Here is a 340,417-nt window from a genome sequence, read left to right on the forward strand (position 1 = left end):
ATGCCGAGCGCGGACCAGTCGCGCTGCGCGTCTTCGATCAGCTTGTCGGATTTGCTGATCCAGACCGCTCGGCGGCGGCCCTTCAGCCAGTTATCGAGCAGGATGCCCGCGACCTGCCGTCCCTTGCCCGCGCCGGTGCCGTCGCCCAAAAACCAGCCGCGGCGAAAGCGGACGGCATTCTCTGCGTCGTCGCGCGCGGCCGCCACCACGTCAAAGGTCGCATCGACCGTCCAGCATCCCGCAAGAAACTCGGAATGCGCCTGGCCGGCATAGACGACGCTCTCAAGCTGGGCGTCGGACAGGATGCCATCTGCCACGAGTTTGGCCGGCAGATGTGGCCGGTAAGACGGCTTCGGCGGCGCGACCGAGGCCATCGCGGCGGACTGCACGAGTTTGGTCGGATGCGCATGCGCGTGCGGAATACGGATCGTCTGCAGCGCGTATTCCTCATAAAGCGCGTCGGTCAGTCGAACGCCTTCCGGAGGCGTCCACTCGACGGTCTCATAGGTAAGTTCGACGCCCTCTGGCGCACAACCTTTCGAAGTGGACGACGCCCGTGGCGCAAAGGCGCTGACCGGCCGCAGCGTCGCGGGGCGCCTGATGGCGTCGACCATGATGGGGGTGACAACAGGCAGCCTGGGGGGCACATACTGGGTCACCCAGTCAAGCAAGGTGGCGACATCGCCGGCCATGCCAAGTGAAGCGGGAAGGACGTTCGGGTCTGCGGCGGGCTGCTTGTCGATCACAAGCAGTCGTGTGTCGGTCTGCGTTCCGTGTTTCGCATAGACCGCGCCATCGATGGCGGCAGAAAACACCACCCGCCCGCGCTGCTGGAGGCGAACGAAGGCGTCTCGCCACGCCGGATTGTCCGGCGCAAAGCTCGCGCCGGCAATGGCGACCAGACGTCCGCCGTCGCAAAGACGCGCCAAGGACGACGCGATGTGCCGGAAAGCCGCGTCCGCCATGCGTCGATCGACGTTCGCCAGTGCCGAGAACGGCGGGTTCATCAAGACGACGCTCGGTACGACATGCGCATCGAGGTGATCATCGATCTGGGCGGCGTCGAACCGCGTGAGCTTAATTTTGGGAAACAGTTCGTCGAGCACCCCCGCGCGGGTCTCGGCCAGCTCGTTCAATACCAAGGCACCGCCGGCGAGCTCGGCAAAGATGGCGAGCAAGCCGGTCCCCGCAGAGGGCTCCAAAACCCGGTCGGACGGCGTGATGCCGGCCGCGGTGCATGCGGCAAGCCCAAGCGGGATCGGCGTCGAGAATTGTTGAAGGGCTTGGCTGTCCTCGGAGCGCCGTGTGTGGGTCGGCAGGCAGCGCGCGATCTTCGCGAGCATCGGCAGCATCGCGCTCGTTGAGCCAGCCTTGGTCCGGATGGCCGGGCCGAACTTGCGAAGGAACAGGACCGTCGCCGCCTCGCAGACATCATAGGCGGTCTTCCAGTTCCAGACGCCAGTGGCGTCGGAAGCGCCGAAGGCAGCTTCCATGGCGCTACGCAGGACAGCGGCATCGATGCGACGGCCGCGCTCAAGATCAACCGCGAGCTGTCGGGCTGCCCTAACGGCGGCAGGGGTGAGAGTTGCAGCGGCGCGCATCGAGAGCGGCGCGGCGGCAGCGCCGCCGGCGAGAGATTCGGTCATGACAGGGTTCTTTCGGAGAGCAGGAATGGGTCGAACCATCAGGCGCTCTCCTTAAGACCCGACGGCTCAAACCCTTGCCGGCCCGGCTCTCCCTCTCAGTCCTCCCGCATAAAAATGGGGACCGGCGCGGCACACCGGTCCCCAAGCAACTGTGGGACGGCGGGAGCCATCCCGTTCTACATGTCACTCAGCCGCGTCGAGCTGTTGCGGACCATCGTCGCCCGCGTTGTCCCGATCCTCGTCATCGGCGAGGAATTCGGGCAGCGGGCCCGCTTCACTCTCCTGCTCCCCTGACGCCGCATCTGGATCGACCAGACGCAGCGGCTCCGGCAACCAGCCTGAACCGTCGAGAAGACGCTCAGCCTCCTTGGCCATGTCGGCCTTCTTCAGGTGGTCGATCAGTTGCGCGGAGGATTCACCCTTGGCTTCCCGCACCGCCTCCAAGATGCGAGGCTTGGTGACCCGGCCGAGATAGTTGTCGACGGTGGGCTTCCACCCCGCTTGAACCATGTCGAGACCGACCGCGCGTGCCAGCACGTCAGCATGGTCGAGCCGGGTGCGGACGCCGTGGGCGGAGACGCGACCCTGATTGTACCGGTTGGCCGGCTCGTAGAGAGCGTTGACCGCAAATGACGCACAGTGAGCGAACAGGGATGCCGGTGCGTCGCCATCGAGGGCTGAAAGAGCATCCCAGAGATCGCTCTCACCCTTCGGCAAACGTGCCTTCCAGGATTCATGCCGCGCCTCAACAGCCTTCGCGGACGCGCTTTCCCTCAAGCCAGGAGCTTGAGCCGGAAAGGTCGGCGTGCGAAGTCCGATCTCAAGGCAGCTTCCGGACGAAGCGAACCGGTAAAAGGCCGTCAGCACGAAGTTGTGCAGCACCGCCTGGAACGCGATCGCAGGATCTTCTGCCAGCGCATCCCGCAACGCCAGCGTGCGATGCGCCGTCAGCTCGGTAATCAGCCGATCCGGCAGAGGTTTCGTCGCGTCCTCATCGTCTTCTTCGGGATCAGCCGCGCTACCTGCGACCGCGATGACCGTGCGCTGGACGGAAGTACCAGCCGCCTTCCCCTCGATCGACTGTGTGTCGGCGCCCTGCCCGACATCAGGATCGGCTGCCGACAAATCGTCCTCCGGCCGGACGTATCCCCGGTCCACCGAGAGGCGCCCTTCGGAATCAATGCTGACGAAGACACCAGCGCGGGCAATCTCGGCCGGATCGTAAATCATCGACCGGTCTTCGAACGCAACCAGCGCCGCCTCGATTTCGCCGAGACGCTGATCGACCTCGTCGGGCAGCTCGTCGGCATCCTGGTAATCGGCTTCAAGCTTGGCCTGCTCGGCGTTCAGAGCGTCGATGGTGGCCTGCTCCTCGGGGGATAAATCGACGGGCTTGCCCTCGAACTCGCGCAGGCCCCCGTTGTGACCGAAGGGGAACTCGACGGCGAGCGATATCCACTTCCAGCCTTCGGCTGCAATCATCTCGGCTTCGGCTTTGAGCTTTTCTGTCACGAGACGGTCGAGCAAAGCAACGTCCTGGAGCCAGCCGCCATCATCGTGCTCGAACAGATCGCGCAAAATGCCGCCGCCAGCCTGCTCGTAAGCATCCAGCCCAATGAACTGAACGCGGCGATCGGAGGCGCGCACGGTATTTTCCGTCAGCATCCGCCGGATCTGATAGGGTTCGTCATAGCCGGATCGGCTGACGTTCTCCCAGACCTGCTCCTGCCGCGTGTGATCCGCCGCGACCGAGAAGGCCATAAGCTGCTCGAGAGTCATGCCGTCATCGGCATAGACGTCGTGGAGCTTTGGCGACACGGACGCCAGCCGGAGTCGTTGCTTCACGACAGCCGGCGTCACGAAGTGCCGGGCAGCGATATCCTCGTCGGACATGCCACCGCGACTCAAGGTCCGGAATGCCCGGAACTGATCGAGCGGGTGCAGCCCTACGCGCTCGTCATTCTCTGCAAGTGAGTCGTCTTCAGCGATGCCCCCCTCGCGCACGACACAGGGCACGGCCTGCGTTTTCGCCATGCGCTTCTGCTTTACGAGAAGTTCCAGCGCGCGATAGCGCCGGCCACCGGCCGGCACCTCGAACATGCCGGTCTCATTGCCTTCGGCGTCCACAACCGCGCGCACATTGAGACTTTGCAGGAGCGTACGCTGCGCGATACTTTCGGCGAGTTGCTCGATGGAAACGCCCGCCTTCACATGCCGGACGTTGGACTGGCTAAGGACCAGTCTGTTGAACGGAATGTCACGTGAGGGGGACAAGGTGATCTTTTGGACAGCCTTCGTCATTATCGATTCTCCACGACGGGCAGCCGAGAGCCTCTCTCTCGGCCTCCAACCCGTCGTGGAAACACCCCTGCCCTCTCACTCTCGTGCCCGCGGCCACCAAGCAGAACCTCCTCAGGCCGCCTGCTGGTCCTCCGGCATATCGACAGCGGGTTCTGGGAGAAAGCCAAGGAGATAATCTGCGACCTTGCTGGCTTGCGAAGCAGCTCGCACAATCGCGCGATTATCCTCTCGCAGCACCTCCAGCCAGGAGCCGATATAGTCGGCGTGCCGCACCGTGGGCACGATACCGAGCGAGGCGCAACCGAACGCAGAGGCGATTTCCGCAACCAGCTCCTCAAAGGCATACTTCCTGGTACCGTAGGCGCCTGACAGGTCACGGTTGAGACGTGATGGATGGCCGCTGGCATGCGCCAATTCATGCAGGGCCGTTCGATGCCAATTGATCGGTTCGAAATAGGCTTGCGGTGGGGGCACCTGCACATAATCATCCGTCGGCAGGTAGAAGGCGCGGTTGCCGCCGATGCGGAAGTCGATGCCGGTCGCCTTGATCAGGTATTCGACCTGCGGCTCGATCAGGCCTGGCGGCGGAGGCGGCGCTGTTGTTGCGATCTCTGGAGGCAAGCCCTCGCATTGATCGCTGTTGAAGACCGTGAAGCGCTTGAGGAACGGAACAGCTTGTGCCTCCTCGCCGGTCTCGTGTGCGCGGCGCTTTTCGTCCGCCGGCACAAAGCGGTCGGCATACACGACAGTCGTGCCGCGCTCGCCCTTGCGGACGTGGCCACCAAGCGACAGCGCCTGGCGAAATGTAAGCCAGCTCTGCCCTGTAAATCCATATTCGGTGGCAGCACCCCAGAGAATCAAAATGTTTATGCCGCTGTATTGGCGGCCGGTCGCAGCGCTTTTCGGTATCGCCAAATGCGCCTTTGCCGCCGCGGTGCCCCAAGGCTGCACCCACGGCACTCGGCCGGCCTCCAGCTCGGCGATGATCTTGTTAGTAACTTCGTCATAAAGGCTTGTCCGGTCCTCACCGGTGCGCGCCCGAGGATCATGTTGTCTGGACATCGCGGATCTCCGCGACGGGGACCGCGAGCCTCTCTCGCAGCCTGTAACCCGTCACGGCAAAACCCGGCCGACACTCTGACTCTCGCCTCTACCTGAGAGAATGCGACATCTGCGACGCAGCCCCCATCGGATCTTCATGGGAATTGCGTTGAGCTACCTGGGGCCGCAGGCCCGACCAGGCGTGCGCCGGGGCGCATCGCCTCAACGGAAAATGGCACCCGGAGAGCGTGAGCATAGCGACCCGAAGGGGCACGCGGGTCCGAGTGCAGCGACGAGACCGGTTCAATAGCGGCACCCGGGAACGGGGCAGTGATAGCGATCGCCGCAGGCGAGCCCCTTTTCCGAGTGCCCCCGGCGAGGAGCTCCGCATCCCGTTGCGCGAGGGATCGAAGCCGGATGGCCGAGACGCAAAGCGGCTCGGTTCACGAGAGCCCGTTGCGGCGGAAGCCGCACGCGCGCAAGCGGAAGAAACCACGAAATCGGAGGGTCTAGATTTCCTCGCGCATTCGTCTGCGCATCATAGATTCTAATCCGAAGCGTAGGGAAACGCTTCTTTAGTTCTTCCCCACCTGCCTTGGCGCGTTTCTGGTTGCATTCGGCTTTGGATCGGCCAATCGCGATAAGACCCGACCTGGTGCAGCGCGCACATCCAAATTCCGACGCTGGAAACCGATCCGATGGCTTCAATGCAAGTCCACCCTCCAATCTGTCGGATAGGCCATTGATCATACATCCAAAGCAGTTGACTGCCTGCTAGCGGTGCCCCGCCGACCGGGCACCGAGACACCTAACTGTTGCCGCCTTTCGGGATCTCGCCAATCAAAATCGGTTCTCCTCAAGAACTGCACGCCAAGGGCCGCCTTTTCACGCGCTAATCTGGCCTTATCCCCGCCCGGCCGCACTGCGCAGTAGAGGAGAAAAATCTTTCACCGTAAAAGTCCGCTTTATGAGCCACCCCGACTCTCGCTCCACCGACCACGAGCAAAGAGCAATCTAGATCTTCCAGATCGGACATCGTTCTTCTGTGAATTCAGCTCTTGTTGCACCGAGCGGGCACCAGCAGTGAGATCAGACCGCCCAATGTCACGGCGTACCGCGCTGCCTGCCCGCTACCCACCCGCTGGAACCTGGCCCGCGATGATGAGAGCGGACATGGCCGCCGCCTACCTGGACTTTGAGGACACAGGCGAACTCACGCGCGCACTCGGTCGAGGAGATGCACCGCCGCCGGCCGGCTTTCGCGGAACAGGGCGGCTGCGGCAGCCAGTTTGGTCGAAGGCGACTATGGACCACTTCGCAGCCCCCATCGGAAAAAGAGATCTAAAGGAAGCGGAGGACCTCTTATGTCTGGTATGATATCGTTTGATACGGCACTGAAACTTCCCAGATACTGTCGCCAAAAAATATTGGCGAACAACAGCACGGCTTATTATTTTGCACCGCCAACCTGGGCTCGCCGACAGGGCTGTGATTCAACTCCCGAAGCTTTAGGATGCGACTACGCAAGTGCCGTCGAGCGGGTGGAGAAGGTCCTATTGCCCGCATTCGACAGTTGGCGCTCACGGGGCTTAAGTGACATGACGCCGGCCTCTCCCGAACCCGGCACGTTCGATTGGCTAGTCGGCATCTTCCAAGCTCACCAGAAGTGGGACGAAATCGAAAGCACCACTCAGCGGCAGTACAAGAAAAGTCTCGCACTGTTCGCCAATCTCGAGCTGAAAGATGGAAGTCGAGTTGGGTCGAAGCAATTGTTCGATTTCACCAAGGCCTTCGTCGACGCAGTTTATGGAAAGCTGCTAGTAGTAACAAAAGTAGGTGGCAACGGAGAGGTAATCGTTCGCGAGCGTCGTCGCTATGCAAATGTGGCGATGGCAACCTGCCGCCGCGCCTGGTTCGTTGGTCAGCGTGCTCAAGAAAAGATGGTACCAGCGAGCAATCCATTTTCCCGGATGGGTTTAAAATCACATGCGCCCGGACGGCCGGTACGGCCCACACCGACCGCAACTTGGGATGAACTCGTCGCGTTCAGAGCTGCCGCGACAAGGCTTGATTATCGCTCGATCGCAACTGCCGCTTTGTTGTCGTGGGAGTGGTTGCAGCGAGAGCAGCACGTGTTCGGCGCCTTCGACATTTCGCATTATCGCCCCTGCGAGCGGCCAAATAGCGTCAGAATCGTACATCCAAAGAATGGAGAGGAAGCCTGGTGGCCGCTGTCAGACGAAACGGGCGCCCCTCTCTTTCCTGAACTTATGGAGGAGCTCGATGAGATTAAGAAGACCGCGCTCTCCGGCCTGGTATTCCGGCGTGACCATGCGCATCGTCGGTCGGCAACCCCGCTTCCATGGATTACCCCACGCAAGGACCTGCGCTATCTACGCAGTGTGGTAAAGACGATAATCGCAGAGGCGGGCCTTCGCCAGGAACTTTCCTTTACTTCCTTCCGGCATGGAGGATTCACTGAGGGTGCCGACAGCGATCTCACGGATGCAGAGTTGCGCGCCGCTGGCCGTCATAGATCAAGTCGCCAACTGCCAACCTACGCCAAGCGCACCGGCAAGCAGTTGATCATAGCCACTAAAAAGCGTCGCGAGGAGCGGACAAGATCACTCCTTGTTCGACTAAATGCCAATTTTCCCTCGGAATAAAGGCGCGTCGGCCGGCCGCAACACCCGAAGCAGGCACCGAAATGATCGCCTATTTTCCCGTCCAGACCGGCCTGCGCTTCTCGCTGAACGCCCTCAGCCCCTCCCTGGCGTCCTCGGTCATCGCGAGCAGCGCGATCTGGCTTTCGGTGTAGGCGATGCTCTCGTCGAACGACATCGAGGCGATGGCGCGCATCGCGTACTTGCCGCGGCGAATCGCGGTCGGGGATTTGTCGACGATGCGCCCGATCAGCCAGTCGACCTTGGCGTCCAGCTCGGCTGTGGGCACGACATAATTGAGCAGGCCCGCATCTTGCGCCGCCTTCGCGTCGAACGGCTCGCCGGTCAGCGCCCATTCGTTGACGAGGCGAGGTGGGGCGATGGACTGCAACAGGCTCAACACCTGCATCGGGAACACGCCGACCTTCACCTCAGGCAGGCCGAAGATGACGTGGTCGGCCGCAATCGCCATGTCGGTCATGCAAAGCAGGCCCATGCCGCCGGCCATGCAGACGCCGCCGACGCGCGCAATCGCGGGCTTGGTCGCGTTCTGCGACAAGCGCAACAGATCGGCATAGTCGACATTCGGCCTGGAATGATCCATCGCGAAAGCCGCGCCGGAGTTCTGCAAGTCCGCGCCGGCGCAGAACGCCTTGTCGCCGGCACCCGTCAGCACGATGACGCGAACGTCCTTGTCGTCATGCGCGTCGCGATAGCCGCGTGCGATGCCGGCGATGACGTCGCCATTCAGCGCATTGCGTTTCTCGGGCCGGTTGATGGTGATCCAGAGCGCCTGCCCGCGCTTCTCGATGATTACGGCTGTGGTATCGGTCATGGCACGCTCGCTTCCTTGCTTTCCGTTTTGCAGCCATTTGCGGCAGCTCGGGCGGAAGGTGCAAGAGCAATCTGCGGCGCGGCGCCGGTTTAGCGCCTCGACACAAACTTGTAAGGCGATCGAAGCGCGCGCTCAGGCCGCGACCGCTTTCCTGATCCAGACCTTGTTGTCGTGGAAAGCGGCTCCGCCGATCGGCGCGATCGTGTCCGCGCCCGTCAACATGTTGATGCCGCGATCACCGATATGGTTCTTGTTGGGATGAACGGACTCCGCGATCAGCACGCCGCGCCGCACGCCCTCGAACAGTGTGGCAATCAGCGTGGTTTCGCCGCGGGTGTTGCCGAGCGTCACCGCGTCGCCATCGGCGATGTCGAGCGCGGCCGCATCCAGGGGATGGATCATCACGCTCGCCTTGCCCTCGCGCGCCTGAGAGGACGGCGTCTCGTTGAAGGTGGTGTTGAGGAAGCTGCGCGACGGGCTCGTGGCGAGCCGGAACGGATGGGCCTGGTCGGTGTGCTCGATCACCGCCCAATGGTCGGGCAGCGACGGCATCTTGTCGAAGTCACCCATCGTCTGGCCGAACGGCGGATGCGCCCAATCGGCCTTGAAATGGAATTTTCTGTCGGCATGGGCAAAGCCGTCGAGATAATGCGAGGTGCGGAAGTCCGGCTGCAGGTCGCGCCAGAGGTCAGCTTCGAGGCCGGCAATGTCGCCGTGGTCGCTCAGCTTCAGCGTCGCGTCGATCAATTCGCGCGGCGTCAGCTCGAACCCCGGATGCCTGGCGTCAAGCCGCGGCGCCAGCGCCTGCAGCACCTCGTGGTTGGAGCGGCATTCGCCGGGCGGGTCGATCAGCTTCGGGCCGACCGAGATGTGCTGGTGGCCGCCGCCGTAATAGAGATCGTCATGCTCCATGAACATCGTCGCCGGCAGCACGATGTCGGCCATCTCGGCCGTCTCGGTCATGAACTGCTCGTGGACTGCGACGAACAAATCCTCGCGCGCAAAACCCTGGCGCACCAGCGCCTGCTCCGGCGCCACCGTCATCGGGTTGGTGTTCTGGATCAGCATCGCCTTGACCGGCCCCTTGCCATGCAGGGCCCTGGAATCGCCGGTGAGGATGCGGCCGATCTGCGACTGGTCGAGCGAGCGGATGGTCTGGTCGATGGCGTCGTGGCCTTCGATGATGGATTCGTTGAAGTGCCACAGCGCGTAATTGTTGAAGAAGGCGCCGCCGCCTTCATATTGCCAGGCGCCGGTCACGGCGGGAATGCAGTTCGCGGCATGCATCTGCGCCGCGCCGTTGCGCGAGCGGGTGAAGCCGTAGCCGAGGCGGAAGAAGGTCCGCCTGGTTTCGCCGACCAATTTGGCAAAGGCCTCGATCTCCGACACCGGGACGCCCGAGATCGCGGACGCCCATTCCGGCGTGCGCGTCTTCAGATGCGCCTCGAGCTCGTCAGGGCAATCGGTGTACTTGTCCATATAGGCGCGGTCGGCATAGCCGTCGCGGAACAGGACGTGCATCACGCCGCAGGCGAACGCGCCGTCGGTGCCGGGCCGCAGGATGATCTTGATGTCAGCCTGCTTCATGGTCTCGTTGTCGTAGATGTCGACGGCCGCGATCTTGGCGCCGCGCTCCTTCCGCGCGCGCGCCGCGTGCGTCATCACGTTGACCTGCGTGCTGACGGGATTGGTGCCCCAGATCACCACGAGGTCGGAGAGCGCCATCTCGCGCGGATCGACGCCGGCGATCTTGCCGGTGCCGATCGCGAACCCGATGCGCCCGACATTGGCGCAGATGGTCTGATAGAAGCGCGAATATTTCTTCACATGCGTGAGGCGGTTGAGGCCGTCGCGCATCACCAGCCCCATGGTGCCGGCGTAATAATAGGGCCAGATCGATTCCGCGCCGAATTCGCGCTCGGCTTGATTGAAGCGATGCCCGATCTCGCCCAGCGCCTCGTCCCAGGTGATCCGCGCGAACTGGCCGGAGCCCTTCGGCCCGGTGCGGCGCATCGGATACGTCACCCGCTCGGGGTGATGGATGCGCTCGGCATAACGGGCGACCTTGGCGCAGACCACGCCGGCCGTATAGGTCTGCTTTTTCGAACCGCGGACGCGACCGATGCTGCGTCCCTCGACCACCTCGATATCGAGGGCACAGGCCGAAGGACAATCATGCGGACAGGTCGAATGGCGGATTTCGATCTTGGCGTGCTGATTCATGTCCAATTTGGTAACACCAAAATACCTGTCAGCCGAGGGTATTTATCCGGCAATGCCCATGCGATTTGCTCAGACCGCGTGCGCCGCCGGTTCCTGCCGCGGCCGCGAAGAGCGGCGCCGCCACACCGAAAACCGCCCGATATTCCAGGCACCATCGGCCTTGTGAGGCGTCGACAGCCCGCATTCCCTGCCGTTACAGTGCCGACCAACAAGAACGACATCAGGGAGGTGGGTATGACGGCCCGACAATTTATGCTGGTGCTCGCCGCCAGCCTGCTCAGCGCATTCTCCGCAGCCCCGTCCCTGGCGCAAGAATATCCCAACCACGCGGTCCGGATCATCGTGCCCTTCGGCGCCGGCGGGCCGGCCGACGTCGCAGCCCGGCTGATCGGCAATGCGCTCCAGGAGAGCTTTGGCCAGCCCTTCGTGATCGAGAACCGCACCGGCGCGGGCGGCGTCATCGGCACGGTCGAAGCGGCGAAGTCGCCGCCCGACGGCTATACGCTGTTGATGATGTCCAACACCCAGACCGCGAACGAATCCCTGCTGACGCCGGACAAACGCAAATACGAGCTGATGCGTGACCTCGCGCCGATCGCGCCGGTGAACTCTTCCGATCTCGTCATCGTGGTGAACCCGCAGGTCGCAACGAAGACACTGCAGGAGTTCGTCGCGCTCGCCAGGTCACAGCCGGGCAAATTCAACTACGCCTCCTCCGGCCAGGGCACGCCCTATCACATGGCCGGCGAGCTGTTCAAAGCGATGGCCGGCATCGACCTCGTCCACGTTCCCTACCGCAACAGTGGCGAGGCACGCAGCGGCGTGATCGGCGGGCAGGTGCAGATGATGATCGACGCGGTGCCGGCGATGGCGCCGAACATCGGCGAGAACCAGGTCCGCGCGCTCGCGACCACCGGCAAGCAGCGCTCAGCGGTGTTGCCGAATGTGCCGACAGCGATCGAGGCGGGCGTCGCAGGCTATGAGGCCACGATCTGGCTCGGCCTGATGGCGCCGGCGGGCACTCCAAAACCTGTTATCGACAAGCTCAATGCCGCCGTGAACACGATGGTGAAACGGCCCGACATCGTCAAGCTCTGGACCGAGCAGGGTGCCGTGCCCATGTCGATGACGCCGGAAACGTTCGACAAATTCCTGCGCGGCGACATCGAGAAATGGGCCGATGTCGTCAAGAAGTTCGACAAGTCCTGAGATCGCAGACCGAAAATGCCCGTCATTCAATTCCAGCTCAACGGCGCGGCGATGGCCGTGGACGCCGATCCGGATCAGACGCTGCTCGACGTGCTGCGCGGCCGGCTCGGCGTCACCAGTCCGCATTTCGGCTGCGGGGCCGGCGAGTGCGGCGCCTGCCATGTCATGGTCGGCGACCGCGCGATGGCCTCCTGCGAGATGCCGATGTGGTCGGTCGCGGACAAGGACGTCGTCACAGTCGAGGGCCTCGGCACGGCGGAGCAACCTCATCCGCTGCAACGCGCCTTTATCGCCGAGCAGGCGATGCAATGCGGCTATTGCGTATCGGGAATCCTGATCAGCGCGGCGGCGCTGCTGAAGCGCAATCCGTCGCCGACGGAGGCGGAGGTGAAAGCGGCGCTCGATCGCAATCTGTGCCGCTGCGGATCACATAATCGCATGGTGCGCGCCGTGCTGCGGGCGGTATCGGAGATGGCGACATCATGAGTGCGCCATCCCCTGCCCCGAAACTGCCGGTCAGCCTCGTGACCAATCCAAGACTATCATCCTGGGTGCAGTTCACCGGCGAAGGCCGTGTCGAGATCTCGCCCGGCAAGGTCGAGATCGGCCAGGGCATCGTCACGGCGCTGGCGCAGATCGCCGCCGACGAGCTCGACATTGATATCTCCCGAGTCGAAATGATCCGCGCCTCCACGGCGGCGAGCCCGAACGAGGGCGTCACCTCGGGCAGCCTCTCGGTCCAGCAATCCGGCCGTGCGCTGCGCCAGGTCTGTGCCGAGGTGCGCCAGCGCTTCCTCGCCGCGGCATCGGAGCGTCTCGGTGTCGATGCGTCGCTGCTCGAGATCGATGACGGCACGATCTCGGGCCCCGGCAATGTCAGCACCAGCTATTGGGAGCTCGCCGGTGACGTCTCGCTCGACCGCGACGCCAATGCGGGCGCGACAGCAAAGAGCGCCGCCAAACGCGCCGTCGCCGGACATTCGGTCCAGCGCGTCGATATTCCCGACAAGGTGTTCGCACGGCCGCGCTTTATTCATGACTGTCCGCTGCCGGGCCTGCTGCACGGACGCGTGCTGCGGCCGGACGCCTCGGGCGCCAAGCTGATCGCGCTCGACGAGACGGCTGCGCGAGCCGTTCCCGGCCTCGTCGCGATCGTCCGCGACGGCGGCTTTGCCGGCGTGGTTGCCGACAGCGAGGCAGTGGCGGAAGCTGCTTTGAAAGCCTTGCGCAAGGGCGCGACATGGTCGGCCGGCGAGCCGCTGCCCGACGAAGATGATCTGGCCGCCTTCCTGAGGAGCCAGCCGGTCGAAACGACGGTCATCGACACCAGGACCACGGCAGCGCCGCCCAAGCGTGCGCGCACCCTTCGCCGGCGATACATCCGTCCCTACATCGCGCATGCCTCGATCGCTCCATCGTGTGCGATGGCACAATGGAACGGCGATCGGGTTCGCGTGTGGACGCACAGCCAGGGCGTCTACCTGCTGCGCGCCGATCTCGCGATCGTGCTCAAGCTGGCGGCAAAAAACATCGTGGTCGAGCACATGGAGGGCGCCGGCTGCTACGGGCACAATGCCGCCGACGACGTCGCACTCGATGCCGTGCTGCTGGCGAAAGCGACCAACGGCCGTCCGGTCCGGGTGCAGTGGTCACGCCACGACGAGATGTCCCAAGCGCCGTTCGGCGCGGCAATGGCGATCGAGATCGAGGCCGATCTCGATGCGGACAACGAGATCGTCGGTTGGCGCCATGCGATCTGGAGCAACGGCCATGCGGCGCGACCGGGCCGCGCGGCGTTGCCTGCGCTGCTTGCCGCGACCGAGATTGCGAACCCCTACCCGCGCATGATCTCGACGAACCCGGCCGCGGCCAGCGGCGGCGGCGGCGACCGCAACTCCGTTCCGCTCTACGACCTTCCGGCCTGGACGATCACGAGCCACCGGCTGCTGACCATGCCGGTGCGGACCTCGGCGCTGCGGACCCTCGGCGCACAAGGCAATGTATTCGCCATCGAGTCCCTGCTCGACGAGATCGCCGCCCTGCGCAACGAGGACCCGATCGCGTTCCGCTTGCGTCATTTGCGCGACGAACGGGCGAAGGACGTCATTCGCGCCGCGGCACGGCGCGCGCAGTGGAAACCGCAAAAACAGTCTGGCATCGGCCACGGCGTCGGCTTCGCCCGCTACAAGAACACGGGAGCCTATTGCGCCGCGATTGCGGAGATCGAAGGCACTGATGACATCCGCGTGAAGCGGCTGACGCTCGCGGTCGATGTCGGCGAGGCCATCACTCCGGACGGCGTCATCAACCAGATCGAGGGCGGCGCAATCCAGGCGACGAGCTGGGTGCTGAAGGAACGCGTCCGCTTCGACCGGACGCGCATCATTTCGACCTCCTGGACCGACTATCCGATCCTCACCTTCAGCGAGGTGCCGATGGTGGATGTCGAGATCGTCCAGCGGCCGGAGATCGACCCGGTCGGCGCCGGCGAAGCCGCCCACGGCCCGGTGACGGCGGCGATCGCGAATGCCGTTTACGATTGCCTCGGCGTGCGCGTGCGCGACCTGCCGATCACCCGCGACAAGATCATTGCAGCCATGGAGTTCGCATCGTGACGACAGTGAACATCTTGAGCGGAGGCGCGGCGCAGGGCCTGGTGCGCGGCCTCAGCGAGCCCTTCAAGGCACAGACCGGCTTCGGCATCGATGGCGAGTTCGGCGCGGTCGGCATCATGGCCGACAAGCTGCGCGCGGGGACGTTGGCCGATCTCGTCATCCTGACGCAGGCGCTGCTGGCAAAGCTTGCCGAGGAGAAGTTCGTCACTCCCTCATCGATCGCGGATGTCGGGCGGGTCGAGACCGCGCTGGCGGTCCGTAGCGGCGATCCCAAGGTGACGGTGAAGACCGAAGCCGATTTGCGCGAGGTGCTGCGCAGCGCCGACGCGATCTTCGTCCCGGATACCAAAGCCTCGACGGCGGGACAGCACGTCGCAAAAGTGCTGGATCAGCTCGGCATTGCCTACGAGGTTGCTTCGCGCCTCAAGATCTTTCCGAACGGCGCGACCGCGATGCGGGAGCTTGCGTCGTCCACTGCGACCCATCCGATCGGCTGCACGCAGGCGACCGAGATCATCGCGACCGACGGCATCGCGCTGTCAGGGGCGCTGCCGCCGGGCTGCGAGCTCGTGACGATGTACACCGCCGGCGTGACCACGCGGGCCGCACATCCGCAAGAGGCGGCCGCGCTGATCGCGTTGCTGACCGGCGCAGACCGCAAGGAGCTGCGCCGGCGCGCGGGCTTCACCGGCTAGATAACCGCCCTATGTGTGCAACTGGGTGAGGCCGGTCGGCGGACCGTCGACGGCGGTCCAGCCGCCATCGACGAACAACGTGCTGCCGCTGACATAGCTCGCGGCGTCCGAGGCGAGATAGGCGACGGCTGTCGCGACCTCGTCGGCGCTGCTCCAGCGGTTGAACACGGTGTGGCCCGCGTAGAGATTGTAGATGTCGGGACGCTGCTTGAACGGGCCGGTCAGCGCGGTCTCGGCGATGCTCGGCGCAATCGCGTTGACGCGCACGCCGGAGCGGCCGACCTCGGAAGCGAAGCCCTTCACCAACAGGCCGATGGCCGCCTTGGTCGAGCCATAGACTCCCAGCCCCGGCTCGATGGTCACCGCGCGCACCGAGGAGCAGGCGATGATGCTGCCGCCCTTCTGCTCGACCATGATGCGGCCGAAGGCCTGGAAGAACCAGACCGTGCCCTTGACGTTGAGGTTGAGGACGCGGTCGAGATCCTCCTCGGTGTAGTCGAGGATGGTCTTGCGGATGTTGAGCCCTGGCGTCGTCACCGCGATGTCGAGCCGCGGAAATTTCTGCATCACGGTCTTGGCCAGCGCATTGACGTCCGCAGCGCTGGCGGCGTCACACGCAGCCGCCTCGGCCCAGCCGCCCTTCTCACGAATGCCGGCGGCGGTCGCTTCGGCGGCATCAAGCGCGCGATCGGCGCAGACGATACGGGCACCGAGCCCAGCCAGTGCCTCGGCCGACGACTTGCCGATTCCAGAGGCGGCGCCGAGCACGACTGCGGTCTTGCCGCTGAGATCGAAGAGCTTGCGATAGTCAGTCACGGACAGATTCTCCTGCGTTGCTGCTATCCCTTGTAGCCCATCAGCAGGCGGGGCAGCCACAGCGAGAAGGCGGGGACGTAGGTCACGAACATCAGAGCTGCGATCAGGGCGGCGTAGAACGGCAGGATGGTGCGCATCACTGCGCCCACCGAGATGCCGCCGATGGCGCAGCCCACGAACTGCGTCGTCCCGACCGGCGGGGTGTTCAGCCCCAGGGCGCAATTGATCAGCATCAGCATGCCGAACTGCACCGGATCCATGCCCGCCTTCATCGCGATCGGCAGGAAGATGGGAGTGCAGATCAGGATGGTCGCGGCCATGTCCATGAACGTGCCCAGCACGAACAGGATGACGTTGATGAGCAGGAAGATGACCCAGGGTTGGGTCGAGACCTTGCTCATCATATCGCCGGCGAAGTCGGCCACCTCGTAAAGCCCCATCAGATACTGGAACATGGTGGAGACGCCGATCAGCAGCAGCACCACGCCCGTCGTCTTCACCGCCTTGGCCGCGGCGCGCAGGAAGTTCGGCAGGGTCATGGTACGGTAGATGAAGAACGTCAGCAGGATCGTGTAGGTGACCGCGACGGCCGCGGATTCGGTTGCCGTGAACACGCCGGACAGAATGCCCGCCAGGATGATGCCGACGATCAGAAGGCCGGGCAGAGCGGCCGCGAACGAGCGAACAACCGCGGGCCAGCCCGGGAACTTGCCGGCCGGATAGCCTCGCTTCACCGCGACCGCGTAAGCGGCGACCAGCATGCACACCATCAGCACGAGCGCCGGCAGGAGGCCGGCGGCGATCAGCGCGCCGATCGAGACCTTGCCGCCGGCGGCGAGCGCATAGATGATCATGTTATGGCTGGTCGGCATCAGTGCCCCGACCAGCGAAGCATGGGTGGTGACGTTGACGGCGTAATCGGTGTCGAAACCTTCCTTTTTCATCATGGGGATCATCACGGCCCCCATCGCCGACACGTCGGCCACGGGGGAGCCGGATACGCCGCCGAACAGCGTGCAGGCGACCACGTTCGACATGCCGAGCCCGCCGCGGATGTGCCCGACGAGATTCTTGGCGAGCTGCACGATCTTGTCGGCGACGCCGCCATGCAACATCAGCTCACCGCTGAAGACGAAGAACGGGATGGCGAGGAAGGAGAAGATGTTCATCCCCGACATCATCTGCTGGAAGATGACGGCGACCGGCAGGCCTTCGTAAAGGATGGTGCAAATCGCCGAGAGGCCGATCGCGAAGGCGACCGGTACGCCCAGGACCAGGAAGCCGAAGAAAGTCGCGCCGAGAATGATCAGTTCCATGAGGGGACGACCTCTTCGCCGCGCAGGAGAGCGATGATGTGCTCGATTGAAAAGGAGACGATCAGGACGCCGGAGGCGATCAGCGGCACGTAGCGGATGACCTCAGGCAGGCCGAGATTGGGGATCTTCACGGTTCCGACCGACGCCCCGAGGATCCAGCCGTTGTAGGCCATCGCAACGCCGAACACGGCCACCAGGATGTGGATGATAAGCTCGATTTTCTCACGCAAATGATCCGGCAGCATCACCAGCAAGCTGTCCATTCCGATGTGTCCGGCATCGCGCACGCCGACAGCGGCGCCGATCAACGTGACATACAGGATCAGAACCAGGGCAAGATTCTCCGTCCAGGTCGGGCTGGAATTGAGCACGTAACGTCCGAACACCTGGTAGAACACGATGGTGACGATGACGAGCAGTCCGGTCACCGACAGATACATCCCCGCCCGAGCGACGACGGCATTGATCCGCGACAGCAAGCCGGTAGACGGGCGTCCGGCTACCGCCTCCTGCTCGTGGCTTGCGACGTGAGGGTCTGTCATCCAAGTCTCCTTGCAGGTCTCCTTGCGCGCCTCCGTGCGGGGCGTCCGGTGTCGCCAGTCGGCGACGCCGGACCGACGCTAGGTCTTACTTCGTGTCCTGGATACGCTTGACGAGGCTCTGCAGCTTCTCGTCACCGGCGAACTTCTGGTACACCGGCTTCATCGCGTCGACGAATTCCGCCTTGTTGGCGATCGTCACGACCTGAACGCCGGCCGCTTCGACGGTCTTGCGGGACGCCTGCTCACGCTCGTCCCAGAGCTTGCGCATGACGGGCACCGATTCCTTGGCCGCCTTGCGGACCATCGCCTGATCCTCCTTGCTCAGCGTGTCCCAGACCGTCTTGGACATCACGAGAACTTCGGGCGCCAGGGAGTGCTCGGTGACGTTGTAGAACTTGGCGGCCTCGAAGTGGCGCGAGGACTCGTAAGAGGGCCAGTTGTTCTCCGCAGCGTCCACCAGACCGGTCTTGAGAGCGGTATAGACCTCGCCATACGGCATCGGCGTCGGATTGGCCCCGAGGCTCTGGATCATGCCGACCCACAGGTCGGATTGCTGGACGCGAATCTTCAGACCCTTGAGGTCCGCGAGCGACTTGATCGGTGCCTTGACGGTGTAAATCGACCGGGCGCCGCTGTCATAATAGGCGAGGCCGACCAGGCCTGCGGGCGCCATGGCCGCCAGGATCTCGTCGCCGATCGGCCCGTCAAGGACCGTGCGCATGTGCTGCGTGTCCCGGAAGATGAAGGGCAGGCACAACGCGATGGTTTCCGGCACGAAGTTGTTCAAGGGCGATGCGTTGATCCGCATCATGTCGAGCGCGCCGATCTTGAGCTGCTCGATGGTGTCCTTCTCGGAGCCCAGGGCGCCGTTGGGAAACACCTTCACGCCGAGCTTGCCGCCGCTCGCCGCTGCGAGCTGCTTGCCCATGAACTTGACGGCCTCGACGGTCGGATAATCGGCGGGGTGGATGTCGGCGGAACGGAAATCGCGTGCGGTCGCCAAGGGGGCTGAGACCGCCAGCAGAGCGGCTGCGATGATGCCGGTGAGTGTCTTCATCTGGGCTTCCTCCTGAGGTGATTATATTGTTGGGCAGAGCTGCGGGCCGCCTTGGGTCGCTCCACTTCAGGTGTGAAGTCAAGCGCCATTGTCGTCCGTAGGGCGGGCGGCATTCTGAGTCCAAGCCAAATCCGGCATCGATCAATGCTAGAGTTGCATCGATGGCTTCGGGGGGCAATTGGCTAATGGGCCACTTTTTCCGAATCTACTTGGCTGACTACCCGCGTGATGCGTTCATGCGCGTCGCTTGACGCCGCCGGTGCGGCCCCCTCAAGATGCTCCGAAGCAAAACGGACGATCCCGAGGAATGCCCATGCCGCGGAAGCTGATCGACATCTCCGTGCCGCTCAGAAACGACGTGACGGCCGATCCGCCGGGCAATCACCCGACGATCCAGTACATCGATCACCAGCAGGGCCTGCCGCGGATGCTGCAGTTCTTCGACGGTCTCAAGGCGCAGGATCTGCCGGACGGCCAGGGCTGGGCCGTCGAGCAAGTCTCGCTGTCGACCCATAACGGCACGCATCTCGATGCGCCCTGGCACTTCCATCCGACCATGAATCGCGGCGAGCGGTCATGGACGATCGACGAGGTGCCGCTGGAATGGTGCCTTCAGCCCGGCGTGAAGCTCGACTTCCGGCATCTCCCCGACGGCTACGTGGCGAGCGCCGACGACGTCGAGAAGGAGTTGAGGCGGATCGGGCATACGCTGTCGCCGCTGGAGATCGTCGTCGTCAACACCAGCGCCGGCGCGAAGTTCGGCCAGGCCGACTATGTCAGCTCCGGCTGCGGCATGGGCTACGAGGCCACCATGTATCTGCTCGAACGCGGCGTGCGGCTGACCGGCACCGACGGCTGGAGCTGGGACGCGCCCTTTGTCCACACCGCGAAGAAATATGCCGAAACGAAAGATGCCGGCCTGATCTGGGAAGGCCACAAGGCGGGACGGCACATCGGCTATTGCCATCTCGAGAAGCTGCACAATCTCGACCAGCTGCCTTCGACCGGGTTCACGGTCTCATGCTTTCCGGTGAAGATCGAGCGTGCCTCCGCGGGCTGGACCCGCGCCGTCGCGATCATTGGCAGCTAGCCGTCGAGCCCGCTCTCGGCGAGTTCGCGCAAGGCATCAATGTCGAGCACGACGATGGCGCCGTGCTCGAGGCGAACCCAATTGCGGCCCGCCCAGGCGCGCAATTGCTTGTTGATGCTCTCGCGCGTCATCCCCACCATCTCGCTGATCTCCTGCTGCGTGATGGCGAGCGTGCCGCTGCCGGAGTCGAACTTGCGCTCCTCGGTGAGGCCGAGCAGCGCGCTCGCAAGCCGGCCCGGCAGATTTTGCAGGATCACCTGCTCGACCTGCTGGCTGGTCCAGCGCAGGCGCGCGCAAAGCAGCTCGATGAATTTCATCGCCAGCGCCGGCTGGCTCTTCACGAACGGCAGGAAGTCCCGGCGATCGATGATGTAGAGCTCGCAATTGGTGTTGGCGGTCGCATCGGCCGACCGGGGCGCGCCATCGAGCACCGCGATCTCGCCGAAGATCTCTCCGGGACCGATCAGATTGAGAATGGCATTCCGCCCGTCGGGCGATGAGGAGGAAATCTTCACCGTCCCGGTGATCACCGCGAACAAATTGTTGCCGGGATCGCCCTTGGCGGCGATCGTCGCGCCGCGCTTCACCGTGCTGTGCTTGGCATAGCGGCAGAGCTGATCGAGCGCCTCCGGCTCCAGATCCGCGAAGATCGGGTGCTTGCGCAGGACCGATAGTTTGTTGCCCGCCGACTGTCGCGGGTCGCCGGTCTTGTCCTGAGGCACGCCGCGGGGCTCCTAAGACTGCAAGGCACTGAAGTTCCTGCGTAGTCAACGTTATCAGGCTTTTCAACCAGAAAGCACGCGCGCATCTGGAGGCAAATGCCGCGAAAATGCGGCGGCCGGGCCCGGAGTCCGCATCCGAAGGATGCGCCTATGCCTTTGGATAGATGCAGAGTTGCAGGTAACGCAAGTCGTATTGCGTTGAGGCGCTGCCGAACGCCCAGATCCACGGCGCATCCCTCGAAGTCCTTCAGCTCGAAGCGCGCGCACTCCAGGCCCAGATGTCGGGCGCCGTGCATCATCCGCTCGGCACGATCGCGCCGGTGCTGGTGCCGCTGATTGCGGTCATCGTCAAGAATTTGCGGAGGACGGCCAAGGACCCCGCCGCCGCAAATTCGGCTGAAGCGCGCTCCTAGCGGGCGCGCTCAGAGTTTCAGCCTGACGCCGCAAATATCCGGCTCGGCGGGATCCGGCTTCACCTCGAAGCCGAGCTGCCGGCACATCTCGAGCATCACGGTGTTCTCCCGGAGCACGTCGCCCGATATGGCTTTCAGCCCTTCCGACTTCGCGTAGTCGATGATCAACTGCATCAGGGCCCATCCCAGCCCCCTGCCCTTGAGATCGGACCGCAGCAGGATCGCGTATTCGCCGCTCTCGTAGATCGAGTCCGAATGGAGCCGGACCACGCCGACCATCTCGCCGGTGGCCTCGTCGAATGCGATGAAGGCCATCGCGCGCGCATAGTCGAGCTGGGTCAGACGCGCGATGAACTCGTGACTAAACTCCTTCATCGGCGCGAAGAAACGCAAACGAAGGTCGTGCGCCGTGACATGACGCAGGAATGCGTGGATGGTCGGCTCGTCCTCCGGACGCAGGGGCCGCGCGAAGATCCGCCAGCCGTCCTTGAGCTCGAGGCGGCACTCCCATTGCGACGGATAAGCTCGAACGGCGAAGTTGGCAGGGCTGGAGCCGGCAAACTTCCGTTGCGGCGGTCCAACCGCGACACGGGCATCGACCGCGGTTACGCCGGTCTCGTCCGCGAGCAGCGGATTGATGTCGAGTTCGCGGATCTCGGGAATGTCGGCGGCCATCTGCGCCAGTTTGACCAGAACCATGGCGACGGCGTCCGGCTTCACCGCCGGTACGTCCCGATAGGCCTTCAGCAGCCGTGACACGCGCGTGCGGTCGATCAGGTCGCGGGCCAGTTGCAGATCGAGCGGCGGCAGCGCAAGCGCCTTGTCGTTGATGATCTCGACCGCGGTCCCACCGCGACCGAACACGACGACGGTTCCGAAAGTCGGATCGTCGGCAAGGCCGAGGATCAACTCGCGCGCCTTCGCCTTGACGACCATCGCCTGCACGATGACGCCCTCAATTCGAGCTTTGGGACGCAGCTTCCTTGCCCGGGCGAGAATGTCGGTGGCAGCGGCGCGCACCGTCTCGGGCGTCGTCAGATTGAGCACGACGCCGCCGACGTCGGATTTGTGCACGATGTCGCGCGACATGATCTTCAGCACGACGGTGCCGCCTTTTGCGAGGATTTCTTTCGCGCAGGCTACCGCCTGCTCGACATCGGTGGCGGCATAGGTCGGAACCATTGCGATGTCATAAGCCTCCAGCAGAAGCTTGATCTCGACGGGCTCGAGCCATTCGCGACCGTCGGCGATCGCAGTCGTAACAATCTGCCTGGCAGCCTGGGCGTCAGGCACGAACGTATCGGGCATCGCCGGAGGGACCTGGCTCAGCTCCTCCACGACTTCGCGGTGCCTCACGAGGTACATGAAGCCGCGCACCGCGTCGTCTTCGGTCGGATAGTTCGGAATGCCGGCGCCGGACAGTGTTTCGATGATGTTCTGGTCGGCTCCGATCCAGGAGGCGAGCACGGGCTTGGCCCAACTGCGTTGCTTCTGGCGATATGCCTTAACGCGCTCGGTCACCATCGCCGCGATATCGGCAGCCGAGGCGATCGCTGTCTGTACATTGAGGACAAGGACGGCGTCATTGTCGGGATCGGCGAGCAGCACCTCCAGCGCCGCAGCGTAGCGCGAGGCGTCAGCGTCGCCCACGATGTCGACGGGATTTGCGCCGGACCAGGTCGACGGCAGCACGTCGTCGAGTTTCTTGCGCGCGTCCGCCGAGATGGTTGCTGGAATTCCGCCAAGCTCGACCAGCCGATCGACGGCGAGGACGCCAATGCCGCCGCCATTGGTCAGGATGGCGAGGCGCTTTCCGGTCGGCGATTCGACGCGGCCGAGCGTCTCGGCGCAATCGAACAGCTCGCGCAGATCCGAGACCCGCAGGACGCCCGCGCGGCGGAACGCCGCGTCATAGACGGCGTCGGCGCCCGCGAGCGCGCCGGTATGCGTGGCAGCGGCCTTCGCGCCCTGAGCCATGCGGCCGGACTTCACCACGACGACCGGCTTCACCCGCGCCGCGGTGCGCGCCGCCGACATGAACTTGCGCGCGTCCTTGATGGCCTCGATATAGAGCAGGATCGCGCGGGTCTTGTGATCCATCGCGAAATAGTCGAGCAGGTCGGCAATATCGACGTCGATCTGATCGCCGATCGAGACGATGCCGGAAAAGCCGACGCCGCGCTGCGCGGCCCAATCGACCATGCCGGCCGCGATCGCGCCCGATTGCGAGATCAACGCAAGGTTTCCCGCGCCCGGCATGTGCGCGGCAAAACTCGCATTGAGGCTCACCCCAGGCATCATGATGCCCAAGCAGTTCGGCCCGATCAGCCGCATGCCGTATTTGCGGGCCGCAGCGATTGCGGCCTCGTGCAGGGACCCCGGTCCGTGACCGAGCCCGGCCGAGACGATCAGTGCGCCCGCCGAGCCGCGACGACCGGCTTGATCGATGATGCCTGGAACCGTTCGCGCCGGCGCGGTGATGACCACGAGCTCGGGCACGAACGGCAGCCTGTCGAGGCTGCCCACCGCCGCGACGCCGCCGATCTCGGCATGACGCGGATTGACGAGGCCGAACTGCCCCGTGAATTCAGCCCTGCGGATGTTCTCCAGAACGGCGCGTCCGACGGAGACCGGACGGGCGCTCGCGCCGACGAGCGCAACCGAACGCGGCGACAGCAGATACTTCAGGCGATAGATTGACATGACAGCAAATGCGCCCGGTCGGTGGCGGTTCCGATGGTTGACGGTCGGGCCGATAAACTGGCTATCCGACTAGTGCGAGATCATAACCCAGCACGGTGGCTCGCCAATGACGGTCTTTGTCACACCGCCCCAAACGATCTCGTTCAGGCGCGAATGATGGTAGGCGCCCATCACGATCGCGTCGATGGCATGGGAATTCGCCCAGCTTCCGAGCACCTTGCCGATCGAACTGCCGTTGCCCTTCGCGGTTTCGAACGAGGCGTAGACCCCGTGTTCCCTCAAGTGGTCAATCAGAGCCGTCCCGGATTGCACGATCGCGTCGGATTTGTCGTCCGCCACGGTCACCACGCGAACCGAGGCGGCCGCCTGAAGGAGCGGGAGCGCGTCGCCGACCGCTCGCGCCGCACGCGCGGAGTGATCCCAGGCGATCATGACGCTCTCGAATTCCGGCCGCAGCTCGTCCACGTGCTGCTCCGGGCAGAGCAGCAGCGGTCGTCCGGATTCGAACAGGAACGTCTCGATGATGTGCTCGGTTCGACTGTCGTGCGGCTTGACGGGGACCAGCGTAAGATCGCTGAAGCGCGCATGCTCGGCCAGGATCGACGCGATCTGGTCTGCCGGTACCCTGGCCGACCGGCTTTGAGCGCGAATGTTGACGCGGGAGGTTGCATGGGTGAACGCATTCAGGAGATGCTGCATGTCGCTCGCCTCAAGCAACCCTTTTGCCTCGGCCGCATCGGAATCATCGGGGAGCACCACCTTCGGCCGCACGAAAACATCCTCCTCGAGTGCAAGCGCGGTGATCCGGGCACCGAGGTCGGCAGCAACGGCCACGCATTTCTCGATCGCAGCAAGAGCCGGCCCGCGCGGCTGGCCGACGAGCGGTAGAAAGACGTCCTTGATGGGCATCGGGATTCTCCTTGGCCGCCAGAATAGGCCGGCTTTGGTCGGGACGCTTGATCCTCGTCAAGCCCGGGGAACTCCGACCGGCCGGACGGAGACCAGCGTTGACAGAAGTCAAGGACTGGCCGCGATCTGCGTCTAAGGGTTACCCTGGTCGCCGGGCGGGCCGCCTTCCGACGCATCTGGATGTAGCAGCTGGAATGACAGACGATTCTGCGACCCAGGACCGGATCTTTGCGGCGCTCACCAATTCCGCTGGGCATCCGGACGTGAGGCGGATCGATACGCACGCAGCTTCGGTCTTTCTCGAAGGCAGGCGCGCGCTGAAAATCAAGCGCGCCGTGCAGTTTCCGTTTCTCGATTATTCGACGCTCGAGAAACGCAAGGCGGCCTGCGAGGAGGAGCTCAGGATCAACCGGCCGCTGGCGCCGCAGATCTATCATCGCGTCGTGGCGATCACGCAAGAGGCCGATGGATCGGTGAAGGTCGACGGAAGCGGCCGGCCGATCGAGTATGCGGTCGACATGTCGCGCTTCGACGAGAGCCGGACGCTGGATCACCTGGCCAAGGCCGGTCCGCTGGATGCCAACCTTGCCTCGGCAGCCGCTGACGCCATCGTGGCTTCGCATGCGGCGGCGCCCCGCGCCGACGGCCAGGCATGGGTTTCATCCATCCCCGGCCTGATCGACGGCAACAGCAATGGCCTGCGGACCGGCAACCATTTCGAAGCTGAAGAGATTGCACAGCTCGGCACAGCCTCGCTCGCGACGTTCCTGCGCCTCCGACCGCTGCTCGTAGAGCGCGGCCGTCAGGGCTTCGTGCGCCGCTGCCACGGCGACCTCCATCTTGCGAACATTGTGTCGATCGACGAACAGCCGGTGCTGTTCGATGCCATTGAGTTCGACGCCCAGATGGCAACCATCGACGTGCTCTATGATCTCGCATTCACGCTGATGGACTTGCTGCGCCATGATCAACCACGCGCGGCCAACATCGTGCTGAACCGATATCTCGCCGCGACGCCGGCCGAAAATCTCGACGCGCTCTCCGCATTGCCGCTGTTCATGTCCATTCGGGCGGCGATCCGCGCCCAGGTGGCCCTGGCACGGCTGAAGCCGCCGCATTCTGATGATCCGGGCTTTCTCGACGACGCACGGCGCTATTTTGGCCTCGCCCGGGCGCTGATCCATCCTCCCGCACCCCGGCTGATTGCGGTCGGCGGACTGTCAGGCACCGGAAAGACGGCTTTGGCGCACGCGCTGGCGCCGGTGGTTACGCCGCAGCCGGGGGCCGTCGTGCTGCGCAGCGATGTCGTCCGCAAGGAAATGTTCGGGGTCGAGGACTTGGACCGGCTGCCGGCATCCGCATACACGCCGGAGGTTACAGCCCGCGTTTACGACATGTTGGCTCAGCACGCCCGGCGGGTGCTGGCGCAAGGCCATTCGGCGATCATCGACGGCGTATTTGCCCGTGAGGACGAACGCGACGCGGTCGCCGCACTGGCGCGCGAGCGCAACGTTCCGCTGAGCGGCCTGTTTCTGGTTGCGGACCTCGCGACCCGGCAGGCGCGGATCGGCAGCCGCCGGGGCGACGCATCCGACGCCACGCAAGAGGTTGCCGCGCTGCAAGAGCACTATAATATCGGCCATGTCGGTTGGGCGACCATCGATGCATCCAGGACGCAAGAGCAGACGCTCCAGAACTGCCGGGACGCGATCACTGCGGGCAAATAAGGCAATCTGATTGACGCGGGCAAGGATGGCGCGACCCAGCACGAGTTCGACGGCGACCGCGCGCGCCAAGCCTGCGGCGAGGCGCAATGCCCTGCCCGGCCGCCTCAGCCCCGGCATGGTCTGCGACACGGCCTTCCGGATCATCGCCCGCCGTCACCTCGACGCCGTTCTGGCCCAGCATGACGGCACCTGCCGAGGCGATCCGGAGGCGCTGCACCAGATCCGCATCGCACTGACGCATCTGCGCACCGCCATCCGCTTCTTCTCGCCGATGGTCGACGACGCCCTGCGGCCGGATGTCTGGGCCGAACTGAAATGGCTGAACAGCCAACTCGGCATGGTGCGGGACCTCGACGTGGCGATCGAGCGAGTCCTCGCCGAGAGCGGTGGCGAGTTGACCGTGATTGCCGAGCTCCAACATTGGGACGAGAAGCGCGCCGAGAGCCACCGCCTGCTGGCCCGCGCGCTGCAATCCGCGCGGTATCGCCGTCTCGTCGAACAGACGTCGGCCTGGATCGAGAGCGGTCCCTGGTCGACCCGGCGCAGCAAGGAGGCCATCAGATTGCGCCGCTGCTCGCTCGCCGACCACGCGACGGCGCAACTGACGGAATGGGAAAAGACGCTGCTCAAGAAAGCGCGCAAGCTCCGCAAGCTCGACGTCGAGAAGCGTCACAAGCTGCGGCTTCTCAACAAGCGGCTGACCTATTCGATCGAATCGCTCGAGGACCTGTTCGCCGACGACTCGTTGACGAAGCAGAAGTCCATCCTCAAGCAATTGCGCAAGGCGCAAAAGTCCCTCGGACAATTGAACGACGATGCCCGTGGGCAAACTCTGGCAGCGTCGTTGAACGAGGCCGTCCCCGAGGCAGGCATTCGCTTCCTCAACCGCAAGCGGGAACAGAAGCTGTTGCGAACCGCTTCGAAAGCCTACCGGAAACTGGACGAGGCCAAGCCGTTCCGCTCCGCCGACCTTGCGCTGAATGCGGAGCCTGAGGATTAGGTGACCTCGCCAAGGCAAGCTGAAATCGAACGCAATTCAGCGCGGAATCACGGCGGTAGCTTCGATCTCGACGCGCGCCGCCTTCTCGACGAGGCGGACCACCTGCAACAGCGCCATCGCCGGATAGTGCGCGCCGAAGATGGTGCGGTAGACCTTGCCGAGCTCTTTCAGGTTCGTCAGGTACTCGTCCATGTCGACGACGTACCAGGTCAGGCGCACCAAATGCTCGGGCCGCGCCCCGGCCTCCGCGAGGATCTCGGCGATGTTGCTCAGGATCTGGCGCACCTGCGCGACAAAACCCTCCGCGAGACGCTCCTCGGCATCCCAGCCGATCACCCCGCCCGTGACGACGATGCGTCCCTCGGCGGCCATGCCGTTGGCATAGCCTTTCGGCACCGGCCAACCGGACGGCTGGAGCACCTGCGCCTTGGAGCGGGTTTCGTCCTCGGCTGCTGTCGGCAGCACCGCGAGCTTCGGGCCTTTCGGCGTCGTCACGGACAATTCTCTATCCTTCTCTCATTTCGCCGCGACGCCAGAGGACGTCACCGCGGCCTGCGCCAATTGCCGCAGGGCAAAGCGCTTTAGTTTGCCGGTCTCGGTCTTCGGCAGTTGCGTCACGAACTCGATTGCGCGCGGATATTTGTAGGGCGCGATCTCGCGTTTGACATGCTCCTGCAACGCTGCCACGAGCTCGGCGTCCGGCGTTACGCCCGGCGCGGCAATGACATAGGCCTTCACGATCATGCCGCGCGCCTCGTCCGGCGCACCGACGACCCCGCACTCGACGACCGAGGGATGGGTGAGCAGCGCCGCCTCGACGTCCGTGCCTGCGATGTTGTAGCCGGCCGACACGATCATGTCGTCCGAGCGCGACTGGTACCAGAAATAGCCCTCGCTATCCATCAGATAGGTGTCGCCCGTGATGTTCCAGCCGTTCTGGACGTATTTGCGCTGCCGCTCGTCGGCGAGATAGCGGCATCCGGTCGGCCCGCGTACCGCGAGCTGTCCTATCGTGCCCGGCGGCACGTCATTGCCGGAATCGTCGACGATCTTCGCTTCATACCCCGGCACGGGCTTGCCCGTCGCGCCCGGGCGAATCTCGTCCTCGGTCGCGCTGATGAAGATGTGCAGCAGCTCGGTCGAGCCGATGCCGTCCATCAGCTTGATGCCGGTCGCCTTGAGCCAGGCATCGAATGTCGGCTTGGGCAGCGTCTCGCCGGCGGACACGCACTTGCGGAGCGAGGAAATGTCGCGGCCCGGAAGCTTGCCAATCATCGCCCGGTACGCGGTCGGCGCGGTGAAGCAGACCGTGGACTTGTACCGCTCGATCGCATTCAGAATGTCGTCGGGCGTTGTCTTCTCCAGAACGACGAAGGAGGCGCCGATGTGCATCGGAAACAGCACGCCGCCGAAGCCAAACGTGAAGGCGAGCGGTGCCGAGCCGACGAAACGATCCTTCTGCTCCGCGCGCAAGATGTTGCGCGCATAACCATCGCAGACCGCCAGCATGTCACGATGGAAATGCATGGTGCCCTTGGGATCGCCGGTCGTGCCCGACGTGAAGGCGATCAGGCAGACGTCGTCGGAGGCGGTATCGACAGCTCTGAACTCCGGGCTTGCATCCGCCGTCAGCGCTTCGAGCGAGTCGCCGGCGCCGTTGCCCCAATAAACCACGTGCTTGAGACCGGGGGCTGCGGCTTTCGCCTTCTCCATTTCCTCGGAGAGCTTGCCATCGCAGAGCGCGAGCGTGATCTCCGCTTTCTGGATCGGATAGGACAGCTCCTTGGCGCGCAACAGCGGCATCGTCGCCACGACGATACCGCCGGCCTTGATTACCGCCAGATAAGTCGCGACCATCATCGGATTGTTGGCCGAGCGTAGCAGCACGCGCCCGCCAGTGACGAGACCAAGCTTGCCGACCAGCACGTTGGCGATGCGGTTCACGAGCGTTTGCAGCTCGCGATAGGAGTAGCTGGCAGCGGGGCTGATGACGCAAGGGGCGTCGCCATGTCCCTGCTCGACCCAGCGGTCGAGGAAATAGCTGACGCAGTTCAATCGCGGCGGATACTGCAGTTCCGGCCGCGTGAAGATGAATTCGGGCCAAAGCTCGCGCGGCGGAAGATGCTGCCGCGCAAACGTATCGACATGGGCCGTTGCGGTGTTGCCGTCATCCGAGCCCGTCACTTGAATCTTGGCGGCGTTGGCCATCGCACGCTCCTTTCAGCATGGAAAGCACCCGGCAGCACTAACTTGAAAACATTTTATGCTTAAAACAATTTGGCGCAATAGCGGATTTTGGGCATCCCGTGCTTTTTCCGGCGGCAAAGTGGGATCGGCGGACGCGTCGGCCCGCGGGCCTAGGCCCTGCGGCGACCGGCCGATTTCTGCGCCGACGCCTTGGTCTTGGCGAGGAGCCGCATCAATTCGCGCACATCCTTCGGCGTCAGATCGGCGAAGAGATCGGCAATCCAGGTCTCGTGGTCCGCGGCCATTCTGCGAAACTCGGCACGCCCGAGTTTCGTGAGCCGGATCACCTGAACGCGGCGGTCCGTCTCCGAAGTGCGGCGGTCGAGATGACCGGATTCCACGAGGCGTTCGACGAGGCCGGTCACGTTGCCGTTCGACACCATCATGCGCTTGGAGACGTCGGACAGCGTCATGCCGTCAGGCGCCTTGTCGAGCTGCGCCATCAGGTCGAAGCGGGGCAATGTGACGTCGAAGCGCTGCCGCAACCGGCCACGGACCTCGCCCTCGATCAGGGTCGTGCAGGTCAAGAGGCGCAGCCACAGCCGAAGCTCTTCGGCGTGATCCTCCGGAGTTTCGACGGCCTTGGTCTCGGAATCGAGCATGTTGATGCAGTCACTCACGGCCGGCATTGGCGCCCGGCACGGATTCCCAACGTTTTGAGCTTCAAATAAATCGAGGCCGGCTGCAAGCCTAAAGCCGCAACAATCGACCGCACGCGGATTTCTTTAGGCTTCAAACAATTGGCGCGCCGCTTGCATGCGCCGCTGCCCGCAGGATGACGACGCCTTGAGCTCGCTTGCCGCGGCAGCAATCATCGGCATAAGCTTGGATCGGAGTAGCGGCTTGCAACGCAAGACCTGTTATCACGGGGACAGATCATGAAGACGCAAATGACCTTGGCCGCAGCCGCCGTGCTGCTTGGCACCGCGGTGAGCCCTGCCCTCGCCCAGGAGAAGATCAAGCTGGGTGTGATCGTGACCCTCTCGGGGCCCGCCGCCGCGCTCGGCCAACAGGTTCGCGACGGCTTTGCTCTCGGGGTGAAGGATCTCGGCGGCAAGATGGGCGGCCGCGATGTCGAGGTCGTCGTGGTCGACGACGAATTGAAGCCGGACGCAGCGGTAACCAAGGTCAAGGGCCTTCTGGAGCGCGACAAGGTCGACTTCGTGGTCGGCCCGATCTTCTCCAACATCCTCCAGGCGATCCACCGGCCGGTCACGGAATCGAAAACCTTCCTGATCAGCCCCAATGCCGGCCCGTCTACTTTTGCCGGCAAGGACTGCAATCCGTTCTTCTACGTGACCTCGTACCAGAACGATCAGGTGCACGAAATCCTCGGCAAGGTCGCGCAGGATCGCGGCTACAAGCGCATGTACCTGATGGTACCGAACTATCAGGCCGGCAAGGACTCGGTGGCCGGCTTCAAGCTCGACTACAAGGGTGAGATCGTCGAAGAATCCTACATGCCGCTGAACACGCTGGACTTCCAGCCGGAGCTTTCCAAGATTTCATCGCAGAAGCCCGATGCTCTCTTCACGTTCATGCCCGGCGGTCTCGGGGTCAATCTCGTCAAGCAATACCGGCAGGCTGGCCTCGCCGACAGCATTCCGGTGCTCTCGGCCTTCACGGTGGATGAATCGACCCTGCCGGCGCAGCAGGACGCGGCCGTCGGCATGTTCGGCGGCGCGAACTGGGCACCCAATCTCGACAATCCCCAGAACAAGAAGTTCGTCGCCGCCTACGAAACCGCCTATAACGGCGTGCCCGGCACTTACGCCTTCCAGGCGTATGATGCCGCGATGCTGATCGACAGCGCCGTCAAAACCGTGAAGGGCGACCTCTCCAACAAGGACGCGGTCGCGGCCGCTCTGAAGAAGGCCGACTTCACCTCGCTTCGCGGCGCCTTCAAGTTCAACACCAACGGCTATCCGATCCAGGACTTCTACCTGACCAAGGTCGCCAAGCGTGCGGACGGCAAATTCCAGACCGAGATCGTCCAGAAAGTCTTTGAGAATTACGGAGACCGCTATGCCAAGGATTGCAAGGCGGCGAACTAAGGCTGCGCGTTGCGTTAAGGGAGGACAGCAATGAAGAGCGAAATCACCGGCATCACGCGGGCCAATGAGGGGATCCAGGGCATTTCCTGGAACATCCTCGGCCAGACCTACGTGCCGAAGAGCAATACCGAGCACAGTTTTTCCTGGCATGCGACCCTGCCGCCTGGAACATTCGTGCCGCCGCACATTCATCCCGACCAGGATGAGTATCTCTACATGCTGGAGGGCAAGCTCGATTTCATGCTCGGCAATTCCGAGTCGCAGGCAACTGCGGGCGACCTGATCCGGCTCGGCATGGGCGTGCCGCACGGCATCTTCAACAAATCGGAGCAGACCGCAAAAGTGCTGTTCTGGGTCTCGCCGACCCGCAAGCTGTTCGACCTGTTCTGGGGCCTTCACAACATGAAGGAACAGAAGCCGGAGGACGTGGTGGCGATGGCGGCCGAGTTCAACATCCACTTCCTGCCGCCGCCTCCCGGCGGCTAGCAGCGCATCTTAAGCGCGCACCGCCGCCAGTCCCGGCACTGCGGCGAAGCCGGCCTTGGTGGCATAGCCGCGCACGATGGCCTCGCGCTGGGAATAGCTCAGCACGTTGTCGACATTGTCGAAACCGTCGGGTGCGAGCTGCTCGACCGCGTCGATGACGCCCTCGGGGCCGCCGCGCCGGTTGGAACGGACGATGTCCGCGGTCATTGGCAGGCGCTTTTTCTCGTATTCAAGCAACGCCTGGCGCGGATGCTCGGCCCGCACCAGCGCGTCGGCGAGGCAGCGCGCGTCGAGGATGGCCTGCGAGGCGCCATTGGAGCCAACCGGATACATCGGATGTGCGGCATCGCCGAGCAGCGTGACGCGCCCGGACGACCAATAGGGCAAGGGATCGCGGTCGCAGGTCGGATACTCGTAGAATTCGGGCGTTGCCGAGATCAGGCTCTTCACGTCGATGTAAGGCACCGAAAAGCGCGCCACATGCGGCATCAGCTCCTCGCGCCGGCCCGGCCGCGACCAGTCTTCCTTCCGCGGCGGCGGGGCATTGCCCTCGCCAACCTTCACCAGCACCGCCCAGTTGGTGAGACGGCTCGCCGGGCTCGATCCCTCCGCGATCGGATAGATCACCACCTTGGCGTTGAGGCCACCGGCGACGATCATCGACTTGCCGGTCAGGAACAGCGGCCAGTCCCGCGCACCGCGCCACAGCATCAGGCCATTCCAGCACGGCGGTCCCTCGCTCGGGAATAGAGTGTCGCGGACCCGCGAATGGATGCCGTCGGCACCAATCAGAATGTCGCCGCGCGCCGTGTGGATGTGCGCGCCGGAGCGGTCGAAGAAGTAAGCGGTGACGCCGCCCTCGTCCTGTGTGAAGGCGCCGAGGCGGCAGCCGGTGTGGATTGCCTCCGGCCCAAGCCGCTCCTCGACGGCCCGATGGATGACGCCCTGAAGGCGGCCGCGGTGGATCGAGAATTGCGGCACATCGTGGCCGGCGTCGATGCCGCGGGCTTCGCGCCAGACCTCCTGGCCGTGACGGTTGAGGTAATAGAGCTGGTCGGTGCGGATCGCGACATCGTCGAGCTGCTGGAGCAGACCGAGGCCCGCGAGCTCGCGCATGGCATGCGGCAGCGTGTTGATGCCGACGCCCAGTTCGCGGATGGTGTCGGACTGCTCGAAAATCTCGCAAGCCAGGCCACGCGAGCGCAGCATCAATGCGGTGGTGAGACCACCGATACCGCCACCGACGATAATCGCCTTCATCGCCCTCACTCCACTCGATACACACCAGGCAATGCGGCTAAATTCGCACGGGCGGTCACTCGGCCGCAAGCGGCTTTGTCGCCTCCGCCTTGAGCTCGGCCCGGGTCTTCGGCTTAGCCTTAATTCTCAGCTCCTCGAGATCCTGCCGATCGCGCACGCTGTTGCGGAAAATCTGATCTTTCCCGGGAATATATTGCGGCGGGCAGAACGCGTCGCCCGCTCCGTACCAGGCCGCCGCCCTCATGGTGAAGAAGGGATCGACCAGGTGCGGCCGACCGAGCGCGACGAGGTCCGCCCGGCCAGCGGCCAAGATGGTGTTGGCCTGGTCCGCCGTCGTGATGTTGCCGACGCACATGGTGGCCACCCGCGCCTCGTTGCGGACCTGGTCAGAGAACGGCGTCTGGAACATGCGGCCATAGATCGGCTGCGCATCGCGCACGGTCTGACCGGTCGAGACATCGACGAGATCGACGCCGGCTTCGGCAAAAGCACGCGCGATCTCCACCGCGTCGTCGCCGCCGATACCACCCTCGGCCCAGTCGGTCGCGGAAATGCGCACCGACATCGGCTTGTGCGACGGCCACACGGCCCGCAGCGCCTCGAAGATTTCCAGTGGAAAACGCAGGCGATTTTCGAGCGAGCCGCCAAAATCGTCAGTCCGTGTATTCGTCAGCGGCGAGATGAAGCTCGCAAGCAGATAGCCATGGGCGCAGTGCAGTTCGAGCATGTCGAAGCCGCAGCGTTCGCCGCGCTCGGCCGCCGCGACGAAGGCGTCCCTCACCGCATCCATGCCGGCACGATCGAGCTCGCCCGGAACCTGGCTGTCGGGGAAATAGGGCAGCGGCGATGCGGAAAAGACCTCCCAGCCGCCTTCGTCCAGCGGCCGATCGATGCCATCCCACATCAGCTTGGTCGCGCCCTTGCGCCCGGCGTGCCCCAATTGCAGGCAGATTTTTGCGGCAGAATTGGCATGGACGAAATCCACGATGCGCCGCCAGGACGCCTCCTGCTCGTCATTCCACAGTCCTGCGCAGCCGGGCGTGATGCGGGCGTCGCGGGCAACGCAGGTCATCTCCGTGAAGATCAGGCCTGCACCGCCGATCGCGCGCGATCCGTAATGCACCAGGTGGAAATCGGTCGGCACGCCCTCCTTCGCCGAATACATGCACATCGGTGACACCACGGCGCGATTGGCGAGCTCCATCTCGCGCAGCCGGAATGGCTGGAACAACGGCACCATCGGCTTCTTGGTGTCGACTTCAAAACCGCTGTCACGAACACGCCTGGCAAACGATCTCTCGACCTCCGCCACGAAGTCAGGAGCGCGGAGTTTCAGATTGTCATAGGTGATCGCCTTCGAGCGCGTCATCACGCCGAAGGCGAACTGCACGGGATCAAAATCCCAGAAGCGGTCGACATGCTCGAACCAGACCAGCGAGACGTCAGCGGCGTGCTGCGTCTTCTCGACCTCCTCACGCCGCCCGTGCTCATAGAGATCGAGCGCCGCCTTGATACTGGGCGCCTTCTCCATCGCCTCGGCCAGCGCGATCGCGTCTTCCATTGCGAGCTTGGTGCCCGAGCCGATCGAAAAATGCGCGCTCGCCTTGGCGTCGCCGAGCAGCACCATGTTGTCCTTGACCCAGCGCTTGCTGCGGATCATCGGGAAATTGCGCCACGTCGAGCGGTTGGTGCGCAGTTGATGCCCTTCGAGGAACCAACCGAAGATCTCGGCCATCCGCGCGGCGGACTGAGTCTCGTTCAGACCCGTCAGTCCCGCGCGCTCGAACGTCTCCGGATCCGTCTCAAAAATCCAGGTCGAGTGCCCGGCTTCATATTGATAGGCATGGGCGATGAACGGCCCCCACTCCGTCTCCTGGAAGATGAAGGTGAAGGCATCCAGCGGCCTGGTCGAGCCCATCCAGGCGAACTTGTTGGTACGGAGGTCGATTTCCGGCTCGAAATGATCGACGTATTTCTCACGGAAACGACTGTTGACGCCGTCCGCGAGCAGAATGAGATCAGCATCGGCGAAGCGGGACTCGTCGTCGACGTCCGCTTCGAAATGCAAGACGACGCCAAGCTCGCGCGCCCGCTCCTGCAGGATCAGGAGCAGTTTTTGCCGCGAGCAGCCACAAAAGCCGTTGCCGCCGACCCGATGGACCGTTCCGCGGAAGTGCACGGCGATGTCATCCCAGTAGGCAAATTCCTGGGTGATACGGCGATAGCTCGGAAGATCGTGCTTCTCGAAATTATCCAGCGTGGCATCTGAGAACACCACGCCGAAGCCGAAAGTGTCGTCGGCGCGGTTGCGCTCGTACACCGTGATCTCAGCGCTCGGCCGCTGCTTCCTAAAGAGGATTGCAGCGTAGAGACCCGCAGGTCCGCCACCGATGATCGCGACTTTCATGGGAGCCTCGCCAATTCAACCCGCCGAAACTATTTTAAGCCTAAAATAATTTCGCGCAAGTCCCCATTGCAGCAGGCTGCCGGCAAAGTCCGACTTAGTCGCCCCTGAAGACCGGCTTGACCTTGTTGGTGAAGGCCTCGAAGGCCCGTTCGAAATCGGCCGTCGTCATGCACAGGGCTTGTGCAACAGCTTCCGCCTCGATCGCTTCATCCACCGACATCGCCCATTCCATGGCCAGCATCCGCTTGGTCATGGTGTTGGCGAAGGTCGGCCCCTCCGCGATCTGCTTGGCAAGCACTTGTGCCTGGGGCAGCACCTGCTCCGGCGTGACGAGACGGCTGAAGAAGCCCCAGCGCTCGCCCTCTTCCGCGGTCATGAACCGGCCGGTGTAGAGCAATTCGGAGGCGCGGGACTGTCCGATGATCCGCGGCAGGATTGCGCACGCACCCATGTCACAACCGGCAAGGCCCACCTTGTTGAAGAGGAATGCGACCTTGGCCCCGCTCGCCGCAAGCCGCATGTCCGACGCCATGGCGATGATCGCGCCCGCGCCGGCGCAGATGCCCTCGACGGCGGCAACGATCGGTTGCGGGCATGCCCGCATCGCCTTGACGAGGTCGCCGGTCATCCGCGTAAACGCCGTCAGCCCCTTGGTGTCCATCTTCACGAGCGGACCGATGATCTCGAACACATCGCCGCCGGACGAAAAATTGGCACCGGCACCCGTGACGACGATGGACTTGACCGCATCGTCGAACGCGCAGGCCCGGAAGAAGTCGGTGAGCTCGCGATAGCTCTCGAAGGTCAGCGGATTCTTCCGTTCGGGACGATTGAGCGTGACTGTCGCAACACCGTCGACCACGGCCAGCAGGAAGTGCTGCGGCGAATAGTCCGCGAGCGGTAAGGTCACGGGATTGGCTGGCCTGCTCATGCGATCTCCTTAGCTTCCTTGTTCCGCGCCTGCGCCATGCGCGCTAAATCTCACCACCGGCAACAGCGATCGCCTGTCCGGTGATTGCACCGGCGCCCTCGCCGCACAGCCAGAGCACGGCATCCGCGACCTCCCGAGGAGAGATCAGCCGTCCCTGCGGATTATGTTTCGCGAGCTCGGCAATCGCCTGCTCGCGGCTACGCCCCGTCTTTTTCATGATGTTCTCGATGCTGCCGGCGACCAGATCGGTGTCGGTGAAGCCGGGACACACCGCGTTTACGGTCACGCTGCTGCCAGCCATCTCGATAGCAAGGGAACGCACGAGACCGACCACAGCGTGCTTGGCCGCAGTGTACGCGCTGACATAGGCATAGCCCTTGAGCCCCGCCGTCGACGCGATCGCGACGATACGGCCATAGGGACGATCCCTCATCCCCGGCAGCACACCGCTGATAGCATGGACCACGCCCATGAAATTGACGTCCATCATGCGCGCGAACAGGGCGCTGTCGGATTTGGAGAACGGCGCGGACTCGGCACTTCCCGCGTTGGCGATCAGAATGTCGATCGGCTGCCGCGCACTCGCTTCAGCGATGGCGACTTTCAATGAGGTTTCATCCGAGACGTCGGCGACGGCCACAAAATGCGCGGCCCCTGCGCTGACGACCTCTTCAAGCGTCGCAGCGTTCCGGCCAAGGACGGTCACCGTCGCACCGGCCTCGACGAGCGCGGCTGCGATGGCGCGACCGATGCCGCGACCGCCACCGGTCACAAGCGCGTGCGGCGAATGCGGTAATCCGGACATGCACTGGCTCCCTTGCAATCTGCTGATCGCTCTCTCGATATATTTTAACCTTCAAACTTTTGCAAACAAAGGTCGACTTGGCACCGCAAGCGGATGCACGCCGAAAGACCGGCCCGAAAATTGCTTTAAGTATAAAATTATCTCTTCCCATCCCTCACAGGCCTGTTAGCATCGAAGGGCCAAGCAAAAGGATGTCGCGTGTCGCAGCCTGCGCCAATGATAACAAAGGACGGCCGCTTCGCCTATGAAGCCGCGGGCGATCCGGGCGCGACCCCTCTGATTTTCCTGCATGGCATCGGCGGTGCGGCACGGGCCTGGCGGCAGCAGCTTGCCACATTCGGCGACCGCTTCCACGCGATTGCATGGGACATGCCCGGCTATGGCGGATCGGCGCCGCTCGCCAGCGTCAGCATCGCTGCCCTGGCGGATGCGCTTCAGCGATTCATCGAGCAGCTTGGTGCGAGCAGGCCAATTCTGGTCGGCCATTCCATCGGCGGCATGATCGTCCAGAAATGGCTGGTGCAATCCCCAAAACTGGCGCGCGCGGTCGTGCTGGCGCAGACCAGCCCGGCCTTCGGCAAGGCCGACGGCGATTGGCAGAAATCGTTTATCGCCGCACGGCTCGGGCCGCTCGATCGAGGGGAGACGATGAAGTCGCTGGCGCCCTCTCTGGTGAAGGAACTCGTGGGCGACGATCCTAATCCCAGGGGGATGGAGCTCGCACGCGAGTGCATGGGTAGCGTACCCGAGGCAAGTTATCGCGCCATGATGCTGGCCTTGATCGGGTTCGATCAGCGGGCCACGCTCAAGGACATTTCCATCCCGACGCTGCTGCTGTCCGGCTCCAAGGACAACAACGCGCCTGCGCCTATGATGGCGAAGACGGCGACCTACATTCCCTCGGCTGAATATGTCGAGCTCGACGCTGTCGGCCATCTCGCCAACCTCGAACGCCCAGATGCCTTTGACGAGGCCCTCGGCCGGTTCCTGGACTCCGTCGCGACCAAAACACGGGTGACTGTGCAATGACCATGCAAGTCAGCCAGACCATTGGCACGACCGACAAGGTCGTGCTCGATCCGCCCATCTTCGATCCCGTCGCGTTCCGCTTGAGCGACGAACAGGCCCGCATCATCACGCGGGCGCGCGAGATCGGCCAGAGCGTGTTCGCCGGTCGCGCCGCGACCTACGATCGCGAGGCGATCTTCCCGACCGAGAATTATCGCGACCTGCATCGCGTCGGCCTGCTCGGCATTGCCGTTCCCAAGAAGCACGGCGGGCTCGGCGCGAACTACCAGACCTACGCCTTGGCGGCAGCCGAAATCGGCCGCTATTGCGGCGCAACGGCGCTCACCTGGAACATGCATGTCTGCTCGACCCTGTGGTCGGGCCCGCTCGCCGACGATCTCGACATGGACGCAGAGACTCGCGCGGAACACGAGCGGAGGCGCGCCGTCCACTACAAGCGCATCGTCGAGGACGGCGCCATCTATTCTCAGCCCTTCTCGGAGGGCGGTGCGGCAGCGGCAGGCGGCGTCGCTTTCGGCACGGAAGCAAAACCGGTCGAGGGTGGCTGGATCGTCAACGGCAAGAAGATCTTTGCATCGCTCGCCGGCCACGCCGACTATTACGGCGTGCTCTGCACCGAGATCGAGGAAGGCGCGAAGGCCTCGCGCCGCAATACGCTTTACCTCGCCATCCCCTCAAAATCGGAAGGCGTTTCGGTCGTCGACGACTGGGATCCGCTCGGCATGCGCGGCACGGTCTCGCGCACGCTGCTGTTCAAGGACGTGTTTGTGCCGCGAGATTCAGCGCTGATGCCGCGGGGCATCTATTTCCAGGCCGCGATGCGCTGGCCGCACATGTTCCTGACGCTGTCGCCAACCTATATGGGCCTCGCTCAAGCAGCCTATGACTTCACCGTGCGATATCTGCGCGGCGAAGTACCGGGCATGCCGCCGGTCAAGCGCAGGATGTACCCGACCAAGCAGATCGCTGTCGCGCAGATGCAGATCAAGCTCGAGCAGACCAAGGCGATCTGGTTTCAGGCTGTCACCGAGGCGCGCGCCAATCCGAGCAAGGAGCAGGTATTGCGCGCCTATGCCGCGCAATATTCGGTGATGGAGGGCGCCAATGAGCTCGCGGCGCTCGCGATCCGCACCTGCGGCGGCCAGGCCATGCTTCGATCGCTGCCGCTGGAGCGAATCTACCGCGACAGCCGCTGCGGTTCGCTGATGCTGCCCTGGACAGCCGAGCTCTGCCTCGATCGCATCGGCCGCGAGGCGCTGTACGAGGCCGGCGAAACGGACGACTGACGGTGGACCTCTGTAGTCTGATCGATCGCAACGCGGCGTTCGCGCCAGACAAGACAGCCCTTGCCTTCGAAGGGGAACGGCTGAGCTATGCCGCATTTGCTGGGCGCATCGAACGGATCGCAACTGCATTGAAGCGGGAGCTTGGCGTCGGTCGGGGTGACCGTGTCGCGATCCTGAGCCTGAACCGTCCGGACTATCTGGTTCTGCTCTATGCCTGCGCGCGGCTCGGCGCGCTGCTGGTGCCCCTGAACTGGCGACTGGCTATCGCCGAGCAGCTTTTCATTCTCACCGATGCCGGCGCCAAGGTCCTGGTGCTCGAGCAGGCATTTGAGGGGGTTCTTGCCGAGCTTGAGGGGATTGCCGCCGTCGGGCTTGATTTCGAGCCGGCTCGCGGCACGACGTTCGAAAATCTGTTGGCTCGCGGCGAGGGCACCGGCCGCAACCCGCATACCGACCTCTCCTGTCCGCTGCTCATCGTCTACACGTCAGGGACGACCGGACGACCAAATGGCGCGGTGCTGCGCCAGGAGGCTCTGTTCTGGAACAGCGTCATGAGCCAGCACATGCACAACATGACGTCCGACGACCACATCCTGACGGTACTGCCGTTCTTCCATGTCGGCGGCCTCAACATCCAGACCACGCCGGCACTCCACCTTGGCGCGACCGTCACGATTCATGCCCGTTTCACGCCGGACATGGCGCTGGCTGCCATCGCGGGCGAGCGGCCGACGCTGACAGTGATGGTGCCGGCGATCATCCAGGCCGTGAGCGATCATCCCGCTTGGACCACGACCGACCTTTCGTCACTCAAAGCCGTCTCGACCGGCTCGACCATCGTGCCGCCGCATCTGATCGACCGCTTCGTCGCGCGCGGCGTCCCGGTGCTTCAGGTCTACGGCTCGACGGAGACTTGCCCCATCGCAGTCTACACCCGGCTTGGTGGCGATCTCTCGCGCGCGGGATCGACCGGACTTGCCGGCCTGTGCTGCGAAGCGAAGGTGATTGATCAGGACGGCTACGAGATGCCGGCGGGCGCGCCGGGCGAGATCGCGGTGCGCGGCCCCAACGTGTTCTTCGAATATTGGGGCAATGCGGACGCCACGCGCGACGCGCTGCACGACGGCTGGTATCGCACCGGCGATATCGGCCTGTGCGACGCGGACGGCTATTTCTGGGTGCGCGACCGCAAGAAGAACGTGATCATTTCCGGCGGCGAGAACATCTATCCGGCGGAGGTCGAACGCGTCTTGCTCGAACATCCCGATGTCAGCGAATGCGCCGTGATCGGCCGGCCCGATCCGCGCTGGGACGAGGTGCCGATCGCCTACGTGATCCAGCGATCCGGGTGCCGGCTCGATGCAGACGAGTTGAAAGTGCATCTTCAGGCACAACTCGCGCGCTACAAGGTTCCGCGCGACATCGTTTTCGTCACCGACCTGCCGCGTACCGCGTTAGGTAAAGTCCAGCATTTCCTGTTGAAGCAGCTTGATGCGCAATCACGCGCGCAAGGAGAAGCATCTTGAAGATTGCGGTTCTGGGTGGGGGGAACGGCTCTTTCGCGGCCGCGGGCGATTTTGCGCTGTCGGGGCATGAGGTCCGGCTCTGGCGCCGCGACGCGGATCAGGTCGCAGCACATCGCGCCGCCGGCTCGCGCATCCTGGTGAAGGATCATAACGGCGGACACGACGTCAAGCTCGCGCTGGTCACGGCCGGCATCGCCGAAGCTGTCAACGGCGCACAGCTGATCCTGTGCCCCGCCCCCGCCTTCGCGCAGACTGACATTGCGCGGCTACTTGCTCCACATCTGCGGGACGGACAGGTCGTGTTTCTGCCGCCGGCTACGTTCGGCTCGATGATCTTCGCCCAGGCTGCACGGGATGCCGGCAACCACGCCAAGGCGAGCTTTGCCGAGACCGGGACATTGCCCTGGCTGACCCGCAAGCACGGGCCATTCGAGGTCGCAATCACCATCCGCGCCAAGCGACTTCCGGTCGGCGTTTTCCCGCTCGATCAAGCGCCGCATGCACTTGAGGTGATTGGACGGGCTTTCCCCGGCGCGGTCGAGCCGTGCGGAGATGCTCTCTCCGGCGCGCTGATGAACGCAGGCCCGATCATCCATCCGCCGCTGATCGTGATGAATGCAGGCCCGATCGAGCATTTCGAAAAGTGGGACATTCACAAGGAAGGAACGCAAGCCGCGATTCGCCGGGTCACCGACGCGCTCGACGCCGAACGGATCGCTGTGCGTGAGGCGCTCGGATATGGCGCACCGCATTTTCCGCTCGCTCATCATTATGCCAAGGAAGGCGAGATGTGGATGTATGGCCGCGGCTCGCATGACCGGCTGACCGATTCCGGTGACTGGCGCGAACGCATTGTGCTGACGGAGCACCGCTACATGCGCGAGGATCTGCGGCTTGGACTGTCGCTGCTGGTCTCGGTCGCGGAACTGGCCGGCGTTGCCACACCACTTGCAAAGGCTTTTCTGGCGATCGGCGGCGCCATTTGCGGCGAGGATTTTGCGCAAGGCGGCCGAACGCTCGATACCTTGGGGCTCGGCAATCTAGGCAAGCCCGAATTGCAAACGCTCCTTAGCAAGGGGTTCTGACCGATGACGACCCGCGCCAACATTGCCTGTCTCGGGGCCGGCCGCATGGGGCGCGGCATCGCCGTCGCGTTCGCCTACGCGGGGCATACCGTCACGATGATCGACATCAAGGCCCGTTCAGCGGAAGATTTCGCCAGGCTGGAGGCAGATGCGCTCGGCGAAGTCGGGAAAACCTTTGCCAGCCTGTCGAAGCTGGGGCTGCTGACCGAGGCGGATGTCGATCCGCTGATCGCACGGGTCTCGGTGGTGTCGGCCAGCCAGAGCGGTGAGGCACTATCCGATGCGGCAATCGTCTTTGAGGGGGTCCCCGAAGTCGTCGAGCTCAAACGGGATGTGCTGGGGGCGGCCTCAAAACAAGTCGGCCCCGACACGATCATCGCATCGACGACATCGACCATTCTCGTCGACGATCTCTCAGGCGCGATCGTGAACCCTCGTCGCTTCCTCAATGTGCACTGGCTCAATCCGGCCTATCTGATCCCGCTGGTCGAGGTTTCGCCCGGCAAAGCAACCGACGCTGCGGTCGTTGACGAGGTCAAGACGCTGCTCGAAGGCATCGGCAAGGTGCCGGTGGTCTGCGCGGCAACACCCGGCTTCATCGTTCCGCGCATCCAGGCGCTGGCGATGAACGAGGCCGCACGCATGGTCGAGGAAGGCGTCGCCAGCGCCGAGGAGATCGACAAGGCGATCCGCTACGGCTTCGGCTTCCGCTACGCCGTGCTTGGGCTGCTCGAATTCATCGACTGGGGTGGCGGCGACATCCTCTACTATGCCAGCCGCTATCTCGAAGGCGCACTCGGCAGCGACCGCTATCGTGCGCCGGAAGTGATTTCAAGGAACATGCACGAGGGTCGGATTGGCCTGCGAACGGGCGCAGGCTTTCTCGATTATTCCGGCCTCGACGTCGACGCCTATCGGGCAAAGCGGCTTCAGGCAATGGTCGACCTGCTCCGGCACTTCGACCTGGCGCGGCCGCCGGTGCTCGATCGCGGCTAGCCGAAGACGTCCTGAAGCACCCCTTCACGCACCACCGCGACGCCATCGAGCTCGATGGTCGTCCCCATCATCGGCAGATCGAAATGGCCCGCCGTGTAGCGGCCGGCGAATTCGTTGGCCCCGGTCGAGAACAGGAAGTTGCCGGAGACGGCGCGAATTTCCGTCCCGTTGGTGTCGCGCTGATCATACATCGACAGCGCCTCGTAGCGCGCGCCCGGATTCATGCCGAAGCCGACATGCGATACCGCATAGGCTTCCCGATCGCCCCAGGCGGCAAGATAGGCACGCATCATCGCGGCATCCGTGCCCTCGCCTTCCAGCTCGACGACATAATCGTCCTTCAGTGTCATCTTCACCGGCGATGTGAGGTAACGCTTGAAGGTCAGGTTGATATCCCCGGGCGCCATCACCAGCGTGCCGTTGATCGTTCCGCTCTTGGGGAAGCTGACAACGATGCCGCCGGGCCAATGCGCCAGCGTACCGGGCTTGTCCGTCCACCCCCACACGCCGACCGTGGACGCGCCGACCATGTCGACGTCGAGCGCCGTGCCGGCCTTCGAGGTGACCCGCATCCGCTTGGTCCCGCGCAGCATCTTCGCCGCCGCGCGAACGCGCTTCTCGAGCGCCGGATCCGGCACCATCCGCTCCAGCGCCTCGGGATGCTCGTTGGAGATCACCAGGATACGCGCGCCGGCCTTCAGGATCTCCGGCGTTTCCACGGCATGCATCAGGCCCTCGATGGTGCAATCCACCACAAAGCCGGCCTGTTGAAGCGCGGTGATGACCGGGCCAAGCCGCTGGATCGCCTCGCTTGCCCCGGTTGAGCGAACCGGAACGATATTCCGGTTACGCGGGGTCGGCATCACCACGTGAAACGGTCGCGCGCCCATCCGCAGCAGCGCGAGCTCCGCCAGATGAACATTCAACGCACGTGACTGGGTTTCCGAGAGGATCGCCGCGGTATCGCCGGCCTTGACGGCGCATCGCTCAAAAATCTCGCAAAATGCGTCGATCCATTTTGCCTCGATGCGATCAGCCAGCATGGTCCACTCCCGGTCTTGTTTCTTCTTTGTCAGTTCATGCTTCGGGGAAACCCCGCAGCAGGTACGAGCGCACTGCCCCCAGCAGGCCATTCAGGATCAAGCCCAGCAGCGAAATCGTGATCAGCGGCACGAACATATCGACCGCCTGAAAGGTCCGCGCCGCCGTGACGAGGACATGTCCGAGCCCGTCCGTCGACGTGATCATCTCGGCCAGAAACACCACGATGCAGGAAATGACAAGGCCGATCCGGCAACCGGTTAGGATCGACGGCATCGCCGCCGGCAACACTACCTTAAACAGGATTTCGAAGCGCGGCGTTCCCGCCGCCATGGCCGACCAGATCAGCTTCTGCTCGACAGTTGAGGCGCCGTAATAAGTGGACAGCAGGATGGGAAAGAGCGCGTCCGCCGCCACCAACGTGATCTTCGATCCATGGCCGAAACCAAGCAGCAGCAATAGCGCCGGATACAGCGCAACCTTGGGCAGTGGCGCCAGCACGCGCACGATCGGCCGAACCACGGCGTTGATTGCCGGATTCGCCGCGGCAGCGATGCCGATGCTGACACCGAGCACGACCGCAGTCGCGAAGCCGGCAAACAGCCGGATCAGGGTCGCCGCGATTTCCTGCTGGAACGTCCACGTCACGAGCTGCTGGAGCAGCCGGCTGAAGACGAATCCCGGCGGCGGCAGCAGGACCGCAGGCGCAAACCCGAATGATACGAGGCCCTGCCACACCGCGATCAGCAACACGATCGGCGCGAGCCCAAGCATGACGTTTGCTGAAAGAAGGCGCGATGTCATGAGAAGCTCAGCGGCATGTCGAACTGCGGCTCAGACCAACGGACAAGCCTTGCGCGGACGCGCTCGAAGATTGCATCGAGGCAGATTCCCATCGCCCCCACGATGATGATCATCGCAAAGACGGTGTCGTATTGGCCCATGTCGAGCGCGTTGAACAGGATATTGCCTGCGCCGGACTGGCGGGCGATCATCTCGCTGGTGATCATCGTGATCAGCGCCAGCACGAGTCCCGTGCGGCAACCGGTCAGAATTTCCGGAAGCGCCGCCGGCAGCACGATCCGCGACAGCCGTTGCACGGGCGAAAGCCCCATCGCGGCGCCCGACCACAACATCTTCTCTTCCACCGCCTTGGCGCCCTCGAAGCTGTGATAGATCACCGGCAGGCTGACGCCGAGGAAGATGACCAGTGTCTTCGTGATGTCGCCGACGCCCAACCACAGCATGATGATCGGCATCAAGGCTGCCTTCGGCACCGGATAGATCACCATCAGGAGCGGATTGAAGAAAGCCGCGACGGCCCGGCTGCGGCCCATCAACAGGCCCAGCGGAATCGAAACCAATACTGCTATGCCGAACCCGATCGCCATGCGGCGGAGCGAGGCCAGGATGTTGATCAGCGATTCCCTGTCGCCAAGGATGTCCGGAATCGCCCGGATCGCCTCGATCGCCGTTGGAAAGCTGTCATTCTTCAACGCGAGCGACGCAACCTGCCACACTGCCAGCAGCCCGATGCAGGCGAACACCGGGGCAGCGCGTCTGACCAGAGCCGCTGGCCACGTCATGATGGCGCCCCTGTCTCGTCGACTTCATCGAACATGCGCTCGATATCGACGACGTACTTCTGGTAGCGTGGATCGAGCAGCAGCTCGTTACGGCGCCGCGGCCGCGGCAGATCGATGTCGATCACCTGCCGGATGCGGCCGGGCGATGTCGACATCATCACGACCTTGTCCGACAGGAAAACGGCCTCGTCAACCGAGTGGGTAACGAACAGCACCGTCTTGCGATCGCGTTCCCAGATATTCAGCAGATCGTTCTGCAGGCGCGTCCGGGTGTGAGCATCGAGCGCACCGAACGGCTCGTCCATCAACAGAACCTCAGGATGGTAAGCCAGCGTCCGAGCCAATGCCACGCGCTGCTTCATGCCGCCCGACAGTTCCTTGGGATAGAAGTTCTCATAGCCCTTGAGCCCGACCATCTCGATCAGGGCCCGGCTCTGCGCTTCCGCCTCAGTAGCCCGCACGCCTTGCTGACGCGGGCCATACATCACGTTGCCCAGCACGGTTTTCCACGGAAACAACGCGAATTCCTGGAATACGGGACCGCGGTCCGGCCCTGGTCCCGTGATCGTCTGCCCCTTTATCTTCGCTGAGCCGCTTGTCGGGCTGACGAAGCCGCCGACGACGTAAAGCAGCGTGGACTTGCCACAGCCGGACGGACCAAGGATGGAGACGAAGGCTCCCTCGTCGATCGCCAGCGAGATGTCCGATAGCGCCACATGATCCTTGCGCGTCGAGGTCTGAAATACCTGCGAGACGCGCTCGATCTCGATGATTGCAGAAGCCGGTTTTTGCGGCGTCACCGGTCTCACCCATTCGCTCGATCTCGAAGGCACTACCTTCATCCCGTCTCACTTCATTCGCGCGCGAACCCTGCGCAACAGACTCGCTGAATGTCCTCCATCAGCGGCACGAGCTTAGCAAGAAACCTGCCAGACTACCGGCTGTTTCCGAGCAGGCGCGCCGCATCATTCGAACCAGGGCCATTCTGCGGGCCCCTCATGCGTGACGGCCCCGCCCGGTGCCTGGCCAACCAATCGCGCATATTTCGCGAGGGCGCCGGCACGGTGACGAGGCGGACGCGGCTTCCAATCGTGTCGGCGAGCAGTGAGTTCCTGCTCGTCGACCAGCATATCCATCCGCCGATTTGCGGCATCAATCCGGATCCTGTCGCCGTCGCGAACCAGCGCCAGCGGACCGCCGACGAAGGCTTCGGGGGACACATAGCCGATGCACATTCCGCGGGTGGCGCCAGAGAACCGTCCATCCGTGATCAGGGCCACTTTTTCGCCCATGCCCTGTCCATAGATCAGCGCGGTGACGCCGAGCATCTCGCGCATGCCTGGGCCGCCAACCGGCCCTTCATTGCGGATCACAAGCACCTCGCCCGCCTTGTAGCTGCGGTCACGAACCGCTGCGACACAAGCTTCTTCGTCTTCGAAGACGCGCGCGACACCTTCGAACAACTGGCTCTTCAAGCCCGCGACCTTGATCACCGCACCATCAGGGCAGAGGTTTCCCTTCAGCACGGCCACGCCGCCATCGGGCATGATTGGCGCACGAGCCGCGTAAACGACCTCTCCGTCAGGCGCGTTGGCGGCGCCGTATTCTTCGGCAAGTGTACGGCCCGTGACGGACAGGCAATTGCCATCAATATGCCCGCTCTGGATCAGCTCCCGGATCACCACGGCGGCGCCGCCGATATCGTAGACATCCTTCGCCGTATATTTCCCTCCAGGCCGCAGGTTTCCGATCAGCGGCGTCCTGGCAAAAACCTCGCCGACATCATCGATCGTGAATGCGATCCCGGCCTCGTTCGCCATCGCCGGCAGATGCAGCGCAGCATTGGTCGAACCACCCGTGGCAGCCACGATCGCCGCACCGTTTTCCAGGGATTTCCGCGTCACGATGTCGCGCGGCAACGGCCCGCCGCGCTCCAGCATCTCCATGATGAGGCGTCCGGCGCCTCGCGAAATCTGGGCGCGCTCGGCATAGACGCCCGGCACCATCGACACGTTGGGAATGGTAAGGCCCATCGCTTCAGACACCATCCCCATGGTGTTCGCGGTGAACTGGCCGGCGCACGCGCCGATGGTCGGCAGGCAGGCCCGTTCGATCCGCTCGAGCGTGGCGGCGTCGATCTCTCCGGTCATGAAGCTGCCGACAGCCTCGTAGGAGTCGAGCACGGTCAGGGTCCGCCCGTCCACGCGGCCCGGCAGCGAGCTGCCGCCATAGATGAAAATGGACGGCACGTTGCACCGGACCATGCCCATCATCACGCCGGGAAGCGTCTTGTCGCATCCGCCGTATCCGATCAGCGCATCGTAGGCGAGACCATGGACGACGGCTTCGATCGAGTCGGCAATCAGCTCCCGCGAAAACAGGGAGAACTTCATCCCCTCGTGATTCATGCTGATACCGTCGGAAACCGACACGGTCGAAAACTCGCGCGGCGTGCCGCCGGCCTCCTCGATTCCCGTCTTGGCCGCCGCCACCTGGAAGTCGTGGGTCATGTTACAGGGCGTCTGTTCACCCTTCATGCTAACGACGCCTACCATCGGCTTGGCAATCGCAGCGTCGTCGAGCCCCATGGCGCGCATGAACGCGCGGTGCGGGGCCCGGTCGAGGCCGTCCGTCGTGATCCGAGATCGCAACTTCTTCATACGTGCATCTTCTTCATGCAACGTCCCGGATCATCCTGGACGCCGCGACCTCCTCGCTCGGATCATTCGCCCGATCGCCTATTGTAGCGGAGCGACAATCGCCGGATGCTTGAATTGCGCGACATCCAATTTCGGTAGCATCCCTGTCTCCGCGTAGATATCCAGCATCTTCTGGATCGCGGGGAAATTCGGTGCCGCACCCGGATCGCGACCGAAGTCGTTGTCCTTGAGCAGATAGGTCTCGAGAACCGGAATAGGTGCCTTTAGAACCTCGTTGACAACCTTCAACGTCTCTTCGCGGTTGGCCAGCACTTTCTTCATGCCAGAGGTAATGTCACGCACATAAGCCTTCACCAGCTCCGGATTCTTGTCGACGAAATCGGCACGGCAGGCTTCCAGGATGTGCACGATGTTCGGCATGGCCTGCGACAGCGAGAACAGTTTGCGAGTGCCGCCCTTTGCCTCCGCACGCGCGGCAAACGGCTGGTTCATGTTGACCGCATCGACGCGGCCCTGCCGCAACGCATCTTCGGAGACCGCAAAGCCGACCTCGACCAGCTTGATGTCCTTCGCCGGGTCGATGCCATTCTGCTTCAGGAGCAGATTGAACGGGCCTTGCGTGCCGCCGCCGATCACGGAGATCCCGATCGTCTTGCCCTTGAGATCGGCGATCGTCTTGATCGGGGATTCGTCCATGACAGCCCAGTAGACCGAGAAACCGCCGGGCTTCTCGAAGACATGCTGCGCCACGATGTAGGCCTTGAGGTTGCCGCCAACCACGCCGTTGGCGAGCGACAGCGGCGCCTGCGTCGCGCAATCCAGCGCGCCGGCCGCCAATGCCTGTGTCATCGGAGCGGTGCCCTGAAATTGGGTCCATTCGATGTTGTAGGTCTTGCCGATATTGGGAAACTCAGCCGGGCGGCGCATCATCCAGTATTTGGATTCCTCAGCTGGAATCGTCCAGCCGACGCGGATCGTCTGCTGCGCCCATGACGAGCCTGCGTTCGCGCTCACGGCCGCTGCCGCTCCCAAAGCCAGGATCCACTTCGAAACGGTTCGCATTGTGCCCACTCCGCTGCTCCGGCGCCGACTGGCGCCATCCAACCCGACCGCCCCAAATGTTTCATGGTTCAAACAATCAAGCAAGCCATGCGGGCCGGGCGGTTTCGTCGTGGGACGCCATGTATGGTAAGGCAGCGCCGCGCGGCATCGCGGAGCGACAGATGGAGGCAACCTATGGCTGAAGCGAGCAAGACAAACCCGCAAGGCGTCGAGCGGCTCGGCTATCTCGGCCTTGGACTGATGGGGACACCGATGACCCGGCGTCTGCTCAAGAACGGCCATCAGGTCACTGTCTGGAACCGTTCGGAAGGAAAGATGGCTGCGCTCGTCGAGGCCGGCGCCGCGCGCGCAGCCACCCCACGCGACCTGATGGAGAGCTCGGACATCGTTTTCATGTGCGTAACGGATGCGGCCGCCGTGGAAGACGTGATCTTCGGGACCGCGAGCATCTCAACTGCGCCCGGCGTGGGCAAGCTCGTGGTCGACTTCTCATCGATCCATCCCGACGCGGCGCGTGACCTTGCAGCACGGCTGAAAGCTTCGAACGGCGCGGGCTGGATCGATGCACCGGTGTCCGGTGGCACCAAGGGCGCCGAGGAAGGCACGCTTGCCATCATGGCCGGCGGAGAAGCTGCCGACATCGACAGGGTCCGGCCCTATGTGCTGGCCATGGCACGCAGGTTCACCCACATGGGTCCGACCGGCGCCGGCCAGACCACAAAGCTATGCAACCAGGTGATTGTCGGATGCGCGATGGCTGTTCTTGCGGAAGCAACGCGCCTTGCAGTGAACGCCGGAATCGACGCCAACCGATTGCCCGAAGCACTCGCCGGCGGCTTCGCGGACTCCATTCCGCTTCAGCTGTTCGTGCCGCGGATGGTCCAGGGCATTCACTCACCGCCGCTTGGTCACATCGCTACGATGCTCAAGGACCTCGATACGGTCGCCGATGTCGCGCAGTCGACGTCGACGCCGGTGCCCATGGCCTCGCTTGCGGGACAACTTTTCAGGCTCGCCAAGGCCGCGCGAGGCGCGGATGCGGATGCGCTCGAAATCTACAAGCTTTCGGCGAGGAGCGCTGAACCGCCGAGCGCGAGCTGAAGCACGTTAGGGTGCCTGCTCGCGCTCGTCGTCGGCGAGAAATCGGCCAAACGCGCCCCGCGCGAAGAGCAGCGGCTCCGTCGCATTGTAAGTATAGGCCTCGACCGCACCGAGAAAGATCACGTGGTCGCCGCCGTAATAGCGATTGACCGAACGGCATTGAAAATTGGCGACGCTCTCGGCGAGCACCGGCGCGTTGCCGAGGCCCGGCGTCCAGTCCACACCGGTGAACTTGTCGTCCGACGACTTGGCGAATTTGCTCGCAAGCGCCTGTTGCGAAGCGCCAAGCACGTTGACGGTGAAATGACTGGCATTCTGGAAGATGGTCAAACTGGAGGAATAGACGACCAGGCTCCAAAGAACCAGCGGAGGATTCAGCGAAACCGAGGCGAACGAATTGCACGTCAGGCCATAGGGCTTGCCGTCAGGAGCCGCGGCTGTGATGATCGTCACGCCCGTGGCGTAGGTGCCGAGCGCGCTGCGAAAATCACGGGGATCGATCGACGAGCTGTCGCTCGCGAATTCGTTGGCTGGATCGGGAACGGCCGGCTGCTTCGGCAGATCATTCATCGGCCGGCCTCACAGCGTGAGATTCTCGGACGGCAGGCCCAGCGCCACGCGTCCATAATTGGTCCCGGCCGCATCGAAATTGAACGCGAGATGCGAGTTGATCGCGTGCGCATCGCGAAACTGCCGCTGCAACACACCCGTCGTGAACAGGCCCCGTGCTCCGCTCGCGGCAAACAGCATCGAAACCGCATCCGTGCAGAAGTTTACTGAAAAAGCCCCGTCGCGCCGATATCTGGTCTTAGTTGCCATATCGGGGATATGACCCCGCCGTGCATCCTCCGTGGCATTCAGACAGGCCGAGCGCATGATCAAGCGTGCAGCGTCGATCTTCGCCGAGGCCTCCGCGATCTTGATCTGGGTGCTTTGAAAGTCGCTCAGCCTGGCGCGGTTGTAGGTGGAAATGCGATGACGGACGACCTCCGCATAATCGTCGAGACACGCCTGCGCGTTTCCCAGTGCGACGCCGGAGAGGACGTAAGGAAACAGCGAGAACACGGGGAGCGCATACAGCGGGTTAGGATTGAGCTTGCTTCCTGGAGTCGGACCGCCGTCAAGATCGCCGACCGCGACCGTCATGTAGCCGGGCACAAAAGCGTCCCTGACCTCCACGTCGCAAGACCCTGTCCCGCGCAGTCCCGCGACATTCCAGGTGTCGAGGACCTTGTAGTCGTCTTTCGGCAGCAGAAATATCCGATACTCGATGCCGTCTGCCTCATCGTCGGAGTAGACCACGCTTGCAAGCATGTTCCATGCGCAGGAGGCAACGCCCGAGGAGAACGGCCAGCTGCCATGGAGGCGGTATCCGCCCTCGACTCTCGTGGCGCGTCCGGCGGGAAAAATGAACGAGGACGCGATCAGCGCGTCCGGATCACGGCCCCAGACCAGATCCTGCGCCGTCGGCTCGAACATGCCGAGCATCCAGTGGTGGCTCGCCAGATTGGCCAGATTCCAGGCTACCGAGGCGTCTGCTTGTCCGAGCAGGTCCGCGCAGTCGATCAAGGCGACATAATCGAGTTCTGCGCCGCCAATGCGCCTGGGCTGGAGCATCCGGAACAGGCCGGCCTCGTGCAGGTCCAGCTCGGTCTCCGGCGGCAGGTGCCGCAGCTCTTCCGTTCGCGCCGCGCGGTCTCGCAGCCGTGGTACGAGCGCCCGGGCCTTCGCGACCATTGCCGCATGGGCACGTTCATCGGATTGCGCCCCCGCAGGCTGGCCCACGCTCGGCTCTTGACCAGGCGCCATTCGTATCCCTCACTTTCACACATTTATGCGGCTAGACCCTTGCCAAATCAAGCCGAGGCAGCGCTGTCTGGGTATGGTCGCCCTGACCCCGGCCACCCGGGAAGGATGCGATGTCGCGAAGGCGGTATCGCGAAGCCGTGATCCGCAGGCCGCGCGAGACCGGCCTGCGAGACCTAGCCTGCGAGACCTGACCTGTAGGATCAACCCCTCAGGCTCAAATCGACGTCGAGGGCTTGCCTGAGCCAAAGACACCCTTTTGGGTGAACTGCGATATCCGACGCTCATCATAACCGAGCGTATCACGCAAAACCTGCTCCGTGTGCTCGCCCAGCAGCGGAGCAGCCACAGGATCAATCGGGCCGGTCAAGCTCATGGTAATCGGCGGCTCGATGTTCGGGACCCACTCTGCGGTACGATGCGGAATCCGGCTCAAGCGATGGCGCTCGCGCGCCTCCGGTGCATTGAACCCCTCCTCGACCGTCCGGAGATAGCCGACCGGGATATTGGCCAGCTTCATCTTCGCCATCCAGTTCTCGAGGGTATCGCTTGCAAAGACCTCCGCGATGGCTGCGCGCAAAAGCTCCTTGTTCTCGGAGCGGGCTTTGCGTGTTGCAAACTGCGGATCGGTAATGAGATCAGGCCGGTTCAGTACCTCGACGACCAGCCTGCGATAGAGCCGGTCGTTGGCACATGCGATGTAGAGCGGCCCATCGGAGGCCTCGTAGACGCCGACGGTGGGAGACCCGCTCGGCGAATTACCGAACCGCCCAGGGTTCTCGCCGTTGATCAGATAAGCCATGCCGTAGAAGCCCGTCATCCCCATCGCGACGTCGAACAAGGCGACTTCGACATGCTGGCCGCGACCGAGCCGATCCCGCGCCAACAGCGCCAGCAGGATGGCGTTGCAGGCAGACATCCCCGTCGCCATGTCCACAATGGGCGGCCCGGTGCGAACCGCCGGGCTGTCGGCAAATCCGTTGAGCGACATGAAGCCGCTTTCCGCCTGCGTGATCGGATCAAAACCGGGACGCGAGGCAAACGGTCCGGTGCGCCCGTAGGCGGAGATCGAGCAATAGACCAGCCGCGGATTGAGTGGCGCAACAGCCTCATAGTCGAGGCCAAATTTCTTCATGACCCCGCTGGAAAAGTTCTCGACCACCACGTCGGCCTTGCGAATCAAATCCAGCGCAATCTCACGAGCCTCCGGCAGGGTAAGGTTGAGCGCGATGCCGCGCTTGTTGCGATTCAGGCTGAGATAAGCAGCACTCTCTCCACCGATTTCGGCGTGTTCATACGCACGCGTGTCGTCGCCACCATCTGGATTCTCGATCTTGATGACGTGCGCGCCGAAATCAGCAAGCGTCTGCGTACAGGCCGGACCGGCAACCACACGCGTAAAATCCACGACCAGCAGACCATCGAGTGCGGTTGGCCGTCCCGTCGTCCGCGACGAACGTTCCGGCAGTTGGGGCTTGGTGGGCATCGATAGCGCTCCCTTGCATCGGCTTGTGGTCGCCGAATTTCCTGCGAGAGCTTAAAGCCCGCCTCCGCCGACTTCGCAAGTGCCTCACCCGCATCGCTTGAATACGCAAAAAAGCCCGGCAGCCGAAGCTGCCGGGCCTTTGGACATTCTGGACATGCGGTCGGCGCCACGTCTCGCGCGTTGCGACAGCCACGTTCCGCATCGCGGGACACCTGCTGGAATCGTCAGCGAAGCGACCTTCGCCAATAAAGGGTATGTGACCAAGCCCAGGGCACCTCGGGTTCGTACAGTCGATAACCCGCCTGGATGAAATTGTTGGCAGACACCGGATTGTTCGTCGTATCGGAGACGATGCTGTCCCATCCGATGCGGCGCCCCGCTGTTTCGTGCATGCGTGGACGGCACGACGCCGGCAAAGGCGATCGCGTCGCCCCCGTGATAGGCCAGCCACCACGCTCCAAGGTCAAATTGCGGCATAGCCGCCGCATCGAAGAACGTCAGCTGGTGCAGGTCGGACAACGTGTCGACAACGTCATCATCAGACGCATCGACGATACGAATTCTGTACATGGGATGGCTCATTGGAGCGAAACGATCCTTTAGGGGGCATGCGGCGGGGTTGCCGCCACGCGAAGCTCATTTACCCAGCACGACCTTGACACCTAGCCAAACCGCACCCATCAGGCCGGTAGCGATCACCGTAATCACGGCCTTGAAGGTGTAGCTCTGTGCCTGCTCCACACTCGTTCGCCATCGGCGCAGGTGCTGAAAATCAGCCCTCAGCTCCTTTCGATCGTCATACTCGATTCCAAAAGAGGCCAGCACCGATGCCACGGTCTGCAATACGATCGCATCGATATTCGCCCGCTGAAGCCTGTGTTGCTCGGCCAGCGTCTCGGCAACGATCGCCCTGATTTCGTCATCTGGTATCTTCACCGCTTGATGATCCTCGCAACATTCTCGAAGCCGCGCTTGGCGAAGTAGAAGGAGACAACCAGATTGGCTGTGATCGCCGCAAATCCCGCGAGGGCGTCCGTGGAACCAAAGCCGAGGACCTTGTCCCAGACCAGGAGTTTTGCGAAGTAAAGCGCGACGCAATAGCCCATCAATTTGTCCGGCTCCCACCAGTGCCCGATCTCCGCTCCCGGAGACCGCAGCGGCGCGAGCAAATGGCCCAGCGCCGCGGGCCGGCACGTTCGCGCGTGCCGGCCAGCAATGGTACGGACGACGGCGCGCCGATCGGCGCTCCAAGTTTGACGAGTGCGTGGCCGCAATGCGCCGCCGCCGTCCGATCTCAATCGAGTCGAAAAAACCCGCGGCGGATGCTTTCCGCGCGGGTGAACCAAACTCGTCTCAATCATATCATTCTGCTGATGTTTTGCCCGACGTGTCAAACGAACGAACTCGCTCAAGCTGCGTTAGGCGATCAGGAGGACCGGCAGATGACACTTAAGACTACGTCACAAAAGACGACGCGAAATCTTCCGGGGCCAAAGCCGCGCATCGACAAGGAACGCGACATGCAAGAGGCCATCGTTGAAGACGCCGGCGAGACGGAGAACAAAGGCCGCGATCTCGTACACGGCGATGGCGGCACCATCGACCTTCCCACCAAGCCCGGCGATTTGTCGAAGGACGATTAGGCCGCTCCGCAGGCGACGCGCATCTCGATAATGCCATCCTGTCGGTGTTTTGCCCGACGTGTCAAACGATCGATCTCGAGCGGCATACGCACGACTCCATAACTCGTCTTCACTCCGACCAATGCAGCGGCCTATCCAGCGCGAGAACCATTCCTGAGCATCATTGTCGCATTAGCCGGAGCATCCACTCCGAAGATCGGTGGCGGAATGATGTAGCTTGGCTCATCCGCGAACGGGCCGATCGGCCTGCTCGCCTGTCACGGCTGGCCGTCGGCAGTTGGCATACTCCAGCTACCAAACCGATCGTTGAATTCCGGAGAAGGCAATGCATGAACTCTGCCCACTCATGGAAGACAGGCATGGACACCGCTTCTGTCCAAAAGTGAACATTGGCTTCACCTGCAGTCAAATGAGTAAGCCACTCAAACCGCTCAAAATGGTTGCCGGGACGCCCGAAAGATTCTTCGAACCAAAATAGCAAATGATACTGACGGTCCGAAACCGGCGGCCTAGGCTTGAGACATCACCGCGCCTCACTCGGCATCAATCGGTAACGACAACGCCGGGGTTGCGCTCCCGCCCCAAACGAACGAGGGAGATGTGCATGCAGACACGTCGACGTTTCAAGCAGACCAGGACACTCACCGAACGGCTCGCTGACGAAGCCACACGGCTTCGCGAGGAAGCGCGCTCGCTCGCGCCGGGGCGCCGCCGCGAGATGCTGCTGCGCAAGGCGCGGCAGGACGAGACCGCCATTCACATCGAGGCCTGGCTGCATTCGCCGGGCCTGAGGGCGCCGACATGAGCCAGCAATATCGCGCCTACCTCGTCGGCGAAGACGGCGTCTTCCGCTCCGCCGAAGCCTTCGAGGCCTTGTCCGACGCGTCGGCGCTCAACTTCGCGCAGCAGTTCACGCGGCACGGCAAGGTCGAGGTCTGGCAGCTCGGTCGAAAAATCGCCGTGCTCGAGCCCGAGCAGCCGGCGAAATTGCTGACGCGTCAGTGATCGCGTGAACGCGATCGCGTCTTGAGATCCTCGACCTCGAACGAGAATGTCACCTGCATCACAAGTCCGTCGGCGGCGCGAACGTCGATCGCCATGGTCTGCTTGCCGCCCGTGGAAGGCGAACCGAGAACGGCGTCACGCGGCGAGCCTCTCCACGCCGATAGGCCGCACGCCGTGCCTGCCTCCCCTGTCGAAGGAGACTGTGTGCGCGGCGTCACGGATGCACGCGCCGTCGCCGCCTATCACTCATCCCACGACGACGTTCGCAACAAGACAAACAACCAGACAGGTGGGCCATAACGAAGACAGTGATGATCACGAAGATGGCGGCAGCGATCGTGTTGGCAAGCGTCGCGGCTGGCCTTGCAGGCAGTCCCGCGCAGGCCGGCTGGGGCGAGAACGGACAGTATGGCAACGCGCCGCAGGCCAAGCCCGGCTGGGGCGGCTATGGCAACGGCCAGCGCCCGGTCGTTGTGGTTCCCGGCCCCCGGCCGATGCCTCCGCAGGTCGTGGTCCGGCCGGTCCCCGTTCCGGTTGTCGTGAACAGGCCGGTGTACGTTCCGACGCCGCAAGTGGTGGAGAAGACGGTCATCGTCCAGCGGCCGGCCGCGGTTGCGACGCCGCGGCTGCACCCGGTCCGGTGGTCAACAACAACTGCAACTGCCTCGTGAAGGAATATCCGCAGGCCGGCGTCGTGGTGTTCAGGGACATCTGCACCAAGGAAAGTGCGACCTACACCAACCTGCCGCAGCAGACCTCGCAGGCCGTGCTGCCGCCGACCCAGTAATTGCGCGGGGGCCGAGCGCGAGATTCGATGAAGACGCGAACGCGGCAGCATCAGTTGCCGCGTTCGTGCCCGGTCTCTTCACGGGCGAAAACGACAGGGGCGAAACGACACTCGGCACCCTCACTCCTCCGCAAGCTTCCGCTCGATATAGGCATCCACCGTCTCGGCGAACGAGCGCTGCACGCCGACCGCGGCATCATGCTGGTCGAGCGCATCGCTCCGGAGCACGCGCAGGCCGCGCCCGCGCATGCAGACCGGCGCCGTATTCAGAAATTGATCGATGGCGCCTTGGGCGAGCGGGATGGCCTTCGGGTCGCCCCTTGCGATCAGAAGGCGCAAGAGGCTCTGGCATTCGGCCAAACCTGGCATGGGATCAGCGCCTCACGCCTGCTGCGATTTCAACTTTGGCCGCTTGACCGGCTGGGCGTGCGTGCCGAACAGCGCCAGCAGAAACGCGACTTCTTCCTTCGAACCGATCTGGATCATGATGATCTCCTTTTCGCTTCGTTGGTCGGGCGCAGCGGGCGGAGAGTTCGAGGCTATCTGGTTTCGGCACTGTTTCAGGCGTGTTTCGTCGGGACGCCGGAGCCGTGCTCCGGCCCCCTTGTGCCTACACATGGCGGGTGCGCGGCTCTCGATCAGTTCACGCCCAAATGCGGAAAACAGGCCACCTATTAGGAACACGTTGGAGGGCCAAGGGGTTATTCGGGTGTCGGTCCGGATGCACGACCGACAATCCCTACGGCCTCAGCTCGGCCCCCGTGCTGGGGCCTTTTTTGTCCACTCGCAGGTTCAAAATAGGCCAGAGATTTCAGGCGCGACGGAAGCAGCGTTGGCAGCCTGGAGGGGCCGACTGAGGCAGCCTTACTTTTGGTCTCGCCTGGGCTTCTCCCAGAATAACTTGTTGCAGTCGGAGCACCGAAAGATGGCAATCGCCCCGTCCGGTGAACCAACCGCGTCGATGAACACCATGGGCTTGTTGCACCCAGCACAAATCGGCCGCTGCTTGGTTTCTCGGTTCGCCATTCCGCGCAACGCGGGAACAGCGGACGAGGTTTCTATGGTTTTGGAGGCTCAGGGTGCCAGATTTTCGGAACCTGTTGCTGAAGCAGTGCCATTGACACCGCGATCTGCTCCCGAGAACGGCGGAGCATTTGTCGTGTCGTTTGGCTTGCATCAAGCTGGTGCATTTTCTGCCCGTCGAGAGGCGCCTCAAATTCCTTCCTGGTGAGCATGACAAGCTCCCGTCTTCCTGCTCCATTTGCAAAGTACGCTAAGAAGCGATCCAGGACAGTCCAAAAGTGAACACGCGGCGCGAACCTCGCCTGCAAAACCATCCGGTACGCTCTTGCCCTCTTGCAACCGGAACCCGCGCACCTTTCACCTCACATTCATGACCCCGCGCCTAAACCCCGGCCAACAAAACGCTGCGGTCGACTGGCTTGATGCCTACCGCGACGGCGATATCGAAACCATTCTGGGAATGTATGCTGACGACAAACCTCGTGCGCGACGGGATCGTGAGCGCGATCCTCACCTTCGATGCCTCGGGGAAGATCGCGGCGTTGACGTGCGGGCCTTCAGCGCGTCATCCTGCAAGCAGGCCGACCGCCGGCAGACGGGCCTTGCTCACACCCAGACTTCCTCGCGGCAACCGTCGCACCGGTAGATCAGGATCGAGCGATCGCGTTTCACGTCGAGAATCGAGGTCACGAAGCGCGTGAACGTCTCGCATTTGGGGCACGACGGCCCCGGCTGATGATGATGGACTCTCAATGGCGCCGCTTGCTGGTCCTTGCTCATCCCACCCTCGTTGGCGAACTGAGTTCCTAAGTCGCAAAGTGGACGTTTGTTCCATTGTCGCGGGCAGCGCTTCCAATCCATGTCCCACGGGACAGGTCGACTTTAGTTCAAATGCAGCAAGGCAGATTCGGCAGGATGCAATTTGTTGGCGCCATGCTGGGACATGTCCCTTGCGAAAGACGCAATCGGGAAAGGTTCGGAGAGACCATCGATGTATTGCGTCGCCGCTGCGTTGCTGGTGCTGTCGGGACTGTTCTATTCCGCGAGCCATCACGAGATCGGCTCGTTCGGCGTCACCATGTGTACCTATGGCAGTGCGTTCTGCGACAATCCGCTGATCGTCTTTTCCGGCGCCGCGCTGGCCGGCGCCTGGGGCATGTTCGTCAGCATCAAATAGTCCCGGGACCGCACTCGCTCAGGGGACAAACACCTCCCTGGTGTCCATGCGCACGTTGCGGACTGCGCGACAGGCGTCCATGGTCTCCCGGTTGCGCTCGGGCATGAAGCTCAGTAGCAGCGAACGTCGCCGCGCACCGGAGCGGTTGCGGGTTGCCCCATGCGGCAGATCGGCGTCGAACACCAGGATGTCCCCGGCCTCGCCCGCAATCGTCAGGGACAGACTCTCGTCCGGCAATGCTTGATCAAGATCGGCTTGATCAAGATCGGCTTGATCAAAATGGCCTTGGTTGAGATGGCGCGGAACGAGTCGCGTCGCGCCATTGTCCGGCCCGTAATCGTCGAGGAAGACCAGGGCGGCGACGGCTTTCATGCCTGCGCCATCGCGATGCAGCGGCTGGTGGCCGCCGCCTTGGAGCGGCTCGCGGCCCTCGACCTGGGCGAGAAAGAAAGGTCCGCCCAGCATCTGCGCCTCCGCCGCCAGCAGCAACGGCAGCCGGCAGGTCTGCCGCACCGTCGGATCCAGATCGACGAGGGCGTGGCACCAGCCGGCGCCTCGGGGCGCAATCCATTGGTCGCCGGCCCCCACGCCGGAATCGAAGGCGGCGCGCAGCGCATCGCGCCAGACTTCGGGCACCGCGCCCCGCAGCAGCAGATAGCCGTCGCGGTCGAGCGCTGCAGCCTGCTGCGCGTCCAACGGATCGACCTTTGCAAGCGTCAGAAGCTCGCTCATGGTGCTCCCTACAACCTCAACGCGAGGTTCGCAAGAGCCGCCATTACCGCAACGGGTGCGAGGCCGGTCCGGACGATCTTGAAAGGAGCAGGATGCGCGCAAAAGCCGGCATCGAGTGTTCTTGCGATGATGCACTTATACGGGTGTTTTGCCCGACGAGTCAAAAGCGATTAGCAAAATCAGAAATGGCATCGGAGCCCGCTAACCGGTGGGGAACCTTTGTTCCCTCATTGGCATTTGCTCAAAGACGCGCCCCCGATCGAGGTCCTTCTTCCATGAGCGACAGTGCCCTCACCCCCATGAAATCCGTGCCGACGCTGTTGCAAAGGCTGGGGCCGGGTCTCGTCACCGGGGCGGCCGACGACGATCCGTCCGGCATCGCCACCTATTCGCAGGCCGGCGCGCAATTCGGCTACGGACTGCTCTGGACGGTATTTCTGACCACGCCGTTCATGATCGCCATTCAACTCGTCAGCGCCCAGATCGGCCGCGTCACCGGCAAGGGGCTGGCCGCCAACGTCATGCAGATCGCGCCGCGCTGGGCGGTGCTGGGTCTCGTCGCGATGCTCGTTGCCGCCAACACCTTCAACATCGCGGCTGACATCGCCGCGATGGCGGAGGCGCTCTCGCTCGTGATCGGCGGCCTCAACCACGAGCACGCGCTGATTTTTGCCGCGGGCTCGACCCTGCTCCAGGTGTTCCTGCCTTATCGGCGCTATTCGCCGGTGCTGAAATTCCTCACACTGGCGCTGTTCGCCTATGTCGCAACCGCCTTCACCGTGAAGATCCCCTGGAGCACGGCGCTGCTCGCGGCGGTGTGGCCAGAGACGAATGTCAGCGCCGACTATTTCATGATGGTCGTCGCCGTCCTCGGCACCACGATCAGCCCGTATCTGTTCTTCTGGCAGGCCTCGCAGGAGGTCGAGGAGATGAACCAGGGCAAGCGTGACAAGCCGCTGCGCGAGGAAACGCAGCGCAAGGGCGATCGGGAGTTGGTGCGCATCCGGGCCGACACCATCGCCGGCATGCTGCTCTCCAACGGCATCGCCTTCTTCATCATCCTCACCACCGCCTCGGTGCTGAACGCCAACGGCGCCACCAACATCGGTTCGGCGACGCAAGCCGCAGAAGCGCTGCGTCCCCTCGCCGGCGACTTCACCTTCGCCCTGTTCGCGCTCGGCATTATCGGCACGGGCCTGCTCGCAATCCCGGTGCTGGCGGGGTCCGCCGCCTACGGAGTGGCGGAGATCTTCGGCTGGCGTGCGACGCTCGAGGCCAAGCCTGACGAGGCCGTCGGCTTCTACACCATCATCGCGGCCGCGACCGCGATCGGCTTCGGTCTCGGGTTCACCGGGATCGATTCCATTCACATGCTGGTGTGGAGCGCCGTGCTCAACGGCATCGTCGCCGTCCCGATCATGGCGATGATGATGCTGATCGTCTCGAGCAAGACGATCATGGGCCCCTTCAAGGCCCGGTCATGGCTCGTCGTGCTGGGCTGGCTCGGCACCGCCCTGATGGCGCTGGCCGTGCTCGCTCTGCTCGGCTCGTCCGCGATCGGCTAAAGCATGATCCGGAAAAGTGCGAAGCGGTTTTCCGAAAAGATCATGCTCAAACAACAACCTAAGGCGCGATGATGATTCATCCTCATCTCATCGCGCTTTAGGGCGTGTCCTCATCAAGCGGCTGGGCCCCCTGATGTCCGGTTTACCGCCAAGATCGGCCGAAGAGCGGATGGCCTCCGAGGTCGCAGATGGGCCAATAGCAGAAATGAACTTTGCTCAGAGGGCTAAATCCCAGCCCGTGCCCGACGTTCGCGCGTTTCGGTGCGGCGTTTACTCGCGACTTCTTGGCTGGCTTTAATTGCAGACTTCGACAAGGCCTCCAACAGCTCCATTGGCCGGCACCATCACTCCACTTCTGACATTCTCAAGACGACATCCAGATCGTACCGGGCGGCAAAGGGAACTGTTGCAGTAGATTTGCCCCGAAGGCTTTGCCTCCCGCTTCGGTGGCGTGGCCTCCATTTGTTTGCGCTCGGTGTCACGCCTGCTGTTATCGTCACGGGTCGCGACAGGCTTCTTGTCCTGCACCTTCTCGCATTCATTGTCGTCGTTGACGCGATAGCTGGCGCGGCAAGCGATCTTCACGCAAGCGTCGCCATCGGCCTTGAAGCCGTGGTCACACACCAACGGGCAAACGCGTCCCGGCTTGGCCTTGATCACATCCAGCGCATCGAAGCTCGCGAGCTTGGTGTCGAGCTTCGTGCCGGCGTACTTGTTGAACAGCGTCAGCGAGCGTTGTGACGAAGCGTTCCAGTCGCCATCTGCCGAGGCTGTCAGACAAGCAAAGCCGCAAACATGTGTAGCACCGCAATAAAGCGACCAAAAAACACGACAGCACTCCCATATCTGAAAAACAGGTATCGACCGATCAGTAATCGGTCTTCATCCAGGCGGATGTATCGCCCGTATTTGCGTAGCAGCGGCATTCCGAAGCGGCGCCCGACCGTGTATCCGATCCCGTCTCCGATGATCGCACCTGCGGCGGCCGCGGCTACCACGACAGTGATATCGATCTGATTGGTGGTGGCGGCCAGAAGGGCAGCAGCAACAAGGATGGTCTCGCCGGGAAGGGGCACGCCGGCGCTTTCCGGTGCGACAACGACGGAAATGATCCAGGGGCCGTGGACCTGGATCAAACGAATCAGAAAGCTCGAGAAAGTTGCAAGGTCCATCTTTTAAAACTGCCTTCTGCACATTTTCGTCCACCTCAATGACCCCCGACGGCCACGAATTCCGTATCGTTCAGCCTTTGGGCCAATAACCGCTCGAGGCGGCCTGCCATTCCAAGAGGCGCTAGGAGGGCGTATCATGCTCCGATGATCCGCTGAACCTGGGAGGCATTCATGCAGTTCAGGACAACCGGACTGTTGTTGCTCGGCGCGATGGCGCTTGCCGCCTCCGGGACCGCGCAAACCCCCGGCGCTCCTCCGGCAATTGCACGAACAGTGATCGCCGCAACCAAACTGCGGTCCGTCACGGACGTGCCGGTCCACTTCAAAGCGGTGAGCGTCACCCTTCAGCCGGGCGAGAGGAGCAGCGTCTCGGCGGCCAACGGCATCCTCTACCAGATATCAGGATCGGCCGAGGTCGCGATCGATGGCGAGACAAAAATGCTCAATGCCGGAGAGGGGCTGTTCATCGCCGGTGGGAAGGCCGCGGTGCTAACGGCTGGTAGCGGAGGGTCATCGACTTTCCTCCACTTCTTCCTCGCTCCCACTGCGGACTTGGATCGGCCCGCCGAGAAGGCACCTGCCATCGTGAGAGAATTGTATCGCACAGCGAGTCCAATCCCCGACCTGAAGCCGGGTAGTTATGATCTCAATCTCACGCGAGTCACATTTCCGGCGCAGATGCCTTCCAACCCGCCCCACCATCGGTCAGGCGCAGCTCTATACTTCATTCTCTCCGGCACTGGGGCCAACACGATTGACGGTAAAATAGAAGCAAGGGGGCCGGGTTCCTTGATCTATGAACCGTACGACCTCGTGCACCAATGGGGAAACCCAGGCAACGAGCCCTTGATTTTCCTGGCCTTCAACATCAATCCGGAAGGTGTGGCAGCCGTGCTTCCGGGCGCGCCAGCAAAGAACCAATAGATAACGGCGCACGACCTGCCGTAGAAGTGACTGTGAAAGACTTCATCAATAGCGAATGTTTGCTCGATCGAGCGGATGACGGGGGCGCGCGCTACATCCGCCCACATGCAGGGCCCTGATGTCCGAGGTGGGTCATTCGCGTAGGTCTACCCGTGACTTTGAGACTTCGGGTCAACCCGCAGCTCCGGACATGTCGCGGCACTGCGCAAGCGGAAGCGATGGGCCAAATCCGGAAGTGCAGGTCGGTTTCCTGGCAACTGGTTTCTCGTGCCTCGAAATCTCCGTTATGGGCATATTGTTTTGCGAATATAGCCTTTCATCCGCCTCCTGGCAGGATGGTTTCACGCGACTGCCCCTGGTCGCGCACCAGCCAATAGACCGCGCCCAGCGCAAGGATGGCTGCGGCCAGCGCCAGCAGATGGAAAGCATCCGTGCTCGACAGATCGAGAATGATCAATTTTCGCACCACCGCCAGCAACGCAATCAGGATGACAGAGCGTACCTGCACGACACTGTCCCGCCGCTCGGCCACCACCAACAGGGAGCGCTTGAACTCGAGCGCAATGATGACGGTAAAGATCATGCCGAACACCGTTTGGAACACCTCATAATCGGTCGGATCGAAATTGGTTGCCAAGATGCTGAGCAGGAGTTTCAGCGTCAGATTCCACAGCGCGAGGACAATGATGATGGCGATCAACGCGGTCAGCATCAGGACACATACTTGCTCGAATTTCTGGTAGAGCGTCAGCGGCCCGAGCGACAGGCGCAGATCAGAAAATTCTTTCTTTAAAGGCATCGACGGCTCCATCGGCCGCGCATGCAGAACCAGACGCCATATGCCCGCGATTGCGCTCTATTCGGCAGCGGCTTGTGGCGATCGAGGCTCCGGATGATTGGCCAGTTGAGTTAGCTCTGCTTCCTCCAGCGTTTCCTTTTCAAGGAGACGTTGGGCCGTGCGATCGAGAACGGCGCGCCGTTCCTTGAGGAGATCGAGGGCGCGCTGGAATGCCTTCTCCACAATGGCCCGTACCTCTTCATCAACGGTCGCTGCCGTTTTCTCGGCATAATCCCGTTCATGCGGAGGCGATGGAAGATCGGGGCCGGTCACGAATGTCTGCGGATCACGATCATAGGCGACGTTGCCGAGTTTGTCGGACATTCCGTAGCGTGTAACCATGCTGCGAGCGATGTCGGTGACACGCCGCAGGTCGTCTGCAGCACCTGTCGAAAGATGACCGAATACAATCAGCTCGGCGGCGCGACCACCGAGCGACACGGCCATCTTGTTCTCCAGTTCCTCGCGTGTCATCAAGAAGCGGTCCTCTGTCGGACGCTGAATCGTATAGCCGAGCGCGCCGATGCCGCGCGGGATGATCGACACCTTGTGAACCGGGTCGACACCTGGCAGCGCAAGCGCCACGAGGGCATGGCCCATCTCGTGATAGGCGACGATCTCCCGCTCCCTGGGGTTGAGCAGCCTGTTTCTCTTTTCCAGACCCGCGACGATCCGTTCGACAGCGTTGCCGAAGTCCACCATCGATGTGGCATCTGCGCCTCGCCTCGTCGCCAGCAGCGCCGCTTCGTTGACGAGATTAGCGAGGTCGGCGCCGGTAAAGCCCGGCGTCAGTGCAGCCACCTTGTCGGCGTCGACGTCGGCCGCAATTTTCACCTTCCTCATGTGAACCCGCAGGATCTGCACGCGGCCCTTCTTGTCAGGCCGGTCGACCAGCACCTGGCGGTCGAAGCGGCCGGCGCGCAGCAACGCGGGGTCGAGAATTTCCGGCCGGTTGGTGGCCGCCAGAATGACGAGCCCCGAACGCGAGTCGAAGCCGTCGAGCTCCACCAGGAGCTGATTGAGTGTTTGCTCCTTTTCGTCATGGCCTCCGGCATAGGGACCGATGCCGCGCGCCCGGCCGAGCGCGTCGAGTTCGTCGATAAAGATGATGGCGGGCGCCTTCTGGCGGGCTTGCTGGAACAGGTCGCGCACGCGCGCAGCACCTACGCCGACGAACATTTCGACGAATTCCGAGCCCGAGATCGAAAAGAACGGCACCTTTGCTTCACCGGCGACAGCCTTGGCCAACAGCGTCTTGCCGGTGCCGGGCGGACCCACCAGCAACACGCCTTTCGGCATGCGGCCACCGAGCCGGCCGTAGTCTGCCGGGCTTTTCAGGAAGTCCACGACTTCGCGCAGTTCGTCCTTGGCTTCGTCGACGCCGGCGACGTCGTCGAATGTGACGCCGGTGTCGGCTTCAACGTAGATCTTGGCCTTACTCTTGCCGATCGACATCAGCCCGCCACCCAAGCCTTGTGATTCCACGAACCGCCTGCCGAGATACCACCAGAGCCCCACGAACAAGAGGGTGGGCATGACCCACGACAACAGGTCGCGCAAGAACGTGCTCTCGATTTGGCCGGTGTAGCGGACCCCATACTTGTCGAGCTCGCCTGCGAATTCCGGATCGACCCTGGTCGTAACGAACTGCTTTTGTCCGCCGGGCAACGGCTCTTTCAGGGATCCCTGAATGAAGCGGTCCGATACGCCGACCGTGGCTATCTTGCCTTCGTGCAACAAACGTTGAAAGTCGCTGTAGGGGATCGGTGCGATCTGGTTGGCAACCGAGACCGCGTACTGAATCATAAAGACCAGAAAGATGGCAGCAATCGCGTATCCGACATTGAAGCGGGTTTGTTTCGTCATGGTCAGGCCTCCGGGTCCCATGCCGACAATTGCCTCATGCTGCGCGGCCTTCACAATCTGGCCCCGTCACTCGCGTCCAGTGCGCTGACGTGCTGGCCTGCGTCTCGTCCAGATCGAACAGTGCCTCGATCACCTCGCCCAAACGTGAGAGCTCGGATTGCGGTTCGCCCTTGAAGAGAGCCAGTTCGATCAGGTACGCATTCAGCGCCCACCGACGGAGAACGTCCCGCTTCTGCGCCGGCGAAAGATCGTGGTCATCAAGCACGTCCTGGGGACTCGCGTAGTACGCGGCAGGACCGCGTACTGGTCTCGACTTGTTTTGAATGCCTCTCAGCCCGAGCGTCCGTTCGACCCATTCCAGTCGCCAAGGCCACACGTCCGATGACCGTATGTCTGGCGAAGCGGAATTCGTGTTGGCGGCCTTCGCGTTTGAACCCGGCCGTGTGTCGGGATCGTCCGCACCTTGCAGAAGGTAACGCAAACCCTGGCGCCGAGCGTACGCAACGGCGGCGGCTGCCGACGGGAATGTCAACTCGACCTGCGCTAACGCGTCATCGCTACCTGTCCATCCCATGAGCGGCTCGATATAGGGACAAGAACGAGGCTCGAAGCGCAGCTTCCAATCGCGCGTGCGCGCTTTTCCCGAAGTCATGGCCGAGCGCGCCGGCTTGTAAATCACGGCCAGCGCATCATCGGGAAATACGGACCGGGTCAGCGCAGGCGTACCATCCCGTTCCGTCCAGCATTGATGTGTGCTTTTTGTCTCCTGCAGCATCGTCGCCTCCCGATCGAAGGCGGCGCGGGAGCGGCGTAACTCCCGCGCTTGGCCTTGCCCTGGCTTTACTTGCTGTTAATCGCGATACGCTTCACCTTCTCTTGGGCCTTGGCCGACTTCGGCAAGGTCACGGTCAGCACACCGCTCTTGAACGAGGCATCGACTTTGTCTGCCTCGACATCGTCGACCGGGATGCGCCGCTCGAACCGGCCATAGTAGCGCTCGCTGAAGAGCCGGTCCTTGTCCTCGGTCTCAGCCCTTTTCTCGCCCTTGATGGCGAGAACGCCATTCGCGAGTTCGACGCCGACGTCTTTCTCCTCAAGGCCGGGCAACTCCGCCGTGACCTTGACCTCCTTGTCGGTCTCGCTGACCTCGATATCCGGCCATCCGAGCGCGCGATCGAACAAGCGATCGGAGCCGAACGGCGCCACGTCGAAACCGCGGAAGACGTCGTCGAACACGCGGTTCATTTCACGGTGCAGCGTCAGCAAGGGATTTGCCCTTTCGCCGCGGTGTACCGCAACGTGGCGGCCACGATTCCATGGGATGAGATCCCTGATAGTCATGGTCATTTCTCCTTTCTGGTTAGGTTTGGCAAAGGGCCTCCGGGGTGCGGCACGGCCGCGCGCGGGAAGCCCCGAAGTCAACCGATCGGATTGCGGCCGGGCCGCTCCGATCAGGCCGCCTGGCTGTGCTCGATTTGCTGGTGGTCGTTGCCAACGCCGGCGTTGATCGTAATCCGGCGCGGCTTCATAGCCTCCGGCAACTTGCGCATCAGATCGATCTGCAGGAGCCCGTTTTCAAACGACGCGCCTGTCACCTCGACGTAGTCGGCGAGGTCAAATTTGCGCCGGAACGGACGTCCCGAGATGCCCTGGAACAGGTACTCGTGATCACCGTTCTCCGCCTTGTGGCCTTCCACGGTCAGCATGTTCTGCTCTGCCGTAACGGTGATCTCCTCCGGCTTGAAGCCGGCCAGCGCGAGCGAGATGCGATAGTGATCCTCACCGACGCGCGCGATGTTGTAGGGCGGATAGTTGTCCTCGCCCTGTAATCGGAACGAATCGTCGATGAGGTCGAACAGGCGATCAAAACCGATGGTGGACCGCCGGACGGGGGTGAGATCGAAGTCTCTCATAGCCATATCCTCCATTTGAGCAACATGGATACAAGGGGCGCCCAAAGAGCGGTGCCCCGTTGGACTTTGCCGATCCCCGGATGGGCGATCGGCGAGCACGATTTAGGTGGCCTGCTTCTGCCGTCAAGAGGGGAATGATGATCGCGACGGCTCAGTACCAATAGCCGCTTCCCGCCGGCCCCTCCTCCGGATTACCGCCGCGGTCCGGGCCACGGCGCCTGAGTTGCGGTTTCTCCATCCCGCCGATGTCGTCGGCCTTGCCATCAAGTTCGTGCAAGGCGTCGATCACTTCATCAAACTTGACGACGTGACCGGAACAGAGGATCTGCCTGCAGTGCAGGCATCGATTCGACGGCAGAGGCGTCAGATGCCCATGACGACAGGATGGCCCGCTTTTCGGCGGTGGTCAGGGTAGCGTCCCGGACGACGTCACGGGGGTTCTGGAAATAGCGGGTCGGCTGAAGGAGTCGTTCGAGTTCGACCCCGAGTGGCTCGGCGGTCGAAGCTGAAACGATCTTTTTCTGGTCGTTCGACATAGCAATGGCCTCGCGTTTTCTCCTTTCCGAAGAGCGACAGGACCCGGGAGCTGTCTCGAACCGACTTTCGCTCTCCGTCGATGACAACGATTTAGTTCGGCGTCGCCCGCACGCAAGCCGTACTTGGAATTACGTTGCCTGGGTCGCTCTTCAGCAATCAATGTCCGTTCAGGGTCAATCGCGTCGATCTGCCCTGAGTTCGTGACTTCCGGGCTACCCCCGGCTGCGGACATGTCGCTGCACTGCCCCAACTGACGCCATGGGCCAATACCGGAAGTTGTTGGTCATTTCGATGGCCTTATCACGAGAGCTCGTCGAGCAGCGCCTTCGCTTCCTTTAGGTCACGGGTGTCGAAGCCCTCGGTGAACCAGCCGTAGACCGGCGCGAGCAGAGCGCGGGCCTCAGAGTGCTTGCCCTGGTCACGCCGGAGTCGGGCCAAACTGGTCGCGGCCCGCAACTCGAATGACTTGGCACTCTGGCTCTGTGCAACCTGGAGCGCGGTTTGCAAATCAGCCTCGACCTCGTCTGGTGCATCCCCACGAGTGCGCCGCAGCTCGCCAGAGATGCATGCGAGCTCTGCCTCCCACATATGTTCGTCACTGCGCGCAGCGAGGTCCTTTGCTTCAGTCAGGACTGTGAGACCCTCGTCGCCACGACCCAATTGCAGGTACGTCGTCGCCAGCATGCACAAGTACCGAACCTGGTACCAAGTAGCTCCAAGCCGGTCCCGCCCGTTCAAACTCTGGCGCATGAGCGTCAAGCCACGCTCCACGTTGCCTTCCTGTGCCATGGCCCAGCCTCGCAGGATGAGCCCGCTCAATCGCCAGTAGTTCAGGCTGTGCTGATCGGCGAGTTCGATGATGGCGTCCGCGCGCGCATGCGCAGCCGCCACGTCACCCATCAGCTCCGCAGGCGCCGCCCCGGCATAGACCTCCACGTGGGCGGTAAGGTTCGTCTGGTTCAGCTCCCGAACGTATTCAAACGCCGCGCGGCTCGTCCTCTGGGCTTGCTCGGGGTAGCCAAGGATCCAAAGCACGATCGCCAGATAGGGTAACGCGGAGGCTTTTGGGTCATGGACATAGTGCACAGGCGAGGACCGATGGGCGTCGGGATCATAGCGACGTAATATCGTCTCGAGTTCGGAGCGAGCCGTAACGAAGTCACCTGCGTGCATGGCAGTGAGAGCCGCCAGACGATGCGCACCGAGTTCGAGCGCCATGTCCCTGGTACGTTCGGCAGCGAGGCAGGCCTCAGCTACCAGAGCCTGCATGGCGTTATAGTCGCCCCTCACGAAATGGAAAATGAACTTGCCGCTGAGCGCGGCGAACAAGGCGTCCGTATCATCGAGTTCATAGCAGAGCGCATGAGCCCTGTTGAACGCAGTACCGAGCTGCGGAGCCGTGTATCCATGAATGGCAATCAGCGGACCTCCAATTGCCGTCTGGAGCGCGAGTTCCTGGCGGTCCCGCTCCGGCCCGTCTGGACAGGACTTGAGCGCCTCCAGCCCGCTTGTGAGATGGGTGATCGCTTCGAGATTGGCGGAACGACTCGCGGCATTCCGGCCGGCCTGCAGCCAATAGCCAACAGCCCGGCCCGCCAGCCCAGCCTCCATGAGATGCAACGCAATCGTCTCCGGCTCTACCTCCACACGGGCAGGATAAAGCTCTTCGAGAGCAGCGGCGATGCGAGCATGGATCTGCTGCCGCTTGCTCCTCAAGAGGCTCTCGTGCGCGATGTCCTGTACCAGCGCATGTTTGAAGCTGTAGCCAATATCCGGCGGTATTCCATGCCGGAATATAAGCTCCGCCTCCAGTAGTTCATTGAGAACAAGCTGGAGGGCATCCTCATCGAGCGGAGCTACTGCTTTCAGAAGGTCGTGTCCGAACTCTCGCCCAATGCAGGCTGCGATCTGGGCGACTTCCTTCACCGGTGCCAACCGGTCCAGACGAGCCATCAGCGAGTCCTTGAGCGTTGTCGGAATCGCCAGCGGCGGTAACGGACCTATCAGTTCATAACAGTTGCCCCGCTCCCTAAGCAGCCCGGATTCGAGGACTGTCTTAGTCAGTTCCTCGACGAACAACGGCACGCCATCCGTCTTGGCCAAAATCTGCTCAAGCACTTCCTGTGGGAGCAATTTGCCCCCGGTTATCCGGTCCACCACGGCCGCGCCTTGCCTGCGTCCCAGCCGACTCAAAAAGAGTGCTGTCACGTGTCCATGTCCCGTCCAGCGCGGAACGAATTCTGGTCGGAAGGTGATAATCATGAGGACCGGGAGCCGCTGCACCTCGTCAACAGCCCGGTCGAGGAGTTCGAGCATGGTGGGGTCGGCCCAGTGGACATCCTCGTAAATGGCAAGCAGAGGCTGTCTTGCCGCCAGGCCTCGTACCTGCTCCAAAAGAGCCTGAAACGTTCGCTCCTTCTTCTGGTGTGGACCGAGCTTCAGTGGCGGGTATCGCTCGCCTGTCGGGATTGCCAATAGGTCCGCTAGAACGGGTGCGCTCTCATGCGCGTCGTCTGTCGCAAGAGCGAGCATCGCCTCGAGCTTATCGAGCTGCTCTTCAGGAAGGTCCTCCCGCCGAATTCCCGCTGCGCGTTCAAGGAGCCCAATGACAGGGTACAGCGCGCTGTTAGTATGGAATGGCGAACAGAAATGGCTCAGGGGTGTGTGCGGCACGTCCGCGAGCTGGTCGCGCAGGGCCCGAAGGAGGCGGGATTTGCCGATGCCTGGTTCGCCGCCAAGCAGGACGATCTGTCCCTCTCGCTCTTTCGCCCGCTCCCAGCGATCCATGAGAAGTGCGAGTTCCTGGTCGCGCCCGACCAGCGCGGTCGTCGACACACCGTGCTGTGCGTCGAATCGACTCTCCGCCGCGCTCTCACCGATCACCAGCCAGGCTTGCACTGGGCCAGGGAAACCTTTTAGGGGCACTGTGCCGAGGTCATGGTACATGAAGGCTTCGCCAATTAGATGGCGCGTTGACTCGGCGATCACAACGCCGCCTGGTTCGGCGAGTCCTTGCAATCGCGCGGCCAGGTTCGGGGTCTCACCGATGACCGCACGCTCGCGGGCCTCGCCTTCTCCAATCAGTTCGCCGACGACCACCAGGCCGGTTGCGATGCCGACGCGAGCGGCAAGCGCTGCACCAGCGGGCTCGGCAAGGGCCGCGACCGCCTTAGTCACCCGCATGCCGGCGCGAATGGCACGCTCCGCCTCGTCTTCATGGGCCCGCGGCCAGCCGAAGTACGCGAGCACGCCGTCGCCCAGGAACTTGGCTATATGGCCCTCGAACCGGGTGATCTCGCCTGCGACGGTGTTCTGGTAGGCCTGCATGAGGTCTCGCACCTCCTCAGGGTCGCGCCCCGAGGCGAGCGCGGTCGAGCCGACCAGATCGACAAACATGACGGTGAGTTGCCGACGGTCAGCATCCGACGGGAGTGCCACCTTCCGCTCTATAGCCGACTTCCGCCCTATAGCCGACGCGCGAGCCTCAACAGGGACGGGAGCATGCGATGAACCGTGTGCGTAAATCGCTTTCAGCACCGTCTTACGCGGGCCGAGTGGCAAGCCAAGTTCTCGGAGGTCGGCGTCGGTCAGCTCTGACAGGATCTCGGGCGTGACTTCGGCATCCTGGAAGGCCTGTGTGTAGCGCTCCAGCCCAAGGCCACGAAGCCATTCCGCGATATCCACGCGATGTCTCCTCGCGAGGCGAGGCACATTCGGCCAGCTCAGTTGAAGGTATGTAACCTCAGCTTCAGCGAACCATCCGCCTGCCGCTCGAACACGTGGGTGGCGATGCCAGAGAAGTTCGCAGGCTTGCCATCCTTGTCTTTGCCTTTGGCGGTCCAGTTTGCCGTGCCATAGATGACCTTGTCATCGCCACCCGCGTCGATCAGCTCAAGTTTGTGGTCCGTTACGCCGTTTGCGTAGAACCCGGCGAAAAACTTCTCGATCGCCGCTGGACCCGACGCCACCTCGTGGGTTGGCGGGAGCACCTTCGCGTTTGGCAGATATAAGGCGACAACGGCCTTCGCGTCGCCCTTGTTGTACGTCGCATCAAATATTGCGTAAGCCGCCGACACATCGCTCTTGGGGTCCCCGGCAAGGCACCGCACCGGAGCGACTGTGAGCAAACAAAGAGCGAATGCCGCTGCATAAATCACACGCATGAAATCCTCCCTTTTTAATTTTGCTATTGTAAGCGCGTGAAATTTACTACCACGGTGGTGCATCGTAAAGTGCGGACTCAACTGGGTACCGGATCGACGCCCTGCAAGGTCGCGGGGGAGATCTTACGACTTGGAGTTTCGTTCGGATCGGTATGCACCGGGGCGATTATCCGCAAGCATCACGTCGGGCGGCGAGTGGGAAATGTTACTCAATCCACCTCGGCATTTACCAGGTTCGATGTCGCAGTTGGGTCAAAATGCGCCGTCTGATTGGTCGAATTGGCCCCAACTACATCTCCAATCGTCTAAAAGCCGACGTCATTTCAGAAGGTTGCCGGCTTGAGAATGGCCACCTCATCAACTGAGGAGGTCTCCATGACCGAAGTCTTGAACGCCGTCGAGCACATCTCAAAGCACGTCCCGTGGAATAAGGGAAAGGTCGTCGGCGCGAAGCCGCCACTCCGCCCCAAGCACGTCTGGTCCATCCGGACAAAGCTCCAGGTCGAAGGCCGGCTTCGGGACCTGGCTCTGTTCAACGTGGCCATCGACAGTAAACTTCGTGGCTGCGATGTCGTGGCGCTGAAGGTCGACGACATCGCGCCAAGCGGCTATGCAGCCGACAGAGCAAGCGTCCGCCAGAAGAAAACTGGACGCCCGGTCAAGGTTCGAACTTACAGAGTCCACCCGCCAAGCCATCGATGACTACCTGAGGGCAACCGGCAAGAAGCCTGGGGACCATCTGTTCACCGGTCGTCGAGGCGCTGGGTGCAACCTGACAACTCGGCAATACGCGCGGCTGTTATCCAGTTGGCTTGCCGGTATAGGGTTGGATCCTCATCTGTTCGGAACGCATTCGCTCCGTCGAACAAAGGCGACCCTTATCTATCGGCGCACTAGCAACTTGCGCGCCGTGCAGCTCTTATTGGGCCACACGAAAATCGAGAGCACCGTCCGGTACCTGGGAATTGAAGTCGACGATGCGCTCGCGATAGCAGAGCAAGTCGACGTCTGAAGTAACTGGGCAGAGCGGACATGCTCTGCACCTCTCTTGAAGCCGGCTTGGGGCCATGAGCCGACATCGCTCCAAGCAGCGATACTTGTCAGGCTCCTTAGCGGCCGTAGGGGAAGCAGCGGTGGCGATCGAGTGTGAGACCGAAATGCGCTCCTAGCGCAGCGATGGCCGCATCCTGCTCAGGATAAGGATCGGCATTGGATGTGGCAACGATGATGATCCGGAACCCGCCGCGATCCTTGCCACCCGGTGGCAGCATCGCTGTAGCCAGTGGATTACCCTCCCTGTCACGCAACGTGATGAAAAGCGGCATCTCTCGCTGTACATGGGCCTCGAGGCCGATGTCGCGCTCGATCGCGTTGGGCTGCTCCGGACGCCAGGATTGGACTGCCTTCTCTCGCTCGCGGCCGAAATATTTCTCGACTGTGTGGCGCATCAGGCGCGACTCTTGCGCCGCTTCACCTTCCGTCTCGATACGGAACCAGGTCTTACCCTTCGGCGCGTCGCAAACATACTGCATTTCGCCCATCCTGCGATCGCCGCAATTCTAGGGCGGCGGGCCCGCAAAGCCAATACGAGATTCGCTCCCGTGTATAACGCTGCGCGATCGTATAATCGGAAGTTCGGCTGCAACACCGCGCGACTATTGCCTGAGAGGCTATGGTAGACCTCCGATCTGATGAAGCTTCGCAAAGCGGTCCGGTACGCCCAGCACTGCAACGTCCGCTGTAGGTCTTGGCTGTGTGAAAACGCGAAGACGCTCAATGACGATAGAAGAAATTATTCGCCCAAGATCATTTTAGACCTCAAACTCGCAATCGCATTCGACTTAAAAAAAATTGAACTGAAGAATGTCATTCGATCTTTTGCGTTTTTACACAGCCAAGGTCAATCGCGTCACTTTGGCCGCGTGCCGTTCTCTTCCGGTCTACCCCTGTGAACGGACATCGTCAGACCGCCCCGGCATGTCTCAATGGGCCAATATCGGAAGTAACGGACACGAAGTTGCGGCGCAGGCAGAGGCAGCGTTCAATCCGACAGACGAGGAATGCGACGTATGGATGCGAGCGCGATGGGCGCGATGGGATTGAGGCAAAGGCGTTACAGCCTTGCTTGCCGAACGGGCGCGATGCCCCATGACTTAAGGCAGCGCCGCCAATGCATTTCTGAGTTACACCGGCCGTTTTAGCCACCAGACCGTATCAAATACGGATCCAAGGACCCAACTAATCGGTCCGCCACTTCTATGGCGGCCGGCGTGGACTGCTTTTCGCGATGAAGCGCGCCGACGGAATTCACGACCAGCCCACTACAAGCAAGAACAGCTATCGCAATCGCAGCGAGATATTTGGTCCTCATGACGATGGTCCCCTTTATCGCCCCATGAACTAACCGGGCACTCTCGGAAATGGTTCCCGAACGCTGCGGCCCAATGTTTTCGGCCGCATCGGAAGTTGCTTCCATACCGCCAGCGACTCGCCGCTGGAGCAGGTTCCTCCTTCGGAATGGAACGTCGCGGTCGCGATCAGAAATCAAGGAACGAAAGCGTCCGCCAGGCTTTAGAAAAACTGAGGCCGTCGCTCGCCGGTAGTAACACGGCGCATGTCGCAGATAGCCAAAGGTCGTGACGAACGACCCGCTGTTCTCAATACAAGCGCTCGCGCGGATAGCCAAAAGCGACGGTCTCCGGTTCTAATCAAAATCGCCAGCAGTGCCCCGATCGGTTGTGGGGGGAGTGCACGGCGTGCTGGCGGAACCGAAGGCTCCGTCATGCGCAACCGAATTGACATTGACCACATACACAGTCGGGCCATCGTTCGAGAGATCGGCGAGAGACTACGTGCGTCGCTGAAACCAGAGCCGGAAGTACCGGCGAGCCTGAGAGCGCAAATCGATCGGCTCCGCGAATTCGAAGCGGCCGAGCACTGGAACAAGTCGCGCGGTTGAGCCGCAGTCGGCTCGGCCGAACATGGATGAACGATGCCGCCGGTGAAGCTTCGTGCATCGACGATCTTGAATGAGTACGGTAAGGCGCAATCCGAATTGATCGGCAAAACCGTCGTCCTTACCGACGGAAAGGCAGGCACGGTCGAGAACGTTTGGCTGGATGAATTACACGGGCTTCGGATTTCAATCAAAAGTCATGACGGAAAATGGCCGGTCTCAACCATCAAGTTCGAGGAGAACTAGACCTTCGCACCCGCTGCGCGCCACCCCAATAGCGCGCTATTTCAGAACATTCCGATCAGGATGAAAAACCCGATCTCAATCAGGAACGTCGTGCTCATAACCGCGACCGTAAGGAACACGTCGCTCGCCGAAAGAGGGTTCATGAATGCCTCGCATCTTGCGAAGCCCCGGGAGTAAATCATTCGGGCTAGACAATGTTTCAGTTCCAAACGCAGACGGCGCGAGATGGCAGACGGCGCGAGATGCGAGCGGGGCAGACATCCGAGGCGGCCTAAGGCAAGGCCCGCTTCGGGTCACAAGCCGCCGATCAGGCCCAAGGTGGATGCTTCTGCTCTGCCTTGGGAAGCCGACGTTTATGAGTACACGTTCTAGACCGGCGAGTGCGGCGATGATTCCGCGGAAAGATCCTGGCCATTCGTTACCAGATTCTGCGGTTTTCCAGCCGAAGGGGGCGGAATTGCTCCAGTCCGCACGGCTGCGGACTTCACGCCGGCCGGTGGTTGGCCTTACAGTTGCGGGCAGGGCTCGGGCTTGCGACCGGGCCACAAGAAAAACAGAGCCCGGCCGGGCGACAGGGAGCGACATGACCACATCATCAAAAGCAACAAGTCTCGAAATTCTCGCCTGCGATGCCGGTTGGAGAAACTATCACTTCGTCAAGCTGACGACCGAAGACGGTATCGTCGGCTGGAGCGAGTTCGACGAAGGCTTTGGCTCGCCCGGCGTCAGCGCAGCGATCCAGCGCCTCTCCGCCCGCGTCATCGGGCAGAACGTTTTCCAGCACGAGCGCATCTACGCCGAGCTGTTCGCCGCCACACGCCCCGCTGCAGGCGGCGTGGTGGCGCAAGCGCTCGGCGCGATCGAGAATGCGCTGCTCGATGCCAAGGCGAAGTGTCTCGGCGTGCCTTGCTACGAACTGCTCGGCGGCAAGATCCGCGACCGCGTCCGGGTCTACTGGTCGCATTGCGCCACATGGCGGATCAATCACCCCGCCTGGTACAAACCATCGATCGAAAATCTCGACGGCGTCAAGGCAATGGGACGCGAGGTGCGCGAGAAGAAGTTCACCGCGCTCAAGACCAACATCTTTTCCTACAACGACGGCACGCCGACCGGCTGGCGGCCGGGCTTCGGCTCTCCCTTCGCGCCCGAGATCAACGTCGACCGCAAAATCCTGCACGACCTGCGCATGCATCTGGAAGCGATCCGCGACGGTGCGGGCCCCGACGTCGACATCCTGCTTGACTGCAACTTCAACGCCAAGACCGAGGGCTATCTGAAGATCCTGCGCACCATTGCGGACCTCGACATGTTCTGGATCGAGATCGACAGTTTCAATCCGGAGGCTCTCGGTTACATCCGAAGGCAAAGCCCGCATCCGATCTCGTCCTGCGAAACGCTATTGGGCCTGCGGGAATTCCTGCCCTATTTCCGCGAGCAGGCGATGGACGTCGCAATCATCGACACGCCCTGGAACGGCGTCTGGCAGTCGATGAAGATCGCAGCCGCCGCGGAAGCGTTCGAGGTCAACGTCGCCCCGCACAATTTCTACGGCCATCTCTGTTCGATGATGAACGCGCATTTCTGCGCCGCGGTGCCGAACCTGCGCATCATGGAGATCGACATCGACCGCTTGGCGTGGGACCGCGAGCTGTTTACGCATGAGCCGGAGATTGCAAACGGGCATCTAGTCGTTCCGGACCGGCCCGGCTGGGGCACCGAGCCGAACGAGGAAGCCCTTCGCGCGCATCCGCCAAAGACCAGCGGCGGGCTCCTCAACTACGGTCGCAAGAACTGAGGCTGACCAAGTACTGAGCTAATGTACTGAGCTAATTACGGCGTCACCGGATTGACGGTCGGGGACGTCTTCGGCCCCGGCCGCTCCGGCTCGATTGGCGACTTCTGCTCGGTCGGAAGCACTGCGGCGCCTGCGGCGCGCGCCGCCTCGCCCGTGGTTGCATACATCGCGATGTGAGCCGGCTGCGTCTTGGCGCGATTCCATGGCCCATGATCGACGATGAGCATCGCGGCAATCGTCACGCCGGCCACAATCAACGCAATCACGCCGGGATGGCGAAGCGCTGAGGACATGGAGTTTGCGAAGCGATCAGTTGCCATCGAAGGACCCATACGTTTTTCCTCTGGCAGGTTAATGCAATCGCGTCCTGCGAGTTCCGCCCTTTGCCCAGACAAGTTCCGAGCCAATGCGTGGAACCTGATCGCCACAAGGTCTTCAGTTTTTCACATCGGGCCGCGCATCGCCGACGAACTTGTCGCGGTTCGGCATTTTGACAGCCGCAAGCGATTTGGCATCGAGCGTCACATCGGTTCCAACCAGTCCGTTCAGGTTCAGGATATAGGCGGATACCGCATAGATGTCCTCGTCGCTCAGCGATTGCGGTGCGTTCTGCGGCATCGCGCGGCGGATGTAATCGAACAGCGTCGGCGCATAGGGCCAGTAGCTGCCGACGGTGCGGATCGGCTTTGGGGTTCCGATCGTGCCCTGCCCACCGACGAGCCGGTCACCCAAGCCGCCCTCGCCTTTGTCGCCATGGCATGAAGCACATTGCTGGGCGAACACCTCGCGCCCCTGGCTGACCGAGCCACTTCCCTTCGGCAGATTGCTGCCGTCGCGTCCGATGTCGATATTCCAGCCCGCGATCTCCGCAGCCGTCGCGGGGCGTCCTAGGCCATACGGGCTTTGCGCCTGCGCTCCGCTCGCGAACGCACACAGCACAATTACGACAGCAATGCCGCAAGTCTCACGCCAGCGCATTGGTCACCTCACCATCAGCCGCGATGCGCCAGGGCCAGATTGCGTTGTTGTGGTAGAAATAGTTCTCGCCGCGCACCGCGAGCAGCTCGGAGAGCGTCGGCTGCACATAGCCGGTCTCATCGATGGCACGGCTCTGGATCACGGCAGGCTTGCCGTCCCACTGCCAAGGCAGGCGAAAGCGCGTCAAGGCACGCGTCAGCACCGGCTCCTGCAATTGCGCGCCTTGCCAACTCTTTCCCTCGTCGACGGACACTTCGACGCGCGCGATCTTGCCATGCCCGCTCCAGGCGATGCCGGTGATCTCGTGGAAGCCTGGCGCGTTCAGGCGCTGGCCGCCCGAGGGCCGCGTGATGATCGACTTCGCCTCCATGTAGAACGAAAATTCGCGCGCCGTGCCGTCCGGCAGGAGGTCGGTGTATTTCGAGGTCTCCTCGCGCGAATAAACCGGCTCCGCCGCCACATGCAGGCGGCGCAGCCACTTCACGCTCATATTGCCCTCGAAGCCCGGCAGGAACAGCCGCAGTGGATAGCCCTGCTGCGGACGCAGCCGCTCCCCGTTCTGGCTGTAGACCAGCATGGCGTCCTCGAGGCATTTCTCGATCGGGATGCTGCGGGTCAGCGCGGCCGCGTCGGCGCCCTCGGCGACGACCCATTTGGCCTCCGGCTTCAACCCGGCCTCCTGGAGCACCAGCTTGAGGCTGACGCCGGTCCATTCCGCACAACTCACCAGACCCACCAGGTCAGATGCTGTCTTGCCGTAAGGCTTGCTGTAGCCGGGATTGCCGGAGCATTCGAGAAAGTGGACGCGCGACTGCGACGGGAAACGCCTGAGATCGTCCAATGTGAAGATCAGGGGGCGCTCGACCAGCCCGTGCAGCATCAACCGGTGCTGGCCGGATCGATGGTCGGAACGCCGCCATGATGCCGCTCGTAGAACAGTCCGTTCGGCGTGATGATGCCATCGAGCTCCTGCAATGGCGTCCGGCTGGAGGCCGATATGTACTGCTTGAGGGTCTTCGAGATGTTCTTGACGACGCCCTTCTCGAACGGTGACGGCGCGCCATAGGGCTGGCTTCCCATCGGCTCGCCCGGCGCCTTCATCCATTCGGGAATGTTGGGAGGAAGGTTGCCGGTCTCAGCGGCAGCCGATGCGCCGGCACCCAGGACAGTGCCACCCGCAGCCGCAGCGCTGCCGCGCAGAAAGTGGCGGCGCGTCGTCCCCGCGGATTTGTCGTCGGCGTCGAACGTGCTGCTCATTTGCGGATCCTCGGCTGAAGCGCGACCCGCATGAAACATTCCGCGACGTGCATTTGCAATTCGCACCTGTTTCAAAAATAGGCGATTTCGACCTGGACTGATCTAAATCTGGCGACCCCGACGGCAGTTCCCTTCTTCGCAACGCACAAACGGCTCGTGCATCACTCGCCCGGCGCGATCGCGTTGCTCGGGGTCGGCCGGTCGGCGATCTGCTGGCCGAACAGGCTGCCGATCAATTCAACCGCGGTGCGCGCGGTGCGGCCACGCTCGTCGAGAAACGGATTGAGCTCGACGATGTCGACTGATCCGACCACACCGGAATCGTGCAAAAGCTCCATGATCAGATGCGCCTCACGATAGGTCGCCCCGCCCGGCACCGTCGTGCCCACACCCGGTGCGACGCAGGGATCGAGAAAATCGACGTCGAAGCTGACATGCAGCACGCCGTTGCTGGCCCTGACGCGCTCGATGACGCGGCGGATCAGCACGGCGACGCCGAACTCGTCGATCTGGCGCATGTCGATAACCCTGATCCGACGCGCGCGCATCAACTCCTTTTCGAGCTTGTCGATCGAACGCGCGCCGAACAGGTCGAGCCTGTCGGGATGGATCGAGGCGCGCGGATCATCGCCGAGCAATCCGTCGAGGCCGGGTTCGCCGCACAGGAATGCCGCCGACATGCCGTGCATGTTGGCGGTGATCGTCGTCTCCGGCGTGTTGTAGTCGGCATGGGCATCGAGCCAGAGCACGAACAGCTCGCGTCCGCGCTCCTGCCAGTGACGGGCCATGGCATTCACCGATCCCATCGACAGCGTGTGATCGCCGCCGAGGAAAATCGGCAGCGCACCGGTTTTTGCGATCGCGTAGCCTCTGCGGCTCAGCACGCGCGTCCAGCGCTGGATTTCGCGGTAATGATTGGCTCTGTCGGGAGGCCTGTCTGCGAGGTCCCGGACCTCGGCCACCGAGAGATCGCCGTAATCGGCTACCTCAAAGTCCAGGCTTTCGAGCAGCGTCGCAAGGCCGGCGGTGCGGAGCGCCGCAGGACCCATCAGGGTGCCGCGCTGCGAAGCTCCCATGTCGATGGGAGCGCCGAGCAAGGCGATGCGCCGGGCTCGATCCGTCGGGGTCCGATCGGTCTCGGTCACAGCTATCTCCTGAGATCAGCAAGGTTGAACCAGCCTAACAGAGATTCGCATCCGTCGTTTCACGGGGAAGGTCTGCCTAGGGGCGCATCATCTCGGAACAAAATCCCGCGGGCCGAATTGCTCATCCAAGGCCGGTACCCGCCGTAAATACCACGGCGCCTGTCGCGGATAGCCAAAGGTCATCTGACCCGCTGTTCAGAACGAGCGCTCGCGCGGATAGCCAAAGGTACCGGTCTCCGTCACATGATCAGCCTGGAGGTCGCGCGCTTGAGCACGGAGATCCCGCAGTCCCCTTCCCATCCCAGCATGGCCGAGCGCGCCATCGATGCCGCGACGGACGTATCCCGCACGGTCGGTGAAGTCGCAGGTGGTCTACATGCAGCTGTCGACCGCTTGACATCCGCAATCGAGGAAGCACGAAGGCCCGGCCGGCCCCTCGCGACCGTCGCAGCAATCACGCGAGAAGCACCGCTTGCCAGCCTGTTCGTTGCTTTCCTGTTCGGCGTCGCGGTGGCTCGTCGGCGCTAGAAATCGAGCGGGGCCCTTTCAGGCGGCGCTGACGGCGGCGCACTCCACCGCGAGGAATTGCCGCTCGAATGCTTCCGCCGGCATCGGGCGGCCGAAGAAATAGCCCTGACCTTCCTCGCATCCCATGCTCACCAGGAAATCGGCCGTAGCGCGATTCTCGATGCCTTCAGCCACGATCGAGAGTCCGAGCTGCTTGCTGAGGCCGATGGTCGACCCCACAATCGCGGCATCGTCGGAATCCACGAGCAGATCAAGCACGAACGACCGGTCGATCTTGAGCCCGTCGAGCGGAAACTTCTTCAAATAGCTCAGGCTCGCATAACCAGTGCCGAAATCGTCGAACAGGACACGGACGCCGAGCTGCTGGATCCGCTTGAACATGTCGAGCACGCGGCCCTCGTCGTGAAGCAGGATGTCTTCGGTCACCTCGAGCTCGAGCAGCGACGGCGTGAGCCCCGTCGCTTCGAGCAGTCCCGCGACCGAATGCGCGAGATCACCGGAGTGGAGCTGCGAGGGCGACAGGTTGATCGCGACGCGCACACTGTCGCCGGACAACTCCCAGGCGCGCGCCTGCCGGCAGGCGGTCTCCATCACCCAATTTGCGATCCGCTCGGACAGGGCCGAGCTATTGACCACCGGCATGAACTCCCCGGGCGAAACGTAGCCGCGCACCGGATGCCGCCAACGGATCAGCGCTTCCGCCCCGACCAGGCTGGCGTCGATCAGGCGAACCTGGGGTTGGTAGAACAGCTCGAACTCGTCGCGATCCGCGGCAAGCGCCAATTCGCTCTCCAACATCAGCCGGTTCTCCAACTCCTGCCTGATCGCGCTCTCGAAGATCACATGGCTGCCGCGCCGCGTCAGCTTTGCCTTGCTCAGCGCGAGATGGCCATTGCTCAGGAGATCGTCCGCGTTGTGCCCGCCTTCCGGATAGACGGCGACGCCGATGCTGATCCTGACGCGATGCTGCCGCGTGCCGGTTGCAAGCGGCGCCTCGAACGCGCGCGCAATTCGTTCGGCGAACTCTGCGATCGGCTCGGCGCCATCCGAGCCGTCACGCGCAATGGCGAATTCGTCTCCGCTCAGCCGGGCAACGATGGCGCCATCCGCAGTCTGGCCTTTCAGGCGAATAGCGACCGCCTGCAGGACAAGATCTCCGGCGGAATGACCCAGCATGTCGTTGATGCTCTGGAAGCCGTCGAGCCCGATCACGAGCAGCGCGACCTCGCGAGTGCGCTGCCCCGCGTCCGCAATCATGTCGGCCAGTCCGGCATGCAGCGTGTTGCGGTTGGCAAGACCGGTCAGCGCGTCGTATTCGGCGAGATATCTGACGCGTTCGGCCTCGCGCTTGCGGACCGAGATGTCGCGCAGGATCGCTCCGTACTGGAAGCCGTCCGTTCCCTGCCAGCCCGAGAAGCTCGCTTCGACCGCGAAAGTTTCACCGTTCTTGCGCCGCCCTTCGAACTCGACGACGACCGCCCCGCCGGGCACGAGGAGCGCTTGGCGTGCGGCGTCGCGCATGGACGGCTTCTCGTCACCGCCCACCGGCAAGGCGCACAACGTTTCGAACGGACGGCCGATGATTTCGGCCGGCATATAGCCGAAGATCGTACTGGCGCCGGGATTCCACACCGTGATCAGCTGATCTTCGTCGGTGCAGACGAGGCCATCGCCGAGCGACATCGCGATGCGATGGAAGCGGCTTTCAGCGATGCGCCCCAGGAGACTACGGAAATCGATTTCGTCGAGTGCGATCGCCGTCAGATAAGCGACAATCGCGATGTGGAACAGCGATGTGTCGATGATGAAGGGCCATCTTGCCTGCACGAGGACAGCGACCAGCTCGAAGGCCGCCCCGGCTGAGATCAGGATTGCGACGCGAATTCCCGGTGCGAAGCGGCGCCACGAATACATCATCAGCAGGCAGATCACGCCGAGGCCCAGGATCATGCCGATATCGGAGGTCCAGCGCAGCATCCGGTTCTGGAGGATCGATTCTGCCGCCAGCGCCTGGAGGACGGGTCCCGAGACGACGCGCCCGTTGGGAACGCTGAACCGGTCGCCGAGTTCGAGCGCCGTCGCACCAACGATGATCTTCTTGCCTCTCAGCTTGTCGAGAGTCTCGGTATTGCCGCGCAGCAGGTCGACATAGGAGACACTCGGAACGGAGGTCGCCCGAATACTGAAATCGATCAGGAAAGGAGGCCGCCGATTGGCGTCCTGCCCGGCCAGCACGACGGCCATCGACGGTATCAAGGCATCGCCGAGCGTCTCGCCGAACGGATAGCGGCGAACGAGCCCGTCCGATTCGACCGCGACATTGACGACAGCCGGCCACGACTGGTTGCTGAACGGTTTCAGGGGACGATTGATATGGGCCGCGCCACCATTCGACGTAGGCTGCTTGAAGGACGGCAGGATCGTCGAGCCGCCGACCTCACGTAGGGCCTTGGCGAAGGCCTCGTCGGAGGCTGGGTCTGATGGCGTGCTGAAATCGACGTCGAAGGCGACGTCCTGCGCCCCCGCCGCCTCGAGCCTGTGCAACAGTTCCGCGTGCAGCCGGCGCGGCCAGGGCCACACCCCGATCCGGTCGATCGAGGGCGCGTCAATGGCGACCACGACGACATGACCGCTCGCGGCACGAGATTGCCACGCGAACCGCAGGTCGGTAAGCGCGTTGCGAAGCGCACCGTGCCACCCCGTGGACAGCACCACAGCGAGTGCGGTCACGACAAGAATATGCGGCCGATAGCGTTTCACCCGATCCTCCTGCACACCCGCTTCGGCGGGTGCGCCCCTCATCCCCTAGGAAATCGCCTCAGTGTCTGTTGTGGCCATAGGCGTTGCCGTGACCATTGCCATTCCCGTCGCCGTTACCGTTGTTACTCTTGCCGTTACCGGTGGCGCCGTTGTTGCCGTTGCCGTTGTCGTCCTTGTTTCCATTCCCGTTGCTTCCATTCGCCGGGCTTCCACCGGACACACTGTCCGTCGGCCCAGTGGTGGTCGCAACGGTCGTCGTTGCGCTTGACGACGACGACGTGGCACTGGCTGCGGATGAACTGCTGCTCACGGTGACTGCCGTTGCGTTGGAGCTGTTGGCGGCTGCGGTTGTCGTGCTCGCCTTCGTATCGCGCCAGACAGTCTCGGTAGCGGAGCTGGCGTTCGCGTTACGCACCTGTCCGGGAGCGACGACGCCGTGGGCAAGGCCATTCGTGACCTTATGGAAGTTCAGCTTGACCTCGCCGAGCGAGCTCGAGATGCGCACGATGCCGGCCTTGGCAGCACCAGACTGGGGCGCGTGACCTCCGGCCGCCTGATGCGATTGCTTCGGCGCGCCGGCCGCCTTGGTGCCCTTGTCGATCGGCCCAAGCGCATGGATCGCATGGCCGTTCGCCGCGTTGCGCGGGGCGGACAGGCCCGATTTCGGCACGGGAACGCGCTCGATCGTCGAGGCGCGCGGCTTGCCGTGCTCGATCGGATTGAACGTCCCGGCACCGCTCAGGCTGAGGCCGGGCTTGCCGTGCTCGAAGGCGGTAGCCGCTTGTCCCGGCATGACCTGAGCGATCTGTCCCGTCTTGAAGTCGGAGACTTCGACCTGGCCGCGAAGCACGCCGACCTTGGTGCTGCCCGCATTCACGGTGACGCTGAACTGCGTTCCCTTGACCACGGCGGCGAGATAGGGCGTCTCGACCTCGAAATGCTTCACGTTGCGCTTCTCGACCTCGAGCAGGATCGAACCTGCCTGCTGGATGATGGTGGTCGAGAGACCCGCCTTCTTCTCCGTCGGCAAGCCGACCACCGAGTTGGGAGAGATCAGTATCGTTTCCTCGCCGCGGACGAGCAGCACGCGCCCGTTACGTCCGGTGCGAATGGTGTCGCCGGGCTTGAGCGCCTCCTGCTGATTCAACGACACCTGCTGTGCGCCGTTGGTGGCGACCCAGACCTCGCCGGTGGCCTTGCCGACCGACCAGACGCCATCGTCCGCGGCGGATGCGCCGGAGGCCGTTCCCAGGATCAGCGCAGCCACGAAGGCGCACCGCATTCCAATTTTGCCCAGCATGACGATCCTCAGTCCGAGTTACAGCCAGCCCTGGAGGTATCCGAGATCACTCAACATAGAATTAGCGGGAAGCGGCGAGTGGAGCGGTCGCATTAACGATTCATTGACCATAAAAAACTATGACAAATCATGCGGCTAACGAATTCTTACCGGCTCGCGGGCACTTCTCCGTCAAACTACGGAGACAGGCTCGTTGCGCGGGTTGAGAAGCGGCATCTGCTTACTAAGCTGGCGCTGTTGGCGACGATTCTTGCGGGAATTCCTCAGGCTTTCGCCCAACAGGCGAACCAGCCGGGTTTCGATCCGCGCCAACCTGAGAAATACTTTGAAAACCAAACCGAGCGGGAATCGCTGAGCCGTCCTCCGGTCAGGTTACCAACCGTCGGCCAGCCCAACACCGGCGGTGATACCAAGCCTCAGTTCGTGCTGCGCGGCATCAATGTCAGCGGCGCTCGGGCCGTTTCCCCCGATCGCATCGCCGCCGTCTACCAGCCCTATGTCGGTAAGAAGGTTTCGCAGGCGGATCTCGCCGCGATCGCCGGCGCCATCAGCGATCTCTACCGCGCCGATGGATTTCACCTGAGCCGGGCGATCGTGCCGCCGCAGGACATTGCCGGCGGCCTGGTCCGGATCCAGGTGATCGAAGGCGCCATCGTGCAGGCCGAACTGAAAGGCGATGGCGCCGAGCAGTTCGGCGTGAGACCGATGCTCGGGCCGGTTCTGGCCGAGCAACCGTCGCGCCTGGCAACGCTGGAACGCCAACTCTTCCTCATCAACGGCAGGCCGGGCGTCCGGATCATCGATACCGCGCTGGAGGAGATCAGCGGTGCAACCGGCCGCTTCCGCCTCACCGTCTATTTGAAGACCTGGCGGGTCTTCTCGTCGTTCGGCCTGGACAATCTCGGCTCGTCGTCAGTCGGCCCGTGGCAGACCTACGCGACCGGCGCGTTCAACTCCTACCTCACGCCCGGCGACACGCTGGCGGTCAACCTGTCGATCATCGCCAACGACCCCCGCGAGCTCGGCTTCGCGCGGCTGTCCTACGATGCACCGGTCGGCGTCGACGGCGTGCGCCTCGGCGCGTCCGTCCTGTACAGCGCGGTCCGGCCGGGCGATGCCCGACGCCTCGACGGCGACATCACCACGACCGAGGCGTTCGAGCTGCGCGCCGGCATCGTCCCGTTGCAGTCGCAATCCTCCTCGCTGACCCTGACTGCGGCAGCGACCTTCAGCAACGTGTCCGAGCATGACCTTTACGGCCCCTGGTACAACGACCACATCAGGACCGCGAGCATGACCGCCGATTACCGGCTCCAGGATCATTTCGGCGGTACCAATTTCGCAACGCTGACCTACCGCCAGGGCCTCGACATCTTCGGTGCCTCGCATTTCGACGACGATTTGTTGTCGCGCGATGGCGCGTCATCGAACTTCTCGGTGCTGAACCTCTGGTTCACGCGCTACCAGACACTCAATGACGCCTGGTCGGTCAAGCTCTCCGCTGCGAGCCAGACGGCATCGCGACCGCTGTTCACCTCGCAGCAATTCTATCTCGGCGGCGCGGCCTTCGGCCGCGGCTATGGCGCAGCCGAGATCAGCGGCGACAACGGTCTTGCCGGCTCGCTCGAACTGCGATTCAACCAGAAGCTCAATTACCGCTACTGGAGCGGCTATCAGCTCTATGCCTTCGGCGACGCCGGCGCAGTCTGGAACGACGGTTACCGCCTGAGCGACGGCCTGTCGCTGAGTTCGGCCGGAGCTGGCGTGCGGTTTTTCCTGCCGGACGATTTCCAGGCCGATCTCGGCGTGGCCATCCCCCTGAGCTACCGGGCGCCCGACAACGAGCGCCGCAGCCCGCGCTTCCTGTTTACACTGTCAACCGCGCTGCGGCTCTGCTCCGAACGCGGCAAGGGCGGCTGCCTTTAGGCATTGTCCTTCGGGCGACGGCCCGGCATGCGGCCCTTTTGGGGCGCTGCTCACAGACTTGCCTAAATTTAATCCCGTAACGTGCTCACGATCGCTCGATCCGGGAGTTCCCAATGGCCATGTTCAGTCAACAATGATTTGAGACGGAACCATGAAAAGGGTGTTTGCAATTCTGGCGTTTCTCTGCGTCCTCGGGGTGGGCCAGTATTTCGTCGTCAGCCGGTTCGCGATCCGCCACGAGGTTTTGACCCTGTTCGACGCCACGCGCCAGCGCCCGATCGCGGTCGAAATCGCGGTGCGGCGCGATTACGAGACCAAGGCCAATCTCGGCCTCTGGAAGCTCCCGCTCGCCATCATCAGCAACGGCAACACCGTCAAGGCCACCGAGTATTCCTTCCTCGCCAACGCGCTCGCCGCACGCGGTTATCTCGTCGCCAGCATCCAGCAGGATCTACCGAGCGATCCGCCGCTGATGACCCAGGTCGGCCAGCAATATGTCGGTCGGCGTCAGGTCTATATCCGCTGCGAGGCCAACATCCTCTTCACCTTGGGCGAGTTGAAGAGCCGGCAGAAGAACGCCGACTACGACCACATCACGCTCGTCGGACATTCGAACGGTGGCGACGTTTCGATGTATGTAGCCCGTCAGCACCCGGAGCTGGTGTCGAAAGTGATCACGCTCGACAATCTGCGGGTGCCTTTCGTGCTTAGCGACAACATGAAGATCCTGTCGTTTCGCTCGAAGGATCCGCATTTCGTAACCGATCCCGGTGTGCTGCCAACGCCGGAAGAGGCCAAAGCGCGCGGCATCGACATTATCCACACTGGCGCACAGCATAGCGAGATGAGCGATCGCGGTCCCGATGCGGTCAAGGAGAAGATCCAGGAGACACTCGACCGCTTCCTGCGCGATAGCGCCAGCAGCGCGCTCGCGCCAGCCGATACACGAAGCCCGATGATCATGAACCCCGGCGACTATTAGCGGGCCCCTTTGCGGCAGATCAAGGTTGCCCCGAGCCGGCCACGATAAAAAGGGTCTCGCCATCTCGGAGAGGCACGTGTCGCACTCCCTCGAAAGCCTTGATACGAAAAGACTGGATACGACAAGCTTTGGCCTGCCCGCGGCAAAGACGCCGAGATTCGCGCGGCATCTCTATCGTTCGGCCCGCAGGCTGCTGCGGTCGATCATCGCCCGCATCGACCTCTCGCAATTTCCGGGTTCATGTTGCGGATGAGCACTGCGTCGCGAGCGAACGCAGAAGGTTGCCCTATGCACCAGCATTTGAGACGAATTTGCCTGCTGCTTGCATTGGCCTCGGGCTTTGGGACGTCGTCCGCTCTCGCCGCCGATGCCGATCACGGCGCCGACCTTGCGAGGCGCTGGTGCGCCAGCTGCGATGTCGTGGCGAATGGCCAGGCCCAGGCGAGCGCCGACGTCCCCTCCTTCGCGTCCGTTGCGCGCAGCCCTGACTTCAATTCAGAGAAGCTCGCCCTTTTCCTGCTCGATCCGCACCCGAAGATGCGGAATTTTCCCTTGAGCCGGACCGAAGCCGGCGACCTCGCGGCCTACATCGCATCGCTGCGTTAGCAGCCGGTCAAGACATCTGCGACAAATGCAAATCCCTGCCGGTGAACCGACGGGGATCAGCATAAACGATGATGGACGGCGAATGGGTCCATTCGGCGGCCCATCGTGGACCTGCGTCAGCATCGAAGTGCGGATCCCACGCCGCGCAAGTCCAGGCTGTGGACACGCCGTGAACACACCGGGAATCAGGACTTGTCCTTCCCGGGTTGCATGAGACTGCCGGTCATCTGGCGCATGTGGTCGCCGGCGCTGGTGAACTGGCTGCGCAGGAAATCCGATTGGATTCGCATCGCCTCCTGAAGGTCGGTGGCATGAACGAGCTTGCGAGCATGCTCGAACGCCGACTTCATGTTCTGCTCGGTGAAAGCGAGCGCCTGCTTCGACACCTCCGCCCCCGCGCCCGGAACGGTCGTCATCGATTTGGTGGCGGCTTCGAAAAACATGCCGAATGCCTTTTCCGCTTGATCAATCGTCTTCTCGGCCAGGTCGCGCAGTTCGGCCGGAACTTCGAGCTTCGGTTCGATCATGGTCGCACTCCTCCCTTTTTCTAAACTGAATACCACACTTGCCGGATCGCCTTCCAGCGTCCAGCCCGGGCAAACGTCGCGCGGCGGCCGGCTCTGGCAGGAAAACGAAGGGCAAGGCGTAAGGTCGACGCGCAGCCCGGCTCAGGAAAGGGGGTGTTCGGGTAGGGTTTCTTCGGTGGCGAGGTCTTCGACCAGCTTGATGACCTCGAAACGCTGCCGGGGCGCGAGCTTCAGAAACGCGCGGAGCAGGCGCAGGCTCTCGACAGTGCCGCTTGCAGGCGCGCCGAGCTTGAGGTGCAGCTCAGCCGCGAAATTGAGGTTTTTCATCTCGCACCTATGACAAGCATCGGCCTTCGTGATCCGACATCGAGGTCCTACTCGAGAACCGAACGCCATAACAGGATGCCATGGCGACGGCGAGCTTTCGGCCCGGGGGGCCCCGCCGGGTTAGCACGCTGAGCGACATGTCCGAACGGATGGGCTCAACCGAACAGGTTGCAATTATGCCAAGGAACAACCCCTCCGGCAAGCCCAACAGTTGGCGTAGCGATGCTTTGTCTGCATCGCGCCACGGCAATTCCGGATAACAGGAATATGGCCCGCCGTCACCCACCTGCGTCAAGAAGCGTCATCAACCAGGCACGAGGCCTCGATCACTGTCGATCGGCGCTGCGTTTGGCCTTGTATCGGGATGTGAATGGACATTGGCGGGCCCGGACTAGGGCTTTTTCAGCGTATACACGTAATTGTTGAGTCCGACCTCGGCGGTTGTATCGTCCACGAAGTGAACATCGATCTCGCAGCGGTCTCCAGCGTCCGGATCGGGGCAGCGGTGAAGCCGAGCGAGGCGGCAAGGGCCTGGGGATCGACCTTCCTATCGGCACGCTGCATCTCGTCGAATGCGCCCTGGAAGATCATGTCGGGGCCATAATCCGTGACCTTGGCCGCATTTGTTTCCGGCCATGAACCGTTGTTGAGCAGCGAACGACAAAGCGGTTGCGAACAGTCACGCAGATCACGGGCGCCATGGCCGATGGGCTGATCGATTCGGGCGCGCGCCAGCACCAAAGGACGACGGCATGCTTTCTCGCTGCGATCTCATCAAGGGCGCCGCAGTCGCGCTTCTCACCCTCTCGATACACGGCGCATGGGCGCAGGAGACCAGGATGAACCTGTTCAAGATTGTCACCATCAAGGACGAAATCGTCGTCGGATTGTCGGCAGAGGAGCTTCAGGCGCTCGGCGGCAACGACGCGAGCGCGGTTGCACACGCTCTTGCGCAGAAGGGCGATCTCACCGTCTGGCAATATAATGTGCATCGCGGTCCGAACGGGGAATTGCAGCAGGCGCCGACCGCCAGGATCGGGCTTTTGGCCAACGCCTCGCTCCGCGTCGAGCCCTATACCACGACCTACCAGGTCCTACCGCATCCCTAAGCAACAGACTGGCACGCCGGCGGCCGCGACCGCGGGCGTGCCGTTGTCATCTGCGCTGCCCTGCACGCTGTGCCCCCGTTTCCGTCGCAAAGCCATAGATCAGCGCCAGCCGGTCCAGGCATTCCCGAAAGCGCCGCGCAAAATAGTCGTTCCAGCGCTGCGTACGGACGGCGCGACGCTGGCCGATCTCGTCCATGGTCAGGCCCAGCACCAACACGTCGTGCACCAACGCGGCGCCGTCGGTGCCGAGTTCGCGCTCGACCCGGTTCAGCCGCAGCACCGCCTGGCGCTGGCTCTCGGTGACGGGCTCGCGCGTGCGCGCGCCATCGACGTATTCGCGGGTCGGATCCATCGCCTGAGGGCCTCGCTCGGCCCTCTCCCAATCGTTCTGGAAGGCGCGCCCGCCGCGATATTGTGCCTCGTCGATCTGATGGTGCGCGTGCAGCCGGCCGAGCGGATCGCTGCGGATCGACCGCACGGCCATGATCTTCTCTCCGGGGTCGAGCGCCAGCGGATTGTCGACCTCGACGTCCGCCACCTCCGCGTTGAACGGTACCTCGCGCGAGCGCCGGTCGTAGATCTTGGTCAATTTGTAGGACCTGTTGCGTCGGACACGTGCCACTCGGATACTCCTTGCGAAATTTGACGATCGAACGGGTGACCGCGAGGTCAGGCTGCAGAGACCAGCTTCAGCACGACGGGATGGGCGTCGCGGCCGGACCCGGCTCCAGAGCGGCGCGTCAGGCGCGCATGCGGCGTGCAATAGCTCGATCCCGGCTGGCGCGGATGGCCGCAGAAGGTAATCTCCTCCCCGTCCTTGTCGCCGCCATAGGGATAGCGACAGTCGTCGCGATCGAGTTCGGCCAACGGGATCAGGCGCGGCTGGACGCCGACGCAGCGCAACTTGACTGGCGCGGCCGGCTTCAGCGCGGATTTCGGCGGCAGGTTCAGTAACGTGGGACGGTGCGGGAGGATAAGACAGGCTCCAGACGGCAACGCCGGCACGATCGATGGACTCGTCATCCGCACCTGCACGATCAGCCCGAGCCGCTTGGCGCGGCCGACCACCGCGTTGCGCGTGTAAGCCATTCCAAACCTTGCGTTAATCTGTCTTCCGATCTCCGCATAAGACATTCCCTTGAGAAAATAGTCGCGAAGCGCGTCGGAGTGCTCCGACGGCCAATGGCCCGGTTCCATGCTGCTGTCCTGTGATGCGCCTCCCCCGATCGCACGATCGCGAGGCGGAGCGTACATTCCGGTATTCCGAAGTAAGTGTCAAGCAATAATTCTGATATTCATAATTGCATCAATTCCGAATTTCGGATTACAAGAGGCGGAACGATGGACAATCGAGGGAATCAACATGTTGGACGCTGCAATGATCGAGCGGGGCCTGGAAAAGACGGGCAAGAGCAAGGGCGGCCTGGCGGCAGCCATGGGCGTACGGCCCGGCGCGGTCTCGGAGATCCTCGGCGGCGAACGCCTGGTGAAGGCCTCGGAAATCATTCCGATCATGGAATATCTCGAGCTCAATCTCGCGCCGATCATGGGCCGCGTCGGCGCCGGTGCCGTGATCGAGCCGGATTATGAGCAGGTTCCCCCGGAAGGTCTTGGCGACATCGCGCTGCCCTTTCCGATCATGGAGGAGACCATCGCATTCGAGATCGTGGGCGATTCGATGCTGCCCAAATACGAGAGCGGCGATGTGATCGTGGTCTACAAGGACCAGCGCCATCCACTGTCGAGCTTCTACGGCGAAGAGGCCGTGGTCCGGCTCAAGACCGGCGAGCGCTATCTGAAGACCATCGAGCGGGGCAAATCCCCCTCCGTCGTCAATCTCAGCAGCTTCAATGCCAAGCAGATCGTCGGCGTGAAACTGGAGTGGGTCGGCGAGATCTGCCTGTCCATGCCCAAGGGCCAACTGGAGCGGCTGCGCGCCAAGTCGGCGCGCCCCCGCAAGAAGAGCAGGTAGACACCTGCTTCTGATTTTTCGAAATTGGACTTGACTTGATTCCGTTTTTCGGAAATACTCAGCCGTGCCCGACCCTAGGGCACGGCGGGACCGTTTCATGCAGTATTTCGTCGTGATGATCGACTATGGGCGGCGCGGCCGCGAGGCGATCGTCGACCCTGAAATCACCAGGCGCGAGGTCATTTCCCGCGTCGCGTCAGGTGAATATCAGAACATCTCGTTCATCCACGAGATCGTGGAGAGTTCGGTCGAGGACGTGACCGAGGCGATCCTCGCTGAGGCTGCCCTGCCCCGGATCCCGCCGGAAGATGTCGACCTCCAGGCAATTCGCCTCGATCACACCCGCGATCTTCGCAAGCACGAGCGGACGTGACCCAGGCCCAAGCGGCCTGCGCCACAGCCCGGTCGGAGATTACACCGTGAGGACAGTCGATCCCGTGGTCTTGCGCGCGGCGAGATCGGCGTGCGCCTTGGCGGCGTCCTTCAGTGAATAGGTCTGGTGCACCTCGATCTTGACCGCGCCGGACTTGACGACGTCGAACAGCTCGCCTGCCATCGCGACCAGGCTTTCACGCTTGGCGGCGTAGGTGAATAGCGTCGGCCGGGTGACGTAGAGCGAGCCCTTCTGCGCGAGCAAACCGAGGTTGAGCGGCTCGACAGCGCCGGAGGACGCACCGAACAGCGCGGCGACGCCGAGCGGCGCGAGGCAGTCGAGCGACTTCAGGAACGTATCCTTGCCGACGGAGTCATAGACCACCGGCACCTTCTTGCCGCCAGTGATCTCGTCCACGCGCTTCACGAAATCCTCGCGCGTGTAGATGATGACATGATCGCACCCATGCGCCTTGGCGAGCTTGGCCTTCTCATCGTTGCTGACGGTGCCGATCACGGTCGCGCCCAGATGCTTGGCCCACTGGCTCAGGATCAGGCCAACGCCGCCGGCAGCCGCATGGAGCAGGATGGTGTCGCCAGCCTTCACGCGATAGGTCTGCCGGATCAGATATTGCGTGGTGAGCCCCTTCAGCATCATCGCGGCCGCGGTTTTGTCGTCGACACCGTCCGGCAGCTTCAGCAGTCGATCGGCCGGGATCAGCCGCGCCTCGGAATAGGCCCCGAGCGGCGAGGCGCCATAGGCGACGCGATCGCCCGGCTTGAGATCGGTGACACCGGGCCCAACCTCCTCGACGACGCCAGCAGCCTCGCTACCAAGCCCGCTCGGCAGTTGCGCCGGATAAAGTCCGGACCGGTTGTAAATGTCGACGAAGTTAAGACCGACGGCGGTGTGGCGGATTCGCGCCTCGCCCGGTCCGGGCTTGCCGACACTGACCTCCTCCCAGACCAGGACTTCCGGACCACCAGTCTGGTGAAAGCGAATGGCATGCGTCATGGGCGTTGCTCCCTTATCGTTGAGGTAGAAGTCCGAATATCGGATCGGCCTTTTGAAATAGGCATTTGGTCCGCCCGTCACAGTACAGAGACGTAGCAAGAATGTCACAGCGAACGACAAACCTCCGCCGTTCCGTCTCTGTTCGAAAGAGTTGATGTCGGCCTTGCGCCGACCGGCAGTAGCCTTTGCGGGGGTTTGGTGGTCGCCTGCGAAGGAGAGCCGAGATGCCAGCTTATGTACAGCATCATCAGGATATCGAAATCGCGCCTGTGATTTGCCCCGCTTGCATGGGGTTCCTTCCGATGTATGTGCGCGAGGTGGAACCGCATTGGAGTCTGGCCAAGATCGACTTCGTCTACGAATGCGCCGATTGCGGCGCCGAGGTCAGACAGACCATCCGCAAGCCGGAGCTGCTGCGGCACTGATCGCCCGGCCGGTGGGCCGCTCAACTATTTGCGTTGAGCGGAAAAAACGCCCATTCGCGCGGATCTGGCCTCTCCCAAACGAGGCTTGTTCTTTGCCGGGAACGCAGGCAGAACAAGCCTCAATCAAGACCTTTGGGAGCGCCTTTTCGTGGCTGAACAGAAGCCCTCGACAGCGATCGAGGCGGTAGAGAGCGGCCTTGCCGCGCAAGGCTATATCGCGAGCCGGCAGATCGCGACGGCCGTCTATTTGTCGCAACAGATCGAGAAGCCGATTCTGGTCGAGGGCCCCGCGGGCGTCGGCAAGACCGAGCTCGCCAAGGCGATCGCCGCCTGGCGCGGCATGAAGATGATCCGCCTGCAATGCTATGAAGGCCTCGACGAGGCCAAGGCGCTCTATGAGTGGAAATACGCCAAGCAGCTGCTTTACACACAGATCCTGAAGGACAAGCTCGGCGAAGTCCTCGGCGGCGCACAGACGCTGCACGCCGCGCTCGACCAGCTCCACGATTTCGGCGATGTGTTCTTCTCCAAGGAATTTGTCGAGCCGCGGCCGCTGCTGCAAGCGCTGGAGCAGCCAGGCGGCTGCGTGCTCCTGATCGACGAGATCGACAAATCGGACGCGGAATTCGAATCGCTACTGCTTGAGATCCTCTCCGACTTCCAGGTCACGATCCCCGAGCTCGGTACCGTCTCCGCGATTACGCCGCCGACGGTCATCCTTACCTCCAACAGCGAGCGCGATCTTGGCGACGCTTTGAAGCGGCGCTGTCTGCATCTGCACATCGGCTTCCCCGAGCAGCGGCTCGAGGAACGCATCGTCGAGAGCCGCGTCCCCAACATCTCGCAGACGCTGCGGCGGCAGATGGTCGGCTTCATCCACGAAATCCGCTCGCTCGACCTGAAGAAGCTGCCCTCGGTCAGCGAGACCATCGACTGGGCGCGCGTGCTGGTGCTCTTGCAGGCCTCTGAGCTCGACACCGAGATCGTCAAGGACACGCTCAACGTGCTCCTGAAATACGAGGCCGACATCGAGGCGGCTCGGCCCCAGATTACGACCTTCATTGCCAAGGCAGCACGATCCAACGTCTTCGGTTGACGCCGATGCGCGAGAATATCCATCGTTTCTTTCGGGCGGCGCGCGGCGCCGGCGTCCATGTCTCGCCTGCCGAAAGCATCGATGCGATGCGCGCGGTCGCGCAGGTCGGCGTTTCCGACCGGACCATCCTGCGCGATGCGCTCCTTCTGACGCTCGCCAAGTCGCAGGACGAGAAGCTCGCGCTCGGTGACTGTTTTGATCTGTTCTTCAGCCAGCCGGAGCCGCGGCAGGATCAGCCCGAGGCCGACACCGAGGACGCCTCGCATGGCGCGGATCAATCTCCGTCGTCCGGCGCGGCCAGCGATGCGAGCGCCGGTTCGCCTCCCGCAGAATTGGGCCCCCTCGCGCAGATGCTGCTGTCGCAGGATCGCAACGCGATCGCCGCCGCGATCGCCAGCGCTTCCGGTGCCGCCTCCCTGTCCGACATCCGCTACTCCACCCAGCGCGGCATCTTCTCCAACCGCATCCTCGACGCCATGGGGCTCCAGCGGCTACGCGACGATCTCGACGAGCTGACCGCATCCAACCCGGCACTGGCCGAGCGGCTTCGCGCCGCGCTCGATGCCTTGCGCGAAGCCGTGCGCGACACCGTCGCGCAGGGGCTTGCGCTCTACGCCCGCGAGGAGGCCGAAAACCTCCGCAACGAGATCCTGCGCAACGCGCCGCTTGCCCGCATTGAGCGGCGCCATGTCGCGGAGATGCGCGCTCTTATCCGCCAGATCGCGCGGCGCCTGCGCGAGCGCTATTCGAAGCCACGCAAGCGCCAACGCCGCGGTCATCTCGACGTTCGCCGCACGCTGCGCCGCAACGCCGCCTGGGGCGGCATCCCCTTCCTCACGGCGTGGAAGCGCAAGCATCGCGACCGGCCGAAGATCGTGGCGCTCTGCGACGTCTCGGGCTCGGTCGCGCAGGTGTCGGATTTCTTCCTGCTCCTTATTCACTCGCTGCACGAGGTGGTCGACGACGTCCATTCCTTCGCCTTCTCCTCGCATCTGATCGAAGTCAGCGACATCCTGGAATCGAAATCGCCGGAAGAGGCGATGGCCGAGATCATGTCCAAGGTCGGCTTCGGCTCCTCCGACTACGGCTCGTCGCTGGTCGATTTCGAGAAGGAGTTTATGAGCACGTTGACACCGCAGACCACGGTGATCGTGCTCGGCGATGCCCGCAGCAACAATCTCGACCCGCGCGCCGACATCCTGCGCCGCATCTCCGAGCGCTCGAAGCGGCTGGTGTGGCTCAATCCGGAAGGCCGGCTCGCCTGGGGCTTCGGCGATTCCGAGATGCCGCGCTACGCGACCTTCTGCAGCGTGGTGCGCCAATGCGCCACCGCGCAGCAGCTCGAGCGCGCGGTGTCCGATATCGTGGCGACTTACCAGTAGGAAGTGATCGCAATCGCGTCAGGCGGCGTTCAGCTCGGCCTGGAGATTGCATTCGCGAAAGTGATACGCGATTTCGTCGAGCGCGCGCTGTTCCCATTCCTGGGCCTGCGCAAGCCAGAACACCCGGCGCTCCGAATCAAGCGCGGCGCGCTCGCGACAGAGGAATTCCTGACTGCGAATTTCGACCAGCGTGTTCATGCACTCACACTCCTGTTGTGTGAAGCCATTCCCCACGAAGGAGGGTAACAGAGTCCGAAACCCTTCGCCTCAAGATTTCTGTGCATATTGCGACGCAGAATGGGACAGTAGCGCTTCCCGTGCAGAGCGCCGCGCAACATCAAGCCCACATCATCAATATGTGATCGAGGTCCGGGACGATATTCGTGGTCGGGCGATCTTAACCCTTGTGACGCAATAAAGTGCTTCAATTTGTGAAGAAAAGTTCTAGGCACCTCACCGAATTCCCGACTCATTGTCGTCGCACGGTCTTCATGCAGCGCCGCTAACAGGGGCGCACGAACGGTACTATCGCTTGAGGCAACATGAGCAACGACATCGACTTCGATCTTTCGCCGGACCAATGGGAGGTTCTGAAAGCGCTCCGCAATCCCGCGTCGCGTGGTCGCCTCACGAAGACCTACGTCGTCGAAGACCTCGTCAAGCTCGGCCTTGTCGCGATCAGGGACAGCGTTCCCGAGATGACGTTGACAGGACGCAAGGTGCTGGTGCGAGGCTCATGCCACCTGCTGGATCTGGCAGCCTAGATCGTTCGCGACATCCGGACTTCTCAAAAGATCTGTGAGATCACGACCGCATAGGCGATGAACACCACCCCGAGACCCCAGACCATCGCAGGAATCCGCGCTCGCCGGCCCACCGCAACCTCCAGCGCGATATAGCTCAGCGTCCCCAGCGCCATTCCGTTGATGAGATTGTTGGTCAGCACGGTGACCAGCAGCGTAAGCACGATGGGCACGGCGTTGACGAGATCGGTCATGTCAATGCGGGCGAGGCCCTGCATCATCAGCACGCCGACGAGCACCAGCGCGGGAGCAGTTGCTTGCGGTGGAATGATGACGAAGACGGGCCAGAAGAACAAGGCAAGGCAGAAGAACGCAGCGACCGTCAGCGATGTCAGGCCGGTGCGTCCTCCGGCCTGCACGCCGGTGATTGACTCGATATAGGCCGTCACCACCGACGTGCCGAGCAGCGGGCCGACGATGGACGCCGTCGCATCGGCGGCGAAGGCGGCGGTGGCATTCGGGATCGAGCCGTCCGGGCGGCGCAGATTGGCGGCGCCGGTCACGCCGATCAGCGTTCCCAGAGTCGAGAAGAATTCGGCGCACAGGAAGTAGAGCAGCAGCGGCAACGCCACGACGAAGTGACTGACGAGGTAGCCGACGTCGAGTGCCATGAAGGTGCTGGTGGGCCAGCGCGGCCATGAAACGATCGCCGACGGCACCGCGGTCACCATCTTGCCGTTTGCGCCGGGAACGAAGAAGCCGATCAGGGTCAGCACGGCGATCGACAGGATGAGCCCCCCGGGAACACGTCGCGCGACCAGCACCGGCGTGAGCAGCAGACCTGCGAGCGTCAACAGCACCGGCGGACTGCGCAGCGATCCCATGGCGATATAGGTCGAGGGGTTCTGCACCACGAAGCCCGCACCGCGCAACGCAATGAACACGATCAGAGTGCCGACCGCAGCCTGGATGCCGATCTTCAACGCTTCGGGAACGTCCCGTGCGACACGCTCGCGCAGCTTCGACAGGCTGAGGATCAGGAACAGCACGCCCGTAAAGGCGACCATGGCGAGCGCGCCTTGCCAGGGCATGCCCATCTGCTTGACGATCACATAGGTGAAGATGACGTTGGAGCCCATCGCGGGCGCGACGGCGAGCGGCAGATTGGCCCAAAGCCCCATCATCACCGAACCGAAGATCGCCGCGAGCGCCGTCGCGCTGACGAGATCGGCGCGATCCATTCCGGCATTGGACATGATCGCCGGGTTCACTGCGATGATATAGGCCATCGCTGCGAACGTGGTCGCACCGGCCATCACCTCGCGTCCAATGGTGGTGCCGCGCTCGGAGAGGCCGAAGAGGCGGTCGATCGGACCTTGCGGGCCCGACGGCCCGACGGATTTCGGTGCGGTGTCTGCGGAAGCCGTTTCCGGCAGCGTCATCTCGTTCATCGCCGTCTCCCCCATCCCGTGCTCACCAGACCACCGGATGCGCTTCGCCGGTCTGGACGTTGATGAATCCGAGCGGCGCCTGCTCGCAGGGCGCAACCAGCACCCAGCTCCAGGGTGCGCAGGTCAGCGTCGCGAACATCAGGCGCTCCGGAAATCCGGGATACCAGCGCGGCCGGAAGGTCGGCCCATACATCCAGTCCACCTTGCGGCCCTCCGCATAGAGCGCCTGCATCTCGGCATCGAGCGCCTGCGCCGAGCGACAGCTCATCAACCCGCCAACCTCGAACTGCACGGTGCCGACGAGCTCGCCTTCGCGCACCAGCGCCCATCCGCCCTGACGCTCGACCAATGCGTTCACGGCCTTGGCCATCGCGGCGTCGGACGAGCCGACCACCCAGATGTTGTGCTTGTCGTGCGCGACCGAGCAGGCAAGCGCAGTGTCCGGCGTGCGCGGTCCGCAGCCCCGCCAGAACATTTTTGCAACCCGGCCGTCGCCGGAGAAGCGATCGACGATGGCAAACTTGGTGACGGCCTCGCCCTCATCGCGCTGCACGGCGCCGTCACGGACCGGCAATTCGAGGGTGTAGAACTCCGGATGCCAATGGAACGGGCGGATCACGGCAGCTTTCATCGTGGTGCGGCCAGGTTGGGCCGGCAGCTCGAAATCCTCCGGCTGGATCGCGCGCTTGATATTCACCGTCCTGGTTGCCCAATCGGGCCAGGAGATTTCTGGGACCTTCCCCAGGTAGCGCTCGCCTTCGGACACCTGCGCGCCGTCGGCCCAGACCTCGGCGATGGTCAACTTGGCGACATCCGAGAGCAGCACGACATCGCCAAAACGCCCCGGGGCGAGACTGCCGACGAACGGCGTGATGCGCATGTGCCGCGCGGGATTGATGGTAAGACATTGGATCGCGACTTCCGGCGCGAGACCGGCTTCGATCGCGACCCGCGCGTTGTGATCGCTGGCGCCGAGCTCGAGCGTATGGCTGGCGCTGCGGTCGTCGGTGGTGAAGGCGATCTGCGACCAGTCCTGCAGACCCTTGGCGAGCAACCAGGCGACGATCTCGGGCATGGCGTAGACGCGCAGCTCAATGAAAAGACCGCGGGTGAGCTTGTCCCAGGTCTCCTCCGGCGTCTGCACTTCATGGTCGGAGGCGAGCCCCGCCGCGGCGAAGGCGTTGATGGATGGCAAATCCCGCAGACCGGAGGCATGGCCTTCGATGACGCCGCGGGCCGCGAAGGTGGCCTCGATCATGCCCCAGAGCCGCTTGTAGGACGGATTGTCGGGATTCCAGACCGCCGGCCAGTCCATGACTTCGTCGAGACCGGTGACCATCAGGCTCTCGCTCATGAAGTGCGCCTGCTCGTCGCGACCATACCAACCGCCGCCCCATTCATAGGCCGTGGGTGGCACCGCCGATCCGGGTTGCGGAAAGATTTTCAGCGGCGATCCGCGACGGCGTGCCTCGAACCAGAATTCAAGATTGCGTGAGCCGTTGACATTGGAGAATTCGTGGCTCGCCTCGCACGTCCAGGTATTGCCATGCGGCAGCACCAGCGCGGCCTCCCATTCCGGCGTCAGATGCGAGCTTTCGATATGCTTGTGCACTTCACCGAAGCCGGGAACGGCCGCAAGATCCGGGCGATGCACGTGTTCGCGGACCTCGCCGGGATAGCTTCCGGCCGGCCCGACCCATGCGATCCGTCGGCCCTTGAACACGATCTCCTGATCTTCGCTCCAGGTGCGACTGTGCACGTCGAGCAGCCGGCCGACCCGCAAGCTCCGGTCGGCCGGGCGGCGACCGAGCGCCGTCAGCACCAGGTCCTGACGGATGCGAACTTCATCGGGCGCATTGATCAAGAGATCGTCGGGTATCGCGTCCATGGCCTTACCTCACACTACGCCGGTCTCGCGGGCCGTGGTTCGCTTTCGCGGCGATTTGCCGGTCTTGCCGCTGCCCGCAGCAGCATCGCGCCGACGGACATCCTTCAAAAGGGTCGTGAGCGCCCACTCGATCGCGTCGGCGATCTCGGCGCTGGACATGCCGAAGTCCTCGCGCATCGCATTCCAGGCCAGCACATTGTTGAGATAAGATGCGAGCGCCTCCGCCTGGCGGACCTCCTTCGCGGGGAGATGCTGCACCAGCGGCGCCATCGCCTTGTGATGCTGGTCGATCAGGTGCCGCCGGAAGCCGGCGCGCACCCGGCGGCCCGCCCGCGTCATCGCAATGGCGCGCGCCAGATGCGGATGGCGATCGAACCGCTTGCACAGCTTGCGGAAGATCTCCGGCAGCTCGTCGGGTGACGTGAAGGGAATATAGCTGAAGACGTTGTCTTCGATCCATTCGCCGGCCGCCGCAAACAGCTCCGCGCGGGTCTTGAAGTGCCGATAGATGGTTCGCTCAGCCACCTTCGCGCGCTTGGCCACCGCGGCCATGGAGATGTCGTCAGCCGCATCATCCTCCAGCGTCTCGACAAAAGCGGCAACGATGCGCTGCCGCGTCATCTCGGCATATTCGTCGCGAAGGCTGGTGATATGTCGCTTTGCTGCACTCATGTCATAGGTCTGACACCAGACGATTTGGGGGGCAAGCCGAGACTTGAGGCACGCAGCGCTGCAACAATAGGCGTCAGCATGCTTCGGGGACGACCGACGGTCCTCGCAAGCACGGCTTCGCAGCCTGAAAAATGGACTTTTGCGTGCCGCCAAAATCGGATTTGCTCTTCCGCGAACTAATAGCGCGCAACGGCGCCGCGGGGGCGGCAAGGGAGCAGATCATGAACGGACTTGGCGGATTGAACAAATCACCTGAGGGCGTGGTCATCGGGCTCGTTCAACTACAACTGCCGAACGTCGTGACAACGGCCGATCTGGCCAAGCAGACCGAACGCATCGTCTGGATGGTCGGCAAGGCGCGTCGCAATCTCTCCACCATGGATCTGGTGGTGTTCCCGAATATTCGCTGCACGGCCTCTCGATGGACACCAATCCCGAGATCATGTGCCGGCTCGACGGGCCCGAGGTTGCGGCCTTCAAGAAGGCCTGCATCGACAACCGGATATGGGGCTGCTTCTCCATCATGGAGTTCAACCCGCACGGCAATCCCTACAATTCCGGCCTGATCATCGACGACCATGGCGAGATCAAGCTCTACTACCGAAAACTGCATCCCTGGATTCCGGTCGAGCCTTGGGAGCCTGGCGACGTCGGCATTCCCGTGATCAAGGGGCCTAAGGGCGCGAAGATCGCGTTGATCATCTGCCATGACGGCATGTTCCCGGAGATGGCGCGGGAATGCGCCTACAAGGGCGCGGAGATCATGATCCGCACCGCCGGCTACACTGCACCGATCCGCAACGCATGGTGCTTCACCAACCAGGCCAACTCGTTCCAGAACCTGATGGTCACGGCGAATGTCTGCATGTGCGGCTCCGACGGCTCGTTCGATTCCATGGGCGAAGGCATGATCGTCAATTTCGACGGCTCGGTGCTGGCGCACGGCACCAATGGCCGCGCCGACGAGATCATCACCGCCGAGGTGCGTCCCGATCTCGTGCGCGAGGCCCGCATCAATTGGGGCGTCGAGAACAACATCTACCAGCTCTGGCACCGCGGCTATGTCGCGGTGAAGGGCGGCGCGATGGACTGCCCCTACACCTTCATGCAAGACATGGTCGCGGGCACCTATCGGTTGCCGTGGGAAGATCAAGTCAAGATCACCGACGGCACCTCCTGCGGCTTCCCGGCGCCGACGCGGATGTTCGGCAAGACGGCGAAGGCGGCGGAGTGACACCCTCGTGGCCCGGACGCAGCGTAGCGCGAAGCGATGCGCTGCAGAGCCGGGGCCCGGTCTTTGGTGCGGCGGCGCACCGCTGAAGAAACGCTGCGCCGCGTCCGGGACAGGCGGGCGGTGGAAGCGTCAGTTTCGCGCGCATACCGCGACAATCTGGCACGGTTGTTGCTCCTTTTGACATTCAAGACGCGTCAAACCGGGGAATTCGCCATGTCGACCATCACTGCGGCGCCCGCCGCCGAGCCGAAGCCGCTTTATACATCGCTATTCGTCCAGGTCCTGGCGGCCTTGATCCTTGGCATCATCCTCGGCGTAGCCGTCCCGGACTTCGCCATCAGCCTCAAGATCCTCAGCGACGCCTTCCTGAAGCTGATCTCGATGATCGTGGCGCCCATCGTGTTCTGCGTCGTCGTGCACGGCATTGCCGGCGCCGGTGACCTCAAGAAGGTCGGCCGGGTCGGTGTCAAGGCGCTGCTCTATTTCGAGGTCATGACGACCGTCGCACTCGTCGTCGGCCTGGTGCTCGCTTACCTCTTCGGCCCCGGCCATGGCATGAACATCGATCCCTCGACGCTCGATGCCAAGGCGCTCAACACCTACGCCGACAACGCCCACAAGCTGCAGGGCGGCGGCATCGGCTCCTTCCTGCTCAACGTGATCCCGAGCACCTCGTTCGACGCGCTGTCGCGCAACGACGTGCTCCAGGTCCTCTTCTTCGCTGTGCTCTTCGGTGTCGGCCTCGCGCTCGTCGGCGGCGAGAAGGGCAAGCTCGTCACCTCCATCATCGATGCCGCCTCGACCGTTCTGTTCCGTGTCATGGGGCTTATCGTCCGCGTTGCTCCACTTGGCGTGCTCGGCGCGGTCGCCTACACCGTCGGCAAATATGGCGTCGGCTCGCTGAAGCAGCTCGTCTCGCTGGTGATGCTGTTCTACGTCTCGGTCGGCATCTTCGTGCTGGGCGTGCTCGGCAGCGTCATGGCACTCGCTGGAATCAACATCCTCAAATTCCTCGCCTATCTGCGCGAGGAGCTGACCATCGTGCTCGCCACCGCATCCTCCGACGCCGTGCTGCCCCAGATCATGAAGAAGCTGGAGCGGATGGGCGTGAAGGATTCCGTGGTCGGCCTTGTCATCCCGACCGGCTATTCCTTCAATCTCGACGCCTTCTCGATCTACCTGACGCTTGCCGTCGTCTTCATCGCGCAGGCAACCAACACGCCGCTGTCGTTCGGCGATCTGCTGCTGGTGCTCGGCGTCTCGCTGATCACCTCGAAGGGCGCGCATGGCGTGCCGGGCTCGGCGATCGTGATCCTGGCGGCGACGCTCAACGCGGTGCCGAGCATTCCGGCAATCGGCCTCGTGCTGGTCTTGTCGGTCGACTGGTTCATCGGCATGGCCCGTGCGGTCGGCAACCTCACCGGCAACTGCGTCGCCACCGTCGTGGTGGCCGCCTGGGAAGGCGACCTCGACCGCGCCAAGGCGGCCAAGGTGCTGGAGGGTGGCGAGCTGGTGGACGTGACGGCGGGGTAGCGCGGGTCAGTCATTCCACTGGAGGAGCGGCGTTCCATACGCCCTCCTCCAGACGGAGAGGAAACGTGGAAACCAGGAGTGGGCCACGGCGCCCTTGTAGGCCCAGGTGCGATATTTCAGGCCCTGCTCCGAGATCAGTTCCTGATAGCCGCCGTGGACTTCGGTCGCAGTGCGAATGTCCCTCAGAATTCCCTGGGCGCAGGAACGGTAGGTATCGTCGCCAGAGAATTCATCGTAGTCCAGCATGCGATCCGCGAACTCGACGTTGAACGTCGGCCAGGAGGACCGTCCCTGGTAGGCGGGAGCCGCGATCTTGTGGATCATCTTGTTCCGCGGATTATCCGCGGACACCAGGAACTGGAACGTGCTGGGGATGCGAAAGCGCGGCTCCGCAATGATCAGATCCGCCGTTGCCGCGAACAGCGCGCGCTCGCTTTCCTCGTTCAGATCCCAGAAGCCGCGATGCACGCTAACGAAATCCAGGGCTACCGAAGACACCGGCGAGCCCGTCGGACCATCCAGGGAATGCCTGATATAGCCGCCCTTGCCGAACAGGCGGAGCAGGTCCCTCTTGTACTGCGCTAGGTCGCGTCCGAGCAGCCGCTTCAGCTCATTCTCGTCGACGGCTCCCAGCTGCACGCCCCACACGAACGTCGTGTAGACACAGGCATTGGTGACAAAACGCCTGCGCTCGGCGCGCGTGTCCGTTGCCGCGGAGCGAGGGGCGCTGGCGTCGCACAGCAAATACGTGGTGCCGTCATGATTGAAAGGTTCGAGCTCGCTTGCAAGCTGCAGGATCGCGCGCTTCAGATCACCGCCATATTCGGCCAGCAGCATGCGGCCGGCATGCGCGCATTGCGACATCGCCAGATAGGGTGACGCTCTCTCCTCGGCAGAGATCATCTGCTGGAGGCCGGCCAGAATGCCGAGCATCGTATCCGAGGGGCGCGAGAAATAGTTCACGCCGAGATACCGGGCGCGCCCTGCCGGGACGATGGTGGTCGTGACGACGTTGGCGCGAACCGCTTCCAGCAACAGGCGGACGCTCTTCTCGAGCAGGCGCGCCCGCCGCACCGCGTCCTGCGAATCCATGATGGTCTCAGGGTCGAGAACGTCGGGATAGAACCAGGCGAAGTCGCGCGGGTAATAGGCGGAAGCGTGCGGCGCTCCCGTGACCAGGAATGCCTCGGTCACCGAAAAGGCGCTGTCCATCGAGTGCCGGTAAAGGTCCTCGATGGCCGTGAACGGATGATGTGACTGCCTCAGGAATCGATCACCGAGAAAATTCACCGCCTGAAGCGCGTTGGCGACGAAGGTCGCGGCCAGGCCCTGATAAAACCGGTTTTCGCGATGGGATGGAAATGAGATGTCGCTGTTCATATCGGTCGTCAAATGGTGTCTCGTGGTTCCGGCGGTAGGCCGTCACTCTTCTAGACCTGTCTGATTCGTGTCTCTATCAGGTGACTTGCGGGCCTCTCGCGGAGAGCATCTACCCTATCAATTTTGGGCGTACGCCCCAACGCCCTCGATGCGCAGGCTGGACTCTACCAAAGGTGGTGCGCTATGCTCCTTCCTATTTTAAGGGAGAGCATTTATGAACATTCTTACTTACCTCAAGGCCGTCGTCGGCGCCGTAGGTGCGAACGTCTTTCCGCCCCTCGCCGACTACGCGGTTTCGTTCCTGCCCGCATCGGCACCGGCGAATGTGCACACTGCGCTGTCGATTCTTCTGGTGGCGTTGTTGACGGGGGGAGCGGTGTACGCAACCCCCAATCAAAAGCCGACTTAAGGTACTGCCCGCGGCCGAAAGTTCTCGATCAGCCGCAGCAACACCCGCGCGCCGGCGTCGGCATCGGCGAGCTCCACATGCTCGTCCGGGTGATGGCTGATGCCGCCGCGGCAGCGGACGAAGATCATGCCGACGTCGGCAATGTCGATCATAGCCATGCCGTCATGCCCCGCCCCGCTCGGCAGCTCGAACACGGAAAAGCCTTCCGCTTTGATCGCCTGCGCGACCTGGTCCTTGAGCCACGGCGCGCAAGGCGCGGTGCGGTTCTCGTGAGTGACGTCGAGCTGAAGCGTCAGCTGCCGTTGCTTTGCGATGGCTTCGATCTGCCTGACGACGTCGGCGACCGCGCGCTTGCGGTGCATGTCGGTCGGCGCGCGCATATCGATGGTGAAGGACACCTCGCCCGGAATGACGTTGGTCGCGCCGGGCCTGGCCTGGATGTAACCGACGGTGCCGACCAGGCCGCCCTTGTCGGTACGGCAGAAATGCTCGATCGCGCCGATGCATTCGGCCGCTCCGGCGAGCGCATCGCGCCGGAGCCCCATCGGCACCGTGCCCGCGTGCCCCGCCATGCCCGTCAGCCGCGCGGCAAGCCGTGTCGCGCCGGCAATCGCGGTGACCACACCGACGGGCAGGTTTTGGGCTTCCAGCACCGGCCCCTGCTCGATGTGCAGCTCGAGATAGGCAAGCAGCTCGCGCCGGGCCCGCGCGGCCGCGCCGATATGATCGGGGTCGAGTCCGAACTGCACGAGTGCATCGCGCATGGACACACCATCGCGGTCGCGTGTGCTCAGGACGCTCTCGTCAAAGGTGCCGGCGACCGCGCGGCTGCCGAGCAAGGTCGAGGCAAAGCGCACCCCCTCCTCATCCGCAAAACCGACGATTTCGATCGCGAACGGCAGGCGCTTGCCACGGCGGTTGAGATCGGCGACGCAGGCGATCGCCGTGATCACGCCCAGCGGCCCGTCCCATTTTCCGGCATCGCGCACGGTGTCGTAGTGCGAGCCAAGCATCAGGCAAGGCGCGCCCGGCCGCTCGCCTTCGTAGCGCCCGCAGACATTGCCGATCGCGTCGAGACGCACACTCATGCCGGCATCGCGCATCCAGCCGAGGATGAGGTCCGCGGCCTTGCGCAGCTCGCTGGTCAGATAGATGCGGGTAAGCTTGTCACCTTGTTCCGAGATCGCGGCGAGCTCGTTGATCCCTCGCACGATCTCTTCGCCGAGCGATCCATTCTGAACGGCGTTACCAGCAGCCATCTCGGCGAGCTTTCCATCTCTTGGGACCGCGGCAGCGGTGGTCCTGGCGGCAATCGATACAAGTTCGGTGCCAGCGAAAATCACGCTGCCGACACCGTTCCAATCGGCGCGTGGTTAGCATGAATGCGGGTCGCCGGCAGACCGCCCTGCCCACGTCATGCACATCTCCAAGCCGGTTAAGACTGCTTAACTCAATTGCATACAATCATAAAATACTGCCTAGAATTTCATCTGCCGATTTCCTGATCAAGGACCCGAACACCTGGAATACTGATTTATTTTCAATATCTTAAATAGAAATGCCCTCTCGGTGATCTCTGGCACGAAGCTTGCGACATCTATCCCGGGCTCCGCCAGACCGGCGCAGCGCGAGATTAGGCGGTTCGTCCGCCAAGGGGAGCAAGCAATGGATTTTGGCAGCATCTCACGACGTCATTTGTTGCAGGGCGGTGCGGCCCTCACCCTCGGCGCGGCGGCCGGCGCCCGCCCCGCCTTCGCGGCCGAGACGACCATCGGCTTCATCTATGTCGGCTCGCGCGACGACTACGGCTACAACCAGGCGCATGCGCAGGGTGCGGCGGCATTGAAGAAGATTCCCGGCCTCAAGGTCGTGGAAGAAGAGAAGGTGCCGGAGACCGACGCGGTCGAGAAGACGATCGAGTCCATGATCAATCTCGACGGCGCCACCCTGCTCTTCCCGACCTCGTTCGGTTATTACAATCCGCATATGATCAAGATGGCCAACAAGTTCCCGAAGCTGCACTTCGAGCACTGCGGCGGCCTGTGGAGCGACAAGGACCCGAAGAACGCCGGCAGCTATTTCGGCTATATCGACGAGGCCCAGTACATCTCGGGCATCGTCGCCGCCTACACCTCCAAGAGCGGCAAGCTCGGCTTCGTCGCCGCGAAACCGATCCCGCAGGTGCTGCGCAACATCAACGCCTTCGCGCTCGGCGCCAGGCTCGCCAACCCCAAGGCCACCACGCAGGTCATCTTCACCGGCGACTGGTCGATGCCGGTCAAGGAAGCCGAAGCCACCAACAGCCTGATCGACCAGGGCGTCGACGTGCTGACCTGCCATGTCGACGGTCCGAAGACCATGGTCGAGAACGCCGCGCGCCGCGGCGCCATGGTGTGCGGCTATCACGTCAACCAGTCGCCGCTCGCGCCGAAGGCGTATCTGACCGGCGCCGAATGGAATTGGGAAGCGCTCTATCCAAAATTCGTCAAGATGATCGCTGCCGGCGAGAATATCCCGAACTTCTATCGCGGCGGCCTCAAGGAAGAGATCGTCAAGACCTCGCCCTATGGCGAAGCGGTCTCCGCCGAAGCGCGCAAGCACGCCGACGACGTCAAGGCCAAGTTCTTGTCCGGTGACGGCTACGCCATCTTCAAGGGAGGGTTGGTCGACAACAAGGGCAAGACTGTAATCGCGGCCGGCACCGATCGCGGCCAAAAGGATCCCGAGCTGGAGAAGATGGACTATCTCGTGGAGGGCGTGATCGGAGCGACTTCGTGACAGCGGAGACGGCGGATCCTACTGAAGCGGTCGGGACAGTTGCCCCGGCCGCCGATCCGGGATTCCTCCAACGTCACGGCGGAGCGATCGAATATGTCCTGATCCCGGGCGCGGCGCTGGCCGGCGCGCTCGTGGTCTTCGGCATCTTCGTCGCGATGTTCGGCAAGAACCCGCTCGACCTCTATTTCTACATGTACTACGGCGCCTTCGGCACCTGGTTCTCCTGGCAGAACACGTTGACGCGTGCAGCGCCGCTGATCCTCACCGCGCTCTGCACCGCGCTGCCCGCGCAGCTCGGCATGGTCATCATTGGCGGCGAAGGCGCACTCCTGATCGGCGCGCTGTCGGCAACCAGCGCCGCGCTGGTGCTCCAGGGCATGCCGCCGCTCATCGTGCAGATCGCCATGGTCGTTGCCGGCGTGATGGGCGGCGGCCTGTGGGTCATGCTCTCGGGCGCGCTACGCCAGTACCGCGGCGTCAACGAGACGATATCGAGCCTGCTGCTCGTCTACATCGCGCTCGCGGTCCTCAACCATCTCGTCGAAGGCGCAATGCGCGACCCCGCCAGCCTCAACAAGCCGTCGACCCGCGAGATCGGTGCCGCCAACATGATCGGCTCCATTCCCGGCACCGACGTGCATTGGGGCCTCGTGTTCGGCCTGATCGCCGCGATCGCCGCCTACATCCTGATCTATCACACCGTGTTCGGCTTCGCCGCGCGCGTTGCCGGCGGCAACATCCGCGCTGCGAAGATCGTCGGCCTCGGCGTCAGCAAGCTGATCCTGACCATCTGCTTCCTCGCCGGCGGCGCTGCGGGCCTTGCCGGCGTGGTCGAGGTCGCCGCCGTGCAGGGACGCGCCAACGCCAATCTCGCCGCGGGCTACGGCTTCACCGGGATTCTCGTCGCCTTCCTGGCGCGGCAAAATCCGCTCGCGATCGTCCCCGTCGCGATCCTGCTTGGTGGCATCAGCGCCAGCGGCGGCCTGTTGCAGCGCCGACTTGGCCTGCCCGACGCGTCCGTGCTGGTGCTCCAGGGCATCATCTTCGTCTTCGTGCTGGCCAGCGATGCGCTCTACGGCCGCATCGGGTTTCTGAAGGGAAAGGCCTGAGATGGCAGACGGCTCGATCGGACTCTGGACCGTCCCGCTCGCCGTGCTCGGCGGCGCCATTCGCGTCTCGACGCCGTTCCTGTTCGTGAGCCTGGGCGAATGCATCACCGAGCGCTCCGGTCGCATCAATCTTGGCCTCGAAGGCACGCTGGTGATGGGCGCCATGAGCGCCTACGGCATCTCCTATCTCACGGGATCACCGTGGTTAGGTGTGCTCGCCGCCGGCATCACCGGCGCGCTCCTGGGAGCGCTCCATGCCGGCATCTGTTCGCTGCCGCGCGTCAACGACATTGCCGTCGGCATCGCCTTGATGCTGTTCGGCACCGGGCTCGCCTTCTATCTCGGCAAGCCGCTGATCGAACCGACCGCGCCGCGGCTGCCCGCGATCGATTTCGGCTGGTGGAGCGATATCCCGCAGCTTCGCGCGGCGCTCCGCATCAATGTAATGTTCCTGATCGGCGTGGCGCTGGCCCCGATCCTGTACTGGGCCTTCCGCACCACGCGCTGGGGTCTGTTGATCCGCACCGCCGGCGAAAGCTCGGATGCCGCACGTGCCATGGGCTACTCGGTGCTGCTGATCCGCCTGCGCGCGACCATGGTCGGGGGTTTCCTCGCCGGCATCGGCGGCTCCTTCCTGTCGCTGTTCTATCCCGGAAGCTGGAACGAGGGTCTGTCCTCCGGCCAAGGCATCACGGCGGTTGCACTCGTGATCTTCGCGCGCTGGGATCCCTTGCTGTGCCTCTGGGCCTCGCTCGCCTTCGGCGGCGCCGCGGCCCTGGGCCCGGCGCTGCAATCGGTCGGCGTCACCTCCGGCTATCACCTCTTCAACGCCGCACCCTACATCCTGACGCTGGCGATCATGATCATCACCTGCTCGCCGAAGCGAACGCTGACCGGAGCCCCGGCCGAATTGGCGATCACCCGCTAGGAAGCGAAATCATGCCCGAGCGCACCATCAAGTCCGAGCCTTATGCCTGGCCGTACAACGGCGATCTGCGCCCCGAGAACACCGCGCTCATCATCATCGACATGCAGACCGATTTCTGCGGCGTCGGCGGCTATGTCGACAAGATGGGCTATGATCTCTCGCTGACGCGGGCGCCGATCGAGCCGATCAAGAGACTGCTCGCGGCAATGAGGAGCCAGGGCTTCCACATCATCCATACCCGCGAAGGCCACCGCCCCGATCTCTCGGATTTGCCCGCCAACAAGCGCTGGCGCTCGCGGCAGATCGGCGCCGGCATCGGCGACCCCGGCCCCTGCGGCCGCATCCTGGTGCGCGGCGAGCCCGGGTGGGACATCATTCCGGAACTGGCGCCGCTGCCCGGCGAACCCATCATCGACAAGCCCGGCAAGGGCTCGTTCTGCGCCACCGATCTGGAGCTGATCCTGCGTGTGCGCGGCATCGAGAACATCGTGCTCACCGGGATCACCACCGACGTCTGCGTTCACACCACCATGCGCGAGGCCAACGACCGCGGCTTCGAATGCGTGCTGTTGCATGACTGCTGCGGTGCGACCGACAAGAGCAACCACGACCACGCGCTGAAGATGATCAAGATGCAGGGTGGCGTGTTCGGCGCGGTCTCGACCTCCGACGCGTTCATCGGAGCGATTTCGTGATCATCGGCGAAACACCACCGCCATCGGGCGCCTTCGGCGTCGATGCCGTTGCCATGACCATGCGCTTTGGCGATTTCCTGGCGCTGGACAATGTCGGGCTCAAAGTGCGGCCGGGTTCGTTCCATGCGCTGCTCGGCGAGAACGGCGCCGGCAAGTCGACCCTCGTCAAATGCATCATGGGTTACTATCACGCCACCGAGGGCGACATCCTCGTCGGGGGGCGCGAGCAGGCGATCGGCAATCCGAAGGACGCCCACGCGCTCGGCCTCGGCATGGTCTACCAGCATTTCACGCTGGTACCCGCGATGACGGTCGCCGAAAATCTGGTGCTGGCGCGCGATGACGTGCCGGCCATGGTGAACTGGCCGAAAGAGATGAAGGAGCTCGAGGCCTTTCTCGCGCGCATGCCGTTCAAGGTCCCGCTCGGCGCAAAGGTTTCCGACATCTCCGCGGGCGAGCGCCAGAAATGCGAGATCCTGAAGCAGCTCTACCTGAAGCGCCGCTTCCTGATCCTGGACGAGCCGACTTCGGTGCTGACGCCGGCGGAAGCCGACGAAGTGCTCGGCATGCTCCGCGACATGGTCGTCAGGGGCGAACTGACCATTTTGATGATCACGCACAAGTTCCGCGAGGTCATGGCCTTCGCCGACGACGTCACGATCCTGCGCCGCGGCAAGCTCGCCGGAGCGGGCCAGGTTTCCGAGCTGACGCCGGACGCGATGGCGCGCACCATGATCGGCGCCGAAGAGCTGACGGTACAACCGCCGCGCACCGGTGAGGCCGGCAAGGCGAGGCTGGAGCTGGCGAAGGTGCGCGCCCTCGACGACGCCGGCGCCATCGCCGTGCATGATGTCTCGCTCACGGTCCGCGCCGGCGAGATCGTCGGCATCGCCGGCGTCTCCGGCAACGGCCAGCGCCAGCTCGTCGAGGTGCTGGCCGGCCAGCGTGAGGCCGAGAGCGGCGAGATCCGCGTCGCCGGCGATCCCTATCACGCCAGCCGCGAGGAGATGCGTCGCCACAAGATGTCGCTCCTGCCGGAGGAGCCGCTGAAGAATGCCTGCGTCGGCGGCATGAGCGTTGCTGACAACATCGCCTTTCGCGAATTCGATCGCGCGCCCTTTGCAAGCCTCGGCTGGTGGCTCAACCGCGGCGCCTTCCGCGTCGACGCCAGGAAGAAGATCGCCCAGTACAGGATCAAGACCCGCACGCCCGACACGCCGATCTCGGCGCTGTCGGGTGGCAACGTCCAGCGCGCCGTGCTGGCCCGCGAGCTCGGCGGCGACGTCGAGGTGCTGATCGCCGCGAATCCCTGCTTCGGGCTCGATTTCGCGGCGGTGGCGCAAATCCATGCCGAGATCATGGCCGCGCGCAACCGCGGCGCCGCGGTGCTGCTGGTCAGCGAGGATCTCGACGAACTGCTTGAACTTTCCGATCGGCTGGTGGTGATGTTCCACGGCGAATTCGTGTATGAAGCACGGACCAGCGAAGCCGACCTCACCGTGGTCGGCCGGCATATGGCGGGGCATTGACCAGGGAAGAGCGATGAGTGGCGAATCCGAGCGCGACGAGCACTTCCTCCGTCTGTCGTTCGTGGTCGCCCGCCGTTCCCTCACCCATGGCAACCATCCCTTCGGCTGCATCGTTGTCGATGCCGAAGGCAAGGTCCTGATCGAGGCCGAGAACGGCTACATGCCGGATCATGACGGCACCGCGCATGCCGAGCGTCTCGCGGCGACGCAGGCCTGCCGCACGCTCAGCCGCGAGGTGCTGGCGACGGCCACGCTCTATTCCTCCGCCGAGCCCTGCGCCATGTGCGCCGGTGCGATCTACTGGGCCGGCATCGGCCGTGTCGTCTATGGCCTCAGCGAGCACCGCCTGCGCGGCATCACCGGCGATCATCCGGAGAACCCCACGCTCGACCTGCCCTGCCGCGAGGTCTTTGCCAGCGGGCAGCGGCCGACGGAGGTTGTGGGGCCGCTACTCGAAGACGAGGCCGAAGCGCTGCACGACGGCGTGTGGACGAAGTAGGCGGCGCCGAGCAGGCCTCGCCCCGCGCTCGCCGAAGGGCCGCCTGACGGCACCGGCCCATCCCACAAACGAAGATGACGCCGCGGAGGTTTGACGCGGCGTCATCTCGTTCACCCGAAGAGTGTCAGGTGGTTAGAACTTCACAGTGATACCGGAGTAGAGCGAGGACTCGGTGCAGGACCCGGTGCTCACCTTCGCGCCACCGGACAAGGTGGTGCAGGCCACGGCGTTGTTGTGATCGAGGCCGAACTTGTTCTGCCAGTAGCGGTAGGCGACCCAGACATCCACGAAGTGCGAGTACTTCTCACCCCAGACCGCCTTCGAGGCATCGAGGGTCAGGCGGATCGGCTCCGAGTTGAACTCGACCTTGGTGGGATAGACGCCGTTGGCGACGCTGGCGGGAAGCGGCTCGGTGTCCGTTCCCTTCTTGCCGTACCAGCCGGCACGGCCGCTGATCGAGAAGTACTGCATGTTCGGCGGCAGGAAGCCGAGGTCCATATAATAGTTGGTCTCGACCGCCCAGGTTGGCTTGAACGACGTGTTGCCGTCGGCAATACACGGGGCGGACCAACCGGCGCCGCACTGCGAGAAGGAGTTGTGGTTGGCGAACTCCCAGTACACCAGCGGCGCTACGTTGAAGTAGCCCTTGTAGGGAAGGTCGAAGGCGAACTGCAGACCGGCGACGACGTCGCGCTTGGCGGCGCCGAAATACCGGTTCTCCGTGTTGGCATCCATGCCAACCTCGAACGAGATGTTATGCAGCGGGCCCTGAGTGAAGGCCTTGGTGTTGAAGATCTCGTTCCAGCCGAAGGTCGAGCGGAAAAGGCCATAGATTTCTGTCGCGCCGGCACAGCTCGCGGGCGTCGCTGCGAAGCCTGCAGCCGGCGACACGATCACGCCTGTGGCGGTACACGGGCCTGCCGGATCGTTGTGGTCCGACTTGAACATCGAGATGGTGAAGAAGTTGGTGCCGTAAGCCCAGGCATCGAAATGGGTGAAGGAGTAGACCTGCTTCGTCGTCTTGGCGTTGATCACGCCGTTGGTGTTGGTGAACGCACCGGGCTGCGAGGCATTGAAAATGTAGGAGAAGGTGACGCGGTCGTCGATCACCAGGAAGAACGGGAGGTCCGCCGCCTTCTTGGCAGCCTTGACCGGCAGATCCGCCGCCTGAGCCAGGCCACCGGTAGCGAGCGTAGCAAGTGACAGCGCCCCAGCTGCAATTGCCTTCATACGAAACGACATCCTGAATACCCCCAAGTTTGGACACGTAAAAATGAACGTCCCTTGGGTGCGACACTTGCGCTGATCTCCCGGAGTGAGAAGCCTCAACTTGTTTCAAGGCATGCCGCTTGTTTGCGCAGGAAGCGGCGTTTCACCCTTGGGATTTGGAAGTTTTTGCGCGCTACGCTCACCGCGACGCGGTCGGGGGAGAGCGGCCATTGCCGGATATTCCCGTTTGATTTCGCTCGCCTTTCCATGTCGAACGGACGAGGCTGACACGATGGGCGGGAGCTATTGTCGCGTTGTTCGCAAATGCATACGCGTGATGGCGCTCCTCTGCTCAACTTCACGTCAAGCCTGCATAGCGGGTTCCGAATTGGCTTGAACCGTCACAAATTTGCAACAGGCGTCACACGCAAGCCGAGACTGCAAAGGCTGTTCGGAAAGCATTTGAGGACGATCGTCGCCGGGCGCGAGCCGCGACTCGCCGACACCACCTGCCTGCCGAAGCGTTGAGCAAGGGATGACGCTTTTTCACACCTTACGCAGCGGTTCAAACTAGCCCACTATTGAGGCACTTCTCCCCATGCAAGTGCATCAGCGAATGTTGGATCCAACGACTAACGGCCTGCATTCCGGCGAGGCCCCGCTCCTCAGGACGATCGGGCTTACCAAGCGCTATGGAGATTTCCTCGCCAACGATGCCATCGACATCAATATCTGGCCAACGGAAATCCACGCGCTGCTCGGTGAGAACGGCGCCGGCAAGTCGACACTGGTCAAGGCGATCTACGGGCTGATCCAGCCCAGTGCCGGCGAGATTTGCTGGCAGGGCCAGCCAATCGTGCTGTCCGGTCCCTCGGAAGCGCGCAGCCGCGGCATCGGCATGGTGTTCCAGCATTTCTCGTTGTTCGACAACCTCACCGTCGCCGAGAACGTCGCGCTCGGCCTCGACGGAAGAGAATCCTTCAAGGACATGTCGGCACGGCTTGAGCAGGTGTCGAAGACTTATGGTCTGCCGCTCGATCCCAAACGCGAGGTCTGGCAATTGTCGGTCGGCGAGCGCCAGCGCATCGAGATCGTCCGCGCGCTGATGCAGGATCCGCAATTCCTGATCCTGGACGAGCCCACCGCGGTGCTGACGCCACAGGAAGCCGACCAGCTCTTCATCGTGCTGGAGCGGCTCAAGGCCGAAGGTCGCGCCATCCTCTATATCAGCCACAAGCTCGACGAGGTGAAGCGCCTGTGCGACACTGCAACGATCCTGCGCGGCGGCAAGAAGGTGGAGACCTGCAATCCCAGGCTTGAGACCGCCGCTTCGCTCGCGCGCATGATGGTCGGCGGTGAGATCAAGCAAGTGAAGGCGGCCGCCGACCGGCAGACCACCGTGCCGCGCCTCGTCGTCAACGACCTCTCGCTCGCCCCCGGCGAGGCGCATGGCGTGCGGCTCGAACACATCTCGTTCGAGCTGAAAGGCGGCGAGATCCTCGGCATCGCCGGAGTCGCCGGCAACGGCCAGGACGAACTGTTCGCCGCGCTGTCCGGCGAACGCCTGTCGAAGGATCCCGGCACGATCGTGATCGAAGGCCTTGCTGCCGGCCATCTCTCGATCACGCAGCGCCGCAAGCTGGGCGCGGCTTTCGTTCCCGAGGAGCGGCTCGGCCACGGCACCGCGCCGCGCATGAAGCTTTCGGAGAATGCGCTGCTCACCGGGCACGCCGCCAGCGGCATGGTCCATCACGGCTTCATCGACACCGCCGCGACGCTGAAGACCGTCGATCGCGCGACCGAGACGTTCGATGTCCGCAAGGCCAAGCGCGATCCGGAAGCCGCGAGCCTCTCCGGCGGCAATTTGCAGAAATTCATCGTGGGACGCGAGATCCTGCGCAACCCCGCAGTTCTGGTGGTGAGCCAGCCGACCTGGGGCGTCGACGCCGGCGCTGCCGCCGTGATCCGCCAGGCACTGCTCGATCTCGCGACCGCAGGCGCCGCCGTGCTCGTCACCAGCCAGGATCTCGACGAGCTCGCGGAAATCGCCGACCGCATCGCCGTGATGTTCCACGGCCATCTGTCCGCCCCGCTCGCCACCAGCGAGGCGACGCGCGAAAAACTCGGGCTGTTGATGGGCGGCAGCTCGCTGGAGCCGAAGGAGGCCGCGCATGCAGTTGGTGCTTGAGAAGCGCGCCGAGCGCTCCAATACGATCGCGCTGATCTCTCCGCTGATCGCGATCGGCCTCACGATCGTGACCATGGTCATCCTGTTCGCGATCCTCGGCAAGAATCCGCTGCTCGCATTGCAAGCCTATTTCATCGCGCCTTTGACCGACAGCTATTCGCTTCAGGAGATCGCGGTGAAGGCAACGCCGCTGGTGATGATCGCGATCGGGCTGTCGCTCTGTTATCTCGCCAACGCCTGGAACATCGGCGCCGAAGGGCAGTTCCTCATCGGCGCGGTCGCCGGAAGCTGGATTGCGGTGAAGACGCAGGGCACCGACGCCGGCGTCTGGGTGCTGCCGCTCATGCTCGTGCTCGCCGCCGCCGCAGGCGCGCTCTACGCGCTGATCCCGGCGATCTGCAAGGTGAAGTTCGGCGCCAGCGAGATCCTGACTAGCCTGATGCTGGTCTATGTCGCCGACCTCTTCCTCGACTATCTCGTGCGCGGCCCCTGGCGCGATCCGCACGGCTTCAACTTCCCGACCACGGCCGAGTTCGATCCGGTGGCAACAGTCCCTTTGCTGATTGAAGGCGGCCGGCTGCATCTCGGCTCGATCATCGCCCTTCTCGTCGTCGCGGCGGTGGCGATCCTGCTCGGGCGAACCATCAAGGGATTCGAGATTCGCGTGGTCGGCGCGGCCCCCCGCGCCGCGCGCTTCGGCGGCTTCAATTCCAACCAGTTGATCATCCTGACCTTCGCTGTCTCCGGCGCGCTGGCGGGCCTTGCCGGGATCATCGAGGTCGCGGGTCCGGTCGGACACCTCCAGCCTGGCATCTCGCCCGGCTACGGTTTTACCGCGATCATCGTTGCCTTCCTCGGCCGATTGAACCCGCTTGGAATACTAATTGCAGGCCTTTTCCTCGCATTGACCTTTATCGGCGGCGAGCAGGCGCAGATCGCAATGAAGATCCCGTTGGACGTCACCAAGGTTTTTCAGGGCATCCTGCTGTTCTACGTGCTCGCCTGCGATTCCCTTATTCTCTACCGCTTCAAGCTGGTCTTCCCGAACCGACAGGTGGCTCGTGGAACTGGTTGAAGCCATCATCCTCGCAGTGCTGGCCGCCTCGACGCCGCTCTTGATCGCTGCGACCGGCGAGCTCGTTACCGAACGATCCGGCGTGCTCAATCTCGGCGTCGAAGGCATGATGATCGTCGGTGCCGCGTGTGGCTTTGCAGGTGCGTGGCTGACTGGCTCGATCTTTATCGGTGCGCTGTTCGGCATCGTCGCCGGCACATTGATGTCACTGATCTTCGCACTGATGGCGCTCGGGCTTGCGGTCAACCAGGTTGCAACGGGTCTTGCGCTGACCATCCTGGGCGTCGGACTCTCCGGCCTGATCGGTGCCGGTTTCGTCGGCGAGCGCATCACGCCGGCGGTACATCTCACCATTCCCGGCCTCACCGACATTCCGCTGGTTGGCCGCGTGCTGTTCGGCGAAGACGCTTTCGTCTATTTCTCGCTGGCGCTGATCGTCGGCATCTGGTGGTTCCTGTACCGCACGCGGCCAGGATTGATCCTGCGCGCCTGCGGCGACAACCACGTCTCCGCGCATGCGCTCGGCTACCCCGTGCTGCGCATCCGCACTTTGGCGGTGATGTTCGGCGGCGCCTGCGCCGGGCTTGCCGGCGCTTATCTGCCGCTCGCCTATACGCCGTTCTTCATTCCCGGCATGACCGCCGGCCGCGGCTGGATCGCGCTGGCGCTGGTGGTGTTCTCGTCTTGGCGACCAGGGCGGCTCGTGGTGGGAGCCTATCTGTTCGGCGCGGTGACGATCCTGCAACTGCATGCGCAAGGCTGGGGCGTCGGCATTCCCTCGCAGTTCATGTCGGCGCTGCCTTACCTTGCGACCGTCATCGTCCTGGTCCTGCTCTCCCGCGCGCGCACGGGCGGATCGACCGCACCGGCCGCGCTCGGCACGGTGTTCGTGCCGGACCGCTAGCGTTTCATTTCCGCGGCGTGCGCGATGGGGCGCGCACGTTGCGGATCGTGGCTTTCCCCTGATGTTTGGAGATTGATGATGAGGAAATCACTTCTTGCGCTGGCTGCCGGGCTCTTGCTTGCCGGAAGCGTCAGTGCAGCCTCCGCCGCCGACAAGCTGAAAGTCGGCTTTATCTATTTGGGTCCGATCGGAGACCTCGGTTGGACCTACCAGCACGATCTCGCGCGCCAGGCGCTGGTGAAGGAATTGGGCGACAAGATCGAGACCACTTATCTGGAAAACGTGCCTGAAGGTCCCGACGCCGAGCGCGCCATCGAGCAGCTCGTCCGCGCCGGCAACAAGCTGATCTTCACCACGTCGTTCGGCTACATGGATCCGACGCTGAAGGTCGCGAAGAAATATCCGAACGTGCATTTCGAGCACTCGACCGGCTACAAGCGCGACAAGAACATGTCGACCTACTCGGCCAAATGGTACCAGGGGCGCTACATCCAGGGCCTGATCGCGGCCAAGATGTCGAAGTCCGGTGTGCTCGGCTATATCGGCTCGTTCCCGATTCCCGAGGTCGTCTCCGGCATCAACGCGACGATCCTCGCGGCGCAGACCATCAACCCGAACATCAAGGTCAAGATCATCTGGGCCAATACCTGGTTCGATCCGGGCAAGGAAGCCGACGCCGCCAAGGCGCTGATCGACCAGGGCGCCGACGTCATCATGCAGCACACGGATTCGCCGGCGGCGATGCAGATCGCCAGCGAACGCGGCAAGCTCGCGTTCGGCCAGGATTCCGAGATGATCAAGTTCGGGCCGAAGACCCAGCTCACCTCGATCCTTGACACCTGGGGCCCCTACTACATCGCCCGCGTCAAGGCGGAACTCGACGGCACCTGGAAATCCGAGGACACATGGGGTGGCCTCGATAGCCACATGTTCGCGATGGCGCCCTACACCAACATGCCTGACGACGTGAAGAAGCTCGCCGAGGATGCCCAGGCCGCGATCACGGCGGGCAAGCTGCATCCGTTCAAGTGCCCGGTCGTTGGGCAGGACGGCAAGCCGGTCGAGTGCAAGGGCGGCGCCAATCTCGACGACGGCCAGATCCTCGGCATGAATTTCTACGTCAAAGGCATCGACGACAAGCTGCCGGGCAAGTAGCACGCTTCTTGCATTGCCTAAATCACCTGCTCCTCCCGGAGGAGGTTCGGAGGGGGTGGCCAGAAGCACCCGGCACTTGTGGTCGCCCCCTCTTTCTACTTTCGCCTGGATATTATCCCACCTGCATCGCCCGCGCCGCCGAACTGTGGCGGCGGATGAGGTCCGCCACATCCAGCCCCGGGATCGTGCCGTCGACCACGGCCCATTTCCCCGCCACCATCACCCTGTCGGCCCGATACGCTCCGCACAACACCAGTGCGGCCAGCGGGTCGCCGTGGCCGGAGAAGCGTAGCTCGTCGAGCCTGAACAGCGCGAGATCGGCCGCCTTGCCGACGGCGATCTCGCCGAGTTCCGGCCGGCCGACGCAGGCCGCCGAGCCCTTGGTGGCCCAGCGCAGCGCATCCTTGTGACTGACCTTCGTTACCCCGTAGCGCGCCCGCTGCAGCAGGAACGCTGCCCGCACCTCCTGCATCAGGTTCGATCCGTCGTTCGAGGCCGAGCCATCGACGCCGATGCCGATGCCGACACCGGCCTCCTCCATCTCGCAGACGGGGCAGCAGCCGGAGGCCAGGAGCTGGTTGCTGCAGGCGCAATGACTGATCGCCGTCTTCGCCTTGCCGAGCCGCTTCATCTCGTCGGCGTTGAAGAAGATGCCATGGGCGAGCCACGTCCGCGCATTGAGCCAGCCGCATTGCTCGAGATAGTCGAGCGGACGGCAGCCATACATCTCCTGACAGAACCTGTTCTCGTCCTCGGTCTCGGCAAGATGGGTATGCAGGCGCACGTCGAGCTTGTCGGCGAGATCGGCAGTGACGCGCATCAAGGACGTCGTCACCGAGAAGGGCGAGCAAGGTGCGAGCGCGATCTGCACCATCGCATCCGCGCCGCGCTGGTGGTACTTGGCGACCACGCGCGCGCTGTCCGCCAGGATGGTGTCCTCATCCTGCACGACGCTATCGGGCGGCAGACCGCCGTCGCGCTGCGACAGGTTCATCGAGCCGCGCGTGAGCAACACGCGCACGCCGAGCCGCCTGGCCACCGCCACCTCGATATCGACGGCGTCCTCGAGCCCTGCCGGGAATACGTAGTGATGATCCGTCGTGGTGGTGCAGCCGGACAGCAGCAGCTCGGACATCGCCACGGTGACACCGAGCTCGAGCGCATCAGGCGTCAGCTTCGCCCACACCGGATAGAGCGCCTGGAGCCAGGGAAACAGCTCGCGGTCCATCGCCGCCGGCAGCGCCCGTGTCAGCGTCTGGTAGAAGTGGTGATGGGTGTTGATGAGGCCCGGCAGCACGACGTGGTCGCCAGCATCGAGCACCGCAACATCCGCGGTCGCAGGCGTGCCGCCGGCTGGCACGAGTTCGATGATCCGGCCGCCTTTCACCACGATCCCGCGCTCGGCGCCGTCGGCGAGGATAGCCAGGGGATCCCTGATCCAGATCGGCTTTGCGTCGCTCATCAACCTGCTCCTCCTGACATCCGCTGACGAAAGGCCTGCGAGGCAGGGGCCAGCCTGATTGCGCTTTTGCTGCGACTTGTTGTTGCGACTTGGCGCCCGTCTTGCAAGACTTTCCCCTGGCTCGATTCACTCGTTGGAAGCGTTGGCGTCGCCATGGACTTGAATACCATCACAGCGGTGGCCCATCCGCAAACGCGCGCCCAGCTGCCGGTTTGGACGGCAGGTGATGCTTGGCTCGCGGGCGGCACCTGGCTGTTCTCGGAGCCGCAGGTCCACTTGAGGCGGCTGATCGATCTCACCGATCTAAAATGGCCGGCGCTGACGATTGCGGACAGTCATCTCACCATCGCGGCCACCTGCACCGTCGCGCAGCTCGATGCTTTCGCCTGCCCGCCCGACTGGCTCGCGGCACCGTTGATCGGCCAGTGCTGCCGCGCGTTCCTTGCTTCGTTCAAGATCTGGAAGACGGCGACTGTCGGCGGCAATCTCTGCATGTCGCTGCCGGCGGGACCGATGATCTCGCTCACCGCCGCGCTCGACGGCGTCTGCACCATCTGGAAGGCCGACGCCGGCGAACAGAAGATGCCCGTCGCCGACTTCGTCACCGGCAACCAGCGCAACCGTCTGACGCCGGGGGACCTGCTCCGGCAGATCGATATCCCGATTGCCGCGTTGAAGCGTCGTACGGCCTTCCGTCAGATCTCGCTGGCGCCGGTGGGCCGCTCGGCGGCGCTTCTGACCGGCAGCCTGGATGCCGATGGCACACTGACGCTCACGGTCACCGCATCGACGGTGCGGCCGATCCAGCTGTCCTTTCCCAGGTTCCCCAACGCGAATGCGCTCCGCGATGCGATCGAGCAACACATCACGGACGAGCTTTACCACACCGACATCCACGGCAAGCCGCTCTGGCGCAAGCACATGACACTCCGGCTTGCCGAAGAGATCCGTGACGAACTCCTGGGTGCGACACCATCATGAGCTTCGAGGTCAACGGCACACCGTTTTCGCAAGCGCCGCGCGCCGGGCAGTGCCTGCGCACGTTCCTGCGCGAGCTCGGTCATTTCGGCGTGAAGAAGGGCTGCGACGCCGGCGATTGCGGCGCCTGCACCGTGCTGCTCGACGGCGAGCCAGTGCATAGCTGCCTGGTTCCGGCTTTCCGCGCTGAAGGCCGTGCCGTCACCACGATCGAAGGTCTCGGCGGAGACAGCGGCGCGCATCCGATGCAGCAGGCCTTCCTCGATGCGCAAGGCTTTCAATGCGGCTTCTGCACCGCCGGTATGATCCTGACCTGTGCCTCGCTGAACCAGGCGCAGCGCACCGATCTCGGCGTGGCGTTGAAGGGCAATATCTGCCGCTGCACCGGCTATCGTTCGATCGAGGATGCGTTGCTCGGCAAGTCCAATGTCGAGGAGAACATCGAGCCCGGCGCCGCATTCGGCCGCAGCCTGCCGGCGCCAGCAGGCCCCGACGTCGTGCGCGGCAAGGCGCGCTACACGTTCGATACGCAAATCGACGGCCTGCTGCATATCAAGCTGCTCCGTTCACCGCACGCTCACGCGAGGATCGTGGCGATCGACAAGTCGGAAGCGCTGAGCGTTCCCGGCGTGCACGCGGTGCTGACGCATGAGGATGCGCCAACGATCCTGATCTCCACCGCGCGGCATGAGAAGGACTGGATGGATCCCGAGGACACCCGCATCCTCGACGACGTCGTCCGCTTCATCGGCCAGAAGGTCGCCGCCGTCGTCGCCGACAGCGAGGCCGCCGCCGAGGAAGGGTGCCGCCGGCTGAAGGTCAGTTACGAGATTTGGCCCGCGCTGATCGATCCGGAGCAGGCGATGGCACCGGGTGCACCTGTCATTCATCCTGATCGCACCACCGCGAACCGGGTCGCCGACGCCCAGCGCAACCTCGCCGCGGAGACGCATGGCGAATTCGGCGACGTCGCGGCTGGGCTCGCGACATCCGCCGTCACCTTCGAGGGCACCTTCCACAGCCACCGTGTGCAGCATGCCGCACTGGAGACCCATGGCGGCCTGGCCTGGCTCGATGCTTCCGGCGTGCTCAATGTTCGCACCTCGACGCAGGTGCCGTTCCTGACCCGGCGCGCGCTGTCTGATATCTTCGAGCTTCCCATGGACAAGGTCCGCGTCTTCTGCGAGCGCGTCGGCGGCGGCTTTGGCGGCAAGCAGGAGATGTTCGTCGAGGACATTCTGGCGCTCGCCGCGCTCAAGACCGGGCGGCCGGTCAAGCTGGAGCTCACCCGCGAGGAGCAGTTCATCGCGACCTCGACGCGGCATCCGATGCGGGTCCACATCAAGGCCGGAGCCGACGCGGACGGCAGGCTCACCGCGCTCCAACTCGACGTGCTCTCCAACACCGGCGCCTACGGCAATCATGCCGGCCCCGTGATGTTCCACTCGCTGTCCGAGTCCATCGCCGTCTACAATTGCCCGAACAAGCGGGTCGACGGCTACGCCGTCTACACCAACACGGTGCCGGCGGGCGCGTTTCGCGGCTACGGCCTGCCCCAGACGCTGATCGCGGTGGAGGCTGCGATCGACGAGCTCGCAAAGCAGCTCGGCATCAGCCCTTACGAGATGCGCCGGCGCAACGTCGTCAAGCCCGGCGACCCCATGCTGTCGCCGCCGCCGTCGGAATTTCACGACGTGCTCTACGGCTCCTACGGGCTTGACCAGTGCCTCGACCTCGTCGCGCGCGCGATGCAGGCTGATGGACCGCAGCCGGACCTGTCGCCGGAGTGGCTGATCGGCGACGGCATCGCCCTGACCATGATCGACACGGTGCCCCCGGCCGGCCATCTCGCGGATGCGATGGTCGCGCTCAACGACGACGCCGGCTTCGACCTCACGGTCGGCACCGCCGAATTCGGCAACGGCACCAGCACCGTGCACCGGCAGATCGCGGCGACGACGCTTGCGACCACCGTCGACCGGATTCGCCTGCGCCAGTCCGACACTGCCCATGGCGGCCATGACACCGGCGCCTATGGCAGCGCCGGCATGTTCGTCGCCGGCAAGGCGACGCATGCGGCAGCCATGCAGCTTGCGACCGAGCTGAAGGCGGCCGCCGCCGGCGCATGGCTCTGCGACGTCGGGAGCTGCACGCTCGAAGGCGAGGCCGTGGTCAGTGGCGTGCGGCGCATGTCCTTTGTGGAATTGGCAAAGCTCGCGCGCGAACGCGGACAGCCGTTCGCAGGCACCGGCAATTCCGGCGGCACGCCGCGTTCGGTCGGCTTCAACGTGCAGGGCTTTCGCGTCGCCGTGAACAAGGGCACCGGCGAGCTCAGGATTCTCAGGAGCGTGCATGCGGCGGACGCCGGTGTCGTCGCCAATCCCATGCAGTGCCGCGGCCAGGTTGAAGGCGGTGTCGCGCAGGCGCTCGGTGCCGCGCTCTATGAGGAGATGGTGATCGACGCGGACGGCCGCGTCACCAACCCGAAATTCCGCGACTACCACCTGCCCTCCTTCGCCGACGTGCCCCGCACCGAGGTCTTCTTCGCCGAGACGTCCGACACGATCGGACCGTTGGGGGCGAAGTCGATGAGCGAGAGTCCGTACAATCCGGTCGCCGCCGCGCTCGGCAACGCGATTGCCGACGCCACCGGCATCCGCTTCACCGCGCCGCCCTTCAAGCCGGACCGGTTGTTTCCCGCGCTGCGCGAGAAGTTCGGTAATTAACTGCCGCGATAGGTCGAATAGCTCCACGGCGTGACCAGAAGCGGCACGTGGTAGTGATTTTCCGGCTCGCTGACCGCAAAGCGCAGCGGGATCTCGTCGAGGAACGGCGGGTCTGACAACGGCACGTTGCGCTCGGCGTAATATTTGGCGACGCGGAATTGGAGCTCATAGCGGCCGATCGGCAACGGACGGCCGCCGATCAGCGGCTGGTCGGTCCGCCCGTCCGCATTGGTGACGGTGCGCGCGATGATGCGGCTCTCGCCGAGAGCGGCGAGTTCGACGAGCTCCACCGGGATGCCCGGAGCGGGCTTGCCGGCGTGATTGTCGAGCACATGGGTCGAGAGCCGGCCATGGACCTTGAGCTTGTCATCGGCTGCGACGAGCTGGTCGAGTCGCAACGCCGAGATACGGCCGATCTCCTCGATCGCACGTCGCGTCTCGGTCTTGGCGATATTGCGCAACCGCGTCTCGAAATCGCACAGCACGGAATCCTTGGTGTGACGGCGCACGCAGACGATATAGGGGATGCCGAACTTGTCGCGATAGGCGTTGTTGACGCGCTCGAACGCTGTGTATTCGGCCTCCGACAGCCGGTCGAGGCCGGCGCTGTTCTGCTCGTCGGTCGATTCCGCCGTCAGGCCCGCGGCGCGCTGGGTCTTGTTGGCGAGATCGGGATGCGCCCGGATCAGCGCGAGCTGCACGTCGGGTTCGGCACTCTGGATCGCCGCCATCAGCGCGGCATGCAGCTGATTGATGCCGGTGAACGGCCGCTGCGCCGCGATCTGCTCGGCGATCCACGGCGAATATTCGACGACGTTGGCAAGCGCGGCGACGAACGTGGCCTTATCAGCAGCATTGAGGTCGGAGAGCGAGATTTGCGACATTCCTCACCCGATCTCGAACGCATCGGCGGCAAGATGCGCATGCTTGTCGTGCCAGTGCTGCGCGATCTGGAGCCGCGTCGGCACCCAGACGCGCTCGTGCTTGCCGATGTAATCCAGGAAGCGGATCAGCCCCGCCGCACGGCCGGGCCGGCCGGCGAGGCGGCAGTGCAGCCCCACCGACATCATCTTCGGCGCGATCTCACCCTCGGCGTAGAGCACGTCGAAGGCGTCCTTCAGGTAGGTGTAGAATTGCTCGCCTTCCGCAAACCCTTGCGGGTTGATGAAGCGCATGTCGTTGGCATCGAGCGTGTAGGGAATGATGAGCTGCTTGCCCTTGGCGCCCTTGACCCAATAGGGCAAATCGTCGGCATAGGAGTCGCAGAGATAGAGGAAGCCGCCCTCCTCCATCAGCAGACGATTGGTGTTGATCGAGGAGCGCCCGGTGTACCAGCCGAGCGGCCGCGATCCGGTTGCCTCAAGGTGGACGCGGATGGATTCGGCGATCTCGGCGCGCTCCTGCGCCTCGGTCATATCCTTGTGCTCGATCCATTTCAGGCTGTGGCTGGCGATATCCCAGCCCGCCTCCTTCATCGCCGCGACGATTTCCGGATTGCGCTTCAGCGCTGTGGCGACACCGAACACGGTGGCCGGCCACTTCCGCTCGCTGAACATCCGCCACAGCCGCCAGAAGCCGGCGCGCGAGCCATATTCGAACATCGATTCGATATTGGCGTGGCGCTGGCCCGGCCAGGGCTGTGCGCCGAGCACGTCGGACAGGAACGCTTCCGAGGCGCGGTCGCCGTGCAGGATGTTGTTCTCGCCGCCCTCCTCGAAATTGACGACGAACTGCACCGCGACCCGCGCGTTGCCCGGCCATTGCGGGTGCGGCGGGTTGCGGCCGTAACCGCGGAGATCGCGCGGGTAGCGGGTGTCCGTCACTCAGACTTCCTCGAAGCGGATCGGCAGCGCGCCCTTCCACAGCACGCTCTTGCCGAGCGTTGCCAGATTCTCCAGGCCAGAGGTCAGCGTGATGAAGTGGTTGCCGGCGAGCTGGCCCATCTTGCTCGCGAAGCTCACGCCACCATAGGCCAGCAGGATCTCGGTCTCGCTGATGCCGCCAGGATAGAGGATGATCTGGCCGGGCGCGGGATAGCTGGTGTGGTTCTCGTAGCCGACGCCGAAATCGAGGTCGCCGAGCGGCATCCACACGCCCTCGCCGCTCCAGCGCACGTGGATGATGTGGCTTTCGAACGGCAGTGCCTTGCGGAACGCGGCGACAGTCTTGGGCGCCGATTGCTCCTCGAAACGGGCATCGAAGGTGAAGTCGCCGGCGCGGATAACGAGTTTGCTCATCTCATCTCTCTGGATCGGGGGCGGTGGCCCCACGGGGAATTTTCAGGCAAAGAGCATTCCATCGGGCTTCGCGCAAGGGCCGCGCCCGTCACCTGCGGTCGTAGGACCAGCCGAAAACGCCACTCCGCCGCGTCTCCGGCTCCGGCTCCGGCTCGGCGGCAGGCTGCGGCGTCTCCCTCAGTTCCGCCTGCGGTGGCGGGGGCGGCGCCGGCAGATTCTCGCATTTCATGGAGTAGACCAGCTTGCCGTCCGCGGTACGCCCGATCGGCGCGCAGGGGTCCGGATGCACCGCCGAGGTTTTCGGGGTCAGCTTGACCTGCGCCACGGCCGGCGAGGCGATCAGGAGGAGGATCAGCAGATATTTCGACATCATTGTCGCCTGAAAACCAAATTTGGCCCATTGAACCGGATTGCGCAGGTCAAGTCCATCGGGGCTACGGCACGATTGCCGAATATTTAGCCGAGGCTAGAAAATTGGCTCGCCCCAACGTGATGGTTGCACTTGCGATCGTGAAGCCGACGTCGCTGATATCAGGCAGGACGCATCGCCATGTCAGCCGCGACGACGAACACATGTCTCACAACCGGGACGTCGTCACGGGAGAAACAACCATGCAAAAGACCTTTGCCATTCTCGGCGCCACCCTGATTGCCGCCGCCACCATCCAGACCGCCGCTGCGAGCGATCGCCGCCACGTCCGCAAGGCGCAACCGGCCCCCATCACCCAGTCGGTACGCGATTCCAACGCGCTCTGGCCGTCGCAACCGACCGCGCCCGACTGGTCGCGCTATTCCAACGGCGCGATGTCGGCGCCGGCGGGACGGTGATGCTTGGGGCGTAGAGCGCAGCTGCGCAGCAATGACGACACGATCAACTCCGTCATCCGTTTGCGCTCGCTGCCTCCACAATCGTCCTTGCGAGTAGCGCTCGTAGGATGGGCAGCGCGAAGCGAAACCCATCACGCACTCGTCCACGCGGAAACATGATGGGTTTCGCAAGTGCTCAACCCATCCTACGGCCTCGCAGACACGCCTTCGCGTCCTCGCGGCGCATGGCGCCCGAGCTTTGCTTGGTCGATCCACCCTCTTGAGCCAAGAGGGCGCGGGGAAGGCCGGGTGCCGGCTGGCACCCGCGGTCCGCTGCGCGAAAGTACACGCAGAAAAACCGCACAGCAGCATACAGGTGTAGCCAAATCACTCGGCCTTCCCTGCGCAGTGGTTGGACGGCTTATGCCGCGCTCTCCCGGGAGCCGAGTTCGTTTTGGCCTCCCTCACCCTCACAGAAGTCGCCGACATCGCGCCGGTTGACGCGAATGCCGCATCCGCAAAGGCTTGACCGTAGCAACGACGGCCAGGACCACACGGTTTTGCCGTACGCACGGCTCGCTGCTCACCATCGGTTTCGACGACGTTGTGCACGTTGCCGCCGACCTGATGGCGAGACGAACCTGGCAGCGCCGCTCGTCGGCACGAAGCCTCAGGGCTCACGGAGAGCAATCCGCCCTGCCCCAGACCTCTCGCACCCGAACGCTGCCGCGTCCACCGCAACCCCGGCTCGCGAACATGACGACCACAAGATCGCCCCTCAAGGATGAGCCGGGATGGCCGACACATACGCCGTTTCCGAATTTCGGTAAAGTGGAATATTTTTACGGCAGACGATTGACATGCTCGCGAAACAGGGCGAACGGCGGATCATCCGCAAGCAGCAGAAAGGAGCGGTGCCGGGCACCGTCTCCTCCGATGAAGCGGGAAACGCGCGCGGATCAGATCAATGAACCGGGTCTGCGCCTGTACGACGACGTCGAAAGATCAGTAGCCCGGATCGTAATAATAAGGACTACCGCCGTAATAGCCCGGACCGCCGTAGTAAGGACGCGGCCGATAATAGCGGTCCTCATAATAGTCGCGACGGCGCTGCTCGGCGATCACCCCGCCGATGATGCCCGCCGCGGCCCCCATGAAGGCAAGGCCCGCTGCGTTCGACCCGCGTCGATAGTAGTGGCGACGTCGCGCTGCGCTGAAATCGGTGGCGTCCGAGGAGGCCGGGCCCGCCGTGATCGCCTTCGCGGATTCGGAGGACGCCGCAGCCGAGGGCGACGCAGAGGTTGCGACCAGTGCCAGGCTGGCGAACGCGGCCAGGACGGCGCTGCGCCCGGCGGCGGAAATCGTGGGTCTACCACTCATCTTGACCTTCCTCTTCTCGCCCAAACCATAGATCAAACATACGTATGAAAGCGGTCCATAACGCGCAAACCACTGAAATGGTTTCGTGATCGCGGCAATCTGCCACGCTTTGAACGATTGTAAACCGAACGAGCGGATCCAGCTTGAACCATCCAACATGAGCGGATAATGAACAGCCGCACCGTTTTTTCGGTCGCCGTAAGCGTTTTACGTGAACCAACGCATCAACCGACGCCGTCGGGATCGATGCCATTTTCAGGTTCAACGTGACTGACGCGTCCTATTCCAAAGAGAAACCAGATGATTGCGGTTCGCAAACTGCCGGCGCGCTATGCGTCGATCGTGATGCCATTTGTGCTGTCCATCCTCATGACGGCCGTGGTGTCGGTCATTTCCACGCTTCGAAGCCTCGGCGCGACGCCGGCGTTCCTCGCGACCTGGCCGGGCGCCTGGGCGCTGTCATGGCTCGTCGCCTTTCCGACGCTGCTGATGGTGCTGCCGCTGGTCCGCCGGATCGTGGCTAGCGTCGTCGCGGCTCCCTCCCGACCAGGCCGATAGAAGGCGGGGGCGGCGGCGCATGACGCACGCCGTCCCGCTTCCGCGTGACCTTACGACAGCGCGCCCAGCACGCCGCGCGTCGCCTTGTCGATCTCCTCGACATAGCGGCGGCGGACGAAGGTCTCGGTGAGGAAGCCGACCACCTTGCGGCTGTCGGTGGAATCGACCACCGCCAGCATCTCGGCTTCCGCTTCGTCGAACACCGCCATCGCCGACTTCACGTTCATTTCCGGGATCAGCACGATCTCGGTCAGGCGGGCGAGCTCGATCACCTGGATTTCGTCGGCGATGGTGTCGAGATCGCCCGAGAACAGGTCGGGCAGCAGCACCAGCCCGACATATTCGTCCGCATTGTTGACGATGACGATCCCGGGCCGCGATCCCAGCGCGAATTCGCGGCGGACCGCGGCGATGGTCGTGGTCGACGGCACCTTGCCGACATCGGAACGCATCAGCCGCTCGACGGTGAGGTTGCGCAACCAGCCGACGTCGTTGGCGCTGCGGATGGTCTCGCCACGCAGATGCAGGCGCCAGGTCGAGAAGGAGTGTCCGAACATGAAGCGGACGCAGATAGAGGTGACGATGCAGCCGGCCAGCACCACGGCGGTGACGTCGACGTTGCGGGTCATCTCGAGCACGAGGAACGACATGGTCAAGGGACCGCCGACGATGGCGACGCCGAGCGTCGCCATGCCCGTCAGCATCGCGACCAGCGGGTCGATCACGAAGTTCGGGCTGATCAGCAACAGCACCGCGGCAAAGAACTTCCCAATCAGGCTGCCGACGAACAGCGAGGCAAAGAACAGCCCGCCGCGGAAGCCTGAAGCGAGCGAGATCAGGCAGGCCGTCACCTTCAAGGCGATGATCAGCGCGATCAGCCCGATCGTCATGTCGTGAAAGAGATCGAGCACCATGGCGCCGTGGCCGGCCGCCAGCACCTGCGGGGTGAGAATCGCAAAGCCGCCGACGATGAGGCCGCCGATCGCCGGACGCAGCCAGATCGGCAGCCAGCCGACCAGGCGTTCGAACATCGATGACGAGCGCATCACGGCGATGCCGACGCCGCTGGTGACGAGCGCGAGCCCGATCAGCGCCAGATATTGCTCGACGCCGACCGAGCTGACTTTCGGTATTTCGAGCGAGTACGGTGCGCCGCCGAGCCATTGCGCGGTCAGGGCGCCGGCGAGCGAGGCCGCCAGGATTGGGGCGGCGCTGCTGACCGAATAGACGCCGACAATCAGCTCGCAGGCATAGAAGGCACCCGTGATCGGTGCACCGAACGCCGCCGCGATCGCAGCGGCAGCGCCGCAGCCGACGATCAGGCGCAGATCGTTGCGGCGCAGATTGAAGAACTTGCCGAACAGCGAGGCGATACCCGAGCCGATCTGGGTATAGCCGGCCTCGAGACCGACGGATGCGCCGCAGCCGTTCGAGATCAGCGTCTGGCTCGACACCACCAGGCTGTCGCGCATCGACAGATTGCCGCCGCGCAGCGCGTTCGCCTCGATCGGATCGACCGCGCTGGAGATCTTCCACCGCCGCCGCCACCACTCCATGATACCGAGCGCCAGCCCGCCCAGCGCGGGCGCGATCAGCGCGGCCCAGGGACTGATGCGCGTATTTGCGGACAGGCGGACGTCGATGGGAATCCCATAGATCACCACGTGCGCAATCTGCGCGATCTCGGCCATCAGCGTCACGATCGCGCCGGCAAGCGTGCCGATCACCAGCGCCAGCGGGATCAGATAGAATTCGTTGCTGCGCAGCAGCGCCCGCAGCCGAACCATGACGCGGTTCGTCCCCTTGCGATCTGTGAGATGTCTGATCCGCAGGAACACTTTCTGTCCGCCCTACCCTTCCGACATGCCGTAACCGGACATGCGCTGGCGGACCCGCTCGATCTCGCCGCTCGAAAGCAGCGGCGGCTCTCCGATCTGGAGGCAGCCGTGATATTGCCGCGCCAGTGTCTCGACCTCGACGGCGAGCCACATCGCCTTGTCCAGCGACTTGCCGACCGCGATCATGCCGTGATGGTCGAGCAGGCAGGCAAGCCGGCCCTCCAGCGCCCGCACCGCATGTTCCGACAGCTCCATCGTTCCGAAGGTGGCATAGGGCGCGCAGCGGATGCTGTCTCCGCCGGCAGCCGCGATCATGTAGTGCACGGGCGGGATCTCCATGCCCATGATCGCGAGAATGGTGCAATAGGTCGGATGAGCGTGGACGACGGCGTTGACGTCGGGCCGGGCCTTCAGGATGTCGAGGTGGAAGCGCCACTCGCTGGACGGCTTCTGACTGGGCGCATGCGAGCCGTCCATGGCCATGAAGACGATCTGGTCCGGCGTCATGGCGTCATAGGGCACGCTGGTCGGCGTGATCAGAAGCCCGTCCACATGTCGGACGCTGATATTGCCCGAGGTGCCCTGGTTGATGCCGAGCGCATTCATGCGGCGGCAGGCGCCGATGATGGCCTGCCTCCTGTCGAGCTCGTCCGCTGTCATCGACATCTCGATTTCCTGACGATGGGCGCTTGTCAGACGGGGAGTACGTCAAAGCAATGTGGCAGCGCAAGAGAAAGCGGACCGGATCGCGCGCGATCCCGCCAGACGCCTCATGGCATCATGAAATAAACATGAAAATCAACGCATTAACCGATTGCCGCAGCCCTACGGCAAGCTCGCCCGGACGGCCGCGATCCCGTTGATCACGAACTGCACCGAATAGGCCGCGAGCAGCATGCCGAGCACGCGCGAAAGGACGGCATTGCCGGTGCGCCCAAGGGTGCGCGCGATCAGGTTGGCGGAGGCAAAGCAGAGCATGCAGATGAGGCAGACGCAGAGCACGACCGCGATGATGATCGCGAGCCTCGCCCCGTAGCCGGCATCGCCCGAAAGGAGCAGCGTGGTCGCGATCGCGCCAGGACCGGCCATCATCGGGATCGCCAGCGGGAACACCGCGACGTCCGAGGCATGCTCCGAGGTTGCCTTGTCGGCCTCGCGGGCCTCGCGATGCGGACGGTCGCCGAAGATCATCTGGTAGGACACGCCGAACAGCAGCAGCCCGCCGGCGATCTGGAAGGCGGGGATGCCGATCCCGAGCTGGCGGAGGAGCCAGTTTCCGATCAGAGCGATCACCACGAGGATCGACGCCGCAATCAGCGGCGCGCGCAGCGCGATCGTGCGTTTGATCTTGTCGGGCATGCCGCCGGTCGCGGCGAGGAAAGCCGGCGCAAGGCCAACGGGATCGACCACGAGCAACAGCGTCACGAAGGCGGACAGGGCGAAATCGATCATGTCTCGGTGGGCTCCCTGGACGCAGGAACGATGGCTGGCGGACTGACTTAGCCCGGCAGAACCGCTTTGAAAATCACCGGAGATGCACAATGAGCGACAGTGGAATTGGAATGTTGCTGGGCCACCTCTCGGCCAACCTGCTCTGGCTCTGGTTCATCGGAGCCTTCCTGCTCGGCGCGGTCCTCGTCTATGGCGTGGCGAAAGCGGGACGCCTGCGGCGCAGCGAGCGCGCACAGCTCGACCGCAACACCGAGGCGCGGCAGCGGAAGGAAGATCCCTACAAGCGCCCGACCTGAGCGGTCGCCACGAGCGCAGGCTGCCGTTTGGAACTTTCGTTCTCGGAAAGGTTTTGATCGCCTGAGGATTGAGGAAGGCAATGCCTTCCCATGTCACCTCAGAGGAGGATGTATGGCCAAACGAGCAAAGAAACGCACAACCAAGAAGACCGCGGCGCGGCGCGCCCGTAAGGCACCGAAGATGTTGAGCGACCTGTTCCTGGAGACGCTGAAGGACATCTATTTCGCCGAGAACAAGATCATCAAGACCTTGCCCAAGATGGCCAAGGCCGCACACTCGAAGGAGCTCACGGCGGCTTTCAACAAGCATCTGCGCGAAACGCAGGGTCAGGTCAAACGGCTGGACCAGGTCTTCAAGATGCTGGGCAAGCCCGCGCGCGGCAAGCCTTGCGAAGCGATCAACGGCATCACCGACGAAGGCGCCGAGATCATGAAGCAGTTCAAGAACGCTCCTGCGCTCGACGCCGGCCTGCTCGCAGCCGCGCAGGCGGTCGAGCACTACGAAATCTCCCGCTACGGCACGTTGCGCACCTGGGCCGAGGAGCTCGGGATGCAGGACGCCGCAAGATTGCTCCAGGCGACGCTGGACGAGGAAGAGGCGACCGATCACGCCCTGACCGAGCTCGCCACTTCCGTGATCAACCTCGAAGCGGAAGCGGAGTACCGCCAAGCGGCCTGAGCCGCACGCACCTGATGACGAAACGCCGCGGCCCCGAGGCCGCGGCGCTTGTCTTTTCGGATCGCACGATCCGCATGGCACCTCCGCGCCGCCGGGCTGGAATTCTCGGGAACCGGTCCCATATGCAGCGTTCCTCACCGCCGAGCCCGCATCATGCAACCCAAAAATCCCCTCGACTGGATGCTATCCGAAGCCCTGGACTCGCTGACCCGCGCCGGACGGCTGCGCCAGCAGTTCGGCCGCCAGGAAGCCTGCTGGGAGCCGCCGATCGACGTGCTCGAAACCGAGCATGAGCTCCTGATCCTGGTCGCGCTTCCCGGCGTCAATCCCGACAATGTCGAGACGGTGATCCATGACGGCGTGCTCGTCATCTCCGGCCAGCGCACCCTTCCGTCGGAGCTTCGCAACGCCCGCATCCACCGGCTCGAGCTGCCGCAGGGCCGCTTCGAGCGGCGCATCGCGCTTCCCGTCGGCCGCTACGCCATCAGCCGCTTCGTGATGGACGGCTGCGTCGCACTGCGCCTCGCCAAATCCTGAGGTCGATCATGGCCACCGAACCAATGAATACCGCACAGACCAATCCCCAAAACAATTCGGACGTGAAGATCCCCGAAGACGCGCTGATCATCATCGCCGTGCGCGACATGGTGCTGTTCCCCGGCGCCATCGCGCCGATCGCGATCGCGCGGCCGAAGTCGGTCGCCGCGGCGCAGCAGGCGCTGCGCGAGCAGCGGCCGATCGGCATCGTCCTGCAACGCAGCCCCGAGACCGGCGACCCCGGTCCGGACGACCTCTATCGGGTCGCGACCATCGCCAATATCGTGCGCTACATCACCGCGCCCGACGGCACCCATCACATCGTCTGCCAGGGCGTGCAGCGCGCGCGCATCCTCGACTTCCTGCCGGGGACGCCGTTCCCGGCCGCGCGGATCCAGCAGATTCCGGAGCCGACCGCGAGCTCGCCGGAGATCGAGGCGCGGGCACTGAACCTGCAGCGCCAGGCGATCGAGGCGATCGAGCTGCTGCCGCAGGCGCCGCCCGAGCTGGTCGCGATGTTCCAGGGCACCACCGCGCCCGGCGCGCTGGCGGACCTGGCGACCTCGTTCATGGACATCAAGCCGCAGGACAAGCAGGAGGTGCTGGAGACCATCGACCTCTCTTTGCGCGTCGAGAAGGTGTCGAAGCATCTGGCCGAACGACTGGAGGTGCTGCGCATCAGCAACGAGATCGGCCAGAAGACCCGCGCCAGCTTCGACGAGCGGCAGCGCGAGGCGATCCTGCGCGAGCAGATGGCGACCATCCAGCGCCAGCTCGGCGAAGGCGACGGCAAGGCGGCCGAGGTCGCCGAGCTGACCGCTGCCATCGCCAAGGCCAACATGCCGCCCGAGGCGGACGCGCATGCGAAGAAGGAGCTGCGCCGCTACGAGCGCATGCCGGAGGCCGCCGGCGAAGCCGGCATGGTCCGCACCTATCTCGACTGGCTGATCGAGCTGCCCTGGGCGCTGCCCGCGGAGAAGCCGATCGACATCAAGGAAGCGCGCCGCATCCTCGACGCTGATCACTTTGGCCTGGAGAAGATCAAGACCCGGATCATCGAATATCTGGCGGTGCGCAAGCTGGCGCCGCAGGGCAAGGCGCCGATCCTGTGCTTCGTCGGGCCGCCCGGCGTCGGCAAGACCTCGCTCGGCCAATCCATCGCACGCGCGATGGATCGCCCCTTCGTGCGCGTCAGCCTCGGCGGCGTGCATGACGAGGCCGAGATCCGCGGCCATCGGCGCACCTATATCGGCGCGCTGCCCGGCAACATCATCCAGGGCATCAAGAAGGCCGGCACGCGGAACTGCGTCATGATGCTGGACGAGATCGACAAGATGGGCCGCGGCGTGCAGGGCGATCCTTCCGCCGCGATGCTGGAGGTGCTCGACCCCGAGCAGAACGGGACGTTCCGGGACAATTACCTGGGCGTGCCCTTCGACCTGTCGCGCGTCGTGTTCATCGCGACCGCCAACATGCTGGACCAGATCCCGGGTCCGCTGCTGGACCGCATGGAGCTGATCAGCCTTGCCGGCTACACCGAGGACGAGAAGCTGGAGATCGCGCGGCGCTATCTGGTGCGGCGGCAGCTCGAGGCCAACGGCCTGACGGCCGAGCAAGCCACGATCGAGCCGGAGGCGCTGCAGCTGGTGGTCAAGGGCTACACCCGCGAAGCCGGTGTGCGTAACCTCGAGCGCGAGATCGGAAAGCTGTTCCGGCATGCCGCGGTGCAGGTCGCCGAGGGCACGGCTGCAAAGGTCGTCGTGGCGCCGAAGGATATCGCCATCGTGCTCGGCCAGCCGCGCTTCGAGGGCGAGATCGCGCAGCGCACCAGCATTCCAGGCGTGGCCACCGGCCTTGCCTGGACGCCGGTCGGCGGCGACATCCTGTTCATCGAGGCCTCGCGCGTATCAGGCCGGGGCGGGATGATCCTGACCGGCCAGCTCGGCGAGGTCATGCGCGAGAGCGTGCAGGCTGCGATGACGCTGGTGAAGAGCAAGGCCACGCAGCTCGGCATCGATCCGTCGCTGTTCGAGCGGAGCGACATCCACGTTCACGTCCCGGCGGGCGCGACCCCCAAGGACGGGCCGAGCGCGGGCGTTGCGATGTTCACGGCGCTGACGTCCCTGCTCACCAATCGCACGGTGCGCAGCGACACCGCCATGACCGGCGAGATCTCGCTGCGCGGCCTGGTGCTGCCGGTCGGCGGCATCAAGGAGAAAGTGGTGGCGGCCGCGGCCGCGGGCCTGAAGCGGGTGATGCTGCCGGCGCGCAACAAGCGGGACTACGACGACATCCCGCAGAGCGCGCGGGACAACCTCGAATTCATCTGGCTGGAGCGCGTCGACGAGGCCATCGCCGCGGCGCTCGAGCCGGCTGGTGCCAAGGTCGAAGCGGCGGAGTGAATGCGATGAAGAAACTGCTGGAACGAGCAAAGCGATCGCGAAGGACGCAGCGGCTGCGCCAGTTGCTCGATCGCGCCATCGACGGGTTTCGCGATGCGCTGGCGGCGCCAGGACCGCGGCTTCAACCGATCCCGGTCCGGGTGAAGCGCCGCAAGGGTTGAGCCCTCCGTCTCAAGTCCTCGCGGCAGCCCCGAACAAAAGGCCCCCTCGCTCGAGGGGGCCTTTGCGTTGTTAGCCCACGGCGTCCTTGGCGGCCTTGACCGGGCGGGCGCGGACGATCTTCCGGGCCGGCTTGGCCTTGAACATCATCTCTTCACCCGTGAACGGGTTGGTGCCCTTGCGCGCCTTGGTCGCGGGCTTCTTGATGACCACGAACTTGGCGAAGCCCGGCACCAGGAACAGGCCGTTCTTCTTGAGCTCCTTGTGGCCGACGTCGGTCAGCGTCTCCATGACGCTCTTGACGTCGCGCTTGGAAAGCTCGGTGGTGGTCGCAATCTTTTCAATCAGCTGCGATTTGGACATTTGAGTTGGCATCGTGTCTCCTCTGATTCGTTGGCGGCTGCATATTAGACCAACCGGCGAAGGCCTATAGCCTTCTGCACAGTTTTGTCGCGGTTTTACGGGCTTTTTTGGCCCTCTGTGGCAAAAAACCCTGCATTTTAGCCACTTCCAGTGCGGAAGGAGCCTCGGGCAGCGCATTTTACCTTGTTTCAAAGGCCCGCACGCAGCCTTGCTAAAGCTGATTCGATGCTTTCGACAAGCGACGACCGGCCTCTTTGTGAAAGCAGGAGCGCGATTCACCCTGGAAAATAAGGCTAGACGCGCTCGATGATGACGGCCGGGGCCATGCCGCCGGCGGCGCACATGGTGACGAGACCGCGCTTCAAGTCGCGCCGTTCGAGCTCGTCGAGCACGGTGCCGATCAGGATCGAGCCGGTGGCGCCGATGGGATGGCCGAGCGCGATCGAGCCGCCATTGACGTTGACCCTGGTGCGGTCGAGCTTGAGGTCGCGGATGTATTTTTCCGCAACCACGGCAAAGGCCTCGTTGATCTCGAACAGGTCGATGTCGTCGATGGTCAGCCCCGCCTTCGCCAGCACCTTGCGCGTCGCCGGCACCGGCGCGTTCAGCATCAGGATCGGCGAGTCCCCCATGTTGGCCATCGCAACCACGCGGGCACGCGGCTTCAGGCCGTGTGCCTTGGCATAAGCGGGCGACGCGAGCAGGATCGCTGCGGCGCCGTCGACAACGCCGGACGAGTTGCCGGCGTGGTGCATGAAGTCGATCTCGATATCCGGGTACTTCTGCAGGATGAGGCCGCGATAGGTCGTGCCCTTGTCGTCGAGCGCATGGTCGGCGACCGCGGGGAATGCGGGCTTCAATGCGCTCAAGCCTTCCATCGTGGTCTGCGGCCGCGGATATTCTTCATGGTCGAGCGCGAGGCTGCCGTCCTCGCGATGCACCGGCACGAGGCTCTTCCTGAAGTGGCCGTTCGCCATCGCAAAGCCTGCGCGCTTCTGGCTTTCGAGCCCGAGCGCGTCGACGTCCCTTCGCGTGATGCCTTCCAGCGTGGCGATCGCGTCGGCGCAGACGCCCTGATGCGACTGCGGATGCCGCGCACGCAGGCGCAGATTGCCGCTGTCCATCATCATCGGACCGCCGCCGCGACGTCCTTCCATCGACATCATCTCGCAGCCGCCGGCGACGACGAGGTCTTCCGCGCCCGCCATGATCGAGGCTGCGGCCATGTTGACGCTGGTGATGCCGGAGCCGCAGAAGCGGTCGAGCGTCACGGCGCTCGCGCGCACGTCGTAGCCGGCATCCAGCGCCGACATGCGGCCGAGATCGCCGCCTTGGGTCGCGACCTGCGCGCTGCAGCCCCAGACGATGTCGTCGACGTCGGCGGTGTCGATGCCGGTGCGCTCGACGAGCGCGCGCAGCACGGTCGCTCCCAACTGCTGCGGATGAATGCCTGACAGCGCCCCCTTGCCGGCCTTGCCGACGCCGCGCGGGGTCCGGCAGGCATCGATGATGAGTGCGTCGGTCATTGGCGTTATCCTCTTTTTTGAAGGGTTAGAGGCGTTTTGAATCAGGAGGCGAAGGGAGTCAATGCGCGCCGAGGCAGCCCCTTACCCCAACCCTCTCGGCGCGGGCCAAGCTCGTCGCGCCCCCGCAAGAGCGGGGCGAGCGAGAGCAATCACACCCCCGCCGCGTTCTTCGCGATCACGTTGCGATAGAAGCTGGCGCTGAGCTTTGGCGTACGGACCTGCGTGTCGAAATTGACGTGGTAGAGCCCAAAACGCTTGTTGAGCCCGAACACCCATTCAAAGTTGTCCATCAGGCTCCAGAGGAAGTAGCCGCGCACCGGCACGCCTTCCGCGGTGGCGCGCTGCAGCTGGGCAAGATAGTTGCGCAAATACATGATGCGGTCGGTGTCGTAGATCTTGCCGTCGGGCGTCACGACGTCGTCGCCGGAGGTGCCGTTCTCGCTGATGTAGATCGCATCCGTCTTCCAGATCTTCGCCGCCAGCTTCGGCACCCAGTAGATCGTCTCGGGGCCGACGCGCAGCCAGTCCGAATTCATGTGCGGAAACGATTTCGGGATCGGCAGCGGCATGAAGCCCGCGCCCTGGTCGGAGGCCACCACGTAATTCTGCGGCGCGTAGATGTTGAGGCCGAGGAAATCGACCGGCGAGGAGATGATCTTCAGCTCCGCATCGGTGTATTTCGGCGCGTCACGCCCGGCGAATTTCAGGAAGGCGTCGGTATACTGGCCTGTCATGATGACGTTGAGATAGCCGGCGTTCATCTCGCGCAGCGCGATCTCGGCGGCGCGGACGTTCTCGGGCGTGTCGATCGCGGGCGCGCAGGCATCGATGTTCTCGGCCGGCCCCACCCGCGTGCCGCGGCGGCCATGGGCGCGCACCGCCTGCACGGCGAGCCCGTGCGCGAGCGCGCTGTTGTGCCTGATCTGGTTGACCTCGGCTTGCGGCAGCGTCACGCCCGGCGCGTCAATGCCGATGCCGTAACCGAAATAGACGAAGCGGCCGCTCTCGTTCAGCGTGAACACGTTCTTGACGCGGTCGGTGAGATGCTCGGCGACATAGGCCGCGTAATCGCCGAAAATCTTGCAGGTCTCCGTCGAGCGCCAGCCGCCAAACCGGTCCTGGAGCGATTGCGGCAGGTCCCAATGATAAAGTGTCAGCCACGGCTCGATGCCGTTCTTGAGGAGCTCGTCAATGAGCCGATTGTAGAAGTCGAGCCCCTTCGGGTTCGGCTTGCCGTCGCCGTCCGTAAACAGCCGCGGCCAGGCCACCGAGAAGCGATAGGCCTTGCAGCCGAGCTCCCTGATGAGCGCGATGTCCTCCTTGTAGCGGTGATAGTGCTCGTTGGCGCGATCGCCGGTGCTGCCGTCCTCGATCTTGCCGGGGATGCGCACAAACTTGTCCCAGATCGAGGCCCCTCGCCCATCCTCGTTGACCGCGCCCTCGACCTGATAGGACGAAGTCGCCGTGCCCCAGACGAAGCCCGCTGGAAAGCCGTCCATAGCTCGCGGCGACGGTGCCGGCTTGACCTCGGCGGCCTCCAGAGGATTGGCCAGCCCGGCTGCGGACAATCCCGCGATTTTCGCGAACTGGCGCCGCGAGACCTTGTCCGACATTGATGCTGCTCCGGGGTGATGCTCTTGCGGCGGCACCATGGCTAATCGCGGGTCGTTTGAGAAGCGGGCGAGCCGAGGGCTGAGAATGCAGAATTGCCGGATGCGACAAAGCTGTCTGAAACAGTCCACGGCGATCGCCGGCCGACCTACGCCAAGGCCGAAACACTCACGTCCACCGTCATTTCGGTCGCCGAGCTGGCGCCCGCATAACTTCCAGATACCGGCGTCACTTGGCGGATATCCCGCGCCACAGCGACAGGGATCAGATTGTGGCCCCCCACACTTTGGTTGGTTGGATCAAACGTGATCCATCCAGCGCCCGGAACATAGATCTCCGCCCAAGCGTGAGTCGAACCGGAGCCCACTGAGCCAACGCGGCTCATGTCTGGGTCGTAGAGGTAACCGGAAGCGATCCTACCCCCAAATCCGAGGAGACGCGCCGCTTCCACAAGCAGCGTCGCCATATCCCTGCACGTTCCGATGCCAAGCTGGAGCGTCTCATCCGGAGACTGAGTACCCTCCGCCTCACGGGCTTCGTAGCGCAGGCGCTGCGTGACACCTTGATTGAGGTCTTTGAGCAGAGACAGGGTATCGGTAGGACTGCCAAGCACGAAAGATCGAGCCCAGTTACGTACCGCGTCCTCGGCATCATGGTACTGAGGCCTGACGAGCGCCCCCAAATCCATCCACTCCTCGTCCGTGTACAGGAACGGGTAGGAGATGGCTGACGCCGAAACAGGGAAAACAGGCCAGGCGGCCGAGGTCAGTTCGACCTCGGACAAACTTTCGACGACCAGGCTGTCTGTACTGCCCGTGAAGTTGGCCGTAGCGACAGAATTGCCGAAAACATCTTGCGCCCATGTTAATTCGCAAAGCGGCGTGAGGTGAATAAGATTGGAAAGAAGCCTGAGATCGCGACCTTCGCGAGGGCGCAGCAACAATCGATGCGGGTTCAGGCTGACCTGGCCTCCAAACCGATACACGGTCTTGTGCCTTATGCTCAGAACCACCAAACAGCTCCCGCCCCGTCCATGTACGAACCCAGATGCCTGGACCTAGCCTGCATTATAGATTCGCGGCTCCTGAGCGCAGGATTGGCTCGAGATTCCCAGCCCCCATCTGGAAGCAAGTGGTCAGTTCCCTTCGAGACGCGGGCCCGCATGCTTACAGAATGCCATAAACCCGCTCAGAATTTACGACCAAAGTTCGCAAATGTGGCGTATGGTCCAACCATCGCCGCTCCGCTCCAGGCAACTGTCGGCGACTGAGAATGCTTGCACTCTCGTCTTTTGAGGGCGGGCTCCTGTGGACCAGCCAGTGGGTGAGCCAGTTCGTAGCTTGACCGGCCTTCGGCGTGAACGGTGCGGCGACAGCCGTGCCTTGTGCACAAAATACTGTGAATTTTCGAGGTAGATATATGTCGTATGCCTACAAGCTAAATGAAGATGTTCGCCACCAGCCCCAAGGCCCACAAGGACGTGCCGCAACTGATCAACCGATGATTTACACCATCGTCCAGCATATGCCCATCGAGGCCGATGGACGTCTCCGATACCGCATCAAGTGCAAGTCGGAGAAAATTGAGCGAGTCGTTACGGAAGATCAGCTTTCGTATTCGCAGTGAGCTGCTTGATGACGGTGGGAGTCCGGCGCGGATGAATTGGCTCGGAGTTGCGTGAGCTCGTCGTCAACGCCGAAGACTGTTGCACGTCCGTCGGTATGACGCTTCGTCGACACGGTGGCGGTGAAGCGATCGCCATCGACCTTGCAGGAGCCGTGATCCGTCATCAGACTGTCGCAGCCGCAGATCTGTCCGTCTGCGACATGGACGATGCCGGCACCCTGATCGAGCGGCGTCTTGTACCACCACGCCGCGTAGTTGCCGTCCTTCAGCATGGGAGCAGTCTCCCCTTGGCATTCCCTCGCCAACAATCCGCGCGATTGGTGCTAACAAAGCGTTAATCGCGCGGCCCGTGCCAATCCGGGCTGTCCCTGCGCAGCTCGGCTTCAAGCTCCTCGATGATGCTGTGAAGCAGACATGCGGCAAGCGGATCGGTCACTTCCCGTTCCAGACGCCGATAACGCGCGATCTGGAATTCCTGCTCTCTCAACTGCTGCTCTGTCATCAAACGGGCCCTCCGACAGATCGACGCGGAGACAGCCGAACAGTTTCGTTAAAGTTTTCGGATCATTCGCTATGGTTTCCGACCGGTAAAGGGCAATGGGGTGTCAAGCTTCGCCCGCGCGCCGGACGCCATTCGATCTCACGGCACCTCGCCGTTCCTGCGACTTCCGCCGATGCTGTGCGGCTTGTTGAGGAAGAACTCCCGGTTGCCCAGAGCCGCCTCCGCGTATTGATCGATCGCGACCTGGATGGCCTCGATGTGCATCCGGCACCACCCCTCATAGCAAGACAGGCGCCGCGCGTGATCGAGAGCCTTCAGAAACTCAGGCGGCTCCTCCATGTCGGAGAAATAGGTCACCCTCTCGCCTTTCATGCCTGTGCCACCTCTCGCGGCGGGCGAAGGCGGCGCGGCTCGAGACGAACGCGCGGAGGTGTCGGCCGCCGCCGCGGAATGAAAAGGCTGGCGACGACGATCGGGTCGGTGTCACCAAGAGCGGTCCGCTCCTGGACGAGACCGCTCATGACGACACGCATCTTCATGACCTCCTGGGCCACGAAGGTGCAGTCCTCGTCCCGGTTGATCTGCTCGTGCATGATGGCCTCAGCCTCACGCATACTGACGCGCAACGCTCTGATAACTCTGCGGATTTCATTGATTCGGTTGTCCATGGCTCGCTCCTTGGCTGGACGGCCAGCATAAGAACAAATCATGAACATTAAGTCAATCGGCCTAAGGTAGAACGGTTCGCTACCGACATCCCACCATGGGCCAGGCGATCGAGAAGCGATAGGCCTTGCAGCCGAGCTCCCTGATGAGAGCGATGTCCTCCTTGTAGCGATGGTAATGCTCATTGGCCCGATCGCCATTGGTGCCGTCCTCGATCTTGCCGGGGATGCGGGTGAAGCCGTCCCAGATCGAGGCCCCTCGCCCGTCCTCGTTGACCGCGCCCTCGACCTGATAGGACGAGGTCGCCGTGCCCCAAACAAAGCCGGCCGGAAAGCCGCCGGCGCTGCGTAGTGTTGATGCTGGCCTTGCGCTTGCTGCTTCAATGGGACTTGCCATTCCAGCTGCGGACAGCTTCGCGAACTGGCGACGCGAGAACTTGTCCAGCACTGGTACTGCTCCACTTCCATCGTTCCGGGCCGCCAATGACGAGTTCCGGTCGATTTGAGAAGCAGCGTACCTCGCTGTCTCGACTACAACCGACGCTCACATCTGTCGTCTCCGGCGTGGAGCGCCGATAAAGCATTATCGGACCAAACCATCGTTTAGTTGAATAGAACCCGGCTCCTGATGTCTCATCCCGACGGCTTGCACCGAAGCGGATCGGACGCCCCCGTGTGGATACCGGGACTTTTCTGTGTCCAAGGCATGAAACTCGCATGACAAGACACCGGGAGATCCGTAACTTTTCGCTTTGAACGCGCACGAGGGGACAGGGGTGATTCGCACTGACGTAAGCCCGATGGCGTTGCGTGGTGACCGGCACGGCCAAGATGTCGTTGCCGGCCTCACGCCGAGCGTTTCGTTCGCTCTGGTGCGCCATGCGCCGCGAGAGATGCTGCGCGTTTTACGGTGCGGCCCTGCCGTCACCGTGGAGATCTACTGGCCGTCGGGAGAGGCAGGCCTCTTCCTGCGGTGCCGTATCGAGCTGAGCTCGAGAGACCAGTGGCGGTTCCGGCACCGGCGGCACGCCCATCAGGCTGCGAACCATCAATCATCTCAATTGGCGATCCTTGCCATGACATTGCTGCTCGCCGTCTGCGGCTGGAGCGTCGGCGGAGCCGAGGGCATGCAGCGGGCGCTGTTGGGAAGCACGCCCCGTCCCGACGAAACGGTCATCTCGCGCGAGAACGTGTATCGCTGGTTCGGTGCCCGCCTGCTGTCCCCTGCCGAGGTGCCGGACCTGTTCGCCATTCTGGCAAGAGTTTGCGGCCGGGCCGGGCTGGTGCGATTGCCGGATCTCTATTGCCTGCCGGCACCGCGCGACATGAATGCCTATGCGCTCGGCGGACCGGAACGCAGTGCCATCGTGTTAACCGAGGGCCTGCTCCGCGGCCTGACGCGCGACGAGATTGCCGGGATATTGGCTCATGAAGTCGCTCATATCCGCAACAATGACGCCTGGACGATGGGCTGGGCGACAGCATTGCGACGCGCGATCGATTGGACCTCGCTCGCTGGTCTCGCGCAGTTGCGAACCAGCCATCATCACGGTGGCATGACATCGAGCCGGCCATTGGCGATGCTGCTGAGCACAGCGCCAATGCTCGGCCAGCTCCTCGGACTTGCTCTGTCGCGCGTTCGCGAACTGGATGCAGATGCAACGGCGCTCGAACTGACCGGCGACTCGCGAGCGCTCATCGCCGCACTCGACAAGCTGGAGCGCCATCACACCGGCTCTGCACCAAGCCGCACGTCCGCATTCGTGCATGATCCGGCGCGCTTGCTTCGCAGCCATCCCGCCACCTCCGAGCGCGTCGGCACATTGCTCAACCTCGCCTATTAGCATTCGCTGAAGTTGGCACCGATGCACATCGGAAGGCTCGCTAACCAGGCAAAGAGTGCTGACGAAATTCCGCGCGGCTTGAAATTTTTGCGAAAGACGATTGCCGCCAAAATATCGCCGCGCTTTCGCGAAACTATTTCGACGTGAGTACGTTTTCCGCGTCTCTGCTCATTGCAGAACGGGAGAGACCAGCGTAATTGCCAAGCGTCTGAGCGGACGTAGGACATAAACAATAAATCGCTGGCCACCGTGCCAGTGAGGAAAATCCGCTCCCATATCTTTCGACGGCTATCATTAGCCGCTCTAAAACATTTCACCGTCGGCTTGTCACCTTGAGGGGACGCAACTCGCGCCTCCCAGGCAGACGATATTGCTTGATTGCTTGCGGCTGAAACTTTCGTGCCAAGCATTTGAACTTGAAGGTCCAACGCCGACGCACCGGCGTGACGAACCGCCATTTCCAGCGAAGGGGTCGCACATGCGACCGGCCTTGGCAGGATTTTGGGCTGAGGGCACCACCATCGGAGATCAAGCGATGACCTATTATGACACCCTGCAACAGAACCTCGCGCATGGTTCGCCATTCGGCCAGTTCGGTCCGCAACAATGGGGATCGGGAGCTTTCGGTGCGCAAGGCGGCCAACAGTATGGAGGCGGCGGTCTCGGATTGGGCCAGGCGGCCTATGGACAGCAATACGGACAGTTCGGCGGTCAGCCGACCTTTGGCGCGTTTGGATATGGCCCCGCCGGAGGCGGACAAATGGGCTGGGGTCAGCAACCCTGGGGCGGACAACAACGCCAGCTTTCGCAGCAGGACGTGAGCGAGGTCGTGCGGCAATTAATACCGGCGCTGCCTCAAATTCTCGCGCAAGCTCAAACTCCGTTCGCAGGAATGGGCTATGCGGCTTACGGCCAGGCGCCGCGGCAGCTAAGTCCGCAAGACGTGAGCGAGGTCGTGCGGCAGATCCTGCCCATCGTGCCGCAGATCGTGGGAATGCTGCAAAGCCAGCCCCAAATGCAGCATTCGGCCATGCATGGCGGTATCGGTCAGGGTCAGTTCGGAGGCCCCGGTCAATTCGGTCTCGGCTATCCCACGCAGACTCAGCCAGCGCAGATGTGGGGTTCGCAGTTCGGCGCGCCGCAGTTCCAGGCGGCATTCGGCGGTCCGACGGGCTTGGGCCAGCAGCGACAGCTGACGCAGCAAGACGTCGCCGACATCACCCGCCAGCTGATCGGCGTCATTCCCCAGGTCATCGGCAACCTTCAGGCCTACGGCCAGCAGCGGATGATCTGACCGCGCGGTAAGGCGCGACCGCCGTCCAAAGCGGCGGTCGCGCCTCGCCCTTGCGCATGCTTCCTCCGAAGGAGACCCCTCATGTCGGATTCCAATCCCTCCGCCGCATCGGCGTCACAGCGCCACTTACCAGACATTCAGCAGCTCGTGGGCCTGCTTGGCAATTTGATGCCGCTGCTCTTGCGCCTGCAGTCGCAAGGGTTCGAGCAGCCGTTCCGAACCGTGCCCGGCAACTTCCCGATGCCGAACCCGGTGCTCGATCATCAGGCTGCGGAAAACATGATCGGAGACATGATCGCAGAATCATTGCGTTCGCTCTCTGCCTATCTCGAGGCCAACGCTGGACAGCATGCGGGCCTGGAAAACTGCGTCTCGATCGTCACCCAGGCAGCCAACAAGTTTACCGAGCGGGATTTTGCGCAGGCCTTCAACCTGATCTATTTCGCCTATCGCGCGATCGAAGCCGCCCGCGCGGCCGATCCCCGCATTCCGTTGCTGAGACAGGCTTCGATCGATCGCACGCAATCTTCTATCCACTGAAATCAAGGAGGCGACGCCATGGCAACAGGTCCAGATGATGCGCGACCGACCTCGAGCGACAATCGACGCAAACCAGTGCGCAGCACTCAATACATGATCGCGCCGGCGAGCGCCGGCATCAGCGCTCAAACGCTGGCCGAACAACTCAACCAGTTCGGCAACATCCTGTGGACCCACGACCAGCGCGGCGTCAGTGGCCCGCCAATTGCGGTCGTGCGCATGCCCGACGAAGCCGCCGCCGCCTTGCGCCGCTCCACCGCCGGCAGCTTGATCATCGAGTCGGACAGCCACCTGCGCGCTGCATCCTTTGCCGGCCCGGCCTCCTCTTTCATCCCGGCGGCCACGACGATGACCGCACTCGGGCCGGACCTCAAGGTGACGATCCGGGTCCTCAGCGAAACAGGTGCGCCTGTGGAAAAAGCAACTGTGCAGCTCGTCGGCGAGCAGTCGTCAGCTCAAGGACGGACGGACCGTGATGGCAACGTCGATCTGACGCTGCGGGACGAAGTGCCGGAAACAATCGCCGTCATTTTCGTCAGCGCGCGCTCTGGCCATTGGGGCTTGTGGCAACAGCGACCGAATATCGAGATCGATGCGGCGAACACCTTCACCCTGAAACCGTTGCCGCTGCCTGGCGGGCTCGATTGGGGCGGCGAAGCGATGCGCTTCGATCAGATTCCCGACCACTGCCGTGGTGCTGACGTCAAGATCGCGCTCATCGACAGCGGCGTGGCGACCAGCCACAAGCAATTGGCTGACATCAAGCACGGTATCGATGCCCGACGTGGCGAAGATCGCTCATGGTCAAAGGACGTCACTGGCCACGGCACGCCTTGCGCAGGTATCATCAATGCGGCTGCGCAGGCAGATCGCGGTATCCGCGGCTACGCCCCGGACAGCGAGCTGCATGTTTGCAAGCTTCCTCTGGATGCCCGTTGCAGCGACTTGATCGCGGCGCTCGATGATTGCCTGCAAAACGGCATCGACGTGGCGTGCGTCGGAGTCGGTTGCGAGCGTGGCTCCGTGCTGGTTGAACAGCACATTGCCATGGCCAAGCAGCAAGGAGTCAGCATCATTGCCGCTGCCGGCAACTCCGGAGAGGGCGTACTGTTTCCAGCCTGTTCCCCGCATGTCATGGCCGTCGGTGCGGTCGGACGGATGGGAAGCTTCGCGGAAGACAGTCCGCAGGCGGCGCAGGCCGCAGCCGCCGCTGCGGCGGCGGGCGGGTTGTTTGTACCGCCGTTTTCCTGCCGCGGGTCCGAACTCGACCTGTGCGCGCCCGGTGTTGCGGTCATTGCCTGCCAGTCGCCGGACGGCTACGCCGTCTGCGACGGCACCTCGCTCGCAGCGGCTCACGTTGCCGCGCTTGCGGCCTTGATCCTCGCCGACCACGCCGACTTCAAGGGCAGCTTCATCGCCAAGGATGCCCACCGGGTCGAACGGCTGTTTCAAATTCTGAAGGAGACGGCGCAGCCCATCGGCCATCCATGGCAGACCGGGGCCGGGTTGCCGGATGCAGCCCGCGCGCTGGGCGTCTGGTCCGATCAGCGGCCCCTTGCCATGCCTCTGAATGCCGGACTGCGCGAGATGCGCAGCGCCATTCGGCAGCTCGATCGGATTCCATTCGGCGCAAGCCAGGCGATGATATTCGAGCCGCCACGCGGCCCGGCCAACGTGACCCGGCTCCCGTTGAATCCGGCCCCTCTGGCGTTCCAGGCTGCCGGCGGGGGAACAGCGACGGTGCATGAACTCAGAGCAGCGATGGCGCTCGCGGGTCTAGCGGACGGACCGTAGAGGATGATTGGGCCCCCGTCCTAGAACGTCACCCTCATCCCCGCATAGAATGCGCGCGGCCTTGCCGGGCTGAGCGAGCGCGGGTCGGTGAACTCGGCACCGCCATTGGTGAAGTTGGGCACGGCTTCGCGGTCGAAGAACTGTCCGTAGGTCGCGTAGCGCTTGTCGAAGATGTTGTCGATCTTGCCGTAGAGCTGGACGTTCCTGGTCACCTGGTAGGAGGTGTGGAGATTGAACACGGTATAGGACGGCAGCTTCGCATATTGATTGGACTCGTCGCCGACCAGATATTGGCTGGAGACGAACAGCGCGTTGCCGCCGACCTTCCAGACGTCGGTGACGGCATAGTCGACGCCGATCTTGACCCGGTGGCGCGGGATGGCCGGGAGCTGGTTGCCGGGCGAGACCTGGATGTTGCCGTCGGCGTCGGCGAACGGGCTGTTGGAGCCGATGGTCAATGCGTCGAGGAAGCGCGCGTCGACGAAGGCGTAGCTCGCCTGGAATTGAAGCGTCGGCGATTTGATGTTGATTTCGGCCTCAAGGCCCTGCCGCCGGGTGCGGCCGACATTGGAAAAATAGCCAAAGCCGGTGCGCCCGGGAACGGGGATGGCGACGATGTCGTCGTAGTTGGTGGCGCGGAAGCCGCCGAGCTTCCAGCCGAGCGTGCCGATGTTCAGCTCCCTGCTGCCGCGCAAGCCCGCTTCCACGGTCTTGGACACGACCTGTTTCAGCGGCGGATCGGAGACGAGAAACGCGGCGATGAGACAGGGACGGGTTGGATCGGAGCAGCCGAGCTCCAGCGGCGTCGGCGCGCGGTTGGCCTCGGAATAGCCGGCATAGGCCGTCAACTCCGGCGTGATCTTGTAGGTGCCGCCGATCACCGGATTGAAACGGGTGAAGGTGTGATCGCCGTTGAGATCGGCCCCGAGCTGATCCTCCAGGGTAATGCGCGCCACGTTGAAACGGCCGCCGCCCGTCACGGCAAACGCATCTGTGACGTTGAACGTGTCCATCGCGTACAGGCCGTTATATTGATTGACGGTCCGCAGCGAGACGGGACCGGCGACGGTGTCCGGCACGCCGGTCGGCCCCAGGAAGAGGCCGCTGCCGCTGACGACGTAGTTTTCTCCAATCGTACCGATCTCGGCGGTGGCGTTGTAGCGCGTGACGCTGGCGTCGTAAGTCGCGCCCATCACGAAGCGGTTGTCGTGGCCGAACAGTTGATCGGTGTTGGTGGCCTGCCCTGATACGCCGAAGGTGGTCGACCGTATCGAGCTCCGGTCGATCTCGCCGAAAATGGTCCCGGACGCGAAAGGATTGGCAAGCGGCAGGCCGTTCACGCCGTTTGCCGGTGTGGCGCCGTCGCCGAAGCAAAGAAGGCCGGCGAGCCCCGGATCGGTGCATTCCTGCGCGTCGGTCGGATTGCCATCGACGAGTTGCTGCTCGTAGCGGCGCACATGCGCGGTGCCTTCGAGCGTCCAGGTCGGCGTCGCATCGACCTTGCCGGTCAGGTTGAGATAGCCGACGCGGTTGGAGGTGATCTGCGGTGTCGTGTAGGTCGCGCCCCAATATTTGTCGAGCAGCTGGGCCGGAACGGTGGCGCTGGCGCCGAAATCGTTTTTGGCGACTCCCATGTTGGCGTGGAATTCGCTGTCGCCGGCCTTGTAGCCGACATCGCCGTAGAAGCGCCGCACGTCCGACTGGGAGAAATTGCGGAAGCCGTTGTCGTGCAGGCCTTCGAGCGCGGCATAGACGCCGTAGTTCTTGTCGACCGTCTTGCCCCATTGCGCCGAGCCCTGGATGCGGCCGAACGAGCCGCCCATGAGATCAAGCTCCGCCCCCTGATAGGTAAAACCGTCCTTCATTTGCAGATTGATCGCGCCGCCCAGCGCGTTGAGGCCGAAGACGGGGTTGTTGGTCACGAGCGTCACCGACCGGATCGCCGCGGTCGGGATCAGGTCCCAGTTGACGGCGTCGGAGAAGGCTTCGTTGATGCGCACGCCATTCTGATACACCGCAAGGCCCTGTGGCGTACCCGTCACGGGCGAGGCGACGAAGCCGCGGAATTCGACATCCGGCTGAAACGGATTGCCTGTGACCTCACTGATGTTGACGCCGGCGATGTTATCGCGGAGCGCGTCGGTGATGTTCAACGAGCCGGTGCGCTTGATCTGGCTTGCGTCGACGGCGTTGATCGCCGACGGAACCTTGTCGACATCAAGACCCCTGCCGGTACCCGGCGCGGTCGGGTAGACGTAGAGGCGCGTCTTGGGGCCGGCTGATGACGGCGCCCCGACGCGCGCGACCGGGCGCGATGACGCGGTGCGCCGCGCCGTTGACGGCGGCGGCGCCGTCACTTCGACCGGCGGCAAGTTCTGGACGTTGGTTTCCTCGTCCTGCGCGGCCCCCGCGGGGATCGCGAAGATCAACCCCGACACCAGCCCGGTCGAAACCGAGGCCATCACCAAACGACGCTTGAACCAAAGAGGCTTGAACCAAAGAGCCTTGAACCAACGAGCCTTGCCCATCCCCAGCCTTCCCATCCGAGACCACCGGCTGTTTTGATCTTCGCCGGTTGGTCGAGAGGAGTGTAATCGGCAGCCGCCCACGCGCCAGCCACAAAAGGTCGGGCAATATCCGCACCCGTTTTCCCGACGAAATCGGGAATTTTTCCCGATGATTGAAATCCGCTGCACACTTTTCCGGATCATGCTCTAGCGGCGCGATCAGACCGCCACCGTCGGAACCAGCGCCTCGACGGTCAGACCGCCATCGCCGGAGACGACGTCGAGCGTGCCGCCGAGCGCCAGGATCCGCTCGCGCATGCCGACCAGGCCGAAGCCGAGCTTCTGGCCCGGCTCCATGCCGCGGCCGTTGTCGCTGACCCGCACCCGGGCGCAGCCGCGGCCGTCGCTCGCCACCTGCGCCACCGGCTCGATGACGACATTGACCGAGGTCGCGCCGGCGTGGCGGAACACGTTGGTGAGCGCCTCCTGCACGATGCGGTAGATGGTGAGGTCGGCGGTCTCCCCCGTGACGCCAAGCGCCGGCGAGATCACGGTCTCGATGGCGACATCGGGATGCGACTCCCGCCACAGCCGCGACAGCGATTCCAGCGCCTGGCGCAGGCCGAGCTCGGCAAGGCCGACAGGCCGGAGACGCTCCAGCACGCGGCGATTGAACTGCTGGAGCGCGTTGATCTGCTCCAGCATGGCGCTGCCGTGTTTTCGCACGGCCTCGGCGCTCGGGGCGCCTCCGTCCGCCTGCTTCGCCAGCGCGCTGGCATGCGCGCGCAACGAGAACAGATACGGCCCGAACTCGTCATGGAGTTCGCGCGCGATCTCCTTGCGCTCGACGTCCTGGAGCGACACCGTTCGCTCGGCGAGGCGCCGCTTGTCCTCGACCGCCTCGCTGAGCGTTGCCGCAAGATGGTTGAGCTTGGTGCAGATCGCGGCGAGCTCCGGCGCGCCGCCCGGCGCGACGCGCGCCTGATAGCGCCCGTCTTCGAGCTCGGCCATCACATCCGCGAGGGACTTGAGCGGCGCCAGTGCCCGGCCGACCACATTCATCATCACCAGGAACAGCGCGAGCGCGATCACCGAGCCGACCTCGAGCTGGGTCACGATGGCGTCCCAGATCTCGGCGATCTCGTCATCGGGATGGGAGGTGATCAGAAGCGAGCCCGGCTGGCCATGGATCGAGACGGGTACGCTCACCGCGGTCTGCTCGGGATGAACCAGGCTGACGAACCAGGCCGGCGGCCCGCGCGTGTCGTCATCGGCGTCGGTCCGGGGCTGCGTCAGCGGACTGCCGCCTTCGTCCCGAAGCGCGATGCTGACATGGCGCAGCCGGCTGAGATCGCGCGCGATCTGATTCAGCCTGGCGTCCGGATCGGGCGCCTCGTTGAGATCCGCAACGATCATCTCGATGAATTCGCGCGCGAGCCGGATCACGCTCTGGTCCTCGGCCTGCACGCGCGGCCCGGCTTCCGCGACCTGGCGGCCGATATTGACGGCGAGCCCCAGCGCCAGCAGCAGCGCCAGCAGCAGGTTGATGCGCCCGCGCAAGGATAGATTTTGCCACATTGGTCTCGCCCGTGCCCCCGCGAAGGATCGCCCGCGCCTGCCCGATGACGTTGACAGAGGCGAAGCGCCCGATATCTAATCGAAAGCGTACAGCAATCCCGGCCGGGCGCGAAACAGGCCGGTGCTGTCGCGAGGAACGCCTATGCGCATTTTGATCGTCGACGATCATCCCATCGTGGCTTCCGGCTGCCGTGCCGTGCTGGCCGACGAGGGCGAGATCGAGATTTTGGAGGCCGCCGACGCCGAAGACGGCGAGTGCGTCTTCATCGTCGAGCGCCCCGACCTCTCGATCATCGACATCAACCTGCCGACCGTGTCCGGCTTCGAGCTCGCGCGCCGCATCCTCGAGCGCGCGCCCGAGGCCCGCATCATCATGTTCAGCATGAACGACGACCCTGCTTTCGCGGCGCGTGCGATCGAGTGCGGCGCCAAGGGCTACGTCTCCAAGACCGGCGACCCCGACGATCTCGTCGAGGCGATCCGCACCGTCGGCAGCGGCGGCACCTATCTGCCAAGCGCGATCGCGCGCAGCATCGCCTTTGCGGGACCCGCGCTGGCGCAAAGCCCGCTGTCGAAGCTGAACGCGCGCGAGATGGAGATCTTGCGGTTGCTCAGCGCCGGAAAGAGCCTTTCCGAGATCGCCTGGCTGGTGCAGTCCTCCTACAAGACTGTCGCCAACACTTCGTCCATCATGCGCCAGAAGCTCGGAGTGAAAACCTCTGTCGAGCTGGTGCGGCTGGCGATCGACAGCGGCGTGGCCTGACGGCCGCCACGAATTCGGTCAGACAAGCGTTGCAATCCTGATGTGGCTTGATGCCACGGAGCATGACGGCATGACGATCCAGACTGTCTCGACCAATACATCCTATGGCGGCGTGCAGGGCGTGTATCGCCATGCCAGCCAGGCGACCGGAACCGACATGGTGTTCTCGGTCTATGTTCCCCCGCACGCGCAGGGCGCCAAGCTGCCCGTGGTCTGGTATCTCTCCGGCCTCACCTGCACGCACGCCAACGTCACCGAGAAGGGCGAATTCCGCAAAGCCTGCGCCGAACTCGGCCTGATATTCGTCGCGCCCGACACCAGCCCGCGCGGGCCCGACGTGCCGGGCGATGCCAACAATTCCTATGATTTCGGCCTGGGCGCCGGCTTCTATGTCGACGCGACGGAAGCACCGTTTTCACGCAATTATCGCATGTGGAGCTACGTCACCGACGAACTGCCAAAACTCGTGGCGGAGACCTTTCCAGTCGATGCCAAGCGGCAATCGGTGATGGGTCATTCGATGGGCGGCCACGGCGCGCTGACGGTCGCGCTGCGCAACCCACACCGTTTTCGCGCGGCCAGCGCCTTCGCCCCGATCGTGGCGCCGTCGCTTGTGCCCTGGGGCATCAAGGCGCTGACCGGCTATCTCGGCCCCAACAAGGATACCTGGCGCAGCCATGACACGGTGGCGCTGATCGAGGACGGCGCGACGTTTTCGGGCTTCCTGGTCGACGTCGGCGAGGCCGATAACTTTTTGAAGGAGCAGCTTCGTCCTGAACTGCTGCAGGCCGCCTGCGCCAAGGCCAACATCCCGCTGACGCTGCGGCGGCACGCCGGATACGATCACAGCTATTATTTCATCTCGACGTTCATGGGCGACCATCTGCACTGGCATGCGGAGAGATTGAAGGGGTGAGTTTTCTTCCTTCTCCCGTTGTGGGAGAAGGTGGCGCGAAGCGCCGGATCAACTCACGGCTTGCCGTAATTCGGCGCCAGCAACCGGTTGCGGATCAGATAGCTCATCGTGCGCGTCCAGGATTCATCCGTGTTGCCGCGCATGTCGGCGCTGGCGGCCGTGATCATGGTGCCGGTCTTCACGTCGCGCAGGTAGATGTTCAGATTGATGATCAGGTTCGAGACCTTCTGCACCATGCCGGTGATCTCCAACTCGGCACCTAACTGCCCGGCAAGCTTGAGGTCGCAGCCGCCGCAGGCCTGCAGATTGGCGTGATGGGCGGCGTCCCTGACCGGCGCGATGTCGAGCACCTGGAACCTGCCTGAATCCGTCAATTCCTTGCGGAGCTGCTCGCTGATGCGCACCAGCCGCGCCTCTTCAAGCTTGGAGCCATAGAACTCGCCGGGCAGGCTGGTGTCGATCAGTTCGAAATCGAACACCGCGAGTTTCGGCGGATCGGCAAACGCGACTGATGCCGTCAACAGCAAAGCGGCGAAACATATCAACGCTCGCATGATCGTGATTCCAGGCCTCGCGCGCGCGAGGACGAAATGCGGGGTTGCAAGCCGGGCCAAATCGGTCATGCTTTAGCAGAGACAATTCTCCACCGGCGGTCAAGCCAGGGAGAACATCTGGAGGAAACATGATCCGATGGTTGGTCGGCCTGATCGGCTTGGGTCTTGCTGCGACGAGCGCGCTCGCGGCCGACCCCGTCATGATCGGCGTCGGCTATCTCGGCGTCGCCGGCACCAGATCGACGCTGTCGCTGGTCGAGCAGCCCGCGGACAATGACGGCGTCGCCGGCGCGCGCCTGGCGATCGAGGACAACAACACCACCGGCAAATTCCTCAACCAGCGATTTGCGCTGGAGGAGCGGCGCATCAAGGAGGGCGAGGATGCCGTGCAGGCCGCCACCGACCTCGCCGCACGCAACGGCTTCATCATCGCCGACCTGCCGGCCGACGCGCTGCTGAAAGTCGCCGACGCCCTGCGCGAGCGCGGCACGCTGCTGTTCAACGCCGGCGCGATCGACGAGCGGCTGCGCGAAGCCGATTGCCGCGCCAACGTCATCCACACCGCGCCGACGCGCGCTATGCTGGCCGATGCGCTCGGCCAATATCTGGTGTGGAAGCAGTGGAAGCGCTGGCTGCTCGTGGTCGGCTCGCATGACGAGGATAGGCTGTTCGCCGATGCGCTCCGGCGCACCGCGACGCGGTTCGGCGCCAAGATCGTGCAGGAGCGCAGCTTCGAGGACAAAGGCGGCGCGCGCCGCACCGACTCGGGCGTGACGCTGATCCAGCGCCAGATGCCGGTGTTCACGCAACAGGCGCCGGCATACGACGTGCTGGTCGCCGCCGACGAGAGCGAGGTGTTCGGCGCGTACCTGCCCTATCGCGCCTGGGATCCGCGGCCTGTCGCGGGCTCGGCCGGCCTCGTGCCGCGGAGCTGGGACGCAGCGCAGGACCAATGGGGCGCAATCCAGATGCAGAACCGCTTCGTCAAGCTGAACGCGCGGCGGATGACCGCGCTCGACATGCAGGCCTGGACCGCCGTGCGCATGATCGGCGAGGCCACCTCCCGCACCAATTCCGGCGACGTCAGGAAGGTCACAGATTTCATCAAGGGTCCGGATTTCTCGGTCGCCGCCTTCAAGGGCACAAAGCTGACCTTACGCGACTGGAACCTGCAGCTGCGCCAGCCGATCCTGCTGGTCGACGGCCGCATGGTGGTGTCGGTGTCGCCGCAGGAAGGATTCCTGCATCAGGTCTCCGAGCTCGACACGCTCGGCTATGACCGCCCGGAGAGCAAATGCAAGCTGAAATGAGTGTTTGCGACATGAGATCGAGCTGCGACCGCAACGGTGCTGTGCCCCCTCCCCCGCCTGCGGGGGAGGGTTGGGGAGAGGGTGTCTCCACAAGCGATACCCCCCTAGAGGAGAGAACCCTCACCTGCATCGCATCTTACGATGCGACGCGACCTCCCGCGCAAGCGGGGGAGGTGAAATCAACCCGCAGCGGAATGTTGCGCATGTGGCGTGTGGGGTTGCTGTCCGGACTGGCGCTGGCGGCGACGCCCGCGCATGCGTTCATCGCCTATGTCTCCAACGAGAAGAGCAACACGGTGTCGGTGATCGACACCGAGAGCTGGACGGTAACCAAGACCATCAAGGTCGGCCAGCGCCCGCGCGGCATCGATTTCACGCGCGACGGCAAGTTCGTGATGGTTGCGGTCGGCGACGACGACACCATCCAGATGATCGACGCGAAGACGCAAAGCGTGGTGGACAGCCTGCCTTCCGGGCCCGACCCTGAATTGTTTGCACAGGATGCCGCCGGCAAGATCCTCTATGTCGCCAACGAGAACGACAACACGGTGACCGTGATCGACCTCGATAAGCGCGCGCGCCTTGGCGACATCCAGGTCGGCGTCGAGCCCGAGGGCATGACCATCAGCCCGGACGGCAAGACGCTGATCAACACGTCCGAGACCACCAACATGGCGCATTTCATCGACACATCGTCGCGCCAGATCGTCGCCAACGTGCTGGTCGATGCGCGGCCACGCTTTGCAGAATTCAAGCACGACGCGTCCGAATTGTGGGTGTCCTCGGAGATCGGCGGCACCGTGTCGATCATCGACCCCGGAAAGCACGAGGTGACCGGCAAGATCAATTTCGAGATTCCGGGGTTGAGGAAAGAGGCCATCCAGCCCGTCGGCATCGGCATGACCCGGGACGACAAGACCGCCTTCATCGCGCTCGGTCCCGCCAACCGCGTCGCCGTGGTCGATACCGCCTCGCGCAAGGTGACGAAATATCTGCTGGTGGGACAGCGGGTCTGGCACATGGCGTTCACGCCGGACGAGAAATATCTGCTCACCACCAACGGCGTGTCGAACGACGTCTCCGTCATCGACGTCGCCGCGCAAAAAGTGATCAAGACCATTCAGGTGGGCGAACTGCCCTGGGGCATCACGATCGCGCCATGACCAGCCCTGCTCCCATCGCCGAACAACGCGGAACGCCAAGGCCTGATCCGGCGGCGGTGCCCGCACTGTCGATCGACGGCGTCAGCCACGCCTATGGCCCGCGGCGCGCGCTGATGGACGTGTCCTTCAACGTTCAGCCCGCGAGCTTCACGGCCCTGCTCGGCCTCAACGGCGCAGGCAAGAGCACGCTGTTCTCGCTGATCACGCGCCTGTTCGGCATCCAGTCCGGCCGCGTCGGCATTTTCGGCCATGACATCAGCAAAAGCCCCGGCGAAGCGCTGCGGTTGCTCGGCGTCGTGTTCCAGCCGCGCACGCTCGATCTCGATCTGTCGCTGACGCAGAACCTGCTCTATCACGCCGCGCTCCACGGCATCAGCCGCCGCGAAGCGCGCGCGCGAGCCGCCGAGCTGCTCGGCCGCATCGGGCTTACCGAGCGCGCCGGCAGCAAGGTGCGCGATCTCTCAGGCGGGCAGATGCGGCGGCTGGAGATCGCGCGGGCGCTGCTACACCGGCCGCGCCTGCTGTTGCTGGACGAGCCGACCGTCGGCCTCGACGTCAAGGCGCGCGCCGACATCATCAGCCATGTCCGCCAATTGGTGACAGAGCAAGGCATCGGCGTGCTCTGGGCCACGCATCTGTTCGACGAGATCATGGCCGGTGACGATCTCGTGGTGCTGCACCAGGGCAAGGTTCTGGCGCAGGGGCCGATGGGTCGCGTCGTCGCGGAAGCCGGCGCGCAGGACGTCAACACCGCCTTCATGCGCCTGACCGGCGCGCAGACCCTGCCGGGCGGCGGCACATGAGCAGCATCATCACACGCGAGGCGCCGCGCGGCTTCTCGTTCCAGGAGTACATGACCTGCCTCACCGGCATCGTCTGGCGCGAGGGGCTCCGCTTCCTGCACCAGCGCGAGCGTTTCGTCTCGGCGCTGGTACGACCGCTGGTGTGGCTGTTCATCTTCGCCGCGGGCTTCCGCCAGGTGCTCGGCATCTCCATCATCCCGCCCTACGAGACCTACATCCTCTATGAGGTCTTTATCGCGCCGGGGCTGATGGCGATGATCCAGCTCTTCAACGGCATGCAGTCCTCGCTGTCGATGGTCTATGACCGCGAGATGGGCAACATGCGCACGCTGCTGGTAAGCCCACTGCCGCGCGGCTACCTGTTGTTCTGCAAGCTGCTCGCGGGCACCGCGGTGTCGCTGCTCCAGGTCTACGCGTTCCTGCTGATCGCCTGGTTCTGGGACATCACCCCTCCCCTGTCAGGCTATCTCACCGTGCTGCCGGCGCTGATCCTGTCCGGACTGATGCTGGGCTCGCTCGGCATGCTGATCTCCTCCGGCATCAAGCAGCTTGAGAGCTTTGCCGGCGTGATGAATTTTGTCATTTTCCCGATGTTCTTCGCCTCCTCGGCGCTCTACCCGCTCTGGCGGGTACAGGAGGGCAGCCCCTATCTCTATTATCTCTGCGAGGCCAATCCGTTCACCCATGCGGTCGAGCTGATACGTTTTGCGCTGTACGGACAGATCAACTGGATCTCGCTGGCGGTGGTCACTTGTTGCACAATCGTCTTCATGATCGGGGCGATCTATGCCTATGATCCCTCGCGCGGGCTGGCGCGACGGGGCCCTGCGGGAGGCGAAGGATGAAGGTTCGGATCGTGACGATGGCCGTTCTGACGCTCGCGCTGTCGGGCACGACCGCGCGCGCCGCCGATCCGCGCTATCCCGACTGGCCGTGCACCCAGGCAAAAGTTCCGGAGATCTCGCTCGCCGCCGTCTGGGCCGGTCCTGCGCTCGACGACGTGCAGAACAAGTGGAAGGACGACGCCAAGGTCAGCGCGCTGGTCTCGAAACTGTCGGCGCGCAAGACGCCGCTGGACGAGGCCGAGAAGTCGGTAAAGGAGTTTCTGGCGGGCTCCGCGGCCGACAAGACCGCGAATGCAAAACTGCTGTTCGCCGGCCTGTTCGATACGCTGAACGCTCAGCGCTCGCTGGTGATGGGAGGGCTCGAACGCGTCAGCCGCAAGCAGCGCGATGCCGCCGACAATATCCGCGAGGAATCGATTCAACTCCAGGCGCTCCAGGGTGCAACGCCGCGCGACGAGGCCAAGATCGAGGCGCTCAGCAACGAGCTGATCTGGAAGACCCGCATTTTCGAGGACCGCCACAAGGTCGTGCGGTTCGTCTGCGAGGTTCCGACCACCATCGACCAGCGCCTGTTCGCGCTCGGACGCGTGATCCAGCAGGAAATGGAATAGCGTCAGTTTTTGCCGTCGACTTCCGGAGAGTTCCCTTGGTTCATCGCAATCGTTAACATTTGCAACGCTATCGGCCGGAACCAAATCGATCTAGGATGTCTTGTCGAAGGGAATCCAAGATGTCGGGAGGCCTCGATGGGAACTACGAAATTTATCCTCGCAGGCGCTGCGGCCATCAGCGTGCTCGCGTCCAGCGCATTTGCTGACGACATGACCGGAATGGTCTCGCGGATCGACCGGCTCAACGGCACGATCTCGATCCAGCAGACACAGAAGGGAACGGTCGGCGGCAGCGCGGGCGGCGCCGGCGCGCTCCAGGAGTACAGGACCAAGGATGCCGCGATGCTCGACGCCGTCCATGCGGGCGACCGAGTGACGTACTCGGCGACCGACAATAACGGCACGGGCACGCTGACCAAGCTGCAGAAGCAGTAGGCCGGGATCTTTGCGGCCATCCTTTGAGACGCCCGCCTTTGGCGGGCTCCTCATGATGAGGTCTGGCTTCGCGGCGAAATGCTAGATCCTCAAGGTGTGGAGACCGCAAGCGGTCGCCTCGAACCACGAGGCCGTCGGTGGCGCGGATCGATTCAATTCGCCTGCTGCTCGGGCCGCGGCTCGGGCTGCGCCTCCTCAGTCGGAAGCCTTGCGCGCTCCCAGCCATCGGTGCCATCGGGATACCAGGCGAGGTTGGAATAGCCGTACGCGAGCGCGCGCTTGGCGGCATTCCAGGACATCCAGCAATCGGCCAGGCAATAGATCACCAGCAGCGCGGCCTTGTCGCCGTGCGATGCGCGCGCGAGGCCGCGTTGGAAATAGTCGTCCATGGCGGGCGGCAGCGTGCCGTAGCCGGTATCCGGCAGCCAGATGCTGCCCGGAATATTTTTGCGCGGCGCCTCGCGCCAGACGGTCCCCGCGGGAAGGTTCTTCGGCTTCGGCGCGCGCGGCAGCACGTCGATGAAGGCGCCGCTCTTCGCGTGCCAAATCGCCTCGGCTTCTGAAGTCGACAGCACACGTGCGCCGCCGAGCGTCGCCGGCACCGGCGCGCGGTAATTGTCGACGCGATAACCCTCGGGCTCGAACGGCTCCTGCTGCTGCGCGACTACCGGCGCCACCAGCGTGGCGGCGACGAGCGCAGCGGCAAGGTGCCGCCTCATGGCGTCTGCCTCATGGCGTCTTCTTGGCCGTCTCCGCGCCGAGCGGCCGATCGCTCTCGTCCAGCAGCGGCACGCCGAAATCGAGCAGGATCTTGTTGATCTCGCCCTGGTTCTCCTGGATCAGCTTGTTGAGCTGCCGCTTCCAGTTCTGGTCGGCGCCACGCACGCCCATGCCGATGCGATAGACCAGTTTTGGCCCGGTGGTTTCCTTCACCAGCGGCGTGACATGAAGCGAGCCTGCCTTCTTCGCGTAAAACCCTGCCATCGGTCCCCACAGCACGCCGGCGTCAATCTTGCCCGCCGTGAGATCATCGACCATCGCCTGCGCCGAATTGTCGTAGCGCGTGTCGATCATCAGCGGATAGGGTTTTGCATCACCCATCAATCCCGCGATGGCCATGTTGGTCGCAGGCGGCGTGCCAGCGACGATGCCGACATGCTTGCCCTTCAGCCTGGTATCCTCGAGCGTGTCGACCTCCTCGAGCCCGCTGCCTGCTTTCGCGACCAGCGCATAGCTCGTGCGGTAATAGGGATTGGTGCCTTGTACGAGGTCGTCGCCTTGGGGAAAGCCCATGATGACGTCGCAGCGATGCGAGCCGAGCGTCATGCGCACGAAGCCGGTGGCTTGCGGAAAAAAGACATAGTCGAGCTTCTTCTGGAGCTTGTCCGCAAACAGCTCGGCAAGCTTGTTCTCGAACCCCTCGCCCTTCTCGTTCGAGAACGGCAGATTGCGCGGGTCGGAACAGACGCGCAGCACCTTGGGATCGACCAGCTCGAAGGAGAGGTCGCCGGCATCGTTGGTCTGCGCGATGGCGACGTCGCCGAGCGCGCAAGACGCAACCAGGATACTCAGTGAAAACAACCAGCGACGATGTCGTCCGGCCTCCGTCATCGCGCTTCCTCCTAGGTTTGTTTGAATGCTAGCCATGCAACGCATGACGCGCCATGTTTTGCCAGAGTTTGCTGGCTTTTCTTTGTTGCAGTGCAATGCGCGCAACCCTTTGAACTGAGGCGGAAACGTGTCTCGCATCGCTCTCGTGATCGCAGCCTTGTCCCTGCTGGGGCTCACGACGCTAGCATGCGCCGCAGCGGCCGAATTGCCTGTGAGCGAAGTCGCGCCGGGAATCTTCGCACACTCCGGGACCATCGCCCTGATGACCCGCGAGAACGAGGGCGACATCGCCAATATCGGCTTCATCGTCGGCGAGGATGCGGTGGCCGTGATCGATACCGGCGGTAGCCTTCGCGAGGGCGAGGCGCTGCTGGCGGCGGTGCGGGCCCGCACCAGCAAGCCGATCCGCTACGTCATCAACACCCACGGCCATCCCGATCATGTCTTCGGCAATGCGGCCTTCACCGTGGGGGACACCATTTTCGTCGGTCACAGCAGGCTGCCGCGGGCGCTGGCTGCGCGCGGGCCATACTATCTCGACAATTTCGGACGTATCATGGGCGACGAATTGATCTCTCCCGTGAAGATCGTGCCGCCCACAATGCTTGTCACGGACACCCTGACGCTCGATCTCGGCTCGCGCCGCCTGACCTTGCGGGCCTGGCCGGCCGGGCACAGCGACAACGACCTGACCGTGTTCGATGAGACGACGAAGACGCTGTTCGCTGGTGACCTCGTCTTCCTGCGCCATATTCCGGTGATGGACGGCAGCATTCGCGGCTGGCTCGGGACCCTCGGGGAACTCGAGAGCATTCCGGCGCAGCGCGTCGTTCCCGGTCACGGGCCCGTGAGCGAATGGCCTGCAGCGCTGACCGATGAACGGCGCTATCTGATGGCGCTGCTGGCGGACGTCCGGGCATCGAACAAGAGGGGCGAGCCGATCCGAACCGCCGCAGACAAGGCGGCCGCCTCGGAGCGGTCGCATTGGGAGCTGTTCGACGACTACAACGCCCGCAACGCAACCGCAGCATTTTCGGAAATTGAATGGGAGTAGCGGACGCGCTACGATCGGCGAAACATTGCTTCGTCCGCGGGACCATGACCATGACGGGATGCATACGCCGCCGGACCTTGATCGCCCTGCTCCTCGGCATTGCATTTGCCGTGCCGGCGCAGGCTGAAGAAGCTTACGATCCCTGGCCGGACCTCGTGCAGGACATCTTCAGCAACCGTCCGATACATGACGGCGGCAATGTCATTGGCATCGAGATGCCGTATCGCGCCGAGGACGCGGCCATCGTGCCGGTAACCCTGCGCAGCAAGCTCTCGCCTGGCGATGCCCGCCGCATCCGATCGATCACGCTGGTGATCGATCGTAACCCGGCGCCGATGGCGGCGAAGTTCGAGCTCGGACCGGATGCCAACGTCACCGAAATCTCGACGCGCGTGCGCGTCAACAATTACACCGACGTCCATGCGGTGGCCGAGCTCAGCGACGGCCAGCTCTACGTCTCGAAAGTCTATGTAAAGGCCTCCGGCGGCTGCTCGGCCCCGGCGGGGAAGAATGCCGAGGAAGCCCAGAACCGGCTCGGGCAGATGCGCTACCGGCAATTCGCGCGCGAGGAGGCCCCGGCGAGCCGCATCCGTGAAGCGCAGATCATGATCGGCCATCCCAACAATTCCGGCCTGCAGATGGACCAGGTCACGCAGCTCTATATTCCCGCCTACTTCGTCAACCAGCTCAGGCTGACGCAGGACGACAGCCCCGTGCTCTCGATGGAAGGCGGCATCTCGATCTCGGAAGATCCCAATCTGCGCTTCACCTATGTGTCCAACGGCGCCAAGCGCTTTCGCGCGGAAGCGAAAGATACGGATGGACACGTGTTCCGCAACGAGTGGGACGTGGAGAAGCCGGGGACGTGACTAGAAACACCTTACCTCGGCTTCCGCCTGCGCACGCCTCAAATCATTCACGGCCGAGTTCGCCTGCTCCGACGTGCGGAACTGGACGCCGAGATTGCCGCGGACCTGGGACATGCTGAGCGCGGTTTCCGCGGTGACGTAGCGCTCATAGGTGACGATCGACGCCACGACGTCGATCGAGCAGGAACATTGCTCGATCGCCTGCCGGCTCTCGCCATTGGCCTTCATGCAGCCATAGACGTATTCAGCACGCGCCGCCGTCGGATAATCATTGGCCTCCTCGGCTCGCGCCGCGCACGCGGCCAGCACCGCCAATGCGGCGACAATCGGTCGTAGCTGTCCGGCCAGATTCATGAGCGTCCTCCCGCTGGTTGCGACGAAAGCTATGCTATGCGTATTGTCCTGAAAAGCACTCTGTCAGAGGAAACGGCTCACAAGGTGATGAGAGCACTTGGTTTGATAAGAGCACTTGGTCGACCATTGGCGCTTGCGGTGACGCTGGCGCTGACCCTAGCCGGACCCGGCCGCGCCGCGGATACCATCCGCCTTGCGGTGCAGAAGACCGGAACGTTCTCCTGGGAGCTGGCCGCGATCCGCGCCGGTGGCCTCGACAAGGAGGCCGACCTGTCGCTCGACGTCACCGAGCTTGCGAGCCCCGAGGCCGGCAAGATCGCGCTGCGCGCCGGCAATGCCGACATCATCCTGTCCGACTGGCTATGGGTGTCGCGCGAGCGCGCGCTCGGCGCCAAGCTTACCTTCCATCCCTATTCCAGCGCGCTCGGCGCGGTGATGGTGCCGGCCTCCTCGCCGATCAAGTCGCTCGCCGATTTGAAGGGCCGCAAGCTCGCCGTGGGCGGTGGTCCCATCGACAAGAGCTGGCTGCTGCTCCAGGCCCGCATGAAGCAGGACGGCATCGACCTGAAGTCGGAGGCGACCATCGTCTATGGTGCCCCGCCCCTGATCGCCGCCAAGACGCTCGACGGCGAGATGGATGCGAGCCTCAACTTCTGGAATTTCTGCGCCCAGCTGGAAGCCAAGGGTTTTAGGCGCCTCGCCGGCATCGAGGACATCTTGCCGAAGTTGGGGGCCAAGGGCGCGGTCTCCGCCGTCGGCTATGTCTTCGACGAGAACTGGGCGGCGAGCCATCGCGAAGCCGTGGCGCGCTTCATCGCGATGACGCGCAAGGCCAAGCAGTTGCTGATCACATCCGATGCGGCCTGGGACAAGATCGCGCCGCTCACCGGCGCGACCGATCCGGCCATGCTCAAGACCTACCGCGAGCGCTATCGCGACGGCATTCCGCGCCGGAGCATCGACGACGAGGAAAAGGACGCGCGCGTGCTTTACCGCGTGCTGGCCGAGATCGGCGGACGCGACCTGGTTGGGCCGGCGGCCGAGCTCGAGCCCGGCACCTTCTATCGCGCAGTTCCCGGAGACTGAGGTGCTGCGTCTTCTGTCGTTTGCCCTGTTCCTCGCGATCTGGTGGATTGCCGCGCTGTTCGTCGGCGCCGCAAAGCTGCCCTCCCCGCCGGCCGTGCTCAACGTCATCATCGCGGAAGCATCGAACGGCGCGCTGTTCCTGCATCTCGGCGCCACGCTCGCCCGCGTCACCCTCGCCTTCGTGCTGGCGATGTCGCTCGGCAGCGCCATCGGTTATCTGATGGGGCGGGTGAAGCTGGCCGACCGCCTCGGCGACCCCTGGCTGATCCTGCTCCTGAACCTGCCCGCGCTGGTCGTGATCGTGCTCGCCTATATCTGGGCCGGACTGACCGAGGCCGCCGCGATCGCCGCGATCGCCATCAACAAGCTGCCGACCGCCATCGTTACCCTGCGCGAGGGCACCCGCGCGCTCGACCGCTCGCTCGACGAGATGGCGAGCGTGTTCGCGATGCCGCGCTGGCGCGCGTTCCGCCACGTCGTGCTGCCGCAGCTGGCGCCGTATATCGCGGCCTCAGCCCGCTCCGGATTGTCGCTGGTGTGGAAGATCGTGCTGGTCGCCGAACTGCTGGGCCGGCCAAACGGCGTCGGCTTCGAGATCGGCATCGCCTTCCAACTGTTCGACACGCCGCGGCTGCTGGCCTACTCCCTGACATTCGCCGCCGTCGTGCTCGTGATCGAGACCGCGCTGGTGCAACCGTTCGAAGCCCGCGCAACACGGTGGCGACCCCGTGCGGCTTGAGGTCGATATCACAGGCAAGACGTTCAGGAGCGCCGCGGGCGGAACGCAGGAGGTGCTCGCGCCGGTCAAATTCGCGCTTCAGTCCGGCGAGGTCGGTGTGCTGATCGGCCCGTCCGGCTGCGGCAAGAGCACGATGCTGCGCATCATCCTCGGGCTCGACCGCGATTTCGGGGGGCATGTCTCGCGGCCGCCGGAGGCGAGGATCGGGATGGTGTTTCAGGAGCCGCGGCTGTTGCCGTGGCGCTCGGTCGAGCAGAACGTGCGGCTAGCTGCGCCCGATGTCAGCGATGCGAAGCTGTCGGAGCTTTTCAGAATCCTCGAGCTGGAGGCGCATCGCAGCCATTTTCCCGGCGAATTGTCGCTGGGGTTGGCCCGGCGCGTCGCGCTCGCCCGCGCCTTTGCGGTGGAGCCCGATCTGCTCGTGCTCGACGAGCCCCTCGCCTCGCTCGACGACGCACTCGCCGGCCGTTTGCGCGACGAGATCGCGACACTGGTGGCGAGCCGTCCGGTGATGACGCTGCTCGTCACCCACAGCCTGGACGACGCCATCCGGCTCGGCGACCGCCTGTTCTTGCTGTCGCCGAGGCCTGCACGCATTCTTGCCGAGGTACCCATCAGTATCCCACGCGCCGCACGCGGCGACGCAGAGATATCCGCGATCAAGGCAGACCTTGTCCGGCGGACCCAAGGCGAAAATGGCGGCGAACGCGCCGGGCGTGATGTCTCATAGGCAGCAGCCCCGGGCCCGTGCTAAATAAGCGGTCGGCGGAGTTGACCATGAAGCGAAGGATCGCCCTGACGACGCTTGGCCTCGCTCTTGTCGCGCTGGCGGCGCGAGCTCAGGACATGATGCGCGACGTCGACCTGTCATCGCCCGCCATGGTCTCCGCCGAAATGAGCCGGCAGGACGTCGAGGCCGTGCTCGCCAAGACCAGCGCTGGTACACCCGTAGACTTCACCGGCAAGCGCCTGTCGGGTCTCGACCTCTCCGGGCTCGATCTTTCCAACGCAATTCTGCGCGCGGCGCGGCTCAACAAGACGAGGCTTGTCGGCGCGAAACTCGATCATGCGATCCTCGATCAAGCGTGGCTGCTGGATGCGGATCTCACGGGCGCGAGCCTAAAGGGCGCCAACCTGTTCGCCTCGCAGATGGCACGTGCGCGTCTCGACGGCGCGGACCTGTCGGGAGCGCGCATTGCTGCCGACCTCACCGGCGCAAGCCTGGTCGGCGCCTCGATTGCGAACGCGCATCTTGGCGCCGATATGCGCAACCAGTCGATGGGGCTGATGCGTGCGGTATTGAGATCCACCAATCTGGAACGGCTGAACGCGCGCAACGCCGATTTGTCACGCGTCGACCTCGAATTCGCGGTCCTCAGGGGCGCCGACCTGACCGGTGCATCACTGAAAAACGCCCAACTCGGCGGAGCCGATCTGACCGGCGCCATCGTCATCGACGCCGATTTCGACGGCGCCGATCTCGTCTCGGCGAAGCTGATCGCACCGAACGGCCTTGACCGCGCCAAAAATTTCGACAAGGCAAAGAACCGCGAGCGCCTGATCACGAAATGACAGCGCTGCTTTGGGGAGGAATAGCTGATGCGTCGGTGTCTGATTTTGATCGCATTGTTGGTGTGCGGCGGCGAGGCCGCCGCACAGGCCAAGGGCAAGGGCATCAGGCTCTGGAATTTGACCTCGGAGACCATCACCGGCTTCCAGCTATCGCCGGCCGGCAAGCCCGAGTTCGGCCCGAACCAGACCTTGAACGACAAGGACAAGGAGGTCGATCACGACGAGCGGCTGCGCATCACCGGCGTCGAGCCCGGCCGCTATGATGCCAAGGTCAGCTTTCCCAATTCGCGCCAGTGCTTCGTCCTCGGTATCGAGATCAAGGCCGACGCGGTGTTTTCGATCGCCGACAAGGATCTGAAGGACTGCACCAAATAGTGCCGGCGTCACGCCTTGTCATTCGGGTGCGGATATTCGCAACGCCATCGCACCGCCTGCCACTTCGGATGGTCGCCGATCCATTGCGCGATATAGGGCGGCGCAGCCATCGCGCATTGCGTCGGCGACCCCGCATAGTTGAACACCAGATGCTGCTCCTCGCAGGTCGCAGGCGAGAGCAGCGCACACACAGTCACCACTAGGTCGATCGGATTCATGCCGGGATCCTCGCAGAGGCGATGGAGATTAGCACAAATGGTTACGCTCCACGGAGCGGGAAGTTTCAATCCGGTGGGAGAAACGGGAGGCTTTTTCCTCTCTCCCTGCACGCGGGGAGAGGCGAAGAGCGCGCCTAGAAATTGACGCCGAATATGACCCTTGCCTGGTGACGCTCGAAATTGACGAGGTCAAGATTGCCGCTCGATCCGGCCGGACGGCCCCAGGCCTGCATGCTCCAGCTCACGGTCAGGCGCGAGCGCTCGGAAAGCTGGAAATAAGCGGTCGGACCGACGAAGAGGGCCTGGCCTGCGAACTCGCCGAGGCCGATGCCTTCGTACTGCCGGAAGTAGCGCACCTCGCCGCCGAGCAGCACATCGGGCCGCACGCGCACCAGGCCGGCGAAAGCCGCGCCGATCGTCGAGCTCTTCTCGGACAGTCCCGCCACCTCGAAGCGCGCCCATTCGGGTTGATAGATCAGGTTGAGCGCCCCGATGGCGAAATTCGGGATCAGTTCGCGATCGAAGGCGAGCGTGAAATCGGTACCGTACATCCGGCCCTTTGCGCCGGAGGTCTCATCAATGCGGTCGCCATGGAGCTCGGCGGCGACAGTCAAGCCAAACGGCGCGCGCTCGCGATCGAGCAGGCGATAGCGCAGGTCGAGCGAAGCGCCCTGAAAATTGAACTGGCGGCGGTCGCCGATATCGGGGACGCCGGTGATGTCGTGCAGCGTGGCGGTGCCCCCGACCTCGATGCGGAAGTTCGGCAGCGGCACGATCTCGATCTCGACCTCCTGCGCGAGGGCGCGATAGGTCCCGCCGCCTTTGCCGAATCGCCCTGTCGTTTGGGTCTGGAATTCGCGCTCGCCGGGATTGCCGACATCGGTGCCGATCATGAAGCCGAAGATGTGCTCGGTATCAAAACCCTCTTCGGCGCTGACGCATGCCGGTGCGAGCGCGACGGTGCAGGCGGCTATGGTCCAGAAGGTATGGGCTCTCGCGCGCATCCCCAACACTACCACGGCTTCGACGGTGGTTGCCATCGAAGCCGCGGCAGGTCGTCAGTCTTACTTGCGCAAAGCGCAGGCGTACATGTTGATTTCCATGCCGACCAGCACTTCCACGATCTTCGGAGCTTTCCAGGCCATTCGGGGACTCCCAAGGGATTGAGCGCGACATCGCGCGGGCCAAAACCTAGGGCTGCGTCAACGACAGCGCAAGTCTGGAATCGAGCCGCTGACACAGCGAACTGTCGCATCGCGCTCGCAAATTTCCCTCTCGTGCAAAACGCCTTCACTCCCAGTCAAGCGCGACTGCCCTCACCGCAACAAGCGAAGCAGCGCGCGGCCGGCGCGCGAGTTCAGCTCCTTCGCATCCAGCGTTCCATCCCTGTCGGGATTCGCTGCGTTGAAGCGCTGCTCCACCACCGAGAGATATTCGTCGAGCGTGAGAGTCCCGTCGTGATCGGGATCGGCGGCGGCGAGTTCTTTCGCCGTTAACCGTCCGCGCAATTCGCGGGCGTCCAGCGTGCCGTCGTGATCGGAATCGAGCTTGGCGAACAATGCGGTGGCAGCCTTCTTCACCTCGGCAAGATCGAGCGTACCGTCATTGTCGGTATCGAACGTCTTGACCGCGTTGCCGGAGGCCGACCATGCCGGGCCGGACAGCAGTGCAATCGTGAGCGCAAGCGCAACAGAGCGACGCGATATCATCAAAACCTCCCTGATCAAGGGCTCCGATTCGAGCCGGATCGAAACGACATAAGTCCACAAGCCAGCTTCGGTTCAAGCCCGAATTGCAGTCCGCGCACCGCACAACTCGCGGAACCGACGGCCCGAGCGCGGCGCGCTCTGCTTCATGCCGCGGAATTTCTTCAGCGCCTGCGCACAAGTGAGAGTCGTTTGTCAGGTTTCCGTCAGGTGACCGGCATCCGGCGCCCACCATATCGGCGTCGTAAATACGACTTTCGTATTGACGCGTTTTGCATTCGGGCGGAGTGTTGCTGTCGCAGCGTCAATAGGCGCGCATATTGGGAGGAACGGATGAAACGCTTTGCGATGGCCGCGAGCCTCGTCATGCTTGCATCGACTTGTGCAAATGCACAAACCAGCGAGCAGCTGGTCAAGGGCGCGACCGATACATCGAACGTTCTCAACTACGGGATGGGCTACAATCTCCAGCGCTTCTCGACGCTGAACCAGATCAACAAGGACAGCGTCAAGAACCTGGTCCCGGTCTGGAACTACTCCTTCAACGACGATCGCAGCGAGGAATCGCAGCCGCTGGTGTACCAGGGCGTGATCTACGTGACCTCGCACAACGCGACCATGGCGGTCGACGCCAAGACCGGCAAGCAGATCTGGAAGAGCAAGATCGAGTATCCCGCCGAGACGCCGCGCATCGTCTGCTGCGGCATCATCAATCGCGGCGCCGCACTCTTCGACGGCAAGGTGATCCGCACCACGCTCGACGCCAACGTGATCGCGCTCGACGCCAAGGACGGCAAGGAGCTGTGGCGGCAGAAGGCGGCCGACATCAAGGAAGGCTATTCGATGACGGTGGCCCCGCTGGTCGCCGACGGTGTCGTGATCACCGGCGTCTCCGGCGCCGAGTTCGGCACCCGCGGCTTCATCGACGGCTGGGATCCGGCGACGGGCAAGCATCTGTGGCGCACCCATTCGATCCCGTCCCCCGACGAGCCCGGCGGCGACACCTGGAAGGGCGACACCTGGAAGCTCGGCGGCGGCTCGACCTGGATCACCGGCTCCTACGATCCCGAGCTGAACACGGTCTATTGGGGTATCGGCAATCCCGGCCCGTTCAATTCGGCGGTGCGTCCCGGCGACAATCTCTACACCTGCTCCGTGCTGGCGATGGATCCCAAGACCGGCAAGATCAAGTGGCATTACCAGTTCTCGCCGAACAATCCGTTCGACTATGACAGCGTGGCCGAGATGGTCCTTGCCGACATGAACGTCGAGGGCAAGCCGACCAAGGTGCTGATGGATGCCAACCGCAACGGCTTCTTCTACGTGCTCGACCGCACCAACGGAAAGCTGCTCGCGGCCAATCCTTACGTGAAGGTGAATTGGGCGACCGGCATCGACATGAAGACCGGACGTCCGATCGAGACCGACGTTTCGAAAGACGCGCGCGACGGCAAGAAGGTGACAGTCTATCCGTCGATCCTCGGCGGCAAGAACTGGGAGCCGATGTCGTTCAATCCGCAGACCGGCCTTGCCTACGCCAATACGCTCGCGTTCGGCGGCAGGTACAAGACCGAACCCGTCACCTTCAAGCAGGGTGAATGGTATCTCGGCATGGACCTCACCGATCTCTGGGAATGGGGCGACGGTCCGCGCGGTCATCTGAAGGCGATCGATCCCATGACCGGCAAGGCGAAGTGGGAAGCACCAAGCGACATCCCGCGCTTCTCCGGCGTGCTGTCGACCGCGGGCGGCGTCGTTTTCTCGGGCGCGCTGACCGGCGAGTTCGAGGCCTTCGATGCCGACACCGGCAAGAAGCTCTGGCAGTTCCAGACCGGCTCGGGCATCGAGGGACAACCGGTGACCTGGCAGCAGGACGGCGTGCAGTATGTCGCGGTGACGAGCGGCTATGGCGGCGTCTACTCGCTGTTCTCCGGCGACGAGCGGCTTGCCAAGGTGCCGCCCGGCGGCTCGCTTTGGGTTTTTGCGGTGAAGCAATAACCACGGCACGATGCTGACAAAGCTATCTCACAAGACGGTGGCGATCCTCGCCACCGTCGCGGTGCTGACGGTCGCGCTTGCGGCGACCGTTCGTGCCGCGGATGATTCAACCGGCAATCCCGCCCAAGTGCAGATCGACCACGGCAAGTCGACCTATGCCGAGAAATGCTCGCACTGCCACGGCCCCAACATGATGAACCCCGGCACCATCACGCCGGACCTGCGCGCCTTCCCCGACGACAGGACGCGCTTCGTCACCACGGTGAAGAACGGCAAGAACAACAAGATGCCGCCCTGGGCCGATATCCTCAGCGACGACGAGATCGGGGATCTCTGGGCCTTCATCTCGAGCCGGAGGAAGCCATGAGGACCTGGCGCGCCGTATGGAGCGTTGCCGCGATCCTCGCGGCGGCGGCCACGGCTGCGCGAGCGGCCGACGATCCGCTCCGGATCTGTCTCGACGAGGACCGGCCGCCGCTCTCGGTGCATCACAAAGGCAAGCCGGACTCCGGCTTCGACGTGCGGCTGGCGCAGGCGATCGCCGACCAGCTCGGACGGCCGCTGACGATCCAGTGGTTCGAGAGCAAGCTGGATGAGGATTCGAGCCCGCAGCTCGAGGCCAATGCGCTGCTGTCCGACCGGCGCTGCTCGCTCGTCGGCGGCTACGCGCTGACGAGGGACTCTCTCGTCAAGCCCGGCATGACAACGGCACGCTTGCCGGATTTTGCCGGCGCCACCCGCGACGACCGACGCCGCCGCGTCGCGCTCGGCGTGCTCGCACCGAGCCAGCCTTACGTCTATTCGCCGATGACGGTCGTGCTCGGGCCGAAGGCGCAGGGTCGCAAGATCGGCGATATCGGCGACCTCGCAGGGCTTCGCCTCGTCATTGAGAGCGGCTCGCTCGGCGATGCGATCCTCATGACCTTCGACAAAGGACGCCTGATCGACAACGTCACCCATCTCGTCCCCGGCCGCGATGACATCCTGGGCGCGCTTGCCCGGGGGGACTATGACGCGACGCTGATCGACCTCGGCCGCTTCGACGCCCATCGCGCCGCGCATCCTGATACGGCGATCACCGCGTCCGGCTATTATTATCCGATCGGCGCCAACCGCGGCTATGTCGGGCTCGCCAGCGATCCCGCGCTGATCGACGCCGTCAACAAGGCGCTGAGCGGGCTTGCTGCCGAGGGCAAGATCGCCGAATTCGGCAGGCAGGCGGGGCTGACCTATCTGCCGCCGCGGGAGCCTGCGATCCTCGGCGACGTCTGGATGAAGATCATTCAGCGGTGACTCCCCTCGTCATTCCGGGGCGACTGCAGGGCGGGCCCGGAACGACGAGACTGTGGTCGGCCGCAAGCGTCGTGGTCGGCGATCCCGCCGCCTCCACTGGCAAGCTGAAGCAGCGGGCGATCGGCGCCTTCGTCGGCGTGCCGCCCGGCTTCCTCGCCGGCATGGTGCTGCCGCAAAGCCGGGTCGGCTATGCGCTCGCGGTTCTCGCCGCCACCCTGACGCTGATCTCGTTCTCCCGCCACATCGTCGGCTTCGGCCTGCGCTGCTTTTTCATTGCACTCGCCGCTTCCGTCGCCGGCGGCGCCAGCGGCATCGCGGAGGAGCGCATCGTCAACGTGCTGATCGGCGGCACTTTTGGCTTGCTGGCGGTGGCCCTGACCGAAATCGTCTGGCTGCGTGTCATGCGAAAGTGCGATCGTCCGGATGACGCCCGAATAGGCACAGCACGGTCTTTCGAATGCGCCAATCTGTCTCGCCTGTCGCCCATGGCGGAGGCGCCCCGATGCAGTACCTTCGGCAAAAATCCGGGAGAGAATCATGTCCGCAAACCTCGATCGCCGCCACGTCATCGCCGCCGGAAGCACTGCACTCGCGATGCCTTTCGTCTCGCGCAGCGCCTCGGCGCAAGGTGCGTGGCCATCGCGGCAGATCCGCATGATTTGCAGCTATCCCGCCGGCGGACAGACCGATTTGCTCGCGCGCGCCTATGGCGAATTCATTTCCAAGCAGGTCGGAAAGACCGTCGTCGTCGAGAACAAGCCGGGCGCCTCCGGCGCGATCGGCACGGCGGAGGTCGCCCGCGCAGAGCCCGACGGCCACACCATGCTGTGCTCGATCTCGACCACCTACATCATGAACCGCCTGGTGATGAAGAATCCGGGCTACGACATGGACAAGGATCTGACGCTCGTCAGCGTCATTCCGGGCGCGGGGCTGCTGCTGGTGGCGAACCCCAAGACCGGCGTCAAGACGCTGGAGGATTTTGTCGCCTTCGCGCGCAAGAGCGGCAAGGTCAACTTCGGCACCTATAGCGCGGGCTCGGCTCCGCACATGACGATCCACGAGCTCAACAAGCAGTACGGCCTCTCGATGGAGCCGGTCCACTACCGCGGCGAAGCCCCGATGTGGACGGGCATGCTGGAGGGCACGCTCGATGCGGCGATGGGCAGCTTCACTGCTGCGCAGTCGGTGCTGCAAAGCGACCGCGGCACCGTGTTCGCGGTACATTCGAAGAAGGTCGATGCGATCCCGAACGTGAAGACGTTGCCCGAACAGGGCGCGACGTCGAAGTTCTTCACCGTCAGCGGCTTCACCGGCTGGGCCGTGCCAAAGGCGACGCCGCAACCGGTCGTCGACCGCCTGGCGGAGCTTTGCGTTGCCGCCAACAGCGATCCGAAGGTGAAGGACGTCCTCGCGACCTTCGTGCTCGAACCCGCGATCGGCTTCAAGGATACCAATGCGTTGTATCAGCGCGAGTTGCCGATTTGGCTCGAGAGCGCGCGGTCTCTTGGCTTGGAGCCGGCCTGAACCTCGAGGGATGCCGCCGGGCGCGCCCCTGCGCCGCCCGGTGTCCGACCAAAGCCTAGTGTCGGAAAACGCATTTTCCCGCTACGATTTTGCGGCGCTGGCGAAAGATTTCACCGCGCGGACGAGAAAGGCCGCTCGCATGACACCGGATGGCGTCGCCGTAGCCGTCATGATCATCCTGCTGTTTCCGATGGGCTATTTCACGCTGGCTTCGCCCGCTTTCCTGCTGGTGAAACTGGACATCCAGCCCGTCGCTCAGTTGCTGCGCGGAATGTTCAATGCCCATTTTCTGGTGATGCGCGTTGCCGGGATCGTCGGAACGGCAGCGTTCCTGCTCGACGGTCGCCTGGTCGCCGCGATCGGCGTCGGCCTGATTGCAGCCCTGGCGATCTGCGGACGCCGCTGGTTCATCCCGCGGATGGACGACCAGCTCAGCGCGAGTGACGCGGGCGATACCGAAGCCCCGCGTCGGCTGCGACGGCTGCATTGGAGCGGAATGCTGGGTAACGCGGTCCTGCTCGTCGCTCTCCTGGCCAGCATTCCCTACATCGCCATATCGGCGTGAGAGAGTCGGCGGCCGGCCGCAGGCTGGCGTCGGCCTAATGCTCGCCCAAAGCCGCAGCACCCTGCTGCGCCTTGTGGATCGAGGACGGCACCACGCCAAAGTATTTCCGGAACACCCGGCTGAAATGCGATGAGCTGGAGAAGCCCCAGGAGAACGCGACGTCGGTGATGGTCTTGCCGGCGTGGGTCTCGAGCTCCTGGCGGCAGTTCTGAAGACGCGCCTGCCAGATGTAGTCGCTCACCGTGGTGCCGCGCTCCGAGAACAGCATGTGCAGATAACGCTTGGAGCAGCCGAGCTCGGCAGAGATCTGGTCGATGCACAGATCCGGATCGCGCAAATGCTCGCGGATGAAGAACTGCGCGCGCACATACGTCGCTTCGGGGCCGACGCGATCGAGCATCGTATCCGCCTCGCGCAGCGGCAGCAGCAGGAGGTCGATCAGCGAATCGGCGACGCCGACCGCACTGTTCGCCGACAGCTTGGCCGCCTCGTCGAAGGTCGCATGGACGAAATCGTGGGCGATCCGCCCCGTCCCGGTGCGTGACGTCAATTTGCAGGCGGGCATTCGCTGCGACGGGAATCCGCGGTCGCGCAGCAGCGCCTTCGGCACGATCACCACGTCGTGGCGCGTGAAAGCGGGGCTGATGATCGAATGCGGGCAGGAGACGTCGTAGGCGAGGATGTCGCCCGGGTTCAGCTCGATGTGGCGGCCTTCCTGCTCGAAATAGGACACGCCGTAAGTCTGGAAGTGGATCTTGATATACGGGTGTTCATTGGCCTTGGCGCGCGCCAGCGTGTGCGCGATGCGATGCTGGCTGACCTCGATCTGGCAGAGCTTCAGGCGCGAGACGCTGGTGTAATCGATGCGGCCTTCGAGCGAAGACGCTTCCAGCGGATCGACGTCGAAATGCCCACACAGGCTCGTCAACCCGTCGATCCAGCTTTGGATCTGCCGCTTCGGCGTCATTCCCGTCGTCGAGAGCGTGTGAATGGTGTCGGACATTAATCCAGCCAGTGGTTTGATCCGGAGATTCGACGCGAATCGCGACCAGCGCTGCCGGAGCCCTCAGCCGTGATTGCGTGACGTTTACCTCGATTTTGAGCGATCTTTTGGAACGACAGCCACCGTTCCATTGCCACTCTTGAAAGTTAATCCTCCGCCTTAGTTGTAGCGCCGTCAAGCGGAACCTGAGCGTCGAAGACGGTCCCAAGCGATGCGGAAGCTGCTGAATTCGCTACTGCAAAATCAGAATCTTCGCGTCCGTGCGCTGTCAAGCAAACCAGCTTCTCTCTTGGGCAAGTTTCCCGATGACGAAGGCGTTACGGATTGCGGCAGGAACAACAAGAACGGGCCGCTCTGCACGTGGACCCGTGGCTCTCATCAGGAGGAGAAAACACCACAGCATCGTTTCTGGTCCCAACGTGACCGCCCTGCACGAGCAGACGCCGGACGAAAAGCCCGGCGATTAAGCAATGCTTCGGAAACAATAAACGAGACCAATGGAGGAATGACTATGCGCAAGGTACTACTGGCGGCCTATCTTGGCTCCGCGGCGGCTCTCGCCGTCGGCAGCGCGTCGGCCAACGACGAAGTGCTCAAGATGTCGCAGAACCCGAAAGATTGGGTGATGCCGACGGGCGACTACGCCAATACCCGCTATTCCAAACTGAACCAGATCAACGCACAAAACGTAGGCAAGCTCCAGGTCGCCTGGACCTTCTCGACCGGCGTGCTGCGCGGTCACGAAGGCGGCCCGCTGATCATCGGCAACACGATGTACGTCCATACGCCGTTCCCGAACAAGGTCTACGCTATTGACCTTTCCAACGAGAACAAGATCATCTGGAAGTACGAGCCGAAGCAGGATCCGAACGTCATCCCGGTGATGTGCTGCGATACGGTCAACCGCGGCCTGGCCTATGGCGACGGCAAAATCTTCCTGCATCAGGCCGACACCACACTCGTCGCGCTCGACGCCAAGAGCGGTCAGGTGGCATGGACCGCGAAGAATGGCGACGCCAGCAAGGGCGAGACCGGCACTTCGGCGCCAATGGTCGTCAAGGACAAGGTGCTGGTCGGTATCTCCGGCGGCGAGTTCGGCGTTCAAGCCCATATGTCGGCCTACGACATCAAGAGCGGCAAGCTGGCATGGCGTGGATACTCGGAAGGGCCGGATGATCAGATTCTGGTCGACGCCGAGAAGACCACCGCGCTCGGCAAGCCGATCGGCAAGGACTCCAGCCTCAAGACCTGGCAAGGCGATCAGTGGAAGATCGGTGGCGGCGCCACCTGGGGCTGGATCTCCTACGATCCCGAGCTGAACCTCGTCTATTACGGCTCAGGCAACCCCTCGACCTGGAATCCGAAGCAGCGTCCCGGCGACAACAAATGGTCGATGACGGTCTGGGCGCGTAACCCGGATACCGGCGTTGCCAAATGGGTCTATCAGATGACGCCCCACGACGAGTGGGACTATGACGGCGTCAACGAGATGATCCTCTCGGATCAGCAGATCAACGGCCAGCCGCGCAAGCTGCTGACGCACTTCGATCGTAACGGCCTCGGCTATACGCTCGATCGTGCCAGCGGCGAGCTTCTGGTCGCCGAAAAGTACGATCCGAAGGTGAACTGGACCTCCGGCGTCGATATGGACAAGAACTCGCCGACCTACGGCCGCCCGAAGGTGCTCGACGCAGCTTCGACCGACAAGGCGGGCGAGGACCACAACGTGAAGGGCATCTGCCCGGCCGCGCTCGGCACCAAGGACGAGCAGCCGGCAGCCTACTCGCCGGACACACAGCTGTTCTACGTTCCGACCAACCACGTCTGCATGGACTACGAACCGTTCAAGGTGAGCTACACCGCGGGCCAGCCCTATGTGGGCGCGACGCTCTCGATGTATCCGCCGCAGGGTGAAACCCACATGGGCAACTTCATCGCCTGGGACGGCAAGACCGGCAAGATCGTCTGGTCGAACAAGGAGCAGTTCTCGGTCTGGTCGGGTGCGCTCGCAACCGCGGGCAACGTGGTGTTCTACGGAACGCTCGAAGGCTACCTGAAGGCAGTCGACGCCAAGACCGGCAAGGAGCTCTACAAGTTCAAGACTCCCTCCGGCATCATCGGCAACGTCACCACCTATGAGAACGGCGGCAAGCAGTATGTCGCAGTGCTCTCCGGCGTGGGCGGCTGGGCCGGCATCGGTCTGGCGGCGGGTCTGACCGATCCGACCGCAGGTCTCGGCGCAGTCGGTGGCTACGCGGCGCTCAGCAACTACACGGCACTCGGCGGTACGCTGACCGTGTTCTCGCTGCCCAACTAGGCCCGTTCAGCATCGCTCCGGCGCGTGGATCAAACTCCACGCGCCGGCTCGTCTCACCGAATGCCTTCCGAGGAAAATCTCTTGCGTAAAATCTGCTCTGCCATTGCTACGATAGTCTTGGTCGCGTCCGGGGGAATTGCCGTCGCGGACGGCTCCGGTGACCCGACCGCCGTCAAGCAGACCGAAACCGGCGAATGGCTCGATAAGGAAGGCAACCCGACCTACAAGGTCACCGAGGGGGCCGTCGACTGGTACACCTATTCCGGATACCGCCGCTATCACTCGGACTGCCATGTGTGTCATGGCCCGGATGGAATGGGCTCGACCTACGCCCCGGCGTTGAAGGATTCGCTGAAGACGATGAGCTACGCCGATTTTCTCGGCGTCGTCGCCTCCGGCCGCAAGAACATCTCGACTGCCGCAGAGAACGTGATGCCGGCCTTCGGCGATAACCCGAACGTCGCCTGCTACATGGACGATCTCTACGTCTACCTGCGCGCCCGCTCCGACGAGGCCTGGGGCCGCACACGACCCGGCAAACACGAGGACAAGAACGACGCCTACACCAAGAACGAAAACTCGTGCATGGGCAACAAGTGAACGTTTGGAGTCCGACCGAGGCCTGGTTCTTGGCGCCCTGCGAGAATTTGAGGAGTTTACGATGAAGACACGTGCCGCCGTCGCTTTCGAAGCCAAGAAGCCGCTCGAGATCGTCGAAGTCGATCTGGAAGGACCGAAGGTCGGTGAAGTCCTGGTCGAGATCAAGGCGACTGGCATCTGCCATACCGACGCCTACACGCTCGACGGCTTCGACAGCGAAGGAATCTTCCCGTCGATCCTGGGCCATGAGGGCGCGGGCATCATCCGCGAGATCGGCCCTGGCGTGACCTCGGTGAAACCGGGCGACCACGTCATCCCGCTCTACACGCCGGAATGCCGGCAGTGCAAAAGCTGCCTCAGCCAGAAGACCAATCTCTGCACTGCGATCCGCGCGACGCAAGGCAAGGGCGTGATGCCCGACGGCACCAGCCGCTTCTCCTACAAGGGCAAGCCGATCTACCACTACATGGGCTGCTCGACCTTCTCGAACTTCACCGTGCTGCCGGAGATCGCGGTCGCCAAGATCCGCGAGGACGCGCCGTTCGACAAGAGCTGCTACATCGGCTGCGGCGTCACCACCGGCGTCGGCGCCGTCGTCAATACCGCCAAGGTCGAGCCGGGATCCAACGTGGTCGTGTTCGGCCTCGGCGGCATCGGCCTCAACGTGATCCAGGGCGCCAAGATGGCTGGCGCGGACAAGATCATCGGCGTCGACATCAACGATTCCAAGGAGGAATGGGGACGCCGGTTCGGCATGACCGATTTCGTCAATCCCAAGAAGATCACCGGCGACATCGTCCCGCATCTCGTGACCCTGACCGACGGCGGCGCCGACTACACTTTCGACTGCACCGGCAACACCACGGTGATGCGCCAGGCGCTGGAAGCCTGCCATCGCGGCTGGGGCACCTCGATCATCATCGGCGTTGCCGAATCCGGCAAGGAGATCGCCACCCGCCCGTTCCAGCTCGTCACCGGGCGCAACTGGCGGGGCACCGCCTTCGGCGGCGCGCGCGGCCGCACCGACGTGCCGAAGATCGTCGACTGGTACATGAACGGAAAGATCCAGATCGACCCGATGATCACCCACACGCTCAAGCTCGAAGACATCAACAAAGGCTTCGAGCTGATGCATGAGGGCAAATCCATCCGTTCAGTCGTCGTGTTCTAGTTCGAAAAGCGTCACCCCCAAGGAGGATCGACCCATGACTGTTGCACTCCATCCCTCGATCGATAACGGCATCAAACAGGGCAGCGGCAGCTTCGCCGGCGGCACGCTCGTATGCAAATGCAAGGACCACCAGGTCAAGGTCGCCGTCAAGGGCGACGTCGCGCACAACCACGCCTGTGGCTGCACCAAGTGCTGGAAGCCGCAGGGCGCGAATTTCTCCGTCGTCGCCGTGGTACCGCGCCAGAACGTCACCGTGCTCGAGAACGGCGACAAGCTCCAAATCGTCGATCCGTCGGCGGTGATCCAGCGCCACGCCTGCAAGGCCTGCGGCACACACATGTACGGCCGCATCGAGAACAAGGACCACCCGTTCTACGGCCTCGACTTCATCCACCCCGAACTGTTCCAGGAACAGGGTTCGCAGGCGCCGCAATTCGCCGCCTTCGTCTCCTCGGTGATCGAATCGGGCGTGAAGCCGGAGCAGATGGGCGGAATACGGGCTCGGTTCAAGGAGCTTGGACTTGAGCCCTATGACTGCCTGTCGCCGGCACTGATGGACGCCATCGCCACCCACGTGGCGAAGGCCAAAGCCGCTTGAGCAAGGCCGCCTGACATTTGCCGCGCCCCGTCCGCTCGTTGGTTTCCACCACCGCCAGCGAGCCGGACGGGGCCGGCCCCGGGACGATCGCGGCGATGCCGCCGCTTCTCCACTTCTGCGTATGCGAGGGCCGTCAGCTCCCTCAGTCTTGGTCTCTGAATGACAACGCAGGGCCGCCGGCTTCCTGCTTGACGTCCGCGGCGCTTGCGTTTCTCCCTCCCTCGACTGAGGCATCCTGCTTCGTCCGCACAGTTCTTTCTGGCGGACGAAGCTTTTTTCATTGTGCCCATTTCGGGAGGCGCGCGGCGTATGCGGCGCCCTGCTTTTGACAAACCTTCGTTGCAATCTTTTCCCGTCGAGAACAGCTGACTAAAGAACAGCTGACCAGAAGAACACTTGGCTGTGAACGCCGGACCGAGGCGATCTCTGCTACGATCGCATCGTGACGATGCCGCGCGAAATTCAATAATCAAGAACAAGACGGGAGGTATCGAGCACACCCGGACATGACATTCGCATTCCTGCTTCCTGCCGGGATCTGCCCGCACGGGATGACGGCTGGAATACGACGACACGACGCGGCGGGCATTGCACCGACCGACGTCGGGAAAATTTGAAATCGGCAAGCTTATGAAGAGCGAGGGACGATCATGATCAAGGTGAAGATCAACGGCCAGGAACAGAGCTGGGACGGCGACCCGGATCTCCCGCTACTTTGGTTCCTGCGCGACGAGGCCGGGTTGACCGGCACCAAGTACGGCTGCGGCCAGGCCCTGTGCGGCGCCTGCACCGTCATCGTCGAGAAGGAAGCCGTACGCTCCTGCATCACGTCGATCAACGACGTCGCCGGCCGCGAGGTCACGACGATCGAGGGACTGCATCCGAACGGCGATCACCCGGTGCAGAAGGCCTGGCGTCAAGTCAACGTTCCCCAATGCGGCTTCTGCCAGACGGGCCAGATCATGCAGGCGGCTGCGCTCTTGATGGACAACCCAAAGCCGTCGCACGACCAGATCCGCGAAGCGATGTCCGGCAACATCTGCCGCTGCGGCTGCTACCAGCGCATTGAGAACGCAGTCCATCTCGCATCGACGGGAGTGTGACATGAATTTCATCGACAACCCGGGGAAGCTTCGCGGCTTCGAAAAGAACATCCGTGTCGAAAAGATCTCGCGCCGCAGCATCCTGAAGGGGCTCGGCATCACCGGCGGCTTCGTGCTCGCCGCCCCCGTGATGTCGCGCCAGGCGTTCGCCTATGAGACCGGCGCCGGCAAGATGCCGCATGGCGTCGTGGTCGATCCGCGCGTGTTCGTCGCGGTCGCGGCCGACGGCACCGTCACCATCCTCGCTCACCGCGCCGAGATGGGCACTGGCGTGCGCACCAGCCTGCCGCTGATCGTGGCCGAGGAGATGGAGGCCGACTGGGCCAGGGTCAAGGTGGAGCAGGCCCACGGCGACGAGGTCAAGTTCGGCAACCAGGACACCGACGGCTCGCGCAGCACGCGGCATTATTTGATCCCGATGCGCCAGATCGGCGCCTCCGCCCGCACCATGCTGGAGCAGGCCGCGGCCAAGCGCTGGGGCGTGCCGGCGACAGAGGTGAAAGCCGTCAATCACGAGGTGGTCCACAGCGCGACGAGCCGCAAGCTTGGCTTCGGCGAGCTCGCAGCCGACGCCGCCAAGGAATCGGTGCCGAGCATCGAAGGCCTCAAGCTGAAGGACCCCAAGGACTTCCGCTATCTCGGCAAGGGCCAAATCAGCATCGTCGATCTCCACGACATCACCACCGGCAAGGCGCGTTACGGTGCCGATGTACGGCTATCGGGCATGAAATATGCCGTGATCGCGCGCCCGCCGGTGACCGGCGGCAAGCTGGTCTCGTTCGATCCGGACGCGGCGTTGAAGGTCCCCGGCGTCGAGAAGGTGATGGAGGTGCGCGGCTGGCCGTGGCCGTCGAAATTCCAGCCGCTCGGCGGCGTCGCCGTGATCGCGCGCAACACCGGCGCGGCGATCAAGGGCCGCGACGCGCTGAAGCTGACCTGGGACGACGGCCCCAACGGCAAATACAACTCCGTCGCCTACCGCAAGGAGCTCGAGGAGGCCTCGCGCAAGCCGGGCCTCGTCGTGCGCCAGGAAGGCGACGCCGATGCTGCCCTGAAGGGCGCCGACAAAGTCATCGTCGGCGAATACTATCTGCCGCACCTCGCCCATGTCAGCATGGAGCCGCCGGTGGCGGTCGCCGACGTCAAGGGTGACAAGGCGGAGATCTGGGCGCCGGTGCAGAGCCCGGGCGGTACGCGCGAGGACGTCGCAAAAACCCTCGGCATTCCCGAGGGCAATGTCACGGTCAACGTCACCCTGCTCGGCGGCGGTTTCGGCCGCAAGTCGAAATGCGACTTCGCGCTCGAGGCCGCGCTGCTGTCGAAGGAGCTCGGCGCGCCCGTCAAAGTGCAATGGACGCGCGAGGACGACGTCCGCCACGACTTCCTGCACACGGTCTCCGTGGAACGGATCGAGGCGGGGCTCGACAAGAGCGGCAAGGTGATCGCCTGGCGCCACCGCAGCGTGGCACCCAGCATTGCCTCGACCTTTGCCGCGGGTGCAAAGAACGAGGCCCCCTTCGAGCTCGGCATGGGCCTCGTCGACATGCCGTTCGAGATCGCCAACATCTCCTGCGAGAACCCGGAAGCCGCAGCGTTCACCCGCATCGGCTGGTTCCGCTCGGTCTCGAACATCCCGCGCGCCTTCGCGGTACAGTCGATGGTGGGCGAGATCGCGCATGCGACCGGCCGCGACCAGAAGGAGACGCTGCTCGCCCTGATCGGCAGCCCGCGCATCGTCAAGCCCGCCGTGAAGGACATGTGGAACTACGGCGAGCCCTTCGACAGTTATCCGATCGACACCGCGCGCCTGCGCAAGGTGGTCGAGCTGGTCGCCGAGAAGGGCGAATGGGGCCGTCAGGTGCCGAAGGGCCACGGCCTCGGCATCGCCGTTCACCGCAGCTTCGTCAGCTACATCGCGACCATCGTCGAGGTCGCCGTCGACGACAAGGGCAAGCTGACGGTGCCACGGGTCGACACCGCGATCGACTGCGGCACCTATGTCAACCCCGAGCGCATCGCCTCGCAGATCGAAGGCGCGGCGATCATGGGGCTGAGCCTCGCCAAGTACGGCGAGATCAGCTTCAAGGACGGCAAGGTGGAGCAGAAGAACTTTGACGACTTCCAGGTCCTCAGGATGGACGAATCCCCGCTGGTGACCAACGTCTACATCGTGCCGCCCGGACCCGACACGCCGCCGAGCGGCGTCGGCGAGCCCGGGGTCCCGCCGTTCGCGCCGGCGCTGATGAACGCCATCTTCGCCGCGACCGGAAAACGCATCCGCAACCTTCCGCTCGGCAAGCAATTGGAAGCGTAAAGGCGGGAACATAAAGGCGGGAACACAAGGCGGCCTCGCGCCGTTTCCATCGATCTGACAGGAGCAGATCGATGACCCATATCTCAAAGGCGCTCGCAGTTTCGCTGTCGAGCGTCTTTCTTTTGACGGCCACTGGCGCGTTCGCCCAGAGCAACACGACGCCGCCGACCACCGCGACGCGCCCCAGCACGCCGGACCAGAACTCCCTGCCCAACGCCAATGCCCCGCCCCCTTCGACCACCCAGACCACCGGGCAGCACAATCAGAATCCGAAGGTTCAGGAGATGAACCAGAAGGAGAAGGACAAGGTCGACCGCCAGGGCAAATAGCGATCTGGCGCGTTGTGTTGCGACCGCATCGTCATGGCCGGGCTAAACAGTTGTCCCGGCCATGACGACTTCGTGGCGCGGGCAGCAATCCCATCACACATGCAAAATGCGGCGGACGCTGCCGTCCGCCGCATTTGCCCCCTGACACTCCGCTTCTTTCGATCCGCCAGCGGAGCTTACTTCTTCAGCGCGAACACCCAGATGACGCCGCCCTGCGGCACGTTGGCTTCGATGCCGATATTATTGGTCACGAGTGCATCCTGAATGCGCTGCGCATCCACGCCCCATCCCGACTGGATCGCAATGTATTGCGTGCCGTCGATCTCATAAGACATCGGCATGCCCATGATGCCGGAGTTGGTCTTCTGCTCCCACAACAGCTCGCCGGACTTGGCGTTGAAGGCGCGGAAGTTGCGGTCATTGGTGCCGCCGACGAAGACGAGATCGCCTGCGGTCGCCGTCACCGATCCGAACAGCTGCGATTTCGGGAAGTTGTGTTGCCACATCTTCTTGCCCGTAACGGGATCCCAGGCCTGGAGCTCGCCGAAATGATCCGCACCCGGCTTCGTCTTCAGACCGATGTCCTCCGGCTTGGTGCCGAGCCAGAGCTCGCCGGGCTTGAGCGGAAGCTTCTCGCCGGTGAACCCGCCGCAGAAATTCTCGTTGGCGGGCACGTAGACGAGGCCGGTCTTCTGGCTGTAGGCCGCCGACGGCCAATCCTTGCCGCCCCACAGCGACGGACAGAATTCCACGCGCTTGCCGACCATCGGCTTGTGCGCGGGATCGACGATCGGCTTGCCGCTCTCGGCATCGATGCCCTTCCAGACGTCGGTGGAGACGAACGGCCAGCCGGCGACATAGTTGATCTTGGTCGGCGTGCGCTCGAGTATCCAGAAGATCGCATCGCGTCCCGGATGGACCAGGCTCTTGATGTTGCGGCCGTCGCGTTGCAGGTCGATCAGCATCGGCGCCTCGACCTCGTCCCAATCCCAGGAATCGTTCTGGTGGTACTGGTGATAGGTCTTGATCTTGCCGTTGTTCGGATCGAGCGCGAGCACCGACGAGGTGTAGAGATTGTCGCCGGGATGCATCTCGCCGGGCCATGGCGCGGCGTTGCCGACGCCCCAATAGATCGTTTTGGTGTCCTTGTCGTAATTGCCGGTCATCCAGGCCGAGCCGCCGCCGTTCTTCCAGTCGTCGCCCTGCCAGGTGTCGTGGCCGGGCTCGCCTTCGCCGGGAATGGTGTAGGTCCGCCACAGCTCCTTGCCGTCCTTGGCATCATAGGCGGCGACATAGCCGCGCACGCCGAACTCGCCGCCGGAACCGCCGACGATGACCTTGCCGTCTACGATCAGCGGCATCAGGGTCATGTACTGGCCCTTCTTGTAGTCCTGCACCTTGGTGTCCCACACCACCTTGCCGGTCTTGGCGTCGAGCGCGACGACATGGTCGTCGGTGGTGGCGAGATAGAGCTTGTCCTCCCAGAGGCCGACGCCGCGGCTGGTCGGATGCAACTGGAACAGATCGTCGGGAAGCTGCCGCTTGTAGCGCCAATATTCGTCGCCGCTCTTGGCGTCCAGCGCGATCACCTGCCCCATCGGGGTCGCCACGAACATCACGCCGTTGTTGACGATCGGCGGCGCCTCGTGGCCCTCGACGACGCCGGTGGCGAAGGTCCAGACCGGCGTGAGGTTCTTCACATTCGAGGTGTTGATCTGGTCGAGCGGGCTGTAGCCCTGCCCGTCATAGGTCCGCCGGTAGAGCATCCAGTTGGCGGGCTCCGGGTTTTCCAACCGCTGCGCGGTGACCGGCGCGTAGTTCTCGATCGGGCCTGACACGGCGGCGGTCGAGGCAAGACACGTGAAGGCGACGAAGCCGGACAGTAACCATTGTTTCCTGGTCATCGACGTTTTCATGGACGTTTTCATGGACGTTCCCCTTTTGCATCCGTTTGAATTCTTGTTTTGAATTCTTGTCGTTCGTCCCGTCGTCCGCCCATCGGCGGATGCGGCCTCTCGTGACGCGGGCACAACCCGCACGTCCATCATCCCGGCTGCACGCCACCTACCTTTCCGATGAAGTTGCCGGCGACGCTGAGCGAACCGTCAGCGAGCGCCAGCGGCAGCGCCGCGAGCCGTCGCGGCGCTGGCCCGAACACGACCTGCGCGCCCGCGCGAGGATCGTATTCGGAGTTGTGGCACATGCACTTGAACACCTCCTGGTCGCCGACATCGCTCTTCGTCCAGGCCGTGACGGGACAGCCGGCATGCGAGCAGATTGCCGAATAGGCGATGATGCCGTCGACGGCGCGTGCCTTGGTCTGCTCGTCGAGTTCGGCGGGGTCGAGCCGGATGATCAGGATCTCGTTGAGGCGCGAGGCGCTGCGCACGACCGATGTCTTCGGGTCTTTCGGCCAGGCGTGCACCGGCGGTCCGCCGGCCGACAGATCGGCCGCGGCAATGAGTTTCCCCTCCTGATCGCCTTCCGAGAAAACCAGCACATCGCCCTTCTGCGGCCGCTCATCCGAGCCGGGCGGATCCTCGCCCGCATGCACTCGCGTGGAACAGACGAGGCACGTCGTGGTGGCCAGCGCGCCAATCAGGAGCGCCCGCCGCGTTTTCTCCGTGCAGGCATCAGCTTCGGATTCCGATGTGTTGTCGGAGGATGAAGAGGATGTGTTGAACGATGCACTCGACATGTCCGCAAGCAGGCGCTGGAACTCTGCCGAAAAAAAGGCAGAGATTTTTCGCCGCAGTGCATCAATATGGCTTTGCTCGCGCTGATTGAACGCGAATACGCGCATTCACGCGCATATTTTCAATTGCAACGTCACACGACGCGACCGGCATGATGATTTTGCAGATCAGACCGATGCTCTCGGTATTGGTGCAACGCGTCACCGCGCATCGCGATGTCAGCGACATTAATACGGCTGCACGCCTCGGTCAGGCATTTTGTATTCTAGGAGCGGAGCACGTGACGCGGTGAAGCGATGCGCCCGGCAACCGTCGCCGATGCCATCTCAAAGCTGTCGGCGATGCGGCGCGCCTTGTCGATGAACAGCGCTGCCGCCGCCGGCGGGCAGACCTCGCGCGCGGTCTGTTCGAACAAATCGAGCCAGCGGTCGAAATGATGGCCAACCAGGCTCAGCGGCATATGCGGCCGCATCGGCGAGCCATGGTAGCGGCCGCTCATCAGCACGACCGACGACCAGAAATCCCTGAGCTTGGCGAGATGCTCGTCCCAATTCCGCACGATCGCGAAGACCGGTCCCAGCAGCGCATCCTCGCGCACGCGGCCGTAGAAGCGGTTCACGAGTTCCCCAATCATCTCTTCGGTGATCCCCGTGCGCGCGATCGCGTCCTGGGTCAGCAAGTTCCGCCGCGCGGTCGCAGCCTCGCGCTCGGCCTTCAGTCGATCCGACATGTCCTTTATTTATCCGTTCCGTTGTTCCCGCAGGCCGCCCGTTCGACATTGTCGGGCCAATTGCGCGCGGCGTCTTTGTCGCAACGCAAATTGCGGGTCAGGCGGCGGGTACTAAACGCCCACCGCCTGCGCCATTGTCAGGCGCTGTAGGTGTAAAAGCCCTGCCCCGTTTTGCGGCCGAGATGGCCGGCATCGACCATTTCCCTGAGCAAGGGGGCCGGACGGTATTTGGGGTCGTTGAAGCCTTTGTAAAAGACCTCCATCACCGACAACATGGTGTCGAGCCCGACGAGATCGGCGAGCGCCAGCGGCCCGATCGGGTGGTTGCAGCCGAGCTTCATGCCGGCATCGATCTCTTCCGCCGTCGCAATCCCCTCCTGGAGCGCGAAGATCGCCTCGTTAATCATCGGGCACAGGATGCGGTTGACGGCGAAGCCGGGGCTGTTCTTCGCCGTGATCGCCACCTTGCCGACGCGCTGGGCGAAATCCAGCGCCTTGGCGTGGGTGTCGTCGGAGGTCTGCAAGCCGCGGATGAGTTCCAGCAGCGCCATCACCGGCACCGGGTTGAAGAAGTGCATGCCGATGAAGCGGTCGGGGCGGTCGGTCGCCGCGGCGAGCTTCGTGATCGAGATCGAGGAGGTGTTGGTGGCGAGCAGGGTGCGCGGCGACAGCGTTGCGCAGAGGTCCTTCAGGATCTTGACCTTGAGCTCCTCGTTCTCGGTCGCGGCCTCGATGACGAGGTCGCAATCGACGAGCTTCGCGCGGTCGGTGGTGCCGGTGATGCGCTTGAGCGTGGCGTCGCGATCGCCCGCCGACATCTTCTCCTTCTTGACCAGGCGCTCGAGGCTGCCGCCGACGGTCGAAATCCCGCGGTTCACCGCCGCATCGGAAATGTCGACCATCACGACCGAGAGTCCGGCCGCGGCGCAAATCTGCGCGATGCCGTTCCCCATGGTCCCTGCCCCGATGATGCCAACGGTCTGGATCATTGCCTCAAATCCTTCATCCTTACGGGCGTGCCATACCCGGCCCCGCCCCATTGTTCCTGCATCAGGGTCTAGCACCGCCCCCGGGCGGGTGCGACCTGATCCTGCCCCTTCCTTAAAGCATCCAAGGCGGGAATAAAGCCGCCTTTCGGTCGCGCGACGGCATGATTTGGCGACCCCTTGGCCTGTTTGGCCCGAGCTATCCGCGGCATCCTGCCCCCAGGAGCGCCGAGGGTACGGAGGGATCGGGCTCGAGGCGGGAGCGCCTCAACCGAGACGAAGCACCTTGCCTGGATTCATGATGTTCTTGGGATCGAGCGCCCGCTTGATCGTGCGCATGATGTCAAGCTCGGTCCGGGAGCGATAGTGCTGGAGCTCGTCGAGCTTCTCGATGCCGATGCCATGTTCCGCCGAGATCGAGCCGCCCATGGAGGTGACGAGGTCGTTGACGGCCGGTGTGATCGCCGCGGAATACTGGGAGAGCATATCGCGGTCCATGCCCTTCGGGCCCATGAAGGAGAAGTGCAAATTGCCGTCTCCGATGTGGCCGAGCGGATAGGGGCGGATCGCCGGCAGGATTGCGAGCACGGCCTCGAGACCGCTGTCGATAAACTCGGGAATCCTGGAGACCGCGACCGACACGTCGTAGCTCAAGCCCGGACCTTCGGTGCGCGATGCCTCGGCCACACTCTCGCGAATCCGCCACATGTTGCGCGACTGCGCTTCGGTTTGCGCGATCACCGCGTCCAGCACCCGCCCCGCCTCGAGTTGGTTAGCCAAGAACTGCTCCATCCTGTCCGACATGCCGGTGCCACCGTCCTGCCGTGGCCGGGCCGACGACCATTCGAGCAGGAGATACCATTCGGTCTCCGCCTTGAGAGGATCCTGGGTGCCGGGAATGTGGCGCAGCACCATGTCGGTGCACGCACGGCTGATGAGCTCACAGGAGCCGACATTGTCATCGGAGGCGGCATGTGCCTCCGACAGAAGGTCGATGGCTGCCTTGGGATCGCGAATCGCGAGCCATGCCGTGCACACGTCTTTCGGCGCCGGCCAGAGCTTCAGCACCGCCTTGGTGATGATACCGAGCGTCCCCTCGGCGCCCATGAACAGGTGCTTGAGGTCATAGCCGGTGTTGTCCTTCTTGAGTGCGCGCAGGCCGTCCCAGACATCGCCGTTAGCCAGCACGACCTCGAGACCCAACACCAGATTTCGTGCATTGCCATAACGCAGCACCTGTACGCCGCCGGCATTGGTGGACAGATTGCCTCCGATCATGCACGAGCCCTGAGCCCCCAGGCTGAGCGGAAAGAGGCGGTCGTGGCGCGCGGCCGTGTCCTGAAGCGTCTGGAGGATGCAACCCGCCTCCACGGTCATGGCGTAGCCAACTGGATCGACATTCAGCACCTGGTTCATGCGACCGAGCGACAGCACGATGCCGCGGTGCATAGGCCAGGGCGTGGCACCGCCCATCAGGCCGGTGTTGCCACCCTGCGGCACGATGGCAATGCCGTTGTCGTAGCAGAGCTTGACGACAGCGGAGACTTCCGCGGTGCTGGCCGGACGCACGACCGCCGCGGCCTGGCCCGCCAGCGTGCCGCGCCAGTCGATCACGAAGGGCTGCTTGTCTTGCTCATCCAGGATCAGGCCTTTGTCGCCGACGATTGTCCGCAAGCGGTCGAGAACGACTGACGTCACGGGCGCAGTCGGAATCGAGGGAGCGATGGGAGGGGCTGCACCCGGCATGTGTTCCTCACTTTGCGGCTGTTCTGCGCGCTGGGCGCACCGGCCTTCGTTCTTGTTTTCTGTTCTCGGCGGCTGCGCGATGACCCTAGCACAGAGGTCGCGCTTGCGGGAACGTCCCCGGCAGTGAGCCTTATGCAGATTTGCCTGGAATGCTGAATGCAAGCGCACTTCCGCGGAGGTCCCGCATACCCTACTGTGCCCCGATCAAATTCGGATTGGAGATCATGAGCCGTTTCTGGAGTCCGGTCGTCCACACGCTTTCGCCCTACGTCCCCGGCGAGCAGCCGAAGCAGGACGGCATCGTCAAGCTCAATACCAACGAGAATCCCTACCCGCCCTCGCCGCGCGTGCTGGCGGCGATCGCATCGGCTGCGGAGCGGCTACGCCTTTATCCCGATCCGGGTGCGACGCGCCTGCGCGAGGCGATCGCGGCCCATTGCGATGTGGGGGCCGAGCAAGTGTTCGTCGGCAACGGCTCCGACGAGGTTCTGGCCCACACCTTCCAGGCTCTTCTGAAGCACGATACGCCGCTTCTGTTCCCCGACGTCACCTACAGCTTCTACCCCGTCTATTGCGGCCTCTATGGCATAGCGCACGACGAGGTGCCGCTCGATGCCGCGATGAGGATCGATATCTCCGACTACAGGCGACCATCGAGCGCCATCCTTCTCTGCAATCCGAACGCTCCGACCGGCATCGCCCTTCAGCGCGACGCAATCGCATCGCTGCTCGCCGAACAGCCGGACCGGCTGGTGGTGGTGGACGAGGCCTATGTCGATTTCGGTGCCGAGAGCGCCGTGCCGCTGGTTGCGCGCCACGACAATCTGCTGGTCATCCAGACCTTCTCGAAGTCGCGCTCGCTCGCTGGCCTGCGGGTTGGCTTTGCCGTCGGCCAACGACCGCTGATCGAAGCGCTGGAACGGGTGAAGGACAGCTTCAACTCCTATCCCGTCGATTGCCTCGCCATCGCCGGCGCCGTCGCCGCGATCGAGGATGACGGCTGGTTCCGCGAGACCCGCGCCCGTATCATCGCAAGCCGCGAAACGCTGGTCCGCGAGCTTGGACAACTCGGCTTCGAGGTGTTGCCGTCGCTCGCAAACTTCGTCTTCGCGCGCCATCGAAGCCGGAGCGGAGCAGATCTCGCGGCAGCACTTCGCCAGCGTGGCGTTCTGGTACGGCATTTCGGAAAGCCGCGCATCGAGGACTTCCTGCGCATCACGGTCGGGACCGAGGCTCAGTGTGGCCAGCTTGTTGAAGTGCTGCGTGGCCTGATCTGATCCCCGACGGTCTCGGCATCGGCCAACGTCAAACGATGAGCCCGAACGCGAACGTCGTGCCATGCCGCCCGCGGCTTTGATTTCCGGTCAAATTCGGGCTACCAAACCGCTCCACGCGTACCCGCAGGGAATTAGACGTGAAATACCTCCGCAGTCCCGAAATCGACGCACCCAAGACATTGTGGCGGGCGCCGAAGCTCAGGCACGGATGAACGACTTCGCGCGATCCATCGGCGCCGCATTCACGCTGATCGGCGAGGCCGATGCAGAGCTGCTGGGCATCGTCGGACTGTCGGTGCGCGTCAGCCTGACCGCCAGCATCGTCGCGCTTCTGATCGGGGCGCCGTTCGGGGCCCTGCTTGCGATCACCCGGTTCCGCGGGCGGCAGATCATCATCGTACTGACCAATGCCTTGCTTGGCCTTCCGCCGGTCGTGGTCGGGCTCGCGCTTTATCTTCTGCTGTCGCGGTCCGGCCCGCTCGGGGCGGCCGGCCTGTTGTTCACGCCGGCGGCCATGGTGATCGCACAGTCGCTGCTCGCAACACCGATCGTGGTCGCACTGGTGCACCGGCCGGCGAGCCTGCTGTGGGCGGAGTATGGCGACCTGGCGCGGATCGACGGGCTGTCGGCGCTGCGCAGCATGGCGCTGCTGCTCGCGCTGGGCCGGACCTCGCTGCTGACGGCCTTTCTCGCAGCCTTCGGGCGCGCGATCGCAGAGGTCGGCGCCATCATCATCGTCGGCGGCAACATCCGCGGCTTCACGCGCACGATGACGACCGCGATCGCGCTGGAGACCAGCAAAGGCGACCTGCCGCTGGCACTCGGGCTCGGGCTGATCCTGCTCGCACTCAGCGTCGCAGTGTCGACCGTCGCCTTCCTGCTAGTGGGACGCGTTGGGGAAAAATAGCTGCTCGCCGCCGACCTTGTAGCCGGCGATCGCATCCTGCCCCTTCGGAGAGATCAGCCAGTCGATGAAGGCCTGCCCGTCCTGCGCCTTCACGTTCGCATGCTTTGCCGGATTGACCAGCATGACGCCGTACTGGTTGAACAGCCGCTTGTCGCCTTCGGTCAGGACGGCAAGCTCGCCGCGATTCCGAAACGAGAGCCAGGTACCGCGGTCCGACAGGAGATAGGCATTCGACGACGACGCCATGTTCAGGGCCGGGCCCATGCCCTGGCCGATCTCGCGATACCAGCCGTCCTTGTCCGCACTGAGGTCGACGCCCGCCTCCTTCCACAGCCGCAGCTCGGCCGCATGCGTGCCGGACTTGTCGGCGCGCGAGATGAACGACGCCTTCGCGGCCGCGATCTTGCGCAGCGCCTCGGCCACGTCCTTGCCGCCGGCGATCTTTGCGGGATCGCTCTTCGGCCCGACAATGACGAAGTCGTTGTACATGACGTCGAAGCGCTTCACCCCCTGCCCTTCGGACATGAACTTGTCTTCGGCAGGCCTGTCATGGACGAACACGACGTCTGCATCGCCGCGCCGCCCGATGTCCAGCGCCTGGCCCGTGCCGACGGCAACGACCTTCACATCGATACCCCCGGCCTTCGAGAACAGCGGCAGCAAATAGCCGAACAGCCCCGACTGTTCCGTCGACGTCGTCGAGGCCACAGTGATGGTGCGCTCCTGCGCGAATGCGATCGTGGACCAGAGCAGAACCGCTCCGAGGACGACTATCTTTCTCATGCCTCGTCTTACACCAGATGCCGGATGTTCCAAGCTCTACTGTTGATAGAGCCGTGCAGGGAACCCCGACATTTGGCGCAACGCCCTTGGCGCGATACTCGCGACGCTGCCGATTGGGAACGTCCGCCACGCGCGCGGATTGTCCGGAGGTAGACCCAGGAGGACAACCAGATGAAGAAGTTCATTTTAGCATCCGCGTGCATCATGGCGCTGGCGACCGGCGGCGCCTTCGCACAGACACAACCCGCTCCGGGCGCATCCGGCCAGGGCTACGTCGGCCCGTCCTCGCGAGGCCCCACGACCAAGGGCATGACGACCGGCGCGTCGTCGAACATGCAGAACGAGGCCGCCGACAGCAAGGGCAAGCAGACTCCGTCGGCCGGCGGTAGCAACACCAATAACATGGGCAGCCAAGCCGGCGGCGGCGCGGGCTCCGGCAAATAGGCCGGCATCGATTGGGAATCTGGAGAGGGAACGACGGTGCAGATTGCCTGTGGCTCGGGCTCTTTCGCCCAATCGTCTTCATGCAGCCAAGCTTGTTGTCATCGATGAATAGCCCGCGGGTGACGGAGGCATGGATGTTCTGCAATTGGTCCCACCTACATTGACATCAGTGTGACGGCCGGGGCAGTTTTTAAATTGCTGGCGAATCAGCGATTGCCTCACGCCGAGTACCTCTTGGACAACTCCCAGTGCTTTCGAGACTGATATCGTTGCTGCGCCGCATTCCCGCGGTGAAATGGGCGTTTACCCGGCTTCGGTCCTTGCAGCAGGGCGGCAGCATTGACGTCGCGCCTGATACCGCAGACGCTTCGCCCGCCATCGTTGCCGAAATTGCAGAAGCCGCTCCGGCTCTCGACACCAGCAACAGCGCGGATGCGTCGCACTGCGACGCCGCGGTCGCGGCTTCAGCCGCCGAAGACGACGCCGCCAGCTCTGTCATCGCGGAGGGCCCGTCGGAAGCGCCGGCCGATGTCAGCGGAAGCGACGATTCATCCCGGGAGACGCCGACGGAAGTCGAGCAGGTCGTCGTGAAGGAAGCTTCGGTCTCGCCCATCGACGTCGAGCGCGAGCCGGTCGACGTCTCCGAATTCATCATCAACAGCGATCCATCTTCCGAACTCGCGGCCGACGCTGAGCCCGTTGTCGCGGAGAAGGCTTCGTCCGTCGATGTCGCTCCGGTTGATGCCCCCGCTCTCGTCGTCAACGACGATCATCCCACTGCCGTCGACGTGGATGCTCGCTCGACTCCGCACGCCACGTGTGTCGCGTCTGCCGATCGCGAAATCTCGGCGGAGCAAGTCCCTGAGGACAGCAGCGATCCGTCGGCTCTCGTGTCTCCTTCTCCCGAGATCCGCAATGCACCGAAAGTTGGCGCGCGAGCTGCAGAACCCACCGACCGCGCCGCACTGATCCGGCAGCGTTGGGCGGAGACCGGGATCAGGATGTGGAATCCACGGCTTCACGGCGCCGGCGATGCCACGCTGAACATCCAGGGAAGCGTCGGGCTGCTGCCGCCCGCGCCCGGCGAGACGATGCCGCGCTACGACAAGCTGGAATTCGGGATGCTCGGCGGACAGATCGTCTGCGAGGGCGTCATCGTCGAGGCGCCCACGCAGGCCGGCCACCGCAGCTTCACCCACCTCGCCGAGCCTGGAAAACCCGAGCGGGTCCGCGAACCCATGCGGGAACGCCAGCCCGCTCTCGCCTGATCCCCCTCTATCTTCGGCGACGATGCGCGCGATGTGTTAGGCTGACGTCCTGAACACAGGAGGTCACATGCCCGCAAAATCATTGCGACTGGTCGTGATCGACGCCCTCTGTGTCTCGCAAGCATCCCTTGCGGCGTCCGGCAAGCGGCCGCGCCACGCGCACGCGACAGCGCCCGCCACCGATCCGGCCGCGCCCTACAAGGCCGACCGGCTCTCCTCCTCACGCGGAGAGACGATCCTCAATACGCCCGGCCAGACCACCGTGCTGACGCGAGAGGTTCTCGACGACAAGAACGCGACGAGCCTCAGGGACGCCATGCGCTCGACCGCCGGCGTGACGATCGGGCGCCAAAGCGCGATGAGATGAGGATGAATCATCATCGCGCTTTAGGTTGTTGTTTGAGCATGATCTTTTCGGAAAACCGCTTCGCACGTTTCCGGATCATGCTTTAGGCCACTTCGCGCGCTCAGGGGATCGGATAGCCCTTCCAGACCCACTCCAGTGCCGACGGCAGCGTCTGCGCGATCGTGGGACGATCGACGTGCTTGGCGTTGCGCACGAACAGGAACTGATAGTGGTAGCCCTTCTCCGCCAGCACCTTGGCCATCAGCGCGTTCGACAGGGTCCAGTCGTGCATGCCGTCGGGAATGGTGGGGTTCGGATAGAACAGGTCCTGGTCGCCGCCGAAGAACCAGAAACGGATCGGCTTGGTCGGCGCAGCGACGATCAGCGGCACGCCGGGCGGCTCGGCCGGCGTGAGCACGCCCGCCTTGGAGATGAGGTCGGGACCGGCCGGCCCCGTCCATGCACTGTGATATTCCCAGGCGCCGCCACGCAGCGACGGGTCATGCGGCCATTGCTGGTTGACCATGGTCGGCGAGAAGGCCAGCACCCGGCGATAGAGATCGGGATAGAACCACGCCATGGTGAAGGCCGCAGCCCCACTCGAGCTCAGCCCCATGGTCGCGCGCCCGTCGGGATTTCTGGTGAGCCTGACCTCGGCGTTCTTTTCCACCAGCGGCAGCACTTCACGCTCGACGAACTGCGCGTAGGCACCTGACACCGCGTCATATTCGCGGCCGCGCTGGCTGCCCTGCGCATCCTGCCCGCCATTGCCGATCTGGATCGCGATCATCGGCGGCACACGACGCTGCGCGATCAGATTATCGAGCGTCGCGGCGAGATCCTTGTAGGCGTTGGAGCCGCCGTCGCCGATCACGATGAACGGCGCCTCGGTGCCGCGCACATATTGCGCCGGCACGTAGACGTCGATGGTACGCGACCAGATCCCTGGGTGGCTGGTGGTGACGATCATGTGCGACTTGTCGTCAGGCGCCGTGACAGTCGTCATGATCGAGGAATTGGTGCAGCCGGCGACATCGTCGCGGATCAGACCCGGATTGTAGATGGTGCTCTCCTTCGACGACAGCGTGAAGGATTTTGTGGTACCGCGCGGCACGCCCTCCTTCGCGACCGTCTCCGGCGCAGGATTGTGGGTGGGACCGATGATGAAATTGCCCTCGGCACCCGGTGGCGGCAGCGTTCCGTCAGACAGCTCGGTGGCGCGCGGGTAATTGGGATTGGAGGGATCACGCGTCGGAGGCGCCGTCTTGAAGTCGAGACCCGTCGTATCAATGAAGAACGGGCCCGCCTTGTCGGTGGTGTTGGCCCCAGGCGGTACAGCCATGTTCTGGGTGACGCAGGCCGGCTGCGAGACGGCGATCGACGTGAAGGAGAAGACGGAAATCAGCGTCCCCGCAAGGACGGAGAATGAATTGGCCATTTTAACTCCCGGTGCCGACGAGTCTTTCTGGCTCGTCTTGAGGCAAAGTATGGCGAGCCGCCTGCGCGCGGTCAAACGCCAGCCGGCCGCGTTGCAGCAATGGCCGCCATGCTCAAACCGGGCAGGCCTCGTTATTCCGCGCATGCCACGAAATTTTCCGGACGCGTGGCCGTTGCTGCCGCACCTCGCACGACGTAGCTTGCCGGCCGGCCGCGCGAAGGCCGCGCGCGGTCAAAACGACAAGAACAATCTGTAAGAAAAATCTGCAAGAAAAATTTGGGAGGCAAACTATGAAAAAGCTCACGGCCGCGCTGTGCGCGCTGGCGTTCCTCACAACCGGCGCGCAGGCGCAGACCGTCAAGGATTTCATTGCGGCAGTCACCAAGAAATGGACCACGCCGTTCGAGCCATTCCAGCTCATCGGCAACATCTACTATGTCGGCACCGACGGCATCGCCGTCTATGTCATCAAGACCTCGCAGGGTCTGATCCTGATGGATACGGCGCTGCCGGAATCGACCGGCATGATCAAGGACAACATCGCAAAGCTCGGTCTCAAGGTCTCTGACATCAAGATCATCCTCAACACGCACGCGCATTTCGACCACACCGGCGGCTTCGCCGAGATCAAGAAGGAGACCGGCGCGCAGCTCATCGCCGGCGAGCGCGACAAGCCGCTGCTCGAAGGCGGCTACTATCCCGGCGACGAGAAGAACGAGGACCTCGCCTTCCCGGCGGTGAAGGTCGATCGCGCCGTGAAGGAAGGCGACAAGGTTACCCTCGGCGATACCACGGCGACGGCGCATGCAACCCCTGGCCACTCGCCGGGCTGCACGAGCTGGGAGATGACCGTCAAGGACGGCAACCAGGATCGCGAGGTGCTGTTCTTCTGCAGCGGCACGGTGGCTCTCAACCGGCTGGTCGGCCAGCCGACCCATGCCGGTATCGTCGACGACTACCGTGCGACCTACGCCAAGGTGAAGGCGATGAAGATCGACGTGCTGCTCGGGCCGCATCCAGAAGTCTATGGGATGCAGGCCAAGCGCGCGGAGATGAAGGACGGCGCGCCGAACCCGTTCGTCAAGCCGGGCGAGCTCGCAACCTACGCCACCAGCCTGTCGGAGGATTTCGACAAGCAGCTCGCCAAGCAGACGGCGGCGCTGGAGAAGAAATAGCGGTCATCGGATGCTGCCCTTCACCTCTCCCCGGCGGGGCCCGACGGGGAGAGGTGAACTCGCGTCCGGCACGCGCCTCGACGTGCGCCAATACGCTGCGCAGATGCGCATGGTTAGCAGGACGTAGCCGCAAACGGCACAACAGCGCCGAAACGCCCGGCTCTGTCGCCACATATCCTTACCGCGGCCTCACCAATGCACGCGGCCGGAAAATGCAGCGGTAGCGTGCAACCTGCGCTGGCTATTCCCGCGAAATCCACCTAACGCGACCTTTACCCCCGCCGTGCAAGATCGCCCATGTTTTGAAGGCGATCCAGGGCTCGTATTGCAATGCCTCTCACCAATTTGAAATCTCATCTCGCCGCCGCGATGCAGCTGTTTCGCGTGCCTGCCGACCCCGACCTCACGCGCGCGCAGTTCGACGCCTTCTCCAAGCAGGTCCCGCTGCTCTACTTCCTCCTCATGAGCAACTCGATCGCGGTTGCCTATACCTATGTGAACGTGGCCCCGGACTGGCTGACGCTGATCGTGCCGTCAGTGCTGACCGCGCTCGCCGCACTTCGCACCTTCTGGTGGCTGCGCCAACGGCATCTCGTGCGCACCGATGCCGACATCCTGCGCAATCTGCGCGCCACCAACTGGATGACATTGCCGATCGGTGCGGGCTTCACCGCCTGGTCCTTCGCGCTCTACCCTTACGGCGATCCATTCGCCAAGAGCCAGGTCGCCTTCTACATGGCGGTGACCGTGATCGGCTGCATCTTCTCGCTGATGCATCTGCGCTCGGCGGCGCTGATCGTGACGCTGGTCGTCGACGTGCCGTATGTGCTGTTCTTCTGGGCCACCGGCGAGCCGACACTGAAGGCGATCGCCGTCAACAATTTGCTCGTGTCGGGCGCGATGGTGACGGTGCTGTTCATCTATTATCGCGACTTCGCCGATCTCGTCACGAGCCGCAAATCGCTGCTGGCGCAGCAGGCGGCCACCCAAGCCCTCTCGGACGAGAACTTCCGCCTCGCCAATCTCGATTCCCTGACCGAGCTGCCGAACCGCCGCCGCTTCTTCGCCGAGCTGTCGAGCGCCTTCGCTGACGCCGAGCGCAGGAGCGTTCGCATCGCGGTCGGGATCATCGACCTCGACGGCTTCAAGCCGATCAACGACAATTACGGCCATTCGGTCGGCGACCGCGTTCTGATCGAGGCGGGTCGGCGCATCCGCGAGGTCTGCGAGGGTTTTGGCCCGCAGCGGGTGGAATTCGCCAGGCTCGGCGGCGACGAATTCGGCCTCGTCGTGTGTGGCGACCCCGACGACGCGGATCTGATGCGGCTCGGCGAACGCATCGGTGACCAGGTCAAGCTGCCCTATCAGCTCGACACCGCCCATACCGGGCTGTCCTGCTCGATCGGCTTCGCGCTATTCCCGCAATCGGCAACGACGGCGGAAGCGCTGTATGAATGCGCCGACTATTCGCTCTATCACGCCAAGCGCCATCTGCGCGGCCGCACCGTAATCTTCTCGAGCGAGCTCGAGGCCGAGATCCGCAGCCGCGGCGTCATCGAGAATTTGCTGCGCACCGCCGATTTCAGCACCGAGATGGACCTGGTGTTCCAGCCGATCGTGGACGCCATGCGTGAGCACACTACCGGCTTCGAGGTGCTGGCGCGCTGGCACAGCGCCCGCCTCGGCCTGGTTTCGCCGGCCGACTTCATTCCGGCCGCCGAGCGCATCGGCCTGATCCGGCCGCTGACGCAGGCGCTGCTGGTGCGCGCACTGGCGACGGCAAGGACCTGGCCCGACCACATCCGGCTGTCGTTCAACCTGTCCGCCCACGACGTCTGCTCGCCCGAGGGCATCCTGCCGCTGATCACCATCGTCGAGAAGAGCGGGCTGCCGCCGCACCGGATCGATTTCGAGATCACCGAGACCGCCGTCACCTTCGATTTCGTGCGCGCACAGCAGTCGATCGCGGCATTGAAGGCGATGGGCTGCGGCATTTCGCTGGACGATTTCGGCACCGGCTATTCGTCGCTGAGCCACGTGCACCGGCTGCCGCTCGACAAGATCAAGGTCGACCGCAGCTTCGTCGCCGACATCAACGACAATCCGGTGAGCCACAAGATCATCAAGTCCCTCACGGGCCTCTGTGACGACATGGAGATCGCCTGCGTCGCCGAGGGCGTCGAGACTCGCGCCCAGCTCGACACCCTGCGCCGGCTCGGATGCGACTTCATCCAGGGCTACTACTTCGCAAAGCCCATGCGGGGCGACACGATCGACCAGTATCTCGCAAAGGAACGCCAGCGCCTCGACGGCGCCGGAGCAAAGATCGTGGCCTGAGGCGCGCCTAGCCGAGACTCGGCAGATCGAGCCCGTTGTCGCGGGCGCATTCGATCGCGGTGTCGTAGCCCGCGTCGGCGTGGCGCATGACGCCGCTGGCTGGATCGTTCCAGAGCACGCGCGCGATCCGCTTCGCCGCTTCCGGCGTACCGTCGGCGACGATCACCATGCCGGCATGCTGGGAATAGCCGATGCCGACGCCGCCGCCATGGTGCAGCGAGACCCAGGTCGCGCCGCTGGCGCAGTTGAGCAGCGCATTGAGCAAGGGCCAGTCGGACACTGCGTCCGACCCGTCCTTCATCGCCTCGGTTTCGCGGTTGGGGCTCGCCACCGAGCCGCTGTCGAGATGATCGCGGCCGATCACGATGGGTGCCTTCAATTCGCCGCGCGCCACCATTTCATTGAAGGCAAGGCCCAGGCGGTCGCGATCGCCGAGGCCGACCCAGCAGATCCGCGCCGGCAGGCCCTGGAACTTGATGCGCTCCCTGGCCATGTCGAGCCAATTATGCAGGTGCTTGTCGTCCGGCATCAGCTCCTTGACCTTGGCGTCGGTCTTGAAGATGTCCTCGGGATCGCCCGACAGCGCGGCCCAGCGGAACGGCCCGACGCCGCGGCAGAACAAGGGGCGGATATAGGCGGGTACGAAGCCGGGAAAATCGAAGGCATTCTTCAGACCCATGTCCTGCGCCATCTGGCGGATGTTGTTGCCGTAGTCGAGCGTCGGGATGCCTTGCGCATGAAAATCCAGCATCGCCTGGACGTGCTCGACCATCGAGGTTTTCGAGGCGCGCTCCACGGATTTGGGATCGGCGGCGCGCTTGGTCTCCCACTCGGCGAGCGTCCAGCCCTTCGGCAAGTAGCCGTTGATCGGATCGTGCGCGCTGGTCTGGTCGGTGACGATGTCGGGCCTGACGCCGCGGCGGACCAGCTCAGGAAAAATCTCCGCGGCATTGCCGAGCAGGCCAACCGAGACCGCCTTCTTCGTCTTCGCCGCCTCCGCCATGATCGCAAGCGCCTCGTCGAGTGTTGCGGCTTGGCGATCGAGATAACCGGTGCGCAGCCGCATCTCGATGCGGCTCGGCTGGCATTCGACCGCGAGCATCGAGGCACCGGCCATGGTCGCAGCCAGCGGCTGCGCGCCGCCCATGCCGCCGAGACCGGCGGTCAGAATCCATTTGCCGGCGAGGCTGCCGCCATAATGGCGACGGCCAACTTCAACGAAGGTTTCGTAGGTGCCCTGCACGATGCCCTGGCTGCCGATATAGATCCAGGAACCCGCCGTCATCTGGCCGTACATCATCAGGCCCTTGCGATCGAGCTCGTTGAAATGATCGAGCGTCGCCCAGTGCGGCACGATGTTGGAGTTGGCGATCAGGACACGCGGGGCGTCGGCATGGGTGCGGAACACGCCGACCGGCTTGCCGGATTGGATCAGCAGCGTTTCGTCGGCTTCGAGCTTGCGCAAGGCCGCCGTGATCCGGTCAAAGCTCTCCCAGTCTCGCGCGGCGCGGCCGATGCCGCCATAGACGACGAGCTCGCTCGGACGTTCTGCAACGTCCGGATCGAGATTGTTCATGAGCATGCGCAAGGGCGCTTCCGTCAACCAGCTCTTGGCGCTGATTTCGCTGCCGCGGGGCGCGCGGATGATGCGGTCATTGTCCAGTCGGCGGTTCATGCGGAACACCTCGTCAAGCAAGTGTCGGAAACGGGTCAGTTGAAAGCACGGCGAGCACTGCCGCCGGCAGCGCATCGGCTTCGACCAGCGCTGCAGCCCTGGCGAGATCGCCGGCCATGTAGCGGTCGGCGCCGAGCGCCGGTACCTGCTCGCGCAGTGCGGCAATGACGGCAACGAGCGGCGCGCTCGTCGCATGCGGCGCGCGCAACGTGATGCCTTGGGCGGCGACCAAGAACTCGATGCCGAGGATCGCGGCGAGATTGTCGGCCATGTCGGACAGGCGGCGTGCAGCATGCGCGGCCATCGAGACATGGTCTTCCTGGTTGGCACTGGTCGGCGTCGAGTCGATCGAGCAGGCGGCCGCGCGCTGCTTGTTCTCGGCATAGAGCGCGGCCGCCGTCACCTCGGCGATCATGAAGCCGGAATTGATGCCGGGATCGGGAGTCAGGAACGGCGGCAGGCCGAAATTGAGCGCGGGATCGACCAGCGTCGCGATGCGCCGCTCGCTGATCGCGCCGATCTCCGACAGCGCCAACGCGATGGTGTCCGCCGCAAAGGCCACCGGCTCGGCGTGGAAATTGCCGCCGGAGACGATCTCGCCGGTCTCGACCAGCACGAGCGGATTGTCGGTGACGGCGTTGGCCTCGACGATCAGCGTCCGCGCCGCCTGCACGATCAGGTCGAGCGCTGCGCCCGCGACCTGCGGCTGGCAGCGCAGGCAATAGGGATCCTGCACGCGCTCGTCGCCTTCGAGATGCGACAGGCGGATGTCGCTGCCGTCGAGCAGCGCCATCAAGGTTGCCGCCGCCGCGATCTGTCCGGAATGACCGCGCAGCGCCTGGATCTCGGGGCGGAACGGCGCCGTCGAGGCCATCGCTGCATCGACCGACAGCGCGCCGGTGACGAGAGCGGCACGGGCCAGGCGAAATGCGCGAAGCACGCCGGAGACGGCGTAGGCAGTCGAGAACTGCGTGCCGTTGATCAGCGCGAGCCCTTCCTTGGGCCCCAATGTCAGCGGCACGACGCCGGCGGCCGCGAGCGCGTCGCGGCCCGATACGGTCTTGCCGTCCACGATTGCCTGCCCTTCGCCGATCATGACCGCAGTCATGTGCGCGAGCGGCGCGAGATCGCCGGAAGCGCCGACCGAACCTTGCTGCGGCACCAGCGGATAGACGCGCCGCGCCAGCATGGCCTGCAGCTGCTCGATCACCTCGCGGCGCACGCCGGAGGCGCCACGCCCGAGCGAAATGATCTTCAGCGCCATCATCAGGCGGACGATCGGCTCGGGCGTCGCCAGGCCGACGCCGCAGCAATGCGAGACGATGAGGTTGCGCTGGAGCAGCGTGGTCTGGTCCGGCGGAATCCGCTTCGACGCCAGCTTCCCGAAGCCGGTGTTGATCCCGTACACGGGAACGTCGGCTTGCGCAGCCCTTGCAACGATCTCCGCGGCCGCGTCGACGCGCGGCCAGAACGAGGGATCGAGTAGCACGGATTGCCCTGCAAGCACGCGCGCGAGATCATCGAGGCTGACCGCTCCCGGCTTGACAACGATCGGCGCGTCTTGCTCCGTCATTGCCCCCTCCAGATCCGACGATGCAGCGGATTGAAGCCGATGCGGTAGACGAGCTCGGCGGGACGCTCGATGTCCCAGATCGCGAGATCGCACCATTTTCCGGCCTCTAACGTGCCGATCTCCTCCCGCACACCGAGCGCTCGCGCGCCTTCGCGGGTGACACCGGCCAGGCATTCGGCCACCGTCATCCGGAACAGCGTCGCACCCATGTTCGTGGCGAGCAGGAGCGAAGTCAGCGGCGAGCTCCCGGGATTGCAGTCGGTCGCCAGCGCCATGGGGACGCCGTGCTTGCGGAATGCCTCGACCGGCGGTTTTTGCGTCTCGCGGATGAAATAGAAGGCGCCGGGCAGCAGCACGGCCACCGTTTTAGCTCTTGCCATCGCGGCGGCACCGGCTTCGTCGGTGTGCTCGAGGTGATCGGCCGACAGCGCCGAGAATTTTGCGGCGAGCGCAGCACCGCCCAGGTTCGAGAGCTGGTCGGCATGCAGCTTGACCGGCAGTCCAAGCCGCCTCGCCGTCTCGAACACACGCGCCGTCTGCTCACCGGAAAATGCGATACCCTCCATGAAGGCATCGACCGCATCGGCCAGGCCGGCCTTTGCGACCGCCGGCAACATCTCCTTGCAGACGAGATCGATGTAGCGATCCTTGTCGCCCTCCGCCTCTGGCGGCAGCGCATGCGCGCCAAGAAACGACGTGCGGATCGCAACCGGCCGCTGACGGCCAAGGTTGCGCGCAGCGGACAGCTGCCGCATCTCGGTCTCGATGTCCAGGCCGTAGCCGGACTTGATCTCGACCGTGGTTGCGCCCTCGCCAATCAGCGCATCGAGCCGCGGCAGCCCGCCCGCGACGAGCTCGGTCTCGCTTGCCTTGCGCGTCGCGGCCACCGTCGAGACGATGCCGCCGCCGGCGCGCGCGATCTCCTCGTAGCTCGCGCCTTTCAGGCGCAGCTCGAATTCATGGGCGCGGTCGCCGCCATAGACCAGATGGGTGTGGCAATCGACGAGGCCGGGCGTGATCCAGCGCTCCTCGCAGTCGATGCGTTCGGCTGCATCGGCATCCGCCGGAAAATCGGTCTGCGAACCTGCATAGACGATACGGCCGCCGCGCGCGGCGATCACGCCGTGCTCCATCTCGCCGAGATCGGGACGGTCGGCCCGCATCGTGGCGAGGCGGGCGTTATGCCAGATCCGGTCGAAGCGCTCTGCCATGCAACTGTCCCTTCGCGGATGTCCCTGCGTCCTGGGATGCTTGACTTATATGTCTAGACATATAATCGTGTCGCGGTTCTGTCCAGCCGGCGTGTAATCATGACCCGACTGCATTTCGCCTCCGCGCTCCTGCCCTCGGGCTGGGCCAATGACGTGCAGGTGGCGATCACCGCCGGCGCGATCGCCGAGGTGACGCCGGGCGTGGCGCCGGCCGCAGGCGACGAGCGCCACCAGATCGCGCTTCCGGGACTTGCGAGCCTGCACAGCCACGCCTTCCAGCGCGGCATGGCGGGACTCGCAGAATTGCGCGGCGATAGCACCGACACCTTCTGGACCTGGCGCGAGACGATGTATCGCTTCGCGCTGGCTATGACGCCGGATGACGTCGCCGCCGTCGCGACACTGCTTTATATCGAGATGCTGGAGCAGGGTTTTACCCGCGTCGGCGAATTCCATTATCTGCATCATGATCGCGACGGCACGCCCTACGCCGACCTCGGCGAAATGGCCGCGCGCATCGCGCAGGCCACCGAGACTTCCGGCATCGGGCTTACGCTGCTGCCGAGCTTTTATGCGCATGGCGGCTTCGGCGGCGCGGCGCCGCATGCCGGCCAGCGCCGTTTCATCTGCTCAGTCGACCAGTTCGCTGCGCTGATGGCCGCTTCGCGCAAGGCGATTGAAAAATTGCCGGGCGCCAATATTGGCATCGCGCCGCACAGCTTGCGCGCTGTGACGCCGGACGAGCTTGCGGCGATCATTCCGCTCGCGAACGGCGGCCCGGTGCACATTCATGCCGCCGAGCAAATGAAGGAAGTCGAGGATTGCCTGGCCTGGTCCGGACGACGTCCGGTGCAATGGCTGCTGGAACACGCGCCCGTCGACCAGCGCTGGTGCCTCATCCACGCAACCCATACGACGAATGAGGAAGTCACTGCCCTCGCCAAGACCGGCGCGGTCGCCGGCCTCTGCCCCATCACCGAGGCGAGCCTTGGCGATGGCATTTTCCCGGCTCGCGAATTCGTCGGTGCCGGCGGCGCCTTTGGCATCGGCACTGATTCCAATGTGCTGGTTGGCGTCGCCGACGAGCTGCGACAGCTCGAATACGGCCAGCGGCTCAAGCACCGCGAGCGCAACGTGCTCTCCGCTGGCGCAGGCCGCTCGACGGGACGCGCCCTGTTCGATCAAGCGCTGGCCGGTGGTGCGCGGGCACTGGCACAGATGTCCGTCGGCCTCACGCCAGGTGCGCGCGCCGACATCGTCACGCTCGACACCACGCATCCCTCGCTGGCGGGGCGCCCGCGCGACGCCGCCATCGACGGTTGGATCTTTGCCGCGGGCAGCGGCGCCATCGATTGCGTGTGGGCCGGCGGCGACATGGTCGTCGAAGGTGGCCGGCACAGACTGCGCCAGACCGCGCGCGAACGTTTCAACGCATCGGTCCGGAGACTCGTTGCATGAGTCTCGCGACGGATACGACCGACCAGCCGACGCTGTACAAGCGAATCCGCGCCGATATCGAGAAGCGCATCCTGACCGGCGAGTGGCCGCCCGGGCATCGCATCCCGTTCGAGCACGAACTGGTCGCGCGTTACGGCTGCTCGCGCATGACCGTGAACAAGGCGCTGTCGGAGCTCGCGCAAGCCGACCTGATCGAGCGGCGGCGACGTGCCGGCTCCTTCGTCCGCCGGCCGCAACACCAGTCTGCCGTGCTCAAGATCGCCGACATCCGCGCCGAGATCACCGCGCTCGGCCGCGGCTACGGCTACGAGCTGATCGGCCGCAAGCTTCGCGCCGCAACCGCTGCCGACCGTGACCGCCTCGGCGTCAAGAAGGCCGGCAAGGTAGTCGCGATCACCTGCCGCCACAGCGCCGACAACGTGCCGTTCGCCGTCGAGGACAGGCTGATCGATCTGGCGTCCGTGCCGGATGCGGCGACCGCGGATTTTTCGCGTGAGCCGCCCGGCTCGTGGCTGCTCCACCATGTTCCATGGACAGAGGCCGAACATACGATCAGCGCTATCGTTGCGGACGATCGCACGGCGGAAGCGCTCGACATCGCCGTCGGCGCACCCTGCCTCGTGATCGACCGCTATACCTGGCGTAGCGCGCGCACGATCACCGCGGTGCGCCTGCTCTATCCCGGTGACTCTCACCGCCTTGTTGCCCGATTCAAGGGAGGCTGAGAGGACGATGTCGGCACAAATCGTGCAACGCTTCGGGCAACGGTTCATGAGGGCCGACCAGGATCAACAGGACGTCAATCCATCGATCGGCAAGAGGACGACAATCATGCGTAGTTCGAAAGTATTTGCGACAATCATTGCGCTTACGGCCTCCACTCCCGTGCTCGCCGACGACGTCAAGGTCGGCGTCGGCATCTCCGGATGGACCGGCTTCGCGCCGCTGACGCTGGCGAAGGAAGCCGGCATCTTCAAGAAGAACGGCCTCGACGTCACCATCAAGAAAATCCCGCAGAAGGACCGCCATCTCGCGATCGCCTCCGGTGACGTCCAGTGCGCGGCAACGACGGTCGAGACGTGGATCTCCTGGAACGCCAACGGCGTCGCGACCAAGCAGATCTTCCAGCTCGACAAGAGCTACGGCGCCGACGGCATGGCCGTGCGCAACGATCTCGCCGCGATCAAGGATCTGAAGGGCAAGACCGTTGCGGCCTCCGCGCCAGGCACCTCGCCCTATTTCGCGTTGGCCTGGATGCTCAAGAAGAACGGCCTGTCGGTGAAGGACGTCACCGTCGTGAACCTCGAGCCGGCCGCTGCCGCGCAAGCCTTCGTCTCCGGCCAGAACGACGCCGCGATGACCTATGAGCCGTATCTGTCGACGGTTCGTGCCGCGCCCGACAAGGGCAAGATCATCGCCACCACGCTCGACTATCCCATGGTCATGGACACGTTCGGCTGCACGCCGAAGTTCTTGAGCGAGAACCCGAAAGCCGCGCAGGCGCTGGCCGACAGCTATTTCGAGGCGCTCGACATGATCGCCAAGGACCAGGCCAAGGCCTACGAGATCATGGGCGCCGACGTGAAGCAGAGCGGCGAGCAGTTCGGCAACTCGGCAAAGTATCTGCGCTGGCAGGACAAGGCTGCGAACCAGAAGTTCTTCGCCGGCGATTTCCTGACCTTCAACAAGGAGGCCGCAGACCTTCTGCTCGAGATCGGTATCATCAAGGCTGCGCCGAAGGTCGAGGACCTCTTCGACGCGAGCTACATCAAGTAAACCTCTTGAGAGCCGCCGGCCCCGTCTCGCGGCGGGGCCGGCAAACTTGTTCACCGCCCGGATAGACAGTTTGATGCGTCCCCTCGATCCTGTGACGTCAAAGCAGCGCGTGGCTTACGGCCTTGCGTTCTTCGTGGTGTTCGTTGCCCTCTGGTCCTGGGCGACCTTCGGCGGCCACGTGTCCAAAGTGTTCCTCGCCAACCCGCTGACCATGGTGCAGGAAGGCGTCGATCTGATCACCAAACAGGGCTTCCTGTTCGACATTGGCATGACGATCTGGCGCGTCGTCGGCGGCTTCGCGCTGGCCGCAATCATCGCGGTGCCGTTCGGCGTGCTGATGGGCGCCTACAAGCCGGTCGAAGCGTTCCTCGAGCCTTTCGTCTCCTTTGCACGCTATCTGCCCGCGTCCGCTTTCATCCCGCTCCTCATCCTGTGGGCCGGTATCGGCGAACTACAGAAGCTGCTGGTCATCTTCATCGGCTCGGTGTTCCAGGTCATCCTGATGGTGGCGGTGACCGTCGGCACGACGCGGCGCGATCTGGTCGAGGCGGCCTATACGCTAGGCGCCAGCGACCGCGGCATTATCCGCCGCGTGCTGTTGCCCTCCTCCGCGCCGGAGATCGCTGAAATCCTGCGGCTGGTGCTGGGCTGGGCCTGGACCTATGTCATCGTCGCCGAACTGATCGGCTCGTCCTCCGGCATCGGCCACATGATCACCGACAGCCAGGCGCTGCTCAACACCGGCCAGATCATCTTCGGCATCATCGTGATCGGACTGATCGGCCTCGTCTCGGACTTCCTGTTCAAGGCGTTCAACGCCTGGCTGTTTCCCTGGAGGCTTGCATGACGACCCTCAAGGTCGAGCAGGTCTCGCGAACCTTTCCCGCGCGCCACGGCAACGCACCGACCAGGGCGCTGGAGCCGACCGATCTTGTGATCGGCAACAACGACTTCGTCACCATCCTCGGCCCTTCCGGCTGCGGCAAGTCCACGCTGCTTCGCATCGTCGCCGGCCTCGATCGCCCGACCGGCGGACGTGTGGTGCTCGATGGACGCGAGGTGACCGGCCCGGGCGCCGACCGCGGCATGGTGTTCCAGTCCTACACGCTGTTTCCCTGGCTGACCGTGCGCGAGAACATCGCCTTCGGCCTGCGCGAGCGCGGCGTACCTCAGGACGAGCGGAACAAGATCGCCGACGCCTTCATCCGCCAGGTCGGTCTGTCCGGCTTCGAGAACCACTGGCCGAAGCAGCTCTCCGGCGGTATGCAGCAGCGCACGGCGATTGCCCGCGCGCTCGCCAATGATCCAAAGATCCTGCTGCTCGACGAGCCCTTCGGCGCGCTCGATAACCAGACCCGCGCCTTGATGCAGGAAATGCTGCTCGGGATCTGGGAGCGCGACCAGAAGACCGTGCTGTTCGTGACCCACGACATCGAGGAAGCGATCTTCCTCGGCAGCCGCGTCATCGTCATGAGTGCACGCCCCGGCCGGATCAAGGCCGAGATCAATGTGGACCTGCCGCATCCGCGCTCCTACAAGATCAAGACCACGTCCGAATTCGTCCAGTTGAAGGAACGCCTGGTCGAGGAGATCCGCACCGAGGCGTTGAAGGTTGCCGAACATGCCTGACAGCCAGCCGCGCGCCGACGGAAAGCGCGTTCTCGCCGACCTCAATGCGCTCCGCGCCATCGGCGCCTACAAGACCGGCGTGCACAAGCCAACCTTCTCCGAGCCGCACAAGCTTTCGCTGGATTGGCTGGTGCAGCAGCTGCCCGACGCAGGCCTCACCGCCGCGATCGACGGCATCGGCAATGTCTTCGGCACCAGCGCAAAGTCGGGACCCAAGCTGCTGGCGGGATCGCACCTGGAGAGCCAGAACTACGCCGGCTGGCTCGACGGCCCGCTCGGTGTCATCTATGCGCTCGAAGCAGCCCGCGTGCTCAATGCCGATCCCTCGTTCAAGGGCGCCGTCGAAGTTGCCGCCTGGTGCGACGAGGAAGGACACTTTGGGCATTTCCTCGGCTCTCGATCTTACGTCGGTCAGGTCACCGAGGCCGACATCGACGCCGCGCGCGACCGCACCAGCGGCCGCACCATGCGGGACGCACTCGCCGACATGGGGCTCGCAGGACGACCGCGCATCGCCGCCGAGCCGGGCCGGCACGTCGGATATCTGGAGGCGCATATCGAGCAGGGCGACACGCTCGAAAGTGGCCACCTTGCGGTCGGTGTCGTCACCTCCATCGTCGGCATCTGGCAATACCAGATCAATTTCGTCGGTGAGCAGAATCACGCCGGCACCACGCGCATGGCGGCACGGAAGGATGCGGGACTGGCGCTGGCCAAATTCTGCGTGGCCATCGACCAGCGCTTCCCTGATACAAGCGGCCCGCGCACGGTCTGGACCACTGGCCGCATCACGCTCGATCCCGGCGCGCCCAGCATCATCCCCGGAGGCGCGGAGATGCTGTTCCAGATCCGCGACGACGATCCTATCGTCATCGCGCGGCTGGAAGCACTGCTGCGGAGCATGGCGGACGAAGCCAACGCGAACGGTCCCTGCACCGTCACCGTGGAGAAGCTGCGCACCGGCGCGCCCGCGATGATGAACGCGGGCATCCAGGACGCGATCGAAGCTGCGAGCAAGGCCCTGGCCGGCGGGCGATCCGTCCGCATGGCCAGCGGCGCCGGTCATGACGCGCAGATGCTCGCGACAATCATGCCCGCGGGCATGCTGTTCGTGCCGTCGATCGGCGGCATCAGCCATCATTGGACCGAGAACACCGCCGACGCCGACATCGTCACCGGCGCGCAGGTGTTCGTCGACGCCTGCCGACGGATCCTGACCGGCTAGAACGACGTGCCGCCACCGAACCTGAACTCCTGAACAATGTCGTACTTGCCCTTCGTGATCGGCACGGCATAGTCGAAGCGCAGCGGCCCACACCGCGCAGGTCGGAGATGCTCCGGTGTTTTGCCCGACGGGCAGCCCACCGGCGCGCCGAGATGCCGGCAACGGACGAGAGGGCCTGCGCGTCCGCTTTGCAGCTATCGAAGATTGCCTGCGACAATTCGGGCACGCTGCGGACATAAAGGCGCGGCAATCGCAGGGCTTGTCGATTCACTCTCGCCCTGCTTCCCCCCGGAGTTCCCATGCCTTCTGCCGACACGCCGGCGACCCGCCTTGCGACCAGGCTTGCCTTCCTCGTCGCGGGGTTCGGCATCGCGTGCTGGGCACCGCTGGTGCCGTTCGCGAAGGCGCGGCTCGCCGTCGATGATGGTGTGCTCGGACTGCTCCTGCTCAGCCTCGGCATCGGCTCGGTCGTCGCGATGCTTCTGACCGGCATCATGAGCGCGCGCCATGGCAGCAAGCCGATCATCATTGCGGGCGGGCTCGGTCTCGCCCTGGTCCTGCCTCTGCTGGCAATCGCGAGCTCGCCGGCGACGTAGATTGCCGTCGTCATATTGCAGTCCGCAGGTCGGGCAGGCCTTGGTGTTGACCTCCCCGGTGGCCGTCCACGACGTCGGCCCCTGGTAGCCCCAGAGCGAGCCGGCATCGGCGTAGACCGCGCCCTTCAGGCCGACCTCCTTAGGCAGGAACCAGAACGGCATCTGCAATTCCATCGATGCGCCCCAGTATTTCGTGCCGCCGAGCGCATCCCCGCTCGCGCCCAAGCTCCAATAAGTGATGTCGCGCGGACCGATGCCGTTGGACGCGAAACCGCGCACGAGGTTCGGACCCATCTGGAAGTGATCCAGCATGCGCAGATCCTGGTTGCCGAGCTTGCTGAGGAGACCGCCCTGGAGATGGATGACGCTGATGATTTCGGAGACGAGCGGCGTGTAGTACTTGGTGTCCAGGGCCGTCTTCAGATAGGTGACGTCGCCGCCGACGCCGGCGAAATCCTGCCGGAAGTCGATCAGCAACCCGTCGGTCGGGTTCTTGGTGTTGTCGAGCGTGTTGTAATTCAGCGTATAGCCGAGCGCCGAGGTCCAGGTCGCTCCGTTCGCCAGCTCTTTTCGGACCGGCAGGCTCGACTCGCCGTCGCCGTAGCAGCCATATCCATAGACGCCCGAATCCGTGGCGTTGGTCGGGTCCACACCGCCCAGAACGTTCTTGATGTAGGCCGGCGTCGGGTTGTACGCCAGCGACGTGTTCGAGGCATTGTTGTTGCAATTGTTGTAGGCGCTGGCGAGCGTGATGCTCTGTTGATAGAGCGAATAGCGGAGCTGGAGCGACAGATCTTCACGCAACGCAAGGCCGATGCGCGGCGAGAAGCCCAGCGTCGTCACGCCGTAGCTGGTATAGCTGTTCGACAATTGCTGGCGCCAGTAGGTGTCGAATCCGAGCGCCATCCGGTAATCGAGCAGATAAGGCTCGACGAAGGACAGCGATATCCCGCGCGAATACTGGCCGTAGCTGACCGACGCCTTGGCGTAGAGCCCTTTGCCGAGCAGGTTGCGCTCGGAGATCGAGACTTCGGCCAGCGCGCCGTCGGACGTGGAGTAGCCGCCCGAGATCGAGAAGTCGCCGGTCGATTTCTCTTCGATGTCGACGATCAGGATCACGCGGTCGCTCGACGAGCCGGGCTCGGTGACGATCTTGACGCTCTTGAAGTAGTCGAGGTTCTTCAGGCGCCGCTCGGCACGGTCGACCAGCGCGCGGTTATAGGCATCGCCCTCGGAGATGTCGAATTCGCGCCGGATCACGTAGTCGCGTGTGCGGGTGTTACCGCGGAGGTTGATGCGCTCGATATAGGTCCGCGGGCCCTCGTCGACATTGAACACGACCGACACCGTGTGCGCCTCGAAGTTGCGGTCACCGCCGGGACGGACCAGGGCGAAGGCATAGCCGCGGCGCGACGCCTCGACCTGCATCTCCTCGGTCGACTTCTCGACCGTTTCGACGTTGTAGAGAGAGCCGACATTGACGCGCGAAAGGCTGCGCAGCGAGGCTGCGTCGAAATTGGCAATACTGGAGCGGAAATCGACCGAGCCGACACGGTACTGCTGACCTTCATCGATCTTGAAGGTGACGAGAAAGCCCTTCTTCTCCGGATCGTATTCGGTGAGCGCGGCCACGACCTGGACGTCGGCAAAGCCGTTCTTTAGATAGAAGCGGCGGATCAGGTCGCGGTCGGCCTCGACCCTGTCCGGATCATAGATGTCGTTGTTGCCGAGGAAGCTGAGCAGATTGCTCTCGTGCGTCTTGATGACGTCGCGCAGGCGATACGACGAGAACGCGCTGTTGCCGATGAACTCAACCGATTTGACGCCGGTCTTGGCGCCCTCCTCGACCGTGAAGACGAGATCGACGCGGTTGTTCGGCTGCTCGATGACCTCAGGCGTGACGCGCACGTCGTAGCGGCCGGAGCGGCGGTAGATCTCGGCGATGCGCAGCGTGTCGGACTGCACCAGCGCCCGCGAGAAAGTCCCGCGCGGCTTGGACTGGATTTCGCTCGAGAGCTGCTCGTCCTTGATCTTCTTGTTGCCCTCGAAGGCAATACGGCCGATCACGGCATTTTCCACCACGGAGACGATGATCTGGCCTCCGGGGCCGCGGTTGATCTTCACGTCCTGAAACAGGCCGGTCCCGATCAACGCCTTGAGGCCGTCGTCGATCGCGGGCTGATCCAGGCGACCGCCCGGACCCGGCTTGAAATAGGAGCGAACCGTCTCGGCCTCAACGCGGCGGTTGCCTTCGATGACGATGGTCTCCGCGACTTGCGCGGCCGCCGGTTGCGGCAACAGGGCAAGCGGAAGTGAGCTTGCAATCGATACGCCGCTCATCACCACAACGATCAGCCAGGTCCGCAACAACGACATTCCACACCTCAAGAACACCTCACCTGCTCTGAAACGAAACGGCTGTGTCCGCCGTGTGGCTTTGAGATTGCTGTACTGTTTCCGGTCGTTGAATTTGATTGGTCGATCAACCGTGTGAGCGGCGCGGCGACAACGACCGCGCGCGCTGTCGGCGGCGACTGGCCGACATGGAAGCTGCCGCACACGCGGCCTGCCGCTACAGAGGTTCAGCAACATCGCGCAACATTCGAATTCTTTACTGGGGCTCAAGCTGGTGCGAGAGGCGACGGCATCAGGAACTCGCATGGGGTATTTGCCGATGAACGCGATTGTCATGACCAGAACGGTGCTGGTCGCCCTCCTCGCCTCGACCCTCTCCGCTCATGCCGCGACGGCGGACAAGCGCGACCGACAACAGGCGACACAAAGCGCGGTCTACGACTACGGTCCGCGCGGACCCAACCGTTCCTACCGGTCCGGTCCGGGCACCCGCATCTATGTGAGCAAACGGTCCTGGCTGGATGGCGGCACCGAGGTGCTGCCGGGCGAGCGCAAATTCACCGACTACGCACTGCCGCCCGGCGCCTCGTTCGCCCGCGGCAACAACAACCGGCCACTCGACCGCCAGCCCTTGAGCCCCGACTCGGATCTGGGCGGATTTGCGCAGAGGATTCCGATTGCGTGGTGAGCGGATTCTCCCGTACGCGCTGCAACGCGCGAGCGTTGCTGCGCAGAGCCGGGACCCAGCAGCGACACGGTACAGTGAGGCGACATGGGCCCCGGCTCTGCAGCGCATCGCTGAACCGGACGATGCTTCGCATCGCCGGGATAGCGCTGCGCCGCGTCCGGGGCACGAGAGGAGAGTGAGGCGCACGCCCGCCTCCCCATCGTCGTTGCGAGCGGAGCGAAGCAAATCCAGAATCCCGCCGCGGACAGACTCTGGATTGCTTCCGCCTTCGCTAAAGCTTCGGCGGACAAGTCGCTCTGCTCGCAATGACGGAGCAAGGGGCATCGTCATCATTCTCCAACAGGCATCTCAAGTGCACTCGTCGGATGGGTAGAGCGAAGCGAAACCCATCACGCTCGCGTCCGCACCGAAGCATGATGGGTTTCGCAAGGGCTCTACCCATCCTACGGCATCCGGACACACCTTCGCATCCTCGCGGCGCATTTCGCCCGAGCTTTGCTTGGTCGCTCCACCCTCGAAGCCAAGAGGGCGCAGGGAAGGCCGGGTGCCGGCTGGCACCCGCGGTCCGCTGCGCGAAAATACACGCAGAAAAACCGCACAGCAGCATACAGGTGTAGCCAAATCACTCGGCCTTCCCTGCGCAGTGGCTTTACGGCTTATGCCGTGCTCTCCCGGGAGCCGAGTTCCTTTTGGCCTCCCTCGCCCTCACAGAAGTCGCGGACATCGCGCCGGTTGACGCGAATGCCGCATCCGCAAAGGCTTGACCGTAGCAACGACGGCCAGGACCACACGGTTTTGCCGTACGCACGGCTCGCTGCTCACCATCGGTTTCGACGACGTTGTGCACGTTGCCGCCGACCTGATGGCGAGACGAACCTGGCAGCGCCGCTCGTCGGCACGAAGCCTCAGGGCTCACGGAGAGCAATCCGCCCTGCCCCAGACTTCTCGCGCCCGAACGCTGCCGCGTCCACCGCAAGCCCGGCTCGCGAACATGACGACCACAAGATCGCCCCTCAAGAATGAGCCGGGATGGGCGACACATACGCCGTTTCCGAATTTCGGTAAAGTGGAATATTTTCGTCAACGCGGCTTGACCGCTGGCGCTGGTCCTCTTCGCGTTTGGCGCCGCGCTCGGCTCCATCGACGTCGCCATGAACATCCACGCGGTGGAGGTGGAGCGCGGCGCGGGACGTCCGCTGATGTCCGGCTTCCACGCGCTGTTCAGCATCGGCGGCTTCGCCGGATCCGCGCTGATGACCGCGCTGCTCTCGCTGCAACTCGATGCGCTCGCTTGCACGCTGATCTGCTCCGTCCTGATGCTGATCGCGATGCTGGTGACCTGGCCGCGCCTGCTTCGTTCCGCGCAGGTGCAGGAAGGACCGCTGTTCGTGCTGCCGCATGGCTCCGTGCTCCTGCTCGCGCTGCTCGGCGCCATCACCTTCCTCGTCGAGGGCGCGATGCTCGATTGGGGTGCGCTGCTCGTCATCGGCGCGGGCCTCGTCTCGGAGGCGCAAGGCGGGATCGGCTACATCGTGTTCTCGATCGCGATGACGGTGGGGCGGCTCGGCGGCGACGCCGTCGTCGCGCGCGTCGGAGACCGCACGACATTGTTCTGGGGCAGCCTCATTGCAATCGCGGGCTTCGTGGTCCTGCTCACGGCTGGCGTCGCAGCAATCGCCATCGGCGGCTTCCTGCTGATCGGCCTCGGCGCATCGAACCTCGTGCCAGTGCTGTTCCGCCGGGCGGCGAGGCAGACGGTGATGCCCACCGGGCTCGCCGTCGCGGCGATCACGACCGCCGGCTACGCCGGCATCCTCGTCGGCCCCGCCGGTGTCGGCTTCGTCGCACGTCTTGGCGGATTGCCGATGGCGTTCTGGCTGCTGGCCGCGCTGATGGGCCTCGTCACGCTGTCGGCGCGCATTGTTACGCGCACCGACGCCTGAGCGGCCTCACAAATTGCTCAGCCCGATCGATTTGATCACGGGCGCCAGGCTTGCCGATGTCGCCTCGACAATGCGCTGGAATTTGTCCGGGCTGGAATCGTTGTCGGGCTCCATGCCCTGGGCGCGATAGCTCGCCAGAAGCACCGTATCGGACATGGCGAGGCGCGTCGCCTGCGCGATCCGGTCGATGATCGCATCGTCGGTGTCCTTGGGCGCGAACAGACCGAACCATCCCTCATATCGGATGTCGGGCATGCCGGATTCGACGGCGGTCGGTACGTCAGGCGCACCGCTCAGCCGCCTTTCGGTGGTGACCGCCAGCAGCCTTACTTTCCCGGCTTGAGCCAGTTGCTGCAATTGAATGGACATGACGGCAATGACGAGCGATATCTGGCCGCTGACGAGGTCGTTGGTCGCCTGCGCGATGCCGCGATAGGGCACATGGACGATGTCCAGCGCGCCGGCCTGCTGCTTGAAGGATTCGCCGACCAGATGATTTCCGGTCGCGATCCCCGGCGTGCCATAGGACAGCTTTCCCGGATTGGCTTTCGCATAGACGATCAGCTCGCGCAGGTTTGCGGCTGGCACCGCAGGATGGATGGCGAAAACCAGCGCGCTGTTGATCAGGCGGTAGATGGCGCGGAAATCACCGACCGAGTAAGCGGGATTTGCCGACGTCAGCGGAATGATGACCTGCGTGCTGCCGTTGCCGAGCAGCAGCGAATAGCCGTCGGGCTCCTCGCGCGCGACCGCCGCGGTCCCGATCGCGCCGCCCGCACCGCCGATATATTCGACGAAGGTCGGCCCGAGCAGCGACGACATCCTGTCCACCCAGGGGCGCCCGATCTGGTCACCCGATCCGCCGGCCCCGTAGGGAATCACCAGTCGAATGGGACGAGACGGATAGTCGGCGGCTTGTCCGCTGCGGGGAAGTGCGGCGAGCGCCGCTGCGCCCGACAACCCATGGACGAATTGTCGCCGCGAGAAGGAAGCCATGCTGGAATTCCGGAAGTCGGCAGTCAACGTTCGGCAGTCAATGTCGTGGCGGGACCAGATCCCGGAGCATGCCATCGCAGCAATCCGCCACAGTCAATGCTCCATCCGGACGAGCCCCGGCGCCATCGCCTTGTCACCTCGGCCTAACTCCTTACTTTTCAAGCATTATTTCGGCGAGCCCGCGGACCCAAGCCGTCCGCGCAGGGCTTGTCAGCCCTGCCCACTGCTTTCGGCCAGTTTACTGTACGCCTCGTTCTGGTAGACCAGAAAGTAATACTTTTTGACTCCCTTCCAGGGGGCGATGGCGCGTGCCAGATCGTAGCGAAGACTCGGCCATTTCCTTTGGGCCATTTCGACTGTTTCCGAAGTCCCGGCGCTTGGAGAAAGAGGGCTCGCCGCTTCATGTCGGCGGCCGCGCGCTCGACATTCTCATTTTCCTTGCCGGACGCCCCGGTGAAGTCGTCGACAAGAGAGAGCTGGTCAAGCGCATCTGGGCCGACGTCAATGTCGACGAGGGCAGCCTGCGCTTCCATGTCGCGGCGCTGCGCAAGGCGCTCGGCGATACCGGCAAGTCGGCCCGTTATGTCATCAACGTGCCCGGCCGCGGCTATTGCTTTGTCGCCTCGTTCGCTCAAGCAGCAACGCCGGCGGTCTCGCCCCCCGCCGAAATCGCCCCTCCCCACTCCCTGCCCGCTCAGCTTACGAAGATGGTCGGCCGGGAAGACGTCATCGAGAAAATCTCGAACGGACTTTCGCTCTATCGCTTCATGACCGTCGTCGGCCCGGGCGGCATCGGCAAGACCGCGGTCGCCGTCACCGTCGGGCATCGCCGTTCCCAGGATTTCGGCGGACGAGTCTTCTTTGTCGATTTCGGTCCGCTGAGGGATGCCAGCCACATCGCGACCACCGTTGCTTCGGCGCTCGGACTGACCATCAGCTCCGAGGATCCGACGCCGGCCCTGCTGACATTTCTGAAGACCGGCCCAGCCCTGCTGATCTTCGACAGTTGCGAACACGTGCTGGATCATTTGGCGCCGCTGGTCGAGCGCATCGTTCGCGAGGCGCCGCAGCTGCGTGTTCTCGCAACCAGCCGCGAGTCGTTCCGGAGCGAAGGCGAGCGGATATTCCGGCTGTTCCCGCTGGATTGTCCGCCAGAGCGTGAAGGGCTTGCTGTCGCCGAGGTCCTTGCCTACCCCGCGGCCCAGCTCTTCGTGGAGCGTATTGCGCAAAGCTCTGGCCCGTTCCAGCTCAGCGCAGAAGAGGCGCCCCTCGTCGCGAACATCTGCCGGCGCCTCGACGGCATCGCGCTGGCGATCGAGCTCGCGGCGGGCCGCGTCAATGCTTACGGCATCGCCGGCACGGCATCCCTGCTCGACAGCCGCTTTTCGCTGCAATGGCGGGGACGGCGCACCGCCGTGCCGCGGCACCAGACGCTCGCCGCGGCCCTCGACTGGAGCTACGACCTTCTGCCTGCCGCGGAGAGCGCTACGCTACGACGCCTGTCGGTCTTCGCCGGGCCTTTCGCGCCGGAGGCGGCTGCCGCGGTCGCGTCCGGTGACGGCCTCAACGCATCGGAGACTCTCGAAGCGATCGACAGCCTGGTGACCAAGTCGCTGATCTCGCCGTCCGGCTCGCGGACGCTGCGCTATCGCCTGCTCGACACCACGCGCACCTATGCGCACGGAAAACTCAACGAGCTCGGCGAAACCGGGCAGTTCGCGCGGCGCCACGCGGCGCATTTTCGCGATTTCTTCGAGCGCGCGGAGGCCGACAATTCGACGCCGCTGCCCGAATGGCTGGGCATCTATGGCGCGGAGCTGGACAATGTGCGTGCGGCGTTGGACTGGGCGTTCGGGCCCGACGGCGAGGCGACACTCGGTATCGCGCTGACGGCGGCCGCGGTCACGCTGTGGGTGCGTCTTTCGCTGTTCGCCGAATGCCGCGAGCGCAGCAGAACGGCGCTCGCCGCGCTCGGAGACAGCGGCGGTGATGACCGCATCCGCATGCAGCTCCTGTCGGCGCTCGGCTGGTCGCTGATGTATGGCGAGGGCCGCGCGCGCGAGGCGCGGCCGATCCTCGAGACGACCCTCGAGCTGGCTGACAGGCTCGACGACAAGGATTTCCGGCTGCGCGCGCTCTGGGGCTTGTGCATCGACCAGTTCAACAACGGGCAGTTCGGCAAGGCCCGTGCGCTCGCCGATCGCTTTGCGAACGCAGCGGCGAACTCGCCCGACAGGACCGATGTCATGCTGGGCGACCGGCTGATGGCCGTCGCGTTGCACTATCTCGGGGATCAGAACGAGGCTCGGCTGCGCATCGACCGGGTCAATGCATCGCTGCATGTGTTGGCGGAGAAGCCGAAGATCTTTCCGCTCGATCTCAGGATATCGACGCAATATTTCCGGGCCCGCATCCTGTGGCTTCAGGGGCTGGCCGATCAGGCTCAGGCCCTCACCGCCAGAAACATCGAGGAAGGCCGCGCCAACGGCCACGCGCTGACCTTCTGCAGCGTGCTCGGACAAGCCGCCTGTCCGATCGCCTTCTGGTCCGGCGATTTCGACGCCGCGGAGCGTCACGGCACCGAGCTGCTCGAACACACCGAGCGCCACGCGATCCGGCTGTGGGGCCTGTGGGCACGGGCCTTCAACGCCGCGGTCATCGCCAGGCGAGGCGATGTCACGACGGGCCTGCCGCTGCTGCGTGAAGAGCTCTATCGCGCCGGCGATGCGCGCTTCCTGCCGCGTTTTCTGCCCCTGCTCGGCGAGCTCGCCGCGTGTTCCGGGGAGGCCGACCAGGTCGACCGCGGCCTCGACGTGATCGAGGACATCCTGACCCGCTGCAACGACCGGCAGGAGCTGTGGTATCTGCCGGAGCTGACCCGCATCAAGGGCGAATTGATGCTCAGGAGCGCGCGGCATTCAGACGACGCCGAGGCGCATTTTCGCGAGGCCATGGACATTGCCGTCCAGCAAGGCGCGCGCTTCTGGGAGCTGCGAAGCGCGGTCAGCCTCGCGCGGTTCATGGTCGGAGCTGGCCAGACTACGGAGGCCTTGGCAATTCTGGAACGCGCATGCGGGCCGTTCACCGAGGGCGCCGGCATCGCCGATATCCGCAGCGCCCACGATTTGATCGAGCAGCTCCGGGCTTGACGAGTCGGCTTGCCGGCGGCGATTCATCCGGCCCGCGGAATGAATCCGGGCACGCCGGTCTCGACGACCGTGTTGAACCTGATGTTTGTCGTGATCTGGTCCCGCATCTCTCGCATGGCGTCTTCGGGCAAGGCCGAAATATCGAAGTTTTCCTGGATGCGCCGAGGATTGGTCGAAGTCGTCAGGAAAGCCGTGCCGCGCTGAACGGCCCACGCCAGCGCAATTTGAGCCGGGGTCTTGTGGACGCGCTCCGCGATGGCGGTGATCACGGGGTCAGCGAGGAGGTTCGGCTTCATGGCGTGTCCCAGCGCCGCAAACGCCTGCAAGACGATTCCGTGCTCTCGACAGAAGTCGAGAAGGTCCCATTCGGGAAGATACGGATGCGATTCGACTTGCACCATGGCGGGCCTGATCCGCGCGACCGCGACGATCTCGCGCAGCTTCTCCAGGGTGATGTCCGACAGGCCGATCGACTTGCAGTGCCCCTCGTCGACGAGGCGCTCCAGCGCCCCCCATGTCTCCGCCAACGTAACCCCTGAATCATAGATGACCCGACCGCGCTCATCTCTCGGGTCCTGCTCGTCGCCGGGTTGAAAGGCAAAGGGCGTATGGATGATATAGCAGTCGATATCGTCGAGCTGCAGTCGCCGGCGACTGGCGTCGAAGGCAGGCTTGACCCGCTCCGGCCGATGATTGGTGTTCCATAGCTTCGTCGTAACGAACAGGTCCTGGCGCTGAAGCGTCCCCGCCCTGAACGTCTCCTGCAGCGCATCGCCGACCGCCTCTTCGTTGCGATGGCGCTCCGCACAATCGAGATGTCGAAACCCGGCCTCCAATGCGGCCCTGGTGGCCCGCCTGGTCACGAGCGGATCCGGAATGAGCGTGCCAAATCCCACAGCGGGAATCGTCCCTGACCCGTGAGTGGGAATCCTCGTATAGCGAAGCGAATCCGACGTCGTCATGCTGATGCTCCCATGTTTGTCCCCGGCTCCCCCAAAAGCAGGGGACGAGGTGATCGAAATTGACGATGCGATGTCATTTCACGGCTCCAGGCGTTAACCGATGGGCCGCGGCTTACGGAGAAAGAACACGAGCGGGATCACGACGAGCATGGCGAACATCAGGATCACGAACTGGTCGATGACCGCGACCGTGGCCGCCTGACGCGTGACCATGCCGTTGAGGGCCGCAAGGCCCGGCTTGCCGATCGAGCCCCCGACGTAAGCGGCGACACGATAGGACGTGAGGTTCTTTGCGAGCGCGATGTGCACGGCCTGCGTGTTGGCGTAGAAGAAGAGCTGGACAACCGCGATGCCAATAGTGCTGCCATAGAGGCGCGACAGGTTGATCAGCGCGCTGCCTTCCGGGCGGAGCTTGGGATCGAGCGTGCCGAACGCGGCCCTGGCGAGCGCGGGCAGCAACATGCCGAGACCTGCTCCCTGGAGCAGGCCGGCCTCGACCACCGGCCGCCAATCCATCGCCGGTGAATAGCCGAGCATCAGCCAGTTGGCATAGACCACCAGCGCCATTCCACCCACGAGGAACGGCCGGCAATCGATCTGCGCCGGAACCAGGCTCGTCAGCACCAGCGCTCCCACGAGCGCGACGCCACGCGGAATGGTCATGTAGCCGGTGGTGTCGACCGGGTAGTTGAGCAATTCCTCCAGCATCGGGGACGTCAAGGCCAGGGTCGGCAGCAGGACGAAGCCGAGCGCGAAGGAGATCACCGTCGAGAGCACGAGATTGCGATCCCGGAACAGCGCCGTGCGGAGGAAATGCTCCTTTGTCGTCATGACGTGGACGCTGAACAGATAGAAACCCAGTACCGAAGCGATCCCTTCGACCCAGATTTCCGTCGAGGCGAACCATTCGAGGCGCTCGCCGCGGTCGAGCAACATCTGCAGCCCGATCATGCCGACGGAGAATGTCGTCAGGCCGAAGAAGTCGAAGGACTGGCTCCGCTCCCCCCGCTTCTCGCCCAGCAGCTGAGCCATCATCAGGAAGATGAAGCCCGTCATCGGCAGGCTGAAATAGAAGATCGACGGCCAGCCGTAATATTCACTGAGCCAGCCGCCAATGGCTGGGCCGCTGCTGATGCCGAGCAGGGAGCAGACGGTCCACGCCAGGCTCGTGCGGGCATGTCGCGCCGGCGGTGTCACCTCGAGCAGGATCGCCAGCGAGAGCGGCGCAAGCGGTCCGCTCGCCGCGCCCTGGAGGATTCGCGCCAGCACGAACTGAATCGACGTCGTCGCCAGCGTGTCGAGGGCGAGACCCAACACGAAGATCGTGATGGCGGCCTGATAGACCAGCTTGCGGTCGTAGCGTCCCGCCAGCCATTGCGTGATCGACATGGTCACGGCGCTCGCTGCGATATACGAGGAAAACACCCAGCCGACCTCGTCATTGGCTATCGAGAGCGTCGCCTGAATGTGGGGCAGCGCCGCGTTCGGTATCGAAATGTTGACGGCCTGCATGTAGGTCGCCATGAGGGCGGCCGCGGCGATGGCGTGACGACCGCCGGGCGTAGCGGTCGATGGGAGGGGCGTGCTCATTTGCCCTCCGTCGCGAGCGCGGGTTGGAGCAGATGCGGCCAGGTGCGGCGATAGCCGGTATCGACCCGTGCCGTGACGCTGATGCCCGAGAACAGCGGCCGGCCTTGATCGAGATCGTCGAATTCGAGGCGCACCGGCAAACGCTGGACGACCTTGACCCAGTTGCCGGTGGCATTCTCCGCAGGCAGGATCGAGAAGTCCGATCCAGTGCCGGGACTCATGCTGACGATATGCGCCCTGAACTTGCGATCCGGATAGGCATCGACGTCGATCGTCGCCTCCTGCCCTGGACGCATGTGGGTTAAGCCGGTCTCGCGGAAATTCGCTTCGATCCAGATATGCCGGTTCGACATCAGCGAGAACGTGGCTGCGCCGGCATTGACGAACCCGCCGATCTGCAGATCGTCCACCTTCGTCACGATACCGTCCTCGGGCGCCGTCACGGTGGCATAGGAGAGATCGAGCCGCGCCCGGTCGAGCTGTGCCCTGGCCGCGCGAACTGTCGGATGGCGATCGACGTCGATATCGGCATCGCCATTGAGGGCGACGATCGTGTTGGCGATCTGCTGTTCGATCGATGCCATGCGGTGGCGAGCGACCTTCATGTCCGTCTCGGCCCGCTCATAGACCGCGCGCGGCGTGAAGTCGGACGCAACCAGCATCTTCTTGCGGTCGAACTCACGCTCGTCGAAGGAAGCAGATTCCTGGGCCGATTGCAGTTCGGCCTGCTGCTGACGGTAGGTCGCCTTGAGCGAGGCGATCTGAAGGCGCGCACTGCCGAGCCGCGCCTCTGCCTGATCGACGGCAATCTGGTAGGGCTCGGGATCGATCCGAAACAGGACCTGGCCCTGCCGAACGCGCTGATTGTCCCGCACGGCGATCTCAACCGCCTGGCCGGAAACCCGGGCGTTGATGGTCACCTTGGCGGCGCGAACGAATGCGTCGTCGGTCGAGACGTATTGTTCCTGGACGAAATACATGAAGACGCCGAAAGCGGCCACGACGATCGGCACCGCCAGCATCAAGGGGCGGCGCAACCGCTTCCCGAGCTCCGGTCCGGGCAACTGCCCGACAGCTTCGCTGCCGCGGATGCCCTTGCGATCGCTCGACCAGCCGGCGTTTGGCGCAAAATTGAAACGCATCGAAGGCCTCACCTATCGAATTAACTAACGTTCGTTACAAATACTGTCCCATGGACCTGCAATCAAGTCTCCGCCTCTTGATTTTTATAACGATCCATACAAATATTTGCAGCGACGCACGGCAGCCGGGGTTTTGACGATATGACGCAAAAAAGCAGCGGAACGAGCCCCGCGCGGCGAGGGCGGCCACCCACCTACGACGCACAGGCAGCCCTCAAGCGGGCAACCGAGACCTTTTGGAAGACCGGCTACTCCGGAACGTCCCTCGATAAGGTGGCGGCAGCCACCGGCATGAGCCCGCCGAGCCTCTATGCGGTCTTCGGCAACAAGCACGCGCTCTATCTTGAGGCGCTCGCGCGTTATTGGGAGATCAGCCTTACCGCGACGCGCGAGGCACTCGCGGGAGACCATCCCCTGGACGAGGCGTTGATGCTCGCCTATGACGCGGCGCTGTCGATCTATTTTTCGGGCAAGGGACACGCGCGCGGCTGCTTTGTGGTCGGGACTGCGGTCACAGAGGTCGCGGAAGATGCGGCGATCCGGAAAAGTGTCGCGACGGGACTTCGCGCGATCGACGCTGATTTCGAGGCACGATTCCGCCTCGCACAGGATAAGGGCGAACTGAAGCGCGACGCCGATCCCGCGACGCTTGCGATCCTCGCTTCGGCCACGATGCATACGATCGCGATCCGCGCCCGTGCCGGCGCTTCCCGCGCCGAACTGAGGGAGGTTGCCCGGAAGGCGGTCAAAGTGATCTGCGGATGACGCGAGCTGTGCCGAGCGGCAACGCATTCTCGAGACTGGAAAACTGCCGCCGGCGCGCGAAGGGGATAGTTCACACATTTGCGCTCCCGCGCTTCCGTGAAAAGCTGGCGAACGTCTTCCAACCAAACGCAAATGCTTTCGCGCATCGTCGGCACCGACGATGACAGCATCGTAGATTGATCGATGATCTCACTGGCTTCGATGGCAACTCCGCGCCCGGCGGCAGTATGCCCTATGCCTCAATCCAGGTTCTGCGAAGCTGCGGCCCAGAGCATTCTCGGTTCTGATTGAATCAGAACCGAAGCTCTGGATTGTTGTCTTAACGCGTTTTCTTCACGCGAACCGGTATCCCACTTCGCTCGAAAACGCTCTAGCCTGCCGCTGCAGCCCCGCGCCGCGGCAGCTTCCAGTCGGGACGGATGAAGTGGCAGGTGTAGCCGTCCGGATAGCGTTCGAGATAATCCTGATGCTCCGGCTCGGCTTCCCAGAACTCGCCGGCCGGCGCGATCTCCGTCACAACCTTGCCAGGCCAAAGACCCGATGCCTCGACGTCGGCGATGGCGTCTTCGGCGACCCGCTTCTGTTCGTCGCTCGTATAGAAGATCGCCGAGCGATAGCTCGTGCCCAAATCATTGCCCTGACGGTTGAGCGTGGTCGGATCATGGATCTGGAAGAAGAACTCCAGCATGGTCCGGAAGCTGGTCTTGGCGGGATCGAAAATGATTTCGATCGCTTCGGCGTGGCCTTCATGGTTGCGATAAGTGGCATTCTTCACCGCACCGCCGGTGTAGCCGACGCGTGTCGAAATGACTCCGGGTTGCCTGCGGATGAGATCCTGCATGCCCCAGAAACAGCCCCCAGCCAGAACTGCGCGTTCCGTCGTCATTCGATGCTCCCTTCGTTCAGTCGAGATACACAGCAATCTACTCTGCAACCGCATGCCGACGCGGGTCATCATAGTCGTCGTGGTATTCGAGGCCAAGAGGCCCGATGGCGGAGACCTGCGTAATGTATTCGCCGGACTTGGCCCAATGAAAATGCCAGGTCTCGCCGGGCAGAACGATGACGCTGCCCGGCGGATAAGCCGTCACTTTGTCGCCATCAAAGCTTTCGCCGAGCCCGATGTAGAACACACCCGACATGACCGTATAGATGCGGTCCTCCGGATGCTTGTGCGGCATCAGCCTGGTGCCGCCTGGCACCCTCACCCGGACCACGTAAGGTCCGGGTTCACTGGGGTGGCCGACCATCACGGCCAGCCGCGCGCCCGGCGGAAATGCGGGGAACGGCTGCCACGCGATATCCTCGGGCAGGATCGCCCGGAACCTGTCTTCGTCCGGCTGATGTTGGCGAGGCGTGACGGCAGTCCTGGTGTGCTGAGCTAGATCAGCTTGGCGTCGAGCGTGATCGCGGCGTTGAGCACCTTCGACACCGGACAGTTCTTCTCGGCCTCGCCGGCGATCTTGGCGAAACCTGCGTCGTCGAGGTTCGGCACCTTGGCACGCAACGTCAGCGCCGACTTGCTGATCTTGAACCCTTTGCCTTCCGGCTCGAGGCTGACCGCGGCTTCCGTCGAGAGCTCGTCCGGCGTGAAGCCGGCGAGCTGCAGGCCGAAGGCCAGCGCCATGGTGAAGCAGCCGGCATGGGCCGCCGCGATCAATTCCTCGGGATTGGTGCCCTTCTCGTTCTCGAAGCGGGTCTTGAACGAATAGGGCGTCCCGGCGAGCACGCCGGATTCGCTCGATAGCTGACCAGTGCCATCGCGGCCGGTGCCCTTCCATACTGCTGTTGCCTTGCGGATCATCTCTCTTCTCCTTTTCTGGTATCAGTACCGGCGCTCCGCACCGGTGGAATGCGGCCTCGGCGTCGCCGCCTATCGCCTCTCCAACCGGTCGAGCGCCGCAGCGGTTCCCTCAATTTCCGATCTGTCCGACATGGAAGCCCAGCCGGTTCTCGACGTCGCCGTCGCGGTGGAAACCGCGCGACATCAGCGCCTTGATCCGGGTCTGGCTCGCGGGGCGGCTGAGCGACGCCAGGAACGCGTCCCATTCCGGCTTGATCTCGACATCCGGCGGCAGGCTCGCGACGTCGACGAGGCGCTTGGTCTCGGCAATGGCGTCCTTGTCGAAGGACGCGATGCGCATGGCCAGCGCTTCGACGAAACCGTCGAGCTCGGCATCCGGCAACGACCGGTTGACATAGCCGTACCGTTCGGCGAGATCGCCGTGGATGTCGTCGGCGCCGAGCAGGACTTCGAGCGCGCGGCCGCGGCCCATCAGGCGCGGCAGCCGCGCCATCGGCCCGCCGCCGGGCACCAGGCCCGCACCAACTTCCCATTGCGACAAGATCGCCTTTTCGCGGCTGGCGAAGCGCATGTCGCTCGCAAGCGCCAGCTCGCTGCCGACGCCGGTCGCGCGGCCCCTGATCGAGGCAATGGAGACGACCGACGCACGGCTGAGACGCACCAGCATGTCAGGCAATGCCTCGAGGCCGGTCGGCCCGGGCGGAATACGAAGCGAATCCTCCAGCGGTGCCAGGAAGTCGTAATGCGTGATGAAGAAGCCTTCGACGGCACTGTCGAATACCACGACCTTCACCTGCGGATCGTTTTCAATCGCCGTGACGATGTCGTTGAGAAGTGGAAGCTGCTTGGGCCCGAAGATGTTCACCGGCGGCATGTCGAAGGTGACGCGCCAGTACGACGGCAGGCGGCGCTCCAGGCGAATGTCTTCGGTCGTGAAAGTGCGTTCGGGACGGTTCATGATTGTGGCTCCTGATGTTGGATGGGCAGTCAGGGACGCGCGGAATCGCGTGTCCCTGCTCGTTTCAGATCGACTGACGTAGCGGTCGGAACGCGGTGCGCATTTCCGCAGAGAACAGCGCGGGCTGCTCCCAGGCCGCGAAGTGGCCGCCCTTGTCGAGGCGGTTGTAGTGCATCAGCTTCGGATAAGCCTTTTCAGTCCAGCTACGCGGCGCGGCGTAGATCTCGTCCGGGAAGACGCTGACGGCGACCGGGATCTTCAGGTGCTTGGGCTCGAAGAACACCAGCTTGTTCTCCCAATAGAGCCGTGCCGACGACACCGCCGTGTTGGTGAGCCAGTAGAGCGTGATGTTGTCGATCACGTCGTCCCGCGACAGCCCTTCCGCCTTGCCTTCAAACACCCGCGCGATCATCGCGGCGCTGCGCGCATCGTGATCGAGCATCCAGGAGGCGAGACCGGCCGGCGAATCCACGAGGCCATAGAGCGTCTGTGGCCGGTTCGACATCTCGATCGCGTAGCCGAGACCGTGCTTGTAGAAATCGTCGAGCTGATCGTAAGCATAGCCCTCGTCGGCCGAGAGATTAGACGGCCGCGACCCGCCGGGCTGAAGCGCCTTGGCGATGTCATCCGGAACGGTGGCGGGCATGTTGGTGTGGATGCCGAGCAGCTCGGGCGGCGCGATCACCGCCATCTGCTCCGTCACGGCATTGCCCCAATCGCCACCTTGCGCGACATAGCGGTTATGGCCGAGACGTTTCATCAGCACGATCCAGGCGCGCGCGACGCGCTGGGGGTCCCAGCCGAGCACCGTCGGCTTGCCGGAGAAGCCGTGGCCGGGCAGCGAGGGAATGACGAGATCGAAGGCGTCCGCCGCCTTCGCGCCATGTGCAGTGGGGTCGGTGAGCGGGCCGACGATCTTCATCTGCTCGATGATCGAACCGGGCCAGCCATGGGTGACGATCATCGGCAGCGCGTTTTCGTGGCGGGAGCGGACGTGAATGAAGTGGATATCGACGCCGTCGATCTCGGTGACGAATTGCGGCAAAGCGTTCAGCCGCGCCTCAATCTTGCGCCAGTCGTAATCGTCCTGCCAGTAGCGCACGAGCTGCTGCACCGTCGTCAGCTGCACGCCCTGCGACTGATCGGCGACGATCTCGCGATCCGGCCAGCGCGTCGCCGCGAGACGGCGGCGGAGATCAAGCAGATCCTCCTCGGGCACGCTGACGCGGAACGGGCGAACCGCCCCACTCACGGCAGCCTTCGCCGGATGCAGCGGCAGCAAGCTCGACACGCTGGCGGCAACCGCGGTCATCGCGGCCTGGCTCAACAGTTGACGGCGATCTGGATTGAGAATGTCGGTACGTGCTTGCGTAGTCATGTTCGATCTCCCTGACTTTGGTCGGTGACGCTGACCGAATTCGAAATCAACGCGTCGGTTCGTCATGCAGAGAGATTGGCGCAGACCCTGGCAATTTGCTCGTTATGGGTTGTTAGACCGCGTTAGCCGTTGCGAGCCGCGCGACAGCGAGGGGAGCGATCAGTGACCCCGCGATGCTCGCAGCGAAAGCAACACGGCGCGCGATGAGCTCGGTCATCGCGCGCCGGGCCGGCTTGGTTCAGTCGAAGACTCCGTGCTGTCCAACTCAGGCTGGCAGCGGCTGGCCCGCCTGCTCGCGGACGATGTAATCGGCGTACCAATCGGCCCAGCTCTCGTCGTGCCCGCCGGTCCGCTTTTCGTGCTCGCCATGGGCCGCCGCCGCACGGCGCAGTGCCGCCGCCAGCGCAGCCTGCGAAGCGAATGTCGTGCCCTCGCCCGCGATGCGTCCCGGCAATCGCGTGGTGACCTCCTGGAACAGCCAGCCATTGCCGTCGGGGTCGCTGAACGCGGCAAATGAGCTGTAGCTGCCGCGCTCCGGGTCAGCACCATTGACCCGAACGCTGCCGAACAGATATGGCTCGTCGGTTCCGGCGTGAACATCGCCGGCACCGTGGAATGAAGCGCTGACCTCGATGCCGCGGTCGAGCAGATCCTGTCGTGCCGCCTCCAGATCGGAGACGATCAGGTACAAGCCTCGCACCGAGCCGGGCACCGCCGCCGTCACGTTCCTGCCGAAGATCACCGAGCAGGCCGAGCCTGGCGGCGTGAACTGGATCACGCGCCAATCATCGCCGGAGTCAAAATCGGCGTCCAGCCGCCAACCGAGACGCGCGTAGAAGGCCTTGGCGCGATCGACATCGGACACCGGGATCACGATCACCTCGAGCCTCAGATCGACGCCACGAGATGTCGAGGGCTTGACCTGAGCGTCGCGGTCGATTTCGAGTGTGGGCATGTCGAACTCCCTGAGTTGAATTTGAGACGAGCTTCAAGCGGCGATCGGCATCACGATGGTCACGCGTGTACCGTCTTCCCCCGCCTCGCCGTGCAGCCGGGCGCAGATGCCGCGTGCGAGACCTTCGAGAATCCGGCTGCCTGTGCCCTGAAGCGGCCCGGTCGCGCCGATTCCGTTGTCGGCCACCGTGCAGAACCAGGCGCCGTCACGATTGACCATGTCGATGCGGATCAGTGCATCATTCCTGTTGGGGAAGGCATGCTTTGCCGCATTCGTCACCAGCTCCGTCAGCATCAGCGCGAGCCGGTGACATTGCGATGCCGGCAGCGTACCGCTTTCAACGGCAGCCTCGCAGCGGATGCCCGCCGGCTCCAGCACGGCCTCGGAAATCGCTCCACACAGGTTTTCGAAGAAGGCCGCTACGGGGATCGCCGTATGGTCGCCATTGTCGGACAGGAGTTGATAGAGCCTGCCGAAGGCGACGATGCGCCGCTCGAGCCGGTCCGCGGCAAGCGACACGTCCCGGGTGCCTGCCCGTGTGAAATCGCGGCGAACCGACGCACCCAGCAGCGTCAGCGTGTTCTTCATCCGATGATGGGATTCCCGCAGCACGAGCTCCCAGTCACGCGACTGCTGGACAAGACTGGCGACAAATTGAGATTGAACGACATGGTCGTTCGGCCGAGCACCGATACCGGACATCATAGCCTCCCCGTTGGATGTAGCGTCTAACTCGGAGACCATACTGGATGCAGTTTATGTGCTTTGCTCGTTAGACGTTGCAAGTTTTTGTTATGATCGGCGCCACGACGACCGGGATCCAAACTGTCATCTCGGGCGGTCAGGCATGCTGCCTCTTCTTGCGTTTAAGCAAAATTGGCGACGGATCGACCGTACGCAATCGGCCGATTGCGGCGAACCGCCACGCGATTTCGCCACTTTCAACCAGTTTACTCGGAGTTCTCTTCTGCTAGATCAAAGTGCAGAGTTCAGCCCTTTCACTGGAATCATTGGCCCGTGCCGGACACTAACGACCAGGATTCGGCCATTGCCTTCGGGCCATTCCGGCTGTTCGCGAAGTCGCGCCTGCTCGAGAAGGACGGCGCCCCGGTTCACCTCGGCGGCCGTGCGCTCGACATCCTCGTTTTTCTCGCCGAGCGCGCGGGCGAGGTCGTGGACAAGCGGGAGTTGATCAGGCGCATCTGGGCCGACGTGAACGTCGACGAAGGCAGCCTGCGCTTCCACATCACGACGCTGCGCAAGGCGTTGGGCGATGCCGGCGAAGGCGCCCGCTACGTCGTCAACGTCCCCGGACGCGGCTATTGTTTCGCGGCACCGCTGCTCCGGGCTGCCCCTTTGGAGAACCGGACCAGCCTGCCCGCGGCTTCGCCCCGCTCGCTGCCCTCGCCGCTCGCGAAGATGATCGGACGTGACGATGCGGTCGAGAGAATTTCCGCCGAGCTTGCCCTGCATCGCTTCGTCACCATCGTCGGCCCCGGCGGGATCGGCAAGACTTCGGTCGCACTGGCCGTCGCGCATGGCGAGCTCCAGACCTTCGACGGCCAGGTGTGTTTTGTCGATTTCGGCGCACTGAGAGAGGCCCGGCTCGTTCCCGGAACGATTGCGGCTGCGCTCGGCCTGACCGTCAATTCCGACGACCCGATGCCCGGACTGCTGACGTTCCTGCGCAGCCGGCGGATGCTGCTGGTCTTCGATAGTTGCGAGCACATCCTCGAAGATCTCGCCCCGCTGGCCGAGCGCATCGTTCGTGAAGCGGGCGAGCTGCATATTCTCGCCACCAGCCGCGAATCCTTCCGCGCCGAAGGTGAGCGTGTCCATCGGCTGTTTCCGCTGGATTGCCCGCCACAGCGCGACGGGCTCGGCATTGCCGACATCCTTGCCTATCCCGCAACTCAGCTCTTCGTGGCGCGCATTGCCGAGAGCTTGAGCGAATTCGAGCTCAGCGAGGAGGACGCGCCGCTCGTTGCCGAGATCTGCCGGCGGCTGGACGGCATTGCGCTCGCGATCGAGCTCGCGGCCGGGCGTGTGAACGCCTATGGCATTGCCGGGACCGCCTCGTTGCTGGACAGCCGCTTCTCGCTGCTGTGGCGCGGGCGGCGCACCGCTGTCCCGCGGCACCAGACCCTGAGCGCGGCGCTCGCCTGGAGCTACGATTTGCTGCCGGCAGCCGAAAGCGCAACGCTGCGCGGATTGTCGGTGTTCGTCGGGCCGTTCACCCTTGAAGCCGCGCTTGCGGTCGCCTCCTGTCAGGGCATCGGCGAGCCGGAAGCCGTCGAGGCGATCTCGAATCTGCTTTCCAAATCGCTGATCGCGACGTCGCCTGCGGAGCGGCGGCTGCGCTATCGCCTGCTCGACACAACACGTGCCTTCGTCGCGGACAAGCTCGTCGAGAACGGGGAAGCCGACCGCGCCGCGCGCGCCCACGCCGACTATTTCCGCGACTTCCTGCGCGACATTGCCCTCAAATCCACGGGCATGCAGACGGCGGGCGGCTTCCTTCCCTATGCCGATCACCTGCCCAATGTCCGGGCCGCGCTGACCTGGAGCTTTTCGGACAGCGGCGACCACGCCATCGGCGTGGAGCTGGCGGCGTCGGCGGCCCAGTTCTTCCTCGAGCTGACATTGCTGACGGAATGCTACCGCTGGACCCAGCAGGCGCTGGCATCGCTCGATACAACCCCGATCGACAGCCGCCATGAAATGATTTTGCAGGCCGCGCTCGGCGTCTCCGCGATGTTCACGCAGGGCAATACCGAAGCGGTCCGGTCGGCATTCACGCGCAGCCTCCAGCGCCCGTGAGCTCGAGGACCTGCACTGGCAGCTCTGGCTGCTGCGTGGATTGCACATTTACCTGACCCGGGTCGGGGATTTTCACGGCGCGCTTGGAACCGGCGAACAGGGTGCGAGCGTTGCGCGGAAGCTGAACGATCCCGCCAGCACACTGAACGTCGAATGGATGCTGGGCGTCGCACATCATTTGATCGGCAACCAGGACAAGGCGGTGCAGTTCTGCGAGAGCGCGATGGTGCATAATCCCGGCTCGCAGCGCCTGAATATCGGCCATCTCGGCTATGACGACCGCATTGTTGCGCTGGTGGCGCTGGCGCGCGGGCTCTGGCTCACCGGCCGGCCCGATCGTGCGATCGAGGCGGCCCAATACACCGTTCGCGAGGCCGAGCTGCTCGAGCAGCCGCTCACTCTCGGTATTTCCCTGATCTGGACGATCTACGTGTTCCTCTGGGTCGGCGACTGGGCCAATGCCGAAATCCTGATCGAGCGGCTGATCGACCATTCCGCGCGGCACTTCCTCGGCCCGTATCACGCGGTCGGCATCGGCCAGAAGGGCGAACTGCTGGTTCGCCGCGGCGATGTCACTGGGGGGATCGAGCACCTTCGCCGCAGCCAGGCCACGCTGTACGCGACGCGGCACCGGATCATGACGACGGTGTTCGCGACGGCGCTCGCGGAGGGGCTTGCCTCCCAGAGCCAGGCCGACGAAGCCTTGCAGACGATCAACGAGGCCATCGCAGAGATCCCCGATCACGGCGAATCCTTTGACATGCCGGAGATGCTCAGGATCAAGGGCGATATCCTTGCGCAGTCGGGTAACGCTGCGGAGGCCGAGAGCTATTTGCGCAAATCGCTCGATCTGTCGCGGCGGCAATGCGCGGTCGGCTGGGAGCTCCGCGGAGCAATCAGCCTTGGCCGCGTCTGGGAGCGGGCCGGCAAGGCCGCCGACGCGCGCGCCCTGCTCACCCCACTCGTGGCGCGGTATCAGGAGGGCCTTCAGACCCGTGATCTCGTCGCCGCCAAGAGGCTCCTTACGGCGCTGAATTGAGAGTATCTTCAATGAGATACCGCCATGCTACGCGCTCGCAACTCCTAACAACTTCTAACACGCCAAGCCGCATCCGCCCCGCCATGGTGGTCGCACTTCATGGTGGATATGGCGGGACATGGCGCTTCTTGACGATGTGATTGATGCCAGCGGCGGAATGGCCCGCTGGAATAGCTTGAGCCGGTTCACGCTTCACCTCTCCGTCGCCGGAACGCTGTTCTCCAGCGCCGGACATGCCAGCGAATTCAAGGACGTGACCGCGGAGGGCTCGACCCGCACGCAGTCGGTCCGCTTCACCGGCATCACCGGCGGCGAACACTCCGGCTCGTTTCAGCCGGACGCGATCACAATCGAAAGCCTCGAGGGTGAGGTCCTGCGGACCTGGCGCAATCCGAGCCTTGCGTTCACCGAGGCCGGTTCGCCCGCGCTCGCGGACGAACTGCACCTCGTCTTCTTCTGCGGCGTCGCGATCTGGAATTATCTGACCAATCCGTTCCTGCTCGCCCATCCCGATGTGGTGGTGGAGGAACTGCCACCGTGGCAGGAGAACACAGAGTCATGGCGGCGGTTGCGGGCGCAGTTCCCGCCGAGCCTGATCGCGCTCGCGCCCGAGCAGATCTTCTATTTTGACGAGAACGCGTTGCAACGGCGGACCGATCACGATCTGTTCGGGATGAAAGTCGCGCATTACTCCTGGGCCCATGACAGGTTCGGCGGCATCGTGGTGCCGACGCTCCGACGCGCGCAGACGCTGCGGCCCGACGGAACCGTGGTCGCCAAGCCCGTGCTGATGGATGTCGAGATCTTTGACGCCGTCTTCGAGTAGCGGCACGCGCGAAAATTTCGCGTCGATCTGATCAGCCCGCCGGCTCGTTCAGCATGCGCCGTGCCGCGCTGAGATCGGCGGTCTCGAACCCTTCCGAGAACCGGGCATAGGTTTTGGCGAGCTGTTCGAGAGGATTTTGCAGACCCTGCCAAACCCGAAGCCGCGCCAGCGACATTTCGGCTCGCAGCCGCCAGGACAATGCGCCCTGCTGTTCGGCGAGCGTAAGCGACGCGACGAAATCGGCCTCGGCCGCTTCGAGATTGGCGCCATGGGCCTCGAGCTCTCCCCGCAGCCGGAGCAGCTCGGGCATGTCGAAGGCGCCGCCTTCCTGCTCGATCCGCACAATGGTCTCGTGAAGAATCTGAATGCCCTCCGCCAATCGTCCCAAGGTGACCAAGCCCCGAGACAGATCCGCGGTGAATGCCGAGGCATAGAGTTCGTAGCGATCGGCGTGCAGGCGTGGAAGCGCGCTCCGCAAGAGGTCGACGCCGCCGGCTACCTCGCCCCGGGCGATCATGCTCTGCGCCCGAAAACCCGTCGCGACGGCTTCGTAGGGCACGAGTCCGTGCATGCTCGCATGCGCAGCCAGGCGATCGGTCATGGCCTCGACGGACGACCAGTCGCCAACCCAGCCGAACACCGAGGCGGACCAGCATAGCGCGATACAATGCATGACCGCGTCGCGCGGCGCTGAAGCGCCGACAAGCGGCCGGACGCATTCGAGCGCACGATCGGGAAAGCCGCGCAGCCATAACACGCGCGCGAGCGGAATTTGCGGCGTGCGTGAATAGGCGAAATGCCCGGGTTGCGCGCCGCGTAGCGCAGCGTCGTCGCGTACGCCCTGGTCAAGATGGGCTTGCACTTCGGCCTGGTCCCCGGCGAGGTGATAGGACACACCGAGCAGCGCTTTGCTGCCGGCGATGCCCGCGGTATCGCCGATCAGACGCGCGATCCGCTCGGCATGAAGCGCAGTCGGCACCAGATGCCGATAGCCACCGGTCCGGCGGTAGAACATGTTGAGCCGCGACAGCAGCCTGAACGTGTTGGCGTGGTCCCCATGCGCTTCCGCGATCTCCAGCCCGCGCCGGAGCGCCGCTTCCGCCTGCTCGCTGTTGCGCTCGGTGAACATGAAGGCGTGACCGAGCGTCGACTGAAGCTCGAACTCCCATCTGCCGCCCCGGTCGGCCTCGTCGAGCATTGCGAGTGCGCGATCGGACCAGATGCGGGCCTCGCTGAGCAGATTGAGCTCGACGAACAGCCTTGTGCAGCTGCCGGCGAGCGGCACGCGCAAGCCGGCGCCGTCGTCGTTGGCATAAGCCCATTGCAGCGCCGCGCGGGCATCGGCGAGCAGGCCCGCGCGCTCCTGCAAACGGGATGCATGATCGGTGCCCTCCTTATCCCTCATGCCCGCTTCGAGCATGTATTGAACATAGAGAGCGTGACGGCGCGCGATCTCTGCCAGTTGTCCGTCGTCGGCCAGTTTCTGCAGGGCATAGGCACGCGTTGCGTCGAGCAGGCGATAGCGCCGCGATGCGCCGTCCGGCTGGGCGGAAACCAGCGACTTCGCCACGAGTTGCTCCAGCGCCTCGACGACGCGATCCTCCGGCATCTCCTCCCCGGCCGCCACAATTATCGCGCCCTTCAACGTGAAATGACCTGCGAAGACGGCGAGGCGCTGAAACACGATCCGCTCGCTCTCGCCGATCAGACCGAAACTCCAGTCGAGCGTGGCGCCGAGCGTCTGCTGCCGCGGCGGCGCCGTTCGCCGCCCGCGCCATTCGAGCTGCAGCCGGTCGTCGAGCAGAGCCGCCATCTCGCGTAGTCCATAGAGACCGACGCGCGCGGCAGCCAGCTCGATCGCGAGCGCGATGCCATCGAGCTTGCCGCAAATCCGGGCCAGGACCTCGGCATCCTCGTCGGTGATGTCGTCGCGATGCCCTGCGGCGACGGCGCGATCGACGAACAGGCGCACAGCGGGATAAGCCAGCACCTCGCCGGTACCGAGGCGGGTGCCCTGCGGCGGACCCGGCAGCGGAGCGAGCTCTAAAATCTGCTCGCCTTCCACCAGCAGCGACTCGCGGCTGGTTGCGAGGATGACGATGCCGGGCGCCTCCCGGTAGATGTTTTCCGCAAGACGTGCGACCTCTTCGATGACGTGCTCGCAGCTGTCGAGAACGAGAAGCAGCCGCCGGCCACGCAGGAAATTGATGATGCTGCCCGAGGGATCATCGTGGTGCACGACGAGGCCGAGCGCGGCGGCAACCGTGCTCGCGACCAGGGCCGCGTCCTTCAGCGGACCGAATTCGAGGAAATGGACGTTGCCGTCGAAGCTATCGCACATCTCATGCGCGAGCGCGGTCGCAACGGTGGTCTTGCCGATGCCGCCCGGCCCTCGCAGCGTGACGAAGCGATCGCGGAGCAAGCGCGCCGCCAACTCGGCCACAGCGTCCTCCCGCCCGACCATCCGGTCCAATCGATGCGGCAGAGACGGCGGCGGTGCGGCCCTTTCCGACGCCCCCGACGCCAGCGCCGACACCCCTGCACGCTCGCCACGCCGCACGGGCGCGACAAAGCAATAGCCCCGGCCTGGGACGTTGGTGATGTAGCGGGCACCATCCTTTCCGTCGCCGAGCACCTTGCGCAGCTCCGCGACATGGACGCGCAGGCTGATCTCCTCGACGGAGAGTCCGGACCACGCATAGCCGAGAATCTCGTCCTTCGGGACCACTTCGCCGGCGCGGCTGACGAGCAGGCGCAAAATATCCATCGCGCGGCTGCCGAGCCTGACCGGCAAGCCATCCTTCTCCAGCAACCGCGACCGAAGCGAAAATGGCCCGAACGCGACGGCATCGAAATCAAGGATCGTTGCGGCGCCGCTGCCGCGGGGGCGATGTCCTCCCGAGAGCTCGGTCACTTCTGACTCATCTTGACGGCCGCTCCATCGAAATGCGGCGCGACTATACCCCGCACCGGTGCGAGGTCCAGCGAGGGCCCTGCACGGAACTCACCCCGCTGCATCGATCGCCACGCGGCGGCCTGTGCTCTCCGGAGTTGGGGCAGGGCTGCGCAAATATCTGATAAATTGTACAAAACAACGCTTCCCGCGACGAGCTGCCGCACCTGATGCGCATCCACAAAAACTAACAGATCCTAATCACCACTAACGGGCTTCCTGGCCAGCTCACGCCTATCCTCTCAACATCGAAAGCGCGGGCTTTTGCGCGTTTGCCGGTTGCAAACAGCGGCAAAGCCGGGAGAGGACGAGTGATGTTGACCAACTTGCAGGCGGCGCATGCCTGGATCGATTTTCCGGCCGGCCCGCGGGATCGCGAGATCCCCCAAGCAACCCAGGCGATCACCCGGGAGAGCCAATGGCGTCAGATCGATCGCGGCCCCGAGGCTGCCGTCGAAGACATCAATATCTCGCGATGGGAAGATCCGCGGAGCACGTCGTCGCACGAAGCGACGACACCCGAGGATCGCTATTTCGTCGGTATCGCCCTGAAGACCACGCGCGCGAAACTGACGCGGGACCGCCAGATCATTTTCGACGGCACCATGCCTGCAGGCACGCTGTATCTCACCGCGCCGTCGAAGCCTCTCGGCGTGCAATTCCAGTCGCCCTGCGCCTTCCTGCACTTTCACATCTCCGCGGATCATTTTCCGGCGCAATTCGCCGCGACCGACGGACTGAATGACCTCGTCTTGCTGCGCGACCCGCTCGCAGCCGAGCTTGCCAAGACGCTGATCGAACACGGCGACGCCGCGGACCACCAGTTTACACGCTGCATCGGCCAGACCCTTGCGATGCATCTCGCGCGGCTGGAACTGCCGCGCGCCAGGGTCAATGCCCTGCCGAAATGGCGGCTGCGGCGCGTCGAGCAATATATCGCCGATCATTTCCACCGCTGCATCAGCCTGTCCGAGCTCGCCAATGTCGCCGGCCTGTCCAGAATGCATTTTGCGGCGCAATTCCGCGTCGCGACCGGTTACCGGCCCCGCGAATATCTGCTCAATCACCGGATCGAGCATGCCAAGACGTTGCTGGCGAGCACCGAGCGGCCATTGGCCGAGATCGCGCTTGCCGTCGGCTTCAGCACGCAGGCGCATTTTTCGACGGTGTTCAAGCGCATCAGCGATCAATCTCCGGCACGCTGGCGCCTCGCCAGCAAGGGCGAACGGCGCGAGATGCAAGCGCTCCCGCCGCGCTGCCGTTCTCCGGAGAGCAACTGGATCAGCGCAGCCGCGTGATTGCACCAGTGCCTGTTGGTGCAAGTGCCTGCACTTGCATCGGCTCGCGCCCTCCTCCTCCCGGGCCCGCGAGCCTCTCGGGGCCGTCCTGCACCCCCACAGGGCGGCCCCATTTTTCTTCGTGGACGCGCGCCAACTATCTTCATTGCGAGCTCATGTCCCGGACGCGCTGCAACGCGCATAGCGCGTCGAAGGCGCGCGTAAACGCGCTTATGGCGTTGCGGCGCAGAGCCGGGATCCAGGGGCGACACGGTACAATGCGGCGACATGGGCCCCGGCTCTGCAGCGCACCGCTGAACCGGACGATGCTTCGCATCGCCGGGATAGCGCTGCGCTGCGTCCGGGGCACGAGAGCGGAATCCCGCTTAACTTTCGCTTTCAAGACGCAGACACGCCTTCGCATCCTCGCGACTGATTTCGCCCGAGCTTTGCTTGGTCATTCCACCCTCAAATCCAAGAGGGCACAGGGAAGGCCGGGTGCCGGCTGGCACCCGCGGTCCGCTGCGCGAAAGGTAGCGCAAAAGAACCGCACAGCAGCATACAGGTGTAGCCAATCACTCGGCCTTCCCTGCGCAGTGGTTGGACGGCTTATGCCGTGCTCTCCCGGGAGCCGAGTTCCTGCTGGCCTCCCTCATCCTCGCAGAAGTCACCGGCACCGCGCCGGTTGACGCAGATGCCGCATCCGCAAGCACTTGACCGTAGCAACGACGGCCAGGACCACACGGTTTTGCCGTACGCACGGCTCGCTGTTCACCACCGGTTTCGACGACGTTGTGCACGTTGCCGTCGACCTGATGACGAGACGAACCTGGCAGCGCCGCTCGTCGGCACGAAGTTTTGGGCTCACGGAGAGCAATCCGCCCTGCCCCAGACCTCTCGCACCCGAACGCTGCCGCGTCCACCGCAAGCCCGGCTCGCGAACATGACGACCACAAGATCGCCCCTCAAGGATGAGCCGGGATGGGCGACACATACGCCGTTTCCGAATTTCGGTAAAGTGGAATATTTTCGCGCAACGAGGTTGACAGAGGGGCGACACAGCAAGCCCCCGTAGCCCGGTTGGCTCCATCCGGGCTATGGCGATGTCCCTACACCGGATCGAACGCCCGGATCGGCGGCAGATTGCCGGTGAACTTCTCGACCTCGACTGTCGTGAGCTGGCCGGTGCAGCCCTGCGCGAAGGACGAGGTGCCGACGTCGCGGGTGAGCACGTTCGGGTTGCCGTGCACGCAGAGCGGCGCGTCGTCTTCGGGGTCCATCGGGTCGTACCAGGCGCCGGTCGGGAGCTGCACGACGCCCGGCGCGATGTCGTCGGTGACGTGGACCGCGGCGAGACAGGCGCCGCGCGCGTTGAACAGGCGGATGATGTCGCCGTCCTTGATCGCGCGCGCGTCTGCGTCCTGTGGGTTCATACGCGCGACCTCGCGGCCGCGATGTTTGCCTTGAAGCGAATGCCCGCCGAAATCGAGCTGGCTGTGCAGACGCGTCACCGGCTGGTTGGCGACCAGGAAGCACGGCGTGTCCGGCTTCGGCATGTCGGACTTCTCGAGCCAGACCGGATGGCCCGGACAATCGGCATCGCCATGGCCCGCGATCTTGGCTGAGAATATCTCGATGCGACCGCTCGGCGTCGGCAAAGCGTGATTGACGGGATCGTCGCGGAAGCTGCGCAGCCGGCCGCCGTCGTCGGGCTGCTGCGGCACCACCAGGCTGCCGCTTTCCCAGAATTTTTCAAAGCTCGGCGCCTCCAAACCGCGCGCTTCGAGCGAAGCGCGGGTCGGCTCATAAAGATGTTCCAGCCACTGACGTGACGTACGCCCCTCGGTGAAGGGCTCGCGCGCGCCGAGACGTTCGGCGAGGTCGGCAAAGATCTCGTAATCGTCACGCGCAAGGCCGAACGGCTCGGCGATCCGGTGCATCGCGACCATCAGGGGATCGTTGCTGGAATAGCCGATGTCTTCGCGCTCGAGCGTCATCGTCGATGGCAACACGATGTCGGCATGCCGGGCCGTGGCAGTCCATGCCAGCTCGTGCACGACCAGCGTATCGACTTTCGCAAACGCCTTGCGCAGACGGTTGATGTCCTGGTGGTGATGGAAGGGATTGCCGCCGGCCCAGTAGACGAGGCGGATGTCCGGATAGGTGCGCGTCTCGCCGTTGTAGCGATAGGTGCTGCCGGGATTGAGCAGCATGTCGGCGATGCGCGCCACCGGAATGAAATCGCGGACAGCGTTGCGGCCCTGCCCCAGTGTCGGCCCCGGCACGTCGTTGACGCGGCGGCCGTAGTAGCCGATCGCACCCAACGAATAGGCATAGCCGCCGCCGGCAAGCCCGATCTGGCCGAGCGCCGCCGCCAGCACCATGCCCATCCACACCGGCTGCTCGCCATGCTCGGCGCGCTGGAGCGAATGGGAGACGGTGATGAGCGCGCGCTTTCCGGCGAGGCGACGCGCCAGCTTGCGGATCGTGTCCGCGTCGACGCCGCAGATCGCGGCGGCCCATTCGGCGTCCTTGGCCTGGCCGTCGCTCTCGCCAATGAGATAGCGCAGGAACACCGGCCAGCCCTCGGTGTAGCGATCGAGAAACGCCTGATCGTGCAGGCCCTCGCGCACAAGCGTATGAACGATGCCGAGCATCAGCGCGGTGTCGGTGCCGGGCACGCAGGTCATCCATTCGGCGCCGGCCTCGACGGGCAGGTCTTCACGCAACGGACTGACCAGGATGAACTCGCAGCCGCGGCGGCGCGCAGCCTCCATCGCGCCGCGCTCGACATGCTTGCTGATCGAGCCGCCGGCGACCATCGAGTTCTTCAGCGCCATGCCGCCGAACGCCAGCACGATGTCGGTATCATCAGCGATCTGCTCCCAGGTGACGTTGCGCTTGGTGATGTCCTCGTAACCGCAGAGGATTTGCGGCAGCAGCACCGAGGATGCGCCGGAGGAATAGGAATTCACCGAACGCACATAGCCGCCCAAGGCGATGTTGAGGAAGCGATGCACCTGGCTCTGCGCGTGATGGAAGCGGCCCGCGCTCGACCAGCCGTAGGAGCCGCCGAACACGGCGCCGGGCCCGCGCGTGTCACGGATGCGGCCGAGCTCGTCACCGAGCAGATCGAGCGCCTTCTCCCAGCTGACGGAGACGAATTCGTCGCGGCCGCGGCGATCGTCCGGGCCCGGCCCACGTTCGAGCCAGCCGCGGCGGATCGCGGGTTGGGTAACGCGCGCCTGGTGGCGCAACGCGCCGGGGAAATTATCGATGATGCCGTTCGGATCGGGATCGCCCGCATACGCCCTGACCTCGAGCCCGGCCTCGCTGTTGCGCGCCGAGAACACGCCCCAATGCGAGGTGTGCGGCTTGAAGCCGTCGGAGAGGTCGAGGCCGGGGTCGGGGAAGCCAATCGTATCGTCCATCGTCTGATCCTTGTTCAGGGCGCGGCACGGTCCCGGCCGCTCCCGTGTCAATTCGGGTGGCAGTATAACGATCCGCTGTTCGATGTCGTCGGGATCAGGGTCGGCGGAAATGCCGGGCGCTCGTGCAAGGACAGCTTGGCGAACGTTCGAGAGAACGACCGGCGGTGATTGTCAGATCAATTTATTCTTTTATTTTCAATGCCTTACCGAGGGCACATTCGATGCAGCGCGATCCATCTTTCGGTAAGACTTCGTGCGAAATCTCTGGCAACGACAGTGACATTGAAATGTGCGATATGCCGCCCATCCCCACAGCAACATCGGTCTGATCATGATCAAGCGCGTCTCGCCCTACGAAGGTCTGCTCCACGAAGTGGTCGAGCATAATGGCGTGCTTTACATCGGTGGAATCGTCCCCGAGGACACGAGCCTCGATATGTCGGGCCAGGCAAACGACGTCCTCGGGCAGCTGGCGCACCTGCTGAAGACCCTCGGATCCGATCTGGCCAACGTCTTGCAGGTGACCATCTACATGACCGACCTTGGGGAGAAGGCGGGGTTCAATGCGGCCTGGAAGGCGCACTTTGCAGAAGCCCATCTGCCGGCGCGCGCCGCAATCGGCGTGGCCGATCTCGGTCGGGGCGTCAAACTCGAGATGACGGTCATCGCCGCTCGACAATAGTCGCGGTGATCTTCCCGGTGAGCAGCGACAGCTCGTCGAAATCGATGCCCGCCAGCACGGCTGGATCGATCGCACTTTTCCGGATCATGCTCTAGCCTAGCGAGTTGATGATTTCCCGATAGGCGGCTTCGGGAAACGCCTTCAACGTGCGCGTCCGGACGTTTCCCAGCATCCCCAGTTGCAGGCTAAAGCGCGCCGCAACAGCGTCGTCCGGAGCTTCGAGGATCACGACCATGTCAAAGTCACCCATGGTCAGGTAGAATGATTTGATCTCGCCGCTCATATCCTTGAGAGCTTGCTTCGCAGCGTCCAGACGGCGTGGCGAGTCCTTCGCCTTCAGGATGCCTTGCTCGGTCCAATTTGCAAGCATGACGTAGGTGGTCATGGCCGTCCTCCTCCTGGTAAGAAGCAATGGTAGCTACGCCGTTGGGGCGAAAAACAAGACCCGGAGCAGATGCGTGTAGTCGGCTTCGAACACCATGATCGTCACGAATACCAACACCAGCACCGGCGGCAGCAGGATCGCGTAGGCCAAAGCCAGCCGCTCCCAGGCCATGTGCATGAAGACCGCAACGATCAGGCCAGCCTTCAACACCATGAACAGCAGGATCAGCGACCATCGGAGATGGCCATGGAGGCCAAAATAGTCGACGAGATAGGAGCAGGTGCTGAGAACAAACAACCATCCCCAGACCACGAGATAGAGCTTGATCGGATGCTGCTGGCCCTTTGCCTGCGTGGCTCCTGATGCAAGTGCGTCATGCACGGGGGCTTGCAGCGAGTGTTGCTGCGCTTCAAGATGTACCGCGACGTTCGTCATGCTGCGACCTCACCAGAGATAAAAAAGCGCAAAGATGAACACCCACACGAGATCGACGAAATGCCAGTACAGGCCGGTGATCTCGACGATCTCGTAATGCCCTTTCCGACTTGTAAAAAAGCCGCGCCGTTCGACATCGAAGTCTCCCCGCAAAACCTTTCGCGCAATGGCGATCAGGAAGATCACGCCGATCGTCACGTGGGTGCCGTGGAAGCCAGTGATCATGAAAAAGCTTGAACCAAACTGCGCCGCACCCCAGGGGTTGCCCCAGGGCCGGACGCCCTCCATGATCAGCTTGGTCCATTCGAAGGCCTGCATTCCGACGAACGTTGCGCCGAATGCCGCCGTGGCCAACATCAAGGCTGCAGTCTTCACGCGATCGCGGCGATAACCGAAATTGACGGCCATCGCCATCGTGCCGCTGCTGCTGATCAAGATGAAGGTCATGATCGCGATCAGGATGAGCGGGATGTTCTTGTCCCCGATCGTGAGGGCGAAGACCTCGCTGGGATTGGGCCACGGCACGGTCGTGGACATTCGCGCCGTCATGTACGCCAGCAGAAAACAGCTGAAGATGAAGGTGTCGCTGAGAAGGAAGATCCACATCATGGCCTTCCCCCAGGAAACGTTCTTGAAGGCGCGCTGATCCGAGGACCAATCGGCGGCGATGCCTCGCCACCCTGCAGGCCGCGCCGGCGGTTCTACCTGGTTTATGAGCACCGTTTCTGCCATCTGGTCCTTGCCTTCCCTAGCTCAGCAACTGGCGACAGATGTCGACGAAATTGTCTGTCCAGCCCGTCAGCAGGCCGAGCAGAACCAGCCAGACCAACAGCAGGAAGTGCCAGTAGATAGTGCAGAGTTCTACGCTCAGGCGAATTTGACTCGCCTCGGCGCCACGCAATACCTTGGCCGTCGTTCTGCCGAGGGCCACCAGGCCGCCCATCAGATGTAGCCCGTGCACCGCGGTGATCAGGTAGAAGAACGAATTGGCTGGATTGGACGCCAGGAAGTACCCGGCGCCACTCAGCTGGCGCCACGCCAGCAGTTGCCCGACAAGGAATATAATGGCGGACGCGCCACCGGCGCACAAGCCGACGCTGAGGCCGTCGATGTCGTCGCGGCGCGCGGCCATATACGCCCATTGCAGTGCCACACTGCTCAAGACCAGGACACCGGTGTTGAACCACAACAGCGCCGGCACCGGCAACGTCCGCCAGTCCACCAGGTTCATGCGCATGGAGTAAGCGCTGATGAAGAGTGCGAACAACGAACCGACGACCGCAAGAAACACGCCCAATCCGATTTTCGCCGGCGGCAGGGACGACGTACTCTGTTCGCGAAGATCGACGATCAGCCCTTCCTCCAGCCAGGGCTTGGCTGTCAGCCGCTGTTGCGAGAGCCACCAACCCGCAATTGCGGCGATTCCGGCCATGAACAGGATAATGGCGCTCACGGGTGGGCCCCCTGCGCCGACAATCCAGCCGGCGGTTCATTTTGCGGCACGAAATCCATGGCGGTGCCGGGGACGCTGTAATCGTAGGCCCAGCGATAGACGATCGGAAGATCCTTGCCCCAGTTGCCATGCCCCGGCGGGGTCTCTGGCGTTTGCCATTCCAGCGACGCGGCTCCCCAGGGATTGCCGCCGGCCTCTCTTCCTTTGAACAGGCTCCAGATCAGATTGAACAGGAACACGAGCTGGGCGAAGCCGACGATCAGGGCCGCCACGCTCATGAACGCATTGAGGTCATGGGCGGATGCCGGAACGAAGGCCGTTTCGCCGATGTCATGATAGCGGCGGGGCATCCCCAACAGACCCAGATAGTGCATGGGGAAGAAAATCGCGTAGGCTCCGAGGAACGAGACCCAGAAATGGAATCGTCCAAGCGCCTCATTGAGCATTCGTCCGGTGACTTTCGGGTACCAATGATAGAGTCCGCCGAACACGGCCATGATCGGCGCAATACCCATCACCATGTGAAAGTGCGCCACAACGAACATCGTGTCCGACAACGGAACGTCTACGACCACGTTGCCGAGAAACAGGCCGGTCAGGCCGCCGTTTACGAAGGTGATGATGAACGCCAGCGCGAACAGCATCGGGATGGTGAGATGAATGTCGCCTCGCCAAAGGGTCAGCACCCAATTGTAAACCTTGATCGCGGTCGGGACGGCGATGATGAGCGTCGTGGTGGCGAAGAAGAACCCGAAATACGGATGCATGCCGCTCACATACATATGGTGCGCCCATACGACGAAGCTGAGGGCGCCGATGGCCACGATCGCCCAGACCATCATGCGATAGCCGAAGATGTTCTTCCGCGCGTGGACGCTGATCAGATCGGAAATGATGCCGAAGGCCGGCAACGCCACGATATAGACTTCCGGATGTCCGAAGAACCAGAACAGGTGCTGGAACAGGATCGGGCTGCCGCCGCCATATTTCGTCAGCGTGCCCATCTCGACCAGCGTGGGCATGAAGAAGCTGGTTCCCAGCAGGCGGTCGAGCAGCAACATCACCGAGGCGACGAGCAGCGCCGGGAAGGCCAGCAGCGCCATGACCGTGGCCGTGAAGATGCCCCACACCGTCAAGGGCAGACGCATCAACGTCATGCCGCGCGTGCGCGCCTGCAGCACCGTCACCACGTAATTCAGCCCGCCCATGGTGAAGCCGATGATGAACAGGATCAGGGAGACCAGCATGAGCACGATGCCCCAATCCTGCCCGGGAGTACCGGAGAGAATCGCTTGCGGCGGGTACAGCGTCCAGCCGGCGCCGGTGGGCCCGCCGGGCACGAAAAAGGTCGAAGCCAGCACCACGACCGCGAGCAGGTAGACCCAGTAGCTCAGCATGTTCACATAGGGGAACACCATGTCCCGGGCGCCGACCATCAGCGGGATAAGGTAGTTGCCGAAGCCGCCGAGGAACAGCGCGGTGAGAAGATAGATCACCATGATCATGCCGTGCATGGTGATAAACTGGAGATACTGGTTCGGATCGATGAACGAAAACGTGCCGGGGAATCCGAGTTGCAGCCGCATCAGCCATGACAGCACCAGCGCAACCATTCCAATGGACATCGCCGTGATCGAGTACTGGATGGCGATGACCTTGGCGTCCTGCGAAAAGACGTACCTCGTCCACCAGCTTCTCGGATGATAAAGCTCGACCTCGCCCACTTCAGCGGGCGGGACGCCTGCGACGGTGTCAAACGGGACATCGACCATCGGAATTCCTCCTTGGTCTCTCTTAGAGCGCGATGAGATTGGGATGAATCGTCATCGTGCTCTAGGTTGTCGTTTGAGCATGATCTATTCGGAAAACCGCTACGCACTTTTCCGGATCATGCTTTAGCGAAGAGTTCGCCCTCTGCTATGCGGCGCTCCTCGCCGATATTTTCATTCGCTTCCTGACCTGTAGGCCGCTTTCGCGACGTTGCGCTGCTGCGACAACTCGGCGAACGTCCGCTGCTTCTCCAGCCACGCGTGATAGTCTTTCTCTTCGTCTACGATGACCTTGCTCCGCATCTGCGCGTGCGCGGCACCGCAGAGTTCCGCGCAGAGAACTTCGAATGTTCCGGTGCGCGTGGGCGTGAACCAGTAATATGTGACCGAGCCCGGTATCATATCCATCTTCGCGCGAAACTCCGGCACATAGAAATCATGCAGGACGTCAATCGAGCGGAGCAATAGCTTCACCGGTTTGCCAAGCGGCAGGTGCAAATCGTCGTTTTGAATCACGACATCGTCTTGTCCGGCGGCATCGTCGGGACTCAATCCCATGGGATTGTCGGAACTGACATTGCGGGCATCGGAAGTCCCGAGCCGGCCATCCTTTCCGGGAAGCCGATAGCTCCATTGCCACTGCTGTCCCATGACCTCGACCTCGGTCGCATCGGCCGGAACTGTGACGAACTGGTGCCAGACGACCAAGCCGGGTGCCAGCATGGCTGCGACGCCGATTGCAGTCCCGACGCTGAGCCACCATTCGAGCTTCTTGTTTTCGGGATTGTAGTCTGCCCGCCTTCCCTCCGTGTGTCGAAAGCGGAAGACGCAATAGGCCATGAATGCGACGACCGCGAAGAAAACCGCCCCGGTGATCCAGAATGTCAGGGTGATGGTGTCGTCGATGTAGCGCCAGTTTGAGGCGAGCGGGGTCCACCACCACGGGCTGAAAATATGAAACAGCACCGAGGCGATCGCTACCAAAAGCAGTATAATCGCTACAGCCATCCTTTATGCATCCTTGCCACCAAAGGCTGCGGATACGAGTTAAAGGGCGGAACTCAGGTCTGTCACGATGGCGAATTCATCTTCGCCATCATCGTGCCTCTTGCCTCGCCCATTCGACCGGTCGCGACGTAAAGGGTTGACACGAACTGCACGTCACGACCGCTCATTTCACGGGAGCTGGGGGACGTTGAGAACTTAAGATGGCCCCCGTTGAGCTTACCGTCAATAGCACAATAGAAGGCCATGTCACGCCCCGGCTTTGCGAGTCTGACGCGCAATCCGATGAGCATCCATGAGCACCTGGCGTTTGGTGATGCAGCGCAATAATCGACGTGTGCAGTCGCACAAATCACCCAACCGCGAGCGCTATGTCTTGCTTCTATCGTATATCGGACTAATTTCACTGGACCGGTCGCGACAGATGTCGTCCGGCAAGGCTCCTTCACGTTGAACCTGATTTGCCGGGCTCGATCGCGATTTCCGCGGACGAGACGGATGCGCGCTTTTTGAGAGCGCTCCGTTCGCCCGCGACCACAGTCAAGGAGCCCGGAGCCATGACCACAGTATTCGCAAGACCAAAGCTAGACGTGTTTGGCGTCTCTACCGCCTTTGTGGTTCGCAAGATCAGCCTTTCCGATTTGGGCAACGCGTTGCGCCTGGGCTGGGAGGACTTCAAGGCCATTCCAACTCACGCCGTCGTCCTGTGCGTGATTTATCCCGTCCTCGGTGTTGTCCTGTTCAGACTTGTGATCGGCTATTCGGTGCTGCCGCTACTGTTTCCGCTCGCCGCCGGCTTTACCCTGATCGGTCCTTTTGCCGCACTCGGCCTCTACGAACTCAGCCGGCGCCGCGAGCGCGGAGAGGAAGCAGCAGCATGGGATGCCATGCACGTGTTGCGCGCACCGTCCTTCGGCGCCATGCTCGAACTCGGCGTCCTCCTGCTGGTTCTGTTCGGGGTCTGGATCGCCGCCGCGGACGCGATCTACATTGCAACCTTCGGCCACGCTCCGGCTGCAACCATCCCCGACTTCGCAACGCGTGTTTTGACGACGCCGGAAGGATGGTCGCTCATCATCGTCGGCTGCGGCGTCGGCTTCCTGTTCGCCGTCGTGGCCCTGTGCGTCAGTGTTGTGTCGTTTCCGCTGATGCTCGACCGGCATGCGACTGCGATCGACGCAATCCGGACGTCGCTGCGGGCCGTGAGGGAGAATCCGGTTCCGATGGCGGTATGGGGTCTGGTTGTTGCGGCACTGCTGGCGATCGGTTCGCTGCCGTTCTTCGTCGGTCTCGCCGTCGTGCTGCCGGTGCTCGGTCATGCCACCTGGCATCTCTATCGGAAGGTGGTCGAGCCTGACCCGAATCCGCCGGAAGAACAGCCCCGTCCACCGATAGGTCACCGCTATGCGGCGGACTTCCCGGCCTCACTCTTCCCATGGAGCCACGAACGCTAGCCAGGGCAGCAACGACCGGTCGCACCATCACCGTGTTCGGCGGAACCGGCTTTCTCGGCAACCGCATCGTTCGCCATCTGTGCAGTCACGAATTTTCCGTCCGGATCGCGTCAAGGCATCCGGACGTGCAACCTCAATCTGTAGCGGCCAACATTCACGACGAGCGATCCGTCGCGAACGCGCTGGTCGGCGCCTACGGCGCCGTGAACGCGGTCAGCCTTTACCGCGAGCGCGGAGGGGAGACGTTTCACTCCGTTCACGTCGAGGCGGCCCAACTTGTAGCAGCCCAGGCCCGCCGGGCTGGAGTCGAACGGCTTGTTCACGTTTCGGGGATCGGGGCCGATGCCGCCTCGCCATCCCTCTACATCAGGAAGCGCGGCGAAGGTGAACGGGCGGTCCGCGCGGAATTCGCCGATGCATTTATCGTCCGCCCCGCTGTGATGTTCGGACCGGACGACGCGTTTCTCAACACCGTCCTCAAGCTCCTTCGTCGGCTTCCGATCTATCCGATGTTCGGCCGCGGCCGGACCAGATTGCAACCGGCCTATGTCGAAGATGTTGCGGAGGCGGTTGCCCGAATCATGGAGCGAGCCGAGACTTACCCGACGGTCTTTGAGTTCGGCGGCCCGACCTCCTACTCGTACGAGCAACTGCTCGGAGCGATCGCGCATCAAGCTGGCCTCGCGTCTCTCCTGATTCCAATGCCGTTTGCCGTTTGGCAGGCGCTGGCATGGGCCTCCGAAATACTCCCTCGTCCACCCCTTACCCGTAATCAGGTGGAGCTGATGCGGATCGACTCCGTGTCATCACCGGAGATACCTGGATTTGCCGAGCTGGGCATTTCGCCACATTCGATCGAGGAAATCCTTCAGAGCATGTCATCGCATCGAGGATCAAACAGGCCCCGCGGCTAATCCGCTTCCAGCGCGCCAAGGCTTCCAGAAGTAGCTGACCAGAGAAGAGATGTCCGGAAACGGCCTTGCGATCGCGGGGATCGTTGCTGCGACGGGGCGAAACACCCTTGAGGTGCCAGGAACAAATTACACCTCCCGGCGCTTGAATCCTGACTCGTTGTGCAGGGCAGCGATGATTTGTGGAGGCGAGAATGGTGCTGATGGGACTTGGCGCTCTGCTCGTTCTTGGCGGAATCTTGTACATGGTACGCGCTACTCTTTGGCGGGGATCGCTTAGTCGGCCGGCTGGCGATACCCTGGAGCCAACACGGCGCGGCGTGGGATTCCTGGGTGTCGGAGCGAACTGGCCGGGCATTCTCCTGATGGCAGTCGGTGCCCTCCTGTTGGTGTCGGGGGCCGGCCTCTAGCCTCAGCCAGCCGGCGGCCATTTCAATTTGCCACTTCTCACTGCTCCGGGGTCCCGGCGACGCAGTTTCGAGCACCTGCGTCGCCCGCCTCGAGGCGCAATTCCGACCACCGAATCAAGCGGCGGGCGTCCCTCATTTCTGCTATGATCAAGCCATGACGATCGGGATCACCGGACCCGAACGGAAGGTACCAAGGCAAAGTGCCGTGGTCGGGCTCATTATTGCGGCCGTCGTCATTGGGGTTTGCCTGTTCCTGCTCTGGCTCGCGAGCGACTTCCTGGTCGACTGGCTGTGGTTTTCCTCGATCGGTTATCTGCAGGTTTTCTGGACAACAATCGGCGCCAAAGCTGCCGTCTTTCTTGCGGTCTGGATCGGAACTGCCGTCGCACTTTGGTTGAACGGATGGTTCGCACTGCGCTTTGCCCGACGGCGGTCGACGCAACTTGTCGCCGGTCCGACGTGGAATTTCGTGGGCAACGCGCCGCCAGATCTCCTTGCGCTTGTACGCGATCGACTGCCGTGGCCCCGGTTGATCGCAGGCGGCGCAGCTTTGCTCGCTCTGCTTGTCGCCGCCGCAGAGATTGGCAACTGGGGCGTCTTGCTGCGGTTTGTTTATCAGGTGCCGTATGGCGCAGACGATCCGCTCTACAACAAGGACATCGGCTTCTATCTATTTTCGCTGCCCGCCTACATCCTCATCAAGAACTGGACGATGCTCGCGCTCGTCCTGAGCGCGCTCTTCGCCGCGGTGATCTACTGGGTGCACGGCGATATCGAATACGACCTTCGTCGCCGATCAATGTCGTCGGCGGTGATTGCCCACGGCTCGGCACTGCTCGGGCTTCTCTTCGCGGTGAAGGCCTGGTCCTATGGTCTCGATCGCTATCTGCTGCTCTACGGCGATAACGGCGTGGTCGTCGGTGCAAGCTACACCGATGTCCACGTGGCGCTGCCGGCCTTGTGGTTGATGATCGGACTTTCGGTCGTCGCGGCGTTCGCCGCGTGGGCAAACGTGCGGGTGCGCACCTATCGGCTTCCTGCAGCCGCGTTCCTGCTTGTCGTGATCGGGTCTTTCGTGCTGTCCGGCGTGATTCCCGTGCTGTTCCTGCAGTTCTTCGTCAAGCCAAGCGAATTAGAGCTGGAAAGGCCCTATATCGAACGCAACATCGCCCTGACCCGGCAGGCATACAATCTCGATCAGATCGCTGCCAAGCCGTTTGCCGCCGAACAGAAGCTGAGCTTCAAGACGCTCGACGCCAACAAGGCGACAATCGACAATATCAGGCTTTGGGACTGGCAGCCCCTGTCGGACACCTACGCGCAGCTGCAGGAGATCCGCACCTATTACAAATTCCATCATCTTGACGTCGATCGCTACTGGCTCGATGGATCCTACCAAAGCGTAATGCTCTCGGCGCGCGAACTGCGGCCCTCCTTGCTGCCGCCGAATGCCCAGACATGGGTCAACCGCCACGTGCTGTTTACTCATGGCAATGGCGCGGTGATGAGCCCGGTCACGCGCAAAAGCACAGAGGGGCTACCGCTGCTCTATCTGCGGGATATTCCTCCGGTTGCGGATGGCGGCCCCAAAATCCACGAGCCGCGCATCTACTACGGCGAACGGAGCGACGATTACATCATCGTCAAGGGGAGCACGCCGGAGTTCGACTATCCGAAGGGAAAAGACAATGTCTACGCTGCTTATGACGGTGCGGGCGGCGTTCCGATAGGAGCGATGATGTGGAGAGGCCTGTTCGCTTACTACTTCAACGACCCGAACCTACTGCTCTCAAGCTACATCACGACCGACAGCCGGATCATGATCCGGCGCAATATCGGGGAAAGGGTACGAACGATCGCCCCGTTCCTCAGGCTCGATCACGATCCTTATCTGGTCATCAGCAATGGGCGGATGTTCTGGATGCAGGACGCCTACACAGTGAGCTCCTACTTCCCCTCCGCGCAGCCGGCCCAAGACCAGGATATCAACTACATTCGCAATTCAGTGAAGGTCATCATCGATGCCTATAACGGAACCGTCGACTTTTATCTGATGGACACCGCCGATCCGATTGCCGCGACTTACCGGCGTATCTTTCCGAACTTGTTCAAGCCATTCTCGTCCATGCCGACGGATCTGCGGAGGCACATTCGCTATCCGGAGGACCTGTTCATGATTCAGGCGCAGCTCTATCAGAGCTATCACATGGAAGCCGCCGACGTTTTCTATAACCGCGAGGATCTCTGGCAGTTTCCGCGCCAGCCGGGCGGCGGCGGCGTTGCAACGATGGCCCCGTATTACATCATCATGCGGCTGCCCGGCGAGCCGCAGGCCGAGTTCTTCCTCATGCTTCCCATGGTGCCTAGCCGCCGCGACAATATGATCGCGTGGCTCGCCGCGCGCTGCGACGCGCCCGACTACGGCAAGCTGATTGTCTACGAGTTTCCCAAGGAGAAGCTCGTCTACGGGCCGTTCCAGATCGAAGCGCGGATCAATCAGAGCACCGAGATATCGCAACAGATCACGCTGTGGAATCAGATGGGCTCAAGGGTGATACGCGGTGCGAACCTGCTTGTGATTCCAATCGAGAACTCGATCCTCTATGTAACGCCGCTCTATTTGCGAGCGGAGCAGGGGCACCTGCCGGAGCTGAAACGCGTGATCGCGGCATACGGTGAACATGTGGTGATGAAGGAGACGCTCGACGAGGCCTTGTCAGCACTGTTCATCGAGCCTGGCGCGGTGCGGTCGATCTCGAGCACGAAGGAGGAAGTGCCTGTCACACCACGCCCGTCGTCAAGTCAGGCACGGGAGGCACTCGACCGCTACAATCAGGCCGTTGAACGATTGAGGTCCGGCGACTGGAAAGGCTTTGGTACGGAGTTCGACGCAATGCGCGAGCTCCTGGAGCAAATGAACCGGTATTCCGCCGACCACTAGTGCCCTAACTCCGCAGTCCAGAATGGGTCCGCGCCAATTGCCACCCGCGACTGCTGTGTCGGCGCGCACGATTGCGGTTCGCCGCACAGAACATTGCGCATCTCACGCACCCTGGGCCACCAATTCGTCGCGAAGACAGGCAACGCGTCGGCCGGGCGCAATTTCCCTCAACACAGGCACACTCTCGGCACAGCCGGCAACGGCATGCGGGCAGCGCGTGCGGAACACGCAACCTGACGGCGGTGAAGCGAGGCTCGGCAACTCCCCCGACAGCACCACCTCGCGAGAACGCTTCTGCAAACGGATCGACGGTGTCGCAGCGATCAGCGCCAGCGTATAATCGATATGGCATTGACATGACGCGCATCAATGACCTGAATAGAAGGTGACGTCCTCGCTCTGGCAGTCCCGCCCCATGCACGAACCGGTCTTGCGTGTCGAAGATCTCCGAGCCGAATTTCGTATTCGTGCGGAGTGGTATCCGGCCGTCGACGGCGTCTCCTTTACGGTCGACCGCAATGAGACGCTGGCGCTGGTCGGCGAGTCCGGTTGTGGAAAGTCCGTCACGGCCCTCTCCATCATGGGTCTTGTACCGCAGCCGCAGGGCCGCGTGTCGGCGGACTGCATCCTCCTGGACGGAATTGATCTGCGAACTCTGGATGAGGCCGGGTTCGAAGCTCTGCGCGGCGACCGCATGACGATGATCTTCCAGGAGCCGATGACCAGCCTGAATCCGGTGATGAATATCGGAGCACAGGTTGCCGAGGCGCTGCGCATCCATCGCGGCCTGTCGCGTGCGGACTCGGAAGCGAAGGCGCTCGCCGTGCTCGAAGAAGTGAAAATTCCGTCAGCCAAGCAGCGCTTCCACGACTATCCGCATCAATTTTCAGGCGGCATGCGTCAACGCGTCATGATCGCGATGGCGCTCGCTTGCGAGCCGGCGCTGCTGCTCGCCGACGAGCCGACGACAGCCCTCGACGTGACCATCCAGGCGCAGGTGCTTGGGCTGCTCGCAGACCTGAAGGCGCGGCACGGCATGGCCATGCTGTTCATCACGCACAATCTCGGCGTCGTTGCCCAGATCGCCGATCGCGTTGCGGTCATGTATGCCGGACAGATTGTCGAACAGGCGCCGGTGCACGAGATTTTCGCAAGACCCGCCCATCCCTATACCCGTGCGCTGTTCTCCGCGATTCCGCGCATGGATCGCGCCGAGCAGACGCTCGCCGCCATTCCAGGTCGTGTGCCACCTCTAAACGATATGCCCAGGGGATGCCGCTTCGCGCCGCGCTGCCCGTTGCGTCGTTCCGGCTGCGAGGCGCCGCAAGTCCTGGCAACCGCCGCTCCTGGACATCTCGCCCGCTGTCATGTTGCAACCGGCGCTGTCGCCAGGGAGCTTGCCCGTGCTTGAAGCCACCGATCGCGTCGTGATGATCTCCGGCGCCTCGCGCGGGATCGGCCGCGCCGCGGTCGAGCGCCTGGTTGCTGGCGGCTACCGCGTCTCGGCCGGCGTGCGTGATCCGCGCGGACTGGCCGGGTCAGACCGGCTGATGCTGCATCGTTACGACGCGGATTCGCTGCCGTCAGCGGAAGCGTGGATTGCGGCGACGATCGAGCAGTTCGGCCGACTCGATGGCCTCATCAACGCGGCCGGAATCAACCCGGAAGCCGATCTCACCGATCCCGACGAAACGGCGTTCGACGCGATGATGCTGATCAACGTCAAGGCGCCCATGCGGCTCATTCGTCTCGCGCTCCCGCATCTCGCGAAAAGCGGCGAAGGACGCGTGATCAACGTTGCTTCGATGTCCGGCAAGCGCGTTCGCAATGCGAATGCCGGTTACGCGATGAGCAAGTTTGCGCTGCTCGCGCTCACCCATGCCGTACGACAATACGGCTGGGACCACGGCATTCGCGCGACCGCGATCTGCCCGAGCTTCGTTGCGACCGACATGACCGCTCATGTCACCAAATGGCCGCGCGAGAAGATGAGCGATCCTTACGACATCGCCGAGTTGATCGTGACGGTCCTGCGACTGCCCAATACGGCGACGATCGCCGAGCTTCTGGTCAATTGCCGGCTGGAGGACATGCTATGAGATTGCGACGGCTGGCAGAGACGGACCGGCCCACCGTGTCATTCTTGCTCGACGGCGCTCCCGCGGACGCACTCGCGGGGGACACTTTGCTCACGGCCATCCTCGTGCGTGACGACCACCTGCGCGCGAGCGAATTCGGCGATGGACTCCGTGCAGGCTTCTGCCTGATGGGGGCATGCCAGGATTGCTGGGTGAACGTCGAGGGTGGCGGCCGTGTGCGCGCCTGCACCACCCCGATCGCCGAGGGCATGCGCGTGACGCGCAGGGTGGCGCAGCCATGAGCATTGTCATCATCGGCGCCGGTCCGGCCGGCACGCGCGCGGCCGAAGTGCTTGTCGGCGCAGGCCTGCGGCCGGTCGTGATCGATGAAGGGTTGGAGAGCGGCGGGCGAATCTATCAACGCCAACCCTCCGGTTTCCACCGCACCGCGCACACCCTCTATGGCTTCGAGGCCGCAAAGGCGCGGGCCATCCACGACGTCTTCGACCAGCTTCGTCCTTCGATCGACTTCCGACCGCGAACCCTTGCTTGGAATTTGCGGCCCGGCGTCATCGACACGATGTGCGAGGGCAAGGCGCGCGCAGTAGCTTTCGCGCAGACAATTCTGTGCACCGGTGCAATGGACCGAGTAATCCCGCTACCGGGCTGGACGCTGCCGGGTGTCTTCACTTTGGGCGGATCGCAGATTTCACTGAAGGCTCAGGGCTGCGCCATCGGCGCGCAAGTCGCCTTTCTTGGGACGGGGCCCCTGCTCTATCTCGTCGCCTATCAATATGCCCGCGCCGGCGCGCAAGTCGTGGCCGTGCTCGATACGACACCATTCACCACCAAGACGAAACGGGCGTTCGGGCTGATGCGTGGCGGGGTAACCTTCGCCAAGGGCCTCTATTACATCGCCTGGCTGCGCGCGCACGGCATTCCCATAGTCGAGGGCGCGACCCCGCTTGCCATCGAGGGCAACGGCCGGGTGGAATCGCTGAGCTGGCGCGACGCAGGCGGCACCAGGCACGAGGCGGCCGTCGATGCCGTCGCGCTCGGCTGGGGACTGAAGCCAGAGGCGCAGCTCGCTGATCTCGCTGGCGTGCCGTTCGACTTCGACCCCGTGCAACACAATTGGGTGCCACGCCAGGATCCCACCGGACGCACATCGATCGAAGGAGTGTTTCTTGCCGGCGACGGCAGCGGCATTCGTGGCGCTGATCTCGCCGAGACGGCCGGCGCACGCGCCGCCTGGGCTGTGCTGGCGGCGCGTGGCTGCTCGACGGTTGACGCGCGTGCAGTCGCGCGCCTCGATGCGACGCTGGCGGCTGGCGCTAGCTTCCGCAACGCACTGGAGCGCGCATTTCCATTTCCGGCAAAACTCGCGGCGAACATGACCGACGATACCATCCTCTGCCGGTGCGAGGTGATCACAGCGGGCGAACTGCGTGCGGCCGCGAATGAGGCATTGGCGACGCTTCCGCCACCAGAGGTCAACCGGGCAAAAGCCCTGACCCGTGTCGGCATGGGACGTTGCCAGGGGCGCGTCTGCGGCGCAGCCGCGGCCGAGGTGCTGGCGGCAAAGCTCTCCTGCCCGGTGGAGCAAGTTGGACGCTTGCGCGGACAGCCGCCCGTCAAGCCGATTCCCATCCTTCCCGCGGAGGCGGCATGAGCGCCACGCCGACCGATGTATTGATCGTGGGCGGCGGCGGCGCTGGCTGCTCCACGGCTCTGCATCTCGCGAACCGCGGCGTGCGATGCATTTTGCTCGAACGCGGCCAGATCGGCGGACAGGCCAGCGGTGTCAACTACGGCGGCGTGCGCCAGCAGGGGCGGCATCCGGCCGAACTGCCGCTCGCCCGCCGTTCCCGCGAAATCTGGGCAAAGCTGCCGGAACTCATCGGCACGGACTGCGAATTCGAGGTGACCGGTCACCTGAAGCTCGCACGCAACGAAGCCGAGGAAGCCGATCTCATCGCATATCTCGACGTTGCCAAGGCGAATGGCCTTCCGCTGATCATGATCGGGGGCAATGCCATTCATCAGCACTATCCATGGCTCGGTCCCGATGTCGTGGCCGGCTCGCTCGCGCCCGACGACGGCGCCGCCAACCCGCGTCTGTTGAGCCCTGCTCTCGCGCGAGCCGCGCGCGATAGGGGCGCTGATATCCGTGAATTCATGCCGGTCAACAATCTGACCCACGACGGCACTCAGTTCATCGTGCGGTCGGGCGAGAATGAATTTCGTGCCCAATATATAGTCAACACAGCCGGCTATTGGGGCGGCGCGATCGCCAAAGCATTCGGCGAACCGGTTCCCGTTTCACCGCTGAGCCCGAACATGCTCGTGACCGAGCCCCTATCCTACTTCATTACGCCCAATCTGGGCGTCGTCGGCGGCGACGTCTACCTGCGTCAGATCCGGCGCGGCAACATCATCTTCGGCGGCGGCCGTGGGGAATCCGATCCGGATGTTCCGCGCTCACGGCCATTGCCCGAGCCAGGCTATGCCGTCATGGCGAAAGCGCTCCAACTCGTGCCGCAGCTCGCGGGTGTACAGGTGATCCGCAGCTGGACTGGCATCGACGGTGAAACACCGGACGATATTCCAGTCATCGGCCCCAGCCGAACGACGCCCGGCCTGTTTCATGCATTCGGGTTTTCAGGTCACGGCTTCCAGCTCGGCCCCGTCATTGGGGCCATCATGAGCGAGCTCATCCTCGACGGACGCACGGATGTCCCGCTCGAGCCGTTCCGTATCGATCGTTTCGCGCAGGACGGATTATTCAACCAGCAGGGACAGACACATGAAGCTTTCCGTCACGCTTAGCGCGGCACTCGTAGCCGCCACTCTCGTTGCGATGCCCGTTTCGGCGGCGCCGAAGACCGATCTGAGAGTCGGCATGGCGGCCCAGGATGTAGGCCAGCTCGATCCTCATCGCGCGGTCAGCACGATCGACCGCACGGTGGTTGCCTGGATGTATAACGGCCTCGTGCGCTTTAAGCCGGGGACGATGGATCCCACGCAGATCGAGCCGGATCTCGCGGAGAAATGGGAATCAAGCACCGACAAGCTCGACTGGACGTTCCATCTTCGTCGCGGCGTCAAGTTTCACGGCGATTTTGGCGAATTGACCGCCGATGACGTTGTCTTCAGCCTCAGACGGGCCAGCGAAGCCAAGACGTCAGCCTTCTCCGCCGACTTCGCCGCCTTCAAGACCATCGAGGCGACGGATCCCGACACGGTCCACATTGTACTGGCGCGGCAGGTGCCGAGTCTGCTCGGATTGGTGACCAACTATTCCGGCGGCTACATCGTCAGTCGCAAGGCGGTCGAGAAGTATGGCGCCGACTTCACCCGCAATCCGGTCGGCACGGGCCCCTTCGCCTTCGTTTCCGACACTCCCAACCAGTCGCTCGAGCTCGCAGCCTTCGACGGCTATTTCCGCGGCAAGCCGAAGCTGCAGCACGTGAGCTATCGCTACATTCCCTCGGACTCCTCGCGAGACCTTGCCTTCCAGAACAACGAAATCGACCTCGTTTACGGCAAACAGGATCAGGCCTGGATCAACCGCATCCGCGCGTTGCCGGATTCGGTCGTCGATATCTTCGAGCCTGGCGAACTCGCCAATCTCAATCTCAACATCACGGCGAAACCACTTGACGACATTCGCGTGCGGCAGGCGATCGCCTACGCCGTCAACCGGCCGGAGCTCGTCAAGTGGCAGGGCGCCGACACCGCGCGGCCGGGCCAAAGCGTGATTCCGGCGGGCTATCTCGGATCTTCGAAGGATGTCGGCCTCGTCAACACCGACATCGCCAAAGCCAAGGCACTGCTCAAGGAGGCAGGCTATCCGGACGGCGTGACGATCAAGGTGATCCACACGCAGTTGCCGCAGATGCTGGGCAGCATGCAGGTCGTGCAGGCGCAGCTGCGGAAGGCAGGCATCAATCTCGACATCGAGGTGGTCGATCATGCCACCTTTCACCAGCAGATCCGCAAGGATCTGAGCCCGATCGTCTATTACGCGGCAGCACGATTTCCGGTGGCAGACATCTACCTGACCCAGTTCTTCCACTCGGCTAGCATCGTTGGAAAGCCGACGGCGGTCACCAATTTCAGCCATTGCGACGTGGCGGACAAGGAAATCGGCGCCGCGAGGACGGAGCCCGACACCGAGAAGCAGGTTGCCCTCTGGGTCGAGGCCCAGAAAAAGATCGTCGCAGCCGTCTGCGCCGTTCCGCTGGCCGAGGCCTTGCAGATCTGGGCGCATCGCACCGACCTCGACTTCGGCTACGATCTGAAGGCTTCGTTATCGCTTGGTCCGCTCTTGACCGAGGCCACGCACTTCAAGTGAGGTCAACGAGACAGAGCCACGGGATCGTCCGGTGATCAACTTCATCATCCGCAGGCTGCTTGCGTCGATACCGACACTGCTCGCGGTATTGACGCTTGTCTTCCTGCTGGTGCGTGTGGTCCCGGGCGATCCCGCCATTGCAATCCTGGGTGATCGGGCGACCCCGGACGCCCTCGCCGCCCTGCGCGCCGAACTTGGCCTCGATCGCTGGATCGTCGCGCAATATTTCGACTTCCTGGGCCACGCCTTGCGCGGCGATCTCGGCACCAGCATGGTCACGCACCGTCCGGTCTGGACCGAAATTACCGAAGCCTTGCCGCACACGATCGTATTGACGTTGGCGGCCATGGTGATCGGCTGCCTGATCGGCATACCCGCCGGCGTCTGGGCTGCGCTACATCGCAACGGCCCGATCGACGTGTTGACCCGTCTCTTTTCATTGCTCGGGCTGTCATTTCCCGTCTTCGTTTCGGGTATCTTCCTCCTGATCGTCTTCGCGCTGCAGCTCCACCTCTTTCCGGTGATCGGCAATCCACGCCCGGGCGACTGGATCGACGGCCTGCATAAACTCGTCCTGCCCGCAATCACTCTCGGCATCGTGATGGCTGCCTACGTGGTGCGCGTGACGCGCAGTTCGATGCTACAGGTTCTGGGGGAGGACTACATCCGCACCGCGCGCGCCAAAGGGGTGCCGCGGCGCTCCATCATCTGGCGCCACGGTTTCTCCAATGCCCTGATTCCAGTGGTCACCGTGGTCGGCCTCTATGTCGGCATCCTCATCGGCAATTCGGTGCTCACTGAAATCGTTTTCAACCGGCCCGGCCTCGGCAAGGTGATCGTCAGCGCGCTGACCCAGCGCGACTACACCATGTTGCAGGGAATGATGGTGATCTATTGTTTCATGATCATCGTCGTAAACCTGATTACGGATCTCAGCTATGGCCTCATCGATCCAAGAGTTAAGCAATGACAGTTAAGCAATGACCGATGTGACCCTTCCCGCACCAATTTCGCAATGGCGTGTGATGGCCAGCCGGATCTTGACCGATCCCACGACACTCGCCGGCGTTATCCTCTGCACGATCGTCGTATCCGGCGCCCTGCTGGCTCCGTGGCTTGCCCCTCACGATCCCCTCGAACAGAACATCATCGATCGCCTGGCTGGCCCCGGTCCGGAGTATCTGCTCGGCGCCGACCAATTCGGCCGCGACGTGCTGTCACGGCTGCTTTGGGGGGCGCGAGTGTCCCTGCTGGTGTCCTTTCTTTCCATCGCCGGCGCCGTCGTCATCGGCGGGGCAATCGGCATGATCAGCGGCTATGTCGGCGGCCGATTTGACCTCGTCACTATGCAGGTGATGGACGTCCTCCTGTCGTTCCCGAGCCTGATTCTCGGCATGATCATGGTGGCCTTGCTTGGTTCGAGTGTCACCAATCTCGTCATTGCGATTGCGCTCACCGCAATAGCCCCCTTCGCGCGCATTGCGCGAGCACCCGTTCTGGTGCTCAAGGAACGCGCCTTCATCGAGGCCGGCCGTGCGCTCGGCTTCTCGCATTTGCGAATTCTGCTCGTGCATGTGCTGCCCAGCATCGTCAATGATCTCCTGGTCATGGGCACTCTCTGGATGGCGACCGCAGTCCGTACGGAAGCCTCGCTCTCCTTCATCGGTCTCGGCGTCAAGCCGCCGACGCCGACCTGGGGCGGCATGATGCGGGACGGTTTCGAGAATATTCTCGATTCGGCATGGCTGTGCATATGGCCGGGCCTGGCCATTCTGGTGCTGGTCTTGGGACTGAACCTCGTCGGTGACGGCCTTTACGACGCGACCGATCCGAAAGCGAACGCGCAATGACTGCGCCCCCAGCCCTGCTCGAGGTCCGCGATCTCACCAAGCATTTCGCGGTCACCAAAGGTTTACTCCGCCCGGTCACAACGATAGTCCGTGCCGTCGACGGCGTCAGCTTCGCGGTCACGCGTGGTGAGGCGTTCGGCGTCGTCGGCGAGTCCGGCTGCGGCAAGTCGACCGCTGCCCGCGCCGTGCTGCATCTGATTCCGCCGGATGCCGGCTGCGTTCGCTTCGCCGGCATCGACGTGACAAGCGCCCGTGGATCCATGTTGCAGCGGCTGCGCCGCCGCATGCAGATCGTCTTCCAGGATCCCTATTCGTCACTCAATCCGCGACGCACGATCGGCCAGACCTTGACAGAGCCACTAGGCGTACACGGTCTCGCCCGCGGTCGCGCCGCACGTGAGCGCGCAATGGCGTTGCTGGAGGAAGTCGGCCTGCCGTCGTCTGCGTACGACCGCCACCCTCACGAGTTTTCCGGTGGCCAGCGTCAGCGTATCGGGATCGCGCGCGCCCTGTCTGTCGAACCCGAACTGATCGTTGCCGACGAGCCGGTCTCCGCACTCGACGTCTCCGTCCAGGCCCAGGTGCTCCTGCTCCTGAAGGACCTGCAGGCACGGCGCGGCCTGACCTTCGTATTCGTCAGCCACGATCTCGGTGTCATCAGGTGGTTCTGCTCGCGCGTCGCGGTGATGTATCTCGGACGCATTGTGGAGAGCGGCCCGGTGGCACGCGTGTTCGGCGCTCCGCGCCATCCCTACACGCGCATGCTGCGTGATGCTTCGCCCCTCCCCGATCCAAGTATACGAGGCCGTCTGCCGCGCATCATCGGCGAAATTCCTTCCGCTGCCAATCCGCCGTCGGGGTGCCACTTTCACCCCCGTTGCCCCCGCGCATCCGATTTGTGCCGCACTGTGTATCCGGAATGGCGGGCTGATGGTGATGGGGGTGTCGCCTGCCACCATCCAGAGGATTGATCGGTCGCAGCAACTGCTGGCGCATGTTGAACGATGCGGTTTCCCCACCGCTTGCGGACGACTGTGGATTCCCAGTTGCCATCTGCCGAGGCCGGGCTGAACCGGACTCAACGCCGCGGACTCCTAAGTCATGGCGCAATGCAGCCCTCGCATCATCGAGGCGTGGTTGGTCGTTGCTCTAGGCTGCCGAGCGGAGCGGCGTCCCGCTTCACTAAACGTCCCGCCGGCTCAAATCGTCGCTCTCATTGAGACAACCGGCCGTTCGTAGCGCCAGTTCAAGTGCGCGTTGCTCGGTTGGCGTTACCGACGGCTGCGGCGGACGCACGGCGTCGCAAGCCAGCCGTCCGAGCAACTTCAGGCAAGCCTTGAGCCGCGCCGGCGCGCGTCCTCCCGGCGCGTCGCGATAGATTGCGGTGACCAATGGATAGAGCTTCTCGTGTATGGCTCGCGCCTCGCCCAAATCTCCAGCCAGGGCCGACCTCCAAAGGCCGACCACAAGCTCGGGCGCGACGGCCGCAAGGCTGACCTGGCTGCCCGCCGTTCCGATCACGTAGCTCGTCAGGAGATGCTCGTCTCCTGAACTGAGCACGGTGAAGTCCGGGCGGCGCTCGCGGACCAAACGCAGGTTGTGCTCATAAGCGGCAACTTCCCAGCTGCCTTCCTTGATCGCCACGAACCGGCGGTCCGCCACCAGTTGCTCCAAGAGCGGTCCCGCATAGGCCATGGCGCCTGAGCCAATGGGCGCAGCGTAAAGCATTAAGGGCACGGTCGTTGCATCGCGGACGCGGCGGTGATGCTCGATCACGCAGGTGTCGGCGTGCGGCAGCGCCCAGCTGTTGGGAGGAAACACCAGCAGCCCGTCAGCGCCCGCCCGCTCCAGGGCGGCCGCCTCCCGCGCTGCCTCCAGGCTCGACTCGTGATTGACCCCGGAGACGACAAGGCAATTCTTCGGAGCATGCTCGCGCGCGATCTCCATCACGCGCCGCTTCTCGGCCAAGGACAGCACGAAGTTCTCGCCGGCATGGCCGTTGACCAGCAGGCCATTGATACCCGGCACGGACGCCACTGAGGCGATGTGCGCCGCCAACGCCGGCTCATCGATCAGGAAATCGGATGTCATCGGCACGATCGTCGCGGCATGAATGCCGCGCAGGCGATCGCCGAATGATGGGGACGATTCAATCTCGCCAGACACCGCCGACCCGCGCGCTAGTGAATGATCTGGTCGAGGAACGTCCGCGCCCGCTCGGACTTCGGATGATGGAAGAACTCCTCCGGCGCGGCCTGCTCGACGATCTTTCCTTCGTTCATGAACACGATCCGGTCTGCGACTTCTCGGGCGAAACCCATCTCATGGGTCACGCACAACATGGTCATGCCCTCTTCCGCGAGCTTCTTCATGGTCTCCAGCACCTCCTTGACCATCTCGGGGTCGAGCGCGGAGGTCGGCTCGTCGAACAGCATGATCTTCGGCCGCATGCATAGCGCACGCGCGATGGCGACGCGCTGCTGCTGGCCGCCCGACAACTGCCCGGGAAACTTGTCGGCCTGTTCGGGGATCCGGACCTTGGTCAGGAAATGCATGGCGAGATCCTTCGCCTCCTCCTTCGTCATGCCATTCACGGTCATCGGCGCCAGGATGCAGTTCTCCAGCGTGGTCATGTGCGGAAACAGGTTGAAGCTCTGGAACACCATGCCGGTATCCCGCCGGATCGCATCGATGTTCTTCCGCTGGCGATCGAGCTCGGTGCCGTTGACGTAGATCAGGCCCTCGTCGTGCTTCTCGATGTGATTGATGCAGCGGATTAGGGTCGACTTGCCCGAGCCGGAGGGACCGCAGACCACGATCTTCTCGCCCTTGGCGACCTTGAGATCGATCTCGTTCAGCGCGGTGAAGTCGCCGTAATGCTTGTAAACGGCCTCCATGCGAACCGCCGGCACGTCGCGCAGCCGCGGCTGCACCATTTCACCCTCGATACCGGTTGCCATCGCTACGTTCTCCGGTGATGCGCTCATGCTCTGGCCTCGATGCTCGCCTGTGCAACCGGCGCCCTCGCCACAGTCCGCCTGGACTTCGCAGCGTTGGATCGACCAAAATGCTTCTCCAGCCGGCGCTGAACCGCGTCCCAGACCGAGGTGAGGATCAGGTAATAGGCAGTTGCGGCCGCATAGACTTCGAGGATCTGAAAGTGCTCCTGCATCAGCATGTCGCTTCGACGCATGAGCTCCTCGACCGAGATGACGGAGGCGAGCGAGGTCGCCTTCAGAAGCGAGTTGATGGAGTTGCCGAGCGGGGGGATCATCAGCCGAAACGCCTGCGGCAGGGTGATGCGCCGGAACGTCACCCAGGGCGACAGGCTCAAGGCCCATGCAGCTTCGCGCTGTCCGGCCGAGACGGCCATGAAACCGCTGCGCACGATTTCGGCGAGATAGGCCGCCTCGTTGAGGATCAGGCCAACGAGCGCGCAGGTGATGACACTGAACTTGATCCCCAACTGCGGCAAGCCGCTGTAGATCACCACCAGCTGGATCAGCAGCGGCGTGCCGCGGAAGAACCAGGTGTAGAACCGCGCCGCGCCTGATAGCACCCGGTTGGACGACATGCGCATCAACGCGATGCCCATGCCGAGGATCAATCCGCCGATGACAGCCGCCACCGTCAAGCCGATGGTGACGAGCACACCCTTCATCAGGAAGTAGTTGAAGAAGTAGTTGACGGCGGCCGTCGGACTGAAATGGCTCATCGGCTCGTCTCCGTAGGTATCAGGCCGGACCTGGGCCGGCGATCGCAATCGGCTGATCCGCCGGCAGGCTGGTCAGGCCGAACTTGTCGAACAGCGCCTGGTAGCTGCCGTCGGCACGCATCGTGTTCAGCGCCTTGACGACCGCATCGACCACAGTCTTGTTGCGAAAACCAAGTGTGGTGCGCGCCGTGCCGAGCCCGCTCAGAACTTCCTTGACGCGGCCGCGGCCGACGAGATCGCGCGCCACGCTGTCGACGAGGAGCGCATTGTCCACTTGTCCGGCGAGCAGTGCGCTCACGACGTTGGTCGCCGTCGGGAATGTACGCATCTCGATGGCGGGGCCACCCTTCGCCACGTTCGCATCGCTGAGCTTCTTGAGCCAATTCATCTGGTAGGTGCTGACTTCGACGGCGGATGTTTTTCCGATCAGATCATTCTCGATAGCAATTTTTATGCCGCTGTCAGGCGCAACAACGACCGAAATGGCCTGAATGGAATAAGGCACCATGTACATCAGCTTCGAACGTTCCTCGGTCCAGAACATGCCGGTATCGATGCCATCGATGCGGCTCGCATTCATGGCCGGGATCATGGCCGGAAAATCCATCCGGACGAGTTCGACCGGAAGACACAACCGCTTGCCGAGTTCGGCGGCGAGTTCCACGTTGAGGCCCTGCAACTGGCCGTCCTTGTCGACGAATTGCTGCGGCGGATTGGTCGGGTTGATGGAGAGCTGCAATTTGCCGGGCGCAATCAGATTGTCGTCGGTGATCGCGGGCGTGCAGGCGGCATGCGCTGCCGCGGACGCGAGAACGAGTGCCGCAGCGGCACCCAAGCGAAGCAGTGTCGAGACCATGTGTTACCTCCAGTAAGACGCCAATGACCGATGCAGTTCCTCGCCCGGCTTTCCCCTCTACGTTTGTTGGATGCGGCCGGCCGGATCTTGCGACACGACAGGCAGCATCGACTTCAGTCCCCCTCAGGCCGGTCCCGACATCGGCTTGAGCTGGATGCGCATGAAGTTCTTCACGAGCGATTCGAACGGGCCGAAGCCCTTCACCTTCAGGAATTCCGGCGTCTCGAACGCCCAGCGTCCCGCAACTTCGTACATGGCGGCGTATTTCGGCCCGTCGCCGGCGGAGACGAAGCGTTTTGCCGACAGCCAGCCGGGACAGGCGAGCAGATCGGGAAAGTGCTTCTGCTCGTACCAGGCGTTGAACGCGGCTTCGTGCTCGGGATCGATGTCGACCCGCACGATGTGGATGAAGGCTTCGTCGGCCATGGGTTCGCCCCTCACGCCAGACGAATATCGCCGGTCGCGCGCGCCGCACCGACCGTCGTTGCAATGGCGTCGCACAGCGCAGGCAGGACCGGCAGCAGCGGTGGTCGCGGATCGGCGTTGCCGATCAGGCCGAGCGCCTTGAGGCCGACCTTCATGCGCGTGTGCATGTCCATGATCGGCGCCGGCCCGTAGATCGTGCCGACGATCGGATAGAGCCGCTCGTTGACCGCGCGCATCGCCTTGAGATCGTCGGCGAGCGCTGCCTGCCACAGCGCGATGAACAGATCCGGCGCGAGGCTGACGAGACCGGACAGAATGCCGTCGCCGCCGACGGCAAGCTGCGGCAGGAACCAGTTGAAGTTGGACGGCAGGACCGCGACCGACGGATCGGCCTGCTTCACCGCCCGCCGGTTCTCGTCATAGGCGAAGATGGTATCGCTACCTTCCTTGATGGCGATGACACGGTCGAGCGCTGCGATTTCCGCCAGCGTTTGCGGCGAGTAGCCGAAGCCGGACGCCAGCGGATACTGGAATATCGACACCGGAATCCCGATGGCCGAACTGACCGCCCGTACGAAAGCCACCGGCGCGCGCGAGGTGACCGATGCACCGCCGCCAAGCGGCGCCGGTGGGAACAATACCGCGCAGTCCGCGCCGGCAGCCTCGGCGAGCTGCGCCTGATGGATCGCTTCCGCAGTGGAATGCGCAATGATGCCGGCCAGCAGCGGCTTGCCCCCGATATGCCTGCGTGTCCGCTCGATCACTGCCTGGCGCTCGTCGTCCGAGAGCGACCCGCCCTCGCCAGCATGTCCGTTGACGAACACGGCCGCGATTCCGTCCCGGCAGGCGCAATAGTCGAGCACACGGGCATAGCCGTCCCAGTCGATCGCGCTGTCGTCCTTGAAGGGCAGCACGGTCGCGGCCGTGACGCCGCGCAGGTCCGGTTTCTTCATCAGCTCGCTCATGACGGTTTGCGCCGGGGAAATTTCAGGCTCGCGCGCGCCTTCAGCACTTCGAGGCCGTTCTCGTTGCGGGCGCTCGCCTCCCAGATGATGGTCCGGGTCTCGTCGTGCTGCTCGGCGATCCAGACGTCGAAGGTGAGCGTGTCGCCATAGAACACCGGACCGGTAAACCAGAAGCGATCCTCCACCGACACGCCGATCGTGCCGACCAGCTCGCTGGTGAGGATGCTGGTGCAGAGGCCCGCGACCATGATCCCTGGTGCCAACCGGCGACCGAAACGCGTGGCGCCTGCATAGACCTCGTCGACGTGGACGGGACCGAAGTCGCCGGTGGCGGCGATGTAGAGCGCACCGTCCGCCTCGGTGATGGTTTTGCTCAGGCTCACCCTGTCGTCCACCTTCAGCTCATCGAAGGATTTCGGCTCATACATGGCTCAGCCCTTCGCGAACGGAACGAGCGTCGCGGTGCCATCAACCACGATCACGCCGGACGATGACAACGTGCAGGTGACGCGGCAGGTCGCTTCTTCGCCAGCAACCGAGACGATCTCGGCCTTCGCCTCGACGGTGTCGCCGACGATCACGGGGGCGGAGAAGTTCAGCGCGATGCTGCCGATCCGCCGCGTGGGCCCGCCGAGCTGGCTGAGGCAGGTGGTGGCGAGGCCGCCGACCGCGAGCTCGAAGGCGACCATGTTGGCTGCGCCCGCCTTCCTGGCGCGGACGGCATCTACATAGAGACCGCCAAGATTGCCGCTGATGCCGGTGAACATCGCCTGTTCGGCCACGGTCATGGTCTTGCGGAACGCAAAGGCGGCGCCGGGCTTGAGAAGGGAGTGAGACATCGAGTGGTCCTAAAGCTGCAAGCCGTTCTTGATCGTGCTGCGCGCGACCAGCATGCGGTGAATTTCTGACGTGCCGTCATAAATGCGGGTGACCCGGGCATCGCGATACATGCGCTCCAGCGGCAGGTCCTTGCTGAAACCCATGCCGCCGAACACCTGGATGGCGCGGTCGACCACGCGTCCCTGCATCTCGGACGCTGCAACCTTGATCATCGAGACCTTGTCGCGCGGATCATGTCCCTGGTCGATCTCCCAGGCGGCATTCATCACCATCATCTTGACGCCGAAAATCTCGGTGGCGGAATCGGCGATGAGCTTCTGCACCATCTGGAAGTCGCCGATCGCCTGGCCGAACTGGCGCCGCTCGGCGGCATGTCTGCGCATCATCTCGAGCGCCCGCTGCGCCATGCCCACGGCGCGCGCACCGATATGCGCGAGGCGGATCTGGAGCACGCTCTGCATGATCAGCTTGAAACCGGCACCGACTTCGCCGAGCACGGCATCCCTGGGGATGCGGCAGTCCTCGAAGGTGAGCTCGGCATGGCCATAGCCGCGATGGCCCATCATCGGCTGGGTCCGCGCAACCCTGAAGCCCGGCGTGCCGCGGTCGACCAGGAACAGCGTGATGCCGCCGCGCGCCCGCTTCTCCTTGTCGGTCAGCGCCATCACGATCACGTAGTCGGCAATGTCGCCGTCGCTGATGAAATGCTTGGTTCCGTTGAGGACCCACTCGTCGCCGTCGAGATGAGCGCTCGTGCTGATCGATGCGGCGTCGGAGCCGGCGCCCGGCTCGGTGATCGCCATCGCGCAGATCTTGTCGCCCTTCACCGTCGGCAGCAGATAATGCCCGACCTGCTCGCCCTTGCAGGCCATCAGCATCGGATAGACCTGACCGAACACGCGGCGGATCAGGGCATCGGAGGTCTTGCCGAATTCTTCCTCGACGAGACAATGCTCGACGCAGGACAGCCCGCCGCCGCCGACGCCGGCCGGCATGTTCATCGCGTAGAGGCCGAGCTCCTGCGCCTTGGCTTTGGTGACCGCCAGTGCGTCGGCTGGCACCGTGGCCGTCCGCTCCACCTCGTCCTCGAACGGCTGCACCTCCGTCTCGACGAAGCGGCGGACGGTGTCGACCAGCAGGCGCGTATCCTCAGGGACCGAAAAATCGATCATCGCGCCACTCCCACCGCCTTGCCAGCGATCATCGCGTCAATGTCGGCGGCGCCGTAGCCGATCTCGCCGAGCACCTCGCGCGTTTGCGCGCCTAGCCGCTGCGGCACCAGCCGCACCTCCGGCGTCTGGCCGTCATAGCGCGCGGGATGCGCGACCATCCGGATCGGCACGCCGCCTGCACTCTCCGCAGTCTTGAACACGCCGAGATGGTTGAGTTGGGGATCGGTTTCGAGATCGCGATAGTCCTGCACCGGTGCGTGCCAGATCCGCGCCGCTTCGAGCGAGGGCAGCCAATCGGCCGTCGACTTCTGTTTCAGCCGGGCTGCAACGATCCGCGTGATCTCCTCACGCTTCGAAAAACTATCGGCCTCCCCGAACTGCTTCAACGCCTCGCAGTCGAGCGCCGCCGCGAGCGCCTTGGGCGCCGCCATGGAGATCGCGAGATGGCCGTCCGCCGTGGCGTGAATGCCGTAGGGGCCGGGGCTGAACCACGCCGCGATGCCGGCCGGGCCGCGCGGCGTCGGCGACGGCGCGCCGTTCAGCCATGCCGTCAACGGCTCGACCTGGAGATCGAGGGCGGCCTGATACAGGTTGACCTCGACGAGTTGCCCCTTGCCGGTCTTCGTCCTTGCGAACAGCGCGGCGAGAATGCTCATGGCATAGAGCGAGGCGGCGTGCTGGTCGACGATGACCGCGCCGACCGCCGTCGGCCCGCCATCGGCGCGCCCGGTTCGCATCGCTAGTCCCGACATCGCCTGAAGCAGCAGGTCCTGGCCGGGACGATCCTTGTACGGCCCATCCGATCCGAAGCCGGTTGCCACCGCATAGATCAGGCCGGGGTTGATCGCCTTGAGCGTATCGTAGCCGAGACCGAGCTTGGCCATGGTGCCCGGCCGGAAGTTCTCCATCACCACATGCACGGTCGCCACCAGCCTCTTCACCGCCGCGATGCCGTCGGGATGCTTGAGATCGACGGCAAGACTCCGCTTGTTGCGTCCTGTCGCCAGATGATTGACGCTGTCGCCCGCGACGAAATGGTTGGCGACCGCCCAGTTGCGCTGAAACGCCCCCTCGATCGGCTCGATCGCGATGACGTCGGCGCCGAGATCGGCGAGCGTCTGCGCGGCAAGCGGCCCTGCGAGATAATGATTGAAGCTGAGGATTTTGACGCCGTCGAGCAGGTTCATCCGTTCACACCCAATTCAAGCAGCCGCGATTGGCGCGCCGCGCCACGCCAGATCGAACGTCTTGACCAGGGCGCGGGCGGCAGCATCCTGCGCGGCAGGCAGCGGCAGCCGCGGCGGACGCGGATGGCCAACCGCAAAACCCATGTGGCCGAGCAGCGCCTTGCTGCCGGCGACATAGGCCTGGCCGCCGACGAATTCGATTACCGGCAGATATTTCAGATAGAGGTCGCGCGCCTGCTTGATCGCCCCCTCATCGGCGACGAGGCTGAAGATGCGCGCCATTGCCGACGGGACCACGTTGGAGGCCACCGCTACCCAGCCCTGCGCGCCCTCGACGAAAGATTCGAAACCGAGGATGCCGCCGAACACCGTCATCCTGTCGCCACAGAGACGGATGATGTCGCGCACGCGCGTCACCTCCAGCGTCGACTCCTTGATATAGAGACAATTGCCGATCTCGGCGAGGCGCGCCACGAGCGGCGGCTTGAGATCGACATTGGCCGTCGCCGGATTGTTGTAGACCATGATCGGCAGCGAGATCGCATCGGCAACCGTCTTGTAATGATGGACAAGCTCGTCGTCGGTCGGCGTCGAATAGAACGGCGGAATGATCATCACGCCGTCCGCGCCCAGCTTTTCGGCACGACGGCTGAGACGAACCACCTCGCGCGTATCCTCCGCGCCGGTGCCGATCAGCACGGGCACGCGCCCCGCGGCCTGGCCGATGACGACTTCCGCAACCAGCGTTTTCTCATCATCGTCGAGAGACAGGAACTCGCCGGTCGAGCCGAGCGGAATCAGCCCATGGATACCCTCGGCGATCTGCCAATCGACGAAGGCGCGCAACGCGGCGACATCGACATCGCCGGCCGGCGTGAACGGGGTAATCATGACGGTGTAGGTGCCGCGAAATATCTTCATCAGAGAGCTGCCGGGTGACCGGTTGAATTCCGGAAGCGGCGATGCTCTGCGGAATATCCGCAACATTCCTGCAATCGATTGCGCAACTGGCTCTGCATTGAGCACCACCATCCATTTTTTGGGCTTGATCCATGTAGAATTGGCCCATAACGTCTCTGCAATCGTTTGCAGTCTACCGGCAGGTTTGATGAGCGTCACGCTCAAAGATGTGGCACACGCGGCCCGCGTTTCAGTCAGCACCGCTTCCCGAGCGCTGACCGGGACGGGCCTGACCAGTGAGCGCACTCAGCAGCGCCTGACGCGCATTGCGCGCGAGCTCGGCTATCGGCCGAACCCGATCGCGCGAGGCTTGAAGACCGGGCAGTCGCGTCTCGTGGCGCTGCTGGTTCATAACCTCACCAACGCCTCGTTCCAGGTGATGGCCGAAGTCGTGCAGACGCGCCTGAAGACATTGGGTTACCAGATGCTTTTGTGCATCGGCGGCGACGATCCGCAGCAGGAGAGCGACACCCTCACCACGCTGGTCGATCATCGCATCGACGGGCTGATCGTCGTGCCCACGGGAAAGAACGGTGCGCAGCTCACGGCATTGGCGAAGGACGTTCCGATCGTCTGCCTCGTACGTCGCGATGATGCAACCGACCTCGAGACCGTGCTTTCCGACGATCCGCAAGGTGCCTATCTCGGCACGCGCCATTTGATCGAGCTCGGGCATCGGCGCATCGGGTTGATCGTCGGCCGCCAGGACACCACGTCGGGCCGCGAACGGCTGTCCGGCTATGTCCGCGCGCTGCGCGAAGCTGGCATCGCCACCGACGACGCATTGATTCATCCCGGCCATTTCGTCCCCGAGACCGGCGCGACGTGCTGCCGCAAACTGCTGGATCTCCCGCGTCCGCCCAGCGCGATCTTCGTCGCCAATCATGAGGCGACGCTTGGCGTGCTTCGCGTGACGGCGGAGCGGAACGTCGCGATCCCCGACGATCTCTCGCTGCTCTGCTATGAGGACATGCCGTGGTTCGAATGGCATCGCCCGGCAATCAGCATCGTCGACAACGGCGCGCGCGATCTCGCCAATCTCGCCGTCGACCGGCTGCTGCATCGCATGGATGCGAAGGGCAACGGCAATGATGGCGTCCGCGAATATCGCGTCGGCGCCCGGTTGGTGAAGCGCGATTCCTGCCGCCGGATCGAAGCGACGAAAGCTGCGCCGATTGCCGCCAGGTCCGTGAAACCCAAATCGTCTTCCTCAAAATCATCTGCGGTCAAAGCCGCGAAGGTCTGACTGATGCCCTATGTCGAAGTGCTCGCACCGCCCGTCCCGCCGCAGCGCAAGGCCGCGCTGGCGAGGTTGGTAACCGACGGCCTGATGTCGGCCTTCGGCGTTGGCGCGGAGACGGTCACGCTCTATTTCCTCCCGGTCTCGCCGGATGACTACGCCCATGCCGGCGCGATGGGACCCCAGGACGTAGGCCAGCGCATCCTGCTCAAGGTTCATGCGTTCCGCCGTAGCGAGGCCGAGCGCCGCGCCGCCGCCATCACCCTGACCCGCGGCGTGTGCAGCGCCTATGACGTTCCCGGCGACGACGTCGCGGTCTATTTCCTCGATCGCGACAAGAGCGAGGTTTCCCACAACGCCAAGCTCGCCAGCGACTAACGGGAGCCACAGGCCATGGATCGCTTCTATACCCAAGACCAGAAAGCCCTGCGCGAGACCGCCCGGCGCTTCGCGCAGACGGAAATTCTGCCGCGTGCGTCCGCGATCGATCGCGAAGATCGCTTCGACCGTGCGCTCTACAAGGGCATGGCCGATCTCGGCCTGTTCGGCATCTGCCTGCGCGAAGGCGCCGGCGGCGCCGGCCTCGATGCGGTCGCGGCATGCATCGCGATGGAGGAGCTGGCGCGCAGCTCCGGCGCCGTCGCCAATGCCTTCGCAATTCCCGTCGAGGCGGTGCTGTTCTTCGACCATCACGGCACCGACGCGCACAAGGCGCTGATCCCGCAAATCCTGAGCGGCGACATCATTCCCGCCACCGCCGTCTCCGAGCCCGACCACGGCTCCGATGTCGCGGGCATCCGCACCAATGCGGCGCGCGAGGGCAATGGCTGGCGGCTCAACGGCACCAAGGCCTGGGTGACGCTCGGCGGCGTCGCCGATCGCATCATGGTGTTCGCGCGCACCGGCGCGGACGCAGGCCATCGCGCCATCTCCTGCCTTCTGGTCGACGGCGCCCTGCCCGGCATCGCGCGCGGCAAGAACGAGGAGCTTCTCGGCATGCACGGCCTTGAAGACTGCCAGATCACCTTCTCCGACGTGCATCTCGCAGCGGACAGCCTGATGGGGCCGGAGAACCAGGCTTTCAAGATGGCGATGAGCAACTTCAATTTCAGCCGGCTGATGATGGCCTCGATGGCGCTCGGCATGGCGCAGGCCGCGTTCGAGGACGCCACCGCCTACGCAAAGGACCGCAAGCAGTTCGGCCAGGCGATCATCGGCTTCCAGGCGGTGCAGTTCATGCTCGCCGACATGTCGACCGACATCGCCGCCGCGCGCCTTCTGATCCATCATGCCGGCCGTCTCCATGATGCCGGCGAGCCGATCGCCAAGGAGGCGGCGCAGGCAAAGCTGTTCACGACCGACATGGCGATGAAGCACGTCTCCAATGCGCTGCAGATCCACGGCGGCAACGGCTATTCGCGCGAGTATCGCATCGAGCGGCTGTTCCGCGACGTGCGCCTCGCCCAGATCTACGAGGGCACCAACCAGATCCAGCGGCTCATCATCGCCCGCCAGGTCGAGAAGGAGGCCGCATGATGGGACGCGTGCAGTCATGCTGAGCATCATCACCGCGGCGCAGGCCGCTGGTCTCATCCGCGACGCCGACACGCTGATCGTCGGCGGCAATGGCGGCACCGGCGCCGCGGAGGCCGTCCTCGATGCGCTGGAGCAGCGCTTCCTCGGTGGCCACGGGCCGCACGGGCTGACGCTGATCAACATCACCGGCGTCGGCGCCGTGACCGAGAAGGGCCTGTGCCATCTCGCCCATGAAGGCCTCGTCGCGCGCGTGATCGGCGGCAATTTCGGCCTCCAGGTGCCGTTCATGCGCCTGGTCCGGGACGAGCTGATCGACGCCTACAATTTTCCGCAGGGCGTGATGAGCCAGCTCTGCCGCGCCATGGCGGCGAAACATCCGGGCGTGCTCACCCATGTCGGCCTCAACACCTACATGGACCCGCGTCAGGACGGCGGCCGCATGAATGCGCGCACCACGCAGCCGCTGGTCGACCTCCTCGAACTGCACGGCCAGTCGTGGCTGCTCTACCGCGTCCCCGCTCCACCTGATGTCGCCATCATCCGCGGCACCTCCGCCGATGAAGACGGCTATGTCAGCATGGAGCACGAAGGCACGACGCGCGAGGATCTCTCGATCGCGCAGGCCGTGCACAATGCCGGCGGCACCGTGATTTGCCAGGTGAAGCGGATCGTGAAGCGCGGCTCGATCCATCCGCAGATGGTCAAGATTCCCGGCTTCCTGATCGATCACGTCGTGCTCGAGCCCGACCAGATGCAGACCTACGGCACGGCCTACGACCCGGCCCGCTGCGGCGAGACGCGCGTGCCGGTCGCGATGATCGCGCCGGATCCGCTCACGAGCGGCGGGTGATCGCCCGCCGCGCCGCCTTCGAGCTGCGCCCGCGCGACGTGGTCAATCTCGGCGTCGGCATCTCGGCGATGATCCCCAACGTCGCGGCCGAGGAAGGCATCTCGGACCTGATCACGCTAACGGTTGAATCCGGCGTGGTCGGCGGCGTGCCGGGCCACGCCCGCGAGTTCGGCACCGCCATCAATCCGCGGGTCATTCTCGACCAGGCCTATCAGTTCGACTTCTACGACGGCGGCGGGCTGTCCTGCGCTTTCCTCTCCTTCGCCGAGGTCGACGAAGCGGGCAACGTCAACGTCACCCGCTTCGGCGACCGCCGCGACGGCTCGGGCGGTTTCATCGACATCACGCAGAACGCGCGACGGCTGATCTTCAGCGGCACCATGACCGGCGGCAAGTTCGACATCGGCGTCGAGAACGGCCGCCTCGCGATCCGGCGCGACGGCGCCTTCCGCAAGTTCGTGCCGCAGGTCGGCCAGATCAGCTTCAGTGCCGCGCTTGCCGCGCAACGCGGCCAGCAAGTGAGCTACGTGACCGAGCGTGCCGTGTTCGAGCTCGAGAACGGCAGCCTGACGCTGACCGAGATCGCGCCGGGGGTTCGTCTGGAAGAAGACATTCTGGCGCATATGGGCTTCCGGCCGCGCATCAGCCCGCAACTGAAGGATATGGACGCACGCATCTTCCGCTCCGGTCCGATGGGCATCGCACAGAGCTTCAAGGCCTTGCCGGCGCGGCCGCGCAAGGTTGCCTGAGGGATACCCCATGGATACCGCTGCCGCATCAATCAATCTCCGCTATGAGGACATCGCGCTCGGCGCGGAGTTCGAGACCGCCGCGCACACCGTAACGGAGGCCGACATCGGCGCCTTCGCCGACGTCACGCGCGACCACCATCCACTTCATGTCGATACGGCCTATGCGCGCGCCCGCGGCTTTCCGGCCGTGATTGGCCATGGGCTGTTCGGCCTCTCGCTGATGGAAGGGCTGAAGTCCGAGCTGAAGCTGTACGAGGAGACCTCGGTCGCCTCGCTCGGATGGGACGAGGTGCGGTTCACGGCACCCATCGTCGCCGGCGACAGCTTGCGCGTACGCTTCCGCTTCGTCGAGAAGCGGCCGACCCGAAACCCCGACCGCGGCATCGTCATCGAGACGCTCGACCTCGTCAACCAGCGCGACGAGGTCGTGACGGCGGCCCGGCACACCTCGCTGATCCTGACCCGGCAGGGCGCTCGCGATCCGACGGCCGCCACGTGACGCGACAATGAAGAAGACATCGGACCGGAGACGGCTGCTCTGCCACCCACGATTTGACAGGAGTTTTTTGATGCGATTTCTCGAGACCTTCTCCGCCCTCGCGCTGCTGATCGGCCTTTCCCAGGTGGCCCACGCCCAGAGCTGTACGCCGAAAGTGCCGGCGTCGAGCCTGATCGAAGCTCCCAAATGGCAGATGTCAATCAACCCGACGCTGCCGCCGCAGCAATTCGTCGATGACAAGGGCGAGTTGCAGGGGCTCAACGTCGAGCTCGCAAGGGAGATCGCCAAGCGCATCTGCGTCGAGCCGGTGTTCTTGCGCATGGACTTCCCGCCGATGATCCCAGCGCTGCGCTCGGGCCGCTTCGACGCCATCAACACCGGCCTGTTCTGGACCGAGGAGCGCTCGAAGATGCTCTACCTCGTGCCTTACGCGCAGCAGGCAATCAGCATCTACACCGATCCCACCTCCAGCCTGAAGCTGGAAAAGTTCGAGGATCTCGCCGGCCGCGTAGTCGGCGTCGAATCGGCAACCTACACCGAGCGCAAGGCACGCGAGTTCAACAACGAGATGGTCGCGAAGGGCCTCAAGCCGATCGAACTCCGCACCTTCACCACCGTCACCGCGACCTCGGCGGCGCTGCGCGCCGGCCAGCTCGAGGCGGCGCTCAACATCAACGAGACCGCCAACTCGCTGGAGCAGAAGGGCATCGCCAAGATCTGGGTCCGCGACATCGCCGGCACCGACATCACCTTCGCCTTCCGCGACAAGCTGCTCGCGCAAGCCTTCGCCGATGCGCTGACGGCGACCCGCGCCGACGGCACCTACGACAAGCTGTTCGACAAGTTCGGCATGACCAAGCTGAAGGCCGTCACTTTTGCTATCCGCGGCGACGGCCCGACCAACTGACCTGACACCAGGGCGTCGGCGCCGGCGTCAATAGCCTGATGGCCGACCTCTCGGTGTGGGACGTCACGACGTGGAATCTGGCGGGTTGGTATCGCAACTGAGGCGTCCGCCCGTTTGGGCTGGCTGACATCCCCGCAAGGGGGTGGCCCATTCCGTGCGCCCCTTGCCTCTGTGCCATCTTCCGTCGACCTGGACGCGGCCGCCGGCCGCCATGCGCCAGAAGCGGCCATGTGGGGATCCAAAGCCAGCGGACATTCGCGAAGTCTTGCATAAAGATGGACACCAATTGAGAATGGATGGCTAATCCAGAGCTTCAGCTTGGCCAGCGGCGAGAGCGTAACGTACGTCTACCGATATGGCGGCATTTCTATCCAATCGTCGAAAGCAACGTCCGTGCCTTCTATCAGCAAAGCAAAGAAATCAATCAGCAAACGCCCGGCACGGACCAATGGCAGCATAACAGACGCAACCTATTTGAAGCTGCACAACCTGATCGAGTCGCGGCAGCTGCAGCCCGGCGAGGTGATTGAAGAGCGCCGACTTGCACTCCGGCTGAAAGTCTCGCGGACACCGCTGCGGGCTGGCATCAGCCGGTTGCTGGGCGAAGGCAGGCTCGAGCAATTGTCCAACGGCACCGTGGTGGTCCGCACAATCGAAATGGCGGAATTGCTCGAATTGGTCCATCTCCGCATGGTGCTGGAGGGCGAAGCGACGTTCATTGCGGCGACCCGCATCGCGCTGGATATCCTTGCACCGATCAGGGCCGCGCTAGAGAAGATCATTGCTGCGTCGACGGTGCCCAGGACGGTTCACTGGACCCTCGACGACGAAATTCATGACCAGATCGCGCGGCATTGCGGCAATCGTTCGCTTGAGAAGCTGATTGGAGAAATTCGGCAGAATATCCGGATGTGTAACGTGGAGCGCCACCCCGGCCGGCTGCTGCCCGCCACCCGCGAACATCTTGCAATTATCGATGCCATCATCGATCGTGATGCCGCCGCAGCCCGTCAGGCGATGATCCTGCATCTCACTAACGTGCGGCAGGGATTGCTCGAGCGATTCGGGATTTTCCTGCCCGAGCCTCACGGCTAGGTCGAGATCAGGCAGAATCCCCGCGGGCTGCGTGTCCGAAAATTCCACAGCTGCCCGCAATTTTGTCGGATTCCGTCCAAATTTAACGCAGCTTCCCGAGCTTCGCGGCTTGACTGAAATCAGCATGGGCGGTTCACTGGTATACCAGTGGAATATCGAGCCGCTTCGCAGCAAGCCGACCAAACAGATGTCCCGCCTGAATGACGCCGAACCACACTGCTTCCCATACCGTCGCGGCCGAACCGCTGTCCCCGGCCGGCTTTGCCGCCTTCGGCGATGTAGCCGAGCGGCCGATCGACGTGCGCCGGCGCTATCTTCCGACATCGGACGATCACACCGAGGAAGCCGCCACCTTTTCCTTCTGGATCAGCAGCGCCGCCAGGCTCGGCAGTCTGCCCCTGCCAATCACGACGCTGGAGCGTCATCCGTTCTCCGCCCAGACCTTCATCCCGCTCGGCAGCAGTCAATACCTGGCGATCGTGTGCGACGCCGGCCCGGATGGCCTGCCTGATGTGGCCACCCTGCGGTGCTTCATCGCTGGAGCGCATCAAAGCATCACCTTCGCCCGCAATGTCTGGCATCATCCGATGACCGTTCTCGGCGCGGCCATGGAATTCGCTGTCGCCATGGGCATGACCGGCCGGCAGGACGACGACGTGTTCGTCGATATCGCGGGCGACGTTCGCGCCGTGATGCCGCAGAGCGCATAGGGTTCGCAGCGATGCCGCATGATGATCACCTCACCCGCGACTTCGTCGGCTACGGCCGCAACCCGCCGCATCCGCAATGGCCGGGCGCAGCAAGAATCGTACTCAACTTCTGCATCAATTACGAAGAAGGCTCCGAGCCGTCGTTCGCCGATGGCGACGGCGTCACCGAAACGGCCCTGACCGAAGGTGGCGGCGGCGGCTTCGAGGGCCGCGACCTCGCCGCCGAGTCGATGTTCGAATATGGCAGCCGCATAGGCTTCTGGCGCGTGCTGCGCCTTCTGTCCGAGCACGGCATGATCGCCACCGTCATGGGCTGCGCGCTGGCGCTGGAACGCAACGACGAGGCCTGCGCCGCCATTCGCGAATATGGCTACGACGTCTGCGCCCATGGCTGGCGCTGGGAGCGACATCCGTTGCTGTCCGAGGCCGACGAGCGCGAGCGCATTCGCAAGACCGTCGAGAGCCTCGAGCGCACCACCGGCGAGCGTCCGCTCGGCTGGTATTGCCGCTATGGGCCGAGCGTGAACACGCGGCGCCTCGTGGTCGAAGAAGGCGGTTTCCTCTACGACTCCGACGCCTATAACGACGAATTGCCGTACTGGACACGCGTACTCGACAAGCCGCATCTCGTGGTGCCTTACGGTCTTGCCAACAACGACGCCAAGTTCAGCCGCGGCGCAATGGCAACGGCGGATGATTTCTTCATCTATCTGCGCGACGCCTTCGACATGCTCTACGCGGAAGGCGCTACCGCGCCGAAGATGATGTCGGTCGGACTGCACACCCGCCTGATCGGCCATCCCGGCCGCGCCGCTGGCCTGCAGCGCTTCCTCGATCACGTCGCCAAGCACGACAACGCCTGGGTCTGCCGGCGCGGCGACATCGCCCGTCACTGGCAGGCCACTCATCCCCCCACGCACTGATCCCATCACATCCGCCCCCGAAAGGACGCCCCATGAGGCTGAAACCCACGCATTGGCTGTTCGCGCTGATGCTGTCGAATGCGGCATTCGCCGGCGGCGCCAGCGCCCAGGAAGCCGATCATCCGTCCGACAAGCCGATGGTGGTCGCGTCCGACTTCGGCGTCGCGCCGTGGATGGTGCGCGGCCCCAACGGCCCCGAGGGTTTCGGTGCGGATCTGATCAACGAGATCGGTAAAGATCTCGGCCGCCCGAAGGTCGAGATCGTCGACATCAATTTCTCCGGCCTGTTCGCGGCGCTGTTCGCTAAGCGCGCCGAATTCCTCGTCAACCCGCTCAACCTCACTGCCGAACGCTCCGAGCGCATGCTCTATACTGAGCCGCTATTCTCCACCGGCAACGGCTTCATCGTCCGCGCCGCCGACGAGATGAAGAGCTTCGAGGATCTCAAGGGCAAGGCCGTTGCCGTCAACCGCGGGACCATCTCGGATACCTGGGCCACCGCCAATGCCGAGAAATACGGCTTCGAAGTGCAGCGCTACGATGTATTCCCCGACACGGTGCAGGCCGTGCTGACTCGCCGCGCCTTCACAGCGCTCAATGAGATCCCGACGACCGTCTATGCCGCCAGCCAGAACAAGGCGATCAAGGTCGGTTTCAAGGACTTCAACGGCCGCAACTTCGCCTATGCGTTCCGCCTGGAAGACACCGAGTATCGCAACAAGGTCGAGGCGGTCATCGAATGCATGAAGTTGGACGGCCGCCTGCGCAAGCTGCACGAGAAATGGTATGGCGCAACGCCCGATGCCGGCTCGGCCATCGATACTGTGTATTTCGGCTATGGCCCCCCCGGCTTCAAAGGCTTCGAGCCCACCTCGCACGTTCCGGCGTGCAAGTAGCACGCTTGCTCTGACAAGATAGCTGCGAACACCGGACCGGCCCGAACTGGTTCGACCGCGGTTGACGGACACTCGATGGACCGGATCGTCGAATACTACTTCAATGCAGAAGTCATCGCGGGCGCCTTCCCCCAGGTGCTCGCGGGCTTTCGCACGACGGTCGCCGTATCGCTTTTGATTATTGTCTGCGGTACGCTGTTCGGCCTGTCGTTGGCACTGCTGCGCTGCGCCAACCTGCGCCCGGTCAATTTCGTCATCACCGCTTATGTCGACGTGCTGCGCACGCTGCCGCAGCTCGTCGTGATCGTCTTCATCTATTTCGGCCTGCCTTATCTCGGCCCGGCGCTGTCCCCCTTCGCGACCACTGTGCTGGCACTCGGCATGGTCTTGTCGGCCTTTTGCACCGAGATCTTCTGGTCCGCAATCATGGCGCTGCCGCGCGGACAATGGGACGCCGCCAGCGCGCTCGGTTTCAGCCGGCTGCGGACGCTGGTCACCATCATCCTGCCGCAGGCCATTCGCCTCGCGATCCCGCTTCTGACCAACCGCGCCATCTCCATCAGCAAGGGCACGGCGCTCGGCACCGCCGTGTCGCTCCCGGAAACGCTCGGACAGGCGCAGAGCGTGATGGCGTTGGTCGCCAATCCCTCGCCGCTGACGCTGGCCGCGGCGTTCTACCTCACCTTCTTCCTGCCGTTGGTGATCGCCAGCCGGTGGATCGAATATCGCTACAGCACGGGACGGTGAGCGGATCGCATGCAGGATTTCCTGGACAATTTCGCCAACTGGGAGTCGCTGTTGCGGGTCTATCCGCTGCTGCTACAGGGGCTGATCTATACAGTCTGGCTCGCGGTGGTGGCGCTGCCGCTCGGCATTCTCGCCGGCCCCGCCATCGCCGTGCTGTACAGCTTCAAGAAGCGCTGGGTGAATATCGCGTTGCTGATCTATATCGACCTGTTCAGGTCGTTTCCCGTCGTGGTGCTGCTGATCCTGATCTTCTACGGCATGCCGTTTCTGGGTCTGACGCTCGGCGGCTTCACCGCGGCGGTGCTGGCCATCGTGCTCAACAATTCCGGCTATTACGGCGAGATCTTCCGGGCCGGCATCCTGTCCGTGCCCCACGGCCAGACCGAGGCTGCCCGGGCGCTCGGTTTCAAGCCGCTGCATGTGGTGTTCTCCATCGTGCTGCCGCAGGCGATCCGCAACGTGCTGGCGCCGCTCGCCAGCAATTCGCTGGAACTCGTCAAGGCGACACCAATTGCCGCCTTGGTCGCGCTGCCTGAACTGCTGCGCTCAGCTCGCGTCGCCCAGGAGCAGACCTACAACCCGACGCCGCTGATGGCGGCCGCCGTGATCTTCTTCGTCATCCTGTATCCGTTCGCGCGCTGGGTGGCGCGGCTGGAGCGGCAAGCACTGAAAGCCCGCTAGCATGACCACACTGATTACCGGCGGCAGCGGCTTCATCGGGCTCGCGCTCGCCGAGCGCCTGATCGCCGACGGCAAGACTGTCATCCTTTTCGACCTCTCGGCACCCGGCCACGATATGCTGGTGCGTCCCGAACTCGCCGGCGCCACGCTGGTCACCGGCGATGTCACAAGCGCCGACGACGTCGACCGCGCGTTGAACACTGTCGGCATCGACCGCGTGATCCACACCGCCGCGATGACGCCGAATGCGCAGCGCGAGCATGACGCTGCGCGCCAGATCGTCGACGTCAATATCGGCGGCACCGTCAATCTGCTCGAACGCGTAACATTGCGGCCCGCCATCAAGCGCGTCACCGTGCTCAGCTCGGTCGCAGTGTACGGCTTCTCCCAACCGGCTGCGTCGGGCCTGTTTGAGGAGGATTTGTCGCCGCCGGCGCCAGCCGCGCTCTACGGCATCACAAAGCTTGCATCGGAACAGGCGGCGCTGCGGATCGCCGACCTTCACAAGCTCGATGTGCGCGTGATTCGGCTCGGGCCGGTCTTTGGCCCATGGGAATTGCAGACCGGTGTCCGCGATGCGCTGAGCCCGCATTATCAGGTGCTCCGCATGGCCTTCGACGGCCGTGAAGCGGTTCTCCCGCGCAGCATGGCCGGCGACTGGATCTATTCTCGTGACGCCGCCCTCGGCGTCGCGAGGGTGAGCGCCTCCGACGCGCTGAAGCACCGCACCTATCACGTCAGCGGCGGTGTGTTGTCCGATCTGCCACGATGGTGCGAGATCATCGCGACGCACTTGCCCGGCTTCCGCTGGCGGATGGCGGAGATCGAAGCGGAGGGCAACGTGAGCTATGGCCTGCCGAAGGACCGTGCGCCGCTGAACATTGCGCGACTGGCCGCGGATGCCGGCTTCAAGCCTCAATTTTATCTGGAAGATGCGGCGCGCGACTATCTCGGCTGGTTGTCGCAGGCAGGAGAACCCGCATGAGCAAACGTCTGGCCGGAAAATCCGTCCTGATCACCGGCGCCTCCTCGGGCATCGGCCGCGCCATCGCCCGCCGATTTGCTGCCGAGGACGCGAGACTCATGCTCGCGGATCTCACCATGGACGTGCGCGAGGGCGGCGCTCCGACACTGGATCTGCTGCGTGCAGACGGTTATGAGGTCGATTTCATCCAGATCGACGTGGCCTCGGAGGACGATACCGTCCGCGCCGTCCAACAGACCGTTGCGCGCTACGGCCGTCTCGACGTGCTCGTCAACGACGCCGCCATCGGCACCGGCAAGCGTCTGACCGACACCAGCCTCGCCGAATGGGACAGGGCGCTGGCGGTCAATCTCACCGGCGTATTCCTGATGTCGCGCGCCGCCGTCAACCAGATGCTGACGCAGGATATCCGCAACGAGGCCCGCGGCCGCCTCGTCAACATCTCCTCGCAGCACGGCATGATCGCCTGCCCGGAAGACATCGCCTATGGCACCTCCAAATCCGGGGTCGTCTACATGACGCGGCAGATCGCGGCGGACTACGCGAAAGATCACATCATCTGCAACGCAGTCGCGCCCGGCAAGATCGTCACCGGCAAACCGGGTCGCGCTGTGGAGCCGCGCTGGATGGACTACTCCACCAGCCGCACGCCGATGCCGCGGCTGGGCCGCCCCGACGACGTCGCCAATGCGGCGCTGTTTCTGGCCTCCGACGAGGCAACTTTCATGACCGGCGAAAATATCCTCGTCGATGGCGGCTGGATGGCGTCATGAGCAACGTTTCGGAGAGCACCATGCTGCAAGCGCCTGCAGAGACTTCCGCGCCGATCATTCAGATGTCCGGCGTCACCAAATGGTATGGCGACGTCCAGGTGCTCAAGGACATCGACTTCACGGTGGCGCGCGGCGAGCGCGTCGTGATCTGCGGGCCTTCGGGGTCCGGCAAGTCGACCATGATCCGTTGCATGAACCGGCTGGAAGAACATCGCGACGGCCGCATCATGGTCAATGGCGTCGAGCTGGATCACTCGACGCGCAATGTCGACGTGGTCCGCCGCGATATCGGCATGGTATTCCAACAATTCAACCTGTTTCCGCATCTGACCGTGCTGCAGAACCTCACCATCGCGCCACGCAAGATCCGCGGCGCAACGAGGCAGGAGGCCGACGAGATCGCGCGCTATTTTCTTGAGCGCGTACGGATCTCCGAACAGGCCGATAAATATCCGAACCAGCTATCCGGCGGCCAGCAGCAGCGCGTCGCCATCGCGCGTGCGCTGTGCATGAAACCGCAGATCATGCTATTCGACGAACCGACCTCGGCGCTTGATCCGGAAATGATCCAGGAGGTGCTCGACGTCATGGTCAGCCTCGCCCGCGAAGGCATGACCATGGTCTGCGTCACCCATGAGATGGGCTTCGCGCGCACGGTCGCCGACCGCGTGGTGTTCATGGACGCCGGCCGGATTATCGAGGAAGGCGCGCCGACCGATTTTTTCTCGGATCCGAAACAGGATCGAACCCGTGCATTCCTCAATCAAATTATGTATCGATGACCGAAACGTCCGCTTTGCGCGGCGGGATCAAATGGTCAGCGCAACACTCTAATTTTTTTAGCAAAGATGACCTGGGGAGAACAGCCCCCTCGCCCCAGCTCCGCAGGAAATTGCCGTCACGGTCGAGCACCACCATCGGATGGGCGCCGCGGTTGAAGACGTAGATGCGGTCGCGGCTGTCGACCGCGACCGAGGCAACGTCGGTGAGCTGCCAGCCGTCCGGCAGCTTCGCCCAGTTATCGACGACGCGGTAGCGATGCTCGCCCGAGCCGAGAATGACTGACACTGGTGGTCCTGTTATTGCTCGCTTGCGGCGTGTGCCGCTCAGGCGAAGGTGCAGCCCTTGGACTCCAGCACCTTGCCGATGCCGGAGAGTTCGAGAATGTCACCGCCGGCCTTGAGCGCCTTCATTACGCCGGCTTCCTTGTCCTCGCGCGCCGCCGACTTGACGCAAACGTCGGCGATGTTCTCCTTGGGCACGATCACGACGCCATCATCATCGGCGCTCACGATATCGCCGGGACGCACGGCGATGCCGCCGATGACGATCGCCTGATTGATGGTGCCGAGGGTCTCCTTGACGGTGCCCTTCATGCAGAGGCCGTAGGAGAAGACGTTGAAGCCGGTAGCGCGCACCGCAAGGCCATCGCGAACGCCGGCATCCGTGACCAGGCCGACGATGCCCTTGGCGACGCAGGCCGTCGCCAGCACCTCGCCGAAGCCGCCCTGCTCGGGATGATCGCCCGCGCTCACCACGAGCACGTCGCCCGGCTTGGCCAGCGAAATCGCCGTGATCAGCATCATGTTGTCGCCCGGATGGCAGCTCACCGTAAGCGCCGGTCCGCAGGCGTGCATCCCGGAATAGATCGGCTTGATGCTGGAGGTCAGCGCGCCCGATCGGCCCTGCGCCTCGTGCAGAGTGGAAGGAGGAAACTGCTTGATGCGTTCGACAAGCTCGACAGCGGGCCGATCGAATGTCCTGACAACGTGAACCATGGTTCCTCCAAGGGTCCGCAAACTGCGCTCCACCGGAGATAGTCGACCACCTCGCATCGGAGAATTTCAGATTTTAGGATTGCCACATCGTGTTTCGTTATGGCTCGCTCTTCTGGCCCTCCAGAAGCGATGTTGGAGCCTCCTCTGCGATGGTAACCGCGCCGGGAGGGCTATCGAACTGCCCCCAGGTCTTGACGATGATCTCGAGCAATATCTTGTAGACAGCGAATGCGGCATCGGACAAGGCAGCGCTATCGGAAATGCATAGCGACATCTGCTGCGAGGCCGACGGCGCATTGATGCGCCGGATGCAGAGTTCATCCAGGTTCGGCAATGCCTTTGCGATGGAGATGGGGAGCACGGCAGCACCCACTCCGGCTGCAATCGCCGAAGACAGGGTCGACTGGGAATGGATCTCGGCGACGATGCGCGGGCGGAGTCCCACCTCGGCGCAGACCCGCTCGACCGTCTGTCGCAGGAAGGATTCCCGATAGGGAAGAAGCAGGTCGAATTGCGCGACCTCCGCCGCCGAAACTTCCTCCCGAGGCATCTGCTCCGGATACATGCTGCGAGGCGCGACAAGATAGAAGTACTCGCGCATCAGCGGCTTGTAATCGAGACCGGTCACCGGGCGATCGCCGTAGAGGACAGCCATATCCATGCTCCCCTTCAGCATCATCTCGCTGAGCATGACCCCGGAACTGTCGTAAATGTGCGGCACGATGCCGGGATAGCGTTCGCGTACCTGCATCAGCAGCGGGGTCGCCAGCAATGCCGCCGAGCTGAGCGGGGCCAGACCGATCGTCACGTTGCCGGTCAGCTCCGGCTTGTTGTCCAGAATGGTACGCCTGGCCTCTTCGATCTGCCGCTGGATCGACTTGGCATAGCGATAGAGGATTCGTCCGGCCTCGGTGGGCTTGACGCCGCGAGCGCTGCGGTCGAGCAGCTTGCACTTGAACTCCGCCTCCAGGCTCGCAATGTGCTGGCTCAGGGCCGGCTGGGCGACATTCAGCACCTTCGCCGCGCTCGTCATGCTGCCGAGATCCACGACCTTGATGAAGGCCTCCAAACGTTTCGTATCCAATACGTCGCCTCCGGATATCCAGACAGGGAGCAATGCAGCAGCAATAGGCTGAAGCTATGGGATCAGAAGGAATTGTTCTTACCACCTGGAACCTGAGGGGCCTATAGGTAGTGCTGAACTCGTCCGCCGCTCGCGTTGCAGCCGACGCCACCAGCGGGTTGGACGGTAGCAGAGGAGCCCTCGCGGATGGGATTTTCGGACTATCGAACGGCCCTCGTGACGGGCGCATCCTCGGGGATCGGGGCTGCGACGGTTCGCCGGCTGCGTGCGGAAGGACTCGAAGTTCACGCCGTGGCCCGCGACGTTGATCGCCTGAGCGCCTTGTCCGCGGAGACCGGATGCCGGGTCTGCGCGGTCGACATCAGCGACCTCGATGCGCTCGCGGCACTGGCGAAGTCGGCCGAGTTCGACGTCCTGGTCAACAATGCCGGTCAGTCCCGGCGCGGCAACATCCTGGACACGACGCCGGAAGATGTCGATGCGCTCATCGACGTCAATCTGCGCGCGGTCCTGCACCTGACGCGGCTCGTCGTGCCGGGCATGGCGCGCCGCGACCGCGGCCATGTCGTCAACATCTCCTCCATCGCCGGCCACTACGCATTTGCCGGCGGAAACACCGTGTATCATGCCACCAAGGCGGGCATTCACTCGCTGTCACAGCAACTGCGCGTCGACCTCTATGGAACCAGGGTTCGCGTCACCGAGATATCGCCGGCCCGGGTCGAGACGGAAGTGTTCGGGCGACTGCTGGGTGATCTGGCCGAAGCCAAGCGCCGCTTCTTCGACGACTACGATGCACTCCAGCCCGAGGATATCGCCAATTCGATCGCATTCGCGGTTGGATCGCCGGCGCGCATGAATATCGCCTTCATGGAAGTGCTGCCGACCCAGCAGGTCGTCGGCGGCCTCAATTTTGCACAGAAGAGCCGGCCGCCGGCCGAGTGACGCATGAACGCCCCGAACTCGACAGGCCGTCAACGCGGAGCGTGACCGTGGACCTCCCAAAGATCGAACAACTCGTGGATCTGGTTGCGCGCTCCTCCATCGCGGAGCTGGACCTCACGCAGGACGGCACCCGCGTTCGCATCCTCAAGCGCGCGTCTGCGGCACCCTCACCGGTCGCGGCCCCCCCTGCGAGCGGGAGCAGCGTTGAGGCTCCCGTCCTTGATCGCCAGGCGAGCCCCGCCCCCGACGCGACCGCCTCGGCCACCGCCGACGTTGTCGTGGCCGCACCGATGCACGGCGTGTTTTACCGGGCTGCGGCGCCGGACGAGGCGCCGCTGGTCGAGGTCGGCGCGAGGATCGAGGCCGGGCAGAAGATCTGCATCATCGAGGCGATGAAGACCTTCATCGACATCGCCGCCGAGGCGCCCGGTGTCGTGCTCGCGATCCTCGCGGAAAACGGTGACGAGATCGAAGCGGGGCAAGCCATGTTCCGGATTGGTCCTGCGGTTTCATCCTGATGTTCGACAAGGTCCTGATCGCCAATCGCGGCGAGATCGCGCTTCGCATCCAGCGCGCCTGTCGAGCGATGGGTCTCAAGACGGTCGTCATTCACTCGGAGGCGGACAGCGACGCGCGCTATGTCGCACTCGCCGACCAAGCGCTCTGCATCGGGCCGGCGCCGGCGAGCAGCACCTATCTCAATATGGCGGCGATCCTGCTCGCGGCCGAGATCAGCGGCGCCCAGGCTATTCACCCGGGCTACGGATTCCTCTCGGAGAGCGCAGAGTTCGCCGACCGGGTCGCGCGTGCCGGTCTCACCTTCATCGGCCCGCCCGCCGACTGTATCCGGACCATGGGCGACAAGGTCGCGGCCAAGCGCGCGATGCGGATGGCCGGCGTGCCTTGCGTACCCGGACCGGACAGCGCCCTGCCTGATGACCCTGTCGAGGTGCGCGCGATCGCGCGGGACATCGGATATCCCGTGATCATCAAAGCCGCCGGAGGCGGCGGCGGGCGCGGCATGCGGATCGTGCGCAACGCGGGCGCGCTGGACGAGGCACTGGCGCTGACGCGCGCGGAAGCCAGCAAGGCCTTTGGGAATCCTGCGGTCTACATCGAGAAATTCCTCGAAAAGCCCCGCCATATCGAGATTCAGGTGCTGTGCGACCAGCATGACAACCATCTCTGGCTCGGCGACCGCGACTGCTCGCTTCAGCGCAGGAACCAGAAGGTCGTCGAGGAAGCTCCCGCACCCGGCATCGATCGCGCACTGATCGAGCAGGTGGGCGCAAGCTGCGTCGAAGCCTGCCGGCGGATCGGCTATCGCGGCGCCGGAACTTTCGAATTCCTTTACGAGGATGGACAGTTCTTCTTCATCGAGATGAACACGCGCGTCCAGGTGGAGCATCCTGTCACCGAGATGACGACGGGGATCGACATCGTGAGGGAGCAGATCCGCATCGCGCAAGGCGAGCCGCTGGGGATCGCGCAAACCGACATCACGCGTGTCGGCCATGCGGTCGAATTCCGTATCAATGCCGAAGACCCAACCACCTTCACGCCCTCGCCCGGCGCGGTGACACGCTGGGATGTGCCGGGCGGCATTGGCATCCGCGTCGATTCGCATATCACAGCCGGCGCCACCGTTCCTCGTCACTACGATTCACTGATCGGCAAACTGATCGCCCATGGCGGCACCCGCGAAGAAGCCCTGGCGCGTGCGCGCGTCGCTCTGTCCGAACTACGCGCCGAAGGGATCCGAACCAATGTGCCGCTGCATCAGGCGATCCTCGCCGACCCGACGTTCTGCCGTGGCGGCTATGACATCCATCATCTCGAGCACTGGATGAATGCGCGGGTGGCCGCGCCATGACGACGCCGGACCGGCCGCGGATCAGCTTGCTCGGAACATCAGCCCTCCTGTTCGAGGCGCCTGGCGCATTCGACCTGCCGCACCAGCGTCGCATCTGGTCGCTGGCTGCCACCGCGTCGAAATGGCCAGGAATTCGCGAGGCCATTCCCGGCATTACCAATTTGATGCTGACCTTCCAGACACCTCCGCGCGAACTGGAGACCTTGATCGCCGCTCTCAACGATGGCTGGGACGCGGCGGAAGGCCTTGCTATCGGCGGCCGCGAGATCTGGCTGCCCGTCACCTATGGCGGCGAGATCGGATCGCAGCTTCAGTCCGTCGCCCACCATTGCGGCCTATCCGTCGACGACCTGGTCTCGATCCATGCCGCCCCGCTCTACACGGTGTTCGCGCTCGGCAGCCATCCCGGCTATTGCTATCTCGGCGGCATGGACCCGCGCATCACCATGCCGCGGCGGCAGACGCCGCTGCAACGCTCCGCGGGCGGCTCGGTGTCGATCGGCGGATCGCAGACCGGTGTCTCCGCTTCGCCCGGGCCGAGCGGCTGGCACGCCATCGGACACACGAATTGGGCGTTCTTCGATCCGTCCTGGCCGACACCGGCCGCGCTCGCACCGGGCGATACCATCCGCTTCGAGATCGAACGGGTGATCCGGTGATCGAGATCCTGTCAGTCACGGGGCCCGCCAGCGTCCAGGATCTCGGCCGCTTCGACCAGTATCGCTTCGGGGTCGGCACTTCGGGTGCGATGGACGACGTCGCCCTGCGCGCCGGCAACATCCTTCTCGGCAACGACGAGAACGCTGCCGGCATCGAAATCCCGATGCTGCCGTTCAAGCTTCGTTTCGACCGGGACATGGCCTTTGCGCTCACGGGCGGCGATGTCGAGGCCGAGATCGCAGGACGCGTGATCCCGCCATGGTGGCGTTCGCACGCCCGTGCCGGAGATGTTCTGACCATCAGGGCGCTACCCCGCGGCGCACGAAGCTATCTCGCCGTCGGCGGCGGCATCGACGTGCCTGCGGTGCTGGGCTCGCGCAGCACGCAGTTTCGCGGCGAGTTCGGCGGCCTTCACGGACGGCCGCTCCAGCCCGGCGATATCCTGCCCTGTGCCGCGTCCACGGCCGCTATCGGCGAGTTCGGGGTCGAGCCGGCCGAAATCACGCTCGCGCGGCCGAACGCTGCCGCGGACGAAACCATCGTCAGGGCCGTGATCGCCGGCGAATATGACCGGTTCGACGCCGCCACGCAGGCGCTGTTCTGGTCCGGCAGCTGGAAGATCACGCCGCAGAGCAACCGTTACGGCTACCGCCTGCAAGGTCCCCCCGTGAAGCCGAAGGCACCGATTGAGAAACGCTCGCACGGCATTGTTCCGGGCGTCATCCAGATTCCGCCGAACGGACAGCCGATCATCCAGATGCGCGACGCGCAGACGTCCGGCGGCTATCCGAAGATCGCGACCGTGATCCGCGCCGATTTGTGGCGCGTCGGGCAGGCGAGGCTCGGCGGCAAGCTGCGGTTCGAGCAAACTGCTTACGCCGATGCACTAGCAGCCGAGGCCGAGATGTCAGCGTATCTCGAGCGGCTCAGAACCAATGTGCGCCTTATCGAGGAGATCAGAACATGCCGATAGAGCTGACCGATATCGCGCGTCTGGCGCAAATCCTCGAACGGTCCGGCGTCGACGCGATCGAAATCGAGGAGCCCGGCCAGTCCTTGAAGCTCGTCGTCGACACGGGCCCGCGAATGGCTGCGTCACCGACGCTTGTCGCCCCCGCTGCTGACCATTCCGTCATCGCCAAAGCCGACGTCGCAGGGCATTTCCTCGCGGCCCATCCCTGGCGGGACAAGCCGTTCGTCGCACCAGGCCAGCACATCCAGGCCGGTGCGATCGTCGGCCTCGCCAAGATCGGCCTGCTGTATGCGCCCATTGTGGCACCGGCCGCCGGGACCGTCGATGCCGTGATCGCGGAGCCTGGCGCAACGGTCGGCTACGGCACACCGATTGTGCGCATCCGCCCGCTCTCCGAGAGCAGCCCGATCAATTGAGCAGGACAGTTGCGGGCGTGACTTCGCCGCCGCCCTGCTCGATCACACGGCGCACCGTGCCGGCAAGGTTGACCGATCCGGGCGTGTCGCTATGGATTAGGATCGAGCGCGCCTCGACCTTGATCGACTTGCCCTCGATCGTCTGCACGGTGCCACTATCAAGGAAGCGATTGACTCGCTCTGCCACGGCTTCCGTCGAGGTGATGACGGAGTTAGGAAGCTTGCGGGACACCAGATGGCCATTCTCGTCATAGGCGCGGTCAGCGAGGAACAGAGTGAGGATGCGCAGGCCGACCTTGCGCGCGGCGCGCACGATCTCGGCGTCCGGCTGCGAGAACACGATGAAATCGCGATTGATGGTCGCAATCGCACGGGCGACGATATCGGCCATATCAGGGTCGGCATTGACCATGTTGCCCATCGCTGCGTGGAAGCTGACATGGGTCACGCGGTGGCCGGCATTGGCTGCGATCGCCTGCAAGGCGCCGATCTGATAGACCATGTGCTTCTCGAGCTCAGCGGCATCCATCTGGATGACGCGGCGGCCAAACCCGAGCAGATCGGGCAGGCCCGGATGGGCACCGACCTCGACCCCCTTTTGCTTCGCCAGGCGCACCATGCGATCCATGATGATGGGATCGCCGGCGTGGAAGCCGCACGCCACGTTCGCGGACGAGATGATGCCCATCAGCGCCTCGTCGTCGCAGATACGATAATTGCCGAAGCCTTCACCCATATCCGAATTGATGCCGATTTTCATGCTCGTACCCTGCTCTTGTTATTGTTGACGTCCACTCAAAGCGCGCGATAGAGATCCGCGGTTGCTCGCAGCTTCGCGAGGTAGTCATTGACAGGAGCCATGGCCGCGACCGCGTCCTGGTAGCTCACCTCGCTGAAGGCAATGAACGATCCCGGCGCCGCCTGGCCGAGACGCCAGAGGTCGGCCTGAATCACGGCGGCCATCTTCGGATAGCCGCCCGCCGTATTGGCGTCGCTCATCTGGATGATCGGCTCGCCGGCCGGCGGCACCTGCACGACGCCAGCCACCACACCATGCGAGCGCATCTCGACCGGTGCGTCCAATGCCAGCTTGCCGCCAGTGAGACGGTAGCCGCCCCGGTCGCTCCGGGCGCTGATCTTCCAGGTCGTGGACCAGAATGCGGCCTGCATCGCTTCCGAAAACAGGTCATATTCGCCGGCCCGCATGACGCGCACCGGCAGCACGCGCTCCTTCGATGGACCACGGCTATTGATCGACAGATCGGGCGGCTCGACGCCAAAATCGAAGCGGCCGTCGCTTTTACACAGCGAACTCCCGATCGGCACGACGTCGCCGGCCTGCAAGGTACGCCCCTCGAGCCCACCGAACCCGGCACGGAGATGCGTGCTGCGCGAGCCCAGCACACGCGGAACATCGATGCCGCCGCCGAACGTGGCGTAGACCCGCGCGCCACGCCGCGGCGCGGTGACCGCGAGAATGTCGCCCGCCTTCGCCCGCGTGCACCACCACGGCCGGACGGTTGATCCCGCCAGCGTGGATTCGTGATCGGCGCCGGTGAGCGCAAATGCGGTGTCGGCCGAAAAGCGCAGGCGGAACGGAAAGGTCTGGATCTCGATGCCGGCCGCACCGTCAACATTGCCGAGCAGCGCATTGCCGGCCGCGAGCGCGACGGGATCCATGGCGCCGGAGGCGCTCACGCCGAAACGGCGCGCGCCGTGGCGCCCAAGATCCTGGATCGTGTTGAAGGCAGAGCTGGTCAGTATCTCGATCACAGCTCGATCCGATCGATCCTGAATCTGACACGGTCGCCCGGAAGCATGAGCGAAGGCTGTTCAGACCGTGGGTCGAACATCGCGACCGAGGCCCATCCGATCGCGTTCCATCCATTCGGACTTGTCAGCACCGCGACGCCGGTCTGCATCCCGCCGATGGTCACCGAGCCTGCGCGCATGTTGATCGACGGCACCGATTTGCGCGGCATGTGGATGCGCGGATCAAGGCCATGGAGGTAGCCGAACCCCGGCGAGCTCGCGACGGCGCAGACGGTGTAGTCGCCTTCGCTGTGGATCCTGATGACGTCGCGCTCGGACAGTCCGGCACGGCTTGCGACCGCCGGCAAATCGAAGCCGAGCTCCCCGCCATAGACCACGGGAATTTCGATCACCTTGCCGTCGGCCTTGCGGCTGCGCACACGATGCCATAGTTCGACGATCGAAGCGCTGAGCATGCCGATATCCGCAGGCGGCTGCTCGAACAGGAGCATCACGTTGGTGACGCCAATGACGGCCTCCTGGACGTTGGGCCAGGTGGAAACCGCATCCGCAAGGGCCCAGATTCGCCCCTGCTGAACCAGGTCAAAGTCACCCGGCGCCTCGACCAGCATCGCGAGCGTGCCGATCAGGCTGATCTTCGGGCTTTTCTCGATCGCGCCGACAAAGGGAGCGCTGGACTGATTAATCGACAAAAGGGCCTCGCTGGTGCAACGCCCGCGGCGCTGCCACCGTCAAGTCTAGCCAGGCAGCCGAAGCCGATCCAAGACGATGTTCGTCTGCGGGTATAAGGGATGTCGATTGCCCGCGAGGCGCCGCACTCGTCCCGAGCTTCAGTGACGGGCAATGACGTGATTGCTGGGCGACTCCCACCGCGCGACAACCTCCTCGCCCACGGCGTATCGAAGCCCCGCTTGCTGCGATTGATTCTGCTCGAATACGATGATCTGCCCACCGCTCGGCGTCTTGAGGTAGTAGTGACTGACAAATCCGCGATAGATCGCCTGGTCGACACGCGCCATCACGCTATTGGCACGTTGCTCCGTCGGACTCTGGCCAACGCGCTCGACGAGGATCGCTTCGGGCCTGATCGAGACCATCACGTCGCTGACGGATTGCGGTATCTGATCGACCTGAAGGCTCAATTCGGGCGATACACGAATGACCGCTCCGTTCCCGTTTCGCTGCTCGATGGGGCCCTCAAACAGATTTGACGCGCCGATGAACTGCGCGACGAATTTCGAGGTCGGGCGCTGGTAGATTTCTGTCGCCGAGCCGACCTGCTCGAGCTTGCCGTCACGCATCACCACGATCTTGTCCGCCATGGTGAGAGCTTCATCCTGGTCGTGGGTCACCATGATGGTGGTCAGGCCGAGCCTGCGCTGAAGCGCGCGCAGCTCGACCTGCATGCTCTCGCGAAGCCCCTTGTCCAGCGCCCCGAGCGGCTCGTCGAGTAGCAGCATGGCCGGCTCGATCACCAGGGCGCGCCCCAGCGCGACGCGCTGTTGCTGGCCGCCGGAGAGCTGCGCCGGATAACGCTTCCCGAAGCTGGAGAGTTGGACGAGACTGAGCGCTTCGCCCACCTTCCTTGCAGCATCGGCCTTGGATATCCCGCGCATCTCGAGGCCGAATGCGATGTTCTCCTCAACGGTCATATGAGGAAACAGCGCGTAGTTCTGGAACAACATCCCGACATTGCGGCGATGCACCGGAACGTCGGTCATCCTCTTGTCGTTGACGAACACGTCGCCGGATGTCGGGCGGATCAGCCCGGCGATCATGCGCAAGCACGTTGTCTTGCCGCATCCGCTCGGACCGAGCAGCGCCACCATGTGGCCCGGTTCGATCGTGAGCGAGACGTCGTTGACCGCAATGGTGCGGTTATATTCCTTACTGAGGCGGTCAAGCCTGACTTCGGAAGACCTCATGGCAACCTGCCTTAGCTCGTGAACACCTGATTATAGCGCTCCAGCCACGGACCGCGGCGCGGAACGATGAACTTCCAGTCCGGCGTGAACAGCCCGAGATCGGTTGCCTTGGTGTCGGGATAGGCCAGGAACTTGGCCGTCTTCGGCTTGAAGTCGATCCCGCCCACCGAGGGCGCGCTGAGCGTCTGCTCGGACAGCATCTTGGCGACCGAGGGCTCCAGAATGCGGTTGATCAGCGCACAAGCAAGCTCCGGTTCAGGCGCATTCTTGACCAGCGTCATGCTGTTGATGCCGGTGAACGCGCCTTCCTTGGGGAACGTCATGTCGAGCGGCATGCCCTTGGCCGTGTGCGGATAGATCGCCTTCGAATATTCGATGCCGCCGATCGTCGCCTGACCCTGGGCCACCTGGAGCACCTGCGCCTCGCTGTCGTAGATCGTCAGGACGTTGGGCTTGAGGGTTGCGAGCTTGTCCCAGCCGCTATCGACAAGGTATTGCGCTTCCTTCAGCGGCTTGCCCGTCGCGAGCGCCGTCGCCACGATGAGCATCAGCACGCTCTGCGTGTTCTTGGGCGTATTCAGCAGGATCTGCTTGCGATACTTGGCGTCGAAGATCTGCTCGTAGCTCTCGAGCGGCTTTGTCACCTGCGGATTGATGAACATGGCCGCACTGGAGATCGAGAAGCCGACGCCATAATCCTCCTCGAACAGATAGCGCGGATAGACCTTCGCAAGATTCGGGATCTTGCTCGTGTCGAGCTTGTCGATCAGCCCTTCCTGCTTGGCCTGGGGGATGCCGACATCGTCCATCATCATCATGCTGAAGCGCGGCGTATCGCGGGTGGCACGGAGGGCGGCGATGTTCGACAGCGTCGCGCCTTCGATCGTGAAGACGCGGCACTTGAACTCGGCCTCGAACTTGGGAATGACCTCTTTCTGGATGAGCTTGCCGAGCGCGGAATTGTAGACGCCGACATGCAGCTGCTTGACGTCCTGCGCCGACGCCCGACTGATGATCGTCGGGAAGGCAATCGCAGATGCACCGGCTTGAATGAGAGTCCTACGTGTCAGCTTCATGAGTCCAATCTCCATCTACCAATGCACATCAAGCGGCCAGCGCGCGGCGAAGGCCGACCAGTTTCTCCAGCAGCAGCACGCCGACCATCGCCATGAGGATGATGATCGTCGACATCGCCGGCACGGAAGGATCAAAGACGTTGACCAGTTGCCGCATCAGGACGAGCGGCACGGGTGAGTATTCCGAGTTCGCCAGCCACATCGTGACCGGGTAGTTGTCAAAGGACACCATGAAGGCGAACAGTCCGCCGGCGGCGACGCCCGAGGCGATCTGCGGCAACGTCACGCGCCAGAAGGTCCTCAGCCGGTTTGCGCCGAGAGTGCGCGCGGCATCCTCCAGATTCTCATCCACGAGCTGGAGGCTGGTGACGACGGTGCGGATGACATAGGGCGACGTCACGACTACGTGCCCGATCAGGAGGTTGAGCCGCGCATCCTGCGAGCCGAGCTTGGTCAGGACCTGAAGCAGCGCCAGGCCCGTGACCAGCGCCGGGAAAATCAGCGGCGACAGCAAGAACCCCTTGATCGCTGCCAGTCCAAAGAACTTGCCACGGACCAGCGCAAAGGCCGCGGGCACGCCGAACAGGAGCGAGCCCGCCGTCGTGCCGAGCGCGAGCAGAATGCTCAGCCTCATCGCCTCCAGGAAGTCTCTGTCCTGGAGAACCTTGGCATACCATTTCAGCGTGAAGCCCTGCGGCGGGAACGTCACGAAATAGGAATCGGAAACCGACACCGCCATGACGAGGAGCAGCGGCGCCAGGATGAACAGCATCATGCCGGCGGTGATGGTGTAGAGGATGAAGGCGCCGAAGCCGGAAAACCGCTCGTCCATCAGTCGGGCCTCCTGAGACGCCGTCCTTCCAGAAGCCACATCGAGACGCCGTTCACTGCGAGGACCAGGCCGACGAGAACGGCGGCAATGGCGGCGCCGAACGGCCAGTCGTAGACGACGAAGATCTGCTGCTCGATCAGATTGCCGAGCATGATCGCCGAAGCGCCGCCCAGGATCGCGGGAATGACGAAGGAGCCGGCGGTAAGCGAGAATACCAGGGTAAATCCCGCCACGAAGCCGGGCATGCTCAACGGCAGCGTCACGCGGAGGAACACCTTCCACCATGGCGCGCCTAACATCCGGGCTGCATCTTCGAGGTTGGGATCGATCTTGCTGAGCGCCGAGGCCAGCGGCAGAACCATCATTGGGAAGAACACGTGCAGCGACCCGATGACGACGGCTACCTCGGTGTAGAGGACCGATATCGGGGCATCGACGATATGCAGCGTCATCAGGATCCAGTTCAGCATTCCCTTCGGACCGTTCTGGAGCACGAGCTGCCAGCCGTACCCACGAACGACCACGCTGACGATGAGGGGCGCGATGACGATCAAGGTGATGATGCGCGTGACCATCGGACGGCTCTTGACCATCACCAGCGCAACCGGATAGGCGAGCACCGTCGCGAGCGCGGAGGTGATGATGCTGATCCGTAGCGTCGTCCAGAGCACGCGTGCGTAGAGCTCGACGTTGATCAGACGGGCGTAGTGCGCAAGAGTGAACGGACGGCCGATGATGCCGCGGCTGTCCTGTGTCTGGATGCTCGAAAGCAGCAGCCCCAGCGCCGGATAGAAGAAGAAGTACGTCAGGAATGCCAGCATCGGGACGGCGAGAAGCCCGACCGGGAGGGCCAGACGCCACGGCGACGCCCGCCGGGTTGCCGGTGGAGCTTGAATACTTAAAACCGCCACCGCATCGTCGCTGGTGGTCATCGCTGGCCGTCCTCGACTGCGCGATACCAAGGCAGTACCCCTCTTTGCACAAAGCTTATGCGTCGATATCCTACAGGACCAAGAACATCTTCGTTTAGGGGCATTAAGAAGGATTATGACAGTTGGTTCGGCATACTGCTCCGATCTTGGTCGACGAATGCCGCTGGTTGCATCTTTCGTTCTCCGCCGAAGGCCAAGCCCCCTGACATATCGGCGCGCCCGGTCAGCGCAGGCTTTCGCAGAAGCTCGCGATGCGCCGGCAGCCTTCCTTGAGTGATTCGGTATCGGTTGCGTAGGAAATGCGAAAGTACGGGCTCATGCCGTAGGCGCCGCCGGGCACCGCCGCGACATGCTGCTCTTCCAGCAGCGCCGAGATGAAGTCGGCATCGGATTCCAGCCGTCGCCCGCCCTTCGTGGACTTGCCGATGCAGCCAGCGATGTTGGGAAACACGTAGAAAGCCCCTTGCGGCTTGTGGCAGGTGATGCCGGGAACTTGATTGAGGAGCTTGACCACCAGATCGCGCCGGTCGCGATAAATGTCAGCGCGCTCCTTCAGGTAGTCCTGCGGTCCGTCCAGGACCGCGACGGCCGCTGCCTGGCTCACTGTGCAGATTCCGCCGGTCGCCTGACCGTGGACATTGTTCATCGCGGCGATCAGGTCCTTGGGGCCGCCGCAATAGCCGACCCGCCAGCCCGTCATGGCGTAGGCCTTGGACGCGCCGTTCACGGTTACGACGCGATTCTTCAACTGCGGCTCGACCTCCGCGATGGTGCAGAACTCGAAACCGTCATAAGTGAGATGTTCATAGATGTCGTCGGTGAGAATCCAGACGTCGGGGTGCTTCAGCATGACGTCGGCGATCGCGCGCATCTCCTCGCGCGTACAGGCAGCGCCAGTCGGATTGTTGGGAAAATTCAGGATCAACCACTTCGTCCGGGGCGTGATCGCCGCATCCAGGTCCGCCGGACGAAGCTTGAACTGGTTGTTCTCCGGGCAAGGGACCGTGATGGGCGTCGCCTCCGCCAGAAGAACGATGTCCGCATAGGTGATCCAGCCCGGTGCCGGAATGACCACCTCGTCGCCCGGATTGCAGGTAGCAAACAGAGCGTTGAAGATGATCTGCTTGCCGCCATTGGCGATCAGGATCTCGTCGAGAGCGTAGTCGAGATTGTTCTCGCGCTTGAACTTGCGCTGGACAGCGGTCCGCAGCGCGACGGTCCCCGGCTGCGCCGGATATTTGGTATCGCCGGCAAGGGCCGCCCGATGTGCGGCCTCGATCGCATGCGGCGGCGTCGGAAAATCGGGCTCGCCGGACGACAGGCCCACGATCTTGACGCCCGCGTCCCGGAGCTCGCGCGCCTTGTCCGTCATCGCCGCCGAGGCCGATACTTTCACTGTCTTGAGGCGGTTTGCGAGTTCAGGCATTGTCGGCTCCACTTCTCATCTCTTTCAAACGTGCGGCCTCGGATCGGCTCGCAAATCGCAGTTCGCCGACGACCTGAAACGTGGGTACGACCTCAATCGTCGCGACGTTCATCCGCGCCGGCGATCCCACCGCGAACGCAATGGCATCCGCGATGTCCTCGGACTGGAGCGTCTCGAACGTCCCGACGAAGCGGGCATCCGGATTGTCGGCGGCATTCTGGTTCTGGAAGATGCTGGTCGCGACACGCCCAGGTGATAGCTCGGTGACGCGAACGCGGGTGCCGTAGAGATCGACGCGCAACTGCTGCGACAGCGAATGAATCCCCGCCTTCGTCGCGTGATAGGCCACGGACGAATTGAATGTCGTGGCGTTCTCGCCGAAGGCATAGTGGCCGGCGATCGACGAGATATTGACCACGTGGCCGCGGTTGCGCCTCGCCATGCCTGGTGCGATCAGCCGCGTCAGGTGCAGGACTGCACGCAGATTGACGTCGACCAGGGTGTCGACATCATCAGGCGCCATCTCCAGGATATTGCCGCGCCGCGACCGACCGGCATTGTTGACGAGAATGTCGAATTCCGTCGAGCTCGCCAGCCGCCTCAAGCCGTCGAGATCGTTCATATCGACGGCGCATGCGTGGCATCCGGTCTCGTCCGACAGGCTGGCCAGCCGGCGAACATCGCGCGCCAATGCGTGAACCTCGATCCCCTCGGCGCGGAGGCGCCGAACCGTCGCAGCCCCAATACCTGAGGACGCGCCCGTCACCAACGCCGTTCGGTAGTCCGAAAATCCCATCCGCAAGGCTCTCTTGCAGTCAGCCAAAGCGGCGGAAAGTTACGTGCGGAGGCCGAAGCGCGCATAGAGCGGATTTGTTCTGCCCTCATAAGGACATCCAATATCCCGGCCGAAGTAGCAGGCTCGCGAGCCATAAGCACGCCCAATGCCGGCAGAGTGAATTTCTCTTACTCGCCGTCACGCGTGTCCCCTTACATTTCGTGATACTCTTGGCTCACCCGTGGGAGACGGACTCGGATGTTGGAAGTCGGCAATCGGATCGTCTTGGTCTCCGGGGCTTCGCGCGGCATTGGACGCGCCGTCGTCGACCGGCTCCTGGCGTCGGGCTTCCGCGTATCGGCGGGGCTTCGCGACCCGAGCCGGCTCGCGGAAAGCGAGAGACTCATGACGCACCGTTATGATGCCGAAGACGCCAAGAGCCCGGCCGCGTGGGTCAACGCGACGGTCGCACGATGGGGCGGCGTCGACGCCATCGTCAACACCGCCGGCATCAATCCGAAGGTCCGTGTCTCCGACGAGGGTGAGAACGAGCTGGATGAAATGTGGCGCGTGAACGTCAAGGGTCCCCTGCGCCTCATCAGAGCCTCCCTCCCTCATTTGGCCGTCTGCGGTCACGGCCGGGTTATCAATCTAGGGTCCCTCTCCGGAAAGCGCGTGGGAAGCAACGTCGGCTATGCCTTGACCAAGTTCGCCGTGGTTGCACTCACCCACGGCATTCGCCGGGAAGGTCGCGCGGCCGGCATTCGGGCGACGGTGATCTGCCCGGGCTACGTTGCGACCGACATGACGCTGAACGACGACGAAATTCCCCGCCACGAGATGAGCCAGCCTGGCGACATCGCCGGCCTTGTGGAAACCGCACTCATGCTGCCGAACAACGCCTCGGTCTCCGAGATGCTCGTGCACTGCCAGTTCGAGCCGATGCTTTAAAGCCTGGGCGAGACAATTGCATTCGTTGCAGGAACGCCGGTCGAACAGCCCGAGCAAACCGGTGGCCGATGGAACGGTCGAAGCGTTCGGCCAGTTCGGATCCGGAACAGGGCCGTTCAATCAATGAGGTCAACAATGCATGGGGCAAGGACATCGACGACAGAGTCTCAACATGGCAGTAGAGCTTGTCGCATCAGCGATGGACGAATTCGATGGCGAAGTGACCGAACTTCTCGGCCGCGATTGGCCTCAAATTGAATGTCAGACCCTCCCTTATCTGGCCCACGGCAATGGCCGCACGATCAATTGCGAACGATTAATTCTGCCAGACTTTCCAACGGTCCGGCGCTGGCAACAGCGTCGCCTACATCAGCCTCCGCAACCTCGAACGCCCTCGGAGGCGAGGATAGACGTACGCGAGGTGAAGCAACTGCTCAGCTTGGTACTGCAGGTTCCGGGGCGTTCACCGCGCAGATCGCTAGCTGGCCGATTGTTTACTAGGACAGGCGGAGAAAGCGACGAGTGACTGCCGCTCTCGCGCTCCAAGCGATTATTCCTAACGTTGTTCGTCAAGCAACGGCGCGCGCGGTCGCATTCGCCGCAGCGCCGTCAAGGAATCCGGTCAACCGCCGCCGGATGATCTGCTCGGCTTCCGCCATGATGCGGTCGACCAGCTCCTTCACTGTCGGGATATCGTTGATCAATCCGACCACCATGCCGCAGCTCCAGGCGCCGGCGTCCATCTCGCCATCGACCATTACTCTGGGGTAGACACCCGCCACCTGCTCATGGATGTCCTCGATCTTGAGGCTCGCCCCCTTTTCGCGCTCGACTTCAAGCAGCTGATCGACGCCCTTGTTCTTCAGCACGCGCTCGGTGTTGCGCAGCGCACGCATCACCAGCACGGTGTCGAGCTCGGTGGCTTCGACCAGCGCCTGCTTCACGTTGGCATGGACGGGGGCTTCCTTGGTCGCGATAAAGCGGGTGCCCATATTCATTCCGGCCGCGCCCATCGACAGTGCCGCAACGAGGCTCCGCGCATCCGCCATGCCGCCCGAGGCCACGAACGGAATCTTCAGTTCATCCGCCGCGCGCGGCAGCAGGATCATGTTCGGGATATCGTCCTCGCCGGGATGGCCACCGCATTCGAAGCCATCGACGCTGACGGCATCGCAACCGATTCTCTCCGCTTTCAGCGAATGCCGCACCGAGGTGCATTTGTGGATCACCTTGATGCCGGCCGCCTTCAGCGCGGGCATGTACGCCTCCGGGCTGCGGCCGGCGGTCTCCACCGCCTTGACGCCGCCTTCCTTGATGGCTGCGATATATTCCGGATAGGGCGGCGCGGTGAAGCTCGGCAGGAAGGTCAAGTTTACACCGAACGGCTTGTCGGTCATGTCACGGCAGCGCGCAATTTCCTTCGCCAGCAATTCCGGCGTCCGCTGGGTGAGGCCGGTGATGATGCCGAGACCGCCAGCGTTCGACACCGCGGCTGCCAGCTCGGCAAAGCCGACATAATGCATGCCGCCCTGGATGATCGGACGCTGGATGCCGAACAGTTCAGTGATTGCTGTCTTCACGTGCGCTTCTCCGCTTTCCGATCAGTTGACGATTTCAAACAGGCCCGCCGCGCCCATGCCACCGCCGATGCACATGGTCACCACGCCATACTTCGCCTTGCGCCGCCGTCCCTCGATCAGGATATGCCCCGCAAGCCGGCTGCCCGTCATGCCATAGGGATGGCCGATCGCGATCGAGCCGCCATTGACGTTCAGCTTGTCCGGGTCGATGCCGAGCTTGTCGCGGCAGTAGATCACCTGGACGGCATAGGCTTCATTCAGCTCCCAGAGATCGATGTCATCGATCTTCAGACCGTGCCGCTTGAGAAGGCGCGGGATTGCAGCGACCGGACCGATGCCCATTTCGTCCGGCTCGACGCCGGCGGCGACGAAGCCACGAAAGATGCCGAGCGGCTTCAGGCCTTTCTTCGCGGCGATCTTGTCGCTCATGATCACGCAGGCCGATGCGCCGTCGGAGAGCTGGCTGGCATTGCCGGCCGTAATGGTCTTGCCTTCGAACACCGGCTTGATTTTCGCCAGTCCTTCCGCCGTCGTTTCGGGGCGCGGACCTTCATCCTTCGACAGCGTCACTTGCTGATAAGTGACCTCCTTGGTGTCCTTGTTGACGACGGCCATCCTGGTGGTGATCGGCACGATCTCGTCATTGAAGCGACCGGCCTGCACCGCGGCGCCGATGCGGCGCTGACATTCAAGGCTGTATTCATCCTGCCGGTCGCGGCCGATCTTGTAGCGCTCAGCAACGATCTCGGCGGTGTCGAGCATCGACATGTACATCTCAGGCTTCATCGCCATCAGCTCGTCGTCAACGGCATGGAACCTGTTCATGTGCTCGTTCTGCACCAGGCTGATCGATTCGATGCCGCCTCCAATCGCGATCTCAACGCCATCCAGCATGATCGAGCGTGCCGCGACCGCGATCGCCTGCAGGCCGGAGGCGCACTGCCGATCGATCGTGGTGCCGGCAACGGTGACCGGCAGGCCGGCACGAATCGCCCCCTTGCGTGCGACGTTCATCACCATGGTGCCCTGCTGCATCGCGCAACCCATCACCACGTCTTCGACCTCGCCCGGATCAATGCCCGAGCGCCTGACCGCTTCGGCCATCACATGGCCAGCCATGGTCGGCCCATCGGTGCTGTTCAGCGCGCCCCGATAGGCCTTGCCGACACCGGTACGGGCGGTGGAAACGATAACTGCCTCTGTCGTCATGCTGGCCTCTTTTGTTACGCAGCCGCGTCGAGCTGCACATAAAGCAGCAGATGGTGAGCGGGATCGCCGAACTGGATGTTGATGGAGGAGATTCGCTTGAAGTAATGACCGACGTTCAATTCGTCGGTCATACCCATGCCGCCGTGGAGTTGCACCGCCTGGTCGGCGATAAACTTGCCGGCATACCCGACCTTCGACTTGGCGCCGGAGGCGAGGCGCGAAATACCGCTCTCGCCGGCGCCGAGGCTGAGATTGAGATGCTGCATCAGGGAAAGCGCCTCCTGATGGGCGATGAACATGTCGACCATCCGGTGCTGCAACACCTGGAAGCTGCCGATGGTGACGCCGAACTGCTTTCGGGCCTTGGAGTATTCCAGCGTCGCGGAGTTCAGTTCGGCCATCGTGCCGACCGCCTCGGCGCAGAGCGCGCCGATGGCCCTGTCACGGCAGGCTTCCAGCAGGGCGACGCCCTCGCCCTCGCTGCCGAGCAACTCGCCGCGAACGTCGCGGAAGGTGATTTCCGCGGCGCGGCGGCCGTCGATGGTCTTGAAGCTGCGCAGATCCAGATTGGCCGCCCGGGCATCGACGACGAACAGGCTGACGCCGGCGCGATCGTCGCGCTGGCCCTTGGTGCGGGCGGAGACGATAAGATAGTCCGCCCAAGGCGCCGCGATGACGGCGGTCTTCTCACCACTGAGCATGTAGTCCTTGCCGTCGCGCCGCGCCGCGGTCGCGACATTGGTAAGATCGAAGCGCGCGCCTTTTTCGGTCCATGCCAGCGCCCAGATCTTCTGTCCGGCGATGATATCGGGAATCAAGGCCTGCTTCTGCTCTTTGGACCCTGCATGCTCGATCAAGCCGCCGGCCAGCACGACCGTTTCGACGTACGGTTCCACGACAAGGTGGCGGCCGAACTCCTGAGCAACGATCATGGTGGAGAGCGGGCCGCCACCGAGCCCGCCGCTCTCCTCGGAGAACGGCGCGGCAAGCAGGCCGAGCTCCGCAAAGGCGCCCCACTGCCTGCGGCTCCAGCCGTCTTCGCTGGCGACAATCTTGCGGCGTGCCTCGAAGCTGTACTGGTCGCGTAGCATACGCTGTACGCTGGAGCGCAACAGTTCCTGCTCTTCCGTGAACTGGATATCCATCCGATCCTCTTGTTGCGCTGTTGCTAGAGACCGAGCACCGCTTTGGCGATGATGTTGCGCTGGATCTCGTTCGATCCGCCGTAGATGCTGAGCTTGCGCGCGTTCAGGTACTTTTCCGACGCGGTGTGGCCGTAATCGGGACCCGGCATGAACTGGTTTGCGCTCAAAGTTTGCTCGCGAAGCGCCAGTCCGTAATTGCCGATGGCGCGATGCGTCAGCTCGGTAATGCCCTGGAAGATCTCGGTGCCGCGGATCTTGAACAGCGAGGCCGCAGGACCCGGATCGATGCCGCGCGCCATCTGGGCAATGACCCGCAACTCGGTGGCTTCGAGCGCAAGCACGTCGAGCTCGATTCGCCCGATTTCCTTGCAAAATTCGAGATGCGCCGGATCATCCGCGGGGATCTCCGCCTTCACGATCTTCTTCAACCGGTCGAGGTAGCGGGTCGACCGGCCGATTCCGGCCATGCTGGTGCGCTCGTTGCCCAGCAGGAATTTGGCATAGGTCCAGCCCTTGTTCTCCTCGCCGATCAGGTTCTCGACGGGGACGCGGACATCCTCAAGGAAGACGTCATTGACCTCGTGCGATCCGTCGATCGTGATGATCGGACGCACCGTGACGCCGGGCGATTTCATGTCGATCAGGAGGAACGAGATGCCGGCCTGAGGCTTGGCCGAGGGATCGGTACGCACCAGGCAGAAGATCCAGTCGGCGTGTTGCGCCAACGTCGTCCAGGTCTTGTGACCGTTGACGATGTAGTGGTCGCCGTCGCGCACGGCCTTGGTCCGGACCGTGGCGAGGTCCGAGCCCGAGCCCGGCTCGGAATAGCCCTGGCACCACCAATCCTCACCCGCAAGAATCCGCGGCAAGAACTTCTGCTTTTGCGCGTCGTTACCGAAGGTGTAGATGACGGGCCCCACCATGGTGACGCTAAACGCCAACGGCGGCAGCGTCCCGGCCCGGCTTGCCTCCTGCTCGAAGATGAAGCGTCTGGTGATCGACCAGCCGGGGCCGCCATATTCCTTGGGCCAGAGCGGCGCGATCCAGCCCTTCTTGTAGAGAATGCGGTGCCAGAGCAGCGATTGCTCTTTGGTCAGGTCGGTCTCCGGATTGGGGACCCGCATTTCCTTCGGATAGTTTTCGGCGATGAAAGCGCGCACCTCATCACGGAAGGCCGCGTCTTCGGGAGACAGTGCGAGTTCCATCGTGCGCGTCCTACCACTTCTCACCGAAGGGGCGGATTTCCAGCTCGAAGGTCCAGGCGCTCTTCGGCTGCTGATAAAGCTGCCAATAGGACGTCGCTACCGAGGCCGGCGGCATCAGCAGATCGGGATCATCGAGTGCGTTGGGGCCCAGCGCCTCCAGGCGCCGCTGCCGAACCCACTCGGTGTCGACGCCGGAATCGATAATGAGGTGGGCGACGTGGATATTCTTCGGGCCGAGCTCACGCGCCATCGCCTGCGCCACAGCGCGCAGTCCGAATTTGGCGCTGGCAAAGGCGGCATAGCCGCTACCGCCGCGCAAGGAAGCTGTCGCGCCGGTGAAAAAAATGTTGCCTTGCCCGCGCGGCAGCATCAGCCGGGCCGCCTCGCGCCCGGCAAGGAAGCCGGAGTAGCAGGCCATCTCCCAGACCTTGCGGAAAACGCGCTCGGTCGTGTCGAGGATCGGGAAGTTGACGTTCGCACCAATGTTGAAGATGCAGACATCCAAAGGCGCGTGCTTGTCGGCGTCGTTCAGGAAGGAGATGATCTCCTCCTCTTTGCGCGCGTCGAGCGAGCGACCGTGGATCTCGCCGCCGGCGGCCTCGATCTCCTTGACCAGCGGCGCCAGCTTGTCGCCGTTGCGCCGGCCGGCGAAGACGGTAAAGCCCTCGGAGGCAAATTTCTTGGCGATCTCGCCGCCGATGAAATCGCCCGCGCCGATCACGGCGACGGTTGCATTTCTTTTCTTCAAGAGTCTTCTCCCGGTTGGGTTAGGCTCGCTGTGTGCGAAGCTGTTCTGTCGGTCCTGGAACGTGGACCGCAATTTACGCGGCCGTCAGTCTCATCGAAACCGAGCGCTTGCGACTGCTTCGCCACGACCAATCGCCTCCCACCTGCAGAACATCGGCGCTTTTCAAAACTGCGCTTCACCGCGAAACATGCGTTCTTTTTTAGAACTCGTCAATCGCTATTTTAGCGGCACTGTCGGATCCCGAAGTGGCAACTTCACTGCCATATTCAAAGACCCGCGAGAACTCGTTTACAACGCGACTTTCAGCCGATACCGATAGCGTATCAAATAAGAACTTATGGGAGAGACGAACATGGGAGAAAGTCGCGGAGTCGCGATGCTGGTCGGCGCGGGTGATGCCATCGGCGCTGCCGTTGCGCGGCGGTTTGCCGGCGGCGGCTACACTGTTTGCATCTGTAGACGCGATGCGGCCAAATCCCAGGCGCTCGTCGATGAGCTCAGGGCGAAAGGCCTCGGCATCCACGCCTTCAGCATCGATGCCCGTCAGGAAGCCGACGTCCAGAAGCTGTTCGCGGACGTCGAGCGCGACATTGGCCCGATCGAGGTCTGCCTTTTCAATGCCGGTTCGAACGTCAACAAGCCCCTGCTGGAGACCACGGAGAAGCTGTTCTTCAAGGCCTGGGAGCTGGCCTGCTACGCCGGCTTCCTGGTCGGGCGCGAAGCCACGCGCGTCATGCTGCCGCGCGGGCGCGGCACCATCTTTTTTACCGGTGCGACCGCAAGCATCCGCGGCAGCAAGGGGTTCGCCGCGTTCTCATCGGCAAAATTCGGTCTCCGCGCGCTGGCCCAGGCCATGGCGCGCGAGCTCGGACCCAAGAACATTCATGTCGTCCATCTCATCATCGACGCCGGCGTCGATAGCGAAGCCATTCATCAGCGCATGAAGGCGGCCAAGGGGATCGAGGCCAGCGAGATACCTCCCGACAGCCTGACCAAGACCTCCTCGATTGCCGAAGCCTATTGGTTCGCCCATCAGCAAAGCCGCGACGGCTGGACCCATGAACTCGATCTTCGCCCTGCTGCAGAGAAATGGTGACATGAGCGACAATCCAGATCTCACTTTGTGGGGCGTCGGGACAAGCCGCACCGTTCGACCACACTGGGCGATGCACGAGCTGGACCTGGTTTACACGACCAAACCGATCGGCCCGCGGACCGGCGAGACCAAGACCGCCGAATACACCAGGCTCAATCCGCGCCAGAAGATTCCACTGCTGCAGGACGGCGACTTCCGCATCGGCGAAAGTGCGGCGATCGTCGCATATTTGTCGCGCATGTACTCCACGCCTGAGCGTGCATTGATTCCGGAATCCACCCGCGACTATGCCGCGTGGCTGGAATGGTGCTTCTTTATCGTCACGGAGCTCGACTCGACCAGCCTGTATGTGATGCGCCGTCACAGCGCCGATGCGCTCGGCCCGATTTACGGCGTTGCACCGGAGGTCGTTGCTCAAGCCGCGGAATATTTTCGGGCGCAGCTGCGCCACGTCGAGGTCGCGCTGGCCGACGGCCGGCATTTCATCATGGGCGAGCACTTCAGCAGCGCCGATATCCTGCTGACGACGTGCCTGGACTGGGCGGTCGCCTACGGCGTCGGCATTTGCGACAATGCCCAGCCCTATCTCGAGCGTATGCGAAGCCGGGAGGCTTACCAGCGTGCGGTTGCGGCGAATGTTCCGGCAGCACCGATTACACCGATGCCTGCCAGGGCTTGAGAGCCGATCGCCGATCTTGCGAAGCGCTTCAGCCTACACGGGCACGCGCAACGTGCGCGCGGCCACCATGTCGTCGATCGCGCGATCATCGTAACCCAGTTCGCGCAGCACCTCGCGCGAGTGCTCGCCGACGCGAGGAGCCGGTCCGCCGATCGCTGCCTGGTTGACCTCGAAACGGGCCGCGGGCTTGGGCTGCCGCACCCGGCCGACCTTCGGCTGATCGAACTCCGCGATGATCCCGCGCGCCACGACCTGCTCATTGTGGATGATCTCGCCGCGCCGCAGGATCGGCGCGCAAGGCACATCCGCAGCGTCCAGACGCTCCAGCCATTCGGCGGTCGTGTGCTGGCCGATATACTCCGCCATCTTGTTGATGCGCGCCGTCGCATTGACCGAACGCGCCGAGGGAGTCGCGAACCTGGGATCGTTGGCAAGCTCGGGATCGCCGGACGCGCAGCAGAAGCCCTGCCATTCGGAATCGGAGATGGTGCCGGCCGTGATGTAGCCGTCGCTGGTCTTGAACACGAGATCCGGCCGGTCATTGGGATCGGCGGCGGCAGCCTCGGCTCCGACCACGGTGTACTGCATCATGCCTTCCGGCCAGAGATAGGAGATCATGGCATCCAGCATCGCGACCTGGATATGATCCCCCTGCCCGGTCTTCTCACGCGCATAAAGCGCGGCCGCCACTGCCTGCGCGGTGAACACGGCGGTGGTCTTGTCGCACACGATGGTGCGGATCATCTGCGGGCGATTGGTGACCGGCTGCGACTGGATATCGGCAAAGCCCGACAGGCCCTGAATGATCGGATCGTAGACGCGCTTCTTCACATAGGGTCCGGTCTCGCCGACGCCGCTGATCGAAACATAGATCAGGCGCGGATGACGCCGGCGCAGCTCTTCGACGCCGAGGCCGAGGCGCTCCATGGTGCCGGGCCGGAAGTTCTGCACCAGGACATCGGCCCGCGCGACCAGTTTGGCCAGCACCTCGCGCCCGGCTGGGCTCTTGACGTCGATCGAGAGCGAACGCTTGCCGCGGTTTGACGAGATGAACAGCGCGGAGAACTCGCCGTCCTTGTCGATGGTGGCCCGGCTGCGACGGGTGATATCGCCGCCGATCGGCTCGATCTTGAGCACGTCGGCGCCCTGATCTGCCAGAAACATGGTCGCAAACGGGCCCGACACCACGCCGGTCAGATCGAGGACACGAACGCCGCCAAGCGGACCAGCCATTTCACTCTCCCTGGATTTTTTCTGCCAACGGGCTGAGGTAAACTCTTCCCGCTGCCCCTCTCGTCACAATCGCCCGGACGGCAAGTCGGTAACTAGCCGGTCTTGGAAACGGACTGCCGGGTCTGTTCGACGATCGATTCCTCGACGTCCCGGAGTTGATCCTTACCGAAAAACATCTCCTTGCCGACGAAGAATGTCGGCGAACCGAAGGCACCGCGGGCGACGGCGTCATTGGTCAAGTCGATCAGCTTTTTCTTGACGTCATCCTGCTGAGCGCGCGCAACCAGCCTGTCGATGTCGATCCCCGAGGAAGCAAATGCGCTCCGGAACACTTCGGGATCGTCCATCTTCTTGGGCTCTTCCCACATATGATGATAGGCGGCGCGGAAATAGGGTTCGAACACGCCCTCGAACTGGGCCGCGACGGCGCCGCGCATCAGCATCAAGGTGTTGACCGGAAAGAATGAGTTCTGGCGAAATTTCGTGATGTTGTGGCGCCGGATAAACCGCTCGGTCTCGAGCGCCTGGTATTCCGGCTTGTTCTTGATCCCGCGAAGCGAGTCGAACGGCGACATGTTGCCTGTGGCCTTGTAGATCCCGCCGAGCAGGACCGGGACGTACTCGAATTTCGCGCCGGTCCGCCGCTCGATCCCGGGAATGGCGACTTCCGCCAGATAGGCATTCGGGCTGCCGAAATCGAACTGGAATTCAACCTTGGGGGTCATGAGCGCTTTCTCCCGTAGAGCGCATTGGATGATCAGAGAGCGGCGATCCAATCGCGTGCCTTGCCTGATTAACCCTACAGTTCTAAAATTGAACTGTCAAACTTGGTCGGCTTTATGCTGGTTTTGCTGTTATATCGGGTATTGTTTGGAATTCAGTACCTATCTAGAATGCAAAGGAAATGCGACGGCCTCAGCGACGATTCGAGGCGGGTCATGCCGGGACGACTGGAGAGTACGGGATGAAGTGGAAGGAACTCGAGGAAGAGCCGTGTTCGATGGCTCGAACCATCGGCGTGATCGGGGACCGCTGGACCCTTCTGATTCTGCGCGAATGCTTTCTGCGCACGCGCCGCTTCGAAGGATTCCAGTCGGCGCTCGGAATTACCCGTCATCTCCTCGCCGAACGGCTGAAGAAGCTGGTTCGGCAGGGCATCCTGCGCCGCATTCCCTACCAGGAGGCGCCCAAGCGTCACGAATATATCCTGACCCAGAAGGGCCTCGATCTTTATCCGATCATGATGGCGCTCGTGCATTGGGGCGACACGCACATGGTCGACGAGCGCGGCCGGCCGTTGCTGCACCAGCACCGCAAATGCGGAAAGGACTTCGACCCGGTCATGGTGTGTTCTGAATGCGTCGAGCCGCTTCTGGCCAAGGAGGTTCATACCCATCCAGGCCCAGGCGCCCAAAGCCCGCTGACGATCGCGGCCCCTGACAAGCCGAAGGCAAAGGCGCGCCGCAGCGCCGCTTGAGCCGGCCACCGACATCACGCACTGAGCGCATCCTCAGACTCGAATCACGGCTGCGTCGGGTTCGTTGCAGTGGAGACGGTCCGCTTGATCAGCGCGGTGTTTGAGCACAGCACGTTGATTGACATAGGCCTTGTCGGTGATTTCTCCCGCGGCCAATGAGGGCGGATCCTTCAGCAGGGTGAATGAGCAGATCTTTTCGCTGCTTCCAACAGCCTCATTGTAGTCCCGCAAACGATGCCTCAGGAATTCGATCACTCGGGGATCGCAGGTCAAATCAGCAGCCGGCGCGTTCGAAATCCGCGCCGCCTCGGTCGGGTTCAGCCAGCATAGCAGCGCGCAGGCTTCACGGTTTTCTCCCGCAACGACAATGTCAAGCAGTACGCCGCGCGTTGCGGCCAGGATGGCGGCACGCATCGCTCCGATCGCAACCCAGGTGCCGTTCGCGAGCTTGAAGTTCTCGGAAATTCTGCCCGTGAAACGCAGACCGAGCTCCGGCTTCTCGGGATCGATAAACGACACGGTGTCGCCGATGCGATAGAACCCCTCCTCGTCGAAGGCCTTCTCGGTGAGATCGGCCCTGCCGAGGTAACCGGGGGTGACGTTGGGCCCCTTCACCCTGGCCTCGTACGTGTCGGAAACAGGGATCAGTTTCAGCTGCACGCCCGGCGCGGGAAGACCAATCTCGCCCGGCCGATCCGTTGCCCAATGCGTCGTGCTGATTGTCGGCGCCGTCTCCGTCGTCCCATAGCCCGACATCACCGGAATCCGCTGGCCCGTGATCGACGATGTCAGCCGATAGAGTCTTTCGAGCGTGCCTTGCGAAATGGCAGCGCCCGCGTAGCTCAATCGATCCAGCCGTTTGAAGATGCTCGCGCCGAGGGCGGCGTCGTTCTCGATGGCGTCACACAACAGGTTATAACCGGCGGGCACGTTGAACATCGCCGTCGGCGAGATCTCCTTGAGGTTCGCCACCGATTTGTGAAAGAGCTGAGGCAGCGGCCGGCCGTCATCGATGTAGAGCGTCCCGCCGTTCTTGAGAATGCCGTGAAGAATGACGTTGCTGCCCATCGTATGGTGCCACGGCAGCCACTCGACCTGGACCGGCGCCTCCGGAGGCGACACGAGCAGGCTCCCCATTTGCAGGGAGCTCGCCATCATGCGGTGCGTGTTCAGCACGCCCTTTGGCAGCCCGGTTGAACCGGACGTGAAGAGAATTTTCGCAACGGCGTCAGTGGGGACCGCGCTCGATGCTTGCGTAAATCCTTTCCACTCCGTTCGATCCGTCAGGACGCGGAAAGGCGTCGTGTCCGGCGCGCCATCGACGCTGATCCAGGCAGAGTCTCCCAACTCGGGAACGGAGCGAGCCGCGGAAAAGTCGCGTCCACTCTGAACGAAAACGAAGTTCGGACGCAGCACCTGTGCGATGTCCTTGAGGCGCGCAAGGCCGCCGGGCATCAGCGTGTAGTTCGGCGATATCGGCGCCAGAATGACGCCTATCGACATCGCCGCAAAGGAGATCACCGCGTTCTCGATGGAGTTGCCCGAAAGCACGGCCAGCCGGTCAGCCAGCTTTGCGCCCATGTCGATCAGGCTCTGGCCGACCGCCTGGACTTGCGACCATGCTTCGCCATAGGTGATCTCGTCCCATCCCCCTTTGGCATTGCGTTGCGCGAGGAATATTCTGTCCGGAGCCGCGCTTGCCCAGCGCGGCAGAAAATCGGTGACGCGCCAGTCGCATGGCCCCAATTCGAGGGGCGACCTCAATACAAGCGTGCCGTCGGTCCGGCGCTCGACAGAGAGCTCCCTTGGCGCAAACGTCAATGGCTTCGTCGACATCGGAAACGATCTCCTGAATTACCGCGGATGGATAGAACGGGCGGGCTGCGCCAGAGTCACTCGGACCTGGCGTCCAGGACTTCTCCGAAGGCTTGCCACGTGGTGCCGGTCCAGCGCTGCAGCCGCATCTGCGTCCAGGTCATGTTCTCGGTCTCGCTGGTGTTGACCTTGATCCCGGGCAGCACAGTCGGAACGACGACGTCCTTCAGGTTCTTCGCCTGCGCCAGAATATTCTTCCGCGACAGATCATCACCGCATTGCTTGAGGATCTGCTCGAGCAGGACGCCTTGCTGATAACCGGTCAGATAGCTGCCGTTGGTGATATCGGCGCCCGACAGATACTTGTCGAAAAATGCCCGGTAGGCCTGCATGCCCGGGTCATCCTTCCATGTCTCATCCAGAATATCCTTGTTGGTCGTCCCGACCATCACGCCGACCGATTTGTCGAGGCCGGCCGGTGCGAGCGTGCCTCCGACCGATCCGGACGGGAAATTGATGATCACGGTCGCCTTCCAGCCGATCACCGAAGCTTGCCGGATGGCCTGTGCCGCGAACTTCGGCGTCCCGGCGATCACCAGGGCCTCGGCACCCGAGCTCTTCAGATTGGTAATCTGCGAATCAATCGTCGGTTCGGTGACCTCGTAGGAAGCACTGACGACCTTGCGGTCGAAATCCTTGCCGAGAAACGCCTTGAAGGCACCGAGGTAATCTTTGCCGAGATCGTCGTTCTGATAGAGGATGGCATACTTGGCGTTCGGCAGCGTTCTCGTCAGGTATTTGGCGTAGATTCTTCCTTCGGTGTCGTAGCTGACAAGACCCGTGGTGATCAGCGGGTAATTGGCGACATCGGTGAATTTGGACGAGCCACTGACGATAGCGACACTCGGTACCCCCTTGGCCTTCAGGTATTTTGCAGTGGCCGAAATGCCGGGCGTGCCGAGCTGGCCGAACATGAACGACACTTCGTCGCTTTCGACGAGCTTGCGGACGTGCTCCACCGCCTTGGGGGGACTGTATCCGTCGTCATAGGCGATGTAGTTGATCTTGCGTCCGTTGACGCCGCCGCGGTCATTCAAGGCCTGAATGTAGGCCATGAGCCCCTTGCCCACGAGACCGATCGATGACGCCGGTCCGCTGAAAGGAAAAACCCCGCCGATCTTGATCTCGGCGGCAGAGACTCCCGGCTCGTCGGCGGCGAATGCGGGGCCGCTCAGGAATAGAGCCAGAGCCGCGACGATCTTCCATCTCACCAGCATCGCTCGTCCTCCCAAACGTGCACCCTTTTCCAGGTGTGCGGCTTTGTTTTGTTGCGCCGGTGGCGGCTCGTCGCGCGCCCTTGCGAAGAGGCATCGCACTGAACGGGTCGAGCCGTAAATCCGGCACGTCGCGGCCGTTGCGTTCGGCCATCTTGTCTTGCAGATTACAGTTCTTTTTTTGAACTCGTCAAGCGATTAGACCGTTGTTGGCCGGTCCCATGCGCGATAGGGTCTGTCTAAACAAGGCCAACGATCCGGTCTTGCAAGTCGCAGTTGGTTCGCTGTACCTTCCGACCATCGACCCTATAGTCACTTCTGTTTTTGAACTTAGTGTAAGGACCGCAATGCGCAAAGCAGGGATACACAATTTTCCGGCAATCGATCGCGTCGTTTACGGCAAAGCCGCCTCTGACGCCGTGAATGATGAAGCGGTGCGAATGGACGCCAAGCGCGTCTTCCTGATCGTTAGCCGAACCCTGAACACCAAGACCGATGAGATCGAGAAGATCCGGCGCACACTCGCCGGCAGGCATGTCGCGACCTTCGACGGGATTGCAGAGCACACCACGCGCAAGCAAGCTGCCGAGGTGGCCCGTCAAGCCAACGACGCAGGAGCCGATCTGATCGTGGCGGTCGGCGGAGGCTCGGCGATCGACCTTGCGAAGATCGTTATCATGGCGATCGAGCATGATATCCGCGACGAAGCGGGTTTCGATCCGTTTCCCATGGGCCCAGGCGTAACCGCCTCGCCGTTCCGGGCGCCCAAGGTCCGACAGATCGCGGTCCCGTCCACACTGAATGGCGGCGAATACAATGCAGCAGCGCTCGTCACGGATGAACGCAGCAGGCTGAAGCAGATCTTCTTCCATCCCCGCATGATGCCGGTGGCGATCATTCTCGACCCTGCCCTCACCGTTCATACGCCTTCCAAGCTCTGGATGGGATCGGGAACGCGCTCAATGGATCACGGCATCGAAGCATTGTGCTCACCTGCCGGCACCCCGCTCGCCGACGAGGTGGTCCTGGCCGGCATCCGCACCCTGCGCGAGGGAATGCTCCGGACCTTGCAGCAACCTGATGACCTGGAGGCGCGTCGACTGTCTCAATACGGCGCGTGGCTCGCCGCTTTCGGCCTCCAGGCGCGGGTCCCGATGGGAGCCAGTCACGGCATCGGCCATGTGCTTGGAGGGACCTTCGGCGTTCCTCACTACTACTGCACACCTGTCATCATGCCGAGCCTTCTTCGCTACAACAAGCCATTCACCGAGGATGCGCAGAATCGGTTGGCGACGGCTCTTGGCGGACCGGGTATGGAAGCAGCAGCAGCCTTTGCAGAGTTCACCAATAGACTTGGACTACCAGGCCGCCTCGCTGATGTCGGCATCGGCGAAGACAAGTTCGATCAGATCAGCAAGATTGCGATCAATCATCGCTTCGTCCAGGCCAATCCGCGGCCTTTTAAAAGCGAAGCCGACATTGTCGATCTGTTGCGAATGGCCGCCTAGCCGAATTCGCACAGGAAAACCCAGCCGTGACAATCAGCTCCGTTTGCAGAACTGTGGTCCGGTCGGGCGCTTGTCACGTTGCGCTGATCCGGCAATGACTCCATTGCAGTTCGAACGCGAGCTTTCGATCGAGCCGAACGACGCGGTTCGTGGACAACTCAAAGAGGTGGTCTCAATGCGTCGCGCTGTCGCTACAGGATTGGGATTGGTATCGCCGCTGGGTTGCGGCAGCGAACTGGTATGGTCGCGCTTGCGCGCGGCCCGTTCAGGACGACGCACTCCGCCGCGGCGCCCAGCCGATCGCCGAAATCGCCGGCTATGGCACGACTGCTGATGCCTACCACATCACGTCGGGACCCGAGGACGGCGACGGTGCGCGTCGCGCGATGGAAGGCGCCTTGAGGCAGGCCGACCTCAAGCCCGGTATAGTGATGACACTATACGCCGATCACCAGTTCATCCATATGGTCCCTTCCGTCGACTTCGAGGAACAGCGGCGTTTCAGGCAAGGCACCCAGGCTGCGGAACTGATCGACTATTTTTCGGCGAGTGCTGCCAGGGGCAGAACAGATTGTCCGTTTTGTCCGCTCCAATATCCTATTCTACGACGAGCACGTAATCGACCTGTCCCATTGGATCTGCGCGCTGTATCGAATGGGTGAAGATATAGAAACAAGGGAAAAGCCGAACAGCAATCTGGCCGTGTCCGCCCAAACAAAAACGTCGCACGAGACCTGCTTTGTTCTCGGCACCTCTCCAGCGAAGGTCTTGGAAAATAAGATTTTCCTTTGGTGGGCGCACCAGGGCTCGAACCTGGGACCCGCTGATTAAGAGTCTCATGTTCTACGAACAGAGACAGGTACTTAGCTGTAAAATTTCTACGAACAGAGACAGGTACTTAGCTGTAAAATGATCATTCAATGAGCCTATATAGATCAATAGGTTACACGTGCAGTGTAAATCGCACGCGCAACCCGCGAGCCCTGCGTCCCGAACGTAAGTAGCAACCGAAAAGTTCAACAAAAACAGTGAACTTCGCTTCTGGTTGACCACCTTTATTGCTGTATGTTCGTATCCCTCCGGCGGCGACCGCCTTGTGTAGTTTGAGAGTCGGCCCGAGGATTTGACCTTAAGTCTAGCTTTAAGGTCACGTCGGGAATGCAGGTCAATGTGTTGGGCGCCGAGCGTCGGCGGCGATGGAGTTACGACGAGAAGGTTCGCCTTGTCGAAGAGACCTTGCAGCCTGGGGAAACGGTCTGCGGGGTTGCACGCCGGCACGGGGTGGCTCATAGCCTGCTGTTCACCTGGCGTCGACAAGCGCGCCAGGGGCGACTGGGCGGAGATGCTGCGCCTGCTCTTGTTCCCGTCGAGATCGCACCTGTAGCGGCTCCGATCTCGAGCGGCGCACCACAACTGGCGTCTTCCCCGCCTGCGCAGCGTGCAAGGGCTGGAATCATTGAGATCGAGCTCGGGGGCGGCTGCCGTGTTCGCGTTGACCGTGACGTGGATGTTGAGGCGCTGCAGCAGGTTCTTGAGCTCTTGCGACGACGATGATCCCGATTCCGAACGGCGTCAGGGTCTGGATTGCCACTGGCCACACCGATATGCGTCGCGGCATGCGAAGCTTGGCTCTCACAGTTCAGGAAAGCCTGAAGCGCGATCCTCATGCTGGCGATCTCTACATCTTCCGGGGCCGCAGCGGCGACCTGGTCAAGATTCTTTGGCATGATGGGTTGGGCATGTCGCTCTATGCCAAGCGCCTGGACCGAGGCAAGTTCATCTGGCCTTCGGCGTCGGACGGCGCAATATCGATCTCTGCGGCGCAGATGGCTTACATGCTGGAGGGGATCGACTGGCGTAATCCGCAACTGAGCTGGCGCCCGCAGAGCGCAGGCTGAGCACAAAATCCCGCAGATTTGTATTTTGGGGAGTCCCAGCGCGTTCAATTTGTGATTCATTGCGTCGCATGGATGCCGATCGCGACGCTGTTCCGGATGACGTTACCGCTCTGAGGGAGGCGTTGGCGATGGAGCGCGCGAGGGGGGTGGAGATCGCGGCTGAACTCGCGGTCGCCCGCGCGAAAGCATCGGAAGACGAAGCGCTGATTGCTCAGCAGAAGCTGCAGATCGCCAAGCTGAAGCATCAGATCTACGGCCAGCGGTCGGAGCGTTCGTCGCGCCTGATCGAGCAGTTGGCCTTGACGTTCGAAGAGTTGGAAAGTGACGCCACTGAAGACGAGCTGGCGGCAGAGCACGCCGTGGCGAAGACGACGACGGTGCGTGGATTTACGCGCAAGCGCGGCGAACGCCAGACGTTCCCTGAGCATTTACCGCGCGAACGAGTGGTGATCGACCCGCCGACGGCTTGCGAGTGCTGTGGTAGCAATCGTCTGCGGAAGCTCGGCGAAGACGTGACCCGGACACTGGAAGTGGTGCCGCGCCAGTGGAAGGTGATCGAGACGGTCCGGGAGAAGTTCTCCTGCCGCGACTGTGAGAAGATCAGCCAGGCGCCGGCACCGTTCCATGCGATCGCCCGGGGATGGGCTGGCCCGAGCCTGTTGGCCATGATCATGTTCGAGAAGTTCGGTCAGCATCAGCCGCTAAACCGCCAGGCCGAACGCTACGCTCTGGAAGGCGTGCCGATCGCACTGTCGACCATGGCGGATGCCGTTGGGGCGGTCTGTGCGTCGCTGGATCCCCTGCTGCGCCTGGTGGAAGCCCATGTGATGGCGGCCGAGCGGCTTCATGCCGATGATACGACCGTCCCGGTGCTGGCCAAGGGCAAGACCGACACGGGGCGGTGCTGGATCTACGTCCGCGACGATCGGCCGTTTGGCGGCGCGGGCCCGCCGGCAGCGATGTTCTACTACTCCCGCGACCGCAAGGGTGAGCATCCCCAGGGGCATTTGGCCCGGTACGCCGGCATCCTGCAGGCCGACGCCTATGACGGGTACAATCAGCTCTATCTGGCCGGGCGCCAGCCCGGACCGATCCGGGAAGCTGCCTGCTGGTCGCATGGAAGGCGCTCGTTCTTTGCCATGGCTGACATCGAAGAGAATGCGCGGCGCAAAGGCGCTGGAAAAAAGGAAATCCCGCTCTCTCCGATCGCGATCGAGGTCGTGCGGCGGATCGACGCGCTGTTCGAGATCGAACGCTCCATCAATGGCAGGAGCCCCGAAGGGCGTCTGGAGGTGCGACAGACGCTGAGCCGGCCTCTGGTCGAGGACCTTCAGGTCTACATGCGCGAACAGCTCGCCAAACTGTCTCGCGGTCACGACCTGGCCAAGGCGTTCAACTACATCCTGAAGCGATGGGCGAGCTTCACGCTGTTCCTGGAAGATGGACGCGTGTGTCTCTCCAACAATGCCGCCGAACGGGGCTTGCGAGGCATCGCTCTTGGACGGAAGTCCTGGCTGTTCTGCGGATCTGATCGCGGAGGGCGGCGCGCCGCAGCCATGTACAGCCTCATCGTCTCGGCGAAAATGAACGGCATCGACCCGCAGGCCTGGCTTACGGATATCCTCGCCCGGATCGCCGCCCATCCGGCTCATCGGCTGGACGAACTTCTGCCTTGGAATTGGACGCCAGAATCAGCGATCTCCGCTCGAGCGGCATGACCACTCACGTCGACAAGGTCCATCACGTCACCACCATCACCCAGGTCGCCAAGGACCTCGGCGAAGACGAAGATTGGCTGTGGGACATCGCCAACGAAATGGAGATCGAGGACAGCGTCATCTGGGTCTATGGCGTCGGAGAAGACGGCGTCCAGACGTTCACCGACTTCGGAATCGAAAACCTCATCGAGCTGATCAGGTTCTACAAAGAGAACCCTGGACTGCTCAAGCGGTAACCCTGCGGCCTACGCCGAATGGATACGACTAGTCGTCCCAGGCGGGGTAAGAGTGACGCCTAATCACTACCGTGCGATCGCCATCGCGATCATACCATCCATGAATGCCAGCCTCGATCATGTGCATAGAAGTGAGCACGCGGACCGTAGTAGTGGTCGGAAGCGGCCGTCTCGCGCGCCCAATTTGGCGACGGCGGGCTTGCATCAGTTCGTTCCCCATCCGGAACGCGGTGAAGGAAAGTCGCGGTCGTCGCAGATTTGCAAACTGCACGCCCGTTCGAGACACTAAGCTCGTCCATTGAGACAACCGAAAAATATTTCGTGCTTACTTCAATATGATCAGGCGGGGGCGAAATGTATGATGTCTATCGCAATGACAAGCGCTTATAGGGCGCGGCGTGGCTCCGTCATGATAGGCCGAGAGACGCTGTTAGAGGCACAGCATATCTGAGAATATCGAGTCAATGGAGTCATTGGTGGCGGCTTTCCGCTCGGTGATCGCGGTTGTTGCTGCTACGTCGGACCTCCATGCGCTGCGGAGCCGACGCCATGAGGCGGTGCCGCACGCCTTCAGGCTCGGGCTGGAGGCATCGTGTCAAAGCCGCGCAAAGATGCATCAGCGGGGCTCGGACTTTGGCGGCGGCGATGCTCATCGGGTTTTTACCGCCGCGCAGAACTGTTCCGTGACCGCCGTCGTTTCCTCGGCGACGTTCCAGCCGTTCGTCTCGGCGTTTTCCTTGGCCAGCTTATGCTCGATCTCAAGCATCTTCTTGGTAAGCGCGTACGGCTTCCAGTCGGCCTTGGACAGCTTGGCGGAGGTGTTCGCTCCACAGACGTTGTAGGCAATCGCTTTCTGCACATTAGTGCTGACGTGGCTCATGTGGTCCTCGACCACGGCAGTGACGCGCGCCTTGGCGTATTGGCTGTTGGCTGCGATGAAGTCTTTGCAGAAGGCGACCCGTTGACCTCCGTCGCGGGCCTTGATGTAGGCCGTCTGCGTTTCGTAATGGAGGCGGTAGGCGAGTTTCTCAGCGTTCGGCTCAGATTTCACCGCTTCAAGCATGGCGCGGTGGTCACCCGAGGTGGCGTCATTGATCGTGATGTCACATACTCTGGCGAGGGAGAAGACCGGAACGTAGGCCCGCAACTTGGCTTCCAAGACATCGTTGGCGTGCGCAACTGGTGCGAACAGGCTGGCGGCGATTGCGAAAGCAACGAGACAGCGTTTCATTGGTGACATGCTCCGGATCACCGGACAGTAAACGGCGGCGGGGTACTTACTGCGCGAATTCCTTGGGCGGCACTCGAGCGGCAGCGTTGATCTGGATCATGCCTTCCGGCCTCCCTCGAAAGGGCCTTTACCGCTGCGGCGTCAACGACTTGATGAAGCGAGCAGTAACGCCCTGTCCTCGGTCATCGAGCGGTCGATCGCCGCCGATACCGTCTTCCAACCTGCCAGAGGCAATTGTCCGGCGAAAACTCGCCAGTCGGATCGGCGCGCACGAGCAGGTGCCGCCATGACGGTTTCGGATGAACATCGCGGTAGAAAGCCCGGAACTTGGCCCACCGTGTAAATCGGCGTGGGGTCCCGACGCGATCGGCGAGCTAAAGCATTGATCCAGCAAGCGGCGAAGGGGTCAATCTTGAACGCCTGTTCACAATGGATCCTGGGCTCGCAACTTCGTCGCGCCCCGGGATGACGATCGTAACTCCCCTCCTGCGACCGTTCAGTTGGCGGCGCGGCGCAGGAAGGCCGGGATATCGAGAATAGCCTCATCGGGCGCATTGCGCGCAGCGGTGCGGCCGTAAGGATCGAGCGGCCGGTCGGCCGCGTGGCGCGCATATTCCGGAGCCGCCCTTGCCGGTTGCCCCACGGGCTGTCGCGCTTCGGAGCGGAGCGGCGGGCTTTCCACTTCCGGAAGGGGTGCACTGCGCTCGATGCGATCGGCGATGCGGCGGCCGTCGTTGCGCAGCCTGCCCGCGAGCTGGGCGATGGCGGTTTCCACCGGTTGCGCCTGAGACGCCGGGTCGAGATTATCGATTCCGGTCGCTACCACCGAGACGCGGACGATACCGTCGAGGCTATCGTCAAACGACGCGCCGACGATGATGTTGGCGTCCGGGTCGGCCTCGTCGCGAATGCGGGTCGCAGCTTCGTCGACTTCGTACAGCATGAGATCCTTGCCGCCGGTGATGGAGATGATGAGGCCACTGGCGCGCTTGATCGAGGGATTCTCGATCAATGGATTGGAAATCGCGGCCACAGCAGCGGCAAGCACGCGCTTCTCGCCGGAGGCCTCACCCCGTCCCATCATGGCCTTGCCCTTCTCCTTCATGACGGAGAGGACGTCGGCAAAATCGAGATTGATCAGGCCTTCCTTGACGATGAGGTCGCTGATGCAGGCCACGCCGGAATAAAGCACCTGGTCGGCAAGGGCAAAGGCACCGGCGAACGTGGTCTTCTCGCTGGCCACCCGGAACAGGTTCTGGTTCGGGATGATCAGCAGGGTGTCGACCGTCTTCAGCAACTCCTCGATGCCAGCTTCGGCAAAGCGCATGCGGCGCTTTCCCTCGAAGTAGAATGGCTTGGTGACCACGCCGATCGTGAGAATGCCGAGCTCGCGCGCGATCCTGGCGACGATGGGGGCAGCCCCGGTGCCGGTGCCGCCGCCCATGCCGGCCGTCACGAACACCATGTGTGCGCCAGTCAATTGATCGCGGATCGTATCGATCGCCTCTTCGGCTGCGGCGCGTCCCAATTCCGGCTGCGAGCCGGCGCCGAGGCCTGCGGTCACCTTTGTGCCGAGCTGGATGAGGCGTCTCGCCTTCGACATGGCCAGCGCCTGCGCGTCGGTATTGGCGACCACGAACTCGACCCCTTGCAGCCCGGCCGTGATCATGTTGTTGACCGCATTGCCGCCGGCGCCGCCGACCCCAAACACGACGATGCGGGCCTTCATTTCGTGGATATCAGTGGTGCCAGTCATTTTTCCCTCGTGATTGCTCCGGCAAGCCGGGGATGGAGATGAGGATCGAGTGCTACCTGCGAGTCGCGCGGTCTGCTTCCACGATCGCAGCGACCAGACGTCCCAATCGACGCGCGGCTTGTCCCGCGATCGCGCCGCCGGCGTGGCGACCGTTCCGCAGAACCGCCACTTCGTCTTCCAGTAGTGCCGCCCACGCATTGGCGGCCGTCGTCTCGGCGGCCGCCTGCGTCAGCTCGACGGCGAGGCGGTCGGCGCGCTCGCGCTCGAACATTGCCCTGTAGGCGGTTGCGACGGCCTCGAGCCGCGCGACCTCCGCCCTTGAATGCCTCGATCTTGACTGCTTCGATCTGTGCCAGGGAGGCATCGATCGGGTCTGCCCGGCGGCCGCGTCGTGGGCGGGTGTGTACCGGAGCTCGGAGACATCAACGCTCACCAGGGCCTTGCCGTCCTCCGACCGCGAGCGCGGCAACCGGCGGCGTCTCGCAAGCGAACGCGCGGCCTCTCGGGAGACATCGAGGCGGTCACCCAGATCGGCGTACGTCAACAACTCAACGCACATCGGCGCTTCTCCTGGAGCGAACCGGGAAGGCATTTCGAGCTAATGATGGCTGGACGATTACCGCAGGCTAGGCCGCGTTGGTTAATGGACGGTTAACGCGCGAGCGGCGCGGTTTACGAGTGCCGTCACCGTGCCGACCCGGGATCGCAAGACACCATCAGCCGCGGCGACGTCCTGTCCGTCTTGCGCTGGCAGCGATAGAGCTTCAGGACGTTGGAGATGTTTTCGGAGCTCTCATTGCCGGTGCCGTCACAGCAGATGACGAGGTATTTGGGCTCGGGTTTCGGTGCGTGCTCCACGGGATGCGCCTCCGGGTGACGCTACCGCGGCGATTATAGCGGAAATGGATGGCAGCGAGGAGACGAAGGCGGCGTCGCCGGCATGGTGCCCGGTGTATTATCTGTTGACATTAACCACTTGTTAACCATGCGGTCGGCTAATGTGGACGGGTGGGGGATCACCATGTCGGCCCATGTGACGCGACCGAAGTTGATGCCTGTTTCGGCCGATCCAGCCTTTCGGTCGCTCGACCGGCTGGCGGTTCGCGCCAAGGCCGTCCTGCAGACCAAAACGGCTGTCCTACGGAGCAAAGCCATGTTCGGAAAGGACGATTTAGTGGACAATCTCAGCCGCGATCTTGATCGCGCGCGCGGAAGACGCGATGCACTCGCATCCGAAGCCACGACCCTGACGGCCCAGATCGCCGAAATTGAAGCCCGCCTTTCGGAGGAGAAGACCAGGCGGGAGCGTGATCGCGTTTTGGGCGAAATCGAAGCGATAAAATCCCGAATCAGGCAAGCCGCCGGCGCGTTTGCACCCGTCGTCGATGGTCTCTCCAAGGCGATCGAGTCGGCTGCTGCAGTTGTGCCCGAGGCTCGCGAGCTTAATAGTTTCCTGGTGTCGGTGGCGACCGAAATCGACAGTGTGCTCGATCCCCTGCTGCGCGAACTGGATCAGCGCGCGGATGCGGTGCGAGTCGGCCACGTAGCGCTGGACCTCCCGAGTTCGTCCAATGAAGCTCCCATCGAGCTGCCGAAAGACGGCAACGAACGCCTGCTTCGCTTTCCAGCATGGCTGTCTCGCGACAAGGAGACGGACAAGGAAACAGCGGAGAGTCCGCGCAGCACGGCAGCGTGAACCTGGCGGGTGGCGTCCTTGCGGCGCATCCTTCGAGACGCCCCGCCCCAAAACTCACCGCTGCGCGACCGAGTCGCATCGTGCGAGGCAGATGCTGGGTCCATTGCCTAGGGTTGGTGCTACCGGCCCCAGCGTCGAGTTTACTAGTATGCTCTTGGCAAGCTCTGATTGGTTAGGACCAGTCGCTCACACTGTCCGTTCCCAGGTTCGAGTCCGTGCGGATCATTGTGCGGCGTTCGTTGTGCCGCTGAGGCGGTTGCCGAGGTCTGTGACGTGCTGGACTCGATCGGGGATGCGTGCCCGGAGTGTCACTCAGAGCTCGGGTAGGCCATCTACTCATAGGTCGAGTGCTGCCAGTCAAGTTGGCGCGGCCGAGCAGCGTCGCAGGGATATCGATGCCGAGCGCCCTGACCTTCGCAAACATCGGAATGCTACCGGTCTTCAACCCGGAGGTCTGCAACGGGTGGTCATTAGCGGACATCGCTGAGCGCTTAGCGTACGTCCGCTTTAATCAACTCGTCAGCCCTCGCGACCAAATGCTGAGGAACAGATAGGCCCATTTCTTTGGCAGCTTTGAGGTTGATCGCAAGATGGAATTCGCTCGGCCCTTCGACGGGCAAATCACTTGGCTTTGCCCCGTTGAGGATCTTCTCGACGAAATATGCGCCCCGGCGCCATATTCCAACAATTGTCGGACCATAGGCAAGCAGTCCGCCGATCTGCACCCATTCTCGATATTCATGGGCGTTCGGAATTTTGTTTTCTATTCCGAAGTCGACAATCCTCTTGCGATCAAAGACGAACATCGGATCGGTGACAGTAGTCATCGCATCAATCATCGTATCCTGCGTTTTGCGCAGGATTGAAGCAAACGCGACCTCAAATTCCGGCGGTGAACGAACTTCAAACGGCTGCGCTTCAATTCCCAATTTTTCAAATGCCGAAGAAATACTGTTGAGATGATTGCTGGCGTAAGAGGGAAGCGGATTGTAAAGAACTGCCAACCGCGAGAGTTTTGGAACAATTTCTTTCAAGAACTCGACACGTTTGACATCGCGATCAGGCGAGAGATTGTCGATACCCGTAAGGTTCCCGCCGGGATGTGAAAGAGACGAGTATAATTTGGTTTCAACGCCGCCGCGGCTCGAGAGCACGACAATGGGAATTGTCGCAGTAATCTTCCGCACCAAAAGTCCGGGGTAATTTCCCACAGCCACGATCACGTCCACATTCTGCCGGACGAGATCGGCAGCCATCTCGGGCAGAAGTTCCGAATGTCCTTTTGCCTCCCGCCATTCGATGGTGAGATTGTTGCCCCCCGAATAGCCGCGATCACTTAATTCGCGAACGAAGCCGTTTACCCAAGGATAGCTGCTCAAATTAGCCGTCAGATATCCAATTCGGTAAATCTTTTTAGATTGCTGCGCTTGAGCCGCCTGCGGCCATACCGCAGCGCCGCCGAGTGCCGTTATGAAGTCGCGCCGCTTCATGTCCGATGCCTCCGCAAAGCCCAGAGACAACCTATCACTCGCCTCAAACTAACACATTGGGACCGGCTGGCTTTGACCTCTGCCACAGAATCTCGAGTAGGCCAGCCAGCCGCGCGAGGTCCGGTCCGGGTCCACAAGCGGTCCTCGACCGGATGCGCACGGCAGGTCGGCTATGGGCCGATTTGTTGCAAAAGTCGGTTGCAAGGGATCGGGTCGTAACTCAAGCCGGATTCTTCAGGAACTGGACTTTTTGGGGAGAGTTATGGGCCGATGAAGCCGGCGAAAACATTTAAACAGCAGGCTCGTGTTGCCGAGAAGGCCGCTCAGGAGACGGCGGACGAATTCGTCTCTCGACAGATGAAGGCTCTGGCTGCGGGTTTTAGAGCCCAGGCGAAAGTCCTGAAGAAGAAAAAGAAGAAGAAGGGCGCATGACGAGAGAATCGCTCGAGCACCAGGCCGACTGCGCCGAAGCCCTCGCCGCCCAGACGGCAGACGACGAACTTCGCGAGACTTTTCTGAAGGCCGCCCGGGAATACCGAGAGCAGCTCAAGACCGAGAACATGATGCCCCGCCGAGGCGCTGTTCGGACAGCCCCAACCCACCCGATGGGCTGGGTCGCGATACCGGGCTCTCCGAATAGACAGGCACCCGGCGTTAAGCCCGTGACCCAGCGACCCATTAGGAACAAGGCCGACAAGTCGGAATTGCCGGTCTGGGTGTCGGCATCCCCCTGCCGCCACTGAAAGCCCCGTGGCGCCGCCGCTGCTGTGAGGCTTTTCTTAAGGAGCCATGCATGAGCGACCGGACCGGCAATGAACCTGCACCCTTGGTGCTTTTCGGTTTGGCAATCATCCCGATCATCGCGGTATTGGCGTGGCTCGCTTCTTAGGGCTTTGAACCTTTTCCGCGATGGCGCGTTTTACATTTGAAGCGCCCCTAAGCTTCCCCCCATCAGAAAGCCCCGCTCCCCCCAGGCGGGGCTTTCGCTTACGCAGCGCTGCATCAACTCACCGCAATTTTCAAGCGGCCTTTGGGTTGACCACTTTTCCCCTTAAAGCAGCCTAGAAGTGGGCAGGGTTTCGAGGAGGCACGATTGCCGAAAACCCTAGTGGAATTCAGAGCGCGGGAGTATTTGCGTACATTGACCGAGACGACACCGCGTCACGGGGCGCGAGTTTCTGAAATAAAAAGTGAAAAGAATAGCGGGGATATTCCTCAAAGCTGACTTGATCTCTCCCTTCGCTGGCTTTCTTAGCGCAACTTATTGATGAGTAAGTAGTGATGACTGATCAGCAGTTAGCCTTGGAAGCGATCAGCGACGCGCAACTCATATTGGAAGAATTCCTTCAGCCCCACCCCAAGGACAATGCGCGTATCCTTGAACACTTGGTGGAAGTTCTCGAACGGCCTGCCTTGATCGTTGCTGTAAGTCGATTGCAGCAACACGGCAATTGAGCGCGCCCATGAGCAAACCGCTTCAAGCGTTTTCTTTGACCGTTGGCATTGTTGCGCTCTCATCGCTCGAAATGACCAGCCTGCATGCCATGCAACAATGCAGCGCCGCAATGCCGCCAAATCCGCAAGGGCAATGGTGGTCCTATCGTTTCATCGATGGACGAAAATGCTGGTACGCGGGCAAACCCTTGCTGTCGAAAGCATTGCTCGAATGGCCTATAGAGCAGCGTCCCGAACTCGGTTCTCGCGGAGAAGCTACAGGTATCGTCATTGCTAACAAGCCCGGCAATCCTTTCGATGCACAAACGTTGGCATTGAAAAAGGGGTCTGACACGTTTGAAGAGCGATGGCGTGCTAGGATCTCCAGCTCCAACCCTGCGCACGACTGAACAATACTAAAGCACATGCCCATCTCTCGCGCGCGCTAAAGCCGCCGTACCGCTAAGCCTTGTGGTGGCAACCACCCCCGTAAATTTCCCAAGTGTTGGCAACTAGGCGCTCTGGTTAAGTGGTCGGCGAGTTTTGAGCGCAGCACCATGAAAGCACCGAAGCCAAAGCAATGGGCCGAGCGAGAGGTCCAGCAACTGTTCAAGCTGGAACGGACGGGTGCTGGCGTATCGAAGATTGCAGCCGAGCTGGGCCGTCACGCAGGATCAGTGAGGCGAATGGCGCGAACGAGAGGGATACTGTTGAAGAAGTAGCCGTCGAGGAAGCTCGCATGCCCGCCCGAATGAGCGCTGCGCGGCTGATCCCGCCGATAAAAACCATCGTTGCCTGGGATAGACTTGCGATCTCATTCCGCGCAGTGCCGCTCGCGAACGTAAGTGCCGCCGCCCAATCAAGCGGCCGTCGCACGCGCAAAACAGATCTAGAGCTCGCGTGGCCATCAGCCCCGGTTCGCGGTTGCCGCGAGATACGATGCTCAGCTAACGCGAGGCGTAGTAACTCTGCCGCTGTTGGGAGGCACTTTCAGGGAAGCCACGGATCGATGACATCTGGGCGGGCGTATATTGCCTGTCCATCTTTCTGCTCGATGCAGCTCGCCCGCCGGATTGACGTATAATCATTTCTTGTTCGATGGTGATGAGCAGCTAGCGCTTCGCTGTGGGAAGCGGAACATTCTTCCCGTTGGTTTGAGCCGCGGTGCCCGGGTCACGCGCATGGAGCGACTGCGCCGGCATATTTCGAAACGGTTGAATGCGGATGGAAGAACGAACGGCTGGCAGTCGCGCCTGCTGCCCAGCTTACTGACGGAATGCCGGGCTGTCGCGTTTCTGTCAGCGATATGGCCGATCGCGAGCCGCGCGTGACCGAACCGAAAATGACGCGCATCGCGGTAACGTTTCCGCACCTTGCTCGCGCCCTGCCCCCAAAGAATAAGGCCTCGGGACGCAACCATCCCGAGGCCAAGCTTCAGTTCGCGACAACTTTCTTGCGCTTTTCCGGTTCAACGTCGTCTCCGATGTAACCATCGTGGACATCCTGAGCCCGAGCATAGTTCGGCTGATATCGAACGCTGGCGTAGTGCGACGCCTTCTCGGCCTCCGCAGCCCGTCTTCCGAGTTCGGCCGTATCTCCGAAACCGAGAACCTGCCGCGCCAGTTCGGTGAGGGGCCCGTCGACCTGGTATTCCGTCCGCTGCATCGTGAGCAGATTGATCGGGTAAAGCGGCGTGCCGTTGAACTTCTCGAACATCTCGTGGCGGTTGCCCCACTCGGTCAGGAAGCGCTCGCTGATCTGACGGAAGATCCTGATCCGGTCCACGGCGCTGATTTCTGCGCCGCGCAGCGCCTCTGCGAGCTTTGGACCGATATAGGGATGGTCCAACTCCTTCTTAGTTGGTTGAATGACCACGCCTCGACCGCAGAAGTCGATCAACATGTTCACCATCTTGTGCTGATTCTCGAGATAGTAGGCCCGCCCAAAATCGATGTAGATGTTGTTCGGCTTGAACAAGCCGCCGGGGGTCGCGAAGCCGGTTTCTTCTGCCGCGATCATGAACGCGCGACATGTCTCCCGGAAACGGATGAGCTCAGCGAGCTGCGCCTGCACGACAGGGCCGGAACTGGTACCGAGCGATTGCGTCAGAAGCAATGCAAGGCCGACCATCAGCTCGGCATGCACGCAGTGCCGGATCTGGGTTTCGAGATGAACCCAATCGAACTGGCGCTGCGGGTACCATTTGGCGTGATCCGGATTTCCGACGTGCTGCACCTGAGACCAAGGAATGAGCACATCGTCGAAGTATACCATCGCGTCGAGCTCGTCCCCGATGGTGGCAAGAGGACGATCGTACGGATCGGCGTCCGGTTCGGCATTGGACTTACGTGCGACGACCGAAATGCCCTTGGTTGCGATGGGAACCAGCGCGTAGATGGTCTGTTCTGGGATCTGCCCCGGTCGCCAGAGATTGCCTATCAAGAGGTGATTTACGAACGGGACCGATGTGCCGATCGCCTTCCAGCCCCGAACTAAAATGCCGTCTTCCCGTTCCTCGAGGATCTTCAGCATCGGCGTTTCAGCCATCGCGTTGTCGCGCCCGCGATCGAATTGCACGTCGAGGAACATCGGCGAGATGGCAAGATCCTGGGTGGTGACCTCATCCCATTGGCGCTGAATATTGCCGGACAGGTCGCGATGCTCGCCCTTGAAGCGGGATCCTTCTGCCCAAGGCTTTTGGTCGTCGACCTGGGTGAACATAACCACGTTCATTCCCGCCGGCGGCCGCGTGAAGATGCCGCCCTTGAAGTGCCGGCACAGGAAATCCGTGTATTTCCGGCGGCGGATCACGTCCTCCTTGTTCCGCGGCAGAAACCAGTGCATTGACTGACGGCTGCCGTCCTTGTCGACGAACGTCGCAATCTCCTGGTTCTTCGGATCGAGATGAAGATCGTAGTATCCCGCGATCGCGGTCGCATATCCCTTTGTCATCGGATGAGCGGTAACGTCTTCGATCAGCTCTCCGCCGACATAGATCTTCCTTCCGTCCCGCAACGACTCCAAATATTGCTTACCCGTTCTCATTGTCATGCTTCCCTTCAGCCATTGTTAAGTTGACGTTGGAACGAGGCCGCGTCCCAGTAATCTTCGCTGCGACTGATCAGGCCATTGCACAGTTCTAAGATGTGCACGCCGCGCAGCGCAATTTTCTGGCCGCGCGGGGCCACAGGGCCCATTTGAGTCTGCAGGGTGGCCGTCAAAAGATAGGTCACAGCCTGGCGCCCATCCGCGCCGAGAATTTCCGTTTGGGGCTCCCAAATCGCGTCGGGAAACCAGCCGAAGAACTTGCCAAGTCCCGCAGCAATCTCGTCGGGGCCGGTCTTCGGGCGGCCCTGCGCGATGTCTTCGTGCGTTCCGTCCGCAGCATAGAGCTGTGCGACTGAAACCGGGTCGTGCTGGTTGTACGCATCGTATAGGTTGCCGGCGATGCCCGCGATCCTCATGCGCCGGCTCCCTGGCAGATCGAAGCATCGTCAAGTGCGACGCCCCGAAGGTAGCGTCCCTCTCCGTAAAGAAGTGGGCGGTGACTTTGGGATGCCAGCACCCCCTCGATGGCGGCTATAACGACAAGGTGGCTGCCGACACGCCGGACGTCGCTCGCCGTGCAGTCGAAGGTTAGTATTGAGTCGCGAAGGACAGGCATGGTTACGCGCTCCGGCAGAGAAGATTGCGGAAGGACGTGACCGTCGAGAAATTTGTCTTCGCCGGCGCGGGAGCAGAGTTTGGACAGGTGAAGCTGGGTCTGACTGAGCAGGTTAACGGCGAAGCGGCTATCGCGCGAAATATCCGAAGCGGTTACCGTCCGGCTGTTAACGCAGATCAGGATCGTCGGAGGATCCATGCAGACCGGGGTAAAGGCGCTAACCGTCAGGCCCCAGGGCCGACCATCGTGCCGTGTCGTTATGACGGTGACGCCGCCGATAACCCGCCGCATTGCGGCCCTGAATGACTCCGCATCCGGACCGCCATTGACATCCCAAACTGTCGGATGGATATCCGAACGAAGTTCGTCATGGGTCGACGGCGCTGCCGCTGACTTGATCATTTCTCATCCCACGGTCTGTTTGTTGTCGCCGGAAGATCGCCGGCCGCTTCCTCGATCAAAACGGTACGTTCGACCTCTCGCCGCGTCTAATCGATATTTGGGATTCCAAGTATCGATCCGGTGGATGCATGAGCCGCGAGAGGCCGCACCGATCCAGCATTGCTGACCGATATCGATTGCGGCCCGATGCGTTCTCTCGCTAGTCTATGGCGAGCGCCGCAGCCGAAGAGGAGCATCGAGGTGAATCTTCGTAACATCGATCTGAATTTGCTCGTCGTGCTGGACGCGCTGCTTAGTGAACGGAACGTCAGCCGCGCCGGGCGACGTATAGGTCTCAGTCAATCCGCGATGAGCGCGGCACTCTCCCGTCTCAGGGAGGTCTTTCATGATCCACTTCTCGTTCGCGTCGGTCGCGAACTCGCTCTCACGCGGAACGCGAACGATCTGATCGTACCCATTCGAGAAACCCTGGGACGGATCGAACAAACCTTGCTCCAGCGACCGGCGTTTGATCCGAAGGTCGACACGAGAACATTCTCTATCAGCGCATCTGACTATGCCGGCCTTGTGCTGCTGACCCACTTTGTCCGGACCATCGCAGTCGAAGCGCCGAACGTTACGGTGCATCTTTTGCCGCGCTCCCGGGACGCCGCACGCCTCGTCCAGGCCGACCAGGTGGATATGATCATCGAACCGAGCGAACTTTTTGGCGAAACCGCATTTCCCTCGAGCCCACTAATGACGGACCGGTGGCTTTGCGCCGTAGACGCGAAAAATCCTCATGTTAGGAAGAAAGCCATGACTCAAAAGCAGTTCTTGGAACTGCCCCATCTGGTCTACGGCATCGGGACCGATCGCCAGCTGAACTTGGCTGACCAGCATCTTGCGGGAATCGGCGTTAAGCGACGTATCGACGTCACGGTCGAGAGCTTCCTACTCGTTCCGTTCCTGCTACAGGGGACGCAACTGGTCAGCCTCATACTTGAGCGAGCGGCAAGGCGTCTCGCCCAAACTACGCATATCAAAACGCTCGAACCGCCATTTGATCTACCCGACATCCATGAGACGATGTACTGGCATCCGCGGCACACAACCGATACCGGACATCGCTGGTTGCGCGAACGGTTGAAGGCAGTCGCGGCAGCTCTCGACAAGGCGGACTGACGTTCCGCCACCGGTGACGAGACTTTTGATGAATGACTGGCCGTCGGTTGGACACTCGGTACGCAGTCATGCTTGGCCGCCTAGCGGGAGGGTGAGCGCCGCGCCCAATTAGTTCCACGAACACATCGACCGCGCGAATAGAATTGCTCTCGTCGACCCAATCATCGAGGCATTCCGGCAACAGCGTCGTCTGCTGGCGATCCGCCCCTTGAACGAAACCCCGCATCACTTCCCCCGCCGATTCAGCAAGGAATCATAGCATCGACGGGGTTTTCACACAGCCTGGACCCTTCGTCAGCCCGGACGCTTCGGTCATCGCGGAGGTTTCGTTGATATCCATGCGGATCTCCTGCTTCGGCGTCAGGCCGACTTTCGCCGCGTCCCTGCTGCCGGCTTCTTCGCGGCGGTCTCCTTGGCGGGCTTCTTGCCGGCGATCGGCATCAGCATTTCCTTCTGGCCAGCCCCCGCCTTTTTCGCCTTCCTTGCCGGCTTCTTGGGAGACTTGGTCTCGGCCGCAGCACCGCCGACACTTCGGCGGAGCGCTTCCATCAGATCGACGACGTTCTCGCCTTTCGGCCGGTCTTTCGGCACGATCGGCTTGCCGGCCCGCTTCTGAGATCGACCAAGGCGGTTTCGTACTGGTCCTCAAACTTATCGGGTTCGAAGTTGCCGGCCTTCTGCTCGACGATATGCCGGGCGAGATCGAGCATATCCTTCGTGACTTTGACGTCCTGGATTTCGTCGAAATATTCGGCCGGATCGCGGACCTCGTAGGGGTAGCGCAGCAGCGTCCCCATCAGGCCCTTGTCGAGTGGTTCCAGCGCGATGATGTGCTCACGGTTGGTCAGCACCACGCGCCCGATCGCGACCTTGTTCATCTCGCGGATTGTTTCACGGATTACCGCGAAGGCATCGTGGCCCACCTTGCCATCAGGTCGCAGATAGTAGGGACGGATAAGGTATCGCGGGTCTATTTCGGTTCGGTCGACGAACTCGTCGATCTCGATGGTCCGGGTCGATTCAAGCGCGACGTTCTCGAGCTCTTCTTTTGTGACCTCGATGAAGGTGTCCGTATCAACCTTGTAGCCTTTGACGATGTCCTCGTTGGCTACCTCGTCACCGGTATCTGCGTCCACCTTGGCGTATTTGATCCGGTGGCCCGTCTTTCGGTTGAGTTGATTGAACGAAACCTTTTCCGACTCCGAAGTCGCCGGGTAGAGCGCTACCGGACAGGTGACGAGCGAAAGACGAAGGAAGCCTTTCCAATTAGCGCGGGGGGCCATGGTACGCAGTACTCCGAAGTAAGGCGGCTGGGACTCAAGACGAACGCGAGACCTTGGTTCCGACAGCGTTGACGAGCCCACAAGAGGATATTTTTTAGGACGGGCCTCGACTCTTTTGTTCTTCTTATGTTCTATTTGAGGTATGACCGATCGACCCGCGAGTTGGCGCATGCCGACCCTAAAGCAGATTGAAAAAATGGCCGCTGTCGTTGGACGAAAGGTGCCGCCGCAGCCGGGATTGGCTCCGGACGATGAGCTGCCGCCGGAATACTGGCAATCGCTACTGGACGACCCGCGCGCCGAACCTCGGCCTGGCCCCTCAGCACGAGCGATGCGGCTGAGCCAAATGTCTCAGCACATTTTAAGGGTCGGGTGCCGTCGCTGCGCCAGGGTTGTCGAGATCCAGAAGGTAGATGCCACTCGCCTCTATGGTTCGGAGGCGCTCTGGCGAGATGTCGGACAGCGGCTGCTGGACAACACCTGCACCCAACGAACCGGGCGTCACGAGGAAGACGGCTGCTGGCCTGCGTTCGAGTAGTCGCTGGCGTTTGGGAAACTGGATGCTGCCATGGCACCGAAGCATCACCCGACGCCCCTGAGCGGCGGCGATTGCAAAGCGCTCGCCAAGGAGCTGGACCGGGCCCGCGCGAAACGATTCTCGCGGGGCAGGCCGCTGAAGCCACGCTGCGCTCATCCAACAGGCCGTCGTGAAGCACGTTGGCATCACCCCCGTGAGGATTGGAAATTTCCCGAAGGCCGGCTATCTGTGCCGGGTCTCTGAGCTGATCAAATATTGCCGCGTCGACTTCGGTCCGCTGACAGAGCGCAACCAGCCGCGGGACCGCGTCGAGATCCTGTCAGATGGCCGCTTTGCGGTGTTTCACGGCATTCAAGCCCTGATCGGAGAGGGCGGCATACCTCGTAGCGCTAGCTGTCTGGAGCGGTACATTGGCTAAACGGGGGCGCACTGAGGGCCTGACGCGCTGGGCCAAATCGCGGGCTGGCCGAGAGCACGCGCGCCGCAATGCCCAGACGAACCACAAGCGCTTTCGGGCGCGGCCACGGTGTCGGGCCAAGCGCCGCAATGGCGAGCTTTGCACGCAGCCTGCGATGAGCGGACGTAAGCGCTGTCGGCATCACGGCGGTCTCACTCCGGCGGGGAAGGCCTGGCACGTCGTTCAGTATCCGGACGCCTCGACACCCGCCGGCGTGGCGCGGTTCAACCGCAAGGTTCGGCAGCAACAAAGGTATGCCAAGCAACGCGCTGAGCGCATGGCGAAGATGACGCCAGAACAGCGCGCCGCCTATGAGGCCTGGCATCGGGCCCGCCGTCCCGGCGTCACGAGGGCCGCCAGGAAGATCGAACGGGAGCGGGCGCGCCAAAGTGCGGACGCGCGTCGTTTGATCGCTGAGCGGTCGCCTGAGGCGGTCCCAACTCCGAACTAGCACGCATCCCGGAAGCTCTGTCTGGCGCTAAGGCCGAATTGGCGCGGTTCGAGACCAGGCCCAAATCGATAGACCAAAGCAAAGGGGTGTTCGGATGGCGGCACAGCAGCCCGATAAGCCAACTCGTTCCGAAGCCGTCCGCCGCCTGGTCGAGATTGGACTAAAGGCGAAGGTAACCTAGCGTCCCCGCGTACCGTAGTTGCACGGAAACACCCCCTACACCCTTGCGCGAGCAATCAGGAAGCGGAATCATGCCCACTTTCAGATGGTTGTTTTCAGTGAGGGATCATCCCATGGGAATTTCGGCGAGAGTTTCTGCGCGCATATCTGCACAACTGAAGAAATATCAGAAAGTGTTAGCCACGGCAGCAAGGGCGATCGATACCTGATGTCTTACCGACCCCGTTTTTGCGGCAGTGGACTTCTCTAAGCCCTGATCTCTGCCGGCAACGTGAGTTGCGCCTGCGCCGGCTTCTGCCACACCGCACTCCATAGCCAAGGACCGAAAGCGCATTTCGTCAGCAGGAGTTCTGTGAATCTGATTGGCTAACCACTCAAATTCGAAAGTCTCGTCTGGAGTGAGCACAGCCAGAATGATTTGGCCGAGCCCGTTAGTACGGTAAGGAAAATTTCGCCACATCGGATGGTGCCACGGTTTGTAAGCACACTAGAAGGCTCCCGATCGCCGGCAACTTAACTCCCTTGTTAAGCTTGACGTCGGCGCTGCACGTTAATTCTGGAACGCGAAGATTTATGAACCTTGAACCGCCCCGGGTTTGCCGGAGGCTCCAACTCCTGAGAGAATGGAGCCATGACGAGCAAGACGACGAACAAGTTTTCACCCGAGGTCCGGACCCGAGCGGTTCGGATGGTTCTGGATCACGCCAG

318 protein-coding genes and 17 pseudogenes (1 of these 335 running past the window's edge) are annotated in these 340,417 nt (G+C 63.3%); 168 read left to right on the forward strand and 167 right to left on the reverse strand.

Annotated elements, in window-relative coordinates; translation table 11 throughout:
• From QCM77_RS00285 to QCM77_RS00295, 3 genes and pseudogenes are all read right to left on the reverse strand, one after another.
• Positions 1–1,646 (reverse strand): annotated as a pseudogene (locus tag QCM77_RS00285) (strawberry notch-like NTP hydrolase domain-containing protein); it reaches 2,676 nt to the left of the window's first position.
• 183 nt (positions 1,647–1,829) lie between these two features.
• Positions 1,830–3,947 (reverse strand): ParB/RepB/Spo0J family partition protein, encoded by a 2,118-nt coding sequence (locus tag QCM77_RS00290; RefSeq protein ID WP_279681359.1) that lies wholly within the window; start codon positions 3,945–3,947, stop codon positions 1,830–1,832.
• 111 nt (positions 3,948–4,058) lie between these two features.
• Complete coding sequence (locus tag QCM77_RS00295) at positions 4,059–5,009, reverse strand: ArdC family protein (protein WP_279681361.1); 951 nt, start codon at positions 5,007–5,009, stop codon at positions 4,059–4,061.
• 1,343 nt (positions 5,010–6,352) lie between these two features.
• Here QCM77_RS00295 and QCM77_RS00300 point away from each other — a divergent pair.
• The gene (locus QCM77_RS00300; protein ID WP_279681363.1) at positions 6,353–7,654 is read left to right on the forward strand and encodes a site-specific integrase; all 1,302 of its coding nucleotides are present in this window, start codon (positions 6,353–6,355) and stop codon (positions 7,652–7,654) included.
• A gap of 49 nt (positions 7,655–7,703) precedes the next feature.
• On the opposite strand, the gene QCM77_RS00305 is transcribed toward QCM77_RS00300, so the two are convergent.
• Together QCM77_RS00305 and QCM77_RS00310 are read right to left on the reverse strand one after the other, a co-directional pair.
• Positions 7,704–8,486, reverse strand: coding sequence for an enoyl-CoA hydratase/isomerase family protein (locus tag QCM77_RS00305; RefSeq protein ID WP_279681365.1), 783 nt, complete (start codon positions 8,484–8,486; stop codon positions 7,704–7,706).
• Between the two features lie 132 nt (positions 8,487–8,618).
• The gene (locus QCM77_RS00310; RefSeq protein ID WP_279681366.1) at positions 8,619–10,709 is read right to left on the reverse strand and encodes a molybdopterin-dependent oxidoreductase; all 2,091 of its coding nucleotides are present in this window, start codon (positions 10,707–10,709) and stop codon (positions 8,619–8,621) included.
• A 234-nt stretch (positions 10,710–10,943) separates the two neighbouring features.
• Between QCM77_RS00310 and QCM77_RS00315 the strand changes: the two genes are divergently transcribed.
• From QCM77_RS00315 to QCM77_RS00330, 4 genes are read left to right on the forward strand one after another with little or no spacing between them, the layout of a single operon-like run.
• Positions 10,944–11,918 carry a Bug family tripartite tricarboxylate transporter substrate binding protein gene (locus tag QCM77_RS00315; protein WP_279681368.1) on the forward strand — a complete coding sequence of 325 codons (975 nt, stop codon included), beginning with the start codon at positions 10,944–10,946 and terminating at the stop codon, positions 11,916–11,918.
• Between the two features lie 15 nt (positions 11,919–11,933).
• On the forward strand, positions 11,934–12,404 hold the full coding sequence (locus QCM77_RS00320) for a (2Fe-2S)-binding protein (protein ID WP_279681370.1): 471 nt from the start codon (positions 11,934–11,936) through the stop codon (positions 12,402–12,404).
• Entirely contained in the window at positions 12,401–14,533 is a 2,133-nt protein-coding gene (locus QCM77_RS00325) for a xanthine dehydrogenase family protein molybdopterin-binding subunit (RefSeq protein WP_279681371.1), read from the forward strand. The genes QCM77_RS00320 and QCM77_RS00325 overlap by 4 nt, the downstream gene beginning before the upstream one ends.
• Positions 14,530–15,228 carry a molybdate ABC transporter substrate-binding protein gene (locus QCM77_RS00330; protein WP_279681372.1) on the forward strand — a complete coding sequence of 233 codons (699 nt, stop codon included), beginning with the start codon at positions 14,530–14,532 and terminating at the stop codon, positions 15,226–15,228. Before QCM77_RS00325 ends, QCM77_RS00330 begins: the two co-directional genes overlap by 4 nt.
• A gap of 9 nt (positions 15,229–15,237) precedes the next feature.
• Here the strand turns inward: QCM77_RS00330 and QCM77_RS00335 are convergent, their stop codons facing one another.
• From QCM77_RS00335 to QCM77_RS00350, 4 genes are all read right to left on the reverse strand, one after another.
• Entirely contained in the window at positions 15,238–16,044 is an 807-nt protein-coding gene (locus QCM77_RS00335; protein WP_279681374.1) for an SDR family NAD(P)-dependent oxidoreductase, read from the reverse strand.
• A gap of 23 nt (positions 16,045–16,067) precedes the next feature.
• Positions 16,068–17,360 carry a TRAP transporter large permease gene (locus QCM77_RS00340; protein ID WP_279681376.1) on the reverse strand — a complete coding sequence of 431 codons (1,293 nt, stop codon included), beginning with the start codon at positions 17,358–17,360 and terminating at the stop codon, positions 16,068–16,070.
• Positions 17,351–17,902, reverse strand: a complete 552-nt coding sequence (locus QCM77_RS00345) for a TRAP transporter small permease (protein ID WP_279681378.1) — start codon at positions 17,900–17,902, stop codon at positions 17,351–17,353. Before QCM77_RS00345 ends, QCM77_RS00340 begins: the two co-directional genes overlap by 10 nt.
• An 85-nt stretch (positions 17,903–17,987) precedes the next feature.
• Positions 17,988–18,959, reverse strand: coding sequence for a TRAP transporter substrate-binding protein (locus QCM77_RS00350; protein WP_279681380.1), 972 nt, complete (start codon positions 18,957–18,959; stop codon positions 17,988–17,990).
• 313 nt (positions 18,960–19,272) lie between these two features.
• Between QCM77_RS00350 and QCM77_RS00355 the strand changes: the two genes are divergently transcribed.
• The gene (locus QCM77_RS00355) at positions 19,273–20,049 is read left to right on the forward strand and encodes a cyclase family protein (protein ID WP_279681381.1); all 777 of its coding nucleotides are present in this window, start codon (positions 19,273–19,275) and stop codon (positions 20,047–20,049) included.
• On the opposite strand, the gene QCM77_RS00360 is transcribed toward QCM77_RS00355, so the two are convergent.
• On the reverse strand, positions 20,046–20,771 hold the full coding sequence (locus QCM77_RS00360) for a Crp/Fnr family transcriptional regulator (protein WP_279669204.1): 726 nt from the start codon (positions 20,769–20,771) through the stop codon (positions 20,046–20,048). The genes QCM77_RS00355 and QCM77_RS00360 overlap by 4 nt on opposite strands.
• Before the next feature lie 278 nt (positions 20,772–21,049).
• Here QCM77_RS00360 and QCM77_RS00365 point away from each other — a divergent pair, with 278 nt between their 5' ends.
• Positions 21,050–21,184, forward strand: coding sequence for a hypothetical protein (locus tag QCM77_RS00365; RefSeq protein WP_279681382.1), 135 nt, complete (start codon positions 21,050–21,052; stop codon positions 21,182–21,184).
• Positions 21,185–21,193: 9 nt separating this feature from the next.
• Here QCM77_RS00365 and QCM77_RS00370 read toward each other — a convergent pair whose 3' ends face one another.
• Both QCM77_RS00370 and QCM77_RS00375 read right to left on the reverse strand, forming a co-directional pair.
• Complete coding sequence (locus QCM77_RS00370; RefSeq protein ID WP_279681383.1) at positions 21,194–23,887, reverse strand: bifunctional acetate--CoA ligase family protein/GNAT family N-acetyltransferase; 2,694 nt, start codon at positions 23,885–23,887, stop codon at positions 21,194–21,196.
• Positions 23,888–23,956: 69 nt separating this feature from the next.
• Positions 23,957–24,796: a universal stress protein gene (locus QCM77_RS00375; protein WP_279681384.1), complete on the reverse strand. Its 840-nt coding sequence runs from the start codon at positions 24,794–24,796 to the stop codon at positions 23,957–23,959.
• A gap of 194 nt (positions 24,797–24,990) precedes the next feature.
• Between QCM77_RS00375 and QCM77_RS00380 the strand changes: the two genes are divergently transcribed.
• Both QCM77_RS00380 and QCM77_RS00385 read left to right on the forward strand, forming a co-directional pair.
• Positions 24,991–26,523 carry a bifunctional aminoglycoside phosphotransferase/ATP-binding protein gene (locus QCM77_RS00380; protein WP_279681385.1) on the forward strand — a complete coding sequence of 511 codons (1,533 nt, stop codon included), beginning with the start codon at positions 24,991–24,993 and terminating at the stop codon, positions 26,521–26,523.
• Between the two features lie 25 nt (positions 26,524–26,548).
• Positions 26,549–27,523: a CHAD domain-containing protein gene (locus QCM77_RS00385; RefSeq protein WP_279681386.1), complete on the forward strand. Its 975-nt coding sequence runs from the start codon at positions 26,549–26,551 to the stop codon at positions 27,521–27,523.
• A 36-nt stretch (positions 27,524–27,559) separates the two neighbouring features.
• On the opposite strand, the gene QCM77_RS00390 is transcribed toward QCM77_RS00385, so the two are convergent.
• From QCM77_RS00390 to QCM77_RS00400, 3 genes are all read right to left on the reverse strand, one after another.
• Complete coding sequence (locus QCM77_RS00390; RefSeq protein WP_462804275.1) at positions 27,560–28,018, reverse strand: RidA family protein; 459 nt, start codon at positions 28,016–28,018, stop codon at positions 27,560–27,562.
• Positions 28,019–28,039: 21 nt separating this feature from the next.
• Entirely contained in the window at positions 28,040–29,731 is a 1,692-nt protein-coding gene (locus tag QCM77_RS00395) for a benzoate-CoA ligase family protein (protein ID WP_279681388.1), read from the reverse strand.
• A 149-nt stretch (positions 29,732–29,880) separates the two neighbouring features.
• A complete protein-coding gene (locus tag QCM77_RS00400) occupies positions 29,881–30,399 on the reverse strand; it encodes a MarR family winged helix-turn-helix transcriptional regulator (RefSeq protein WP_279667693.1) in 519 nt (172 codons plus the stop codon).
• 249 nt (positions 30,400–30,648) lie between these two features.
• Here QCM77_RS00400 and QCM77_RS00405 point away from each other — a divergent pair, with 249 nt between their 5' ends.
• Both QCM77_RS00405 and QCM77_RS00410 read left to right on the forward strand, forming a co-directional pair.
• Positions 30,649–31,824, forward strand: a complete 1,176-nt coding sequence (locus QCM77_RS00405) for an ABC transporter substrate-binding protein (protein ID WP_279681390.1) — start codon at positions 30,649–30,651, stop codon at positions 31,822–31,824.
• 30 nt (positions 31,825–31,854) lie between these two features.
• Positions 31,855–32,310, forward strand: coding sequence for a cupin domain-containing protein (locus QCM77_RS00410; protein ID WP_007601580.1), 456 nt, complete (start codon positions 31,855–31,857; stop codon positions 32,308–32,310).
• 9 nt (positions 32,311–32,319) lie between these two features.
• On the opposite strand, the gene QCM77_RS00415 is transcribed toward QCM77_RS00410, so the two are convergent.
• The 4 genes from QCM77_RS00415 to QCM77_RS00430 form a co-directional block, all read right to left on the reverse strand.
• Positions 32,320–33,570: a flavin-dependent oxidoreductase gene (locus QCM77_RS00415; protein WP_279681392.1), complete on the reverse strand. Its 1,251-nt coding sequence runs from the start codon at positions 33,568–33,570 to the stop codon at positions 32,320–32,322.
• 55 nt (positions 33,571–33,625) lie between these two features.
• On the reverse strand, positions 33,626–35,977 hold the full coding sequence (locus QCM77_RS00420) for a bifunctional salicylyl-CoA 5-hydroxylase/oxidoreductase (protein WP_279681394.1): 2,352 nt from the start codon (positions 35,975–35,977) through the stop codon (positions 33,626–33,628).
• Between the two features lie 94 nt (positions 35,978–36,071).
• Complete coding sequence (locus QCM77_RS00425; protein ID WP_279681396.1) at positions 36,072–36,908, reverse strand: enoyl-CoA hydratase family protein; 837 nt, start codon at positions 36,906–36,908, stop codon at positions 36,072–36,074.
• A gap of 43 nt (positions 36,909–36,951) precedes the next feature.
• Entirely contained in the window at positions 36,952–37,713 is a 762-nt protein-coding gene (locus QCM77_RS00430; protein ID WP_279667688.1) for an SDR family NAD(P)-dependent oxidoreductase, read from the reverse strand.
• Between the two features lie 216 nt (positions 37,714–37,929).
• Between QCM77_RS00430 and QCM77_RS00435 the strand changes: the two genes are divergently transcribed.
• Genes QCM77_RS00435 through QCM77_RS00455 form a run of 5 tightly spaced genes read left to right on the forward strand, consistent with a single transcriptional unit; the run spans position 37,930 to position 43,635 of the window.
• Positions 37,930–38,742 carry an alpha/beta fold hydrolase gene (locus tag QCM77_RS00435; protein WP_279681398.1) on the forward strand — a complete coding sequence of 271 codons (813 nt, stop codon included), beginning with the start codon at positions 37,930–37,932 and terminating at the stop codon, positions 38,740–38,742.
• A complete protein-coding gene (locus tag QCM77_RS00440; protein WP_279681399.1) occupies positions 38,739–40,028 on the forward strand; it encodes an acyl-CoA dehydrogenase family protein in 1,290 nt (429 codons plus the stop codon). The genes QCM77_RS00435 and QCM77_RS00440 overlap by 4 nt, the downstream gene beginning before the upstream one ends.
• A 2-nt stretch (positions 40,029–40,030) precedes the next feature.
• Complete coding sequence (locus QCM77_RS00445; protein ID WP_279681400.1) at positions 40,031–41,554, forward strand: class I adenylate-forming enzyme family protein; 1,524 nt, start codon at positions 40,031–40,033, stop codon at positions 41,552–41,554.
• Entirely contained in the window at positions 41,551–42,639 is a 1,089-nt protein-coding gene (locus QCM77_RS00450) for an NAD/NADP-dependent octopine/nopaline dehydrogenase family protein (protein ID WP_279681401.1), read from the forward strand. Before QCM77_RS00445 ends, QCM77_RS00450 begins: the two co-directional genes overlap by 4 nt.
• A gap of 3 nt (positions 42,640–42,642) precedes the next feature.
• Positions 42,643–43,635 (forward strand): 3-hydroxybutyryl-CoA dehydrogenase, encoded by a 993-nt coding sequence (locus QCM77_RS00455; RefSeq protein WP_279681403.1) that lies wholly within the window; start codon positions 42,643–42,645, stop codon positions 43,633–43,635.
• Here QCM77_RS00455 and QCM77_RS00460 read toward each other — a convergent pair.
• From QCM77_RS00460 to QCM77_RS00485, 6 genes are all read right to left on the reverse strand, one after another.
• Positions 43,632–44,678, reverse strand: coding sequence for a 2,5-dihydroxypyridine 5,6-dioxygenase NicX family protein (locus tag QCM77_RS00460; RefSeq protein ID WP_279681405.1), 1,047 nt, complete (start codon positions 44,676–44,678; stop codon positions 43,632–43,634). The genes QCM77_RS00455 and QCM77_RS00460 overlap by 4 nt on opposite strands.
• A gap of 34 nt (positions 44,679–44,712) precedes the next feature.
• A complete protein-coding gene (locus tag QCM77_RS00465; protein ID WP_279681407.1) occupies positions 44,713–45,480 on the reverse strand; it encodes an ABC transporter permease in 768 nt (255 codons plus the stop codon).
• Positions 45,477–46,262, reverse strand: a complete 786-nt coding sequence (locus QCM77_RS00470) for an ABC transporter permease (RefSeq protein WP_279667680.1) — start codon at positions 46,260–46,262, stop codon at positions 45,477–45,479. The genes QCM77_RS00465 and QCM77_RS00470 overlap by 4 nt, the downstream gene beginning before the upstream one ends.
• Positions 46,259–47,104 (reverse strand): ABC transporter ATP-binding protein, encoded by an 846-nt coding sequence (locus QCM77_RS00475; protein WP_279667679.1) that lies wholly within the window; start codon positions 47,102–47,104, stop codon positions 46,259–46,261. Before QCM77_RS00475 ends, QCM77_RS00470 begins: the two co-directional genes overlap by 4 nt.
• A gap of 123 nt (positions 47,105–47,227) precedes the next feature.
• Positions 47,228–48,922, reverse strand: a complete 1,695-nt coding sequence (gene ilvD, locus QCM77_RS00480; protein ID WP_279667678.1) for a dihydroxy-acid dehydratase — start codon at positions 48,920–48,922, stop codon at positions 47,228–47,230.
• Positions 48,923–49,000: 78 nt separating this feature from the next.
• Positions 49,001–49,984, reverse strand: coding sequence for an ABC transporter substrate-binding protein (locus QCM77_RS00485; protein ID WP_279681408.1), 984 nt, complete (start codon positions 49,982–49,984; stop codon positions 49,001–49,003).
• A 174-nt stretch (positions 49,985–50,158) separates the two neighbouring features.
• On the opposite strand from QCM77_RS00485, the gene QCM77_RS00490 reads away from it, so the two are divergent.
• Entirely contained in the window at positions 50,159–51,085 is a 927-nt protein-coding gene (locus QCM77_RS00490) for an NAD(P)-dependent oxidoreductase (RefSeq protein WP_279681410.1), read from the forward strand.
• A 6-nt stretch (positions 51,086–51,091) separates the two neighbouring features.
• Here the strand turns inward: QCM77_RS00490 and QCM77_RS00495 are convergent, their stop codons facing one another.
• From QCM77_RS00495 to QCM77_RS00520, 6 genes and pseudogenes are all read right to left on the reverse strand, one after another.
• Positions 51,092–51,655 (reverse strand): flavin reductase family protein, encoded by a 564-nt coding sequence (locus QCM77_RS00495; RefSeq protein ID WP_279667675.1) that lies wholly within the window; start codon positions 51,653–51,655, stop codon positions 51,092–51,094.
• 9 nt (positions 51,656–51,664) lie between these two features.
• Complete coding sequence (locus QCM77_RS00500) at positions 51,665–52,894, reverse strand: acyl-CoA dehydrogenase family protein (protein WP_279681411.1); 1,230 nt, start codon at positions 52,892–52,894, stop codon at positions 51,665–51,667.
• A gap of 214 nt (positions 52,895–53,108) precedes the next feature.
• A complete protein-coding gene (locus tag QCM77_RS00505; RefSeq protein WP_279681412.1) occupies positions 53,109–54,377 on the reverse strand; it encodes a CaiB/BaiF CoA transferase family protein in 1,269 nt (422 codons plus the stop codon).
• A gap of 224 nt (positions 54,378–54,601) precedes the next feature.
• Positions 54,602–54,947, reverse strand: a pseudogene (locus QCM77_RS00510) (GNAT family N-acetyltransferase).
• Positions 54,948–55,013: 66 nt separating this feature from the next.
• Positions 55,014–55,313 carry a hypothetical protein gene (locus QCM77_RS00515; RefSeq protein ID WP_279667671.1) on the reverse strand — a complete coding sequence of 100 codons (300 nt, stop codon included), beginning with the start codon at positions 55,311–55,313 and terminating at the stop codon, positions 55,014–55,016.
• Positions 55,310–55,519: pseudogene (locus QCM77_RS00520) on the reverse strand (hypothetical protein); the annotation flags it as partial. The pseudogene QCM77_RS00520 and the gene QCM77_RS00515, both read right to left, overlap by 4 nt.
• A 27-nt stretch (positions 55,520–55,546) precedes the next feature.
• Here QCM77_RS00520 and QCM77_RS00525 point away from each other — a divergent pair.
• The 4 genes from QCM77_RS00525 (at position 55,547) to QCM77_RS00540 (ending at position 57,696) form a co-directional block, all read left to right on the forward strand.
• Positions 55,547–56,020: a hypothetical protein gene (locus QCM77_RS00525; RefSeq protein WP_279681414.1), complete on the forward strand. Its 474-nt coding sequence runs from the start codon at positions 55,547–55,549 to the stop codon at positions 56,018–56,020.
• 604 nt (positions 56,021–56,624) lie between these two features.
• Complete coding sequence (locus tag QCM77_RS00530) at positions 56,625–56,825, forward strand: hypothetical protein (RefSeq protein WP_279681423.1); 201 nt, start codon at positions 56,625–56,627, stop codon at positions 56,823–56,825.
• Positions 56,822–57,025, forward strand: a complete 204-nt coding sequence (locus QCM77_RS00535) for a hypothetical protein (RefSeq protein WP_279667668.1) — start codon at positions 56,822–56,824, stop codon at positions 57,023–57,025. Before QCM77_RS00530 ends, QCM77_RS00535 begins: the two co-directional genes overlap by 4 nt.
• 311 nt (positions 57,026–57,336) lie before the next feature.
• Positions 57,337–57,696: a hypothetical protein gene (locus tag QCM77_RS00540; protein WP_279681425.1), complete on the forward strand. Its 360-nt coding sequence runs from the start codon at positions 57,337–57,339 to the stop codon at positions 57,694–57,696.
• Between the two features lie 236 nt (positions 57,697–57,932).
• Here the strand turns inward: QCM77_RS00540 and QCM77_RS00545 are convergent, their stop codons facing one another.
• Positions 57,933–58,181, reverse strand: coding sequence for a hypothetical protein (locus QCM77_RS00545; protein WP_279667666.1), 249 nt, complete (start codon positions 58,179–58,181; stop codon positions 57,933–57,935).
• A 556-nt stretch (positions 58,182–58,737) separates the two neighbouring features.
• Here QCM77_RS00545 and QCM77_RS00550 point away from each other — a divergent pair.
• Complete coding sequence (locus QCM77_RS00550; RefSeq protein WP_279667665.1) at positions 58,738–59,043, forward strand: hypothetical protein; 306 nt, start codon at positions 58,738–58,740, stop codon at positions 59,041–59,043.
• A 398-nt stretch (positions 59,044–59,441) separates the two neighbouring features.
• On the opposite strand, the gene QCM77_RS00555 is transcribed toward QCM77_RS00550, so the two are convergent.
• A complete protein-coding gene (locus QCM77_RS00555; RefSeq protein WP_279667664.1) occupies positions 59,442–59,615 on the reverse strand; it encodes a hypothetical protein in 174 nt (57 codons plus the stop codon).
• A 211-nt stretch (positions 59,616–59,826) separates the two neighbouring features.
• On the opposite strand from QCM77_RS00555, the gene QCM77_RS00560 reads away from it, so the two are divergent.
• Complete coding sequence (locus QCM77_RS00560; RefSeq protein ID WP_279681427.1) at positions 59,827–60,012, forward strand: hypothetical protein; 186 nt, start codon at positions 59,827–59,829, stop codon at positions 60,010–60,012.
• Positions 60,013–60,030: 18 nt separating this feature from the next.
• On the opposite strand, the gene QCM77_RS00565 is transcribed toward QCM77_RS00560, so the two are convergent.
• On the reverse strand, positions 60,031–60,708 hold the full coding sequence (locus QCM77_RS00565; protein WP_347882344.1) for a phytanoyl-CoA dioxygenase family protein: 678 nt from the start codon (positions 60,706–60,708) through the stop codon (positions 60,031–60,033).
• A 311-nt stretch (positions 60,709–61,019) separates the two neighbouring features.
• On the opposite strand from QCM77_RS00565, the gene QCM77_RS00570 reads away from it, so the two are divergent.
• Positions 61,020–62,309 (forward strand): NRAMP family divalent metal transporter, encoded by a 1,290-nt coding sequence (locus QCM77_RS00570; protein ID WP_279681430.1) that lies wholly within the window; start codon positions 61,020–61,022, stop codon positions 62,307–62,309.
• A 294-nt stretch (positions 62,310–62,603) separates the two neighbouring features.
• Here QCM77_RS00570 and QCM77_RS00575 read toward each other — a convergent pair.
• A pseudogene (locus QCM77_RS00575) lies at positions 62,604–63,089 on the reverse strand (caspase family protein); the annotation flags it as partial.
• Positions 63,083–63,481 (reverse strand): DedA family protein, encoded by a 399-nt coding sequence (locus tag QCM77_RS00580; RefSeq protein ID WP_279667661.1) that lies wholly within the window; start codon positions 63,479–63,481, stop codon positions 63,083–63,085. The pseudogene QCM77_RS00575 and the gene QCM77_RS00580, both read right to left, overlap by 7 nt.
• A 171-nt stretch (positions 63,482–63,652) precedes the next feature.
• Between QCM77_RS00580 and QCM77_RS00585 the strand changes: the two genes are divergently transcribed.
• Entirely contained in the window at positions 63,653–64,405 is a 753-nt protein-coding gene (locus QCM77_RS00585) for a cupin domain-containing protein (protein ID WP_279667660.1), read from the forward strand.
• 316 nt (positions 64,406–64,721) lie between these two features.
• Here QCM77_RS00585 and QCM77_RS00590 read toward each other — a convergent pair whose 3' ends face one another.
• The 9 genes from QCM77_RS00590 to QCM77_RS00630 all read right to left on the reverse strand — a co-directional run bounded on the left by QCM77_RS00590 (position 64,722) and on the right by QCM77_RS00630 (position 73,722).
• On the reverse strand, positions 64,722–65,216 hold the full coding sequence (locus QCM77_RS00590; RefSeq protein WP_279667659.1) for a phosphate-starvation-inducible PsiE family protein: 495 nt from the start codon (positions 65,214–65,216) through the stop codon (positions 64,722–64,724).
• Positions 65,217–65,261: 45 nt separating this feature from the next.
• Positions 65,262–67,109, reverse strand: coding sequence for an ATP-dependent zinc metalloprotease FtsH (gene ftsH, locus QCM77_RS00595; RefSeq protein ID WP_279681431.1), 1,848 nt, complete (start codon positions 67,107–67,109; stop codon positions 65,262–65,264).
• A gap of 34 nt (positions 67,110–67,143) precedes the next feature.
• Positions 67,144–67,884, reverse strand: coding sequence for an NADH dehydrogenase ubiquinone Fe-S protein 4 (locus QCM77_RS00600; RefSeq protein ID WP_279681432.1), 741 nt, complete (start codon positions 67,882–67,884; stop codon positions 67,144–67,146).
• 65 nt (positions 67,885–67,949) lie between these two features.
• Positions 67,950–68,450, reverse strand: a complete 501-nt coding sequence (locus QCM77_RS00605; RefSeq protein ID WP_279681433.1) for an Hsp20/alpha crystallin family protein — start codon at positions 68,448–68,450, stop codon at positions 67,950–67,952.
• A gap of 110 nt (positions 68,451–68,560) precedes the next feature.
• Positions 68,561–69,022, reverse strand: coding sequence for an Hsp20 family protein (locus QCM77_RS00610; RefSeq protein ID WP_279667656.1), 462 nt, complete (start codon positions 69,020–69,022; stop codon positions 68,561–68,563).
• A gap of 151 nt (positions 69,023–69,173) precedes the next feature.
• Positions 69,174–69,299, reverse strand: coding sequence for a hypothetical protein (locus QCM77_RS00615; RefSeq protein ID WP_279667655.1), 126 nt, complete (start codon positions 69,297–69,299; stop codon positions 69,174–69,176).
• Between the two features lie 16 nt (positions 69,300–69,315).
• Complete coding sequence (locus tag QCM77_RS00620) at positions 69,316–69,558, reverse strand: hypothetical protein (protein WP_279667654.1); 243 nt, start codon at positions 69,556–69,558, stop codon at positions 69,316–69,318.
• Positions 69,559–69,859: 301 nt separating this feature from the next.
• A complete protein-coding gene (locus QCM77_RS00625; RefSeq protein WP_279681435.1) occupies positions 69,860–73,243 on the reverse strand; it encodes an adenylate/guanylate cyclase domain-containing protein in 3,384 nt (1,127 codons plus the stop codon).
• Positions 73,244–73,281: 38 nt separating this feature from the next.
• Positions 73,282–73,722: a YybH family protein gene (locus tag QCM77_RS00630; protein ID WP_279663648.1), complete on the reverse strand. Its 441-nt coding sequence runs from the start codon at positions 73,720–73,722 to the stop codon at positions 73,282–73,284.
• Between the two features lie 375 nt (positions 73,723–74,097).
• On the opposite strand from QCM77_RS00630, the pseudogene QCM77_RS00635 reads away from it, so the two are divergent.
• Positions 74,098–74,734 (forward strand): annotated as a pseudogene (locus QCM77_RS00635) (tyrosine-type recombinase/integrase).
• A gap of 97 nt (positions 74,735–74,831) precedes the next feature.
• On the opposite strand, the gene QCM77_RS00640 reads toward QCM77_RS00635, so the two are convergent.
• A complete protein-coding gene (locus tag QCM77_RS00640; RefSeq protein WP_279663646.1) occupies positions 74,832–75,254 on the reverse strand; it encodes a hypothetical protein in 423 nt (140 codons plus the stop codon).
• 1,460 nt (positions 75,255–76,714) lie between these two features.
• On the opposite strand from QCM77_RS00640, the gene QCM77_RS00645 reads away from it, so the two are divergent.
• The gene (locus QCM77_RS00645; protein ID WP_279663644.1) at positions 76,715–76,924 is read left to right on the forward strand and encodes a PRC-barrel domain-containing protein; all 210 of its coding nucleotides are present in this window, start codon (positions 76,715–76,717) and stop codon (positions 76,922–76,924) included.
• Between the two features lie 583 nt (positions 76,925–77,507).
• The gene (locus tag QCM77_RS00650) at positions 77,508–78,722 is read left to right on the forward strand and encodes a mandelate racemase/muconate lactonizing enzyme family protein (protein WP_279681438.1); all 1,215 of its coding nucleotides are present in this window, start codon (positions 77,508–77,510) and stop codon (positions 78,720–78,722) included.
• A 35-nt stretch (positions 78,723–78,757) separates the two neighbouring features.
• Here the strand turns inward: QCM77_RS00650 and QCM77_RS00655 are convergent, their stop codons facing one another.
• The 4 genes and pseudogenes from QCM77_RS00655 to rocF form a co-directional block, all read right to left on the reverse strand.
• Positions 78,758–79,054 carry a hypothetical protein gene (locus tag QCM77_RS00655; RefSeq protein ID WP_279681439.1) on the reverse strand — a complete coding sequence of 99 codons (297 nt, stop codon included), beginning with the start codon at positions 79,052–79,054 and terminating at the stop codon, positions 78,758–78,760.
• A gap of 103 nt (positions 79,055–79,157) precedes the next feature.
• Complete coding sequence (locus tag QCM77_RS00660) at positions 79,158–79,700, reverse strand: c-type cytochrome (protein ID WP_279681441.1); 543 nt, start codon at positions 79,698–79,700, stop codon at positions 79,158–79,160.
• A pseudogene (soxC, locus tag QCM77_RS00665) lies at positions 79,687–80,957 on the reverse strand (sulfite dehydrogenase). The gene QCM77_RS00660 and the pseudogene soxC overlap by 14 nt, the downstream one beginning before the upstream one ends.
• A 161-nt stretch (positions 80,958–81,118) precedes the next feature.
• The gene (gene rocF / locus QCM77_RS00670; protein ID WP_279681442.1) at positions 81,119–82,102 is read right to left on the reverse strand and encodes an arginase; all 984 of its coding nucleotides are present in this window, start codon (positions 82,100–82,102) and stop codon (positions 81,119–81,121) included.
• 243 nt (positions 82,103–82,345) lie between these two features.
• Between rocF and QCM77_RS00675 the strand changes: the two genes are divergently transcribed.
• Entirely contained in the window at positions 82,346–82,630 is a 285-nt protein-coding gene (locus QCM77_RS00675; RefSeq protein WP_462804276.1) for a hypothetical protein, read from the forward strand.
• Between the two features lie 18 nt (positions 82,631–82,648).
• On the opposite strand, the gene QCM77_RS00680 is transcribed toward QCM77_RS00675, so the two are convergent.
• Both QCM77_RS00680 and QCM77_RS00685 read right to left on the reverse strand, forming a co-directional pair.
• Positions 82,649–85,390 (reverse strand): EAL domain-containing protein, encoded by a 2,742-nt coding sequence (locus QCM77_RS00680; RefSeq protein WP_279681445.1) that lies wholly within the window; start codon positions 85,388–85,390, stop codon positions 82,649–82,651.
• A 58-nt stretch (positions 85,391–85,448) separates the two neighbouring features.
• The gene (locus QCM77_RS00685; protein WP_279681446.1) at positions 85,449–86,690 is read right to left on the reverse strand and encodes a FecR family protein; all 1,242 of its coding nucleotides are present in this window, start codon (positions 86,688–86,690) and stop codon (positions 85,449–85,451) included.
• 129 nt (positions 86,691–86,819) lie between these two features.
• On the opposite strand from QCM77_RS00685, the gene QCM77_RS00690 reads away from it, so the two are divergent.
• From QCM77_RS00690 to QCM77_RS00700, 3 genes are all read left to right on the forward strand, one after another.
• On the forward strand, positions 86,820–88,616 hold the full coding sequence (locus QCM77_RS00690) for a ShlB/FhaC/HecB family hemolysin secretion/activation protein (RefSeq protein WP_279681448.1): 1,797 nt from the start codon (positions 86,820–86,822) through the stop codon (positions 88,614–88,616).
• A 151-nt stretch (positions 88,617–88,767) separates the two neighbouring features.
• Complete coding sequence (locus tag QCM77_RS00695; RefSeq protein WP_279681450.1) at positions 88,768–89,598, forward strand: alpha/beta fold hydrolase; 831 nt, start codon at positions 88,768–88,770, stop codon at positions 89,596–89,598.
• A 288-nt stretch (positions 89,599–89,886) separates the two neighbouring features.
• Entirely contained in the window at positions 89,887–90,204 is a 318-nt protein-coding gene (locus tag QCM77_RS00700; protein ID WP_279681452.1) for a c-type cytochrome, read from the forward strand.
• A 185-nt stretch (positions 90,205–90,389) separates the two neighbouring features.
• On the opposite strand, the gene QCM77_RS00705 is transcribed toward QCM77_RS00700, so the two are convergent.
• The 3 genes from QCM77_RS00705 to QCM77_RS00715 form a co-directional block, all read right to left on the reverse strand.
• Entirely contained in the window at positions 90,390–90,731 is a 342-nt protein-coding gene (locus QCM77_RS00705; protein ID WP_279663626.1) for a phasin, read from the reverse strand.
• A gap of 141 nt (positions 90,732–90,872) precedes the next feature.
• Complete coding sequence (locus QCM77_RS00710; RefSeq protein WP_007612798.1) at positions 90,873–91,058, reverse strand: hypothetical protein; 186 nt, start codon at positions 91,056–91,058, stop codon at positions 90,873–90,875.
• A gap of 402 nt (positions 91,059–91,460) precedes the next feature.
• The gene (locus QCM77_RS00715) at positions 91,461–91,799 is read right to left on the reverse strand and encodes a hypothetical protein (protein WP_279681453.1); all 339 of its coding nucleotides are present in this window, start codon (positions 91,797–91,799) and stop codon (positions 91,461–91,463) included.
• An 11-nt stretch (positions 91,800–91,810) separates the two neighbouring features.
• Here QCM77_RS00715 and QCM77_RS00720 point away from each other — a divergent pair, with 11 nt between their 5' ends.
• Entirely contained in the window at positions 91,811–92,167 is a 357-nt protein-coding gene (locus QCM77_RS00720; protein ID WP_279681454.1) for a hypothetical protein, read from the forward strand.
• A gap of 46 nt (positions 92,168–92,213) precedes the next feature.
• On the opposite strand, the gene QCM77_RS00725 is transcribed toward QCM77_RS00720, so the two are convergent.
• On the reverse strand, positions 92,214–92,789 hold the full coding sequence (locus tag QCM77_RS00725; protein ID WP_279681455.1) for a hypothetical protein: 576 nt from the start codon (positions 92,787–92,789) through the stop codon (positions 92,214–92,216).
• A gap of 47 nt (positions 92,790–92,836) precedes the next feature.
• The gene (locus QCM77_RS00730) at positions 92,837–93,364 is read right to left on the reverse strand and encodes a GcrA family cell cycle regulator (protein WP_279663616.1); all 528 of its coding nucleotides are present in this window, start codon (positions 93,362–93,364) and stop codon (positions 92,837–92,839) included.
• A 166-nt stretch (positions 93,365–93,530) separates the two neighbouring features.
• On the opposite strand from QCM77_RS00730, the gene QCM77_RS00735 reads away from it, so the two are divergent.
• Entirely contained in the window at positions 93,531–94,139 is a 609-nt protein-coding gene (locus tag QCM77_RS00735; protein WP_279663615.1) for a S24 family peptidase, read from the forward strand.
• Between the two features lie 97 nt (positions 94,140–94,236).
• Entirely contained in the window at positions 94,237–94,512 is a 276-nt protein-coding gene (locus QCM77_RS00740) for a hypothetical protein (RefSeq protein ID WP_279663614.1), read from the forward strand.
• Between the two features lie 39 nt (positions 94,513–94,551).
• Here QCM77_RS00740 and QCM77_RS00745 read toward each other — a convergent pair whose 3' ends face one another.
• Positions 94,552–95,526 carry a quinone oxidoreductase family protein gene (locus tag QCM77_RS00745; protein ID WP_279681457.1) on the reverse strand — a complete coding sequence of 325 codons (975 nt, stop codon included), beginning with the start codon at positions 95,524–95,526 and terminating at the stop codon, positions 94,552–94,554.
• A gap of 224 nt (positions 95,527–95,750) precedes the next feature.
• Here QCM77_RS00745 and QCM77_RS00750 point away from each other — a divergent pair, with 224 nt between their 5' ends.
• From QCM77_RS00750 to QCM77_RS00760, 3 genes are all read left to right on the forward strand, one after another.
• Positions 95,751–95,951: a hypothetical protein gene (locus QCM77_RS00750; protein WP_007612817.1), complete on the forward strand. Its 201-nt coding sequence runs from the start codon at positions 95,751–95,753 to the stop codon at positions 95,949–95,951.
• Positions 95,952–96,099: 148 nt separating this feature from the next.
• Positions 96,100–97,047, forward strand: coding sequence for an AAA family ATPase (locus tag QCM77_RS00755; protein ID WP_279681459.1), 948 nt, complete (start codon positions 96,100–96,102; stop codon positions 97,045–97,047).
• 5 nt (positions 97,048–97,052) lie between these two features.
• Positions 97,053–98,429 (forward strand): vWA domain-containing protein, encoded by a 1,377-nt coding sequence (locus QCM77_RS00760; protein ID WP_279681461.1) that lies wholly within the window; start codon positions 97,053–97,055, stop codon positions 98,427–98,429.
• Positions 98,430–98,447: 18 nt separating this feature from the next.
• On the opposite strand, the gene QCM77_RS00765 is transcribed toward QCM77_RS00760, so the two are convergent.
• Complete coding sequence (locus tag QCM77_RS00765) at positions 98,448–98,627, reverse strand: hypothetical protein (RefSeq protein ID WP_279663608.1); 180 nt, start codon at positions 98,625–98,627, stop codon at positions 98,448–98,450.
• A gap of 344 nt (positions 98,628–98,971) precedes the next feature.
• Between QCM77_RS00765 and QCM77_RS00770 the strand changes: the two genes are divergently transcribed.
• Positions 98,972–99,193 carry a hypothetical protein gene (locus tag QCM77_RS00770; protein ID WP_279681463.1) on the forward strand — a complete coding sequence of 74 codons (222 nt, stop codon included), beginning with the start codon at positions 98,972–98,974 and terminating at the stop codon, positions 99,191–99,193.
• Positions 99,194–99,216: 23 nt separating this feature from the next.
• On the opposite strand, the gene QCM77_RS00775 is transcribed toward QCM77_RS00770, so the two are convergent.
• Genes QCM77_RS00775 through QCM77_RS00785 form a run of 3 tightly spaced genes read right to left on the reverse strand, consistent with a single transcriptional unit; the run spans position 99,217 to position 103,183 of the window.
• On the reverse strand, positions 99,217–100,623 hold the full coding sequence (locus QCM77_RS00775) for an NCS2 family permease (RefSeq protein ID WP_279681464.1): 1,407 nt from the start codon (positions 100,621–100,623) through the stop codon (positions 99,217–99,219).
• A 22-nt stretch (positions 100,624–100,645) separates the two neighbouring features.
• Positions 100,646–102,511: an adenine deaminase gene (locus QCM77_RS00780; RefSeq protein WP_279681466.1), complete on the reverse strand. Its 1,866-nt coding sequence runs from the start codon at positions 102,509–102,511 to the stop codon at positions 100,646–100,648.
• 9 nt (positions 102,512–102,520) lie between these two features.
• The gene (locus tag QCM77_RS00785; RefSeq protein ID WP_279681467.1) at positions 102,521–103,183 is read right to left on the reverse strand and encodes a TetR/AcrR family transcriptional regulator; all 663 of its coding nucleotides are present in this window, start codon (positions 103,181–103,183) and stop codon (positions 102,521–102,523) included.
• A 221-nt stretch (positions 103,184–103,404) separates the two neighbouring features.
• On the opposite strand from QCM77_RS00785, the pseudogene QCM77_RS00790 reads away from it, so the two are divergent.
• Together QCM77_RS00790 and QCM77_RS00795 are read left to right on the forward strand one after the other, a co-directional pair.
• Positions 103,405–104,417, forward strand: a pseudogene (locus QCM77_RS00790) (formamidase).
• 213 nt (positions 104,418–104,630) lie between these two features.
• Complete coding sequence (locus tag QCM77_RS00795; protein ID WP_279663602.1) at positions 104,631–105,950, forward strand: dicarboxylate/amino acid:cation symporter; 1,320 nt, start codon at positions 104,631–104,633, stop codon at positions 105,948–105,950.
• Positions 105,951–105,956: 6 nt separating this feature from the next.
• Here the strand turns inward: QCM77_RS00795 and QCM77_RS00800 are convergent, their stop codons facing one another.
• Positions 105,957–107,330 (reverse strand): hypothetical protein, encoded by a 1,374-nt coding sequence (locus tag QCM77_RS00800; protein ID WP_279681687.1) that lies wholly within the window; start codon positions 107,328–107,330, stop codon positions 105,957–105,959.
• Between the two features lie 214 nt (positions 107,331–107,544).
• Between QCM77_RS00800 and QCM77_RS00805 the strand changes: the two genes are divergently transcribed.
• Positions 107,545–107,739, forward strand: a complete 195-nt coding sequence (locus QCM77_RS00805; RefSeq protein ID WP_279663601.1) for a hypothetical protein — start codon at positions 107,545–107,547, stop codon at positions 107,737–107,739.
• Here QCM77_RS00805 and QCM77_RS00810 read toward each other — a convergent pair.
• Positions 107,736–108,998, reverse strand: coding sequence for an allantoate amidohydrolase (locus QCM77_RS00810; protein ID WP_279663600.1), 1,263 nt, complete (start codon positions 108,996–108,998; stop codon positions 107,736–107,738). The two genes, QCM77_RS00805 and QCM77_RS00810, sit on opposite strands and share 4 nt — an antisense overlap.
• A 406-nt stretch (positions 108,999–109,404) precedes the next feature.
• Between QCM77_RS00810 and QCM77_RS00815 the strand changes: the two genes are divergently transcribed.
• From QCM77_RS00815 to QCM77_RS00840, 6 genes are read left to right on the forward strand one after another with little or no spacing between them, the layout of a single operon-like run.
• The gene (locus tag QCM77_RS00815; protein ID WP_279663599.1) at positions 109,405–110,517 is read left to right on the forward strand and encodes a BMP family ABC transporter substrate-binding protein; all 1,113 of its coding nucleotides are present in this window, start codon (positions 109,405–109,407) and stop codon (positions 110,515–110,517) included.
• Positions 110,514–111,626: an ABC transporter permease gene (locus QCM77_RS00820; protein ID WP_279663598.1), complete on the forward strand. Its 1,113-nt coding sequence runs from the start codon at positions 110,514–110,516 to the stop codon at positions 111,624–111,626. Before QCM77_RS00815 ends, QCM77_RS00820 begins: the two co-directional genes overlap by 4 nt.
• A 1-nt stretch (position 111,627) precedes the next feature.
• Positions 111,628–112,554 (forward strand): ABC transporter permease, encoded by a 927-nt coding sequence (locus tag QCM77_RS00825; protein ID WP_279681468.1) that lies wholly within the window; start codon positions 111,628–111,630, stop codon positions 112,552–112,554.
• An 11-nt stretch (positions 112,555–112,565) separates the two neighbouring features.
• Positions 112,566–113,249 carry a biuret amidohydrolase gene (biuH, locus tag QCM77_RS00830; protein WP_279681469.1) on the forward strand — a complete coding sequence of 228 codons (684 nt, stop codon included), beginning with the start codon at positions 112,566–112,568 and terminating at the stop codon, positions 113,247–113,249.
• Positions 113,246–114,778 carry an ABC transporter ATP-binding protein gene (locus tag QCM77_RS00835; protein ID WP_279681470.1) on the forward strand — a complete coding sequence of 511 codons (1,533 nt, stop codon included), beginning with the start codon at positions 113,246–113,248 and terminating at the stop codon, positions 114,776–114,778. The genes biuH and QCM77_RS00835 overlap by 4 nt, the downstream gene beginning before the upstream one ends.
• Positions 114,779–114,791: 13 nt before the next feature.
• Positions 114,792–115,277 carry a nucleoside deaminase gene (locus QCM77_RS00840; RefSeq protein WP_279681471.1) on the forward strand — a complete coding sequence of 162 codons (486 nt, stop codon included), beginning with the start codon at positions 114,792–114,794 and terminating at the stop codon, positions 115,275–115,277.
• 132 nt (positions 115,278–115,409) lie between these two features.
• On the opposite strand, the gene QCM77_RS00845 is transcribed toward QCM77_RS00840, so the two are convergent.
• On the reverse strand, positions 115,410–116,519 hold the full coding sequence (locus QCM77_RS00845) for a hypothetical protein (RefSeq protein ID WP_279663594.1): 1,110 nt from the start codon (positions 116,517–116,519) through the stop codon (positions 115,410–115,412).
• 583 nt (positions 116,520–117,102) lie between these two features.
• On the opposite strand from QCM77_RS00845, the gene QCM77_RS00850 reads away from it, so the two are divergent.
• The 4 genes from QCM77_RS00850 to QCM77_RS00865 all read left to right on the forward strand — a co-directional run bounded on the left by QCM77_RS00850 (position 117,103) and on the right by QCM77_RS00865 (position 121,808).
• A complete protein-coding gene (locus tag QCM77_RS00850) occupies positions 117,103–118,674 on the forward strand; it encodes an ABC transporter ATP-binding protein (protein WP_279681473.1) in 1,572 nt (523 codons plus the stop codon).
• The gene (locus QCM77_RS00855) at positions 118,658–119,749 is read left to right on the forward strand and encodes an ABC transporter permease (RefSeq protein ID WP_279663591.1); all 1,092 of its coding nucleotides are present in this window, start codon (positions 118,658–118,660) and stop codon (positions 119,747–119,749) included. Before QCM77_RS00850 ends, QCM77_RS00855 begins: the two co-directional genes overlap by 17 nt.
• Complete coding sequence (locus tag QCM77_RS00860) at positions 119,736–120,653, forward strand: ABC transporter permease (RefSeq protein ID WP_279663590.1); 918 nt, start codon at positions 119,736–119,738, stop codon at positions 120,651–120,653. Before QCM77_RS00855 ends, QCM77_RS00860 begins: the two co-directional genes overlap by 14 nt.
• Before the next feature lie 78 nt (positions 120,654–120,731).
• Complete coding sequence (locus QCM77_RS00865; protein ID WP_279663589.1) at positions 120,732–121,808, forward strand: BMP family ABC transporter substrate-binding protein; 1,077 nt, start codon at positions 120,732–120,734, stop codon at positions 121,806–121,808.
• A gap of 112 nt (positions 121,809–121,920) precedes the next feature.
• Here the strand turns inward: QCM77_RS00865 and QCM77_RS00870 are convergent, their stop codons facing one another.
• Positions 121,921–123,270 carry an 8-oxoguanine deaminase gene (locus QCM77_RS00870; protein ID WP_279681475.1) on the reverse strand — a complete coding sequence of 450 codons (1,350 nt, stop codon included), beginning with the start codon at positions 123,268–123,270 and terminating at the stop codon, positions 121,921–121,923.
• Between the two features lie 153 nt (positions 123,271–123,423).
• Between QCM77_RS00870 and QCM77_RS00875 the strand changes: the two genes are divergently transcribed.
• Together QCM77_RS00875 and QCM77_RS00880 are read left to right on the forward strand one after the other, a co-directional pair.
• Complete coding sequence (locus tag QCM77_RS00875; protein WP_279681476.1) at positions 123,424–124,251, forward strand: FAD binding domain-containing protein; 828 nt, start codon at positions 123,424–123,426, stop codon at positions 124,249–124,251.
• On the forward strand, positions 124,248–126,974 hold the full coding sequence (locus QCM77_RS00880) for a molybdopterin-dependent oxidoreductase (RefSeq protein ID WP_279681477.1): 2,727 nt from the start codon (positions 124,248–124,250) through the stop codon (positions 126,972–126,974). Before QCM77_RS00875 ends, QCM77_RS00880 begins: the two co-directional genes overlap by 4 nt.
• Here the strand turns inward: QCM77_RS00880 and uraD are convergent.
• From uraD to QCM77_RS00900, 4 genes are all read right to left on the reverse strand, one after another.
• On the reverse strand, positions 126,971–127,858 hold the full coding sequence (gene uraD / locus QCM77_RS00885; RefSeq protein ID WP_279681479.1) for a 2-oxo-4-hydroxy-4-carboxy-5-ureidoimidazoline decarboxylase: 888 nt from the start codon (positions 127,856–127,858) through the stop codon (positions 126,971–126,973). The two genes, QCM77_RS00880 and uraD, sit on opposite strands and share 4 nt — an antisense overlap.
• Positions 127,859–127,861: 3 nt before the next feature.
• Positions 127,862–128,797 carry an allantoinase PuuE gene (gene puuE, locus QCM77_RS00890; protein ID WP_279681481.1) on the reverse strand — a complete coding sequence of 312 codons (936 nt, stop codon included), beginning with the start codon at positions 128,795–128,797 and terminating at the stop codon, positions 127,862–127,864.
• The gene (locus tag QCM77_RS00895) at positions 128,798–129,211 is read right to left on the reverse strand and encodes a DUF3830 family protein (RefSeq protein ID WP_279681483.1); all 414 of its coding nucleotides are present in this window, start codon (positions 129,209–129,211) and stop codon (positions 128,798–128,800) included.
• Between the two features lie 88 nt (positions 129,212–129,299).
• The gene (locus QCM77_RS00900; protein WP_279681485.1) at positions 129,300–129,584 is read right to left on the reverse strand and encodes a hypothetical protein; all 285 of its coding nucleotides are present in this window, start codon (positions 129,582–129,584) and stop codon (positions 129,300–129,302) included.
• Positions 129,585–129,823: 239 nt separating this feature from the next.
• Here QCM77_RS00900 and QCM77_RS00905 point away from each other — a divergent pair, with 239 nt between their 5' ends.
• Positions 129,824–130,039 carry a hypothetical protein gene (locus tag QCM77_RS00905; RefSeq protein ID WP_279681487.1) on the forward strand — a complete coding sequence of 72 codons (216 nt, stop codon included), beginning with the start codon at positions 129,824–129,826 and terminating at the stop codon, positions 130,037–130,039.
• A 984-nt stretch (positions 130,040–131,023) separates the two neighbouring features.
• On the opposite strand, the gene QCM77_RS00910 is transcribed toward QCM77_RS00905, so the two are convergent.
• The gene (locus QCM77_RS00910; protein WP_279681489.1) at positions 131,024–131,398 is read right to left on the reverse strand and encodes a hypothetical protein; all 375 of its coding nucleotides are present in this window, start codon (positions 131,396–131,398) and stop codon (positions 131,024–131,026) included.
• A gap of 300 nt (positions 131,399–131,698) precedes the next feature.
• Between QCM77_RS00910 and QCM77_RS00915 the strand changes: the two genes are divergently transcribed.
• Positions 131,699–131,956 (forward strand): DUF2798 domain-containing protein, encoded by a 258-nt coding sequence (locus QCM77_RS00915; protein WP_279681490.1) that lies wholly within the window; start codon positions 131,699–131,701, stop codon positions 131,954–131,956.
• A gap of 50 nt (positions 131,957–132,006) precedes the next feature.
• Here the strand turns inward: QCM77_RS00915 and QCM77_RS00920 are convergent, their stop codons facing one another.
• From QCM77_RS00920 to QCM77_RS00930, 3 genes are all read right to left on the reverse strand, one after another.
• A complete protein-coding gene (locus QCM77_RS00920) occupies positions 132,007–133,794 on the reverse strand; it encodes a chloride channel protein (RefSeq protein WP_279681491.1) in 1,788 nt (595 codons plus the stop codon).
• A gap of 12 nt (positions 133,795–133,806) precedes the next feature.
• Positions 133,807–134,460, reverse strand: a complete 654-nt coding sequence (locus QCM77_RS00925) for an L-fuculose-phosphate aldolase (RefSeq protein WP_279681492.1) — start codon at positions 134,458–134,460, stop codon at positions 133,807–133,809.
• A gap of 159 nt (positions 134,461–134,619) precedes the next feature.
• Complete coding sequence (locus QCM77_RS00930; RefSeq protein ID WP_279681494.1) at positions 134,620–135,246, reverse strand: MarC family protein; 627 nt, start codon at positions 135,244–135,246, stop codon at positions 134,620–134,622.
• Positions 135,247–135,335: 89 nt separating this feature from the next.
• Between QCM77_RS00930 and QCM77_RS00935 the strand changes: the two genes are divergently transcribed.
• From QCM77_RS00935 to QCM77_RS00955, 5 genes are all read left to right on the forward strand, one after another.
• A complete protein-coding gene (locus QCM77_RS00935) occupies positions 135,336–135,542 on the forward strand; it encodes a hypothetical protein (protein WP_279663569.1) in 207 nt (68 codons plus the stop codon).
• A gap of 112 nt (positions 135,543–135,654) precedes the next feature.
• Complete coding sequence (locus tag QCM77_RS00940; protein ID WP_279663568.1) at positions 135,655–136,221, forward strand: YciE/YciF ferroxidase family protein; 567 nt, start codon at positions 135,655–135,657, stop codon at positions 136,219–136,221.
• A 153-nt stretch (positions 136,222–136,374) separates the two neighbouring features.
• Positions 136,375–136,758, forward strand: coding sequence for an Hsp20/alpha crystallin family protein (locus tag QCM77_RS00945; protein WP_279681496.1), 384 nt, complete (start codon positions 136,375–136,377; stop codon positions 136,756–136,758).
• Positions 136,759–136,766: 8 nt separating this feature from the next.
• Entirely contained in the window at positions 136,767–139,160 is a 2,394-nt protein-coding gene (gene lon, locus QCM77_RS00950; protein WP_279681497.1) for an endopeptidase La, read from the forward strand.
• Positions 139,161–139,165: 5 nt separating this feature from the next.
• Positions 139,166–139,321 carry a hypothetical protein gene (locus QCM77_RS00955; RefSeq protein WP_279681498.1) on the forward strand — a complete coding sequence of 52 codons (156 nt, stop codon included), beginning with the start codon at positions 139,166–139,168 and terminating at the stop codon, positions 139,319–139,321.
• Between the two features lie 70 nt (positions 139,322–139,391).
• Here QCM77_RS00955 and QCM77_RS00960 read toward each other — a convergent pair whose 3' ends face one another.
• The 9 genes and pseudogenes from QCM77_RS00960 to QCM77_RS01000 all read right to left on the reverse strand — a co-directional run.
• Complete coding sequence (locus QCM77_RS00960) at positions 139,392–139,694, reverse strand: HU family DNA-binding protein (RefSeq protein WP_247989853.1); 303 nt, start codon at positions 139,692–139,694, stop codon at positions 139,392–139,394.
• Between the two features lie 281 nt (positions 139,695–139,975).
• Entirely contained in the window at positions 139,976–141,208 is a 1,233-nt protein-coding gene (locus QCM77_RS00965) for an acetyl-CoA C-acetyltransferase (protein ID WP_279681499.1), read from the reverse strand.
• Between the two features lie 149 nt (positions 141,209–141,357).
• Complete coding sequence (locus tag QCM77_RS00970; RefSeq protein WP_279663561.1) at positions 141,358–142,821, reverse strand: GH1 family beta-glucosidase; 1,464 nt, start codon at positions 142,819–142,821, stop codon at positions 141,358–141,360.
• A 146-nt stretch (positions 142,822–142,967) separates the two neighbouring features.
• Positions 142,968–143,834 carry a transglutaminase family protein gene (locus QCM77_RS00975; RefSeq protein ID WP_279663560.1) on the reverse strand — a complete coding sequence of 289 codons (867 nt, stop codon included), beginning with the start codon at positions 143,832–143,834 and terminating at the stop codon, positions 142,968–142,970.
• Between the two features lie 589 nt (positions 143,835–144,423).
• Positions 144,424–144,717 (reverse strand): hypothetical protein, encoded by a 294-nt coding sequence (locus tag QCM77_RS00980; RefSeq protein WP_279681500.1) that lies wholly within the window; start codon positions 144,715–144,717, stop codon positions 144,424–144,426.
• Positions 144,718–144,779: 62 nt separating this feature from the next.
• Positions 144,780–144,947, reverse strand: a complete 168-nt coding sequence (locus tag QCM77_RS00985; protein ID WP_279681502.1) for a hypothetical protein — start codon at positions 144,945–144,947, stop codon at positions 144,780–144,782.
• Between the two features lie 138 nt (positions 144,948–145,085).
• Positions 145,086–145,319, reverse strand: a complete 234-nt coding sequence (locus QCM77_RS00990; RefSeq protein ID WP_279681504.1) for a hypothetical protein — start codon at positions 145,317–145,319, stop codon at positions 145,086–145,088.
• On the reverse strand, positions 145,316–145,540 hold the full coding sequence (locus QCM77_RS00995) for a hypothetical protein (RefSeq protein WP_279681505.1): 225 nt from the start codon (positions 145,538–145,540) through the stop codon (positions 145,316–145,318). The genes QCM77_RS00990 and QCM77_RS00995 overlap by 4 nt, the downstream gene beginning before the upstream one ends.
• Positions 145,541–145,706: 166 nt before the next feature.
• A pseudogene (locus QCM77_RS01000) lies at positions 145,707–146,060 on the reverse strand (family 1 glycosylhydrolase); the annotation flags it as partial.
• Positions 146,061–146,364: 304 nt separating this feature from the next.
• Here QCM77_RS01000 and QCM77_RS01005 point away from each other — a divergent pair.
• The 4 genes from QCM77_RS01005 to QCM77_RS01020 all read left to right on the forward strand — a co-directional run bounded on the left by QCM77_RS01005 (position 146,365) and on the right by QCM77_RS01020 (position 151,084).
• Positions 146,365–147,456, forward strand: coding sequence for a zinc metalloprotease HtpX (locus QCM77_RS01005; protein WP_279663553.1), 1,092 nt, complete (start codon positions 146,365–146,367; stop codon positions 147,454–147,456).
• 370 nt (positions 147,457–147,826) lie between these two features.
• Complete coding sequence (locus tag QCM77_RS01010) at positions 147,827–148,750, forward strand: hypothetical protein (protein ID WP_279681506.1); 924 nt, start codon at positions 147,827–147,829, stop codon at positions 148,748–148,750.
• Positions 148,751–148,831: 81 nt separating this feature from the next.
• Positions 148,832–149,290, forward strand: coding sequence for a hypothetical protein (locus QCM77_RS01015; RefSeq protein ID WP_279681508.1), 459 nt, complete (start codon positions 148,832–148,834; stop codon positions 149,288–149,290).
• 18 nt (positions 149,291–149,308) lie between these two features.
• Positions 149,309–151,084, forward strand: coding sequence for a S8 family serine peptidase (locus tag QCM77_RS01020; protein WP_279681510.1), 1,776 nt, complete (start codon positions 149,309–149,311; stop codon positions 151,082–151,084).
• A gap of 20 nt (positions 151,085–151,104) precedes the next feature.
• Here QCM77_RS01020 and QCM77_RS01025 read toward each other — a convergent pair whose 3' ends face one another.
• Both QCM77_RS01025 and QCM77_RS01030 read right to left on the reverse strand, forming a co-directional pair.
• Positions 151,105–153,612 (reverse strand): TonB-dependent receptor, encoded by a 2,508-nt coding sequence (locus tag QCM77_RS01025; protein WP_279681512.1) that lies wholly within the window; start codon positions 153,610–153,612, stop codon positions 151,105–151,107.
• Between the two features lie 198 nt (positions 153,613–153,810).
• A complete protein-coding gene (locus QCM77_RS01030; RefSeq protein WP_279681514.1) occupies positions 153,811–155,169 on the reverse strand; it encodes a histidine kinase in 1,359 nt (452 codons plus the stop codon).
• 142 nt (positions 155,170–155,311) lie between these two features.
• Here QCM77_RS01030 and QCM77_RS01035 point away from each other — a divergent pair, with 142 nt between their 5' ends.
• Together QCM77_RS01035 and fghA are read left to right on the forward strand one after the other, a co-directional pair.
• Positions 155,312–155,932, forward strand: coding sequence for a response regulator (locus QCM77_RS01035; protein WP_007612921.1), 621 nt, complete (start codon positions 155,312–155,314; stop codon positions 155,930–155,932).
• A gap of 70 nt (positions 155,933–156,002) precedes the next feature.
• Positions 156,003–156,848 carry an S-formylglutathione hydrolase gene (gene fghA / locus QCM77_RS01040; protein WP_279681518.1) on the forward strand — a complete coding sequence of 282 codons (846 nt, stop codon included), beginning with the start codon at positions 156,003–156,005 and terminating at the stop codon, positions 156,846–156,848.
• A gap of 53 nt (positions 156,849–156,901) precedes the next feature.
• Here the strand turns inward: fghA and QCM77_RS01045 are convergent, their stop codons facing one another.
• Complete coding sequence (locus tag QCM77_RS01045) at positions 156,902–157,471, reverse strand: DUF3280 domain-containing protein (RefSeq protein WP_279681520.1); 570 nt, start codon at positions 157,469–157,471, stop codon at positions 156,902–156,904.
• A gap of 59 nt (positions 157,472–157,530) precedes the next feature.
• Here QCM77_RS01045 and pedA1 point away from each other — a divergent pair, with 59 nt between their 5' ends.
• The 6 genes from pedA1 to QCM77_RS01075 all read left to right on the forward strand — a co-directional run bounded on the left by pedA1 (position 157,531) and on the right by QCM77_RS01075 (position 162,569).
• Positions 157,531–158,712 carry a lanthanide ABC transporter ABC transporter substrate-binding protein PedA1 gene (gene pedA1 / locus QCM77_RS01050; RefSeq protein ID WP_279681521.1) on the forward strand — a complete coding sequence of 394 codons (1,182 nt, stop codon included), beginning with the start codon at positions 157,531–157,533 and terminating at the stop codon, positions 158,710–158,712.
• A 194-nt stretch (positions 158,713–158,906) separates the two neighbouring features.
• Positions 158,907–159,875, forward strand: a complete 969-nt coding sequence (locus QCM77_RS01055) for a YVTN family beta-propeller repeat protein (RefSeq protein ID WP_279681688.1) — start codon at positions 158,907–158,909, stop codon at positions 159,873–159,875.
• Positions 159,872–160,678, forward strand: coding sequence for a lanthanide ABC transporter ATP-binding protein PedB/LutE (gene pedB / locus QCM77_RS01060; protein WP_279663542.1), 807 nt, complete (start codon positions 159,872–159,874; stop codon positions 160,676–160,678). Before QCM77_RS01055 ends, pedB begins: the two co-directional genes overlap by 4 nt.
• Positions 160,675–161,523 carry a lanthanide ABC transporter permease protein PedC gene (pedC, locus tag QCM77_RS01065; protein ID WP_279681523.1) on the forward strand — a complete coding sequence of 283 codons (849 nt, stop codon included), beginning with the start codon at positions 160,675–160,677 and terminating at the stop codon, positions 161,521–161,523. Before pedB ends, pedC begins: the two co-directional genes overlap by 4 nt.
• The gene (locus QCM77_RS01070; protein ID WP_279681525.1) at positions 161,520–162,134 is read left to right on the forward strand and encodes a BAR domain-containing protein; all 615 of its coding nucleotides are present in this window, start codon (positions 161,520–161,522) and stop codon (positions 162,132–162,134) included. The genes pedC and QCM77_RS01070 overlap by 4 nt, the downstream gene beginning before the upstream one ends.
• Positions 162,135–162,269: 135 nt before the next feature.
• Positions 162,270–162,569 carry a copper-binding protein gene (locus QCM77_RS01075; protein WP_279663539.1) on the forward strand — a complete coding sequence of 100 codons (300 nt, stop codon included), beginning with the start codon at positions 162,270–162,272 and terminating at the stop codon, positions 162,567–162,569.
• Between the two features lie 152 nt (positions 162,570–162,721).
• Here the strand turns inward: QCM77_RS01075 and QCM77_RS01080 are convergent, their stop codons facing one another.
• Both QCM77_RS01080 and QCM77_RS01085 read right to left on the reverse strand, forming a co-directional pair.
• Positions 162,722–163,288, reverse strand: coding sequence for a PQQ-dependent catabolism-associated CXXCW motif protein (locus QCM77_RS01080; protein WP_279681526.1), 567 nt, complete (start codon positions 163,286–163,288; stop codon positions 162,722–162,724).
• 10 nt (positions 163,289–163,298) lie between these two features.
• Positions 163,299–164,180 (reverse strand): substrate-binding domain-containing protein, encoded by an 882-nt coding sequence (locus QCM77_RS01085; RefSeq protein ID WP_279663537.1) that lies wholly within the window; start codon positions 164,178–164,180, stop codon positions 163,299–163,301.
• A gap of 127 nt (positions 164,181–164,307) precedes the next feature.
• Here QCM77_RS01085 and QCM77_RS01090 point away from each other — a divergent pair, with 127 nt between their 5' ends.
• Entirely contained in the window at positions 164,308–165,234 is a 927-nt protein-coding gene (locus QCM77_RS01090; RefSeq protein WP_279681527.1) for a quinoprotein relay system zinc metallohydrolase 2, read from the forward strand.
• A 50-nt stretch (positions 165,235–165,284) separates the two neighbouring features.
• Positions 165,285–166,103, forward strand: a complete 819-nt coding sequence (locus QCM77_RS01095) for a quinoprotein dehydrogenase-associated SoxYZ-like carrier (RefSeq protein ID WP_279681529.1) — start codon at positions 165,285–165,287, stop codon at positions 166,101–166,103.
• Here the strand turns inward: QCM77_RS01095 and QCM77_RS01100 are convergent, their stop codons facing one another.
• Positions 166,104–166,457 carry a hypothetical protein gene (locus QCM77_RS01100; RefSeq protein WP_279681531.1) on the reverse strand — a complete coding sequence of 118 codons (354 nt, stop codon included), beginning with the start codon at positions 166,455–166,457 and terminating at the stop codon, positions 166,104–166,106.
• Positions 166,458–166,544: 87 nt separating this feature from the next.
• Here QCM77_RS01100 and QCM77_RS01105 point away from each other — a divergent pair, with 87 nt between their 5' ends.
• From QCM77_RS01105 to QCM77_RS01125, 5 genes are read left to right on the forward strand one after another with little or no spacing between them, the layout of a single operon-like run.
• On the forward strand, positions 166,545–167,543 hold the full coding sequence (locus tag QCM77_RS01105) for an ABC transporter substrate-binding protein (RefSeq protein ID WP_279663533.1): 999 nt from the start codon (positions 166,545–166,547) through the stop codon (positions 167,541–167,543).
• Between the two features lies 1 nt (position 167,544).
• A complete protein-coding gene (locus QCM77_RS01110; RefSeq protein ID WP_279663532.1) occupies positions 167,545–168,282 on the forward strand; it encodes an ABC transporter permease in 738 nt (245 codons plus the stop codon).
• Positions 168,272–169,012, forward strand: coding sequence for an ABC transporter ATP-binding protein (locus QCM77_RS01115; RefSeq protein ID WP_279663530.1), 741 nt, complete (start codon positions 168,272–168,274; stop codon positions 169,010–169,012). The genes QCM77_RS01110 and QCM77_RS01115 overlap by 11 nt, the downstream gene beginning before the upstream one ends.
• A 47-nt stretch (positions 169,013–169,059) precedes the next feature.
• On the forward strand, positions 169,060–169,854 hold the full coding sequence (locus QCM77_RS01120; protein ID WP_279663527.1) for a pentapeptide repeat-containing protein: 795 nt from the start codon (positions 169,060–169,062) through the stop codon (positions 169,852–169,854).
• A 27-nt stretch (positions 169,855–169,881) separates the two neighbouring features.
• Positions 169,882–170,229: a hypothetical protein gene (locus QCM77_RS01125; protein WP_279663525.1), complete on the forward strand. Its 348-nt coding sequence runs from the start codon at positions 169,882–169,884 to the stop codon at positions 170,227–170,229.
• A gap of 8 nt (positions 170,230–170,237) precedes the next feature.
• Here QCM77_RS01125 and QCM77_RS01130 read toward each other — a convergent pair whose 3' ends face one another.
• The 4 genes from QCM77_RS01130 to lanM form a co-directional block, all read right to left on the reverse strand.
• Entirely contained in the window at positions 170,238–170,447 is a 210-nt protein-coding gene (locus QCM77_RS01130) for a hypothetical protein (RefSeq protein WP_018460297.1), read from the reverse strand.
• 134 nt (positions 170,448–170,581) lie between these two features.
• Positions 170,582–171,487, reverse strand: a complete 906-nt coding sequence (locus QCM77_RS01135) for a DUF6662 family protein (RefSeq protein ID WP_279681532.1) — start codon at positions 171,485–171,487, stop codon at positions 170,582–170,584.
• Between the two features lie 24 nt (positions 171,488–171,511).
• Positions 171,512–171,592 (reverse strand): pyrroloquinoline quinone precursor peptide PqqA, encoded by an 81-nt coding sequence (pqqA, locus tag QCM77_RS01140; RefSeq protein ID WP_279681689.1) that lies wholly within the window; start codon positions 171,590–171,592, stop codon positions 171,512–171,514.
• A gap of 171 nt (positions 171,593–171,763) precedes the next feature.
• Complete coding sequence (gene lanM, locus QCM77_RS01145; protein ID WP_279681533.1) at positions 171,764–172,156, reverse strand: lanmodulin LanM; 393 nt, start codon at positions 172,154–172,156, stop codon at positions 171,764–171,766.
• Between the two features lie 330 nt (positions 172,157–172,486).
• Between lanM and QCM77_RS01150 the strand changes: the two genes are divergently transcribed.
• The 6 genes and pseudogenes from QCM77_RS01150 to QCM77_RS01175 all read left to right on the forward strand — a co-directional run bounded on the left by QCM77_RS01150 (position 172,487) and on the right by QCM77_RS01175 (position 177,536).
• Positions 172,487–174,151, forward strand: coding sequence for a methanol/ethanol family PQQ-dependent dehydrogenase (locus QCM77_RS01150; RefSeq protein WP_279663515.1), 1,665 nt, complete (start codon positions 172,487–172,489; stop codon positions 174,149–174,151).
• A 10-nt stretch (positions 174,152–174,161) separates the two neighbouring features.
• Entirely contained in the window at positions 174,162–174,518 is a 357-nt protein-coding gene (locus QCM77_RS01155; protein ID WP_279663514.1) for a c-type cytochrome, read from the forward strand.
• Positions 174,515–175,444: a substrate-binding periplasmic protein gene (locus QCM77_RS01160; protein ID WP_279681534.1), complete on the forward strand. Its 930-nt coding sequence runs from the start codon at positions 174,515–174,517 to the stop codon at positions 175,442–175,444. Before QCM77_RS01155 ends, QCM77_RS01160 begins: the two co-directional genes overlap by 4 nt.
• A 71-nt stretch (positions 175,445–175,515) precedes the next feature.
• Positions 175,516–175,749 (forward strand): annotated as a pseudogene (locus tag QCM77_RS01165) (FUSC family protein); the annotation flags it as partial.
• A gap of 232 nt (positions 175,750–175,981) precedes the next feature.
• Complete coding sequence (locus QCM77_RS01170) at positions 175,982–176,971, forward strand: Bug family tripartite tricarboxylate transporter substrate binding protein (protein WP_279681536.1); 990 nt, start codon at positions 175,982–175,984, stop codon at positions 176,969–176,971.
• Positions 176,972–177,110: 139 nt separating this feature from the next.
• Positions 177,111–177,536 (forward strand): hypothetical protein, encoded by a 426-nt coding sequence (locus QCM77_RS01175; protein WP_279681690.1) that lies wholly within the window; start codon positions 177,111–177,113, stop codon positions 177,534–177,536.
• 34 nt (positions 177,537–177,570) lie between these two features.
• Here QCM77_RS01175 and QCM77_RS01180 read toward each other — a convergent pair whose 3' ends face one another.
• Complete coding sequence (locus tag QCM77_RS01180; RefSeq protein WP_279663510.1) at positions 177,571–178,539, reverse strand: helix-turn-helix domain-containing protein; 969 nt, start codon at positions 178,537–178,539, stop codon at positions 177,571–177,573.
• Positions 178,540–179,050: 511 nt separating this feature from the next.
• Here QCM77_RS01180 and xoxF5 point away from each other — a divergent pair.
• From xoxF5 to QCM77_RS01215, 7 genes are all read left to right on the forward strand, one after another.
• Entirely contained in the window at positions 179,051–180,856 is a 1,806-nt protein-coding gene (xoxF5, locus tag QCM77_RS01185) for a lanthanide-dependent methanol dehydrogenase XoxF5 (protein ID WP_279681537.1), read from the forward strand.
• A gap of 111 nt (positions 180,857–180,967) precedes the next feature.
• A complete protein-coding gene (locus QCM77_RS01190; RefSeq protein ID WP_279663650.1) occupies positions 180,968–181,456 on the forward strand; it encodes a c-type cytochrome, methanol metabolism-related in 489 nt (162 codons plus the stop codon).
• A gap of 61 nt (positions 181,457–181,517) precedes the next feature.
• Complete coding sequence (locus tag QCM77_RS01195; RefSeq protein WP_106946409.1) at positions 181,518–182,627, forward strand: S-(hydroxymethyl)glutathione dehydrogenase/class III alcohol dehydrogenase; 1,110 nt, start codon at positions 181,518–181,520, stop codon at positions 182,625–182,627.
• A 34-nt stretch (positions 182,628–182,661) separates the two neighbouring features.
• On the forward strand, positions 182,662–183,225 hold the full coding sequence (gene gfa / locus QCM77_RS01200; protein ID WP_279663507.1) for an S-(hydroxymethyl)glutathione synthase: 564 nt from the start codon (positions 182,662–182,664) through the stop codon (positions 183,223–183,225).
• Between the two features lie 650 nt (positions 183,226–183,875).
• Entirely contained in the window at positions 183,876–184,328 is a 453-nt protein-coding gene (locus QCM77_RS01205) for a (2Fe-2S)-binding protein (RefSeq protein ID WP_279681538.1), read from the forward strand.
• A gap of 1 nt (position 184,329) precedes the next feature.
• On the forward strand, positions 184,330–186,642 hold the full coding sequence (locus tag QCM77_RS01210) for a xanthine dehydrogenase family protein molybdopterin-binding subunit (RefSeq protein WP_279681539.1): 2,313 nt from the start codon (positions 184,330–184,332) through the stop codon (positions 186,640–186,642).
• Between the two features lie 71 nt (positions 186,643–186,713).
• Positions 186,714–186,971 (forward strand): hypothetical protein, encoded by a 258-nt coding sequence (locus QCM77_RS01215; RefSeq protein WP_279663502.1) that lies wholly within the window; start codon positions 186,714–186,716, stop codon positions 186,969–186,971.
• A 176-nt stretch (positions 186,972–187,147) separates the two neighbouring features.
• On the opposite strand, the gene QCM77_RS01220 is transcribed toward QCM77_RS01215, so the two are convergent.
• The 5 genes from QCM77_RS01220 to QCM77_RS01240 all read right to left on the reverse strand — a co-directional run bounded on the left by QCM77_RS01220 (position 187,148) and on the right by QCM77_RS01240 (position 193,129).
• Complete coding sequence (locus QCM77_RS01220) at positions 187,148–188,875, reverse strand: methanol/ethanol family PQQ-dependent dehydrogenase (RefSeq protein WP_279681692.1); 1,728 nt, start codon at positions 188,873–188,875, stop codon at positions 187,148–187,150.
• Positions 188,876–189,015: 140 nt separating this feature from the next.
• Positions 189,016–189,669 carry a QcrA and Rieske domain-containing protein gene (locus QCM77_RS01225; RefSeq protein WP_279663500.1) on the reverse strand — a complete coding sequence of 218 codons (654 nt, stop codon included), beginning with the start codon at positions 189,667–189,669 and terminating at the stop codon, positions 189,016–189,018.
• Between the two features lie 263 nt (positions 189,670–189,932).
• Entirely contained in the window at positions 189,933–190,397 is a 465-nt protein-coding gene (locus QCM77_RS01230) for a group III truncated hemoglobin (RefSeq protein WP_279663499.1), read from the reverse strand.
• Positions 190,398–190,534: 137 nt separating this feature from the next.
• Positions 190,535–191,437, reverse strand: a complete 903-nt coding sequence (locus QCM77_RS01235; RefSeq protein ID WP_511325873.1) for a 3-hydroxybutyryl-CoA dehydrogenase — start codon at positions 191,435–191,437, stop codon at positions 190,535–190,537.
• 213 nt (positions 191,438–191,650) lie between these two features.
• The gene (locus tag QCM77_RS01240) at positions 191,651–193,129 is read right to left on the reverse strand and encodes an FAD-binding oxidoreductase (protein ID WP_279681541.1); all 1,479 of its coding nucleotides are present in this window, start codon (positions 193,127–193,129) and stop codon (positions 191,651–191,653) included.
• 224 nt (positions 193,130–193,353) lie between these two features.
• Between QCM77_RS01240 and hisC the strand changes: the two genes are divergently transcribed.
• Together hisC and QCM77_RS01250 are read left to right on the forward strand one after the other, a co-directional pair.
• On the forward strand, positions 193,354–194,406 hold the full coding sequence (gene hisC / locus QCM77_RS01245; protein ID WP_279681543.1) for a histidinol-phosphate transaminase: 1,053 nt from the start codon (positions 193,354–193,356) through the stop codon (positions 194,404–194,406).
• Between the two features lie 208 nt (positions 194,407–194,614).
• Complete coding sequence (locus QCM77_RS01250) at positions 194,615–195,313, forward strand: ABC transporter permease (RefSeq protein WP_279663494.1); 699 nt, start codon at positions 194,615–194,617, stop codon at positions 195,311–195,313.
• Here QCM77_RS01250 and QCM77_RS01255 read toward each other — a convergent pair.
• A complete protein-coding gene (locus QCM77_RS01255) occupies positions 195,287–196,096 on the reverse strand; it encodes an ABC transporter substrate-binding protein (RefSeq protein WP_279681545.1) in 810 nt (269 codons plus the stop codon). The two genes, QCM77_RS01250 and QCM77_RS01255, sit on opposite strands and share 27 nt — an antisense overlap.
• A gap of 171 nt (positions 196,097–196,267) precedes the next feature.
• Between QCM77_RS01255 and QCM77_RS01260 the strand changes: the two genes are divergently transcribed.
• From QCM77_RS01260 to QCM77_RS01270, 3 genes are all read left to right on the forward strand, one after another.
• Positions 196,268–196,540, forward strand: coding sequence for a hypothetical protein (locus QCM77_RS01260; protein ID WP_279681547.1), 273 nt, complete (start codon positions 196,268–196,270; stop codon positions 196,538–196,540).
• A 248-nt stretch (positions 196,541–196,788) separates the two neighbouring features.
• Complete coding sequence (locus QCM77_RS01265) at positions 196,789–197,808, forward strand: hypothetical protein (protein ID WP_279681549.1); 1,020 nt, start codon at positions 196,789–196,791, stop codon at positions 197,806–197,808.
• 67 nt (positions 197,809–197,875) lie between these two features.
• Complete coding sequence (locus QCM77_RS01270; protein WP_279663489.1) at positions 197,876–198,175, forward strand: TonB-dependent receptor plug domain-containing protein; 300 nt, start codon at positions 197,876–197,878, stop codon at positions 198,173–198,175.
• 100 nt (positions 198,176–198,275) lie between these two features.
• Here QCM77_RS01270 and QCM77_RS01275 read toward each other — a convergent pair whose 3' ends face one another.
• Positions 198,276–199,592 carry an alpha/beta hydrolase gene (locus tag QCM77_RS01275; RefSeq protein WP_279663488.1) on the reverse strand — a complete coding sequence of 439 codons (1,317 nt, stop codon included), beginning with the start codon at positions 199,590–199,592 and terminating at the stop codon, positions 198,276–198,278.
• On the opposite strand from QCM77_RS01275, the gene QCM77_RS01280 reads away from it, so the two are divergent.
• The 3 genes from QCM77_RS01280 to QCM77_RS01290 all read left to right on the forward strand — a co-directional run bounded on the left by QCM77_RS01280 (position 199,585) and on the right by QCM77_RS01290 (position 203,104).
• Positions 199,585–199,848 carry a hypothetical protein gene (locus QCM77_RS01280; protein WP_279681551.1) on the forward strand — a complete coding sequence of 88 codons (264 nt, stop codon included), beginning with the start codon at positions 199,585–199,587 and terminating at the stop codon, positions 199,846–199,848. The genes QCM77_RS01275 and QCM77_RS01280 overlap by 8 nt on opposite strands.
• Before the next feature lie 34 nt (positions 199,849–199,882).
• Positions 199,883–200,767 carry a BJP family subclass B3 metallo-beta-lactamase gene (gene blaBJP, locus QCM77_RS01285; protein ID WP_279681553.1) on the forward strand — a complete coding sequence of 295 codons (885 nt, stop codon included), beginning with the start codon at positions 199,883–199,885 and terminating at the stop codon, positions 200,765–200,767.
• Between the two features lie 330 nt (positions 200,768–201,097).
• The gene (locus tag QCM77_RS01290; RefSeq protein WP_279663484.1) at positions 201,098–203,104 is read left to right on the forward strand and encodes a putative bifunctional diguanylate cyclase/phosphodiesterase; all 2,007 of its coding nucleotides are present in this window, start codon (positions 201,098–201,100) and stop codon (positions 203,102–203,104) included.
• A gap of 7 nt (positions 203,105–203,111) precedes the next feature.
• Here the strand turns inward: QCM77_RS01290 and hutU are convergent, their stop codons facing one another.
• Genes hutU through hutI form a run of 3 tightly spaced genes read right to left on the reverse strand, consistent with a single transcriptional unit; the run spans position 203,112 to position 207,563 of the window.
• Positions 203,112–204,779 carry a urocanate hydratase gene (hutU, locus tag QCM77_RS01295; RefSeq protein ID WP_279681555.1) on the reverse strand — a complete coding sequence of 556 codons (1,668 nt, stop codon included), beginning with the start codon at positions 204,777–204,779 and terminating at the stop codon, positions 203,112–203,114.
• A 13-nt stretch (positions 204,780–204,792) separates the two neighbouring features.
• Entirely contained in the window at positions 204,793–206,352 is a 1,560-nt protein-coding gene (gene hutH / locus QCM77_RS01300) for a histidine ammonia-lyase (RefSeq protein ID WP_279681557.1), read from the reverse strand.
• Positions 206,349–207,563, reverse strand: a complete 1,215-nt coding sequence (gene hutI, locus QCM77_RS01305; protein ID WP_279681559.1) for an imidazolonepropionase — start codon at positions 207,561–207,563, stop codon at positions 206,349–206,351. Before hutI ends, hutH begins: the two co-directional genes overlap by 4 nt.
• Positions 207,564–207,662: 99 nt before the next feature.
• On the opposite strand from hutI, the gene QCM77_RS01310 reads away from it, so the two are divergent.
• The 6 genes from QCM77_RS01310 (at position 207,663) to QCM77_RS01335 (ending at position 213,651) form a co-directional block, all read left to right on the forward strand.
• Complete coding sequence (locus QCM77_RS01310) at positions 207,663–209,021, forward strand: formimidoylglutamate deiminase (protein ID WP_279681561.1); 1,359 nt, start codon at positions 207,663–207,665, stop codon at positions 209,019–209,021.
• A complete protein-coding gene (gene hutC / locus QCM77_RS01315; RefSeq protein WP_279663472.1) occupies positions 209,018–209,746 on the forward strand; it encodes a histidine utilization transcriptional repressor HutC in 729 nt (242 codons plus the stop codon). The genes QCM77_RS01310 and hutC overlap by 4 nt, the downstream gene beginning before the upstream one ends.
• A gap of 106 nt (positions 209,747–209,852) precedes the next feature.
• Positions 209,853–210,797: an ABC transporter substrate-binding protein gene (locus QCM77_RS01320; RefSeq protein ID WP_279681563.1), complete on the forward strand. Its 945-nt coding sequence runs from the start codon at positions 209,853–209,855 to the stop codon at positions 210,795–210,797.
• Positions 210,798–210,870: 73 nt separating this feature from the next.
• On the forward strand, positions 210,871–211,644 hold the full coding sequence (locus QCM77_RS01325) for an ABC transporter permease (protein ID WP_279681694.1): 774 nt from the start codon (positions 210,871–210,873) through the stop codon (positions 211,642–211,644).
• Positions 211,641–212,426 (forward strand): ABC transporter ATP-binding protein, encoded by a 786-nt coding sequence (locus QCM77_RS01330; RefSeq protein ID WP_279663467.1) that lies wholly within the window; start codon positions 211,641–211,643, stop codon positions 212,424–212,426. Before QCM77_RS01325 ends, QCM77_RS01330 begins: the two co-directional genes overlap by 4 nt.
• Positions 212,419–213,651, forward strand: coding sequence for a Zn-dependent hydrolase (locus tag QCM77_RS01335; protein ID WP_279663465.1), 1,233 nt, complete (start codon positions 212,419–212,421; stop codon positions 213,649–213,651). The genes QCM77_RS01330 and QCM77_RS01335 overlap by 8 nt, the downstream gene beginning before the upstream one ends.
• Here QCM77_RS01335 and QCM77_RS01340 read toward each other — a convergent pair.
• The gene (locus tag QCM77_RS01340) at positions 213,648–213,791 is read right to left on the reverse strand and encodes a BamA/TamA family outer membrane protein (RefSeq protein WP_462804277.1); all 144 of its coding nucleotides are present in this window, start codon (positions 213,789–213,791) and stop codon (positions 213,648–213,650) included. The genes QCM77_RS01335 and QCM77_RS01340 overlap by 4 nt on opposite strands.
• A 159-nt stretch (positions 213,792–213,950) precedes the next feature.
• On the opposite strand from QCM77_RS01340, the pseudogene QCM77_RS01345 reads away from it, so the two are divergent.
• Positions 213,951–214,244, forward strand: a pseudogene (locus QCM77_RS01345) (MFS transporter); the annotation flags it as partial.
• Positions 214,245–214,301: 57 nt separating this feature from the next.
• Here QCM77_RS01345 and bamA read toward each other — a convergent pair.
• Positions 214,302–216,938, reverse strand: a pseudogene (gene bamA, locus QCM77_RS01350) (outer membrane protein assembly factor BamA); the annotation flags it as partial.
• Here bamA and QCM77_RS01355 point away from each other — a divergent pair.
• Both QCM77_RS01355 and QCM77_RS01360 read left to right on the forward strand, forming a co-directional pair.
• Positions 216,922–217,290, forward strand: coding sequence for a hypothetical protein (locus tag QCM77_RS01355; RefSeq protein ID WP_279663462.1), 369 nt, complete (start codon positions 216,922–216,924; stop codon positions 217,288–217,290). The pseudogene bamA and the gene QCM77_RS01355 overlap by 17 nt on opposite strands.
• Positions 217,291–218,387: 1,097 nt before the next feature.
• Positions 218,388–219,233, forward strand: a pseudogene (locus QCM77_RS01360) (MFS transporter); the annotation flags it as partial.
• Between the two features lie 6 nt (positions 219,234–219,239).
• Here the strand turns inward: QCM77_RS01360 and QCM77_RS01365 are convergent.
• Entirely contained in the window at positions 219,240–220,229 is a 990-nt protein-coding gene (locus QCM77_RS01365) for a Bug family tripartite tricarboxylate transporter substrate binding protein (RefSeq protein ID WP_279669114.1), read from the reverse strand.
• A gap of 308 nt (positions 220,230–220,537) precedes the next feature.
• Between QCM77_RS01365 and QCM77_RS01370 the strand changes: the two genes are divergently transcribed.
• Positions 220,538–223,378 carry an ATP-binding protein gene (locus tag QCM77_RS01370; protein ID WP_279681565.1) on the forward strand — a complete coding sequence of 947 codons (2,841 nt, stop codon included), beginning with the start codon at positions 220,538–220,540 and terminating at the stop codon, positions 223,376–223,378.
• Between the two features lie 23 nt (positions 223,379–223,401).
• Here QCM77_RS01370 and QCM77_RS01375 read toward each other — a convergent pair whose 3' ends face one another.
• The 3 genes from QCM77_RS01375 to QCM77_RS01385 form a co-directional block, all read right to left on the reverse strand.
• On the reverse strand, positions 223,402–224,340 hold the full coding sequence (locus QCM77_RS01375; RefSeq protein WP_279681567.1) for an aldo/keto reductase: 939 nt from the start codon (positions 224,338–224,340) through the stop codon (positions 223,402–223,404).
• Positions 224,341–224,433: 93 nt separating this feature from the next.
• Complete coding sequence (locus tag QCM77_RS01380) at positions 224,434–225,930, reverse strand: MDR family MFS transporter (RefSeq protein ID WP_279681569.1); 1,497 nt, start codon at positions 225,928–225,930, stop codon at positions 224,434–224,436.
• Entirely contained in the window at positions 225,927–227,072 is a 1,146-nt protein-coding gene (locus QCM77_RS01385) for an HlyD family secretion protein (RefSeq protein ID WP_279669110.1), read from the reverse strand. Before QCM77_RS01385 ends, QCM77_RS01380 begins: the two co-directional genes overlap by 4 nt.
• Before the next feature lie 141 nt (positions 227,073–227,213).
• Between QCM77_RS01385 and QCM77_RS01390 the strand changes: the two genes are divergently transcribed.
• Positions 227,214–227,837 carry a TetR/AcrR family transcriptional regulator gene (locus QCM77_RS01390; protein WP_279669109.1) on the forward strand — a complete coding sequence of 208 codons (624 nt, stop codon included), beginning with the start codon at positions 227,214–227,216 and terminating at the stop codon, positions 227,835–227,837.
• Positions 227,838–228,207: 370 nt separating this feature from the next.
• Here QCM77_RS01390 and msrA read toward each other — a convergent pair whose 3' ends face one another.
• From msrA to QCM77_RS01425, 7 genes are all read right to left on the reverse strand, one after another.
• Complete coding sequence (gene msrA / locus QCM77_RS01395; protein WP_279681570.1) at positions 228,208–228,723, reverse strand: peptide-methionine (S)-S-oxide reductase MsrA; 516 nt, start codon at positions 228,721–228,723, stop codon at positions 228,208–228,210.
• 37 nt (positions 228,724–228,760) lie between these two features.
• Positions 228,761–229,276, reverse strand: a complete 516-nt coding sequence (locus QCM77_RS01400) for a cupin domain-containing protein (protein WP_462804281.1) — start codon at positions 229,274–229,276, stop codon at positions 228,761–228,763.
• A complete protein-coding gene (locus tag QCM77_RS01405; RefSeq protein WP_279669106.1) occupies positions 229,219–229,641 on the reverse strand; it encodes an OsmC family protein in 423 nt (140 codons plus the stop codon). The genes QCM77_RS01400 and QCM77_RS01405 overlap by 58 nt, the downstream gene beginning before the upstream one ends.
• Before the next feature lie 109 nt (positions 229,642–229,750).
• Positions 229,751–230,599 (reverse strand): enoyl-CoA hydratase/isomerase family protein, encoded by an 849-nt coding sequence (locus tag QCM77_RS01410; RefSeq protein WP_279681574.1) that lies wholly within the window; start codon positions 230,597–230,599, stop codon positions 229,751–229,753.
• 64 nt (positions 230,600–230,663) lie between these two features.
• Complete coding sequence (locus QCM77_RS01415) at positions 230,664–231,977, reverse strand: epoxide hydrolase family protein (RefSeq protein WP_279681576.1); 1,314 nt, start codon at positions 231,975–231,977, stop codon at positions 230,664–230,666.
• A 265-nt stretch (positions 231,978–232,242) separates the two neighbouring features.
• A complete protein-coding gene (locus QCM77_RS01420) occupies positions 232,243–232,932 on the reverse strand; it encodes a VOC family protein (RefSeq protein ID WP_279681579.1) in 690 nt (229 codons plus the stop codon).
• A gap of 33 nt (positions 232,933–232,965) precedes the next feature.
• Positions 232,966–233,634, reverse strand: coding sequence for a sensor histidine kinase (locus QCM77_RS01425; protein WP_279681580.1), 669 nt, complete (start codon positions 233,632–233,634; stop codon positions 232,966–232,968).
• A gap of 315 nt (positions 233,635–233,949) precedes the next feature.
• Here QCM77_RS01425 and QCM77_RS01430 point away from each other — a divergent pair.
• Positions 233,950–236,791, forward strand: a pseudogene (locus QCM77_RS01430) (ATP-binding protein).
• A 118-nt stretch (positions 236,792–236,909) separates the two neighbouring features.
• Positions 236,910–237,617 carry a hypothetical protein gene (locus QCM77_RS01435; RefSeq protein ID WP_279681582.1) on the forward strand — a complete coding sequence of 236 codons (708 nt, stop codon included), beginning with the start codon at positions 236,910–236,912 and terminating at the stop codon, positions 237,615–237,617.
• A gap of 31 nt (positions 237,618–237,648) precedes the next feature.
• Here QCM77_RS01435 and QCM77_RS01440 read toward each other — a convergent pair whose 3' ends face one another.
• Positions 237,649–240,531 (reverse strand): ATP-binding protein, encoded by a 2,883-nt coding sequence (locus tag QCM77_RS01440; RefSeq protein ID WP_279681584.1) that lies wholly within the window; start codon positions 240,529–240,531, stop codon positions 237,649–237,651.
• Between the two features lie 353 nt (positions 240,532–240,884).
• On the opposite strand from QCM77_RS01440, the gene QCM77_RS01445 reads away from it, so the two are divergent.
• Complete coding sequence (locus QCM77_RS01445; protein ID WP_279681695.1) at positions 240,885–241,868, forward strand: helix-turn-helix domain-containing protein; 984 nt, start codon at positions 240,885–240,887, stop codon at positions 241,866–241,868.
• 1,088 nt (positions 241,869–242,956) lie between these two features.
• Here QCM77_RS01445 and QCM77_RS01450 read toward each other — a convergent pair.
• On the reverse strand, positions 242,957–245,278 hold the full coding sequence (locus tag QCM77_RS01450; RefSeq protein ID WP_279665833.1) for a molybdopterin guanine dinucleotide-containing S/N-oxide reductase: 2,322 nt from the start codon (positions 245,276–245,278) through the stop codon (positions 242,957–242,959).
• A gap of 331 nt (positions 245,279–245,609) precedes the next feature.
• Between QCM77_RS01450 and QCM77_RS01455 the strand changes: the two genes are divergently transcribed.
• Positions 245,610–245,960, forward strand: a complete 351-nt coding sequence (locus tag QCM77_RS01455) for a RidA family protein (protein WP_279681586.1) — start codon at positions 245,610–245,612, stop codon at positions 245,958–245,960.
• A 91-nt stretch (positions 245,961–246,051) separates the two neighbouring features.
• On the opposite strand, the gene QCM77_RS01460 is transcribed toward QCM77_RS01455, so the two are convergent.
• From QCM77_RS01460 to coxB, 6 genes are all read right to left on the reverse strand, one after another.
• A complete protein-coding gene (locus tag QCM77_RS01460; RefSeq protein ID WP_279665829.1) occupies positions 246,052–246,345 on the reverse strand; it encodes a GYD domain-containing protein in 294 nt (97 codons plus the stop codon).
• A 33-nt stretch (positions 246,346–246,378) separates the two neighbouring features.
• The gene (locus QCM77_RS01465; protein ID WP_279681587.1) at positions 246,379–246,780 is read right to left on the reverse strand and encodes a cytochrome C oxidase subunit IV family protein; all 402 of its coding nucleotides are present in this window, start codon (positions 246,778–246,780) and stop codon (positions 246,379–246,381) included.
• A 9-nt stretch (positions 246,781–246,789) separates the two neighbouring features.
• Positions 246,790–247,512 carry a heme-copper oxidase subunit III family protein gene (locus QCM77_RS01470; protein WP_279665827.1) on the reverse strand — a complete coding sequence of 241 codons (723 nt, stop codon included), beginning with the start codon at positions 247,510–247,512 and terminating at the stop codon, positions 246,790–246,792.
• A gap of 16 nt (positions 247,513–247,528) precedes the next feature.
• On the reverse strand, positions 247,529–248,233 hold the full coding sequence (locus QCM77_RS01475) for a cytochrome c oxidase subunit 3 (protein WP_279665826.1): 705 nt from the start codon (positions 248,231–248,233) through the stop codon (positions 247,529–247,531).
• Complete coding sequence (gene ctaD, locus QCM77_RS01480) at positions 248,230–250,005, reverse strand: cytochrome c oxidase subunit I (RefSeq protein ID WP_279665824.1); 1,776 nt, start codon at positions 250,003–250,005, stop codon at positions 248,230–248,232. Before ctaD ends, QCM77_RS01475 begins: the two co-directional genes overlap by 4 nt.
• A gap of 171 nt (positions 250,006–250,176) precedes the next feature.
• Positions 250,177–251,010 (reverse strand): cytochrome c oxidase subunit II, encoded by an 834-nt coding sequence (gene coxB / locus QCM77_RS01485; RefSeq protein ID WP_279665823.1) that lies wholly within the window; start codon positions 251,008–251,010, stop codon positions 250,177–250,179.
• A 554-nt stretch (positions 251,011–251,564) separates the two neighbouring features.
• Between coxB and QCM77_RS01490 the strand changes: the two genes are divergently transcribed.
• From QCM77_RS01490 to QCM77_RS01500, 3 genes are all read left to right on the forward strand, one after another.
• Positions 251,565–252,461 carry a DUF2189 domain-containing protein gene (locus QCM77_RS01490; protein ID WP_279665822.1) on the forward strand — a complete coding sequence of 299 codons (897 nt, stop codon included), beginning with the start codon at positions 251,565–251,567 and terminating at the stop codon, positions 252,459–252,461.
• A gap of 32 nt (positions 252,462–252,493) precedes the next feature.
• Positions 252,494–253,375, forward strand: a complete 882-nt coding sequence (locus QCM77_RS01495; protein ID WP_279681588.1) for a complex I NDUFA9 subunit family protein — start codon at positions 252,494–252,496, stop codon at positions 253,373–253,375.
• Between the two features lie 561 nt (positions 253,376–253,936).
• The gene (locus QCM77_RS01500; protein ID WP_279681590.1) at positions 253,937–256,723 is read left to right on the forward strand and encodes a UPF0182 family membrane protein; all 2,787 of its coding nucleotides are present in this window, start codon (positions 253,937–253,939) and stop codon (positions 256,721–256,723) included.
• 102 nt (positions 256,724–256,825) lie between these two features.
• Here the strand turns inward: QCM77_RS01500 and QCM77_RS01505 are convergent, their stop codons facing one another.
• The gene (locus QCM77_RS01505) at positions 256,826–257,068 is read right to left on the reverse strand and encodes an oligopeptide/dipeptide ABC transporter ATP-binding protein (protein WP_347882345.1); all 243 of its coding nucleotides are present in this window, start codon (positions 257,066–257,068) and stop codon (positions 256,826–256,828) included.
• A 70-nt stretch (positions 257,069–257,138) separates the two neighbouring features.
• Here QCM77_RS01505 and QCM77_RS01510 point away from each other — a divergent pair, with 70 nt between their 5' ends.
• The 9 genes from QCM77_RS01510 to QCM77_RS01550 are packed head-to-tail and all read left to right on the forward strand — an operon-like array spanning position 257,139 to position 265,979.
• Positions 257,139–258,134 carry an ABC transporter ATP-binding protein gene (locus QCM77_RS01510; protein WP_279665816.1) on the forward strand — a complete coding sequence of 332 codons (996 nt, stop codon included), beginning with the start codon at positions 257,139–257,141 and terminating at the stop codon, positions 258,132–258,134.
• Positions 258,127–258,822: an SDR family NAD(P)-dependent oxidoreductase gene (locus QCM77_RS01515; protein ID WP_279665815.1), complete on the forward strand. Its 696-nt coding sequence runs from the start codon at positions 258,127–258,129 to the stop codon at positions 258,820–258,822. The genes QCM77_RS01510 and QCM77_RS01515 overlap by 8 nt, the downstream gene beginning before the upstream one ends.
• On the forward strand, positions 258,819–259,103 hold the full coding sequence (locus QCM77_RS01520) for a (2Fe-2S)-binding protein (protein ID WP_279665814.1): 285 nt from the start codon (positions 258,819–258,821) through the stop codon (positions 259,101–259,103). The genes QCM77_RS01515 and QCM77_RS01520 overlap by 4 nt, the downstream gene beginning before the upstream one ends.
• Positions 259,100–260,473 (forward strand): FAD/NAD(P)-dependent oxidoreductase, encoded by a 1,374-nt coding sequence (locus tag QCM77_RS01525; RefSeq protein WP_279665812.1) that lies wholly within the window; start codon positions 259,100–259,102, stop codon positions 260,471–260,473. Before QCM77_RS01520 ends, QCM77_RS01525 begins: the two co-directional genes overlap by 4 nt.
• The gene (locus QCM77_RS01530) at positions 260,470–261,630 is read left to right on the forward strand and encodes an NAD(P)/FAD-dependent oxidoreductase (protein ID WP_279665811.1); all 1,161 of its coding nucleotides are present in this window, start codon (positions 260,470–260,472) and stop codon (positions 261,628–261,630) included. Before QCM77_RS01525 ends, QCM77_RS01530 begins: the two co-directional genes overlap by 4 nt.
• The gene (locus tag QCM77_RS01535; protein ID WP_279665809.1) at positions 261,608–263,158 is read left to right on the forward strand and encodes an ABC transporter substrate-binding protein; all 1,551 of its coding nucleotides are present in this window, start codon (positions 261,608–261,610) and stop codon (positions 263,156–263,158) included. The genes QCM77_RS01530 and QCM77_RS01535 overlap by 23 nt, the downstream gene beginning before the upstream one ends.
• A gap of 31 nt (positions 263,159–263,189) precedes the next feature.
• Positions 263,190–264,128, forward strand: coding sequence for an ABC transporter permease (locus QCM77_RS01540; protein ID WP_279665807.1), 939 nt, complete (start codon positions 263,190–263,192; stop codon positions 264,126–264,128).
• Between the two features lie 10 nt (positions 264,129–264,138).
• The gene (locus tag QCM77_RS01545; protein WP_279665805.1) at positions 264,139–265,008 is read left to right on the forward strand and encodes an ABC transporter permease; all 870 of its coding nucleotides are present in this window, start codon (positions 264,139–264,141) and stop codon (positions 265,006–265,008) included.
• Positions 265,005–265,979 carry an ABC transporter ATP-binding protein gene (locus QCM77_RS01550; RefSeq protein ID WP_279665802.1) on the forward strand — a complete coding sequence of 325 codons (975 nt, stop codon included), beginning with the start codon at positions 265,005–265,007 and terminating at the stop codon, positions 265,977–265,979. Before QCM77_RS01545 ends, QCM77_RS01550 begins: the two co-directional genes overlap by 4 nt.
• Positions 265,980–266,190: 211 nt before the next feature.
• Here QCM77_RS01550 and QCM77_RS01555 read toward each other — a convergent pair whose 3' ends face one another.
• The 11 genes from QCM77_RS01555 to dapA all read right to left on the reverse strand — a co-directional run bounded on the left by QCM77_RS01555 (position 266,191) and on the right by dapA (position 275,093).
• Positions 266,191–267,174: a dihydrodipicolinate synthase family protein gene (locus QCM77_RS01555; protein WP_279681591.1), complete on the reverse strand. Its 984-nt coding sequence runs from the start codon at positions 267,172–267,174 to the stop codon at positions 266,191–266,193.
• 14 nt (positions 267,175–267,188) lie between these two features.
• Positions 267,189–267,995 carry an amino acid ABC transporter ATP-binding protein gene (locus QCM77_RS01560; protein ID WP_462804278.1) on the reverse strand — a complete coding sequence of 269 codons (807 nt, stop codon included), beginning with the start codon at positions 267,993–267,995 and terminating at the stop codon, positions 267,189–267,191.
• On the reverse strand, positions 267,992–268,723 hold the full coding sequence (locus QCM77_RS01565; protein ID WP_279681593.1) for an amino acid ABC transporter permease: 732 nt from the start codon (positions 268,721–268,723) through the stop codon (positions 267,992–267,994). The genes QCM77_RS01560 and QCM77_RS01565 overlap by 4 nt, the downstream gene beginning before the upstream one ends.
• 19 nt (positions 268,724–268,742) lie before the next feature.
• Positions 268,743–269,579, reverse strand: coding sequence for an ABC transporter substrate-binding protein (locus QCM77_RS01570; RefSeq protein WP_279681595.1), 837 nt, complete (start codon positions 269,577–269,579; stop codon positions 268,743–268,745).
• A 123-nt stretch (positions 269,580–269,702) separates the two neighbouring features.
• Positions 269,703–270,005 (reverse strand): DUF4286 family protein, encoded by a 303-nt coding sequence (locus QCM77_RS01575; RefSeq protein WP_279681597.1) that lies wholly within the window; start codon positions 270,003–270,005, stop codon positions 269,703–269,705.
• A gap of 11 nt (positions 270,006–270,016) precedes the next feature.
• Positions 270,017–270,958: a dihydrodipicolinate synthase family protein gene (locus QCM77_RS01580; protein ID WP_279681599.1), complete on the reverse strand. Its 942-nt coding sequence runs from the start codon at positions 270,956–270,958 to the stop codon at positions 270,017–270,019.
• A gap of 8 nt (positions 270,959–270,966) precedes the next feature.
• Positions 270,967–271,398 (reverse strand): MaoC/PaaZ C-terminal domain-containing protein, encoded by a 432-nt coding sequence (locus tag QCM77_RS01585; protein WP_279665793.1) that lies wholly within the window; start codon positions 271,396–271,398, stop codon positions 270,967–270,969.
• Between the two features lie 3 nt (positions 271,399–271,401).
• Entirely contained in the window at positions 271,402–271,809 is a 408-nt protein-coding gene (locus tag QCM77_RS01590) for a MaoC/PaaZ C-terminal domain-containing protein (protein ID WP_279681601.1), read from the reverse strand.
• A 9-nt stretch (positions 271,810–271,818) separates the two neighbouring features.
• The gene (locus QCM77_RS01595) at positions 271,819–272,982 is read right to left on the reverse strand and encodes an acyl-CoA dehydrogenase family protein (protein ID WP_279681602.1); all 1,164 of its coding nucleotides are present in this window, start codon (positions 272,980–272,982) and stop codon (positions 271,819–271,821) included.
• A complete protein-coding gene (locus tag QCM77_RS01600; RefSeq protein ID WP_279681604.1) occupies positions 272,979–274,169 on the reverse strand; it encodes a CaiB/BaiF CoA transferase family protein in 1,191 nt (396 codons plus the stop codon). The genes QCM77_RS01595 and QCM77_RS01600 overlap by 4 nt, the downstream gene beginning before the upstream one ends.
• Positions 274,170–274,184: 15 nt before the next feature.
• Positions 274,185–275,093, reverse strand: coding sequence for a 4-hydroxy-tetrahydrodipicolinate synthase (gene dapA, locus QCM77_RS01605; protein WP_279681699.1), 909 nt, complete (start codon positions 275,091–275,093; stop codon positions 274,185–274,187).
• Positions 275,094–275,277: 184 nt separating this feature from the next.
• On the opposite strand from dapA, the gene QCM77_RS01610 reads away from it, so the two are divergent.
• From QCM77_RS01610 to QCM77_RS01685, 16 genes are all read left to right on the forward strand, one after another.
• Positions 275,278–276,375 carry a LacI family DNA-binding transcriptional regulator gene (locus tag QCM77_RS01610; RefSeq protein ID WP_279681605.1) on the forward strand — a complete coding sequence of 366 codons (1,098 nt, stop codon included), beginning with the start codon at positions 275,278–275,280 and terminating at the stop codon, positions 276,373–276,375.
• Positions 276,376–276,378: 3 nt separating this feature from the next.
• Positions 276,379–276,747: a tautomerase family protein gene (locus tag QCM77_RS01615; protein ID WP_279665784.1), complete on the forward strand. Its 369-nt coding sequence runs from the start codon at positions 276,379–276,381 to the stop codon at positions 276,745–276,747.
• Between the two features lie 15 nt (positions 276,748–276,762).
• Complete coding sequence (locus tag QCM77_RS01620; RefSeq protein WP_279681606.1) at positions 276,763–277,905, forward strand: acyl-CoA dehydrogenase family protein; 1,143 nt, start codon at positions 276,763–276,765, stop codon at positions 277,903–277,905.
• Between the two features lie 16 nt (positions 277,906–277,921).
• Positions 277,922–278,755, forward strand: coding sequence for a CoA-transferase (locus tag QCM77_RS01625; protein ID WP_279681607.1), 834 nt, complete (start codon positions 277,922–277,924; stop codon positions 278,753–278,755).
• On the forward strand, positions 278,752–279,504 hold the full coding sequence (locus QCM77_RS01630; protein WP_279681609.1) for a hypothetical protein: 753 nt from the start codon (positions 278,752–278,754) through the stop codon (positions 279,502–279,504). Before QCM77_RS01625 ends, QCM77_RS01630 begins: the two co-directional genes overlap by 4 nt.
• A 10-nt stretch (positions 279,505–279,514) precedes the next feature.
• On the forward strand, positions 279,515–280,006 hold the full coding sequence (locus QCM77_RS01635) for a MaoC family dehydratase (RefSeq protein ID WP_279665780.1): 492 nt from the start codon (positions 279,515–279,517) through the stop codon (positions 280,004–280,006).
• A gap of 70 nt (positions 280,007–280,076) precedes the next feature.
• Positions 280,077–280,913, forward strand: coding sequence for an ABC transporter substrate-binding protein (locus tag QCM77_RS01640; protein ID WP_279681611.1), 837 nt, complete (start codon positions 280,077–280,079; stop codon positions 280,911–280,913).
• 318 nt (positions 280,914–281,231) lie between these two features.
• Positions 281,232–282,008, forward strand: coding sequence for a GntR family transcriptional regulator (locus QCM77_RS01645; RefSeq protein ID WP_279681612.1), 777 nt, complete (start codon positions 281,232–281,234; stop codon positions 282,006–282,008).
• A 200-nt stretch (positions 282,009–282,208) separates the two neighbouring features.
• Positions 282,209–282,718 carry an ureidoglycolate lyase gene (locus tag QCM77_RS01650; protein ID WP_279665774.1) on the forward strand — a complete coding sequence of 170 codons (510 nt, stop codon included), beginning with the start codon at positions 282,209–282,211 and terminating at the stop codon, positions 282,716–282,718.
• A gap of 11 nt (positions 282,719–282,729) precedes the next feature.
• Positions 282,730–283,641: an allantoinase PuuE gene (locus QCM77_RS01655; protein ID WP_279681613.1), complete on the forward strand. Its 912-nt coding sequence runs from the start codon at positions 282,730–282,732 to the stop codon at positions 283,639–283,641.
• A gap of 32 nt (positions 283,642–283,673) precedes the next feature.
• Entirely contained in the window at positions 283,674–284,537 is an 864-nt protein-coding gene (locus QCM77_RS01660; protein ID WP_279665772.1) for a substrate-binding periplasmic protein, read from the forward strand.
• Between the two features lie 75 nt (positions 284,538–284,612).
• Positions 284,613–285,284, forward strand: a complete 672-nt coding sequence (locus QCM77_RS01665; RefSeq protein ID WP_279681615.1) for an amino acid ABC transporter permease — start codon at positions 284,613–284,615, stop codon at positions 285,282–285,284.
• A 9-nt stretch (positions 285,285–285,293) separates the two neighbouring features.
• Positions 285,294–285,965, forward strand: coding sequence for an amino acid ABC transporter permease (locus QCM77_RS01670; RefSeq protein WP_279681617.1), 672 nt, complete (start codon positions 285,294–285,296; stop codon positions 285,963–285,965).
• Position 285,966: 1 nt separating this feature from the next.
• Positions 285,967–286,950 carry an NAD-dependent epimerase/dehydratase family protein gene (locus tag QCM77_RS01675; RefSeq protein WP_279681618.1) on the forward strand — a complete coding sequence of 328 codons (984 nt, stop codon included), beginning with the start codon at positions 285,967–285,969 and terminating at the stop codon, positions 286,948–286,950.
• Positions 286,947–287,723, forward strand: a complete 777-nt coding sequence (locus QCM77_RS01680) for an SDR family NAD(P)-dependent oxidoreductase (protein WP_279681620.1) — start codon at positions 286,947–286,949, stop codon at positions 287,721–287,723. Before QCM77_RS01675 ends, QCM77_RS01680 begins: the two co-directional genes overlap by 4 nt.
• Positions 287,720–288,505: an amino acid ABC transporter ATP-binding protein gene (locus QCM77_RS01685; RefSeq protein ID WP_279681622.1), complete on the forward strand. Its 786-nt coding sequence runs from the start codon at positions 287,720–287,722 to the stop codon at positions 288,503–288,505. Before QCM77_RS01680 ends, QCM77_RS01685 begins: the two co-directional genes overlap by 4 nt.
• Positions 288,506–288,590: 85 nt before the next feature.
• Here QCM77_RS01685 and QCM77_RS01690 read toward each other — a convergent pair.
• The 3 genes and pseudogenes from QCM77_RS01690 to QCM77_RS01700 all read right to left on the reverse strand — a co-directional run.
• Positions 288,591–288,791, reverse strand: a pseudogene (locus tag QCM77_RS01690) (hypothetical protein); the annotation flags it as partial.
• 38 nt (positions 288,792–288,829) lie between these two features.
• Entirely contained in the window at positions 288,830–289,501 is a 672-nt protein-coding gene (locus tag QCM77_RS01695) for a 4-carboxy-4-hydroxy-2-oxoadipate aldolase/oxaloacetate decarboxylase (protein ID WP_279665764.1), read from the reverse strand.
• Positions 289,502–289,598: 97 nt separating this feature from the next.
• The gene (locus tag QCM77_RS01700; RefSeq protein WP_279681624.1) at positions 289,599–290,585 is read right to left on the reverse strand and encodes a LysR substrate-binding domain-containing protein; all 987 of its coding nucleotides are present in this window, start codon (positions 290,583–290,585) and stop codon (positions 289,599–289,601) included.
• Positions 290,586–290,771: 186 nt separating this feature from the next.
• On the opposite strand from QCM77_RS01700, the gene QCM77_RS01705 reads away from it, so the two are divergent.
• Genes QCM77_RS01705 through QCM77_RS01730 form a run of 6 tightly spaced genes read left to right on the forward strand, consistent with a single transcriptional unit; the run spans position 290,772 to position 295,452 of the window.
• Positions 290,772–291,530, forward strand: coding sequence for an SDR family oxidoreductase (locus QCM77_RS01705; protein WP_279665760.1), 759 nt, complete (start codon positions 290,772–290,774; stop codon positions 291,528–291,530).
• A gap of 47 nt (positions 291,531–291,577) precedes the next feature.
• The gene (gene accB / locus QCM77_RS01710) at positions 291,578–292,048 is read left to right on the forward strand and encodes an acetyl-CoA carboxylase biotin carboxyl carrier protein (RefSeq protein ID WP_279665759.1); all 471 of its coding nucleotides are present in this window, start codon (positions 291,578–291,580) and stop codon (positions 292,046–292,048) included.
• Entirely contained in the window at positions 292,048–293,403 is a 1,356-nt protein-coding gene (accC, locus tag QCM77_RS01715) for an acetyl-CoA carboxylase biotin carboxylase subunit (RefSeq protein WP_279681626.1), read from the forward strand. The genes accB and accC overlap by 1 nt, the downstream gene beginning before the upstream one ends.
• Complete coding sequence (gene pxpB, locus QCM77_RS01720) at positions 293,400–294,062, forward strand: 5-oxoprolinase subunit PxpB (RefSeq protein ID WP_279681628.1); 663 nt, start codon at positions 293,400–293,402, stop codon at positions 294,060–294,062. Before accC ends, pxpB (QCM77_RS01720) begins: the two co-directional genes overlap by 4 nt.
• Complete coding sequence (locus QCM77_RS01725; RefSeq protein ID WP_279681629.1) at positions 294,059–295,036, forward strand: 5-oxoprolinase subunit C family protein; 978 nt, start codon at positions 294,059–294,061, stop codon at positions 295,034–295,036. Before pxpB (QCM77_RS01720) ends, QCM77_RS01725 begins: the two co-directional genes overlap by 4 nt.
• The gene (locus QCM77_RS01730) at positions 295,027–295,452 is read left to right on the forward strand and encodes an acetyl-CoA carboxylase biotin carboxyl carrier protein (RefSeq protein ID WP_279681631.1); all 426 of its coding nucleotides are present in this window, start codon (positions 295,027–295,029) and stop codon (positions 295,450–295,452) included. The genes QCM77_RS01725 and QCM77_RS01730 overlap by 10 nt, the downstream gene beginning before the upstream one ends.
• On the opposite strand, the gene QCM77_RS01735 is transcribed toward QCM77_RS01730, so the two are convergent.
• The 9 genes from QCM77_RS01735 to QCM77_RS01775 form a co-directional block, all read right to left on the reverse strand.
• The gene (locus QCM77_RS01735) at positions 295,445–296,212 is read right to left on the reverse strand and encodes a 5-oxoprolinase subunit PxpA (RefSeq protein ID WP_279681633.1); all 768 of its coding nucleotides are present in this window, start codon (positions 296,210–296,212) and stop codon (positions 295,445–295,447) included. The genes QCM77_RS01730 and QCM77_RS01735 overlap by 8 nt on opposite strands.
• 35 nt (positions 296,213–296,247) lie before the next feature.
• Positions 296,248–297,225 carry a 5-oxoprolinase subunit C family protein gene (locus QCM77_RS01740; RefSeq protein WP_279681634.1) on the reverse strand — a complete coding sequence of 326 codons (978 nt, stop codon included), beginning with the start codon at positions 297,223–297,225 and terminating at the stop codon, positions 296,248–296,250.
• Positions 297,222–297,917: a 5-oxoprolinase subunit PxpB gene (pxpB, locus tag QCM77_RS01745; RefSeq protein WP_279665750.1), complete on the reverse strand. Its 696-nt coding sequence runs from the start codon at positions 297,915–297,917 to the stop codon at positions 297,222–297,224. Before pxpB (QCM77_RS01745) ends, QCM77_RS01740 begins: the two co-directional genes overlap by 4 nt.
• A gap of 138 nt (positions 297,918–298,055) precedes the next feature.
• Entirely contained in the window at positions 298,056–299,150 is a 1,095-nt protein-coding gene (locus tag QCM77_RS01750) for an ABC transporter ATP-binding protein (RefSeq protein ID WP_279665749.1), read from the reverse strand.
• Positions 299,151–299,161: 11 nt separating this feature from the next.
• A complete protein-coding gene (locus QCM77_RS01755; RefSeq protein ID WP_279681636.1) occupies positions 299,162–300,226 on the reverse strand; it encodes an extracellular solute-binding protein in 1,065 nt (354 codons plus the stop codon).
• A gap of 28 nt (positions 300,227–300,254) precedes the next feature.
• A complete protein-coding gene (locus QCM77_RS01760) occupies positions 300,255–301,058 on the reverse strand; it encodes an ABC transporter permease (protein WP_279665747.1) in 804 nt (267 codons plus the stop codon).
• On the reverse strand, positions 301,058–301,990 hold the full coding sequence (locus tag QCM77_RS01765; protein ID WP_279665746.1) for an ABC transporter permease: 933 nt from the start codon (positions 301,988–301,990) through the stop codon (positions 301,058–301,060). Before QCM77_RS01765 ends, QCM77_RS01760 begins: the two co-directional genes overlap by 1 nt.
• Positions 301,991–302,213: 223 nt before the next feature.
• On the reverse strand, positions 302,214–303,416 hold the full coding sequence (locus QCM77_RS01770; protein ID WP_279665744.1) for a pyridoxal phosphate-dependent aminotransferase: 1,203 nt from the start codon (positions 303,414–303,416) through the stop codon (positions 302,214–302,216).
• Positions 303,409–304,212 (reverse strand): SDR family oxidoreductase, encoded by an 804-nt coding sequence (locus tag QCM77_RS01775; RefSeq protein ID WP_279681637.1) that lies wholly within the window; start codon positions 304,210–304,212, stop codon positions 303,409–303,411. Before QCM77_RS01775 ends, QCM77_RS01770 begins: the two co-directional genes overlap by 8 nt.
• Positions 304,213–304,449: 237 nt before the next feature.
• Here QCM77_RS01775 and QCM77_RS01780 point away from each other — a divergent pair, with 237 nt between their 5' ends.
• Positions 304,450–305,142 carry an SDR family NAD(P)-dependent oxidoreductase gene (locus QCM77_RS01780; RefSeq protein ID WP_279681638.1) on the forward strand — a complete coding sequence of 231 codons (693 nt, stop codon included), beginning with the start codon at positions 304,450–304,452 and terminating at the stop codon, positions 305,140–305,142.
• A 569-nt stretch (positions 305,143–305,711) separates the two neighbouring features.
• Here the strand turns inward: QCM77_RS01780 and QCM77_RS01785 are convergent.
• From QCM77_RS01785 to QCM77_RS01805, 5 genes are read right to left on the reverse strand one after another with little or no spacing between them, the layout of a single operon-like run.
• The gene (locus tag QCM77_RS01785; RefSeq protein WP_279681639.1) at positions 305,712–306,722 is read right to left on the reverse strand and encodes an NAD(P)H-dependent flavin oxidoreductase; all 1,011 of its coding nucleotides are present in this window, start codon (positions 306,720–306,722) and stop codon (positions 305,712–305,714) included.
• A gap of 21 nt (positions 306,723–306,743) precedes the next feature.
• Positions 306,744–307,931 (reverse strand): acetyl-CoA C-acyltransferase, encoded by a 1,188-nt coding sequence (locus QCM77_RS01790; protein WP_279681640.1) that lies wholly within the window; start codon positions 307,929–307,931, stop codon positions 306,744–306,746.
• 14 nt (positions 307,932–307,945) lie between these two features.
• Positions 307,946–309,076 (reverse strand): acyl-CoA dehydrogenase family protein, encoded by a 1,131-nt coding sequence (locus QCM77_RS01795; protein ID WP_279681641.1) that lies wholly within the window; start codon positions 309,074–309,076, stop codon positions 307,946–307,948.
• 23 nt (positions 309,077–309,099) lie between these two features.
• Positions 309,100–310,281 (reverse strand): acyl-CoA dehydrogenase family protein, encoded by a 1,182-nt coding sequence (locus QCM77_RS01800; RefSeq protein WP_279681642.1) that lies wholly within the window; start codon positions 310,279–310,281, stop codon positions 309,100–309,102.
• Between the two features lie 10 nt (positions 310,282–310,291).
• Positions 310,292–311,029, reverse strand: coding sequence for an SDR family oxidoreductase (locus tag QCM77_RS01805; RefSeq protein ID WP_279665734.1), 738 nt, complete (start codon positions 311,027–311,029; stop codon positions 310,292–310,294).
• A 352-nt stretch (positions 311,030–311,381) separates the two neighbouring features.
• Between QCM77_RS01805 and QCM77_RS01810 the strand changes: the two genes are divergently transcribed.
• Together QCM77_RS01810 and QCM77_RS01815 are read left to right on the forward strand one after the other, a co-directional pair.
• Positions 311,382–312,125 carry an SDR family NAD(P)-dependent oxidoreductase gene (locus QCM77_RS01810; protein ID WP_279681643.1) on the forward strand — a complete coding sequence of 248 codons (744 nt, stop codon included), beginning with the start codon at positions 311,382–311,384 and terminating at the stop codon, positions 312,123–312,125.
• Positions 312,088–312,804 carry a glutathione S-transferase family protein gene (locus tag QCM77_RS01815; protein ID WP_462804279.1) on the forward strand — a complete coding sequence of 239 codons (717 nt, stop codon included), beginning with the start codon at positions 312,088–312,090 and terminating at the stop codon, positions 312,802–312,804. The genes QCM77_RS01810 and QCM77_RS01815 overlap by 38 nt, the downstream gene beginning before the upstream one ends.
• 33 nt (positions 312,805–312,837) lie before the next feature.
• On the opposite strand, the gene QCM77_RS01820 is transcribed toward QCM77_RS01815, so the two are convergent.
• Together QCM77_RS01820 and QCM77_RS01825 are read right to left on the reverse strand one after the other, a co-directional pair.
• The gene (locus QCM77_RS01820; protein WP_279665732.1) at positions 312,838–314,037 is read right to left on the reverse strand and encodes a CaiB/BaiF CoA transferase family protein; all 1,200 of its coding nucleotides are present in this window, start codon (positions 314,035–314,037) and stop codon (positions 312,838–312,840) included.
• Between the two features lie 92 nt (positions 314,038–314,129).
• Positions 314,130–314,762, reverse strand: coding sequence for a 2-hydroxychromene-2-carboxylate isomerase (locus tag QCM77_RS01825; RefSeq protein WP_279681644.1), 633 nt, complete (start codon positions 314,760–314,762; stop codon positions 314,130–314,132).
• Positions 314,763–315,001: 239 nt separating this feature from the next.
• On the opposite strand from QCM77_RS01825, the gene QCM77_RS01830 reads away from it, so the two are divergent.
• Positions 315,002–315,514 carry a winged helix-turn-helix transcriptional regulator gene (locus QCM77_RS01830; protein ID WP_279681645.1) on the forward strand — a complete coding sequence of 171 codons (513 nt, stop codon included), beginning with the start codon at positions 315,002–315,004 and terminating at the stop codon, positions 315,512–315,514.
• Between the two features lie 33 nt (positions 315,515–315,547).
• Here QCM77_RS01830 and QCM77_RS01835 read toward each other — a convergent pair whose 3' ends face one another.
• Positions 315,548–317,350 (reverse strand): AMP-binding protein, encoded by a 1,803-nt coding sequence (locus tag QCM77_RS01835; protein ID WP_279681646.1) that lies wholly within the window; start codon positions 317,348–317,350, stop codon positions 315,548–315,550.
• A 56-nt stretch (positions 317,351–317,406) separates the two neighbouring features.
• Positions 317,407–318,606 carry an ABC transporter substrate-binding protein gene (locus QCM77_RS01840; protein WP_279681647.1) on the reverse strand — a complete coding sequence of 400 codons (1,200 nt, stop codon included), beginning with the start codon at positions 318,604–318,606 and terminating at the stop codon, positions 317,407–317,409.
• Positions 318,607–318,950: 344 nt separating this feature from the next.
• Between QCM77_RS01840 and QCM77_RS01845 the strand changes: the two genes are divergently transcribed.
• From QCM77_RS01845 to QCM77_RS01870, 6 genes and pseudogenes are all read left to right on the forward strand, one after another.
• On the forward strand, positions 318,951–320,111 hold the full coding sequence (locus QCM77_RS01845) for an iron-containing alcohol dehydrogenase (protein WP_279665726.1): 1,161 nt from the start codon (positions 318,951–318,953) through the stop codon (positions 320,109–320,111).
• Between the two features lie 269 nt (positions 320,112–320,380).
• Positions 320,381–320,773, forward strand: a pseudogene (locus tag QCM77_RS01850) (hypothetical protein); the annotation flags it as partial.
• A 496-nt stretch (positions 320,774–321,269) separates the two neighbouring features.
• On the forward strand, positions 321,270–321,665 hold the full coding sequence (gene tnpA, locus QCM77_RS01855) for an IS66-like element accessory protein TnpA (RefSeq protein ID WP_462676064.1): 396 nt from the start codon (positions 321,270–321,272) through the stop codon (positions 321,663–321,665).
• A complete protein-coding gene (gene tnpB, locus QCM77_RS01860; protein WP_279668862.1) occupies positions 321,662–322,009 on the forward strand; it encodes an IS66 family insertion sequence element accessory protein TnpB in 348 nt (115 codons plus the stop codon). Before tnpA ends, tnpB begins: the two co-directional genes overlap by 4 nt.
• 68 nt (positions 322,010–322,077) lie before the next feature.
• On the forward strand, positions 322,078–323,727 hold the full coding sequence (gene tnpC, locus QCM77_RS01865) for an IS66 family transposase (protein ID WP_279681648.1): 1,650 nt from the start codon (positions 322,078–322,080) through the stop codon (positions 323,725–323,727).
• Positions 323,724–323,963: a hypothetical protein gene (locus QCM77_RS01870; RefSeq protein WP_279681649.1), complete on the forward strand. Its 240-nt coding sequence runs from the start codon at positions 323,724–323,726 to the stop codon at positions 323,961–323,963. Before tnpC ends, QCM77_RS01870 begins: the two co-directional genes overlap by 4 nt.
• Before the next feature lie 649 nt (positions 323,964–324,612).
• Here the strand turns inward: QCM77_RS01870 and QCM77_RS01875 are convergent.
• The 4 genes and pseudogenes from QCM77_RS01875 to QCM77_RS01890 form a co-directional block, all read right to left on the reverse strand.
• A complete protein-coding gene (locus tag QCM77_RS01875; protein ID WP_279681650.1) occupies positions 324,613–325,194 on the reverse strand; it encodes a hypothetical protein in 582 nt (193 codons plus the stop codon).
• A gap of 496 nt (positions 325,195–325,690) precedes the next feature.
• Positions 325,691–326,950 carry a cell division protein FtsZ gene (gene ftsZ, locus QCM77_RS01880; protein ID WP_279681651.1) on the reverse strand — a complete coding sequence of 420 codons (1,260 nt, stop codon included), beginning with the start codon at positions 326,948–326,950 and terminating at the stop codon, positions 325,691–325,693.
• A gap of 52 nt (positions 326,951–327,002) precedes the next feature.
• Positions 327,003–327,509 (reverse strand): hypothetical protein, encoded by a 507-nt coding sequence (locus QCM77_RS01885; RefSeq protein WP_279681653.1) that lies wholly within the window; start codon positions 327,507–327,509, stop codon positions 327,003–327,005.
• A gap of 137 nt (positions 327,510–327,646) precedes the next feature.
• Positions 327,647–327,808: pseudogene (locus tag QCM77_RS01890) on the reverse strand (phospholipase effector Tle1 domain-containing protein); the annotation flags it as partial.
• A gap of 163 nt (positions 327,809–327,971) precedes the next feature.
• Between QCM77_RS01890 and QCM77_RS01895 the strand changes: the two are divergent.
• Positions 327,972–328,646 carry a hypothetical protein gene (locus tag QCM77_RS01895; RefSeq protein ID WP_279681655.1) on the forward strand — a complete coding sequence of 225 codons (675 nt, stop codon included), beginning with the start codon at positions 327,972–327,974 and terminating at the stop codon, positions 328,644–328,646.
• 491 nt (positions 328,647–329,137) lie between these two features.
• Here the strand turns inward: QCM77_RS01895 and QCM77_RS01900 are convergent, their stop codons facing one another.
• On the reverse strand, positions 329,138–330,136 hold the full coding sequence (locus QCM77_RS01900; RefSeq protein WP_279681657.1) for an ABC transporter substrate-binding protein: 999 nt from the start codon (positions 330,134–330,136) through the stop codon (positions 329,138–329,140).
• A gap of 270 nt (positions 330,137–330,406) precedes the next feature.
• Here QCM77_RS01900 and QCM77_RS01905 point away from each other — a divergent pair, with 270 nt between their 5' ends.
• The 3 genes from QCM77_RS01905 (at position 330,407) to QCM77_RS01915 (ending at position 331,980) form a co-directional block, all read left to right on the forward strand.
• On the forward strand, positions 330,407–330,568 hold the full coding sequence (locus QCM77_RS01905) for a hypothetical protein (protein ID WP_279681659.1): 162 nt from the start codon (positions 330,407–330,409) through the stop codon (positions 330,566–330,568).
• Positions 330,569–331,417: 849 nt separating this feature from the next.
• Positions 331,418–331,591, forward strand: coding sequence for a hypothetical protein (locus tag QCM77_RS01910; RefSeq protein ID WP_279681661.1), 174 nt, complete (start codon positions 331,418–331,420; stop codon positions 331,589–331,591).
• A gap of 8 nt (positions 331,592–331,599) precedes the next feature.
• Entirely contained in the window at positions 331,600–331,980 is a 381-nt protein-coding gene (locus tag QCM77_RS01915) for a hypothetical protein (protein ID WP_279681663.1), read from the forward strand.
• Positions 331,981–333,004: 1,024 nt separating this feature from the next.
• On the opposite strand, the gene QCM77_RS01920 is transcribed toward QCM77_RS01915, so the two are convergent.
• Genes QCM77_RS01920 through QCM77_RS01930 form a run of 3 tightly spaced genes read right to left on the reverse strand, consistent with a single transcriptional unit; the run spans position 333,005 to position 335,636 of the window.
• Positions 333,005–334,621, reverse strand: a complete 1,617-nt coding sequence (locus tag QCM77_RS01920) for a 4-hydroxyphenylacetate 3-hydroxylase N-terminal domain-containing protein (protein ID WP_511337183.1) — start codon at positions 334,619–334,621, stop codon at positions 333,005–333,007.
• A gap of 8 nt (positions 334,622–334,629) precedes the next feature.
• Entirely contained in the window at positions 334,630–335,034 is a 405-nt protein-coding gene (locus QCM77_RS01925) for a nuclear transport factor 2 family protein (RefSeq protein ID WP_279681667.1), read from the reverse strand.
• Positions 335,031–335,636 carry a flavin reductase family protein gene (locus tag QCM77_RS01930; RefSeq protein ID WP_279681669.1) on the reverse strand — a complete coding sequence of 202 codons (606 nt, stop codon included), beginning with the start codon at positions 335,634–335,636 and terminating at the stop codon, positions 335,031–335,033. The genes QCM77_RS01925 and QCM77_RS01930 overlap by 4 nt, the downstream gene beginning before the upstream one ends.
• A gap of 240 nt (positions 335,637–335,876) precedes the next feature.
• On the opposite strand from QCM77_RS01930, the gene QCM77_RS01935 reads away from it, so the two are divergent.
• On the forward strand, positions 335,877–336,800 hold the full coding sequence (locus QCM77_RS01935) for a LysR substrate-binding domain-containing protein (RefSeq protein WP_279681671.1): 924 nt from the start codon (positions 335,877–335,879) through the stop codon (positions 336,798–336,800).
• A 360-nt stretch (positions 336,801–337,160) separates the two neighbouring features.
• Here the strand turns inward: QCM77_RS01935 and ku are convergent.
• Positions 337,161–338,083: pseudogene (gene ku, locus QCM77_RS01940) on the reverse strand (non-homologous end joining protein Ku).
• 142 nt (positions 338,084–338,225) lie between these two features.
• Between ku and QCM77_RS01945 the strand changes: the two are divergent.
• From QCM77_RS01945 to QCM77_RS01955, 3 genes are all read left to right on the forward strand, one after another.
• Positions 338,226–338,621 (forward strand): hypothetical protein, encoded by a 396-nt coding sequence (locus tag QCM77_RS01945; RefSeq protein ID WP_279681672.1) that lies wholly within the window; start codon positions 338,226–338,228, stop codon positions 338,619–338,621.
• 169 nt (positions 338,622–338,790) lie between these two features.
• On the forward strand, positions 338,791–339,039 hold the full coding sequence (locus QCM77_RS01950; protein WP_279681702.1) for a hypothetical protein: 249 nt from the start codon (positions 338,791–338,793) through the stop codon (positions 339,037–339,039).
• Positions 339,032–339,529: an HGGxSTG domain-containing protein gene (locus QCM77_RS01955; RefSeq protein WP_462804280.1), complete on the forward strand. Its 498-nt coding sequence runs from the start codon at positions 339,032–339,034 to the stop codon at positions 339,527–339,529. The genes QCM77_RS01950 and QCM77_RS01955 overlap by 8 nt, the downstream gene beginning before the upstream one ends.
• Positions 339,530–340,417 lie beyond the last annotated feature (888 nt).

The sequence above is a fragment of the Bradyrhizobium nivariense genome, assembly GCF_029846695.2.
GTDB lineage: Bacteria > Pseudomonadota > Alphaproteobacteria > Rhizobiales > Xanthobacteraceae > Bradyrhizobium.

Coding starts and splice junctions, on each gene's coding strand:
- QCM77_RS00290 (WP_279681359.1), bottom strand. CDS start 3,947: ATGACGAAGGCTGTCCAAAAGATCACCTTGTCCCCCTCACGTGACATT.
- QCM77_RS00295 (WP_279681361.1), bottom strand. CDS start 5,009: ATGTCCAGACAACATGATCCTCGGGCGCGCACCGGTGAGGACCGGACA.
- QCM77_RS00300 (WP_279681363.1), top strand. CDS start 6,353: ATGTCTGGTATGATATCGTTTGATACGGCACTGAAACTTCCCAGATAC.
- QCM77_RS00305 (WP_279681365.1), bottom strand. CDS start 8,486: ATGACCGATACCACAGCCGTAATCATCGAGAAGCGCGGGCAGGCGCTC.
- QCM77_RS00310 (WP_279681366.1), bottom strand. CDS start 10,709: ATGAATCAGCACGCCAAGATCGAAATCCGCCATTCGACCTGTCCGCAT.
- QCM77_RS00315 (WP_279681368.1), top strand. CDS start 10,944: ATGACGGCCCGACAATTTATGCTGGTGCTCGCCGCCAGCCTGCTCAGC.
- QCM77_RS00320 (WP_279681370.1), top strand. CDS start 11,934: ATGCCCGTCATTCAATTCCAGCTCAACGGCGCGGCGATGGCCGTGGAC.
- QCM77_RS00325 (WP_279681371.1), top strand. CDS start 12,401: ATGAGTGCGCCATCCCCTGCCCCGAAACTGCCGGTCAGCCTCGTGACC.
- QCM77_RS00340 (WP_279681376.1), bottom strand. CDS start 17,360: ATGGAACTGATCATTCTCGGCGCGACTTTCTTCGGCTTCCTGGTCCTG.
- QCM77_RS00345 (WP_279681378.1), bottom strand. CDS start 17,902: ATGACAGACCCTCACGTCGCAAGCCACGAGCAGGAGGCGGTAGCCGGA.
- QCM77_RS00350 (WP_279681380.1), bottom strand. CDS start 18,959: ATGAAGACACTCACCGGCATCATCGCAGCCGCTCTGCTGGCGGTCTCA.
- QCM77_RS00355 (WP_279681381.1), top strand. CDS start 19,273: ATGCCGCGGAAGCTGATCGACATCTCCGTGCCGCTCAGAAACGACGTG.
- QCM77_RS00365 (WP_279681382.1), top strand. CDS start 21,050: ATGTCGGGCGCCGTGCATCATCCGCTCGGCACGATCGCGCCGGTGCTG.
- QCM77_RS00370 (WP_279681383.1), bottom strand. CDS start 23,887: ATGTCAATCTATCGCCTGAAGTATCTGCTGTCGCCGCGTTCGGTTGCG.
- QCM77_RS00375 (WP_279681384.1), bottom strand. CDS start 24,796: ATGCCCATCAAGGACGTCTTTCTACCGCTCGTCGGCCAGCCGCGCGGG.
- QCM77_RS00380 (WP_279681385.1), top strand. CDS start 24,991: ATGACAGACGATTCTGCGACCCAGGACCGGATCTTTGCGGCGCTCACC.
- QCM77_RS00385 (WP_279681386.1), top strand. CDS start 26,549: ATGGCGCGACCCAGCACGAGTTCGACGGCGACCGCGCGCGCCAAGCCT.
- QCM77_RS00395 (WP_279681388.1), bottom strand. CDS start 29,731: ATGGCCAACGCCGCCAAGATTCAAGTGACGGGCTCGGATGACGGCAAC.
- QCM77_RS00400 (WP_279667693.1), bottom strand. CDS start 30,399: ATGCCGGCCGTGAGTGACTGCATCAACATGCTCGATTCCGAGACCAAG.
- QCM77_RS00405 (WP_279681390.1), top strand. CDS start 30,649: ATGAAGACGCAAATGACCTTGGCCGCAGCCGCCGTGCTGCTTGGCACC.
- QCM77_RS00410 (WP_007601580.1), top strand. CDS start 31,855: ATGAAGAGCGAAATCACCGGCATCACGCGGGCCAATGAGGGGATCCAG.
- QCM77_RS00415 (WP_279681392.1), bottom strand. CDS start 33,570: ATGAAGGCGATTATCGTCGGTGGCGGTATCGGTGGTCTCACCACCGCA.
- QCM77_RS00420 (WP_279681394.1), bottom strand. CDS start 35,977: ATGAAAGTCGCGATCATCGGTGGCGGACCTGCGGGTCTCTACGCTGCA.
- QCM77_RS00425 (WP_279681396.1), bottom strand. CDS start 36,908: ATGAGCAGGCCAGCCAATCCCGTGACCTTACCGCTCGCGGACTATTCG.
- QCM77_RS00430 (WP_279667688.1), bottom strand. CDS start 37,713: ATGTCCGGATTACCGCATTCGCCGCACGCGCTTGTGACCGGTGGCGGT.
- QCM77_RS00435 (WP_279681398.1), top strand. CDS start 37,930: ATGATAACAAAGGACGGCCGCTTCGCCTATGAAGCCGCGGGCGATCCG.
- QCM77_RS00440 (WP_279681399.1), top strand. CDS start 38,739: ATGACCATGCAAGTCAGCCAGACCATTGGCACGACCGACAAGGTCGTG.
- QCM77_RS00455 (WP_279681403.1), top strand. CDS start 42,643: ATGACGACCCGCGCCAACATTGCCTGTCTCGGGGCCGGCCGCATGGGG.
- QCM77_RS00460 (WP_279681405.1), bottom strand. CDS start 44,678: ATGCTGGCTGATCGCATCGAGGCAAAATGGATCGACGCATTTTGCGAG.
- QCM77_RS00465 (WP_279681407.1), bottom strand. CDS start 45,480: ATGACATCGCGCCTTCTTTCAGCAAACGTCATGCTTGGGCTCGCGCCG.
- QCM77_RS00470 (WP_279667680.1), bottom strand. CDS start 46,262: ATGACGTGGCCAGCGGCTCTGGTCAGACGCGCTGCCCCGGTGTTCGCC.
- QCM77_RS00475 (WP_279667679.1), bottom strand. CDS start 47,104: ATGAAGGTAGTGCCTTCGAGATCGAGCGAATGGGTGAGACCGGTGACG.
- ilvD (WP_279667678.1), bottom strand. CDS start 48,922: ATGAAGAAGTTGCGATCTCGGATCACGACGGACGGCCTCGACCGGGCC.
- QCM77_RS00485 (WP_279681408.1), bottom strand. CDS start 49,984: ATGCGAACCGTTTCGAAGTGGATCCTGGCTTTGGGAGCGGCAGCGGCC.
- QCM77_RS00490 (WP_279681410.1), top strand. CDS start 50,159: ATGGCTGAAGCGAGCAAGACAAACCCGCAAGGCGTCGAGCGGCTCGGC.
- QCM77_RS00495 (WP_279667675.1), bottom strand. CDS start 51,655: ATGAATGATCTGCCGAAGCAGCCGGCCGTTCCCGATCCAGCCAACGAA.
- QCM77_RS00500 (WP_279681411.1), bottom strand. CDS start 52,894: ATGGCGCCTGGTCAAGAGCCGAGCGTGGGCCAGCCTGCGGGGGCGCAA.
- QCM77_RS00505 (WP_279681412.1), bottom strand. CDS start 54,377: ATGCCCACCAAGCCCCAACTGCCGGAACGTTCGTCGCGGACGACGGGA.
- QCM77_RS00525 (WP_279681414.1), top strand. CDS start 55,547: ATGGCCCAGCGCCGCGGGCCGGCACGTTCGCGCGTGCCGGCCAGCAAT.
- QCM77_RS00530 (WP_279681423.1), top strand. CDS start 56,625: ATGCAGACACGTCGACGTTTCAAGCAGACCAGGACACTCACCGAACGG.
- QCM77_RS00535 (WP_279667668.1), top strand. CDS start 56,822: ATGAGCCAGCAATATCGCGCCTACCTCGTCGGCGAAGACGGCGTCTTC.
- QCM77_RS00540 (WP_279681425.1), top strand. CDS start 57,337: ATGATCACGAAGATGGCGGCAGCGATCGTGTTGGCAAGCGTCGCGGCT.
- QCM77_RS00545 (WP_279667666.1), bottom strand. CDS start 58,181: ATGCCAGGTTTGGCCGAATGCCAGAGCCTCTTGCGCCTTCTGATCGCA.
- QCM77_RS00550 (WP_279667665.1), top strand. CDS start 58,738: ATGGCAATCGCCCCGTCCGGTGAACCAACCGCGTCGATGAACACCATG.
- QCM77_RS00555 (WP_279667664.1), bottom strand. CDS start 59,615: ATGAGCAAGGACCAGCAAGCGGCGCCATTGAGAGTCCATCATCATCAG.
- QCM77_RS00560 (WP_279681427.1), top strand. CDS start 59,827: ATGTATTGCGTCGCCGCTGCGTTGCTGGTGCTGTCGGGACTGTTCTAT.
- QCM77_RS00570 (WP_279681430.1), top strand. CDS start 61,020: ATGAGCGACAGTGCCCTCACCCCCATGAAATCCGTGCCGACGCTGTTG.
- QCM77_RS00580 (WP_279667661.1), bottom strand. CDS start 63,481: ATGGACCTTGCAACTTTCTCGAGCTTTCTGATTCGTTTGATCCAGGTC.
- QCM77_RS00585 (WP_279667660.1), top strand. CDS start 63,653: ATGCAGTTCAGGACAACCGGACTGTTGTTGCTCGGCGCGATGGCGCTT.
- QCM77_RS00590 (WP_279667659.1), bottom strand. CDS start 65,216: ATGGAGCCGTCGATGCCTTTAAAGAAAGAATTTTCTGATCTGCGCCTG.
- ftsH (WP_279681431.1), bottom strand. CDS start 67,109: ATGACGAAACAAACCCGCTTCAATGTCGGATACGCGATTGCTGCCATC.
- QCM77_RS00600 (WP_279681432.1), bottom strand. CDS start 67,884: ATGCTGCAGGAGACAAAAAGCACACATCAATGCTGGACGGAACGGGAT.
- QCM77_RS00605 (WP_279681433.1), bottom strand. CDS start 68,450: ATGACTATCAGGGATCTCATCCCATGGAATCGTGGCCGCCACGTTGCG.
- QCM77_RS00610 (WP_279667656.1), bottom strand. CDS start 69,022: ATGAGAGACTTCGATCTCACCCCCGTCCGGCGGTCCACCATCGGTTTT.
- QCM77_RS00620 (WP_279667654.1), bottom strand. CDS start 69,558: ATGTCGAACGACCAGAAAAAGATCGTTTCAGCTTCGACCGCCGAGCCA.
- QCM77_RS00630 (WP_279663648.1), bottom strand. CDS start 73,722: ATGCGTGTGATTTATGCAGCGGCATTCGCTCTTTGTTTGCTCACAGTC.
- QCM77_RS00640 (WP_279663646.1), bottom strand. CDS start 75,254: ATGCAGTATGTTTGCGACGCGCCGAAGGGTAAGACCTGGTTCCGTATC.
- QCM77_RS00645 (WP_279663644.1), top strand. CDS start 76,715: ATGCCGCCGGTGAAGCTTCGTGCATCGACGATCTTGAATGAGTACGGT.
- QCM77_RS00650 (WP_279681438.1), top strand. CDS start 77,508: ATGACCACATCATCAAAAGCAACAAGTCTCGAAATTCTCGCCTGCGAT.
- QCM77_RS00655 (WP_279681439.1), bottom strand. CDS start 79,054: ATGGGTCCTTCGATGGCAACTGATCGCTTCGCAAACTCCATGTCCTCA.
- QCM77_RS00660 (WP_279681441.1), bottom strand. CDS start 79,700: ATGCGCTGGCGTGAGACTTGCGGCATTGCTGTCGTAATTGTGCTGTGT.
- QCM77_RS00675 (WP_462804276.1), top strand. CDS start 82,346: ATGATCAGCCTGGAGGTCGCGCGCTTGAGCACGGAGATCCCGCAGTCC.
- QCM77_RS00685 (WP_279681446.1), bottom strand. CDS start 86,690: ATGCTGGGCAAAATTGGAATGCGGTGCGCCTTCGTGGCTGCGCTGATC.
- QCM77_RS00690 (WP_279681448.1), top strand. CDS start 86,820: ATGCGGCTAACGAATTCTTACCGGCTCGCGGGCACTTCTCCGTCAAAC.
- QCM77_RS00695 (WP_279681450.1), top strand. CDS start 88,768: ATGAAAAGGGTGTTTGCAATTCTGGCGTTTCTCTGCGTCCTCGGGGTG.
- QCM77_RS00700 (WP_279681452.1), top strand. CDS start 89,887: ATGCACCAGCATTTGAGACGAATTTGCCTGCTGCTTGCATTGGCCTCG.
- QCM77_RS00705 (WP_279663626.1), bottom strand. CDS start 90,731: ATGATCGAACCGAAGCTCGAAGTTCCGGCCGAACTGCGCGACCTGGCC.
- QCM77_RS00710 (WP_007612798.1), bottom strand. CDS start 91,058: ATGAAAAACCTCAATTTCGCGGCTGAGCTGCACCTCAAGCTCGGCGCG.
- QCM77_RS00720 (WP_279681454.1), top strand. CDS start 91,811: ATGCTTTCTCGCTGCGATCTCATCAAGGGCGCCGCAGTCGCGCTTCTC.
- QCM77_RS00730 (WP_279663616.1), bottom strand. CDS start 93,364: ATGGAACCGGGCCATTGGCCGTCGGAGCACTCCGACGCGCTTCGCGAC.
- QCM77_RS00735 (WP_279663615.1), top strand. CDS start 93,531: ATGTTGGACGCTGCAATGATCGAGCGGGGCCTGGAAAAGACGGGCAAG.
- QCM77_RS00740 (WP_279663614.1), top strand. CDS start 94,237: ATGCAGTATTTCGTCGTGATGATCGACTATGGGCGGCGCGGCCGCGAG.
- QCM77_RS00745 (WP_279681457.1), bottom strand. CDS start 95,526: ATGACGCATGCCATTCGCTTTCACCAGACTGGTGGTCCGGAAGTCCTG.
- QCM77_RS00750 (WP_007612817.1), top strand. CDS start 95,751: ATGCCAGCTTATGTACAGCATCATCAGGATATCGAAATCGCGCCTGTG.
- QCM77_RS00760 (WP_279681461.1), top strand. CDS start 97,053: ATGCGCGAGAATATCCATCGTTTCTTTCGGGCGGCGCGCGGCGCCGGC.
- QCM77_RS00765 (WP_279663608.1), bottom strand. CDS start 98,627: ATGAACACGCTGGTCGAAATTCGCAGTCAGGAATTCCTCTGTCGCGAG.
- QCM77_RS00770 (WP_279681463.1), top strand. CDS start 98,972: ATGAGCAACGACATCGACTTCGATCTTTCGCCGGACCAATGGGAGGTT.
- QCM77_RS00775 (WP_279681464.1), bottom strand. CDS start 100,623: ATGAACGAGATGACGCTGCCGGAAACGGCTTCCGCAGACACCGCACCG.
- QCM77_RS00780 (WP_279681466.1), bottom strand. CDS start 102,511: ATGGACGCGATACCCGACGATCTCTTGATCAATGCGCCCGATGAAGTT.
- QCM77_RS00785 (WP_279681467.1), bottom strand. CDS start 103,183: ATGAGTGCAGCAAAGCGACATATCACCAGCCTTCGCGACGAATATGCC.
- QCM77_RS00795 (WP_279663602.1), top strand. CDS start 104,631: ATGTCGACCATCACTGCGGCGCCCGCCGCCGAGCCGAAGCCGCTTTAT.
- QCM77_RS00800 (WP_279681687.1), bottom strand. CDS start 107,330: ATGAACAGCGACATCTCATTTCCATCCCATCGCGAAAACCGGTTTTAT.
- QCM77_RS00805 (WP_279663601.1), top strand. CDS start 107,545: ATGAACATTCTTACTTACCTCAAGGCCGTCGTCGGCGCCGTAGGTGCG.
- QCM77_RS00810 (WP_279663600.1), bottom strand. CDS start 108,998: ATGGCTGCTGGTAACGCCGTTCAGAATGGATCGCTCGGCGAAGAGATC.
- QCM77_RS00815 (WP_279663599.1), top strand. CDS start 109,405: ATGGATTTTGGCAGCATCTCACGACGTCATTTGTTGCAGGGCGGTGCG.
- QCM77_RS00825 (WP_279681468.1), top strand. CDS start 111,628: ATGGCAGACGGCTCGATCGGACTCTGGACCGTCCCGCTCGCCGTGCTC.
- biuH (WP_279681469.1), top strand. CDS start 112,566: ATGCCCGAGCGCACCATCAAGTCCGAGCCTTATGCCTGGCCGTACAAC.
- QCM77_RS00840 (WP_279681471.1), top strand. CDS start 114,792: ATGAGTGGCGAATCCGAGCGCGACGAGCACTTCCTCCGTCTGTCGTTC.
- QCM77_RS00845 (WP_279663594.1), bottom strand. CDS start 116,519: ATGTCGTTTCGTATGAAGGCAATTGCAGCTGGGGCGCTGTCACTTGCT.
- QCM77_RS00850 (WP_279681473.1), top strand. CDS start 117,103: ATGTTGGATCCAACGACTAACGGCCTGCATTCCGGCGAGGCCCCGCTC.
- QCM77_RS00855 (WP_279663591.1), top strand. CDS start 118,658: ATGCAGTTGGTGCTTGAGAAGCGCGCCGAGCGCTCCAATACGATCGCG.
- QCM77_RS00865 (WP_279663589.1), top strand. CDS start 120,732: ATGAGGAAATCACTTCTTGCGCTGGCTGCCGGGCTCTTGCTTGCCGGA.
- QCM77_RS00870 (WP_279681475.1), bottom strand. CDS start 123,270: ATGAGCGACGCAAAGCCGATCTGGATCAGGGATCCCCTGGCTATCCTC.
- QCM77_RS00875 (WP_279681476.1), top strand. CDS start 123,424: ATGGACTTGAATACCATCACAGCGGTGGCCCATCCGCAAACGCGCGCC.
- QCM77_RS00880 (WP_279681477.1), top strand. CDS start 124,248: ATGAGCTTCGAGGTCAACGGCACACCGTTTTCGCAAGCGCCGCGCGCC.
- uraD (WP_279681479.1), bottom strand. CDS start 127,858: ATGTCGCAAATCTCGCTCTCCGACCTCAATGCTGCTGATAAGGCCACG.
- QCM77_RS00895 (WP_279681483.1), bottom strand. CDS start 129,211: ATGAGCAAACTCGTTATCCGCGCCGGCGACTTCACCTTCGATGCCCGT.
- QCM77_RS00900 (WP_279681485.1), bottom strand. CDS start 129,584: ATGATGTCGAAATATCTGCTGATCCTCCTCCTGATCGCCTCGCCGGCC.
- QCM77_RS00905 (WP_279681487.1), top strand. CDS start 129,824: ATGCAAAAGACCTTTGCCATTCTCGGCGCCACCCTGATTGCCGCCGCC.
- QCM77_RS00910 (WP_279681489.1), bottom strand. CDS start 131,398: ATGAGTGGTAGACCCACGATTTCCGCCGCCGGGCGCAGCGCCGTCCTG.
- QCM77_RS00915 (WP_279681490.1), top strand. CDS start 131,699: ATGATTGCGGTTCGCAAACTGCCGGCGCGCTATGCGTCGATCGTGATG.
- QCM77_RS00925 (WP_279681492.1), bottom strand. CDS start 134,460: ATGTCGATGACAGCGGACGAGCTCGACAGGAGGCAGGCCATCATCGGC.
- QCM77_RS00930 (WP_279681494.1), bottom strand. CDS start 135,246: ATGATCGATTTCGCCCTGTCCGCCTTCGTGACGCTGTTGCTCGTGGTC.
- QCM77_RS00935 (WP_279663569.1), top strand. CDS start 135,336: ATGAGCGACAGTGGAATTGGAATGTTGCTGGGCCACCTCTCGGCCAAC.
- QCM77_RS00940 (WP_279663568.1), top strand. CDS start 135,655: ATGGCCAAACGAGCAAAGAAACGCACAACCAAGAAGACCGCGGCGCGG.
- QCM77_RS00945 (WP_279681496.1), top strand. CDS start 136,375: ATGCAACCCAAAAATCCCCTCGACTGGATGCTATCCGAAGCCCTGGAC.
- lon (WP_279681497.1), top strand. CDS start 136,767: ATGGCCACCGAACCAATGAATACCGCACAGACCAATCCCCAAAACAAT.
- QCM77_RS00955 (WP_279681498.1), top strand. CDS start 139,166: ATGAAGAAACTGCTGGAACGAGCAAAGCGATCGCGAAGGACGCAGCGG.
- QCM77_RS00960 (WP_247989853.1), bottom strand. CDS start 139,694: ATGCCAACTCAAATGTCCAAATCGCAGCTGATTGAAAAGATTGCGACC.
- QCM77_RS00965 (WP_279681499.1), bottom strand. CDS start 141,208: ATGACCGACGCACTCATCATCGATGCCTGCCGGACCCCGCGCGGCGTC.
- QCM77_RS00970 (WP_279663561.1), bottom strand. CDS start 142,821: ATGTCGGACAAGGTCTCGCGGCGCCAGTTCGCGAAAATCGCGGGATTG.
- QCM77_RS00980 (WP_279681500.1), bottom strand. CDS start 144,717: ATGCTGAAGGACGGCAACTACGCGGCGTGGTGGTACAAGACGCCGCTC.
- QCM77_RS00985 (WP_279681502.1), bottom strand. CDS start 144,947: ATGACAGAGCAGCAGTTGAGAGAGCAGGAATTCCAGATCGCGCGTTAT.
- QCM77_RS00990 (WP_279681504.1), bottom strand. CDS start 145,319: ATGAAAGGCGAGAGGGTGACCTATTTCTCCGACATGGAGGAGCCGCCT.
- QCM77_RS00995 (WP_279681505.1), bottom strand. CDS start 145,540: ATGCACGAGCAGATCAACCGGGACGAGGACTGCACCTTCGTGGCCCAG.
- QCM77_RS01015 (WP_279681508.1), top strand. CDS start 148,832: ATGTCGGATTCCAATCCCTCCGCCGCATCGGCGTCACAGCGCCACTTA.
- QCM77_RS01020 (WP_279681510.1), top strand. CDS start 149,309: ATGGCAACAGGTCCAGATGATGCGCGACCGACCTCGAGCGACAATCGA.
- QCM77_RS01025 (WP_279681512.1), bottom strand. CDS start 153,612: ATGGGCAAGGCTCGTTGGTTCAAGGCTCTTTGGTTCAAGCCTCTTTGG.
- QCM77_RS01030 (WP_279681514.1), bottom strand. CDS start 155,169: ATGTGGCAAAATCTATCCTTGCGCGGGCGCATCAACCTGCTGCTGGCG.
- QCM77_RS01035 (WP_007612921.1), top strand. CDS start 155,312: ATGCGCATTTTGATCGTCGACGATCATCCCATCGTGGCTTCCGGCTGC.
- fghA (WP_279681518.1), top strand. CDS start 156,003: ATGACGATCCAGACTGTCTCGACCAATACATCCTATGGCGGCGTGCAG.
- QCM77_RS01045 (WP_279681520.1), bottom strand. CDS start 157,471: ATGACCGATTTGGCCCGGCTTGCAACCCCGCATTTCGTCCTCGCGCGC.
- pedA1 (WP_279681521.1), top strand. CDS start 157,531: ATGATCCGATGGTTGGTCGGCCTGATCGGCTTGGGTCTTGCTGCGACG.
- QCM77_RS01055 (WP_279681688.1), top strand. CDS start 158,907: ATGTTGCGCATGTGGCGTGTGGGGTTGCTGTCCGGACTGGCGCTGGCG.
- pedB (WP_279663542.1), top strand. CDS start 159,872: ATGACCAGCCCTGCTCCCATCGCCGAACAACGCGGAACGCCAAGGCCT.
- pedC (WP_279681523.1), top strand. CDS start 160,675: ATGAGCAGCATCATCACACGCGAGGCGCCGCGCGGCTTCTCGTTCCAG.
- QCM77_RS01070 (WP_279681525.1), top strand. CDS start 161,520: ATGAAGGTTCGGATCGTGACGATGGCCGTTCTGACGCTCGCGCTGTCG.
- QCM77_RS01075 (WP_279663539.1), top strand. CDS start 162,270: ATGGGAACTACGAAATTTATCCTCGCAGGCGCTGCGGCCATCAGCGTG.
- QCM77_RS01080 (WP_279681526.1), bottom strand. CDS start 163,288: ATGAGGCGGCACCTTGCCGCTGCGCTCGTCGCCGCCACGCTGGTGGCG.
- QCM77_RS01085 (WP_279663537.1), bottom strand. CDS start 164,180: ATGACGGAGGCCGGACGACATCGTCGCTGGTTGTTTTCACTGAGTATC.
- QCM77_RS01095 (WP_279681529.1), top strand. CDS start 165,285: ATGACGGGATGCATACGCCGCCGGACCTTGATCGCCCTGCTCCTCGGC.
- QCM77_RS01100 (WP_279681531.1), bottom strand. CDS start 166,457: ATGAATCTGGCCGGACAGCTACGACCGATTGTCGCCGCATTGGCGGTG.
- QCM77_RS01105 (WP_279663533.1), top strand. CDS start 166,545: ATGAGAGCACTTGGTTTGATAAGAGCACTTGGTCGACCATTGGCGCTT.
- QCM77_RS01120 (WP_279663527.1), top strand. CDS start 169,060: ATGAAGCGAAGGATCGCCCTGACGACGCTTGGCCTCGCTCTTGTCGCG.
- QCM77_RS01125 (WP_279663525.1), top strand. CDS start 169,882: ATGCGTCGGTGTCTGATTTTGATCGCATTGTTGGTGTGCGGCGGCGAG.
- QCM77_RS01130 (WP_018460297.1), bottom strand. CDS start 170,447: ATGAATCCGATCGACCTAGTGGTGACTGTGTGTGCGCTGCTCTCGCCT.
- QCM77_RS01135 (WP_279681532.1), bottom strand. CDS start 171,487: ATGGCAACCACCGTCGAAGCCGTGGTAGTGTTGGGGATGCGCGCGAGA.
- pqqA (WP_279681689.1), bottom strand. CDS start 171,592: ATGGCCTGGAAAGCTCCGAAGATCGTGGAAGTGCTGGTCGGCATGGAA.
- lanM (WP_279681533.1), bottom strand. CDS start 172,156: ATGATATCGCGTCGCTCTGTTGCGCTTGCGCTCACGATTGCACTGCTG.
- QCM77_RS01150 (WP_279663515.1), top strand. CDS start 172,487: ATGAAACGCTTTGCGATGGCCGCGAGCCTCGTCATGCTTGCATCGACT.
- QCM77_RS01155 (WP_279663514.1), top strand. CDS start 174,162: ATGCTGACAAAGCTATCTCACAAGACGGTGGCGATCCTCGCCACCGTC.
- QCM77_RS01160 (WP_279681534.1), top strand. CDS start 174,515: ATGAGGACCTGGCGCGCCGTATGGAGCGTTGCCGCGATCCTCGCGGCG.
- QCM77_RS01170 (WP_279681536.1), top strand. CDS start 175,982: ATGTCCGCAAACCTCGATCGCCGCCACGTCATCGCCGCCGGAAGCACT.
- QCM77_RS01175 (WP_279681690.1), top strand. CDS start 177,111: ATGACACCGGATGGCGTCGCCGTAGCCGTCATGATCATCCTGCTGTTT.
- QCM77_RS01180 (WP_279663510.1), bottom strand. CDS start 178,539: ATGTCCGACACCATTCACACGCTCTCGACGACGGGAATGACGCCGAAG.
- xoxF5 (WP_279681537.1), top strand. CDS start 179,051: ATGCGCAAGGTACTACTGGCGGCCTATCTTGGCTCCGCGGCGGCTCTC.
- QCM77_RS01195 (WP_106946409.1), top strand. CDS start 181,518: ATGAAGACACGTGCCGCCGTCGCTTTCGAAGCCAAGAAGCCGCTCGAG.
- gfa (WP_279663507.1), top strand. CDS start 182,662: ATGACTGTTGCACTCCATCCCTCGATCGATAACGGCATCAAACAGGGC.
- QCM77_RS01205 (WP_279681538.1), top strand. CDS start 183,876: ATGATCAAGGTGAAGATCAACGGCCAGGAACAGAGCTGGGACGGCGAC.
- QCM77_RS01210 (WP_279681539.1), top strand. CDS start 184,330: ATGAATTTCATCGACAACCCGGGGAAGCTTCGCGGCTTCGAAAAGAAC.
- QCM77_RS01215 (WP_279663502.1), top strand. CDS start 186,714: ATGACCCATATCTCAAAGGCGCTCGCAGTTTCGCTGTCGAGCGTCTTT.
- QCM77_RS01220 (WP_279681692.1), bottom strand. CDS start 188,875: ATGACCAGGAAACAATGGTTACTGTCCGGCTTCGTCGCCTTCACGTGT.
- QCM77_RS01225 (WP_279663500.1), bottom strand. CDS start 189,669: ATGTCGAGTGCATCGTTCAACACATCCTCTTCATCCTCCGACAACACA.
- QCM77_RS01230 (WP_279663499.1), bottom strand. CDS start 190,397: ATGTCGGATCGACTGAAGGCCGAGCGCGAGGCTGCGACCGCGCGGCGG.
- QCM77_RS01235 (WP_511325873.1), bottom strand. CDS start 191,437: ATGGGGCGGGGCCGGGTATGGCACGCCCGTAAGGATGAAGGATTTGAG.
- QCM77_RS01240 (WP_279681541.1), bottom strand. CDS start 193,129: ATGCCGGGTGCAGCCCCTCCCATCGCTCCCTCGATTCCGACTGCGCCC.
- hisC (WP_279681543.1), top strand. CDS start 193,354: ATGAGCCGTTTCTGGAGTCCGGTCGTCCACACGCTTTCGCCCTACGTC.
- QCM77_RS01250 (WP_279663494.1), top strand. CDS start 194,615: ATGAACGACTTCGCGCGATCCATCGGCGCCGCATTCACGCTGATCGGC.
- QCM77_RS01255 (WP_279681545.1), bottom strand. CDS start 196,096: ATGAGAAAGATAGTCGTCCTCGGAGCGGTTCTGCTCTGGTCCACGATC.
- QCM77_RS01260 (WP_279681547.1), top strand. CDS start 196,268: ATGAAGAAGTTCATTTTAGCATCCGCGTGCATCATGGCGCTGGCGACC.
- QCM77_RS01270 (WP_279663489.1), top strand. CDS start 197,876: ATGCCCGCAAAATCATTGCGACTGGTCGTGATCGACGCCCTCTGTGTC.
- QCM77_RS01275 (WP_279663488.1), bottom strand. CDS start 199,592: ATGGCCAATTCATTCTCCGTCCTTGCGGGGACGCTGATTTCCGTCTTC.
- blaBJP (WP_279681553.1), top strand. CDS start 199,883: ATGAAAAAGCTCACGGCCGCGCTGTGCGCGCTGGCGTTCCTCACAACC.
- QCM77_RS01290 (WP_279663484.1), top strand. CDS start 201,098: ATGCCTCTCACCAATTTGAAATCTCATCTCGCCGCCGCGATGCAGCTG.
- hutU (WP_279681555.1), bottom strand. CDS start 204,779: ATGAACCGCCGACTGGACAATGACCGCATCATCCGCGCGCCCCGCGGC.
- hutH (WP_279681557.1), bottom strand. CDS start 206,352: ATGACGGAGCAAGACGCGCCGATCGTTGTCAAGCCGGGAGCGGTCAGC.
- hutI (WP_279681559.1), bottom strand. CDS start 207,563: ATGGCAGAGCGCTTCGACCGGATCTGGCATAACGCCCGCCTCGCCACG.
- QCM77_RS01310 (WP_279681561.1), top strand. CDS start 207,663: ATGACCCGACTGCATTTCGCCTCCGCGCTCCTGCCCTCGGGCTGGGCC.
- hutC (WP_279663472.1), top strand. CDS start 209,018: ATGAGTCTCGCGACGGATACGACCGACCAGCCGACGCTGTACAAGCGA.
- QCM77_RS01320 (WP_279681563.1), top strand. CDS start 209,853: ATGCGTAGTTCGAAAGTATTTGCGACAATCATTGCGCTTACGGCCTCC.
- QCM77_RS01325 (WP_279681694.1), top strand. CDS start 210,871: ATGCGTCCCCTCGATCCTGTGACGTCAAAGCAGCGCGTGGCTTACGGC.
- QCM77_RS01330 (WP_279663467.1), top strand. CDS start 211,641: ATGACGACCCTCAAGGTCGAGCAGGTCTCGCGAACCTTTCCCGCGCGC.
- QCM77_RS01335 (WP_279663465.1), top strand. CDS start 212,419: ATGCCTGACAGCCAGCCGCGCGCCGACGGAAAGCGCGTTCTCGCCGAC.
- QCM77_RS01355 (WP_279663462.1), top strand. CDS start 216,922: ATGAACGCGATTGTCATGACCAGAACGGTGCTGGTCGCCCTCCTCGCC.
- QCM77_RS01365 (WP_279669114.1), bottom strand. CDS start 220,229: ATGGCTTCCTTCTCGCGGCGACAATTCGTCCATGGGTTGTCGGGCGCA.
- QCM77_RS01375 (WP_279681567.1), bottom strand. CDS start 224,340: ATGACGACGTCGGATTCGCTTCGCTATACGAGGATTCCCACTCACGGG.
- QCM77_RS01380 (WP_279681569.1), bottom strand. CDS start 225,930: ATGAGCACGCCCCTCCCATCGACCGCTACGCCCGGCGGTCGTCACGCC.
- QCM77_RS01385 (WP_279669110.1), bottom strand. CDS start 227,072: ATGCGTTTCAATTTTGCGCCAAACGCCGGCTGGTCGAGCGATCGCAAG.
- QCM77_RS01390 (WP_279669109.1), top strand. CDS start 227,214: ATGACGCAAAAAAGCAGCGGAACGAGCCCCGCGCGGCGAGGGCGGCCA.
- msrA (WP_279681570.1), bottom strand. CDS start 228,723: ATGACGACGGAACGCGCAGTTCTGGCTGGGGGCTGTTTCTGGGGCATG.
- QCM77_RS01405 (WP_279669106.1), bottom strand. CDS start 229,641: ATGATCCGCAAGGCAACAGCAGTATGGAAGGGCACCGGCCGCGATGGC.
- QCM77_RS01410 (WP_279681574.1), bottom strand. CDS start 230,599: ATGAACCGTCCCGAACGCACTTTCACGACCGAAGACATTCGCCTGGAG.
- QCM77_RS01415 (WP_279681576.1), bottom strand. CDS start 231,977: ATGACTACGCAAGCACGTACCGACATTCTCAATCCAGATCGCCGTCAA.
- QCM77_RS01420 (WP_279681579.1), bottom strand. CDS start 232,932: ATGCCCACACTCGAAATCGACCGCGACGCTCAGGTCAAGCCCTCGACA.
- QCM77_RS01425 (WP_279681580.1), bottom strand. CDS start 233,634: ATGTCCGGTATCGGTGCTCGGCCGAACGACCATGTCGTTCAATCTCAA.
- QCM77_RS01435 (WP_279681582.1), top strand. CDS start 236,910: ATGGCGCTTCTTGACGATGTGATTGATGCCAGCGGCGGAATGGCCCGC.
- QCM77_RS01445 (WP_279681695.1), top strand. CDS start 240,885: ATGTTGACCAACTTGCAGGCGGCGCATGCCTGGATCGATTTTCCGGCC.
- QCM77_RS01450 (WP_279665833.1), bottom strand. CDS start 245,278: ATGGACGATACGATTGGCTTCCCCGACCCCGGCCTCGACCTCTCCGAC.
- QCM77_RS01455 (WP_279681586.1), top strand. CDS start 245,610: ATGATCAAGCGCGTCTCGCCCTACGAAGGTCTGCTCCACGAAGTGGTC.
- QCM77_RS01460 (WP_279665829.1), bottom strand. CDS start 246,345: ATGACCACCTACGTCATGCTTGCAAATTGGACCGAGCAAGGCATCCTG.
- QCM77_RS01465 (WP_279681587.1), bottom strand. CDS start 246,780: ATGACGAACGTCGCGGTACATCTTGAAGCGCAGCAACACTCGCTGCAA.
- QCM77_RS01470 (WP_279665827.1), bottom strand. CDS start 247,512: ATGGCAGAAACGGTGCTCATAAACCAGGTAGAACCGCCGGCGCGGCCT.
- ctaD (WP_279665824.1), bottom strand. CDS start 250,005: ATGGTCGATGTCCCGTTTGACACCGTCGCAGGCGTCCCGCCCGCTGAA.
- coxB (WP_279665823.1), bottom strand. CDS start 251,010: ATGGCTGTAGCGATTATACTGCTTTTGGTAGCGATCGCCTCGGTGCTG.
- QCM77_RS01490 (WP_279665822.1), top strand. CDS start 251,565: ATGACCACAGTATTCGCAAGACCAAAGCTAGACGTGTTTGGCGTCTCT.
- QCM77_RS01500 (WP_279681590.1), top strand. CDS start 253,937: ATGACGATCGGGATCACCGGACCCGAACGGAAGGTACCAAGGCAAAGT.
- QCM77_RS01510 (WP_279665816.1), top strand. CDS start 257,139: ATGCACGAACCGGTCTTGCGTGTCGAAGATCTCCGAGCCGAATTTCGT.
- QCM77_RS01520 (WP_279665814.1), top strand. CDS start 258,819: ATGAGATTGCGACGGCTGGCAGAGACGGACCGGCCCACCGTGTCATTC.
- QCM77_RS01525 (WP_279665812.1), top strand. CDS start 259,100: ATGAGCATTGTCATCATCGGCGCCGGTCCGGCCGGCACGCGCGCGGCC.
- QCM77_RS01530 (WP_279665811.1), top strand. CDS start 260,470: ATGAGCGCCACGCCGACCGATGTATTGATCGTGGGCGGCGGCGGCGCT.
- QCM77_RS01535 (WP_279665809.1), top strand. CDS start 261,608: ATGAAGCTTTCCGTCACGCTTAGCGCGGCACTCGTAGCCGCCACTCTC.
- QCM77_RS01545 (WP_279665805.1), top strand. CDS start 264,139: ATGACCGATGTGACCCTTCCCGCACCAATTTCGCAATGGCGTGTGATG.
- QCM77_RS01550 (WP_279665802.1), top strand. CDS start 265,005: ATGACTGCGCCCCCAGCCCTGCTCGAGGTCCGCGATCTCACCAAGCAT.
- QCM77_RS01560 (WP_462804278.1), bottom strand. CDS start 267,995: ATGAGCGCATCACCGGAGAACGTAGCGATGGCAACCGGTATCGAGGGT.
- QCM77_RS01565 (WP_279681593.1), bottom strand. CDS start 268,723: ATGAGCCATTTCAGTCCGACGGCCGCCGTCAACTACTTCTTCAACTAC.
- QCM77_RS01570 (WP_279681595.1), bottom strand. CDS start 269,579: ATGGTCTCGACACTGCTTCGCTTGGGTGCCGCTGCGGCACTCGTTCTC.
- QCM77_RS01575 (WP_279681597.1), bottom strand. CDS start 270,005: ATGGCCGACGAAGCCTTCATCCACATCGTGCGGGTCGACATCGATCCC.
- QCM77_RS01580 (WP_279681599.1), bottom strand. CDS start 270,958: ATGAAGAAACCGGACCTGCGCGGCGTCACGGCCGCGACCGTGCTGCCC.
- QCM77_RS01585 (WP_279665793.1), bottom strand. CDS start 271,398: ATGTATGAGCCGAAATCCTTCGATGAGCTGAAGGTGGACGACAGGGTG.
- QCM77_RS01590 (WP_279681601.1), bottom strand. CDS start 271,809: ATGTCTCACTCCCTTCTCAAGCCCGGCGCCGCCTTTGCGTTCCGCAAG.
- QCM77_RS01595 (WP_279681602.1), bottom strand. CDS start 272,982: ATGATCGATTTTTCGGTCCCTGAGGATACGCGCCTGCTGGTCGACACC.
- QCM77_RS01600 (WP_279681604.1), bottom strand. CDS start 274,169: ATGAACCTGCTCGACGGCGTCAAAATCCTCAGCTTCAATCATTATCTC.
- QCM77_RS01610 (WP_279681605.1), top strand. CDS start 275,278: ATGAGCGTCACGCTCAAAGATGTGGCACACGCGGCCCGCGTTTCAGTC.
- QCM77_RS01615 (WP_279665784.1), top strand. CDS start 276,379: ATGCCCTATGTCGAAGTGCTCGCACCGCCCGTCCCGCCGCAGCGCAAG.
- QCM77_RS01620 (WP_279681606.1), top strand. CDS start 276,763: ATGGATCGCTTCTATACCCAAGACCAGAAAGCCCTGCGCGAGACCGCC.
- QCM77_RS01625 (WP_279681607.1), top strand. CDS start 277,922: ATGCTGAGCATCATCACCGCGGCGCAGGCCGCTGGTCTCATCCGCGAC.
- QCM77_RS01635 (WP_279665780.1), top strand. CDS start 279,515: ATGGATACCGCTGCCGCATCAATCAATCTCCGCTATGAGGACATCGCG.
- QCM77_RS01640 (WP_279681611.1), top strand. CDS start 280,077: ATGCGATTTCTCGAGACCTTCTCCGCCCTCGCGCTGCTGATCGGCCTT.
- QCM77_RS01650 (WP_279665774.1), top strand. CDS start 282,209: ATGACGCCGAACCACACTGCTTCCCATACCGTCGCGGCCGAACCGCTG.
- QCM77_RS01655 (WP_279681613.1), top strand. CDS start 282,730: ATGCCGCATGATGATCACCTCACCCGCGACTTCGTCGGCTACGGCCGC.
- QCM77_RS01660 (WP_279665772.1), top strand. CDS start 283,674: ATGAGGCTGAAACCCACGCATTGGCTGTTCGCGCTGATGCTGTCGAAT.
- QCM77_RS01665 (WP_279681615.1), top strand. CDS start 284,613: ATGGACCGGATCGTCGAATACTACTTCAATGCAGAAGTCATCGCGGGC.
- QCM77_RS01670 (WP_279681617.1), top strand. CDS start 285,294: ATGCAGGATTTCCTGGACAATTTCGCCAACTGGGAGTCGCTGTTGCGG.
- QCM77_RS01675 (WP_279681618.1), top strand. CDS start 285,967: ATGACCACACTGATTACCGGCGGCAGCGGCTTCATCGGGCTCGCGCTC.
- QCM77_RS01680 (WP_279681620.1), top strand. CDS start 286,947: ATGAGCAAACGTCTGGCCGGAAAATCCGTCCTGATCACCGGCGCCTCC.
- QCM77_RS01685 (WP_279681622.1), top strand. CDS start 287,720: ATGAGCAACGTTTCGGAGAGCACCATGCTGCAAGCGCCTGCAGAGACT.
- QCM77_RS01695 (WP_279665764.1), bottom strand. CDS start 289,501: ATGGTTCACGTTGTCAGGACATTCGATCGGCCCGCTGTCGAGCTTGTC.
- QCM77_RS01705 (WP_279665760.1), top strand. CDS start 290,772: ATGGGATTTTCGGACTATCGAACGGCCCTCGTGACGGGCGCATCCTCG.
- accC (WP_279681626.1), top strand. CDS start 292,048: ATGTTCGACAAGGTCCTGATCGCCAATCGCGGCGAGATCGCGCTTCGC.
- pxpB (WP_279681628.1), top strand. CDS start 293,400: ATGACGACGCCGGACCGGCCGCGGATCAGCTTGCTCGGAACATCAGCC.
- QCM77_RS01730 (WP_279681631.1), top strand. CDS start 295,027: ATGCCGATAGAGCTGACCGATATCGCGCGTCTGGCGCAAATCCTCGAA.
- QCM77_RS01735 (WP_279681633.1), bottom strand. CDS start 296,212: ATGAAAATCGGCATCAATTCGGATATGGGTGAAGGCTTCGGCAATTAT.
- QCM77_RS01750 (WP_279665749.1), bottom strand. CDS start 299,150: ATGAGGTCTTCCGAAGTCAGGCTTGACCGCCTCAGTAAGGAATATAAC.
- QCM77_RS01755 (WP_279681636.1), bottom strand. CDS start 300,226: ATGAAGCTGACACGTAGGACTCTCATTCAAGCCGGTGCATCTGCGATT.
- QCM77_RS01760 (WP_279665747.1), bottom strand. CDS start 301,058: ATGGACGAGCGGTTTTCCGGCTTCGGCGCCTTCATCCTCTACACCATC.
- QCM77_RS01765 (WP_279665746.1), bottom strand. CDS start 301,990: ATGACCACCAGCGACGATGCGGTGGCGGTTTTAAGTATTCAAGCTCCA.
- QCM77_RS01770 (WP_279665744.1), bottom strand. CDS start 303,416: ATGCCTGAACTCGCAAACCGCCTCAAGACAGTGAAAGTATCGGCCTCG.
- QCM77_RS01775 (WP_279681637.1), bottom strand. CDS start 304,212: ATGGGATTTTCGGACTACCGAACGGCGTTGGTGACGGGCGCGTCCTCA.
- QCM77_RS01780 (WP_279681638.1), top strand. CDS start 304,450: ATGTTGGAAGTCGGCAATCGGATCGTCTTGGTCTCCGGGGCTTCGCGC.
- QCM77_RS01790 (WP_279681640.1), bottom strand. CDS start 307,931: ATGACGACAGAGGCAGTTATCGTTTCCACCGCCCGTACCGGTGTCGGC.
- QCM77_RS01795 (WP_279681641.1), bottom strand. CDS start 309,076: ATGGATATCCAGTTCACGGAAGAGCAGGAACTGTTGCGCTCCAGCGTA.
- QCM77_RS01800 (WP_279681642.1), bottom strand. CDS start 310,281: ATGGAACTCGCACTGTCTCCCGAAGACGCGGCCTTCCGTGATGAGGTG.
- QCM77_RS01810 (WP_279681643.1), top strand. CDS start 311,382: ATGGGAGAAAGTCGCGGAGTCGCGATGCTGGTCGGCGCGGGTGATGCC.
- QCM77_RS01815 (WP_462804279.1), top strand. CDS start 312,088: ATGAACTCGATCTTCGCCCTGCTGCAGAGAAATGGTGACATGAGCGAC.
- QCM77_RS01820 (WP_279665732.1), bottom strand. CDS start 314,037: ATGGCTGGTCCGCTTGGCGGCGTTCGTGTCCTCGATCTGACCGGCGTG.
- QCM77_RS01825 (WP_279681644.1), bottom strand. CDS start 314,762: ATGACCCCCAAGGTTGAATTCCAGTTCGATTTCGGCAGCCCGAATGCC.
- QCM77_RS01830 (WP_279681645.1), top strand. CDS start 315,002: ATGAAGTGGAAGGAACTCGAGGAAGAGCCGTGTTCGATGGCTCGAACC.
- QCM77_RS01835 (WP_279681646.1), bottom strand. CDS start 317,350: ATGTCGACGAAGCCATTGACGTTTGCGCCAAGGGAGCTCTCTGTCGAG.
- QCM77_RS01840 (WP_279681647.1), bottom strand. CDS start 318,606: ATGCTGGTGAGATGGAAGATCGTCGCGGCTCTGGCTCTATTCCTGAGC.
- QCM77_RS01845 (WP_279665726.1), top strand. CDS start 318,951: ATGCGCAAAGCAGGGATACACAATTTTCCGGCAATCGATCGCGTCGTT.
- tnpA (WP_462676064.1), top strand. CDS start 321,270: ATGCAGGTCAATGTGTTGGGCGCCGAGCGTCGGCGGCGATGGAGTTAC.
- tnpB (WP_279668862.1), top strand. CDS start 321,662: ATGATCCCGATTCCGAACGGCGTCAGGGTCTGGATTGCCACTGGCCAC.
- tnpC (WP_279681648.1), top strand. CDS start 322,078: ATGGATGCCGATCGCGACGCTGTTCCGGATGACGTTACCGCTCTGAGG.
- QCM77_RS01870 (WP_279681649.1), top strand. CDS start 323,724: ATGACCACTCACGTCGACAAGGTCCATCACGTCACCACCATCACCCAG.
- QCM77_RS01875 (WP_279681650.1), bottom strand. CDS start 325,194: ATGAAACGCTGTCTCGTTGCTTTCGCAATCGCCGCCAGCCTGTTCGCA.
- ftsZ (WP_279681651.1), bottom strand. CDS start 326,950: ATGACTGGCACCACTGATATCCACGAAATGAAGGCCCGCATCGTCGTG.
- QCM77_RS01885 (WP_279681653.1), bottom strand. CDS start 327,509: ATGTGCGTTGAGTTGTTGACGTACGCCGATCTGGGTGACCGCCTCGAT.
- QCM77_RS01895 (WP_279681655.1), top strand. CDS start 327,972: ATGTCGGCCCATGTGACGCGACCGAAGTTGATGCCTGTTTCGGCCGAT.
- QCM77_RS01900 (WP_279681657.1), bottom strand. CDS start 330,136: ATGAAGCGGCGCGACTTCATAACGGCACTCGGCGGCGCTGCGGTATGG.
- QCM77_RS01905 (WP_279681659.1), top strand. CDS start 330,407: ATGAAGCCGGCGAAAACATTTAAACAGCAGGCTCGTGTTGCCGAGAAG.
- QCM77_RS01910 (WP_279681661.1), top strand. CDS start 331,418: ATGACTGATCAGCAGTTAGCCTTGGAAGCGATCAGCGACGCGCAACTC.
- QCM77_RS01915 (WP_279681663.1), top strand. CDS start 331,600: ATGAGCAAACCGCTTCAAGCGTTTTCTTTGACCGTTGGCATTGTTGCG.
- QCM77_RS01920 (WP_511337183.1), bottom strand. CDS start 334,621: ATGACAATGAGAACGGGTAAGCAATATTTGGAGTCGTTGCGGGACGGA.
- QCM77_RS01925 (WP_279681667.1), bottom strand. CDS start 335,034: ATGAGGATCGCGGGCATCGCCGGCAACCTATACGATGCGTACAACCAG.
- QCM77_RS01930 (WP_279681669.1), bottom strand. CDS start 335,636: ATGATCAAGTCAGCGGCAGCGCCGTCGACCCATGACGAACTTCGTTCG.
- QCM77_RS01945 (WP_279681672.1), top strand. CDS start 338,226: ATGACCGATCGACCCGCGAGTTGGCGCATGCCGACCCTAAAGCAGATT.